This is a genomic window from Knoellia koreensis (assembly GCF_013041615.1).
In the GTDB taxonomy this organism is placed as follows: Bacteria; Actinomycetota; Actinomycetes; order Actinomycetales; family Dermatophilaceae; genus Pedococcus; species Pedococcus koreensis.
The window spans coordinates 1-426,878 of sequence record NZ_JABEPQ010000001.1 but is presented as its reverse complement, the minus strand read 5'-3'; the positions used below and the strand labels follow the sequence as shown (position 1 = coordinate 426,878).

The 426,878-nt window shown below is 70.5% G+C and carries 424 protein-coding genes, 5 tRNA genes, 3 rRNA genes, 1 other RNA gene, 2 pseudogenes and 2 riboswitches; of the genes and pseudogenes, 133 read left to right on the top strand and 302 right to left on the bottom strand.

Features of this window, described 5'->3' with window-relative positions; all coding sequences use genetic code 11:
* On the top strand, positions 1-2,184 hold a 2,184-nt coding region (locus tag HJG52_RS02155; RefSeq protein WP_240977152.1), incomplete at its 5' end, for an Ig-like domain-containing protein.
* A gap of 51 nt (positions 2,185-2,235) precedes the next feature.
* Here HJG52_RS02155 and HJG52_RS02150 read toward each other — a convergent pair.
* Together HJG52_RS02150 and pgfA are read right to left on the bottom strand one after the other, a co-directional pair.
* On the bottom strand, positions 2,236-3,291 hold the full coding sequence (locus tag HJG52_RS02150; RefSeq protein ID WP_171241919.1) for an AraC family transcriptional regulator: 1,056 nt from the start codon (positions 3,289-3,291) through the stop codon (positions 2,236-2,238).
* Positions 3,292-3,769: 478 nt separating this feature from the next.
* Positions 3,770-4,765, bottom strand: coding sequence for a cell envelope lipid trafficking protein PgfA (gene pgfA / locus HJG52_RS02145; RefSeq protein ID WP_171241918.1), 996 nt, complete (start codon positions 4,763-4,765; stop codon positions 3,770-3,772).
* 86 nt (positions 4,766-4,851) lie between these two features.
* On the opposite strand from pgfA, the gene HJG52_RS02140 reads away from it, so the two are divergent.
* Both HJG52_RS02140 and HJG52_RS02135 read left to right on the top strand, forming a co-directional pair.
* Entirely contained in the window at positions 4,852-6,615 is a 1,764-nt protein-coding gene (locus tag HJG52_RS02140) for a hypothetical protein (protein ID WP_171241917.1), read from the top strand.
* Positions 6,612-7,838 carry an acyltransferase family protein gene (locus tag HJG52_RS02135; protein WP_171241916.1) on the top strand — a complete coding sequence of 409 codons (1,227 nt, stop codon included), beginning with the start codon at positions 6,612-6,614 and terminating at the stop codon, positions 7,836-7,838. Before HJG52_RS02140 ends, HJG52_RS02135 begins: the two co-directional genes overlap by 4 nt.
* Here the strand turns inward: HJG52_RS02135 and HJG52_RS02130 are convergent.
* Both HJG52_RS02130 and HJG52_RS02125 read right to left on the bottom strand, forming a co-directional pair.
* Positions 7,724-11,845 (bottom strand): alpha-(1->3)-arabinofuranosyltransferase domain-containing protein, encoded by a 4,122-nt coding sequence (locus tag HJG52_RS02130; protein ID WP_171241915.1) that lies wholly within the window; start codon positions 11,843-11,845, stop codon positions 7,724-7,726. The genes HJG52_RS02135 and HJG52_RS02130 overlap by 115 nt on opposite strands.
* Positions 11,842-12,612 (bottom strand): methyltransferase domain-containing protein, encoded by a 771-nt coding sequence (locus tag HJG52_RS02125; protein WP_171241914.1) that lies wholly within the window; start codon positions 12,610-12,612, stop codon positions 11,842-11,844. The genes HJG52_RS02130 and HJG52_RS02125 overlap by 4 nt, the downstream gene beginning before the upstream one ends.
* A gap of 82 nt (positions 12,613-12,694) precedes the next feature.
* On the opposite strand from HJG52_RS02125, the gene HJG52_RS02120 reads away from it, so the two are divergent.
* Positions 12,695-13,840, top strand: coding sequence for a glycosyltransferase family 4 protein (locus HJG52_RS02120; RefSeq protein ID WP_346767521.1), 1,146 nt, complete (start codon positions 12,695-12,697; stop codon positions 13,838-13,840).
* Between the two features lie 3 nt (positions 13,841-13,843).
* Here the strand turns inward: HJG52_RS02120 and HJG52_RS02115 are convergent, their stop codons facing one another.
* The 3 genes from HJG52_RS02115 to polA all read right to left on the bottom strand — a co-directional run bounded on the left by HJG52_RS02115 (position 13,844) and on the right by polA (position 18,415).
* The gene (locus HJG52_RS02115) at positions 13,844-14,044 is read right to left on the bottom strand and encodes a hypothetical protein (RefSeq protein WP_171241912.1); all 201 of its coding nucleotides are present in this window, start codon (positions 14,042-14,044) and stop codon (positions 13,844-13,846) included.
* Between the two features lie 87 nt (positions 14,045-14,131).
* Positions 14,132-15,733 (bottom strand): MmpA family trehalose lipid delivery protein, encoded by a 1,602-nt coding sequence (locus HJG52_RS02110; RefSeq protein ID WP_171241911.1) that lies wholly within the window; start codon positions 15,731-15,733, stop codon positions 14,132-14,134.
* Between the two features lie 9 nt (positions 15,734-15,742).
* A complete protein-coding gene (gene polA, locus HJG52_RS02105) occupies positions 15,743-18,415 on the bottom strand; it encodes a DNA polymerase I (protein WP_171241910.1) in 2,673 nt (890 codons plus the stop codon).
* 91 nt (positions 18,416-18,506) lie between these two features.
* Here polA and HJG52_RS02100 point away from each other — a divergent pair, with 91 nt between their 5' ends.
* On the top strand, positions 18,507-18,890 hold the full coding sequence (locus tag HJG52_RS02100; RefSeq protein WP_171243006.1) for a PaaI family thioesterase: 384 nt from the start codon (positions 18,507-18,509) through the stop codon (positions 18,888-18,890).
* 21 nt (positions 18,891-18,911) lie between these two features.
* Here HJG52_RS02100 and HJG52_RS02095 read toward each other — a convergent pair whose 3' ends face one another.
* From HJG52_RS02095 to HJG52_RS02010, 18 genes are all read right to left on the bottom strand, one after another.
* On the bottom strand, positions 18,912-19,490 hold the full coding sequence (locus tag HJG52_RS02095) for a GNAT family N-acetyltransferase (RefSeq protein WP_346767520.1): 579 nt from the start codon (positions 19,488-19,490) through the stop codon (positions 18,912-18,914).
* 190 nt (positions 19,491-19,680) lie between these two features.
* On the bottom strand, positions 19,681-20,211 hold the full coding sequence (locus tag HJG52_RS02090; RefSeq protein ID WP_171241909.1) for a GNAT family N-acetyltransferase: 531 nt from the start codon (positions 20,209-20,211) through the stop codon (positions 19,681-19,683).
* A gap of 16 nt (positions 20,212-20,227) precedes the next feature.
* Complete coding sequence (locus HJG52_RS02085) at positions 20,228-20,866, bottom strand: ANTAR domain-containing response regulator (RefSeq protein ID WP_171241908.1); 639 nt, start codon at positions 20,864-20,866, stop codon at positions 20,228-20,230.
* 42 nt (positions 20,867-20,908) lie between these two features.
* Positions 20,909-21,355 (bottom strand): hypothetical protein, encoded by a 447-nt coding sequence (locus tag HJG52_RS02080; RefSeq protein ID WP_171241907.1) that lies wholly within the window; start codon positions 21,353-21,355, stop codon positions 20,909-20,911.
* Between the two features lie 20 nt (positions 21,356-21,375).
* Positions 21,376-21,461 (bottom strand) — tRNA-Leu (locus HJG52_RS02075).
* A 63-nt stretch (positions 21,462-21,524) separates the two neighbouring features.
* Positions 21,525-22,979, bottom strand: coding sequence for a pyruvate kinase (gene pyk, locus HJG52_RS02070; RefSeq protein ID WP_171241906.1), 1,455 nt, complete (start codon positions 22,977-22,979; stop codon positions 21,525-21,527).
* 62 nt (positions 22,980-23,041) lie between these two features.
* Entirely contained in the window at positions 23,042-24,496 is a 1,455-nt protein-coding gene (locus HJG52_RS02065) for a glutamate synthase small subunit (RefSeq protein WP_171241905.1), read from the bottom strand.
* Entirely contained in the window at positions 24,489-29,033 is a 4,545-nt protein-coding gene (gltB, locus tag HJG52_RS02060) for a glutamate synthase large subunit (RefSeq protein ID WP_171241904.1), read from the bottom strand. The genes HJG52_RS02065 and gltB overlap by 8 nt, the downstream gene beginning before the upstream one ends.
* Positions 29,034-29,170: 137 nt before the next feature.
* A complete protein-coding gene (lgt, locus tag HJG52_RS02055) occupies positions 29,171-30,097 on the bottom strand; it encodes a prolipoprotein diacylglyceryl transferase (protein WP_346767519.1) in 927 nt (308 codons plus the stop codon).
* Positions 30,094-30,888 carry a DsbA family protein gene (locus HJG52_RS20535; protein WP_171241903.1) on the bottom strand — a complete coding sequence of 265 codons (795 nt, stop codon included), beginning with the start codon at positions 30,886-30,888 and terminating at the stop codon, positions 30,094-30,096. The genes lgt and HJG52_RS20535 overlap by 4 nt, the downstream gene beginning before the upstream one ends.
* Positions 30,889-30,969: 81 nt before the next feature.
* Positions 30,970-31,791 (bottom strand): tryptophan synthase subunit alpha, encoded by an 822-nt coding sequence (trpA, locus tag HJG52_RS02045; RefSeq protein ID WP_171241902.1) that lies wholly within the window; start codon positions 31,789-31,791, stop codon positions 30,970-30,972.
* A complete protein-coding gene (trpB, locus tag HJG52_RS02040; RefSeq protein WP_171241901.1) occupies positions 31,788-33,071 on the bottom strand; it encodes a tryptophan synthase subunit beta in 1,284 nt (427 codons plus the stop codon). The genes trpA and trpB overlap by 4 nt, the downstream gene beginning before the upstream one ends.
* Positions 33,064-33,861, bottom strand: a complete 798-nt coding sequence (gene trpC, locus HJG52_RS02035) for an indole-3-glycerol phosphate synthase TrpC (protein ID WP_171241900.1) — start codon at positions 33,859-33,861, stop codon at positions 33,064-33,066. Before trpC ends, trpB begins: the two co-directional genes overlap by 8 nt.
* A gap of 3 nt (positions 33,862-33,864) precedes the next feature.
* On the bottom strand, positions 33,865-34,122 hold the full coding sequence (locus HJG52_RS02030; protein ID WP_206069852.1) for an HGxxPAAW family protein: 258 nt from the start codon (positions 34,120-34,122) through the stop codon (positions 33,865-33,867).
* A 63-nt stretch (positions 34,123-34,185) separates the two neighbouring features.
* Entirely contained in the window at positions 34,186-34,785 is a 600-nt protein-coding gene (locus HJG52_RS02025; protein WP_171241899.1) for a Trp biosynthesis-associated membrane protein, read from the bottom strand.
* Positions 34,782-36,353, bottom strand: a complete 1,572-nt coding sequence (locus tag HJG52_RS02020; RefSeq protein ID WP_171241898.1) for an anthranilate synthase component I — start codon at positions 36,351-36,353, stop codon at positions 34,782-34,784. The genes HJG52_RS02025 and HJG52_RS02020 overlap by 4 nt, the downstream gene beginning before the upstream one ends.
* Positions 36,340-36,717 (bottom strand): phosphoribosyl-AMP cyclohydrolase, encoded by a 378-nt coding sequence (hisI, locus tag HJG52_RS02015; protein ID WP_171241897.1) that lies wholly within the window; start codon positions 36,715-36,717, stop codon positions 36,340-36,342. Before hisI ends, HJG52_RS02020 begins: the two co-directional genes overlap by 14 nt.
* A gap of 55 nt (positions 36,718-36,772) precedes the next feature.
* A complete protein-coding gene (locus tag HJG52_RS02010) occupies positions 36,773-37,207 on the bottom strand; it encodes a VOC family protein (RefSeq protein ID WP_171241896.1) in 435 nt (144 codons plus the stop codon).
* Positions 37,208-37,364: 157 nt separating this feature from the next.
* Here HJG52_RS02010 and HJG52_RS02005 point away from each other — a divergent pair, with 157 nt between their 5' ends.
* Positions 37,365-38,432 (top strand): hypothetical protein, encoded by a 1,068-nt coding sequence (locus tag HJG52_RS02005; protein WP_171241895.1) that lies wholly within the window; start codon positions 37,365-37,367, stop codon positions 38,430-38,432.
* 63 nt (positions 38,433-38,495) lie between these two features.
* On the top strand, positions 38,496-39,023 hold the full coding sequence (locus tag HJG52_RS02000; RefSeq protein ID WP_346767518.1) for a GNAT family N-acetyltransferase: 528 nt from the start codon (positions 38,496-38,498) through the stop codon (positions 39,021-39,023).
* Positions 39,024-39,035: 12 nt separating this feature from the next.
* Here HJG52_RS02000 and HJG52_RS01995 read toward each other — a convergent pair whose 3' ends face one another.
* The gene (locus HJG52_RS01995) at positions 39,036-40,820 is read right to left on the bottom strand and encodes an ABC transporter ATP-binding protein (RefSeq protein WP_171241894.1); all 1,785 of its coding nucleotides are present in this window, start codon (positions 40,818-40,820) and stop codon (positions 39,036-39,038) included.
* Entirely contained in the window at positions 40,817-42,646 is a 1,830-nt protein-coding gene (locus tag HJG52_RS01990; RefSeq protein ID WP_346767517.1) for an ABC transporter ATP-binding protein, read from the bottom strand. Before HJG52_RS01990 ends, HJG52_RS01995 begins: the two co-directional genes overlap by 4 nt.
* Positions 42,647-42,692: 46 nt before the next feature.
* Here HJG52_RS01990 and HJG52_RS01985 point away from each other — a divergent pair, with 46 nt between their 5' ends.
* Positions 42,693-43,376 (top strand): TIGR03085 family metal-binding protein, encoded by a 684-nt coding sequence (locus HJG52_RS01985; RefSeq protein ID WP_240977151.1) that lies wholly within the window; start codon positions 42,693-42,695, stop codon positions 43,374-43,376.
* An 8-nt stretch (positions 43,377-43,384) separates the two neighbouring features.
* Here HJG52_RS01985 and hisF read toward each other — a convergent pair whose 3' ends face one another.
* Positions 43,385-44,158: an imidazole glycerol phosphate synthase subunit HisF gene (gene hisF / locus HJG52_RS01980; RefSeq protein WP_171241892.1), complete on the bottom strand. Its 774-nt coding sequence runs from the start codon at positions 44,156-44,158 to the stop codon at positions 43,385-43,387.
* A gap of 68 nt (positions 44,159-44,226) precedes the next feature.
* Between hisF and HJG52_RS01975 the strand changes: the two genes are divergently transcribed.
* From HJG52_RS01975 to HJG52_RS01965, 3 genes are read left to right on the top strand one after another with little or no spacing between them, the layout of a single operon-like run.
* Positions 44,227-44,796 carry a uridine kinase family protein gene (locus tag HJG52_RS01975; protein WP_171241891.1) on the top strand — a complete coding sequence of 190 codons (570 nt, stop codon included), beginning with the start codon at positions 44,227-44,229 and terminating at the stop codon, positions 44,794-44,796.
* On the top strand, positions 44,796-46,007 hold the full coding sequence (locus tag HJG52_RS01970; RefSeq protein WP_171241890.1) for an FUSC family protein: 1,212 nt from the start codon (positions 44,796-44,798) through the stop codon (positions 46,005-46,007). The genes HJG52_RS01975 and HJG52_RS01970 overlap by 1 nt, the downstream gene beginning before the upstream one ends.
* Before the next feature lie 22 nt (positions 46,008-46,029).
* Positions 46,030-47,247 (top strand): MFS transporter, encoded by a 1,218-nt coding sequence (locus HJG52_RS01965; RefSeq protein WP_171241889.1) that lies wholly within the window; start codon positions 46,030-46,032, stop codon positions 47,245-47,247.
* A 100-nt stretch (positions 47,248-47,347) separates the two neighbouring features.
* Here HJG52_RS01965 and HJG52_RS01960 read toward each other — a convergent pair whose 3' ends face one another.
* The gene (locus HJG52_RS01960) at positions 47,348-47,671 is read right to left on the bottom strand and encodes an antibiotic biosynthesis monooxygenase family protein (RefSeq protein ID WP_171241888.1); all 324 of its coding nucleotides are present in this window, start codon (positions 47,669-47,671) and stop codon (positions 47,348-47,350) included.
* Positions 47,672-47,771: 100 nt separating this feature from the next.
* Between HJG52_RS01960 and HJG52_RS01955 the strand changes: the two genes are divergently transcribed.
* Both HJG52_RS01955 and HJG52_RS01950 read left to right on the top strand, forming a co-directional pair.
* The gene (locus HJG52_RS01955) at positions 47,772-47,918 is read left to right on the top strand and encodes a hypothetical protein (protein ID WP_171241887.1); all 147 of its coding nucleotides are present in this window, start codon (positions 47,772-47,774) and stop codon (positions 47,916-47,918) included.
* 91 nt (positions 47,919-48,009) lie between these two features.
* Positions 48,010-49,803, top strand: coding sequence for an HNH endonuclease signature motif containing protein (locus HJG52_RS01950; protein ID WP_171241886.1), 1,794 nt, complete (start codon positions 48,010-48,012; stop codon positions 49,801-49,803).
* 49 nt (positions 49,804-49,852) lie between these two features.
* Here the strand turns inward: HJG52_RS01950 and HJG52_RS01945 are convergent, their stop codons facing one another.
* From HJG52_RS01945 to HJG52_RS01880, 14 genes are all read right to left on the bottom strand, one after another.
* Positions 49,853-50,329 carry a PH domain-containing protein gene (locus HJG52_RS01945; protein WP_171241885.1) on the bottom strand — a complete coding sequence of 159 codons (477 nt, stop codon included), beginning with the start codon at positions 50,327-50,329 and terminating at the stop codon, positions 49,853-49,855.
* Positions 50,330-50,339: 10 nt separating this feature from the next.
* A complete protein-coding gene (gene hisG, locus HJG52_RS01940; RefSeq protein WP_171241884.1) occupies positions 50,340-51,185 on the bottom strand; it encodes an ATP phosphoribosyltransferase in 846 nt (281 codons plus the stop codon).
* Between the two features lie 13 nt (positions 51,186-51,198).
* Complete coding sequence (locus HJG52_RS01935; protein WP_171241883.1) at positions 51,199-51,462, bottom strand: phosphoribosyl-ATP diphosphatase; 264 nt, start codon at positions 51,460-51,462, stop codon at positions 51,199-51,201.
* Complete coding sequence (gene ribH / locus HJG52_RS01930; RefSeq protein WP_171241882.1) at positions 51,459-51,944, bottom strand: 6,7-dimethyl-8-ribityllumazine synthase; 486 nt, start codon at positions 51,942-51,944, stop codon at positions 51,459-51,461. Before ribH ends, HJG52_RS01935 begins: the two co-directional genes overlap by 4 nt.
* Positions 51,941-53,167: a 3,4-dihydroxy-2-butanone-4-phosphate synthase gene (gene ribB / locus HJG52_RS01925; RefSeq protein WP_171241881.1), complete on the bottom strand. Its 1,227-nt coding sequence runs from the start codon at positions 53,165-53,167 to the stop codon at positions 51,941-51,943. Before ribB ends, ribH begins: the two co-directional genes overlap by 4 nt.
* Positions 53,164-53,871: a nicotinamide riboside transporter PnuC gene (pnuC, locus tag HJG52_RS01920; RefSeq protein WP_171241880.1), complete on the bottom strand. Its 708-nt coding sequence runs from the start codon at positions 53,869-53,871 to the stop codon at positions 53,164-53,166. Before pnuC ends, ribB begins: the two co-directional genes overlap by 4 nt.
* Positions 53,868-54,521, bottom strand: coding sequence for a riboflavin synthase (locus HJG52_RS01915; RefSeq protein WP_171241879.1), 654 nt, complete (start codon positions 54,519-54,521; stop codon positions 53,868-53,870). The genes pnuC and HJG52_RS01915 overlap by 4 nt, the downstream gene beginning before the upstream one ends.
* Positions 54,521-55,546: a bifunctional diaminohydroxyphosphoribosylaminopyrimidine deaminase/5-amino-6-(5-phosphoribosylamino)uracil reductase RibD gene (gene ribD / locus HJG52_RS01910; RefSeq protein WP_206069850.1), complete on the bottom strand. Its 1,026-nt coding sequence runs from the start codon at positions 55,544-55,546 to the stop codon at positions 54,521-54,523. Before ribD ends, HJG52_RS01915 begins: the two co-directional genes overlap by 1 nt.
* A 114-nt stretch (positions 55,547-55,660) precedes the next feature.
* A riboswitch (FMN riboswitch) is annotated at positions 55,661-55,791 on the bottom strand.
* Between the two features lie 79 nt (positions 55,792-55,870).
* The gene (rpe, locus tag HJG52_RS01905; RefSeq protein WP_171241878.1) at positions 55,871-56,527 is read right to left on the bottom strand and encodes a ribulose-phosphate 3-epimerase; all 657 of its coding nucleotides are present in this window, start codon (positions 56,525-56,527) and stop codon (positions 55,871-55,873) included.
* Between the two features lie 5 nt (positions 56,528-56,532).
* A complete protein-coding gene (locus HJG52_RS01900) occupies positions 56,533-57,057 on the bottom strand; it encodes a GNAT family N-acetyltransferase (protein WP_206069848.1) in 525 nt (174 codons plus the stop codon).
* The gene (locus HJG52_RS01895) at positions 57,054-58,541 is read right to left on the bottom strand and encodes an RsmB/NOP family class I SAM-dependent RNA methyltransferase (RefSeq protein WP_346767516.1); all 1,488 of its coding nucleotides are present in this window, start codon (positions 58,539-58,541) and stop codon (positions 57,054-57,056) included. Before HJG52_RS01895 ends, HJG52_RS01900 begins: the two co-directional genes overlap by 4 nt.
* A complete protein-coding gene (gene fmt, locus HJG52_RS01890) occupies positions 58,534-59,472 on the bottom strand; it encodes a methionyl-tRNA formyltransferase (RefSeq protein WP_171241877.1) in 939 nt (312 codons plus the stop codon). Before fmt ends, HJG52_RS01895 begins: the two co-directional genes overlap by 8 nt.
* Positions 59,469-60,014 (bottom strand): peptide deformylase, encoded by a 546-nt coding sequence (gene def, locus HJG52_RS01885; protein WP_171241876.1) that lies wholly within the window; start codon positions 60,012-60,014, stop codon positions 59,469-59,471. Before def (HJG52_RS01885) ends, fmt begins: the two co-directional genes overlap by 4 nt.
* A gap of 24 nt (positions 60,015-60,038) precedes the next feature.
* Entirely contained in the window at positions 60,039-60,482 is a 444-nt protein-coding gene (locus tag HJG52_RS01880) for a hypothetical protein (RefSeq protein ID WP_171241875.1), read from the bottom strand.
* Between the two features lie 96 nt (positions 60,483-60,578).
* On the opposite strand from HJG52_RS01880, the gene HJG52_RS01875 reads away from it, so the two are divergent.
* Positions 60,579-61,127 carry a TetR family transcriptional regulator gene (locus HJG52_RS01875; RefSeq protein WP_171241874.1) on the top strand — a complete coding sequence of 183 codons (549 nt, stop codon included), beginning with the start codon at positions 60,579-60,581 and terminating at the stop codon, positions 61,125-61,127.
* Positions 61,128-61,145: 18 nt separating this feature from the next.
* On the opposite strand, the gene HJG52_RS01870 is transcribed toward HJG52_RS01875, so the two are convergent.
* The 10 genes from HJG52_RS01870 to HJG52_RS01825 form a co-directional block, all read right to left on the bottom strand.
* On the bottom strand, positions 61,146-62,027 hold the full coding sequence (locus HJG52_RS01870) for an alpha/beta fold hydrolase (RefSeq protein WP_171241873.1): 882 nt from the start codon (positions 62,025-62,027) through the stop codon (positions 61,146-61,148).
* Positions 62,024-63,094: an alpha/beta hydrolase gene (locus HJG52_RS01865; protein WP_171241872.1), complete on the bottom strand. Its 1,071-nt coding sequence runs from the start codon at positions 63,092-63,094 to the stop codon at positions 62,024-62,026. The genes HJG52_RS01870 and HJG52_RS01865 overlap by 4 nt, the downstream gene beginning before the upstream one ends.
* A gap of 51 nt (positions 63,095-63,145) precedes the next feature.
* Entirely contained in the window at positions 63,146-65,197 is a 2,052-nt protein-coding gene (locus HJG52_RS01860; protein WP_171241871.1) for a primosomal protein N', read from the bottom strand.
* A gap of 37 nt (positions 65,198-65,234) precedes the next feature.
* The gene (gene metK, locus HJG52_RS01855) at positions 65,235-66,455 is read right to left on the bottom strand and encodes a methionine adenosyltransferase (protein WP_171241870.1); all 1,221 of its coding nucleotides are present in this window, start codon (positions 66,453-66,455) and stop codon (positions 65,235-65,237) included.
* 103 nt (positions 66,456-66,558) lie between these two features.
* On the bottom strand, positions 66,559-68,205 hold the full coding sequence (locus tag HJG52_RS01850) for an FAD-dependent oxidoreductase (protein ID WP_171241869.1): 1,647 nt from the start codon (positions 68,203-68,205) through the stop codon (positions 66,559-66,561).
* On the bottom strand, positions 68,202-69,443 hold the full coding sequence (coaBC, locus tag HJG52_RS01845) for a bifunctional phosphopantothenoylcysteine decarboxylase/phosphopantothenate--cysteine ligase CoaBC (RefSeq protein WP_171241868.1): 1,242 nt from the start codon (positions 69,441-69,443) through the stop codon (positions 68,202-68,204). The genes HJG52_RS01850 and coaBC overlap by 4 nt, the downstream gene beginning before the upstream one ends.
* Positions 69,444-69,468: 25 nt before the next feature.
* On the bottom strand, positions 69,469-69,732 hold the full coding sequence (rpoZ, locus tag HJG52_RS01840; protein WP_171241867.1) for a DNA-directed RNA polymerase subunit omega: 264 nt from the start codon (positions 69,730-69,732) through the stop codon (positions 69,469-69,471).
* Between the two features lie 21 nt (positions 69,733-69,753).
* Entirely contained in the window at positions 69,754-70,350 is a 597-nt protein-coding gene (gene gmk, locus HJG52_RS01835; protein ID WP_171241866.1) for a guanylate kinase, read from the bottom strand.
* Positions 70,347-70,664: an integration host factor, actinobacterial type gene (gene mihF / locus HJG52_RS01830; RefSeq protein ID WP_171241865.1), complete on the bottom strand. Its 318-nt coding sequence runs from the start codon at positions 70,662-70,664 to the stop codon at positions 70,347-70,349. The genes gmk and mihF overlap by 4 nt, the downstream gene beginning before the upstream one ends.
* A gap of 121 nt (positions 70,665-70,785) precedes the next feature.
* Positions 70,786-71,163, bottom strand: a complete 378-nt coding sequence (locus HJG52_RS01825) for a hypothetical protein (protein WP_171241864.1) — start codon at positions 71,161-71,163, stop codon at positions 70,786-70,788.
* A 9-nt stretch (positions 71,164-71,172) separates the two neighbouring features.
* Between HJG52_RS01825 and HJG52_RS01820 the strand changes: the two genes are divergently transcribed.
* A complete protein-coding gene (locus HJG52_RS01820) occupies positions 71,173-73,149 on the top strand; it encodes an AarF/UbiB family protein (RefSeq protein WP_171241863.1) in 1,977 nt (658 codons plus the stop codon).
* A gap of 4 nt (positions 73,150-73,153) precedes the next feature.
* On the opposite strand, the gene HJG52_RS01815 is transcribed toward HJG52_RS01820, so the two are convergent.
* From HJG52_RS01815 to HJG52_RS01680, 28 genes are all read right to left on the bottom strand, one after another.
* Positions 73,154-73,804 (bottom strand): hypothetical protein, encoded by a 651-nt coding sequence (locus HJG52_RS01815; protein ID WP_171241862.1) that lies wholly within the window; start codon positions 73,802-73,804, stop codon positions 73,154-73,156.
* A gap of 374 nt (positions 73,805-74,178) precedes the next feature.
* The gene (gene pyrF / locus HJG52_RS01810; RefSeq protein ID WP_171241861.1) at positions 74,179-75,042 is read right to left on the bottom strand and encodes an orotidine-5'-phosphate decarboxylase; all 864 of its coding nucleotides are present in this window, start codon (positions 75,040-75,042) and stop codon (positions 74,179-74,181) included.
* Between the two features lies 1 nt (position 75,043).
* On the bottom strand, positions 75,044-76,000 hold the full coding sequence (locus HJG52_RS01805) for a dihydroorotate dehydrogenase (RefSeq protein ID WP_171241860.1): 957 nt from the start codon (positions 75,998-76,000) through the stop codon (positions 75,044-75,046).
* The gene (locus tag HJG52_RS01800; RefSeq protein WP_171241859.1) at positions 76,000-76,872 is read right to left on the bottom strand and encodes an iron-sulfur cluster-binding protein; all 873 of its coding nucleotides are present in this window, start codon (positions 76,870-76,872) and stop codon (positions 76,000-76,002) included. The genes HJG52_RS01805 and HJG52_RS01800 overlap by 1 nt, the downstream gene beginning before the upstream one ends.
* Positions 76,869-80,183, bottom strand: coding sequence for a carbamoyl-phosphate synthase large subunit (gene carB / locus HJG52_RS01795; RefSeq protein WP_171241858.1), 3,315 nt, complete (start codon positions 80,181-80,183; stop codon positions 76,869-76,871). The genes HJG52_RS01800 and carB overlap by 4 nt, the downstream gene beginning before the upstream one ends.
* Entirely contained in the window at positions 80,183-81,370 is a 1,188-nt protein-coding gene (gene carA / locus HJG52_RS01790; protein ID WP_171241857.1) for a glutamine-hydrolyzing carbamoyl-phosphate synthase small subunit, read from the bottom strand. Before carA ends, carB begins: the two co-directional genes overlap by 1 nt.
* On the bottom strand, positions 81,367-81,960 hold the full coding sequence (locus tag HJG52_RS01785; protein WP_171241856.1) for a PH-like domain-containing protein: 594 nt from the start codon (positions 81,958-81,960) through the stop codon (positions 81,367-81,369). Before HJG52_RS01785 ends, carA begins: the two co-directional genes overlap by 4 nt.
* Positions 81,957-83,240, bottom strand: a complete 1,284-nt coding sequence (locus tag HJG52_RS01780; protein ID WP_171242998.1) for a dihydroorotase — start codon at positions 83,238-83,240, stop codon at positions 81,957-81,959. Before HJG52_RS01780 ends, HJG52_RS01785 begins: the two co-directional genes overlap by 4 nt.
* A gap of 2 nt (positions 83,241-83,242) precedes the next feature.
* Positions 83,243-84,238 carry an aspartate carbamoyltransferase catalytic subunit gene (locus HJG52_RS01775; RefSeq protein WP_171241855.1) on the bottom strand — a complete coding sequence of 332 codons (996 nt, stop codon included), beginning with the start codon at positions 84,236-84,238 and terminating at the stop codon, positions 83,243-83,245.
* Entirely contained in the window at positions 84,235-84,843 is a 609-nt protein-coding gene (pyrR, locus tag HJG52_RS01770) for a bifunctional pyr operon transcriptional regulator/uracil phosphoribosyltransferase PyrR (protein ID WP_171241854.1), read from the bottom strand. The genes HJG52_RS01775 and pyrR overlap by 4 nt, the downstream gene beginning before the upstream one ends.
* 337 nt (positions 84,844-85,180) lie before the next feature.
* Positions 85,181-85,681 carry a GNAT family N-acetyltransferase gene (locus tag HJG52_RS01765; protein WP_171241853.1) on the bottom strand — a complete coding sequence of 167 codons (501 nt, stop codon included), beginning with the start codon at positions 85,679-85,681 and terminating at the stop codon, positions 85,181-85,183.
* Positions 85,678-86,091, bottom strand: a complete 414-nt coding sequence (nusB, locus tag HJG52_RS01760) for a transcription antitermination factor NusB (protein ID WP_171241852.1) — start codon at positions 86,089-86,091, stop codon at positions 85,678-85,680. The genes HJG52_RS01765 and nusB overlap by 4 nt, the downstream gene beginning before the upstream one ends.
* 3 nt (positions 86,092-86,094) lie before the next feature.
* A complete protein-coding gene (gene efp, locus HJG52_RS01755; RefSeq protein WP_171241851.1) occupies positions 86,095-86,655 on the bottom strand; it encodes an elongation factor P in 561 nt (186 codons plus the stop codon).
* Between the two features lie 93 nt (positions 86,656-86,748).
* Entirely contained in the window at positions 86,749-87,381 is a 633-nt protein-coding gene (locus HJG52_RS01750; RefSeq protein ID WP_171241850.1) for an ATP-binding protein, read from the bottom strand.
* A gap of 25 nt (positions 87,382-87,406) precedes the next feature.
* The gene (locus tag HJG52_RS01745) at positions 87,407-88,264 is read right to left on the bottom strand and encodes an intradiol ring-cleavage dioxygenase (protein WP_171241849.1); all 858 of its coding nucleotides are present in this window, start codon (positions 88,262-88,264) and stop codon (positions 87,407-87,409) included.
* Between the two features lie 65 nt (positions 88,265-88,329).
* Positions 88,330-89,412 (bottom strand): 3-dehydroquinate synthase, encoded by a 1,083-nt coding sequence (gene aroB, locus HJG52_RS01740; RefSeq protein ID WP_206069846.1) that lies wholly within the window; start codon positions 89,410-89,412, stop codon positions 88,330-88,332.
* A complete protein-coding gene (locus tag HJG52_RS01735) occupies positions 89,409-89,951 on the bottom strand; it encodes a shikimate kinase (RefSeq protein ID WP_171241848.1) in 543 nt (180 codons plus the stop codon). The genes aroB and HJG52_RS01735 overlap by 4 nt, the downstream gene beginning before the upstream one ends.
* Positions 89,948-91,171, bottom strand: a complete 1,224-nt coding sequence (gene aroC, locus HJG52_RS01730; protein WP_171241847.1) for a chorismate synthase — start codon at positions 91,169-91,171, stop codon at positions 89,948-89,950. The genes HJG52_RS01735 and aroC overlap by 4 nt, the downstream gene beginning before the upstream one ends.
* 55 nt (positions 91,172-91,226) lie before the next feature.
* Entirely contained in the window at positions 91,227-91,919 is a 693-nt protein-coding gene (locus HJG52_RS01725) for a prepilin peptidase (RefSeq protein ID WP_346767515.1), read from the bottom strand.
* Positions 91,916-92,728 carry a shikimate dehydrogenase gene (locus HJG52_RS01720; protein WP_171241846.1) on the bottom strand — a complete coding sequence of 271 codons (813 nt, stop codon included), beginning with the start codon at positions 92,726-92,728 and terminating at the stop codon, positions 91,916-91,918. The genes HJG52_RS01725 and HJG52_RS01720 overlap by 4 nt, the downstream gene beginning before the upstream one ends.
* Complete coding sequence (gene mltG / locus HJG52_RS01715; RefSeq protein WP_171241845.1) at positions 92,725-93,897, bottom strand: endolytic transglycosylase MltG; 1,173 nt, start codon at positions 93,895-93,897, stop codon at positions 92,725-92,727. Before mltG ends, HJG52_RS01720 begins: the two co-directional genes overlap by 4 nt.
* Positions 93,894-94,397 carry a Holliday junction resolvase RuvX gene (ruvX, locus tag HJG52_RS01710; RefSeq protein WP_171241844.1) on the bottom strand — a complete coding sequence of 168 codons (504 nt, stop codon included), beginning with the start codon at positions 94,395-94,397 and terminating at the stop codon, positions 93,894-93,896. Before ruvX ends, mltG begins: the two co-directional genes overlap by 4 nt.
* Positions 94,394-97,090 carry an alanine--tRNA ligase gene (alaS, locus tag HJG52_RS01705; RefSeq protein WP_171241843.1) on the bottom strand — a complete coding sequence of 899 codons (2,697 nt, stop codon included), beginning with the start codon at positions 97,088-97,090 and terminating at the stop codon, positions 94,394-94,396. The genes ruvX and alaS overlap by 4 nt, the downstream gene beginning before the upstream one ends.
* Positions 97,091-97,185: 95 nt before the next feature.
* The gene (locus tag HJG52_RS01700; RefSeq protein ID WP_171241842.1) at positions 97,186-97,479 is read right to left on the bottom strand and encodes a DUF6167 family protein; all 294 of its coding nucleotides are present in this window, start codon (positions 97,477-97,479) and stop codon (positions 97,186-97,188) included.
* Between the two features lie 6 nt (positions 97,480-97,485).
* Entirely contained in the window at positions 97,486-97,869 is a 384-nt protein-coding gene (locus HJG52_RS01695) for a DUF948 domain-containing protein (RefSeq protein WP_171242995.1), read from the bottom strand.
* A 74-nt stretch (positions 97,870-97,943) separates the two neighbouring features.
* Complete coding sequence (locus HJG52_RS01690) at positions 97,944-98,333, bottom strand: PIN domain-containing protein (RefSeq protein ID WP_171241841.1); 390 nt, start codon at positions 98,331-98,333, stop codon at positions 97,944-97,946.
* Positions 98,330-98,599 (bottom strand): hypothetical protein, encoded by a 270-nt coding sequence (locus HJG52_RS01685; protein ID WP_171241840.1) that lies wholly within the window; start codon positions 98,597-98,599, stop codon positions 98,330-98,332. Before HJG52_RS01685 ends, HJG52_RS01690 begins: the two co-directional genes overlap by 4 nt.
* A 40-nt stretch (positions 98,600-98,639) precedes the next feature.
* Positions 98,640-99,974 (bottom strand): replication-associated recombination protein A, encoded by a 1,335-nt coding sequence (locus tag HJG52_RS01680; protein ID WP_171242994.1) that lies wholly within the window; start codon positions 99,972-99,974, stop codon positions 98,640-98,642.
* 100 nt (positions 99,975-100,074) lie between these two features.
* Here HJG52_RS01680 and HJG52_RS01675 point away from each other — a divergent pair, with 100 nt between their 5' ends.
* From HJG52_RS01675 to HJG52_RS01650, 6 genes are all read left to right on the top strand, one after another.
* Positions 100,075-102,195 (top strand): MMPL family transporter, encoded by a 2,121-nt coding sequence (locus tag HJG52_RS01675; RefSeq protein WP_171241839.1) that lies wholly within the window; start codon positions 100,075-100,077, stop codon positions 102,193-102,195.
* The gene (locus tag HJG52_RS21515) at positions 102,192-103,007 is read left to right on the top strand and encodes a GNAT family N-acetyltransferase (RefSeq protein ID WP_171241838.1); all 816 of its coding nucleotides are present in this window, start codon (positions 102,192-102,194) and stop codon (positions 103,005-103,007) included. Before HJG52_RS01675 ends, HJG52_RS21515 begins: the two co-directional genes overlap by 4 nt.
* A 10-nt stretch (positions 103,008-103,017) precedes the next feature.
* Positions 103,018-103,860, top strand: coding sequence for an aminoglycoside phosphotransferase family protein (locus HJG52_RS01665; protein ID WP_171241837.1), 843 nt, complete (start codon positions 103,018-103,020; stop codon positions 103,858-103,860).
* Between the two features lie 175 nt (positions 103,861-104,035).
* The gene (locus HJG52_RS01660) at positions 104,036-104,857 is read left to right on the top strand and encodes an alpha/beta fold hydrolase (protein ID WP_171241836.1); all 822 of its coding nucleotides are present in this window, start codon (positions 104,036-104,038) and stop codon (positions 104,855-104,857) included.
* The gene (locus HJG52_RS21510; protein WP_171241835.1) at positions 104,854-105,627 is read left to right on the top strand and encodes a GNAT family N-acetyltransferase; all 774 of its coding nucleotides are present in this window, start codon (positions 104,854-104,856) and stop codon (positions 105,625-105,627) included. Before HJG52_RS01660 ends, HJG52_RS21510 begins: the two co-directional genes overlap by 4 nt.
* 37 nt (positions 105,628-105,664) lie before the next feature.
* On the top strand, positions 105,665-107,677 hold the full coding sequence (locus tag HJG52_RS01650; RefSeq protein ID WP_171241834.1) for an ATP-dependent helicase: 2,013 nt from the start codon (positions 105,665-105,667) through the stop codon (positions 107,675-107,677).
* Here the strand turns inward: HJG52_RS01650 and HJG52_RS01645 are convergent.
* The 4 genes from HJG52_RS01645 to HJG52_RS01630 all read right to left on the bottom strand — a co-directional run bounded on the left by HJG52_RS01645 (position 107,674) and on the right by HJG52_RS01630 (position 111,673).
* On the bottom strand, positions 107,674-108,267 hold the full coding sequence (locus HJG52_RS01645) for an HAD family hydrolase (protein WP_240977149.1): 594 nt from the start codon (positions 108,265-108,267) through the stop codon (positions 107,674-107,676). The two genes, HJG52_RS01650 and HJG52_RS01645, sit on opposite strands and share 4 nt — an antisense overlap.
* Before the next feature lie 8 nt (positions 108,268-108,275).
* The gene (locus HJG52_RS01640) at positions 108,276-109,151 is read right to left on the bottom strand and encodes a phosphotransferase (protein ID WP_171241832.1); all 876 of its coding nucleotides are present in this window, start codon (positions 109,149-109,151) and stop codon (positions 108,276-108,278) included.
* Complete coding sequence (aspS, locus tag HJG52_RS01635; protein ID WP_171241831.1) at positions 109,148-110,998, bottom strand: aspartate--tRNA ligase; 1,851 nt, start codon at positions 110,996-110,998, stop codon at positions 109,148-109,150. Before aspS ends, HJG52_RS01640 begins: the two co-directional genes overlap by 4 nt.
* Positions 110,999-111,097: 99 nt before the next feature.
* Complete coding sequence (locus tag HJG52_RS01630; RefSeq protein WP_171241830.1) at positions 111,098-111,673, bottom strand: hypothetical protein; 576 nt, start codon at positions 111,671-111,673, stop codon at positions 111,098-111,100.
* Here HJG52_RS01630 and HJG52_RS01625 point away from each other — a divergent pair.
* Positions 111,667-112,056 (top strand): peptidylprolyl isomerase, encoded by a 390-nt coding sequence (locus HJG52_RS01625; RefSeq protein WP_240977148.1) that lies wholly within the window; start codon positions 111,667-111,669, stop codon positions 112,054-112,056. The genes HJG52_RS01630 and HJG52_RS01625 overlap by 7 nt on opposite strands.
* Before the next feature lie 10 nt (positions 112,057-112,066).
* Here HJG52_RS01625 and HJG52_RS01620 read toward each other — a convergent pair whose 3' ends face one another.
* From HJG52_RS01620 to tyrS, 20 genes are all read right to left on the bottom strand, one after another.
* The gene (locus HJG52_RS01620; RefSeq protein WP_346767514.1) at positions 112,067-112,456 is read right to left on the bottom strand and encodes a YchJ family protein; all 390 of its coding nucleotides are present in this window, start codon (positions 112,454-112,456) and stop codon (positions 112,067-112,069) included.
* A 2-nt stretch (positions 112,457-112,458) separates the two neighbouring features.
* Positions 112,459-113,178, bottom strand: a complete 720-nt coding sequence (locus tag HJG52_RS01615; RefSeq protein ID WP_171241829.1) for a VOC family protein — start codon at positions 113,176-113,178, stop codon at positions 112,459-112,461.
* 10 nt (positions 113,179-113,188) lie between these two features.
* On the bottom strand, positions 113,189-113,833 hold the full coding sequence (locus tag HJG52_RS01610) for an NUDIX domain-containing protein (protein ID WP_171241828.1): 645 nt from the start codon (positions 113,831-113,833) through the stop codon (positions 113,189-113,191).
* A 7-nt stretch (positions 113,834-113,840) separates the two neighbouring features.
* Positions 113,841-115,547, bottom strand: a complete 1,707-nt coding sequence (gene pyrG, locus HJG52_RS01605) for a CTP synthase (protein ID WP_171241827.1) — start codon at positions 115,545-115,547, stop codon at positions 113,841-113,843.
* Between the two features lie 11 nt (positions 115,548-115,558).
* Positions 115,559-116,713, bottom strand: coding sequence for a glycosyltransferase family 4 protein (locus HJG52_RS01600; RefSeq protein WP_171241826.1), 1,155 nt, complete (start codon positions 116,711-116,713; stop codon positions 115,559-115,561).
* An 8-nt stretch (positions 116,714-116,721) separates the two neighbouring features.
* On the bottom strand, positions 116,722-118,362 hold the full coding sequence (gene murJ, locus HJG52_RS01595) for a lipid II flippase MurJ (protein ID WP_171241825.1): 1,641 nt from the start codon (positions 118,360-118,362) through the stop codon (positions 116,722-116,724).
* On the bottom strand, positions 118,359-119,156 hold the full coding sequence (locus tag HJG52_RS01590; RefSeq protein ID WP_346767513.1) for a hypothetical protein: 798 nt from the start codon (positions 119,154-119,156) through the stop codon (positions 118,359-118,361). The genes murJ and HJG52_RS01590 overlap by 4 nt, the downstream gene beginning before the upstream one ends.
* 7 nt (positions 119,157-119,163) lie before the next feature.
* A complete protein-coding gene (locus tag HJG52_RS01585; RefSeq protein ID WP_171241824.1) occupies positions 119,164-120,099 on the bottom strand; it encodes a copper transporter in 936 nt (311 codons plus the stop codon).
* Positions 120,096-121,280: a putative cytokinetic ring protein SteA gene (steA, locus tag HJG52_RS01580; RefSeq protein WP_171241823.1), complete on the bottom strand. Its 1,185-nt coding sequence runs from the start codon at positions 121,278-121,280 to the stop codon at positions 120,096-120,098. Before steA ends, HJG52_RS01585 begins: the two co-directional genes overlap by 4 nt.
* Positions 121,281-121,320: 40 nt before the next feature.
* The gene (gene recN, locus HJG52_RS01575) at positions 121,321-123,045 is read right to left on the bottom strand and encodes a DNA repair protein RecN (protein ID WP_171241822.1); all 1,725 of its coding nucleotides are present in this window, start codon (positions 123,043-123,045) and stop codon (positions 121,321-121,323) included.
* A gap of 12 nt (positions 123,046-123,057) precedes the next feature.
* The gene (locus HJG52_RS01570; RefSeq protein ID WP_171241821.1) at positions 123,058-124,026 is read right to left on the bottom strand and encodes an NAD kinase; all 969 of its coding nucleotides are present in this window, start codon (positions 124,024-124,026) and stop codon (positions 123,058-123,060) included.
* Positions 124,027-124,033: 7 nt separating this feature from the next.
* Positions 124,034-124,840, bottom strand: a complete 807-nt coding sequence (locus HJG52_RS01565) for an SAM-dependent methyltransferase (RefSeq protein ID WP_171241820.1) — start codon at positions 124,838-124,840, stop codon at positions 124,034-124,036.
* Entirely contained in the window at positions 124,837-125,211 is a 375-nt protein-coding gene (locus HJG52_RS01560) for a hypothetical protein (protein WP_171241819.1), read from the bottom strand. The genes HJG52_RS01565 and HJG52_RS01560 overlap by 4 nt, the downstream gene beginning before the upstream one ends.
* Entirely contained in the window at positions 125,208-125,927 is a 720-nt protein-coding gene (locus HJG52_RS01555) for a hypothetical protein (protein ID WP_171241818.1), read from the bottom strand. Before HJG52_RS01555 ends, HJG52_RS01560 begins: the two co-directional genes overlap by 4 nt.
* Before the next feature lie 42 nt (positions 125,928-125,969).
* Complete coding sequence (locus tag HJG52_RS01550; protein WP_346767512.1) at positions 125,970-126,983, bottom strand: HAD-IIA family hydrolase; 1,014 nt, start codon at positions 126,981-126,983, stop codon at positions 125,970-125,972.
* 1 nt (position 126,984) lies between these two features.
* Complete coding sequence (locus HJG52_RS01545) at positions 126,985-127,665, bottom strand: tetratricopeptide repeat protein (RefSeq protein WP_346767511.1); 681 nt, start codon at positions 127,663-127,665, stop codon at positions 126,985-126,987.
* A gap of 416 nt (positions 127,666-128,081) precedes the next feature.
* A 5S ribosomal RNA gene (gene rrf / locus HJG52_RS01540) occupies positions 128,082-128,198 on the bottom strand.
* A gap of 72 nt (positions 128,199-128,270) precedes the next feature.
* A 23S ribosomal RNA gene (locus HJG52_RS01535) occupies positions 128,271-131,386 on the bottom strand.
* A gap of 351 nt (positions 131,387-131,737) precedes the next feature.
* Positions 131,738-133,261 (bottom strand): 16S ribosomal RNA (locus tag HJG52_RS01530).
* The 16S, 23S and 5S rRNA genes sit together here, the layout of an rRNA operon.
* A gap of 729 nt (positions 133,262-133,990) precedes the next feature.
* Complete coding sequence (tyrS, locus tag HJG52_RS01525) at positions 133,991-135,274, bottom strand: tyrosine--tRNA ligase (RefSeq protein ID WP_171241816.1); 1,284 nt, start codon at positions 135,272-135,274, stop codon at positions 133,991-133,993.
* Between the two features lie 145 nt (positions 135,275-135,419).
* Here tyrS and HJG52_RS01520 point away from each other — a divergent pair, with 145 nt between their 5' ends.
* The gene (locus HJG52_RS01520; RefSeq protein ID WP_171241815.1) at positions 135,420-136,352 is read left to right on the top strand and encodes a phosphotransferase; all 933 of its coding nucleotides are present in this window, start codon (positions 135,420-135,422) and stop codon (positions 136,350-136,352) included.
* On the opposite strand, the gene HJG52_RS01515 is transcribed toward HJG52_RS01520, so the two are convergent.
* The 16 genes from HJG52_RS01515 to pheS all read right to left on the bottom strand — a co-directional run bounded on the left by HJG52_RS01515 (position 136,339) and on the right by pheS (position 153,002).
* On the bottom strand, positions 136,339-136,989 hold the full coding sequence (locus HJG52_RS01515) for a DNA-3-methyladenine glycosylase (protein WP_171241814.1): 651 nt from the start codon (positions 136,987-136,989) through the stop codon (positions 136,339-136,341). The two genes, HJG52_RS01520 and HJG52_RS01515, sit on opposite strands and share 14 nt — an antisense overlap.
* The gene (locus tag HJG52_RS01510; RefSeq protein WP_171241813.1) at positions 136,953-137,705 is read right to left on the bottom strand and encodes a succinate dehydrogenase/fumarate reductase iron-sulfur subunit; all 753 of its coding nucleotides are present in this window, start codon (positions 137,703-137,705) and stop codon (positions 136,953-136,955) included. The genes HJG52_RS01515 and HJG52_RS01510 overlap by 37 nt, the downstream gene beginning before the upstream one ends.
* On the bottom strand, positions 137,702-139,621 hold the full coding sequence (locus HJG52_RS01505) for a fumarate reductase/succinate dehydrogenase flavoprotein subunit (RefSeq protein ID WP_171241812.1): 1,920 nt from the start codon (positions 139,619-139,621) through the stop codon (positions 137,702-137,704). The genes HJG52_RS01510 and HJG52_RS01505 overlap by 4 nt, the downstream gene beginning before the upstream one ends.
* A gap of 14 nt (positions 139,622-139,635) precedes the next feature.
* On the bottom strand, positions 139,636-140,448 hold the full coding sequence (locus HJG52_RS01500; protein ID WP_171241811.1) for a hypothetical protein: 813 nt from the start codon (positions 140,446-140,448) through the stop codon (positions 139,636-139,638).
* Position 140,449: 1 nt separating this feature from the next.
* A complete protein-coding gene (locus HJG52_RS01495; RefSeq protein ID WP_171241810.1) occupies positions 140,450-140,740 on the bottom strand; it encodes a hypothetical protein in 291 nt (96 codons plus the stop codon).
* Between the two features lie 120 nt (positions 140,741-140,860).
* Positions 140,861-142,303, bottom strand: coding sequence for an argininosuccinate lyase (argH, locus tag HJG52_RS01490; protein ID WP_171241809.1), 1,443 nt, complete (start codon positions 142,301-142,303; stop codon positions 140,861-140,863).
* The gene (locus HJG52_RS01485; protein WP_171241808.1) at positions 142,300-142,812 is read right to left on the bottom strand and encodes an arginine repressor; all 513 of its coding nucleotides are present in this window, start codon (positions 142,810-142,812) and stop codon (positions 142,300-142,302) included. Before HJG52_RS01485 ends, argH begins: the two co-directional genes overlap by 4 nt.
* The gene (gene argF / locus HJG52_RS01480; protein ID WP_171241807.1) at positions 142,809-143,768 is read right to left on the bottom strand and encodes an ornithine carbamoyltransferase; all 960 of its coding nucleotides are present in this window, start codon (positions 143,766-143,768) and stop codon (positions 142,809-142,811) included. The genes HJG52_RS01485 and argF overlap by 4 nt, the downstream gene beginning before the upstream one ends.
* Positions 143,765-144,976, bottom strand: coding sequence for an acetylornithine transaminase (locus HJG52_RS01475; RefSeq protein WP_171241806.1), 1,212 nt, complete (start codon positions 144,974-144,976; stop codon positions 143,765-143,767). Before HJG52_RS01475 ends, argF begins: the two co-directional genes overlap by 4 nt.
* On the bottom strand, positions 144,976-145,968 hold the full coding sequence (gene argB, locus HJG52_RS01470; protein WP_171241805.1) for an acetylglutamate kinase: 993 nt from the start codon (positions 145,966-145,968) through the stop codon (positions 144,976-144,978). The genes HJG52_RS01475 and argB overlap by 1 nt, the downstream gene beginning before the upstream one ends.
* Complete coding sequence (gene argJ, locus HJG52_RS01465) at positions 145,965-147,116, bottom strand: bifunctional glutamate N-acetyltransferase/amino-acid acetyltransferase ArgJ (protein ID WP_171241804.1); 1,152 nt, start codon at positions 147,114-147,116, stop codon at positions 145,965-145,967. The genes argB and argJ overlap by 4 nt, the downstream gene beginning before the upstream one ends.
* The gene (locus tag HJG52_RS01460; protein WP_171241803.1) at positions 147,113-147,523 is read right to left on the bottom strand and encodes an ACT domain-containing protein; all 411 of its coding nucleotides are present in this window, start codon (positions 147,521-147,523) and stop codon (positions 147,113-147,115) included. Before HJG52_RS01460 ends, argJ begins: the two co-directional genes overlap by 4 nt.
* Positions 147,520-148,563, bottom strand: a complete 1,044-nt coding sequence (argC, locus tag HJG52_RS01455) for an N-acetyl-gamma-glutamyl-phosphate reductase (protein ID WP_171241802.1) — start codon at positions 148,561-148,563, stop codon at positions 147,520-147,522. Before argC ends, HJG52_RS01460 begins: the two co-directional genes overlap by 4 nt.
* A 55-nt stretch (positions 148,564-148,618) precedes the next feature.
* A complete protein-coding gene (locus HJG52_RS01450) occupies positions 148,619-149,353 on the bottom strand; it encodes an SDR family NAD(P)-dependent oxidoreductase (protein WP_171241801.1) in 735 nt (244 codons plus the stop codon).
* Positions 149,350-151,896 (bottom strand): phenylalanine--tRNA ligase subunit beta, encoded by a 2,547-nt coding sequence (pheT, locus tag HJG52_RS01445; RefSeq protein ID WP_171241800.1) that lies wholly within the window; start codon positions 151,894-151,896, stop codon positions 149,350-149,352. The genes HJG52_RS01450 and pheT overlap by 4 nt, the downstream gene beginning before the upstream one ends.
* Entirely contained in the window at positions 151,896-153,002 is a 1,107-nt protein-coding gene (gene pheS / locus HJG52_RS01440) for a phenylalanine--tRNA ligase subunit alpha (RefSeq protein ID WP_171241799.1), read from the bottom strand. Before pheS ends, pheT begins: the two co-directional genes overlap by 1 nt.
* Positions 153,003-153,790: 788 nt before the next feature.
* Between pheS and HJG52_RS01435 the strand changes: the two genes are divergently transcribed.
* Positions 153,791-156,439: a hypothetical protein gene (locus HJG52_RS01435; protein WP_171241798.1), complete on the top strand. Its 2,649-nt coding sequence runs from the start codon at positions 153,791-153,793 to the stop codon at positions 156,437-156,439.
* Entirely contained in the window at positions 156,436-157,140 is a 705-nt protein-coding gene (locus HJG52_RS01430) for an ABC transporter ATP-binding protein (RefSeq protein ID WP_171241797.1), read from the top strand. The genes HJG52_RS01435 and HJG52_RS01430 overlap by 4 nt, the downstream gene beginning before the upstream one ends.
* Here HJG52_RS01430 and HJG52_RS01425 read toward each other — a convergent pair.
* The 5 genes from HJG52_RS01425 to infC form a co-directional block, all read right to left on the bottom strand.
* Positions 157,128-158,246, bottom strand: a complete 1,119-nt coding sequence (locus tag HJG52_RS01425) for a sensor histidine kinase (RefSeq protein WP_171241796.1) — start codon at positions 158,244-158,246, stop codon at positions 157,128-157,130. The two genes, HJG52_RS01430 and HJG52_RS01425, sit on opposite strands and share 13 nt — an antisense overlap.
* A gap of 10 nt (positions 158,247-158,256) precedes the next feature.
* Complete coding sequence (locus HJG52_RS01420) at positions 158,257-159,057, bottom strand: TrmH family RNA methyltransferase (protein ID WP_171241795.1); 801 nt, start codon at positions 159,055-159,057, stop codon at positions 158,257-158,259.
* Between the two features lie 42 nt (positions 159,058-159,099).
* On the bottom strand, positions 159,100-159,477 hold the full coding sequence (gene rplT / locus HJG52_RS01415) for a 50S ribosomal protein L20 (protein ID WP_171241794.1): 378 nt from the start codon (positions 159,475-159,477) through the stop codon (positions 159,100-159,102).
* Positions 159,478-159,553: 76 nt separating this feature from the next.
* Positions 159,554-159,748, bottom strand: coding sequence for a 50S ribosomal protein L35 (gene rpmI / locus HJG52_RS01410; RefSeq protein ID WP_171241793.1), 195 nt, complete (start codon positions 159,746-159,748; stop codon positions 159,554-159,556).
* A 77-nt stretch (positions 159,749-159,825) separates the two neighbouring features.
* Positions 159,826-160,401 carry a translation initiation factor IF-3 gene (gene infC / locus HJG52_RS01405; protein ID WP_240977146.1) on the bottom strand — a complete coding sequence of 192 codons (576 nt, stop codon included), beginning with the start codon at positions 160,399-160,401 and terminating at the stop codon, positions 159,826-159,828.
* 323 nt (positions 160,402-160,724) lie between these two features.
* Here infC and HJG52_RS01400 point away from each other — a divergent pair, with 323 nt between their 5' ends.
* A complete protein-coding gene (locus HJG52_RS01400; RefSeq protein WP_171241792.1) occupies positions 160,725-161,093 on the top strand; it encodes a DUF1844 domain-containing protein in 369 nt (122 codons plus the stop codon).
* On the opposite strand, the gene HJG52_RS01395 is transcribed toward HJG52_RS01400, so the two are convergent.
* The 3 genes from HJG52_RS01395 to HJG52_RS01385 all read right to left on the bottom strand — a co-directional run bounded on the left by HJG52_RS01395 (position 161,054) and on the right by HJG52_RS01385 (position 163,734).
* Positions 161,054-161,683 carry a carboxymuconolactone decarboxylase family protein gene (locus tag HJG52_RS01395; protein WP_171241791.1) on the bottom strand — a complete coding sequence of 210 codons (630 nt, stop codon included), beginning with the start codon at positions 161,681-161,683 and terminating at the stop codon, positions 161,054-161,056. The two genes, HJG52_RS01400 and HJG52_RS01395, sit on opposite strands and share 40 nt — an antisense overlap.
* 68 nt (positions 161,684-161,751) lie before the next feature.
* Positions 161,752-162,483 (bottom strand): GNAT family N-acetyltransferase, encoded by a 732-nt coding sequence (locus HJG52_RS01390; protein WP_171241790.1) that lies wholly within the window; start codon positions 162,481-162,483, stop codon positions 161,752-161,754.
* 9 nt (positions 162,484-162,492) lie between these two features.
* Entirely contained in the window at positions 162,493-163,734 is a 1,242-nt protein-coding gene (locus tag HJG52_RS01385; RefSeq protein WP_346767510.1) for an MFS transporter, read from the bottom strand.
* Between the two features lie 104 nt (positions 163,735-163,838).
* Here HJG52_RS01385 and HJG52_RS01380 point away from each other — a divergent pair, with 104 nt between their 5' ends.
* The gene (locus tag HJG52_RS01380; protein ID WP_171241788.1) at positions 163,839-164,168 is read left to right on the top strand and encodes a DUF952 domain-containing protein; all 330 of its coding nucleotides are present in this window, start codon (positions 163,839-163,841) and stop codon (positions 164,166-164,168) included.
* A gap of 6 nt (positions 164,169-164,174) precedes the next feature.
* On the opposite strand, the gene HJG52_RS01375 is transcribed toward HJG52_RS01380, so the two are convergent.
* From HJG52_RS01375 to HJG52_RS01335, 9 genes are read right to left on the bottom strand one after another with little or no spacing between them, the layout of a single operon-like run.
* Entirely contained in the window at positions 164,175-164,897 is a 723-nt protein-coding gene (locus tag HJG52_RS01375) for an SseB family protein (protein WP_171241787.1), read from the bottom strand.
* On the bottom strand, positions 164,894-165,631 hold the full coding sequence (gene priA / locus HJG52_RS01370; RefSeq protein WP_171241786.1) for a bifunctional 1-(5-phosphoribosyl)-5-((5-phosphoribosylamino)methylideneamino)imidazole-4-carboxamide isomerase/phosphoribosylanthranilate isomerase PriA: 738 nt from the start codon (positions 165,629-165,631) through the stop codon (positions 164,894-164,896). The genes HJG52_RS01375 and priA overlap by 4 nt, the downstream gene beginning before the upstream one ends.
* A gap of 23 nt (positions 165,632-165,654) precedes the next feature.
* Positions 165,655-166,305 carry an imidazole glycerol phosphate synthase subunit HisH gene (gene hisH / locus HJG52_RS01365; protein ID WP_171241785.1) on the bottom strand — a complete coding sequence of 217 codons (651 nt, stop codon included), beginning with the start codon at positions 166,303-166,305 and terminating at the stop codon, positions 165,655-165,657.
* Positions 166,302-166,925 carry a hypothetical protein gene (locus HJG52_RS01360; protein ID WP_171241784.1) on the bottom strand — a complete coding sequence of 208 codons (624 nt, stop codon included), beginning with the start codon at positions 166,923-166,925 and terminating at the stop codon, positions 166,302-166,304. Before HJG52_RS01360 ends, hisH begins: the two co-directional genes overlap by 4 nt.
* Positions 166,922-167,536 carry an imidazoleglycerol-phosphate dehydratase HisB gene (hisB, locus tag HJG52_RS01355; protein ID WP_171241783.1) on the bottom strand — a complete coding sequence of 205 codons (615 nt, stop codon included), beginning with the start codon at positions 167,534-167,536 and terminating at the stop codon, positions 166,922-166,924. Before hisB ends, HJG52_RS01360 begins: the two co-directional genes overlap by 4 nt.
* Positions 167,533-168,669 (bottom strand): histidinol-phosphate transaminase, encoded by a 1,137-nt coding sequence (locus HJG52_RS01350; RefSeq protein WP_171241782.1) that lies wholly within the window; start codon positions 168,667-168,669, stop codon positions 167,533-167,535. Before HJG52_RS01350 ends, hisB begins: the two co-directional genes overlap by 4 nt.
* 2 nt (positions 168,670-168,671) lie before the next feature.
* On the bottom strand, positions 168,672-170,018 hold the full coding sequence (hisD, locus tag HJG52_RS01345) for a histidinol dehydrogenase (protein ID WP_171241781.1): 1,347 nt from the start codon (positions 170,016-170,018) through the stop codon (positions 168,672-168,674).
* A gap of 44 nt (positions 170,019-170,062) precedes the next feature.
* Positions 170,063-171,409, bottom strand: coding sequence for an MFS transporter (locus HJG52_RS01340; RefSeq protein ID WP_171241780.1), 1,347 nt, complete (start codon positions 171,407-171,409; stop codon positions 170,063-170,065).
* Positions 171,410-171,426: 17 nt separating this feature from the next.
* A complete protein-coding gene (locus tag HJG52_RS01335) occupies positions 171,427-174,456 on the bottom strand; it encodes a bifunctional [glutamine synthetase] adenylyltransferase/[glutamine synthetase]-adenylyl-L-tyrosine phosphorylase (protein ID WP_171242990.1) in 3,030 nt (1,009 codons plus the stop codon).
* A 243-nt stretch (positions 174,457-174,699) separates the two neighbouring features.
* Here HJG52_RS01335 and HJG52_RS01330 point away from each other — a divergent pair, with 243 nt between their 5' ends.
* Complete coding sequence (locus HJG52_RS01330) at positions 174,700-175,068, top strand: MarR family winged helix-turn-helix transcriptional regulator (RefSeq protein WP_346767508.1); 369 nt, start codon at positions 174,700-174,702, stop codon at positions 175,066-175,068.
* 22 nt (positions 175,069-175,090) lie between these two features.
* Here HJG52_RS01330 and HJG52_RS01325 read toward each other — a convergent pair whose 3' ends face one another.
* The gene (locus tag HJG52_RS01325; RefSeq protein WP_171241779.1) at positions 175,091-176,428 is read right to left on the bottom strand and encodes a glutamine synthetase family protein; all 1,338 of its coding nucleotides are present in this window, start codon (positions 176,426-176,428) and stop codon (positions 175,091-175,093) included.
* Between the two features lie 34 nt (positions 176,429-176,462).
* Positions 176,463-178,043: an NAD(P)-binding protein gene (locus HJG52_RS01320; protein ID WP_171241778.1), complete on the bottom strand. Its 1,581-nt coding sequence runs from the start codon at positions 178,041-178,043 to the stop codon at positions 176,463-176,465.
* Positions 178,044-178,211: 168 nt separating this feature from the next.
* On the opposite strand from HJG52_RS01320, the gene HJG52_RS01315 reads away from it, so the two are divergent.
* Positions 178,212-180,629 carry an immune inhibitor A domain-containing protein gene (locus tag HJG52_RS01315; protein ID WP_171241777.1) on the top strand — a complete coding sequence of 806 codons (2,418 nt, stop codon included), beginning with the start codon at positions 178,212-178,214 and terminating at the stop codon, positions 180,627-180,629.
* 83 nt (positions 180,630-180,712) lie between these two features.
* Here the strand turns inward: HJG52_RS01315 and HJG52_RS01310 are convergent, their stop codons facing one another.
* A complete protein-coding gene (locus tag HJG52_RS01310) occupies positions 180,713-183,025 on the bottom strand; it encodes an immune inhibitor A domain-containing protein (RefSeq protein ID WP_346767507.1) in 2,313 nt (770 codons plus the stop codon).
* A gap of 224 nt (positions 183,026-183,249) precedes the next feature.
* Between HJG52_RS01310 and panB the strand changes: the two genes are divergently transcribed.
* The gene (gene panB, locus HJG52_RS01305; protein ID WP_171241776.1) at positions 183,250-184,125 is read left to right on the top strand and encodes a 3-methyl-2-oxobutanoate hydroxymethyltransferase; all 876 of its coding nucleotides are present in this window, start codon (positions 183,250-183,252) and stop codon (positions 184,123-184,125) included.
* Positions 184,126-184,164: 39 nt separating this feature from the next.
* Positions 184,165-184,809, top strand: a complete 645-nt coding sequence (locus HJG52_RS01300; protein ID WP_171241775.1) for a class I SAM-dependent DNA methyltransferase — start codon at positions 184,165-184,167, stop codon at positions 184,807-184,809.
* Between the two features lie 24 nt (positions 184,810-184,833).
* Here HJG52_RS01300 and HJG52_RS01295 read toward each other — a convergent pair whose 3' ends face one another.
* The gene (locus tag HJG52_RS01295) at positions 184,834-185,022 is read right to left on the bottom strand and encodes a methionine aminopeptidase (protein WP_171241774.1); all 189 of its coding nucleotides are present in this window, start codon (positions 185,020-185,022) and stop codon (positions 184,834-184,836) included.
* Positions 185,023-185,076: 54 nt separating this feature from the next.
* Here HJG52_RS01295 and map point away from each other — a divergent pair, with 54 nt between their 5' ends.
* Together map and ppgK are read left to right on the top strand one after the other, a co-directional pair.
* Positions 185,077-185,943, top strand: coding sequence for a type I methionyl aminopeptidase (gene map, locus HJG52_RS01290; protein ID WP_171241773.1), 867 nt, complete (start codon positions 185,077-185,079; stop codon positions 185,941-185,943).
* A 20-nt stretch (positions 185,944-185,963) separates the two neighbouring features.
* Positions 185,964-186,719: a polyphosphate--glucose phosphotransferase gene (ppgK, locus tag HJG52_RS01285; protein ID WP_171241772.1), complete on the top strand. Its 756-nt coding sequence runs from the start codon at positions 185,964-185,966 to the stop codon at positions 186,717-186,719.
* 14 nt (positions 186,720-186,733) lie between these two features.
* On the opposite strand, the gene HJG52_RS01280 is transcribed toward ppgK, so the two are convergent.
* Genes HJG52_RS01280 through HJG52_RS01260 form a run of 5 tightly spaced genes read right to left on the bottom strand, consistent with a single transcriptional unit; the run spans position 186,734 to position 190,635 of the window.
* The gene (locus HJG52_RS01280; RefSeq protein WP_171241771.1) at positions 186,734-188,302 is read right to left on the bottom strand and encodes a hypothetical protein; all 1,569 of its coding nucleotides are present in this window, start codon (positions 188,300-188,302) and stop codon (positions 186,734-186,736) included.
* Entirely contained in the window at positions 188,278-189,048 is a 771-nt protein-coding gene (locus HJG52_RS01275; RefSeq protein ID WP_171241770.1) for an ABC transporter ATP-binding protein, read from the bottom strand. The genes HJG52_RS01280 and HJG52_RS01275 overlap by 25 nt, the downstream gene beginning before the upstream one ends.
* Before the next feature lie 10 nt (positions 189,049-189,058).
* Positions 189,059-189,262 (bottom strand): hypothetical protein, encoded by a 204-nt coding sequence (locus HJG52_RS01270; protein WP_171241769.1) that lies wholly within the window; start codon positions 189,260-189,262, stop codon positions 189,059-189,061.
* Between the two features lie 59 nt (positions 189,263-189,321).
* Complete coding sequence (locus HJG52_RS01265; RefSeq protein ID WP_171241768.1) at positions 189,322-189,981, bottom strand: MBL fold metallo-hydrolase; 660 nt, start codon at positions 189,979-189,981, stop codon at positions 189,322-189,324.
* A gap of 36 nt (positions 189,982-190,017) precedes the next feature.
* A complete protein-coding gene (locus HJG52_RS01260; RefSeq protein ID WP_171241767.1) occupies positions 190,018-190,635 on the bottom strand; it encodes a MerR family transcriptional regulator in 618 nt (205 codons plus the stop codon).
* Between the two features lie 76 nt (positions 190,636-190,711).
* On the opposite strand from HJG52_RS01260, the gene HJG52_RS01255 reads away from it, so the two are divergent.
* The gene (locus tag HJG52_RS01255; protein ID WP_171241766.1) at positions 190,712-191,116 is read left to right on the top strand and encodes a hypothetical protein; all 405 of its coding nucleotides are present in this window, start codon (positions 190,712-190,714) and stop codon (positions 191,114-191,116) included.
* Positions 191,117-191,262: 146 nt separating this feature from the next.
* On the opposite strand, the gene HJG52_RS01250 is transcribed toward HJG52_RS01255, so the two are convergent.
* The 3 genes from HJG52_RS01250 to rnpB form a co-directional block, all read right to left on the bottom strand.
* Positions 191,263-192,054, bottom strand: a complete 792-nt coding sequence (locus tag HJG52_RS01250) for a hypothetical protein (RefSeq protein ID WP_171241765.1) — start codon at positions 192,052-192,054, stop codon at positions 191,263-191,265.
* A gap of 3 nt (positions 192,055-192,057) precedes the next feature.
* Positions 192,058-192,726: a hypothetical protein gene (locus tag HJG52_RS21960; protein WP_488153908.1), complete on the bottom strand. Its 669-nt coding sequence runs from the start codon at positions 192,724-192,726 to the stop codon at positions 192,058-192,060.
* A 225-nt stretch (positions 192,727-192,951) separates the two neighbouring features.
* An RNA gene (rnpB, locus tag HJG52_RS01245) (RNase P RNA component class A) lies at positions 192,952-193,330 on the bottom strand.
* 93 nt (positions 193,331-193,423) lie between these two features.
* Here rnpB and HJG52_RS01240 point away from each other — a divergent pair.
* A complete protein-coding gene (locus HJG52_RS01240) occupies positions 193,424-193,795 on the top strand; it encodes a hypothetical protein (protein WP_171241764.1) in 372 nt (123 codons plus the stop codon).
* A gap of 73 nt (positions 193,796-193,868) precedes the next feature.
* Here HJG52_RS01240 and HJG52_RS01235 read toward each other — a convergent pair whose 3' ends face one another.
* Both HJG52_RS01235 and HJG52_RS01230 read right to left on the bottom strand, forming a co-directional pair.
* The gene (locus HJG52_RS01235) at positions 193,869-194,900 is read right to left on the bottom strand and encodes an SIS domain-containing protein (protein WP_171241763.1); all 1,032 of its coding nucleotides are present in this window, start codon (positions 194,898-194,900) and stop codon (positions 193,869-193,871) included.
* Positions 194,901-194,929: 29 nt separating this feature from the next.
* Positions 194,930-196,408 (bottom strand): RNB domain-containing ribonuclease, encoded by a 1,479-nt coding sequence (locus tag HJG52_RS01230; protein ID WP_171241762.1) that lies wholly within the window; start codon positions 196,406-196,408, stop codon positions 194,930-194,932.
* A gap of 64 nt (positions 196,409-196,472) precedes the next feature.
* On the opposite strand from HJG52_RS01230, the gene HJG52_RS01225 reads away from it, so the two are divergent.
* On the top strand, positions 196,473-197,219 hold the full coding sequence (locus tag HJG52_RS01225) for a peroxide stress protein YaaA (RefSeq protein ID WP_171241761.1): 747 nt from the start codon (positions 196,473-196,475) through the stop codon (positions 197,217-197,219).
* Positions 197,220-197,229: 10 nt separating this feature from the next.
* Entirely contained in the window at positions 197,230-198,324 is a 1,095-nt protein-coding gene (locus HJG52_RS01220; protein ID WP_171241760.1) for an SLC13 family permease, read from the top strand.
* A gap of 18 nt (positions 198,325-198,342) precedes the next feature.
* On the opposite strand, the gene HJG52_RS01215 is transcribed toward HJG52_RS01220, so the two are convergent.
* The 11 genes from HJG52_RS01215 to HJG52_RS01165 form a co-directional block, all read right to left on the bottom strand.
* Positions 198,343-199,599: a low temperature requirement protein A gene (locus HJG52_RS01215; protein ID WP_346767506.1), complete on the bottom strand. Its 1,257-nt coding sequence runs from the start codon at positions 199,597-199,599 to the stop codon at positions 198,343-198,345.
* Between the two features lie 32 nt (positions 199,600-199,631).
* The gene (locus HJG52_RS01210; protein ID WP_171241759.1) at positions 199,632-200,828 is read right to left on the bottom strand and encodes an O-succinylhomoserine sulfhydrylase; all 1,197 of its coding nucleotides are present in this window, start codon (positions 200,826-200,828) and stop codon (positions 199,632-199,634) included.
* Positions 200,829-200,841: 13 nt separating this feature from the next.
* The gene (locus HJG52_RS01205) at positions 200,842-201,255 is read right to left on the bottom strand and encodes a rhodanese-like domain-containing protein (protein WP_171241758.1); all 414 of its coding nucleotides are present in this window, start codon (positions 201,253-201,255) and stop codon (positions 200,842-200,844) included.
* A gap of 68 nt (positions 201,256-201,323) precedes the next feature.
* Positions 201,324-202,439, bottom strand: a complete 1,116-nt coding sequence (locus HJG52_RS01200; protein ID WP_171241757.1) for a bifunctional RNase H/acid phosphatase — start codon at positions 202,437-202,439, stop codon at positions 201,324-201,326.
* A gap of 5 nt (positions 202,440-202,444) precedes the next feature.
* Positions 202,445-203,239 carry a zinc ribbon domain-containing protein gene (locus tag HJG52_RS01195; protein ID WP_346767505.1) on the bottom strand — a complete coding sequence of 265 codons (795 nt, stop codon included), beginning with the start codon at positions 203,237-203,239 and terminating at the stop codon, positions 202,445-202,447.
* Positions 203,182-204,048: a Nif3-like dinuclear metal center hexameric protein gene (locus HJG52_RS01190; RefSeq protein WP_171241756.1), complete on the bottom strand. Its 867-nt coding sequence runs from the start codon at positions 204,046-204,048 to the stop codon at positions 203,182-203,184. Before HJG52_RS01190 ends, HJG52_RS01195 begins: the two co-directional genes overlap by 58 nt.
* Before the next feature lies 1 nt (position 204,049).
* A tRNA-Val gene (locus HJG52_RS01185) sits at positions 204,050-204,122 on the bottom strand.
* Positions 204,123-204,146: 24 nt separating this feature from the next.
* Positions 204,147-204,641, bottom strand: coding sequence for a peroxiredoxin (locus HJG52_RS01180; RefSeq protein ID WP_171241755.1), 495 nt, complete (start codon positions 204,639-204,641; stop codon positions 204,147-204,149).
* Positions 204,642-204,663: 22 nt separating this feature from the next.
* Complete coding sequence (locus HJG52_RS01175; RefSeq protein ID WP_171241754.1) at positions 204,664-205,101, bottom strand: DUF3052 domain-containing protein; 438 nt, start codon at positions 205,099-205,101, stop codon at positions 204,664-204,666.
* A 78-nt stretch (positions 205,102-205,179) separates the two neighbouring features.
* Complete coding sequence (locus HJG52_RS01170) at positions 205,180-206,631, bottom strand: PH domain-containing protein (RefSeq protein WP_171241753.1); 1,452 nt, start codon at positions 206,629-206,631, stop codon at positions 205,180-205,182.
* Positions 206,628-207,182, bottom strand: coding sequence for a PH domain-containing protein (locus HJG52_RS01165; RefSeq protein WP_346767504.1), 555 nt, complete (start codon positions 207,180-207,182; stop codon positions 206,628-206,630). The genes HJG52_RS01170 and HJG52_RS01165 overlap by 4 nt, the downstream gene beginning before the upstream one ends.
* A gap of 545 nt (positions 207,183-207,727) precedes the next feature.
* Between HJG52_RS01165 and fdhD the strand changes: the two genes are divergently transcribed.
* From fdhD to HJG52_RS01150, 3 genes are all read left to right on the top strand, one after another.
* On the top strand, positions 207,728-208,582 hold the full coding sequence (gene fdhD / locus HJG52_RS01160; RefSeq protein WP_171241752.1) for a formate dehydrogenase accessory sulfurtransferase FdhD: 855 nt from the start codon (positions 207,728-207,730) through the stop codon (positions 208,580-208,582).
* Between the two features lie 94 nt (positions 208,583-208,676).
* Positions 208,677-211,451, top strand: a complete 2,775-nt coding sequence (gene aceE, locus HJG52_RS01155) for a pyruvate dehydrogenase (acetyl-transferring), homodimeric type (protein ID WP_171241751.1) — start codon at positions 208,677-208,679, stop codon at positions 211,449-211,451.
* A gap of 106 nt (positions 211,452-211,557) precedes the next feature.
* Entirely contained in the window at positions 211,558-212,451 is an 894-nt protein-coding gene (locus HJG52_RS01150) for an NAD-dependent epimerase/dehydratase family protein (protein ID WP_171241750.1), read from the top strand.
* 23 nt (positions 212,452-212,474) lie between these two features.
* On the opposite strand, the gene HJG52_RS01145 is transcribed toward HJG52_RS01150, so the two are convergent.
* Complete coding sequence (locus tag HJG52_RS01145) at positions 212,475-213,608, bottom strand: glycerophosphodiester phosphodiesterase (RefSeq protein ID WP_171241749.1); 1,134 nt, start codon at positions 213,606-213,608, stop codon at positions 212,475-212,477.
* Positions 213,609-213,734: 126 nt separating this feature from the next.
* On the opposite strand from HJG52_RS01145, the gene HJG52_RS01140 reads away from it, so the two are divergent.
* From HJG52_RS01140 to fabF, 5 genes are all read left to right on the top strand, one after another.
* Positions 213,735-214,928 (top strand): PucR family transcriptional regulator, encoded by a 1,194-nt coding sequence (locus tag HJG52_RS01140; RefSeq protein ID WP_240977144.1) that lies wholly within the window; start codon positions 213,735-213,737, stop codon positions 214,926-214,928.
* A 110-nt stretch (positions 214,929-215,038) separates the two neighbouring features.
* Positions 215,039-215,980 (top strand): acyltransferase domain-containing protein, encoded by a 942-nt coding sequence (locus HJG52_RS01135; RefSeq protein WP_171241748.1) that lies wholly within the window; start codon positions 215,039-215,041, stop codon positions 215,978-215,980.
* A 1-nt stretch (position 215,981) separates the two neighbouring features.
* Positions 215,982-217,004 carry a beta-ketoacyl-ACP synthase III gene (locus HJG52_RS01130; protein ID WP_171241747.1) on the top strand — a complete coding sequence of 341 codons (1,023 nt, stop codon included), beginning with the start codon at positions 215,982-215,984 and terminating at the stop codon, positions 217,002-217,004.
* Between the two features lie 72 nt (positions 217,005-217,076).
* Positions 217,077-217,325: an acyl carrier protein gene (locus HJG52_RS01125; RefSeq protein WP_171241746.1), complete on the top strand. Its 249-nt coding sequence runs from the start codon at positions 217,077-217,079 to the stop codon at positions 217,323-217,325.
* A 164-nt stretch (positions 217,326-217,489) separates the two neighbouring features.
* Positions 217,490-218,734, top strand: a complete 1,245-nt coding sequence (fabF, locus tag HJG52_RS01120; RefSeq protein ID WP_171241745.1) for a beta-ketoacyl-ACP synthase II — start codon at positions 217,490-217,492, stop codon at positions 218,732-218,734.
* Positions 218,735-218,761: 27 nt separating this feature from the next.
* On the opposite strand, the gene HJG52_RS01115 is transcribed toward fabF, so the two are convergent.
* From HJG52_RS01115 to HJG52_RS01105, 3 genes are all read right to left on the bottom strand, one after another.
* The gene (locus HJG52_RS01115) at positions 218,762-219,082 is read right to left on the bottom strand and encodes a hypothetical protein (RefSeq protein WP_171241744.1); all 321 of its coding nucleotides are present in this window, start codon (positions 219,080-219,082) and stop codon (positions 218,762-218,764) included.
* Positions 219,083-219,172: 90 nt separating this feature from the next.
* On the bottom strand, positions 219,173-219,688 hold the full coding sequence (locus HJG52_RS01110; RefSeq protein ID WP_171241743.1) for a DUF3145 domain-containing protein: 516 nt from the start codon (positions 219,686-219,688) through the stop codon (positions 219,173-219,175).
* A gap of 176 nt (positions 219,689-219,864) precedes the next feature.
* Positions 219,865-219,932 (bottom strand) — tRNA-Ile (locus HJG52_RS01105).
* A gap of 201 nt (positions 219,933-220,133) precedes the next feature.
* On the opposite strand from HJG52_RS01105, the gene HJG52_RS01100 reads away from it, so the two are divergent.
* The 6 genes from HJG52_RS01100 (at position 220,134) to HJG52_RS01075 (ending at position 222,048) form a co-directional block, all read left to right on the top strand.
* Positions 220,134-220,331, top strand: coding sequence for a helix-turn-helix domain-containing protein (locus tag HJG52_RS01100; RefSeq protein WP_171241742.1), 198 nt, complete (start codon positions 220,134-220,136; stop codon positions 220,329-220,331).
* On the top strand, positions 220,328-220,525 hold the full coding sequence (locus HJG52_RS01095) for a hypothetical protein (protein ID WP_171241741.1): 198 nt from the start codon (positions 220,328-220,330) through the stop codon (positions 220,523-220,525). Before HJG52_RS01100 ends, HJG52_RS01095 begins: the two co-directional genes overlap by 4 nt.
* A complete protein-coding gene (locus HJG52_RS01090) occupies positions 220,518-220,706 on the top strand; it encodes a helix-turn-helix domain-containing protein (RefSeq protein ID WP_171241740.1) in 189 nt (62 codons plus the stop codon). Before HJG52_RS01095 ends, HJG52_RS01090 begins: the two co-directional genes overlap by 8 nt.
* 102 nt (positions 220,707-220,808) lie before the next feature.
* The gene (locus HJG52_RS01085; protein ID WP_171241739.1) at positions 220,809-221,174 is read left to right on the top strand and encodes a hypothetical protein; all 366 of its coding nucleotides are present in this window, start codon (positions 220,809-220,811) and stop codon (positions 221,172-221,174) included.
* Positions 221,171-221,407: a hypothetical protein gene (locus HJG52_RS01080; protein WP_171241738.1), complete on the top strand. Its 237-nt coding sequence runs from the start codon at positions 221,171-221,173 to the stop codon at positions 221,405-221,407. Before HJG52_RS01085 ends, HJG52_RS01080 begins: the two co-directional genes overlap by 4 nt.
* 89 nt (positions 221,408-221,496) lie before the next feature.
* Positions 221,497-222,048 carry a hypothetical protein gene (locus HJG52_RS01075; RefSeq protein ID WP_171241737.1) on the top strand — a complete coding sequence of 184 codons (552 nt, stop codon included), beginning with the start codon at positions 221,497-221,499 and terminating at the stop codon, positions 222,046-222,048.
* Here the strand turns inward: HJG52_RS01075 and HJG52_RS01070 are convergent.
* The 6 genes from HJG52_RS01070 to HJG52_RS01045 form a co-directional block, all read right to left on the bottom strand.
* Entirely contained in the window at positions 222,045-224,780 is a 2,736-nt protein-coding gene (locus HJG52_RS01070; protein ID WP_171241736.1) for a coiled-coil domain-containing protein, read from the bottom strand. The two genes, HJG52_RS01075 and HJG52_RS01070, sit on opposite strands and share 4 nt — an antisense overlap.
* Positions 224,781-224,795: 15 nt before the next feature.
* The gene (locus HJG52_RS01065; protein WP_171241735.1) at positions 224,796-225,167 is read right to left on the bottom strand and encodes a DUF7426 family protein; all 372 of its coding nucleotides are present in this window, start codon (positions 225,165-225,167) and stop codon (positions 224,796-224,798) included.
* Between the two features lie 5 nt (positions 225,168-225,172).
* Positions 225,173-225,943, bottom strand: a complete 771-nt coding sequence (locus tag HJG52_RS01060) for a hypothetical protein (protein ID WP_171241734.1) — start codon at positions 225,941-225,943, stop codon at positions 225,173-225,175.
* Positions 225,940-226,149, bottom strand: coding sequence for a hypothetical protein (locus HJG52_RS01055; protein WP_171241733.1), 210 nt, complete (start codon positions 226,147-226,149; stop codon positions 225,940-225,942). Before HJG52_RS01055 ends, HJG52_RS01060 begins: the two co-directional genes overlap by 4 nt.
* A 101-nt stretch (positions 226,150-226,250) precedes the next feature.
* Entirely contained in the window at positions 226,251-226,553 is a 303-nt protein-coding gene (locus tag HJG52_RS01050; protein ID WP_171241732.1) for a hypothetical protein, read from the bottom strand.
* Positions 226,554-226,594: 41 nt separating this feature from the next.
* Complete coding sequence (locus HJG52_RS01045) at positions 226,595-226,759, bottom strand: WhiB family transcriptional regulator (RefSeq protein ID WP_171242983.1); 165 nt, start codon at positions 226,757-226,759, stop codon at positions 226,595-226,597.
* 162 nt (positions 226,760-226,921) lie between these two features.
* Here HJG52_RS01045 and HJG52_RS01040 point away from each other — a divergent pair, with 162 nt between their 5' ends.
* The 3 genes from HJG52_RS01040 to HJG52_RS01030 are packed head-to-tail and all read left to right on the top strand — an operon-like array spanning position 226,922 to position 228,246.
* Positions 226,922-227,368, top strand: a complete 447-nt coding sequence (locus tag HJG52_RS01040; protein ID WP_171241731.1) for a hypothetical protein — start codon at positions 226,922-226,924, stop codon at positions 227,366-227,368.
* Positions 227,368-227,961 (top strand): COG1361 family protein, encoded by a 594-nt coding sequence (locus tag HJG52_RS01035; protein ID WP_171241730.1) that lies wholly within the window; start codon positions 227,368-227,370, stop codon positions 227,959-227,961. The genes HJG52_RS01040 and HJG52_RS01035 overlap by 1 nt, the downstream gene beginning before the upstream one ends.
* A 30-nt stretch (positions 227,962-227,991) precedes the next feature.
* On the top strand, positions 227,992-228,246 hold the full coding sequence (locus HJG52_RS01030) for a hypothetical protein (protein ID WP_171241729.1): 255 nt from the start codon (positions 227,992-227,994) through the stop codon (positions 228,244-228,246).
* A 61-nt stretch (positions 228,247-228,307) separates the two neighbouring features.
* Here HJG52_RS01030 and HJG52_RS01025 read toward each other — a convergent pair whose 3' ends face one another.
* The 7 genes from HJG52_RS01025 to HJG52_RS00995 form a co-directional block, all read right to left on the bottom strand.
* Complete coding sequence (locus tag HJG52_RS01025; RefSeq protein ID WP_171241728.1) at positions 228,308-228,895, bottom strand: hypothetical protein; 588 nt, start codon at positions 228,893-228,895, stop codon at positions 228,308-228,310.
* A 139-nt stretch (positions 228,896-229,034) separates the two neighbouring features.
* Positions 229,035-230,465, bottom strand: coding sequence for an AAA family ATPase (locus HJG52_RS01020; RefSeq protein ID WP_171241727.1), 1,431 nt, complete (start codon positions 230,463-230,465; stop codon positions 229,035-229,037).
* Positions 230,462-230,794: a hypothetical protein gene (locus tag HJG52_RS01015; protein WP_171241726.1), complete on the bottom strand. Its 333-nt coding sequence runs from the start codon at positions 230,792-230,794 to the stop codon at positions 230,462-230,464. Before HJG52_RS01015 ends, HJG52_RS01020 begins: the two co-directional genes overlap by 4 nt.
* The gene (locus HJG52_RS01010; protein WP_171241725.1) at positions 230,791-231,042 is read right to left on the bottom strand and encodes a hypothetical protein; all 252 of its coding nucleotides are present in this window, start codon (positions 231,040-231,042) and stop codon (positions 230,791-230,793) included. The genes HJG52_RS01015 and HJG52_RS01010 overlap by 4 nt, the downstream gene beginning before the upstream one ends.
* Before the next feature lie 71 nt (positions 231,043-231,113).
* A complete protein-coding gene (locus HJG52_RS01005) occupies positions 231,114-231,422 on the bottom strand; it encodes a hypothetical protein (RefSeq protein ID WP_171241724.1) in 309 nt (102 codons plus the stop codon).
* Entirely contained in the window at positions 231,391-231,675 is a 285-nt protein-coding gene (locus tag HJG52_RS20330; protein ID WP_206069835.1) for a helix-turn-helix domain-containing protein, read from the bottom strand. The genes HJG52_RS01005 and HJG52_RS20330 overlap by 32 nt, the downstream gene beginning before the upstream one ends.
* A gap of 121 nt (positions 231,676-231,796) precedes the next feature.
* Positions 231,797-231,991 carry a helix-turn-helix transcriptional regulator gene (locus HJG52_RS00995; RefSeq protein ID WP_171241723.1) on the bottom strand — a complete coding sequence of 65 codons (195 nt, stop codon included), beginning with the start codon at positions 231,989-231,991 and terminating at the stop codon, positions 231,797-231,799.
* 176 nt (positions 231,992-232,167) lie between these two features.
* Between HJG52_RS00995 and HJG52_RS00990 the strand changes: the two genes are divergently transcribed.
* From HJG52_RS00990 to HJG52_RS00980, 3 genes are read left to right on the top strand one after another with little or no spacing between them, the layout of a single operon-like run.
* Complete coding sequence (locus HJG52_RS00990) at positions 232,168-232,653, top strand: helix-turn-helix transcriptional regulator (protein WP_171241722.1); 486 nt, start codon at positions 232,168-232,170, stop codon at positions 232,651-232,653.
* Entirely contained in the window at positions 232,646-233,794 is a 1,149-nt protein-coding gene (locus HJG52_RS00985; protein WP_171241721.1) for a site-specific integrase, read from the top strand. The genes HJG52_RS00990 and HJG52_RS00985 overlap by 8 nt, the downstream gene beginning before the upstream one ends.
* Positions 233,791-234,048 (top strand): hypothetical protein, encoded by a 258-nt coding sequence (locus HJG52_RS00980; RefSeq protein WP_171241720.1) that lies wholly within the window; start codon positions 233,791-233,793, stop codon positions 234,046-234,048. Before HJG52_RS00985 ends, HJG52_RS00980 begins: the two co-directional genes overlap by 4 nt.
* 83 nt (positions 234,049-234,131) lie before the next feature.
* Here HJG52_RS00980 and HJG52_RS00975 read toward each other — a convergent pair.
* The 7 genes from HJG52_RS00975 to HJG52_RS00945 all read right to left on the bottom strand — a co-directional run bounded on the left by HJG52_RS00975 (position 234,132) and on the right by HJG52_RS00945 (position 242,167).
* Positions 234,132-234,208, bottom strand: a tRNA-Ile gene (locus tag HJG52_RS00975).
* A gap of 205 nt (positions 234,209-234,413) precedes the next feature.
* A complete protein-coding gene (locus HJG52_RS00970; RefSeq protein WP_171241719.1) occupies positions 234,414-236,438 on the bottom strand; it encodes a DUF6541 family protein in 2,025 nt (674 codons plus the stop codon).
* Positions 236,435-237,175: an ABC transporter ATP-binding protein gene (locus HJG52_RS00965; protein WP_171241718.1), complete on the bottom strand. Its 741-nt coding sequence runs from the start codon at positions 237,173-237,175 to the stop codon at positions 236,435-236,437. The genes HJG52_RS00970 and HJG52_RS00965 overlap by 4 nt, the downstream gene beginning before the upstream one ends.
* Positions 237,176-238,042, bottom strand: a complete 867-nt coding sequence (locus HJG52_RS00960; RefSeq protein ID WP_430413331.1) for an ABC transporter permease — start codon at positions 238,040-238,042, stop codon at positions 237,176-237,178.
* Between the two features lie 2 nt (positions 238,043-238,044).
* The gene (locus HJG52_RS00955) at positions 238,045-240,069 is read right to left on the bottom strand and encodes a glycosyltransferase (RefSeq protein WP_171241717.1); all 2,025 of its coding nucleotides are present in this window, start codon (positions 240,067-240,069) and stop codon (positions 238,045-238,047) included.
* Entirely contained in the window at positions 240,066-241,259 is a 1,194-nt protein-coding gene (gene glf / locus HJG52_RS00950; RefSeq protein WP_171241716.1) for a UDP-galactopyranose mutase, read from the bottom strand. Before glf ends, HJG52_RS00955 begins: the two co-directional genes overlap by 4 nt.
* Positions 241,256-242,167 carry a glycosyltransferase gene (locus HJG52_RS00945; RefSeq protein WP_346767502.1) on the bottom strand — a complete coding sequence of 304 codons (912 nt, stop codon included), beginning with the start codon at positions 242,165-242,167 and terminating at the stop codon, positions 241,256-241,258. The genes glf and HJG52_RS00945 overlap by 4 nt, the downstream gene beginning before the upstream one ends.
* Before the next feature lie 165 nt (positions 242,168-242,332).
* Here HJG52_RS00945 and glfT1 point away from each other — a divergent pair, with 165 nt between their 5' ends.
* The 5 genes from glfT1 (at position 242,333) to HJG52_RS00920 (ending at position 246,594) form a co-directional block, all read left to right on the top strand.
* Positions 242,333-243,289, top strand: coding sequence for a galactofuranosyltransferase GlfT1 (gene glfT1 / locus HJG52_RS00940; RefSeq protein ID WP_206069833.1), 957 nt, complete (start codon positions 242,333-242,335; stop codon positions 243,287-243,289).
* A gap of 10 nt (positions 243,290-243,299) precedes the next feature.
* Positions 243,300-244,040, top strand: coding sequence for an amino acid ABC transporter ATP-binding protein (locus HJG52_RS00935; RefSeq protein ID WP_171241713.1), 741 nt, complete (start codon positions 243,300-243,302; stop codon positions 244,038-244,040).
* Between the two features lie 29 nt (positions 244,041-244,069).
* A complete protein-coding gene (locus HJG52_RS00930) occupies positions 244,070-244,912 on the top strand; it encodes a glutamate ABC transporter substrate-binding protein (protein ID WP_171241712.1) in 843 nt (280 codons plus the stop codon).
* A 93-nt stretch (positions 244,913-245,005) separates the two neighbouring features.
* Positions 245,006-245,674 carry an amino acid ABC transporter permease gene (locus HJG52_RS00925; protein WP_171241711.1) on the top strand — a complete coding sequence of 223 codons (669 nt, stop codon included), beginning with the start codon at positions 245,006-245,008 and terminating at the stop codon, positions 245,672-245,674.
* Positions 245,671-246,594 (top strand): amino acid ABC transporter permease, encoded by a 924-nt coding sequence (locus HJG52_RS00920; protein WP_171241710.1) that lies wholly within the window; start codon positions 245,671-245,673, stop codon positions 246,592-246,594. Before HJG52_RS00925 ends, HJG52_RS00920 begins: the two co-directional genes overlap by 4 nt.
* A 70-nt stretch (positions 246,595-246,664) precedes the next feature.
* On the opposite strand, the gene HJG52_RS00915 is transcribed toward HJG52_RS00920, so the two are convergent.
* Positions 246,665-246,737: transfer RNA gene (locus HJG52_RS00915), tRNA-Asn, on the bottom strand.
* A gap of 110 nt (positions 246,738-246,847) precedes the next feature.
* On the opposite strand from HJG52_RS00915, the gene HJG52_RS00910 reads away from it, so the two are divergent.
* A complete protein-coding gene (locus HJG52_RS00910; RefSeq protein ID WP_171241709.1) occupies positions 246,848-247,510 on the top strand; it encodes a maleylpyruvate isomerase N-terminal domain-containing protein in 663 nt (220 codons plus the stop codon).
* Here HJG52_RS00910 and HJG52_RS00905 read toward each other — a convergent pair.
* The 6 genes from HJG52_RS00905 to HJG52_RS00880 form a co-directional block, all read right to left on the bottom strand.
* Positions 247,507-248,022, bottom strand: coding sequence for a hypothetical protein (locus tag HJG52_RS00905; protein WP_171241708.1), 516 nt, complete (start codon positions 248,020-248,022; stop codon positions 247,507-247,509). The two genes, HJG52_RS00910 and HJG52_RS00905, sit on opposite strands and share 4 nt — an antisense overlap.
* On the bottom strand, positions 248,022-249,989 hold the full coding sequence (gene dnaG, locus HJG52_RS00900) for a DNA primase (RefSeq protein ID WP_171241707.1): 1,968 nt from the start codon (positions 249,987-249,989) through the stop codon (positions 248,022-248,024). The genes HJG52_RS00905 and dnaG overlap by 1 nt, the downstream gene beginning before the upstream one ends.
* Positions 249,990-250,029: 40 nt before the next feature.
* Entirely contained in the window at positions 250,030-250,353 is a 324-nt protein-coding gene (locus HJG52_RS00895) for a hypothetical protein (RefSeq protein WP_171241706.1), read from the bottom strand.
* A 105-nt stretch (positions 250,354-250,458) separates the two neighbouring features.
* A complete protein-coding gene (locus tag HJG52_RS00890) occupies positions 250,459-251,688 on the bottom strand; it encodes a deoxyguanosinetriphosphate triphosphohydrolase (protein WP_171241705.1) in 1,230 nt (409 codons plus the stop codon).
* A gap of 10 nt (positions 251,689-251,698) precedes the next feature.
* Entirely contained in the window at positions 251,699-252,376 is a 678-nt protein-coding gene (locus HJG52_RS00885; RefSeq protein ID WP_171241704.1) for a YdeI/OmpD-associated family protein, read from the bottom strand.
* Positions 252,333-253,703: an amino acid permease gene (locus HJG52_RS00880; RefSeq protein ID WP_240977143.1), complete on the bottom strand. Its 1,371-nt coding sequence runs from the start codon at positions 253,701-253,703 to the stop codon at positions 252,333-252,335. The genes HJG52_RS00885 and HJG52_RS00880 overlap by 44 nt, the downstream gene beginning before the upstream one ends.
* Before the next feature lie 80 nt (positions 253,704-253,783).
* Between HJG52_RS00880 and pdxR the strand changes: the two genes are divergently transcribed.
* A complete protein-coding gene (pdxR, locus tag HJG52_RS00875; protein ID WP_171241703.1) occupies positions 253,784-255,199 on the top strand; it encodes a MocR-like pyridoxine biosynthesis transcription factor PdxR in 1,416 nt (471 codons plus the stop codon).
* A gap of 100 nt (positions 255,200-255,299) precedes the next feature.
* Positions 255,300-255,851, top strand: coding sequence for a type 1 glutamine amidotransferase domain-containing protein (locus tag HJG52_RS00870; protein WP_171241702.1), 552 nt, complete (start codon positions 255,300-255,302; stop codon positions 255,849-255,851).
* A 21-nt stretch (positions 255,852-255,872) separates the two neighbouring features.
* Here the strand turns inward: HJG52_RS00870 and dusB are convergent, their stop codons facing one another.
* Positions 255,873-257,084: a tRNA dihydrouridine synthase DusB gene (gene dusB, locus HJG52_RS00865; RefSeq protein WP_171241701.1), complete on the bottom strand. Its 1,212-nt coding sequence runs from the start codon at positions 257,082-257,084 to the stop codon at positions 255,873-255,875.
* A gap of 15 nt (positions 257,085-257,099) precedes the next feature.
* Complete coding sequence (locus tag HJG52_RS00860; RefSeq protein ID WP_171241700.1) at positions 257,100-257,813, bottom strand: alpha/beta fold hydrolase; 714 nt, start codon at positions 257,811-257,813, stop codon at positions 257,100-257,102.
* Positions 257,814-257,858: 45 nt separating this feature from the next.
* Between HJG52_RS00860 and HJG52_RS00855 the strand changes: the two genes are divergently transcribed.
* A complete protein-coding gene (locus HJG52_RS00855) occupies positions 257,859-258,692 on the top strand; it encodes a sulfurtransferase (RefSeq protein WP_171241699.1) in 834 nt (277 codons plus the stop codon).
* A 4-nt stretch (positions 258,693-258,696) separates the two neighbouring features.
* Here HJG52_RS00855 and HJG52_RS00850 read toward each other — a convergent pair whose 3' ends face one another.
* Positions 258,697-260,199 carry an HNH endonuclease gene (locus HJG52_RS00850; protein ID WP_171241698.1) on the bottom strand — a complete coding sequence of 501 codons (1,503 nt, stop codon included), beginning with the start codon at positions 260,197-260,199 and terminating at the stop codon, positions 258,697-258,699.
* A 118-nt stretch (positions 260,200-260,317) separates the two neighbouring features.
* Here HJG52_RS00850 and HJG52_RS00845 point away from each other — a divergent pair, with 118 nt between their 5' ends.
* Complete coding sequence (locus tag HJG52_RS00845) at positions 260,318-261,157, top strand: tetratricopeptide repeat protein (RefSeq protein WP_171241697.1); 840 nt, start codon at positions 260,318-260,320, stop codon at positions 261,155-261,157.
* Between the two features lie 65 nt (positions 261,158-261,222).
* Here HJG52_RS00845 and HJG52_RS00840 read toward each other — a convergent pair whose 3' ends face one another.
* The 5 genes from HJG52_RS00840 to HJG52_RS00820 all read right to left on the bottom strand — a co-directional run bounded on the left by HJG52_RS00840 (position 261,223) and on the right by HJG52_RS00820 (position 266,192).
* Positions 261,223-261,831, bottom strand: coding sequence for a response regulator transcription factor (locus tag HJG52_RS00840; RefSeq protein WP_171241696.1), 609 nt, complete (start codon positions 261,829-261,831; stop codon positions 261,223-261,225).
* Positions 261,828-263,018 carry a histidine kinase gene (locus HJG52_RS21505; RefSeq protein WP_206069831.1) on the bottom strand — a complete coding sequence of 397 codons (1,191 nt, stop codon included), beginning with the start codon at positions 263,016-263,018 and terminating at the stop codon, positions 261,828-261,830. The genes HJG52_RS00840 and HJG52_RS21505 overlap by 4 nt, the downstream gene beginning before the upstream one ends.
* 53 nt (positions 263,019-263,071) lie before the next feature.
* Positions 263,072-263,878: an ABC transporter permease gene (locus tag HJG52_RS00830; protein WP_171241695.1), complete on the bottom strand. Its 807-nt coding sequence runs from the start codon at positions 263,876-263,878 to the stop codon at positions 263,072-263,074.
* Positions 263,875-264,834 (bottom strand): ABC transporter ATP-binding protein, encoded by a 960-nt coding sequence (locus HJG52_RS00825; RefSeq protein WP_171241694.1) that lies wholly within the window; start codon positions 264,832-264,834, stop codon positions 263,875-263,877. Before HJG52_RS00825 ends, HJG52_RS00830 begins: the two co-directional genes overlap by 4 nt.
* A gap of 110 nt (positions 264,835-264,944) precedes the next feature.
* Complete coding sequence (locus HJG52_RS00820; RefSeq protein ID WP_171241693.1) at positions 264,945-266,192, bottom strand: GAF domain-containing protein; 1,248 nt, start codon at positions 266,190-266,192, stop codon at positions 264,945-264,947.
* Between the two features lie 187 nt (positions 266,193-266,379).
* On the opposite strand from HJG52_RS00820, the gene HJG52_RS00815 reads away from it, so the two are divergent.
* Complete coding sequence (locus HJG52_RS00815) at positions 266,380-268,287, top strand: flavin-containing monooxygenase (RefSeq protein ID WP_171241692.1); 1,908 nt, start codon at positions 266,380-266,382, stop codon at positions 268,285-268,287.
* Between the two features lie 108 nt (positions 268,288-268,395).
* On the opposite strand, the gene HJG52_RS00810 is transcribed toward HJG52_RS00815, so the two are convergent.
* The 4 genes from HJG52_RS00810 to HJG52_RS00795 form a co-directional block, all read right to left on the bottom strand.
* Entirely contained in the window at positions 268,396-269,682 is a 1,287-nt protein-coding gene (locus tag HJG52_RS00810; RefSeq protein ID WP_171241691.1) for a hypothetical protein, read from the bottom strand.
* Entirely contained in the window at positions 269,679-270,197 is a 519-nt protein-coding gene (locus HJG52_RS00805) for a SigE family RNA polymerase sigma factor (protein WP_171241690.1), read from the bottom strand. Before HJG52_RS00805 ends, HJG52_RS00810 begins: the two co-directional genes overlap by 4 nt.
* A 145-nt stretch (positions 270,198-270,342) precedes the next feature.
* Positions 270,343-271,755 (bottom strand): glycine--tRNA ligase, encoded by a 1,413-nt coding sequence (locus HJG52_RS00800; protein WP_171241689.1) that lies wholly within the window; start codon positions 271,753-271,755, stop codon positions 270,343-270,345.
* Positions 271,756-271,874: 119 nt separating this feature from the next.
* The gene (locus HJG52_RS00795) at positions 271,875-272,462 is read right to left on the bottom strand and encodes an NADPH-dependent FMN reductase (RefSeq protein ID WP_171241688.1); all 588 of its coding nucleotides are present in this window, start codon (positions 272,460-272,462) and stop codon (positions 271,875-271,877) included.
* A gap of 35 nt (positions 272,463-272,497) precedes the next feature.
* Here HJG52_RS00795 and HJG52_RS21500 point away from each other — a divergent pair, with 35 nt between their 5' ends.
* From HJG52_RS21500 to HJG52_RS00765, 6 genes are all read left to right on the top strand, one after another.
* Entirely contained in the window at positions 272,498-272,875 is a 378-nt protein-coding gene (locus HJG52_RS21500) for a DUF6703 family protein (RefSeq protein ID WP_346767501.1), read from the top strand.
* Between the two features lie 128 nt (positions 272,876-273,003).
* Positions 273,004-273,990, top strand: a complete 987-nt coding sequence (locus HJG52_RS00785) for a metal ABC transporter substrate-binding protein (protein ID WP_171241686.1) — start codon at positions 273,004-273,006, stop codon at positions 273,988-273,990.
* The gene (locus tag HJG52_RS00780) at positions 273,987-274,844 is read left to right on the top strand and encodes a metal ABC transporter ATP-binding protein (RefSeq protein WP_171241685.1); all 858 of its coding nucleotides are present in this window, start codon (positions 273,987-273,989) and stop codon (positions 274,842-274,844) included. Before HJG52_RS00785 ends, HJG52_RS00780 begins: the two co-directional genes overlap by 4 nt.
* Positions 274,841-275,821 (top strand): metal ABC transporter permease, encoded by a 981-nt coding sequence (locus tag HJG52_RS00775; protein ID WP_171241684.1) that lies wholly within the window; start codon positions 274,841-274,843, stop codon positions 275,819-275,821. The genes HJG52_RS00780 and HJG52_RS00775 overlap by 4 nt, the downstream gene beginning before the upstream one ends.
* Entirely contained in the window at positions 275,818-276,216 is a 399-nt protein-coding gene (locus HJG52_RS00770; protein ID WP_171241683.1) for a Fur family transcriptional regulator, read from the top strand. The genes HJG52_RS00775 and HJG52_RS00770 overlap by 4 nt, the downstream gene beginning before the upstream one ends.
* A gap of 77 nt (positions 276,217-276,293) precedes the next feature.
* A complete protein-coding gene (locus HJG52_RS00765) occupies positions 276,294-277,124 on the top strand; it encodes a DeoR family transcriptional regulator (RefSeq protein WP_206069829.1) in 831 nt (276 codons plus the stop codon).
* A gap of 9 nt (positions 277,125-277,133) precedes the next feature.
* Here the strand turns inward: HJG52_RS00765 and HJG52_RS00760 are convergent, their stop codons facing one another.
* Positions 277,134-281,198: an endo-alpha-N-acetylgalactosaminidase family protein gene (locus HJG52_RS00760; RefSeq protein WP_171241682.1), complete on the bottom strand. Its 4,065-nt coding sequence runs from the start codon at positions 281,196-281,198 to the stop codon at positions 277,134-277,136.
* A 108-nt stretch (positions 281,199-281,306) separates the two neighbouring features.
* Positions 281,307-282,104, bottom strand: coding sequence for an isoprenyl transferase (locus HJG52_RS00755; RefSeq protein WP_171241681.1), 798 nt, complete (start codon positions 282,102-282,104; stop codon positions 281,307-281,309).
* Positions 282,105-282,157: 53 nt separating this feature from the next.
* On the opposite strand from HJG52_RS00755, the gene HJG52_RS00750 reads away from it, so the two are divergent.
* Entirely contained in the window at positions 282,158-282,646 is a 489-nt protein-coding gene (locus HJG52_RS00750; protein ID WP_171241680.1) for an SRPBCC family protein, read from the top strand.
* Between the two features lie 7 nt (positions 282,647-282,653).
* On the opposite strand, the gene recO is transcribed toward HJG52_RS00750, so the two are convergent.
* Positions 282,654-283,385 carry a DNA repair protein RecO gene (gene recO / locus HJG52_RS00745; RefSeq protein ID WP_171241679.1) on the bottom strand — a complete coding sequence of 244 codons (732 nt, stop codon included), beginning with the start codon at positions 283,383-283,385 and terminating at the stop codon, positions 282,654-282,656.
* 54 nt (positions 283,386-283,439) lie between these two features.
* A riboswitch (TPP riboswitch) is annotated at positions 283,440-283,536 on the top strand.
* On the opposite strand from recO, the gene thiM reads away from it, so the two are divergent.
* The 4 genes from thiM to HJG52_RS00725 all read left to right on the top strand — a co-directional run bounded on the left by thiM (position 283,528) and on the right by HJG52_RS00725 (position 286,458).
* Positions 283,528-284,352: a hydroxyethylthiazole kinase gene (thiM, locus tag HJG52_RS00740; RefSeq protein ID WP_171241678.1), complete on the top strand. Its 825-nt coding sequence runs from the start codon at positions 283,528-283,530 to the stop codon at positions 284,350-284,352. (Overlaps the previous riboswitch by 9 nt.)
* Before the next feature lie 8 nt (positions 284,353-284,360).
* The gene (gene thiE / locus HJG52_RS00735; protein ID WP_171241677.1) at positions 284,361-285,005 is read left to right on the top strand and encodes a thiamine phosphate synthase; all 645 of its coding nucleotides are present in this window, start codon (positions 284,361-284,363) and stop codon (positions 285,003-285,005) included.
* Positions 285,002-285,814, top strand: a complete 813-nt coding sequence (gene thiD, locus HJG52_RS00730; protein WP_171241676.1) for a bifunctional hydroxymethylpyrimidine kinase/phosphomethylpyrimidine kinase — start codon at positions 285,002-285,004, stop codon at positions 285,812-285,814. The genes thiE and thiD overlap by 4 nt, the downstream gene beginning before the upstream one ends.
* Positions 285,811-286,458, top strand: coding sequence for a TenA family protein (locus HJG52_RS00725; protein WP_171241675.1), 648 nt, complete (start codon positions 285,811-285,813; stop codon positions 286,456-286,458). Before thiD ends, HJG52_RS00725 begins: the two co-directional genes overlap by 4 nt.
* Positions 286,459-286,471: 13 nt before the next feature.
* Here HJG52_RS00725 and HJG52_RS21170 read toward each other — a convergent pair whose 3' ends face one another.
* Complete coding sequence (locus HJG52_RS21170) at positions 286,472-286,600, bottom strand: hypothetical protein (protein WP_277352070.1); 129 nt, start codon at positions 286,598-286,600, stop codon at positions 286,472-286,474.
* A 24-nt stretch (positions 286,601-286,624) separates the two neighbouring features.
* On the opposite strand from HJG52_RS21170, the gene HJG52_RS00720 reads away from it, so the two are divergent.
* The 3 genes from HJG52_RS00720 to HJG52_RS00710 are packed head-to-tail and all read left to right on the top strand — an operon-like array spanning position 286,625 to position 288,917.
* Complete coding sequence (locus tag HJG52_RS00720; RefSeq protein WP_171241674.1) at positions 286,625-287,125, top strand: HIT family protein; 501 nt, start codon at positions 286,625-286,627, stop codon at positions 287,123-287,125.
* A 33-nt stretch (positions 287,126-287,158) separates the two neighbouring features.
* Positions 287,159-287,395, top strand: coding sequence for an alpha-ketoglutarate-dependent dioxygenase AlkB family protein (locus HJG52_RS00715; protein WP_206069827.1), 237 nt, complete (start codon positions 287,159-287,161; stop codon positions 287,393-287,395).
* Between the two features lie 52 nt (positions 287,396-287,447).
* Positions 287,448-288,917 carry a recombinase family protein gene (locus HJG52_RS00710; protein WP_171241673.1) on the top strand — a complete coding sequence of 490 codons (1,470 nt, stop codon included), beginning with the start codon at positions 287,448-287,450 and terminating at the stop codon, positions 288,915-288,917.
* Here the strand turns inward: HJG52_RS00710 and HJG52_RS00705 are convergent.
* Positions 288,914-289,156 carry a hypothetical protein gene (locus HJG52_RS00705; RefSeq protein ID WP_171241672.1) on the bottom strand — a complete coding sequence of 81 codons (243 nt, stop codon included), beginning with the start codon at positions 289,154-289,156 and terminating at the stop codon, positions 288,914-288,916. The two genes, HJG52_RS00710 and HJG52_RS00705, sit on opposite strands and share 4 nt — an antisense overlap.
* A 544-nt stretch (positions 289,157-289,700) precedes the next feature.
* Here HJG52_RS00705 and HJG52_RS00700 point away from each other — a divergent pair.
* The 7 genes from HJG52_RS00700 to HJG52_RS00675 all read left to right on the top strand — a co-directional run bounded on the left by HJG52_RS00700 (position 289,701) and on the right by HJG52_RS00675 (position 293,330).
* Positions 289,701-289,967, top strand: a complete 267-nt coding sequence (locus HJG52_RS00700; protein WP_171241671.1) for a hypothetical protein — start codon at positions 289,701-289,703, stop codon at positions 289,965-289,967.
* A gap of 490 nt (positions 289,968-290,457) precedes the next feature.
* On the top strand, positions 290,458-291,117 hold the full coding sequence (locus HJG52_RS00695) for a hypothetical protein (protein ID WP_171241670.1): 660 nt from the start codon (positions 290,458-290,460) through the stop codon (positions 291,115-291,117).
* Between the two features lie 132 nt (positions 291,118-291,249).
* Positions 291,250-291,891 carry a hypothetical protein gene (locus HJG52_RS00690; RefSeq protein ID WP_171241669.1) on the top strand — a complete coding sequence of 214 codons (642 nt, stop codon included), beginning with the start codon at positions 291,250-291,252 and terminating at the stop codon, positions 291,889-291,891.
* A complete protein-coding gene (locus HJG52_RS00685) occupies positions 291,888-292,112 on the top strand; it encodes a hypothetical protein (RefSeq protein WP_171241668.1) in 225 nt (74 codons plus the stop codon). The genes HJG52_RS00690 and HJG52_RS00685 overlap by 4 nt, the downstream gene beginning before the upstream one ends.
* Positions 292,113-292,215: 103 nt before the next feature.
* Positions 292,216-292,599 carry a hypothetical protein gene (locus HJG52_RS00680; RefSeq protein ID WP_171241667.1) on the top strand — a complete coding sequence of 128 codons (384 nt, stop codon included), beginning with the start codon at positions 292,216-292,218 and terminating at the stop codon, positions 292,597-292,599.
* Positions 292,600-292,640: 41 nt separating this feature from the next.
* The gene (locus tag HJG52_RS21165) at positions 292,641-292,763 is read left to right on the top strand and encodes a hypothetical protein (RefSeq protein ID WP_277352069.1); all 123 of its coding nucleotides are present in this window, start codon (positions 292,641-292,643) and stop codon (positions 292,761-292,763) included.
* Positions 292,764-292,790: 27 nt separating this feature from the next.
* Positions 292,791-293,330 (top strand): hypothetical protein, encoded by a 540-nt coding sequence (locus HJG52_RS00675; protein WP_171241666.1) that lies wholly within the window; start codon positions 292,791-292,793, stop codon positions 293,328-293,330.
* 165 nt (positions 293,331-293,495) lie between these two features.
* Here HJG52_RS00675 and HJG52_RS00670 read toward each other — a convergent pair whose 3' ends face one another.
* Entirely contained in the window at positions 293,496-293,753 is a 258-nt protein-coding gene (locus HJG52_RS00670; protein WP_171241665.1) for a helix-turn-helix domain-containing protein, read from the bottom strand.
* A 163-nt stretch (positions 293,754-293,916) separates the two neighbouring features.
* Between HJG52_RS00670 and HJG52_RS00665 the strand changes: the two genes are divergently transcribed.
* From HJG52_RS00665 to HJG52_RS00625, 9 genes are all read left to right on the top strand, one after another.
* On the top strand, positions 293,917-294,561 hold the full coding sequence (locus HJG52_RS00665) for a hypothetical protein (protein ID WP_171241664.1): 645 nt from the start codon (positions 293,917-293,919) through the stop codon (positions 294,559-294,561).
* Positions 294,562-294,645: 84 nt separating this feature from the next.
* The gene (locus HJG52_RS00660; RefSeq protein ID WP_171241663.1) at positions 294,646-294,840 is read left to right on the top strand and encodes a hypothetical protein; all 195 of its coding nucleotides are present in this window, start codon (positions 294,646-294,648) and stop codon (positions 294,838-294,840) included.
* Positions 294,837-295,103 (top strand): hypothetical protein, encoded by a 267-nt coding sequence (locus tag HJG52_RS00655; protein WP_171241662.1) that lies wholly within the window; start codon positions 294,837-294,839, stop codon positions 295,101-295,103. The genes HJG52_RS00660 and HJG52_RS00655 overlap by 4 nt, the downstream gene beginning before the upstream one ends.
* Entirely contained in the window at positions 295,100-295,363 is a 264-nt protein-coding gene (locus HJG52_RS00650) for a hypothetical protein (RefSeq protein ID WP_171241661.1), read from the top strand. The genes HJG52_RS00655 and HJG52_RS00650 overlap by 4 nt, the downstream gene beginning before the upstream one ends.
* Complete coding sequence (locus HJG52_RS00645; protein ID WP_171241660.1) at positions 295,360-295,917, top strand: hypothetical protein; 558 nt, start codon at positions 295,360-295,362, stop codon at positions 295,915-295,917. The genes HJG52_RS00650 and HJG52_RS00645 overlap by 4 nt, the downstream gene beginning before the upstream one ends.
* Positions 295,914-296,114 carry a hypothetical protein gene (locus HJG52_RS00640; RefSeq protein WP_171241659.1) on the top strand — a complete coding sequence of 67 codons (201 nt, stop codon included), beginning with the start codon at positions 295,914-295,916 and terminating at the stop codon, positions 296,112-296,114. The genes HJG52_RS00645 and HJG52_RS00640 overlap by 4 nt, the downstream gene beginning before the upstream one ends.
* Positions 296,111-296,350 (top strand): hypothetical protein, encoded by a 240-nt coding sequence (locus tag HJG52_RS00635; protein WP_171241658.1) that lies wholly within the window; start codon positions 296,111-296,113, stop codon positions 296,348-296,350. Before HJG52_RS00640 ends, HJG52_RS00635 begins: the two co-directional genes overlap by 4 nt.
* Entirely contained in the window at positions 296,347-296,655 is a 309-nt protein-coding gene (locus HJG52_RS00630; RefSeq protein WP_171241657.1) for a hypothetical protein, read from the top strand. Before HJG52_RS00635 ends, HJG52_RS00630 begins: the two co-directional genes overlap by 4 nt.
* Before the next feature lie 159 nt (positions 296,656-296,814).
* Positions 296,815-296,985 carry a hypothetical protein gene (locus HJG52_RS00625; protein WP_171241656.1) on the top strand — a complete coding sequence of 57 codons (171 nt, stop codon included), beginning with the start codon at positions 296,815-296,817 and terminating at the stop codon, positions 296,983-296,985.
* Between the two features lie 54 nt (positions 296,986-297,039).
* Here the strand turns inward: HJG52_RS00625 and HJG52_RS00620 are convergent, their stop codons facing one another.
* Positions 297,040-297,330 carry a hypothetical protein gene (locus HJG52_RS00620; protein ID WP_171241655.1) on the bottom strand — a complete coding sequence of 97 codons (291 nt, stop codon included), beginning with the start codon at positions 297,328-297,330 and terminating at the stop codon, positions 297,040-297,042.
* A 607-nt stretch (positions 297,331-297,937) separates the two neighbouring features.
* Here HJG52_RS00620 and HJG52_RS00615 point away from each other — a divergent pair.
* Positions 297,938-298,351: pseudogene (locus HJG52_RS00615) on the top strand (alpha-ketoglutarate-dependent dioxygenase AlkB); the annotation flags it as partial.
* On the opposite strand, the gene HJG52_RS00610 reads toward HJG52_RS00615, so the two are convergent.
* Together HJG52_RS00610 and leuA are read right to left on the bottom strand one after the other, a co-directional pair.
* On the bottom strand, positions 298,348-298,845 hold the full coding sequence (locus tag HJG52_RS00610; RefSeq protein ID WP_171241654.1) for an SRPBCC family protein: 498 nt from the start codon (positions 298,843-298,845) through the stop codon (positions 298,348-298,350). The pseudogene HJG52_RS00615 and the gene HJG52_RS00610 overlap by 4 nt on opposite strands.
* 90 nt (positions 298,846-298,935) lie before the next feature.
* Positions 298,936-300,681, bottom strand: coding sequence for a 2-isopropylmalate synthase (gene leuA, locus HJG52_RS00605; protein ID WP_171241653.1), 1,746 nt, complete (start codon positions 300,679-300,681; stop codon positions 298,936-298,938).
* A 257-nt stretch (positions 300,682-300,938) separates the two neighbouring features.
* Between leuA and HJG52_RS00600 the strand changes: the two genes are divergently transcribed.
* Both HJG52_RS00600 and HJG52_RS00595 read left to right on the top strand, forming a co-directional pair.
* Entirely contained in the window at positions 300,939-301,736 is a 798-nt protein-coding gene (locus tag HJG52_RS00600; RefSeq protein ID WP_171241652.1) for a helix-hairpin-helix domain-containing protein, read from the top strand.
* Between the two features lie 42 nt (positions 301,737-301,778).
* Entirely contained in the window at positions 301,779-302,687 is a 909-nt protein-coding gene (locus tag HJG52_RS00595) for a GNAT family N-acetyltransferase (RefSeq protein ID WP_171241651.1), read from the top strand.
* Positions 302,688-302,695: 8 nt separating this feature from the next.
* On the opposite strand, the gene HJG52_RS00590 is transcribed toward HJG52_RS00595, so the two are convergent.
* The 8 genes from HJG52_RS00590 to HJG52_RS00555 all read right to left on the bottom strand — a co-directional run bounded on the left by HJG52_RS00590 (position 302,696) and on the right by HJG52_RS00555 (position 310,854).
* The gene (locus tag HJG52_RS00590; protein WP_171241650.1) at positions 302,696-303,730 is read right to left on the bottom strand and encodes an aspartate-semialdehyde dehydrogenase; all 1,035 of its coding nucleotides are present in this window, start codon (positions 303,728-303,730) and stop codon (positions 302,696-302,698) included.
* A 76-nt stretch (positions 303,731-303,806) separates the two neighbouring features.
* Complete coding sequence (locus HJG52_RS00585; protein ID WP_346767499.1) at positions 303,807-304,535, bottom strand: ankyrin repeat domain-containing protein; 729 nt, start codon at positions 304,533-304,535, stop codon at positions 303,807-303,809.
* A gap of 44 nt (positions 304,536-304,579) precedes the next feature.
* The gene (locus HJG52_RS00580; RefSeq protein ID WP_430413317.1) at positions 304,580-306,433 is read right to left on the bottom strand and encodes a BCCT family transporter; all 1,854 of its coding nucleotides are present in this window, start codon (positions 306,431-306,433) and stop codon (positions 304,580-304,582) included.
* A 235-nt stretch (positions 306,434-306,668) separates the two neighbouring features.
* Positions 306,669-307,583, bottom strand: a complete 915-nt coding sequence (gene era / locus HJG52_RS00575; protein WP_171241649.1) for a GTPase Era — start codon at positions 307,581-307,583, stop codon at positions 306,669-306,671.
* Complete coding sequence (locus HJG52_RS00570; RefSeq protein WP_171241648.1) at positions 307,580-308,899, bottom strand: hemolysin family protein; 1,320 nt, start codon at positions 308,897-308,899, stop codon at positions 307,580-307,582. The genes era and HJG52_RS00570 overlap by 4 nt, the downstream gene beginning before the upstream one ends.
* A 10-nt stretch (positions 308,900-308,909) precedes the next feature.
* Positions 308,910-309,377: an rRNA maturation RNase YbeY gene (ybeY, locus tag HJG52_RS00565; protein ID WP_171241647.1), complete on the bottom strand. Its 468-nt coding sequence runs from the start codon at positions 309,375-309,377 to the stop codon at positions 308,910-308,912.
* Positions 309,355-310,464, bottom strand: a complete 1,110-nt coding sequence (locus HJG52_RS00560) for a PhoH family protein (protein WP_171241646.1) — start codon at positions 310,462-310,464, stop codon at positions 309,355-309,357. Before HJG52_RS00560 ends, ybeY begins: the two co-directional genes overlap by 23 nt.
* A gap of 24 nt (positions 310,465-310,488) precedes the next feature.
* Positions 310,489-310,854 (bottom strand): histidine triad nucleotide-binding protein, encoded by a 366-nt coding sequence (locus HJG52_RS00555; RefSeq protein ID WP_171241645.1) that lies wholly within the window; start codon positions 310,852-310,854, stop codon positions 310,489-310,491.
* Positions 310,855-310,924: 70 nt separating this feature from the next.
* On the opposite strand from HJG52_RS00555, the gene HJG52_RS00550 reads away from it, so the two are divergent.
* Positions 310,925-311,473 (top strand): SigE family RNA polymerase sigma factor, encoded by a 549-nt coding sequence (locus tag HJG52_RS00550; RefSeq protein ID WP_346767498.1) that lies wholly within the window; start codon positions 310,925-310,927, stop codon positions 311,471-311,473.
* On the top strand, positions 311,470-312,630 hold the full coding sequence (locus HJG52_RS00545) for a Gmad2 immunoglobulin-like domain-containing protein (RefSeq protein WP_171241643.1): 1,161 nt from the start codon (positions 311,470-311,472) through the stop codon (positions 312,628-312,630). The genes HJG52_RS00550 and HJG52_RS00545 overlap by 4 nt, the downstream gene beginning before the upstream one ends.
* Positions 312,631-312,636: 6 nt before the next feature.
* Here the strand turns inward: HJG52_RS00545 and HJG52_RS00540 are convergent, their stop codons facing one another.
* The 5 genes from HJG52_RS00540 to hrcA all read right to left on the bottom strand — a co-directional run bounded on the left by HJG52_RS00540 (position 312,637) and on the right by hrcA (position 316,826).
* Complete coding sequence (locus HJG52_RS00540; RefSeq protein WP_171241642.1) at positions 312,637-313,380, bottom strand: 16S rRNA (uracil(1498)-N(3))-methyltransferase; 744 nt, start codon at positions 313,378-313,380, stop codon at positions 312,637-312,639.
* Between the two features lie 10 nt (positions 313,381-313,390).
* Positions 313,391-314,209 (bottom strand): membrane protein insertase YidC, encoded by an 819-nt coding sequence (yidC, locus tag HJG52_RS00535; RefSeq protein WP_171241641.1) that lies wholly within the window; start codon positions 314,207-314,209, stop codon positions 313,391-313,393.
* Positions 314,210-314,270: 61 nt separating this feature from the next.
* A complete protein-coding gene (locus tag HJG52_RS00530; protein WP_171241640.1) occupies positions 314,271-314,579 on the bottom strand; it encodes a hypothetical protein in 309 nt (102 codons plus the stop codon).
* 5 nt (positions 314,580-314,584) lie between these two features.
* Positions 314,585-315,721: a molecular chaperone DnaJ gene (gene dnaJ / locus HJG52_RS00525; RefSeq protein WP_171241639.1), complete on the bottom strand. Its 1,137-nt coding sequence runs from the start codon at positions 315,719-315,721 to the stop codon at positions 314,585-314,587.
* Between the two features lie 73 nt (positions 315,722-315,794).
* Positions 315,795-316,826, bottom strand: coding sequence for a heat-inducible transcriptional repressor HrcA (gene hrcA / locus HJG52_RS00520; protein ID WP_171241638.1), 1,032 nt, complete (start codon positions 316,824-316,826; stop codon positions 315,795-315,797).
* A gap of 127 nt (positions 316,827-316,953) precedes the next feature.
* Between hrcA and HJG52_RS00515 the strand changes: the two genes are divergently transcribed.
* The 3 genes from HJG52_RS00515 to HJG52_RS00505 all read left to right on the top strand — a co-directional run bounded on the left by HJG52_RS00515 (position 316,954) and on the right by HJG52_RS00505 (position 319,207).
* On the top strand, positions 316,954-317,832 hold the full coding sequence (locus HJG52_RS00515; protein ID WP_171241637.1) for a DUF3097 family protein: 879 nt from the start codon (positions 316,954-316,956) through the stop codon (positions 317,830-317,832).
* 119 nt (positions 317,833-317,951) lie between these two features.
* Entirely contained in the window at positions 317,952-318,404 is a 453-nt protein-coding gene (locus HJG52_RS00510; RefSeq protein ID WP_171241636.1) for a DUF4870 domain-containing protein, read from the top strand.
* Entirely contained in the window at positions 318,401-319,207 is an 807-nt protein-coding gene (locus HJG52_RS00505; RefSeq protein WP_171242976.1) for an SDR family oxidoreductase, read from the top strand. The genes HJG52_RS00510 and HJG52_RS00505 overlap by 4 nt, the downstream gene beginning before the upstream one ends.
* Before the next feature lie 6 nt (positions 319,208-319,213).
* On the opposite strand, the gene hemW is transcribed toward HJG52_RS00505, so the two are convergent.
* Positions 319,214-320,452: a radical SAM family heme chaperone HemW gene (gene hemW, locus HJG52_RS00500; protein ID WP_171241635.1), complete on the bottom strand. Its 1,239-nt coding sequence runs from the start codon at positions 320,450-320,452 to the stop codon at positions 319,214-319,216.
* A 286-nt stretch (positions 320,453-320,738) separates the two neighbouring features.
* Between hemW and HJG52_RS00495 the strand changes: the two genes are divergently transcribed.
* The 3 genes from HJG52_RS00495 to HJG52_RS00485 all read left to right on the top strand — a co-directional run bounded on the left by HJG52_RS00495 (position 320,739) and on the right by HJG52_RS00485 (position 323,065).
* Entirely contained in the window at positions 320,739-321,689 is a 951-nt protein-coding gene (locus HJG52_RS00495; protein WP_171241634.1) for an ornithine cyclodeaminase family protein, read from the top strand.
* 18 nt (positions 321,690-321,707) lie between these two features.
* Positions 321,708-322,505 carry a tyrosine-protein phosphatase gene (locus HJG52_RS00490; RefSeq protein WP_346767497.1) on the top strand — a complete coding sequence of 266 codons (798 nt, stop codon included), beginning with the start codon at positions 321,708-321,710 and terminating at the stop codon, positions 322,503-322,505.
* 62 nt (positions 322,506-322,567) lie between these two features.
* Positions 322,568-323,065, top strand: coding sequence for an NUDIX hydrolase (locus tag HJG52_RS00485; protein ID WP_171241633.1), 498 nt, complete (start codon positions 322,568-322,570; stop codon positions 323,063-323,065).
* A gap of 11 nt (positions 323,066-323,076) precedes the next feature.
* On the opposite strand, the gene HJG52_RS00480 is transcribed toward HJG52_RS00485, so the two are convergent.
* The 3 genes from HJG52_RS00480 to HJG52_RS00470 all read right to left on the bottom strand — a co-directional run bounded on the left by HJG52_RS00480 (position 323,077) and on the right by HJG52_RS00470 (position 326,817).
* Positions 323,077-323,553: a hotdog fold domain-containing protein gene (locus HJG52_RS00480; protein ID WP_171241632.1), complete on the bottom strand. Its 477-nt coding sequence runs from the start codon at positions 323,551-323,553 to the stop codon at positions 323,077-323,079.
* 110 nt (positions 323,554-323,663) lie between these two features.
* Positions 323,664-325,523 (bottom strand): translation elongation factor 4, encoded by a 1,860-nt coding sequence (gene lepA, locus HJG52_RS00475; RefSeq protein WP_171241631.1) that lies wholly within the window; start codon positions 325,521-325,523, stop codon positions 323,664-323,666.
* A gap of 58 nt (positions 325,524-325,581) precedes the next feature.
* Positions 325,582-326,817 carry an MFS transporter gene (locus HJG52_RS00470; protein ID WP_346767496.1) on the bottom strand — a complete coding sequence of 412 codons (1,236 nt, stop codon included), beginning with the start codon at positions 326,815-326,817 and terminating at the stop codon, positions 325,582-325,584.
* Between the two features lie 94 nt (positions 326,818-326,911).
* Between HJG52_RS00470 and HJG52_RS00465 the strand changes: the two genes are divergently transcribed.
* The 4 genes from HJG52_RS00465 (at position 326,912) to HJG52_RS00450 (ending at position 330,487) form a co-directional block, all read left to right on the top strand.
* The gene (locus HJG52_RS00465) at positions 326,912-327,808 is read left to right on the top strand and encodes a M48 family metallopeptidase (protein ID WP_171241629.1); all 897 of its coding nucleotides are present in this window, start codon (positions 326,912-326,914) and stop codon (positions 327,806-327,808) included.
* Complete coding sequence (locus HJG52_RS00460) at positions 327,805-328,824, top strand: phosphotransferase (protein ID WP_171241628.1); 1,020 nt, start codon at positions 327,805-327,807, stop codon at positions 328,822-328,824. The genes HJG52_RS00465 and HJG52_RS00460 overlap by 4 nt, the downstream gene beginning before the upstream one ends.
* Positions 328,825-328,863: 39 nt before the next feature.
* A complete protein-coding gene (locus HJG52_RS00455; RefSeq protein WP_346767495.1) occupies positions 328,864-329,439 on the top strand; it encodes a type II toxin-antitoxin system PemK/MazF family toxin in 576 nt (191 codons plus the stop codon).
* A gap of 148 nt (positions 329,440-329,587) precedes the next feature.
* Positions 329,588-330,487, top strand: a complete 900-nt coding sequence (locus HJG52_RS00450; RefSeq protein ID WP_240977140.1) for a lysozyme — start codon at positions 329,588-329,590, stop codon at positions 330,485-330,487.
* A 93-nt stretch (positions 330,488-330,580) separates the two neighbouring features.
* Here HJG52_RS00450 and rpsT read toward each other — a convergent pair whose 3' ends face one another.
* From rpsT to HJG52_RS00415, 7 genes are all read right to left on the bottom strand, one after another.
* Complete coding sequence (gene rpsT / locus HJG52_RS00445; protein ID WP_171241627.1) at positions 330,581-330,841, bottom strand: 30S ribosomal protein S20; 261 nt, start codon at positions 330,839-330,841, stop codon at positions 330,581-330,583.
* A gap of 211 nt (positions 330,842-331,052) precedes the next feature.
* Positions 331,053-332,027, bottom strand: coding sequence for a DNA polymerase III subunit delta (holA, locus tag HJG52_RS00440; RefSeq protein ID WP_171241626.1), 975 nt, complete (start codon positions 332,025-332,027; stop codon positions 331,053-331,055).
* Entirely contained in the window at positions 332,024-333,019 is a 996-nt protein-coding gene (zapE, locus tag HJG52_RS20515; RefSeq protein ID WP_171241625.1) for an AFG1/ZapE family ATPase, read from the bottom strand. Before zapE ends, holA begins: the two co-directional genes overlap by 4 nt.
* A 34-nt stretch (positions 333,020-333,053) precedes the next feature.
* Positions 333,054-333,965, bottom strand: coding sequence for a cation diffusion facilitator family transporter (locus tag HJG52_RS00430; RefSeq protein WP_171241624.1), 912 nt, complete (start codon positions 333,963-333,965; stop codon positions 333,054-333,056).
* Positions 333,966-334,041: 76 nt separating this feature from the next.
* Positions 334,042-336,006 (bottom strand): bifunctional copper resistance protein CopD/cytochrome c oxidase assembly protein, encoded by a 1,965-nt coding sequence (locus tag HJG52_RS00425; protein WP_206069823.1) that lies wholly within the window; start codon positions 336,004-336,006, stop codon positions 334,042-334,044.
* A complete protein-coding gene (locus HJG52_RS00420) occupies positions 335,990-336,793 on the bottom strand; it encodes a DUF305 domain-containing protein (protein WP_346767494.1) in 804 nt (267 codons plus the stop codon). The genes HJG52_RS00425 and HJG52_RS00420 overlap by 17 nt, the downstream gene beginning before the upstream one ends.
* Before the next feature lie 5 nt (positions 336,794-336,798).
* Entirely contained in the window at positions 336,799-337,425 is a 627-nt protein-coding gene (locus HJG52_RS00415) for a thioredoxin-like domain-containing protein (RefSeq protein WP_346767493.1), read from the bottom strand.
* A 120-nt stretch (positions 337,426-337,545) separates the two neighbouring features.
* Between HJG52_RS00415 and HJG52_RS00410 the strand changes: the two genes are divergently transcribed.
* The gene (locus HJG52_RS00410) at positions 337,546-338,274 is read left to right on the top strand and encodes a response regulator transcription factor (RefSeq protein ID WP_171241622.1); all 729 of its coding nucleotides are present in this window, start codon (positions 337,546-337,548) and stop codon (positions 338,272-338,274) included.
* A complete protein-coding gene (locus tag HJG52_RS00405) occupies positions 338,271-339,428 on the top strand; it encodes a sensor histidine kinase (protein ID WP_346767492.1) in 1,158 nt (385 codons plus the stop codon). The genes HJG52_RS00410 and HJG52_RS00405 overlap by 4 nt, the downstream gene beginning before the upstream one ends.
* A gap of 136 nt (positions 339,429-339,564) precedes the next feature.
* On the opposite strand, the gene HJG52_RS00400 is transcribed toward HJG52_RS00405, so the two are convergent.
* The 3 genes from HJG52_RS00400 to HJG52_RS00390 form a co-directional block, all read right to left on the bottom strand.
* Positions 339,565-341,847 carry an ATP-dependent DNA helicase gene (locus HJG52_RS00400; protein WP_171241621.1) on the bottom strand — a complete coding sequence of 761 codons (2,283 nt, stop codon included), beginning with the start codon at positions 341,845-341,847 and terminating at the stop codon, positions 339,565-339,567.
* A gap of 67 nt (positions 341,848-341,914) precedes the next feature.
* A complete protein-coding gene (locus HJG52_RS00395; RefSeq protein ID WP_171241620.1) occupies positions 341,915-342,976 on the bottom strand; it encodes a GNAT family N-acetyltransferase in 1,062 nt (353 codons plus the stop codon).
* Between the two features lie 10 nt (positions 342,977-342,986).
* A complete protein-coding gene (locus HJG52_RS00390; RefSeq protein ID WP_171241619.1) occupies positions 342,987-343,523 on the bottom strand; it encodes an STM3941 family protein in 537 nt (178 codons plus the stop codon).
* 38 nt (positions 343,524-343,561) lie between these two features.
* On the opposite strand from HJG52_RS00390, the gene HJG52_RS00385 reads away from it, so the two are divergent.
* Complete coding sequence (locus HJG52_RS00385; protein WP_171241618.1) at positions 343,562-346,177, top strand: DEAD/DEAH box helicase; 2,616 nt, start codon at positions 343,562-343,564, stop codon at positions 346,175-346,177.
* Here the strand turns inward: HJG52_RS00385 and HJG52_RS00380 are convergent.
* Positions 346,174-346,659, bottom strand: a complete 486-nt coding sequence (locus HJG52_RS00380) for an SRPBCC family protein (protein ID WP_171241617.1) — start codon at positions 346,657-346,659, stop codon at positions 346,174-346,176. The genes HJG52_RS00385 and HJG52_RS00380 overlap by 4 nt on opposite strands.
* The gene (locus tag HJG52_RS00375; RefSeq protein ID WP_346767491.1) at positions 346,656-346,994 is read right to left on the bottom strand and encodes an ArsR/SmtB family transcription factor; all 339 of its coding nucleotides are present in this window, start codon (positions 346,992-346,994) and stop codon (positions 346,656-346,658) included. Before HJG52_RS00375 ends, HJG52_RS00380 begins: the two co-directional genes overlap by 4 nt.
* 94 nt (positions 346,995-347,088) lie before the next feature.
* Between HJG52_RS00375 and HJG52_RS21820 the strand changes: the two are divergent.
* Positions 347,089-347,825 (top strand): annotated as a pseudogene (locus HJG52_RS21820) (class I SAM-dependent DNA methyltransferase).
* A gap of 102 nt (positions 347,826-347,927) precedes the next feature.
* Here the strand turns inward: HJG52_RS21820 and hflX are convergent.
* Positions 347,928-349,379, bottom strand: coding sequence for a GTPase HflX (gene hflX / locus HJG52_RS00365; RefSeq protein ID WP_171241616.1), 1,452 nt, complete (start codon positions 349,377-349,379; stop codon positions 347,928-347,930).
* A 71-nt stretch (positions 349,380-349,450) separates the two neighbouring features.
* On the bottom strand, positions 349,451-351,031 hold the full coding sequence (locus tag HJG52_RS00360) for an alkaline phosphatase D family protein (protein WP_171241615.1): 1,581 nt from the start codon (positions 351,029-351,031) through the stop codon (positions 349,451-349,453).
* A 101-nt stretch (positions 351,032-351,132) separates the two neighbouring features.
* Between HJG52_RS00360 and HJG52_RS00355 the strand changes: the two genes are divergently transcribed.
* Entirely contained in the window at positions 351,133-351,744 is a 612-nt protein-coding gene (locus HJG52_RS00355; protein WP_171241614.1) for a class I SAM-dependent methyltransferase, read from the top strand.
* On the opposite strand, the gene dapF is transcribed toward HJG52_RS00355, so the two are convergent.
* The 13 genes from dapF to HJG52_RS00290 all read right to left on the bottom strand — a co-directional run bounded on the left by dapF (position 351,728) and on the right by HJG52_RS00290 (position 363,140).
* Complete coding sequence (gene dapF / locus HJG52_RS00350; RefSeq protein ID WP_171241613.1) at positions 351,728-352,591, bottom strand: diaminopimelate epimerase; 864 nt, start codon at positions 352,589-352,591, stop codon at positions 351,728-351,730. The two genes, HJG52_RS00355 and dapF, sit on opposite strands and share 17 nt — an antisense overlap.
* Positions 352,584-353,513 carry a tRNA (adenosine(37)-N6)-dimethylallyltransferase MiaA gene (miaA, locus tag HJG52_RS00345; RefSeq protein WP_171241612.1) on the bottom strand — a complete coding sequence of 310 codons (930 nt, stop codon included), beginning with the start codon at positions 353,511-353,513 and terminating at the stop codon, positions 352,584-352,586. Before miaA ends, dapF begins: the two co-directional genes overlap by 8 nt.
* Positions 353,514-353,538: 25 nt before the next feature.
* Entirely contained in the window at positions 353,539-354,135 is a 597-nt protein-coding gene (def, locus tag HJG52_RS00340) for a peptide deformylase (protein WP_171241611.1), read from the bottom strand.
* A gap of 296 nt (positions 354,136-354,431) precedes the next feature.
* The gene (gene miaB / locus HJG52_RS00335; protein ID WP_171241610.1) at positions 354,432-355,967 is read right to left on the bottom strand and encodes a tRNA (N6-isopentenyl adenosine(37)-C2)-methylthiotransferase MiaB; all 1,536 of its coding nucleotides are present in this window, start codon (positions 355,965-355,967) and stop codon (positions 354,432-354,434) included.
* Between the two features lie 48 nt (positions 355,968-356,015).
* Complete coding sequence (locus HJG52_RS00330; RefSeq protein ID WP_346767490.1) at positions 356,016-356,822, bottom strand: YoaK family protein; 807 nt, start codon at positions 356,820-356,822, stop codon at positions 356,016-356,018.
* 21 nt (positions 356,823-356,843) lie between these two features.
* A complete protein-coding gene (locus tag HJG52_RS00325) occupies positions 356,844-357,569 on the bottom strand; it encodes a regulatory protein RecX (protein ID WP_346767489.1) in 726 nt (241 codons plus the stop codon).
* A gap of 5 nt (positions 357,570-357,574) precedes the next feature.
* Positions 357,575-358,645, bottom strand: a complete 1,071-nt coding sequence (recA, locus tag HJG52_RS00320) for a recombinase RecA (RefSeq protein ID WP_171241609.1) — start codon at positions 358,643-358,645, stop codon at positions 357,575-357,577.
* A 265-nt stretch (positions 358,646-358,910) separates the two neighbouring features.
* Positions 358,911-359,744 carry an ABC transporter permease gene (locus HJG52_RS00315; RefSeq protein ID WP_346767488.1) on the bottom strand — a complete coding sequence of 278 codons (834 nt, stop codon included), beginning with the start codon at positions 359,742-359,744 and terminating at the stop codon, positions 358,911-358,913.
* Entirely contained in the window at positions 359,741-360,586 is an 846-nt protein-coding gene (locus tag HJG52_RS00310) for an ABC transporter permease (RefSeq protein ID WP_171241608.1), read from the bottom strand. The genes HJG52_RS00315 and HJG52_RS00310 overlap by 4 nt, the downstream gene beginning before the upstream one ends.
* 3 nt (positions 360,587-360,589) lie before the next feature.
* Positions 360,590-361,525 (bottom strand): ATP-binding cassette domain-containing protein, encoded by a 936-nt coding sequence (locus tag HJG52_RS00305; RefSeq protein ID WP_171241607.1) that lies wholly within the window; start codon positions 361,523-361,525, stop codon positions 360,590-360,592.
* A 60-nt stretch (positions 361,526-361,585) separates the two neighbouring features.
* On the bottom strand, positions 361,586-361,882 hold the full coding sequence (locus HJG52_RS00300; RefSeq protein ID WP_171241606.1) for a DUF1905 domain-containing protein: 297 nt from the start codon (positions 361,880-361,882) through the stop codon (positions 361,586-361,588).
* The gene (locus tag HJG52_RS00295; protein WP_171241605.1) at positions 361,879-362,922 is read right to left on the bottom strand and encodes a nitronate monooxygenase; all 1,044 of its coding nucleotides are present in this window, start codon (positions 362,920-362,922) and stop codon (positions 361,879-361,881) included. The genes HJG52_RS00300 and HJG52_RS00295 overlap by 4 nt, the downstream gene beginning before the upstream one ends.
* A complete protein-coding gene (locus tag HJG52_RS00290) occupies positions 362,919-363,140 on the bottom strand; it encodes a DUF3046 domain-containing protein (protein WP_171241604.1) in 222 nt (73 codons plus the stop codon). The genes HJG52_RS00295 and HJG52_RS00290 overlap by 4 nt, the downstream gene beginning before the upstream one ends.
* 73 nt (positions 363,141-363,213) lie before the next feature.
* On the opposite strand from HJG52_RS00290, the gene HJG52_RS00285 reads away from it, so the two are divergent.
* Both HJG52_RS00285 and HJG52_RS00280 read left to right on the top strand, forming a co-directional pair.
* Entirely contained in the window at positions 363,214-364,056 is an 843-nt protein-coding gene (locus tag HJG52_RS00285) for a Rieske (2Fe-2S) protein (protein ID WP_171241603.1), read from the top strand.
* A gap of 32 nt (positions 364,057-364,088) precedes the next feature.
* Entirely contained in the window at positions 364,089-364,580 is a 492-nt protein-coding gene (locus tag HJG52_RS00280) for a GNAT family N-acetyltransferase (protein ID WP_171241602.1), read from the top strand.
* A 78-nt stretch (positions 364,581-364,658) separates the two neighbouring features.
* Here HJG52_RS00280 and HJG52_RS00275 read toward each other — a convergent pair whose 3' ends face one another.
* Positions 364,659-366,125 (bottom strand): glycosyltransferase family 39 protein, encoded by a 1,467-nt coding sequence (locus HJG52_RS00275; RefSeq protein WP_171241601.1) that lies wholly within the window; start codon positions 366,123-366,125, stop codon positions 364,659-364,661.
* Between the two features lie 81 nt (positions 366,126-366,206).
* Here HJG52_RS00275 and HJG52_RS00270 point away from each other — a divergent pair, with 81 nt between their 5' ends.
* Positions 366,207-366,599, top strand: coding sequence for a hypothetical protein (locus HJG52_RS00270; RefSeq protein ID WP_171241600.1), 393 nt, complete (start codon positions 366,207-366,209; stop codon positions 366,597-366,599).
* Positions 366,600-366,603: 4 nt separating this feature from the next.
* Here the strand turns inward: HJG52_RS00270 and HJG52_RS21485 are convergent, their stop codons facing one another.
* The 3 genes from HJG52_RS21485 to HJG52_RS00255 are packed head-to-tail and all read right to left on the bottom strand — an operon-like array spanning position 366,604 to position 368,201.
* Positions 366,604-366,834 (bottom strand): DivIVA domain-containing protein, encoded by a 231-nt coding sequence (locus HJG52_RS21485; RefSeq protein WP_171241599.1) that lies wholly within the window; start codon positions 366,832-366,834, stop codon positions 366,604-366,606.
* A gap of 45 nt (positions 366,835-366,879) precedes the next feature.
* Complete coding sequence (locus tag HJG52_RS00260) at positions 366,880-367,461, bottom strand: VanZ family protein (RefSeq protein ID WP_171241598.1); 582 nt, start codon at positions 367,459-367,461, stop codon at positions 366,880-366,882.
* Positions 367,458-368,201 carry a M15 family metallopeptidase gene (locus HJG52_RS00255; RefSeq protein ID WP_171241597.1) on the bottom strand — a complete coding sequence of 248 codons (744 nt, stop codon included), beginning with the start codon at positions 368,199-368,201 and terminating at the stop codon, positions 367,458-367,460. The genes HJG52_RS00260 and HJG52_RS00255 overlap by 4 nt, the downstream gene beginning before the upstream one ends.
* Positions 368,202-368,292: 91 nt before the next feature.
* Here HJG52_RS00255 and HJG52_RS00250 point away from each other — a divergent pair, with 91 nt between their 5' ends.
* The 3 genes from HJG52_RS00250 to HJG52_RS00240 are packed head-to-tail and all read left to right on the top strand — an operon-like array spanning position 368,293 to position 370,644.
* The gene (locus tag HJG52_RS00250; RefSeq protein ID WP_171241596.1) at positions 368,293-369,003 is read left to right on the top strand and encodes a response regulator transcription factor; all 711 of its coding nucleotides are present in this window, start codon (positions 368,293-368,295) and stop codon (positions 369,001-369,003) included.
* A gap of 10 nt (positions 369,004-369,013) precedes the next feature.
* Positions 369,014-370,084: a sensor histidine kinase gene (locus tag HJG52_RS00245; protein ID WP_240977225.1), complete on the top strand. Its 1,071-nt coding sequence runs from the start codon at positions 369,014-369,016 to the stop codon at positions 370,082-370,084.
* A 41-nt stretch (positions 370,085-370,125) separates the two neighbouring features.
* On the top strand, positions 370,126-370,644 hold the full coding sequence (locus tag HJG52_RS00240; RefSeq protein ID WP_171241594.1) for a hypothetical protein: 519 nt from the start codon (positions 370,126-370,128) through the stop codon (positions 370,642-370,644).
* Between the two features lie 144 nt (positions 370,645-370,788).
* On the opposite strand, the gene HJG52_RS00235 is transcribed toward HJG52_RS00240, so the two are convergent.
* The gene (locus tag HJG52_RS00235; protein WP_171241593.1) at positions 370,789-371,382 is read right to left on the bottom strand and encodes a GNAT family N-acetyltransferase; all 594 of its coding nucleotides are present in this window, start codon (positions 371,380-371,382) and stop codon (positions 370,789-370,791) included.
* 26 nt (positions 371,383-371,408) lie between these two features.
* A complete protein-coding gene (locus HJG52_RS00230; RefSeq protein ID WP_171241592.1) occupies positions 371,409-372,143 on the bottom strand; it encodes a DinB family protein in 735 nt (244 codons plus the stop codon).
* 69 nt (positions 372,144-372,212) lie between these two features.
* On the opposite strand from HJG52_RS00230, the gene HJG52_RS00225 reads away from it, so the two are divergent.
* Both HJG52_RS00225 and HJG52_RS00220 read left to right on the top strand, forming a co-directional pair.
* Positions 372,213-372,956 carry a class I SAM-dependent methyltransferase gene (locus HJG52_RS00225; RefSeq protein WP_171242965.1) on the top strand — a complete coding sequence of 248 codons (744 nt, stop codon included), beginning with the start codon at positions 372,213-372,215 and terminating at the stop codon, positions 372,954-372,956.
* A 107-nt stretch (positions 372,957-373,063) separates the two neighbouring features.
* A complete protein-coding gene (locus HJG52_RS00220) occupies positions 373,064-373,207 on the top strand; it encodes a PGPGW domain-containing protein (RefSeq protein WP_171241591.1) in 144 nt (47 codons plus the stop codon).
* Between the two features lie 44 nt (positions 373,208-373,251).
* On the opposite strand, the gene HJG52_RS00215 is transcribed toward HJG52_RS00220, so the two are convergent.
* A complete protein-coding gene (locus HJG52_RS00215) occupies positions 373,252-373,695 on the bottom strand; it encodes a hypothetical protein (protein ID WP_171241590.1) in 444 nt (147 codons plus the stop codon).
* Positions 373,695-374,327: a dihydrofolate reductase family protein gene (locus tag HJG52_RS00210; protein WP_171241589.1), complete on the bottom strand. Its 633-nt coding sequence runs from the start codon at positions 374,325-374,327 to the stop codon at positions 373,695-373,697. Before HJG52_RS00210 ends, HJG52_RS00215 begins: the two co-directional genes overlap by 1 nt.
* 128 nt (positions 374,328-374,455) lie before the next feature.
* On the opposite strand from HJG52_RS00210, the gene HJG52_RS00205 reads away from it, so the two are divergent.
* Entirely contained in the window at positions 374,456-375,265 is an 810-nt protein-coding gene (locus HJG52_RS00205) for an LLM class flavin-dependent oxidoreductase (protein ID WP_171241588.1), read from the top strand.
* 78 nt (positions 375,266-375,343) lie between these two features.
* On the opposite strand, the gene HJG52_RS00200 is transcribed toward HJG52_RS00205, so the two are convergent.
* Together HJG52_RS00200 and HJG52_RS00195 are read right to left on the bottom strand one after the other, a co-directional pair.
* The gene (locus tag HJG52_RS00200) at positions 375,344-377,485 is read right to left on the bottom strand and encodes a DEAD/DEAH box helicase (protein WP_171241587.1); all 2,142 of its coding nucleotides are present in this window, start codon (positions 377,483-377,485) and stop codon (positions 375,344-375,346) included.
* Between the two features lie 245 nt (positions 377,486-377,730).
* A complete protein-coding gene (locus HJG52_RS00195; protein ID WP_171241586.1) occupies positions 377,731-378,075 on the bottom strand; it encodes a TraR/DksA family transcriptional regulator in 345 nt (114 codons plus the stop codon).
* Positions 378,076-378,129: 54 nt separating this feature from the next.
* Here HJG52_RS00195 and HJG52_RS00190 point away from each other — a divergent pair, with 54 nt between their 5' ends.
* From HJG52_RS00190 to HJG52_RS00180, 3 genes are all read left to right on the top strand, one after another.
* A complete protein-coding gene (locus tag HJG52_RS00190; protein ID WP_171241585.1) occupies positions 378,130-382,854 on the top strand; it encodes an ATP-dependent helicase in 4,725 nt (1,574 codons plus the stop codon).
* 263 nt (positions 382,855-383,117) lie between these two features.
* The gene (locus HJG52_RS00185) at positions 383,118-383,501 is read left to right on the top strand and encodes a hypothetical protein (RefSeq protein ID WP_171241584.1); all 384 of its coding nucleotides are present in this window, start codon (positions 383,118-383,120) and stop codon (positions 383,499-383,501) included.
* Positions 383,502-383,513: 12 nt separating this feature from the next.
* A complete protein-coding gene (locus HJG52_RS00180; protein WP_171241583.1) occupies positions 383,514-384,365 on the top strand; it encodes an Fpg/Nei family DNA glycosylase in 852 nt (283 codons plus the stop codon).
* Between the two features lie 36 nt (positions 384,366-384,401).
* On the opposite strand, the gene HJG52_RS00175 is transcribed toward HJG52_RS00180, so the two are convergent.
* The 5 genes from HJG52_RS00175 to rimO form a co-directional block, all read right to left on the bottom strand.
* On the bottom strand, positions 384,402-384,986 hold the full coding sequence (locus tag HJG52_RS00175) for a GrpB family protein (RefSeq protein ID WP_171241582.1): 585 nt from the start codon (positions 384,984-384,986) through the stop codon (positions 384,402-384,404).
* 28 nt (positions 384,987-385,014) lie between these two features.
* Positions 385,015-385,314, bottom strand: a complete 300-nt coding sequence (locus tag HJG52_RS00170) for a helix-turn-helix domain-containing protein (RefSeq protein ID WP_171241581.1) — start codon at positions 385,312-385,314, stop codon at positions 385,015-385,017.
* A gap of 143 nt (positions 385,315-385,457) precedes the next feature.
* On the bottom strand, positions 385,458-385,925 hold the full coding sequence (locus HJG52_RS00165; protein WP_171241580.1) for a CinA family protein: 468 nt from the start codon (positions 385,923-385,925) through the stop codon (positions 385,458-385,460).
* Positions 385,922-386,587 (bottom strand): CDP-diacylglycerol--glycerol-3-phosphate 3-phosphatidyltransferase, encoded by a 666-nt coding sequence (pgsA, locus tag HJG52_RS00160; protein ID WP_346767487.1) that lies wholly within the window; start codon positions 386,585-386,587, stop codon positions 385,922-385,924. The genes HJG52_RS00165 and pgsA overlap by 4 nt, the downstream gene beginning before the upstream one ends.
* The gene (gene rimO / locus HJG52_RS00155; protein ID WP_171241579.1) at positions 386,581-388,062 is read right to left on the bottom strand and encodes a 30S ribosomal protein S12 methylthiotransferase RimO; all 1,482 of its coding nucleotides are present in this window, start codon (positions 388,060-388,062) and stop codon (positions 386,581-386,583) included. Before rimO ends, pgsA begins: the two co-directional genes overlap by 7 nt.
* Before the next feature lie 58 nt (positions 388,063-388,120).
* Here rimO and HJG52_RS00150 point away from each other — a divergent pair, with 58 nt between their 5' ends.
* Positions 388,121-389,326 carry a dipeptidase gene (locus tag HJG52_RS00150; protein ID WP_171241578.1) on the top strand — a complete coding sequence of 402 codons (1,206 nt, stop codon included), beginning with the start codon at positions 388,121-388,123 and terminating at the stop codon, positions 389,324-389,326.
* A gap of 67 nt (positions 389,327-389,393) precedes the next feature.
* On the opposite strand, the gene HJG52_RS00145 is transcribed toward HJG52_RS00150, so the two are convergent.
* The 7 genes from HJG52_RS00145 to kdpF are packed head-to-tail and all read right to left on the bottom strand — an operon-like array spanning position 389,394 to position 397,781.
* On the bottom strand, positions 389,394-390,077 hold the full coding sequence (locus HJG52_RS00145) for an ion channel (protein WP_171241577.1): 684 nt from the start codon (positions 390,075-390,077) through the stop codon (positions 389,394-389,396).
* A 34-nt stretch (positions 390,078-390,111) separates the two neighbouring features.
* On the bottom strand, positions 390,112-390,798 hold the full coding sequence (locus HJG52_RS00140) for a response regulator (RefSeq protein ID WP_171241576.1): 687 nt from the start codon (positions 390,796-390,798) through the stop codon (positions 390,112-390,114).
* Entirely contained in the window at positions 390,795-393,299 is a 2,505-nt protein-coding gene (locus tag HJG52_RS00135; RefSeq protein ID WP_171241575.1) for a DUF4118 domain-containing protein, read from the bottom strand. Before HJG52_RS00135 ends, HJG52_RS00140 begins: the two co-directional genes overlap by 4 nt.
* Positions 393,296-393,877, bottom strand: a complete 582-nt coding sequence (gene kdpC, locus HJG52_RS00130) for a K(+)-transporting ATPase subunit C (protein WP_171241574.1) — start codon at positions 393,875-393,877, stop codon at positions 393,296-393,298. Before kdpC ends, HJG52_RS00135 begins: the two co-directional genes overlap by 4 nt.
* Positions 393,878-393,880: 3 nt before the next feature.
* On the bottom strand, positions 393,881-395,905 hold the full coding sequence (kdpB, locus tag HJG52_RS00125; RefSeq protein WP_171241573.1) for a potassium-transporting ATPase subunit KdpB: 2,025 nt from the start codon (positions 395,903-395,905) through the stop codon (positions 393,881-393,883).
* Positions 395,902-397,551 (bottom strand): potassium-transporting ATPase subunit KdpA, encoded by a 1,650-nt coding sequence (gene kdpA / locus HJG52_RS00120; protein ID WP_171241572.1) that lies wholly within the window; start codon positions 397,549-397,551, stop codon positions 395,902-395,904. The genes kdpB and kdpA overlap by 4 nt, the downstream gene beginning before the upstream one ends.
* Positions 397,551-397,781, bottom strand: a complete 231-nt coding sequence (kdpF, locus tag HJG52_RS00115; RefSeq protein ID WP_171241571.1) for a K(+)-transporting ATPase subunit F — start codon at positions 397,779-397,781, stop codon at positions 397,551-397,553. The genes kdpA and kdpF overlap by 1 nt, the downstream gene beginning before the upstream one ends.
* Before the next feature lie 4 nt (positions 397,782-397,785).
* Here kdpF and HJG52_RS00110 point away from each other — a divergent pair, with 4 nt between their 5' ends.
* Positions 397,786-398,574: a DUF4118 domain-containing protein gene (locus HJG52_RS00110; RefSeq protein ID WP_171241570.1), complete on the top strand. Its 789-nt coding sequence runs from the start codon at positions 397,786-397,788 to the stop codon at positions 398,572-398,574.
* Here HJG52_RS00110 and HJG52_RS00105 read toward each other — a convergent pair.
* Entirely contained in the window at positions 398,558-399,934 is a 1,377-nt protein-coding gene (locus HJG52_RS00105) for a Bcr/CflA family efflux MFS transporter (protein WP_206069821.1), read from the bottom strand. The genes HJG52_RS00110 and HJG52_RS00105 overlap by 17 nt on opposite strands.
* Positions 399,935-400,006: 72 nt before the next feature.
* Positions 400,007-402,760, bottom strand: coding sequence for an FtsK/SpoIIIE family DNA translocase (locus HJG52_RS00100; protein WP_171241568.1), 2,754 nt, complete (start codon positions 402,758-402,760; stop codon positions 400,007-400,009).
* Positions 402,761-403,158: 398 nt separating this feature from the next.
* On the opposite strand from HJG52_RS00100, the gene HJG52_RS00095 reads away from it, so the two are divergent.
* Positions 403,159-407,799, top strand: coding sequence for an FtsK/SpoIIIE domain-containing protein (locus tag HJG52_RS00095; RefSeq protein ID WP_171241567.1), 4,641 nt, complete (start codon positions 403,159-403,161; stop codon positions 407,797-407,799).
* 51 nt (positions 407,800-407,850) lie between these two features.
* On the opposite strand, the gene HJG52_RS00090 is transcribed toward HJG52_RS00095, so the two are convergent.
* The 19 genes from HJG52_RS00090 to HJG52_RS21155 all read right to left on the bottom strand — a co-directional run bounded on the left by HJG52_RS00090 (position 407,851) and on the right by HJG52_RS21155 (position 426,077).
* Positions 407,851-408,894, bottom strand: coding sequence for a hypothetical protein (locus HJG52_RS00090; RefSeq protein ID WP_171241566.1), 1,044 nt, complete (start codon positions 408,892-408,894; stop codon positions 407,851-407,853).
* 10 nt (positions 408,895-408,904) lie between these two features.
* Positions 408,905-409,132 (bottom strand): hypothetical protein, encoded by a 228-nt coding sequence (locus HJG52_RS00085; protein ID WP_171241565.1) that lies wholly within the window; start codon positions 409,130-409,132, stop codon positions 408,905-408,907.
* A gap of 112 nt (positions 409,133-409,244) precedes the next feature.
* Positions 409,245-409,568: a hypothetical protein gene (locus HJG52_RS00080; protein WP_171241564.1), complete on the bottom strand. Its 324-nt coding sequence runs from the start codon at positions 409,566-409,568 to the stop codon at positions 409,245-409,247.
* Between the two features lie 290 nt (positions 409,569-409,858).
* The gene (locus HJG52_RS00075; protein ID WP_171241563.1) at positions 409,859-410,275 is read right to left on the bottom strand and encodes a hypothetical protein; all 417 of its coding nucleotides are present in this window, start codon (positions 410,273-410,275) and stop codon (positions 409,859-409,861) included.
* A gap of 103 nt (positions 410,276-410,378) precedes the next feature.
* Positions 410,379-410,657 (bottom strand): hypothetical protein, encoded by a 279-nt coding sequence (locus HJG52_RS00070; protein WP_171241562.1) that lies wholly within the window; start codon positions 410,655-410,657, stop codon positions 410,379-410,381.
* An 85-nt stretch (positions 410,658-410,742) separates the two neighbouring features.
* Positions 410,743-411,450, bottom strand: coding sequence for a glycohydrolase toxin TNT-related protein (locus HJG52_RS00065; protein WP_171241561.1), 708 nt, complete (start codon positions 411,448-411,450; stop codon positions 410,743-410,745).
* Positions 411,447-413,144 (bottom strand): glycohydrolase toxin TNT-related protein, encoded by a 1,698-nt coding sequence (locus HJG52_RS21480; RefSeq protein ID WP_171241560.1) that lies wholly within the window; start codon positions 413,142-413,144, stop codon positions 411,447-411,449. Before HJG52_RS21480 ends, HJG52_RS00065 begins: the two co-directional genes overlap by 4 nt.
* Complete coding sequence (locus tag HJG52_RS00055; protein ID WP_171241559.1) at positions 413,141-413,797, bottom strand: hypothetical protein; 657 nt, start codon at positions 413,795-413,797, stop codon at positions 413,141-413,143. The genes HJG52_RS21480 and HJG52_RS00055 overlap by 4 nt, the downstream gene beginning before the upstream one ends.
* Complete coding sequence (locus tag HJG52_RS00050; RefSeq protein WP_171241558.1) at positions 413,794-414,123, bottom strand: type VII secretion target; 330 nt, start codon at positions 414,121-414,123, stop codon at positions 413,794-413,796. The genes HJG52_RS00055 and HJG52_RS00050 overlap by 4 nt, the downstream gene beginning before the upstream one ends.
* 147 nt (positions 414,124-414,270) lie before the next feature.
* Complete coding sequence (locus HJG52_RS00045; protein ID WP_171241557.1) at positions 414,271-414,567, bottom strand: WXG100 family type VII secretion target; 297 nt, start codon at positions 414,565-414,567, stop codon at positions 414,271-414,273.
* Positions 414,568-414,635: 68 nt separating this feature from the next.
* The gene (locus tag HJG52_RS00040) at positions 414,636-417,470 is read right to left on the bottom strand and encodes a LysM peptidoglycan-binding domain-containing protein (RefSeq protein WP_171241556.1); all 2,835 of its coding nucleotides are present in this window, start codon (positions 417,468-417,470) and stop codon (positions 414,636-414,638) included.
* A 13-nt stretch (positions 417,471-417,483) separates the two neighbouring features.
* On the bottom strand, positions 417,484-418,281 hold the full coding sequence (locus HJG52_RS00035) for a hypothetical protein (protein ID WP_171241555.1): 798 nt from the start codon (positions 418,279-418,281) through the stop codon (positions 417,484-417,486).
* A gap of 230 nt (positions 418,282-418,511) precedes the next feature.
* Entirely contained in the window at positions 418,512-418,943 is a 432-nt protein-coding gene (locus tag HJG52_RS00030) for a hypothetical protein (RefSeq protein ID WP_171241554.1), read from the bottom strand.
* Positions 418,944-419,275: 332 nt separating this feature from the next.
* Positions 419,276-420,055 carry a hypothetical protein gene (locus HJG52_RS00025; protein WP_171241553.1) on the bottom strand — a complete coding sequence of 260 codons (780 nt, stop codon included), beginning with the start codon at positions 420,053-420,055 and terminating at the stop codon, positions 419,276-419,278.
* Positions 420,056-422,501: 2,446 nt separating this feature from the next.
* A complete protein-coding gene (locus tag HJG52_RS00020; RefSeq protein ID WP_171241552.1) occupies positions 422,502-422,726 on the bottom strand; it encodes a DUF4926 domain-containing protein in 225 nt (74 codons plus the stop codon).
* A complete protein-coding gene (locus HJG52_RS21160; protein ID WP_346767486.1) occupies positions 422,723-423,409 on the bottom strand; it encodes an RHS repeat-associated core domain-containing protein in 687 nt (228 codons plus the stop codon). The genes HJG52_RS00020 and HJG52_RS21160 overlap by 4 nt, the downstream gene beginning before the upstream one ends.
* A gap of 284 nt (positions 423,410-423,693) precedes the next feature.
* Complete coding sequence (locus HJG52_RS21955) at positions 423,694-424,044, bottom strand: hypothetical protein (RefSeq protein ID WP_488153909.1); 351 nt, start codon at positions 424,042-424,044, stop codon at positions 423,694-423,696.
* A gap of 594 nt (positions 424,045-424,638) precedes the next feature.
* Entirely contained in the window at positions 424,639-424,887 is a 249-nt protein-coding gene (locus HJG52_RS00010; protein ID WP_171241550.1) for a hypothetical protein, read from the bottom strand.
* A complete protein-coding gene (locus HJG52_RS21155) occupies positions 424,887-426,077 on the bottom strand; it encodes an RHS repeat-associated core domain-containing protein (RefSeq protein ID WP_346767485.1) in 1,191 nt (396 codons plus the stop codon). Before HJG52_RS21155 ends, HJG52_RS00010 begins: the two co-directional genes overlap by 1 nt.
* Positions 426,078-426,878: the final 801 nt, after the last annotated feature.

Sequence of the window (426,878 nt, the reverse complement as noted above, 5' to 3'; positions counted from 1 at the left end):
GGCAACACGGCCTCCGACTCCTCCACGTTCACCATCGACACGACTGCCCCGGCGGTGGCGATCACCGCACCGGCCGACGGGTCCTCGACGAACGACGCCACACCGCCGATCACCGGGACCTCAGACGTCCTGAACGGGTCGATCAGCCTGGCCTTCGACGGTGGCACGCCCCAGAGTGTGTCCACGGGCGCGGACGGGTCGTGGACCTACACCCCGACCACCGACTTGGCGGACGGCTCGCACACCGCTGTGGCCCGGGCGACCGACGCGGCAGGCAACACCGCATCCGACTCCTCCACGTTCACCATCGACACCACCCCACCCTCTGTGGCGATCACCGCACCCGCGGATGGGTCGACCACCAACGACTCCACGCCACCGATGACCGGCACCTCCGACGTGATCAGCGGCACGGTGCTGCTGAGCATCGACGGAACAACGCCAGTCAGCGTCGACACCGGCGCGGATGGCTCGTGGGCCTACACGCCGCCGGCGGCTTTGATCGAGGGCGGGCACACGCTGACCGCAACGGCTTCCGACGGAGCTGGGAACACCGCGACCGACTCGTCGACGTTCACTGTCGACACGATCGCTCCGGCGGTTGCGATCACGGCACCCGCGGACGGGTCCTCGACGAATGACGCCACACCGCCGATCACCGGGACCAGCGACATCGTCAACGGCACGATCAGCCTGGTCATCGACGGGGGCGACCCCGTCACCGTGAACACCGGTGCCGATGGGTCGTGGTCGTACACGCCCACCACTGCGTTGGGCGACGGTTCACACACGGCCGAAGCGACGGCCAAGGACGACGCCGGCAACACGTCATCCGACTCCTCGACGTTCACCGTCGACACGACGGCACCGGCCATCGCGATCACCGCACCGGCGGACGGGTCCTCGACGAACGACGCCACCCCGCCGATCACCGGGACCAGCGACATCGTCAACGGCACGATCAGCCTGGTCATCGACGGAGGCGACCCCGTCACCGTGAACACCGGTGCCGACGGGTCGTGGTCGTACACGCCCACCACTGCGTTGGGCGACGGTTCACACACGGCCGAAGCCACCGCCACCGACGGAGCCGGCAACACGGCATCCGACTCATCAACGTTCACGGTCGACACCACCGCACCGGCCATTGCCATCACCTCGCCCGCGGACGGGTCGACCACTAACGACCAGACCCCGGCGATCACCGGGACCAGCGACATCGTCAACGGCACGATCAGCCTGGTCATCGACGGAGGCGACCCGCTCACCGTCGACACCGGCGCGGACGGCTCGTGGTCCTACACCCCAACCACCGCGCTGGGCGATGGCTCACACACCGCCGAAGCCACCGCCACCGACGGAGCCGGCAACACCGCCTCCGATTCCTCGACGTTCACCGTCGACACGACGGCACCGGCCATCGCGATCACCGCACCGGCGGACGGGTCGACCACCAACGACGCCACACCGACCATCTCCGGCTCCAGCGACATCCTCAACGGCACCATCATGTTGAAGCTCGACGACGCATCCCCGATGCGGGTCGCCACAGAAGCCGACGGATCCTGGGCGTCCACGCCGACTCAGGCACTGTCCGACGGCGAGCACACGGCGCTGGCCGGTGCCACCGACGAGGCGAACAACACTGCCACGGACCAGATCTCGTTCACCGTGGACACGTCCACTGCTCCTCCGGGCCAAGAGCCCACAGTGGACATCACGTCACCCGCTGACGGGTCGACCCTTGGCAGTGCACCCCCCGCGGTGACGGGGACCAGCAACGCGCCGGGTCACCAGGTTTCCGTCACCCTTGACGGGGAGCCGCTCGGGACTGACACGGTCGACGCCGACGGCACGTGGAGCGTGCCGGTCACGAGGAGCATCGCCTGTGGTCACCACGTCATCACTGCGACCGTCGGCGACTTCTCTGCGCCGGTACTGCTGAACGACGTGGTCGTCCTCGCGGATGCCGCGGACCCCAGCTCTGACACGGTCGGTTTCACGCTCACGTGTCCGGCCGGCAACGGCCCGAACCATCCCGGGGAAGGCGGCCCAGCCGCCGGCCCGAGGCCCGGTGGCCTCGCATTCACGGGACTGGACCCGGCGATGCCGGTCGGGCTGGGCCTGCTTCTCATCGCCGTGGGCGCGGCGGCCTACGTGACCCGGCGGAGGACGATGCGCTGAGGACTACCGGTGCGGGGTGTGCGCGACGTGCGCACACCCCGAACCGGTCGCTCACGGCATACGACAGCGGCCCAGGGACCTGCCCCGCTCGAGCTTGGACGGAAGCACACCAAAGCGCCGCTGGTACTCGCGTGCGAAACGACCCGGGGTCGAGAACCCCCACCGGTAACCGACATCCGACACCCGCGCGTCCGGGTCGGACATCAGGTCGAGGTGGGCGGACTGAAGTCGCAACTCCCGTAGGTAGGCGCGCGGGCTGCACCCAAAGAGCTGTTGGAAGCCGAGCTGCAGGGCTCGGGTGCTCACGCCAAAACGGGGTCCAAGAGCTTGCAGCGCAACGGGTTCCGCGCAGTGGGCACGCAGGAAGTCGGCCGCCGACCGCGCCGCCGCATGACTGGCCGCGCCACCGCTGACCTCCGCGGCGCCGTCCAACACACAGTTGGTGTGGGTTGCGAGCATGGCGGCCACTGCGAAGCGCTCTACCTCGGCGGACCAGATCGGGTAGGCGTCCGCATCCGTTGGCCCAGCCTCAGCCAGGTGGTTCACCATGCGCACCACGGATCGCCAGCGTTCCCGGTCGGACCGGTTTCGCGGTGCCGCCAGCTCAAACGCCGGATGGGCGATGGTGTCGCCGACGATGTCGAGGATGTAACGGTGCACCGCACCGGCATCGAAACGCAGGTTGCAGACGAATGCCGTTGGGTGCCAACGCATGGTGAAGAGCCGGCGGTCGTCCACCACGACCGAGCGGTCGTCCACGAGCTGCACACTGTCCGCTCCGCTCGAGATCTCCACGACGCCTCGGACCATCTGCACGATGCAGTACTGCGTTCCCAGCGGCCCCGCTGGGATGACATCGACGTCACAGGCATAGCCAAGGAGATCCACCCAGATGCCACCGATTCGCCCTGTCTCCTGGACGGCGTGGAAGTCCCGTGCGTCGCCTCGAGGATTGATGTCGTGGGGTACGTAGGCGCGTCCCACAACCTCACGAGCCTCGTCGATGTCGCGTGTATCCAGGCTCGTCCTGAATCTCTCGACCATGGCCTGTTTCGCCTGCGAGTCAGGGGAATTGGTGCGGTACCCCTGGCCGGCACTGCTCTGCATCGATCAAGCACTCCAATAGAAAGACAGGTGTCGCCTTTGGTACCACCATTTTCGCACCACTGATGGCCGCTCGTCTGTGGTACCCACGATTCACGTCAAACATGCACTTCAGAGGTCGAGTGCCCGGTCGAGCGGTCTGGCCGCCCGGCTCGGAGGTCTGCGCCAGAGCATCTGCGCAGGAGCCAGCGGATGCTCCGGTCGCATGCCCGACGGAGTGGCGCGTGCGATTCCCCGTCGTTGTGCGCGATCCGCACAGGCCATTGCGTCAAGCGACTAGGCCCGCGCGAATCCCGTTCCTACCGTTGGGGAGTCGCCTCAAAGCATCCGGCAAGGAATCCTCACCCCCTCCGAACCGGTCGGGCGACACGCCCCCGCTGCCCGGCAGTCGGGGGCACCCGATCACTCGGGGACACAACGAAGGGACAGAGCCATCCCCCTGCTGGCTCTGTCCCTTCGTTGCTGTGTTGACGCTGTCCCCTCAGCGCGCCTCTCGTCGGCCACGAGAGCCGGCGCCGAAGGTCAGGAAGAGGCCGAGAGCCAGCAGCAGGATCCCGAGACCGACGCCGAGCGGGGTCAGGGTGCCGTTGACGAAGCCCAGGAGCGATCCCTTGGTGCCCCAGTCCTTGGCGTTCTTCTTCACGGTGTCGGGGTTGTAGCCGATGGTGCCCTTCGTGGTGGCGAGCTCGGGGTATCCCTCGGCCACGAGGGACTTGTCCTGCTCCTCCTGGCCCTTGATGAGGACACCGGTGTTCGGCTCGACCCACAGGGTGCGGACGTTGCCGTACATGACCTTGGCCTTGACGGTGCCACTGGCACTGTCACCGAACACCGCGCGTGGCACATCGCGTTCGGTCACCTCGGCCTTGGGGATGGACTGCCGGAAGACGTAGGTCGTCGTGCCCTCGATCTTCTCCTCGCGCACGAAGTTGATCGCCTCTGCCCGACCGAGGTCACCGTCCCAGAAGCGGTAGGTCTTCTTCTGCACGTCGAACGGGAACTTGAAGAACAGTCCCTGGTGGGAGATGTCATTGACCTTGGTGGGGTCCTCGATGTCGCCGGCGGACTTGTAGTCGCCACAGCAGTTGGTCGACTCACCCGTCCTCCGGTTGAGCGACACGCCCTCATCGCTGTAGCTGAGGTCCGTCCACTGGCCGTTGATGAGCGCCTGTGACTGCACGGCGGTCTGCCAGAAAGCCTCGGTTCCGCGCTTGTCCGCGGGCACCTTGCCCGGGATGCCGCGGACCTCACGCGTGCTCCGCAGGTCGACGCCCTCGAGCTTGTCGTAGTGCGGCCGGCCGTCGTCGCCCTTGTAGGCGCGGAGGGCAGACATCCCGGAACCCTGTGAGTCCGAGGTCGACTTCTGGTCGAGTGGCACGGTGGCCAGGTTCTTGTAGAGGACTGGCTTGGCCACGATCCCGACGACGACCAGCAAAACTCCCAGCAGGATGGCGACGCCACCCAACACCTTGCGCATGCCCCGGCTCTCTCTCCCTTGAAATGAGTCTGCGCGAGCGTACCAGCGAGTAGCCTTCGCGAGTTGCCTATTCGAGGGATGTCGGGATGCGCCGTTGGTATGCCGCGGGTGACGCGCGGTTGTGGTGCGTCACTGGCGCTGTCGCCGTGGGTTCCTCTGGTGTCCTCGGACTGTTGGCACGCCGCGGTTCCTGGTACGCAGACGACCTCGACTTCCTCATCGTCGGCGCCCGTGGGTTCGGGGTCGAGGACCTCCTCACGCCGGTGAACGACCACCTGGCTCCAGGACTTCGGGCGACGTACGCCCTCTTCGCGTGGGCTGCTCCCCTGAACTACGACTTCACCGTGGTTCTGCGCGGTCTCCTGTGGGCCGCCGCCGTGATGCTCATGGCAGCACTGCTCCAGCGGCTTTACGGACGTGGCGGACTGACCGTGGTCGGTACGGTCTTCTACGCCCTGTCCCCTTTGTCCATGCCGTCGTTCATGTCGCTGTCGAGTGCCGTCAACAACCTGCCCGCCCACGTGCTCGGGCTGGTTTTCCTGCACTGCACCTTGGACTGGCGCGAGCGGGGGCGCAATCCGTCCCTGGTCGCGGCAGCCTGCTCGCTGCTGGCCTCCATGCTGTTCTGGGAGAAGTCTGCTCTCATCGTCCTGAGTGGGGCAGCTCTCCTTCTTTCACGTGACAGCACTTCCGACGAGCGCAAGGTCCATAGGTGGTGGAGGTGGGCCGCGGCGTGCACCGTGGCGGGCGCGGCCTTCGCCATCCTCTATGTTTCGCGAGGTGGCCCGTCTCCCTCGGACCCACCATCCTTCGCTCGAGCGACGATGCTGTGGGCCGAGTCGCTGTGGCACACCCTGGCGCCCGTCGTGGCAGGAGGGCCACTGACCTGGGCGGCGAAGTTTCCACCGTCCTTCGGACTGGCCAGCCCACCATGGGTGGTTTCCGCAGCGGGGACGATCGTGGCGGCAGGGCTGGTCGGCGTGTGCGTGCTGCGCGATCGTCGGGCGCTGTGGTGGTGGGCGGCGCTGGTCGGTTACTCGGTCGCGACGGTGGCCGTCGTCGGCTACGGCCGGTTCGCGACGTTCGGCTCGGTCTTCACACGACATCTGCACTACTGGTCGGACGCATCGGTACCGCTCACTCTTGCCGTGGTCGCCAGCCTGGCGCTGGTGCCTCCCGCCCGCTTCCCCGTAGTCCGCAGGGCGACGTGTACAGGGCTGGCGCTGGCCTGGCTGCTCGCCGTCGGCGCCAGCAACCTGCACTTTGGTCAGCTGTGGGCGACGAACCCGGCCAAGGACTACACGCGCAACCTGACCTCATCACTTCGTGATCGTGGTGCGGTGAACCTGTGGGACACGTTGGTGCCGGACCGGATCCTGCCCCTGAGCGACAACCGGTCAGTTCCTGCCGTGGCTCGACTGATCTCACGTGACGTCGAGGTCCAAGACCCCTCCAGCGACCCGCTTCTCGTGCGGGATGACGGCGCCATCACGGCATCACGGCTCCAGGTCTGGGGCCGTTCCACCAACGGCGCAGACTGCCGATACCTCCTCAAGGGAACGGGATCGGTGACCGTGCCCCTCGACCAGCCGGTTCCGAGCGGGTACTGGTACTTCAGGATCGGGTACCTCGCCAACCCGGACACCACCGTCGACGTCACCGCTGTCGGTGACTCCGGGAAGGTGGCGCTCGTCAGCGGATCACCCACTTGGCCCGCCGGGCTGGGCACGGCATACCTCCGCGCGGCGCGCACGGGGGACATCCGCTACGTCGTCGTCAGCACCCGAGAGCCCCGGACGAACCTGTGCATCGGAGACATCACCGTCGGCGTCCCGGAGCCGGCGCCATGACGGTCGTGGCGCGGGCCAGCCGTCGCAGCTTCCGCGGGCTCGACGGGCTGCGTGCCCTGGGAGCACTCATGGTCCTGACCACCCATGTCGGGTTCCAGAGCGGGGACTCCCTGAACGGTCCGCTCCGCGGAGTCCTGTCCCGCATGGACAGCGGTGTGGCCATTTTCTTCGTCATCTCGGGGTTCCTCCTGTACCGGCCGCACGCGGTGGCGCTGGTGACCGGAAGCCGCGCCCCCAGTGCCCGGCGCTACTTCTGGCACCGAGCCGTGCGCATCCTTCCGCCGCTGTGGATCGCCGTGCTCCTCGCCTGGTTGGTGACTCCCGCGAGTGACCGAGCGGCGGTGGGCGACTACCTGCGCCACGCCGTACTCCTGCAGATCTACTCACCCGGACACGAAGCACAGGCGCTCACCCAGATGTGGAGCCTTGCCACCGAGGCGGCGTTCTACGTCGTGCTCCCGATCGCCGCCTGGCTTCTTGCCACGCGAGGTGGTCGACACCACACCCGGGCCTCCCGGCGAGAGGTCGACCTACGACTCGCGCTTCTCGTCCTCACCCCCATTGCGGGCGCGGCGTGGATGGCTGTCGCGGCTGCCGGTGACCACGGCATCTGGGGTGTCTGGCTGCCCGGTTACGTGGGGTGGTTCGGGCTGGGCATGGCCCTCAGCCTGTGGCAGGCAGCCCGGGAAGGCGGACTGTACGGGCCTGGTCGCGCCGAGGAGCTTGCCCGCCACCCGTGGACCGTCTGGTCCGTCGCTGCAGGCGTCTACCTGATCGCGACCTCACCTGTCGCCGGCCCATACGACCTGTCGCTCGCCACGCCGGGCCAGGCCGCGACAAAGAACCTCCTGTATGCCGCGTTCGGCCTCCTTGTCGTCCTCCCCGCGGTCCTCACCGTCCGCCCCCAACAGGAGCCGGAGGCCGTCCAAGCTCTCGGTGGGTCACTCGGCAAGTACCTCGGCGACGTGAGCTACGGCGTCTTCTGCTACCACCTCGTCGCCCTCACGCTGGTGGAGCGGCTCACGGGACAGGTGGTGTTCGGCGGACACTTCTGGCTGCTGCTGGGGCTGACCGCGCCCTTGAGCCTGGCCTTGGCGTCGGCCAGCTTCTACTGGCTGGAACGTCCCCTGATGCGCCGCGCCAGACGTGGGGATCCGGTTCCACCCCACGCACTCGAACCTGCGGCGACGGCGACGGCGACGGCCGTCAACGCGAACAGCTGAACGGCGCTCGACGTCACTCCGGCACCGCCGGTCGGCCAGAGACCGGTCACTGCCCACGCACCGGCCACGAGGATGAGACCTCCGGCCACGAGCGGCACCGCCTGCATCCTCGAGCGCATGACCCCGGCGACCACGAGGCCGGCCAACGCAGCAGCGGCGCCCACCGTTCCGAAACCCAACACGACCAGCGCGAGGGCCAGTCCCGTCACCCAGCCCGCCGCGGTCGGCTCTGTGGTGGCCACGGTCGGCCGTCGTCGGCGCGTCAGGTACATCACCGCAGCTGTCAGCAGCACGGCAGCCGCGCCAGCGACCAACCCGAACCGGAACCATCCTTGGGCTGGAAAGGTCATGGTGACGTGGCCACTCGTCGCCTGCGGAACCACCCAGCCCTGTTGCCAACCGTTCACCCGGATCGGGGTGAGCGCCTTGCCCGCGTCTGTAGTGGCGCGCCAACCCGGGCTGAAGTTCTGCGGCAGGACGATCAGCGAGGTCTCTTCTCGGGGCTGGACCCTGAGGTCGAACTGCGTGGCGGACTTCCAGCGCTGGTCGAGCGCAGCGCCTTGGCCCGCTCCTGCCGAGGTCGTACCTGCTGCCGCCGGTCGCAGGACCAGTGAATCGGGGCGGAAGGCTTCGGTGGCCGGTGCATCGAGCACAGCGACCCCAGCCGGCAGCGAAAGATCCCCGTTGCCGCAGACTCGCCATGCCATGGGGCGTCCGTCGAGCAGCTCCCCCACCGTGCCATCCACCTGCGTGTCCAGACGCCGCCCGTTGACCGTGAGCCCGGGGCCAAAGCCACAGGTTGCACCTGTCGCAGCAGTGCGTGGCGGTGACGACGCCTTGGGGGCTCCGGCGATGACCAGTTCGGACACTCCGACGGGCAGGACACTGACCAGTCCCGCGGCGTCGACGCTTCGCTTCTCGCTGGTTCGCAGGAACCTGAACGAGACAACCTTGGCACGTGTCTCGGGCCAGCTGACCCGACCCTCCGCGTCAACCGTAAGCCTGCGTCGGCGACCGTCGTCGAGGGAGACCTCCACCTCGTCCGGTCGCGAGGCCGCGAGGAACTCGTCCACCTGGAACTGTGCCCCCCTTGTCGGCGCCCGTTCCGGGAGGACCACCTCGAGCGTGGGGTCAGGGTCGTCCTTCCCTGCCACCCAGCCGGTCTCGAGCGAGCCGTCCACCGCCGCTCCCGGCCGCCCGGCGAGGTCGGGGACTGCCCGGCTGCTCGCCTTCGCGCGGTAGGGCATGAGGTCGTCCACCAGGCGATCGGCAGCAGGTCCCGGGCGCACCACCGCCGTACCGGAGGCCCGGACGTTCTCTGACCGCACGACCTCGATCTCGCGTCGCAGCCCGTTCGATTCCTCGGCCGGCCGGCTCAGCGCGTCCGAGCACAGCGGGCGCTCCGCGACACGGATGCAGGCCGCCGATCCGCTCGTGGGTGTTCCCAGCACGTAGTACGGACTTTCGTCCGCGGGCAGGCTGCCCCCGTTCACTCCCACCGACGAGCCGAGGACAGCGCCGGGGATGCTGACCTCGCCGATCGCGACGCCGTTCTCCGGCCCGGTGTTCTGCACCTGGGTGATCGTGATCCGAACCCTGGACGTGGGCGTGGACGGCGTGGCCACTTGCTGTGGCTCCGTGCTGCGGGACAAGACACTGCTGACGCTGCCGCCGTCCGTCGTGACGTTGACCCGGCTCGGTGGCGCCCCCACCTGCTGTGGCTGGCTCAGTCGAACCGTCATGCCGGTGACTGGGCGCGGGGAGCGGAACGACAGCTCGAGCCACTCACCGCGGGCCACGCCGAACCGACCCGACACCCACGCTGTGTCGGCGTCACCGTCGACGGCTGCCGCCGGGCCGGCTCCCGGTCCGATCCTCAAGGTGGCGTTGGCGTCCGAGGCAGACGAGGAGACCCGCACGTCGAGCAGGTCACCGTCCCACCTGCGCACCGACTGGGGCGTCATGGGTGGCGCTTCGTAGTCGATGACGGAACGTCGGGTACGGCCTCGGTCGCCCGCGGCCAGCGTCGCCGAGATGTTGTCGCTGGCCCGGCCGAAGAACACCTCCCGTCGGCGGTTGCCGTCCGTGACAGCCCAAGTCGATGGCTCGAATCCGCTGGGTCCCGCATCCGCAGCCGACACGGCCGCATCAGCGCCGACCGCCTCGACCGAGCGGGCCATGTCCTCGGGGCCGCCTGCCACGCCCACCACGCGCGACGAATCGACCTGGGTTCCCCCCACGGGCCCTCCCGTGTCATAGACCTCGACGCTGGGATACGGCAGCCGGGTGAACGCGTCCCTGGTCTCGGCGGGTTCTTGGGCCGTGGTGTCGATGACCGGCCCGAAGGTTCGGACCCGTGCGAGCCCGGCGTCGGCGAGTGCCTGGTGCACCTGCAGCCCGATGTTCGGCACGACGTCGGTCCGCAAGTCGTTGCGCACCACGACAAAGCGAACGCCTGCCGAGCGAAGCATCCAGGTGAGCTGCGGTGTCCCCTTGCCGCTCCCGAGCTGCCGCTGCACCTCGTCCAACAGTCGGGTCGCACCGGCCGAGCCCAAAGGGACCGCGTCCCGGACCGCGAAGGGTCGGCGCAACAGTGCCTGGAGCGGTTCGTCCTTCGTCGAGCCCCACGTGAAGTCGGCGAAGCTGGCGGCCGGGACGACGAGAACCCCACCCGGGCCAGGCTGGCGGTCCAACCAGCTCGCGGTCTCAGTCCAGTACGACGGGATCGCTCGGTAGGACTCCGGGCGAGGCATGACGCCCTGGACGCCTGGGGCCACGAGAGCAACCACGAGCGACCCCACCAACACCGGGCCCAGCCAGGTCGGTGTCGCCCAACGCTGGAGCCTCGCCTGCAGGACCGACAGTGCATGGCACGCCCCCAACACGAGCGCCACGCGGACGACCGGCTCGAACTTGTGGGTGTTGCGCAACGGAGACAGCGCGCCGTCCAGCAATGCCTGTGTCGTTGACGCCCCCAGCCCTCCGGCTGCACCGACATGCCCCAGGGTTACGAGCGCCAACCCTGTCACCAGAGCGAGCAGCAAGAATCGCCGCTCCGGGCAGGATCGCGCGGCGAGTCCAGCCACCCCGAGGGCGACGACAGCGGCTGTCACGGCGACCATGACCCCCTGGGTGACGAACGCCCACCCGGCCGGCCAGCTGGGGCCGTTGCTGACGGACAGGTAGCTCAGCCAGGTCGTGGTGCCTCGAAGGGCCTCCCAGGGGCTTGCGAAGTGCGTCGTGACCGGGGCGTTCTCGATCCAGTCGAGGAACGGCGGGCTGTAGCGCCCCAACAGCACAAGGGGCACTGACCACCACAGGGACACCAGCACGATCGCCACCAGCCAGCCGATGGAACGCAGCGCGTGCCGCACCGACCAGTGCCGGGTCAGGAGCCACAGGGCAGGCAGCACCAGCGTGGCTCCGGTCGCGACTGCGTTGACCCCACCGACAAAGGTGAAGGCGACGGCCGAGGCGGTGACCCGCCACCACCATGACCGGCGACCGGGGACGACCAGTGGCAACAGAACCCAAGGCGCCATGGCGTAGGGCCACACCTCGACCGACGTGATGGCCAGCTCGCTCACGATGCGGGGGCTCAGGGCGAACAGGAGCGCCCCCACGAACCTCGGCCCACGATCTGCGACGCCGAGGGCCCCGGAGAGCAGCCACATGCCAAGGAAGGCAACGACTGCGACAACGCTCCACCACAGCCGTTGGGTCACCCAGGCGGGGGCCCCCGCCTCCATCAAGGCCCAGTGGAACGGGCCGACGGGAAACAGGTAGCCGTAGGCCTGGTTCTGCAACTGTCCGAACTGGCCCTGCGGGTCCCAGATCGAAAGGGCCCTCGCGAGGAACCCACCGGGGTCAGCCGTCAGGTCCAGTTTCGTGTCGGGCACGACCCGGCCCGGTGCCTGGTGGAACATCAGCGCCGCGAGGAACAGCGACGCAGCGAGCAGACGTACTCGCCAGACCAGGCGGTCGTCCCGATGGGTCGATGACGTCACGTCACCCGCCGCAGGACCAGCACGGCATTCCAGCTGAGGACCTCGCGCAGACCGGGCACGCGGATCACCCATTTCGCCCACCACGGGTGGTAGCGCGGAAGCACCTCGACGACCTCCACCGCACCATCGGCCTCCACCGCCCGGAGCCAGCGCATCATGCGGCCGGCCGAGCACGCGAACAGCGACCGACCGAAGTCGTTCTTGGGTCGCCGACCGTGCCGCGCGGCATACCGGTCCGCGGCTCGGCGCCCACCCAGGTAGTGCCACGGCGCCGTCTCGTGACCACCCCAGGGCGACAGCCACGGCGTCCAGGACAACACCACGAGCCCACCAGGCCGCACCACCCGCAGCAGCTCATCCGCCATCCGCTCCGGCGACGGCACGTGTTCGAGCACGTTGCTGGAGTAGGCGACGTCCACCGCGCCGTCCGCCAGCGGCAGGGCCAGGCCCGACCCACGGACGGCGTTGCCACCCACATGGCCGCGCGCGGTGAGCTCGCCCACGTCCGGTTCGATCCCGGCATACCGGGCCCCGGCGGCCTCGAAGGCGTCGGCGAAGTAGCCCGGCCCGCCGCCGATGTCGACGACACTCGCGCCGCGCAGCGGCGTCCAGCGCAGCACCTCCGCGACCGAGTCGACGGCGAGCGTCGAGTAGAAGCGATCCGGGTCGGTCTGCTCGACGAGGAAGGCTCGAAAGAGCGCAACGGAGCGCCGCAGCGACCCCCGGGGCAGAGGGCGTGGCGGCGTCTTCTTCCCCGACTCGACCACCCGCAGAACCCTAGTGCGGGTATGGTTACCCGCCAGTCAACTTGGCCGAATCGGCCATCAAATCGTGAGGATGGGCAGCCGGGTGCGCCTCGCATTCTTGAGTTGGCGCGACTTCACCCACCCCGAGGGTGGTGGCGCCGAGCACTACATCGAGACCATCGCCGCACAGCTGGCGGCGGCGGGCCACGAGGTGACCATCTACTGCGCTGCGCACGACGGCGCCGCCCCGGACGAGACCAAGGAAGGCGTGCGCTACCGCCGAGCCGGCGGCCGCCTCACGGTCTACCCGGCAGCCCTGCGAGCCCTGCGCCGTGACGAGCGGCGCCACGGCGCCTACGACGTCGTCGTGGACAGCCAGAACGGCATCCCCTTCTTCTCACCGCTGGCGACGCGCACTCCCGTCATCGTCCTCGTGCACCACGTGCACCGTGAGCAGTGGCCTGTGGTCTTCGGTCCGGTCGCGGCCAGGGTCGGCTGGTTCGTCGAGTCCCGCATCGCCCCCCGGTTCTACCGCCGCAACCAGTACGCCACGGTCTCCTCGCGCACCCGTGACGAGCTGACCGAGCTCGGCGTCGACGCCGGACGGATCGCCGTGATCCACAACGGCACCGATGCACCGCTGGCGCTCAACGTCGGCCGCTCCATGGACCCCACCATCGTGGTCCTCGGCCGGCTCGTGCCGCACAAGCGGGTCGAGCACGCCATCGACGTCGTCGCCCGGCTTCGCCCGACACACCCCGGGCTCCGCCTGCGGGTCATCGGGCACGGCTGGTGGCACGACCGCATCGCCGAGCACGCGCTGGCGTCCGGGGTCGCCGACGACGTGGCGCTCCTCGGGTTCGTGGACGACGCGACGAAGCACGCCGAGCTGGCGGCCGGATGGGTCGCTCTTGCCCCCAGCGTCAAGGAGGGCTGGGGACTGTGCGTCGTCGAGGCGGCCAGCCACGGCGTCCCCACCGTGGCCTACCGCGACGCTGGCGGCCTGTCGGAGTCGATCGTCGACGGCGCCACCGGCGTGCTGGTCGAGGACCTCGACGACATGACCCGGCAGGTGTCTCGCCTGCTCGGTGACGCGGCGGCTCGGGAGGGCCTCGGCGCCCAGGCCCGGGAGTATGCCGCGCAGTTCACCTGGGCGAGCACTGCCGCCTACTGGCGCGAGCTCCTCGACCACACGGCACGACGAAGGGCGCCGGTCGCGATGACCGACGCCCGTTCGCAGCGAGTGTGAGGCTCAGCCGCCGTAGTTGAGGATCTGGTCCGGCGGGAGCACGTCCTTGGGTCCGGACTGCACGGCGCTGGAGTCGCCGGGGCCCTGCGTGCTCACGACGGTGGCGACAGCCGCGGCCGCGGCGCCACCGCCGAGCAGAAGACTCAGCACGAGGACGACGGCTGCGGACGCCTCGCCGCGCTCGTTGCGTCGGTTCAACTTCATGGGTTTGGGCACCTTCCCGGCCTAGGACACTGCCGCCGATGTTACCGGCTGGTTGCGCCCGGCGCGCAATCCTTCGGCAGATCCGCCTCAAGGGCGTGTCACGCGCCAGACCTCGAAGGATCCCGCACGCTCCACGAGCTCCAGGTCCCGCACCGCGGCGGGGACGGCGGGCCCACGGACGTCGGTCCACACGACCACCGCACCGATCCCCGCTGCCTCGAGCGCCGCGGGCGACGGGTCCGATGCCAACCGGGTCAGGCCGCCGGGGTCGTCGTCGACGGTGACGGTCACCCCCTGCCTGCTCACCACGAGCTCACGGGAGGAGATGACGCGCTGGGCCAGGGCCCGGGACAGCGGGTCGAGGAACGGCTGGTTCCGGTTGTAGCCCGAGGGGCTGCGTGCCGCACGAAAGGCCGACCACGGGAGCACCAGCACCGCGCGGTCACCCGCTGCTTGGTCGGCCGCGTCGACAGCGGCCGCCCAGCCGGGCGGCATACCCACCGGTTGGTATGCCGCGTGGAGCAGCGTGGGTGCGTCCGGCACCGCCAGCACGGCGAACGAACACGTGGCGAGGACCGCGGCCACTGTCGGCGCCACAGCGGCTCTAGCGATGCGGCGCAGGCGCTGCGCCACGGACGCGGCGACGACGCCGACCAGCACCGCGGTCGCGGTCGCTGCCGGTCCGACCCAACGGTGCGTGTCGCGGGCCACGGCAACGCCGGGCAGGGCCTGGGCCGCGCGCATGAGGCCGATGCCCGGACCCGTCGCGAGCAACGTCACCACCGCGGGCGGTACCACGAGCGCGCACCCGAGCCAGGCCGCAGCTCGACGGTGCCCGTCGCGCGCGAGCACCACCAGGCCGACCAGGGCCACGACGAACAGCGCTACCCCCACCGCGATCGACAGCGTGGTGGAGCGCGAGCCCGGCACCGCGGCGGGCGCCCAGATGCCACCGAGCGTAGCCACCGACACCAGCACCCCAAGAGGCGAATCAGACTGTGCCGCAAACGCATTGGCGCCGTCGGGATCCGCGGCAGTGGTGGCGTAGTGCAGGCCCGGGATCACCCAAGGAAGGCACCAGCCGGCGCCCAGGGTCAGCGCTGCGAACCACCACCTGCCGCTGCGCCACGGGGTGGCGAGGGCTGTCACGAGGACGACCCCCAGTGCCCACAGCCCGCCCCAGGGCGTCAGCGCTGCGGGCGCGGCTGCCACCGCGACGGCCGCCAGCCCACGCCAGCCCGCGAGGCGCGACCGCACGGCCAGGATGAGCCAGGGCGTCATCGAGTAGGCCAGGAGGGTCGGCGGCTGTCCGAGCAGGAGCCGCTCGACGACGAACGGGTTCCACATGGCCACGACCGCCGACGGCACCATCGCGGCCAGCCCCCACGAGCGCACCAGCAGGGCGGTCCCGAGGCCGGCGAGCACCAGGGCGCCGACCAGCATCACCTGCTGCTGCACCCCGGGCGGCAACACCGGTGCCAGCGCCACCACCACCGCGTCGAGCGGCGCCGACCGAGGCGGGCTCCCCGGCGCACCCCAGGTGGCTGCGCCGACCACCGGGTCGGGCACGGTCACGAAGTCTCGGTAGAGGAAGACGCCCCGGCCCAGGGACCGTCCGACCAGCACCGCGGCCGCCGCTGCGACCACGCCGACGACGATCAGCAGGTCGCGTCGGGCGGATTGGGTCACACGGTGAAACTAGTGCGCGGCGTCGTGCCAGGACCGGCCGACACCCACCGACACGTCCAGCGGGACGTCGAGGTCGATCGCGCCGCCCATCTCTCGGCGCACCAGCTCCTCGACGGCCTCCCGCTCCCCCGGCGCCACCTCGAGCACCAGCTCGTCGTGCACCTGGAGCAGCTGCCGCGACTTCAACCCGGACTCGGCGAGGGCGCGGTCGACCCGCAGCATCGCCAGCTTGATGATGTCGGCCGCCGACCCCTGGATGGGGGCGTTGAGCGCCATCCGCTCGGCCATCTCACGTCGCTGGCGGTTGTCAGACGTGAGGTCGGGCAGGTAGCGCCGGCGCCCGAGCATCGTCTGGGTGTAGCCGGTGCCCCGCGCATCCGCGACGACCTCGGTGAGATAGTCCTTCACCCCGCCGAACCGCTCGAAGTACTCGTCCATGAGCCCCTGCGCCTCACCGGTCGAGATGGTCAGCTGCTTGGAGAGCCCGAACGCCGACAGCCCGTACGCCAAGCCGTAGGACATCGCCTTGACCTTGGATCGCATCTCGGCCGTGACGTCCTGCGGCTCCACGGAGAACACCCGCGACCCGACGAACCGGTGCAGGTCCTCCCCCGTCCGGAACGCCTCGATCAGCCCCTCGTCACCGGACAGGTGCGCCATGATCCGCATCTCGATCTGGCTGTAGTCGGCCGACATCAGCGACTCGAACCCCTCGCCGACGACGAACACCTCACGGATCCGCCGACCGGCCTCGGTGCGGATCGGGATGTTCTGCAGGTTCGGGTCGGTGGACGACAGCCGCCCGGTCGCCGCGATCGTCTGCTGGTAGGTCGTGTGGATGCGTCCGTCGTCGGCGACCGACTTGAGCAGCCCCTCCACCGTGACCCGGAGCCGGGTCGCGTCGCGGTGCCGCAGCAGAGCCTCGAGGAACGGGTGCTCGGTCTTGGCGAACAGGTCGGTCAGCGCGTCCGCGTCGGTCGTGTACCCCGTCTTGGTGCGCCGGGTCTTGGGCAGCCCGAGCGTCTCGAAAAGCACCACCTGGAGCTGCTTCGGCGAGCCCAGGTTGATCTGGTCCCCACCGATCGCGTCATAGGCATCCTGCTGGGCGTCGCGCACCTTCGCCGCGAAGTCGGCCTCGAGCGAGGTCAGCTGGTCGGTGTCGGCGGCGATACCGACCCGCTCCATGCCCGCCAGCACGCGCTCGAGCGGCAGCTCGACATCCTGTTGCAACGACGTTCCGCCCGTCGCCTCGAGCTGCTCGGCGAGCGCACCGGCCAGGTCGAGCACGGCCCGCGCCCGCACCATCGCGTCCTGGGCGTCGCCGAGGTCCTCGTCACCGAAGTCGAGCAGCCCCTGCCCACCCTGGTCGCTCTCCGCACGCAGCTCACGCCCGAGGTGGCGCAGCACGAGGTCGGCCAGGTCGTAGGACCGCTGGTCGGGTCGCACGAGGTACGCGGCCAGCGCCGTGTCGGTCGCCACCCCGTCGAGGGTCCAGCCCCGCGCGGCCAGCGCGAGCATCGGCCCCTTCGCGTCGTGCAGCACCTTGGGCCGCTCCGCGTCGGCGAGCCAGGCGCCCACGGCCGCCTCACCGTCCGGGTCGAGCGAGGTGAGGTCGAGGTATGCCGCGGCGTCACCGTCCGTGGCCAGCGCCAGGGCCGTGGCGTCCCCGGTACCGCGGCCCCACTGCCCCACGAGGTGCACGCCGACGCGGACTCCCGGCGCGGCATACTCGGCCAGCCAGCCGGTCACCTCCTCGGGTGAGAGCACCGCCCCCTCGAGGTCGAAACCCTGGTCGGCCTCCTCCTGCGGGGCGTCGAGGTACTCGAACAGCCGGTCGCGCAACACGCGGAACTCGAGGCTGTCGAAGACCTGGTGCACCTGCTCGCGGTCCCAGTTCTGCCGCTCGAGGTCCGCGAGTCCCACCGGCAGCGGCAGGTCACGGACCAGCTGGTTGAGGCGCCGGTTGCGCAGCACGCCGTCGAGGTGCTCGCGCAGTGACTCGCCCGCCTTGCCCTTGATCTCGTCGACGTGCGCCACGACGCCGGTGAGGTCGCCGTAGAGGCCGAGCCACTTGGCTGCCGTCTTCGGGCCGACACCGGGCACACCCGGCAGGTTGTCGCTGGACTCGCCCACGAGCGCGGCGAGGTCGGAGTAGCGCTCGGGCAGGACGCCGTACTTGGCCTCGACCGCCTCGGGCGACATCCGCGCGAGCTCGGAGACACCCTTCACGGGGTAGAGCACAGTGCTCGTCTCGGTGACCAGCTGGAAGGCGTCGCGGTCACCCGAGCAGATCAGCACCTCCATGCCCTCGGCGAGGGCCTGGGTGGTGATGGTGGCGATGACGTCGTCGGCCTCGTAGCCATCGACCTCGACGTAGCGGATCTTGAGCGCGTCGAGCACCTCGTGCAGCAGCGACACCTGGCCCTTGAACTCGCTCGGCGTCGCGGACCGGCCCGCCTTGTAGTCGGCGTACTCCTCGGTGCGGAAGGTCTGCCGCGACACATCGAACGCCACGGCGACGTGGGTCGGCTGCTCGTCGCGCAGCACGTTGATGAGCATCGAGGTGAAGCCGTAGACCGCGTTGGTGTGCTGCCCCGTCGAGGTCGAGAAGTTCTCGGCCGGCAGCGCGAAGAAGGCGCGGTAGGCGAGCGAATGACCATCAAGCAACAGGAGGCGACTCACGCATGGCAGCCTATTGCGCGTGACCGACACGACGAACACCCCCACCAGCGGCCCCATCGACACCCAGGCCTTCCTCGACGCACTCACCGCGATGAACCCCAACTCACTCCTGCAGCGCATGCAGATCGAGGTGCTCGAGGCCAGCCCCGAGCGGCTCGTGGCCCGGATGCCGGTCGAGGGCAACACCCAGCCCTACGGCCTGCTGCACGGCGGCGCGTCAGTCGTCCTCGCCGAGACGCTGGGCTCGATCGGGTCGGCCCTGCACGCCGGCCCGAACCGCATCGCGGTCGGCACCGACATCAACGCCACCCACCACCGGGCCGCGCGGTCGGGCTTCGTCACCGGCACCGCGACCGCGCTGTCGCTCGGCAACACCCTCGCGTCCTACGAGATCGTGGTCACCGACGACCAGGACCGCCGCGTCTGCACGGCGCGGCTCACCTGCCTGATCAGGGACGCCGCGCCGGGCGCCTGAGAGAACGACGCGGTATGCCGGTCAGCCGGCGAGGCGCGAGCTCGCGGTCGACTTGGCCCGCAGCGACCGGCGTCGGTGCAGCAGTGCCTCGAGCGAGTGGTGCCGCGGCTCGTCCGCACCCAACCGGCGCCGCAGCGCCGCGACCGTGGTGATGCGGCGCACGACCTGGGATGAGAAGCCGAGCCGGGCGAAGAAACGGTTCGCGTCGCGGTGCTGCGCGGGCACGTTGGTGCCGATCTGCTCACAGCCGCGTGAGTCGGCATACAGGGTCACGGCCCCCAGCAGCTGGCGGGCGACACCGTGGCGGCGCTGCTTCGGCGCGACGTAGAGCTGGTCGATGGTGACGCACGGGGCGTCGGTGAGCGACGAGAAGGGGCTGGTCGCCGCCACGGCGAAACCGACGGGCTCGCCGTCGCTGGTCGCGAGGTAGGCGCGGACGTCGTCGCGGTTCAGGGCCGCCGCGATCCTGCCCTCGGACGCCGCCCGGGCCACGACCTCGGGGCTGGCCCCGGTCTCGACGCGCGAGGCCATCCAGAGCTCGGTGAACGATCGCTCCTCGTCCACACCAACCCGTCGAACGGTGATCGCGGGACGGCTCACGGCTTTCCTCCAACGTCGTCGGACCTGCTCCTGCCAGCACGGCTCCCCCGACCGTCGGACACTCCGGAGAGCACCCGAGGAAGGACTCTAGAACCATCAACTGTCCGGCGTGAAGGGAACTCCGAAATCCACTCCCCGGACGGCTGTGGTTGCGTGTGTATGCCGCCGATGTCGGCGGGTTCTCGAACCGTCACAGGGGTCGCTCGAAGACGAAGTCGTCCTCGTAGGTGTCCCCCACGAGGAACCGCTTGGTGCCGACCTTGGTGAACCCGCTCTTGCCGTAGAACCGCTGCGCGCGCTCGTTGAGCTGGTTCACACCGAGCCAGGCGCCGGCGGCCCCGCGACCGGTCGCCGCGTCGATGGCGGCCGTCATCAGCGCCGCGCTCGCCCCCGACCCGTGGTGGCCGGGCAGGACGTAGATCTTGGACAGCTCGGCCGTTGGCCGCAGGGTGATGGCGGCGGCGACGTCGCCGTCGGCGGGTTCGCCGGCCACGAGCATGGCGTAGCCGATGGGTGTGCCGTCCTCCTCGGCGAGGAAGAGGTCACGGGCGTCGTCGGCGAGGTATGCCGCGAAGTTGGCCTCGGACAGGACCGTCGCCACGAAGTGGTCGACCCGCTCCTGGGTCATGTGCGGCGGGCAGGCCAGCGCGAACGTGGCTGCGGCCACCTCGTGCAGCGCGGCCTCGTCACCCGGACGGGCGCGGCGAACCGTTGTTGTCATGGGTGAAGAGGTCCCGTCAGGACTTGTCCATGCCGGCGATGACGGCCTCGGCGACCTCACGCATCCCGAGGCGCCGGTCCATCGCGGTCTTCTGGATCCAGCGGAAGGCGTCGGCCTCGGACAGCTTGAGCTTCTTCTGCAGGATCCCCTTGGCCCGGTCGACTGCCTTGCGGGTCTCGAGCCGCTCACCGAGGTCGGCGATCTCCTGCTCGAGCGCCTTCACCTCGGTCCAGCGGTGGCGCGCGATGTCGATCGCCGGGGCGAGATCGCTGGCTGTGAACGGCTTGACGATGTAGGCCATGACGCCCGCGTCGCGCGCACGCTCGACGAGCTCGGTGTCGCTGAAGGCCGTGAGCATGACGACGGGGCAGATCCGCGCTTCGCCGATCTTCTCGGCTGCGGTGATGCCGTCCATGACGGGCATCTTGACGTCCATGATCACCAGGTCGGGCGTGAGCTCGGTGGCGAGCTCGACTGCCTGCTCGCCGTTGCTCGCCTGGCCGACGACGTCGTACCCCGCCTCGGTCAGCATCTCGGCCAGGTCGAGGCGGATCAGCGCCTCGTCCTCGGCGACGAGGATGCGCAGGGCGGCGTCGCTGGTCTGGGGGGCCGCGGCGTCGGCCGACTGCTCGGGGGTGGTGTCCTGGGTGCTCACGGGACAACCCTAAGGGACCACGTGTTTCGTCCGCGTTGCGTGTCAGGTGCAGCGCTTGCGGGCGCTCTCGGACCCGGCGAGCTCTGCCACGAGGCCGGCGATGACCGGCTTGGCCTCGGCGAGGCGCGGGTCGTCGACCGGGACACCCTCGAAGGTGACGGTCAGCGGTCCGTCGAACGTCTGGCTGCCGTCGTCATCGCTCACCCGGACACCGGCAGCCTTGAGGACGGCGAGGTCCGCGGCACCGAGCTGGCAGCTGATCTGCTCGCCGGGCTTGCTGCCGTTGGCCAGGACCACACCGTCCTCCTGGACGTTGAGGGTCTGGATGCGACCGTCCTTGGCCGAGAGCTCCTGGATGGCCAGTGGGAACTTTGCCTCGGGCGCGTTGGTCGTGGACGTCGGGACGTCCGGGATGTCGGGTGCGTCGGCCGTGCACCCGGTCAGGGCGAGGACCACGACCGTTGCCGCGCCCACGCCCACCCTGCGCATGTGTCCCCTTGATGTCCCGTTGGTGCCGAAGGCGGGACTTGAACCCGCACGCCCTTTCGAGCAGAGCATTTTGAGTGCTCCGTGTCTGCCATTCCACCACTTCGGCTCGCCGAACTGCGTTCAGCGGCGCGGACAGCATACAAAGGCTGCGTGGCGCCGCCTAAAAGCCTCAGAGCTCGGTGAGGTCCTGGTATGCCGGGGCGACACCGTTGATGGCGTCACCCATCTTGTGCACCCGCAGGGCGTTGGTGGAGCCGGGGATCCCGGGCGGCGATCCGGCGACGAGGACGACGAGGTCGCCCTCCTGCGCCCGGCCGGATGACAGCAGCGAGCGGTCGACCTGGAGCGCCATCTGGTCGGTGTGCCGGGCCATGGGCACGAGGTAGGTCTCGATGCCCCACGCGAGCGCCAGCTTGGACCGCGTGTGCTGCTCGGGGGTGAACGCCAGCATCGGGATCCGCGGCCGGATGCGCGACATGCGTCGGGCCGTGTCCCCGGACTGGCTGAAGACGATGAGGTACTTCGCGCCGAGCAGGTCTCCGATCTGCACCGCGGCCCGGGCGACCGCGCCACCCATGGTGTGCGGCTGCGTGCCGAGCTCGGGGATGCGCTCGAGGCCGTGCTCCTCGGTGCTCTCGATGATGCGGGCCATCGTCTCGACGGCGACGATCGGGTAGGCGCCGACGCTGGTCTCACCGGACAGCATGATCGCGTCGGCACCGTCGAGGACGGCGTTGGCGGCGTCGGAGGCCTCGGCGCGGGTGGGGCGCGGGTTCTCGATCATCGACTCGAGCACCTGGGTGGCGACAATGACCGGCTTGGCCTGGCGGCGCGCGATCTCGATGGCCTCCTTCTGGACGATCGGCACGTCCTCGAGCGGGAGCTCCACCCCGAGGTCGCCGCGGGCGACCATGACACCGTCGAAGGCAGCGATGATCTCGGCGAGGTTGTCGACCGCCTGCGGCTTCTCGATCTTGGCGATGACGGGCAGGCGCACGCCTACCTCGTCCATCACGGCATACACGTCCTCGAGGTCCTTGGCGGAGCGCACGAACGACAGGGCGACCATGTCGGCGCGCAGCCGCAGCGCCCAGCGCAGGTCCTCCTTGTCCTTCTCGGACAGGGCAGGGACGGAGACCGCGACCCCGGGCAGGTTGATGCCCTTGTTGTTGGAGATCGTGCCGCCGACGGTGACCTTGCAGACGACGTCGGTGTCGCTCACCTCGGTGGCCTGGAGCGCGACCTTGCCGTCGTCGACGAGGAGCACGTCCCCGGGGGCGACGTCGCCGGGCAGTCCCTTGTAGGTGGTGCCGACCTCGGCCTGGTCACCCTGGATGTCGCGCGTGGTGATGGTGAAGCTGTCACCTGTGGCCAGCGCCACCGGCCCCTCGGCGAAGCGGCCCGTGCGGATCTTCGGGCCCTGGAGGTCGACGAGGACACCGACCGCACGACCGCTCTCGTCACTGGCCTTGCGGATCTCGCGGTAGATCGCCTCGTGGTCGGCGTACTCACCGTGCGAGAGGTTGAGGCGGGCGACATCCATGCCGGCGTCGACGAGCGCTCGGATCTTCTCCGGAGTGGAAACGGCGGGGCCGAGGGTGCACACGATCTTGGCTCGACGCATGGCTCGACCCTATCGGCCCGCCCTCGTCGAACGTGACCGCGGTCACTCCCCGGACAGCGCGCTCAGACCACGAGGGGACGGTCGGTCGGGTTGACCGGCCGCGGCAGTGCCGTCGACCCCGTCAGGTAGCGGTCGACCCCGGCCGCGGCCGACCGTCCTTCGGCGATGGCCCACACGATCAGCGACTGGCCACGGCCCGCATCACCGGCGACGAAGACGCCCGGCACCGAGGACATGTAGTCGTTGTCCCGCTTGACGTTCGAGCGTTCGTCGAGCTCGACACCGAGCTGCTCGACGACGCCGGGACCCTGCGGTCCGAGGAAGCCCATCGCCAGGAGGATCAGCTGGGTGGGGAGCACCCGCTCGGTGCCCTCCACCTCCTCGAACTTCCCGTCCTTGAAGGTCACGTCGACGAGGCGTATGCCGCTGACCCTGCCGTCCTCGCCGAGGATCTCCTTGGTCGACGCGGCATACACCCGCTCACCGCCCTCCTCGTGCGCGGAGGCGACGCGGAAGAGCATCGGGTAGGTCGGCCACGGCTGGTGGGCGGCGCGTTCCTCCCCCGGCTGCGGCATGATCTCCAGGCTCGTGACGGACTTCGCGCCCTGGCGGTGCGCGGTGCCGATGCAGTCGGCGCCCGTGTCGCCACCGCCGATGACGATGACGTCCTTGCCCTCGGCCGTGACCTGTCCCTCGACCGTCTCACCGAGGGCGACGCGGTTGGCCGGCGGCAGGTAGTCCATCGCCTGGAGCACGCCGTCGAGCTCGCGCCCCGGCACCTGCAGGTCTCGCGGCACGGTGGCTCCGACGGCGAGGACCACGGCGTCGTACCGGTCGCGCAGCTGCTGGCCGGTGACGTCGGCACCGACGTCGACACCGCTGCGGAAGCGGGTGCCCTCGGCCTCCATCTGCGCGATGCGACGGTCGACGACCGACTTCTCCATCTTGAACTCGGGTATGCCGTAGCGCAGCAGGCCGCCCGGCTTGTCGGCGCGCTCGTAGACGGCGACCGTGTGGCCGGCGCGGGTGAGCTGCTGCGCTGCAGCGAGCCCCGCGGGACCGGACCCGACGACCGCGACGGTCTTGCCGGACAGGCGCTCCGGCGCCTGCGGCAGCACGTAGCCGCTGTCGAAGGCGCGGTCGATGGTGGTCACCTCGACCTGCTTGATCGTCACCGCCGGCTGGTTGATGCCAAGGACGCACGCGGTCTCGCAGGGCGCCGGGCAGAGGCGACCGGTGAACTCGGGGAAGTTGTTGGTGGCGTGCAGCCGTTCGATGGCCTCGCGCCAGTCGCCCTTCCACACGAGGTCGTTCCACTCCGGGATGAGGTTGCCGAGCGGACAACCGCTGTGGCAGAAGGGAATCCCGCAGTCCATGCAGCGTCCGGCCTGCCGCTGGAGCTGGCCGGCCTCCTGCTCCTCGTAGACCTCTTTCCAGTCCTTGATGCGGACGGGCACCGGCCGGCGTGCGGGCAGCTCTCGCTCGCGCGTCTTCAGGAATCCTTGCGGGTCAGCCACGGGAAGCCTCCATGATCCGCTCCCACACCTCGGAGCCGTCGATGTCGAGTCCTTCCGCCTCGGCGGCGGCGCGCACGTCCAGGACGCGCTGGTAGTCACGCGGCAGCACCAGGCTGAACCTGCCCTTGGCCGCCTCCCAGTCCTCGAGCAGCCTTGCTGCGACAGCGGACTCGGTCCAGTCGAGGTGTCGCTGGAGCAGCTCGCGCACGGACGTCTCGTCGTCGAGGCGCAGCCCACTCACGTCGACGAGCTCGGGGTTGACACGCTCGGCGTCGAGGTCGAGGACGTACGCCACTCCCCCGGACATGCCGGCCGCGAAGTTGCGGCCGGTCGGGCCGAGGACGAGCACGGTGCCACCGGTCATGTACTCGCACCCGTGGTCGCCGACGCCCTCGACGACGGCGGTGGCACCGGAGTTGCGGACGCAGAACCGCTCGCCGACCATCCCGCGCAGGAACAGCTCACCGGTGGTCGCTCCGTAGCCGATCACGTTGCCGGCGATGACGTTCGCCTCCGCCTGGAGCGGGGCACCCCGGTCGGGGCGCACCACGATGCGGCCACCGGACAGGCCCTTGCCGACGTAGTCGTTGGCGTCACCGAGCAGCCGCAGCGTGATTCCCTTGGGCAGGAACGCGCCGAGCGACTGCCCCGCCGAACCGGTCAGGGTGAGGTCGATCGTGTTGTCGGGCAACCCGTCCGGGTGCGCCTTGGTGACCTCGTGGCCGAGCAGCGTGCCGATGGTGCGGTTGACGTTGCGCACCGCCACCTCACCCGTCACGGGTGTGCCGTCGTTGATGGCCTCGCGGGCGATCGTGATGAGGCTGTGGTCGAGGGCCTTCTCCAGGCCGTGGTCCTGGCCGGTGGTGTTGCGCCGGCCGGAGCCGTCGGGGGCCTGCACGTCGCTGAAGATCGGGGCCAGGTCCAGGCCCTCGGCCTTCCAGTGGTTGACCGCCTTGGTCGCGTCGATGGCGTCGACCCGGCCGATGGCCTCGTCGATGCTGCGGAACCCCAGGGCGGCCAGGTGCTCGCGCACCTCCTCGGCGATGTACTCGAAGAAGGTCTCGACGAACTCGGGCTTGCCGGAGTAGCGGGCCCGCAGCTCGGGGTTCTGGGTGGCGATGCCGACCGGGCAGGTGTCGAGGTGGCAGACCCGCATCATGATGCAGCCGCTGACGACCAGCGGCGCCGTGGCGAACCCGAACTCCTCGGCACCGAGCAGCGCCGCGATCACGACGTCACGGCCGGTCTTGAGCTGGCCGTCGCACTGCACGACGATGCGGTCGCGCAGGCTGTTGAGCACCAGCGTCTGCTGGGTCTCCGCCAGACCGATCTCCCACGGGCCGCCGGCGTGCTTGAGCGAGGTGAGCGGCGAGGCGCCGGTGCCGCCGTCGTGGCCCGAGATGAGCACGACATCGGAGTGCGCCTTGGAGACACCCGCGGCGACCGTGCCGACACCCACCTCGGCCACCAGCTTCACGTGGATCCGCGCCTCGGGGTTGGCGTTCTTGAGGTCGTGGATCAGCTGGGCGAGGTCCTCGATGGAGTAGATGTCGTGGTGCGGCGGCGGGCTGATGAGGCCGACACCGGGCGTCGAGTGCCGGGTGCGCGCGACCCACGGGTAGACCTTGTGGCCGGGCAGCTGACCGCCCTCGCCGGGCTTGGCGCCCTGGGCCATCTTGATCTGGATGTCGCCGGACTTGGTGAGGTAGAGCGAGGTCACGCCGAACCGGCCGGAGGCGACCTGCTTGATGACCGAGCGACGCTCGTCGTCCATCAGCCGGTCGACGTCCTCACCGCCCTCACCGGTGTTGGAGCGCCCACCGAGGTGGTTCATCGCGACCGCGAGGGTCTCGTGCGCCTCCTTGCTGATCGAGCCGTACGACATCGCACCGGTGTTGAACCGCTTGACGATCTCGCTGACCGGCTCGACCTCCTCGATCGGCACCGGCGGACGGTCGGCGTGGTCGGTGAACTCGAACAGCCCGCGCAGGGTCATCAGCCGCTGCGACTGCTCGTCGACCCGCTGGGTGTACTGCTTGAAGATGTCGTAGCGGCGCTGGCGCGTCGAGTGCTGGAGCCGGAAGACCGTGTCGGGGTCGAAGAGGTGCGGCGGCCCCTCGCGGCGCCACTGGTACTCACCGCCCACGTCGAGCTTGCGGTGCGGGAGCCGGACTCCGTCCGGAGGGTATGCCGCGGCGTGCCGCGCCGCGGTCTCCGCGGCGATGACGTCGAGCCCGACACCGCCGAGCTGCGAGACCGTGCCGGTGAAGTACCGGTCGACGAGCTGCTGGGACAGGCCGAGCGCCTCGAACACCTGCGCGCCCCGGTAGGACGCGACGGTCGAGATGCCCATCTTGGACATGACCTTGAGGACACCCTTGCCGAGCGCCTTGATGAGGTTCTTCACGGCCTGCTCGGCGGTGACGCCCTCGATCGCGCCGGAGCGCACGAGGTCCTCGACCGACTCCATCGCGAGGTAGGGGTTGACCGCGGCCGCGCCATAGCCGATGAGCAGGGCGACGTGGTGCACCTCGCGCACGTCACCGGCCTCGACGACGAGACCCACGAGGGTGCGGGTCTTCTCGCGGATCAGGTGGTGGTGCACCGCGGAGGTGAGCAGCAGCGACGGGATCGGCGCCAGGTCACGGCCGGAGTCACGGTCGGACAGCACGATGAAGCGGCTGCCGTTCGCGATCGCCTCGGACACCTCGGCGAAGATCTCCTCGAGCCGCGCCTCCATCGCCGCGGCACCGCCGCTGACGTCGTAGAGGCCGCGGACCACGTGGGTGGCATAGCCGGGCAGGTCGCCGTCGGCGTTGATGTGGACGATCTTGGCCAGCTCGTCGTTGTCGAGCACGGGGAACGGCAGGACCACCTGGCGCGCGTGCGCCGGTGTCGCGGTGAGCGCGTTGCCCTCCGGCCCGATGACGGTGCCCAAGGAGGTGACCAGCTCCTCGCGGATGGCGTCGAGCGGCGGGTTGGTCACCTGCGCGAAGAGCTGGGTGAAGTAGTCGAAGATGAGCCGCGGCCGCTCCGACAGGACCGCGATCGGGGTGTCGGTGCCCATCGAGCCGAGCGCCTCACCACCGGTGCGGGCCATCGGCGCCAGCAGGATCTTGAGCTCCTCCTGGGTGTAGCCGAAGGTCTGCTGGCGGCGCGCCACCGACGCCGCAGTGTGCACGATGTGCTCGCGCTCGGGCAGGTCGTCGAGGTTGATGAGGCCGGCGTGCAGCCACTCCTCGTAGGGCTGCTGGGCCGCGAGCGAGGACTTCACCTCGTCGTCGGAGATGATCCGGCCGTGCTCGGTGTCGACGAGGAACATGCGGCCCGGCTGGAGACGGCCCTTGCGCACGACCCGGCTCGGGTCGAGGTCGAGCACTCCCGACTCGGACGCCAGCACGACGAGCCCGTCGTCGGTGACCGAGTAGCGGCCGGGGCGCAGACCGTTGCGGTCGAGCACGGCACCGATGAGGGAGCCGTCGGTGAAGGTGACGCAGGCCGGTCCGTCCCACGGCTCCATGAAGGTCGAGTGGAACTCGTAGAACGCCCGCCGCGCGGGGTCCATCTCCTCGTGGTTCTCCCACGCCTCCGGGATCATCATCAGCACAGCGTGCGGCAGCGAGCGGCCACCGAGGTGCAGCAGCTCCAGCGCCTCGTCGAACGACGCGGAGTCGGAGGCGTCCGGGGTGCAGATGGGGAACAGCCGCTCGAGGTCACCGGGGATGACGTCGGAGACGAGCTGGCTCTCGCGGGCCCGCATCCAGTTGCGGTTTCCCCTGACCGTGTTGATCTCGCCGTTGTGCGCGATCAGCCGGTAGGGGTGGGCCAGCGGCCACGCCGGGAAGGTGTTGGTGGAGAAGCGCGAGTGGACGAGCGCCAGCTGCGTCTCGAACCGGCGGTCGGACAGGTCGGGGAAGAACGGCTCTAGCTGGCCGGTCGTGAGCATGCCCTTGTAGACGATCGTCCGACACGACAGCGACGGGAAGTAGACGTCGGTCTCGCGCTCGGCGCGCTTGCGCAGGCAGAAGGCCAGCCGGTCCAGGCCGATGCCGACCTTGCGCCCGACGGCGGCGCTGACGAACAGCTGGCGGAAGTGCGGCATGAAGTCGCGGGCGACCTGGCCGACGAGCTCCGCAGCGACGGGGACGTCACGCCAGCCGAGGACCTTCAGGCCCTCCTCCGCAGCGATCGCCTCGATCCGGGCGACGGTGGCCTCACGCTCGGTCTCGTCCTGGGGCAGGAAGGCGGTGCCCACGGCATACGCCCCGCCGACCGGCAGGTCGAAGTCGACGACCGCGCGGAAGAAGGCGTCGGGCACCTGGGTGAGGATGCCTGCGCCGTCCCCGACGAGCGGGTCGGCGCCGGTCGCGCCGCGGTGCTCGAGGTTGCGCAGGGCGGTCAGCGCATGGTCGACGATGTCGTGTCCGGCGCTGCCCCGCATCGTGGCGACGAGGGCGACACCACAGGCGTCGTGCTCGAACTCGCGGCGGTAGAGCCCGGTGTTCTCGGGCTGGGCGGAGAAGCGCGCGAACGACACGTCAGGTCACCGTCCTTGGGGGTCAGGGCGTCGTGGACCCCCCTTCGCGAGGGGCTCACCGGTCACGCGTGGACGGCCTTGGCCACGGCTGGAGGCAGAATAGCCGCCGGGTTCCCCATTCCGCTATGTGAGCCGAGTCATTCCGTATGTTGAGACTTGGCCTCGGGCGCCGCGGCCTCCTCCGTGGCTGGCCGGCTCTCCCCCTGCGGTATGCCGCGGGGCGTGTGCGGGTAGCGGCGGCACCACCAGATGATGGCCAGGCCGAGGAGGAACACGACGATGCTGGTCCACACGTTGAGCCGCTGGCCGAAGATCAGCTCGGCGGTGTCGGTGCGCATCTTCTCCACGACGATGCGCCCGATCGGGTAGCCGGCGACGTAGAGGCCCAGCACCTGGCCGCGGTGGAGCCGGAAGCGGCGGTCGACGAGGACGAGGGCCAGCGCCAGCAGCAGCAGGAAGATCGACTCGTAGAGGAACGTCGGCTGGTAGATGCCCTGCACCGTCGAGCTGGTGCCCTCACAGGTGACGGCCTTGCCGAGCGACTCGTCCCAGCAGTGGATCTGCAGGCCCCACGGCGCGTCCGTGGGGCGGCCGTACAGCTCGTTGTTGAACCAGTTGCCCCAGCGGCCGATCGCGTGCGCCACGGCCACGCCCGGCGCCGCGGCGTCGGCGAAGTCGAGGAACGCGACGCCCTGCCGGCGCGCGCCGATCCAGGCCCCCACGGCGCCGAGGGCGATGGCGCCCCAGATGCCGAGCCCGCCCTGCCAGATGTAGAGGGCGTGGACGGGGTTGCCGTTCTGGCCGAAGTACGGCTCCGGGGTGGTGATGACGTGGTAGATCCGGCCGCCCACGATCCCGAAGGGGACGGCCCAGGCCGAGATGTCGAGCGCCTTCTCCGGCGGGTAGCCACGATCGGCGAGGCGGCGGCTCGTGATCCAGACCGCGACTCCGATGCCCACGAGGATGCACAGGGCGTAGGCACGCAGCGGGAACGGTCCCAGGTGCCACACCCCGGTCGTGGGGCTCGGGATCGCGGCCGGCACGGCCGCCACCACGAAGGTCACTTCGTCGCGGCCTTGACCTGCTCGGCCAGCGACTGCTGGGTCAGGCCCTGGAGGCTGACGTCCTTGCCGTTGAGGCGGATCGTGGGGGTGCCCTGCACACCGTCCTTGCCGGACTGCTCCTGCACCGACTCGACCCACTGGTTGTGGGCACGGTCGTCGTAGCACTTCTGCCAGGTCGTCATCGCGGCGCCGGTGATGCCGGCCTGGGTGGCGAACTCCTTGAGCCGGGCGTCGGTGTAGCCCTCACCCTCCTTGGCGGGCTGCCCCTGGAACACGGCGGCGTGGTACTGGAGGAACTTGTCCGCGTCGGCGGCGCAGGCCGCGGCGTTGGCCGCACGGTTGGATGAGTCGTTGCGCAGGTTGTTGTCGAGGAAGGACAGCGTGTGCGACACCAGCTTGACCTGGTTGTTCTGCACCATGTCCTTGATCTGCAGGCCGAAGATCGACTCGAACTGGCCGCACACCGGGCACTGGAAGTCCTCGTAGAGGTCCAGCGTCGGCACGTTCGCGGGAGCCCCGGGGTTGACGACGATCCCGGCCCCCATCGCGGTCGCGCCCTTCGGCAGGCTGGACCCGCCCTTGCTGCTGCTGGATCCGGCACCTGCGGTGTCGGTGCCCTTGTCCTTGCTGCCGCCGAGCGCGATGGCTGCGACCACGCCGCCGACCACGAGGAGCACTGCAACCGCCGCGACGACGATCTTGGTGGTCGCCCCACGGCGCTCCTGCGCGCGGGCTGCGTCGATCTTCGCCTTGCGGTCGGCTGCCTTGCGGTCGGCGTTGGCCTTGCTCATGGGTGTCTGGTCCTTCGTCGTGGTCACTTCGTCGGTCAGTGGTACTGCGTGCGAGCCGCCAGGATGGTTCCCCGGGCCAGGTCAGCTGCCGCTGCGCACGCCGTCGGCGAGCTCGCCCACGAGCGAGCGCAGGGCCGTCAGGCCGGCTTCCTCGTCGGTCGCCTCGGTGAGGCACCGCACCAGTGCGGACCCCACGATGACCCCGTCGGCGTATGCCGCGATCTCGGCCGCCTGCGCGCCGCCGGACACCCCGACGCCGACACAGACCGGAAGCTCCGTGACCGCCTTGGTGCGCTCGACGATGACCTTTGCGGCGTCACCGAGCGACTCCCTGGCGCCGGTCACGCCCATGTGCGACACGGCATACACGAAGCCACGGCACTGCCGCGTCACGGCAGCGAGGCGCTGGTCGGTGGAGCTCGGCGCGACGAGGAAGACCCGGTCGAGGCCGGTCTCGTCGCTGGCCCCGATCCAGTCGGCCGCCTCGTCGGGGATGAGGTCGGGCGTGATGAGGCCCGCGCCGCCAGCAGCCTTGAGGTCACGGGCGAAGGTGGGCACGCCGTAGCGCAGGACGAGGTTCCAGTAGGTCATCACCAGCGGCGGCGCACCGGCGTCGCGGACCGCCTGCGTCGCGGTGAAGACGTCACGCACGTGGACGCCACGCTTGAGCGCCTGGTCGGCGGCATACGCGACCGTCGGCCCGTCCATGACCGGGTCGGTGTAGGGGATGCCGACCTCGATGATGTCGGCGCCGGCCTCGACCATGGCGACCATGGCCCGGACCGAGCCCTCGACCGAGGGGAACCCCACCGGCAGGTAGCAGACGAGCGCGGCGCGGCCCTCCTCGCGGCAACGGGCGAAGACCGACTCGACACCCGGGCCGGTCGTGACATCGGCGGTCACAGCTGGGTCCTCCCGTCACCAGTCGCCCGCGGCTCCTCTGCGCGGCCCTCGGGCACGGCCTCGCCGTCGATGAGGCCGAACCACTCGGCAGCGGTGTGCATGTCCTTGTCGCCCCGGCCGGAGAGGTTGACCAGGAGCAGTGCGTCGGGCCCCAGCTCGCGACCGACCTCGATGGCACCCGCCAGGGCGTGGGACGACTCGAGCGCCGGGATGATGCCCTCGGTGCGGCACAGCAGGCGGAAGGCCTCCATCGCCTTGTCGTCGGTGGCGTAGCGGTACTCGGCGCGGCCGGTGTCGCGCAGGTGGGAGTGCTCGGGCCCGACACTCGGGTAGTCGAGCCCGGCGGACACCGAGTGGGTCTCGAGGGTCTGCCCGTCGTCGTCCTGCATGAGGTAGCTGAAGGTGCCGTGCAGGACACCGGGGTCGGCGGAGGCGAACCGGGCGGCGTGCCGCCCGGACTCGATGCCCTCTCCCCCGGCCTCGACGCCGATGAGCCGCACGTCGGGGTCGTCGATGAACCGGTGGAAGATGCCCATCGCGTTGGATCCCCCACCGACACAGGCGATCACGGCATCGGGCAGGCGGCCGGTGAGGTCAAGGACCTGGCTGCGGGCCTCGACGCCGATGATGCGGTGGAAGTCGCGCACCATCTCCGGGAACGGGTGCGGCCCGGTGACCGTGCCGAGGATGTAGTGGGTGTGGCCGACGTTGGCGACCCAGTCCCGCAGGGCCTCGTTGATGGCGTCCTTGAGGGTCGCGCTGCCGGTCGGCACGGCGACGACCTCGGCGCCGAGCATCCGCATCCGGGCGACGTTGAGGGCCTGGCGCTCGGTGTCGACCTTGCCCATGTAGACGACGCACTCGAGGCCCATGAGCGCAGCCGCCGTCGCCGTGGCGACACCGTGCTGCCCGGCACCGGTCTCGGCGATGACCCGGGTCTTGCCCATCCGCTTGGTGAGCAGGGCCTGGGCGAGCACGTTGTTGATCTTGTGCGAGCCGGTGTGGTTGAGGTCCTCGCGCTTGAGGATGACCCGCGCCCCACCGGCGTGCTCGGCGAACCGCGGCACCTCGGTGATGATGCTCGGGCGCCCGGTGTAGGTGCGGTGCAGGCGCTCCAGCTCGCCGAGGAACTCCGGGTCGACCATCGCCTTGTGTCGGGCCTCGTCGAGCTCCTCGAGCGCCGGGATCAGGGCCTCGGGGACGAACCGCCCACCGAAGTCGCCGAAGCGGCCGAGGCGCTCCAGCGGCTCGGGCGTGAGGTCGGGGGTCGGCTCAGCCATGGGTCACCGCGCCGACGCTGACGATGTCCTGGGCCGCCCGGCGCGGGTCCTCGCCGCGCACGAGCGCCTCTCCCACGAGGACCGCGTCGGCGCCTTCGGCGTGGAACCGGGCCGCGTCGTCGGGTCCGGTGACACCCGACTCGGCGACCCGTACGCAGGTGTCGGGCACGAGCGGGGCGAGCCGGCCGAAGGTGCCGGGGTCGACGTCGAGCGTCTTGAGGTTGCGGGCGTTGACGCCGATGACGGTGGCGCCGGCGTCGATCGCACGTCGGGTCTCATCCTCGTCGTGCACCTCGACCAGGACGGTCATCCCGAGCTGACGCGCGAGCGCGTGCATCCGCTCCAGGTCGGCCTGCGGCAGCGCGGCCACGATGAGGAGCACGATGTCGGCGCCGTGCGCGCGCGCCTCGTGGACCTGGTAGTCGGTGACCATGAAGTCCTTGCGCAGCAAGGGAACTCGCACCGCAGCCCGCACAGCGTCGAGGTCGGCGAGGCTGCCGTTGAAGCGACGCTTCTCGGTCAGGACGCTCACCGCGGTGGCGCCGCCCGCGGCATACTCCGCCGCCAGCGCGGCGGGGTCGGCGATGGTGGCGAGCTCGCCCTTGCTGGGGCTGGAGCGCTTGACCTCCGCGATCAGCGACAGTCCGGGCTGCCGGAGGGCGGCTTCGGCGTCGAGGGCGGGCGGGGCGGCCGCGGCGCGTTCGCGGATGACGTCGAGGGGTACGGCTGACTCACGCGGTGCGAGGTCCTCGCGCACGCCCGCGACGATCTGCTCGAGGACTGTGCTCATGGACTACTTGACGCCGACCTCGGGCCTGGCCGAGTCCGGGGCGTCTGGGCCGTCGTGGGTCACCGCGCCGTACCCGGCCATGTTGAGCAGCTTCCAGGCGACGGCACCGATGACGCAGATGACCGCGCCCACGACGAACCAGAACACGCTCGGGAAGATGACCGCCAGCGACATCACCGCCGTGCCGGCGAGGATGATCGCGACACCGGTCCAGGCCGCAGTGCTGTGCCCGTGGTCTTCGTGGATGTCGTGCTCTGCCATGGCGTGCCGGCTCCTGCTCGTGGTGGGTGGGGCGTTGCGGCCCATTGTGTCAGGTGCGCGGGGTCAGGTGCGCCCGGGTTCGTCGCGCACGGTCGGGTCGTCGCCGTCGTCGAGCCGGTCCCAGTCGGAGCCGACGCGCTGACCGCGCGGCCCAGTGGTCGTGGACCCGGTCTCGTAGCGGGCGCCGAGCCCCTGCCAGCGCGAGGCGCCCAGCCAGCCGCCGACCGCAGCGACGAGCAGCAGCACGCAGGCCAGCAACCCGAGCCAGGGCCACACCGTGGCGCTGGCGTGGGTCTCGACCGAGCCCGTCCGGCCGGCCTGCTTGGCCGCGACCCCACCGAGGACACCGCTCGGGTCGCGCAGCACGCGCGTGACGGCCAACCCCTCCCCGAGCGCGGCCAGCGCGAGGACGGCGAGCGTCACGCGGCGCATCACCGCACCACTCGTCGTGCTGGCGATCGCCGCGGCAGCCGCCACGAGGGCGAGCCCCACGAGCGCCGCCGCCACCTCGGTGCCGGTGGCGCTGATGCGGCTCGCTCCGAGCACGGGGTCGTTGACCGTGCCGGTGACCCACGTCTGGCGGCCGCCGGCGACGAGCAGGAGGGCGGCGATGACCGCGACGATCACGACGAACGCCTTGCCGGTGGGGCGCAGCCGGCTCACCGGTCGGCGTCCTGCACGGTGCGCAGGGCACGCGCGGTGGCGACGGCGCGCAGGGCGGCGGCCGCCTTGTTCACGGTCTCGTCGTACTCGCTCGTCGGCACCGAGTCGGCCACGATGCCCGCTCCTGCCTGCACGTGGGCCGTGCCGTCCTTGATCACCGCGGTGCGGATCGCGATGGCCATGTCGAGGTCCCCGTGGAAGTCGAGGTAGCCGACGACCCCGCCGTAGACACCGCGCCGACTCGTCTCGTAGTGCTCGATGAGCTGGAGCGCGCGGGGCTTGGGTGCGCCACTGAGGGTGCCGGCGGGGAACGTCGCCCGCAGGACGTCGTATGCCGTGTTGCCGGGCGCGATGTCACCGACCACCGTCGACTCCAGGTGGGTCACGTGGGAGTAGCGGCGCACGTTCATGAACTCGACCACGTCGACGGTGCCGGGCTCGCAGACCCGCTGCAGGTCGTTGCGACCCAGGTCGACGAGCATGACGTGCTCCGAGCGCTCCTTGGGGTCGGCGATCAGGTCCTCCTCGAGGAGCAGGTCCTCCTCGGGCGACTTCCCCCGCGGGCGCGAACCGGCAATGGGGTGGGTGATGGCGCGGCGCCTGGTGACCTTGACCAGGGCCTCGGGTGAGGAGCCGACGACATCGAAGGTGTCGCCGTCGGGAGTGGGCAGCCGCAGCAGGTACATGTACGGGCTGGGGTTGGTGGAGCGCAGGGCCCGGTAGACGTCGAGGGCGTCCACGGGGCAGGGAGCCGAGAACCGTTGGGACAGAACGACTTGGAAGACCTCACCCGAGCGGATGTCCTCCTTGGCGTCCTCGACCATCTGCTCGAACGCGGCCTGCGTCGTGGTGCTCGTGACCTCGTCGCGGGCCTCGGCGAACACCGCCTGGTCTACCGTGGCGACGGTCGAGTCCGCCGGTGCCGCGAGCTCACGGGTCATCCGGTCGAGCCGGTCGACGGCGTCGGCCCAGGCCTGCTCGACCCGGTCGTCGGTGGCGTCGTAGTTGATGGCGTTGGCGACGAGCAGCAGCGACCCGTCGGCGTGGTCGAGAACGGCGAGGTCGGTGGCGAGCACCATGGCCAGCTCGGGCAGCCCGAGGTCGTCCGGGTTGGTGTCGGCCACGCGCTCCCACCGCCGGATCGCGTCGTAGGTGATCGCGCCGACCATGCCGCCGGTCAGGGGTGGCAGGCCGGGCACGGGTTCGGTGGCCAGGACGTTGACGGTGTCACGCAGCGCCTCGAGCGGATCGCCGCTGCTCGGCACACCCACAGGCGGCTCACCCACCCAATGGGTCTCGCCGTCGCGCTCGGTGAGGGTGGCCCGGCTGGCCGCTCCGACGATCGAGTAGCGCGACCACACTCCCCCGTGCTCGGCCGACTCCAGCAGGAACGTGCCGGGCGCGTCCTGCGCCAGCTTGCGGTACACCGACAGGGGCGTCTCGGCATCGGCCATCAGCCGGCGCACCACGGGGATCACCCGCCGGTCCCGCGCGAGCTCGGCGAAAGTCGCGAGGTCGGGCCAGGTGGCACCCGGGGTGAGGTCCGGCGCGACGTCACTCACCGGCATACGGGACCGCCTCGAGGTCGCGCCCGTCGAAGCAGGTGCGCGTGCCCGTGTGGCACGCCGGCCCGACCTGGTCGACGCGCACGAGCAGCGCGTCACCGTCACAGTCGAGCGCCACGGACCTCACGTGCTGGACGTTGCCGCTCGTGTCTCCCTTGCGCCAGTACTCGCCGCGGCTGCGCGACCAGTAGGTGACGCGGCCCTCGGTCAGGGTGCGGCGCAGCGCTTCGTCGTCCATCCAGCCGAGCATCAGCACCTCACCGGTGTCGTGCTGCTGCACGATGGCGGCGACGAGGCCGTGGTCGTCGCGCTTGAGACGCGCGGCGATGGCTGGGTCGAGCGGGGCGGGCGAGGTCACCCGCCCCATTGTGCCGGGTGCGCCGCATGGGTATGCCGCGTGGTCACCCGATGGGCTGGTGGAGCTAGTCGAGGCAGAACTCGTTGCCCTCGACGTCCTGCATCACCAGGCACGACTCGTTCTCCTCGTCGGCGAGCATCAGCCGCACGCGCGTGGCGCCGAGCGGCTCGAGGCGGTCGGCCTCGGCCTCGAGGGCCGCCACGCGCTCGTCACCGGTCAGGCCGGTGCCGACGCGCACGTCGAGGTGGACGCGGTTCTTCACGGTCTTTGCCTCGGGGACACGCTGGAAGAACAGGCGGGGCCCCACCCCGTCCGGGTCCTGGCAGGCCCACGCCGAACCCTGGCTCTCCGGCGGCAGGGTCGCCTCGAAGTCGTCCCAGCTGTCGAAGCCCGGCGGGACCGGCGGGTCGACGTAGCCGAGGACCTGCTTCCAGAAGTCGGCCACCTTGCGTGGCTCCGCACAGTCGAAGGTCACCTGAACCGTCCGCACGCTCGCCATGGCGCCCAGCGTAGGCGGTGAAGTCCACGTCATGGGGCGGGACCAGCGGCGTCATCAGGGTCGACGCCCGTTTCGCGCCCGCTGCGAACGGGTACGACTACGCACGGTGTCCGGGCACACCCGCCTGGCGCCGTGCCCCAGGAGTGAGGAGCACACCATGCCCAGCCTTCGACGCAACCACGACCACGACCGCGGCACCGACGAGCGCGGCTACGACGACCGGACGCCGGCGGACCGCCAGACCGACAGCGACAGCGGCTACCGGGACGACGCCAGCAACCGCGACGAGCGTGGGTATGACGACCGCACCCTCGCCGACCGCGGCACCGACGACCGGACGCGCGATGGGGTGCGCGATGACGCGCGCTACGACCGCAATGCCACGGACCGCAATGACACCCAGCGCATCGACTCCGAGCGCGGCTACGACGAGCGCGGCTACGACGACCGCACGCCGGCCGACGGGGTGCGCGACGACGTCCGGGAGGGTCGCCACCGTGGTGACGACGTGGCATACGCGGACGACCGGCGCGACCTGCGGCACCACGACCGCGACCACGATGGCCGCGACGACCGGGCCGGGTATGCCGCACGCGACGAGCGGCTGGCGACGCCGGCCGATGCTCGGGTCGCCGGCTACACGACCCCGGAGCACCGGCTGGACGCGGAGGAGAGCCGCTTCGGCGGCATCAAGATCGGGTCGGCCTTCTTCGGCTGGCTCACCGCCACCGGCATGGCCGTCATCCTCACGGCGGCGCTCGCGGCAGCCGGGACGGCCGTCGGGCTGGGCAACAACACCAACGCCCAGGACGCCGTCGACCAGGCGTCCAGCCAGCCCGGGACAGTGGGCATCGTCGGCGCCGTCATCCTGGCCGTGATCGTGTTCGTCGCCTACTACTGCGGCGGGTACGTCGCCGGGCGGATGGCCCGGTTCAACGGCGCCAAGCAGGGCTTGGCCGTGTGGCTGTGGGCCCTCGTCGTGGCTGTCGTCATCGGCATCGTCGGTGCGGTGGCCGGTAACGAGTACGACCTGCTCGGCCAGCTGAACAGCTACCCGCGCCTGCCGCTCAGCACCTCCCAGCTTACGACCGCCGGTGTCGTGGCGCTGGTCCTGGCGGCGGTCATCAGCCTGCTCGGCGCCATCCTCGGCGGCGCGGCCGGCATGCGCTTCCACCGTCGCGTCGACCGCACCGTGCTCGACGAGGATGTCGTCGTCGAACGCTGAACCACTGCGGGCGTCGTCCCGACCGCCCTGCCACCCTGTCACCTGACGTGGCAGGGTGGCGGCGTGCGTGGCCCCGGTGTGGTGCGGCTCGAGACCGAGCGTCTCCTGCTGCGCCCACAGCGCGTCGAGGACGCCACGGTGCTGCGCGAGCTGTGGACCGAGCGCGACCCACGGGTTCCGGCCCACCGGCGCCTCGATGCGCAGGGCCGGCCGACGGTGGCCGACCTCGAGGACGCGATCCGGACCGACCCAGCACCGGTGACGACGGGCTTGCTGGCGGTCGAGCTCAAGGTCGACGGTGACGTGATCGGTTACTGCGGGCTCGTCGACAGTGGGCGCGGGACGACGGGCGAGCCTGAGCTGGCCTTCGAGCTGCTGCGCCGCACCTGGGGCAACGGCTACGCGACGGAAGCCGTCGACGCGGTCATCGACTGGGCACGGTCATCGGGTCACCAGCGCCTGTGGGCCACCGTGTGGAACTGGAACACTGCGTCCCGCCGGGTGCTGGCCAAGCTCGGGTTCACCGAGACCGACCGCCGTGAGACGGTCCCGGGGCACGGCACCACCCTGTGGACCACGAAGGCGCTGTGAGCGCCCGCGGCGTCAGCCGCGCTGCTGGGCCGCCCACGAAGCATGCAGGCCGGCATACACACTGCCCTCCTGCTGGACGAGCTCACGGTGCGGACCACGCTGGACGATGCGGCCACGGTCGACGACGACGACCTCGTCGGCTGCTTCGGCCGTCGAGAGCCGGTGCGCGATCGCGATCGACGTGCGTCCCCGGGTGAGTCCCTCGAGGGCGCGTTGCAGCCGCACCTCGGTTGACGGGTCGACCGCCGACGTGGCCTCGTCCAGGACGAGCAGGTCGGGGTCGGCGAGGTAGGCGCGGGCGAGGGCAACGAGCTGCCGCTCGCCCGCCGACAGTGACTCCCCGCGCTGACCCACCTCGGTGCGCAGCCCCTGCGGCAGCCCCTCGAGCCACTGGTCGAGGCCCAGCTCGGTCAGGGCCAGCTCGACCTCCTCGTCGGTGGCGTCCGGGCGCCCGAACCGGATGTTCTCCAGGAGGGTCTCGTCGAACAGGAAGCCTTCTTGCGGCACCAGCACCACGCGTTCACGCAGCGAGGAGAACCGCACGTCGCGCAGGTCGGTGCCGTCGATGAGGACCCGGCCGTCCCTGGGGTCCATGAGCCGGGTGAGCAGCTTGGCCAGCGTCGACTTGCCCGAGCCGGTCTCGCCCACGATCGCGATGCGTGACCGCGGCTCGATGGTCAGGTCGACGTCGTGCAGCACCGGCTCGCCACCGGGGTAGGCGAACCCGACGTCCTCGAAGGTGACGCTGATCGGCCCGCGGGGCAGCGTCACCCCGGCGTCGCCCGGGTCGGCGACGTCGGCCGGGGTGTCGACGATGCCGATGACCCGGCGCCAGCCCGCGACGGCGTTCTGCAGCTCGTTGAGGATCTCGGTCGCCTGCTGCACGGGCTGGGTGAACAGGTTGACGAGGAAGAGGAAGGCGAGCAGCTCGCCCAGGGTCATGTGCCCGCCCGCTGCCAGCACCGTGCCGACCACGAGCACCACGGCCAGCGTCAGCCCGGCCACGAGCTGCCCCGACGAGAACGCCACGACCGACCGCACCTGGGCCCGGATCGCCGCGGCGCGGTGGGCCTCGATGGCATCGTCGATGCGCTCGGCGGTGCGGCTCTCGACGCCGTAGGCCCGAATGGTGGCGGCACCCACGACCGACTCGGACACGGCAGCCAGCAGGTCGCCCACGCGCTCGCGCACGACGGTGTAGGCGCGGCCGACGATGCGCTGGAACCGCCGGATCACGACCAGCAGCGGCACGAAGCACAGCCACACGACGGCCGTCAGCAGCGGGCTGTAGACCGCCATGAGGACCGTCGCCACGACGATCTGGCCCAGCGACAGGATCAGGATGATTCCGCCGAACTGCACGAACATGCTGATCGTGTCGACGTCCGAGGTCACCCGGCTGACCATCGACCCGCGCCGCTCGGTGTTCTGTGTCAGCATCGACAGGTCGTGGATGTGCCGAAAAGCCTTGAGCCGCAACGTCGCCAGCCCCGCCTCGGACGCCCGGTAGAGGCGCACGTTCACGGCATACGCCGTCAACGCGGTCACCGCGACGGCGACGAGCGCGAGCAGGACGTAGCGCACGACCAGACCGGGGTCGGGTCCGCCCGCGCCGAGCAGCCCGTGGTCGGTGGTCTGCTGGACGACGAAGGGCACCACGATGCGTCCGACCGTGGTGACCGCGGCCAGCGCGAGCGTCACCCAGAGGCCGCGGCGCAGCTCGGGCGAGAGGGCGAGGCCGCGCTTGAGGGTGTCGAGCGTCCCGAGGGACGAGGTCTTCTCGATGGTCGCGCTCATACCGTGACCCCTTCCTCGTCGGCCTCGACGGCGGCGCGCTCGGCCGCCTCGCGGGCGTATGCCGTGACCAGACGCGCGTAGCCCTCGCACCTCGCGAGCAGCTCGTCGTGGCTGCCGTGGTCCAGCACGCGTCCGCCCTCGACGTAGACGATCTCGTCGGCGAGCGTGATGGTCGACATGCGGTAGGCGACGACGAGGACCGTCGTGCCCGAGGTCGCCTTGCGGAGCCCGGCCAGGATGGCCTGCTCGACGGCGGGGTCGACGGCACTGGTGGCGTCGTCCAGCACCAGGAGTCGCGGAGCGCGGATGATGGCTCGCGCCAACGCGATTCGTTGTCGTTGGCCACCTGACAGGGAGGCGCCGCGCTCCCCCACGTGCGTGCCCAGGCTGTCGCCCAGCTCGGTGACGAACCCGGTCGCCTGGGCCGTGGCCAGCGCGCCCCACACCTCGTCGTCGGAGAAGTCGCCGCCGAGGGTGATGTTGCCGCGCACGGAGTCGTCGAACATGAAGGTCTGCTGCGGCACCAGTGACGCGACCTCGGGTATGCCGCCCCGGCGCACCTCGCGCAGGTCGACGTCGTCGATGCGGACCGCGCCGCCATCCGGGTCGACGAGCCGCAGCGACAGGTTGGTGAGGGTCGTCTTGCCCGAGCCCGTGGGCCCGACGAGCGCGACGGTCGCACCTGCGGGCAGGTCGATGGTGACGTCGTGGATCGCCTGGAAGGGCGACTCGTCTCCCTGCTCGTCGACGACGTCGTAGGAGTAGTCGACGCCGGTCAGCGCCGCGTGCGCGGCGTCGTCGGCGGGCAGCGACGTCTCGCCGAACTCGAGCGCGCCCCGGGCCTTCAGCACCGCGTCGACGCGGTCCCAGCCGACCACGGTGCGCGGCATCTCGCCGAGCACCCAGCCGAGCGCCCGCACGGGGAAGGCCAGGACCGAGATGAGGTAGGCCACCTGCACCACGGCCGCCGGCTCGAGGGCGCCGCGGGACACCTGGTAGGTGCCGACGGCGAGGACAGCCAGCGTGCCGAGCGTGGGGATCGCCTCGATGACGGGGTCGAAGGTGCCGCGCGTGCGACCGACCTCGACGTTGGCCGCCTGCAGGCGCCGGGTGACCTCCTCGAACCGCTCGGCCTCCTGCTCCTCACGTCCCATCGCCTTGACGACCAGGGCCGCCTCGAACGACTCGTGCGCCACCTCGCTGACCTCGGCCCGCAGCTGCTGGGCGCGGGCTATCCGCGGCGACATCGCGCGCTGGAAGACCATGTTGGCGAGGAAGAGCAACGGGAAGACGGTGAGCCCGATGACCGCCATGACCGGGTCGACCAGCACCATCTGGACGATGCCGGCCACCAGCATCACCACCACGCCGATCGCCATCGGCAGCGGCGCGAAGACGTTCCACGTCGCCTCGACGTCGGCGTTGGCGTTGGAGAGCAGCTGCCCCGAGGGGTGCCGGTGGTGCCACGACAGGGGCAACCGGAGGTACTGCCGGGTGACCTCGCGCCGGTAGTGGGCCGCCACGTTGAACATGGTGTAGCCGGCCGCGACCCTGCGGATGACCACGCCGACCACGTTGAGCAGCACCACCCCGGCGACCCACGCGAACGTCGTCCACAGCTGCGCGGACGTCGCGTGACCGGCCTCGACGGCGGGCTGCACCTGCTCGCGGGTCACCTTGCCGATGGCCCAGGCCGTCATGACGGTCATGACGCCGTAGACGGTCGACCCGGCAACGGCGAAGGCGAACCAGCGTGGCTGTCGCCGGATGCCCACTCCCACGATCCGCAACGCACGACGCAACGACGGCGCGGCGTCGACGGACACAGGTGACCTCCAGCAAGGGTTTGGGCGGGCGACGGACAAGCCTCTCATGACGCCAACCGGCATCATGGTCGGCATGTTCCCACTCGGCACAGACATGGCCCGCACCGAGCGTCAGGCCCTCGCCGACACCCTCGTCGCGGCCGGTCCGGACGCCCCGACGCTGTGCGACCCGTGGGACACCGCGGACCTCGCTGCGCACCTCGTCATCCGTGAGCGCCGGCCCGACCTGGCCCCCGGGATCATGGTCCCTGCCCTTGCCGGCCGACTCGACGAGGCGATGGACGAGTATGCCGCGCGGCCGTGGCCCGAGCTCGTCGAGGACGTGCGCTCCGGCCCCCCGGCGTGGTCACCCACCCGGCTGGGCCCGGTCGACGAGGCGGTCAACCTCGTCGAGTTCGTCGTCCACCACGAGGACGTGCTGCGCGGCGACGGCAGCCCGGGTCCGCGCCGGACGATCGGAGCTGACCTGCGCGAGGCCCTGTGGACCCACCTGGCGCGGTTCGGTCGCCTCTACTTCCGGCGCAGCCCCGTCGGCGTCGTCCTCGCCACCCCCTCCGGCCAGCGCGCGACCGTCAAGGGCACGACCGAGGCGGGGACGGTCGTCCTGGAGGGCGAACCCGAGGAGCTGCTCCTCGCGGCATACGGGCGCCGTCGGGTCGCGCAGGTCGAGGAGACGGGCGGCAAGGAGGCGGTCGCCTCCCTGTGGGCCGCCCCAATTGGCTTGGCCTGAAAGGGATCTCAGCGCACTGGTATGCCGCCGCGAGCCAGCTCCGCCTTGACGTCGCCGACCGTGAGGTCGCCGAAGTGGAAGACGCTCGCGGCGAGCACCGCGTCAGCACCGGCCTGCACGGCGGGCACGAAGTCGTCGACCTTGCCCGCGCCGCCGCTGGCGACGAGCGGGATGTGCAGCTCGGGTCGCACGAGCCGGATCAGCTCGAGGTCGTAGCCGTCCTTCGTGCCGTCGGCGTCCATGGAGTTGAGCAGGATCTCCCCCGCGCCCAGCTGCTCGGCGCGCACGCACCACTCGATGGCGTCGATGCCCGTGCCCTGGCGTCCTCCGTGGGTGGTCACCTCGAACCCGCTGTGCGTCTCGGCGCCGCCCGGGCGCGTGCGGCGCACATCGGCGGAGAGCACGAGGACCTGGGTGCCGAAGCGTTCGGCGATCTCGGTGACGAGCTCGGGCCGCGCGATGGCGGCGGTGTTGACGCCGACCTTGTCGGCGCCGGCCCGCAGTAGGCGGTCCACGTCGGCGACGGTGCGCACGCCCCCGCCCACGGTGAGCGGGATGAACACCTGCTCGGCCGTGCGGGTCACCACGTCGTAGGTCGTCTCGCGGTTGCCGCTGCTGGCCGTGACGTCGAGGAAGGTCAGCTCGTCCGCGCCCTGTCGACCGTAGGCGAGCGCCAGCTCGACGGGGTCGCCGGCGTCGCGCAGGTTCTCGAAGTTGACGCCCTTGACCACCCGGCCGGCGTCGACGTCGAGGCAGGGGATCACCCGGGTCGCCACGCTCACGCTGGGAAGGCTACCTACCGTCCACGCGGCCGAGGCGAGGTGTCTTGCCGCGCCCTAGGGTTGGCGGCATGCCCGGCGACCGCACCACGGACCACGTGCGCCGGATCGTGGCCCTGGTCGATGCGACTCCCCCACGCTGCGGGAGCACGCACCTCGTCGCCATCGACGGCCCCAGCGGGTCGGGCAAGACGACGCTGGCGCGCCGGGTCGCCGACCAGCTGGCCGCCCCGACCGTGCACATGGACGACCTCTACCCGGGCTGGGACGGCCTGCGCGCCGGCACGCACCGGGCCAACGAGTGGGTCGTCCGCCCGCTGTGCGAGGGACGGGCTGCGCGCTACCACCGGTGGGACTGGGCGCACGACCGGTATGCCGCCGAGTGGGTCCAGCTGCCGGCGACGGACGTGGTGGTGCTCGAGGGTTGTGGTTCGGGCGCGCTGCCCGCAGGCGCGGCCGCGTCGGTGCTCGTCTGGGTCGAGGCGGAGGAGTCGGTGCGTCGGGCTCGCGGGCTGGCGCGCGACAAGGGGTACGAGGCGTTCTGGGACCGGTGGGCCGCGCAGGAGCGGCGGCTCTACGATGCCGACCGCACGTGGGAGCGGGCCCACCTGGTGATCGACACGACGGACGACCGGCTCTGATGTCCGACAGCTCGCGCCCCGACACGTCTCGTTCGGAGACGTCGCGTTCGGAGACGCCTCGGGCCGACCTGGCACGCGCCAGCCTCGCGCGGGCGGCGAACCGGTCCCGGATCGAGGCCCGAGCCCGCACCGACCGGGTGCGCAGCCGGTTGTTCTTCGTCGTGCAGTGCGGCATCGGTGCGGCGCTGGCGTGGTGGGTGGCCGCGGACCTGCTCGGCCACAACCGGCCGTTCTTCGCACCGGTCACCGCGATCGTCTCGCTGGGCCTGTCGTTCGGGCAGCGGTTGCGGCGGGTGGCGGAGGTCATGATCGGCGTCGCCGTGGGCGTGTTCATCGGTGACGCGTTCGTCCACTTCTTCGGCTCGGGGCTGTGGCAGATCACGGTGGTCGTCGTGATCGCCATGAGCGTGGCGGCGCTGCTCGGGGCCGGTCCCCTGCTGACCACGCAGGCCGGCGTGCAGTCGGCGATCGTCACCACCCTGATCGCCGACCCGGGCCAGGCGTTCACGCGCTGGTTCGACGCAGTGATCGGTGGTTCCGTCGCGCTCGCCCTCACCCTCGTCGCCCCAGCCGCGCCCATCCGGCGGCCGCGCCAACAGGCCGCCGTCGTGCTGCGCGAGATGGGCGAGATCCTCGCCGACACCGTACGGGCCCTGCGCGACCACGACGACGAGCTGGCGACCGCCACGCTGGCCCGGGCCCGGGACTCCGAAGCGATGCTCGACGAGCTCCGGTCGGCGTCGTCCGAGGGCATCGCCGTGGTCCGGCTCTCCCCCTTCCGGCGCCGCCACCTCCCCTCCGTCCTCGCGATCGCCGACCTCCTCGAACCCCTCGACCGGGCCATCCGCAACCTGCGCGTCCTCGTCCGTCGGGCCGCGGTGGCGACGTGGCGCGACGAACCCGTGCCCGCGGCATACGTGGCCCTCATCCGCGAGCTCGCGGCGAGCACCGACGACATCGCCGACGAACTGGCGAGGCGGCATTCGGCCGAAGGCGCGCGCCCGGGGCTGTTCCACGTCGGTGAGCTGAGCGCGGTGCTCGAGCCGGCCGCCGGGCTGTCGGCCGAGGTGATCCGCGCCCAGGTGCGTTCGATGGTCGTCGACCTGCTGATGCTCACCGGCATGTCGGGCAAGGAGGCGCGCGACCACATCCCGGAGGCGATGACGTTGGACTGGCGCCCGCCGCCCGAGGGCGAGTCCGACGTCGACTGACGCCACTGGGACAATGGCCGCAATGTCCACGCCCACCACCATCCCGAGCCGCAGTTCCGTCGCCCACCCGCCACTGTGGCTCGTCGCCCTCGGACTGGTGGCGGTCGCGGTCAACCTGCGCGTCGTCATGGCGAGCGTCCCGCCGCTGGTCGACTCGATCGGCGTCGACCTGGGTCTCTCCAATGCCGCGCTCGGCGCGCTCACGACGTTGCCGGTGCTGTGCATGGGCGTCTTCGCGCCGCTCGCCGGGAAGGTGGCGGCACGGCTCGGCGCCGCCGGAGCGGTGCAGGTCGCGATCGGGTGCGTCTTCGTGGGGCTGCTGTCGCGGTTCGGTGGCGGCAACGCGTGGGTGCTGTACCTCGGCACTTTCGTTGCAGGCGTGGGGATTGCGCTCGGCGGGACGCTGCTGCCGGGGCTGGTCAAGCAGCTCTTCCCGCCGGGCCGCTCAGGGCTGGTCACGGGCATCTACATGCTCGCGATGATGACCGGCGCCGGTGCGTCGTCGGCGCTGTCGGTGCCGCTCGCCGAACGGTTCGGCTCGTGGCAGGCGGCCCTGGGCTCATGGTCGGCGCTCGCGCTCGTGGGGGTGCTGGCGTGGCTGCCGCTGTCGCTCGGGGAACGGCGGCGGCGCCGTGCGGTGGCGGCCGAGGTCGTCGCGCCGGGGCGTCTGCCGTGGGGCAGCATCACCGCGTGGCTGATCGCCGGCTACCTCACGGTGCAGTCGGTCGAGTTCTACTCGTCCCTCGCCTGGATCGCGCCGACGTATGCCGCACGCGGCTGGGACCCCGAGCACGCGGGCTACCTGCTCAGCGTCTTCACCGCGCTCCAGCTCGTGTCGGGGTTGCTGGGACCGGTGCTCGCGGACCACGTGCGCGACCACCGGCTGCTGCTCATCGGGGCGTCGGTGGTGGGACTCGTCGGGCAGGCCGGGCTGTGGCTGGCGCCGGGTGCCGCACCGTGGGCTTGGGCAGGCGTGCTGGGTTTCGGCCAGGGTGCGTCGTTCGCGCTCGGCATGGTGCTGATGGTCGACTACGCCGGCACGCCGCACGCCAGTGCGCGGCTGGCCGGCTTCGCGTTCCTGTTCAGCTACACGATCGCCTCGCTCGGACCGGCCGCGATGGGTGCGGTGCGGGATGCCACGGGCGGGTTCACGGCGGTGTGGATGACGTTGACCCTGTTGATGATTGGTCAGCTTGGGTTCTCGGTGCTGCTGCGACCGCGGCTGCCGCAGGTGCACTGACGCCGCGCCGTATGCCGCGTGGGCCCGTCATGCGGAAGGGTCGGCTTTCCTGGTTGGGCCACCGTGCGACCGTTGGGAGGGGCAACCGGTGTGCCGCGGTTCAGCGGGGCCCGGTCGGTCCGTATGAGCGCGTGACAGTTGCGACCCTGACCTGGTAGTCGACGTACCACGTCGATCGCCCGCGCTCCTGGGCGATGACGTGCTCGGCCACGCGCTTCCACGCGGCGGCGGCCTCGTCATCGGTCCAGTACGACACCGTGACCCCCAGGCCGTCTCGGGCCGACTCCATGCCGAGGTAGCCCGGTTGCCGGGCAGCGAGCTCGTTCATGCGCTTCGACATGGCGGCATACCCGTTGTCACCGTCACTGCGCACCGACGTGAAGATCACGGCCGTGTAGGGCGGTTCGGGCGTGTGCGCGATCACGGGTTCATCCTCGCAGCAACGATGCTGGTGACGATCGCCCGTTCGAGAGCTCCTCGGGATTCCGCATTCGTACGCAGCGCGAAGGTGTGATGGTGCGGGCGTGGCCGGTGGCATCACCTTCACGGCGAGCCAGGTGAGGGCTCTGGGTCCGAACGAGGTCTTGTTCTCGTCCCGCGACAAGAACGGCGAGGCCAGTGTCGTGATCTCACCCAAGGCCACCTTCTTCTCCCAGATCTGCAACGAGTAGCGATTGCGTACCCACCCGGATGCGTTGCAGGACAGCGAGATTCGTTGTGGACAACCCTTGCGTTTCGAACGTGTGTTCGATAGAGTGAGGCATGGTCGGAACGGAGCTTCTGGAGCAGGTCACGCAGGCAGTGCGTGACCTGTCGGGGGCCGGTGCCGCGGCGGAGCTGGGGTCGTGGTCGGGTGAGGACCTGCTGGACCTGGTCGAGGCGACGCAGCGGCTGACCAACACCGTCGCCGCGCTCCAGACGCGGGCGGTCGCGCACGTCGCCGCCCATGACGAGCACCTGGACCAGCACGGTCAGTGGGTGCTGCAGCACCGCGGCCTGGGACACAAGTCCTTGGACGCCGGGGCGATGATCGCCACCCGGATGGGCATCTCGACCGCCGCCGCCGAGTCCCGCGTCGATGACGCCGTGCACCAGGTCACCGTCACCCCGCAACTGGTGCAGGCCATGAGCCGTGGTGACCTGGACGGGTGGCGCGCCCGGGTCGTGACCAGTGAGCTGTCCGCCTGCCCCGACCAAGCCGCGACGACGGTGATGGACCTGCTTTTGGCGCACGTGGCCGACCGGGGCGGGTGGGACGAGACCGCCGGCCCGTTACGGACCCGCGTACGGCGCCTGGTCGCGAAGGTCGCACCGCAGGTCCCGGCCGAAGAAGCAGCCGTCGCGGTCGAGCGGCGGTGCGTGGTCCGCACCCCCGCGACCCAGGGCACCGACCGCTGGGAAGCCGAACTCCCGGTCGAGTCCTCGTTGCCGATGTGGCACGCCATCGAAACCCTCGCCCACCAGCTCCGGCAAGGCGACCCGACGTTGAGCGTGAACCAGGCCCGCGCCGACGCCCTCGCCCAGCTCGTCCTGGCCCAAGCCGATGTGACCGTGCTCCTGCACGCCACCATCCCCGACACCCCCACCAACCCCACCGACCGCACCAATCGCGGCGACGGCGGCGGCGACGGCGCCGGACCAGGAGGCGGAGCACCGGATACCGGCTCTGACTCGGCACCCAAGCCACCGGTCGGCACCGGCGAGCCTGGCGACATCACGACTGGCGACGGTGAGCTCCGCCCGACGCGGGTGGCGACGCTGACCGAGATCGGCGGGTTGTCTGCGCAACCGGTGCTGCTCGACGTGGACAACTTGGGCAGCAACGTCCGCCTCAAGACCTCCACCCCACTGATCTGCGACCCGAACACCGGAGCCGTGACCTCCGGCAGGATCCCGGCCGGCCTGGGACCACCAGGCAAAACCACGAGGAACGCCGCCACACCAGTGCGCTCCTACGCCATGCCCACCCGCATGCAACGCCTCGTGCGCCTACGCGACGGACACTGCCGCTTCCCCGGCTGCACCATCGCCGCCCGGTTCTGCGACATCGACCACGTCGTGCCCTGGCCCATCGGCGCCACCGACCCCGCCAACCTCATCTGCCTGTGCCGCCGCCACCACCGCATCAAACAACGCCAAGGCTGGCAAGCCATCCTCCTCGCCGGCGGCATCGTCCAATGGACCGACCCCACCGGCAAACACACCACCACCAACCCAGCCGACCACCTCGACCGCACCACCCTCACCACCGAAGTCCCCGCCCACATCGGACCCGACATCCTCATGATCGCCGTCCCCCGCCCCACCAACGAAGACAACACCAACCCCAACGACACCGGCCGAGACAACCTCGGCCAAGGACCGCCCGGTCGCCGGCTCATCGAGTGGAGCAACGTCCCCCGCCACTTCCTGCGACCCCTCGACCCCACCGACGACATCCCCACCCTGCTCGAGCTCCACTACGAACGCCTCATCGAGCTCCACCAACCCACCACCGACACCATCACCTTCGACCGCCGACCACCCGAACCCGTCTACGACGAACCACCCTTCTAACCGGGCCCCTGCCGGTCAGAAGGGCGCGCCGGACCTGCCCGCGGCCGGCTCAGCCGCGAGCCAGGTCGTCCGGTCCAGGCGCCGGCGGGCTGAGTGCCTGCACCAGCGCCACGAGCCGCGACGCTTCGGCACGACCGGCTTCGGCGTCGGCCTTCTGGATCGCCATCACCGCAACGCGATCGGTGTCCGCGAGCTCGATGGTCACCCACGGGTCGCCGCCAGAGAACTGCACGTCGACGATCTGGTCCCAGGCGATGGTGCGCGAGAGCAGCAGGTTGCGGACGGTGAGCGTGGTCCGGGTGGGCACCGCCTTGATGCTGGCGTACCGCCACAGCAGGAAGGCGATGCCAATTCCGGTGCCGGCAAAGAAGATCCGGTCACCGACGGTCCAGTTGCCGCCGCGGTCGGCACCGGGCAGGAGCACGGCGATCCCACCGAAGATGACGAGCGCCACGACGGCGGCAACGAGCGCAACGGCCCGTCCGCGCCGCGGCCGGAAGGGCGCGAAGGCGACGGCGTCGTCCATCAGTCGACCATCACAGGCGGCAGGCGGCGATGTCGGTGACCAGGATCGCCCGAGCGCCAAGGTCGTACAGCTCGTCCATGATCGCGTTGGTCCGACCACGGGGAACCATGACTCGCACGGCAGCCCAGTCGCGGTTCTGCAGCGGCGACACCGTCGGCGACTCCAGCCCCGGCGCCACCGCGCACGCAGCCTCGACGAGGTCCGCCGGCACGTCGTAGTCGAGCATCACGTAGTGGCGGGCGGTGATGACTCCGGTGAGCCGACGCCGCAGCACCTCCACGCCAGCCGTCTCCTCGCTCCCGGCGCGGGCGATGAGCACCGCCTCGCTGCGCAGGATCTCCTCGCCGAAGACCTCCAGTCCCTGCTGCCGCAAGGTCGTGCCCGTCTCCACCACGTCCGCGATGACGTCAGCGACACCCAGCGTGATCGCCGTCTCGACCGCTCCGTCGAGACGGACCACCTCGGCGCTCACCCCGTGCTCGGCGAGGTGCTTCTCCACGAGCCCCGGGTAGCTCGTCGCCACCCGATGACCGGCGATGTCGGTGACGGCCGCACCAGTGCCGGGCTTCCCGGCATACCGGAAGGTCGAACCGCCGAAGCCGAGAGTCATCACCTCGGTGGCGGGACTCCCCGAGTCCAGCAGCAGGTCGCGGCCGGTGATGCCGCAGTCGACGGTGCCGGACCCGACGTACACCGCGATGTCACGCGGGCGCAGGTAGAAGAACTCGACGTCGTTGTCTGTGTCGGCGACCACGAGCTCCTTGGAGTCGCGGCGGACGCGGTAGCCCGACTCGCGCAGCATCTCCACCGCGGGCTCGGACAGGGATCCCTTGTTGGGCACGGCAATTCGCAACATGACGCGGTTCTTCCTAGAGGTGTGCGTAGACGTCGTCGAGCGTGATGTCGGAGGCGACCATGAGGACTTGCAGGTGGTACAGCAGCTGGCTGATCTCCTCAGCCGTGCGCTCCTTGCCCTCGTGCTCGGCGGCCATCCACACCTCGGCGGCCTCTTCGACGATCTTCTTGCCGATGGCATGCACGCCGGCGTCCAGCGCGCGGACGGTGCCCGAACCGTCGGGTCGGGTCACCGCCTTGTCGGCCAGCTCGGCGTACAGCTCGTCGAAGGTCTTCACGCCCCAAGCGTACGGGGAGCCAGCTCGGCCAGGGTGACCGCGGTCGCCACCGCCGCCATCGCCGCCTCGTGTCCCTTGTCCTCGCGCGAGCCGGGCAGGCCGGCCCGGTCGCGGGCCTGTTCGTCGGTGTCGCACGTGAGCACACCGAACCCGATCGGCACCCCGGTGCGGGTGCTGACGTCCGTGAGGCAATGGGTCACGCCGGCGCAGACGTAGTCGAAGTGCGGTGTGCCGCCCCGGATCACCACGCCCAGGGCGACGAGGGCGTCGTATGCCGGCGCGAGACGAGCGCACGCGACCGACAGCTCCACCGTGCCCGGCACCCGCACGACCGGGGCCTCCGCGACGCCGGTCTCGGCGAGGGCACGCCGGGCCCCCGCGATGAGCCCGTCCATCACCTCGGTGTGCCAGGTGGCGGCGACGATCGCAACCCGCAACCCGGTGCCGTCGGCCGTGACCTCAGGCGCGCCGTGCCCACTCATGCCGTCGCCCCGGCGTCCGACGCGTCGAGCACGAGGTCGTGACCCAGCCGGTCGCGCTTGGCCCGCAGGTAGGCGTGGTTGTGCGGCGTGCTCGACACCTGCAGCCGCTCGACACCGACCACGCCGACACCGAGCTCGCGCAGCGCCTGGACCTTGACCGGGTTGTTCGTCAGCAACCGGACACCATCGATGCCGAGCGCGGTGAGGATCGCGGCACCGGCGGCATACTCGCGCGCATCGACGGGCAGCCCGAGCTCAGTCTGCGCGTCGATCGTGTCAAAGCCCTTGTCCTGCAACGCATAGGCCTGCAGCTTGGCCAAGAGACCCACCCCGCGACCCTCGTGCCCACGCAGGTAGACCACAGCCCCGCCAGCGGCCGCGACCCGTTCGAGCGACCGTTCGAGCTGCGGTCCGCAGTCGCACCGCCACGACCCGAACGCGTCACCGGTCAGGCACTCGGAGTGAAGCCGCACCAGCGGTGCCGACGACGGGATCCCGCGCGGGCTCACCAGGGCGACGTGCTCGTTACCGGTGAGCCGGTCGCGGAAGCCGACGGCGCGAAAGACGCCGTGGCGCGTGGGCAGCACCGTCTCGGCGAGCTGGTCGACCCGGTCGTGCCGCTGCCGCCACCGCACCAGGTCGGCGATGGTGAGGACGAGCAGGCCATGCTCGGCGGCCAGGTCGCGCACGGCCGGCAGCCGCATCATCGTGCCGTCGTCGTGGACGAGCTCCGCGATCGCCCCTACGGGCTCGAGCCCGGCGAGGCGGCACAGGTCGACGGCCGCCTCCGTGTGACCCGACCGCTCCAGGACGCCACCGGCCTTGGCACGCAACGGGACCACGTGCCCCGGCCGGACGAACGCGTCGGCCGTCGCAGCCTTGTCGGCGAGCAGCCGGATGGTGTGCGCGCGGTCGGCCGCCGAGATCCCCGTCGTCACGCCGTGTGCCGCGTCCACGGTGACCGTGTATGCCGTCCGCAGCGGGTCGTGGTTGTCGCTCACCATGAGCGGGAGGGCGAGCTCGTCGGCCCGGTCGCCGGTCATGGGCGCGCAGACATAGCCGCTGCTGTGCCGGATCGTCCAGGCCAGCCACTCGTCCGTCAGGGTCTGCGCGGCCAGGACGACATCGCCCTCGTTCTCGCGGTGCTCGTCGTCGACGACGAGCACGGGGCGACCCGCGCGCAGCTCGGCAAGGGCCTCCGGGACGGTGGCCAGACCGGTCATGCGGTGGCCACCTCCTCGGGCTCACGGTCGGGGGCTTCCGTCCGAGAAGCCTTGAGCCACACGAAGAACCCGTACACGACCAAGCCGCCGTAGACGGCATACAGGATCGCCGACGGGTAGAACTTGGAGTGCCACAGCAACGGGACGCCGACGATGTCGACCGCGATCCAGGCCAGCCAGAAGTCGTTCCAACCGCGGGCCATGGCGTAGGTGGCGATGAAGGAGCCGACGAAGATCCACGCGTCGCACCAGTAGTACCAGCGCGGCGCCGGCCACCCCGCGCCGATGACCGAGAACAGCCACTGGAAGACCAGCACACCCGCCACCCAGGCACCGAGGTAGGCGAGGCGCTCGGTCATCGTGGCCCAGCGCGGGGTGATGGCGGGTGCGTCGGCGCCGTGCGCGTTGAGCTTGCGCACCTGGTTCCAGCGCCACCAGCCATAGATGCTCGTGATGATGAAGAAGACCTGCCGTCCGGCCTGCCCGTAAAGGGTCTCGTGCTGGGGCGTGCTGAACGCGACACCGAAGAACACCGTGAACAGCAGCACGTTGCCGATGATCCCGATGGGCCACGCCCAGACCCGGCGGCGCATCCCACCGATGGCGGACGCAAAGCCGAAGAGGTTGCCGACGACCTCGCGCCACAAGATGGTGTGCGACCCGAGGTGCAGCTCGGCGTTGAAGAACTGCTCCAGCCAGTTCATGCGGGGATCTCCTGGGTGTTGAGGGGATGGGTGGTGGGGCGATGGGTGGTGAGCAGGCGCTCGACGTACTTGGCGATGACGTCGACCTCGAGGTTGACGAGCTCGCCGGTTCGCTTGCGGCCCAAGGTGGTCAGCTCGAGCGTGGTGGGGATGAGGGAGACCTCGAACCAGTCGCCGCCGGAGTCCGTGCCGACGTCGGAGACGGTGAGGCTGACGCCGTCGACGGTGATCGAGCCCTTCTCGACGACGTAGCGGGAGACGGTGTCGGGCAAGGTGAAACGCATGAGCAGCCACCGGTCGGCGGGTGCCCGGCCGGAGATCGTGGCCGTGGCGTCGACGTGTCCTTGGACGACGTGGCCACCGAAGCGGGCGCCTGCCGCCATGGCGCGCTCGAGGTTGACGTGGTCGCCGGGGCGCAGGGCGCCGAGACTGGTGCGGGCGAGCGTCTCCCCCATCACGTCGACCGTGAACGTGCCGGCCGCGTCGGGGGCCTCGTCGACCACGGTGAGGCAGACCCCGTTGACCGCGATTGACGCCCCGTGGACCGCATCGGTGGTCACGAGCGGCCCGTGCACGGTGAGGCGGGCGGAGTCGGCGCCGTGGTCGATGGCGACCACCCGGCCGAGCTCCTCGACTATTCCGGTGAACATCAGCAAATCTCCTTGAGCAGAGCCGTGATCCGCACGTCCGTGCCGATCGGCGTGATGTCGGTGGGCGCGAGCCGGAGTGCGTCGGCGATGGTGGTGATGCCGAGGTCGCTCACCGACTGCCGCCCGCGACCGAGCAGGACCGGTGCGACGTAGGCGACCACCTCGTCGACGAGCCCGTCGGCCAGGAACGCCGCCGCGACCGTCGGGCCGCCCTCGAGCCACACGTGGTGCACCTCCGCGGCGGCAAGGGCATCCAGCACCTCCTTGGGGCTGCGGGTGCGCAGGTGCCAGGTCGGTGCGACATCGTCGAGCACGCGCGCGTCGGGCAGCAGGTCACGCATCCCCATCACCACACGGATGGGCTGGGTCTCCCGCAACGAGCCGTCCGGCCGGCGTGCCGTCAGGTGTGGGTCATCGAGGAGGGCCGTGCCGGTGCCGACGAGGATCGCGCCGCACCGGGCGCGTTGCTCGTGCACATCGGCGCGAGCGGCCTCACCGGTGATCCAGCGACTGGTCCCGTCCGCGGCCGCCGAGCGCCCGTCGAGGGTCGTGGCCAGCTTCCACGTCACCCATGGGCGGTGGGTGCGCATGAGGTGGGTCCACGTGCGGTTGAGGGCGGCGGCCGTCTCGGCCTCCACCCCGCCGACGACCTCGACCCCGCGGTCGCGCAGCCACGCTGCTCCCCCGGCCGCGGCCGGGTTGGGGTCGGACTGGCCGTGGACCACGCGACGCACGCCCGCGGCATACAACGCCTCGCTGCAGGGCCGTGTGCGGCCCGTGTGGTTGCAGGGTTCGAGTGAGACGTATGCCGTGGTGCCGCCAGCGCGTGCCCCCGCCCGCGCGAGGGCGTGCGCCTCCGCATGGGGAGTCCCGGCACCGCGGTGCCAGCCCTCGGCGACGACGGTCCCGTCGTCCGCGACCAGGACGCAGCCCACACGCGGGTTGGCGTTGGCCTCGGGCCCCTGCGCGGCCAGCTCGAGGGCGCGCAGCATCCACCGGCTGTCGGCGTCGGGGTGAGTGCCCATCGCTCCGTCCTCGTGGCTCCAGACCTGTCGGTCGAGCTCCGGGGGACGACGGGCGTCGAGCCTTCCGAGACGCGTCGCCGGACGGCGAGGTCACGACCTGGAAGGTTCTGCCTGTCACGTGCTGCCTACCATCCGGACTTTCACCGTCGGTCTGGGAGTTCCACCCAGTCAACCGGCCGCTGGCTGCGGTCGGGTCGCGGACTGTCACCGCCGGTTCGGAATTGCACCGACCCCGGAGCACGTCGCCGTCAGTATGCCCCACGTCGCCGCGGTCGAACCTGGGCGGTCCGCGTGACGGTCATCACGAGCACCGTCGAACAGACCTCAGTGGCCGTGGGCGGTGACCAGCCGTCGCAGCTCGTCGATCGCCGCAGCCGCGTCCTGCGCGCCGTAGACCGCGGACCCGGCGACGAAGACGTCAGCACCAGCCTCGGCACACTGCTCGATCGTCTTCGCCGAGACGCCGCCGTCGACCTGCACCCACACCTCGCCGCCGCGGCGCCGGACGGCCTCGCGCACCTGCGTGACCTTGGGCATCTGGTCGGCCATGAACGTCTGGCCGCCGAAGCCGGGCTCGACCGTCATGACGAGGACCATGTCGAGGTCATCGAGCAGGTCCTCATAGGGCTCGAACGGCGTGTTCGGCTTGATGGCCATGCCCGCTCGCGCCCCGGCAGCACGCAGGTCACGCGCGATGGCACGCGGGTCCTTGGCCGCCTCGACGTGGAAGGTCACCGACGAGCCGCCGGCCTCGGCGTACTGCGGCGCCCAGCGGTCGGGGTCGTCGATCATGAGGTGGCAGTCGAGCGGGATGGGGCTCACCTGCGCGAGCCGCTCCACGACCGGGAGCCCGATCGTGAGGTTCGGCACGAAGTGCGCGTCCATGACGTCGATGTGCGCCCAGTCCGCGTTCGCGATCCGGTCCAGCTCGTGCTGCAGGTTGGCGAAGTCCGCGGACAGGATGCTCGGCGAGATCTGCACGGGACTCACCCTATCGGCGCGGCTCCGCGCACCATCCGAGCCACACGCAGGTCAGGGAAACGACGGTCGCGGTAGGCCGTGCCGTCGTCACGAAAGCCGTTGCGGGCGTAGAACGCCCGGGCGCGTGCGTTGTCGGCGAACACCCACAGCTCGGTCGGACGGTCGGCGGGCAGGACGGCGTCGAGAAGGCGCTGCCCGAGTCCCGAGCCCAGCTCGTCACGGGCGACGTAGAGGGCCCACAGCTCGAACGGCCGCACCGGCGCCGGGCGGTCCTCGATCGGGCGCGCAGGGCCGGAGGTCGCGAACCCCACCACGGCGCCGTCGGTGGTGGCCACGACCCGGTCGACGCCCGGTGCCGGCGGTCCGGCCAGCATCCGTTCCCACCGTGCGACCGCTGCCTCCACGGTCCATTCGTCGAAGTAGCCGGTGGGCAGGTACTCACCGTACGTGTCGACCCACGACTGGTGGTGCGTGGCGGCGATCCCTGCCGCGTCATCCGGCACCATCGCCCGGATCACGGTGTCGTTCACGGCTTCTTGCGCAGCAGGGCCAGGAACATCCCGTCGGTGCCGTGCAGGTGCGGCCACAGCTGCACCCACGGCTGGTCGCCGGGCACCTCGATCGGCTCGCCCTGCGCATCGCGGAGGTACTCGCGCACCGGGACCGCCTCGACGTCGTCGCGCTTCTTCAGCAGGTCCGACACCACGAACTGCGTCTCCGCGAGGTGCGGGCTGCACGTCGAGTAGGCGACCACTCCCCCGGGCGCCGTGGCCTCCACGGCCGAGGCCAGCAGGTCGCGCTGCAGCGCACCGAGCCCGGCCAGGTCGCCCGGCTGACGACGCCAGCGCGCCTCCGGTCGCCGTCGCAGCGCACCGAGACCCGTGCAGGGCGCATCGACGAGCACGCGTTGGTAGCGGCCGGGCTCGTCCGCACCGACCTCGCGGCCGTCACCGGTGCGCACCTGGATGCTCCGTCCCAGCTGACCCGCCTTCGCGACGGCGGGTGCGAGGGTCTGGCGGACCAGGTCGGTGCGGTGCGGGCTCACCTCGTTGGCGACGAGGTCTGCGCCCTGTTCCAACGCGAGCGCGGCCAACAAGCCAGCCTTGCCGCCGGGTCCCGCACACAGGTCGAGCCACTTCTCGGGCTCTCCGGCCGTGACCTCGACGGGCACGGCCGCCAACGCGAGCGCGAGCAGCTGAGACCCCTCGTCCTGCACGGCAGCACGTCGTTCACGCACGGCAGGTATGCCGCCCGGGTCACCACCCGACAGCACCGCACCGACCGGTGAGGTCGCCGACGGCTCCGCCCCGGCAGCCACGAGCTCGTCGACGGTGGCCAGCCCGGGGCGCGCCACCAGGGCGACCTTGGCCGGCGCGTTGTCGGACTCCAGCAGCGACTCGAGCGAGCCGTCCACCGTCTCAGCCGTTGCCGCGCCGTGCCCGAGCAGCGCGGCACGCAACGCCTTGACGACCCACTCCGGGTGCGACTGTGCGACGGCGAGCTGCGCTGCCGGGTCGCCGCCGGACGGCACCACCTCGGCCAGCCACTCCTCACGCGATCGTTCGCTGATTCGGCGCAGCACGGCATTGACGAAGCCGGCTGCCCCGGCGCCGTTGACCTTGCGGGCCAGGCCGACGGTCTCGGCCACGGCGGCGTGGGTCGGCACCCGCATGCCCAACAGCTGGTGTGCGCCGAGGCGCAGGGTGTCGAGGACTCGCGGGTCGATCGAGGAGATGGGGCGGTCCGCGGCCACCGCGATCACCGGGTCGTAGAACCCGTGCATGCGCACGGCGCCGTACACCAGTTCCGTGGTGAAGGCGGCGTCGCGACCGTGGATCCGCCTGTCCCGCAACACCTTTGGCAGCTCGAGGTTGGCGTAGGCGCCGTCGGCCACAGCACGCATCACGGTGTAGGCGGCGAGCCGCTGCGGGTCGGACCCGCGGCTGCGCTCGCTCGGCCGCTGCCGCGAGCGCTGCTGGCGCTGGCCCCGGTTGGACGGTCGCTGGTCAGCCACGGGTGAACCGCTCCCCCGGTTCGATCCGCACACCGCGCGCCCAGTCGGCGGCAGCCATCACCTTCTTGCCGTGCGGCTGCACGTCGCCGAGCCGCACCACACCGCTCGCGGTGCCGACGTGGACGTCACGCTTGCCCGCGGCGACCTCGCCCGCGGCAAGGGACCCACCGGCATACGCGGCGTCGACCGTGAGGGGCGCGAGCTTGAGGCGTTCGCCGCGGAAGGTCGTCCACGCGCCCGGCGCGGGCGTGCACCCACGCACGAGCCGGTCGACGGCGACCGCCGGCACGTCCCAGCGCACCTCGGCGTCGGCGACTTCGAGCTTGGGTGCCAAGGAGACGCCGTCGGGCGACTGGGGCACGGGAACGAGCGACCCATCCTCGATGCCGTCCATGGTGGCCACGAGCAGCCCCGCCCCGGCCCGTGACAGCCGGTCGAGCAGGTCGCCGGCGGTGTCGCGCGGACGAATCGTCTCGGTCATGTGCCCGAACACGGGCCCGGTGTCCAGCCCCGCCTCGATGAGGAAGGTCGAGGCACCGGTCACCTCATCACCGGCCATCACGGCACGCTGCACCGGGGCCGCCCCCCGCCACGCCGGCAGCAGGGAGAAGTGCAGGTTGACCCAGCCATGGGCCGGGATGTCGAGCGCGACCTGCGGGATGAGCGCCCCGTAGGCGACCACCGGACACGCATCGGGCGCGATCTCGCGCAGGCGGGCCAGGAAGTCCTCGTCGCGCGGCCGCTGCGGCGTGAGGACCTCGATCCCGATCTCCTCGGCTCGTGCCTTCACGGGTGAGGCGACGAGCGACCGCCCACGTCCCGCACGGGCGTCCGGTCGCGTCACGACGGCGGCGACCTCGTGGCTCGACGCGGCGAGCGCGTCGAGCGAGGGCACCGCGGCTTCGGGGGTGCCGGCGAAGACCAGCCTCACAGGGCCCGACCGAACGTCGAGTGCGGGCTCACCTTGACCTGCGGCGGCGCCTGGCCGTCCCAGTCCGCCTCGCGGATCGCCTTCATCGCCGCCTTGCGCTGCTCGGGGTCCATCCGGTCGATGAACAGGATGCCGTCGAGGTGGTCGGTCTCGTGCTGCAGGCACCGCGCCATCAGCTCGGACCCCTCGATCACGACCGGCTCGCCGAACTGGTTGAAACCCTTGGCGACGGTCCGCAGTGCCCGCGGCGTCTCGAACCGCAGCCCCGGGAACGACAGGCAGCCCTCCTCGCCCTCCTGGAGCTCCTCGGACAGGTCGAGGTCGGGGTTGACGAGGTGGCCGAGCTCGCCGTCGATCCAGTAGGTGAACACCCGCAGGCCGACGCCGATCTGTGGCGCGGCCAGGCCGGCGCCGGGTGCGTCCATCATGGTCTCGGTGAGGTCCTTGACCAGCTGGCGCAGCTCACGGTCGAAGTCGACGACCGGCTCCGCGGGTGTGCGCAGCACGGGGTCGCCGAAGATGCGGATGTTCTGGATCGACACGCGCGCCAGTCTAGGCGCGGCCCCTCAGGCGGCCGCGGTCGACTGACGGGCGCGACGAAAGTCGCGCGTCACCGACGAGCGCAGCAACACCACGGCCAACGGCGCCAGCATCAGCCCGAACAACGCCTGCTCGACCTTCATCCAGACCGGGTAGCCCGAGTCGGGAGAGATGACCAGCGCGGCAATGCCGAGCGGCGCCAGCACGCACACCACCCGCAGCCGCAGCAGCGCGGCACGGCTGGCGCTCTGCCGCGCCGAGCGGACGAGAGTGAGCAGCCAGACACCGCCCACGGTGTAGGCCACGGCCCGCAGCCAGACGACCCAGTTGACCTGGTCGGGGTCGACCCGCTGGAGGACGAACGCCGCGAGCACCGTCAGTGCGGACACCACGGCGATGGCGCCGAAGACGACACGGGCCGATCGCAGGATCCGGTCGGTGGCGGGGCTCAGGACGGAGTTTACTCGCATGAGTAAGGTTTTACCTGACCGAGTAAGATGCCGTCAAGGGCGCGACGCGAGTGGGGGCGTCGAGCCTGCCCGCCGGCGAGCCGCAAGGATGCAGTCGTGAGCACCGATACCCGTGAGCAGATCGTCGAGGCGACCGTGCGCGTGCTCGCGCGCGAAGGGTTCCACGGCCTCTCGTTCGCCAAGGTGGTGCAGGAGGCGGGGCTCAGCAGCACCCGGCTGATCTCCTACCACTTCGGGACGCGTGACGCGCTCCTGCAGGAGGCGTTCGCCCATGTCCTGGCTCGGGCGGCGGCCTTCATGGGACCCCGCATCGCCGAGCAGGACTCGATTCGCGGCAAGATCACGGCCTACATCACCAGCAACCTCGAGTTCCTCACCGAGGACCTGGCCTACGCCAGGGCCGCGGTCGAGCTCGCCGGGAACCTCACCAACCCGAACGGCAGCCAAGGGCTCGACCTGCTCGAGGCGGGGTTTCGGTCCGGTCAGGGCACCGGTGAGCTGCGCGACTTCGACGTCCGCACGATGGCCGTAGCGCTGCGGGGCTCCATCGACGCGACCGTCCTTGCCATCGTGAACGGCACGGTCCAGCCCGAGCCGGCCGCACGGGACCTCGCCGAGCTCTTCGACCGGGCGATCCGCGCCTGATGGCGGCCGCGCCGCTCCTTAGTCCGTTCCGCGGCCGGTGCGGACTCGCTGCGCCACCGCCTCGGCGCCGGTCGGTCCCATGACGATCGTGTAGTGGTTGACGCCGCGCACGACCTCGACGGGCGTGCCGGGCAGCTGCCGCTCGGGGTAGCCCACGGCATACATGCCCTCGGGCTCGTCGAGCATGCCGCGCTCGGCCTGGAGGAAGACCGACGGGACGGCAGTGGGGCTCGGTGAGGGCGTCACGGCATACAGGTCGCGGGCGTCGCCGAGGGCCGCCTCGATGCGGCACGCGGAGTGGAGCTCGGGTGACTCGCCCACGAGGTCGTAGTCGACATACGCCTCGATCTCGGGCGTCCAGTCGCGCAGCGCCGGGTGCGCACGGAAGAGGTCGCGATAGGCCTCGCGGGTGGGGAAGGTCTGGCGCAGGCGTTCGTATGCCGGCCCGACCGTCGCCGTGACGGCGGCCGCGATGTCGTCGTCCGTCGGGTCGGCACCGAGGTCCGGCGGCAGGGGCAGCGGTGCGCCACCGTCGACGAGGACGAGCCGACCCACGACGTCGGGACGCGCGGACGCCAGCGCGGTCGCGACCCAGCCACCCATCGAGTGCCCGACCACGACCTGCGCCGGCCCGCCGACGGCCTCGATGAGCGCCGCCATGTCGGCGGCGTGCGACGCCATGCCGTACGGCTCGGGCAGGTCCCGGCTGCGCCCACGGCCCCGAAGGTCCGGCGCCACGACCCGGAAGTCGCCACCCAGCAGATCACCCAGCGGGGCGAACGCGAGGTGGTTGGCCGTGATGCCGTGGACGGCCAGGACGAGTGGACCGGTCTCACCCCACTGCCCAAAGGTGAGCTCGCCGCCGCGAACCGGCACCGCGCCGGTCGAGTATGCCGTCATCGCGAGTTCGCTTGTGCCGCAAGCCGTTCCAGGGCGGCGAGGAACTCCGCCGGCCGCTCGAGGTGCGGTGAGTGCCCGCACCCCTCCAGCACCGTCTCGGTGAACGAACCGCCCGCCGCGGCATACCGCTCGAGGACGGCCCGCGTCTGGGCCACCATCGGCTGGGGCGGGCACGCCTCGGCACCCGGCCAACCGGGCACGACTCCGAGCTGGCCCAGGTAGGCCAGGTCGAACAGCGACGTGTCGGACACGATGACGTCCGCGTCGCCGCGCACCCACTCGACCGGCGGCTTCGGCTCCAACCCCACCAACGCGTCCGCGACGCCGAAGTACTTGGGAGACATGGCATTCGTGACACCGCGCGTGCCCGGTCCGGACATCGGCCAGTTGTGGCTCGCGCCTGCGTCTCCGGGGTAGTTGTCCTCGCCTGTGGCCGTCGACAGCACCGTGTCGAGCATCGCCTCCTCGTCGTCCCCGAGGACGGACGCATCGCTGACGTATGCCGTGCGGAGCACCGTGCGGGGAGCCGTCGGCTCCTCGCCCGAGCGATCCTTGGCGGCCAGCCGTGCGACGAAGTCGGGGTTCACGGCGCCGGCACCGGTACCCGCATAGTCCTCCGTCGTCGGTGTGCCATCAACGTCTCGCGTCCCCCCGAAGCCGTAGGGCGACAACGGCGCCTCGAGCAGCAGCCCCGCCACCCGGTCGGGGTGGTCGACCGCGAGCTGCATGACGATGCCGCCGCCCATCGAGTGCGCGCCGACCCACGGCCGCGTGCCCGCGGGGAACAGCCCCTCGGCGTCGAGCAGGGCAGCCACGTCGTCGGCGAAGTCCCCCAGGCCCCGGGTGCCGTCCACGGGCGCGGTCTCCGACTCGCCGTACCCGCGCAGGTCCGGCGCCACCACCCGCCAAGGGCCGTCGTCACCGCCGAGCCGGGTGCGCACGAACGGCTCCCAGAACAGCCCGGACGAGCAGTTGCCGTGGACGAGCAGGAGCGGGGTGCCGTCGAGGGGGCCCCAGGTGTGGACTGCCTGCTCGATGCCGTTCGCGGTGACGCGCATGGTTTCCATGGCGTCACGCTAGGTGTCACATGTGGTCCGCGGCCATGTGCCGCAGCCACATCACGACGCGAGGTCAGGTGGATCCATTCGCACCTGGACGCCACCGCCGGCCTTGCGGGCACTGCGCCTCGCCCTCAGGTCCGCCAGGGCGCCCGCGAGCGAGTCCCACCCGTCGAGGTGGGTGCGCAGCAGCATGCGCACCTCGTCATCGCCCACGGGCAGTGGCCCGAGGCGCTCGACCTCGTCGCCGAGGTCGGCCAGCCGCAGGGCGTCCTGGACGGCCCTGCGCTCCCCCGTCACCGCCGCCAGCGCGACGGTCGGCGGCAGGTGCAGGGCGGCCCGGTCGGCCAGCTCACGCGTCGCGAACCACGCCGGGTCCCACCGCACCAGCGCCTCGACCACCGGCAGGGTCGTGTGCGTGGGCGCACCGGCAAGCACGACCCGGCCACCAGCGGACCCCGGTCGCACCAGCCCGGCCGCACCCAGCCAACGACGCAGAGCCTCCTCGCCGGCATCCAAGGTGGGTCGGTCGAGCGAGGCCCACGCATCGAGCAGGAGGCACGCGGCATACCCCCCGTCGGCGACCGGCTCGGCCCCCGGGGTGGCGATCACGAGGGCCGGGGCCGCACCGACGTTCTCGAGCACGGCCCCCGCACCGGAGGTGTGCACCGGAGTGCCGGGGAACGCCCGCCCGAGCTCCTCGGCCGTGCGCCGGGCCCCCACCACCGACGACCGCAGCTCGTGGCCGCCACAGTTGCGGCACTCGAACCGCCCCACGCCACGACCGCACCACCGGCAGGCGGGTTCGGCCCCGCGGGCGGACAGCGCCACCGAGCCGCCGCAGTGGGCGCACCGCACCGGCGTGCGACAGGTCTGGCAGGCGAGCGAGGGCAGGTAGCCCCGCCGCGGCACCTGCACCAGCACCGGCCCGTGTTCGAGGCCCTCCTTGGCGGTGCGCCAGGCCACCGAGGGCAGGTGGGCGCTGGCGGCTGCAGCATCGCGCTCGGCGTCGTTGCCCTCCCCCGCCACGACGACGCGCGGCACGGCGCCACGCGGCGGCCGGCCACCGATGGTGCGCAGGTCCGAGCAGTCGACCAGTCGTTGCACGGCCGCCGTCCGGCCGAACCCGCCGCTCAGCACCGCGGCGCCCTCCACCGCAGCCCGCGTGAGCAGCACCTCCCGCACGTGCGGATACGGCGCCCGCGGTTCGTCGAGCAGGTCGTCCCCGTCGTCCCACCACGCCACGAGACCGAGCGACCTCACCGGCGCCCACACCGCCGCGCGCGTGCCCACGACCACCGACACGTGGCCGCGCAACACCTTCAGCCACGCGGTGTAGCGCGCCTGCGGCCCCTGGTCGGCGGTGAGCCGCACGTGCCGCCCCTTGCCGAGGACCTCGGTCAGGGCCGCGTCGACCCGGCGCACGTCGCGGTGATCGGGCACCACGAAGATGCTCCCGCGGCCCTCGGCCAGCGTCGCGACGGCCGCCTCGGCCAGGGCCCGCGGCCAGTCCTCGTCCGGCGACCCGGCAGGCAGCGCGAGCCACGAGGCAGCCGGGGACTCGCCCGCGGCGAGCCTCGAGACGTAGGCCGGCCCCGCGGCATACCGGCTCCACGCCGGCCCCGCCCCCTCGAAGGTGGGCAACGGGTCCGCGACCGGCGGCTCGAGCGACAGCGCCTTCTCGGCCGTGGCGTGCCGCGGTGGCACGGCTAGCCGCAGGACGTCTCCGAGCGTGCCCGCGCAGCGCGCGGCCACCCGCTGCGCCGCCTCGAGCACCGCCGGGATCAGCACCGGCTCGGGTGACACCACCCGACGCAGTGGCGCCAGCCGGCCCTCGTGCGCGGCCGTCGCCGACCGCGCCACGACGAACCCGTCGAGGTCCTGCCCGGCGAACCGCACCTTGACCCGGGCGCCCGGCACCGCCGTGTCCGCCATCGACTCCGGCACGAGGTACTCGAACGGCCGGTCCAGGTGCGCCAGACCGGTGTCGACGACCACCAACGCCACCGGGTTGGTGGACGCGGTCGCCGTAGCCGCCGGGCGCGGCCGGGGAGCCTTGGGCAGGCTGGCGCGGATCAGCTCCAGCTGCTCGGTGGCCCCGGGTTCGCTCATGGGGCGAACCTATGCGAGCCGGGCGACAGCGGCAGCGTCAGCCCTTGACAGCCTTCTGCAGCTGCTCGACCCGGTCGGTGCGCTCCCACGTGAACGGGTTGGTGTAGCCGTCGACGTGGGTGCGACCGAAGTGCCCGTAGGCCGCGGTCGGCTTGTAGATCGGGCGCAGCAGGTCGAGCTGGTCGACGATCGCCGCCGGCCGCAGGTCGAACACCGACGTGATCGCGGCCTGGATCTTGTCGATCGGCTCGGTCTCCGTGCCGAAAGTCTCGACGTACAGCCCCACGGGCTGCGCCTTGCCGATGGCGTAGGCGACCTGGACCTCGCAGCGGCGGGCGAGCCCGGCGGCCACGACGTTCTTGGCGACCCAGCGCATGGCGTAGGCGGCCGAGCGGTCGACCTTCGACGGGTCCTTGCCGGAGAAGGCGCCACCACCGTGGCGGGCCATGCCGCCGTAGGTGTCGACGATGATCTTGCGGCCGGTGAGCCCGGCGTCGCCCATGGGCCCGCCGATCTCGAAGCGTCCGGTCGGGTTGATGAGCGAGCGGTATGCCGTGGTGTCCAGCTCGGTGCCCTCGTCGGCAAGCTGCTCGAGGACGGGCTTGATGACGTGCTGCTCGATGTCGGGGGTCAGCAGGTCGTCGAGCGAGACGTCGGCGGCGTGCTGGGTCGACAGGACGACGGTGTCGAGCTTGACGGCCTTGTCGCCGTCGTAGCCGATGGTCACCTGGGTCTTGCCGTCGGGGCGCAGGTAGGGCACCTCGTTGCTCTTGCGGACGGCGGTCAGCCGCTCGGAGAGCCGGTGCGCGAGGAAGATCGGCAGCGGCATCAGCTCGGCGGTGTCGTCGCAGGCGTACCCGAACATGAGGCCCTGGTCGCCGGCGCCCTGCTTGTCGAGCGGGTCGACGCCACCGGTGCGGTTCTCGTATGCCGTGTCGACACCCTGGGCGATGTCGGGGCTCTGCTGCCCGATCGACACCTCGACACCGCAGGAGGCGCCGTCGAAGCCCTTGGTCGAGGAGTCGTAGCCGATGCCGAGCACGGTGTCGCGCACGATCTTCGGGATCTCGACGTAGGCCTCGGTGGTCACCTCACCCGCGACGTGCACCAGTCCCGTGGTCACCATCGTCTCGACGGCCACCCGGCTGCCGGGGTCCTGCTCGAGCATGGCGTCCAGGATCGAGTCGGAGATCTGGTCACAGATCTTGTCCGGGTGACCCTCGGTGACCGACTCGGACGTGAACAGGCGTGCAGACACTCAGCAACTCCTTCAGGGACGGGACGTGAACGCGCGGGGGCGAACCTCGCGAGTGTATCCGCGACGAGCGGATCAGCCGCACGGCATCCCACACTGCGGCGGGTCAGGGTGTCGCGCGCCCCGCGAGGTGGGTGTGCACGGCGGAGATGACGACCGACCCCTCGCCCACGGCGGAGGCCACGCGCTTGACCGAACCCGACCGCACGTCACCCACGGCGAACAGGCCGGGCACGGAGGTGGCGAAACCCTCGGACGTCACGACGAAACCGCGGTCGTCGAGCTCGACGCCGGTGCTGCGCAGCCACTCGGTGCCGGGCTGCGCCCCGATCATGAGGAACAGCCCGGCCGCGTCGACGCTCACGTCCTTGTCGCCCGCGTGGTCGCGCCAGGTCAGGCCGTCCAACCGGCTCTCGCCCCTCACCTCCACGAGCTCGGACCGCGGGTGCACCGTGATCCGCTCGTGGTGCGCCAGTCGCTGGGCCAGGTAGTCGGACATCGTCTCGGTGATGTCGTCACGCCGGATGAGGACATGGACGTGGCTCGCGTGCTGGGCCAGGAAGAGCGCTGCCTGGCCGGAGGAGTTCGCCCCACCCACGACGACCGCGGGTCGGTCGGCGACGACCGTGGCCTCCAGCTCGCTCGCGGCGTAGTAGACGCCGCGGCCCTCGAGGTCGGTGAGCCCCGGTACCTGCAGCCGCCGGTAGCGGGCGCCGGTCGCCACGATGACGGCGCACGCCTCCACGTCGGTCTCGTCGTCGAGCGTGACGCGGAACAGGCCGCCGGGCACCTGCTGCACGGCGGTGACGGTTCGAGGAGAAACAAGCTTGGCGCCGAACTTCACGGCTTGGAGCATGGCGGCCCGCCCCAGCTCGGCACCGGAGATGCCCCCGGGAAAGCCCAGGTAGTTCTCGATCCGCGTCGAGCTGCCGGCCTGACCGCCGATGGCGACGTCCTCGACCACGACGGTCGAAAGCCCCTCGGATGCGCCGTAGACCCCTGCCGCCAGCCCAGCCGGACCGGCACCCACGATGACCAGGTCGCACCGGGACCCGTCGGCCAGGCCCCACAGGTCGATGCCGAGCGCAGTGGCCAGGTCACGGGTGGCCGGGGCGGTGAGGACCCGCCGCTCACCGGTGACGACGGCCGTGCCGGTCGGGGGCAGCTCGGTGCTGCGCGCCAGGTCGCCCCACGCGCGGTCGTCCGACCGCAGCACGGTGCGGTAGGGCAGCTGGTTGCGCTCGGCGAAGTCCTGCAACCGGTGCAGGTCGGCATCGTCGTCGCCAGCGAGGACGAGACCGCCCTCGCCGAGGCGCTTGAGCAGGCGCCGGCGGGCGTCGAACGCCCTCAGCAGCACGTCGCTCAGCTCACCGGAGATCGCCATGAGGCGCTGCAGCTCCGGCACGCGCACCCGAAGCACCTCGGTGTCGGCCACGGCCATGCCGGGAAGGAAGGCGCGCTGGCCCATGAGCATGCCGAGCTCACCCACGAAGTCGCCGGGCTCGACGAGGAACACGACGCGGTCGTCGCGGCGGTCGAGCAGCATCACGCCGCCACGGCGCACGTAGTAGAAGTCGTACGGCTCCCCCGCGTCGATCAGCAGCTCACCGGCCGCCGGGTGCAGGACCTCTCCCGCGTCCTCGAGCAGCGCCATGGCCTGCGGGCTGAAGGTCGGCCACGCGAGGTCGTCGACGTCGTCCTGCCGCCTCGACGAGTAGTGGGTGTTCTCGTCGGGCTGGGGCAGTTCGCTCACAGGATCTCCTGCACGGCGTCCCACACCGCGGCGGCGACGTCGTGCTTGGTCGCGGGTCCGACATCGACGACATGGCTGCTGCCCTGCCGCAGGATGTGGACGGTGTTGTCGTCGGCACCGAAGGTCCTGTCGACACCCACCTCGTTCACCACGAGCAGGTCGCTGCCCTTGCGCACGAGCTTGTCGCGGCCGTGGTCGAGCACCGAACCGCTCGCGTCACCCGTCTCCGCGGCGAAGCCCACGATGACCGGGTTCGCCTCGTCACCGCGGTCGCGGACCAGGCCGGCGAGGATGTCGGGGTTGCGCACGAGCTCGATGGTGGGCGCGGCGTCGGGGTCACCGGGGTCGTGGGACTTCTTGATCTTGGTGTCGACGTAGGTGGCGGGGCGGAAGTCGGCCACGGCGGCCGCCATCACGACCACGTCGGCGTCGCGCGCCGCGTCCGTCACCGCCGACTCGAGCTCCAGGGCCGTCTCCACCGGAACGACCTTGACCCCGGCCGGTGCCGGGAGCGAGCTGTTGGCGGCAACGAGCACCACCTCGGCCCCCCGGGCGGCGGCCACCTCCGCCAGCGCGAAACCCTGCTTGCCGGAGCTGCGGTTGCCGAGGAAACGCACCGGGTCCAGCGGCTCACGGGTGCCACCGGCCGACACCACGACGCGACGGCCGGCCAGCGGCAGCTCACCGGCGGCCGCCGGCTGGGAGGCGCCGTGGGCGAGCAGCCGCTCGCACACGGCATACAGCTCCTCCGGCTCGGGCAACCGACCGGGGCCGGTGTCGGCACCGGTGAGACGCCCACTCGCGGGCGGGATGACGTGGACGCCGCGCTCGGTGAGGGTCTCGACGTTGGCCTGCGTCGCCGGGTGCTCCCACATCTCCGTGTGCATGGCCGGCGCCATCACGATGGGGCAGCGCGCGGTGAGGAGCACGTTGGTGAGCAGGTCACCCGCAAGCCCGTGCGCGGCACGCGCGAGCAGGTCGGCCGTCGCAGGCGCGACGACGACGAGGTCGGCCGTCTTGCCGAGGCGCACGTGCGGCACCTCGTGCACCGACGTCCACACGTCGGTCTGCACGGGCTTGCCCGACAGGGCCTCCCACGTGGGGGCGCCGACGAAGTGCAGCGCGGACTCCGTGGGCACGACCGTGACGTCGTGCCCGGACTCGGTGAAGAGACGCAGCAGGGACGCGACCTTGTATGCCGCGATGCCGCCGCCGACACCCAGGACGATCCGCGCCATCGAGGACCTCCCGGTGCTCAGGTTCTCAGGCCTCGATTGGCTCGGAGGTGACCAGGCCCTCGTTGATCTCGCGCAGCGCGATCGACATGGGCTTCTCGTGCACCTGGCTGTCGACGAGCGGGCCGACGTACTCGAGCAGGCCCTCCTGGAGCTGGCTGTAGTACGCGTTGATCTGACGGGCGCGCTTGGCCGAGTAGATGACCAGGGCGTACTTGGAGTCGGCCTTGGTGAGGAGGTCGTCGATCGGCGGGTTGGTGATGCCGATGGGGTTCGCGACGGTTCCGGACACGGGTGTGCTCACAATCAGTTGTCAGTGGGTTCGCATCAAGTGTACGAGTTCTTCGGCCGCACGCCGAACGTCGTCATTGACGATGGTGACGTCGAACTCCGCCTCGGCGGCCAGCTCGACCTTGGCGGTCTCCAGCCGGCGCGTCCGCTCCTCCTCGTCCTCGGTGCCCCGGCCGACGAGCCGGCGCACCAGCTCCTCCCAGCTCGGCGGGGCGAGGAACACGAAGAACGCCTCGGGCATGTTCTCCCGCACCTGGCGGGCGCCCTGGAGGTCGATCTCGAGCAGGGCCATCCGGTGCGCGGCGAGCGCCTCCTCGACGGGGCGGCGCGGCGTGCCGTAGTGGTTGCGGCCGTGGACGACGGCCGACTCCAGCAGCTCGCCGTCGCGCTCCAGGCGCGCGAACTCAGTGGTCGAGACGAAGTGGTAGTGCACGCCGTCGACCTCACCGGGGCGCGGTGAGCGGGTCGTCGCCGACACGCTCAGCCAGACCTCGGGAAAGTGCTCGCGGATGTATGCCGACACCGTCCCCTTGCCGACGGCCGTGGGGCCCGCGAGGACGACGAGCCGGTGTGGTCGGTCGTCGGAACCGTCCTGCTCGGCGTGAGCCGGCTGGCTCACGCCTCGTCGAAGCGGGTGAGGAGCGCGGAGATCTGGTTGGCGCCGAGACCACGGACGCGGCGGCTCTCGGAGATGCCGACCTCTTGCATGATCTGGCGGGCGCGGACGCGGCCGACGCCGGGCATGGACTCCAGCAGAGCCGAGACCTTCATCTTGCCGACGACCTCGTTGGACTTGCCGTCCTCGATGACCTCGCGCAGGGAGCCCTGGGCGTATTTGAGCCGGTTCTTCACCGCGGCCCGTTCACGGCGGGCGACGGCGGCCTTTTCCAGGGCCGCTGCCCTCTGCTCCGGAGTCAAGGTAGGAAGTGCCACGGTTCAAACTCCTTTGCGGGCGTGCTGCGTGCACGGGTGCCAACCCTTCGGACTCCGTCGACTCTAGCAACCGACGCGTCCGGATTCCCATCGAGGCTCGCTGGCACGAAACCGCAGGTCGTCAGGGTGCGGCGTTGCCGTCCTCCACGTAACGCCTGCCGTCCGCGGCCGCCCCGGCGACCGTGTCCAGCCAGCGCGGCGGCTGCTCGCCGATGCCACGGCGCTCCAGCGCCTGCACCAGCTCGACCCGCACGGTGTCGACGTCGCGGCCCGCACCGCCGGCCACCACCTGGTCGATGGCCTCTTGGATGAGCTGCTGCTTGCGGTGGTGGGTGGCCGAGTCCGACTCGTCCATCTGGGCCAGGTTGCGGTCCTCGCCCTCGTTCACCGGCTCGTTCACTGGCTCGCTCATGCGCACGCCTGCCTTTCGCTCGTGGTCCACCACACGGCATACCCCGTCGTGGTCCCGGTATGCCGCGTCGGCCGACGTCCCCGCCATGATGGGTCGGTGACCTCCGTGGCCGTCCTGCTCGCCGCCCTCGCCAACGCGGTCGTCCTGGGTTTCATCTCGCGCCGGCTGCTGGGTGTGCCCGTGGGGTGGCCGCGGACGATCCTCGTCAGCCTGCTCGTGAGCCAGGTGGGTGCGTCGGGCATCAACGCCCTCTCGCGCGTCATCGGGCTGCGACCGGACGGCTCGACGCCGGTCGGCTTCGCGCAGGGCGCCGTCATCGTGCTGGCGTCCGCGTGGGTCGTGGCGCTCGGGCTCGCGATGCTTGTGGTGCTCGAGGCGATCGTGCCGACCGGCAGCCTCCCCAACCCGCTCACCTGGGTGCGCCAGTGGCCGGCTCGCCAGCGGCGGGCGCGGCGGTACGTGCAGGTCGTCGGCATCGCCAGCCGGCACGGCCTGGGCGGCTTCCTGCGCGGCCGCTCGCGCCTGTCGCCGACCGAGTCGTCGTCGACCGTGGCCCGGTCGCTGCGGCTGGCCCTGACCGACGGCGGGGTCACGTTCGTCAAGCTGGGGCAGATGCTGTCGACCCGCCCCGACGTGGTCGGCGTGGAGGTCGCGCGGGAGCTGGCGTCGTTGCAGAGTGACGTGCCGCCGGCACCGTGGGGTGAGGTCGAGTCCGCGCTGACGTCCGAGCTGGGTATGCCGGTCGGCTCGGTCTTCGCCTCCGTCGACCCGGTGCCCCTGGCGGCGGCATCGGTCGCCCAGGTGCATGCCGCGACGTTGCTCGACGGGACACCGGTGGTGCTCAAGGTGCAACGCCCGCAGGCCCGCGCTCAGGTGCGTGCCGACCTCGACATCGTGCTGCGGCTCGCGACCTGGCTCGACCGCACCACCGTCTGGGGGCGCTCGCTCGGGGTGCTGGGGCTGGCTCGCGGGTTCGCCGGCAGCCTCGACGAAGAGCTCGACTACCGCGTGGAGCGCGCCAACACCGAGGCGATCGAGACGTCGTTGCGGGCGGCGGGCAGCACGGTAAGCGTTCCGCGGGTGTATGCCGCGTGGTCGACGTCGCAGCTCCTCGTCATGGAGCGGTTGGCCGGCGAGCCGTTGTCACGGGCGGAGCGACAGCTGGCGGGTCTGTCTCCCGAGGCTCGGCAGGCACTGGCCGACGACCTGTTGCGCACGGTGCTGCGCCAGGTGCTCGTCGACGGGGTGTTCCACGCAGACCTGCACCAGGGCAACGTCTTCCTGCAGCCGGACGGGACGCTGGCCCTGCTGGACTTCGGTGCGGTGGGACGGCTCGACTCGGCCACGTCGCGGGCGCTCGGGGTGTTCCTGCACGCGGTCGACCGCAACGACTCGGTGGCCGCCGCCGACGCGCTGCTGGACGTGCTCGACCGGCCGGAGGACCTGGACGACCGGCGCTTCGAGCGCGAGCTCGGGACCCTCGTGGCACGGATGCGGACCGGGTTCGGCGCCGGGGGTGGCGCCGGGGTGTTCACGGCGCTCTTCTCGCTGGTGCTCGCGCACGGGTTCGGCGTCCCGCCCCAGGTGGCCGCGGCCCTGCGAGCCCTGGGCGCGCTCGAGGGCACCCTCGCCACCATCGATCCCGGGCTCGACATGGTGGAGTCCGCTCGGTCGCACGGTCGGACGCTCCTCGCCGACCAGTTCCGGCCGGCCCAGGTGCGGGCCACGCTCGAGGACCAGCTGCTCACGCTTGCCCCTGTGCTGCAACGGCTTCCCCGCAGGCTGGCCGCCATCGGCGACCAGCTGGAGGAGGGCCGGCTGTCGGTGCGGGTGAGGTTGCTGGCCCACGCGGACGACCGCACCTTCGTCGAGGACGCCCTGCGCCAGCTGACGATCACCCTCATCGCGGCGGCCTGCGCCATCTGCGGAGTGGTGCTCGTGGTCGCCGACACCGGACCGATGATGCTGCCGAACCTACGGCTGTTCACGTTCGTCGGGGCGACCCTGTTCTTCTTCGCGTTCGTGCTCGCTGCCCGTGCGCTGGCGCGGGTCTTCCGGCCCTCGCGACACTGACCCCTCAGTGACCCCAGGCGTCGGGGATGAACGACATGTCGGCGCCGGGGCCGACGAGCACCGACCACGGGACGGTGAAGGTCACGATCCCCGCTGCTCCGACGAAGACTCGTCGTTGGTCCACCGCCACGGCCAGCCCCTTCTGGGTCGGCCAGGCGCTGATGTCCTCGCGCGTCAGGCCCTGCGCCAGCTCGGGCGACGCGTAGGGGTTGCCGCTGCTGGGCACCGCGCGCCGCAGCTCACGTTCGAAGTACCACCGTGGCCCGCCGTCCCGCTGCATCTCGGCGAGCATGCCGTCGAGGGTGATCTCCTCGCCGGTGGTGTTGTCGAGGACGACCGCCCGGACGCTCGAGTCGCTGACTGCACCACCGAGCGAGGTCCGGTCCTGGAACCGGATCACGGTCAGCCCCGGTACGTTCACGGGCACCGTCGCGCGCTGCGTGAACTCCCCCGGTGCTGACGCACCCGTCGCCTGGGACTCCTCGTTGTTCGACCGCCACGTGTCGAAGCGCTCGGACGCAGCGGCGTTGGCGAGCTCCTGCAACCGCGTGGCACCGACGGCGCCGGCGCACGCAGCCCTCACCGACGTCGTCACGCGCTGCACGGTCGAGGCGCCGTCGACCTTCGGCCTGGTCGCGGTGAACCTGACGGTCATCGGCGCGGTGCACGCCGGGTCGGCCGGGGTCGATGCAGCCGAGGGTGACACCGTGGTGGACGGTGTGGGCGGTGCGGGCGTGGGGGTGGTTGTCGCAGCCGATGCTGTGGTGGGCCCCGTCGTCGTGGGCGCTGTGGCGGCAGTGGGCACGCTCGCGCTCGACGTGGTCGAGCTGGCCGCCCCACCGGGCTCGGTGCCGCACCCCGCGAGCAGGACGGCGCATGCACCCAGCGCCAGCCCCGCCACCAGCGTTGAGTGCCTGAGACCGACCAGTGGGTGGTTCTCAGGCACTCGACTCGTTCGTGCTCGCACCGCTCCCCCTCGCGTCATCCGTGCTGTGTGCCTTCAGACGCCGCAACGGTGGCCTTGGTTGGTCAACTCAGCAGCGCCGCCATCGTCTCGCTCACCGAGCGTGCACGGTCCCGCAGGGTCGCGGCATCCGGTCCGGCCGAGAGCACGTCGCGTGAGCTGGCCGGCAGCACGTTGGGCAGGGCGTCGCCGAAGACCTGGCGCAGGTCCTCGCTCGTGCCACCCTGGGCGCCGACACCGGGGGCGAGCAGCGGCCCGCCCATCGCGGCGAGGTCGAGCCCGAGCTCCTGGACGGCGCTGCCGACCGTGGCACCGACCACGAGACCGACGCTGCCGAGCTCACCTCGCTCGGCGGCAGCCGCGTTCTCGGCGGCGGCGCTGGTCACCATCGACTCGGCGACGCTGACGTCACGCAGCCGGGCGTGCTGCACCGTGCGGCCCTCGGGGTTCGACGTCAGCGCGAGGACGAAGACCCCGCGGCTGGTCTGGGCGGCGACGTCCAGGGCCGGTCGCAGCGACTCGAACCCCAGGTAGGGGCTCACCGTGAGTGCGTCGCCCGGGGCGACGGCGTCCTTGCCCAGCAGCCCTTCGGCGTATGCCGCCATGGTGCTTCCGATGTCACCTCGCTTCGCGTCGACCACCACGAGCGTGCCCGCGCCCTGGAGGTCGCGAACGGCGTTCTCCAACACTGCGATGCCAGCCGACCCGAACACCTCGAAGAAGGCGCTCTGCGGCTTGACCGCAGCCACCTGACCGCCGAAGGCCTCGACACAGGCCTGGGTGAACCGCCGCAGCCCGTCGAGGTCGTAGGTCAGGCCCCACGACTCCACCAGGGCCCGGTGGGGGTCGATGCCAGCGCACAGCGGGCCGTGCTCGTCCATCGCGGCCCGCAGCCGTTGCCCGAAGGTCAGGTCGCCGGTCTCGCTCATCTCAGGCCATCCTCTCGTGGGCGATGCCGACAGCATCCTTGAGGCATCCAAAGCCCTTGTCCTGCAACAGGTTCTCCAGCTCGCGCCCAACGCGCACAGGTGCGCTGGGGTCGTTGAACGTCGCCGTCCCGACCTGCACGGCGCTGGCACCGGCGGCCACCAGCTCGAGCGCGTCGCGACCGGTGCGCACTCCCCCGACGCCGATGATCGGCACCGTCGGGAGCCGCCCCTCACGCATGGCGGACTTGACCTGCCACACGGCGCGCACCGCGACCGGCCGCACTGCCGGTCCGGACAGGCCACCGGTCACCCCCGCCACCTGCGGCCGCAGCCGGTCGGTGTCGATCACCATGCCCAGCAACGTGTTGATCATCGTCAGGCCGTCGGCACCGGCCTTCACGGCCGCCTGGGCGATGCTGACGATGTCGGTGACGTCGGGCGTCAGCTTGGCGAAGATCGGGATGTTGCGCGGCAGCTGCTCGCGCACGAGGGCCACGACCTTGGCGGACGCCAGCGGGTCGCAGGCGAAGACCAGTCCGCGGTTGGCGACGTTGGGGCAGGAGATGTTGACCTCCACCCCGACCACCGAACCGAAGGCTGCCGACTCGCGCAGCCGCGCCGCCACGACGGCGAACTCACCGCTGGTGTTGCCCGCGATCGAGACGAGGGTGCGGGCACCGGCTTGGTGCAGCCACGCGAGGTCCTTGTCGATGAAAGCGCTGATGCCCGGCCCCTGGAGGCCGATCGAGTTCAGCATCCCCGACGGCGTCTCGGCCATGCGCGGCGTGCCGCGGCCCGACCTCGGGTCGGCCATCACGGACTTGGTGACGAAGGCACCGAGCTCGCGGATGTCGAAGAACCGTGCCAGCTCCCGCCCGTTCGCGGCACAGCCCGATGCAGTCATCATCGGGCTCGGCAGGCTCGCGCCGCCGAGGTCGACCGACATGTCCACGGCCATCAGTGACCCCCCACGTTCGGTGCGCCGAGCGCGTCGGCGGGCACGCGGCATACGCCGTCGTCGAAGGCGTCCCACCGCACGCGGTCGCCCCGGAAGACGGGGCCCTCCACGCAGGACCGGACCATGCGCGTCACGCCGTCATTGCCCGTCACCGGCATCACACAGGTCATGCACACGCCCACGCCGCAGGCCATCGACTCCTCGACCGCAACCTGGGCGACGGCACCGTGGGCCGCCGCGACGTCGGTGATCGACTTGAGCATCCCCATCGGGCCGCAGCCGTAGACCACGGCGGCGCCGGTGCGGGTGATGACCTCGGGGAGCACGTCGGACACCCAGCCGCGGGTGCCGGCCGAGCCGTCGTCGGTGGTGACGCTGACCCCGTCGGCCTGGCGCCGGGCCTCGACCACACCGAAGAGCTTGGACTCGGTGGCCGCGCCGAGGACGAGCTCGACGTGGCAGCCGCGCTCCCGCAGTGCCTCGGCGAGCCAGAACAGCGGCGCGCTGCCGTAGCCGCCGCCCACGAGGACGCAGGGCACCGGTTCCTTGGGCAGGGGGAAGGCACGACCCAGCGGGCCGACGATGTCGACCTCGTCGTGGGCGCGCAGGCCGGACAGCCACTCGGTGCCCGGACCCACGGGTGAGATGACGACGTCGACGGTGCCGCCGTAGGTGCCCGAAGGGCTGACCTTGTGGATCGAGAAGCACCGGCGCAGGAGGTTCGAGCTCGTGTCGCCGCCGACGGCCAGGGCGACGAACTGCCCAGGCTTGGCGTGTTCGGCCAGGCCCGGTGCGACGAAGGTGAGGTGGTGGTAGGCGCCGGCGCGTCGGGTCGCGATGAGCTCGCCGGTCACCTGGACGACGCCGCTCACGCGGTCACCCCGCTCGCGCCCACGGCATACAGGTCGAGGTCACGCGCATGTGCCTGCAACGGCTTCACGGTGAACTCGCCTTGGAGCTGCGCCTCGATGCCCTGGACGGCTGCGGCGAGCTCTTGGACGGTGGTCACGATCGGCTTGTCCATCGACGTCGTCGCCGCCCTGATGGCGTAACCGTCGGCGCGTGCGTTGGGACCGCTCGGGGTGTTGACGACCATGGCGATCTCACCGGCGAGGATGAGGTCGACGATGGACTGCTCACCCTCGTCACGCTCGCTGACCTTGTGGACGACCTCGGAGCTGATTCCGTTGCGGCGCAACACATCCGCGGTGCCAGTGGTCGCGACGATCGTGAACCCGAGGTCAGCCAGACGCTTCACCGGGAAGATCATCGCGCGCTTGTCACGGTTGGCCACGGACACGAAGACCCGGCCCTCGCGCGGCAGGCCGGAGCCGGCCGCGAGCATCCCCTTGGCGAACGCCGTGCCAAAGTCGTCGTCGATGCCCATGACCTCACCGGTCGAGCGCATCTCGGGCCCGAGCAGGCTGTCGACGACCTGGCCGTCGCGGGTGCGGAACCGCTTGAACGGCAGCACCGCCTCCTTGACCGCCACCGGCGCGTGGCTCGGCATCGAGCCTCCGTCGCCGTCGGCCGGGAGCATGCCCTCCTCGCGCAGCTCCTTGATGGTCGCGCCGAGCATGACCCGCGCAGCCGCCTTGGCCACGGGCACGCCCGTCGCCTTGGCCACGAACGGCACGGTGCGCGACGCGCGGGGGTTTGCCTCCAGGACGTACAGGACGTCCTGGGCGAGGGCGAACTGGACGTTCATGAGCCCGCGGACGCCGATGCCCTCGGCCAGCCGCAGGGTCGCCTCGCGGACCCGCTCGAGCTCGGCGACGCCGAGGGTCACCGGCGGCAGCGTGCAGGCCGAGTCGCCGGAGTGGATCCCGGCCTCCTCGATGTGCTCCATGATCCCGCCGAGGTACATCTGCGTGCCGTCGTAGAGCGCGTCGACGTCGATCTCGATGGCGTCGTCGAGGAACCGGTCGACCAGCACCGGGTGCTCGGGGCTGGCGACGGTCGCCCGGGTGACGTAGGCCGAGAGCGTCTCGTCGTCGTAGACGATCTCCATGCCGCGACCGCCCAGGACATAGGACGGGCGCACGAGGACGGGATAGCCGATCTCGCGGGCCACCGCGACGGCCTCGCCGGCACTGTATGCCGTGCCGTGCCGTGGGGCGGGCAGGTTCGCCTCCGCGAGGACTCGCCCGAAGGCGCCGCGGTCCTCGGCGAGATCGATCGCCTCGGGGCTCGTGCCGACCACCGGGACGCCGGCGTCCTTGAGCGCCTGGGCGAGGCCGAGCGGCGTCTGCCCGCCCAGCTGGACGATGACACCGGCCACCGGTCCGGCCTGCTGCTCGGCGTGCACCACCTCGAGGACGTCCTCGAGGGTGAGAGGCTCGAAGTAGAGCCGGCTGCTCGTGTCGTAGTCGGTGGAGACGGTCTCGGGGTTGCAGTTGACCATCACGGTGTCGTAGCCGGCGTCGCGCAGGGCGAAGCTGGCGTGGACGCAGGAGTAGTCGAACTCGACGCCCTGGCCGATCCGGTTGGGGCCGCTGCCGAGGATGATGACGGCCGGGTTCTCCCGCGGCGCGACCTCGGTCTCCTCGTCGTAGGACGAGTAGTGGTACGGCGTACGGGCGGCGAACTCGGCCGCGCAGGTGTCCACCGTCTTGTAGACCGGGCGGACCCCGAGGGCGTGCCGGACCCCGCGGACGACGGCCTCCGGCATACCCCGCAGGGAGGCGAGCTGTGCGTCGCTGAAGCCGTGGCGCTTGGCCACCCGCAGCAGCTGCGGCGTCAGCTCGGTCGCGGAGGCGACCCGGTCGGCCACGGCGTTGATGAGCGCGATCTGGTCGAGGAACCACGGGTCGATGCCCGTCTCCTCGTGGACCTCCGCGACATCGAGGCCACCGCGCATCGCCTGCTGCACCGTGACGATCCGGCCGTCGGTCGGGGTCTTGGCCTCGAAGAGCAGCGTGCGCGCCTGCTCCTCGCTCGGCACCGGGCCGTCCCAGTGGAAGCTGCTGCCCTTGCGCTCGGTCGACCGCAGCGCCTTCTGCATGGCCTCGGTGAAGTTGCGCCCGATGGCCATGGCCTCACCGACGGACTTCATCGTCGTCGTGAGCGTCGGGTCGGCAGCGGGGAACTTCTCGAACGCGAACCGGGGCACCTTCACCACGACGTAGTCCAGGGTCGGCTCGAAGCTGGCCGGCGTCTCCTGGGTGATGTCGTTGGGCACCTCGTCGAGGGTGTAGCCGATCGCCATCTTCGCGGCGATCTTGGCGATCGGGAAGCCGGTAGCCTTGGACGCCAGCGCCGAAGACCGCGAGACACGCGGGTTCATCTCGATGACGATGATGCGGCCGTCCTCGGGGTTGACCGCGAACTGGATGTTGCAGCCACCGGTGTCGACGCCGACCTCGCGGATGACCGCGATGCCGATGTCGCGCAGCCGCTGGTACTCGCGGTCGGTGAGAGTGAGGGCGGGTGCCACGGTGATCGAGTCTCCGGTGTGCACGCCCATCGGGTCGAGGTTCTCGATCGAGCAGACCACCACGACGTTGTCGGCGCGGTCGCGCATGACCTCGAGCTCGTACTCCTTCCAGCCGAGGATCGACTCCTCGAGGAGCACCTCGGTCGTCGGCGAGTACTGGAGGCCGGCGCCGGCGATACGGCGCAGGTCGGCCTCGTCGTAGGCGAATCCCGAACCGAGGCCACCCATGGTGAACGACGGCCGCACGACCACGGGGTAGCCGAGATCCTCTGCGGCAGCTAGGCATTCGTCCATCGTGTGGCAGATCGCCGACCGCGCGGACTCGCCGCCCACGCGCTCCACGACGCCCTTGAACTTCTCGCGGTCCTCACCGAGCTGGATCGCCTCCACGTTGGCGCCGATGAGCGGGCAGTCGTACTTCTCCAGCACCCCGGCCTCGTGCAGCGCGATCGCGCAGTTGAGGGCCGTCTGGCCTCCCAGCGTCGCCAGCACCGCGTCGGGACGCTCCTTGGCGATGATCGACTCGACCACCTCGGGGGTGATCGGCTCCACGTAGGTCGCGTCGGCAAACTCGGGGTCGGTCATGATCGTCGCCGGGTTGGAGTTGACCAGGACGACCCTGATGCCCTCCTCGCGCAGCACCCGGCACGCCTGCGTGCCCGAGTAGTCGAACTCGCACGCCTGCCCGATGACGATCGGCCCCGAGCCGATCACCAGGACGGACTTGATGTCCTCACGCTTCGGCATTACGGGCGAGTTCCCTTCTCGTTCTTGGACATCAGGTCGACAAAGCGGTCAAAGAGGTATGCCGCGTCGTGCGGCCCCGCGGCCGCCTCCGGGTGGTACTGCACGGAGAAGGCCGTGAGGTCGCCGCCGTCGCCGCGCACCTCCAGGCCCTCGACGACGTCGTCGTTGAGGCACACGTGCGACACCGTCGCGGAGCCGAAGTCGGTGCGGGTCTCGCCATCGAGGGGCGCGTCGACCGCGAACCCGTGGTTGTGGGCCGTGACCTCGACCTTGCGCGTCGTCCGGTCCATCACCGGCTGGTTGATGCCGCGGTGCCCGTACTTCAGCTTGTAGGTGCCGAAGCCCAGGGCCCGCCCCAGCAGCTGGTTGCCGAAGCAGATGCCGAAGAACGGGATACCCGCGCCCAGCACCTCCTGGAGCACGGCCACCTCCCGGTCGGCCGTCGCCGGGTCGCCGGGGCCGTTGGAGAAGAAGACGCCATCCGGGCCGCCCTCCCCGACGGACCGGATGTCGTCGAACGTCGCCGTGGCCGGCAGCACGTGCACCTCGATGCCGTGCTGCGCCATGAGGTTCGGGGTCATCGCCTTGATGCCGAGGTCGACCGCCGCGACGGTGAACCGCTTCTCCCCCACTGCCGGCACCACGTACGCCTCGGTCGTGGAGACCTCCTCGGCCAGGGCGGCGCCGGCCATGGCCGGGGCAGCCTGCACCTCGGCGACGAGCTGGTCGACCGGAGCAGAAGCCTTGTCACCACTGAAGATCCCGACCCGCATCGCACCGCGCTCACGCAGGTGCCGGGTCAGCGCGCGGGTGTCGATGCCGCTGATGCCGACGACGTCCCACTCGCGCAGGTCGTCCTCGAGGGTCGCCTCGGACCGCCAGTTGGAGGGTCGCAGCGCGGGGTCGCGCACGACGTAGCCGGCGACCCAGATGCGCCGCGACTCCTTGTCGTCGGCGTTGACTCCGGTGTTGCCGACGTGGGGCGCGGTCATGACGACCACCTGGCGGTGGTAGCTCGGGTCGGTCAGCGTCTCCTGGTAACCGGTCATGCCGGTCGAGAAGACCGCCTCACCGACGGTCGTGCCGATGGCACCGTATGCCGCGCCGCGGAACGTGCGCCCGTCCTCCAGCACGAGGACGGCGGGCCCCCGGTCGAGGTCGGTCTCGAGTTGTGCTGCCGCGCTCACGGCGTCGCCTCTCCTTCTGTCTCAGTGGGTTTCGCGTCATGCGCGGACTGGTCGTCGGAGCTGTGCCACCACAGGGCAGACTCGATGCGGTCGACATCGGCCTTGTACCTGGGCAGGAAGCCGGTCTCGTAGAGGTCGCCGTCCTCGGTGCGCCACTGCAGGACGACGATGCGCTTGGCCCCGACGACCTTGCCCGCCATGCCCTTGTCGCGGCGGGCCGAGACCAGTCTGGCCGCCGGGATGGTGACGGTGGACTCTCCCTGCCGGTCGATCCGGACGAGCCGGTCGGCATCGCCACGCGTGATCGTCAGCGTCGCCCGCGAGCGGTTGCCGAGACCCCCGATGGTGACCCGCTCGAACCGGTTCTCGGCGGTCGTGGTGCTCACGTACGTGCCCTCGGCCACGACCGTGGCGGGACGCTCGTCGTGCAGCGAGGGCGCCGCGGCGGCCCCGTCCTCGGTGCGGTGCCGTTCGACGGCGATGGCCGCGGAGGCGTGCTGGCGACGCTTGCGCAACCACGCGGCATACAGGAGGGCGTAGATGAGGCCCAACGCGACGAGCATGATGCCGACGGCCTGGAGACGGGTCACGCCACGGCCCCCTTCTGGGCGGTGAGGCGGCCTCGCAGCACCGTGGCGTGGACCGCTCCGCGCATGGTGCGTCCGTGCCAGGGGTTGTTGCGGGACAAGGACATCGACGCGCTCCGGTCGACCGTGACCGTCGCGTCGGGGTCGACCAGTGTGAGGTTGGCCGGCTCACCGACAGCGAGCGGGCGACCGTGTCCGGTGAGGCCGGCGATGCGGGCCGGGTTGGCGGACATCACGCGCGCTACTCCGGCCCAGTCGAGCAGGTCACTGCGCACCATGACGTCGGAGACGACCGACAGGGCGGTCTCCAGCCCCAGCATCCCGAAGGCAGCGTCGACGAAGGCGTGTTCCTTGTCGTGCCGGGCGTGCGGCGCGTGGTCGGTGGCGACCGCATCGAGGGTGCCGTCGGCCAGGGCTGCGCGCAGGGCGTCGACATCCGACTGCGGACGCAGCGGCGGGTTGACCTTGTAGACGGGGTCGTACCCGGTGAGCAGGTCGGTCGTGAGGACCAAGTGGTGCGGCGTCACCTCGGCGGTGACGTCGATGCCCTGTGCCTTGGCCCAGCGCACGACCTCGACGGTCGCCGCGGTGGAGACGTGGGCGACGTGGACGCGTGAACCGGTGTGGCGAGCGAGCATGACGTCACGCGCGACGATCGACTCCTCGGCCACTCCCGGCCAGCCCGGCAGCCCGAGGCGCCCGGACAGCTCGCCCTCGTGCGCGCAGGCCTGGGGGCCCGCAAGGTGGGGGTCCTGCGCATGCTGGCTCACGACGCCGCCGAAGGCCCGCACGTACTCCAGCGCCCGGCGCATGACCCGGGCGTCGTAGACGCACTTGCCGTCATCGGAGAAGACGGTGACGCCTGCGCGCGAGCGGTGCATGAGACCGAGCTCGGCGAGCTCCGCGCCCTCCAGCCCCTTGGTCACGGCCCCGACGGGCACCACGTCGACCAGCCCGGTCGCCCGACCCAGGTCGAGGATGCGCTCGGCCGCCTCGGCGGTGTCGGTCACCGGTGAGGTGTTGGCCATGGCGAGGACGGCGGTGTAGCCCCCGACCGCCGCGGCTCCCGAGCCGGACTCGATCGTCTCGGCGTCCTCCCGGCCGGGTTCGCGCAAGTGGGTGTGCAGGTCGACGAGTCCGGGCAGCGCCACGAGCCCGTCGGCGTCGAGCACGTCCGCGCCCTTGGCCGAGGCGATCGACCCCACCTCGGTGATGACGCCGTCAGTGACCAGCAGGTCCTGTGCACCCGCACCGACGAGGTCGGCACCCTTGACCAGCAGCATGCTCACGACTGGGTCTCCTCTCCCGACAGCAGGTGGTAGAGCACCGACATCCGCACTGCCACACCGGCGCTCACCTGGTCGAGCACCAGTGACTGCGCCGCGTCGGCGGCGTCGGCGGCGATCTCGAGCCCACGGTTCATCGGACCCGGGTGGCAGATCACGGCGTCGGGGTTGGCGCGCGTGAGAGTCTCGAGCCGCGGCCGGGTGAGCCCGTAGCCGACCGTGTACTCGCGGGCCGTCGGGAAGAACCCGCCGCTCATCCGCTCACGCTGCACCCGCAGCATCATCACGGCGTCGGCGGTGGGCAGGACGGCGTCGAGGTCGTGGCTCAGCTCGAACCCGTCACTCGCCGCCCACGCGCCGATCCCGCTCGGCATCAGCGTCGGCGGGGCCACGAGGGTGACCTTCGCGCCGAGGGTGCGCAGCGTGATGAGGTTCGAGCGGACGACCCGCGAATGGGTCAGGTCGCCGACGATGGCGACGTGGCGCCCCTCGAGGTCACCGAGCCGCTGCTGCATCGAGTAGGCGTCGAGCAGGGCCTGCGTCGGATGCTCGTGCATGCCGTCGCCGGCGTTGACGACGTGCGCGTCGACCCACTGGGCCACCTGGTGCGCTGCACCGCTCGCGCTGTGCCGGATCACGAGGGCGTCCACACCCATGGCCGCGATGGTCAGGACGGTGTCGCGCAGCGACTCGCCCTTGGAGGTCGACGACCCCTTGGCCGAGACGTTGATGACGTCGGCCGACAGCCACTTGCCTGCGATCTCGAAGCTGCTGCGCGTGCGGGTCGAGTCCTCGAAGAACAGGTTCACGACGGTGCGCCCGCGCAGGGTCGGCAGCTTCTTGACCTCGCGGCTCTGCACCGTGTGCATCTCGGCTGCGGTGTCCAGGATGGCCTTGATCTGGTCGCGGTCGAGATCCGCGGACGAGAGCAGGTGTCGCTTGGTATGCCGCGTGGTCGGGGGCGTCTCGAGCGTCGCCGCCGTCGTGGGGCTCATCGCAGATCACCTCCGGTGATGGTCACCTGGTCGTCCCCACCGTCGGGCTCGCTGAGTCGCACGCGGACCTTCTCGCTGCTGGACGTGGGCAGGTTCTTCCCGACGTGGTCGGCGCGGATGGGCAGCTCGCGGTGGCCGCGGTCGACGAGGACGGCGAGCCGCACGATGCGGGGCCGGCCGAGATCGGAGAGGGCGTCAAGCGCGGCCCGGACGGTGCGGCCGGAGTAGAGCACGTCGTCGACGAGGACAACGACCTTGTCGTCGATGCCGCACGGCGGGATGTCGGTGTGCATCGGGCTGCGGGTGGGCTGGCGGCGCAGGTCGTCGCGGTGCATGGTCACGTCGAGTGCACCGACCGGCACGGGGTTGCCCTCGACCTGCTCGACCAGCGTGGCGAGCCGGTGGGCCAGGGCGACGCCACGGGTCGGGATGCCAAGCAGGACAAGGTCTTGCGATCCCTTGTTGTGCTCGACGATCTCGTGGGCGATCCGCTTGAGGACGCGCGAGACGTCCGCGGCACTCATGACGGTGCGGGCGGCGTCGTCGGACGCCGGGGGCGCGGGAGCCGTCGGCTCGACCGCGGGTACTGCTGAGTCATGACGCATCAGCGCCGAGACCTCCTTCCCTGCCTCACGGGACAGGTCGTTAAAGGATGTCGTGCGGTGCCACTGTAGCCCCCGCGGTCGCGGCGTAACGAACCGACCCACCTACTGAGCACCGCGGCATACGAGACGCTCGGTTGGTCACGCCTCCCACGGGTTGGTGTCGAGGACGATCACGAGAAGTCCGGGACCCGGCGATCGCCGAAATCGTCGCGAGGCGGGAGGTCGAGCTCGACGCCACCGGTGCGCCGACGGAACTCAGCCATCACCTCACCCAGGGACGGGCCCTCGCTCGTCGACTCCTCTGAGACCGCCTCGTCGAGGATGGCCCGCACCTCGGCTACAGGGTCCGCCGCATGGCGATGCGCCGGCCACCGGCGTCGAGACCGATCCGCTTCTCGTTCTCTCGCAACGGCGCCAGGAAGTCCAGCAGCGGTTCGGGCACCTCCGCAAAACCGAGCCGCGCATAGAACGGCCCGTTGAACGGCACCTCGGCGAAGGTCAGCAAGGTGACCTCTCGGGCACCCCGGGAGGCGGCCACGCGGCATACCTCCTGCACGAGAGCCGACCCGACGCCTCGGCGACGGTGCGAGGCGAGGACGTCGAGCTGTTCGAGGTGCAGGTGACCGTCGAGGTCCAGGACGTGGGCGTAACCCACCGGCGGGCGGCCCGCGACGAGCATGAAACCCGGCTCGGCGGCGCGCTCCTCACCGGTCAGCGACGGTCCCCAGTGCGAGTGGTCCATGAGCCCGTCGAAGGCGCGTTCGCCGTCGTCCTCGATCGCCTGCAGCAACGGCAGGTCCGTCGCCTCTGCGAACCGCACCTCCACGGCCCCGCTCATGCCAGGGTCGGCTTGACCTCGATCAGCCGGCCGAGCAGGCCGTTGACGAACTTCGGGCTCTCGTCGGTCGACAGCGTCTTCGCCAGCTCGACGGCCTCGGCAACCGCAACCCCTTCCGGCACGTCGTCGGCATACAGCACCTCGAACGCACCCAGTCGCAGGATGGCCCGGTCGACACTCGGCATCCGCTCGAGCGACCAGCCCTGCGAGTAGGTCGTCAGCAGCTCGTTGATGTCGGTCCAGTGCGCGACGACGCCTTCGACGAGGTCGGCGGTGTACTGGTTGAGCGGCGCCTCGGTGACCGGCTTGGCCAACCTCTCGGCCAACAGGTCACGCGCGTTGACGCCGCGCTGCTCGGCCTCGAAGAGGAGGTCGACCGCGCGCTTGCGCGCCTTGGATCGGGCAGCCAACGGTCAGTTCACGCGGCCGAGGTAGGAACCGTCGCGGGTGTCGACCTTGACCTTGGTGCCCTGCTCGAGGAACAGCGGGACGTTGATGGTCGCGCCCGTCTCGAGGGTCGCGGGCTTGGTGCCGCCGGTGGAGCGGTCGCCCTGCAGGCCTGGCTCGGTGTAGGTGATCTCGAGGACGACCGAGGCGGGGAGCTCGACGTACAGGACAGTGCCGTCGTGGCTCGCGACCTGGGCGTTCTGGCTCTCCAGCAGGTAGTCCGCGGCCTTGCCGACGGTGGCCTCGGGCACGTGGATCTGGTCGTAGGTCTGCAGGTCCATGAACACGAAGTCCGTGCCGTCCTTGTACAGGTACTGCATGTCGCGGCGGTCGACGTTCGCGGTCTCGACCTTGACGCCGGCGTTGAAGGTCTTGTCGACGACCTTGCCCGAGAGCACGTTCTTGAGCTTGGTGCGCACGAACGCCGGGCCCTTGCCGGGCTTGACGTGCTGGAACTCCACGACGGACCACAGCTGGCCCTCGAGGTTGAGCACGAGGCCGTTCTTCAGGTCGTTGGTCGATGCCACGAGTGAGTCACTTTCGAGTTGAGAGCCGGTATGCCGCGGTGCTGGGCGCGCGCGTCAGCCGGCGGAAACGTGCGGTTTGGGATCCGCGACAGTCTAGCCGGGGCCCGGTCGCTCACCCGAATCGCCACGGGTGAGGACCACTCGCAGCCACCGGTGGGCATCGAGGTCCTTCGTTGTGAGCGAGCTGGGCCCGGTCACGTCGGGTGCCGGCACGAACCGCACGGTGGTGCCCGAACGGCCGTTGGGCTCGAGGGTGGCCAGCTCCGCCTCGGGCACGCCGAGCCGGTAGGTCTGCACCCAGCCGCCCTCAGCCCGCCGGTTCTCGTGCACCAGCCACGGGCAGAGCGCGGCGACGCTCGACATACCGCGCCGCGGCAGACCGTCGGGCAGCAACGGTGGCACGTCGATGTCGAAGAACCGCACGTCCCTGGTCGCCATCACCGGCTTGCGCACGACCCGGCCGTCGGCATCCAGGCGGGTGTCCGTCCCGCGGCCGTCGTCCGCGACCGTCACCGACCCGTCGGCGTTCTCCACGACGTGCGCGGTCCCGACCCGGCCTGCCGACTCGGCCTCATCCGCGGCATACGCCAGCACCTCGAGGATGAGGTGCCGCCTGCCCCCGACGCCCAACGTCGCTACGTTCTCGCGGATGTGGCGCAGGTGGTCGTGGTCGACGTCGAGGCTCCAGTCGTGCGTGGTCGTCACCCACTCGTCACGCGTGGTCATCGCCGCAGCCTAGGCGTCAGCTGGCTCAGACGCCGATGGTGAGGTTCGCGACGTATCCGCTGGTCGCGTCGCCGGTGACGGTGGCGAGCTGGTGGATGCCGCCGTCGTCGCCGAAGACCATGTCCCGCGTCAGCGACGTCTGGGCGAGGTTGGTGACGCTCTGCTCGTAGCCGCTGGTCGCGTAGACCTGCTTGCACACCGCCTCGGGCAGTGCGATCTGGCTGGTCTTGACGATCTGCCCGTCGCTCGTGGCCTCGTCGACGGACTGGTAGACCTCGAAGTGGATGTGCGGCCACCGCCCGGAGTAGGCAGCCGGGAAGATGCTCGTGAACGTGGCGGTCCCGCTGGCGTTCGTCGGCTGCACGCCGCGCAGGTAGTTCTCGCCCTCGACGCCTGGGGAGTACAGCGAGTACTGACCGTCCCGGTCGCAGTGCCAGAGATACACCGCCGCACCCTCCATCGCGGCATACCCGCCCGCGGAGTCGGTCACGGTCAGGTTGATGGTGAGGGGCACGCCCTCGGCCTTCGTCGTCGAGGTGCCGTAGCTGCTGGTGATGTCGGACCGCACGATGCCCGACTCGGCGAGCGCATCCGGACCGTTGGAGCCGTCACCGGGGTACGGGCCGGCCGTCTCGTCCGGCACCTCGGTGTCGACGGTGTCGGAACCGGAGGAGCTGCCCGTCGTGGTCGAGCTGCTCGAGGTGGACGAGGCGCGGTCTCCCCCGACACCGCAGGCCGCCAGAGCTGCACCGGCGCCCAGCCCACCGAGGACGCCGAGCACCCGGCGCCGGTCGAGCAAGGTGCGGACGTCGTACTCCAGTCCGCGGTCGTGCCGGTCGTCGTGCGGGTGGCCGAAGTGGTCGGTGCCGTGGTTCTCGTTCATGGCTCCACCGTGGCCTGCCGGGCCAGCCCCGCGTTGTGGGCCGGCTGTGCGGCGCCTGTGAGACGTCAGTCGCGGCTGATCTCGGCGTATGCCGCCTGCACCAGCGCCGGGTCGGGTCCCTCGAGCCGGGTCGGCCGGCCCACGTCGTCGAGGACGACGAAGCGAAGCATCGAGCCACGGGACTTCTTGTCGCGCTTCATGGCGTCGAGCAGCTGCGTCCACTTGTCACCGCGGTAGGACGTGGGCAGCCCGAGTGACTCCAGGATCGAGCGGTGCCGGTCGACGACGGCATCGTCGAGCTTGCCGGCGAGCCGGGCCAGCTCGGCCACGTAGACCATGCCGATCGACACCGCGGCACCGTGGCGGAACTGGTAGCGCTCCACCTGCTCGACCGCGTGCCCGAAGGTGTGGCCGTAGTTGAGGATCTCGCGCTGCCCGTGGTCCTTGAGGTCGTCCGCGACGACGGCTGCCTTGACCGCGACCGCCCGCTCGATGAGCTCGCGCACGTGGGGGCCGGTGGGCGAGGCGGCGCCCTGCGGGTCGGCCTCGACGATGTCGAGGATCGCCGGGTCGGCGATGAACCCGCACTTCACGACCTCGGCCAGCCCGGCGACGAAGTCATGGGTCGGCAACGTCTCCAGCGTCGCCAGGTCGCACAGCACGCCCGCCGGCGGGTGGAATGCACCGACGAGGTTCTTGCCCTCGGGGGTGTTGATGCCGGTCTTGCCGCCGACGGCCGCGTCGACCATGCCGAGCAGGGTGGTCGGCACGTGCACGACCTTCACCCCACGCAGCCACGTCGCGGCGACGAAGCCGGCGAGGTCGGTCGTCGCTCCCCCGCCGACCGACACCACCGCGTCGGTGCGGGTGAAGCCGGCCTGCCCCAGCACACCCCACAGGAACGCCGCCACCTGCGCGGTCTTGGCCTCCTCCGCGTCCGGCACCTCCGCGGCATACGCCTCGAATCCCGCGCCCGCCAACGCCTCCCGCACACCTTCACCGGTGGCAGCCAGCGCGTGCGGGTGCACGACGAGGACTCGCTGGACTCCCTCACCGAGCATGGCCGGCAGCTCGTCGAGCAGTCCCGTGCCGATGACGACGTCGTAATCGCCACCGACGCTGATCCGCGTGGTCTCGTTGTCGCTCAACGGTTTTCGTCCTCCGACTGGCCGGGCTGCAACAACCCGGCGATCTCCTCGACAATGGGTGCGGGCTTGCGCCCGGCGGTGTCGACCCGGTGCGTCGCGAGCCGCGCGTAGGTGGGGCGGCGCTCGTTCATCATCGCGGTCCACTGGGCGCGCGGGTTGGCCAGGAGCAGCGGCCGGTTGCCACCCTCGAACCCGATCCGTCGTGCCGCGTCGGCGATGGTGACGTCGAGGAAGACGACGGTGTGGCCGGCCAGCAGCTCCTGCGTCTGCGGGTCCATCGGGGCGCCGCCACCGAGCGACACGACGCCGTCGAAGGACTCGAGGGACCGGGCCACCTCCGCCCGCTCCAGCTCGCGGAAGTGAGGCTCACCCTCGTCCAGGAAGATGTCGGAGATGGACTTGCCGGCGGTGGCTTCGATCGCGGCGTCCGTGTCGTGCCAGTCGGTTCCGAGGGCACGCGCGAGCCGGCGCCCGATCGTGCTCTTGCCGGCGCCGGGCGGGCCGATGATGACCGCGCGGGGCCGCGAGGGGGTGCTCACCACGTGCGCATGGCCTCCGGGATCGAGGCGAGGTATGCCGCGTGGTTGCGTGCTGTCTCGGTCACCGAGTCGCCCCCGAACTTCTCCAGACACGCCTCGGCCAGGACCAGGGCGACCATGGCCTCGGCGACCACGCCGGCCGCGGGCACGGCCGCCACGTCGGAGCGCTGGTGGATCGCCTTGGCCGCCTCCGCACCCGTGGTGTCGATGGTGTCAAGCGCGCGCGGCACGGTGGAGATGGGCTTCATCGCGGCACGGACCCGCAGCACGTCACCGGTCGACATGCCGCCCTCGGTGCCCCCGGCGCGGCCGGTGCGGCGCCGGATGGTGCCGTCGTCGCCCCGCTCCATCTCGTCGTGCGCGGCCGAGCCGCGACGGGTGGCCGTGCGGAAGCCGTCGCCGACCTCCACGCCCTTGATCGCCTGGATGCCCATGAGGGCGGACGCCAGGCGCGCGTCGAGCCGGCGGTCCCAGTGGACGTGCGACCCCAGGCCCGGCGGGAGGCCGTAGGCGATGACCTCGACGACACCGCCGAGGGTGTCACCGTCCTTCTTCGCTGCGTCGACCTCGGCCACCATCGCGGCGGAGCCTGCCTCGTCGAGGGTGCGCACCGGGTTGGCGTCGATGGCCTCCACGTCGTCGGGTGTGGGTAGCGGCGCGTCGTCGGCGACGCCGGCACCACCCATGGCGACGGTGTGCGAGACGAGCCGGATGCCGTACGCCTGCTTGAGGAACCGGGCGGCCACCTCGCCGAGCGCGACGCGGGCCGCGGTCTCGCGGGCCGAAGCACGCTCGAGCACCGGCCGGGCGTCGTCGAAGCCGTACTTCTGCATTCCTACCAGGTCGGCGTGGCCGGGCCGCGGCCGGGTGAGGGGCCGGTTGCGGGCGACCTCCTTCTCGGCGTTCACGTCGTTCGCCGCGGCATACGCCTCGTCCGTGACAGGGTCCGCGGACATGACGGTCTGCCACTTGGGCCACTCGGTGTTGCCGATCCGGATGGCGACCGGCGACCCCATGGTCACGCCGTGCCGCACCCCGCCGAGGAACTCGACCTCGTCCTGCTCGAACTTCATCCGGGCACCCCGGCCGTAGCCGAGGCGGCGGCGCGCCAGGGCCTGCGCGACGTCCTTGGTCGTGACCTCGACACCAGCCGGCAGCCCTTCGATCGTGGCGAGGAGCGCCGGGCCGTGCGACTCACCTGCGGTCAACCAGCGGAGCATGCAGCGATCCTCCCATGCACCGTGGGAGCGCCGTCCGGGTGTTCTCCAGCTGGAACTACACGAGCCGGTACTCGACCGCGATCGCCACGAAGGCGCCCACGAGCATGGCCGGGCCGAACGCGATGTGGGACTTCAGTCCGGCCCGCCGCCCCACGAGCAGAACCAGGGCCATGAGCCCGCCGACGAGGAACCCGGCGAACGTCGCGACGAGCACCTGCATCACCCCGAGCCAGCCGAGCACCAGCCCGATGAGCCCGGACAGCTTCACGTCGCCGAACCCCAACGACGCCGGCGAGATGAGGTGCAGCACGAAGTACACGGCATACATCCCGGCGAGGCAGGCGAGCGCCCGCCACAGCGCGCCCCAGTCCCCCGATCCGGCCGTCGCGACCACGACCAGGGCGAGCAGCGCCGGGTAGGCCGGCAGCACGATGCCGTCCGGGAGACGGTGGACGTCGGCGTCGATCCCGATGAGCACCACCGCGATCCACGCAAACAGCAGGTATGCCGGCAGCGCGGCCCAGCCGGCAAGGTCACCGATGCGCCAGGCGAGCCAGCCCCACAGCAGGCCGAGCACGACGGGGAGCCACGACCACCGTGGGGTGCGCGGCCCGAGCTCGTCGAAGTCGGTGCGGTAGCCGGTGGTGGCAAGCTCGCGGGCCGTGGGCAGCCCGACCGCGGCCCCGGCGAGGACGAACAAGACGACGACCCACCAGGGCGTGACGTCGTGGGGCGCCCAGCCGATCACGACCCCAGCGCCTCTCGGCCCGCGGCGAACATCGCGTCCACCGGCGCCCGCTCACCGGTGAAGAGGCGGAACTGCTCGGCGGCCTGGTGCACCAGCATGTCGAGCCCGCCGATCGTGGTCATGCCCACCGCGGCGGCGTCGCGCGCCAGCGGAGTCGGCCACCCGGCATACACGACGTCGAGGAGGGTGGCGCCGTCGAAGCGTGACCCGGTCTCGCCCAGGAACGCGCCGGTCGACGCGCTGGCGTCAGCGGGCAACGTCGAGACGTAGAGCCGCACTGGGTCCAGCGCCCAGTGCGTCAGGGGCACAGCCGCCGCGGCGAGGCCCAGATCCGCAGCAAGCGCAACGGTTTCCGGCCGCGGCTGGGTCCGCACGGCCAGCCGCACCGAGGAGACGCCGAGCTCACGCAACGCGACCAACGCCGAGCGCGCCGTGGCTCCAGACCCCAGGATCGTGGCGCTTCCGCCGTGGTCGACGTGGCGCAGCGACTCCACGAGCCCGGCGACGTCGGTGTTGTGGGCGTCCCAGCCGAGGTCGGACCGCCGCACGAGCGTGTTGATCGCACCGGTCTGCCGGGCGGTGCCGCTCACCGTCGTCGCGACCTCGAACGCGACCTCCTTGAGGGGCATCGTCAGCGACAGGCCGCGCCAGGTCTCGTCCAACCCGGCCACCCACCCGGGCAGCTCCGCGGCACCCAGCTCGTGCGCGGCATACGCCCAACCCTCGAGCCCGAGGGCACGGTAGGCGGCGCCGTGGAGCACCGGTGACAACGAGTGGGCGATGGGCTGCCCGAGTACGGCGGCGTTCACCGGTCGGCGTGGTCGCGGCACCAGGCCTGGAACTCCTGCCGGTTGCGCTCGTGCTCGGCCGACGTCGTGGCGAACTTCGTCTCGCCGGTGTCGGGGTTGACCGTCACGAAGTAGAACCACGGCCCGGGCGTGGGGTTGGCAGCCGCCTCGATCGACGCCGCGCCGGGGCTGTTGATCGGCCCGGGCGGCAGGCCCGCACGCTGGTAGGTGTTGTAGGGGCTGTTACTGGCCCGGTCGGCGTCGCTCGTGCCGGCCTTGCCGCGCTTCTGCACCGCGTAGTGGACCGTGGAGTCCATCTGGAGCCGCCCGATCGTGGGGCCGCTGGGGTCGGCCAGGCGGTTCTCGATGACGCGGGCGACCTTGCCGCGGTCGGCCTCACCGCTCACCTCGCCCTCGACGATGGAGGCGACGGTCATGACCCGCTCGCGGTCACCCTCCGGCACACCCGCCTTGTCGAGCTCGGCGACGGTCATCGCGACCATCTGCTTGAGCTGCTGGGTCGCGGTCGACTTCTCGGCGAACTCGTAGGTGGACGGGAACAGCCACCCCTCGAGGTTCCCCTTGGCGTAGGCCGGCAGGCCGAGCGCGGCGGTGTCCTTCGCCGCGGCCTGGTACTGCGCGACCGGCACCCCGGTCGCCTTGGAGAGCGCGGCGAAGATCTCGTTCTTCCACAGGCCCTCGCGGATGGTCACGCGGGGCACGGCCGAGCGGTTCGCCGGGTCGACGAGGATCGCCACCGCGTCGGAGGCCTTCATCTGCTTGCGGAACGTGTAGGTGCCCGGCTGGATGCCGTTGGTCTTGGGGTTGGCCCGGGCTGCGTCGGAGAACGCCTTGGTCGACTTGACGACGTCGGCGGCCACGAGGGCCTTGCCCATGGCCGGTGGCAGGTCACCGTCCTTGACCGCGACCTGCACCTCACCGGTGCCGGGGCCGGGGTAGTCGTTGCTCTCGAAGAAGCCCGCGACGACCGGCTTGAGGACGAGGTATGCCGCGAGCGCGGCTCCCCCGACGATGCCGAGTGCGATGACGAGGGCGATGATGCGACGGCCACGGCGGCGGGGCGCGCGCTGGCGGCGGCGTGCCTCGGCACGCGAGGGCGCCGAGCCGGCACGCTCGGCTTCGTCCTGGGTCCCCCCGAAGATCGAGTGCTCCAGGTGGGGCTCGGTCATCGGCGCCTGTCCTTCGTGCGGGGCTTGCGCCCGTCGGTCCTGACCAGCTCGCCGGGCGGACGCCCGGAGCCGCGCTCCGCGTCGAGGGCCGACTGCAGGATGAGCACGGCTGCAGCCTGGTCGACCACCGCCCGCTGGGAGCGGCCGTCGACACCGCTCTCGCGGAGCGAGCGGTGCGCATCGACCGTGGTGAGCCGCTCGTCGACGAGACGGACGGGCACCGGGGCGACGCGCCCTGCCAGCCGCCCAGCATACGTGCGCGCGGCGGCTGCGGCGGGACCTTCGGCCCCGGCGAGTGTCCGGGGAAGGCCCACGACGACGAGCGTGGCCTCGTGCTCGGCGACGATCGCGACCACCTCCGCCAGGTCGCGCTCGGGCTCGGCCTCGTCGCGGGCCACGGTGCGCACCGGGGTGGCGAGCAGCGCGTCGGGGTCGCTCACCGCGACCCCGACGCGCACGCTGCCGACGTCGACGCCGATGCGCCGACCGGGCCGACTCACCCCGCGGTCGCGGCGCGGACCGCCGCGTCGACCGCACCGAGCGCGGCCCCCGTCTGCGACGGGTCGGTGCCACCGCCCTGGGCCAGGTCGTCCTTGCCGCCGCCACCGCCGCCGAGGGCCTGGGCCGCGGAGCGCACGAGGGCACCAGCCTTGATGCCGCGGTCACGGGCCGGGCCGTTGGTGGCGACCACCACGACCGGACGGCCGTTGCCCACCGCTGTCAGCGCCACGACGCTGGGGTTGGCGTCACCAAGTCGTCCGCGCAGGTCCAGCGCCATGGTGCGCAGGTCGTCGGCGCTCGCGCCGTCTCCGGCGTCGTGGGTGAGGACGCGGACGCCGTCGACGTCTCGCGCGTACTCGACCAGCTTGCCGGTCTGCGCCTGCACCTGCTCGCGGTGCATGCGCTCGATCTCCCGCTCGGCGTCGCGCAGTCGCGTGACGAGCTGGGAGACGCGCTCCTTCAGCTCGCCCGGCTGCACCTTGACGATGTCGGTCAGCTCGGCGACGAGCGCCCGCTCGGTGGCGAGGTAGCGCAACGCGTCCATGCCGACGAAGGCCTCGAGCCGGCGCACACCGGACCCGACCGACGACTCACCGGTGACGGTGAGCGCACCGATCTGGCTGGAGTGGCCGACGTGGGTGCCACCACACAGCTCGCGCGACCAGGGCCCGCCGATCTCGATGACGCGCACCTGCTCGTCGTAGGTCTCACCGAACAGCGCCAGGGCACCGAAGTCGCGCGCCTGCGGCAGGGTCATGTACTGCGCCGACACCGGCAGGTCCTGGCGGACCGCGAGGTTCGCGACCTCCTCGATCTCGCTGCGGGTCGCCTGCGACAGGGCCTGGTTCCACGCGAAGTCGAGCCGCAGGTAGCCGGGCTTGTTGTACGAGCCGGACTGCAGCGCCGACGGGCCGAGCACCTGGCGCAACGCCGCGTGCACCACGTGGGTGCCGGAGTGCGCCTGGCAGGCGGAGATGCGCCACTCGGGGTCGACCTCCGCGCTGACCTCGAGGCCGGTGCGGACCGGCCCGGTGACCGCCTCGACCGTGTGCACGACGAGACCCTTGACCGGGCGCTGCACGTCGACGACCTTGAGGTGGACACCGTCACCGGTGATGATGCCCTCGTCGGCGATCTGGCCACCGGACTCGGCGTAGAACGGGGTGCGGTCGAGCACGACCTGGCCGCGCTGGCCCGGCTCGAGCTCCTCGACCCGCTGGCCGTCGACGACGAGACCGACGACCTTGGACTCGGTGGTCAGCTCGGAGTAGGCCTGCCAGTCGGTCGCGCCGAGCGCCCGCAGGTCTTTCCAGACCTCGGTGTTGGCGTGTCCGCCCTTCTTGGCCTTCGCGTCCGCCTTGGCGCGATCACGCTGCTCCTGCATGAGCCGGGTGAAGCCCTCGCGGTCGACCTCGAGGCCCTGCTCGGCCGCCATCTCCAGGGTCAGGTCGATCGGGAAGCCGTAGGTGTCGTGCAGCGCGAACGCCTGGTCACCCGCGAGCGTCGTGCCACCGGACTGCTTGGTGCGGGTCACCGCGTTGTCGAGGATGGTCGTGCCCGAGGCGAGCGTGCGCCGGAAGGCCTCCTCCTCGGCATACGCGATCTGGCTGATCCGGTCGAAACCGGTGCGCAGCTCGGGGTAGGACTGGCTCATCCGCTCCATCGACACGGGCAGCAGCAGCGGAAGGCTCGGCTCGTCGAAACCGAGCAGCCGCATCGAGCGCACCGCGCGGCGCAGCATGCGGCGCAGGACGTAGCCGCGCCCCTCGTTGCCCGGCGTCACGCCGTCGCCGATGAGCATGAGGCTGGACCGCACGTGGTCGGCGACCACACGCAGCCGCACGTCGTCGGGGTGGCTGTGTTCCGCGTCGTGGGCGGAGTTCGCGCCGTACTTCTTGCCGGTCAGCTCGGCCGCCCGCTCGAGCACCGGGTAGACCTCGTCGATCTCGTACATGTTGTCGACGCCCTGCAGGATCGAGGCGATCCGCTCCAGGCCCATGCCGGTGTCGATGTTCTGCTTGGGCAGCGGCCCGGACACGTCGAAGTCGACCTTGGTGCGCACCTCGGACAGGTCGTACTGCATGAAGACGAGGTTCCAGATCTCCATGAACCGGTCCTCGTCGACCTCGGGCCCGCCGTCGCGGCCGTACTCCGGGCCGCGGTCGTAGAAGATCTCGCTGCACGGTCCACCCGGACCGGCGACGCCCATGTGCCAGTAGTTGTCAGCCTTGCCGCGGCGCACGATGCGCTCCGGCGGGACGCCGGTGTACTTCTCCCACAGCTGCGCCGCCTCGTCGTCGTCCTCGTAGACGGTGGCCCAGATGCGGTCGGGGTCCAGGCCGTAGCCGCCCTCGTCCTGCGACGTGGTGAGCAGCTCCCACGCCAGCTCGATGGCTTCCTTCTTGAAGTAGTCGCCGAAGCTGAAGTTGCCGTTCATCTGGAAGAACGTGCCGTGCCGGGAGGTCTTGCCGACCTCCTCGATGTCACCGGTGCGCACGCACTTCTGCACCGACGTGGCACGGTCCCACGGCGGCGTCTGCTGCCCGAGGAAGTAGGGCTTGAACGGCACCATGCCGGCGTTGACGAACAACAGGTTCGGGTCGTCGTAGATGAGCGGAGCGGACGGGACGACGCTGTGTCCCTTGCGCTCGAAGAAGGACAGCCAGCGGCGCCTGATCTCGGCGGTTTCCATGAGTCTTTCCAGTCTGGTCGAGGTGAGCTACAGGGTATGCCGGGGCGGGGCGGAGTCGGGTCCTCGCGCGGGAGTGCGCGGGGGCGCCGGCGCCCCTAGCGAGCTCGTCGACCGGTGGGGTCGTCGAGCAGGGCCCGGGCGGCCTCGGCGTCGAGCCGGGCACCCTCCTGCGCGGTCTCGGTGTCGATGCCGAGAGCGAGCTTCAGCTCCGCCTCACGCTCGTCCATGCCCTCGCGGACGGCGTCGGCCAGCTCGCGCAGGCCATCGCCGAGGGAGGAGAGGCCGTTCGCCATGCCGGCCGGGGTGTAGGCCTCCGCGGCCTTGGTGACGCGGCGCACGGCATACACACCGACTGCCGCGCCCAGCGCGGTCCAGAACAGACGTCGCATGGCCGATCAGCCCCTGCGGCGGCGACGGCCGCCGGCGGAGCGGGCGCCACCGCCCGCGAGCGCGGTGCGGACGCCGTAGGTGAACGCGGCGACCTTGACGACCGGGCTGCCGAGGGTGGCTGCGAAGAGGGAGGTGAGCGCGCTGGCGTTGGTCGTCATCGCGCCGACGTTGGTGGTGATGCCGTCGACCTTGGCGAGCTGGTCGTTGGTGAGGCTGACCGTGTCGGTGAGCTTGGTGAGCGTGGGCTGCACGTTGTCGGTCGTCGTGCGCAGGCTGACCCGCGTCTCGTCGAGGATCTTGCCGGCCTTGCCGATCACCGCGCCCAGCCGGAAGACGAGGAACGCGAAGGCCAGCGCGGCGATCATGCCCGCGATGTCACCCAGACTCACTGAATCCATGCCGAGCACCCTACCTGCATGCGTACGGCTCTCTCGCGCCACTTCCACGGGTCGTTGCAGCGCCCCTACAGTCCGATGACATGTAGTCCGCGTGCGTGCGCCGCCGCGCCCAGCCGCGCATCGAACGTTGCCACCGTCCCGCGGGCCACCGCAGCTGCGTGAAGAACGCAGGCGTCCGGCATCCGCAGGCCCGTTTCGGCGCGCAAGGACGCCAACGGTACGACGTCACCTGCCGTCAGCCCGACGATCCGCACACCCATGTCGACGAGATCCGCGAGAGCCGCGTCTCCCACGTTTGCAGCCGCGGGATTCACCAACACCTCGGCCACTGTCAGGGCCGACATCGCCAAGTCCGCGCCAGCCAGACCGAGGAGCAACGCCGTAGCCGGCTCGTGGTGCACGTCATCACGCTCCCAGACAGCGATCACCACGCTCGCGTCCAGTACGACGGTCACTCGGGCCACTCGCTGCGGAGCCGCTCGCGATAGCCGGGCTCGAACATCCCCGTGAACCGGCCGGCCGTTCTGTCCATCGCCTCGCGACGGGCGCGGACGCGTTTCTGCTCGTCGGCCTCGATCGCTCGCTCGCCCTCCAGGAGCAGCCGGATCGCCAGCTGGGCACGACTGTCTGCGTCTTCAGGCCACCGGGCGGCCGCGGCGTCGAGAGCAGCCGCGACCTCGTCGGTCTCGGTGATCATGTGGCGTGGACGCGCGGTGGGCATGGCTGAAGTGTAGCACCGTGGGAATCGGTGCAACACCGAGCTAGGTGCCGCGGATACGTGTCCTGAGCCAGTCCCAGCGTTCCTTGAGCCGGGCCTCGAAGCCCCGGTCGGTGGGGCGGTAGTAGTCGGTCTTGCCCTGGAGGTCCTCGGGCAGGTAGTCCTGCCGTGCGACGGCGTCCGCCTCGTCGTGGGCGTAGACGTAGCCCTTGCCGTGACCGAGCCGGGTCGCGCCGGCATACCCGCTGCCACGCAGGTGCGGCGGCACGAGGCCGCCCTTGCCCGCGCGCACGTCCGCGATGGCCTCGTTGATACCGACGTAGGCCGCGTTGCTCTTGGGGGCGAGCGCGTTGTGGACGACCGCCTGGGCCAGGATGATCCGCGCCTCCGGCATGCCGATCTGGGCCACCGCGTGCATGGCCGCGACCGCGGTCTGCAGCGCCGTCGGGTCGCCCATGCCGACGTCCTCGCTCGCCGAGATGACGATGCGCCGGGCGATGAACCGCGGGTCCTCCCCCGCCTCGAGCTGGCGCGCGAGGTAGTGCAGCGCCGCGTCGACGTCCGAGCCCCGCATCGACTTGATGAACGCCGACGCCACGTCGTAGTGCTGGTCGCCCGTGCGGTCGTAGCGCACCGCCGCGTGGGCCACCGCCTGCTCCGCGTGGGCGAGCGTGATGGCGACCGGCCCCTCGTCGCTCGACCCCGGCGCCACCTCGTCCTGCGCAACCCCCGCGGCTGCCTCCAGGGACGTGAGCGCGCGCCGCGCGTCTCCCCCGGCGATGCGCACGAGGTGCTCCTTGGCCTCCTCGCTGAGGGCGTATGCCGCGTCGAGACCCCGTGGGTCGGTCACCGCCGAGTCGAGGACGTCGGCGACCTCCTCGTCCGTGAGCGGTCCGAGGGTGATGAGCATCGAACGGGACAGCAGCGGCGCGATGACCGAGAACGAGGGGTTCTCGGTGGTGGCGGCGACGAGGATGATCTGGCGGTTCTCGACCCCGGGCAGCAGGGCGTCCTGCTGGGCCTTGGTGAACCGGTGGATCTCGTCGAGGAACAGCACCGTCTGCCGGTCGTACATGTCCCGGTCGCGCAGCGCCTGGTCCATGACGGCGCGCACGTCCTTCACCCCGGCGGTCACGGCCGACAGCTCGACGAACCTGCGGTCGGCGGCGGTCGCCACGAGGTGCGCCAGCGTCGTCTTGCCGGTGCCCGGCGGACCCCAGATGATCGCCGACAGCGGCCCCGCTGACCCGGCGGAGCCCTCGATCAGCCGCCGCAGCGGGCTGCCCGGGCGGAGCACGTCGCCCTGGCCGCGGACCTCATCCAGCGACCGCGGCCGCATGCGCACGGCGAGCGGGGGCAGAGAGGCTCCCGACGGCATACCGTCGCCGGGGCCGCGAGTGGCACCACTGCGCTGATCGTTCGCTGCCGCGAACAGGTCATCTCCGCCAGCCCTTCCCACGACTGGCAGGCTATCCCGCGTGACCGACGCGTCCTCCACCCTGTCCCGGCTGGGCCGCACGCTCGCCCGCCGACCGAAGACCGTCGTCCTCACCTGGGTGGTGCTGATCGGGCTGGGGTTCGCGACGGCGCTGGGGGCCTTCGGCAACGACCGGTTGTTCGACCGACTCACCACCGGCGAGCCCAGTGTCAGCGGTGAGAACCTCCAGGGCCGCGACCTCATCGTCGAGCACGGCGAGTCGGCGCTGAAGACCTACACGGTCCGGGTCGACGGGGTGGACCCGCGTGACCCGTCCGTGGCACCGGTGCTCGCCGCGGTCAAGGAGGTGCCGGGTGTCGCCGAGGTGACCCCGCCCGTCCCGGGTCCGGACGGGTTCGCCACCGTCGTGACCCTCGCCGGCGACCCGGACCGGGCCCAGCAGGAGGCGGTCGAGGAACGCGTGCGGGCGGCATACGCGCCGCTCACCTCCGGCAACTCCGGCGCCCGCGTCAGCGCCGGCGGGCTCTCCGACCTCATCTCCGCGATCACCGACCAGCTCGAGGTCGACCTGCGCACCGGCGAGGGCATTGCGCTGCCGGTGAGCTTCCTCGTGATGATCGTGGTCTTCGGCGGCTTCGTCGCGGCGGGTATGCCCATCGTCGGGGCCATTGCTTCCATCGCGGGTGCCCTCGCGTCGCTGCTCGGGTTCTCCTACCTCATCGACCTCGACACCACCGCCGTCAACGTCGTCACCGTCCTGGGGCTCGGCCTGTGCATCGACTACGGGCTGCTGATGGTGAGCCGGTTCCGCGAGGAGCTGAGGGCTCGGGCGCAGGGCATGCCGGCGCGCGACATCCCGCGGGAGATGGTCGCCGAGGCGACGGCGCGCACCGTCGACTCGGCCGGGCGCACCATCGTCTTCTCCGGTCTCACCGTGGCGATCTCGCTCGGTGGGCTCATCGTGTTCGAGGCGCAGATCATGAAGGCGGTCGGCGCCGCCGGGCTGTCGGTCGTGCTGATCGCGATGGTCGTGGCACTGACGCTGATCCCGGCGCTGTGCGTGCTCGGCGCGCGTCGGCTGCTGCGGCGCGGCACCGAGGTGGCGCCCGAGCACGGGGTCTTCTCGCGGCTGGCGCAGTGGGTGCACCGGCGCCCGATCCCGATCATCCTCGGGTCGCTGGCGGTGCTCGTCGCGCTGGCGCTGCCCGCGCTCGACGTGCGGCTGACGTCCTCGGGTGAGGAGCTGCTGCCGACGAGCTCGCCAGAGCGGCAGTTCTTCGAGGGGCTCGCCCGCGACTACCCGCAGCTGGGTGGCGCCGACGTCACCGTCGTGGCCCAGGCGCCGGTGGCGCAGGCCAAGGAGTATGCCGCCGGGCTGGCTCTGCCCGCGGGCGCCAGTGTTCGTGGGGTCGAGGCGATGCGGGACGGGTACTCCGTGGTGTCGCTCGACGTGCCCGGCGGTTCGCTCGGCGACCCGGCGCGGGCTCTTGTGGGTGAGCTGCGTGCCGACCGGCCGGACTTCCCGACCTGGGTGGTGGGGCAGGCCAGCGGCTTGCGCGACTTCACCGACTCGATGGTCGAGCGGGCGCCGTACGCCTTTGCGCTCGTGGCGCTGGCGACGCTGGTGCTGCTGTTCCTCATGACCGGGTCGGTCGTGATCCCGGTGAAGGCGTTGCTGCTCAACGTCGTCTCGCTGGGTGCGTCGCTCGGGGTGCTGGTGCTGGTGTTCCAGCAGGGACACCTCGAGGGGTTGCTGGGGTTCGACTCGGTGGGGGCGGTCGAGTCGACGATCCCGTTGCTGGTGCTGGCGTTCGGGTTCGGGCTGTCGATGGACTACGAGGTGTTCCTCCTGTCGCGCATCGTGGAGCTGCACGAGCAGGGGTACTCGAACGACGACGCCGTGGTCATGGGGCTGCAGCGGTCGGGGCGGATCATCACCTCGGCGGCGCTGCTGGTCGTGATCGTCTTCTCCGGCTTCGTGGCCGGAAAGCTGTTGATCATCAAGGAGACCGGCGTCGGGCTCGCCGTCGCGGTGGCGCTCGACGCAACCCTTGTGCGGATGCTGCTCGTCCCCGCAACGATGACGCTGCTCGGCGACTGGAACTGGTGGGCGCCCAAGCGGCTCAAGGCCTTGCATGCGCGGTTCGGGATCACCGAGTGAGCGGCGCCGCGATGGGGCCCGACGACGTGCAGGCGCTGGCCGGCCTCGACGAGGCGCTCGACGTCGTCGGCGACAGCGCCTTCATCCGGCTGGGGCCGGGCGACCTCGGCGACGGCACGGCATACCGGCTCGTTGGTGCCGTGGCACTCCCCCGGCGCACCAGGCTGCGCGGTGCGGGGTTGCTCGTCATGGGGGTCCCTGTCGACGCGGGCGCGTTGGTTGCATGGATCGTGGCGGGCGGGTTGCTGCCGGCGCCGCCGGTCAACGTCACGGTGGCGCGCAGCGCGGCCCCGGCGGTCGACGCGGCGCTCGCGGATGCGGTCGGCTGGCGGGTGGGCCGGGCTACGGAGTGGGACTGGATGGCCGCGACGACCGAGCCGCCGGTGGTGGCCGGGGAGTCACGGCTCGTCGCGCTCGATGAGTCGCACGAGCCCGAGATCCGCGCGCTGCTGGACGAGGTCAACCCGCACACCGACGCCCGCCCGTTCGAGCACCCGGGTCAGGTGTGGGTGGGCGTCCGGGACGACGCCGGGCAGCTGGTCGCCTGCGGCGTGATGCAGCCCGACATCGCAGGGCACCCACTCCTGGAAGGCATCTCGGTCCACCCCACCCACCGGGGGACGGGGCTGGGACTGGCCGTCACGGCATACCTCACGCGCCTTGGCGTCCGCGAGGACGGCGTCTGCACCCTCGGGATGTATGCCGACAACGACGTGGCGCGACGCGTCTACCTCGGGCTCGGGTACTGCGACGTGCACGAGTGGTCGAGCCGGCGGCTGGAACGGACTTCGGGAAGCGGCGCGGCTCATTAGGGTCGGTTCTGTGTCCGACCCGCTCGCACGACTCACTCCTCTCCAGCGCAGTCTCCTGTTCAAGTGGTTCCCCGCCCTTGAAGTCATGCGCGATCACAGCTGGGGGCTGGTCGACACGCACGTCCTGGAGGTCGTCAGCAACGGTCAACGGTTCATCGTGAAGGCGGCCGCCCCCGGCGACCGCCACCTCATCCGGGAGCTGCGCGCGCATCGCGAATGGCTGGAGCCCTGGAGACTGGCCGGACGCGCGCCTGTTCTCGAGCATGCCGACGACGAGGCCAAGCTCATCGTCACCCGCTATCTGTCCGGCCGTCTGGTCGAAGGGACCTCGGCGCAGGACGACCCCGACACCTACCGTCAGGCCGGCCGGCTCCTGAGCGCCTTCCATGAGCAGTACTCCGGGCAGGATGCGGAATGGAACGAACGGGCCCGCCAGAGAGTGCTGCGCTTTCTGGATCAGCCGCACCGCATCGAGCGCCGGATCGAGTCGCGGGTGCGGTCGGAGGTCAGCAACTGGGCAGGCGTGTCTGCCACGGTCGTGCCAACTCATGGCGACTGGCAGCCGCGGAACTGGTTGACCGAAGGTGGCGAAGTGCGCGCGATCGACTTCGGCAGAGCCGACCTGCGCCCCGCAGACGAGGACTTCGTCCGACTCGCCCGGCAGGACTTCGCGCGCAATCCATTGCTCGAGACGGCATTCCTCGACGGGTACGGTCACGACCCGAGGCAGCCCGAAACGTGGTGTCGCGCCGTGGTCGGGGAGGCGGTCGCCACCGCCGTGTGGGCCTATCACGTCGGAGACGAGGAATTCGAAGAGGTGGGACACGCCCAGCTCCGGCAACTCTTCGCATAACCGAAGATGCCAACCTGGGTTGTCGATATTGACAACCCAGGTTCGCTTTTCGACAAGCCCCTTGGTGCCCTGCCCGCGGAACCGACCGCTGGGCGTGCAGCCTCGGAGCCCGAGTGCCTAGATTGGGTACGTAGTTCGCCGCGGCCCCTTGGACCTGACTGGAAGGACTTCCCCGATGCCTGTGCTGCCCAATGGCGAGATCGAGATCTACTACGAGGACCATGGCGGCGATGGTCGCCCGGTCGTCCTCATCCACGGCTGGCCCCTGTCCGGGCAGTCCTGGGCGGACCAGGTGTCCGCGCTCAAGGACGCCGGCTACCGCGTCGTGACGTACGACCGGCGCGGCTTCGGCAAGTCGGCCGGTGTCGGTGAGGACGCCCAGTTCGACTACGACTCCCTCACCAGCGACCTCGACCTGCTCATGCGCGAGCTGGACCTGCGCGACGCGACGTTGGTCGGCTTCTCGATGGGCGGCGGCGAGGTGGCCCGCTACGTCGGCAGCTACGGTCCCGACCGCCTGCGCAGCGTCGTCTTCGCGGCGGCCATCCCGCCGTTCCTGCTCAAGAGCGACGAGCACCCGGAGGGCGGCCTCGACCAGGAGACCGCCGAGGGCATGCAGGAGGACCTGCGCAAGGACCGCGAGGCATTTTTCGAGGAGTTCACGAAGAACTTCTTCTCGGCCGACGGCGAGCTCAAGGTGACCGAGGAGCAGCGCCAGCAGGCCAAGGACATGGCCGCCCAGGCCGACCTGCACGCGGCGGTCGCCTGCATCCAGTCGTGGCTGACGGACTTCCGCGACGACCTGCGCCAGGACTCGGTGCCGACGCTGGTGATCCACGGCGACTCCGACGCGATCGTCCCGGTCGAGGTGTCCGGCAAGCTCACCGACGAGATGGTGCAGGACAGCACGCTGCACGTCGTCGAGCAGGGTCCGCACGGGCTCAACACGAGCCACCCCGAAGAGTTCAACCGCGTGCTGCTCGACTTCCTCAGGTGACGGAGGGAGAAGCGCAGGTCGACGAGCTCGCCACCACAGGAGAGCTCATCACGGCGAGCAACCACCACCCCTTCCTGCGGTTCGACCTGGCGACGACCTTCGAGCCCCCGGCACTGCAGCTCGCCGGCTCGGAGGTTGTCGCCTGGCTCCAGATCTGGGCCGACGGCCGCCGCGGGATGGTCGTCCTCGGAGACGACGACGGAGTCGCCGGTTTGGCCGCGACCGACACCTTCACGGCGTGGGTGCGGGCCAAGGCGCCCAGCCACGTCAGCGCGCCCACGACAGCATACGAACCGGTGGCAACGGCCCTCGGTCTGCGCGGCGCCCACGCCTGGGACCGCATGTGGACCACGACTCCCCCGCCCGAACTGCCGGCCGAGGCGGACATCACGTGGTTCGAGGGAGATCCGACCGAGCTCACGGCTTTCATCAAGGCGCACAACCCGCACCCGTTCGCTCTGCCCGGCCAGCACGAGGACATGCGCTGGGCCGCACTGCGCGACGGCGACGGTCGGCTCCTTGCCTGCGGCGTGACCGAGCCGGGCAACACCGCCGTCCCGCTCATCGGCGGCATCGTTGTCGACACCACGCTCCGGGGTCGGGGGCTGGGAGCCGCGATGACGGCATACCTCACCCGGGACGGGATCGACCGCACGGGTGCGTCCACCCTTGGAGTCTTCGCGGACAACGACCACGCGCGAACGCTCTACGAGCGCCTCGGCTATGCGACCAGCCTCCGCGCCCGAACTGGGTTCCCCATCGCCCGGTGAGTCCCGTTCAGGTGTTCGATGACCTACGATCGAACACATGAACGAAAGCGAGTGGCAGGTCGGCCTCGACGACGCACAGCGCACAGCCGTCGAGCACGGGGCTGACCCGCTCGTCATCGCCGCGGGCGCGGGGACCGGCAAGACCCGGGTGCTGACGGCCCGGGTGGCGCGGCTGCTCGAGGGCGGTGTCCCTCCCGAACGCATCCTGCTGCTCACCTTCACGCGCCGAGCGGCCGCCGCCATGACCGAGCGGGCGGCAGCGCAGTGCGGCGACCCGAGCGCAGCGGGTCGCCTGTGGAGCGGCACCTTCCACGCCGTGGCGCACCGCATCGTCGCCGAGCACACCCACCACCTCGGGCTCGAGGAGTTCAGCGTCCTCGATGCCGACGACGTCATCGACCTGCTCGACCTCATGCGGGCCGAGCACGGGCTGGTCGGCACCGAGCACCGCCTGCCGACCACCATGACGCTGGCCGACATCGGCTCGCGCGCGGTCAACACCGGGGTGCCGACCCGGTCGGTGATGGCCGAGCAGTTCCCGTGGGCGCTCGAGCACGCCGACGCGATCAACGCGTTGTTGCGGGCGTATGCCGCGCGCAAGCGTGAGCGCGGGCTGCTCGACTTCGACGACCTCCTCCTCTACTGGCGGGCTCTGCTCGCCGACCCTGAAGTCGGGCAGCGTCTGCGGGCGCGGTGGGACTGGGTGCTCGTCGACGAGTACCAGGACGTCAACCAGATCCAGGTCGACATCGTGCGCGGGCTGCGACCCGACGGCACCGGCCTGACCGTGGTGGGTGACGACGCGCAGGCGATCTACGGCTTCCGGGGCGCCAGCGCCGGGCACCTGTCCGACCTGGCCCGGTCGCTGCCGACCTCGACGATGGTGCGGCTCGAACGCAACTTCCGCTCCACCCAGGAGATCCTCGACCTGGCCAACGTCGCGCGCCCCGGCGAGCTGGCGCTACGGCTGCGTGCCGACCGTGACGTCGAGCGCGGCCGGCCTCAGCTGCACCACTGCCAGAACGCCGACGACGAGGCGCGCGGTGTCGCCGAGGCGGTACTCGCCGCCCATACCGAAGGGGTGCCGCTGCGCGAGCAGGCAGTCCTGATGCGCACCGGCACCCACTCGGCCCAGCTCGAGATCGAGCTGCGGGTGCGCGACATCCCGTTCGTGAAGTACGGCGGCATCGGCTACCTCGAGACCGCCCACGTGCGCGACCTTCTCGCCGCTTTCCGCGTCGCGACGAACCCGGCCGACGAGGTGGCGTGGTACCGCCTCCTCACCCGGCACCGGTCGATCGGCAAGGCGACCGCCCGCACCATCGCGCCGATGCTCGCCGGCGGCGTGACCGACGCGCTGGACACCGCCGTTGCCGCTGCTCCGAAGAACGCCCGCACCCGGCTCGAGGCGACGCTGCGGGCGCTGGCCGACGCCGAGCAGGCCGACCGGGTGGCCGACGTGGTCGAAGCGTGCCACGAGGCGGTGCAGCCGCTGGTCCGGCAGCACTACGCCGACTGGTCCCGTCGCGTCGTCGACATCGAGCGGCTCGCCGAGGCCGCTGCGCGCCAGCCCGACCTGCGCTCGTTCGTCGCCGAACAGACCATCGACCCGGCGTCCGTGGCCGCTGACTGGGCCAAGAAGCCGCACCTCGACGAGGACTACCTCATCCTCAGCACCATCCACTCGGCCAAGGGGCTGGAGTGGGACGTCGTCCACCTGTTGCGTGCCTGCGACGGCGCGCTGCCGTCCGACATGGCCCTCACCAGCGAGGCCGGGCTGGCCGAGGAGCAGCGGCTGTTCTACGTCGCGCTCACCCGGGCCCGTGACCGCCTGCACGTCCACGTGCCCGCTCGACTGCCCACCCACCCGACGAGCTTCAACGCCAGGCACGTGCTCACCAAGCCGAGCCGGTTCCTCTCACCCGAGGCCGTGGCGCTGATGACCACGAGGTATGCCGCGGACGCGAGTTCGTCCGGCGCCGCACCTGCGCCGGGGTCACCGTCGGCTCCGCGGGTCACGGTGGACACGATGGACCACCTCTTCGCCTAGCGGCGAGTCGAGTCCAGCAGCCCTTCTACCTCGCGGCGCAGCGCCGCCGCACCACTGTCCGGGTCGTGGTGCACGGCGTGCAGCCCAGCCTCCGCCGCGGCCTCGATGTTGGCGTGGCTGTCGTCGACGAAGCCGGCCTCGTGTGGCGCCAGGCCCAGGTCGTCGACGATGTGGTGGAAGTAGGCCGGGTCGGGCTTCATGACGCCCATCTCGCTCGAGTAGTAGACCCGGTCGAACCGCGCGTCGTGGCCGAGCACGTCGCGCATCCACGCCCGCCGGTGGTCCTGCTGGTTGGTGGCGAGGACGCAGGTGATGCCCCGGTCGCGCACCTCCTGCACCACGGCCATCGCGTCCTCGTCGACGACAGCGCGCTCCCACAGCTCGAGCAGGGTGTCGGCGTCGAGACCGGTGCGGTGGGGCCACTCGCGCAGGACCCGCTCGAGCGCGGTCCGCAGCGGCTCCTCGCCACGCAGGGCAGGCAGCTCGGACCGGAACACCGCCTCCGCGAAGCCCTCACCACCGGCCTCGTCGAGGACCTCCCGCCACCCGGCGGGGCTGTGCTGGAGCACCCCGTCGGCGTCCCACAACATCGCGCGGATCATGCGAGCACCGCCCGCAGCCGGTCGAGCGCAACGGGGGCGGTGTGTGGCCGGTTCAGCGCCCGCCAGGCGACACCCTCGACCCCAGCCCGTCGCGCGAACCACAACGCTCGGTCGCGCAGTGCGGGGTCGTCGGGTTCCGCTGGCAGATACGTCCTAAGCACGCGGTCGAGCATGTCAGGTCCGAAGTCGAAGGCGAGCAGGGCGAGGTCCCTCGCGGGGTCGCCGAGCACGGCGTCACTCCAGTCGATCACCCCGGACACGTCGCGACCGTCGTCGCTCAGGATGATGTGCTCGTCGCCAAGGTCGTTGTGGCAGAACACCATTCGCGCCGGAGGCGCGGGCGCAGGCTCCGCGAGAAACTTCTCGACGGCGGCACGGTCGGACGGCTCGAAGCGCGACTCGGCCTGTCGCCACAGCTCCACGGTCTCGTCGAGCCACGCCTGCTGCGACCGGTCGGGCAGGGCGACGTGACGCGCGTCGTCGGCCGGCAGCGCGTGCAGCTCGGTGAGGAACCGCGCCATGGTCGCCGCAAAGGCACCCGGGTCGAGCGGCGGCAGCTGGTCCGCCGTCGCTCCCCCGACCAGCGTCATCAGCAGCGCGCCGTCGTCGAGGTCGGCTGCCACCACCTCGTTGGTCGGCAGGGTCATGTGCGCGGCGATCAGCTGAAGCAGAGCGGCGTCGCGCTCGGCATCGGCCCGTCGCCGATCCGGGTCGGTCTTCTTGGAGACGCGCAGCAGGAGGCGACCGTCCACGGCATACGCGACGTTGTCGAAGCCCTCACCGACCTCGGCGAGGGGTGCGTCCGCGAGCCCCGGATCGAGCCGCGCCAGGATGGCGCGCGGCTCGACCTCGGGGCGCCGCGGCAGGGTCACTGAGCGTCGGTGTCAGGTGCCAGCTCGGGTATGCCGTTGCCGTTCTCGGCGTCCTTGGCCTTGGCGGCCGGCTTGGCGTCGACCCCGGCCTCCTTGCGCTGCTCCGGCGTGATCGGCGCGGGCGCGTCGGTGAGCGGGTCGTAGCCGCCACCGGACTTGGGGAAGGCGATGACGTCGCGGATCGAGTCGTAGCCGCCGAGCAGCATGACGATGCGGTCCCAGCCGAACGCGATGCCGCCGTGCGGCGGGGCACCGTACTGGAACGCGTCGAGGAGGAAGCCGAACTTCTCCTGCGCCTCGTCCTCCGTCAGGCCCATGACCTTGAAGACCCGCTCCTGCACATCACGGCGGTGGATACGGATCGAGCCACCGCCGATCTCGTTGCCGTTGCACACCATGTCGTAGGCGTAGGCGAGCGCCGGGCCGGGGTCGGTGTCGAAGGTGTCCTCGAACTCCTTCTTCGGCGAGGTGAACGCGTGGTGCACCGCGGTCCACGCACCCGCGCCAACGGCGACGTCACCGGCGGCCACCGCCTCGGACGACGGCTCGAACAGCGGCGCGTCGAGCACCCACAGGAACGACCAGGCGTCCTCGTCGATGAGCCCGACGCGCTTGCCGATCTCGAGCCGGGCGGCACCAAGAAGCGCGCGGGTCGACTTGGTCGCGCCGGCGCCGAAGAAGATGCAGTCGCCGGGCTTGGCGCCGACGTGGGCGGCGAGGCCCTCGCGCTCGGCGTCGGACAGGTTCTTGGCGACCGGTCCGCCCAGCTCGCCGTCCTCCTGCACAAGCACGTAGGCGAGACCCTTCGCGCCGCGGCTCTTCGCCCAGTCCTGCCAGGCGTCGAGCTGCTTGCGCGGCTGGCTCGCGCCTTCGGGCATGACGACGGCGCCGACGTACTCGCTCTGGAACACCCGGAACGGCGTGTCCCTGAAGTAGTCGGTGCACTCGACGAGCTCCTGCCCGAAGCGCAGGTCCGGCTTGTCGGTGCCGAAGCGGCGCATCGCGTCGGCATACGTCATCCGCTCGAACGGCGTCGTGAGGTCGACGCCGATGAGCTGCCAGATCTCCTTGACGATCGCCTCGCCGAGCTCGAGCACGTCATCCTGCTCGACGAAGCTCATCTCGATGTCGAGCTGGGTAAACTCGGGCTGCCGGTCGGCGCGGAAGTCCTCGTCGCGGTAGCAGCGCGCGATCTGGTAGTACCGCTCCATCCCGGCGACCATGAGCAGCTGCTTGAACAGCTGCGGGCTCTGCGGGAGGGCGTACCAGGAGCCGGGCGCCAGCCGTGCGGGCACGAGGAAGTCGCGCGCACCCTCGGGCGTCGACCGGGTCAGCGTCGGCGTCTCGATCTCGACGAAGTCGCGCGCCTCCAGCACCCGCCGCGCGGCCGCAGAAACCTTGGAGCGCAAGCGAATTCCCGCCCCGGCCGAGTGCGCGCCCGGGCGGCGCAGGTCGAGATAGCGGTGCTTGAGGCGCGCCTCCTCGCCGACGGTCACGCGCTCGTCGATCTGGAACGGCAGCGGCGCGCTGGTGCTCAGCACCTCGATCTCGGACGCGACGACCTCGATCTCACCGGTCGGCAGCTCGGGGTTGACGTTGCCCTCGCTGCGGGCGACGACCTCGCCGGTCACCTTGACGACGAACTCGCTGCGCAGGTCGTGCGCGGCACCGGTCAGCACCTCGTCGCGGGCCACCACTTGGACGACCCCGCTCGCATCGCGCAGGTCGATGAACGCCACCCCACCGTGATCGCGCCGCTTCGCCACCCAGCCAGCGAGTACGACGGTCTGGGCTGGAGTCGTGACGTCGGCGGCACGCAGGGTGCCGGCCTCGTGGGTGCGGAGCACGGGTGATCCTTTGGTGTGGTGGTTGGTTCGGTATGCCGCGTGGCGCGGCACCCGGGTCATCCTACGGAGGCGCCCACACGGCATACGAATCGGTTTGTCTCACAGCCCGCGGGCGAAGTCCTCCACGGCGGCACCCACGGTGAGCATGGCCTCCACGCCGCGCCGCCAGTCGGTGGAATCCTCCAAGGAGTGGTCGAGCCCAGCCAGCTCGAGCACGGTCAGCCCGGTGGCGCGTGCTGCACTCGAGTCCCATGCGCCCTCGTCCGCCGTGCCGCCGACGAGGAGCCCTGGCGGCCCGCCGGGTGCGAGGGCGTCGCGGACAGTCGGCTGCGTCAGGATCGGGGTGAGCCAGATGCCGGGTATGCCGCGTGCGCGCGCCCATGGCGCCGCGAACGTCCCGAGCGACTTGCCGACGACGAGCACGCGGTCACTGGGTGCCGCCTCGAGGCAGAGCTCGGCGGCTCCCGCCGCGAACGCGGGTGCATCGTCGACGTCGAGGTCATCGGCCTGCCAAGCGACGGCCTGGACGTGCCAGCCAAGGCTCGCGAGGACCGTTGCCGGGTAGTGCAGGACGGGCAGTTGCACGCCGTAGCCTCGACCGGGCAGGAGGATCACCGTGCCCACGGGGTCCGCGTTGCGGTTGCCGCCCCAGGCAAAGGTCCGCACCGATGTCATGCGTCCTTCCTATCGCGGTTGGCGACGGTTTCGACAGGACAGCCGCGCGGCTCGGCGTGCTGCCGTGCGGCGACCTGATCCGGCAGGAGGTCGGCGGCCCCGGTTACAAGTTCCCTGACGAGGTCGACGGCACCGAGACCTACCCGCGCGGCACGATCGCGATGGGCAACCAGGGGCCGGGCACCAACGGCAGCGAGTGGTTCATCGTCCACTCGTTCGCCAACATCAGCCCGAACTACACCGTGCTGGGGCACCAGGTCAGCGGGTTCGACGCGCTCGACGCGATCGTGGCAGCCGGCATCGCCGACACCGACGGTGACGGACCACCCGCGCAGCCGGTGGTCATCACCGACGTGCGCGTCGACAACCGCAACCACCACTGACGGTTCGCGGTCAGTCGCTGACGTCGCCGTCGAGGTAGACCCACCGACCGGCCCGCCGGACGAAGCGGCTGCGCTCGTGCAGCACTCCCCCGTCGTAGGCGGCCTCGAACTCGACCTCGCCCTCGCGGTCGCCCTCGCGGCCGTCGGCGGTCGACACAACCGACAGACCCATCCACCTCGGGCCGTTCGACGCGTCGATCGAGGCCGGCCGCGTCCGCGGGTGCCAGGTGCGCGCGAGGTAACTGTCGTCGCCCACGACGTACGCGGCATACCTCGACCGCATCAGCTCGACCGCGGTGACCGCAGCTCGCGCGCCCTCGTGCAGCGGTTCACAGCAGTCCGCGAAAGCGCGTCCCGAGCCACAAGGGCAATCCCGCTGCGGCACAACGGATTTCGGCACCGTCAACCCCTGGCCGGCAACAGGCAGAATTGGTTGCCCGACGGGTCGACACACACGCGCCACGGCAGCTCGCCCCAGTTGTGCGGGAAGTCTCCGCCACCCAGTTCGACCACCTTCGCGAACACCGCGTCCGGGTCGTCACCGGTCTCGAGCCGCACGTCGAGGTGCAGCCGGTTCTTCCCGTCCCCGATCGGCCCGGGCTCGGGCCCGAACTCGAGCAGCACCCCGCGCATGGACGGGTGGCGAAGCGTGACCGGCGAGACCCCGGGCGCCGGCACCCAGCCCGTCAACCACGACCAGAACTTCCCGTCCCGCTCCGGGTCCGCGCTGTCGATCGGGATGGCCGCGATCGGCCCGGTGTTGCTGTAGACCTCGCGAGACTCCATGACGCAGAACGGATTTCCCTCCGGGTCGGCCATGACGATCCACGGCACGTCACCCTGGCCGATGTCGAGGTCCGTGGCCCCCAGCTCGCGCAGTCGCGCCGCGACGGCCTCCTGCTCGGCGTCGCCGCGCAGGTCGAGGTGCAGCCGCAGCGGCTCGGTCGGTGCCGCCTCGACCCGCCCGAAGCACAGGTCCAGCTCCGGCCCGTCCGGCACCGACAGCCGGGTCTCGTAGATGCCCGGTTCGTCGGTCAGCTTCCGGCTACCCAGGGCCGCCTCCCAGAACCGTCCGAGGCGCTGTGGGTCGACTGCGTCGAAGACGAGGTTCTCGAGATACATGCCGGGAACGTTACGCCGAGTCCCCCCGGTATGCCGGGTGGGCCGGCCAGGGGGCGTCCGCCGGTCGCAGTGTCGCCCACCCGAGGTCGCGGGCGGCGAGCGCGGCGAGCGTGGCGATGGCCAGGGTGGCGTTGTGGACGCGGCCGGCGAGGACCGCGTCACGCACCTCTTCGAGCGGCACCCAGCGCACCGGCATACCCAGCTCCTCGCCGTCGCGGGTGTGCCGCTCGGCCTCCGGCACCGCCGCGAGGTCACGCGCCAGGAAGATGCGCAGCTGTTCGTCGAGCCCACCGGGCGAGCTGGCGTAGTCGGCCAGCACGTTCCACGTCGAGGCCCGCAGGTCGGCCTCCTCCATCAGCTCGCGCGCGGCGGCCAGCCACGGTGACTCACCCGCGACGTCGAGTAGCCCCGCCGGGATCTCCCACTCGAACGCCCGCACCGGGTGCCGGTACTGCTGGATCAGGCAGGCGCGCCCGTCGTCGTCGAGCGCCAGGACGGCAACCGCGCCGGTGTGCCGCACGTACTCTCGCGTCACCTCACCGGCCTCGCCGAGGTCGACCCGGTCCCGCACGACGTCCCAGACCAGGCCCTCCATCGCGACCTCGGACGACAGCACCGGCCGGGCCTCGAACCGGTCCGCGAGCTCCTCGCTCATCGGCGCCTCAGGCCGTCGCGTCGGCGGCGACCCGCGGTCGCTCGACCTCGACCAGCCGCGCAGCCCGCTGCTGGTCGATCGCCGCACCGATCAGCCCAGCGAAGAGCGGGTGCGCCCGGTGGGGGCGCGACTTGAACTCGGGGTGCGCCTGCGTCGCCACGTAGTAGGGGTGCACGTCGCGGGGCAGCTCGACGAACTCGACGAGCCCCCACTCCGGGTGCGTTCCGCTCACGACGAGGCCCGCCTCGGTCAGCTGCAGCAGGTACTCGTTGTTGACCTCGTAGCGGTGCCGGTGACGCTCCGAGACCGTCGTCGAGCCATAGACCTCGGCCGCGATCGAACCCTCGACCAGCTTGGCCTCCTGGGCGCCGAGCCGCATCGTCCCGCCGAGGTTGCCGGCACCGTCGACGAACGCCTTCTGCTCCTCCATGGTGGCGATGACCGGCGCAGGCGTCTCCGGGTCGAACTCGGTCGAGCTCGCCCCCTCGATCCCAGCAGCGTTGCGGCCGTACTCGATCACCATGCACTGCAGCCCGAGGCAGATGCCGAGGGTCGGCACCTGGTGCTCGCGGGCCCACTTCAGCGCACCGACCTTGCCCTCGATACCGCGCACCCCGAACCCGCCGGGGATCAGCACCGCGTCGACCCCACCCAGCGCGCGCTGCGCCCCGGCGTCGGTCTGGCACTCGTCGCTCGCGACCCACCGGATCCGCACCTTGGCGTCCTGGTCGAACCCACCGGCCCGCAGCGCCTCGGTCACCGACAGGTAGGCATCCGGCAGGTCGATGTACTTTCCGACGAGCGCCACCTCGACCTCGTGCTCGGGGCTGTGCACGCGGCGCAGCAGCTCGTCCCAGTCGTGCCAGTCGACGTCGCGGAACGGCAGCCCGAGCCGCCGGATCACATATGCGTCAAGGCCTTCCGCGTGCAGGACCTTGGGGATGTCGTAGATCGAGGGCGCGTCGACGGCGGCCGCGCAGGCCTCGGTGTCGACGTCGCACATGAGTGAGATCTTGCGCTTGATGCCCTCGGGTATCTCCCGGTCGGCGCGCAGCACGAGCCCGTCCGGCTGGATACCGACCTGGCGCAACGCGGCCACCGAGTGCTGCGTCGGCTTGGTCTTGAGCTCCCCACTCGGGGCGAGGTAGGGCACGAGCGAGACGTGGAGGAAGAAGACGTTGTCGCGGCCGACGTCGTGGCGCACCTGCCGCGCAGCCTCGAGGAAGGGCAGCGACTCGATGTCGCCGACGGTGCCGCCGATCTCGGTGATGATGATGTCCGGCGCGTCCGCGTGGTTCACCCCGACGCTGCCGGCGGCCTGGGCCCGCATCCGCGCCTTGATCTCGTTGGTGATGTGCGGGATCACCTGGACCGTGTCACCGAGGTACTCGCCACGGCGCTCCTTGGCGATGACGTCGCTGTAGATCTGGCCGGTCGTGACGTTGGCCTTGCCGACGAGGTTGCTGTCGAGGAACCGCTCGTAGTGACCGATGTCGAGGTCGGTCTCGGCGCCGTCCTCGGTGACGAAGACCTCACCGTGCTGGAACGGGTTCATCGTCCCGGGGTCGACGTTGAGGTACGGGTCGAGCTTTTGCATCGTGACCCGCAGACCACGTGCGCGGAGCAGATGTCCGAGGCTCGAGGCGGTGAGCCCCTTGCCGAGCGAAGAGGCGACGCCCCCGGTCACGAAGATGTGTTTCGTCTGCTCCACCACGGGGTTCAAGCCTACGTCATCCCCAGCAGTCCTCGATACCACTCCTGCCAGCGACGCGCCGTGGCTTCGTCGTCACCCCACGTTTCGGCCCGCTCGCGAGCGGCCTTTGTGTCGGTATGCCGCGCGCCCGCGTCCCCGAGGTAGCTCTCGACCGCGCGGCTCACCGCGTCCGCGTCACCGACCGGGACCAGCGTGCCGACGCCCTCGACGAGGTCGTGCAGCCCTCCGGTGTCGGTCGCGACGACGGGCACCCCGGCGGCCATCGCCTCCTGGACCACGAGCGCCCGCGCCTCCCAGGTCGAGGTCAGCACGAAAACGTCGGCCGCCCGTAGCCACCGCTCGGGGTCGTCCTGGGGCCCCACGAGGTGAACCGGAACGCCGCGCGAACGCGCGCGAGCGACCAGCTCCTCCCGCAACGGCTCGTCCCCGCCCCCGACGACCACCCACACCGGCGGTTTCCCACCCAAATGGAATGTGGTTGACGTCGGTTTCCCACCCAAATGGACGATCGTTGACAGCTGGGCCGCCGCGTCGACCAGCACCCCGAGGTTCTTCTGCGGCGCGATCCGGGCGATGGTGAGCACCATCGGGGTGTCGCGTGCGACGTCGATTCCGTTCTCCTGCAACAGCTCTCGCGCGAGCGCCCGACGTCCTGACTCATCCAGTGGCTGCGTCGCCAGGAGCCCTGCCACCCGGGGCGACGGCACGGGTGCCAGCCGCGGTTCCCGCGCGCCGAAGCGCTCGGCCTCGTCCACGAGGTCCGAGCTGGCGCCCGTCACCAACGTCGCGCGCCGCGCGACGAACCGCTGTGCCAGACCCAGCAGCCGCCCCTTCACCCTGCGCGCGAGGACGGCGTTGTGCTGGCTCACCACGAGCGGCGTCGACAGGCCAAGCATCGCCACAGCCGACACCAACCCGGCCTGGTGACCGTGGGCGTGCACGACGTCCGACTCTCTTGCCAAGCCGCGCAGCCACCAGACCCGGCGCACCGAGCCGACCAGCCCGGCGGCCCGTCCTGGCCACCACCGCCTCGCCTCGCGCAGGCCGAACCGCTCGGCCGTCACCGCGTCGGTCACCACCTCGACCCGGTCCCCCAGCCCCCGCAGCCCGGCTGTCAACTCGACCACGTGCGTCCCGATGCCCCCTGTGCTCTTCCCGAGCACCATGACCACCCTCACGACGAGTCACCCCGCCGCCGGGCCCGGCCCCGCTCGCGCAACGCCTGCATCGCTCCGCGGTCCGCCAGCATCATCACGCCGAAGTAGGACACCGCGACGACCAGGCCGACGACCACCCCGGCCACCAGGGACCCGCCGACACCCGCCACCGGGTCGAGCTGGCGCAGCACGGTGTCACCGACCACCAGCCCGACGGCCACCCCGACCACCGCCGCCCCGAGCGTGCGACCGCTCCCGGCCAGCGCCTCCGCCCCCCACGACCGACGCACCAGCCACGCGAGCAGCAGGGCCGACAGGGTCATGCCCAGTGACGACGCGACACCGAGCATTCCCAGCGTCGCCCCGGCTGCCGAGTCGCTCGACAGGCCGACCAGGGGCATGACCGCGGCCACCGCCCACCCGGCCGCCACCGCCAACGCGGCATACAGGGGCCTGCCCCGCACATAGAGGGCACGTGTCAGCAGCGCCGCCACCCCGAACCCGACGACGCCCGGCGCGTAGGCGGCGAGCGCGCCCGGCAGCGCGGCCAGCGCCGCGGACCGGTCGCCGGCCGGGTCGATGGCGACGAAGAACGCACCCACCGGCTTGGACACGGCCATGAGGACGGCCGCCGCCCCGGCAACGAACAGGATGATGCCCTTCAGGCTGCGGGCCAGGGTGTCCCGCGCGCGGGTCCCCGGCAGAAGCTCCTCGGTGGTGGCCGTGTGGGCCAGTGTCGGGAACGCGGACGTCGCGATCGGCACGGCGAGCACGGCATAGGGCAGCAGGTAGACGGCCTGGACGTACTGGTAGACGTTCACGGTCCCCACCGCGGACGTCTTGTGGTGCGTGACCCACAAGGTGACGAACACGGCGACCTGCTGGGCCACCAGCGCCATGAGCCCGGCACCGGCGAGCGACCGTGCCCGCTGCGCCGTTCCCTCGGGGAAGCGCAACGTCGGCCGCAGCCGCACCCCGGCCCGCCACACGGGCACGAGCAGCGGCAGGCTCAGCACGACCACGCCGAGGGTGGTGCCACCGGCGAGCACCCACACGGCATCGCCATCGACCGTGGCAGGCGTCGCCCCCGCGCCCGCCACCTGTCGATAGGCGAGGTATGCCGCGATGACGACGAGGCTGGACAGCAGCGGCGCGAGCGCCGCGGCGAGGAAGCGGTGCCGGGCCTGGAGCACGCCCGACAGGACGATGCCGACGCCGTAGAGCAGCACCTGCGGCGCGAACAGGACCAGCATCTCCTGCCCGAGGGCGACGCTGGCGTCCGTGGCCCGCGACGACAGCAGCGCCCGGCTCGCCCACGGCGCCACCAACGCCACGAGGATGCTCAGCGGCAGCAGCACCACCACCGCCCAGCTGAGCAGGGCGGACGCGGTCTGGTCGGCCTCGCGGTCCTTGCCGAGCGCCAGCTGCCGGGAGACGAGCGGCACCGCCACCGCGGCCAGCACCCCGCCGGCCGCGACCTCGTAGACGACGTTGGGGATCGTGTTGACCGTCTGGTAGACGTCGCCGACCCCGGTCGCCCCGACCGACGTCGAGAAGACGAGGGTGCGGGCGAACCCGGCAACCCGGCTGAGCAGGGTCGCGACGGCGATGACCAGGGCCGCCCGGGCGACCCCGGTGCCCACCGATCTCGCCGTCACCCGCGACCCCACGCGTCGACCGCACGCAGGCCGGGCGTCGACTCGATCACGCGCGTGAACGACACCTTCTCGGACGCCAGCGTCAGCCCGACCAGTGCCGCCAGCGCCACCAGCCTGCCGCGCCGACCCGAACGCTGCACGAGAGCGGTACCGAGCAGGGCGCCCGCGGCGTTGGCGCCGGTGTCGCCCAGCATCGCCTCACCTGCGAGGTCGGGCCGGATCAGTCCGGCTGCGGCACCCACGGCAGCGCCGGCCGAGGCGGCGGATCCCGGTGCGACACAAGCGGTTCCGAGGGCGATGGTCGCCTTGAGCGCACGACCGGGGCGCAGGTCGAGCAGGTTGAGCAGGTTGGCGCCGCCAGCCACCACGGCACCACCCACGATGGTGTCGAGGGTGCTGCGGTCATCGCGGCCCCGGTCGGCGAGCGCCGCCGCGACCAGACCGCTCACGCCGAGCCCGAGGATCTTGAGCGCCCCCGTGGTCACCTGACCCCGGGCCAGCGCACCGAGGTGCCCCTTGAGACCCTTGCTCGAGGAGTCGCCCCCGAGGTCGTCCAGCGCCCCGAAGGCAGCGGACCCCACCGTGGCCACGACGGGCGCCACCCCGCCGCCGGTGAGGGCCACGGCGGTCGCGGCGCCTGCGGCATACGCGGGCCCCTCGAGCAGCGTCACGGTGCGCCCGGCGTGGTTGGTGCGGTCCCACCGAGCCGGGCCGCCGGGGACGTCCTCGCGCAGCCAACGGTATGCCGCGGCCGCGAGGCCGCCTGCGAGTGCTGCGGATACGAGGGCGCGCACCGGCGGCCTACTTGGTGGCCAGCTGCGGGAAGGCAGCGGTGGCGTCGGCGGCCAGGCCGTACTGGCCGGACTTGCCGGCCTCCTGCTCGAGCAGGCCGAACACGACGCTGGCCTGTCCCATGGGCAGGTCGACGTCGTCGACGGTGGTGAGGTTCTTGCTCAGCTCGTCGTCGGCGCGCGCCGTGGTGACGACCGAGGTCGTACCGGTCGCGACGGGCCCACTGTCGGCCACGAGCACCGCGCCGGCACCGCCCTGGTCCAGCGCGCCGGCCAAGGTGCTGAGCGCCTCGGCCTGGGTCGTGCGGGTCTGCTGGTTCGCCCCGGTGACGGGTCCGGCCACGACGACCGCCACCGTCGAGGGGATGACGCCGTCGGAGAACTTGATGAGGTCGCCGGTACGCATCGCTCCGAGGGCGGCCTCGGCGCCGTTGCCGGTGGCGCCGGCCTTGGCGAGGATCGAGCGGGCCAGCACCTGGCCCAGGACGTCGGCACCGCCCTGGTCGACCGGGACGCCCACCTGCCCGGCGAGCTGCTGGCCGAGGGTGGACCGGTAGGTCGCCTGGTCGGGGTCGATCCACTTCTCCTGCACCGTGATCGTCGACCCGATCTTGGCCCCGGCCAGGGTGAGCGCGTCGGTGGTGGCCTTCACCGCGTCCTGGTCCGCCCCGGGCAGGACGACGATCGCCGTGGTGGTCTCGGCCAGGCGGCCCGGCAGCAACGTGCGGTTGCTGGCGGCCGTGAACTCGTCGCGGGCGGTCGCGGCCTTGTCGGCCTGGTCCAGCTGTGTGCGCAGCGCTGCCTTGTCGGTGCGCAGGTTCTTCACCTCCGACGTCAGGGTGTTGCCCAGGTCCTCCTTGAGGGGACCCGCACCGAGCACGATCCCCACGGCGAGTGCCAGGAAGATCGAGACGATGGAGACGAGGTGGTAGCGGAAGTCGATCACGTGACAATTCCTACGACGAAGGACCACAGGTCATCCCAGCGGGCCCCGAGCACCTGGAGGAAGGCTCGGCCACCGGTGGTCGACCACAGCGCGGCGAAGAGCGCGCTGAGCCCGACCAGCAACATGAAGATCAGGGTGAGGTTGGAGATACGGGAGCGGTAGAGCCGGCTCACGCCCTTGGCGTCGACCAGCTTGCCGCCGACCCGCAGCCGCGTGAGGAAGGTGCTGGCCATGCCGCTGCGGCCCTTGTCGAGGAACTCGACCAGGGTGGCGTGGGTGCCGACGGCGACGATGAGCGTCGCGCCCTTGTCGTCGGCGAGCAGCATGGCGACGTCCTCGCTCGTGCCGGTCGCCGGGAAGACGACGGGTTCGACCCCCAGCCGCCGGACCCGCTCCAGACCGGGTGCGTTGCCGTCGCGGTAGGCGTGCACGACGATCTCGGCGCCCGAGCGCAGGGCCGCGTCAGAGACCGAGTCCATGTCGCCCACGATGAGGTCGGGACGCAGGCCCTCCTCGATGAGCGCGTCCGCTCCACCGTCGACGCCGATGAGCACCGGTCGGTACTCGCGGATGTAGCTGCGCAGGGTCTTGAGGTCCTCCTTGTAGTGGTAGCCCCGCACCACGATCAGGGCGTGCCGGCCCTCGAGCTGGGTCCTGATGTCCGGGACGCCGACCCCGTCGAGCAGCAGCTCCCGCTCCCGGCGGAGGAACTCCATCGTGTTGGCGGCGAACGCCTCGAGCTGCACGGCGAGCCCGGCGCGAGCTTCCTCCATCGAGGAGTGCACCAGCTCGGTGTCGAAGGCCTGCCCCTTGGCGACGACCTCGTCACCGAGCCAGACCTCGTCACCCTCGATTCGCACCTGCTGGCCCTCGTGCAGGTCGTGCATGACGTCACGTCCGACGTTGTCGATCAACGGGATACCCGCCTCGACGAGGATCTCCGGACCCAGGTTGGGGTAGCGGCCGCTGATCGACGGTGAGGCGTTGACGACGGCGGCCGGCCGGCAGGCGAGCAGCGCCTCGGCGCTCACCTTGTCGATGTCCTGGTGGTCGATCACCGCGATCTCACCGGGGCGCAGCCGCTTGGTGAGGTTCTTGGTGCGAGCGTCGACGCGGACGATCCCACGCACTCCCGGGGTCTCGGGGTCGCGGGCACGCTGACGTGGGATCTTCAGGGGCATTGGCACCCATCTTCCCACGAGCCCGGTGGGGCCCCGTGCATCACCGCGCGGGGTGACCGGCGGCGCGTCGCTTCGAGGTCTGTCCGACGAGCTCGCGGGCGTGTTCGAGCGCGGTGTCGGTGTCTGCGCCGGCCATCATCCGGGCCAGCTCGCGCAGGCGGTCCTCCCCTTCGACGGCCCGCACCCCGCTGCTCGTGATGTGGCCGTCGTCGGCCTTGTGCACGACGTGGTGGCGGTCGGCGTATGCCGCGACCTGCGGCAGGTGGGTGACCACGACCACCTGGGCGTGTTGCGCGAGCGCGGCCAGCCGCGCCCCCACGTCGAGCGCGGCGGAACCACCCACCCCGGCGTCCACTTCGTCGAACACGAAGGTCGGCACGTCGGCTCCCCCAGCCGCGCCCGTGACCACCTCGAGCGCCAGCATGACCCGCGACAGCTCACCACCGGATGCCGCCTTGGCCACCGTGCGCGCCGGGCTGCCCGGGTTGGCCGCGAGCAGGATCTCCACGTCGTCGCCACCGTGCCGCGCCAGACCCGTGGTGCGTGCGGTGACGGCCACCTCTACCCGGGCCTTCCCCATCGCGAGGTGGGCCAGCTCGGTGGTGACCTGGTCGGCGAGGTCCGCGGCTGCCGCGGTGCGAGCCGTGGTCAGCGCGCCGGCCAGCCGTTGGCGTTCTGCCTCGAGGTGTTCGACCTCGGCCGTGAGCTCCTCGATCCGCTCGTCGGACCCGAGCAGCGTCTCCAGCCGGGCCGCCGCGGTGCGTCCCCAGTCGAGGACGTCGTCGATGGTGTCGCCGTACTTGCGGCACAACGCAGCAAGGTCGGCGCGGCGCTGCTGCACGTGGGCGAGACGAGCCGGGTCGACCTCGACATCGCCGACGTAGCTGCTGAGGTCGGCCGCGAGGTCCGACACGAGGTAGCCCACCTCGGCCATCCGCCGCTCGAGCTCGCGCAGCGCCGGGTCGTGGTCGACCTCCGACGCCAGCGCCTGCCGCGCGGCGGCGATGGCGCCCATGACGTCGGGAGCCGGCTCCGCGGCATACTCCTCATCGCCGGCGAGGTGCACGAGAGCGGCGGCCGACGCGGCGCGCAGGCCCTCGGCGTGGCTGAGGCGTTCGTCCTCGACGCGCAGGTCGGCATCCTCACCCGGCTGGGGGTCGAGCTGCTCGAGCTGGTCGAGCCCGTGCTGGAGCACCTCGATCTCGCGTGCCCGCTCGCGGGCCTGCTCGGTCAGGTCGGTGAGCTCGCGGGACGCGGCCTCGTGACGGTCGAAGACGTCGACGTATGCCGCGAGCGCCTCACCCACCGGGTCGCCGGCGAACTGGTCGAGCACCACCCGGTGCTGGTCGCCACGCCGCAACCGCCACTGGTCGGCCTGCCCGTGGACGGCCACCAGGTGCTCGCCGATCTCGCCCAGCACCCCCACCGGGGCGGTGCGTCCGCCGACGTGTGCGCGGGACCGGCCCTCGGCGCTCACCGAGCGCACCAGCACCAGCCCGTCGGCCACATCGGCTCCGGCCTCGGCGGCGCGCTGCGCGGCGAGGTGCTCGGCAGGGACCGCCACCACACCCTCCACCACCGCCGACTTGGCGCCCTCGCGCACGAGGCTCGCGTCGCCGCGGGCGCCGAGGAGCAGGCCGAGACCGGTCACGACCATGGTCTTTCCGGCACCGGTCTCACCGGTGACGACGTTGAGCCCGGGGTGCAGGTCGAGCACGGCGTCGTCGATGACGCCGAGCCGGCTGATCCGCAGTTCCTGGAGCACGAGGTCAGCCTCTCACGCGCGGCCGACGGGCCGTCCTTCGCGACGCGCCTGCCCGCGCCAGCCGTGGATGTTGAGGTCGAACTTCGCGACCAGCCGGTCGGTGAAGGGGCTGGTGCTCAGCCGGGCGAGCCGCACGGGCGTGCCGGAGCGGACCACCTCGATCCGGGCCCCCGGCGGCAGGTCGACGGCGCGCCGCCCGTCGCACCACAAGGCCCCGCTGCCGAGGGTGTCGGGCACCACTTCGAGGGCGAGGTGCGAGTTCGGCCCGACCACCAGCGGGCGGGCGAAGAGCGCGTGGGCGCTGATGGGCACCATGAGCAGCGCCTCGACGTCCGGCCACACGACGGGGCCACCGGCGGAGAACGCGTAGGCCGTGGAGCCGGTCGGCGTCGCGACCACGACACCGTCGCAGCCCCACGTGGTGAGCGGGCGGCCGTCGATCTCGGCGACCACCTCGATCATCCGTTCCCGGTTGGCCTTCTCGACCGTGACCTCGTTGAGCGCCCAGCTCCGGTAGACCGGGTCGCCGTTGACGTGGGCGGTGACCTCGAGGGTCATCCGCTCCTCCACGGTGTAGCTGCGGTTCACGATGTGCTCGACGGTGGCGGAGATGTCCTCGCGCTCGGCCTCGGCGAGGAAGCCGACGTGCCCGAGGTTGACCCCGAGGAGCGGGGCGTCGCTGCCGCGGGACACCTCGGCACCGCGCAGGATGGTGCCGTCGCCGCCCAGCACGCAGACGAGCTCGCACCCGGCGGCCGGGTGGTCGGCGTCGGCGATGGCGACGCCGGGACGGCCCTCCAGCCCGAGCGCCTGCGCCTCGTCGAGCGCCATGACGACCTCGATGCCGGCGTCGCGGAGCTGGTCGACCACGTCGATCGCGACGTGCGCGGCCTCCGGTCGCCGCGGGTGCGCGACGAGCAGGACCCGGCGGTGCTCGGCTGGGCTCACGGGACTCCCTTGGATGCTCGTGGTGGTGCTCATGAGGCGGTCACGGGGCGGTCACCTCGTCGGCTGCCCTCACCAGAGCCTCCCATCCCATCGCGCCGGTGGCACGGGGGGTCAGCCACAAGAGGTACTCCGCGTTGCCCTCGGTGCCCACGACGGGGCTGGCGACCAGGCCGTGCGGGTGCAAGTCTGCCGCGATGGCCGCCCGCGCCACCTCGGTCACCGCCCATGCGCGGTCGCCCTGGTCGCGCACGATGCCGTTCTTGCCCAAGCGGGTCCGGCCGACCTCGAACTGCGGCTTGACCAGCACCACCAGATCCGCATCGTCGGTGACCAGGTCACGGAAGGTGCCGAGCACCAGCGTCAGCGAGATGAAGCTGAGGTCGGCCACCAGCAGCTCCACCCGGCCGCCGAGCTCCTCAGGTGTCAGGCCACGCACGGTGGTGCCGGACCGCTCCGTCACCCGCGGGTCCTGCGCCACCTCGGGCACGAGCTGGTCGTGGCCGACGTCGAGGGCGGTGACGTGGGTGGCACCCTCGTGCAGCAGCACCTGGGTGAAACCTCCCGTGGACGCGCCAACGTCGAGCGCGCGGCGCCCGCGGACGCTGAGCCCCCGGGGGCCGAACGCCTCGAGCGCCCCCACCAGCTTGTATGCCGCGCGGCTCACCCAGCGCGGCCCCTCCTCGCGCACGTGGACAGCCTGGGCGGCTGTGGTCGGCGCGGACGGCTTGGTCGCAGTGGCACCGTCGACGCTGACGTCACCGGCCTCGACGAGGCTGCGGGCATGGCCGCGCGACCGCGCCAGGCCGCGACGAACCAGCTCGACGTCGAGCCGTGACGTCTCGCTCACTCGCCGCCGAGGTCGGACAGGCGCGCCTGCAGGGTCCGGTGGACCTGCTGACCCGCCGCGATCTGGGCGTCGAGGTCGTCCGCCGGCGCCGACTGCAGGTCACGCAGCGCTGAGTCGATGACGATGTCACCGGTCTCCGGTGCCGGCTCGCGCTGCGGGTCCGGGGTGGTTCCGGTTTCCGCATCGAACCCGCTCTCCCGCTGCGGCTCGTCCTCGGACGCCTGGTCGGCCACGCGATCCCGCTCGCCCTGCGGCATACCGGTCTTCCCAGCCACCACGTCGGCACCATCCGCCTGCTGCGACTCGTCCTCGGACGCCCGGTCCGCCACGGAGTCGTGCTCGGCCTGCTGTTCGGGGTACTGCTCGGTCACTGGCTCGCCTTCTTTGCCGCGGTCTTCCGTGTCGTGCTCTTGGCCTTGCTCTTCTTGGCTGCAGCGTTCTTCGCCGCGCTCTTCTTCGCCGTGCTCTTCTTCGCAGTGGCCTTCTTGGCCGCGCTGTTGCGCGTACCCACAGCCGACTTCTTTGCCGCAGTCTTCCTGGCCGCGGCCTTGCCTGACGTGCTCTTCTTCGCCGTGGCCTTCTTCGCAGTGGCCTTCGTGGTCGCCCGGGTGCGCGGCGGCGCCGTCGTGCCTCCTGCGGTAGCCCCGTTGCCCGTCGCAGCCTGCTCCGTCAGTGGCATCCGCGTGGTCACCGCGCCCGAGGTGGGACGCGGGCGTCCCGCCCGGGCGGCGTTCGACACGGCGGCGGCGCCGGTCGCGAGCACCGTGGCCCTCAGGTCGGCCACCTCCTGCGCCACAGCGGCAACGGCAGTGCGGGCCGCCTCGAGGTCGGCCACGCGGGCCACGTCCGCGCGAGCGATGGCCGTCTCCACCTCGCTCTGCACCAGCGCAACGAGGCTGTCCCGGTTGCTGCGGGCCGCCTCGAGCAGCTGGTCGGCCAGCGCCGAGGCCTGCACCGCCCGTCGGGTGACCTCGTCGGCCCCCGGCAGCGACAGGATTCCCTGCGCCGCCTCCATGGCCCGGGCCCGGGTCATCTCACCGAGCCCACTCGCGAGCTGCAGGTAGCTGCGTACCGACTCGAACGCCATCACGACCTCCTTGGGGGCGCTGGTCGCCCGTCCCGCACCACGCTACTGCCACACGTCGAGCTGGCGCGCGAGAGCGCGAGCCTGCTCCTGGGTCAGCTCACCGTGGTCGACCCCCTCGTGCAGGCAGGCCAGACCGGCTCGCGCCGCCTCGATCGGTGCGCCCGCGGCTGCGACGTCCCACCGGCCGTCGACCACTCGTCGCCGGTCCCCACCGCACGTCCACCAGGTGAAGTCGGTCTCCACCCCGACGTACGCCTCCCCCAGCGCCCGCAGGTCCTCCACGACGAACGTCGGCCGCATCGACACCGGCGCAACAGCCGTCGAGGTGACGGAGTCGACCCCGGTCAGCACGAGCACCGAGTCCATGCCGGTGGTGACGGCACCGGCGATGTCCGTGTCGAGGCGGTCACCGACGGCGAGGACCTCGCGGGCCGGTAGTCCCAGTCGGTCGGCGCACATGCGGTAGAGCGGCGCCTCCGGCTTGCCGGCCACGATCGGGTCGCGGGTGACGGCCATGCGCACGGCCGCGACCAGGCTCCCGTTGCCGGGGGCGGTCCCACGGTGTGTGGGGAGGGTGCGGTCGGTGTTGGTCGCTACCCAGACCGCTCCGGCCGTGATGGCGTATGCCGCCTCGGCCAGGTCCGAGGCCGTCACCGTAGTGCCGTACCCCTGGAGGACGCCCCCCACCCGGGCCGTCGGGTCGTCACGTGTGTCATCGGCCGACAGGACACGAAACCCGCTGTGCTGCAACGCCTCTCGGACACCGGGCCCGCCGACGCCGAGCACGGTCGCGCCGGACGGCAGGTGCTTCGCGAGCTCACCGGCCCCGGCCTGTGAGCTCGTCACGACGTCGTTGCCGGTGACGGACAGGCCAAGGTCGGTGAGGTGTGCCGCGACCTCTTGCGGAGGGCGCGAGGCGTTGTTCGTCGCGTAGACGACCCGGGCCTGGACCGAGGAGAGTGCCGCCACCGCGTGGTCCACGGCCGTTGGACCGCGGTAGACCACGCCGTCCAGGTCGCACACCACACCGGCATACGCGTCGACGAGTGCGCTCACCTCAGTCTTCGTCCTCACCTTCGAGGATGTCGGTGAGCACCACGCCGTCGAGCTCGGCGAGCCGGTCGGCGGCGTCGGTCTCAAGGTCCTCGTCGGCGGCGACCGCCCTGGCGAACCAGTCCCGCGCCTCGTCGCGACGGCCCAGGGCCAACAGGGCCTCCGCATAGGCGTAGGAGAGCCGGGCCGACCACGGCTTGCGCGAGGAACCACCCAGTTGGGGGATCTCCAGGCTCTGCAGCGACGCGTCGAGCTGGCCCAGGTCCCTACGGATGCCCGAAATGACGATGGCGAGCTCGACCCGCTCCTCGGTCGTGAGGGTCTTGGCCTCCGGCGAGGTCGCCAGCTCCAGCGCACGCTCGGGACGGCCGAGGCCGCGCTCGGCGTCGACCATCAGGGGCAGCAGGTGCGACGAGCCGCTCAGCCTGCGCACGGTCCGGAACTCGCTGAGCGCCCGGGCCCAGTCACCCTTGCGGTAGGCCACCATCCCCAACGCCTCCCGCGCAGCCGGCACCCGCCCGGCGCGGCGGACCGCGGTCTCGGCATGCGCCTCCGCTCCCTGCAGGTCCTCCGCCTCGAGGAGAGCGGCGACCATCACGAGGTGCTGGGCGACGCCTTCGGCGTTCTCCTTGCTGAGGGTGCGCAGCTGCTGGTGGACCGACCGGTCGAGCTCCTTGCCGGTCACTCCCTCGGCGATGCGGGGCTCGGGCAGCTTCGGCTTCTTCGGAGCCAGGCGCGGTCCCCCGCGTCGTTCGCTGTTGTCGAAGGTGCCGGGTCCGCGATCACGGTCCCGGTCACCCCGCGGCGCGCCACCGGCCCGTGCACCGGGCCACTCCCCGCGACCACCCGAACCGCGTGCACTCCCCCCGGCGCGGCCACGGCCTGCCCCCTGACCACCGCCCTGGCCGCCTCGGCCACCGCTGCTGGGTCGACGCGGACCCGAACCTCCCTGACCGCCTCGACCTCTGGACTGGTTCTCGGGCACGAAACACTCCTTGCTGCGCTGTGGTGACCCGGGCAGTCTACGGACCTTCCCGGGCCCCGCCATGGTGGGGACAAAGCAAAAGGGCCATCCCGATGGGATGGCCCTTTTGAAAGTATGTCCGGCTGCGTCCTACTCTCCCACACCGTCACCAGTGCAGTACCATCGGCGCTGAGGGGCTTAGCTTCCGGGTTCGGAATGGAGCCGGGCGTTTCCCCCTCGCTATGACAGCCGAAACTCTATGGAGATTTCAATCGGGTTCCCGACCGTATCTCGGGAACCACACAGTGGACGCGTAGCATCTTTGTGATGTCAAGTTATCGGCTTATTAGTACCAGTCAGCTACATGCATTACTGCACTTCCACGTCTGGCCTATCAACCCAGTAGTCTAGCTGGGAGCCTCTCGGGCCGAAGCCCATGGAAACCTCATCTTGAAGCGTGCTTCCCGCTTAGATGCTTTCAGCGGTTATCACTTCCGAACGTAGCTAATCAGCCGTGCTCTTGGCAGAACAACTGACACACCAGAGGTTCGTCCATCCCGGTCCTCTCGTACTAGGGATAGCCCTTCTCAAGTTTCCTACGCGCACAGCGGATAGGGACCGAACTGTCTCACGACGTTCTAAACCCAGCTCGCGTACCGCTTTAATGGGCGAACAGCCCAACCCTTGGGACCTACTCCAGCCCCAGGATGCGACGAGCCGACATCGAGGTGCCAAACCATGCCGTCGATATGGACTCTTGGGCAAGATCAGCCTGTTATCCCCGGGGTACCTTTTATCCGTTGAGCGACGGCGCTTCCACAAGCCACCGCCGGATCACTAGTCCCGACTTTCGTCCCTGCTCGACATGCCTGTCTCACAGTCAAGCTCCCTTGTGCACTTACACTCAAAACCTGATTGCCAACCAGGCTGAGGGAACCTTTGGGCGCCTCCGTTACCTTTTAGGAGGCAACCGCCCCAGTTAAACTACCCACCAGGCACTGTCCCTGATCCGGATCACGGACCGAGGTTAGATATCCAGAACGACCAGAGTGGTATTTCAACGTTGACTCCACCGACACTGGCGTGCCGGCTTCAAAGTCTCCCACCTATCCTACACAAGCCGTACCGAACACCAATACCAAGCTGTAGTAAAGGTCCCGGGGTCTTTCCGTCCTGCTGCGCGTAACGAGCATCTTTACTCGTAGTGCAATTTCGCCGAGTTCGTGGTTGAGACAGTGGAGAAGTCGTTACGCCATTCGTGCAGGTCGGAACTTACCCGACAAGGAATTTCGCTACCTTAGGATGGTTATAGTTACCACCGCCGTTTACTGGGGCTTAAATTCTGAGCTTCGACCCCGAAGGATCTAACCCGTCCTCTTAACCTTCCAGCACCGGGCAGGCGTCAGTCCGTATACATCGTCTTGCGACTTCGCACGGACCTGTGTTTTTAGTAAACAGTCGCTTCTCCCTGGTCTCTGCGGCCGTTCAGGCTAGGGAGCAAGTCCCTTCACCCTCTGGGCCCCCCTTCTCCCGAAGTTACGGGGGTATTTTGCCGAATTCCTTAACCACGATTCACTCGATCGCCTTGGTATTCTCTACCTAACCACCTGAGTCGGTTTGGGGTACGGGCGGCTAGAACCTCGCTAGAAGATTTTCTTGGCAGCATAGGATCACCCTGCTTCCCGCATTCGCGGTCACTATCAGGTCTCAGGATATGTGTGAGGCGGATTTGCCTACCTCACTCCCTACACCCTTGGACGTGGACAACCATCGCCACGCGGAGGCTACCTTCCTGCGTCTCTCCATTGCTTGACTACTACTAGATCGGGTCGCGCGCTCCACTCATGTCAGTCCGAAGACGTCTACGAGCTTCAGGCGCTTAGCATCACTAGGTTCGTCATGGGCGGTTCTTCGCCGGTTCCGGAATATCAACCGGATGTCCATCGACTACGCCTGTCGGCCTCGCCTTAGGTCCCGACTTACCCAGGGCAGATTAGCTTGACCCTGGAACCCTTGGTTATTCGGCGGACGGGTTTCTCGCCCGTCATTCGCTACTCATGCCTGCATTCTCACTCGTGTGGCCTCCACGGCTGGATCACTCCGCCGCTTCCCTGGCCACACGACGCTCCCCTACCCATCAACACGCTTGGACCGTGGATCCGCAGATGTCACGGCCGGGCAATGTGTCAATGCCACAGCTTCGGTGGTGTGCTTGAGCCCCGCTACATTGTCGGCGCGGAATCACTTGACCAGTGAGCTATTACGCACTCTTTAAAGGGTGGCTGCTTCTAAGCCAACCTCCTGGTTGTCAATGCAACTCCACATCCTTTCCCACTTAGCACACGCTTAGGGACCTTAGCTGGTGGTCTGGGCTGTTTCCCTCTCGACTACGGAGCTTATCCCCCGCAGTCTCACTGCCACGCTCTCACTTACCGGCATTCGGAGTTTGGCTAACGTCAGTAACCTGGTGAGGCCCATCGGCTATCCAGTAGCTCTACCTCCGGTAAGAAACACGTGACGCTGCACCTAAATGCATTTCGGGGAGAACCAGCTATCACGGAGTTTGATTGGCCTTTCACCCCTACCCACAGCTCATCCCCTCAGTTTTCAACCTAAGTGGGTTCGGTCCTCCACGACGTCTTACCGTCGCTTCAACCTGGCCATGGGTAGATCACTCCGCTTCGGGTCTAGACCCAGCGACTAAATCGCCCTATTCGGACTCGCTTTCGCTACGGCTTCCCCACACGGGTTAACCTCGCCACTGAGCACTAACTCGCAGGCTCATTCTTCAAAAGGCACGCCGTCACCCCACAAGGAGGCTCCGACGGATTGTAGGCACACGGTTTCAGGATCTATTTCACTCCCCTCCCGGGGTACTTTTCACCTTTCCCTCACGGTACTTGTCCGCTATCGGTCACCAGGGAATATTTAGGCTTAGCGGGTGGTCCCGCCAGATTCACACGGGATTTCTCGGGCCCCGTGCTACTTGGGATGGTTCTCTGGAGTTCGCGCCATTTCGTCTACGGGGGTAGCACCCTCTGTGCCGGGCCTTTCAATGCCCTTCGACTATGACGCGAATTTTTGACTCCATGTTGGTCTGTCAGAACCAACTGAGAAGTCCCACGACCCCTTACCTGCAACGCCTGACAGCTATCACACAGATAAGGTTTAGCCTCTTCCGCTTTCGCTCGCCACTACTCACGGAATCGCGGTTGCTTTCTCTTCCTGTGGGTACTGAGATGTTTCACTTCCCCACGTTCCCTCTACTCACCCTATGTGTTCAGATGAGAGTGACTGGACTTGCCTCCAGCCGGGTTTCCCCATTCGGAAATCCTCGGATCACAGTCTGGTTATCGACTCCCCGAGGCTTATCGCAGATTCCTACGTCCTTCTTCGGTTCCTGGTGCCAAGGCATCCACCGTGTGCCCTTATAAACTTGAGCCACAAAGATGCTCGCGTCCACTGTGTAGTTCTCAAAATACGGGCGGCCCTCCACTCGTGCCGGCGCCTGCCGCTCGTGCTGTTCAACAACACAGCGCGGTGGTTCATCCGGAGTGAAAGTCCTGGGCCGTTTCGCACGGCCTGAAGATCGAGCTTTCGCCCGAGCCTTCAGGACCCAACAACGTGTCAGGCGCCGGCCCCAGGTCCGCTGCGTTCCACTGTCCGAGGACTTGTACTTGCGAGCGGGCTGGTGTCAGCGCCAAATAATCGATGTTCCACCCTTGAGCACCTGCTGAGTGACATTCGCACTCAGACCAGGCTCTGGATCGCTTGCGCGACCAGTGCTCCTTAGAAAGGAGGTGATCCAGCCGCACCTTCCGGTACGGCTACCTTGTTACGACTTAGTCCCAATCGCCAGTCCCACCTTCGACGGCTCCCTCTCAAAGAGTTGGGCCACCGGCTTCGGGTGTTACCGACTTTCGTGACTTGACGGGCGGTGTGTACAAGGCCCGGGAACGTATTCACCGCAGCGTTGCTGATCTGCGATTACTAGCGACTCCGACTTCATGGGGTCGAGTTGCAGACCCCAATCCGAACTGAGACCGGTTTTTTGGGATTCGCTCCACCTCGCGGTTTCGCAGCCCTTTGTACCGGCCATTGTAGCATGCGTGAAGCCCAAGACATAAGGGGCATGATGATTTGACGTCATCCCCACCTTCCTCCGAGTTGACCCCGGCAGTCTCCTATGAGTCCCCACCATTACGTGCTGGCAACATAGAACGAGGGTTGCGCTCGTTGCGGGACTTAACCCAACATCTCACGACACGAGCTGACGACAACCATGCACCACCTGTATACCGACCTTGCGGGGCACCTATCTCTAGGTGTTTCCGGTATATGTCAAGCCTTGGTAAGGTTCTTCGCGTTGCATCGAATTAATCCGCATGCTCCGCCGCTTGTGCGGGCCCCCGTCAATTCCTTTGAGTTTTAGCCTTGCGGCCGTACTCCCCAGGCGGGGAACTTAATGCGTTAGCTGCGGCACGGATCTCGTGGAATGAGACCCACACCTAGTTCCCAACGTTTACGGCATGGACTACCAGGGTATCTAATCCTGTTCGCTCCCCATGCTTTCGCTTCTCAGCGTCAGTAGTGGCCCAGAGACCTGCCTTCGCCATCGGTGTTCCTCCTGATATCTGCGCATTTCACCGCTACACCAGGAATTCCAGTCTCCCCTACCACACTCTAGTCTGCCCGTACCCACTGCAAGTCCGGGGTTGAGCCCCGGATTTTCACAGCAGACGCGACAAACCGCCTACAAGCTCTTTACGCCCAATAATTCCGGACAACGCTCGCACCCTACGTATTACCGCGGCTGCTGGCACGTAGTTAGCCGGTGCTTCTTCTGCAGGTACCGTCACTTTCGCTTCTTCCCTGCTGAAAGAGGTTTACAACCCGAAGGCCGTCATCCCTCACGCGGCGTCGCTGCATCAGGCTTTCGCCCATTGTGCAATATTCCCCACTGCTGCCTCCCGTAGGAGTCTGGGCCGTGTCTCAGTCCCAGTGTGGCCGGTCGCCCTCTCAGGCCGGCTACCCGTCGTCGCCTTGGTGAGCCGTTACCTCACCAACAAGCTGATAGGCCGCGAGTCCATCCCAGACCGAAAAACTTTCCAAGTAGTAGCCATGCAGCTCTACTTCGTATCCGGTATTAGCTCCGGTTTCCCGGGGTTATTCCAGAGTCTGGGGCAGGTTACTCACGTGTTACTCACCCGTTCGCCACTGATCACTCAAGAGCAAGCTCTCGAGGTCACCGTTCGACTTGCATGTGTTAAGCACGCCGCCAGCGTTCGTCCTGAGCCAGGATCAAACTCTCCATTGATGTTCAGCTCGTGACCAGTGGCCACGAAACCGTTTACCCGTGAAGGGTTGTTTCACTGACTGAGTCTCGAACAACTAGCAATTGCTAGATGATCGTTGTCAATCAAAGGATTTTCGTTCGAAATGACTGCCTCCCCGACCTTGTGGTCGGCGAGCCGTTCACCTCGAGACGAGGTTATTGGCATCGATTTTTGACACGCTGTTGAGTTCTCAAGGTTCGGACGCGCACCATCTGCTGACCTTTCGGTCGGCGTCTGGTGCAACCCTTCTAACTTACTCGCTTCGCTCTTGGGCGTCAAATCCTGCCGCTTCCTGTCGGAAGCGCTGGTTTGCCGCGCTTGGCTCTCTGCGAGGTGTCCCACTGTAGCACCGGTTCGGACCGGCCCTGACCACCCTGTCGGGCGTCGTGCGGGCCCTGGGCGAACCCGGGGCGCTGTGGCGGGACATCCACTCTAGCATCGATCCAATACTTCGTCGACCCCCGTGAGGGTGGTCTGCGTCACATCGGTGTGTTCTCGATGATCGAGGGGAGCCAACCTCCGGGACCGGCCTGCTTCGCACTGGGTGACCCCTGTGCGGTGGTGTCCGTTCCTCCCTGTCGGGCTGACGTCGAGAACATTAGACGGACGTCGCCGGGAAACACAAATCCGCTGGTCAGCGGCCTGCGGGGCCACATCCCAGCGGATCGGTGCGGCGACCACGAGACGGTCGCCAACCGCGCAAGCGGTGCTCACGGCATACCGTCGCCCGTCCCTCCCCCACGTCGGGCCGCAGCCAGGGACTTGCGCCCACGCCGCAGGAGCGCGACCTTCCCGTGCAGGAAGTCCCCGTCGACCAGCCCCTGCTCGGGGTCGGTGAGCTTGACGTTGTTGAGCGACGCCCCGCCCTCGCCGATCGCCCGCCGGGCCGCGTTGCGGGACTCCACCAGACCCACCGCCACGAGGGCGTCGGTGACCGACGTCCCGACGGTGACCTCACCGCCCGGCAGCTCGGCGGTCGCGTCGAGCAGCGTCCGTTCGTCGAGTCCCGCCACGTCGCCCTTGCCGAACAGCGCCTCCGAGGCCGCCTGCACGGCCGCGGTCGCCTCGGCCCCGTGGACGAGGGTCGTCACGTCCGCGGCGAGTGCCTTCTGCGCTTCGCGCAGGAACGGCTTGTCCGCAAGTGAGGTCTCGAGCGCAGCAATCTCCTCCTGCGACCGGTCGGTGAAGACCTTGAGGAGGGTCATCACCGAGGCATCCTCGACGTTGATCCAGTACTGGTAGAAGGCGTACGGGCTCGTCATCTCGGGCGACAGCCAGATGGCGTTGCCCGCGGACTTGCCGAACTTCTCCCCCGAGCTGTCGGTCAGCAGCGGTGTCGTCAGCAGGTGCACCGACTCCCCCTCGACCCGGTGGATGAGGTCCGATCCGGCGGTGAGGTTGCCCCACTGGTCGTTGCCGCCGGTCTGCAGCGTGCAGCCGTACTGCCGGAACAGCTCGAGGTAGTCCAGGCCCTGGAGCAGCTGGTAGCTGAACTCGGTGTAGGAGATGCCCTCGTCGGAGTTGAGGCGCGCCGCGATCGCGTCCTTCTTGACCATCTGGTTGACGCGGAAGTGCTTGCCGACGTCGCGCAGGAAGTCCAGCGCGGACAGGCCCTGCGTCCAGTCGAGGTTGTCGACGAAGACCGCCGGGTTGTCGCCGTCCGTCGCGAGGAACGGCTCGACCTGGCGGCGGATGTTCGCCACCCACTCGGCCGTCTGCTCCTTGGTCTTGAGCACCCGTTCCGCCGTCGGTCGTGGGTCGCCGATGAGCCCGGTCGAGCCGCCCACGAGGGCGATGACCCGGTGCCCGGCGCGCTGGAGGTGACGCAGCACGACGAGCTGCACGAGGTTGCCGAAGTGCAGTGACGGGGCCGTCGGGTCGAACCCGCAATAGGCCGTGATCGGTCCGTCGTCGAGTGCCCTGCGCAGCGCGGACTCGTCGGTGGTCTGCGCCACCAGTCCCCGCCACTGCAGCTCGTCGAGAACGTTGCTCACGGTCGTGGTGCTCCTTCGTCGTGGGTATGCCGCGTGGTCGCGGCACGTGCACAGCCTGCCCTATCGCCGTGGTCGAGTGAGCGAGCGTTCACGTGGCGACGACAATTCGGTGGACAGGGCGACCAGCGGTCGATGGGATGCCATGGTGAGCGGACGCATCCATGACGACGAGGCCGACACGTCGCGGGACGTCGTTCGCGCGCTGCTGGCCGAGCAGTGCCCGCAGTGGGCAGACCTCCTGCCGCGCCAGCTCCTGACGACGGGCAGCGACAACGCGGTCTGGCGGATCGACCCTCCCGGCGCAGCGCCACTGCTGGTGCGGCTTCCTCGGACGGACTCGGCCGCGCGAAGCCTGGCCACGGAGCTGCGCCTCCTTCCAGCAGTGGCCGGCCAGCTTCCCGTCGCGGTGCCGGGCGTGGTGCATGCCGGCACGCCGAGCCGGCACTTCCCGCACGAGTGGGCGGTGCTGACCTGGCTCGACGGCGAGGATGCGTGGACGAGGCGCGCCGACCTGGTCGACTCGCACGGGGACGAGCTGGCCCACGACCTGGCGAGCCTGTCCCGGGCGCTCGCCACGGTGACCGGCGTCGACGTCCCGAGCCGCGTGCCCGGCATGCGCGGGGGTCCCCTCCTGCCGCTGTTGGACGACCTCGAGGACTGGCTCACCGACGACCGGTGGGACGCCCCCGCGCTCCTGGACGTGGCGGCCGTACGCCGCTCCGCTGCCGAGTCGGCGGAGGCCGCGGGGGACGAGGTCGTGCCCGACCGGTTCGTCCACGGTGACCTGATCCCGGGCAACGTGCTCGTCGGTCATGGGCGGCTGACCGCCGTGATCGACTGGGGCGGTGCCGGGATCGGCGATGCCGCCCTCGACCTCGTGCCCGCGTGGGCGATCCTCTCGCCCCGGGCCCGCCAGGTGTTCCGGGAGGCGACGGGCGCCACGGACGCGGCGTGGCTGCGAGGTCGCGCGTTCGCCCTGCAACAGGCGGTCGGCGGGGTGCTCTACTACACGCCGAAGGGGCACGAGCTCGGCGCGGTCATGCGCCGCAGCCTCGACTGGGTCCTCAGCGATCGCTGACGGGGCGCCCCGGGCGGAAGGCGCTCACGGTGGGTTCGTCCTCGAGCCAGAACCGCCAGGGGTATGCCGTGGCGTCGCCGCCGGCACCGCTCACCCCCACGCGCGGGCCTGTGCGGATCCTGGTGGCCGCCACGTGTCGGGTCGGGGCATGGAACGGGGCCTCGCTGGCCGCCGCGCACACGTCAGCGCCGGTCCAGTCCCCTGTCAGCGCAAGGGTTTTCGTCAGACGAGCGGGACCGCGCGCCCAGTCACGCTCACGAATCCCGTTGCGGCGCAAGGCAACCACGTCGTGGCCCCGGACGACCTCCCCAGCGCGCAGCAGCACGGCGCTCGCCTCACCATCGGGTCCGGTCACGACGTTCGCGCACCAGTGCATGCCATAGCTGAAGTAGACGTACAGGTGACCGGCCGGTCCGAACATCACCGTCGTCCGCGGGGTCGGGCCACGAAAGGCGTGTGACCCCGGGTCGACCTCGCCGGCATACGCCTCGACCTCGGTGAGCCGCACCGTGACTCCGCCCCGCGTGATCGTCGCCCCCAACAGTGCAGGGGCGACGTCCAGCACGTCCTCCGCGAAGAAGTCACGCCCCAGGCGTTCTCCTAGGTGGAACGACGACGGATCTTGTTGCCCAGCCACACGATCGGATCGTAGTAGCGGTCGGCCACACGCTCCTTCAGGGGGATCAGCGCGTTGTCGGTGATCTTGATGTGCTCGGGACAGACCTCGGTGCAGCACTTGGTGATGTTGCACCAGCCGATGCCGTGCTCGGTGCGTGCCGCTTCACGCCGGTCGGCGGCGTCGAGCGGGTGCATGTCGAGCTCGGTGATGCGCATGAGGAAACGCGGACCGGCGAAGTGCTGCTTGTTGTCCTCGTGGTCGCGCACAACGTGGCACACGTCCTGGCACAGGAAGCACTCGATGCACTTGCGGAACTCCTGGCTGCGCTCGACGTCCCACTGCGACATCCGGTAGTCGCCGGGCGCAACCCCCTCGGGTGGGGCGAAGGCCGGGATCTCCCGCGACTTCTCGTAGTTGAAGCTGACGTCCGTCACGAGGTCCTTCTCGACCGGGAACGTGCGCAGTGGCGTCACCGTGATCGTCTCGTCCTCGGTGAAGGTGCTCATCCGCGTCATGCACAGCAGCCTCGGCTTGCCGTTGATCTCCGCCGAGCAGGACCCGCACTTGCCCGCCTTGCAGTTCCAGCGGACAGCGAGGTCCGGCGCCTGGGTGGCCTGGAGGCGGTGGATGATGTCGAGGACGACCTCCCCCTCGTTCACCTCGACCCGGTAGTCGACGAGGCCGCCGCTCTGGTCGTCACCGCGCCACACGCGGAAGCTGCCTTGATAGCTCATGACTCGTCTCCTGCGCGTCGTTGGAGCTCTTCCTCGGTGAGGTACTTGGCCAGCTCGCTGCGCTCGAACAGGTCGAGCAGGTCCTGGCGGATCTCCGGCACGGGCTGTCGCTTGAGCTCCACCCTGCCGTCGCCGTCCAACGTCTCGACGAGGTTGACCTTGCGCCACTGCGGGTCCATCGCGGGATGGTCCTCGCGGGTGTGCCCACCGCGGGACTCGGTGCGCTCCAGCGCCGCCAGGGCGACGCAGCGGCATACGAGGAGCATGTTGCGCAGGTCCATCGCGAGGTGCCACCCGGGGTTGAAGTGCCGGTTTCCTTGCACCACGACACGTTTCGCCCGCTCGTCCAGCTCGTCCAGGACGGTGAGCGCCTCGCGTACCTCGGCCTCACGGCGGATGATGCCCACGAGGTCGTTCATCTGGTCCTGCAGCGCGTGGTGCAGGTCGTAGGGGTTCTCCGGGTGCTCGCGCTCCTCGAAGAGGCCGAGGGACCACTCGACCGCGCGCTGGACGTCGCCATCGTTGACGGCCGGACGTGAGTTGCCAAGCCCCGCAACGTATTCCACGGCACCTGTGCCCGCGCGGCGACCGAAGACGAGGAGGTCGGACAGGCTGTTGCCGCCGAGTCGGTTGGAGCCGTGCATGCCACCGGCCACCTCGCCCGCGGCGAAGAGCCCGGGGACGCTGGTCGCGGCCGTGTCGGGGTCGACCTCGATGCCACCCATGACGTAGTGACAGGTTGGGCCGACCTCCATCGGCTCAGCGGTGATGTCGACGTCGGCGAGCTCCTTGAACTGGTGGTGCATCGACGGCAGTCGCCGGATGATCTCGTCGGCCGGCAACCGGCTGGAGACGTCGAGGAAGACGCCGCCGTGGGGTGAGCCACGCCCCTCCTTCACCTCGTTGTTGATCGCGCGCGCGACCTCGTCACGGGGCAGCAGCTCCGGCGGCCGCTTGTTGTTCTCCGGGTCCTTGTACCAGCGGTCCGCCTCCTCCTCGGTGTCGGCGTACTGCGACCGGAAGACATCGGGCACGTAGTCGAACATGAAGCGCTTGCCCTCGGAGTTGCGCAGCACTCCCCCGTCACCGCGCACCGACTCGGTCACGAGGATCCCCTTGACCGACGGCGGCCACACCATGCCGGTCGGGTGGAACTGGATGAACTCCATGTTGATGAGCGCCGCCCCCGAACGCAGCGCCAGGGCGGCACCGTCACCGGTGTACTCCCACGAGTTGCTGGTGACCTTGAAGGCCTTGCCGATGCCACCGGTGGCCAGGACCACCGCCGGGGCCCGGTAGACGCGGAACTTCCCGTACTCGCGGTCGTAGGCGAGGGCTCCGGCGATGCGTCCCGCGTCGTCCTTGAGCAGGTCGGTCACCGTCGTCTCGGCGAAGACCTCGAGCTTGGTGAAGTAGTCGCCGGTCTCGCGCTTGTCCTCCTGCTGGAGGCTGACGACCTTCTGCTGGAGGGTCCTGATCAGCTCGAGGCCGGTGCGGTCACCGACGTGCGCGAGGCGGGGGTACTCGTGACCACCGAAGTTGCGCTGGCTGATCTTCCCCTCGTCGGTGCGGTCGAAGAGCGCCCCGTAGGTCTCCAGCTCCCAGACCCGCTGCGGCGCCTCCTTGGCGTGCAGCTCGGCCATCCGCGGGTTGTTGAGGAACTTGCCGCCGCGCATGGTGTCGCGGAAGTGGACCTCCCAGTTGTCCTTGGGGTTGGCGTTGCCCATCGAGGCGGCGATACCACCCTCGGCCATGACGGTGTGGGCCTTACCGAAGAGGCTCTTGCAGATCACGCCGGTCTTCAGGCCCTGCTCGCGTGCCTCGATCGCGGCCCGCAGGCCGGCCCCGCCGGCACCGATGACGAGGACGTCGAAGTCGTGGGTCTCGAGCTCGGTCGGCTCCGTCGACTCGGTCACTGGCTCAGGGCTCCTCAGTTGATGATGCGCAGGTCGGAGATGGTTCCGGACGCCACGAGGGCGATGTACGCGTCGGTGACGACCAGGCTGCCCAGCGTGACCCAGGCGAAGAGCATGTGCTTGGCGTTGAGCTTGCTCACCCAGCCCCAGGCCTTGTAGCGCAACGGATGCCGCGAGAAATGGTTGAGCCGCCCACCGATGAGGTTGCGGCACGAGTGGCACCCGAGCGTGTAGCACCACAGCAGGACCACGTTGGCCAGCAGGATGAGGCTGCCGAGCCCGATGCCGAACCCGCCGTCCTTGCCCTTGAACGCGTGGAACACGTCGTAGGTGTTGATGAGGCTGACGATGACGGCGGCGTAGAAGAAGTAGCGGTGGAGGTTCTGCATGACCAGCGGGAACCGCGTCTCGCCGGTGTACTTCTTGTGCGGCTCGGCCACCGCGCACGCCGGCGGTGACAGCCAGAACGAGCGGTAGTAGGCCTTGCGGTAGTAGTAGCAGGTCAACCGGAACAGCAGCAGGAACGGAAGCGTCAGCACCGCGAACGGGATGAGCGGCGGCCACTGCCCGAACGGTGTGCCGAAGTGGGTCGAGCCGGGTTCGCACGACGTCGACAGGCACGGCGAGGCGAACGGCGTGAGGTAGCCGTAGTCGGCGACGAAGTAGTCCTTCTGCATCGAGGCGCGGATCAGGCCGTACAGCAACCACGCCGTGAAGCAGATGAACGTGACGAGCGGCTGGATCCACCAGCGGTCGACCCGCAACGTGCGCTCGGGGATCTGTGCGCGTCCCGGGGCGTCGACGCCCCCGCTCAGGTCCGTGGCCACGTCACTTGCCCCTGGCCGGTCCGACGCCCTCGTCCTCGGTGTCGGCCCACATCGCCGGGTCGTAGTCCTCGTCCGGGATGAAGACGATCTCGCCCGGTCCACCCGCGCGGTCCTGCGACCCGACGCCGGCGGCACGCGCTACGAGGTCGACGTCGTCGGCGAGCCGCACGACGTCGTCGCGCAGCCGTTGGATGTCGATGGTGTTGCCGAGCTCCTTGGAGAGCGCGGTCACCGCCCGTCGGAGTCCGGCCACGTGGCCGGCAGCCGTGGTGAGGTCGTCGCTGACACCCATTCCGTCATCCCTTCGAACGCCGGTGTGGGTCGACAGTGACCCACGAGACCGAACCTAGCGAACGATCGGCGCGATGTCCTGCAAGGAACCGGGGTCTGCCCAGGTGCCCTCGGTATGCCGTCAGCGCACCTGGAGGGGTGTGTCCGCCCAGGCGCGGGCCGCCGTGGCCGCCTCGACCAGCCGCTCCCGCTGCTCACCGACCCGGGCGGGGGCGGTGCCGCCCTTGGCGTCCCGGGAGGCGAGCGAGCCCTCGACGGTGAGCACGCTGCGTACACCTGCAGTCAGGTGGGGCGAGATCGCGGTGAGGTCCTCGTCGCTGAGGTCCCACAGCTCGATCCCGCGCGCCTCGCACGCACGCACGCACGCGCCCGCCACCTCGTGGGCCACCCGGAACGGCACCCCCTCGCGCACCAGCCACTCGGCGATGTCCGTGGCGAGCGAGAATCCTTGCGGCGCAAGGGACTCCAGGCGGTCGGTGTCGAAGACCATGGTCGCGACCATGCCGCTGAACGCTGGCAGGAGCACCTCGAGGGTGTCGACGGCGTCGAAGACCGGCTCCTTGTCCTCCTGCAGGTCGCGGTTGTACGCCAGCGGCAGGGACTTGAGGGTCGTGAGGAGCCCGGCGAGGTCGCCCACGAGCCGCCCAGCCTTGCCGCGGGCAAGCTCGGCGACGTCGGGGTTCTTCTTCTGCGGCATGATGCTCGACCCGGTCGAGTAGGCGTCGTCGAGGGTGACGAAGCCGAACTCCTTGGTGGCCCACAGGACGACCTCCTCGGCCAACCGGGAGATGTCCACGGCGGTCATCGCCGCGACGAACGCGAACTCGGCGACGAAGTCGCGCGAGGCCGTGCCGTCGATGGAGTTCTCCACCGACGAGTCGAAGCCGAGGTCGGCGGCCACGGCCTCGGGGTCGAGGCCCAGGGACGACCCGGCCAGCGCGCCGGACCCGTACGGCGAGATCGCCGCCCGCACGTCCCAGTCCTGGAACCGCTGGACGTCGCGCAGCAGCGCCCAGGCGTGTGCCTGGAGGTGGTGCGCCAGGAGCACCGGCTGGGCGTGCTGGAGGTGGGTGCGCCCCGGCATGGCCACCTCGGGGTGCTGCTGCGCCTGGGAGACGATCGCGTCCACGACGTCGAGCACCAGGGCGGCGACCGAGCGGGCGTGGTCGCGCAGGTACATCCGGAACAGCGTCGCGACCTGGTCGTTGCGTGAGCGCCCGGCCCGCAGGCGTCCACCGACGTCGGCGCCGGCACGCTCGATGAGTCCGCGCTCGAGGGCTGTGTGCACGTCCTCGTCGTCGTCCGCGGGGACGAACGCTCCCGACTCGACGTCGGCAGCCAGCTGCCCCAGCGCGGTCAGCATCGCCTCCAGGGTCGCGTCGTCGAGCAGTCCGGCGCGGTGCAGGACGCGGGCGTGGGCGCGCGACCCAGCGATGTCGTATGCCGCGAGCCGCCAGTCGAAGTGGGTGGACTTGCTGAGGGCGGCGAGGGCGTCGGCCGGGCCGCCGGCGAACCGTCCGCCCCAGAGGCTGACCCGTCCGCCGTCGCTGCTGCCCTGCGTCACTGCTGCTCCTCCGTCGTGGTGCCCGCCAGCGCGAGCAGGTGGGCGGCGATCCGCCTGGAGGCGGGTGCGCCGGTGGTGATGACCATGATCGTGTCGTCGCCGGCAATGGTGCCGAGCAGGTCGTCGATGTCGGCGTGGTCGATGGCCGAGGCGAGGAAGTTGGCCGCCCCGGGCGGCGTGCGCAGGACAACCAGGTTGTGCGACGGCTCGGCGGTGACGAGCAGCTCGGCGCACACGCGGCGCAGCCGCGCGGTCACCTCGTCGGCCGCCTGCGCCGGACGGGCGGTGCGGTCACCGCCCTGTCCCGGCACGGCATACACGAGGGTGCGTCCGGAACGGACCTTGACGGCGCCCACCTCAACGAGGTCGCGCGAGAGCGTCGCCTGGGTGACCGCGATGCCGTCGCGGGCGAGGAGGTCGAGCAGCTCGGGCTGCGAACGCACCTCGGTGCGGCCGAGGATCTCGACGATCCGCTGCTGGCGGGCGGTGCGCGTGGCGGCGATGCTCATGCGTTGTCCGGCGCGGAGGCATCCGAGGCTTCGAGGAGGAACGACAGCAGGGCCTTCTGGGCGTGCAGCCGGTTCTCGGCCTCATCCCAGACGACCGACTGTGGGCCGTCGATGACGGCGGCCTCGACCTCGAAGCCGCGGTAGGCGGGCAGGCAGTGCAGGAAGATCGCGTCGGCGGCCGCCTCAGACATGAGCTGCTCGGTCACGGTGAACGGCGCGAACGGGCTTGCCGCTCCTTGCCGTTCGCCCTTCTGGTCCTCCATGCCCATCGAGACCCAGGTGTCGGTGATGACGACATCGGCGTCCGCGACGGCCTCCGCCGCGTCGAAGACCACGGACACGGACCCGCCCTGCTCCGCCGCGATCTCCTCGGCCCGGCTGCGGAGGTCGTCGCGGGGCTGGTGGGTCTCGGGGGTGCCGATGCGGATGTGCATGCCGGCGAGGGCACAACCCAGCAGGTAGGAGTGGGCCATGTTGTTGGCGCCGTCGCCGACGTAGGCGACGGCGAGGCCGGCCAGCTCGCCCTCGTGCTCGGTGATCGTCAGCAGGTCGGCGAGGATCTGGCAGGGGTGGAAGTCGTCGGTGAGGGCGTTGACGACCGGCACGCCGGCATACTCCGCCATCTCCTCGATCCGGTCCTGGCCGTGCGTGCGCCAGACGACGGCGGCGGACTGGCGCCCGATGACCCGCGCCGTGTCGGCGATCGACTCACGGGTGCCGATCTGGGCGAGCTTGCCGTCGACGATCATCGGGTAGCCGCCGAGTCCGGTGATGGCGCCCGCGAACGACACCTGGGTGCGCAGGGTCGGCTTGTCGAAGATGACGGACACCATGCGCGGGCCGTCGAGCGAGCGATCCGAGAACGGCGCACCCTTGAGCGCTGCCGCACGCCGCAGCACCTCCGCCTGCTCCTCGGCGGTGAGGTCGTCGTCGCGCAGGAAGTGGCGGACGCTCATGCGGTGGGCTCCTTGCAGGCGGCGGCGTCGAGGAGGGCGGGCAGCGCGGCGACGAACTCGTCGACCTGGGCGGTTGTGACGACGAGCGGTGGAGCGAGTCGGATGGCCTGGGGCGCAACGGGGTTGACGATGAATCCGGCGTCGCGAGCGGCGTCAGCCACCTTCGCGGAGACCGGCTGGGTGAGGGTGATCGCGCGGAGCAGCCCGGCGCCGCGGACGCCCTCGACGAGCGGGTGACCGAGCGCGAGCACGGCTTCGGCGAGGTGGTCGCCCACGACGCGCGCGTGGTCGAGCAGACCCTGGCTCTCGATGGTCTCGAGCACCGCGAGCCCGGCGGCGCAGGCCAGCGGGTTGCCGCCGAAGGTCGAGCCGTGCTGCCCAGCGGTGAGCAGGCCGGTGACCTCGGGACCGAACGTCACGAGCGCCCCGATCGGCACTCCCCCGCCGAGGCCCTTCGCCAGCGTGATGGCGTCGGGCAGCACCCCGGCCTGCTGGAACGCGAACCAGCTGCCGGTGCGCCCGACTCCGGTCTGGACCTCGTCGAGGACGAGCAGGGCACCGTGGGCCGCGGTCAGCTCGCGCGCGAGTCGGAGGTATGCCGGGTCGGCGGGCAGGACGCCCGCCTCGCCTTGGACCGGCTCGAGGAAGACAGCGGCGGTCTCGGTCGACACGGCAGCCCGCAGGGCCTCCTCGTCGCCGTAGGGGACGTGGGTGACGCCGGGGATGAGCGGCTCGAACGGCTCGCGGTAGGCCACCTTGTGGGTCAGCGCGAGGGCGCCCGTCGTGCGGCCGTGGAAGGCGCCCTCGGCGGCGACGATGCCCGAGCGGCCGGTGCGGCGGGACAGCTTGATGGCCGCCTCGATCGCCTCGGCCCCGGAGTTGGCGAAGAACACCCCGCTGCCCTCGGGTGCCCCAGCGACGGCCAGGATCCGCTCGGCGAGCTCGATCTGCGGGACCGAGGTGAACAAGTTGGAGACGTGGATCGCCTCGGCTGCCTGCTTGCTCACCGCGGCGACCAGCGCCGGGTGTCCGTGGCCGAGTGCGTTGACCGCGATGCCGCCGAGCAGGTCGAGGTAGCGCTTGCCGTCGACGTCCCAGACGTAGGCGCCGTCGCCGTGGCTCAGCACGAGCGGCGGGCGACCGAACACGCCCACCAGCGACGCGGCATACCGGTCGAGCAGCTGACTGTTCGTGGTGGCGTCACCCATCACGCGTCCTCTCGGTCTGTGTCGTTGCGGTCTGCGTCGTTGCTGTCGGGCAGGATCATGGTGCCGATGCCCTCGGAGGTGAACACCTCGAGCAGGATCGAGTGCGGCTGCCGGCCGTCGACGACGTGCGCCTGCGGCACGCCCTGCTCGACCGCGCGGATGCAGGCCTCGAGCTTGGGGATCATGCCCGAGTCGACCCGGGTGAGCAGGTCCCGCGCCCCGGACACCGTGAGGGATGAGAGCAGCGAGTCGCGGTCAGGCCACGCGGCATACACCCCCTCGACATCGGTGAGCATGACGAGCTTGTGCGCCTTCAGCGCGACCGCGAGGGCGGCCGCGGCGGTGTCGGCGTTGATGTTGAGCACCTGGCCGTCGGTGTCGAGGTCAGGTGCCACCGTGGAGACCACCGGGATTCGTCCGGCGTCGAGAATGTCTTGCACTGCACCGGGATTCACCGCGACGACGTCACCGACGAGGCCCAGGTCGACATCCTCTCCGTCGACGACGGTGCCGCGTCGCCGCGCGCCGAAGAGCCCGGCGTCCTCCCCCGACAGGCCGACTGCGACCGGCCCGTGCTGGTTGAGCAGCCCGACGAGCTCGCGCCCCACCTGGCCGGTGAGCACCATCCGCACGACGTCCATCACCTCGGGCGTCGTGACCCGCAGGCCGCCGCGGAACTCGCTCTCCAGCCCGAGCCGGTCGAGCATCGACGCGATCTGCGGACCTCCGCCGTGGACGACGACCGGCCGCAGCCCGGCATACCGCAGGAAGGCGACGTCCTGGGCGAAGGCGGCCTTGAGCGAGTCGTCGGTCATGGCGTTGCCGCCGTACTTGACGACGACGAGGGCACCCCTGAACTGCTCGAGCCAGGGCAGCGCCTCGACGAGGGTCTGGGCCTTGCCCTGCGCGACCCGCAGCGCGGCCTTGCCGATGTGGCCACGGACGGTGTTGGTGGAAGCGGTCGGGGGCGTGCTGGGCGCGTCTGGCGTCATGTCGAGTAGGCCGAGTTCTCGTGGACGTAGTCGTGGGTGAGGTCGTTGGTCCAGATGGTCGCGGTATGCCGCCCGGCGTGCAGGTCGATGACGACGCGGACCTCGCGCGGGGCCAGGTCGACGAGGGACCGGTCCTCACCGACGCCACCTGCGCGGCAGACCTGGACGCCGTTGATGGCGACGTCGAGCTGGTGGGGGTCGAACTCCGCGGCGGTCGTGCCGACCGCCGCGAGCACGCGCCCCCAGTTGGGGTCGTTGCCGAAGACGGCTGCCTTGAAGAGGTTGTTGCGGGCGACCGCCCGGCCCACCTCGAGGGCGTCGGGGACGCTCGCGGCGCCCACCACCTCGATGGCGATGTCGTGGCTGGCGCCCTCGGCGTCGCCGATCAGCTGGCGCGCCAGTGACGCGCAGACCTCGGTGACGGCGGCCACGAGGTCGGCGAGCTCCGGCTGCACACCGGAGGCGCCGGACGCCATCAGCACCACGGTGTCGTTGGTCGACTGGCAGCCGTCGGAGTCGATGCGGTCGAAGGTCGTCGCGGTCGCTGCGCGCAGGACGCCGTCGAGCTGCGCGGGGTCGACGAGGGCGTCGGTCGTGAGGACCACGAGCATCGTCGCCAGGGCCGGCGCCAGCATCCCCGCGCCCTTGGCCATACCGCCCACGGACCACCCGTCACGGGTCACCTCGGCCACCTTGGGCACGGTGTCCGTGGTCTTGATCGCGACCGCGGCGTCCGCTCCGCCGTCCTGGCTGAGGGCGGCGGCCGCGGCGTCGACGCCGGACAGCAGCTTGTCCATCGGCAACAGCTCGCCGATGAGGCCGGTGGAGCAGACCACGACGTCGCCGGCCGAGACGCCGAGCACCTCGGCGACGTGCTCGGCGGTGGCGTGGGTGTCGGCGAAGCCCTGGGCGCCGGTACAGGCGTTCGCGCCACCAGAGTTGAGGACCACGGCGTCGGCCCGACCGTCCTTGACTGCCTGTCGCGACCAGGTCACGGGGGCAGCCTCGACCCGGTTGCTCGTGAACACCGCGGCAGCGTGGTGGTCGGGCCCGTCGTTGACCACGAGGGCCACGTCAGGTGCGCCGCTGGCCTTGAGACCGGCGTTGACGCCGGCGGCCCGGAATCCCTGCGGGGTCGTGACGCTCACGAGGTGCCTCCGGAGAGCCGCGCGGGTGCGGCAGTGTTGCCGTCCCGCTTCCAGATCGCCATGGCCTCGTCGGCGTGGTCGGACTCGACGAGGATCCAGTCGGTGTCATAGGTCGACATGGCGAGGATGCTGATGCCTTGGGCCGCAAGGGGATCCAGCAGACCGGCCAGCACGCCGACGGTCGCGAAGTCGAGCGGTCCCGCGATCTCGAATGCCGTGAGCGGACCCTGCACGGTCGCCCCGTCGGGCACGGCGGCATACGCACAGACGACGGACGTCTCGCTGTCGGTGTAGGTGACCGACGCGAGCGGGCCGGTGCGCCAGTCGAAGTCCGGCTCGGCACCGGCCGGCAGCCGCACGAACGCGACCTCCTCGGCATGGCGCATCAGGTGGAGGGGAAGGCTCATGGTGCGACTCCGGCGATCGGGAGCCCGGTGGTCTCCGGGAGGTCGAGGGCGAGGTTCAGGCACTGCACGGCCGCGCCGGCGGTGCCCTTGGTGAGGTTGTCGACGGCGGCCACGGCGACCACCCGGCCGACGCGCTCGTCGAGCGTCACCTGCAGCTGGACGGTGTTGCTGCCCAGGACGCTGGCTGTCGACGGCCACTGCCCCTCAGGGAGCACGTGCACGAACGGCTCGTCGGCATAGGTGTCGACCCAGGCCTCGCGGACCTCGGCGGGCGTGAACGTGTCCCACGTGGGTGCCGTGCAGGTGGCGAGTATGCCGCGGGGCATGGGTGCGAGCGTGGGCGTGAACGAGACGCGCACGTCGTCGCCGGCGATGCCACTGAGGTTCTGCTCGATCTCCGGGGTGTGCCGGTGAACCCCGCCGACGCCGTAGGGCGACATGGCCCCCATGACCTCGCTGCCCAGCAGGTGCGGCTTGAGCGACTTGCCGGCGCCCGAGGTGCCCGACGCGGCCACCACCACGACGTCGTGCTCGGCGAGCAGGTGGTGGGCGTAGCCCGGCGCCAGCGCGAGGGTGGTGGCCGTCGGGTAGCAGCCGGGGACGGCGATCCGCCGCGTACCCCGCAGGGCGTCGCGCTGCTTGCCGGTCGCGCCCACGGCGAGCTCGGGTAGACCGTAGGCCCACGACCCGGCATACGGGGTGTCGTAGAAGGCGGCCCAGGCGGCCTCGTCCGTCAGCCGGAAGTCGGCGCCGCAGTCGATGACGACCACGTCGTCGGGCAGCTGCTCGGCGATGCTGGCCGAGTGGCCGTGCGGGAGCGCCAGGAAGACGACATCGTGACCCGCGAGGGTCTCGAGCGTCGTGTCGGTGATGGTGCGGTCGGCGAGCGGGGCAAGGTTGGGGTGGATCGCGCCCAGGGGCTGTCCAGCGCTGGACGCCGCCGTCACGGCACCGATCTCGACCTCGGGGTGCCCGAGCAGCAGCCGGAGGATCTCCCCGCCGGCATATCCGCTCGCACCCGCCACTGCTGCCCGCACCATGTGCATGAGCATACCGCCTCGCGCATGATCATGCACGCGTCGGTTGCGAGCGACCTCAAGTCAGGGGGTCGTCGTCTCCCCAGCGGATCAGCCCCAGCGTGCGGTCGGTCTCCGCGAGGCCCGCGCGGGCACGCTCCTCCAGCGACTCCGCCGTGTCGACCCCGACCCGCACCAGTCGTCCGGACCACGCGTCGAGCCGCCCTGACGCCAACGCGAGGAGGAGCTCCGCCACGTCGGCGGGGTCGGTCCACTCGGTGCGGTCGGCGTGCGCGCCCATCGCCTCGGTCATGTCGGTCCGCACCACACCCGGCGCGAGGTCGAAGGACCGCACCGGGCTGTCCGGGTCGAGGCCCGTGGCGGCGGTCAGGCGGGCCAGCGCCCCCTTGCTGACGTTGTATGCCGTGGCGATGTCGTCATTGCGGTAGGCCGCACCGGAGTTGATGTTGACGATGCGACCCGCACCCGCCGCGACCAGGTGCGGCCACGCGAACCGGGTCATGAGGTAGGGACCCCGGACGTTGACCTCGACCGTCCGCCACCACTGCTCGGGGTCGCTCTCGGCCAGCGACACCTCGGCGTCGATGACGCCGGCGTTGTTGACGAGCAGGTCGATCCGCCCCCGGCGGGCGACGATGTCGGCGATCCACGCCTCGACGGCATCCGGGTCGGTGACCGGCGCGACCGAGGTCGAGCCGCGCTCCACGGCATACCCGGCACCCTCGAGCGCGTCGGCGAGGTGGTGACCGATGCCCCGCGAGGCACCGGTCACCACCGCCACGCGCTGCGTCACCGCTGCACCGCGCCCGTGCGGCTGGCGGCTTCGGCGACGGCCCGGTCGCGCAGGGCCGAGACCTCGTCGGTGGTGAGGGTGCGGTCGTTCGCACGGAAGGTCAGCCGGTAGGCCAGGGACTTGCGGCCCTCCCCCACCTGGTCCCCACGGTAGGTGTCGAACAGCAGCACGTTCTCGAGGTCGTCGCCGGCGCCGGCCCGCAAGGCCTCCTCGACCTGGGCGGCGGTCACGGCCTCGTCGACCACCAGGGCCACGTCGGTGTGTGCCACCGGGTAGGTCGACAGGGCCACCGCGTCGACCGGGGTGCCCGTTGCTGCCACGAGCACGTCGACGTCGAGCTCACCGGCCACCGTCCGGGCGGGCAGCTCCAGCGCTGCAACGACCTTCGGGTGCAGCTCGCCGGCGTACCCCACGACAGTGCCGTCGGCGAGGGTGATGACGGCACACCGGCCCGGATGCCAAGGTGCGCGCTCGGCCGGCGCGACCTGGAGGTCGAGACCAACCGCACGGCCCACCGTCAGCGCCCAGGCGACTGCGTCTCCCGTGTCGACCGGACGGGCCGGGCCCCACGGCCCACCGCGCTCGGCGTCACCCGCCGCCGCGTAGGCGACGTGCCTCGGTTGCGGGGGCACGGCGGCATACAGCGCCTCGAAGGTGGCGTCGTCGGGGCGGCCGGCGACCCCCGGGACGGGCGCGGTGCGCGGCCCGCCCGTGCCGTCGGTGACTAGCCCCATCTCGAAGACGGCAACGTCACGCTGTCCACGAGAGACGTTGCGGCGCAACGTCTCCAGCAACGTGTCGAGCACCGACGTGCGCATCAGGGGCGCCTCGTCGGAGAGCGGGTTCGACAGCGTCACAACGGCCCGCCGGGGGTCGTCCGATGCGTAGCCGAGCTTGTCGAAGAGTCCGGCACCAACGAACGGGTAGCTGAGGACCTCCGAAAGTCCTTGCTGCGCAAGGGTCGTCGCAACAACGCGGCGGATGCGCTGGCCATGGGTGAGACCGCGTCCGGCGGACTTGGGCTGCGGCAGCACCGACGGGATCTGGTCGTAGCCGCGGACGCGGGCAACCTCCTCGACGAGCTCCGGCCCGTCGGTCAGGTCCGGGCGCCACGACGCCGGCAGCACCGAGACCACGTTGCCTTCGCCCTCGCCCACCTCACAGCCGATGGCGCGCAGGGTCGCCAGCACCTCCTCGCGCGGGTAGTCGAGCCCGACGTACCGCGTGGGCAGAGTGACGTCGAAGTCGAAGGGCTGACGCGCGGGCCGGTGATCGACGTCGGTGTATGCCGGGTCGGCCGTGCCGCCGCCGTGCTCCACGAGCAGGTCGACGGCGAGCTGCGCGGCCGCAGCGGTGACGTCGGGGTCGACGCCCCGCTCGAACCGGCGCGACGCCTCGGTGCTGAGGCGGTGCCGGCGGGCGGACCGGGCGACCGAGACCTGGTCGAAGTGGGCCGCCTCGATCAGCACGTTCGTCGTGCTCTCGCCGACCTCGGACGTGGCGCCACCCATGACGCCCGCGATGGCCAGCGGGGTGTCGGCGCCGTCGACGATGAGCAGGTCCTCGGGGTCCAGCGCGCGCTCGACGTCGTCGAGGGTGGTGAGCTTCTCGCCCGCCCGCGCGCGACGCGTGCCGACCGAACCCGACAGCGTGTCGAGGTCGAAGGCGTGCAGCGGCTGGCCCAGCAGCATCATCACGTAGTTGGTCACGTCGACGGCCAGCGAGATGGGGCGCATCCCCACCTGGGTCAGGCGCTTCTGCATCCACTGCGGACTGGTCGCCGTGGTGTCGACGCCACGGACCACCCGCGCGATGTAGCGGTCGCACCCAGCGCGCCCGTCGACGGGCGCCTCGTCGGTGAGGTGCACGGCATACCCGCCCTCGCCCGGCGCGTCCACGGGAAGCGCCGCCGGGTCGGCCGGGTCGCGGTAGGCGGCACCGGACGACAGTGCGTACTCGCGGGCGATGCCCCGCATCGAGAAGCAGTAGCCGCGGTCGGGCGTCACGTTGACCTCGACGACCTCGTCGGCGAGACCGAGCAGCTCGATCGCGTCGTCACCGGGCTTGAGGCCGGCAGCGGCCTCCGGCCCGAGCAGCTCGCCGAGCACGATGATGCCGCTGTGGTCCTCGCCGAGGCCCAGCTCGGCGGCCGAGCAGATCATGCCGTTGGACACATGGCCGTAGGTCTTGCGCGCGGAGATCTCGAACCCGCCGGGCAGGACACCGCCGGGCAGCACGACGACGACGAGGTCACCGGGTCCGAAGTTGTGGGCGCCGCAGACGATCTCCTGCGGCTTGCCCTCGGTGAGCATCTGGCCGTGCTGGCCGACGTCGACCGTGCACCAGTTGATCGTCTTTCCGTTCTTCTGCGGCTCGGGCTCGACCGTGAGGACACGACCGACCACGAGCGGCCCCTGGATGTCGCCGCCGTGCAAGCCCTCCTCCTCGAGGCCGACCCGCACGAGGGTCGCCGCGACGTCGGCTCCGGTGGCGTCGGCGGGCACGTCGGTGAGCTCGCGCAGCCAGGACACGGGCGCGTACATCAGATCTCCATTCCGAACTGCTGGGAGAAGCGGACGTCTCCCTCGACGATGTCGTGCATGTCGCCGACGTTGTGCCGCAACATGAGCGAGCGCTCGATGCCGAGCCCGAACGCGAACCCGCTGTAGCGGTCGGTGTCCACACCGGCGGCGCGCAGCACCCGCTGGTTGACCATGCCGGAGCCGCCGAGCTCGATCCAGCCGGTGCCACCGCAGGTGCGGCAGGACTGGCCGTCGAGCACGCCGGAGCCGCCACAAACCCAGCAACGGCAGTCGATCTCGGCACTCGGCTCGGTGAACGGGAAGTAGTTGGGGCGCAGCCGCGTCTCGATGCCGTCGCCGAACAACCGCTGCACGAAGGCGTCGAGCGTTCCCTTGAGGTGGGCCATGGTGATGCCCTCGTCGACGACGAGCCCCTCGAACTGGTGGAACACCGGCGTGTGCGTGGCGTCGAGGTCGTCGGTGCGGAACACCTTGCCCGGGCAGAGCACGTAGATCGGCGGCTCGTGCTCGAGCATGGTGCGCACCTGCACCGGCGAGGTGTGGGTGCGCAGCACCAGGCCGGACCCGGCAGGTTCGACGAAGAAGGTGTCCTGCTCCTGGCGCGCCGGGTGGTCGGCGCCGATGTTGAGGGCGTCGAAGTTGAGCCACTCGGCCTCGAGCTCGGGCCCCTCGGCGATCTCCCAGCCCATCGAGACGAAGATGTCCTCGACCCGCTCGGAGACCAGGCTGATCGGGTGGCGTGCGCCGAGCGGACGTCGGGGCACGCGCACCGTGACGTCGACGGCCTCCTCGACGAGGATGCGCTCGTCGCGCTCGGTCTCCAGCGCAGCCTGGCGCTCCTTGAGGGCCTGGCCGACGCGGCCGCGAGCCTGCCCGACGCGTTTGCCGGCCTCGGCCTTGGCGCTCGGCGGCAGGGCACCGATCTCACGGTTGGCGAGGGCCAGCGGGCTCTTCTCGCCCTGGTGGGCGAGCCGCACCGTCTTGAGGTCCTCGAGCGTCGTGGCGGCCGCGATCGCGGCCAGCGCGTCCGTCACCGCCTGCTCGATCGCCTCGGGGTCGAGGGCGGCGACCTCGACCGGGTCGTACTGCGTGTTGGGTCCAGACATCTCGTTCCACTTCGGGTCGGTGCGCGGCGCGCGCAAGTCTATGGGGGCGGTGGGATGCCTCCGGACGCGGAGTGGGTTGCCAGCGCAGCGGCAGTGGTATGCCGGGTGGTCGCCCTCAGCGCAGCGCGACGGCCGCGTCCGAAGGCGCGGTAAATCGCTGCTGGCGCGAGCTCATGGGTTGCAACGCTGCGACGTGCCATTGACTGGATCTGGTTGCTGTCCCCTGCCAGCAGCACCGAGTGCCGCAGACGCCGTGCTCTGCTCTTGTAAATCCAATCCTGGGGGGGATGCTGAGATTGCTGAGTGACATGTATCGCTCGCACTTGGAGGTGGGTTGAATGAAGAGAAGCATTTGGGTCGCGGGAGCGAGTGCGTTCGCTGCCATGCTGTGGGTTGCGACGCCAGCGGATGCCGTCACGATCAGCTTGACCCCGAGCAGCCAGTCTCGAGTCTATGGACAAGCAGCCACCTGGGGAATGGCGTGGGGCAACTCCTCGCCCTACACGGTCACGTTCAAGTACGGCGACGAGACTCAGTGGGGCCCCACCGCCGGCGTGACATATACGTCAGCGGGCTTCTCACACAAGTTTTACCCCTGCTCGCTCGTGACCTACGGGCAGACGGGCACGGTAGTCTCCGCAGGGCAAAGTGCGACGGCAACAGCCTCGACGAGGGTTGACGGCCGAGGAGCCTGCTGAGTCCGTGGATGTGTGTGCGTCCGTGGCCCAGTCGCGAGGTCGCTCGCGCATCGCTCTTGGTTGAACGACGCGGGGCAGCGAGGGATCCAAGTGCGGCGCTTGAGGTTGTGGCGGCTACATCAGTTCGCGGCAGACAGGGCCAATGTCGCACTCGTCGTCCTACTCGGCGGCGCGTGTGCCGCGACAGCTGGCCTCACCACCTCGGTTCAGGGCAACGTTTCGGCCCTGCTCGACAGGGACTGGCGCGCGTCGTACGACCTGTTGATCCTGCCGCCCGGTCAGGGTGACGCCTCGGCGACCCTCGGCTTCGTCGAGCCGAATTTCGTGACTTCCAGCACGTCACCCAGGATCACCGACGCCCAGGTGGACAGAATTCGGCAGATCTCTGGCGTCGAGGTCGCAGCACCAATCGGGGTGGTGGGTGCCGTCAGAACGATCGGTGTCAGCCCAGTATTCACAGCCCCCGCGAGCGCTAGCGGCGTCTTTCGGGTGGAGGCGTCCGTTACACGCTCGGGAGGGGGTATTACGCAGCCCGTCTACTCGACCTCCGGTTGCGCGGTCCTGGAACGGAGGTCGACACAGCCACCATCTCCACCGATAACCACCTTCCAGGACATCCTTCCCACCGACCTCGGATCCAGCATCTACCTGGCACCCCTGCCAGCCATTCCCGCAACGGTATTGGCCGTCGACCCTGCCTCGGAGCAGGCCCTGCTTGGCGATGCTGGCCAGTTCTTGGACCCGCTCATTCGGCTGCCTGCCGGCAACCGGCAGGCAGCAGACTTTGCGAGCGGGTCGGTGCCAGACCGCTTCGCGTTCGAGCGTGACGTGTTGAGTTCGTTGAAGCTGAGCGACAACCCCACAGACCGTCAGAAAGCGGTCGTTCCCCTGGTCGTGCTGGACTCGCCCATGGCCCCCACTCCGCTGGTAGCCACATTTCAAAGGCTGAATGCTGGAGAGGCCACCCCTGCGGGTGAGGCCGAGTTGGGCGCAGTCTGCGCACAACCGAAGAAGTTCGAGACGGTCGGTACGGCGCGCGTCGAGGCTGGGGGGTCGCTCCGACCATTCGAGCGGGGACAAGTGCTGATTCCGTGGCCTGGCCAAACGTCGGCGCCCGACCCCGGACCGCTGAGCCGGGTAGCAGCAGATGTGCGGCCCAGCGTGACCACGGGCGGCACATATACCCCGACCGGTGGCGGCTCCCCCTTGCGGTTCACGATAAAGCCTCTGGGCGTGGTGTCGGTTTCCTCCCTGGGATCTCGACAGGGCGGCAGTCCACCCACGGCGGCCAACTACGGCAACGAACGCGCCTACAGAGAACTGGTGGCCGCCGAGGGAAGCCCGCTCCCCGCAGGGCAACAACCAGACAGCAGTTACGCGGTGGCGCCTGTGGGTTCGGGGACTCTGCAAGCCATTGCCCCACTCGCGACATCGGCGGCATACGTCCCCTTGGGTGGCTACGACCCAGCGCCCATGACCAACGCAGCGGAATCCACGAAGGGGGCTGTCCCCCCATCCCTGAGCGGCGAAGGCTTGGTTGCCGGGAGCCCTGGTGCCGTAACAGACCTTGCCGGAGGCCGCGCGCTACGCGGGACGAGCCCCATCGATGCAGTGCGCGTGCGATTGAGCGGGGTCACGCGCTTCGGCCCCGATGCCAGGAACCGCATCGAGCAGGTTGCCGCGCAAATTGCCTCTATGGGGCTGTCAGTGAGGGTAGTCGCGGGCTCCAGCCTTGAGCCGGTCAGACTCGACGCTCCCTCATTCTTCGGCGTGGCGGCCGGGCCGAGTTCAGACGGAGGGGCCACGCGAGCTGACGACGAGTTTTCCGGTTCTCAGGAATGGACGAGCCTCGGCGCTGCCCTCAGGGTCTACGCGGCGCTGTCGGAAGGGACGCGAGCGCTTCTTGGGCTAGCCATTGCCAGTTTGGCTGTCCTGGGGGCCATGGGTGCGGCCATGCGCATCCCCGTGCGACGTTCTCAGGTCCAGACACTGGTCGGCCACGGCTGGACGCGCGCCAACGTTCGGAACCTTCTGTTGGGCGAGGCTGCCTTAGGGGCGGGTGTGATGCTGCTCGTCAGCATCGTAGGCGGACTCTCGGCCGGTTTTACGCAGATGCAAGCGCTCGTCACCGCGACACTGCTGGTGGCTTACGGCTTGAGTGCGACCCTGACCACCTGGATGGCTCTCCGGGCTCGGACGTCTCCTCGTAGGCGCACGGCGCGAGTTGTCCGCACCTCCCCGCGAACGGTCGCATGGGCAGAGGCCCGTCCGCTGATTGGACCGCTGACCGCGCGAGCGGCGGCTGTGGCCGCGGCGGCCGGCTGCCTTACAGCAGCCGGTGGACGGATCCTCAGGGCCGCCAGGGACGCGGGCCTGTCGCGCATAGCCACCGCCGTCGTGGGCGTGGTGCAGCCACAGCAGTGGCTCCTGCTTGCGATCATCCTCTCAACTGCCCTTGCGGCCGCGCTGATCGCGGGGGACGTGATTTGTCGTGCTCGTCGGCGCTCGCTTTCAATTCTCCGCGCGTGCGGGTGGACCCAGGCGCAGCAGGCCGCCGTCCTCGATCCGCCGTTCTGGGCGTTCCTGGCCCCGACGATTGCCGTCGCCGGTGTCGTCTTCTGGTTGGTAGATCCCGGGCGCAACCCTTGGGCGTACGCTTGGCCGATCACCGTCTGCCTCCTGCTCACTGTTCTCGTCCACGTGAACGACCGACGAACTGCGACAGGGGTGCCCCGATGACAGCGAGCACAGAGCCCGGCCTCATCTGCACCCCCACCCTCACCCTCGAGCAGATCTATCTCGCATACGGGGAATCGCGTCGGCCCACCATCGTGCTCGAGGGCGTCAGCCTTGCGGTCTCTCCAGGTTCCATGGTCTGCGTTGCGGGACGGTCGGGAAGTGGCAAGACCACACTGCTCAAAGTCGCCCACGGCGCACTGCGCCCAGACACCGGGCGAGTGCTTTGGGAGGGCGAAGACATCGCTCCCTTCTCTTCAGATCAACTCGCGCTGAAGCGACGGAACCTCGTTGGCTATGTGCCGCAGGATTCTGGCCTCATCGAGACTATGACAGCGTTTGAGAACGTGCTGGTCCCGCGCATGCCAGAACGGCTCTCCCGAAAGGATGTCGACCGCGCGCGGATGCTCATGGCAGACCTGGGGCTCCGGGGGCGCGAGAACCATCGACCCAACGCCCTCTCCGGCGGGGAACGACAAAGGGTGGCTCTGGCTCGGGCCCTGATCAACGACCCGGCCATAGTCCTGGCAGACGAACCCACTTCGGGCCTGGACCGAAGCACGGCAGACCGCGTCATCGACATCCTTGTCGACGTCGCCAAGGACCGTGCCGTACTGGTGGCCAGCCATGACCCCGGGCTTATCATTGCGGCGCAGCTGACCCACCAGATGGAAGCGCTCGCGATCGCACCTCAGCCGAGGTAGTCCGGTGGCTGGCTGGGCAGGCTGAGCCGGAACTGGGCGCCCCCGCCCGGCGCGGACTCGGCGAGGACCTGGCCACCGTGGGCCTCGACGAGGCCCTTGACGACGTAGAGGCCAAGACCGGTGCTGCCGCGCCCCGATCCGTGCCAGAACCGCGTGAACACCAGGGCCCGCTGCTCGTCGGGTATGCCGCGCCCCTCGTCGCTGATGAGCAGCTCGACCCCCTCCTCGCCGCGCCCCTTGGCGGCCATGGCCGCGAGGGCGTCGGCCGATGCGGGGCGGGCCGCCACGGTGACCGTGCCGTCGCCGTGGCGGATGGCGTTCTCCATGAGGTTGGACAGGATCTGGTCGAGCCGGTCGGGGTCGGCCCACACCTCGGGCAGGTCGTCGGCCACCTCGATGCGGAACCGGTCGGGCTCCAGACCGCTCGCCACGGCGCGGTCGACGTGGCGCTGGAAGACCAGCTCGATGTCGACCGGCAGCGGACGGATCTGCAGCCGTCCGGCGTCGATCCGCGAGACGTCGAGCAGCTCGGTGATGAGCCGGGTGACGCGGTCGGCGTCGGCCTCGATCGTCTCGAGCATCAGCCGCTTCTGCTCGTCGGAGAAGCGCTCCCACCGCTTGAGCAGGGTCGCCGTGAAGCCCTTCACCGAGGTGAGCGGTGAGCGCAGCTCGTGCGCCACGGTCGAGATGACGGCGGCGTTCTCGGCCTCCACGCGACGCCGGTGCATGCCGTCACGCATGAGCACGGTCACGCGGCTGACCGGCTCGCCGCGGGCCGGCCGCAGGTACTTCGCGGTCACGAGGACCTCACGGCTGTTGTGCCGCATCATGAGCAGGCGTTCCCGGTGCCCGGTGCGGATCGCCAGGCCGCCCCAGGGGTTGGTCGTCTGCCACCACGAGGACCCGTCACCGTCGAGGAGGTCGACCGCCTCGCGCACGTCCTGACCCTCGAGCTCGGCAGCCGGAAGACCGACCAGCTCGGCCGCCCTGCGGTTGACGAAGATGATCCGTGCGTCGGAGTCGGCGGAGATGAAGCCGTCCGGGATGAGCTCCGCCGCGACCCGGGCAGCCCGCTCGTCGAGCACGTCCTCCGGGCGGTAGTCCATGCCACGGACCCTAACGGTTCTGGGCTCCGGCCGAGGCGTAGAGGCAGACCGTGGCGGCCATCGCGAGGTTGAGCGACTCGGCCTTTCCCCAGATGGGGACGCGCACCACTTCGTCGCACAGTGCGCGGGTCTCCTCCGGCAACCCCCACGCCTCGTTGCCCATCACCCAGGCATGCGACGGCGTCAGGTCGACGTCACCGAGCAGCCGTTCGCCGGCGCCGTCGGCGGCGAGGACGCGTATGCCGTCCGCGCGCAGCCGCGCGACCGTCGCCTCGATGTCGAGGCCGGTCACAACCGGTAGATGGAACAACGAGCCCACGGTCGAGCGGACGACCTTGGGAGAGAACACGTCGACGGACGCCTCCGAGACCAGCACCGCCGCCGCGCCGGTGGCGTCGGCGCCGCGGATGACGGTGCCGGCGTTGCCGGGGTCGCGCACGTTGGTGAGCAGCACCAACAGGCGCGGGCCCTCCGCGAGGACGGCGTCCAACGACGACTCGGGCACGCGGCATACTGCGGCAACACCCTGCGGCGCGTCGGCGTCGCACATGGCGGCGAGCACCTCGTCGCTCACCTCGTGGACGAAAAGCCCCGCGGCAGTAGCAGGTTCGACGATGTCGGCGGCATACCGCCCGGCCGCTCCAGGGGTGACATAGACGTCGACGACGAGGTCCGGGCGCCACCGCACCGCCTCGCGAACGCCCTGGGGACCTTCGACGAGGAAACGCCCCGTCTTCTCACGCACCGAGCGCCGGGACAGGGCCCGGACCGACTTCACGCGATCGGATCGCGGATTGGTCAGTGCGGCCATGTCCCGGCGCTCTGGTGTGGTGCGGCGCGAGCCGGTGTCGGCTCAGGCGCTGGCGTCGGCGGTCGCCGGCACGTTGGCCTTGGCGATCTCGACGAGCGCGGCGAACGCGGCCTCGTCGTTGACGGCGAGCTCGGCGAGCATGCGACGGTCGACCTCGATCTCCGCGGCCTTGAGGCCCTGGATGAAGCGGTTGTAGGTCATGCCGTTGGCGCGGGCGCCGGCGTTGATCCGCTGGATCCAGAGGCGACGGAAGTCACCCTTCTTGGCCCGACGGTCCCGATAGCTATACCCGAGGGAGTGGGTGACCTGCTCCTTGGCCTTGCGGTAGAGCCGCGAGCGCTGCCCGCGGTAGCCGCTGGCGCGCTCGAGGACGACCCGGCGCTTCTTCTGGGCGTTGACCGCCCGCTTCACGCGTGCCACGTGAGTTCTCCTTGCTTGGTTGTACGACCGGAGGCTGCTTTGGCTGAGCCCGGTGCTGCTGGTGGGTGGGCTCGGCTCAGCGGCCGAGGAGCTTCTTGACCTTCTTGGCGTCCGCCTTGGCGACCTCGACGTCGTTCGCGATCGAGCGCATGTACTTCGAGGACTTGTGCTCGAGCAGGTGGCGGCCGTTGGTCTGCTCGCGCATGACCTTGCCCTTGCCGGTGATCCGGAAGCGCTTCTTGGCGCCCGAGTGCGTCTTGTTCTTCGGCATGGCTGCCGATCTCCTTCGTGTCTGACGGCGGGCCGTCGTGGGTGGTGGTGCTGGTGTCGTGCGAGTGCTGGGGCCGGTCAGCCGGCGGTGGTGTCGCCCTCGGCCGGCGCGGCGGCGGGCTCGGCAGGCTCGGTGCCCTCGGCGGCCTTGTCGGCGCCGCGGGCGCGGCGCTGCTCGGCCTTGGCCTCGGACTTCTTCTTCGTCGGGGCCAGCACCATGATCATGTTGCGGCCATCCTGCTTGGGGGCCGACTCGACGGTGCCGAGCTCGATGACGTCCTCGGCGAGGCGCTGCAGCAGCCGGAAGCCCAGCTCGGGGCGGGACTGCTCGCGGCCGCGAAACATGATCGTCACCTTGACCTTGTCACCGCCCTTGAGGAACCGCTCGACGTGGCCCTTCTTGGTGCCGTAGTCGTGCGGGTCGATCTTGGGGCGGAGCTTGATCTCCTTGATGACCGTGTTGACCTGGTTCTTGCGTGCTTCCCGCGCCTTCATGGCGGCTTCGTACTTGAACTTGCCGAAGTCCATGAGCTTGGCGACCGGAGGCTTGGCCATCGGGGCCACCTCGACGAGGTCGAGGTCAGCCTCGGCAGCCAGTCGCAGCGCGTCCTCGACGCGGACGATGCCGACCTGCTCTCCGTTGGGGCCAACCAACCGCACTTCCGGGACCCGGATGCGGTCGTTGATGCGAGGCTCGCTGATGGTGTGTCTCCTTGTGCTGGCGAACTGGTCAGTGGCCGCAGCAACGAGAAAAGGCTTCCCGTCGCCGTTGCGTGGGAAGCCTCACCTGATCCGTGGTGAGGGTCGCGTGCTGCCGGTATGCCGCGTGGCTGGACCCCACGGCATACTCACCATTGCGTTTCCTCACCGAACCCGGCGACCTGTGGAGCTGGCGGTCGACGCGGGTGGAAGCTGGTGCTGCTTCTCTTGCACACCGTGCCCGAGGGCGCGGCCGGTCGATCTGAAAGGGTAGCAGTGTGAGCACGCAATCACCCAATCCCCGGCCTGCGAACGACGCAGCCTCCGCCGCGCGTGACATCGCCGAGGTGCCCGCCGTCGAGGTCATCACGACCGCCGCCATCCACCTCATGTCGGCCGCGGCGGTCAAGTGCGGGCTGGCCGAGGGCCCGGATGCCCAGGACCACCTCGACCTCGACGAGGCGCGGCGGCTCATCACCGCCCTGGCCGGTCTGGTCACCGCCGCCGCCCCTGACCTGGGGAGCCAGCACGCCGCTCCCCTGCGCGACGGACTGAAGTCGCTGCAGCTGGCCTTCCGTGAGGCGTCCGTCGTGCCCGACCCGCCCGGTCAGGGCCCGGGCGAGAAGCTCACCGGCTCGGTCGTCTGAGCCTGCCCGGCGATCGGGCGCCCGACGGTCAGGGCCGAGCGCATCGGCTCGGGCAGGGCGCCCAGCTCGGCGTCCGGCTCGGCACCGAGGCCGTCGAGGAGCGTGGCGAAGAAGCACCGCGCCGCCACGGCCGCCGCGACGAGGAAGATGTCACGGTCGCCGAGCCCGAGGGTGCGCAGCCGGTCCACCTCCGCCCGGGTCACGCTCGCAGGGTCGAGGGCCACGTGGCGGGCGTACTCCATCAGCGCCAGGTCGAGCTCGTCGGCCGGGTCGGGGCGGTCGGCACCGGCGAGCCCGGCGACCTCGTCCGGGGTGTGGAACAGGTCGGCGAGGAACTTGCCGTGGGCCAGCGAACAGTAGCTCGAGCCGCGCGCCTGGGCTGCCGCCAGCGTCACGAGCTCGAAGCGGCGCCGGTCCATGGCGCCGCGGATCGAGCCCACGAGCTGGCGCCACGCAGCCATGACCGCGGGCTCGTGGCTGAACAGCTCCGCATAGTTGGGCAGGTACCCCCACGACTGGCGCTCCGCGGCATACAGCTGCTCCACCGCGGGCTCCTTGGGCACTGCTCTCGCCGGCTCGATGAATGACACGACCCACCTCCGCCCCTGAGGATCCACGAGCGTGGGGTCCGGCGCCTCCGGCAGGTGGCGGAGCCCGCTCAGCGGTCCTGGGGTGAGACGGGGCGTGGACCGCCCAGCGCGGCGGCCGTGTCCAGACGCGTGCGCTGGGTGCCGTCGGCGTCGAAGTTGCCGGGGTCGAGCCAGCGCTCCAGCTCGGCGCGGATCGCGGGCCACTCGTCGTCGGTGATGGAGTACCAGTCGGTGTCGCGGTTGCGGCCGCGGTAGACGACGGCGTTGCGGAAGGTGCCCTCGTAGCTGAAGCCGAGACGGCCGGCGGCACGACGCGACGGGCCGTTCGTCGAGTCGCACTTCCACTCGTAGCGGCGGTAGCCGAGGTCGTCGAAGGCGTGGCGCATCATGAGGTACATCGCCTCGGTGGCCGCGGTGGTCCGCTGCAGGGCCGAGGACCAGACGATGCCGCCGACCTCGATCGAGCCGTTCGGCGGGTCGATCCGCAGGTAGCTGGCGATGCCGAGCGCGCGACCGTCGGGGGCCAGGATCGCGAACGGCGCGCTCGTGGGTGACCGGTCGAGATCGGCCACCCAGGCACCCAGGGCCGCCGGGTCGGCATACGGACCCTGCGGGTAGTAGGCCCAGATGACGGGGTCGCTCTCGACGTCGAGCGCCTGGTGGAGACGGTCGGTGTGCTGGGGACCGGCCGGCTCGAGCCGGCAGGTGCGACCCGTGAGGGCCACGGACACGAACGGCGGGCGCGGTGTCCAGTCGGCGACGGGGCGGCCGACCGGCTGCCCGAACTCGTTGGTGTGCACGGCGGGAGGCTAGCCGCCGACCACGGCGTGCGGCGCATCCGCCTGCGCATGTGCGCCGGCGGCCCGCCCGCGTCGGGCGCGTGCCCGCGACGAGGTGCCGAGCGCGCCCAGGAGCGCCACCACGAGCCCGACCACGGCCACGGCCACGAACCCGGCCGCCCAGCCCTGGTGGTCGATGGCGAACCCGGCGGCTGGTGCACCGACGGCCATGCCCGCCGTCATTGACGACCCGTGCCAGCCCATGGCCTCGCCGCGGGCACTGGCCGGCACCAACCGGCTGACCTGGTCGATCGTCGCGGTGATGGTCGGGGCGCAGAACAGGCCGGCCACGAACGCCAGCAAAGCCAGGGTGAGCGGGTTGACCGCGAACGCCATCGGCAACGTCACGAGACCGAGGCCGGCGAGCAGCCAGAAGGCGTTGACCGAACGGTGCAGGCCGCCGTAGACGAGCCCACCCAGCAGCGAGCCGAAGCCCCAGACCGCGAGCACCAACCCGATCGAGGGCTGGGCGCCGAAGTCGCGCAGCGCCGCCACGACCCCGATGTCGGTGCCGCCGAGGACGAAGGTCGTGGCCGCCGCGCCGAGCAGCACCACGACGAAGCCGGGCCGGAACCACGCCGACCGGGGCACCGCGGCAGCCGGCGCCTCGGAGGCGTCCGCCGACTCGTCGGGCGCCTCGTGCAGGGCGGGGTCGACGACCCACAGGAGGATGCCTGCCGCGACGCCGAGCATCTCGATGGCGAACAGCACCCAGTCGGTGGACCACACCGTCGCGGCCCACACGCCCGCCGCCGGGCCGATCATGAAGGACAGCTCGACGGCCACCGAGTCCAGCGAGATGGCGGTGCGCCGGTCGTCCTCGGGGACCGCGGCGATGATCGCCTGCCGGATGATCGAGAACGACGGGATGACGAACAGCCCGGCCAGCGCCGCGAGCCCGAGCAGCCACCAGTACGACACGAACGGCGCGATCGACCAGCACAGCGCGGCGACGACGATCGACGGCACGACCACGCGCCGCAGACCCATCCGGTCGAGGAGCCGTCCACGCCACGGGCCGCTGATCGCGATCGCGATGGTCGCGGCCGCCGACACGAGCCCGGCGGCGCCGTAGGACCGGCCGAGGTGGCTCACGACGTGCAGCGTGATGACGACACCACCGGCGAAGATGGGCATCCGCACCAGCAGCCCGAGCACCAAGGCCTGGCGGACGGCGGGGATCGCAAGGACGCGGCGGTAGCGGGACAGCACCCACCCACTGTGGCACTGCGCACCGACACCAGTCATCCGGGTTTCACCCCTGACGCCGACCCGACGTCCCACCCCGCCTGGCCCGACGGCATACCCTCGCCCTCGTGACCGTCTACCACCTGGCCGAACCCGCGCACTGGTGGGCCGCGCTGGAGTCCGGCAGCTACGACCAGTCGACCCGCGGGCGCACCCTGGCCGAGGAAGGTTTCATCCACTGCTCGACCGCGCAGCAGTGGCCGGTGGTCCGCCGCCGCTTCTATGCCGACGTCGCAGAACCGTTGCTGCTGTTGGAGATCCATGAGGACCTCCTGCCCACGCCGCTGGTCCACGAGGTCGGCGACCCCGACACGGGCGAGGTCTTCCCCCACCTCTACGCGCCGCTGCCGGTGGCGGCGGTCGCGAACACCACCGAGCTGGCGCCGCCGCACGCCTGAGCCGCGTCAGCGGATCGAGAACGCCAACCCGTCGATCCGCGCGCGGACCTCGCCGTCGGTGGCGAGCCGCTCCCCCACCGAGGTCGCGACCTCCTGCACCTGCTCGGCACTGAGACCCGGGCGCAGCTCGAGGACGACCCGCAGCACGCCTTCGCCCGGGGCGCCGTTCTCGAGCTGGTATGCCGCGACCTCCTCGCGTCCGCGGGTCGCGGCCGCGACCGCGCGATCGACGACGGCGTCCTCGTGGGCCGGCAGCCAATCCCGTTGCTGCGCAAGGGCCCACACCATGCTGGGACGCAGTGCGACGGTGTGCGGACCAGCGACGTCGACGACGATGACGTCGCAGCGTTCCGACACCGCGGCCTGCGCCGCGCGTGCCGCCGTGACGGGCACGGGCCGGGCCGCGGGGTCCCAGGCGGTGAGGGCGGCGGTGGAGCTGAACACCGGCAGCGCGCGGGTCCCGTCGGGCGCGGTCAGCGTCACCGCCGCCATGTCGGTCTGCTTCTCGACGGCCAGCTCGCCGCTGTGGTCGACCTCGCCCGGCTCGGCGACGATGGGCACGATGAACCGGGCGCCTGCGACGGCTGCCATGAGGGCCCGCTCATCGCCGGGGTCGGCCAGCGCCGCCTCCAGCGCCGCGTCGGCAGCACCGGTGTCACCGTCGAACCCGGTACCCGTCAGCTCGCGCCCGCCGAACGGGATGCCCGCCGAGTCGTGACCGCCGGTCACGGACGCCCGGCCACGTCGAGCGCCTCGGGCAGGGTGAACGCACCGCGGTAGAGGGCCGACCCGACGATCGCCCCCTCGACGCCCTCGGGCACCAGGCCACGGATCGCGGCGATGTCCTCCAGTGTCGACACCCCACCGGACGCGACGACCGGCCGGTCGGTGCGCGCGCAGACGTCGCGCAGCAGCTCGAGGTTGGGGCCCTTGAGCATGCCATCCTTGTTGACGTCGGTGACGACGTAGCGTTCGCAGCCCTCGCGGTCGAGCCGCTCGAGCGTCTCCCACAGGTCGCCGCCCTCCTTCGTCCACCCGCGCGCGGCGAGCGTGGTGCCGCGCACGTCGAGCCCGACGGCGACCCGGTCGCCGTGCTCGGCGATGGCCGACGCGGTCCACTCGGGGTCCTCGAGGGCTGCCGTGCCGAGGTTGACCCGTCGGCAGCCGGTCGCGAGCGCGGCCTCGAGCGACTCGGCGTCGCGGATGCCGCCGCTCATCTCCACCTTGAGGTCGAGGCGACCGACGATGGACGCGAGCAGCTCACGGTTGGAGCCCCGGCCGAAGGCCGCGTCGAGGTCGACGAGGTGGAGCCACTGCGCACCCTGCTCCTGCCAGGCCAGCGCGGCCTCCCACGGGTCGCCGAACTCGCCGCCGCTGCCGGCCACCCCCTGCACGAGCTGGACGGCGCGACCGCCCTGGACGTCGACGGCGGGCAGCAGCTCCAGCCTCGGCTGGTCGGTCATGACTGGTTTCCTTTCGGGTGCGGTCACAGGGACCGCACCCAGTTCTCGAGCAGGGCAAGGCCGGCGTCGCCGGACTTCTCGGGGTGGAACTGGGTGGCCGCGAGCGGGCCGTTCTCGACGGCGGCGACGAACCGGTCGCCGTGCTCGGCCCACGTGACGAGTGGCGCCACCACCTCAAAGGGGCCGGTGGCCTCGAGCGTCCACCGCGGCGCGGCATACGAGTGCACGAAGTAGAAGCGCTCCTGGTCGACCCCGGCGAACAGGCGGCTGCCGCCCGGCACCTCGACCGGTGACCAGCCCATGTGGGGCACGACGTCGGCGGCGAGGCGCGCAACCCGGCCCGGCCACTCGCCGAGCCCGTCGACGGGTGCCTCGCCCGGCTCGTCGGAGCCGTCGAACATCACCTGCATGCCGACGCAGACCCCGAGCACGGGGCGTCCACCGGCGAGCCGGGTCTCGATGATGCGCGGCCCGTCAGCCGCGCGCAGCCCCGCCATGCACGCGTGGAAGTTGCCGACCCCGGGCACGAAGAGCCCGTCGGCGTCCTGGGCGCGGGCCCGGTCGGCGGTGAGCTCGACCTGCGCGCCGACGTGTTCGAGCGCGCGGACGGCGGAGTGGACGTTGCCGCTGCCGTAGTCGAGGACGACGACGTTGCGTCGTCGCGGGGTGCTCATCTGTTGTCCTCCAGCTCGCGGTGGTGTCGGGCGATCTCGGCCATCCGGGCGTCGAACCGCTCGACGGCCTGGGCCGTGGGCGCCACCACCGGTCCGCGTATGCCGGCGCCGGGCCCGAGGAGGTCCGCTCCCGGCAGTCCGAGGACGGTCATGAGGTCGGTGAGCAGGCGCAGTGCGTCGCCCGAGCGGTCGGCGACGACCTGGGCGACGTCCCGGTCCGCGGCGGGTCGCCCGGCGGCCTCCGCGAGGTCGGCGGGTGTCGCGAGGTCGAGGTCGGGGGTGCGGACGTGTCCGTCGCCAGGTGCCCACACGAGCCAGCGCGGCTGGTGTCGCAGGCCACCGGGTTGCACGACGACGGCCGCCCGGTGGTCGACGTGGAGCACACCGATCGCCGGGCGCAGCTTGCGTGGCAGCGGGCGCGAGACGAGCACCGTCGCCGCGTCGTCGTAGGGCTCCGCGGCGCGCGAACGCTCCTCGACGGGCACGACGCCTGTCCAGCGGCCGAGCTCGACGACCTGGCACGCCACCAGGCCCTTGCGGACCCACGCAGTCGCGGGCTCGGGCTCACCGGGCACCAGGAGCAGCCCGCGCGACTGCGCCGGCTGCCACCGCTCGTTCACGTGGAGAGGCTGCCCTTCGCGCTGGGCACGCCGACGACGCGCTCGTCCCGGGCCACGGCCGCGCGCAGGGCGCGCGCGACCGCCTTGAACTGGGCCTCGACGATGTGGTGCGGGTCGCGGCCGGCGAGCACGCGCACGTGCAGGGCGATCCCGGCACGGCCCGCCAGGGACTCCCACACGTGGCGTGTCATCGACCCGGTGAAGTGGCCACCGATGAGGACGTACTGCTGGCCCTCGGGCTCGCCGGTGTGCATGACGTAGGGACGGCCCGCGACGTCGACGACGGCCTGGGCGAGCGCCTCGTCGAGCGGGACGGTGGCGTCACCGAACCGGGCGATGCCGCTCTTGTCTCCGAGTGCCTCGCGCAGCGCGTCCCCGAGCACGATGGCGACGTCCTCGACCGTGTGGTGCACGTCGACGTCGACGTCGCCGGTGGCCTTGACCCGCAGGTCGATGAGCGAGTGCTTGGCCAGCGAGGCGAGCATGTGGTCGTAGAAGCGCACACCGGTGTCGATGTCCGACTGGCCGGTGCCGTCGAGGTTGAGCTCGAGCTCGACACTCGACTCCGACGTGGTCCTGCTCAGGGCCGCCGTGCGGTCCGCTGCGGTCACCGCTCGCTCCTGTCCTTGCCCTCGACCTCGGCGATGGCACCGAGGAACGCGTCCGTCTCAGCCGGGGTCCCGGCCGTGACACGAAGATAGTGGGGAATGCCGACGTCCCTCACCAGCACACCCCGCTCGAGCAGTGCCTGCCACGTCCTCCCCGCGTCGGCGAGGCCGCCGAAGAGGACGAAGTTGGCATCGCTCGGCACCGGGTCGAGGCCCATCGCCGCCAGCTCGGTGACCATGCGGTCGCGCTGGGTCTTGATCGCCTCGACGGTCGCGAGCATGCGGTCGGCGTGGTGCAGTGCGGCGAGCGCGATGGCCTGGGTGGGTGCCGACAGGTGGTAGGGCAGCCGCACCAGCCGCAACGCGTCGACCAGCTCGGCGTCGGCGGCAAGGTAACCGAGGCGGCCACCGGCGAACGCGAACGCCTTGCTCATGGTGCGCGTGACGACGAGCCGTGGCCGCCCCTCGAGCAGGGTCAGGGCGCTCGGGGTCCCCGGGCGAGCGAACTCGGCGTACGCCTCGTCCACCACGACCACGGCACGGGGCGCCGCGGCATACACGGCCTCCACCACGTCGAGGTCGAGCGCGGTGCCGGTGGGGTTGTTCGGTGAGCAGAGGAAGACGAGGTTCGGCTGGTGCTCGCGCACCTGCGCGACGGCGCTCTCGGCGGTGAGGTCGAACGCCTGCCCGCCCTGCCCGCGCAGCCCGTCGACCCAGGTCGTCCCGACGGAGCGGCTGATGATCGGGTGCATCGAGTAGGCCGGCGTGAAGCCGAGCGCTGTGCGGTCCGGGCCGCCGAAGGCGAGGACGAGGTGTTGGAGCACCTCGTTGGACCCGTTGCCGGCCCACGCCTGCTCGGGCGTCAGGTCGACTCCCGTCGTGGCCGTGAGGTATGCCGCGAGGGCAGTCCGCAGGTCCGTGAACTCCCGGTCGGGGTAGCGGTTGAGGTGGGGCGCCACGCCGGTGACCGCGCGGGTGATCTCCTCGACGACCTCGGGCGGCACGTCGTAGGAGCTCTCGTTGGTGTTGAGCCGCACGGGCACGTCGAGCTGTGGCGCGCCGTAGGGCGTGCCGCCCCGCAGGTCGGCGCGCAGCAGCGACTGGAGGTCGGCCGGTTCGGTCAAGGCGACATCCATCGTCAGGCGTCGAAGCGGGCGCGGACCGCTTCGCCGTGGGCGGGCAGGTCCTCGGCCTGGGCGAGGGCCACCACCTGGTCGGCCACCTCGCGCAGCGCGGCGGGGCCGTAGTCGATGACCTGCATCGAACGCAGGAACGAGTGCACGGACAGCCCGCTGCTGTGGCAGGCGCAGCCGCCCGTGGGCAGCACGTGGTTGGAACCCGCCAGGTAGTCGCCGAGGCTGACCGGGGCGAACGCGCCGACGAAGACGGCACCGGCGTTGCGCACGCGGTCGGCCAGCGGTGCGGCGTCCTGGATCTGGAGCTCGAGGTGCTCGGCGCCGTAGGCGTTGACGACGTCGAACCCGGCGTCGAGGTCGTCGACGAGGACGACACCGGACTGGCGCCCGGCGAGCGCCTGCGCCACGCGCTCGGAGTGCTTCGTGGCGGCCACCCGGCGCTCGAGCTCGGTGGCCACCGCGTCCGCGAGCGCGGTGCTGTGGGTGACGAGCACTGATGCGGCCTGCGGGTCGTGCTCGGCCTGGGAGATGAGGTCGGCGGCGACGTGCACCGGGTCGGCCGTGTCGTCGGCGAGCACCATGATCTCGGTGGGGCCGGCCTCGGCGTCGATGCCGATGAGACCCTTGAGGTGACGCTTGGCCGCGGCGACGTAGATGTTGCCGGGACCGGTGACGAGGCTGACCGGCGCGCACTCCACCGGTTCTCCCCCGGCGGTGTCGGACTCGTCGACGAACCCGTAGGCGAAGGCGGCGACCGCCTGGGCGCCGCCCACGGCATACACCTCGTCGACGCCCAGCAACGCGCACGCGGCGAGGACAGTCGGGTGGGGGTAGCCGGCGAACTCACCGGTGTTCTCCCGCTGCGGCGGGCTGGCCACGGCGAGCGACCCGACGCCGGCGACCTGCGCGGGGACGACGTTCATGACGACGCTCGAGGGGTAGACCGCCCGGCCACCGGGCACGTAGAGGCCGACCCGGTCGACGGGTACCCACCGGTTCGTGACGTGACCGCCCTCGGTGACCGGAACCGACTCGCTGCGCGGCAGCTGGCGCTCGTGGACGAGCCGGGTGCGGGTGACCGCCTCGTCGAGGGCGGCGCGGACCTGGGGGTCGAGCTGGTCGAGGGCGGCCTGCAGGAGGGCGGTGGGTACGCGCAGGGTCGGGGGGCGGACGCCGTCGAGGCGTTCGCCGAGCTCGTAGAGCGCGGTGGCACCGCGATGCTGGACGTCGGCACAGATCGGGCGGACCGTCTCGACGGCCGCCGCGACGTCGAACTCCGCACGCGGGAGGAGCTGGCGCAGCTCACGGGGGCCGGGCCGGCGTCCCCGCAGGTCGATCGTGGACATCATGGTGCCCGATTCTAGGTCGCCGGCTCGAAGGCCCGACGCCGGTCTCAGCCCCCGGAAGTGTGCTCGCGGTCGACGGGTGGGGCAGCGGGCTCCGCGGCGGGCGCGGCGGGTTCGCTGGCCTCGGGGTGCTCGGTCTCGGCGAAGGTCGCCTCGATGCTCCCCGCAACCTCGTCCTTGGGCCAGCGGGCGGCGACGAGGATGAGGATGCCGAGGGTGATCACGGCGCAGATGCCGACCGAGGCCGCCGGTGAGGTGCGCTCGGAGATCCAGCCGGCGACGAGGAAGCTCACGCCGCTCACGCCGACGGACACGGCACCGGCGAGGCCGAAGACGCGGCCGCGCAGGGCGGTCGGGACGAGGAGGGTGAAGGCGGCCTGGAGCGGCAGCATGAACGCCTGCAGGGCGCCACAGGCGAACCACGCGAGCCACACGATCCACAGCGGCGGCTGGAAGATCGTCACCAGCAGGGGCAGGGGCATCAGCAGCGCCAGCCGCATGATGTTGGCCGACTGCCGTTCCGCCGAGAGCCGGCCGATGAGCACCAGGCCGAGGACCGTCCCGAGGATGGGCGCTGCCATGAGCAGCCCGCCCCAGCGCGAGGAGTCGCTGTGGGTGGCCGCGTCGGCATATGGCAGCGCGACCGCCTCGGGAGCCGAGATCGCAAGGGTCGCGGTCAGAGACAGCAGGAGCAGCCGGGTCAGGACGCGGTCGCCGCGGATCTGGCGCCAGCCACCGGCCAGGTCGCTGAAGAAGTTGGTCGACGTGGAGACGGGCGGCTCGCTGCGCAGTCGGACGGTCATCAGCAGCAAGGCGCCGATGACGAATGCGGCCACGTCGAGCGCCAGCGTGGGCAGGTGGCCGAGCGAGCTGACGATGACGCCACCGACCGCCAGGCCGATGGCCTGGTTGACCTGTCCGGCAAGGATGCCGAGCCCGAGCCCCTTGGCGTAGAGCCGCCGGTCGTGGGCGAAGACCTCGGTGAGGATCATCTGCGAGGCGGTGATCGCCGGGCCACCGACGAACTCGAGCAGGAACACCAGCACCAGCACGAGTGGCACCGACCGGGTCGTGGTCACCGTGAGGATCAGCAGTCCGACGATGCACGCCCGCACGAGGTGGGTGACCACCATCGTGGCCTTGGCGGGGAACCGGTCGCACAGCGGCCCGAGCAGCCCGCGCCCGAGGATGGTGGGAATCAGGGACACGGCGAACGTCGCCGCCGTCGCCACCGCGGACCCCGTCCAGCTGAAGACGATCGCGGCCGTCGCGACGCGGGCGATGTAGTCGCCCCAGGTGGAGAACGTCGCGGCCAGGAACACCTGGAGGTATGCCGGGGTGCGCAGCACCTCTCCGTAGGAGGGCACAGCGTGGCTGTCCCTGCCGCTGACCATGGGGGGACGCTACCCCGCTATGCCTTGCCGTAAAAGTTGAACTCGGTGACCGTGCGGGCGTGCCGCGCGACCCGGCGGTAGTGCTCGGCGAGATCCGCCCCGGATCCCGGCTCACCACCCAGGATCCGGCCCACGCCGTCGGCCATCCGCAGGTCCGACGGGACGCTGTCGACCGGTCGGCCGCGGTACAGCACGGCAGCGTTGCGCAGCCGGGAGGCGAGCGTCCACGACTCGCGCAACGCGGCCGCGTCGCCCTTGGTGAGGTGCCCGTGCGCCTCGGCCGCGGCCAGCGCGTCGAGGGTGCTGGTCGTGCGGAGCGCGGTGTCCTCGTGGGCGTGCTGCATCTGGATCAGCTGGACAGTCCACTCGACGTCGGACAGGCCGCCGCGGCCGAGCTTGAAGTGGCTCTTGGGGTCGGCGCCGCGGGGCAGCCGCTCGGCCTCCATCCGGGCCTTGAGGGTGCGGATCTCGCGGACCTGGCGCTGGTCGAGGCCGTCGTCGGGCCAGCGCTTCGGGTCGATCAGCTCGGTGAAGGCGGCGGCGAGGTCGGGGTCGCCGGCGATGGGGCGCGCCCGGAGCAGGGCCTGTGACTCCCAGGTCAGGGACCAGCGCTCGTAGTAGCTGCGGTAGCTGGCGAGGCTGCGCACGAGTGGCCCGTTCTTGCCCTCCGGCCGCAGGTCGGCGTCGAGGCCGAGCTGGGGGTCGGGACCGGCTGCGGCCAGCAGGCGGCGCAGCTCCTGCACGACCGCGAGTGCGTCCTCCTGGGCCGTCTTCTCCTCGGCCCCGGGCAGTGGGTCGTGGACGAAGAGCACGTCGGCGTCCGAGGAGTAGCCCGACTCGGCCCCACCCAGCCGGCCCATCCCGACGACAAGCATGCGGGTCGCGAGGGAACGGCCGACGGTCTTCTCGACCGAGCGCACGGCAACCCCCAACGCGGTCTCGATGAGCGCCTCGGTCAGCTCGCTCAGGGCGGTGCCGACGCCGGCGAGGTCGAGTTCGCCGCCGAGGTCGGCCACCGCGATCCGGAAGAGCTCCTGCCGCCGGATCGCGCGGGCACTGCGCACGGCCTTCTCCGGGTCGTCCTGACGACCGGCCGCGGCACCCATCCGGCGCAGCAGGTCCTCGCGTCGCGCGGGCACCAGACCACCGCTCTCCCCCAGCATGGCCACCGACTCCGGGGCACCCACGAGGAGGTCGGCGGCATACCGACTCCTCGCGAGCACGTGCGCGAGACGCTCCGCCGCGGAGCCCTCGTCCCGCAGCAGGCGCAGGTACCAGTGGGTTGAGCCGAGCTCCTCGCTCACCTTGCGGAAGGCGAGCAGCCCTCCGTCGGGGTCGGCCTCGTCGGCGAACCAGCCGAGCATGACCGGCAGCAGCGTGCGCTGGATCGCGGCGCGCCGGCTCACGCCCGTGGTGAGCGCCTCGAGGTGCTTGATCGCTCCCCCCGGATCGCGAAAACCCAGTGCTGCCAACCGATCTCGCGCGGCCTCAGGCGCGAGGCGCGCCTCCGACGAGCTGAGCCGGGCGACGGCTGCGAGCAGCGGCCGGTAGAAGAGGCGTTCGTGGATGCGCCGCACCTCGCGGGCCTGCTGCTGCCACTGGGCGGTCACGGCCTTGGCCGCGTCGGAGCGGTGTCCGAGCGCGCGCCCGAGGCGGCGCAGGTCGGCGTCTCCGGTGGGCATGAGGTGGGTGCGGCGCAGCCGGAAGAGCTGGATGCGGTGCTCGAGGGTGCGCAGCAGCCGGTAGCTCGCATCGAGCGTGGCGGCGTCCTCGCGCCCGACGTAGCCGCCGCGGGCGAGCGCGTCGAGCGCCTCGAGCGTCGTCCCGGACCGCAGCGACTCGTCGGCGCGTCCGTGGACGAGCTGGAGCAGCTGGACGCTGAACTCCACGTCGCGCAGACCGCCCGGGCCGAGCTTGAGCTGGCGGTCGGCCTCGGCGGGGGGCACGTGCTGTTCGACCCGGCGCCGCATGGCCTGCACGTCCTCGACGAAGTTGTCGCGGGAGGCGGCCTGCCACACCAGCGGCTGGACCGCCTCGAGGTAGCGCTGCCCCAGCTCGCGGTCACCGGCGACGGGCCGGGCCTTGAGCAGGGCCTGGAACTCCCACGTCTTGGCCCACCGCTCGTAGTAGGTGCGGTGCGACTCGACGGTCCGTGCGAGCGGCCCGTTCTTGCCCTCGGGGCGCAGCGCCGCGTCGACCGGCCACAGCGTGCCCTGCCCGGTCGAGGTGGAGCAGGCCCGCATCAGGTGCGTGGCGAGGGCTGCGCCGGCCGCGACGGCGTCGGCCTCGTCGACACCCTCGCGTGGCTCGGCGACGAAGATGACGTCGACGTCGCTGACGTAGTTGAGCTCGCGCCCACCGGTCTTGCCCATGCCGATGACCGCGAAGTCGCACAGGTCGGCCTGCTCGCCCACCTCGTCGCGGGCGATGACGAGGGCGGCCTCGAGCGCCGCCTCGGCGAGGTCGGCCAGCGCGGCCGCCGTGTCGGGCAGAGTTTCAACCGGGTCACCGCCGGTGAGGTCGATGGCGGCGATGCCGAGCAGCTGGCGTCGATAGCCGATGCGCAGTGCGTCGTATGCCGTGTGCTCGCCGTGGTCGCGCACCGCGCCGGTCAGCTCGGCGATGCGTTCGGCAACGGTGAGCGGTCGCGCGTCGGTGACGCTGCGCCAGTGCTCGGGGTGCGCAACGAGGTGGTCGGCGAGCGCGGTCGAGGAACCGAGGACGGCGAGCAGGCGGTCGCGTTCGGCGCCGGGGTGCCGCAGGGCGGCAAGCAGACCGCGCACCTGCGTGCCGCTCCCCTGCTCGAGGTCGCGCCGGTTGGGCTCGGTCGCGCGCAACGACTCCATGAGCCGCACCAGGGACAGCAGTGCCAGGTCGGCGTCGGCCACCGCACCGAGGGCGTCCGGCAGGCCGTCGCTGAAGACGTCGTCGAGCGGGTCGACCAGCCCGGCGAGGGCCTTGTCGGCGAGCAGCTGGGCCGCGCGGTCCGCGTCGGCAAACCCGAGTCGCGCCAGCGCCGCCGTCTGCGAGGTGGGCCGGCCGGAGATCACGGCCCAGACTCTACGCAGCCCGGCGTCCGACCCGCGCCGGACCGTCACGTCGAGCGTCGAGGGGTCACGGCTCGCTGAACGAATCGGATTGCGTCAGCGCGCCCTGACCCCTCGACGGCCGGCGCCCGGCATACGTCGGGTCGCGTCAGGCGGCGGTGTCCTCGGTGAGGCGCAAGGCGTCGGCGCCGGTGCCATCGAGGCGGGTGAGGGCAGCGGCCCGGCCCGTGAGCAGGAGCAGGAGTGCGCCGATGGGGCCGCCAGGGCTTCGACGACGTGACCATCGCCCAGAGCCGCCTCATGATGGGCATCGACCCCGAGGGCACCCGGGTCAGCGTGCTGGCCGACCGCGCGCAGGTCGCGAAGCAGACCGCCACGGCGCTCGTCGACAAGCTCGAGCGGGCGGGCTACGTCGAGCGCGTGCCGGACCCCACCGACGGACGGGCGCGGCTGGTGCGGCTGACCACTCGGGCCGAGGCGGCCATCCCGCACGCGCGGGCCGAGGAGGACCGCATCGAGGCGGAATGGGAGGCACACCTCGGGCCGCGGCGCATGCGACAGCTTCGCGACGCCCTCACCGCCCTGCGGGACATCACCGACCCCTACCAGTGATGCCGCGCCGCGGCGTCCCGGCCTAGAGGCCCGGGAGGTAGCGCTCCAGCTCGAACCGGGTGATCTCGCCCCGGTAGTCGTCCCACTCGGCGCGCTTGTTGCGCAGGAAGAAGTCGAAGACGTGCTCGCCGAGGGTCTCGGCGACGAGGTCGCTGCGTTCCATGACCCGGATCGCCTCGTGCAGCGAGCTCGGCAGGGGCTCGATGCCCATCGCCTGCCGCTCGGCCGAGGTCAGGCCCCACACGTCGTCCTCGGTCTCCGGCGGCAGCTCGTAGTCCTCCTCGATGCCCTTGAGCCCGGCGGCGAGAACGAGCGCGAACGCGAGGTAGGGGTTGCACGCGGCGTCGATCGTGCGCACCTCGACCCGGCTGCTCTGCCCCTTGAGCGGCTTGTACATCGGCACCCGGACCATCGCCGACCGGTTGTTGTGCCCCCAGGTCAGGTAGGCCGGCGCCTCCCCGCCGCCCCACAGCCGCTTGTAGGAGTTGACCCACTGGTTGGTCACCGCGGTGATCTCGGCGCCGTGGCGCAGCAGGCCGGCGATGAACTGTCGCCCGACCTTGGACAGCTGGTACGGCGCACCGGGCTCGTGGAAGGCGTTGCTGTCGCCGTCGAAGAGGGACAGGTGGGTGTGCATGCCCGAACCGGGGTGCTGTGCAAAGGGTTTCGGCATGAACGAGGCGAAGATGCCCTGCTCGAGCGCGACCTCCTTGATGACCGTGCGGAAGGTCATGATGTTGTCCGCGGTCGACAGCGCGTCGGCGTAGCGCAGGTCGATCTCGTTCTGCCCCGGGCCACCCTCGTGGTGGCTGAACTCGACCGAGATGCCCATCGACTCGAGCATCGTGATCGCGGCCCGCCGGAAGTCGTGGCCGGTGCCGTGCGGCACGTGGTCGAAGTAGCCGGCCTGGTCCACCGGGGTGGGGCTGTCGCCCGGCGCGAAGCCCTGCTTGAGGAGGTAGAACTCGATCTCCGGGTGCGTGTAGAAGGTGAACCCGAGATCCGACGCCTTGGTCAGCGCGCGCTGGAGCACGTGCCGCGGATCGGCGAAGCTCGGCGACCCGTCGGGCAGGGTGATGTCGCAGAACATGCGGGCGGTGCCGGGGTTGTCACCACGCCACGGCAGGACCTGGAACGTCGAGGGGTCGGGCTTGGCCAGCATGTCGGCCTCGTAGACGCGGGCGAACCCCTCGATCGCCGAACCGTCGAACCCGATGCCTTCCGCGAAGGCCCCCTCGAGCTCGGCCGGCGCCACCGCCACCGACTTCAGCGTGCCGAGCACGTCGGTGAACCACAGCCGCACGAAGCGGATGTCGCGCTCCTCGATGGTGCGCAGGACGAACTCTTGCTGACGATCCATGTGTCGATCCTGCCCCAGTCGTGTTTCCCGGGTGTTACGTGTGCGCCGGCCCGTCGGCGAGCACCGACATGGCTGCGTTGTGACCGGGTATGCCGCTGACGCCGCCTCCGCGCCGCGCGCCGGCTCCCGCGAGCCGCACCTTCTCGTACCGTGTCTCGACTCCCCACGTGCCGACCTCGTCCTCGCGCTCGGCCCAGGGCCACTGCAGCGACCGGTGGAAGATGTTGCCCCCGGGCAGGCCCAGGTCGGCCTCGAGCTCGACGGGCGTGCGCGCCTCGAGGCAGTAGGCCCCTTCGCCGTCGCGCAGCAGGACGTCCTGGATCGGTTCTGCCAGAACGGAGTTCAGCGACTCGAGCGTGCGTGCCAAGGCGAGGTCCTTGACCTCCGCCCGCTCCTGGTCGGTTCCGGTGAACAGCCGGGCGGGCAGGTGCAGCCCGAACAACGTGAGCGTCTGCGCACCGGACGCGACCAGGTCGGGCCCGAGGATGCTCGGGTCAGCCAGCGAGTGGCAGTAGATCTCGCACGGCGGCACCTGCGGCACCCGTCCCTCGGCGGCCTCGGCGTGGGCGCGCTGCAGCTGGTCGAAGCCCTCGTTGACGTGGAAGGTGCCGGAGAAGGCGGCGACCGGGTCGACCGACTCGTCGCGCAGCCGCGGCAGCCGCGACAGCAGCATGTTGACCTTGAGCTGCGCACCCTCGGGCTGTTCCTCGGTGTCGACCGGCTCGGCGCCGGCCGCGGCCAGCAACCGGTTGAGCACCGTCGGCGCGCACGCTGCGTGGATGACGTCGGCCGTCGCGGACCCGCCCTCCCACTCGACCTGCCCGTCGGGGCTGACTGCGATAACCCTTGTGCCCGTGAGGATCTCGGCGCCCGCAGCCGTGGCAGCCCGAGCGAGACCGTCGGTCACCGCGCCCATGCCGCCGACAGGAACATCCCAGTCCCCTGTGCCGCCGCCGATGAGGTGGTAGAGGAAGCAGACGTTCTGTCGCAGGGTCTCGTCGTCGAGGTCGGCAAAGGTGCCGATGAGCGCGTCGGTGGCGACGACACCTCGCACGGTGTCATCGGCGAACTCGCGGCGCAGCACCGCGCCCAGGGGCCGGCTCACGAGGTCGTCCCACAGCTCGTCGTCGCCGACGAGCGCACGCATCGCCGCAGCCGAGCGCAACGGCTCGAGCACCGTCGGGAAGACCTTCTCGGCCGCGGACTGGACCCGCCCGTAGAAGCTCTGCCACGCGGCATACTCACGCGGCCCTCCGGTGAGGCCCGCGAAGGACGACGCGGTCGCGGACTCGTCACCCGTGTCGACGAGGAGGCCACGGGTGGGGTCACCAGGCACCGGCGTGAAGGACGAGTAGCGGCGGCGCACCAGCCGCACGTCGAGGTCCAGGTCGGTGATGACCTGCCTCGGCAGGAGGGAGACGAGGTAGGAGTACCGCGACAGGCGGGCGTCGACTCCGGGGAAGGCCTGCGCCGAGATGGCGGCGCCGCCGACGTGGTCGGCGGCCTCGAGGACGAGGACCCGCCTCCCCGCCCGGGCGAGGTATGCCGCGGCGGTCAGGCCGTTGTGTCCGGCGCCGATGACGACGTCGTCGTAGGTGGGGCGCGCTGCAGTCACGCGCGCAGCCTAGGGCCGGCCACCCAGATCACAACTCGGTAACGATGGGCGATCTGGACGCGCGACCCCCTGACCTGCGGTTTTGACTCGATATGTCCCGGTCAGCCGCACCTGACTCGCGGCCGGCCGAGTCGAACCTGGAGGAAGTTCACGAGACGAGGACGGTTCATGACACATGCAGTGCGCACCCGACGGCGCCGGGCCTACAGCCTGATCGCCGCGAGCTCCCTCGTGGTCGGCGCGTTCGTCGCCACCACGGGCACCGCTGGAGCGGCCCCACCGACCGACCGACCGCCGGTCAAGGGGAAGGTCAAGGGCGGGTCCGACAACCCGGCCCACCCCTTGAAGATCGCCCAGAAGAAGGAAGCCCAGAAGAAGGTCGCCCTCGAGCGAAAGCTCAAGGGAGACAAGGCTGCCCAGGGCAAGACCGTCAAGGTCGGCAAGGGCCAGTACGTCAACCTCGAGAACGAGGGAACCGACAAGATCTTCGTCGTCCTCGTCGAGTTCGGTGACAACCAGTACCCCGATCCGCGCTTCCAGGGACCGCCGCCGGACGGCAGCACGACCGACGTGACCGGCCCGCTGCACAACGAGATCCCGAAGCCGGACCGCTCCGTCGACAACTCGACCCTGTGGCAGCCCAACTACGACCGGGCGCACTACCAGGACATGTACTTCAACCGGATGAAGAAGTACTACGAGACCCAGTCCTCGGGCCGGTACTCGATCGACGGCACGGTGACCGAGTGGGTCAAGGTGCCGTTCAACGAGGCGCTCTACGGCCGTAACTACTGCGGCTCGATCACCTGCCCCTCGAGCAAGGCCCTGGTGCGCGACGCCCTCGCCATGTGGGTCGACAACCAGCTCAAGAGCGGCCAGACGATGGCCCAGATCACGGCCTACCTCAAGACGTTCGACCAGCAGGACCGGTACGACGTCGACGGTGACGGCAACTTCAACGAGCCGGACGGCTTCATCGACCACTTCCAGGTCGTCCACGCCGGTGGCGACGAAGCCGCGGGTGACCCGCACCAGGGCACGGACGCCATCTGGAGCCACCGGTGGTACGCCAACCTGCAGGCCGGCGGACCGAACGGTCAGGTGGGTGTCAACGTCGGCAGCAACGCCGGGTTCGTCTCCAGCCCGCTGGTGCCGAACAACCCGACCGGCGTGTGGGTCGGCGACTACACCGTCCAGCCCGAGAACGGCGGCCTCGGCGTGTTCGCGCACGAGTATGCACACGACCTCGGCCTGCCGGACCTCTACGACACCTCCGGCAACACCCCCACCGGAGCGGAGAACAACACCGCGTTCTGGACCCTCATGTCCTCCGGCGCCAACATCGGTGACGGCGGCCCCGACGGCATCGGCGACGACCCGACCGACATGGGCGTCTGGGAGCTGTTCCAGCTGGGCTGGCTGAACGCCCAAGGCGACAAGGGGCCGTTCTACGAGGTGGCGCGGGCCGGTGAGAAGTCCAACCACAAGCTCGGCCCGAACGTGCCTGCCACGAAGTCGCCGCAGGCGGTCTTCGTGACGCTGCCGGACAAGGTGATCCCGCTGGAGCTCGGCCCACCGGCCGAGGGTGACTCGTTCTTCTGGTCGACCAGGGGCAACGACCTCAACACCTCGATGACCGCGTCGGTCAGCGGCACAGCCCTCACCGCCCAGGTGCGCTACGACATCGAGCAGGACTGGGACTACGCGTTCCTCGAGGCCTCGACCAACGGCACGACCTGGACACCGGTCATGACCAACCGCTCGGACCGTCCAGGACACGATGGGGCCCACAATCAGAGTGGCTTCAACGACTCCGGCGCCGGCATAACGGGCACCACTGACGGCGCCTGGGTTCCGCTGACCGCCACTTTGCCCGCTGGGACCACACAGGTCCGCTTCCGCTACCAGACCGACCCGGCCGAGGTCCGGGACGGCTTCATGGTCGACGCGGTCGCGGTCGACGGCACACCGGTCGCTGACAGCGCGTGGACCCTCGACGGCTTCGTCGAGAGCAACGGCTCGGAGGACCAGAAGTTCTTCAACGCCTACGTCCTGGAGAACCGCCAGTACGACGGGTACGACACCTCGTTGCGCACGGCGTACAACTTCGGCTTCCTTGGGACGAACCGGCCGGACTGGGTCGAGACCTACCCGTACCAGAACGGCCTGCTCATCAGCTACTGGGACAGCTCGCAGACCGACAACAACGTCGGTGACCACCCGGGCCAGGGCCTCATCCTCCCGGTGGACGCGCACCCCCAGTTCAGCCACTGGAAGGACGGCACGCTGATGCGCAACCGGATCCTGTCGTACGACTCGACCTTCGGGACCGAGCCGACCGACGCGATCACCCTGCACAAGGAAGGCGTGCCCGCGACGATCGCGTCCAAGCCCGCCGTCCCGACCTTCGATGACACCAAGACCTGGTGGTACAACTGCGACGCCGACGCCTGCACGGGCTCGCACGCAGGGCGCTACCAGCCCGGGTGGTACAGCGTCGACGTCCCGAAGACCGGCACCACGGTGACGGTCAAGGGCAAGGGCAACGGTGGCCACCTCAATGTCCAGGTGGCTCCGAAGAAGTAGCCGCCCGGACACCACAAGGGCCCCGGAGCGTCATTGCTCCGGGGCCCTCGTGCGTCCCTGGTCAGTCAGGACAGATCAGGTCGTCACCGCCTGGGGGCGGTGATGTCGATGACCATCTTCTCGCCGAGCATGCCCGTGGACTTGACCACGGTGGCCTTCATACCCGACCCGGCGACCTTCACCGAGTTCTTCGGGTTGTCGGCCGTCCAGTACTTGGTCGGGTAGGCGTCGTCGAAGGTCGGGATCGCCGCCTGCTTCGGCACGACCGTCGCGATGCCGTCCTTGTGGAAGGTCACCGCGTCGGTCTTCTCCCGACCGAAGGTCGCATCGAACGGCTGGCGCCGGTTGCCCAGCAGCGTGCCGTCGTAGAACCGCACCGGGGTCGGACGGGCGTCCACGGGCAGGGACTGGCCGCTGCCCGGGTGCCCGCCGACCGGGTTGGTGTTGTTGTCCTTCTGCGACTCGTCGACGTACCACACGAGCATGCCGTTCTGGTACGGGAACCGCTCCACCCAGTTCGGCTTGGTCTCGACCCAGCCGAAGTTGTACGGGCCGGACCGCAGGTACTTGTCGTACCCGGAGTACACGCGGTTCTCGAGGATGTAGTAGTTCGGGTAGGCCTGTGAGGTGGTCCCGGTCATGCGGGTGAACTCGCGGGCCGCCCAGCCGTTGTCGCCGCTCTCGACGTCGTCAGTGAAGACGCTGGCACCGTCAGCGGTGACGGCGAAGTCGTCGAGGAACAGGCCCTCGTGGTTGACACCACCGTCACTGGCATAGCGGAAGCGCACCTGCACCGGCGCGCCGGCGTAGGCCGAGAGGTCCCAGGTCAGCTGGTTCCACGACTTGACGTCGCCGGTGTACTTGGCCAGCTCGGACCACGTGCTGCCGCCGTCCTTGGAAGCCTCGACGTACCAGTAGTCGTAGTCCTTCTCGGCGCCGTACCAGGCCCACGCCGACATCGACGCGCTGGTCTTGCCGGTGAGGTCCACCGTGCGGGTGAGCGTCGCCGTCAGGCTGTCGTCCGTGCCACTCCACCACTCGTTGGTGCCCGAGTGCGGCTTGTTGTAGCTCGACGTGACCTGCTTGTCCTTGAGCGGCACCACGATCGCCTGCGTCTTGTCGGTCGCCGCACGGTCGGCCGGGCCGAGGTTGTAGCGCCCCGACTTGGTGGCGACCGTGTAGTCGAGCCAGCCGAGCTGGAGCTTCTCACGGGGGCCCATGTAGCCGGGCTCGGTGCCGATGGAGTCGGTGCCGTCGTTGAGCCAGGAACCACCCGACATCAGCGTCCAGAAGCCGGTGCCGTTGTCACCACCCTTGGTCGTGTCGTAGTAGTCCGGCAGACCGAGGTCGTGGCCGAACTCGTGGGTGAAGACACCGAGGCCACCGTTCTCCGGCTCGGTCGTGTAGTCACCGATCCAGATGCCGGAGTCGCCAAGCGGCACGCCGCCGAGCTTGTTCTGCTCCGGGCCGGTGCGCCCGGCGTTGGTGGAGAAGGCGTACCAGCGGTGCGACCAGATGGCGTCCTCGCCCTCCTTGCCGCCACCGGCCTCCTCGCCCTCACCGGCGTTGATCGCCTGGAAGTGGTCGATGTAGCCGTCGGGCTCGTTGTAGTCGCCGTCCTGGTCGTAGTCGTAACGGTCGACCTTGTCGAACTGCGCCAGGTAGGCCTTGATCTCGGCGTCGGTCTTGCCCTTGGCCTTCTGGTCGTTGTACCAGGCGGTCGCGGTGTCCTTGATGTAGTTCCAGTAGCCCTCGGCCTCGCTGGTGCCGTCGATGACGTTGCCGTCCTCGTCGGTGGCCGGGTTGTGGCCGTAGCGCGCCTCGTTGTACGGCACCTGGACCCAGTCGGAGACGTCGCCCTTGGCGAGGAACTTGCCGTTGGACTGCTTCTGGTAGAAGTCCTTGAACGAGTTGCCGCTGCCGAACATCATGTCCTGGTAGTGCTGACGGTTGAAGTCGCTCGCCCAGTACGTCGAGTTGTCGTCGGTGCTGTTGCCGTCCCACTTGCGGTCGGGCTGCGGGATGTTGTTGTGCACCGGACCCGGCGTGCCGCCCTGCGGCTCCTTGGTCTGGGTGCCGAAGTCGGTGAGGATCGTGAAGATCGACTCCTCGCGCTCGACGGGGTACCAGGCGTACTTGCTCTTGCCGCCCTTGCCCTTCATCTCGATGACCCGGCTCTTGCCACGCTGGGTCACCTTCGCCTCGCCCTTGACGAGCTTGGCGACGGCCTCCTGCTGCAGCGCGGCCTGACGCTCGGCCAGCGGGTTGGGCAGGTTGTCGGACCGGTTCTTGTGTCCGGGCTCCTTGGCCGGGGCCGGCGCGGACTCTGCCTGCGCGGGGCCCGAGGCCAGGCTCATGGCGACGGCCGCGACGGCCACGCCCGAGAGAACGCTCACATGACGTCTCTTCACGAATCCTCCAGTTTTGTTCTCACCGTGGTGGCCGGAGCTCGGCACACCAAGGGCGAGCCAAACACTCGGGTCGGGGCTCACCAAGGCTGCGCGGTTAAGGAGTTCGTAAATTTCCGACCGATCGGTCACTCAAGATGAGCCGGTTCCGGCGGCTTGCCCCAGTTTGGTTGCACATGGCATCCACTTGCCCGAGCCCTAGGATTGCCGGCATGTCCTCAGAGCCGACGACGCCCCCCGCTTCCGAGACCACCGCGCCCTATGGCACCGGGGCCCAGGCGGCGCCCCAGCGGCGCATCCGCATCCCGCACCTGCAGGCGATGAAGGAGAAGGGCGAGAAGTGGGCGATGCTCACGGCATACGACATGTATGCCGCGGAGATCTTCGACGAGGCCGGCATCCCCGTCCTGCTCGTCGGCGACTCGGCCGGCAACAACGTCTACGGCTTCGAGACGACCGTGCCCGTCACCGTCGACCACCTCGTGCCGCTCGTGCGCGCCGTCACCTCCGCCGCGAAGCACGCCATGGTCGTCGCGGACCTCCCGTTCGGCTCCTACCAGGCCAGCCCGCAACAGGCGCTGGCCACCGCCACCCGCTTCATGAAGGAGGGCATGGCCCACGCGGTCAAGCTCGAGGGCGGTGCCGCGATGGTGCCCGAGGTCGAGCTGCTCGTGCGCGCCGGCATCCCCGTCATGGGCCACATCGGCTTCACGCCGCAGAGCGAGCACGTCCTCGGCGGCTACCGCGTCCAGGGCCGCGGCGACAAGGCCGACCGGCTCGTGGAGGACGCCCTCGCCCTCGAGCGCGCCGGGTGCTTCGCCGTCGTGATGGAGATGGTTCCCGCTCCCCTGGCCGCACGTGTCACCGAGGTGCTGTCCATCCCCACGATCGGCATCGGCGCGGGCCCAGAATGCGATGCCCAGGTGCTCGTCTGGCAGGACATGGCGGGCCTGCGTGGCGGCAAGGCGCCGCGCTTCGTCAAGAAGTACGCCGACCTGCGCGGCACCCTCGGCGACGCTGCCAAGGCGTATGCCGCGGACGTCGCCTCCGGCGCCTTCCCGGCGCCCGAGCAGAGCTTCGCCGAGTAACGGGTTCCGTTCCGCCACAACCGAATCTAGGCTGGTCGCATGAGTGAGACGCTCCCCCCGGAGCCACGCACCCGGTGGTCGGAGGTGAGTGGCGGACTCGCCGCCGCCACGGCATACCAACAGCGTTTCGACGACCTCGCCGCGCGCGGTGTCGACATCCACGGCGAGGCCACCTTCGTCGAGGCGCTCCTTCCACCGAGCCCGCCGCCCGTGCGGGTCCTCGACGCCGGCTGCGGCACCGGCCGGGTCGCCACCCAGCTCACCGCGATCGGCTACCACGCCATCGGCGTCGACTCCGACGCCGACATGATCGCGGTCGCCCAGCAGCGCGACCCCTACACCCGATGGGTCCGTCAGGACCTCTCCCGGCTCGAGCTGCGCGGGCAGGCCTTCGAGCTCGCGGTCCTCGCCGGCAACGTCGTGCCACTGGTCGCGCCCGGCACCCTCGTGGCCGTGATGAAACGCATCGCCGCGCACCTGCAGCCGGGCGCGCTCGTCGTCTCCGGCTTCGGCCTCGACGCCGCCCACCTGCCCGACGGCGTACCCGCGACGACGCTCGCCGAGTACGACGCGGCGTGCACCATAGCCGGCCTCTCGGTCCTGCGGCACTACTCCACGTGGGACAAGGCTCCCTACCACGACGGCGACGGTTACGTCGTCGCCGTGCACCGCCTCAACGACTGAGCGAGGTCAGTCCTCGGGGCTTGCTCAGTCCTCGGACTTGCCCTCTTCCCACTCGCGGTCCTCCGCGTCCCACTGCTCGGTGCGCTCGCGCGCGCTCTGCAGGGCGTTCGCGGCCTCGGCCTCGCTGTCATAGGGCCCCATGAGGTCGGCCCCCTGGCTCTTGTTGTCGTCCGACTCGACCTGACCGCTGTTGACGTTGAACCAGAAAGCCATGGCGGGGTTGCCCTCCAACTCGACGGAAGTGGTGATCTCTCTAGACTCCACCGTATGCCGCTGACCTACGCAAGCGTCGCACCCGGGGAGGTGTCGCCGCGTCGCCCCGTGCCGGCCTCGATCGAGCGCCCCGAGTACGTCGACCGGCCCGCCCCACGACGTGACCTCGACGCGAGCGACGTCAAGGACGCCGAGACGATCGAGAAGATGCGGGTCGCGGGTCGCCTTGCGGCACAGGCCATGGCAGCCGCGGCCGCCGTCATCGCCCCCGGCGTCACGACCGACGAGGTCGACCGGGTCGGCCACGAGTTCCTCCTCGACCACGGCGCCTACCCGTCGACACTCGGCTACCGCGGGTTCCCGAAGTCGTTGTGCACCAGCGTCAACGAGGTCATCTGCCACGGCATCCCCGACAGCCGGGTGCTGGAGGACGGCGACATCGTCAACATCGACATCACCGCCTACATCGGGGGGGTCCACGGCGACACCGACGCGACCTACCTGTGCGGCGAAGTCGACGAGGAGTCGCGCCTGCTCGTCGAACGCACCCACGAGGCGATGATGCGCGGCATCAAGGCCGCGCAGCCCGGCCGCGCCATCAACGTCATCGGCCGCGTCATCGAGAGCTACGCGCGCAGATTCGGCTACGGCGTGGTCCGCGACTACACGGGACACGGCATCGGCCGCGCCTTCCACAGCGGACTGGTGATACCCCACTACGACGCCGCGCCGGCATACGACACCATCATCGAGCCCGGCATGACCTTCACCATCGAGCCGATGCTCAACCTGGGCACGCCGGACTGGGAGCTGTGGGACGACGGCTGGACGGTCGTGACCAAGGACCGGCGCAGGTCGGCACAGTTCGAGCACACGATCCTGATCACCAACGACGGCAACGAGATCCTCACCCTGCCCTGACGCACCAGGAGGCGCACACCATGGCCAAGCACGGACTCCCCCTCGGCATCGACGTCGGCGGCAGCGGCATCAAGGGCGCTCCTGTCGACCTCAAGGAGGGCGCCTTCGCGGCCAAGCGGATGCGGATCGACACGCCCGTCCCGTCGACCCCCGAGGCGGTCGCGGCCGTGATCGACCAGATCTGCGACCACTTCGAGGAAGTGCGGGGCGACTCCCCCATCGGCGTCACCATGCCGAGCGTCGTCACCCACGGCGTGGTGCGCACCGCGGCCAACATCGACAAGTCGTGGATCGACGCCGAGGGCGAGACGATCTTCGAGGCCAAGCTCGGCCACGACATCGTGCTGGTCAACGACGCCGACGCCGCCGGTGTGGCCGAGATCCACTACGGCGCGGCCAAGGGGCAGAAGGGCCTGGTCATCATGACCACCCTCGGCACCGGCATCGGGTCAGCACTCATCTACAACGGCGAGCTGGTGCCCAACTCCGAGCTCGGCCACCTCGAGATCGACGGCCACGACGCCGAGACCAAGGCCGCCTCGTCGGTCAAGGACAAGGAGGGCCTTTCCTATCCCGAGTGGGCCAAGCGGCTCCAGCGCTACTACAGCTTCCTGGAGAACCTCCTGTGGCCCGACCTCTTCGTCGTCGGCGGTGGCGTGTCCAAGGACCACGAGCAGTTCCTGCCCCTGCTCAAGATCCGCACCCCCATCGTCCCCGCCAAGCTCGAGAACAAGGCAGGCATCATCGGCGCAGCCCACCTGGCGGCCAACAAGTAGCCACGCCGACGTCGTCAGCGCATCGACACGAGGTCCTGCAGGAGCACCGCCTGGCGGCGGGCGAACAGGTCGGCCCCGAGCCGGACCCCCACCACGAGCACGACGGCACCCAGACCCGGTCCGACGACGAGCGCCGCCCACGCCGCCCAGTCGTGCCCGAACCACGCGAGCACGCCGAGCACCAGCGCCGGAACGGTCAGCGCCGTCACCGCCGCTCCGCAGACCGCCTGCACGCCGAGCGTGAGGCCGGCCGACCCCGGGCGGCTCGTGAACGGGTTCTCGCCCGGCGCCGGTACGGCATACTGCTTCACCGCACTCGTGACACAGGCGACTCCAAAACCGTTGAGCAGAAACGCGATCGCCACCCCAAGGCTCGCCGGGAGCAGGGACCACGGCGAACCCAGCACGGGTCCGAGCACGGCATACACCGGGAGCGCCACCGCGGCCATGACCGCCGAGGGGAATAGCCGGCCGAGCCGGTCGCTCACGCCGTCGACCCCGCTGCTCACATGCATCCAGAAGGCCGTGGAGTCGTAGCCGACATCGTTGTGCTGGCTCCATCCGAGCAGGTATCCGCAGACGACCGGCATCCCGACGAGCGCGAGCACCGAGTCCTCCGTGATGGCCGGCAGCAGCAACGCCGCGGGCAACAGCATCGTGGTGAGGGCAGGAACGTTCAGCCGCGGGTCGCGCAGCCAGTAGGTGCCCGCGCGGGCCGCAATCGCTCCCATCGGCGTAGCCGGCAGCCGGGCGAACAACCCGAGGCCGCGAGCGCTGCCCGACTGGCTCGAGACCGTCCGCGGGTTGCGCAGCACGGAGGAGAGCACGCGCTCCCAGCCAAGGAACAGGACCAGCACCCAGACCGCCGCCAGCAGCAGGCAGGCGAGCCCGGTGGTCCAGCGACCTTCGGCGACGTGCGCCGGCGCAGCCCACGCCCAGCCCAGCGGCGTCCACGCCGCGATGTCGACGACCCGGGTCAGCACCTGCGCGGTCACCCCTCCGCCCGAGGCAAGGGCGATGGTCGGACCCAGCAGGACGAGGAGGGCGAGCGCCCCGAACCCTGCGACGTCGCGCCCCCTTCGGCTGCCGAGCACCGACGCCGCAAGGGCCGTGACGATGCGGCTGAGCAGGACGCACCCGAGCAGCCCCAGCGGCACGGCGGCCAGGGCCACCAGCGTGGACCCCACCGTGGCGGTCGAGGCGACGAACAGACCCAGCCCGACGACCACCGTGGCCAGCCCGGGCAGCCCGACGAAGCCACTGAGCAGCAGCCCCGACGCGAGCGCGCGCTCGGGCACGGCAAAGGTCGCGAACCGGCCGGGGTCGAGCGTGGGGTCGGCACCGAAGAAGAACAGCGGCAGCACCGTCCACCCGAGCGTGAGCACCACCCCGCCGGTCACGACGGCGAGCCGTAGCTGCTCCACCTCCCCCGTGGCGCGCAGGGCCACCAGTCCGGCAAACGCCGTGAGGACGAGTCCGCCCCCGTAGAGCACGCCGACGACCATGCCGACGATGGCCGCGGCGCCCCGGCGCAGGCTGTTGCGCAGGAGGACGAGCTTCAGTCGGATGAGGTGCGCAACCACGCGAGCCCCTCCACGTCGGCGGGGGCACCCACGAGGTCGAGGAAGCGGTCCTCGAGGCTGCCCGCTCCGCGCACCTCGTCGACCGTCCCCGCTGCCCGCACGCGTCCCGCAGCGATGATCGCGACGTCGGTGCAGATGCGTTCGACGAGGTCCATGACGTGGCTGGAGAGCACCACCGTGCCGCCGGCCTCGACGAAGCCGTGCAGGATGCCACGGATGGTGCGCGCCGACACCGGGTCGACGGCCTCGAACGGCTCGTCGAGGACCAGCAGCCGCGGTCCGTGGATGAGGGCGCACGCGAGCGTGACCTTCTTGGTCATGCCGGCGGAGTAGTCGATGACGAGCTTGTCCCGGGCATCCGTGAGGCCGAGGGTCGCGAGCAGCTCGGCGGTGCGCTCCGCGACGAGGCGACGGTCCATGCCACGCAACAACCCGGCATACGTCACGAGCTGCTCACCGGTGAGGCGGTCGAAGAGGCGCAATCCGTCTGGCAGCAACCCGATTCGCGCCTTCGCCGCCACCGGGTCGCGCCAGACGTCGACACCGAGGACGGCCGCTGTGCCGGCGTCCGGGCGCAGCAGTCCGGTGGCCATCGACAGGGTCGTGGTCTTTCCGGCGCCGTTGGGACCGACCAGGCCGTAGAAGGAGCCACGAGGAACGTCGAGGTCGAGCGGGTCGACGGCGATCGTGTCACCGAACCGCTTGGTCAGCCCGCGCAACGACAGGGCGGGGTCGACCGTCGGCATGGGTCAGACGCTACCTCTGCCGGGCGACGAGCATGACCTTCTTCGGGACGTTCTTGGCCACCTCGTACTCGCGCGAGTTCTTGCCGTCGCGCTCGGCGTAGCCCATCCGCTCCAGGCGCATGAGGACGACCGGGCACTTCGCGCACCGCGGCTTGTCCTTGCAGCACTTCTTCTTGGCCTTGGTGGCCTTCGTGCCGCTCTTGCCCTTTGCCATGTGGCGAGGGTAGGTGAGCCTTACCTAACCGACCAAATCGCGTTCCGTATGGCGGGAACTCACCTCGCGGTGAACTCCTGCGGCTGGCCGTCCGAGAGGTCGCGGATCTCGGTGTCCTGGCTGCCCAGGCCGCGGGCCTGGTCGAGGTAGAGCCCGCGCCCCGTCTCGCTGAGGAGCGCGTCGTGCACCGGGATGGCGATCGGGGCGGCGAGGTCGCGCAGGAACCCGGTCATGTCGCGGCTGGCGGCCCAGGGCGCGTTCAGGGCGAACGCGACGATGTCGATGTCGCCGGGGTCACCGTCGAGGGCGTCACCGGTGTGGAAGAGCGTGGGCTCGCCGTCGGCGCTGATCCGCATGCCGGTGTTGTGGATGCGCGGGATGTCCTCGTTGATCAGGGCGTGCATCTTGCCGACGCCTGTGACGGTCACCTCACCGAGCCGGACAGAGTCGTCGCCAGCCAGGGCGGTGACGTCGATTCCCTTCTCCTGCAACAGCTCTGCCGTCTCCGGGTCGGTGATGACCCGCACCTCCGGGTTGGCCGACATCAGCTCGGGCAGCAGGTCCTGGTCGAGGTGATCGGGGTGCTGGTGCGTGACGAGGATGGCGCTGAGGTCGCGCTGGGAGTGGGCTTCCGGCGACCAGACACCGGGGTCGATGAGGATGCGCCGGTCGGCGACCTCGACGAGCAGGCTGGCGTGTCCGAGATGGGTGATCCGCATGAGGACACGGTATGCCGCGTGGCCGGCTCTCGCCGCTCAGCCGAGCCGGGCGCGGGCCTGGTGCTCCTGCGCCATCCGGCGCAGCCCGACGAGCACCGGCTCGGTCAGCAGCGTCCCCAGCACGGCATACGTCGCGGCGTCCTCCCCGGCTGGTCCGGCGGAGGCGACCATCGCCTCGAGGTCGACCTTGGCCACCTCGCCCGCCGACGCGGCATACGTCTCCAACCCCGTGTCGGCGAGCGGCTGCCCGGCCGCCTCCATGGCGTCGAGGGCGCTGGCGACGGCGACGAGGTGGGGCGAGTCGTCGTCGACCTGCCAGCCCCGGTCGGCGACGAGGGCACGCACCCGGTCCAGCGCGGCCGCGCTCGGCTCGGTCGGCGGCGGCGGCGACAGGCGGTAGTGGGCGGCACCGATGGCGGCCGCTGGAGAGCGTTCGGCGGCCATGGCGGCGAGGACGTCGCGCACCTGGTCGAGGCTGAGTCCGGCCACGTCGACGAGGGCGCGCACGAGACGCAGTCGGTCGACGTGCGACTGGTCGTACCGGGCGCGCGTCGCCCCCACCGCCTCCCCGGGCGGGACGAGGCCCTCACGCAGGTAGTACTTGGCGGTGGCGACGGACACTCCGCCGCGGCTCGCGAGCTCGGACAACCACATGCGGACATCTTGACATTTGGAGAGCCAACTATCCACTATTGGTGAGTCAACTCTCCAAATAGCCGAGGTGGTCCCGATGCTGTCCGACGAGTCCCGCATCCTCGCGGGGATCCTGCTGCTGTCGCTGGTCACGGTCGAGACCGGCGGCCTCTACCTGCTCAAGATCGTCCGCGGCAAAGCGGAGGTCACGCCGTTCCAGGAGAAGTTCGCACGGGCCGGTCACGCCCACGCCGGGACGCTGCTGGTCCTCGGGCTGGTCTGCCAGCTGTTCGCCGACGCGACGACTCAGACCGGCCTCTGGGACTGGCTTTCACGCTCGGGTGTGCCGGTCGCTGCGCTGCTGATGCCCGGCGGGTTCTTCTTCTCCTCGATGGGCCCCGGGCGCACCTCCCCCAACAAGCTCATCGTCCTGGTCTTCGCCGGGGCGGCGCTGCTCGCGGCCGGTCTCACCTCACTCGGCATCGGCCTGCTGACCGCCTGAGCAGTGTGCGCACAGCCCGCGGCCGACAATCATGGTCGACAGCTCAGCTTCATGCTCCTGCTCCGAACCCACCAAGCGCCTCGACCGCGCTATTCCGCCGATGCTTCGACGGGCTAACTACGCTGACACCTGCCGATCTGACCCGATCACAGGAGTTTCCCGCGCCGGCGTGAGACGAACCACAGGCTCCCACGGCCAAACCAATCCGCCGTCCCGTCGTCGAGTTCGACCCAGAAGGCAGGAAACAGCCGGGTGCCGCCGCCGCGCAGCGGATCCCGACTGATCTCCCGAAGAACGCCTCGGCCATGCGTCGCGAATCGGTTGACTTCCACGACGTCACCAACTCGCAGCCGCTTCGCATCGCGGGGCCGAGGCTTCGCGAAAGTCGCTGCTTGGCGATTCGACACGAGACTGGCCAGGGTCACGACGTCGTACGAAGGTGTACTCACCGCACTGGTGCCGGATTCGGACGGTTGCAGGTCCCCCGTGCAGGAGCCCCGCCAAGAGCCGTCCTCCCCTATGCCACTGCTTGCGGACAGCGCCCCGAGGTTGGGCGCCACCGTCGTGATGCGACCCACCGCCCGGTCACTGGGCACAGCTTGGTAGATCGCCCACGCAGCTGCGGCGCGAGTAGGATCTTCGCAACGCGCCTCGCAAATGGCCGCCCCGTCATTTCGTACTGCGACCGCCAGGTCGGTTTCCATCTCATCGAGCCGCTGAACCCGACCCACCACAGTCGGTCGCCCTTCAACGGTGATCCATATCGAGCCATTCTCAGTGAGGGCACCCAAGCAGCGTTGTGCAAGGTTGTTTGCCACGAGGGCGCCGTCAGAAGTGAACGACGCTACGGGTACCCCATTCGGCCAGGGCCCCTTGTATAGCCATCCATCCGCAAACCAGCCGACGGAGATGTCGGCAACCTTGATCGTTGGCAACATCAGTCACTCGACCTGACTTTCAGTGCGCGGCGTTCGTCCGGAACCGACCTGCCACACTGCGTGATCGCACGTGCGGGTGGTGATATTCAAGATCTGGGCTGCCCGCGCCACGAGATCTACGAGTTGATCGTCGCTGGCCGTATCGATTCCCACGTTAGAGAAGAATCGGCGCACCATTCGATCGGGCTTAACCGTCTCCACTCCGGATAACAATGCGGCGTAGCGCCACGAAATGCCCGAGCGCTGACCCGGGGCATTGAGCCACCGATATTTCACGGCACTGTCGACGTATCGACTTCTAAAGCTGCTCGCGTTGAGAACCCCGACGTCCATGAGATCGCTGGCAATAACTCTGATCACTTCCGCCTTCAGCGGAGCGTCTGCCCGAGCCCATGCGCGCTGGCGAGTGCCAACGGCAACCGCCCATCTCTCGACCCCGCCGACTTCTCGAAACGTGTCCAAAAGGTCCGCCGGCCCATCTGTCTCCGCGAGGGCACCACGAAGCGCCCTGTACCTCGACACCACTTTGGCTGCGGCTGAGTAGCGTACGCCGATCGACTGAATCGAGTCGATGATGCATAGCGCCAGACTGTTTGGATACCCAGGCGGTGTCGCCCAGTGGCTTGCAGGCCCGCCCACCCTCTCCAACTCATGCGCGACGCGCTGAGCCATATGCTCCCTTCGGGCTCCACTCAGGGGCCTGGGTGCCACGCTCATATCGAGCTCCTGCTCGGTTCAGACTGCCGCCAAAGGCTGACTGCCCGCGGACTGTTCTGGGTCAATGTATGACACCAGGGGCGAAATTGATGACGAAGCGACCAAATGCCCATACGTCATAAACGAAGGGACTAGGGATCTCGGACAAGAACCTTCGAGACCTACCTGCGCTCAGCGAGGTGGATGAGTCGGTCGATACGCCGGGTTCTGTTCCGCGCCACCGTTACCAGTGACGCGGCGACGGTCATCCATCTACGACAGCCGTTGCCGGCTGCCTCCAGCGTCCTACCCGTGTGCTCGGGCGGGCCGCCCTCGAACGCACACTGTCTGGACTTGCTCCGGGTGGGGTTTACCTAGCCGACCTGGTCACCCAGGCCGCTGGTGGTCTCTTACACCACCGTTTCACCCTTGCCGCGCGACCGAGGTCGCACGGCGGTCTGTTCTCTGTGGCACTGTCCCGCGGGTCACCCCGGGTGGCTGTTGGCCACCACCGTGCCCTTCGGAGCCCGGACGTTCCTCGGCGGTGGTTGCCCACCGACGCGACCGCCTGACCGACTCATCCACCTCGAGTGTACGGGAGCCGGGTCTGCCCGTGTTTCGCACGCGCCAAGCCGGGTAGCGCCCACTGACGACGGGAACGAGAGGAGCACAGATGACTGTCACCAAGTTCCAGGACCTGCCACTTGCGGACCGAGACCGCGAATGGGACGGCGACGCCGCCGATCGCCACGTCCGCAAGTGGGCGGACGCCGACGACCAGCCGACCGCACGGTACCGGGAGGCGCACGTCTGGTACGACGCCGACAACGAGGACAACTTCACGGCATACAAGCTCCTGATCGCCGACGTCGTCGACGGACGTCTCGCGGCCGTCCCGCGTGCGGTCATGGCCGCGGCCGGTGTCGTCCAGGGCGCGCGGGGTGGTGTCGACATCCCCGATGACGAGCTGCCGCGCGTCCGCGGACACCTCGCCAGGTACTACGCGAAGATGGAGGACGAGCCACCGTGGGAGTCCGCCGACTGATATGCCAGGTATGCCGCGGGTCGAGGTAGTCGGGTACCCCACCGTGCTCGCGGATTACCTCGACCGGCGGAGGTCAGAGCGTCTTGGTGACCTTCGACAGGCCGCTGGGCCGGTCCGGGTCGAGGCCCTTGGAGAGCGCCAACTCGAGGGCGATGAGCTGCAGCGGCACGATCTGGACCAACGGCGTGAGCTCCTCCGGCACGTCGGGCACCTGCACGGCATACCCGGGAAGGTCGTCGGCCGACCCCCGCACGAGGGTGACGTCGGCGCCGCGCTCGACGAGCGCGTCGACGACCGGGCGCAGGAGCTGGCTGCCCGCTCCCCCGGGCCCGATGACCATGACCGGTGTCGCGCCGTCGACGTGGGCGACCGGCCCGTGCAAGAGGTCGGCGCCGGAGAACGCCGACGCCGCGAGGTGGCACGTCTCCATCAGCTTCAGCGCACCCTCGCGTGCCGTCGGGTAGGAGAAGCCGCGTCCGACGGTGACGAGGCGCTCGGCGAACCGGTAGCGGCTCACCACCTCCTCCACGTCGCTGTCGCGGACCGCCCGGGCCACAGCGTCCGGCACACCCGCGACGGCCGACCCGTCACGGCCGGCGAGCGCGTCGACGAACAGCCAGAGGGCGAGCAGCTCGTTCGTGTAGGTCTTGGTCGCGGCGACCGAGCGCTCGACCCCGGCCCGGATGTCGAGGTGCAGCTCGGTCTCGGCGGCTAGCGGCGAGCGGGGGTCGTTGGTCACGGCGAGGGTCAGTGCCCCGGAGTCGCGGGCCACCCGCGTCGCCTCGCGCAGGTCGGGTGAACCGCCCGACTGGCTGACCGCGACCCACAGCACACCGGCATACGACTGACCGGTGCGGTATGCCGTGATGCTCGACATCGAGGCCAGCCCGCACGGCAGCCCGAGGACGGTCTCGATGAGGTACTTCGCGTAGAGCGCCGCGTGGTCGCTGCTGCCGCGAGCGGCGAGGAGGACGAACCGGATGTCGCGCCGCCGTACCTCCTCGGCGATCGCGGCGATGTCGCCGCGCGCGTCGAGCAGGCGCTGGAGGGCGGCCGGCTGTTCCTCGATCTCGGCCCGCATCAACGCGCCCGGCGACGAAGTCATGCCGTCATCCTCTCGTCCCACGTCTCGGCTCAGGCCGGACCCACGACCTCGAACCGCACCACCCCAGTCGACACCGTGGCCTCGACCAGCTTGACCTTCACCCAGGTGCCGAGCTCGGCCTGGCCGGTCGCACTGGCCAGCACCGCCGGGTCGTCGATCTGGATGACCACCTTGTCCTTCTCGCGGTCCTTCTGGTCCACGACCATGGCGCGGAACTCCTCGCCGACGCGCCCACCCAGCGCCGCGGCCTCGACGGCGTCGGCGCAGGCGCGCTCGACGCCGCTGGCGACCTTGTCGCTGCAGGCCATGATCTCCGGCAGCGACGGGAGCGCCTCACGGGCCCACGTCGGCACCTCCTCCTTGGCGGACAGCGCCGCACAGATCGCGAGCCCGAACCGGTCCACGAGCCGGCGCAGCGGCGCGGTCACGTGGGCGTAGGGGTAGGCGACGGCGGCATGTTCGCGCTCGGCAGGAACCTCGCCGTCCATGGGCGTGTAGCCGGCGCCGCGGAACAGCGACGTGGCCTCGTGGATGAGCGCGAGGTGCTTGGGGTTGGTGCGGTCCAGGGTGCGCAGGAACTCGCCGTACGGCGTGCCCTTCTGCCACTCGATGCCGAGCGCCCGGCTCGCCTGCCGGAAACGGCCCACGGCGTTCGGGTCCGGTGCGGGCATCGTGCGCAGGATGCCGACCTTGGCCTCGATCATCATCTCGGCGGCGGCCATGCCGGTCATGAGGGAGATCTGGGCGTTCCAGTCCTCGACCTCCAACGGCGGCCGGAACCCGAGGCGGTACTGCCCCTTGTCGTCCTGGTTGACCTCCTGCTCGGGCATCGGCAGGCTCGCGCCACCGCGGCGGCGCTCGAACTCGATCCGCTTGAGCCCGACCTCCTTGAGCAGCATGAGCCGCTCGTCGGCGGACCCGTCGTCAATCGCCTTCTGCACGCCGACGTAGTCGAGCCGGTCGGTGCTCTTCACCCGCGCCCGGTAGACCTGCTTGTCATAGCCCTCGCCGTCGGCGGACAGCCGCATGTCCCACACGAACGCCGGCCGGACCTCACCCGGCAGCAGGCTCGCGGCCCCCTCGCTCAGCACGGGCGGGTGCAACGGCGCGCGCCCGTCCGGGGCGTAGATCGTCTGGCCGCGCTTGCGTGTCTCGGTGTCGACCGCACCCCCGGCCTGGACGAACGCCGGCACGTCGGCGATGGCATAACGCACGCGGTAGCCCTCGCCGTCGCGCTCGATGTGCAGCGCCTGGTCGAGGTCCATCGACCCCTCCGGGTCGATGGTGAGGAAGGGGATCGACGTCTCGTCCCGTTCCGGCAGCTGGGGTGCCTGGGCCACCTTTTCCGCCTCGGCCAGGACTTCGGCCGGGAACTCGGTGGGCACCTTGAACTCGGCTCGGATCGCGTCGAACCGGGCCTTGAGCTCGTCGCTGATGGGCACCTCGGTCGAGGTGAGCACGGGGCTCGGCACGGGGGCGGGCTGGACGGTGATCTTGCGCAACGGCATACGACCAACCTATCCAGCCGAGACCGCTGAGCGGCGGAACCGACCTCCCACCTAGGATCTGCGCGTGCTGATCCTGCTGCCCCCGTCGGAGTCCAAGACCGGCCGGAGCCGTGGTCGGGCGGTCGACCACGAACGCCTGTCCTTCCCCGAGCTGGCACCGACGCGGCAGCGTGTGGCGGACGCCCTCGCGCAGGTGAGCGCCCGCCCCGACGCAGCCGAGGCGCTCGGTGTCAGCCCGGGCCTCACCGCGGAGATAGCCCGCAACCTGGCCCTGCACACTGCGCCGTCGCTGCCCGCGTCCCGGGTCTACTCGGGCGTGCTCTACGACGCCCTGTCCTACGCGACCCTCGACACCGCCGCCCGGCGACGCGCGAACCGGTGGCTGGTCGTCGTCTCCGCGCTCTACGGCGCCGTGCGGCCGACCGACTCCATCACGCCCTACCGCCTCTCCATGGGGGTCAACCTCCCGACAGTCGGACCCTTGGCCGGCGTGTGGAAGCCCCAGCTGGAGCGGGTGCTCCCCGAGGCTGCGGGACGTGGGCTGGTCGTCGACTGTCGGTCGAGCACGTATGCCGCGGCGTGGACTCCCAGCGGTGAGGTCGCCGGCCGATGGGTGCGGGTCAACGTCCCTGGAGCGACCCACATGGCCAAGCACACCAGGGGGCTGGTGGCACGAGCCCTGTGCGAGGTGGGCAAGGACCCGCGGCGCCCGACGGCCCTGCCGGACCTGCTCGCGGACCGGTTCGAGGTGCAGCTCACCCAGCCCGCCCGCGCCGGTCGGCCCTGGGTGCTCGAGGCGACCGCGCGATGACGGACGCGACGTGACCACCGACGTCGCCGACCTGGTCGCCCGCATCGGCCCGGTCCTCGTCTTCTTCGTCGCGATCACGGTCGTGGCCGAGATCGCCGACGCCGCAGGGGTTTTCGACGTCGCCGGTCACTGGACCGCGCGCGCGGGACGGCACCGCACCATCGTGCTGTGGCTGCTCTTCGTGGCGCTCGCCGTCGTCTGCACCGTGTTCCTGTCGCTCGACACCACGGCCGTGCTGCTGACCCCCGTCGGGTTGGCCATCGCCGCCCAGCTCGGCATCTCCCCCGTCCCGTTCGCGATGACAACCCTGTGGCTGGCCAACACGGCATCGCTGCTCCTGCCGGTCTCGAACCTCACGAACCTCCTTTCGCTGCACCATTTCTCCGCGCTCGGCCAGTCCCACGGCGACTACGTCCGGCTGGCGGCTGCCCCGGCGTCCGCGGCGGTGGTCGGCACCGTCGTCGTGCTCTACCTGCTGCACCGGGGCCAGCTGCACGGCCGTTACACGACCGAGGCGCCGGCCGAGCCGCACGACCCGGTGCTGCTGCGCATCGCCGGTGCCGTCTGCCTCGCGGTCGGCCCGCTCTTCGCGGTCGGCCTGTCACCGGCCTGGGTGTCGGTCGTGGCTGCGGTGGTGCTGCTCGTGGCGGTGGGGCTGCGGTCGCCGGGGCTGTTGCCGCACATCGCGATCCCGTGGCGGATGGCCGTGGGCGTGACCGTGCTCTTCGTCGTCATCGACGTCGCTCTGGCCCACGGCCTGCGCGACGTGCTGGCGGGCGTCGCCGGCTCCGGTACCTCGCCGTGGGCGCTCGCGCAGGTGGGCGCAGTCGGAGCCGTCGGCGCCAACATCGTCAACAACCTGCCTGCGTATGCCGCGCTGGAGTCCGTGACGGCCGACGCACCGCAGCGCCTCATGGCGTTGCTCGTGGGGGTCAACGTCGGCCCGCTCGTGACTCCGTGGGCCTCACTGGCCACCCTGCTGTGGGCGCAGCGGTGCCGCGCACGCGGCATACGCATCGAGGTGAAGACCCTTGCGTGGCAGGGCTTTCTGTGCGCTCTGGCCGCGGGCGGACTGTCCATCGCAGCCCTGGCCGTCACTGCCTGAGGGGCACCGGCGGGCGGCTCAGGACTCGATGTCCCGCAGGGCCTGCTCGCGTTCCCTGACCCCGAGCCGTTCGTCCGTCACGATGGTGGGCACGAGCGCACACGCCGCCACCAGGAGGCAGATCGTGAGCGCCACATGGACCTGGGCGAGGACGACCGCGAGGGCGAGTATCGCGACGAAGACGACCGTCTCGCGCACGTGGAGCTGGTCGCGGGCGATGACCGCGGTGTAGATGGCGATGAGCATGAACCAGAAGACCAGCATGGGCACGATGACCGTGAGCAGTGTGCCGGTCGACGACAGCGTCGACTTGTGCTCGAGGTAGTAGGCACACACGTGCAGTCCGGCTCCGATGGCGGCCACCGCGGCGACGATGATGATGTGTCCGTAACCGAAGACGAACGACCGACTGCGGTTGGCGTGCAGACCCTCCCCCATGGGGACGGCGAAGTAGATCCACCACAGGGTGAACGCGATCCCGATCCCGGCCAGGCCGACGGCCGCCACCTCCCACGACCAGCCCTGTTCCTCCACGACCGACTGGAGAGCCGCGATGGTGCCGATGAGGCACTCGCCCAAGGCGATGATGACGATCAGCCCGTAGCGCTCGGCGATGTGGTGCGGGTGCCACGGGGTGCCCTCGCCCTTGCGCTCGGCGAACACGGGACCGAGGAACTCCAGGGCGTAGAGCGGCAGCATGCATGCGAGGGTCAGGCCCAGCGACAGGTGGGGGAAGATCAGCAGCACCCAGCCCACCTGGGCGGCCGCGATGAACTTGACGTAGGTGAGGGCGCAGTCGCGGTGCTCGGGGTCCTGCTTGGCCACGCGCAACCACTGGAAGATCATGGCGACCCGCATGACGACGTAGCCGCCGACGAGGATGCGGTTGTCGAGGTGCCCGCCCTCCTCGATCGAGGTGAAGATCGGCGTGATGCCCATGGCCAGGATGAGCACGCCGACCATCTGGAGCATGGTCGTGAGGCGGTAGAGCCAGTCGTCGGTGTCGAAGGCGGAGGCGAACCAGCTGAAGTTGACCCAGGCCCACATGATCGCGAAGAGGCAGAAGGCGAACGCCAGCACCCCGCTGCCGATGTGACCCTCGGCCAGGGCGTGCGCGAGCTGCGCCGACGCCGTGCTGATGGCGATGACGAAGACCAGGTCGAAGAACAGCTCGAGCGGGCTGGCCGACCGGCCGTGCTCGCGCGGGTTTCGCCCCTGCATCCGCACCATGTGGTGCGCCAGGTCGCGCTCGGTGGGGTGCGCCGTCGTGCTCACTCATGGCGCGAGAGCCTAACCGCGCCGGTCGCTCAGAGCCGCTCGAGCGCTTGCTGCAGGTCGGCCACGAGGTCGTCGGCGTCCTCGAGGCCGACCGAGATGCGCACCGTGCCGTCGGTGATGCCGACCGCCGCGCGCGCCTCGGGCGTGAGCCGGCGGTGCGTGGTCGTGGCGGGGTGAGTCACCATCGACTTGGCATCACCGAGGTTGTTGCTGATGTCGACGATCTGCAGGGCGTTGACGAAGGCGAACGCCTCGTCCTTGCCCCCGTCGAGTTCGAAGGTGACGACCGTGCCGCCGCCGAGCATCTGCGCGGTGGCGAGGTCATGCTGCGGGTGGGACTCGAGCCACGGGTAGAGGACCTTGGTGACGTTGGGGTGCTCCTCCAGTGCCCGCGCGACCGTCAGCGCGGTGGTTGCCTGGGCTCGAACCCGCAGCGACAGTGTCTCGAGGCCCTTGACGAGGACCCACGCGTTGAACGGCGACATGGAGGGGCCGGTGTGCCGCATGAGGTTCTTCACCGGGCCGTCGATGAACTCGCTCGACCCGAGTACCGCCCCGCCGAGGGTGCGGCCCTGGCCGTCGATGTGCTTGGTTGCGGAGTAGACGACGACGTCGGCGCCGTGCTCGAACGGCTTGGAGAACACCGGGGTGCCGAACACGTTGTCCACGACCACCTGCGCCCCGGCTGCGTGTGCGAGGTCGCTCACCGCCCGCATGTCGACGAGCTCCTGCATCGGGTTGCTGGGGGTCTCGAAGAAGACCGCCTGAGTGGGCTCGGACAACGCGGCCCGCCACTGCTCGAGGTCAGGCCCGTCGACGAAGACAGTCTCCACGCCCCAGCGCGGCAGGATCTCGTCGAGGATGACGAAGCACGACCCGAACAGCCCGCGCGACGCGACGACGCGATCACCCTGACCCAGCAGCGCGGCCAGAGCCACGAAGACCGCCGACATCCCCGACGCCGTCGCGAAGCAGGCCGGGGCCCCCTCGAGCTCGGCCAGCCGCCGCTCGAACATCGTCACGGTCGGGTTGCCGTAGCGGCTGTAGATGAAGTGCTCGACCTCGTCCTTGAACGCCGCCTCGGCCTGCTCGGCGCTGTCGTAGACGAACCCCGAGGTCAGGAACAGCGCCTCGGCCGTCTCGTCGAAGTTGCTGCGCTCGAGGCCGCCGCGAACGGCGATGGTGTCAGGCCGAAATCCCTTGCTGGACAAGGACTCTGCGCTCATGGAAGTGCCTCACTCAACCTTGTCGCCACGGGAGGTCGCTGTTCTTCCAGCCGGCCACGGACCGGTGCCCCTGGTCGTCGTGCGGCCCCTCGAACCCGTCGAGGACGTTGTATGCCGGGCCGAGACCGGCCGCGGTGGCCGCCTCCGCGGCCGCGACCGACCGCACGCCCGATCGGCACAGGAAGTAGATGGGTGCGCCGTCGGGCAGACCGACGTCCTGGAGCTGGTCGACGAAGTCGCCGTTGACGGCGCCGTCGGGGAACCGTTGCCACTCGACGCACACGACCCGCTTGCCGACACCGGACAGGTCGGGCAGCCCGACGTAGCTCCACTCCGCCGTGGTCCGCACGTCGACGAGGACGGCGTCCTCGTCGGCCACGAGCGCGGCATACGCGTCCTGCGGCGTCACGTCTCCTGCGTAGGTCATGAGCCAAGGTTAGGACGCTCGGCCACATGCCGAGACGGTCGGGTCATGCAGTGGACACCTCGGTCTCGTCAGGTGCGGTTGGTGAACGCCACCGAGACGGTGCCGTCCTCCCAGACCTCCAGCGCGGTGAGCGAGCCGGGCGCGGCCGCGAGCCGCCAGACCTTGTCGTGCGGGATGCCGAGGACGTCGGCCAGCACCACCATGATCGGCTTGCGGTGGCAGACCACGACGGTGGTCCCGCCGGCCCCCACCACCCGGGCGTAGGCCGCCAGGACCCGCGCGGCCAGCTGGGCGTGGGTCTCCCCGCCGGGGCGGGCGTATGCCGGGTCCTCCCGCAGGGCGCGCAGGTCCTCCTCCGCGTCGCGGGCGAGGTCGTGAACCGACGCGCCGTCCCAGTCGCCGAAGTCCTGCTCGTCCCAGTCACGGTCTACCTCGGGCGTCGCGCCGATCGCCTCGGCGACCGCCGCGCCGGTCTCGACCGCGCGGGCCAGTGACGACGTGACGACGCGGGCCGGGGCGCCACCCAGCAGGTGGGCCAGGGCGCGGCCGGCAGCGTGGGCCTGCCGGCGGCCGGTCTCGTTGAGCGACGGGTCCGCACCGCCCCGGCCGTCGAGCCGGCCCTCGTCGGTGAAGTCGGTGACGCCGTGGCGGACCAGCACCACCCGGGTCACCGCACCACGGCCACCGGGAGGGGGCGCGGTGGCCGGACCGGGGTCGACGACCTCCTCGACGGCCTCGTCGGCACCGACCATCCGGTCGATGGTGCGGCCGTCCATCCCGTCGTTGGAGAGCGCGTCCGCTGCCTTGTTCTTCTCGCGCGGGATCCACGTGTAGGTCACGGAGCCGCCGGCGTCGCCCAGGTCGGCGGCCACGTCACGGGCCTCGAGCGCCAGCCGGCGCATGTCCTCGTGCTTGATCTTCCATCGGCCGGACATCTGCTCGACGACGAGCTTGGAGTCCATCCGCACCTCGACGTCGGCGCAGGCGTCGATGCGCTGGGCAGCGCGCAGGCCCGCGATCAGACCCGAGTACTCCGCGACGTTGTTCGACGCCTTGCCCAGCGGTGCGGCGCCCTCCCACAGCACCGAGCCCGTGGCCGGATCGCGCACCACCGCACCCCAGCCGGCGACGCCGGGGTTGCCGCGCGAACCGCCGTCGGCCTCGACGACGAGCGCTCGCCCCATGCCGGTCAGAGGCCCGACTCGGGCGTGCGGACCTGGATGCGACGGCACTCCTCGCAGCGCAGCACCTCGTCGGCGGGGGCCGCCTTGATGCGCGCCACGTCGACCGCGTTGAGCTCGAGCTGGCACCCACCGCACCGCCGCTGCCGGATCGCTGCGGCTCCGAGGCCGCCGCTGCTCTCGCGGATCTTCTCGTACAGGGCAAGGAGGTCGTCCCCGACCTGGGACGCCGTGCCGGCCCGCTGCGCCGCCACCTGCTCCTCCTCCTGCGCGAGCTTGGCGAGCGCCGTGTCGCGGGCGGCGGTGGCAGCCGTGAGCTGGCGCCGGATCTCGGCCTGCTGCGCCTCGAGCTGGGTGGCGGCCGACTCGGCCTCCTCGGCCCGCTCCATCACCTCGAGCTCGACGTCCTCGAGCTCGGACTGGCGGCGCGCGAGCGAGGTGAGCTCGTGCTGCAGCGCGGTGAGGTCCTTGGCCGACCCGGTGCCCGAGTCGAGCCGGGCCTGGTCGCGGGCGGCGCGGTCACGCACGAGCTGGACGTCCGCCTCGGCCTTGGCCACCTCACGCTGGACGTCACCGAGCTCGGTGCGCGCCCGCACCAGCAGCCCGTCGACGCCGTCGGCCTTGGTCTGCAGCTCGGCAACCTGCGCGTGCTCCGGGAGCGTCTTGCGGGCGTGGGCCAGCTGGTCGAGCCGGGTGTCGATCGCCTGCAGGTCGAGCAGTCGCAGCTGACGGGACGGGTCGGCGTTCAGGACGTACCTCCGGGAGCGCTTGGCGCGGGCTCGGCACCGACCACGAAGTCCCACGGGTCGGTGCGCAGTGTGCTGATGTGGGTGTCCACTGTAGAGGCGTCGTGGCCCTGCCCAGCAAGGGCGTCGACCACCCGCTGCGCCGCACCCTCCAGCCACAGCGACTCGGTCGCCCAGTGACCGGCGTCGACGAGGTAGGGCGTGCCTCCGCGCGCCTCCTCGCGCGCCTCGAGCACCGGGTGGTGGCGCAGGTCGGCGGTGACGTAGACGTCGGCCCCGGACGCGCGGACGTGCTCGAACATGTCGTCCCCCGCCCCGCCCATGACCGCCACGGTCTCCACGCTCGCGTCCGGCGGCCCGGCGACCCGCAGGCCACCCGCGGCAGCCGGCAACGCGGCATACAGGGCCTGGGTGAACTCCGCCAGTGTCATGGGGGACGGCAGCCGCCCGAGCCGGCCGAGGGGCTGGCCCTCGACCTCGGCGAGCGGCCCCACGTCGGTGAGCCCGCACGCGGCCGCGAGCGCGTCGTTGACGCCCGGGTCAGCGACGTCGGCGTTGGTGTGGGCGACGTAGAGCGCGACGTCTCCGACGATGAGCGAGGTGACGGTCGCCCCCTTGGCCGTCGTCGTGGCGACCCCGTGTATGCCGCGCAGCAGCAGCGGGTGATGGGTCACCAGGAGGTCCGCGCCGAGCGCGCGCGCCTCCTCGACGACCGCCATCGTGGGGTCGACCGCGAAGTGGATGCGGGTCACGGGCTGGGTGGGGTCGCCCGTGACCAGCCCGACCCGGTCCCACGACTGCGCCGTGTCAGGCGGGTAGAGCCCGTCGAGGGCGCGGACCACGTCACCGAGATTCAGCTGTCGCACGTGGGCCCGGCCGGGCTCGAACCGACGACATCCACGGTGTAAACGTGGCGCTCTACCAACTGAGCTACAGGCCCCGGTGCCCGAGCGTAGTGGACGGCTCAGCGCAGGGCGGCCAGCGCCTCGTGGTAGCCGGAGAAGTCGCGCGCCTGGCCGATGTCGTTGACGAGCGACCAGCGGATGACACCGTCACGGTCGACCAGGAAGGTGCCGCGGATGGGCGCCCCGGCGCTTTCGTGGAAGACCCCGAAGGCCCTCGACACCGCGCCGTGCGGCCAGAAGTCGGACAGCAGCGGGAAGAAGTAGCCCTCCTTGTCGGCCCACGCCCGCTGGCTGAACATGTGGTCGCATGAGATGGCGAGCACCTGGACGTCGGCGTCGACGAAGGCGCCGAGGTTGTCGCGGATCTCGCACAGCTCGCCGGTGCAGATGCCGGAGAACGCGAACGGGTAGAAGACGAGCACGACGTTCTTGTCGCCGCGGAACTGCGCCAGCGAGGTGTCCTGGCCGTTCTGGTCCTTGAGCGTGAAGTCCGGTGCGGTGTCGCCGGGGGCGAGGGGCGAGCTCGGCTGCGTCGTCGAGGTGGGCGAGGTCATGTCGGTCAGTGTGGCAGTGCGGTCAGCGCCGCGCCGACTTGGGAGCGACCAGCCGGGTCGCCGTCCAGTCCTCGCAGGCGTTGACGGCGCCGGAGGTGTGCAGGCCGGCCGTGGTCGCGGCCTCCTCGATGTCGCTGGCGTCCACGTGTCCGGGGCGCCCGGACTTGGGTGTCAGGACCACGATGGACCCGCCCTCGGCGAGGTTGGTGAGCCCGTCGACCACCGCGTCGACGAGGTCACCGTCGTCGTCCCGCCACCAGATGAGGACGGCGTCGGCCACGTCGCCGTAGTCCTCGTCCTCCAGCTCGGAGCCGACGAGGTCCTCGAGTGCGAACCGGAAGTCGTCGTCCACGTCGCTGTCGTAGCCGAACTCCTGCACCACCTGACCCTCGGTGATGCCCAGTCGGCTCACCGATGCCTGCAGCGCGGACTGCGCTGGCGTGCTCACACCCTTCTCCATCCCTCACGTGGACCGGTTGCGGGACAGTCCACCGCGCCTCGGCGGGATTTTCAACCGAGTCGCCCAAGAATCCCCTGCTCAGGCCGGTCTGGCGGCGAGGCGACGGGCCTCGCTGGAGCGCACCACCTGCTCGTCGAGGAGGCGCAGCGCCTCCTCGACGTCGAGGTGCTCGACCGCGGGCCCGACCGGACCCGGTGTGGACACCAGCTTGACCGAGGCCACGCCCCGGCGGCGCTCCCACGGCCCCTGCGAGATGGTGAGCGACTGGATGCGCGCGTGCGGCACCACCTGCACCGAGCGCCACAGGACGCCCCGACGCGTCACGACCTCGTCCGGGAGGGCGGCATACCCGCGCCGTCGCCAGCTGAGCGGGTCGAACGGCTTGGCTCGTTCGCTCGCGGTCACGAAGCCACCGTGAGGACCCTCCCCCGTCATCGCCGCGACGGCCGCCTCCTCCGGCAGGTCCAGGCGAACCAATGTCAGCACCCGCAGCGCCTCGTCCATGCGACCCACGGGCAGCAGCACGTTCTCCGTGTCGTCGTCATCGCTGCCGCCCACGCCTGCGACGTTGACCTGGATGCGCCACCACCCCGGGAACCGCCACGGCAGCGACTGGCTCACCTCGATCGCCTGGATGCGGTGCAAGGGCACTGTCGTCGTGCGGATGTCGGTGAGGCCGTGGCGGATTCGCAGCCGGTCGCCCTCGTGGAGGAGCTGGAAATTCGCCTCCTTCGTGAGCCGCTTGAGCAACCCGCCGCCGATCGCAAGCGTCATCGGACCGAGCCAGGCGACCATGCCGGGGGCTCCGAGGACGAGGGAGACGACCAGCGCGGGCGCCGCGAGAAGGAAGGTCAGCGCAGGCCCGCTGTAGAGGATCGACTGCACGATGCGTGAGTTGGGCACCGCGAGCACCTGGGTCGCGTGGTCGTCGGCCGGCTGGGTCAGCGTGGTCGTCTGCGACGAGCCCGCGTATGCCGCGTCGCCGGCCGCGCGCCGGTGCGGCGCCTCCTCGTCACTGTGGCGTGCGAGCTCGATGAGCTCCTCACGCATCCGCTGGGCCGCCGCGTCGGTGAGGTAGGACAGCTTGAGGTTGGAGTCCTTGCCGCCAGCTGACTGCACGACCACCTCGGACAAGCCGAAAAGCCTTGCCAGCAAAGGACGTCCGATGTCCACGGCCTGGATGCGGTCGAACCGCACCTGCCGGTGCTGGCGGAAGACGAACCCGGTGCGCAGCTCGATGAGCGTCGGGGTCAGGCGGAAGCGGGAGAAGCGCCACGACACCCACGCCCCGGCGACGATGAGCAGCAGGACCACGACGACGGCCAGCACCGCCCACCACAGGTGCCCGAAGGTCGGGTCCTCGCGCTCGGCACCGAAGATCGTGTCGAGCTGCTGGGACAGGACGTAGGCGAGCACCGCCACGAACGCGATGCCGCCACGCAGCAACGGAGACAACGGGTGCAGCCGCTGCCACGGCTGGCCGCCATCGTGCGGCTCTGGCGGCGCGGTCGACTCTGGCGTGTCGGTCACAGGCCGGCCCGCTGCGACTCACCCCGCGCGGCCAGCCGCTCGCGCAGCTGCTCGGCCACCTCTGTGGGCAGTCCCGGGATCTGCCCGCCGCTCTCCGGCGATGCCGTGTGCAGCTCGACGGTGGCCATGCCGAACTTCCGCGCCAGCGGGCCGGATTGGACGTCGACGAACTGCAACCGGCCGTAGGGCACGCTCACGACGGTGCGGAACAGCCGGCCCTTGCGGATCACGAGCTCCTCGGCCGTCTCGGCCCAGCTGATCATCGGCACCTGCCGGCCGATCACCCACGCGACCCAGCCCACGACGACCACGACGAACGCCACGGCGAGCCACAGCCACGCGCTCACGAAGATCGCCAGCGCGAGCGCCCCGAGGAGCGGGAGCACGGCGACGCAGCCGAGCACGACGAAGCGGGCGGTCGCCAGCTTCGGCGACACGGGGCGCCAGTCGAGTCCTCCGTCACCGAAGAGCGTGACGTCGGGTGTGCTCGGCGCGACGGGACCCGTCGCAACGGTGGGCGCGGTGGCTGACGGGTCCAGCGGGTCGGTCACTCCCCCAACCTAACCGCACCCGCAGGCCGTGGTGTCGGTCGGTCACATTGACCAAGTGCTCGGCACTGTCGCCACCCATGAACTGCCACCATCCGGCCGTGGGAGCTTCACTTGCCGCCGCGCGTGTTCTCATTCCCTTGGGGCACCGCTCACCACCACCACGTCATCAATGAGGCGGTCCGTCAGTTCATCTCCTAAGCGATCCAGGTCCTGTTCGGAAAGGCCCGGCATCCTCCACCGAACTTCGGCCAGGGCGTTGCGGAGCAAGCCGTTTAGGCAGTCCCATTGACCATCGTTCACAGCGTCCGTCCTTCAAGTTGGGCCAAGCTCAGTAACTCTGCCGGTGATATTGCTTGTAGGTCACTTGGTACGCGACTGTGCTCACAATATTTGCCGTCGTTGGTGCAGCGGCCAGCCGTACGGCAACCGACCGCCAGCCTTGGCACCCCTCCATCCCCACCTGAGGGCGTGCACGTTCTTCCACCCGTACCCCATGAGCCACACCGCCGCGCGCCCACGGCGACCACGCGGCATACCCTCGAACCATGGGACGAGTGACGCAGCGGGTGCCGAGCACGCGTGTGGAGGTCGTCGACGGCACGGTGCGCGAGACGCGCCGCCCGGACACGCTCGCCGTCGAGGAGCCGCTCGAGATCAGGGTCGGCGGCCAGACCATCACGGTCACCATGCGCACTCCGGGCGACGACTTCGACCTCACCCTCGGCAACCTGCTCACCGAGGCGGTGGTGACCAAGCCGACCGACGTCGCACAGCTCATGCACTGCCTCGACGAGGACGAATCCGGTTCTCCCACCTACAACGTCGTCGACGTGACGCTCACCCCCGGCGTCGTGCCCGACCTCGACCGCACCGCCCGCAGCGGCTACCAGAGCAGTGCCTGCGGCGTGTGCGGCAAGACGAGCGTCGACGCCATCACCGCCACGAGCCCGTATGCCGTCGCCGACGACTCCGTGCGACTCTCACCGGAGGTGGTGGTCGGCCTGCCGGGGCGGCTGCGCGAGCAGCAGAAGGTGTTCGACAAGACCGGTGGGTTGCACGCAGCGGGCATCTTCACCGCCGACGGCGAGCCACTGGTGGTGCGCGAGGACGTCGGCCGGCACAACGCCGTCGACAAGGTCATCGGGTGGGCCGGACGCGAAGGGCTGCTGCCGTTGTCCGGTCACGTCCTGGTCGTCAGTGGACGGGCGAGCTTCGAGCTGGTGCAGAAGGCAGTGATGGCGGGCATCCCCGCGCTCGTCGCCGTGTCCGCGCCGTCGTCGCTCGCGGTCGAGCTCGCGCGCACCTCGGGGCTGACGCTCGTGGGCTTCACCCGTGACCCCCGGATGACCGTGTATGCCGGTGGGCAGCGGCTGGGGCTCGCTTCGCATACTGGCCAGTAGCCACCGCCGGTTGTGACCCACGCCTCGCGGGGGTGGAAGATGGAAGAGGTCGCAGGCAACCCCGCGACCCAAGCGCGAGAAAGGACCCACGACCGTGGCCGCACGCGAGGAAGCCGGACCCATCCTCAACGGCATCCCCAGCCAGCTCCCGGACATCGACCCGGACGAGACCCAGGAGTGGCTCGAGTCGCTCGACGGTGTCATCGAGGCCGGCGGCCGCAACCGGGCCCGCTACGTGATGCTCAAGCTGCTCGAGCGCGCCCGCGAGCAGCAGGTCGGGGTCCCGTCGCTGACGGCGACCGACTACATCAACACCATCGCGCCCGAGCAGGAGCCGTGGTTCCCCGGTGACGAGGAGGTCGAGCGCCGCTACCGCGCCTACCTGCGCTGGAACGCCGCGGTCATGGTGCACCGTGCCCAGCGCCCGGGTGTCGGCGTCGGCGGCCACATCTCCACGTACGCCTCGGCCGCGACCCTCTACGAGGTCGGGTTCAACCACTTCTGGCGCGGCGTCGACCACCCGGGTGGCGGCGACCAGGTGTTCTTCCAGGGCCACGCCTCCCCCGGCATGTACGCTCGCGCGTTCCTCGAGGGCCGCCTGACCGAGGACCAGATGGACGGCTTCCGGCAGGAGAAGAGCCACATCGTCGGCGGCCAGCCGGTCGGCCTCCCGTCCTACCCGCACCCGCGGCTCATGCCCGACTTCTGGCAGTTCCCGACGGTGTCCATGGGCATCGGCCCGATGAACGCGATCTACCAGGCCCAGTTCAACAAGTACCTCCACAACCGCGGCATCAAGGACACCAGCCAGCAGCACGTCTGGGCGTTCCTCGGTGACGGCGAGATGGACGAGCCGGAGTCGCGCGGCCTGCTCCAGCTCGCGGCCAACGAGGAGCTCGACAACCTCACCTTCGTCATCAACGCCAACCTCCAGCGGCTCGACGGCCCGGTGCGCGGCAACGGCAAGATCATCCAGGAGCTCGAGGCCTTCTTCCGTGGCGCCGGCTGGAACGTCATCAAGGTCGTCTGGGGCCGCGGCTGGGACCCGCTGCTCGCCGCCGACCGCGACGGCGCACTGGTCCACCTCATGAACACCACGAGCGACGGCGACTACCAGACGTTCCGCGCCAACGACGGCAAGTACGTCCGCGACCACTTCTTCGGCCGCGACCCGCGCACCCGCGACATGGTCAAGGACTGGTCCGACGAGGACATCTGGTGGAAGCTCAAGCGCGGCGGCCACGACTACCGCAAGGTCTTCGCGGCATACCAGGCAGCCATGAACCACACCGGCCAGCCCACGGTCATCCTCGCCAAGACCATCAAGGGTTATGGCCTCGGCACCCACTTCGCCGGGCGCAACGCGACCCACCAGATGAAGAAGCTGACCCTCGACGACCTCAAGGGTCTGCGCGACGGCCTCAAGCTCCCGATCTCCGACGAGCAGCTGGAGAAGGACCCCTACCTGCCGCCGTACTACAACCCCGGTCCGGACGACCCGGCCATCAAGTACCTGCGCGAGCGCCGCGAGAAGCTCGGCGGCGGGCTGCCGATCCGCAAGGTCGAGCACGCCCCGCTGAAGCTGCCCGACCACAAGGCCTACGACGTGGTGAAGAAGGGCACCGGCAAGCAGGAGGTCGCCACGACGATGGCGTTCGTCCGGCTGCTCAAGGAGCTCATGCGCGACAAGGAGTTCGGCAAGCGGGTCGTGCCGATCATCCCGGACGAGGCACGCACCTTCGGCATGGACTCCTTCTTCCCGACGATCAAGATCTACAACCCGCACGGCCAGCACTACACCTCGGTCGACGCCGAGCTGATGCTCGCCTACAAGGAGTCCGAGCAGGGGCAGATCCTGCACCTCGGCATCAACGAGGCCGGGTCGCTGGCGGCCTTCACTGCCGCGGGCACCTCCTATGCCACCCACGGCGAGCCGATGATCCCGATCTACGTCTTCTACTCGATGTTCGGGTTCCAGCGCACGGGTGACTCGATCTGGGCGGCCGCCGACCAGATGACCCGCGGGTTCCTCATCGGCGCCACCGCCGGCCGCACCACCCTCACCGGTGAGGGGCTGCAGCACGCCGACGGACACAGCCAGCTGCTCGCCGCGACCAACCCGGCCGTCGTGTCCTACGACCCGGCCTTCGCCTACGAGATCGCGCACATCATGGAGGAAGGCCTGCGCCGCATGTACGGCCAGGACAGTGGTGAGAACGAGAACCTCATCTACTACCTGACCGTCTACAACGAGCCCATGGTGCAGCCGGCCGAGCCGGAGAACGTCGACCGCGAGGGAATCCTCAAGGGCATGTACCTCTTCGCCCCCGGCATCGAGGACGGGCTCGGCCCGGACGCGCCGCGGGTGCAGCTGCTCGCCTCCGGTGTCGGTGTGCCGTGGGCCCTGGAGGCCCAGGAGCTGTTGCGCAACGACTGGGGCGTCGTCGCCGACGTGTGGTCCGTGACGTCGTGGAGCGAGCTGCGCCGCGACGCGATGGCCGCCGATGAGCAGCGGTTCCTCCACCCCGACGGTGAGGCCCGCACCCCGTTCGTCACCGAGAAGCTGCAGGGCACGCGTGGCCCGGTGGTGGCGGTGTCCGACTACATGCGCCAGGTGCAGGACCAGATCGCGCAGTGGGTGCCGAACGACTTCGCTTCCCTCGGGGCGGACGGGTTCGGCTTCTCCGACACCCGCCCGGCGGCGCGCCGGTTCTTCCACATCGACGGCCCGTCGGTCGCGGTGCGGGCCCTGCAGATGCTGGTGGAGCGCGGCGAGGTCGACGCCTCCGTCGCCCGTGAGGCAGCCCAGCGCTACCGCCTGCTCGACGTCACCGCCGGCACGTCCGGCAACGCCGGCGGAGAGAGCTGACCACGCCAAATCCGTTGGCACACAAAGGTATGCCGCCCGCTCACGTGAGCGGGCGGCATACCTCTATCGGGTGCGAGACGCGTCCGCGACGGCGAGGATGGACCCCATGACCTCCACCCCACACAGCACCCTTCCTCGCCGCGTCGTCGTCACCGGGGCCACCGGCAAGCTCGGCCGCGCCGTCGTCACCCACCTGCGTGACCTCGGCGTCGACGTGCTGGCCGTCGACCGGGCCGGTGGGCGGGACCCGCGGGACATCGAGGGTGAGTTCATGCTCGTCGACCTGACGGACTACGGGCAGGTCGTAGACGCGTTGTCGGGGAGCGTCGACGAGCACGCGCGGCCGGTCGACGCGGTGGTGCACCTGGCGGCGATCCCCCAGCCGGGCCTGCACTCCAACGCGGTGACGTTCGCCAACAACTCGTCCAGCACCTACAACATCTTCGCCGCGGCCCGTGCGCTCGGGATCCACACAGTGGTCTGGGCCTCCAGCGAGACCGTGCTCGGCCTGCCCTTCGACACCCCACCGCCGTACGCCCCCGTTGACGAGGAGTACGCGCCCCGGCCCGAGTCCACGTACTCGCTCAACAAGACGCTCGAGGAGGAGATGGCCCGGCACTTCTGCCGCTGGGACCCCGAGCTGGTCGCGATCGGGCTGCGGTTCTCCAACGTCATGGAGGTGCAGGACTACGCGCAGTTCCCGGCCTTCGACGACGACCCGGCGCTGCGACGCTGGAACCTGTGGGGCTACATCGACGCCCGTGACGGCGCGCAGGCCGTCGAGCGCGCCCTGGCCTACGACGTACCCGGCGCCGAGGTGTTCATCATCGCGAACGCCGACACGGTGATGAGCCGGTCGAGCGCCTCGCTGATGGCGCAGGAGTTCCCCGGCGTCGAGGTGCGCCGCGAGCTCGGCGAGCACGAGACGCTCCTCGCCATCGACAAGGCCCGACGGGTCCTCGGCTACGACCCGCGCCATTCCTGGCGCGACCACGTCTGAGCCGAGGACCCTCGGGCGACGACTCAGTCGCGGCCGAGGAACTCCTTGCGGGCGATGACCCCGGTGTCGGTGTTGTCGGTGAACAACCCGTCGATGCCGGTCTTGAGGAACTCCACCTGCTCGTCGATGGCGCGGCCGTAGGCGGTCGGGTCGGTGCCGACGCGGTAGTCCACGGGCAGGAACTGGTTCTCGTTGCGGAACGTGTAGGGGTGGACCTTGAGGCCGGCCGCGTGCGCGTCCCTCACCAGGCTGGTCGGCGTGCCGAGCGTGCCGTCCGGGTCACGCGGGATCACCTGGTTCTTGTCGGGCCCGATTCCGTTGACCCACGGGGAGATCGAGCGCAGCCCGGCCGCCGAGGTGAGGTCCTTGTAGGTGCGCGGGTCACCGCTGGACTTGAGGTCGTAGGGCGCACCCGACGCCGAGGTGAGGAACACCAGTGGCGCCTTGACGCGGTAGGCCGTGCGCAGCTCGATGAGGTTGGTCAGCTCGAAGGACTGGACGAAGACGGGCGCCTTGGCCTTGTCGAGGCCGGCCTTGCGCAGCTGGGCCACCAGCGGGTCCTCCAGCGGCAACCCGATGGAGCGGAAGTAGGTGGGGTGCTTGGTCTCCGGGTAGACGCCGATGGTGCGGCCGAGCTCCTTGGACAGGCGTGCGCGCAGGTCGAGGACCTCCTGGAAGGTCGGCACCTGCCAGAGGCCGTCGTACATGGTGTTCTCCTGGCGCACCTGCGGCAGCCGCTCCTTGGCACGCAGGGTGCGCAGCTCGGCGAGGGTGAAGTCCTCGGTGAACCAGCCCGTCAGCCGCGCACCGTCGACCACCTTGGTGGTCTTGCGGCTGGCGAACTCCGGGTGGTTGGCGACGTCCGTGGTGCCGCCGATCTCGTTCTCGTGGCGGGCGACGAGGACACCGTCCTTGGTGGACACGAGGTCGGGCTCGATGAAGTCGGCGCCCATCCGGGCGGCGAGCTCGTAGGACGCCAGCGTGTGCTCGGGCCGGTAGCCCGAGGCGCCGCGGTGCCCGATGACGAGCGGGGTGGTGGTCTTCGCCTTCGACGCCGCAGGCGTGCGCTCCGCGACCGGTGCGGCGGTCGCCGGCGCCTGGAGGGCGAGCGTGGTCATGGCAGCTCCTGCGATGAGCAGGGACAGGGTTCGCTTCATGACCGCGACGCTAGGAAGGCCGCCGGGTGCCGCGGGCGACGTGCCAGTGGCACCGGGGTGAAGGGCTGGCAAAGGCTCGGTGCCGGGCGCGGGCCGTTGTGGGCGGCATACAAATAGACTCCCCGTATGCCGGCCGCCCACCTCGACCTGTCCCGCGCCTCGCTGCGCCGGGTCGAGGCCGCGGCGGGCGAGCTGTCCTCGGGTGCGACGCGACGGATGGAGGCCAGCCACGAGTGGTACCGCGCCCTGTCCGCCGAGGACCGGTCATGGGTCGGCCTGGTGGCCCAGGCGGGCATCGCCGCGTTCATCGCGTGGCTGCGCGACGGCGGCGACCAGACCCCGGTGACGGCCGACGTGTTCGGGACGGCGCCGCGCGAGCTGACCCGCTCGATCACCCTGCGCCAGACCCTCGACCTCGTCCGGTCGGTGGTCGACGTCGTCGAGCAGGACGCGACCGCGCTCGCCGAGCCGGGCGAGGAGCAGGCGCTGCGCGAGGCGGTGCTGCGCTACTCGCGCGAGATCGCGTTCGCCGCCGCGGAGGTCTACGCGCAGGCGGCCGAGGCGCGCGGCGCCTGGGACGCCCGGCTCGAGGGACTCGTCGTCGACGCGGTGCTGCGTGGCGAGGCCGACGACTCGATGCAGTCGCGGGCGGCGGCGCTCGGCTGGGGCTCGACCACCCGGGTTGCGGTGGTCGCGGGCAGCACCCCGCACGGCAGTCCCGCAGGCGTGGTTGACGGGCTGCGGCGTGCCGCTGAGCGCATCGGGGTCGACACCCTGGCCGCGGTGCAGGGCCGGCGACTCGTGTGCATCTTCGGCAACGTCGACGACCCCATGAGCGCGGCCCGATCCGTGGACGACCACTTCGGCGACGGGCCGCTCGTCGTCGGGCCCACGGTCCCCCACCTGTTCGCCGCCGGCCGTTCGGCGCGCGCGGCGCTGGCCGGGCAGAGCTGCGCCCAGGCGTGGCCGGCGGCGCCCCGGCCGGTCGCCGCAGACGACCTCCTGGCCGAGCGCGTGCTCGTCGGGGACGCGCCGGCGCGGGCGTTGCTGCTCGACCGCATCTGGCACCCGTTGTCGACCGCAGGCAGTGGCCTGCTGGACACGGCATCGGCCTACCTCGAGACCGGCGGCGGCCTCGAGGGCACCGCCCGGGTGCTGTTCGTCCACCCCAACACGGTCCGCTACCGGCTCGGCCGGATCGCCGAGTTGACGGGGTACCAGCTCACCGACCCGCACGACGCGCACACCGTGCGGATCGCGCTGGGGCTGGGTCGGCTGAGCCGTCCCGGCGGCGTCGTGAGGCGCGCCACACCCGGCTGACGACGACGCGGCATACCGTGCGCATTTTGGAGGTTTCCCACAAAGCGGGTCGGCCAAGTTCGTACCGAACGGTGACGCCTCCCCCACCGTCGACCGGCGAGGCTGGTCACGTGCTCGCCATCGTCTGCCCTGGACAGGGCTCCCAGACCCCCGGCTTCCTGGCGCCCTGGCTGGAACTCCCCGAGTTCCGCAGCCGGCTCGAGTCGCTGTCGCAGGTCGCCGGCATCGACCTGGTCGCCCACGGCACCACGTCGGACGCCGACACGATCAAGGACACCGCGGTCGCCCAGCCGCTCATCGTCGGTGCGGGCCTCGCCGCGACCTCGGTGCTGTTCCCCGACGGCGCAGCAGCCGGTGGCGCGGACGTCACGGCCGGGCACTCGGTCGGTGAGATCACCGCGGCCGCCTTCGCCGGCGTGCTGTCCGACGACGAGGCGATGACGTTCGTGCGCGAGCGCGGCAAGGGCATGGCCGAGGCGTCGGCCGTCACCCCGACCGGCATGAGCGCCGTCCTCGGCGGCGACCCGGCCGAGGTGGCCGAGGCGCTCGAGCGTCACGGCCTGACCCCGGCCAACGCCAACGGTGCCGGGCAGACCGTCGCCGCCGGCACCCTGGAGCAGCTGGCCGCCCTCGCCGCCGCCCCGCCCGCGAAGGCCAGGGTCATCCCGCTCAAGGTCGCCGGCGCCTTCCACACCGAGCACATGGCACCCGCCGTCGACTCGCTGCGCACGCTGAGCGCCGACTTCGAGGTGAGCGACCCGGGCGTGACGTTGCTGTCCAACGCCGACGGAGCCGCAGTCTCCGGTGGCGCCGACGCGCTGACCCGCCTGGTCAACCAGGTGAGCAACCCGGTCCGCTGGGACCAGTGCATGCAGACCATGCTCGACCTCGGCGTCACCGCGCTGATCGAGCTCCCCCCGGCCGGCACCCTCGTGGGTCTCGCCAAGCGCGCGATGCCCGGGGTGGCCACCCTGGCGGTGAAGACGCCCGACGACCTCGAGGCGGCTCGCACGCTGATCCGTGAGCACTCGTCGCGAGAGCAGGAAGCCTGACATGACACCACCGACCATCAAGGGCACCGGGACGATCTCGGCGCCGACCGGAGCCGCCTTCTCGCGCATCATGGGCGTCGGCGGTTACCGGCCCGAGCGGGTCGTGCCCAACTCCGAGATCATCGAGGCGATCGACTCCAGCGACGAGTGGATCCAGGAGCGCTCGGGCATCAAGGAGCGCCGGTTCGCCGCCAAGGACGAGTCCGTCGTCGACATGGCCGAGGCCGCGAGCCGGGAGGCGCTGCAGGCCGCCGGGCTCGAGGCCGCCCAGGTCGACGCGGTGGTCGTCGCCACGGTCACCCACCCCTACCAGACCCCGGCCGCCGCACCGATGCTCGCCGACCGGCTCGGCATCCGCGGTGCCGCGTTCGACATCGGTGCCGCGTGCGCCGGCTACTGCCACGGCATCAGCGTCGCCAGCGACATGGTCCGCGGCGGCAGCGCCCAGCACGTCCTGGTCGTCGGTGTCGAGAAGCTGTCCGACTTCACCGACCCGACCGACCGCGGCAGCGCGTTCATCTTCGGCGACGGCGCCGGCGCGGCCATCGTGGGCCCGTCGGACACCCCGGCCATCGGGCCGACGGTGTGGGGCTCGGACGGCTCGCAGTGGCAGACGATCAGCCAGCGCGACTCCTGGGTCGAGCTCAAGGAGTCCGGTGGCATCGGCAGCCCGGCCATCGGCATGGCAGGCCAGTCCGTCTTCCGCTGGGCCGTGTGGGGCATGGCGCCGGTGGCCCAGAAGGCGCTCGACGCAGCCGGGGTGCGGGCCGAGGACCTCGACGCGTTCATCCCCCACCAGGCGAACATGCGAATCATCGACGCGATGATCAAGCAGCTCAAGCTGCCCCCGGACATCCCCGTCGCCCGCGACATCGCCCAGACCGCGAACACCTCGGCCGCCTCGATCCCGCTGGCAACCGAGCGCATGTTGCGCGAGGGTGAAGTGGCACACGGTGGGCTCGCCCTGCAGATCGGCTTCGGCGCCGGTCTGGTGTATGCCGCGCAGGTCGTCGTCCTGCCCTGACAGTCCCCCGCGGGGCCCGCGGGTGAACAGGGCCACCAACCGATTCACACGGAACACAAAGGAGCCTGACCCATGGCACAGAGCGACCAGGAGATCCTCGAGGGCCTCGCCGAGATCGTCAACGAGGAGACCGGCCTCGACACCGAGTCGGTGCAGCCGGAGAAGTCGTTCACCGACGACCTCGACATCGACTCGCTGTCGATGATGACCATCGTGGTCAACGCCGAGGAGAAGTTCGGCGTGCGCATCCCCGACGACGAGGTCAAGAACCTCAAGACCGTCGGCGACGCCGTCTCGTTCATCTCCAAGAACCAGGAATGACGCAGCACCAGGAATGACGCGGCGTCAGGAATGACGCAGCACCAAGAGTGACGCGGCGTCAGGAAAGACGCACAAGCAAGCTTGAAGCGCGCGGCGGCCCCGCGGCATACCGACCTCGGGGCCGCCGCCGTGGCACCCACCCCTGACGAAGGAGCACCACCCCCATGAGCGCACAGCGACGCGTCGTCGTCACCGGCATCGGTGCGACCACGCCCGTCGGCGGCACGGCCACCGAGACCTGGGACGCTGTCCTGGCCGGCCGCTCCGGCGCCCGCACGATGGAGTTCGACTGGGTCGAGAAGTACGAGCTGCCGGTGCACTTCGCCGCGCAGATCGCCACCCAGCCCTCCGAGGTGCTGACCAAGGTCGAGGTGCGCCGCAACGACCCGTCGGCGCAGTACTCCCTCATCGCCGCGCGTGAGGCGTGGGCCGACGCGGGTGCCCCCGAGGTGGACCCGCTGCGACTGGCGGCCTGCATCGGCACGGGCATCGGTGGCGTGTGGACGCTGCTGGATGCATGGGATGTGTTGCGGGAGAAGGGCCCTCGCCGGGTCTTCCCGCTGTCGGTGCCCATGCTCATGCCGAACACGTCGTCGGCGGCCGTGTCGCTTGACGTGGGTGCGCGCGCCGGGGCGCACACGCCGGTGTCCGCGTGCGCGTCGGGCCTGGAGGCGATGGCGTATGCCGCGGACATGATCCGCGAGGGGCGCGCCGACATCGCGGTGGCCGGCGGCACCGAGGCGGCGGTGCACCCGCTGCCGATCGCGGGCTTCGCGGCCATGCAGGCGTTGTCGACCCGCAACGACGACCCGGCTGCGGCGTCGCGTCCCTACGACACCGGTCGGGACGGGTTCGTCCTCGGTGAGGGCGCTGCGGTGATCGTGCTCGAGGAGTACGACGCCGCCAAGGCCCGTGGGGCCAAGATCTACGCCGAGCTGAAGGGCGTGGGCATGTCCTCGGACAGCCACCACATCACGGCGCCGGAGCCGGAGGGTGCGGGTGCGTCGCGCGCCATGCTCGAGGCGGTCGAGACCGCTGGCCTGACGCCCAAGGACATCGTGCACATCAATGCTCACGCTACGTCGACGCCCGTGGGTGACGTGGCGGAGTCCAACGCGATCCGCCGCGCCTTCGGCTCGGACGCCGACGGTATGCCGGTCAGCGCGACCAAGTCGATGACCGGTCACCTCCTGGGGGCGGCCGGGGCGCTCGAGGGCATCCTGACGATCCTGGCGGTCCACCACCGGATCGCGCCGGCGACGATCAACGTCGAGGACCTCGACGAGGCCATCGACCTGGACGTCGTGCGCGGCGAGCACCGCAAGCTGCCCGAGGGCGACATCGCGGCGCTGAACAACTCGTTCGGCTTCGGCGGCCACAACGTGGCCGTGGTGTTCAGCAGCGTCTGAGCGCGAAGCCCGTGTGCTGCTGTCGGGTCAGCCGGCGCTGGTGCCGCCGGCGCCCGACAGCATGAACGGGAACACCACGAACGCGGTGAACCCGCCGATCCACAGCAGCAGCAACGACGGCAGCGGCTTCCAGCTGCCCTCCTGGTGACCGAACTCGCGGTGCTTGCCGGCCTCGCGCGTGAACGCGGCGAAGGTGAGCACCGCGGCCGCGGCCAGCACCCACAAGAACCCGACCGCGAAGGCCGTGGTGATGCTCAGGTCGGCGCGGATGCTCAGCCACAGGTCCCAGACCAGAGCGGGCACGCCGATCACGAGTACGGCGAGGGTGACTAGGTGACGCGGTCGCACGCGGATCCTCTCGGGGACGGGCCGGCGGACGAAGGCTAGCGCTGGTCCGCGCGCCCACGGGAATCGCGCAGGTCAGCGCCTCGGGCCCCCTCAGCCCACCTTGTGCAGCCAGCGCACGGGAGCACCGTCACCGGCATACCGGAACGGCTCGAGCTCGTCGTCCCAGTCGCTGCCGAGGAGCTCGTGCAGCATCTCGGTCATGGCCTCGGGCGACCCCTGCGCCAACCGCAGCACCTCGCGCACGCGGTCCTCGTTGACGATCGCGTCGCCGCTGGCCGACGTCCAGGTGTGGTGGATGCCGAGGCTCGGGGTGTGCGACCAGCGCGACCCGTCGGCGCCGGCGCTCGGCTCCTCGGTGATCTCGTAGCGCAGGCCGTCCCAGCCCCGCAGGGCCGAGGCGAGCTTGGCGCCGGTGCCCTGCACACCGCTCCACGGGAACTCCGCGCGGACCAGTGCGGCACCGGCAGGCTGGGCCGTCCACTCGATCGACAACCGGGTCTCGAGGGCTGCCTCGAGCGCCCAGGTGATGTGCGGGCACAGCGCAGTGGGGGTGGAATGGATGAACACCACCCCGCGAGTCATGACACGCGGCATCGCGACAGACATCCGGGCCTCCTTCGGTTCGAGGGACGTCTTCCCCAACGACCTCGATGGATGGAGTGCGCGGCGGTATGCCGTGTCTGGCTCTTGAGTTGTCGGGCGCCGCCGCGTGCGGGGCGCGCTGGACACATTGTGCACCATCGGCACCGTCCGCACCAGCATTCTCACCAGTCACACGGACGTGGTGGGGCAGGTCGGGCTTGAACCGACGACCGACGGATTATGAGTCGGTCCCACTAGATCCTGCCCCGTCGGACCCGGTCCCGGCTCGTGCTCAGCAGTGGGTGCACGTGGCGACCTCATCCGGTCTCGTGGCGGCTGGTCCTGAGGGGCGACGTAGCACGGCGTTAGCACCGTGTGCCCGCTGCCGACAGAGCCCGGCCGAGCACTCCTGGCGCGGCATCCCGCTGTGCTGGTTGTGCCGACTGGTGGGCGCGGCGAGGCTGTCGCGATGACGGAGCTCCCCCGCCTCATCACGGCGCAGCAGCTGGCCGACGTCCTCGGCGAGCACATCAAGACCGTGCGCAAGCACACCCGCCGCGGCGAGTACGACGCCTTCGCGATCAACGTCGGCACCGACCGCACCCCGCGCTGGCGCTACGACGTAGATGCGCTCAGGCGCTGGCTCGACGAGAGGAGGCCCCGATGACGGAAGGCAACGCGCCCGCCGCTGAGCCGTCCTGGCACACCGAGTTCCGCGCCAAGTACGGACAGGCCGCTCTCGACCAGGTCAAGGCCGAGATCGCCAAAGCCCCACCGCTGTCGGACGCGCAGGTTGCCCGACTCCGGCGGATCTTCACCGCCAACCGCGCCCGCCGAGACCTCGAGGGTCGCGATGACTGACCAGTTGCTGACGCCGGCCCAGGTGGCTGAGCGGTTGCAGGTCCACCCCGAGACCGCCGCGCTGTGGATGCGCACGGGCCCCCTGCCCGCCCGCAACCTCTCGTCCGGCAAGCGCCGCGCCTGCTGGCGCATCAGCGAAGCCGAGCTCGACGCGTGGGTGAAGTCGAGACCCACCACCTAGACCCCGCTGTCACAAGGCAGCGGTACACAAGAAGCGGCCCCGGCCGGTGCTGGAACACCGACCAGGGCCTAGACCGATCACCAACGGAAGTGGAGAACGATCGTGAGCAACAGCATGCAGCACAACGAAGGCACCAACATCGGTGCTCCTACCTACCCGGCCCGGCCCGCCTGGTCGTCGCCCGAGTTCGACGAGCCCGCCAGGGGCGGCGACCAGCACCCCGACGACCGCGGTTGCTGGTACGAATCCGCCCGCGTCGACACGTGGGCGCCGGCCGAGACCGACAAGGCGATCGAGGTCTTCGTCCAGGGGTTCCGGCACGACAACGGCGACGACTGGCGCGACCTCGTGCGGGCATCGGGCACCGCGCCCGGCTTCGTGGGTGGGGTCGCCCTCGAGCTGGCGGACGCACGACGTCTCGCCAAGGCGCTCGAGGCTGCCTGCGACCTGCTGGAGGGTCTGCGATGAGCGACGCGAACGTGACTGAGGTGGCCGAGCAGCTGCAACAGGGTGGTCACCGGAAGCCTTGGCACATCGTCATCGTGCTGACCACCGTTGACTTCGATGTGGCGCTCTGTGGTCGGACGATCCCACACGCCAGGCAGGAGCTGACCACGGTGGCAAGGGTTGACCGGGAAGAGCCGCAGCACCTGTGTCGCACGTGTGACATACGACGGCTCGAAGCGATGTTCAAAGTCTGACCCGGACCTCGTGGCGCCCCACTCGAAGTTGCGGGGTGGGGCGCTGCCATTCGAAAGCACCTGCCCCGCTTCCATGGCATGGTGCGGGAGTGACGACGACCGAATTGTGGACCATCATCGGCGCAAGCGCTGGCATCGCAACTGCCGTCGCTACGGCAGTTGCGGCCGCCTTCGCCATCTGGATGCGCTGGCACGATCGCGCCCAGCCCGACTGGGCAGTGACCGGGTACTGGAGCCAGGCGAGGAACCACTTCGGCGACTCAGACCCGAAGCGCCCGCCCTCGTTGATCGGAACCATCACTAATGCGGGTGATGGGCCAGCCTTCAAGGTCGAGGTCTGCGGCCGGGGGTGCGAGGCGGAGCTCAACCGCCGCCTCGCCAAGGCGTCGATGTCGGGCGTCTCGGCGGTCTCTGAGTCGTTCGCGGCGGTCTTGCAACCCGGCGAGTCGAGAGAGGTTTGGGTCCCGGACGTCACCAAGGACATGTTCCGCTCAGCCGCGGTGATCCTCGAATGGACCGCAACGCCCACGAGGCGGCGGAAGCGCAAAACCCAACGGATCCCACTGTCGGACTTCATCGCCACCGAGCCGACCATCCAGCAGCTGAACCAGCAGACCGGCCAGTACGAAGACGTGCCCTAGCCGTCCTGCCCGGACAGCGCGGTGAGGCGCGCCTTGACGCTCATCTGCCGCTCGAAGTCGGCCACGTCTTGGGCGACGATGCGGTCGATCCGTACCGACTGCCGGTTGTCGTTCGTGACTGACTTCGGCGCGAGGGTGAGACCGAACAGGTCAGCCGTCTGGTCGAGGACCTTGAGAGCCTGCCGACGCTTGCCTGGTGCGTGGGGGATGAAGGACTCGCCGCCGGTCTCGGGCTCGTTGAAGACGTACTTCATTCCGTCGCTCGGTGTGAACAGGCGAGCGCCTTGCGAGGCGGGGTAGTAGCCGCCGTCGGCGTTGAAGGCGACCTGCCCGCCGGCGGTGATCTTGCCTCCGCCCGAGCTCTTGCCGTCGGTGTCGGTGACCAGTCGCTGGACGCGGATGACGACGGTCCCGTCGAGCTCCTTGAGCTCCTGCTTGAGGAGCGCAACCCCGTTGCGAGCCGCGGTGATGCCCTTGGTCTTGACGGACGTGATCACGTCGTGGGGTACGAGGCCGAGTGACTCGGCGAAGGCGTCCACGTCTTTACGGGTGAGGCCGTACTGGTCGGCGAGCTTCTTGGCGGCCTTCTCGTTGAGCCCGAACTTCTCGGCGTTCGCGATGAAGTCCTTGCGGGCGTCCGCCATCTGGCGGCGCACCTCCTCGTAGGACTTCCCGGCGGCGAGGTTGGCTTCAGCCTGGCCGCGTGCAGTCTCGGCCTGATCGTCGAGGGCCTTCTTGTTCTCGCGGCCGGCCTTGGTCGTCACATCAAGCGTGAGCGCGTAGTCCTCGAGGTCCTTCTTGATCCGAGCTCGGTCGTCCTTGTCGGTGGTCTTGCGCAGCTCGGCCTCGAGCTCCTTGCGCTTGGCGAGGCGCTCGTCGACGTTGGCCAGTGCGTCCTGGTAGCTGACCTGGGCGCCGCTGGCCTTGAGCTGGGCGTCGGCGAACTCGAGGACGGCCTTCGCGGCGTCCGTCACTTCGTCGGTGTAGTCGCGGGTGCTGTCGGTGCTGTTCTTGGTGGCCGCGTCCAGGGCGCCGATCTTGTCGGTGGCCTCGCCGTCGGCGGCCGCGAGGCGCTTGGACTGGCCGATGGCGTCACGGACGGCGTCGTTGCGTCCGAGGATGCCCTCGCGCACCTTCTCCATGTCGCGGCGCTGGCCGACGAGGTCGCCGTACTTGCTGAGGTTCAGGCCGGGATCCTTCTGCAGCGACGCCAGGCGTTCGAGCTCGTCGTTGACGTACTTCTGGGCGTCTGCCTGGTCCAGCGCGGCGTCGGTGACCTTCTGCAGGTCGAGGCCCAGGTCGGCCGCGGCGCGAAGGACCCCTGAGGTCTCGAGGGCGTTCTTGACCCGCTCTCGGGTGTTCTTGCCCAGGGCGCCAGAGTCGGCCTCGATCGCGGCGGTGAGGTCCTGCACCTCCTGCTTGGCCTTCTCGTGCTGAGTGATGAAGAGGGTGACGCCCGCGACGGCGCCCGCGAACGCGGCTCCCCAGGGCCCGCCCAGCATCGTTAGCAGGCCGCTGGCCGCGCCGCGTAGCCCTGCGCCGCCGGCCGCGCCGATGGCCTTGGTGACGCCGACGAGGCGGTTCTCGGTGCCGCGGGCAGCGTCCCCGGCATACATCATGTTGAGGCGCACCGTGTCCAGCGCGGAGGACGCGCTCCGGGCGCTGCTGGTGACCTTGCTACCCAGCGCCGTGCCAACACCTTCGACGCGGCTGCGCAGGGCCAGGAAGGCGAGCAGGGCCACCGTCGAGGACTGCACAGGGGCCGGCATCTGCTGGAAGGTCTTCACGACGTCGCCGATGCCGTCGGTCAGCGGCTCGGTAGCGTCGGCGGCCTCCTCGAATCCGTTGACGACGCTGGACAGGAACGGCAGCACCTGGTCGCGGCCGAACAGGATCAGAGCGGTGTACGCCGGCAGGAGCTTCTGCCCGAGCTCGGCGCGCAGGTTCGCCGCCTCGGCTGCGCTGATCTTGCTGGCGTTGGCTGCGCCGTCCTGGGTGCGGGCGAAGTCGCCGATGGCGTTCTTGCCGTCCTTGGTGACGATCGCCAACGTCGCCGTGGCCTTCTCCTGGGCGGTCAGTTGGGTGGCCGAGGACTTGCCGGTCTCGGCCATCGCCTCCTGCTCGACCCGGGCCGCGCTGATGTTCGGGATCAACGCCTGCAGGCTGTCGTACTCGCCGCGGAACGCCGCCGACAGCCGCTCAACCACGTCCTCGGTGCGCAGGTTCTTGAAGCTGCCGAGGTCGGCGGCCAGCTGCAGCACCTGCCGGGACATGGCGGCCGCCTGGTCGCCGCCGAACTCGAGCTGGGAGAACATGTCGCCAAATGCGCCGGCGGACTCCAACGCCTGCTGCTGCGACAGGCCGAGGGTGCGGTCGCTCGTCCTGGCCCAGTCCTCCATCGCCTTGGCGTTCTTGCCGAACACCACACCCGTCAGGTTGGTGGTCTCGTTGAGGTCGGATGCCTGGCTCGCGAGGGACTTGAGCCCAGCGACAGCGCGCTCGACTGCGAAGGCCCCGAGGAGGCCCTTGCCGAGGTCCTTGACGCTCGCCTTGAACGACTCGGAGATCTTCGACCCGGCGGCCTTGCCGATGCTCTCGCCCTGCGTGGCCGCTAGCTGCTGCATGCGGGTCATCTCGGCGCGCATCTGCGCCTGGGCTGCCCGGATGTTCTGACCGACCGCGCTGTGGTCGACCTTGACGTAGGCGACGAGCTCACCGATGTTCAGGGGCATGTCAGCTCCTCACGATCACGATCGGGTGACCAGACGGCCGCCGGATTCCCAGTACGCCTCCGCGACCTCCATGCCGAGGGTCCAGGCGTAGAACGCCGTCACGAGCGCGAGCTCGATCTCCGGGTGTGAGACTTCGTCGGCGAGCATCTGCTCGTAGGTGTCGCCGAGGCACATGGTGGCGAAGTCCGGCATGTCGTCGTCGGTGATCTGAAGGGTGCGCGCATCCTCTTCAGGTATCTCGACGCCGGCGTCGAGCGCGATACCCAAGGCGAGTCTCATTGCGAGTTGGTCGTGGGTGGCCGGGCTCGGCGGGTAGACCTCGTAGGTCTTGCCATGGATCGGCAGCCGCAGGCACAGGTCCAAGATCTCCGAGGAGTCGCGGAGCATTGCACTCACGCTGCCTCACCGCCGTCGCCCACCGCGTCCAGCGAGGCGGTCGCGGCCTGCTCGCCGTAGTGGGCCGCCAGTGCCGCCTCCAGACCGCTGCTCGGCGGACCGGAGGCGTCGAGGAGGCGCCCCACATGCTCGGCCATAGGCGTGAATCCGCCGACGGCCTGATCGGCCACCTGCTGCGCGCTCAACGCCCAGCGGGTATCGGCGTCGGCAACCTCGAGCAGGCGTGCCGTGATCGCGCTCTGCAGCGCCTCGCCGTCGACCTTTGGCGTCTCGCGCATCATCGGACTGCCGGCGGCCGGTCGGTCGGCGTACGCCTGCGCCTCGAGCCACGACGGGCCCCACTCGCCGACAGCGACCAGGGTGTCCACGTCCGCCTCGGCCACGACCGAGCGAAGGGGCTTGCCCGCCTCGAGCATTCCTCGCACCTGGTCCCAGCGGATGAGTGCCCGCTGCAACGCGACTGGGTCGTCTGCCAGGGCCGGGCGGGTGCTCTTGGCCAAGCGGCCGATCGTGTCCGCGTCGTTGGACACCTGCGCCTGCAGCTGCTCGAGCTGCGGGCGGAACCTCGCCCGCGCCTGCTCGACCAGCTCTTGCCGCCGTCGGCCCAGTCCCTCGGGGGTGTAGTCCGGGTGGGTGAAGCTCCTGGCTTCCCCGATCGCAGCCTGCAACGCCTTGCGCAGCTCGGACAGGCGGCTCCGTGCCCCGCTGATCCGATCGCGGGCCTTCTCGGCGTCACGGCGGGCGTAGTAGCTGTCCGCGCCGCTCACGCCTTGCCCTCCGCCCGCTCTGCGCGGATGCGGGCGACCGCAGCCTCGTATTGGCGCGAACCCATCTCGTACGAGCGGACATTCGGCCCGTGCGGGTCGCCCCCAGGGCCCGGCTTGCCCGCGTTCACCGGAGCCATGAAGTCGCCCGGTCGCGGGTCGACCGCGGCGTCACGGAGCGGGGTCCCGATCTTCTGGATGTCGGTCACGGTGCTCTCCTGTGCAAGTCGCTGGCGGGCGATCGCCGCCACGGGGTGATCCATCGGGTACAACGCCGCCACGTCGGCAGCTACGCGAGCCGGGGAGTCGCTCACGACGCCTGGCCCAGGTGTCGGCGCAGATCGGTCAGGTCGACGACGTACGCGCGCCCAGCCCGGGTGTGGCTGACGAGGCCGGCGGCGCACAGGTTGCGGACCTGGCGCCCGCTCAAACCCACGGCTGCACCGGCCTCGTCTGCGGTCACCCTCGTGCTCACGTCCTCAAGACTGACGGACGACTCGCCAGCGCTTCCGGAATCGGAAACGCTGTCGGCCTGAAGGGCATCCATCAGCTCACACACCACGGGCGGCACGGTCCGCCCCTTTGCCCTGATCGCCACCTGCGCCAAGATCATCAGCCCATCGAGCGCCTCCTGCGAACGATCCTCTGGCCACCTCACTGCGCCAGGCCCCGTCGCTCGGCATTCGTGAACCCACCCCACACGCCGTCCCGCTCGCCGGCTGCGAGCGCGTAGGCCAAGCACTCGCGAGCGACTGGGCACGAACGACACACCGCAACCGCCTCGGCCTCCAGCGACGAGGACCACCACGCCTCCGGCATCGCCGACGACTCGCAGCCGGCCGGACCCGTGGACCGCAGGACCTCAGTCAGTTCCGCCCACTGCTCACTCGCCTGAGCGGGAATGGCGAAGCTCGAACTGTCGAAGGATGTCACCGGGTCCGCCTAGGGTCGAGACACCAGCGACCGAAGGGACCAGCAGCCATGACCGACAAGCTCGACGACGTGTGGGCCAGCCGGGACTTCCCGGTGCTGGTCGCAGCCGCACGCATTCTCGACCGCGGCGACGGTCCCGTGTCGGCCGCGCCACTGGTACAGGCGACCAGCCTGAGCGAGCAGGAGGTCTTCTCGGCCTTCGACGCGCTGACGCCGTCGTACCTAACAGGCGAGGTATATGAGTCGCTGGGCGGGCGGGGCGACGTGTTCTTCGCGGGCATCACCGAGCGCGGCCGCCGTGCGGTTGGCCTTTGGCCTTCCGGGGAAGGCGTCGACGCACTGGTCGACGCACTGCGCAAGGCCGAGGACACCACCGACGACCCTGAGGAGAAGACGCTCCTACGGCGAGCAGCTGGCGCTGTGGGATCGGTCTCCCGGGACATCATGGTCGACGTGGTTGCCGCCGTCGTCTCCCGCCAGAGCGGACTCGGCTGATGATCACCTACACGCCCGAGCAATACAGCGCCTTCTGGTCCGCGGTCGGCGCCCTCGCAACCCTGGCAGCGGCGGTCGTGGCGATCATGACGCTCCTCGCCCTCCGGCGAGACAGCCAAGATCGGACTCGCCCGGTGATGGGGGCCTACCTCCAGGCCCACCCGCTCTCGCACGGCACGAGTGAGCTCGTCGTCACGAACTACGGCCCGACGCCGGCGAGGGACGTCCGAGTGATCTTTGACCCGCCCCTCCCGAAGCTCGAGGGCGCCGAGGCGAGAGGCAAGATCACGCCCTTCCTGGAGAAGCGGTATGACCAGGTCATCCCCACGGTCGCGCCCGGCATGAAGCTCATCAACGTCTACACGGTCATGGGCGACCAGAATGACGAACCCGTGCCGAACTCGTTCACGATCTCCTTCTCCTACACCGACATGCGTGGGCGAACCCGCTACAAGGACGCGTATCCCCTTAGCGTCGAGACGCTGCGCAACAGCACCTCCACGAGTCCCAGCGACAAGCCCGGTGGGTCGGACATCCCCAAGCGCACCGCAAAGGCCCTCGAGGCCATCGCTCGCGGAATCGGTCGCCACTGATCGGGGCTGAACCCGGGCATCATGGCCCTCATGGGATTCGCGGACGACCTTGAGCACCCCACGGTTCGCGCCTTGGCGGCGGCGAACGGGGACCTCTACTCGTGGGACTCGGGCCGGGGCAAAGAAGTGCAGACTGCCGCCGTGGTCATCGCCATGCGCCAGCTCGAGGAGACCGTTGAGCGCCTCGACCGAGAGGCCGGAAACCTCCAGCGCTGGGCCATAGGCCTGGCCGTGGGCAGCCTGGCGGTGTCCATCGGCGCGCTGGTGGTGGCCATCGTGAAGTAGCAAGCCGTTAGCAGGGCTTGCGAATCCGCAGGTCAGAGGCGTGTGGAATGCGCGAAACGGATCACTCATCCGTCGCCTCCTCCGCGTCGACTATGTCCGCGTCCTCCTCGACCAGGAGCTCGCCGGACGTCTGGTCGAGGCCAAACTGCTGCGCGATCGCGCCGAGCAGGCTCTCCACCTGCTGGGCCTCGGACTTGATCACGCCGGCAGCCCGAAGCTTCACCAGCAACTCGGCACGCGACTGCGGATCCAGCCCCAGCCGCTCCCCCGCACGCTCCGCAGTCCTGTCCGCCTTCTGCCAACGGGCCTCGAGGGAACGGCAGCGCATGCACCCGGCGCACGAGCCCCGCTGCTTGCTGGCGTGGTGCGCCTCGAGCTCGCCGTAGAGCAGATCAGACGCCGCCGTCCGTTGAGCCCAGCGCCAGACCGACGGCGCAAAGCTTGAGTCGCGGAGGAAGGACAGGGCGTCCTGGGCGCGCGCCCACTCCGTCAGCGCTTCGGCGTACGCCTCCCGCACACGAGGCGAGTAGGCGCCGGACTTGAGGGCCGCAAGGTTGTTCGGCTCGAAGCGCCGCAAGCCGTTCGCCGGACCGCCTGGTTGGACCTTCCCGCGGTTGGGTCTGCCTGCCATCAGCACGCCCTCGCGCATGCGCGCGCGTCGTTTCGAACAACCCCAGGCGCGCGCACGCGAAGGGGGCCGCCAAAACCGACACAACGACCGGTGTCGCACGCGCGCACGAAGTCTTTGCACACTGTGGAGTTGGCGTGGGCTCGAAGGTGGGCAGTCCTCATGACGCCTCCTGGGAGTCGCTACTGGGGTCGCTGACCCCGTCCACGTCCAGGGCATGCTCCTGGCCCTGACCCCGTCCACCCCGACCCCGTCCACCTATAGACGGGGTTGGACGGGGTGTCGGGGGTGCGTCCGTGGACGGGGTTTGGACGGGGTTGGACGGGGTGGCCGGATAGTGCCTCTTGGCCTTGCCCGGACCCATGTCCTCGATCCGCATGTGCCCCTGCTCGTCGGCTAGGTCGGCGGCTGCCGCCACGTCGCGGTCTTGGAAGCTGGGGCAGTCCGGCATCTTCCGCATGGCTCGGGTGAGGTCGGCGCGCGATCCGCCCGGTACCTGGGCGGCAGCCCGGCGAACGTAGGGCATGAGCTCGTGGACCTTCTCGGCGGTGCGCGCCTTCTTCCGTCCGCCGGTGCCGGCCATCGCCAAGGTCCGGGTGGACTCGTCGAAGAGCAGCTGGTCCTCGTCGACGAGCACGTCGCGACCCTCGGCGCGCAGGAAGCGCTTGGTGTCGTCGTTCTGGTCGCGGGTCATCCACAGGATGGAGTCGGCCCAGTCCTCCAGTGCACTGGAGCCTCGCGAGCGCTCGCCGTTCCATCCGGCGTGGGCGGTCAGCATGAGGTCGGTGGCACCCACCTCTCCGCGGGCGAAGAGGTCGAGGTCGACCAGCCAGGCGCCCACCTCGCCGGGGTCATTCTGGCTCTTGCCGGTGAACGCGCGCCCGAACGGGTCGACGATGATGGCCTCGACCTGCTCGCCGCGCAGGATGTCGGCCAGGCGCTCGCGGTCGCCGGGGTGGCTCAGCGGGTTGCGGCGGCCACGGAGGTTGACCAGGTGCAGGCGATCAGCCGGGACGCCGCGCTCGTCGGCCCACAGGCCGAGGGTGTCGCCGGAGACCTCGTAGTTGAGGATGGCGACCTTGCCCTTGATGGGGCGCACGGGGAAGCGACCCAGGAACGTCTCGCCGGTCAGGAGGCACCGGGCCCAGTTCAGCTCGAGCGTGGTCTTGCCGGTCTTGCGCTGGGCGACGACGAGCACGCCGGCCTCAGAGGGGACGAGCCCGGGTGCGCGCATTGGCGGCGGCTTGGGGCGCTCGAGGATCTGACGCAGGGTGCCGTGGTCGAACGGGGGCGCCTCGGGCACGAGCTCGGCCTCGAGGGCGGCCTTCGCCGCCCGCTGCACCTTCATGCGGTCGAGAGCCTCGATCACATCCCCCTCGAACTTGTCCGCGTCCGGGGTGCGGCTGCGTCCGCTCAGGGGCGTGATGCGCAGCATGAGGCGCTTGCGACCGACGGGCGGCGCGAAGTCGACGGTCGCGCAGGGCTCGTCGTGCACGGTCGTCACGTCCGCGACGATGCCGACGCCGAAGCTTGGATGCTCGACCTCGTTGCCGACCACGACGTGGTCGTAGATGGCGGGTGCGGCGCTCACGGGCCTCCCACCGCTCGAAGGCCGACGGGGGCGGTCTGAGGGAGCCGCGCCTGACGCTCTATGGCGGCCGCCCAGCCCCGGCCGTGGCGTCGGGTGGCTTCGCCGACAGCGAGGCGCTCGGCATCGTGGGCGAGGTCGAGCAGCCATGACCTGGCGAGGTCGATCGAGGCGGCCATCTGGCCGGCCGCGTACCCGAGGTCGTAGCCGGCCCGCCACGCGGCGTGGGTGGCGTCGAGGAGGTCCGCGCCGGGGGTTGTCGATTGGTCGAGCGCGTCCTGAATGAGCTGGTGCTGGCGTAGCAGCTCGAACGGTGTGTGTTCATGGCTCACCAGGACGACACCCCTTCGCGGACGATGCAGTCCCGGCACATGCCGCCGATGAGCACGAGCCATGGAACGGGCTGGACGATGAGGCCGTGGAAGGTCTCGTCGGTGGGCACGTACGTGCGGCAGCGGTCGCATGTACGGTCCTCGCGCGTGTCGTGCGTGTTCAGTGTGCGGCCCAGAGGGGCGACCACGGTCGTCTTGGCGTCGCGTGGCTCCCCCAGTTCCTCGGCCGCACAGACGCGCGCCTCCATCCGTTGGCGCAACCAAGCGGAGGCTTCGTGCGGTGCGGGCCGAAGCACCGGGGTGCCGGGTGCGGGCCGGGTCATGCCGCGGCCGCCGTTCCCTTGGTGCCGCGCCACAGCCGGAGGACTCCGCCGTTGCGTGAGCCGGTGCGGGACGCCGCATACCCGACGGGCTTGATGAGCCCGGCCTGCTTGGCCTTGGCGAACACGGCGCCCCACTGGCTCGGGTGATGCGGCGCAGGGAGGTTGTACGGGTCGTCCCGCAGGTCGTCGGCAGAGAAGATCACGCCTGCAGCGGCGAGTGCCTCGATCGCCCTCAGGGCTCCGTCGGCCCACCAGTCGTCGAGTGCGGGAAGTTCAGGCTGAACGGAGACGTGCTGTGTCACCATGGTTGTGGGCCCCTTCCACGGGCTCGGTGGTGGCGACGGTCGGGCTGGCGGGCCCGGCCTCGCTGTCTGTCTGGGGGATGCCGAGCAGTTCGAGCAGTCGGCCGGTGGGCACGACGAGCCGGCGACCGAGCCGCAGCGTCGGAATCTCGCCGCGTTCTGCTGCGGCGTACGCCGCGTCTCGCCCGATGCCCAGGGCTCGACCGGCCTCGGGGACCGTGACGGTCAGGCGGGATCTGAGTTGGTCCGGGGTCATGACCCCATCACTCCTCCCGGAGTCGTAGGGGACGCCCCTTCGTGGTTGCGCCGGCGATGGCGCCTGTCACTCACCAAGAACGCAGGGCTGCCGAAAGGGTTACAACCGGCGTCGAGCTTCTTCATGCAGCACCTCGGCAGAGCTCAGCGCGCCGGTGCTGCTGTACCCAGGTCTGCACGTCCCGCTCGCGGTAAACCACGCGCTTGCCGAGCCGGAAGCCCTGAGGGCCGGTGCCGTTCTTGCGCCAGAAGCGCACAGTGTGGACCGTGACGCGAGTCAGGTCGGCGACCTCCTGTGTGGTGAGCAGCTTGTCCATCGATCCTCCAAAGCGCAGCGGTTCGCTCTATATAGGAAATAGTGCCGTTTTGGTGGTTGACGTTGGTAGCCCGACACGGCATGATCGCTTCCGTATAGGAATGGAGGGCGGACGTGCCACGGAAGACCCAAGGGCGAGAGCTCTTCGCGGAGTCGTATCTCGCGAGGCGCATCGCCATGGAGCGCGAGAGCCGCGGTATGAACTACGACAGCCTCTCCAAGCGCACGGAAGCCGCTGGCTGCAAGATCCACGCCTCCGCCCTGTGGAAGATCGAGAAGGGCGATCCCCCGCGCCGGATCACCGTTGACGAGCTCGTAGTGCTGTCCAAGGTCTTCGGGGTGCCGATGGCGGAGCTGGTGACAGACCCTGAGTTGCAACTGCCGGGCCACGCGATCGAGCTGGCTGAAAAGGCCGCCGCCGCGTTCCTGGACGCCTATCAGCTGAGCATGGAAGCGGAGGACGCAGCCCGCCGTGCCGGTGAACTTATGGAGCAACTCCGGTCGGCGATCGGTGACCGGCACGAGCTGGCCGCTCACATCGCCGAAGCGGTCGACGCGAACCACCCTGAGTGGGCAGTCGGCCTCGAGGAACATCACATATCGCAGATGGTCGTCGAAGCACTGCGCGCCATCGCGACCGGGGAGGAGCAGGGCAATGCCTGAGAAGATGCGCGATGGGATCATCCAGCGCGGCAAGACCTGGTCGTACGTCGTCCGCGAGCGCGACGTGCAGACCGGGAAGACCAAGCCACGCTGGGTTGGGGGTTTCCCCACACGCGCCGCTGCAAAGAAGGCTCGCGACGAGGCTCGGCATGCCGTCAACCGTGGGACGTACGTGGCCCCTCAGGCCCTGACCGTTGGCGAGTACCTCGACCGCTGGGTGGACGCTCACGCCGTCGAGCTCAAGCCGTCGACCGCGAAGTCGTACCGCGACAACATCGGCCGCTATCTCAAGCCGGCGATCGGTCACGAGCGGCTGCAGTCCCTCTCCCCCTCGCGCCTGTCCGTGGTCTTCAAGGACCTGTACGAGTCCGGCGGCAAGGACGGCAAGCCGCTGTCGCCACGCACGGTGGAGTTTGCCCGGGCGGTGCTGCGTCGGGCGATGCAGGACGCGGTGCTCGACAGGGCTCTCGAGGTCAACCCCGTGGTGGGGACCAAGCGCCCGAAGGTCGTCAAGCCGAAGCACACGACCTGGACTGGCCCGCAGCTGCGCGCGTTCCTCGAGCAGGTGGACGAGGACGACCGTTGGGCGCCCCTGTGGACCCTCGCGGCCGCGACCGGCATGCGCCGCGGCGAGCTGCTGGCGCTGCGCTGGTCAGAGGTGGACCTCGACGCCGGCGTGATTCACGTCGAGCGGTCGGTGACCCAGGTCGCGCAGGAGCGCGTCTACGTGACGCCGAAGAACCACGAGCGGCGTGACGTGACGGTCGACGAGCGCACGGTGACGACCCTGCGCGAGTGGCGCAAGGCGCAGATGGCCGAGCAGCTTGCCTGGGGCGCCGCATACCGCGGCGCCGAGGGGCTGGTCTTCACTTGGGAGGACGGCCGAGCCGCGCTGCCCGACTACGTCACGAGGACCTTCGGCCGGATCACGGACGGGCTTGCCGTTCCCCGGCTCAGGCTCCACGAACTCCGCCACACCCACGCGACGATGCTGCTGCGCGACGGCGTGCCGGTGCACGTCGTTGCCAAGCGCTTGGGCCACAAGGACCCCTCTGTGACGCTCAACGTCTACGCCGACGCCATCCCGGACGACGACGGTCGGGCGGTCGAGACGTTCGCGAAGGCGGTGTGGGGCGCGTGATCTCCTGGAAGGGCAGCGTGCGAAACGCGATGGCGATCGTCACGAGCGCAGCCGAGGACCCGGAGGGCGCCCTGGTTGACGACATGATCCGAGCCGCGCTGGCCGACGACGCTGCAGAGGACGTGGCACACGCCCTGGCCGTGATTGCCGCGTCGGCGCTGGGGATCGCGGCCCGCTGGGAGGGCCTGCCCGACGACAAGGTTCGCCAGGCAGTCTTCACCCATGTTCAGACCGTTCTGGAGGGGATGGAATGACGCTCGTTAGCAAATCCGTAGCAGGAGCAAGGGGAGGAACCATGTCGAGGACACACCTGCAGGCCGCTGACCTGCTGAAACAGTGGTGGGGCAGGTCGGGCTTGAACCGACGACCGACGGATTATGAGTCCGCTGCTCTGACCGACTGAGCTACTGCCCCGCAGTGGGCCCCAGCATGGCAGTGCCCCCGCCTAAGGGAAACGGCGGGGGCACCGCGGTGGCCGTGCACGACCACCCTGGCCAAGGGTCTGACTAGCCGGCCCCCAGCAGGGGTGCGTGGACGGATGACGGGGGTTCCCGCCCACACAACCACCACAAGGGTACCCGAGCAAAGGTCAACCGGAGGCATGCTCAAGGCAACGATTTCATTGCCGTGCAACCGCAGGGTAGTCCGACGGCCCGGCACCGGACCCGCCCAGACCACACGTGGTGAGGCGATACAGCGTGAGCCGCCCACCGCTGTCGACCGGCTCGAAGCCGGGGCGACCCGCGACGGCCAACCCGGCATACCGGGGCTGACGCCAGTCTCCCGGCCAGAAGGTGACGGGTCCGTCGAGCACGAACCCCACGTGCAGGCGGCGGGCGGCCGCGCAGACCTGGGGCTCGGTGGCGGCTTCGTCGAGCCGTGCCGCGAGCAGGACCCGGTCGGCGCCCCAGCTGCCCTGGAGGTGGGGATAGAGGAAGTCCACTCCCCCGACGGCCCCGGCGAGCGCTGAGCCGTTCCACGGGTTGCCCGCCACGGAGGTCCCGTCCGGCACCCACCGCGGGAGCCGGGCCAGCAGCGCCGTCTCCTGCGGCCCGGCGAGGTCGGTCCCGGCATACCAGGTCGCCAGCACGCGCCCGTTGTCACCGGCGTAGCCGGCACCACTCACCAGGACCAGCAGCAGAGCCAACCCGGGCACCAGGGCCCAGCGGACCCGGCCAACCCAGCCGGCCGCCTCCGGCCTGCCCGCACTGATCGTCCGGGTGGAGCCGGCGGCGGTGGTCAACGCCCCCAGGGCCGCGAGGGGCACCGCGGTGACGCCGAGCAGGGCCGCCAGCCGGAACGGGTCGTCGTACCAGGGACCGCTGAGGGCTCGGACCGTGCCCGAGTCGCTGCCGGCCACCAGGACGAACGCGGTGCCCGTGGCGACGTGGGTGACGGCCAGCCACCTGTACCGCGGCTCGCGCACGGCCGTCACGAACCCGACGAGCACGAGCAGGGCCAGCAGGAACGGCACCGGGGCGCGCTGCGGGGCGGCGACCACCCACTCGCCCACCGCCTGGGCCAGGGACTCCCGACGCGGCCACGACGTGTTCCGCACGGTCGCAAAGACCGGCGAACGCGCGACGAACCACAGCTCTCCCACGGCGACGACGCCGAGCCCGACCACGACCGCGGCCAGCCGCTGAGGGCGGCCCCGTGCGGGGGCGGCAGCCCACTGCAACGCCAGGGTCGCGCCCGCGGCAGTCGAGAGCAGCGCGAGGCTGACCACCACGTTGGGGTGGGCCAGTGCCAGGCCGGGCAGGGAGACCATTGCGGCCAGCGCAGTTGCCAGCCCGCCCCAGCGGGAGCCGCTGCGCACCAGGGAGACGAGCCCGGCAAGCAGCCCCGGCAAGAGAGCGGTGCCGAGCGCGTTGGGCCACAGGGTGCCGTAGGACAGCAGCAGGTAAGGCGCCGCCGAGAAGCTCGTCGACAGCAGGCCGGCCGCGAACAGCACCCCCGGTCGGGGCCCGAACGCGACCCGGGCCAGCGCCACCGCCCCGAGCGGCCAGACGACGGCCGCGATCACGAGCGACACCACGTTGGCGCTGACCACCGCGGTCGAACCCGTGAGGTCGAGCACCAGCGCGGTGACGTCGTGCCAGGCCGCCGGGTAGAAGCCGCTGGTTCGCTCGGGTGCGGTCAGGGTGCCGAGGGCCAGCGACGAGCCGTTGCCGGTGCGCCCGACCTGCGCGACGGCGTTGAGGTGGAACACGGCGTCGAACGTCTGCGGCACCGCGTCGGGGCGAGGTATGCCGCGACGCACCGCGAGCGCCGCGCACACCGCGGCGCCGGCCACCCCGAGCAGCGCCGAGCCCAGGACGCGCCAGCCGTCACGCGCAGCGACCGGCCCGCCGGCGATCCGGCGCAATGCGAAGCGGGCCAGGCCGGCCAGCAGTCCCGCCAGCGCCGTCACCGCCAGCACCGGCAGCAGGCCGAAGCCCGCCCCCGCCCAGGGGGCGAGGACCGCGGCCACCGCCACCAGGGTGACCGACAGGGGCGCGGACAACCCCGTCAGCAGCACCCCCCGCAGGCCGAGCAGCACCCCCACGACCAGCCCCGGCCCGACGAGCAGGGCTGCGGCGACGAGGACGTTCGGCGCCACGGCGACCCAGCTCGCCACGACCGGCGCCGAGCTGGCGGTCATCCGGCTGCACGCATCCGGTGCACGGCCGTGGAGACCGGGCCGTCGGCGACCGCGTGGCCGTGCTCGAGCACGATCCCGCGACTGCAGAGCCGTTCGACGAGCGGCAGGTCGTGGCTGACGACCACGAGGGTGCGGCCCTGTGCCGCGAGCAGCTCGATCCGCTCGAGGCACTTGGCCCGGAACGCCTCGTCCCCGACGGCGAGGATCTCGTCGACGAGGAAGACGTCGGGCTCGGTGTGGACCGCGACCGCGAAGGCGAGCCGCAGGAACATGCCCGAGGAGTAGAACCGCACCTGGGTGTCGAGGAAGGGCCCGATGTCGGCGAAGGCCGCGATGTCCTCGAAGCGTTCCTCGATGGTCTCGCGCTCGAGCCCGAGGATGGAGGCGTTGAGGTGCACGTTCTCGCGGCCGGTGAGGTCGGGGTGGAAGCCCGCCCCCACCTCGAGCAGTCCGGCGAGACGGCCGCGCACCCGCACCTCCCCCGTGTCCGGCGCCATGACGCCCGCCATCAGCTTGAGCAGGGTCGACTTGCCGGAGCCGTTGCGCCCGAGCAGCGCGACGCTCTCGCCCTGGGTGATGGTGAGGTCCAGCGGGTGCAGTGCCGTGAAGTCGTCGGTGCGGTTGCGCCCCTGGACGGTCCACACGAGCCGCTCCTTGAGCGAGTGCGTGTGCCTGAGGCGGAAGTGCTTGGAGGCCCCGTCGACCTCGACGGCGCTGAGGGCATGGTGGCGCGTCATCTACAGCTCCTGCGCGAACCGGCCGGAGAGCCGGCGAAACGTGAGCTGTCCGACGACGAGGAGCGCGGCGGCGATGCCGAACGCCAGGACCGTGTAACCCAACAGCCCGGGTGGCGTCGCGGCCGCGTTGCCGGGCGACGCGTGGGCCCACGTGCCCCGGTGCACCAGCTCGACCGCGACCGTGAGCGGGTTGGCCTGGTATGCCGTGAGCCAGGCCGAGTCGCGCCCCACCAGGTCGGCGACCCGTTGCCACGAGTAGAGGACCGGGCTGGCCCAGACGAGGACCATCAGGACGAGGTCGACGAGGTTCTCGACGTCACGGAAGAAGACGTTGACCGCGGCGAGCAGCAGCCCCAGCCCGAGGGCCAGCATCGCGGTGAGCAGCAGGCCCAGGACGAGGGCGAGCAGGCCCACCGGGTCCGGCCGCCAGCCGGCGACGATGGCGCCAACCAGCAGCACGAGCAGCTGCGGCCCCAGGTGGACGGCGCTGACGAAGAGGCTCGACACCGGGAAGAGCTCGCGCGGGAGGTAGATCTTGCGCACCAGGTCGCCGTTGACGACGACCGACCGCGTCGCGTTGCCGACCGCTTCGCTGAACGCGGTCATGACGACCAGCCCACCGAAGAGGTAGACGGCGTAGTCGCCGATCGCGTTCTGCCGCAACAGGAGTCCGAGGCCCACGAAGTACACGCCGAACTGGACGGCCGGCTTGACGTAGGACCAGCCGAGACCCAGGAGCGACGCGCGGTAGCGGACACGCAGCTCCTTGCGCACCAGCAGCGACAACAGGTAGCGCCGGCGGACCACGTCACGCATGCCGTCGCCGCGGCCCTGCACCACCAGCGGCGCGGGCGTCATCATGGTCACGCTCACCGGACGTCGTCCGCCTCGTGCGGCATACGCGGGTCGGCCGTCTCCTGGGGCGCCTCGTCGGGCACGGCCACGTCGAGGGTCTTGCGCCAGGCATCGGGTCCCACGAGGTCGGGCATGGAGTCCCGGTAGAGCCGGGAGAGCCGCGGCCAGTCACGCAGGAGCTGCTCGTGCGCCTCCACGGCGTCCCGGATCGCGGCCGCCAGGTGGCTGCGGTCGCGCTTGTGCCACGACATCCCCTTGCCGTCGGCGGTGGTCACGAGGGCCGAGTCGAGACGCGCCAGCGTCCACCAGCCCGCGTCGGCGGCCGCGACCTCGCGCTCGGGGTGCGCCTTGGTGCGCGGGTCGACCGGGCGCAGCTGCCGCACCAGAGCCGAACCGGCCGCCAGCATCGTCGCCGCGGTGCCGACCGGCTTGGCGCCCAGCGAGTCACGCTTGCGCAGCTTGGTGCGGCGCACGGGCGCGAACTCCTCGGGGCTGCGCCGGACCACCGCGTCGTCGAACTGCTGCCTCAGCTGGCGCACCTCACCGAGCCGGGTGGCGAGCGAGGCGTGCATGTCCTGGGGGCCGCTCAGCACGTCCTCGATGGCCCGCTGGCGCAGGGCCGCGGCGGAGTACTGCATGGCCAGCAGGTGCTTGAGCTGGATGAACAGGCTCTCGCGGACCATCCGGCCGCCACGGTCGTACTGGGAGTGCGTCAGCGCCGCGACCAGGCGGCTGCGCGCGTGGTAGTAGGCCTGCCAGTCGACCGCGTCGTCCTTGTCGGTCCACGGCACGTGCCAGACCGCCGCACCGGGCAGGGACACGGTCGGGAAGCCGTGCTCGGCCGCCCGCAGGCCATACTCGGCGTCGTCCCACTTGATGAAGAAGGGCATCGACAACCCGCACTCGCGCAGGACCGTGACCGGGATGAGGCACATCCACCAGCCGGTGTAGTCGCTGTGCATGCGGCGGTGGAGCCAGGGCGTGGCCCGCAGGTTGGTGGAGGCCAGGTCGTGGTCGTGGACGGTCGGCTCCGCCGGACCCCACCGGAACTGCCACGGCAGGATCACCTCGGCGAAGGCGTGCAGTACCGACCGGTCGTACATCGAGAACATGTGCCCCCCGACGACGGTCGGCCGGCGGCAGGCGTTGGCGAAGGCGACGGTGCGGGCGATGCCCTCGGGCTCGCAGATGACGTCGTCGTCGAGGATGAGGACGTGGTCGCTGCGGCCGCCGTCCAGGGTCTCGAGCATCGACCGCGAGAAGCCGCCGGAGCCGCCGAGGTTGGCCTGCTCGATGACGCGCAGCCGGTCACCGCACGCCTCGCGCGCGGCGGCGAACCCCTCGTGGTCGCGCACCCGCTCGGTGCCCTGGTCGACGACGATGACCTCGTCGATGACGTCGCACAGATCGGGTGCCTCACCCAGCTGGGTGAGCAGTGCGGTGCAGTATGCCGGCCGGTTCATGGTCGTGATGCCGATGGTGATGCGTCCGGTCCCCGTGGCGCGTGGGGCGACCTCCTCGGGGGCGCCCAGCCAGGCGGCCGACTCGAGGGTGAGTGGACCGTCGCCGGCGACGAGGTCGAACCAGTACCAGCCGCCGTCGGCGAAGGTGTCGAGCGGCAACCTCACCCGCTCGTCGTGCTCGCCACGCACCGTCGCCGAGGTGACGCGCACGACCGAGCCGCGACCGGTGGAGCGGTAGACGAACAGGGTGCCCGGGCCGTTCGTGCGGACCTGGAGCACGACCTCGGTGATGCTCGTGTACCGCTTCCAGTACGAGGCGGGGAAGGCGTTGAAGTAGGTCGCGAACGACACGCCCTGGCCGTGCTCGAGGCGGAACCGCCGTCGACCGAGCACCTGGTCCGGCACCACGGCCGGGCCGCTGGCCTCGATGACGACCGGGCTGTCGGTGTCGTCCTTGGGCGGCTTGGGTGACTTGCGGGTGTCGACGTACAGCGGCAGCACGTCGAGGTCGCCGTCGACCGGCAGGACCACCCGGGCGAGCTCGCTGAGCCGGTCGACGTCGAGCTGCGCACTCATGCGCCCACCCCTGCCGCTCCGGCCGCGCTGAGGCCACGCACCCCGATGAGGGCGTCGAGGTCGTTGTCGACGAGGCGCAGGGCCGAGGCGATCGCCATGTGCATGTCGAGGTACTGGTAGGTGCCGAGCCGGCCGCCGAAGGCCACGCCCTGCGAGCGCTCCTGCTCGACCAGCTCGCGGTACGCCAGCAACCGCTCACGGTCGTCCGGGGTGTTGACGGGGTAGTACGGCTCGTCACCGGCCTCGGCGAAGCGCGAGAACTCGCGCACGATCACAGTCTTGTCGTCCGGGTAGGCGCGCTCGGGGTGGAAGTGTCGGAACTCGAGGATCCGCGTGAACGGCACGTCGTCGTCGGCATAGTTCATGACCGGGGCCCCTTGGAAGTCACCGGTCGCGACGACCTCGCGCTCGAAGTCCAGGGTGCGCCAGCCGAGGGCGCCGTGGGCGTCACCGAAGTAGCGGTCGATGGGCCCGGTGTAGACGACCGGCACCTGTCCGCGCACCGACTCGCGGGACAGCTCGTGCCCGTCGGCCAGGAAATCGGTCTCCAGCTCGACCGTGATGCGGGGGTGGTCGGCCATCCGGGTCAGCCACGCGGCATACCCGTCCGTGGGCAGTCCCTCGAACCGGTCGTTGAAGTAGCGGTTGTCGTAGGTGTAGCGCACCGGCAGCCGACTGATCACCTCGGCCGGGAGGTCGGTCGGGTCGGTCTGCCACTGCTTGGCTGTGTAGCCCCGCACGAACGCCTCGTAGAGAGGGCGTCCGATGAGCGAAATGGCCTTCTCCTCAAGGTTTTTCGGCTCGCCGGTGAGCTCAGCCGCCTGCGCGGCGACGAGGTCGCGGGCCGCCTGCGGGCCGTGGTTGGCGCGGAAGAACTGGTTCACCGTGCCGAGGTTGATCGGCATCGGGAAGACCTCGCCGTGGTGCACGGTCCAGACCCGGTGGCGGTAGTCGGTGAACCCGGTGAAACGGTTGACGTACTCCCAGACGCGCTCGTTCGACGTGTGGAAGAGGTGTGCGCCGTAGCGGTGCACCTCGATGCCCGTGTCCGGGTCCGGCTCGCTCCAGGCGTTGCCGCCCAAGTGGTTTCGCCGCTCGACGATGGCGACGTCGAGCCCACGCGCGGCAGCCTGCTCCGCGACGGTGAGACCGAACAACCCCGACCCGACGACGACCAGGTCGGCCCTCACGCGCGGCCCTCCGTCCGGGTCGGGCGGTTGGGTGCGGGCGGCGCCCCCACCGTGGGGACGTCCACGGTGGCGCCCGGCTGGGTGGTGGTGAAGCGGTGGCGGTATGCCGCGCGGCGCAGTCCCACGGGGACGACGCGGTAGCCGCCGCGCACCATGAGGTTGCGCAGGTGCTCGCGGTTGGACGTGAACCCCTCGCGGTGGAGCCGTCGTTGCAGGCCGAGCTCGGAGCGCAACAGTCGCAGGCCCCCGCGGCGCTGGTAGCTGCCCGAATCGACGCGGTAGAGGACGAGTGGCTCGGCGAGGTTGGCCACCTTGGCGCCCGAGCTGATCATGCGCGTGAACAACCAGTAGTCCTCGAGCAGCGGCAGCTCGCGGTAGCCGCCGGCCTGCAGGACCGCGGAGCGGCGGTAGACGACCGTCGGGTGGTTGAAGGGGCTCCGCAGCCGCGCCTCGGCGGCGATGTCGCCCGCCGTCAACGGCGGCACCCGCAGCACGCGCTCCCGCCCGGCATACTCCGGCGTCTCACCGAACTCCACGAGGGCCGAGCCGACGAGGTCTGCGCCGTCCTCGATGAGCGGGATCTGCAGCTCGAAGCGGTGCGGCAGGCTGATGTCGTCGGCGTCCATGCGGGCGATGACCTCGTGGCTGCACGCGGACAGGCCGCACTGCAGGGCCTGGGCGAGACCGACGTTGTGGGTGAGGCGCAGCCGGCGCAACGGCACGGGGCTGCTCGACTCCAGCCGCTCCAGCGTCGAGGCGAGCTCGGCCGTGATCTGTCCGTCCTGTACGACCACCACTTCGGAGGGGCGGCGGGTCTGCTCCAGCACTGTGCTCTGGAACGCGCGGGCGAGGTGGTCGGGCCGGTCGCCGCGGTAGACGGGCAGCAGGAGGGAGAAGGGTGTCTTCACGGTTCGGACGCTAGGCACGCCAGGGAAAGCCAGGGTGAACACGCCGTGTCCGGGGGGCAGATGTTGGTCCAAGGGCCTGCTCGGACCCGGCTGGCCGCCCACCGGTCACGTGGCGTTCACCTGCGCGTCCCTGCCCGATGTCGCACCATGCCTACGGTCGGAGCCGTGCTGGTCGACGGACGAGTGGTGTGCGTGGTGGTGACCCACCGCCGGGTCGAGCTGCTGCGCCGCTGCCTGGAATCCGTTGCGGCCCAACATCGCCCGCCCGACCACGTGGTCGTCGTCGACAACGCCGACGACGCCGAGACGCGGCGGGTCGTCGAGGGCAGCCCGCTCCCCCACACCTACCTGCCATCCCGCACCAACCTCGGGGGCGCGGGTGGGTACGCCTACGGCATACTCACCGCACGCGCCCTGGGGGCCGATGCCGTGTGGCTGGCCGACGACGACGGCCGACCCGGTGACCCGTGGACCCTCGGCCGCCTCCTCACCTGCGCCGAGAGCCACCAGCTGGACGCCGTCTCCCCCGCCGTCGTCGACGAGACCGACCCCGGGCGCCTGGCCTTCCCGCTGAGGCAGGGCCTGCGCTGGGCCCGCCGGGTCGACGACCTCGGCCGCTCGGCCGTGGTGATGGGTGCGGCCAACCTGTTCAACGGCGCCCTCTTCTCCGCTGCCGCCCTGGACGCCGTGGGTGTGCCGGACCCCAGGCTGTTCATCCGGGGCGACGAGGTCGAGCTGCACCGTCGGATGCGCCGCAGCGGCATCCGGTTCGCCACCTGTGTCGCCGCCACGTACGAGCACCCGCAGGGCCGTGACGACTGGCGGCCGCTGTGGGGCGGTCGCGCCCACGTCCTGGTGCCGCAGGACCCGGCCAAGCGCGAGCTGACCTACCGGAACCTGGGGTACCTCACCGCACAGCCCGGCCTGCGTTGGCGGGCCGCCCCGGATGCGGTGAGGTACGTGTGGTTCCACTTGGTCACCCAAGGAGACCCGGGAGCGCTGGCGGCGTGGTGGCGCAGCTGGTCAGCGGGCCGGCACGAGCGGTTCAGGCCCCCACGGCGGACGTTGCCGTTGGGTGACAAGCGGACCCAGTTGGACCACACGGGAGTCGCCGGGCGGTAGGTTGCCGTCCATGACGGAGCCACTCGTCGTCCTCAAGGACGTCAACAAGCACTTCGGCGACCTGCACGTCCTGCAGGACATCAACCTCCAGATCGGCAAGGGCGAGGTCGTCGTCGTCATCGGCCCGTCGGGGTCGGGCAAGTCGACGCTGTGCCGGACGATCAACCGGCTCGAGACGTTCGAGAGCGGCACCATCACCATCGACGGCAAGCCCCTCCCCGAGGAGGGCAAGGAGCTCGCGCAGCTGCGGGCCGACGTCGGCATGGTGTTCCAGTCGTTCAACCTTTTCGCCCACAAGACGATCCTCGACAACGTCACGCTCGGGCCGGTCAAGGTCCGGGGGCAGGGCAAGAAGGACGCCGAGAAGCGCGCGATGGAGCTGCTCGAGCGGGTCGGGGTCGCCCAGCAGGCCCAGAAGTACCCCGCCCAGCTCTCCGGTGGCCAGCAGCAGCGCGTCGCCATCGCCCGGTCCCTGGCCATGGACCCCAAGGTGATGCTCTTCGACGAGCCGACCTCGGCGCTCGACCCCGAGATGATCAACGAGGTCCTCGACGTCATGGTCGGCCTCGCCAAGGAGGGCATGACGATGGTCGTCGTCACCCACGAGATGGGCTTCGCCCGCAAGGCCGCCAACCGGGTCGTCTTCATGGCCGACGGCCAGATCGTCGAGGAGGCCCAGCCCGAGACCTTCTTCACCGCACCGCGGTCCGACCGGGCCAAGGACTTCCTCGGCAAGATCCTCACCCACTGAGCCGGTTCACCCACCACAGGAGGAAACAGATGAAGATTCGCCAGATCGGCGCGCTCGCCGCCGCATCGGTGCTCGCCCTCAGCCTGGCCGCATGCGGCGACAGCGCGAAGGATGGCGGCTCCGGCGGTGGCGGGGGCGGTGGCTCGTTCAAGATCGGCATCAAGTTCGACCAGCCGGGTCTCGGCCTCAAGGAGGGCAACGACTACACCGGCTTCGACGTCGACGTCGCCAAGTACGTCGCCAAGGAGCTCGGCCACGACGAGGGCGACATCCAGTGGGTGCAGGCCCCGTCGGCCCAGCGCGAGACGCTGCTGAAGACCGGCCAGGTCAACATGATCCTCGCGACCTACTCGATCACCGACAAGCGCAAGGCCGACGTGTCCTTCGCCGGCCCGTACTTCATCGCCGGCCAGGACCTGCTGGTCCGCGCCGACGACTCCTCCATCACCGGGCCCGACTCGCTGACCGGCAAGAAGCTCTGCTCGGTCACCGGCTCCACCTCGGCGCAGAAGGTCAAGGACAAGTACCCCGGCGTCCAGCTCCAGGAGTTCGGCACCTACTCCGAGTGCGTCGCGGCGCTCGTCGCCAAGGGCGTCGACGCGCTGACGACCGACAACACGATCCTCGCCGGCTACGCCGCGCAGGACCAGTACAAGGGCAAGCTGAAGGTCGTCGGCAAGCCGTTCTCCGAGGAGCGCTACGGCGTCGGCATCAAGAAGGGCGACGTCGAGCTCTGCAAGAAGATCGACGACGCGCTCACCAAGATGGTCGACTCCGGCGAGTGGCAGAAGGCGGTCGACGCCAACCTCGGGCCGGCCGGCTTCCAGGTCGACAAGGCGCTCAACCCGCCGAAGCCCGACCCCTGCTCCTGAGCCTGAAAACCGCGGAGGTATGCCGCCCGCTCGCCCGAGCGGGCGGCATACCTTGGCGTCAATCCCCTTCTCCTACAACGGAAGGTGCGCTGCATGGGTGACATCCTGAGCACCTACGGCCCGGACATCCTCCGGGCGTTCTGGTGGACCATCAAGCTGTCCTTCTTCGGCGGCCTCGGAGCCCTCGTCCTGGGGACGATCGCCGCAGTGATGCGCGTGTCCCCGGTGGCCGTCATGCGGTTCATCGGGACGTCGTACGTCAACATCTTCCGGAACACACCGCTCACCCTGCTCATGGTGATGAGCGTGCTCGGCATCACCTACATCCTGGGTGTCTCGCTCTCCCAGGACATCACCCAGAACGCGATCCGCTGGGCGATCGTCGTCATCGCCGTCTACCACGGCGCCTTCGTGTGCGAGGCGATCCGCTCCGGCGTGAACACCGTGCCGGCCGGTCAGGCCGAGGCCGCCCGGTCGGTCGGGCTGACCTTCGGGCAGACGATGCGCGAGGTGATCCTGCCGCAGGCCTTCCGCGGTTCGATCGCGCCGCTCGGCTCGGTGCTGATCGCGCTGATCAAGAACACCACAGTGGCCGCAGTCATCGTCTCCGCTGAGGCCGCGAGCCTGATGCAGAAGATCATCGAGAACGAGGGCGGCTCGTTCGCCATCTTCGCGATCTTCGCCCTCGGCTTCGTGATCCTCACGCTGCCCCTCGGGGTCGGGTTCACCAGCCTGTCGCGACGCCTGGCGGTGAAGCGATGAGCGCCTCGGTCCTGTTCGACGCACCCGGCCCGAGGGCACGTCGCCGGCACGCACTGCTCACCGTGGTCGGGGTCATCCTGCTGGTCGCGATCCTCGCCGTCGTGGTGCGCAAGATGTACACCGCCAACCAGCTCCAGGCCTCGATGTGGGAACCGTTCGTCACCGACCGGTCGGTGTGGCGTGACTACCTGCTCAAGGGCCTGGTGGGCACGCTCAAGGCGGCCGCGATCTCGATCGTGTTCGCCGGGGTGTTCGGCCTCGTCTTCGGCATCGGGCGACTCTCGCAGCTCGCGCCCGTCCGTTGGGTGTGCGGCATCGTCGTCGAGTTCTTCCGCGCAGTGCCTGTGCTGCTGATGATGATCTTCGCCTACTTCGGCATCTACACGCAGACGTCGTTCTTCTCGGCCGACACGGCCCCGCTGGCGGCGGTCGTCACCGGCCTCACCCTCTACAACGGCTCGGTCATCGCCGAGCTGGTGCGCTCGGGTGTCTTCGCCCTGCCGAAGGGCCAGGGCGAGGCGGGCCTGTCGATCGGCCTCACGCCCAGCCAGGTGCTGCGCTCGATCCAGCTGCCGCAGGCCCTGACCGCGATGCTGCCCGCGCTGATCGGGCAGTTCGTCGTGATCCTCAAGGACTCCGCGCTCGGGTACGCCGTGACCTACGGCGAGCTGCTCACCTGGTCCAAGACCCTCGGGTCGGCGTTCTCCAACACGGTTCCGGCGTACATCGTCTGCGCCATCCTGTTCATCCTCATGAACTACGCGCTGACCAAGCTCGCGACCCTCGTGCAGCGCCGGCTCTCCCGCCGCGGCCGCGCTGTCGTGGCCACCCCGGGCGCTCTCACCGCGACGGTGGACCAGGAGTCGACGCTGGGCGGGGAGGACGTCGTGCAGACCGACCCCACCGAGACCGGCCGGTGACCGCGGGCGCAACCACGCGGCATACGCAATGACGAAGGCCGGGTCCGATCGGACCCGGCCTTCGTGTCTGCTCCCCCGGTTGGACTCGAACCAACAACCCTTCGATTAACAGTCGAATGCTCTGCCAATTGAGCTACGGGGGAATGACCTTCGGCGGTTCCGCCGTCGGCGCTGCGCAACCATAGCAAAGGAAGCGGCCGGTTCTGAAAACGGCCCGGCGACGCTGTCGGTGACGAGGCGTAGCGTGGGCGCCATGCCACTCACGGTCGAGCTGGAGACGGTCAGGGACACCGCGCGCGACAGCGTCAACCGGTTCGTCGAGGCCACGGTCGCGCTGTCGGAGTACGACCTCCTGGGCGCCTCGCGGTGCCACGGCTGGTCGCGGCTCGACGTGGTCGTCCACGTCGTGGGCGGGTGGGCCGAGATGCTCGGCGGGCTGGTGTCGCGGGCCGACCGTCCCACCACCGTCGACGCGGCGAGCTACTGGGCGGTGTTCACCGAGCAGTACGGCGACGACGACCCCGTGGCCACCCTGATGTCGCAGCGTCGCCGGGCCTCGGCCTACCTGCGACCGTCCTCGGCGTTGGAGCAGCTGCGCGACGTGGCTGCGATGGTGGACCGGGGCGTCCACAACCTCACCGAGGGCCACTACCTGTGGCAGGACTGCGTCTTCACCGCGGGGGACTTCCTCACGATCTGGGTGGTCGAGGACGTCATCCACCAGCTCGACCTCGACTCCCCCGTGGCGCCACCCGCGCCGGGGCTCGCACTGGCCAGGCAGACCATCGAGGCCATCGTCGGCGAACCGTTGCCGGCCGACTGGTCGGACACGGAAGCGGTGCTGGTCGGTACCGGCCGGGTGCCCGGGGACGGCCTGCCCGAGCGCGTGCGCGAGCTCCTGCCGGCGCTGGGCTAGCGCCCGACCTGTTCGCGCAGGTATGCCGCCGCGTCGCCGAGCGCCCGCGTGAGCTCCGCGTCGTCGGGGCGGGCGCCGCGGCCCCGCAGCTGCTGCTCCAGCAGGTCGCCGGTGGCGAGGTCCTGCCGGATCACGGCCCGGCCGCGACGACGCGGGCCGAGGTCGACCTGCTGGGCCAGCACGACGCTGGCCTGGACCCGCTCGCGCAATGTCTCGGGCAGGAGCGAGGTCTCACCCAGGGCCCACTGGCTCGGCCGGGACCGGTCGACCCAGGTGACCGTGAGCTGACCCGTCTCGGGGTTCCACGAGCCGGCATCGACCTCGTGCCACGGCTTGCCGAGCAGGCGCTCCCCGGCCGGTGACACGGCATACAGGCCGTATCTGGTCGCGATGACGACCACGCCCGTGGGCTCCTCGGTCGCCCAGGCGAGCACCTTCTCGCCCTTGGCCAGTCCGGCGGCCGACCGGGCGGCGTCGGGCAGCGACGGCTGGCGCTTGGCGAACAGCGCCATCACGACGCCTGGTCGCGCAGCTGGGCCAGCTCGCGCTGCAGGTCCTGGAGCCGGCCGCTCAGCTCACGCGCCTGCGCGGCGTCGCTGTGCTGGTCGGCGGCCATCCGGCGCATGGCCGACATGGCGTCGGCGATCTGGCGGGTCAGGGAGACCTCCTGGACGCGGGTGAGCAGGGCTGAGACGTAACGGCGTTCGGGCAGCCCGGTGGACTTGTCCATGCGGGTCGGCAGCGGGGCGACGGCGAGCTCGGCGACGAGGCCGTGGACCGACAGCGGTGAGGCCTCGGTGACCCGGTCGGCCCAGGCCTTGGCCGAGAGCCCAACCTGCGGACCGCCGGCGCCGCGCACCCCGTCGAAGACCGCGCGGTGGGCGGGGGCGGTGAAGGCATCAGGCTCGATCGTGTCGATGTCGGCGGGCTCGAAGCTGCCGGGGTACTGCAGAAGGGTCTGGAGCAGCTGGCGTTCGACGAAGACCACGGGGTCACGCAGGTCCGGGGTTGGCAGGGCGGCGCGGGCCTCCTGCTCCGACGGCTCGGGGACGACGTCGGCGTCAGGGCGTGCCTGGCCCCCCGCCGTCTGTGCGTCCCGCGCCTTGTCGCCCTTCTCTGCGTCGCGGGCGGCCATGCGACCGGCGCGGGCGACCTCGGCGCGCACCTGCTCGACCTCGACCCCGATCCACCCGGCGACGGTGCGGATGTACTCGGGGCGCATTGAGCTGTCGCGGATGCTGTTGACGATGGGGGCGGCGGCGCGCATGGCCTGGACGCGGCCCTCGGCGGTGGCCATGTCGTAGCGGGCGATGGTGGTGCGGACCGCGAACTCGAACATCGGCACGGCGTCGTCGATGAGGTGGCGCACGGCGTCGTCGCCGCTGGCCATCCGCAGGTCACAGGGGTCCATGCCGCCGTCGGCCACGGCCACGAACGACTGGGAGGCCCAACGCTGGTCGTCACCGAACGCCTTCATCGCGGCCTTCTGCCCGGCGGCGTCGCCGTCGAAGGTGAACACCACCTTGGCGGGTGCGAGGTCGGCCTCGTCGCGCAGGATGCGGCGCAGCACCTTGATGTGGTCGGTGCCGAACGCCGTGCCACACGTCGCGACCGCGCCCTCGACGCCGGCGAGGTGGCAGGCCATGACGTCGGTGTAGCCCTCGACGATGACGGCCTTGCGCTCCCCCGCGATCGACTTCTTGGCGAGGTCGAGGCCGTAGAGGACCGTCGACTTCTTGTAGATCGCGGTCTCGGAGGTGTTGAGGTACTTGGCGGCGATCCGGTCGTCGTCGAAGAGCCGACGCGCGCCGAAACCCACGGTGTCGCCCGTGATGTCGCGGATCGGCCACATGAGCCGCCCCCGGAACCGGTCGTAGAGCCCGCGGCTCCCCCGTCCGCTCAGCCCTCCCGCGACGAGCTCGTCGTCGCTGAAGCCCTTGGCCCGCAGGTGCCGCGTCAGCTCCTCGCCACCGCGGGGGGCGAACCCGACGCCGAAGTGCTTCGCAGCCTCACCGTCGAACCCGCGGCCACGCAGGAAGTCGCGCCCCACCCGCGCCTCGCCGGAGGACGTGTCGAGCAGCCGCTCGAGGTAGAACTCCTGGGCGACGCGGTGCGCCTCGACGAGCCGGGAGCGCTGCCCGAGCGAGGGGCCCCGGTCGCGGGGGCCACCACCCTCCTCGTAGTGCAGCTCCATGCCGAGCTTGGAGGCGAGGCGCTCGACCGACTCGGTGAAGGTGAGGTGCTCGACCTTCTGCACGAACGAGATGACGTCGCCGCCCTCGCCGCACCCGAAGCAGTGCCACGCACCCACGGCCGGGCGGATGTTGAACGACGGCGTCTTCTCGTCGTGGAACGGGCACAGCCCCTTCATCGAGCCGGGGCCGGCCGGGCGCAGGGTGACGTGCTCGCGCACGACGTCCTCGATCGACGTGCGCTCCTTGACGAGCGCGATGTCGTCGGCCTTGATCCGACCCGCCACTGGCCCTCCTTGTCGAGGGCGAGTCTAGGCGCAGGGTCCGTCAGAGGTAGTCGGGCACCGGCGGTACGAGATAGTGGCGGCCGTAGCCGTAGATCATGAAGCCGACGAAGTTGGCCAGCTCGAGGACCAGCACGACCGCAGCGAGGAGCCTCCAGCGGGACTCGCTGCGCGGCATACGCCAGTAGGACACCGTCGCCCACACCGCGAACGGCACGAGGAACGGGACGACCCCGGCGACCAGCCACCACAGCTTCGTCCTCGCGGCTGGGGAGGGCGGCACGCTCAAGACGACCGACGCCACCGGGTCACCGGCGACGCGCGGGTACCCCACGACCTTGGTCACTTCTCCGTCCACGGTGCTCATGGCGGCCTCCCCTCCACAGTGACTCTGATGCACCATTGGCGCACAGGGACGGCTCCACTGGCAAGCGTTTCGGCCATACCCGCTCAGCGTGTCAGGACGGACGTCTCAGGACCAGGCGTCGTGGAGGTGCAGGGCGCGCACGTCGGTGAGCGAGGCGACCTGGTCGACGACGACGCGCAGCGCCGTGGCGTCGGAGTCGGCGGCCTTCCAGTCCGCCAGCAGGTCGGGGTCGAGGCGAGCGACCGGGTCGTCGAGGTAGCCCCGGACGAGGTCGCGCACCACCTCGCGCTGGGCGGCCATGACATCGATCCGCTCCTGGGCGTTCATGACGAAGTGGGCCGCGACGGCCTTGAGCACCGCGCACTCGGCGCGCGTCTCGTCGGGCACGACCAGGGGCGCGTCGTAGCGGGTGAGCGGGCCGGGTCCGTGGCGCTCCATCGTCGCCAGCTCGACGGCCTGGACGAAGCGGCCGATGAGCTGGGAGGTCATGTCCTTGAGGGCTGCCCGGTCGCCCCGGGAGCCGTCGTATGCCGCCGGCACCAGTCCGGTGGCGAGAACCCGTCCCAGCGCAGCCCCCATCGCGTCGGCACCCAGGTCCGCGGCATACACCCCGGTCGCCACGGCAAGGACCGAGTCGACGTCAGTCGTGTCGCGAAGGCGACGCACGTCGAGGCGACCCGAGGCGATGGCGTCCTCGACGTCGTGCACTGAGTAGGCGACGTCGTCGGACCAGTCCATGACGTCGGCCTCGATGCAGCGCTCGCCGTCGGGGCGGCCGGCACGGAACCACTCGAAGACGGGCAGGTCGTCCGCGTAGACGCCGAACTTCGTTGTGGGCCAAGGGCCTTCGCCCCGGGGCCAGGGGTACTTGGTGGCGGCGTCGAGACTTGCCCTGGTGAGGTTGAGGCCGGCGGGGCGACCGTCGGCGTGGATCCGCTTGGGCTCGAGGCGGGTGAGGAGGCGCAGGGTCTGGGCGTTGCCCTCGAAGCCACCAATGCCTTCGGCGACGGCGTCGAGGGCCTGCTCGCCGTTGTGGCCGAAGGGCGGGTGGCCGAGGTCGTGCGCGAGGCAGGCCGTGTCGACGACATCGGCGTTGCAGCCGAGGGCCGCACCGAACTCGCGGCCGATCTGCGCGACCTCGAGGCTGTGCGTGAGCCGGTTGCGGACGAAGTCGTCGTCGCCGGGCTGGACGACCTGGGTCTTGGCGGACAGGCGGCGCAGCGAGGCCGAGTGGAGCAGGCGGGCGCGGTCGCGGGCGAAGTCGTCGCGGTCGGCGCGCTTGGTGACGGGGTCCTCCCGCACCCAGCGCTCCCGGTCGACCTCGGTGTAACCCACGCAGCCGAGCCTAGGCCGTCGTCCCGGCCGCTCGGGCAGCGGCGGCAGCGCGCTCGACCCACTTGGGCTGGTCCCCGTAGCGCTGCGACGGGATCAGCCGACCGGCGGCGCTGTCCGCAACCAGCTGGGCGAGCCGTTTCTCGCGGGTGACCTCCTGCTTGGCGGTCAGCACCCAGTTGGTCGCAAGCTTGCGGTAGCTCGGTGTCGCCTCCGCCCAGAACGCACTGGCCGCGGCATCGGCAGCCAGCACCGCGGCATACTGCGGCGGCAGCTCGCGGTCGCGGTTCTCGTAGGCGTAGACACCCGAACGGTCCTCGCGTCGCAACGCGAACGCGGCGAGCCCGGCGGGGTGCATGCGCCCGGCCGCGGTGAGCTCCTCGACCGCCTTGATGTTGATCGTCGACCAGTTGCTGCCCGGCTTGCGCGGCGTCCAGCGCTGGCGGACCGCATCGTCGTCGATGCGTTGCGCAACCGAGTCGATCCAGCCGAAGCACAGGGCCTCACGGACGGCCTGCTCCCAGGTGAGACCGCGGTCGGCGACGTGCTTCTTGCGCAGGCCCATCCACAGCTCGGTCTCGGTGTCATGGTTGGCCTCGAGCCAGGCGCGGAACTCCTCGGGACCGGCGAAGAACAGCGCCGGCCGCTCAGGTGTCCCGCCGGGCGTTCCGACCTGCCCTCGCGCGCTCACGGTACGAAACGTAGCCCACCGCCGCGACAGCGACCCCGAGCGCCCACAGCACGTGCCAGCCGTTCATGACGAGCAGGACGAGCACCGAGGCGAGCGCGACGAGTGCGGTCCACCAGACCCGGGTGCCGCGCGGCAGCAGCCGCACCGCCGCCCCCGTGCCGAGGACGTAGACGAGGGTGAAGCAGCCCGTCGCCAGGAGCATCAGCGGCGTGAAGCCAAGCCCCAGCACCTCACTGACCACCAGCCCCGCAAGCGACTCCACGGCGATGAGCGCCAGGGCGCGACGCGGCACCTCCCCCGGTCCGCTCCCCCGTGCCAGGTATGCCGGGAGCGCACCTTCCCGTGCGAGCGAGGCACCCAGCCGGGAGCCACCGGCGTAGTAGGCGTTCATCGCGCCGAAGGTGAGCAGCACCGCCACGGCTGCGGTGACGGCGCGCACCTGCCCACCCACGCCGGCGGCGAGCAGGTCGGACAGCGGTGCCTGGCTGTCGCCCGTCGCGGCACCGAGCACGAGCAGGCTTGTGGCGGCGAGCGCCAGGTAGAGGACACCGACCACCACGAGGGCGACACCGGTCGCCCGCGGCACGTCGCGACCGGGCCGGCGGTAGTCACCGGCGAGCGAGGCCACGGCCTCCCACCCGGCGAAGCCCCAGACGAGCAGCGCCGCGGCCGGCCCCACCGCCGACCAGCCGTGCGGCGCGAACGGCGTGAGGTTGCCGAGCCGGGCGTGCGGCAGCGCGGTGACCACCGTGACCACCATGAGCGCGGCCAGCGTGCCGGTCATGACCAGCTGCACCCGCCCCGACAGCCGCAGCCCGGCCGCGTTGAGGAGGGCGACACCGAGGATCAGGCACACCGCCACCGCGACAGCGGTCCGGTGACCGCCACCCACGACGTCGGCGACGTAGCCGCCGGCCATGAGCGACGCCGGCGGGGCGCCCACCGGCACCGCGAAGAAGAAGCACCACCCCACGGCGGCCGAGGCGCGCCGACCGAACGCCCGCCCCACGTAGGTCGAGACGCCGCCACCGTCCGGGAACCGCGCCCCCATCGCCGCGAACGTGCTGGCGAGCGGGACCGAGAGCAGCACGAGCGCCAGCCAGGCCACCAGCGACGCCGGCCCGGCGATCCCGGCGGCGATGGCGGGCAGGGTGATGACGCCCGTCCCGAGGACGGCGCTGATCGCCAGCGCGCTCCCCTGCGGGATGGTGAGCGAGCCGGTCGGCGCAGCGCCGGGCGCGGGGTCGGTGGAGTCGCTGGCCTGGCTGCTCCTCCGGTCGCGGGTGAGCATCTCGGTGGCGCAGGCGGTGTCGCTGTCCTGGGTCATGGCTCCAGCCTGCGGGCCCATTGGACTGGGCAGAAGGGCCAGTGCTGGGCAAGCTGATTGGGCCAATCTAGGGTGGGCGCATGGACCTGCTGCTGCGGTTCGACGGTCCCGGCGACCGGGCCACCCAGATCTACCAGCACCTGCTCGAGGGCATCGCCAGCGGCCGGCTGCCCGCCGGTGAACGGCTGCCCCCGACCCGTGCCTTCGCCAGCGAACTGGGCGTCGCGCGCGGCACCGTCGCGACGGCATACGACCGGCTCGTCGCCGAGGGCTACCTGGAGTCGCGCGTGGGCGCCGGCACCTTCGTCAGCGCGGACGTGCGGCCGGCCCGGCCGCGCACCGCTCCCGGCGGTGACGTGCGCCCGCGCCCCATCTGGCAGTCGTTGCCCGCGCCGGTGCCGGACTCGCCGCCGCTCGAGCTCGACCTGTCCGTCGGCGGCCCGGACACCGCCCTCTTCCCGCTGCCGGTGTGGCGGCGTCTGGTGTCGGCGACCCTGCGCCCGTCCCTGCAGGCCGAGCCTGCCTACGACGGCAAGGGGCACCCGGGCCTGCAGGCGCAGATCGCCCGCCACCTCGGGGTGTCACGCTCGGTGGTCGCCAGCGGTGACGACGTGCTCCTCACCAACGGGGCGCAACAGGGCCTCGACGTGGTCGCCCGGGTGATGCTCTCCCCCGGCGACGTGGCGGCGGTCGAGGACCCCGGATACACCGCCGCCGTGCGACTGTTCGCCTCGCACGGCGCCAAGGTCGCAGGGGTGCCCGTCGACGACGAGGGCATCGTCGTCGACGCCATCCCCCGCGGCGCCCGGCTCGTCTATGTCACGCCTTCGCACCAGTTCCCCACCGGCGCCGTCATGTCGCTTCGGCGACGAACTGCGTTGCTGGAGTGGGCTGCTCGTCACGACGCCGTCATCGTGGAAGACGACTACGACAGCGAGTTCCGGTTCGACGGACGCCCGCTCGCGCCGCTGCAGAGCTTCGACCGTGACGGCCGGGTCGTCTACGTCGGGTCGTTCTCCAAGGTGCTGATGCCGATGCTGCGGATCGGCTACCTCGTCGCGCCCCAGTCGCTGCAGCCGGCGCTGCGCGAGGCCAAGCTGCTCACCGACTGGCAGGGCGACGCGGTCACCCAGGGCGCCATGGAGCGGTTCATGTCCGAGGGCCTGCTCGCCGCCCACACCCGCAAGGCCACCAAGATCTATGGCGAACGTCGCGAGGCGTTACTCACCGCGGTGGAGAGGTATGCCGCGGGGACCCTGGAGGTGCTCCCTTCCGTCGCGGGGCTGCACGTCTGCACCCGGCTGGTGGACCAGTCGCGTTCGGACGTGGAGGTGGTGGCGGCAGCGGCCCGGCGCGGCGTCGGAGTCGAGCCGCTGTCGCCGCGGTACGTCCAGCAGGAGCCGGTGCAGGGTCTGGCGCTGGGGTTCCGGCACATCACGACCCGGCGAGCCCCCGAGGCGGTGCGACGGCTCAGCGAGGCGCTGTCAGCCGGATGAGCCCCGCGCCAGCCTGGTCAACCACGTCCTCGACGTCCGGTGCGCAGGACGACACCGTGCTCGGATTGCGAGTGCGAGCAGCCTTTCGCAGGGTTGAAGCATGAGCGATCTGAACCAGAAGAAGGTGGCGTTCCTCGTGGCCAACGAGGGCATCGAGCGGGTCGAGCTGACCGAGCCGTGGGCGGCTGTTGAACAGGCCGGAGCCACCCCCGAGCTGCTCAGCGTGCAGACCGGTGAGGTGCAGACCTTCGACCACCTGGACAAGGCGGAGAAGCGCAAGGTCGACAAGGCGATCAAGGACGCCAAGGTCGACGACTACGACGCCCTCGTCCTGCCCGGTGGCGTGGCCAACCCCGATGCCCTGCGCACCGACGAGGACGCCGTGGCGTTCGTACGCGACTTCCTCGCCTCCGGCAAGACCGTGGCGGCCATCTGCCACGCCCCATGGACCCTCATCGAGGCAGACGTCGTCCAGGGCAAGACCCTGACATCGTGGCCGAGCCTGCAGACGGACCTGCGCAACGCCGGTGCCGAGTGGGTCGACCAGGAGGTCGTCCAGGACGGCAACCTGATCACCAGCCGCAAGCCCGATGACATCCCCGCGTTCAACAACGCATTGCTCGAGTCGCTGTCGCACGGCGGCGCCAGCTGAACCCCGCAGGACTGCCGGTGCTCAGCCGCCGCTGACCGACAGCTCGGCCTCGGCGACCGCGCGCCGGTGCTCGTCGCTGAGCTCGCGGCTGCGCAGCCAGCCGTCCGGAAGCGCCACGACCCGCGGTGACCCGGCCCGGCCGCGCTGCCCCTCGGCGGCGTCGCCGGGCCAGGGTGCGGCCGGGTCCATCGTCGCGATCAGCGCGTCGAGGGCCTCGAGCGAGTCGACCAGGGCGAGCTGGTTGCGCACCGTCGACCCGGCGGGAAAACCCTTGAGGTACCAAGCGATGTGCTTGCGGATGTCGCGGCAGGCCTTGAACTCGTCACCATAGAAGTCGACGAGGTATGCCGCGTGGCGGCGCAGCGTGGCGGTCACCTCGCCGAGGGTCGGGCGCACTCGCACCTGGCTGCCGGCGAAGGCCGCTGCCAGGTCGGTGAACAGCCACGGCCGGCCAAGGCACCCGCGCCCCACGACCACGCCGTCGCAGCCGGTCTCGTGGACCATCCGCACCGCGTCCTCGGCCGACCAGATGTCGCCGTTACCGAGCACGGGGATCGTGCGCACCGTCTCCTTGAGGCGGGCGATCGCGGTCCAGTCCGCCTGGCCGGAGTAGGCCTGCGAGGCGGTGCGGCCGTGCAACGCGACGGCCGCGACGCCCGCGCGCTCGGCGATGAGTCCTGCCTCGAGGTACGTCACGTGGTCCGCGTCGATCCCGACGCGCATCTTCACGGTGACGGGCACGGCATACGGGCTCGCCTCGCGGACGGCGCCCGTGACGATCGCCTCGAAGAGGTCACGTTTCCACGGCAGCGCCGCCCCGCCACCCTTGCGCGTCACCTTGGGGACGGGGCAGCCGAAGTTGAGGTCGATGTGGTCGGCGCGGTCCTCCGTGACGAGCATCCGCACAGCAGCGGCGACGGTGGCGGGGTCGACACCGTAGAGCTGGATCGAACGCGGGTTCTCCTGCGGGTCGTGCTCGATGAGCCGCATCGACTCCGGCGTGCGCTCGACGAGCGCACGCGACGTGATCATCTCGCTCACATAGAGCGAGGTCGCGCCGCTGGCGCCACCGGCCGCGAGCCCCTCGGTGCCGTACTCGCGGCACAGCTTGCGGAACGCCCGGTTGGTGATGCCCGCCATCGGCGCCAGCACCACCGGCGACTCGATCGTGTGCCGCCCGATCTGCAGCGGCGGCAGCACCGGGGCGGCGCGGGCGGGGGCGGTCGTCGTCATGGCGCGGCCAGTATCTCAGGGCACCACCTCGTCGACGAAGTCGCGCAGGATCCGCGCCACCACGTCGACATGGGTGAGCGGCAGGAAGTGGGTCGCGCGCGGCACGATGACGCGGCGTCCGCGAGGTGCCGCCGCGGCATACCTCCTGCTCTGGATCGCCAGCTGGTCGAGTTGCCCACCCACGACGAGCACGGGGCAGCGCACCCGCGCGAGCAGCTCGGGCCGACCGCCCGCCATGACCGCCGCCCACGCGTCGCGGGTCGCCGCGTAGGTGGTGCCGCCCGCGGTGACCAGGGCGAGGGTCTGCTCGGAGGTGAGGCGCGCGATGACGCGGTTGGCGAAGGCGCCGGCGCGCTCGTCGCCGGAGCGCTCGAGGGCACGGCCGAGGAGCCGGTATGCCGCGGCGCCGGGGCCGGCGGGGACGGCGGCCGCCCCGATCGTCACGAGACCGGCGAGGCGATCGGGGTGCTGGGCGGCATACGCCATCGCCATGTAGCCACCGAGCGAGTGACCGGCGACGACCGTGGGCAGGGCCTCGTCGCCGCCGTCGACCGCGTCCGCGATGGCCTCGACCGCGGCGTCCGTCGTGAACCGCTCGCCGGTCCGGGCACCGTGGCCGGGCAGGTCGGGCGTGACGACCTCGAAGTGCGGGAAGAGCCCGTTGTAGGGCGCCCACTGGGTGTGGCTCAGCCGCGTGCCGTGGACGAGGACGAGCCGGGCGGTGCTCACGAGGACCACGCTACGTCGGGGCTGCGTGGGTGTTGACTGTGGCGCATGAGCGCGCTCGTCAGTGCTGAGGACCTCGTCGCGGAGGGGCTCGACGGCCTCGTCGTCGTCGACGTCCAGTGGAACCTCACCAGCGCCGCCGGGCCCCCGGGGCGCGACCTCTACACGGCCGGGCACCTGCCCGGGGCCCACCACGTCGACCTCGACGCCGAGCTCGCCGGACCGCCCGGGCCGGGCGGTCGGCACCCGCTGCCCACGGCCCACGCCGTGCAGGAGGCGATGCGGCGGTGCGGCGTCGACGCCGGCTCACGCGTCGTGGTCTACGACCAGGGACCGTCGTATGCCGCGGCACGCGCCTGGTGGGTGCTGCGCCACTTCGGGCTGGCGGATGTCCGGGTGCTCGACGGCGGGCTCACGGCCTGGCGTGCGGCCGGTGGACCGGTGACGACCGAGGTGCCCCCGCCCGGTGACGGGACGTTCGAGGCCGCGGTCGACGACTCGGCGGGTGCACTCCTCGACGCCGATGAGGCCGCGAAGGTGGCTCGCGACGGCATACTCCTCGACGCCCGCGCGCCGGAACGGTTCCGCGGCGAGACCGAGCCGATCGACCCCGTGGCCGGCCACATCCCCGGCGCGGTCAACGCACCCACGACCGACAACGCCGGAGCCGACGGCAGGTTCTTGGCGGCCGATCAGTTGCGAGAGCTGTTCTCCCGTATGGGAGTTCGCGCAGGGCAGCGGGTCGGGGTCTACTGCGGGTCCGGCGTCACGGCCGCGCACGAGGTGCTCGCACTGCACGAAGCCGGCGTCGACGCGGGGCTCTACGTCGGCTCGTGGAGCGACTGGATCACCGACCCGACCCGCCCCGTCGCCACGGGCTGAGCCCTCACGCCGCGGTGCCGTGCGGTTCGTAGAGGTCGTACTGGATGCGGGCGACCTCGGCCCAGTCGATGTCAAGAGGCGCGCCGGTCTCCGGGTCGCACAGGTCTGGGTCGTAGCCGGGCCATCGATCCGTGTCTGGGAGCGGCGGTTGCCAGTGGCGGCCAAGGACTGGCGGTGCCGTGGAGTCGTAGGTGTGCCCTGTGGGTGTGGTGATCCGGACCGTGTGGGGCCCCTCGTTGGGGTGATGGACTCCGGTGGCGGTGACCTCGTGGTGCCAGCCGGGTGCTTCCTTGGTCAGGTTGCAGTGGGCGCACAGCCCTTGGCCGTTGGCGGCGGTGGAGCGGCCACCGGCGTGCCGGGGGGTGATGTGGTCAGCGTGGGCGATGGGTGCTTCGCACCACGGCGTGGCGCAGGTGTCGTCACGCAGGACCAGGTAATCCACAAGGGCAGGTGGGAACAGGGCGGCTTTGGACTCCATGGCAACCAGGTCGCGGCCTGAGGGTTCGGTGAAGGCGCGGCGGACCCACACGTGGGCCTGCTCGGCGGTCTCCCCTGGCGAGCGACGCTGGTGGCTGCGGAGCCAGGACCTGGCCGTGGGGGCCGGCACGGGTCCGTGGCCGACCATGCGGGCAGGCTCCATGACGGACCGGTCCGGGTTGCCGATACCGGTCAGGGCGCGGTCGGTCATGACGAGCTGGACCGCGACGGGCTGCACCTGACCGAGACGGCGGCCGGACAGCTGGCGCAGGGCGGTGTCGGCCATGATGGCGCCGTCGTGCCTGCCCTGGGGTAGTTCGCCCGCGGGGTCGCGGCCAGCCATGACGGTCGCGGCGTGCTTCTTCAGTGCGGCGAAGGCGCCGACGGTCTCGTGCATCGGCCCGAGCACGGTGAGGTAGGCCATTCCGTCCGGGGCGGGCCGACAGGTGACCCGACGGGACGCCACGGCGCGCTCGTTCCTGGCGACGACACCGGCGGCGTCGAGCTCGGCGACCACGGCACGGCCGAGCTGTCCAAGGCGGCGTGGACTGACCTGCCCGGCGGGACCGCCGGGTCCGGCGAGGCGCCGGTCGGTTTCACGGCGCACCTCCACGGTCGTGGCGGCGGTGGCAGTGACGAGCTCGACCGCGGCGTCCTCGCCGATGGTGCCTGCGGTGAGCAGGGTCATGGTGGCGGGCATCTCGCCCACGAGGGCGCGGGCGGCGCCGACGTACCGGTCACCCAGGGAGGGTGAGGCCCGGCGGGCGAGTGCGACCTGGGCGTGCACGGACCGACGGGCCTGCGCCCGTTCGCGCAGGGTTTCGTCCGCCGTGTCGGCGAGCTGGGAGTCCGCGAAGGCGACCGTGACTCTGGCCTGCGCCGCCGCTGCTGCGCCCTTGAGCTGCTCCATCGTGGTGATCAGGTCGACCCGGGCTGCGTCGTCCATCCCGGCACCGTCCACCCGGGCCAGGGCGCGTAGCAGGTCCTGCACCTGCTGCACGGCGCTGCGGCCCGGGGCGGTTGTTGTCATACCCGCATCGTACAGTTGTTCGAACAGTGATGCAAGGCCTTGTCCACACGGATTCTGTTGCAGCAGAACAGGATCCGGGTGGACATCGTCATGCCTCAGTCTTGCCTGCCGGAGAGCGGTGGCGCAGCGCTACTACGGGCTCGCCGCCACCGAGACGGGGCGACCCCTCGAGGGCGCCGAGGCGATCGAGTCCGCGATCGCCGTGCTCCGCGACGTCGAACCCGACTCCCTCGGGCCTGCCTACTGGGGCCTCGGGAACGCGCTCAGCGCGCTCAGCGAACCCGGCTCCGCCCGGCGCGCGTTCCTCGACGCCGCAGCCGCCTACCAGCTCCAGAAGCGCACCAACGAGACAGGACACGCCTTCCACCGGGCGGCCGAGGCGTCGTGGGACCTCGGAGACCTCGACGAGGCTTCCGGCCTCTACGAGAAGGCGACCCCGTATGCCGCGCAGACCGGTGACCTGAACCTCTTCCTCGCCTGCAGGCGAGCTCGGGGCGCGACCCTGGCATTGTCCGGAGAGGTCGCCGAGGGCTTGCCCATCCTCGATTCAGCGCTGTCGGAAACCGTTGCGCTGCAACGTGACCAGGAGATCGACGCCACGGTCGACGAGGACTACATCGGTGCCATGGTCAACCGCCAGACCGCCTCGGTCCTCGCCGACCTGGGACGGTTCCCCGAAGCGGTGAAGCGGGCCGAGGACAGTGAGGCCGCTCTGGTGCCGCTCTCACTCGAGGTGGCCGCGATGGTGCGGGTCGACCGGGGCCGCTACCTCGCCGGCGCCGGCCGCACCCGGGAGGCGGAGACGACGTTGCGAGACGCCCTCTCCGACCTCAGCGAGTCGCAGAACACGCAGGCCCGGGTCGAGGCGGCCAGCGCCCTGGCCCAGTTCCTCGACCACAACGGCCGCTCCGAGGAGGCCGACCAGGTCTGGGAGCGGTTCGGTCCGGACGCCGGCTAGGTCGGAGCCCCAGGTCGAGGCGTACCACCACCGCGGGAAGGTCGGTGGTCAGCTCGAGTGAACGTCTACAGCCAGCCGAACTCGTCGGCGATGCGGACGGCGTCGGCGCGGTTGCGCGCCATCGTCTTGCCGATGGCCGACGAGAGGTGGTTGCGCACGGTGCCCTCCGTGAGCGACACCTGCCTGGCGATGTCGGCGACCGAACCTCCGCCGCGGGCCGCCACGAGCACCTCGGTCTCCCGCGCGGTCAGGGGCGACTCTCCCCCGGCCAGCGAGTCGGCGGCGAGCGCGGGGTCGACGACGCGCAGTCCGGAGTGCACCCGCCGCACCGCCTCGGCCAGCTGCCGCGCCGGGGTGTCCTTGACGACGAACCCGCTCGCGCCCGCCTGCAGCGCCCGACGCAGGAAACCGGGGCGCCCGAAGGTCGTGACGATGAGCACTCGCACGCGGGGCATCGCGTCGTGCAGTGCGGCGGTGGCGGCGATGCCGTCCATACCGGGCATCTCGACGTCGAGCAGGGCGACGTCCGGGTTGCTGGACTGCGCGGCCGCGACCACCTCGTCGCCCGTACCGACCTCGGACACCACCTCCATGTCTGGCTCGAGGTCGAGCAGGGTCGCGAGGGCGCCCCGCACCAGGGCCTGGTCGTCGGCCAGGAGCAGCCGGATCGTCATGCTTCCACCTTGTCGTCGTGCTGGGGCGCGGGCCGCGCACCGGGTTCGCTGGTCAGGACCGACAGCTCGAAGCCGTGCGGCTGCAGGCGGCGGGTCCGCAGCGTGGCGCCGACCGCGAGCGCCCGCTCCTCCAGGCCGAGCAGGCCGGTACCCGGTGGCGAGCTGCTGCTGTCGGGGCCGAGGCCGTCGTCCGCCACGGTGATGCCGCGTTCGCTGAGGGTGACGGTGCACGTGCTCGCCGCACTGTGCCGGATCACGTTGGTGACGCCCTCGCGCAGGGCCCAGGCGCACACCTCACGCAGCTCGGTCGGCACGGCGTCGGTGGCGTTGGGCAGCTGCGCCTCGATGCCAGCGGCGGCGAGGGACGTACGGGCGCGGGCGAGCTCGCCCGGCAGCGACATGTCGCGGAAGCCTGCCACGGCCTGGCGCACGTCGGCCAGGGCGTCGCGCGCAAGCCGCTCGAGGTCGTCGACCTCGGCACGTGCCCGCTCGGGGCTGACCTCCAGCAGCCGCGAGGCGAGCTCGGCCTTCACCGTGATGACGGTGAGGCTGTGGCCGAGGATGTCGTGCACGTCGCGGGCCATCCGGTTGCGCTCCTCCTGGATCGCGAGCCGGGCGTTGTCCTCCCGCGCCTCCGCCAGGGCCCGCTGACGCTGGGCCGCCAGCATGCCGCCGGTGACGGCGGCCATGGCCAGCACGATCGACATGCTGATGCTGACGTTGTGGGACCAGCCGGAGACGTGGAAGGTGAGGAACTCGTAGACCGCCACGAGCACGACGCCGATCGCGATGCCCACGCGCAGCCGGAAGGTCCACAGCCCCGAGACGGCGAGGAACACCCACGTCGCCGCCCCCTCCTGGCCGACCATGACGGGCGCGAGCATGGCGAGGACCAGCAGTCCCAGCCACGAGAGCAGCCCGGTGCGGCTGATGAACCACCGGTAGGTCGCCGTCGGTCCGTTGAGCCCCCAGAACGCCGACCGCAAGTGGGCGAAGTGGACGAGGTAGAGGATGACGAACAGGGTGAGGACGACCAGCCCGCCGTCGGCACGCAGGTCCTGCCGCTGGCGCCACGCCGCGTTGAACGCGTCGGACAGGAACACCAGCCAGATCCCGGCGAACAGGAAGCCGACCATCCGGCTGCCCCAGGGCCGGTCGTCGTCCGGGCGCGGGTTGTGCTCACTCACGGACCCCAGCCTCTCAGAGAAGGGATCCGTGAGTGAGCGCAGGACGCTGGCGATCAGACCCTCGCGGTGTCGCGCCGGAACCGCCATGCCGCGCCTCCCGCGAAGACCGCCAGCCAGACCACCACGTTCACGACCGCGGCCACCCCGGGCGCCTCGCCGGTCAGCGGCCAGTGCGCCAGCTGGCTCAGGCCATACATGGGGGTGAACTTCGCGATCGTCTGGAACGTGTCGCCCATCTGGTCCAGGGGCATGAACAACCCGCCGAGGAAGGCGAACAGCGCGAGCCCCGGCCCGATGATCTGCATGACGTTCTCGCTCGGCAGCAGGTAGCCCATGAAGACACCGAAGGCCGCAAAGACGAGCGACCCCACCCAGGCGATCAGCGCCGTGCCGACCCACGCGGACGTCTGCATGTGGGCACCGGTGAAGCTCCCCGCGGCATACGTGACCGCGATGGAGACGGCGCCGAGCAACATGGCGCACAGCACCTTCACCGCGATGTATGCCGCGGGCGTGAGTGGGGTGAGGCGCAGCTGCCGGCTCCAGCCCTGGCTGCGTTCGACGGCGACCATGGCGCCGCCGCCCGTGGTGGAGAGCATCGCACCGTAGAGCGCCATGCTGACCATGATGAGTGCGGCAACGTTGCCGTGACCGGCGTTCTCATTCGAGTACGACTTCCCGGTGCCGAAGATGACGTAGAACATCACGGGCATCACGACCGAGAAGACCAGGGTGCGGCGGTTGCGCAGCATGCGCCGCACCTCGAGCTTCAAGAGGGTCACGTTGAGGCCGCCCATTGGCGGGACCTTTCGTTGCGGTGCAACGACATTGGGCAGGGTGTCAGGCACGGCGGTGGTCATGACTGGGTTCCTTCGGAGTCGGGGTCGGCGGTGAGGGAGATGAAGGCGTCCTCGAGGCCGCGAGAGGTGATCTCGAGGTCGCGGGCGCCGGTGTTGGTCAGGAGGTGGCGCGCGACGGAGTCGCTGTCACGGGAGGCGATGAGCACCGAGTCACCGCGCACCTCCACCGACTCGACGCCCGGAAGTGCTTGGAGCGCAACCAGATCCGCGTCGGGCAAGGTCGCGCGCACGGTGCGCCCCGAGACGATGGCCTTGACCTCGCTGGCGGTGCCGTCGGCGACAACCCGGCCGTGCGCGACCAGGACGATGCGGTCGGCATACGCGTCGGCCTCCTCGAGGTAGTGCGTGGCGAAGAGGACGGTGCGGCCCTGCTCGGCGTCCTGCCGGATGGCCTGCCAGAAGTCGCGACGGCCGGTCACGTCCATACCGGTGGTGGGCTCGTCGAGGACGAGCAGCTCGGGGTCGGGCAGGAGCGCCATGGCGAAGCGCAGCCGCTGCTGCTGGCCGCCTGAGCACTTGCCGACACGACGGTCGCCGATGTCGGCGATGCCGGCGCGGGTCATGACCTCGCTGATCGGCTTGGTGTCGCTGAACAGGCTGGCGGTCAGCTCGAGCGTCTCGCGCGCCGTGAGGTCCTTGAGCAGCCCACCGGTCTGCATGACGGCCGAGATGAGTCCGTGCCGGACCGCGGCCTGCGGGTCCATGCCGTAGACACGGGCGGTGCCCCTGTCGGGCTGGGACAGGCCCAGCATCATGTCGATGGTGGTCGTCTTGCCGGCGCCGTTCGGGCCGAGGAAGGCGACGATCTCGCCGGGGCGGACGGTGAGGTCGATCCCCCGCACGGCACGCACCGTGCCAAAGCTCTTGGTCAGCCCGGCCAACTCGACCGCGGGGATGGTGGTGGCCCCTCGGACCGGCGCAGGCGGGCGGTTCTGCGTCTGGGTCGTTGATGTCATGCCACCACTGTGTGGCTGTGTGCCCACCGCGACGTCACACGACCGTCACGACTCCCCCATGACGTCTGTCAGCGCAACCTGGTCGCCCCATAGGGGTTCACATTGCGGGTTCAGCGCGTGCGCCGGCGGCGCTGCACCACGGGAGCGCTGCTGCGCGGCAACAGGTCGCGCGGGTCGTCGGGCAGGCGCAGGACCGTCGCCACGGCGGGCGCCAGCCGATAGGGCGAGGACAGCAGGACACTGCCGAGTACCCTGCGCAGCCGCGACATCTCGGCGCGCACCGTCACCATCGGGTCGGGCGAGTCGAAGAGGTCCACGGCGAGCTGAGCCGCGGTGCGTCCCTGAGCGCCCGCCTCGACCAGGGACAGGAGGATCTCGGTATGCCGCGTGGACAGCTGGCGGGACCACTCGCCGGAGGTGCCGCGGACGCGCACGCTCGGGTCACCCACGAGGTCCAGCACGAGGGTGGACGCCACCTCGTCGGTGGCCGCGCCGAGCCGAAGGAGCCAGCCGTCGCCGAGCGGCTCAGCGGTGGCTGGGCCGACGGCCGGCAACCACACGGCACCGGGTGCCATCTCGTCGGGGAGCGCCACGCGTTCGGGAGCCCGGCTGCCGACGAAGGCCGCCAGCCGGCCGTACCGGTCGACCGCAAGGGCGTCGCCGTCGACTCGTGACAGCAGCGGTGCGGCGCTCGCGCGGAGGCGGTCGAGCTCGGCCCGGCGGCGTTCGAGCAGCTCCATCGAGGTGAGCCGGGAGGTGAGCTCGACGAGGGCGAGCTCGGCCGGGTGCAGGCCGGCCGAGGGTCCGCTGACATCGAGCACCCCCACCACGCGGCCCGTCCAGGGGTCGGTGAGGGGTGCGGCCGCGCAGCCCCACCGGGTGTGCGACTCGACGAAGTGCTCCGCACCCCGCACCTGCACCGCCTGGCCGAGCACCAGCGCGGTGCCGATCGCGTTGGTGCCGACGTTGGCCTCGGTCCAGGCCGACCCGTCGACGAACCCCAGGTGGTCGGCCAGCCTGCGCACCCCGGTGCCACCGAGCCGCCACAGGACGCGCCCCTGCGGGTCGGCCACGACGACGAGCTGTCCGGCGTCGATGACCGAGGCCAGCGAGGTGGTGAGCTTGGGGATCAGCTCGCGCAGACCGCTCTCCTCGCGCCGGCGCTCGAGGTCGGCCTCCACGAGGGGGACGATCGCAGCACCCGCACCGGGGTCGAGCCCGGTCGCGGCGACCCGCCGCCAGGATGCGGCGATCTCCCGCCGCGGTGCGGCGGTGGCCGACCGGGATGATGCGCCGCCTGCGGGTCGCGACAGCACGCGGTCACGGGTGCGGTGAGCCTCGTGGTCCGCGGTCGACATGACGGCCTCCTGAGGCGTCGCCGGTTCGGCGCTGGCGTCGCTGCAACGTCTTGCAACCCTGTCGCCGCGGCACACCTCGGTGTGTGATCGGTTCAGATCAGCCTAGCCATGGCGATCCGGTCCAGCCAGCGGCCGAGATCCGATCGAGGACGACCCCAACGACGACCACAACGACGTGGAGGCGCAGATGACCCAGGCCCCAGCCCGAGAGACGGTCGAGCCCGACCGCGCCGCCGACCAGGCGGCATACCCCCCTGCCACCGACACGACGGGCACGGATGCCACCGACACGACGGGCACGGACCCGGCGGCACGCGTCGACGCGTGGCTCGCGAAGTTCGAGTCGGCACTGGCGGCGGACGACGCGCAGGGCGTGGCCGCACTGTTCGCGACCGACAGCTACTGGCGCGACCTCGTGGCGTTCACGTGGAACATCAAGACCGTCGAGGGCCGCGACCAGGTGGCCGACCTGGTGACGCAGACCGCGAAACAGACTGCGGCGCAAGGCTTCTCGACGACCGAGCCACCGACGCAGGACGACGGTGTAGTGACGGCGTGGCTGTCCTTCGACACGGCGGTCGGTCGCGGCGGCGGGCTGCTCCGGCTCGTCGAGGAGGACGGTGAGGACCGCGCCTGGACGCTGCTCACCACGTTGCAGGAGCTCACGGGGCACGAGGAGCCTCGCGGACCCAAGCGGCCCATGGGTGCCGAGCACGGCATCGACAAGGACCGCCGCACCTGGAAGGAGAAGCGCGAGCTCGAGGAGAGCACGCTCGGCACCACCGAGCAGCCGTACGTCCTCGTCATCGGCGGCGGGCAGGGTGGCATCGCGATGGGTGCGCGGCTGCGCCAGCTCGGCGTGCCGTCGCTCGTGGTGGACGCCCATGACCGGCCCGGCGACCAGTGGCGCGGCCGCTACAAGTCGCTGTGCCTGCACGACCCCGTCTGGTACGACCACCTGCCCTACCTCAAGTTCCCCGACAACTGGCCGGTGTTCGCGCCCAAGGACAAGATCGGCGACTGGCTGGAGAGCTACGTCAAGATCATGGAGGTGCCGTACTGGTCGAAGACGCGCGCGCTGTCGGCGCGGTGGTCCGAAGACGACCAGAAGTGGACCGTCGAGGTCGACCGCGACGGCGAGCGGCTCACGCTCACGCCCACCCAGCTGGTCTTCGCCACGGGCATGTCAGGCAAACCGCGGATCCCCGAGGTGCCGGGCATTGATGTGTTCCAGGGCGACGTGCACCACTCGTCCCAGCACCCCGGGCCGGACCGGTATGCCGGCAAGAGGGCCGTCGTGATCGGCAGCAACAACTCCAGCTTCGACATCTGCGGAGCCCTGTGGGAGCACGGCGCGGACGTGACCATGGTGCAGCGTTCGTCGACCCACATCGTCAAGAGCGCCAGCCTCATGGAGTACGGCCTGGGCGACCTCTACTCCGAGCGCGCTGTGGCCGCCGGCGTGACGACCGAGAAGGCCGATCTCATCTTCGCCTCGCTCCCCTACCGGATCCTGCACACGTTCCAGATCCCCGCCTACGAGAAGATGGCCGAGGTCGACAAGGACTTCTACGAGCGGCTCGAGGCGTCGGGTTTCTGGCACGACTGGGGCGACGACGGGTCCGGCCTGTTCATGAAGTACCTGCGCCGCGGCTCGGGCTACTACATCGACGTCGGCGCCGCGGACCTCGTCGCGAACGGTGACGTGAAGCTGGTCCATGGCCAGGTCGACCACCTCACTCAGGACGCCCTGGTGCTCGCCGACGGCACCGAGCTGCCCGCCGACGTGGTCGTCTTCGCGACCGGTTACAACTCGATGAACGGGTGGGTGGCCGACCTCGTCGACCAGGAGACCGCGGACCGGCTGGGCAAGTGCTGGGGCCTGGGCTCGGACACCACCAAGGACCCCGGCCCGTGGGAGGGCGAGCAACGCAACATGTGGAAGCCGACGCAGGTCACGAACCTGTGGATGCACGGCGGCAACCTGCACCAGTCGCGCCACTACTCGCTCTACCTGGCGCTCCAGCTCAAGGCTCGCTACGAGGGCATCGACACCCCGGTCTACGGCCTCCAGGAGGTGCACCACACCGGCTGACTCCCGCCCACCCGCCTGCAACCTGAGCGCCCCATAGGGGGTTCAGGTTGCAGGCTTGGTGCAACCTGACCCACCCAGAGGGCGCTCAGGTTGCACGGGTCCAGGGAGTCAGTAGCGCCAGCCGATGTTGAGCGCGAGCCGCGGTGGTGCGACGTCGGTCTTCGGGTCGTAGGCGATGCGGGTCACCTTCGACACCTGACCGGTGTCGACGTTCCACGCGAGGATCCACGACGGGTGCGAGCCGTTGGTCTGGAGCAGCACGGTCGAGGCGTTCCACCAGGCCAGCGGGGTGCAGCACCCCTTGTAGCGGCCCTCCTGCCCGTCGGGATTCTCCGGCGCGAGCAGCAGCTTGGCCTTCCCCCGCTCTAGTGGAACGGCAACCACGCCCTGGTAGATCGGCCCGTTGCCGCGCCGGATCACCTCGGATGTGAGCGCCTGGTCGAAGAACGCGCCTGACGCCACCCACGTCGCCGACCCGACGGGCCGCTGCCACAACTCGTAGACGGGCGCGCCGATGGTGCGCTGCCCTGCCCGCTTGCCGGTGACGAGGTCGTTCCACGTGACGCTGAGCGACCGGTTCTCCTCGGCGACCCGCAGACCTGTCACGCCCGTGGCCAGGGTGTCGACCACCTCGACCGCCTTCGCACCGGGCTTCCACGGGTCGAGGGTCCAGACCTTGCCGTCGTCGCTGCGGATCACGACCGAGTCGTTGGACGGCGTCCACGACACCTCCTGCACGTACTCGGACGGCACCGGGAAACGGGTCACTTCGCCGCGACGATCGACGACGACAACCTCGCCCGGCTGCGGGAACGCCACCATCCCCCCGCCACCAATCGTCCTGGTACCCAACGGCATTGCCTCGTTGCCACCGGTGTCCCGCACCGGCTTGAGCGTCAGGCCGTCGACCTCGAGCAGCTCGCCGCTCGGTCGGATCAGCAACACCCGGTATGCCTTCAGCTCAGGTGTCGTCGGCTCGAGAGTCACCCCGACGACCGTGGGAGGTTCACCGCGCAGCGCGCTCTGCATCATCCTCGGGCGACTGGTGTCGATGAGCTTCGGCAGGCCGACGTCGAGCTGCGGCAGCTCGGATTCCTTTCCCTCCAAAGGGAGTTCGGCGTATGCCGTGCCGTCGGCGAGCGTGCCCGTCACCGGTGGCGTCGTGGCGGTGACCCCCGGCGTCGGCGTGCGGTTCGCGCTCCCGTCGCTCCCCCAGATCTGAACCGCCCCCACCGCGAGCGCGGCGGCGGCAACGGCGCCCACCCCGGTGGTGAGCCGGCGACGCCGACGCGACTGCGCGGCATACGCATCCGCCCACGCGTCACTCGCGAAGTCCACCTCGGGCAGGTCGGCGCTGGCCCGCTCGAGCAGGCCGGTCAGGTCACGGTCGGTCATGGCTGCTCACCTCCGGTGAGGCTGGGCGCGAGATTGGGAATGGACTCGCGCAGGCGCGCCAACGCTGCGTGGCTCTGGCTCTTGACGGTGCCGACGGAGACGCCGAGCACCTCGGCGGTGTCGCGCTCGGTGCGGTCCTCGAAGAACCGCAGCACCACGACGGCCCGTTGCTTGGGCGTCAGGGTCGCGAGCGCACGTTCGAGGTCGAGCCGCTCGGCCGCGGCCGCCGACTCGTCCCTGCGCCACGGCTCGGTCTCGGGCAGCACCTCCAGCACGTGCTCGCGCCGCGTGCGCCGCCACGAGGAGATGGCGTCGTGGTAGAGGATCCGCCGCACGTACGCGTCCGGGTTGTCGGCGCGCAGCCGCTCCCAGCGCATGGCCAGCTTGGCGAACGCCCCCTGCAGCAGGTCCTCGGCCAGGTGGGCGTCACCACAGACGAGGTATGCCGCCCGTAACAGCGTGTGCTGGCGTGCCCGCACGTAGCGGGTGAAGTCCTCGTCGACCTCGCGTCGCATCGCCGCCCCTTCCGCATCGATTCTCCCCCTGAACGCGCGGGAGGGTGCGAAAGGTTGGCGTCAGCACCGGCCAATCCCCGATTCGAGGTAAAAACGCCGGTGATCCCCGGCGTTTTTACCTCGAACGAGACGCCGAGCAGTCGGGTCAGCAGCCGATGAGGCGGGCGCCGAGGTACTCCTCGACCTTGTCCAGGCTGATCCGCTCCTGGCTCATCGTGTCGCGCTCGCGGATCGTGACGGCCTGGTCCTCGAGGGTGTCGAAGTCGACCGTGATGCAGAACGGCGTGCCGATCTCGTCCTGACGGCGGTAGCGGCGGCCGATCGCGCCGGCGTCGTCGAAGTCGATGTTCCAGTTCTTGCGCAGCGTCGCGGCGAGGTCGCGCGCCTTGGGCGACAGGTCGGCGTTGCGCGACAGCGGCAGCACCGCCGCCTTGACGGGCGCGAGCCGCTTGTCGAGGCGCAGCACGACCCGCTTGTCGACGCCGCCCTTGGTGTTCGGGGCCTCGTCCTCGGAGTAGGCGTCGACCAGGAAGGTCATGAGCGAGCGCGACAGACCGGCCGCGGGCTCGATCACGTAGGGCGTGTAGCGCTCACCGCTGGCCTGGTCGAAGAACACCAGGTCGGTGCCGGAGTGCTTGCTGTGCGTCGTGAGGTCGAAGTCGGTGCGGTTGGCGATGCCCTCGAGCTCACCCCACTCCGAGCCGGCGAAGTTGAACCGGTACTCGATGTCGACGGTCCGCTTGGAGTAGTGCGACAGCTTCTCGGCCGGGTGCTCGTAGTGGCGCAGGTTGTCGGGGTTGATGCCGAGGTCGGTGTACCACTTGGTCCGCTCCTGCAGCCAGTACTCGTGCCACTTCTCGTCCTCGCCCGGCTTGACGAAGAACTCCATCTCCATCTGCTCGAACTCGCGGGTGCGGAAGATGAAGTTGCCCGGCGTGATCTCGTTGCGGAAGCTCTTGCCGACCTGGGCGATGCCGAACGGCGGCTTGCGCCGGGCCGCACCCATCACGTTGAGGAAGTTGACGAAGATGCCCTGCGCGGTCTCGGGCCGCAGGTAGTGCAGGCCGGACTCGTCCTCGATGACACCGAGGTAGGTCTTGAGCATCATGTTGAACTCGCGCGGCTCGGTCCACGCGCCGCGGGTGCCGCAGTTGGGGCAGACGAGATCGCCCAGCGGCACGTCGTCGGGGTCGACGAGCACCCCGGCGGTCTTGCCCTTGTTCTTCTTGTCCGCGAACGCCTCCTGGAGGTGGTCCATGCGGAACCGCTTGTGGCACGACTGGCACTCGATCAGCGGGTCGGTGAACTCGCCGACGTGACCCGACGCCACCCAGACCTGGCGCGGCAGGATGATCGAGGAGTCGAGACCGACGACGTCGTCGCGGCCGGTGACCATGGTGCGCCACCACTGCCGCTTGATGTTCTCCTTCAGCTCGACACCCAGGGGGCCGTAGTCCCACGCCGACCTCGTACCGCCGTAGATCTCGCCGCTGGGGAAGACGAAGCCCCGGCGCTTGCAGAGGGAGACGACGGTGTCGATCGTGGACGGTGCAGCCATGCGGGCAAGGTTACTTGCGCGCGTGGCCCGGGCCAGACATGGGTATGCCGGGTGGCGGCCCGCTCCCATGGGCCGGCCACCCGGCATACGTCTGGTTGGCGCCGGTGCGGCGCCGAGTCTCAGGCGCTGACGCGCTCGTCCTCGCGGGCCCGTTCGCCGAGCAGGCCGGCGGCCTCACGGAGCGCCGGCAGCGCCTCGGCCACCGCGGCCTGCGCGTCGACGAGCCGCCAGTCGGCGTCGTAGAACTCGGGCTTGAGGGTGATCTCGACGTTCTCGGGCAGGACCGCAGCGCCGATGAACTCGAGCACGTGCCGCAGCTGGGCGCCGGACATGCCGCCGCCGTGGCCGCCGTAGGTGACGATGAGGACCGGGCGCTCCTTCCACTCCGCGTAGAGGAAGTCGATGGCGTTCTTGAGCCCGGCCGGGTAGCCGCCGTTGTACTGGGGCGACACGATGACCACGGCGTCGCTGGCCTCGATGGTGCGGGCCCAGTCCTTGGTGTGGTCGTGGGCGTAGTCTCCGAGGGCCGGCATGCGGGGCTCGTCGAGCAGCGGCAGGTCGAGGTCGCGCAGGTCGACGACCTCGACCCGGGCGTCCGCCTCCTCGGCGATGACCGGCGCGAGGGCCTGGGTGATCTGGTCACCCACCCGGATCGGGCGGGTGCTGCCGACGACGACAGTGACGAGCGGGCGGGTGGCGGTTGCCATGATGGGCTTCCTTCAGGCTATTCGTTGAATTTTGAATGATTAGTCGACCTAACCACGAGGTTGCGGTCGCTATTCCGAGGGGCCGCCCCGCCCCGGTTCCACGGGGCGGCTGGCCCGACCCGTACGCTTCCCGGGTGACGACCCGCGAACGCATCGAGTCCGCCAGCCTTCCCGTCGTGAAGGCGCTCAACGGGATGCCGCGCGCGGTGCCGTTCCTCATCGTGCTCGCGCTCATGGTCGGCGGGATCCTGCTCCCCGCCCCCGGCTGGCTGCTGCTCGTGCCGGTCGTGCTGTTCCTCACTTGGACCCTCTACCTCGGCTGGCCGGCGCTGGACATGGGCGCTCGGATGGGCCGGATCACGGTGGTGCTCATCGCGATCGCCATCACCTTGACCCAGGCGTTCCCCCGCTGACAGACCCCACTGCGGCCCGACCCGCACTGCAACCTGAGCGCCCCATAGGGGGTTCAGGTTGCAGAGGTCGACAGGCCGGGGCCCTCAGCGTTTGACAATGGTTCTCATTTCATTTGAGAATCATTGTCATGTCACCCCGTCTCCCCGGCCTGGCCGCCGCGGTCCTCGCCGTCGCCATGGTCTCCGGCTGCGGCGCCACCGGGGGGCCGGCGGCCGACGGTGGGAAGGACGGGCGGCTCGAGGTGGTCGCCGCGTTCTACCCGCTCCAGTACGCCGTCGCCCAGATCGGGGGCGAGCGCGTCGACGTCTCGAACCTCACCAAGCCGGGCGCCGAGCCGCACGACCTCGAGCTCACCCCGCGCCAGGTCGGCCGGGTCGCCCTGTCCGACCTCGTCGTCTACCTGAGTGGGTTCCAGCCCGCCGTGGACCAGGCGGTCGAGCGGGAGGCCAAGGACCACTCCTTCGACGTCGCGCCTGCCGCCCACCTCGACCTGCCCGCCAGCGACGAGGGCGACGGCCACGACCCCGAGCAGCCGCAGGACCTGGCCCGCGGGCACGACGAGCACAGCACCGACGACGGCCACGACCACGGACCCCTCGACCCGCACTTCTGGCTCGACCCCGTCCGCTACGCCGACGTCGGCGACGCCATCGCCCGCGAGCTGAGCGCCAAGGACCCGGCCGGCACCGCGGCATACGCGGCAGGCGCGCAGCGCTTCCGGGCCGCCATGACGACCCTCGACGGCGAGTTCCGCACCGGCCTCGCGACCTGCGCCAACCGCGACCTCGTCACCTCCCACGCCGCGTTCGGCTATCTCTCGGAGCGCTACGACCTGCACCAGGAGTCGATCACCGGCCTCGACCCGGAGTCCGAGCCCGACCCCGCCAGCCTTGCGCGCATCGTCGCGCACGTCCGCCAGACCGGCGTCACGACCATCTACTCCGAGGTGCTCGTGTCCCCCGACGTCGCCCGCACCATCGCCCGCGAGACGGGCACCCGCGTCGCCGTGCTCGACCCGCTCGAAGGCATCACCAGCGAGTCGGCCGGCCACGACTACCCCTCGGTGATGCGGTCCAACCTCACCACCCTGCGCACGGGACAGGAATGCACATGAACGGCACCCAGGGCGGCGCGCCCGTGATCCAGCTCGAGAACGCGTCCTTCGGGTATGCCGACCGGCGCGTCCTCTCGGGTGTCACCCTGTCGGTCGAGCCGGGTGAGGTCGTCGCAGTCCTCGGCCCCAACGGCTCCGGCAAGTCGACGCTCGTCCGCGGGCTGCTCGGGCTGACCGAGCGGCTCGGCGGCACGGTGCGCCTCTTCGGCGAGCCGGCGGACAAGTTCGACCAGCACTGGCGCATCGGCTACGTGCCGCAGCGACACACGCTGTCGGCGTCCGTGCGCGCCACGGTCCGCGAGATCGTCGCGGTCGGGAGGCTCACCCGGCACAAGTGGTGGAAACCGTTCTGGCACAAGGCAACCGACAGTGCGATCGTCGACCGCGAGCTCGAGGTCGTCGGGCTCGCCGATCGGGCCGGCACCGACGTGGCCACCCTTTCGGGCGGGCAGCAGCGCCGTGTCCTCATCGCCCGCGCGCTGGCGTCCGAGCCCGACGTGCTGCTCATGGACGAGCCCACCGCAGGCGTCGACACGGCCAACCAGGAGGTCCTCGCGCAGGTCCTGGCCAAGCTCGCCGCCAGGGGCACGACGATGCTGATCGTCACCCACGAGCTCGAGGCCCTCGAGGACGTCGTCACCCGCATCGTCGTCGTGCGAGCCGGCCGGATCGGCTTCGACGGGACGCCCCAGGAGTTCCACTCCGGGGAGGACCACACGCGGGCCGACCACCACAACGGGCACCACCACGACGACGAGCTCGACCCGGATCACCACCCCGACCCGGGCCGGCACCCCCTGCCCGGCGCACCGGGCGCCGGCCCGCTCGACCCGCGACGGAGGACCACACCATGAGCGAGATCCTCGCCCTGGACTTCATGCGCCAGGCCCTCGTCGCGGCGCTGCTCGTCGGCATCGCCGCTCCCCTCGTGGGTGTCTTCCTCGTCCAGCGCCGGCTGTCACTCATCGGTGACGGCATGGGTCACGTCGCCCTCGCCGGTGTCGCGGTGGGCGTCCTCACCGGGTCGGCGCCGGTCTTCACCGCTCTCGTCGCAGCCGTCGCCGCCGCCATCGCGATCGAGGTGATCCGCGGGCGCGGGCGCACCAGCGGCGACATCGCCCTGGCCGTGATGTTCTACGGCGGCATCGCCGCCGGTGTCGTTCTCATCGCCAAGTCCCCGTCGAGCTCGCCCGCCAGCCTCACGGCATACCTCTTCGGTGCCATCACCACGGCCGACCAACGCGACCTGTGGGTGTTCGCGGCGCTGGCCGTCGTCGTGCTGCTGGTGACGTCGCTACTGCGACCGTGGCTGTTCGCGGTGGCCAACGACGAGGAGTACGCACGGGCGTCCGGCTTGCCCGTCACCGGGCTCAACATCACCCTCGCGATCCTGACCGCGGTGACGGTCGTGGTGTCGATGCGCGTCGTCGGCCTGCTGCTCATCTCGGCGCTCATGATCATCCCCAACGCCACGGCGCAGCTGCTCGGCCGGTCGTTCCGCGCGTCGGTGCGCTGGGCGGTGCTGGTCGGGGTGCTCGCGAGCGTCGGCGGTGTCGTCACGTCCTACTACGCCGAGACGCCGTCCGGCGGCACCATCGTGCTGCTCGCCATCGCCGCCTTCGTGGTCGTGGCCGTCGCGACCGGTGGCGTCGCCCGGGCGCGCGCCCACCAGCACCGGCGCGCCGAACGCCACGAGCACGAGCACGGCCCGGCCTGCGGCCACCCGGCCGTCCCCCACGGCGACCACGTCGACTACGTCCACGACGGCCACCGGCACGCCGCCCACGAGGGCCACTGGGACGAGCACGAGAAGGAAGGAACCCGGGCATGACCACCACCTCCCGGCGCCCCACCCGCCAGCGGGCTGCCGTCGCGGCCGCCCTGGCCCAGAGCGCGGAGTTCCAGTCCGCCCAGGAGCTGCACGCGCGCCTGCGCGAGGGCGGTGACTCGGTCGGTCTCGCGACCGTCTACCGCAACCTCCAGTCGATGGCCGCCGACGGCGAGATCGACGTCGTGCGCACCGAGGAGGGCGAGGCCGTCTACCGCGCCTGCTCGACCGGACACCACCACCACCTCGTATGCCGCGTGTGCGGCAAGGCGGTCGAGATCGAGGGTCCGGCTGTGGAGACGTGGGCCGCGAAAGTCAGTGCGGCACACGGGTTTTCGGACGTGGAGCACACGGTCGAGATCGTCGGCACCTGCACCGACTGCTCGAGGGTGAAGTAGTCCCCCGGCCGACAGGGGCGTCCTCCATGCCGCGACCGCCACGGCAGCATCGGCGGGTTCACGGCAGGATCAGGGTCGTGAGTGGTTTCGGCGTGCCGTCCCGGAAGCGGACGAACAGGATCGTGGCGCTCCTCGAGCTGCTCGACGAGCGCGGTCACCTGCCCTTGTCGAGCCTGGCCGAGCTGCTCGATGCGTCCGAGGCCACGATCCGTCGCGACGTCGCGCTGCTTGCCGCGCAAGGGCTGGTGGAGCGCACCCACGGCGCGGTCCGGGCGGTCCACGGCGACCTCGAGGTGCCGGTCGCGCTGCGCGACGCCCGCAACCGTGACACCAAGGCCCGCATCGCGGGGGTGGCCGCCACGCTCGTGCCGGCCGGGCGGCATACCGTCGGGCTCACCGGAGGCACCACGACCGGTGAGGTGGTGCACGCACTGGCGTCCCGCACCGACCTCACGATCATCACCAACTCGCTCAGCATCGGCCTGCGCGCGGCCGAGCACGGCCGTGCCCGGGTGCTCATCGGCGGCGGCATGCTGCGCAGCAACTCCCTCGAGCTGGTGGGCCAGCTCGCCGAGGCCACGCTGCGCACCGTCGACATCGACACGGCCGTGGTCGGCGCGGACGGCATCAGTGCCCACGGCGGCCTCACCACCCACGACGAGACGGAGGCGCGGATCAACCACACGCTGATCGAGCGGGCCGCCCGTGTCATCGCGGTCGTCGACTCGTCCAAGGCCGGGCGGGTCACCCGCGCGCGGATGGCCGACCTCGCCGAGATCGACGTGCTCGTCACCGACTCGGGCTGCCCCGACGGGGAGCTCGAGCAGTTCCGCAGTGCTGGCGTCGAGCTGCACGTCGTGCCGCCGTCCCGGACCGGACCGCGTGGTGCGCGGCCCGGTCCGGCATGAGCGCGGGCCTCAGCTGCAGACTCCTCCCAGCCGCAGCTCGGCCGCGCCGCCGAACGCCGCGCCGTTCATCGACGACGTGCCGACGAGCTTGACGTAGGTGCCGCCCTTGGCTGGGAAGCGCACGACCTGCGGAGTGAGGACGTCAGCGAAATCGCCTCTGGCGACTGGGTTTCCCCAGTTCTGGCCGTCGGTCGACACGAACACCTGGTAGCCCTTGATCCGGCCGTTGGCGGCGTTCTGGCGGGCGGTGTACTCGAACTCGCTCAGCTGGCAGGTGGCGACGCCAGCCTTGGCGACCTGGAGGGTGATGTCGTGCGGGTACTGCGCCTCGGTGGGGTCCCACTGGGTGTGCCAGTAGGTGCTCACGTCGCCGTCGACGGCCGCGGTGGCCACCCCGCTGCCTTCCGGCTCACCCTCCGCCTGCTGCGACGAGAAGCCGGCGACACGCAGGTCGCTGCCGCCGATCGGGTTGGCAAGCGGACGGTTGGCCGGGTCGAACCGGTAAGTGGCGCTGCTCGAGCCGCTCCCACCCTGGTAGCGCCACGTGGCCCGGAAGGTGAGCTCACCGGCCACCGAGCCCTCCGGCACCAGGACCCGCCAGATGACGGTCGACGGCTGCGTCGCGGAGGCCTGGGTCGGGCTGGTGCCACCCACCCGGGTCACCTGCCAGCCGGCCGGCCCGGTGAGGGTGTGGACGACGTCCGTGGCCGTGCCCGCCGCGACGCTGACCTTGGTCGTGACGTCGAGGGCCACCTTCCCCTCGGGCGAATCCGCCGCGGCCTTCGCCTCGACCGAGGCGACCGGGCGGGCGCCGAGGTCGACCAGCCGGACGTTGTCGATGACGAGGTTGCCCTGGATGTTGCCGCCGGACTTGGTGATGCCGACGAACGTCGGGGTCGCGTCGAGCGTGGAGAACTCGAGGCTGAACTGCTTGGTGCCACTGCCCACCTGGTCACCGAGGCGCCACCCCTTGCCACGAGCCTGTGGCAGCGGCACGGTGCGCTCGATGTTCTCCTTCCAGGCGGCACCGTTCGGCGTGTCCTTGCCGAGGACGACGGAGTAGTCGCCGTCGTAGGCCGCCTGGTAGTCGAACGTCATCCGATAGCTGTGCCCGACCTGCGTTGGCAGCGACGCTGCGGTGGTGCGCAGGATCAGGCCGCCGTTCTCCTGGTTGGCCATGAGCGACCAGTCGCCGTCGAGCGCGTTGTCGAGGTACTTCTGGCCCTCCGTCGCGGTGCTGGCGCCGTTGGACGTGAGGCCGTACCAACCCGACTGCGAGTAGGGCGCGTGCCGCTTGGCCAGCTGGGTGCGCGCGTCGCCGCCCGCGTTGGCCGTGCCGGTGACGAACGGCCAGTAGCCGGTGTCGACGTCCTCGAAGTCCTCGAACATCACCGTGTCGGCGACCGCCCCGGTCTTGGCCGGCACCTGCCACGGCACGACCCGCAGGTCGTCGACCCGCACCCTCGCGGCACCGGCTTCGGCGCGGATGGACAGGTTGACCGGGCCGCCCTGGGTGCTGAACTTCACCGGCACGCGCTGGAAGTAGGTGCCGAGGAGCTCGTCGGAGGCGGTGGAGTTGCGAGCCGACGACGAGGTGATCGTGGTGGCCACTCGGCCGGTGGTGCCCTGTTGGTAGCCGACCGCATTGGCGTCACCCGTGGCCTGGACGGTGACCTTGCGGGTCTTGCCCGGCTCGACCTCCACCCACGCCCAGAGGCTGTACGTGCCGGCTGGCAGACGCAGCTGCTGGCCGATGGACGACTCCTCGGCGCCGAGGACCGCCTGCGGGTTGCCCCGGCTGTTCTTGATGATCGAGACGGCGCCCGAGGTCTTGTAGGCGTCGAGGCTCTCGGAGAAGAAGCCGGGGTCCTTGATGCCGCTGCCCTGACCCCAGTTCGGGGCCTTGGCCGCCGGGACGGCGGACGCCGGATAGAGCACGTATGCCGTGCCCTCGGCCGTGGCGGGGAGGTTCACCCGGCCGCCGCTGACAGAAACATCGGCGACCTTGACGCGGCCGGTGTCGGTGAGCTTGTAGAGGGCGAGGGACTGCTGGCCCTGCCAGGCGTCGGTCAGCTGCCAGGTGGCAGCGGCGCCGCCGGGGTTCCAGTAGTAGAGGCGGTCCTTGCCGCCGTCCTTCCACGGCAGCAGGTAGCGGCCCTGGTCGTAGACCGTCGCACCGTCGTAGGTGATGGTGCGGTTGGTGGGCACGGTGCGGCCGTCGATGCTCTCCAGCGGTGAGGTGACGACGGTGCCGTTCTCGAACGCGATCCGCTTGTCCTCCCAGCGCATGATGTCCGAGCGCTGGAGGAATTTGGTGGGCAGGTTGCGCTCCCACACGTTCTTGATGAAGGCGTTGTAGTCGTTGTGGCCGGTCCAGCCCTCGAACTCGACGGCGTTCGGGTTGCCGAGCTTGGGCTCGGGGTTCCACGTGTCGCGGTAGGAGTTCTGGACGAACCTCGCGAGCTGGGAGTTGATGCCCTTGTTGGTGCTGCCGCCGTAGTTCTCGTCGTTGGCCCAGTGCGACCACGTGTTGGCCTGCGGCAGGGAGTAGGACCACTCCGAGCTGACCCGCCAGCCCTGCTTCAGCACCTCGTTCGCGAACCGGTTGCCCTCCCAGCCGCGCGGGTAGTAGACGTCCCAGTAGAGCCAGTTGAGGTTCGAGTCCGCCGGGAAGTCCTTGCGCAGCTCGGCGAGGCGCTCGAAGACGTTGCCGGTGGCGAGGTCCTTCTGGTTGTTCATGTAGTACGCCTGGTTCATCCAGCCCCAGGCCTTGCGCGGCGGCATGTACAGCAGCTCGTCGCTGAACGCGTTCGCTTCCGAGTAGGACTCGGTCGCGTTGACGTGGACGCCGAACGTCGCGTTCCAGTTCTTGCCCTCGGCGACGAGGGTCTTGAGGTCCTTCAGGCCACCGGCACGCTGGTTGTAGTTGTCGCCGTAGTCGCCCTGGGCGGAGTCGTGCCCTTCGGCCTGGTACCCCTTGAGCAGCGCCTGCTGGCCGAGGTTGTCGGTGGCCAGGGAGATGCGCTTGGTGTCGTCGAGGGTCCGCAGGAACGGGTGGGTCGCCTGCGACACGATGTTGAAGGGGATGCGTGGGATGACGTAGTTCTTGACGTCGTCCTGGCCGATGAAGGGCGTGAGGATGTCACGGGTGGCGATGGCGCCGTCCTGCCAGCTGACCACGCCGTCGGTGTTGGCGTCGCCGGTGATCTTGACGGTGATGCGCGGGTCGGGGTCGACGCCGATGCCCGAGCCGTCGTCATAGGTCGAGATGGCCTGTGCGCGGTAGGTCCACTCGGCGGCGGCGACGCTGCCGACGCGCACTCCGTCGACCGTGTGGATGCGGTGCGCGAAACGGTTGGCATTCGCGCCGACGCTTGTCGTGGTGTTGTCACCGATGGCGTTGGTCTCGAACCCGGCCGCCAGCCCGGAGTCGTTGGCCGTGACCATCCAGTCCTTGCCGGCCTGTTCCTCGGCACCGGCCACGGTGATGAGCTTGTCGCCCGGCTTGCCCCGGTCGACGCTGAGCGTGGTCGCCATGATCTGCGACTTCGGGTCCGTTGCGCTCACCGACACCAGGTCGAGGTCGGGGATGGCGATGCGGTTCAGGCGGCGCTGCGGGTCGGTGATCTTCCTCAGCGCATAGGTCATGGCACCGTCCTTGACCGAGATCACGGCGGTGAGTGAGGCGCCCGGAAGCTGGTCGAACGTGACCGGGTAGCTCACCGAGTCGGCCGACGTCGTCGGCGTGCCGACCGTGACGGGCTGGGCGACCCCGTCGACGGTGATCGAGGTGAGCGCGCCGCCGTAGCGCCCGGCGAGCTGCTTGCCGCCGAGGCGGTAGTCCACCACCTGGGGGAAGTCCGGGTGCGTGCGAACCGTCAGGGTGCCGTCACTGATGGTCGGCGCCCCGTCCGGCACGGTGACCGCGAGCGGGTCGACGCTTGCCGCCGCCTGTGCGCCGCCGCCCGGCACGGCCCGCGGCAGGGGCGCGGCGGCCGCCCCGGTTGCCATCGTCGAGATGAGGAGGGCTCCCGAGAGCCCGACTGCCAGCACACCTGTGTGCGTGCGTCCCACGACCTACCTCCAAGGGGGGGATGAGGCGAGCACCGTTGCTCTGTCGGCACCGTAGGAGCAGGTGGGAGAAATGGTCGAGAAAGTGACGAATCGGATTGCGCGTTTTGGCTACCCCGAAGTGTCGACCGCGCCGCCGTAGCGACGGTCGCGCGCGGCATACGTCTCGATCGCGCGCCACAGGTCGAGGCGCGAGTAGTCCGGCCACAACGTGTCCTGGAAGACCATCTCGGCGTAGGCGCTCTGCCACAGCAGGAAGTTGCTCGTCCGCTGCTCCCCCGACGACCGCACGAACAGGTCGACGTCGGGCATGTCCGGCTCGGGCAGGTACCGCGCGATGGTGCGCTCGTCGATCGAGCCCGGCTTGAGCTTGCCGCGCTGCACCTGTTCGGCGATCCGCTGCACGGCGTCACCGAGCTCGGCCCGCCCGCCGTAGTTGACACAGAAGTACAGCGTCAGCCCGGTGTTGTCCTTCGTGAGCTCCTGGGCGACCTCGAGCTCCTTGATGACCGAGCCCCAGAGGCGTGGCCGGCGGCCGACCCAGCGCATCCGCACGCCCCACTCGTGCAGCTGGTCGCGCCGCCGCCGGATCACGTCGCGGTTGAACCCCATGAGGAAGCGCACCTCCTCCGGCGACCGCTTCCAGTTTTCGGTCGAGAAGGCGTAGGCAGACAGGTGACCCACGCCCATCTCGATCGCCCCGGCCACCACGTCGAGCAGTGCGGCCTCCCCCGCCTCGTGTCCCTTGGTGCGCGCGAGACCTCGCTGGTTGGCCCAACGCCCGTTGCCGTCCATCACCACGGCAACGTGGTTCGGCACCAGCTCGCGCGGGATCGCCGGGGGCTGCGCCCCGCTGGGGTGCGCAAAGGGCTTGGCGTATGCCGCGTGGTCACCTCTCACGCGCGCCATTGTGTCGCGTCGCGGTCACCGCCGGTGCAGGGCCACCCGGCTAGGGTGCCGGGATGCCACAGGTGAGCGAGCAGGTGTGGGTGCCCGTGCCGCCCGCCACGGCCTTCGCCGTCTCCCAGACGACGGGCGAGCTGCGGCTGAGCTGGGACCCGTTCATCCGCAGGCAGTTCTTCCTCGGCGGCGCCACGGCGCCGGGCAAGGGCGTGCAGACCCGCACCTTCGCGCGGCTCGGGCCGGCCATGACGAGCGAGTACGTGTCGTACCACCCACCCACCAACGTCGGGATGACGATGGTCGAGGGTCCGTGGTTCTTCGACCAGTTCGGCGGTGGGTGGCGGTTCCGCGCGGAGGGGCGCGACGGCATCGAGGGCACACTGGCCACGTGGAAGTACACGTTCTCGGTGCGGCCGCGCTGGTTGCGGTTTGTCGGTCACCCGGTGGGCTCGTGGCTGCTGGGCCGGGAGATCCGGCGCCGGATCGCCGCCTTCGCCCAGGCCTGCGAACGGGACGACGTGCTGGCCGCGGTGGGTAGTCCGGGCTGAGCGCCGCTCAGCCGGTGCGGTCGACGAGCCGCAGCGAGCGGATGCCGCGCTCGAGGTGCCACTGGAGGAACGCCGTCGCGAGGCCGCTCGCCTCGCGGCGGTGGCGCGGGTCGGAGGCGTCGGCGATGACCCAGTCGCCGGCGAGCAACGCCGCCAGGAGGCCCAGCGTCTCCGGCGCCGGCGCGGCCGAGCCGGGCGGACGGCATACCGGGCAGACCGTGCCGCCCGAGGCGAGGTTGAACGCCCGGTGCGGACCCGGCGCGCCACACCGGGCACAGTCGTGGAAGCTGGGCGCCCACCCGGCGATGGCGAGCGCGCGCAGCAGGTAGGCATCGAGGACGAGCCCCGCGTCGTGCACCCCGTCCGACATCGAGCGCAGGGCGCCGGCGAGCAGGAGGTACTGCTGCACGGTCACCTCGCGCTCCTCGGTGAGGCGGTCGGCGATCTCGAGCATCGCGGTGGCAGCGGTCCACGTCGTGTAGTCGCGAGCCAGGATGTGGCCCCACGCGTCGAGGCACTCGGCCTGGGTCACCGTGTCGAGCGAACGCCCTTCGTAGCACTGGACATCCACGTGCATGCCGGGTTCGAGCCGGGCCCCGAAACGACTCTTGGTGCGCCGCACGCCCTTGCCGACGACGCGCACCTTGCCGAGCCCCCTGGTCAGGAGCGTGACGATGCGGTCCGCCTCACCCAGCTTCTGGGTGCGCAGGACGATGCCTTCGTCGCGGTAGAGGGGCACCCACCCATTGTCGCAAGACCGGACTCGTTTGCTCGTATGCCGTGCCGTAGGGTCGGAACTGACGCGGGGTGCCGTGCGGCGCACGGCTGAGATCACACCCGTCGAACCTGATCTAGCTAGAACTAGCGAAGGGACGTCACCGATGACGCCATCGACCCCACCCAATTCGGCCGACACCACCGTCACCGCCGACCAGCTGGCCACCACGCTCGAGGCCCTGCGCGGCGCGACCCCGCTGGTGCAGTGCATCACCAACACGGTCGTGCAGAACTGGACCGCCAACGTGCTGCTCGCGGCCGGTGCCGCACCGGCGATGGTCGACAACCCGCACGAGGCGGGCGGCTTCGCCCGGGTCGCGAGCGGCCTGCTGGTCAACCTGGGCACGCCGCAGGACGACACGGTCGCCGCCATGCGGGCAGCCGTCGCGGCGGCGGGCGCGGCCGGCACACCGTGGGTCCTCGACCCGGTCGCCGCCGGCGGACTCGCCTGGCGCACCGACCTCGCCCACGAGCTGGTGGCGCTTGGCCCGACGGTGGTGCGCGGCAACCCGAGCGAGGTGCTGGCCCTCGCCGGTGGCACGGGTGGGCGCGGGGTGGACAGCACCGACGCACCCGAGGCCGCGGTGGACGCGGCCCGCGGCCTCACCGACCGCGTCCGGGTCGTCGCCGTCAGCGGCGAGGTCGACCACGTCCTCAACGCCACCCGCCTCGTGCGCCTGTCCAACGGCCACCCGTGGCTGACCAAGGTGACCGGCGTGGGGTGCGCGCTCGGCGCCCTCATGGCTGCGTATGCCGCATGCACGGACGACCCGCTGCTCGCCGCGAGTGCCGCGACGGCTCACCTCACGGTGGCCGCCGACGAGGCCGCTGCCCAGGCCCAGGGGCCGGGCAGCTTCGCCGTGCATCTGCTCGATGCTCTCGAGCTCCTGACTCCTGACCAGCTCGCCTCCCGCGTGCGCGTCTCGTGAGGTCCTCCGTGCGACCGCCTCTGGACCTCACCCTCTACCTCGTCACCGACACTGCCCTGTGTGGCGGCCCGGACGGCGTGGTCAGGACTGTCGAAGCGGCCGCCCGTGGCGGGGTCACCTGCGTGCAGCTGCGCGACCCGGCGGCATCCGACGACGAGCTCGTCGACCTCGGTCGGCGACTCGTGAGATCCGTTGCGCCACACGGCATACCGCTCATCGTCAACGACCGGCCGCACCTCGTCGCACCCATCGGCGCCCAGGGCGTGCACCTCGGCCAGGGCGACGGTGACGTGGTTGCCGCCCGCGAGGCGATCGGGCCCAACGCCCTGCTCGGCCTGTCGGTGCAGACATCCGAGATGGTCGAGGCGGCCCGCCCACTGGGCGACGCGGTCGACTACCTGGGAGTCGGGCCGGTGTGGCCGACCCCGAGCAAGCCCAACCACGCGCCGGCCGGCGGCGTGCGCACGGCGTTCGAGGTCGCCTCGGTGAGCCCCTGGCCGTGCGTCCTCATCGGGGGCATCCACCCACCCCGCGTGCGGCGGCTCGTCGGCACCGGCGCACAGGGCATCGCCGTGATCAGCGCCATCTGCGGGACGCCTGACCCGGAGACCGCCGCCCGGGAGCTGCGTGCCGAGTGGGAGGCGCCGGTATGACCCGCCCACCGGTCGCCCTGTCGATTGCGGGCAGCGACCCGTCCGGTGGGGCGGGAATCCAGGCCGACCTCAAGACCTTCAGTGCGCTCGGCGCCTACGGCTGCGCGGCGATGACGGCCCTCACTGCCCAGAGCACCCGCGGCGTGACCGGGGTCCACGTCGTGCCCCCGGAGTTCGTGCGCGAGCAGGTCACGACCCTGGTCGACGACGTGCGCGTCGACGCCGTGAAGATCGGCATGCTGGCCACGGCCGAGATCGTCGAGGAGGTGGCGCGGCTCGTCGACGATGTGCTCGACTGCCCAGTCGTGCTCGATCCCGTGATGGTGTCGACGAGTGGCTCGCGGCTGCTCGACGACGACGCGGTCGCGGCCATGCGGCGACTCGTTCCCCTCGCCGGTGCGGTCACGCCAAACCTCCACGAGGCGGCCGTCCTGCTCGATGCCGAGCCAGCCAGCTCAGTGGACGAAATGCGTTGGCAGGCAAGGCAGTTGATCGACCTCGGCGCAAAGCGCGTACTCCTCAAGGGCGGTCATGCAACCGGCGCCCAGGCGGTCGACGTGTGGGCCGACGGCCCGAGGGACGCGGTCGAGCTGACCGAGCCGCGCATCGACACCCACAACACCCACGGCACCGGCTGCTCCCTGTCGTCCGCCATCGCCGCCCTGCTCCCCCAGCGCGACGGCTGGCTGCCCGCGGTGCGCGACGCCAAGCACTGGCTCACCGGCGCACTCGAGGCCGCCCGCGACCTCGAGATCGGCCACGGGCCCGGCCCCGTCCACCACTTCCACCAGCTCTGGAGCAGCCGATGACGTTCTCGACGGATGCCTGGTCGGCCATCGCCGACATCCGCGTGGCCATCGACGAGCTACCGTTCCTCACCAGCCTCGCGGATGGGTCGCTCGACCAAGGGGTGTTCCGCCACTACCTCGCCCAGGACGCGCTCTACCTCGCCGACTACGGCCGGGTCCTGGCCGCCGCGGCGAGCCAGTCGACCGACCCCGACGACCTCATCTTCTGGGCCCAGTCGGCGCGCACGACCGTCGTTGTCGAGCGTGAGCTGCACGCCGCCCACGTCGCCGACCTCGCCGGGGCGACGCCCTCGCCCACCTGTCGGGCCTACACGGCATACCTCTGGTCTCTTGCCGGCGGCGGCTGCTATCCGGCTCTCGTCGCGGGGATCCTGCCGTGCTTCTGGATCTACGACGACGTGGGTCGTCGGATGCGCGAGCGGGTCGGCGACCCGGGCGGGCACGCGTTCGGCGACTGGATCGCCACCTACGGCGACCCGGAATTCGCCGCTTCGACCGCGCGGGCTCGGGAGATCGTCGACCGGGTCGCGGCCGAGTCCTCGCCCGCCGTGGTGGCGCGGATGCACGAGGCGTTCACGACGGCCGCGCGCTACGAGTGGATGTTCTGGGACGCGCCGATGCGCCTGGAGGCGTGGCCGGTCTGAGCTCGTCCGGCGGTCAGCCCAGCTGGGCCGCGACCACCACGATGGCGACGACGATGGCGATGGCAAGGGCGCCGGCGAGTATGCCGCGTGCGAAGTTGCGTTCCTGCCGGTCGTCGCGAGCCGGCCTCCCGCCTCTTGTCATGCAACGACGTTATCGTCACGGCCCATGACCGCCGAGCCGCTCGACTGGACCCGTGACCGCGTCGGCGCCGCACTGCGCGGCGAGAACCCGTCGGTGCTACGCCGCCTGTCCGCCGGGTTCGCGTGCATCGGCGACGTGCAGTTCATCCCGGGCTACAGCGTGCTCATCTCGGACACCCCCGGCATCGACCGGCTCACCGACCTGCCGCGGGAGCGACGGCTGGCGTTCCTCGACGACATGGACCGACTCGGCGAGGCGGTCCATGTCGTCTGCTCGCGCCGCGACTCGGCGTTCCGGCGCGTCAACTACGAGATCCTCGGCAACACTGACGCGTTCCTGCATGCGCACGTGTGGCCGCGCTACGACTGGGAGGGCGACGTCGCGCCGAAACCGGTGTGGATGCACCCCGGCGAGCGCTGGAGCGACCCAGCGCCGGAGACGGTGCTCGGCCCGCAGCACGACGACCTGCGTCGCGAGCTGACCGCCGAGCTCGACCGCCTCACCGAAGCCTCCGCCACGCACTAGCACATTCGTTCGAACAAGGCGTACGCTGTCACCATGACGGCAACGGCATGGCAGGCCTCGCTCCTCGACACCGGTGACGACATCGTCCTGCACGACCTGGGCTCGGGTCTGACCCGCACAACGCTCACCCGCGGCGCGTGGGTCGACTACCGACCGGGCTGGCTCGGCGGCGCGGACGGGCTCTTCGACGTGCTCCACCGCGACGTGCCGTGGAAGGCCGAGCGCCGCGAGATGTACGAACGCGTCGTCGACGTCCCAAGACTCTCCTAACTGCGGTACTGTGGCGGCTCCGCACCACCAGCACGACAGGAGCCCGCCAGCCATGACCCGCAAGCCCACGCCCCGCGCCGTCCTCTACGTCCGTCTGTCCTCGAGCGACGACGCCTCTACCTCTATCGCGAGGCAGGAGGCCGACCTCCGCCTCCGCGCCGAGCGCGAGGGATGGGACGTCGTCCGCGTCCTGGCCGACGACGGCGTCTCGGGCGGCAAGGCCCGCGCCAACGCCGACGAGGCCCTCCGCATGCTCCGCGACGGCGAGGCCGACGTCCTCGCGGTGTGGAAGTTCGACAGGTGGAGTCGACAGGGCCTCGGCGCTCTCGCCGCGCTTATCGAGGTGCTCGACGAGCGCCCCTCGGCTCTCTTCATCGCCGACCGCGACGGGCTCGCCTCGTCACAGCCCGCGTGGCGCATCATCGCCTCTGTGCTCGCCGAGGTGGCGCGCATGGAGCGGGAGAACACACGCACCCGTGTCCTGTCCTCCCTCGCGGCTCTCCGCACCTCGGGCCGGTACGCGGGCGGGCAGCGCCCATACGGCTACGTCTCCGCGCCGAACCCTGACGGGCCGGGCCGCGTCCTCGTCATCGAGCCCACGGAGGCCGAGGTGATCCGCGAGGCCGCGCGCCGCGTCCTCGACGGGGAGACCGTCTACGCCGTCGCCCACGACCTCAACGCCCGCGAGATCCCGTCCAAGAGCGGCAAGCGGTGGTCGCGGACGGTGCTCCTCGGCGTCCTCACCTCCGACGCCATCCTCGGGCGCGTGACCCATCGCGGCGAGGTGGTGCGCGGCGAGGACGGGCTCCCCGCTGAGATCTTCGAGCCGATCCTCGACGGCGACTCCTGGCACCGCCTCCGCGCGCTCCTCGTGCCCGCCAAGGGCGAGGAGGTGCGACCGCAGCGTCGCCGCGCCGCGCGGCTCCTGTCGGGCGTCATCCGTTGCGCCGCGTGCGGCTCGCCGCTCTACGTCCGCAGCGACGGCAAGGGGATCGTCTCCTATGTCTGCAGCCGCAAGGGCGACGGAGGCGTCTGCCCCGGCGTCTCCGTGAACGCCGAGCGCGTCGAGGAGTACGTCGAGCGCGTCTTCCTCGAGGCCGTGGGCGACGCGGAGGTGTTCACCCTCACCGAGACCGAGAGCGCCAGCGCCGCCGACCTCGCCGACGTCGAGCGCGCGGTCGCCGAGACGACGGCAGCCCTCGGCGAGGACGACGCCGACGTCGCTTCCCTCATGGCTCGCCTCGCCTCGCTCAAGGAGCGCCGCGCCGCCCTCCGCTCCGCCGCGTCCTCCCCCGAGGTCGCCCTCGTCGGCACGGGCTCGACCTTCCGCGAGACGTGGGAGGCGGGCGACGTCGAGGCGCGCCGCGCCCTCCTCTCCGCCAACGTCGCGGTCCTGACCGTGTCCAAGGGCCGTCGAGGTGTCCACGGGCTCGACGCCTCGCGGGTAACCCTCGTCGCGCAGCCCGCGCACCCTCGCGGCATCGCTCCCGACGCCGAGGGCGGCTCGCGCATCGTCGCCTAGTCCTCCTGGCCCTCGTCGAGGCCCTCCCCGCGCCGCTGCAGGCCGAGGAGGGCCTCTGTCGTGCCCGAGGCCCTCGAGCCGCTGACGGGCCGCGAGCGGGCGTCCTCGAGGCCGCGCCGCTCCTCCTCGAGCCCGTGCCGGGCCGTGTAAACCCGTTTACACGCCTCGCGGGAGGGCGAGCCGCGCCGGGCCGAGGTGCGACGCGGGGAGGGGCGGCTCGAGGTGCCTTGAAACCTCACCCATAGGGGGAACACGGGAGGCATTTCCTGTAACTGACTGATACTCGACAAAAAGCATCCCCCCTAATGGGGATTGCTCCCGTGTCCCCCCTATGGGTGAGGTTTAGCTAGGAGCCCGCCGCCCGCCGCCTCACCGGTGCGGCACGAGGCCGCTCCGGCTGCAGATGGCCTGTAACGAAGCGGTAACGCGAGTGAGCCGCACCCACCCTCGGCGGGCAAAATACATGCCCTCTGACCTGCAGGTTTGGCCGAAACCCGTTGTGCCCCAACGTCACAGACGTATCCCATAGAGGGCGAGTGCGCGTGAGCCGCTAGGCACCATCGCGGACACCTCCCCTGTAGAGACCCGCCTCTCGCGCCCTGCCGCCGTCGAGGCCGTCGTCTCAGTGCGTGAGACTTTCCGGCAAACGTGAGCCGATCCGGCACCCCTCACAGACGTATCCCATAGAGGCCCGTATGCAACGCCGCCCACCTCGGGCGGCTTCTCTTTCGGCCTCCGTCCGTACATACGCCCACACGGGCCACCACACGCCTAGGAGGCACCATGACGCCCTGCGCCTACCGCAGGTGCTCGCGACCGCTCGACGCCTCACAGGAGGCCCACGGGGCGCGCTTCTGCCGCGCCGCTCACCGCGTCGCCGAGTACCGCGAGCAACGCGCAGACGAGCGCGCCCGGTTCGTCGCCGAGAGCCGCGAGATACACGCCGCCATCGGCGACGCCGTCGCCCGTCACGACTTCGAGGAGGCTGCCGGGCTCCTGGCCCGTCTCGACGCCCTCGTCGAGGGCGCCGCCCGCGACATCCTCCGCTAGTCCCTCGAGCCCGCGAGAGTCCTTCCTCGCGCTCGAGCCGCTCGAGCGCGTCGAGCCGCTCCGCCCTTCCTCATTTGGTCATGGGAGCAGGGCGTCGAGCCGCTCCGCCTCGAGCACCGCCTCCCCCGTCCCTCCGCGTATCTGGCAGCGCGTCGAGCGGACGGGGGAGGCCCTCCTCCGTCGCGTCTCTGTAGGTGAGGCCGCGACACCGTCTCCCGCGTGGGTTCGTCACCTCCAAGTCCCTCCGCCCGCGCCCGCGCGGGAGACACCCCCTTTGACTCCCTCCCCCTCGAGGGGAGGTGAGGCGGCTATGGGTGGCCGCTCTTGTGATGGGTCCGAGGCCCTCGGCGTCGCCGCGACGTCGAGGGCCTCACTCTCGCAACGCTGCCCGCCCCGCCGCCAGCACGCGCCTAGAGGCCGTGCGCCCCGGTCGCAAGCGCGCCCGGTCGCCCCATGAAAGGACACCCCACCATGACAAGGACTCTCACCCATGAGCCTCACCGCTACGCAGCGCACCGCGCGTGCGCTCCTCCACGTCGCCGCCCGCCCGCTCCCTGACGACTACGCCGAGCCCGACGCCGTCGCCGTGCGCCTCTCGCGCCGCGACCTGTTCACCCTCTGCCGCGAGGCCGGGCTCGACCTCGGGCTCCACGCCTTCGGGCGCGCGCTCGACGAGATCGCCGCCCTTGACCACACCGAGGCCCTCCGCCTCGTCCGCCACGGTGGCACCGTTACCGCCGTCGTCGGGCTCCTGCACCTCGACGACGACGTCGACCTCGCTTGGGATGACGGCATCCTCGTCGACCTCGACGACGACAGCCTCGAGGAGATCGTCGAGGAGATCCCGCGCCAGCCGCTCCCGCTCGACCTCCTCCGCGCTCCCCGTCGAGCCCCTGTCGGCACCGAGCCCCGCCCCGTCAAGGCGTGCGCCGGGCCGTGTGGCCGCGAGCGCTCTGTCGACGACTTCACGCACCGCGCCAACGGTCGCCCGCTCGCCAAGTGCCGCGAGTGCCGCGCCGCTGAGGCTCGCGACAAGCGCGCCACCGATCCCCGTTACCGCGACGAGCGCACCGAGCGTGAGCGCGCCTACGTCCCGCGCAGCCGCTACGGACGCCCCTACGGGCCGCGTCGTGGCTTCTCCCTCTCGTAATGCCCTCTCACAGAACAGGACTCACCCATCATGACCGCTTCTCACGTTTGGCTCCCCTGCCCTCCCGCTGACTACCGCCCCGGCGACGGGCTGCAGCGCATCGCCCCGGAGGCCGTGCGCGAGGCTCTCGGCGTGGCTGACGAGTACGCCGCATGGCAGGAGGCCCGCGAGGCCTCCGTCGAGGCGCACCGCGCCCACAACGCCGCCGTGCGCGCCTACACCGACGCGCACCCCGCCCCGTCGGGCGACGCTCGCGACCTCTGGCTCGCCGAGCGCGAGGCCGCGACCGCCCACGAGCGCCTAGTCGCTCGCACCGCCGAGCGCCGCGCCACCGCAGCGGGCAAGGCCTACGTCGCCGCACAGTGGGCCGCGTGGACGGGCGAGCGCCGCGACGCCGCCCTCGCCGTCACCCGCGAGCGCTACCTCGACGCCGACGCCCGCGCCCTCGAGGCCCTCGAGGCGCTCGAGGAGGCCGTGCGCGAGCGGGAGGCCCTCGCTAACGTCGTGGGCGTCCGCCCCGAGACCTCGCGCACCGTGGGCCGTGGTCACTTCGCCTACGCCTCGCCGACGGGCGAGCGCCGCGTCGTCGGGCTCGACCAGCGCCTCCGCGACATCGGCGACGCCGTCCGCATCGCTCCTCGCGACCTCGTGCGACAGGCTGCCGAGAGCGGCGAGGCCGTCGTCCTGGGCACCGACCTCGAGGCCGAGGCCGAGAGGGCGAAGGACGCCCACGCCGCCGCGCACCGCGCCCGCCGTCGTGGTGGCCGCGCATGAGCGCCGACAAGCGCACCGCCGCCGAGATCGCCGCGAGCATCCGAGGCGGCGTCGCCTCTGACGACGGCGCGGTCGCTCGAGCCATCCTCGCGACGATGAGCACCCCGCGCCGGATCATCGCCGAGCGCAAGGCCCGAGAGGCGGGCGTCTCCGTCGAGGAGTTCGTCCTCTCGACGTCTGAGGGCTCGAACCGCGCCCGCGCTCGCCGCATCCGAGGCTGACCACCTCGATCCGACACCGAGAGGCCCGCTCGAGGATCGTTGCCCTGCAACGCTTCTCGGGTGGGCCTCTCCCGTTTCCATTGCAAGACAAGGACTCTCACCCATGACCGCACACCCTCTCAACCTCTCGCAGTCTGACCGCGAGTGGATCGCTGCCATGCTCGACGCCTACGGGCGAGCAATGGCCCGCACCCGCAAAAAGGAGATGCCGCACCTCGTCCTCACGTTCGTCATGGTCGACGTTCCCGAGGCCGAGCAGCGCGCCGACGAGATCCTCGACGCGCTCCGCCTTCCCCCGCATTACAAGCGCGTGTCGTCCTCCGGTGCCGTGTACGTCACCTGTCGCATGCGCTCCGAGGCCGTGCTCGCTGAGGTGGGCCACCTCCTGACTAACGAGCGCATCCTCGCGAGCCTCGGGCGGGCTCTCGACGAGGTCGATGTCGAGCGCGCTACCCGCGCGGCCAACGCCGGGCGGTGGGGCGCATGATCCCCGATCCGTTGCCCCACAACGTCGTTCGCCTCGTCCCCGTGTCGCGCCCTCCCCTCGCAGAGGAGCCGCTCGACGACGTCCTCGACCGGCTCGAGGCGACGGCCCGCGCCCTCGTCTCCGACGTCGGCACCCTCCGCGACCGCATCGCCTCCGAGACGTAAACCCCTGTCAGTGAAGGACTTTCGCTAATGCTCCCCGAGACCCCGCCCTCCCTCGTCGACCTCGCAGCCAACGCGCAGCGCCGCGCCCTCCGCGTCGCTCGAGGCCCTCGACCGCTGCACCCCCTCGAGGAGACCGTCCTCGGCAACCCTGACAACGTGGACCGCGTGCGTTTCGCCTATGCGTTCGAGGGCCGCGACGGCGCGCTCGAGGTGCTCCGCGAGATCGTCGAGCGTCGCCTCCGTGGCCGTGGCCTCTTCCACGGCGAGCGCATGGCCGCGCGTGCCTGGGGCCTTCGCACCCTCGCCCGCGACACGCGCCTAGTCGACGCCGCCGTCGAGGCGGGCGACCTCGTCCGCATGGCTCCCGCCGAGGTGCTCGAGTACCGCGAGCGCCAGCGCGCCGCCCTCGAGGATCACCGCCGCCTCCGCGAGGAGGCCATCGAGCGCTACCGCCTCCGCGCATGGTCGCTCGAGGAGCCCGACGAGGAGCCCGGCCTCGACGGCGTCGAGCCGCTCGACGAGGACACGCTCGCCGACCTCCGCGAGGCCGTCCTCGAGTCCGCGTGAGCCCGCTAGGCCCCATCGCGAAGACGTAGCCCTCGGCATCCCCGATCCCGCGCCCGTCGACCTCGACGCCGCCTAGACTCGACCCCTGCCGCCTCATCCTGTCGCCAGCCTTGGCGGGCTCCTCGACAGGATGGGGCGGCTTTCGTCGTTTACACGCCCGCCTGGCTAGATCCCGAGGGCCTTCCTCGCGTCGGCGCACTCATCCCCGGCGAGGAGATCCGCCAGCGTGCAGCCGAGGGCCGCGCAGATGTCGACCGCCTCGTCGACATAGAGCCGCCGCTTCCCGGCCTCGACCTCGGCGAGCGTCGAGCGCGCCATCCGCGCGGCCTCGGCTAGGTCTGCCTGCCGCCAGCGCTTCCGCGCTCGCAGGGCTCGCAGGTTCGGCGCGGCGACCTCGCGCAGGTCGGTCCCCTCGTTCTTCACAAGCGCACAGAGTAGGCCCTTCCGTCACGGTTCCGTAAAGACGACACGACGCCGCCTCTGTGGAGTCTTTACCTTGTCTCCCCGGTGGCTTATGGTCCGTATGTCCGTTCCGGGATCTCGGCACGAGATACCCAATCCCGACACACGAGGAGCACCTCAGATCATGAGCACCACCCCCGCGACAACCCGCAGCGCTCGCCACACCGCGCGCCGCTCCCCGCTCGCCGTCCTCCGCCCGACAACACGCCGCGCCCGCCTCGTCACCGGCGCGCTGTCCTTCCTCCTCGTCGCCAGCATGGGCGCAGCCCTCGCAGCCTTCTTCGGTCACGCCAACATCCGAGGCAACGGCTCGACGGGGAAGTTCGTCGGCATGTGGACGACACAGGGCCTCGCCCTCAACAGCACCGCGACGACGACCACCACGAAGACCGCGCCGACCGTCACGAGCGGTGTGCTGTCCCTCCCGAGCGGGCTCGAGTTCTTCCCCGGCGAGTCCTATGCCTGGGATGGCTCCGTCTCCGCGACCGGCACCCGTCCCGGCTACGTCTCGGGCCTGTCCCTCCCCGGCCTCCCCGAGGGCTACACCGCAACCCTCACGAAGGGCTGCAAGACCTTCATGGAGGCCGGACGGATCGCCTACGTCGGCGTGAAGATCACCCGCGACGACGGCACCGACGCCGACGGCGTCGCATGGACGCTCGCCGAGGGCGCGTCCGTCCTCCTCTCCCCGCTGCCCGCGTCCGCGACCGCGACGCCCACCAGCGCCACCTGTCAGGACACCTACAAGGGCACCAGCGCCGCCGCCTGACACCTCCCCCGCTAGTCCCCTCCCCGCGCTCGAGTCTCGACCCCTCGGGCGCGGGGAGGCCCCACAGATAGGAGCCCGCCAGCCATGACCGCCTTTGACCGCCACACCGCCGAGGCCCTCGACCTCGTCGCCGCCGCCCGCCAGCCGCGCCCGCTTGTGTCCGACCCGCTCGCCGGGCGTCGCGACTCCCGCCTCGCCGAGATCCGCGACGCTCTCCTCCTCGCCGGGCTCGCCGTCCTGGCCCTTGCCGCCGCCCTCCTCGAGGAGGTGGCCGCGTGAGCCTCCGCGCCGACGCCGAGCGGCTCCGCCCGACGGCTCACTCCCTCGCCAAGATGAGCGCCCGTGGCGTCTCGTGGGCCGACGTCGTCGAGACCGTCCGCGACGCCTCCGTCGTCTACGGCAGCGACCGAGGCCGCGTCCACCAGCGGGGCGACCTCGGCGTCGTCGTGGCCCGCGACGGGGCCGTCGTGACCGTCCTTCTCGCCGAGCGCCGCCGACGGTGGACCGACGCCGACGCTCGAGCTCGAGGCGGTGCCCGATGAAAGCGACTGGCCGCGACCTCAAGACCTGCCCGCGTTGCGAGAGCACCCTCGACCGCTCCGCGTTCGGCAAGGACCGCACCCGCGCCGACGGGCTCCGCGTCTACTGCCGCCCGTGCTCCGCCGCCATCGTCCGCGAGCGGGCCGAGCGCGAGCCCGAGACCGCGCGCCGCGAGAACCGCGCCGCCGTCGCCCGCTACTACGCCGCCAACCGTCCCGCCATCGCTGCACAGCGCAAGGCCCGCCGAGAGGGGAACCGATGACCACCGCATGCCCCGAGCGCCTCGACCTCGAGGCCCTCGACGTTTACACGCTCGCCCGGCTCGCCGAGGTGGGAGACCCTGACCGCCGCGACAGTCCCGGCGCGGTGTTCCTCCTCGGCGTCCGCGACGACATCGCCGAGCGGCTCCGCGACGACGTCCTCGACACCCCCGGCGACCTCGAGCACCACGTCGAGGAGGTGGCCCGCGAGGCCCTCCCCGTGAACACCTACGGGCGGTGGCGCGCCTTCGCCGACCTCTGCCTCTGGCAGGACGGCTACGCCGACGAGGTCGGGCTCCTGGCCGAGCCGCTCGCACCCGCCGCCGAGGAGTGGGGCGAGGGCGACGGGCTCACCTACGCCGCCTCCGTCCTCCTCGAGGCCGTGGCGCGCCGCCTCGCGCTCCTCCTCGTCAAGGCTGCAGCCGAGGGCCTCGACGACGAGGGCGACCTCGACGAGGTCGACGACGTCGAGGCCGAGGGCCGCGCTCTCTACCTCGCCCACCGTGACGAGGCCCGCGCCGCCGTCGCCGAGATCCTCGAGGAGGGCGACCGATGAGCGCCGTCGTGTGGGAGATCCCCTCGGGCCGTGTGTCGTTCGGCGTGACGCGCATGACCTACCGCGTGCAGCGCGTGACCGTCCTCGGGCCGGTGCCCTTCGAGCCCGGCATGGTCCGCGTTCGCCTCGCGGGTGGTGCCGTGGTGCGCGCTCTCCGCGAGCACCTCCGCCCGGTCGACGAGGAGGGGGGCCGATGACCGCGACGCCGCTCCTCCTCTGTGCGTGCTGCACCTCTGCAGCCGCCAACGCGGACACCAGCGGGCACGAGCACTACTGCCCCGCAACCGAGCCCGCGCCCCTCGAGGCCGTCGAGGGCCTCGTCGTCGTGGTGTGCGACGGCGAGGGCGAGCACGTCGAGTTCGCTCGCTCCTCGTGTGATGGGTGCGGCTCGCTCCTCGCGGGCTCGCGCTGCCCCGCCGAGGTGCTCTCGTGAGCGCCCGTGGTGTGCGCCTCCTCCTCGACGAGGTGAGGCAAGGCGACCTCGCCCTCGACCCGTGGGGCGTCTCCCTCGCGTGGCACTTCGCCATCGCGGACACGCTGCACGCCGAGGGCGAGGAGGTGCCCGCGTCCTGGCAGTTCGTCCCGTCGCCCCTCGGGCCGTCGCTCGACGACCCCGCCGCCGACGTCGTGCGCGGGCTGTGGCTCGCCGGGCATGTCGACGCCGACGACCTCCGAGGCGCGGGCGAGATCCTCTCGCGCTTCGAGGACGTCCTCCGCGCCGAGGGCCGCGACTACTGACCGCACCACCACCAGCACGAGCCGAGGCCCGTCTCCCTGTCGCGGGGGAGGCGGGCCTCTCGTCGTTTCGGCTCCGCTAGTGCGTCGGCGCGACCGGCTATCGTTCCCAACGTCCCGCCGCGCATCCGTCGCGGCATCACGAGGAGGGGAGCAGGGGAAGTGTCAGACGCACGACTCGAGGCGGCTAACGGGTGCGAGGTGTGCGGCGCTGCCGTCAAGGACAGCGCCCGTCACGCGGCATGGCACCGCGACCTGATCGCCGAGGCGGTGCAGGCTGCCGAGGCCTCGCAGGAGCGCAAGGCCCGCACACGCGCCCTCGGGCAGATGTAGCACCGCGAGCACCGAGGCCCGTCTCTCCGCGTGGGAGGCGGGCCTCTTCGCGTCCTAGGTGAGGCGCTCGACCGTGAAGGGCCGGTATGCGTTCACGACCTCCCACGGCACGAGGTAGTTGCCGAGGTACGGCGTCCCGTCCTCGAACCGATAGCGGTATGCCTCGGCGACGTCGTCGGGGATCTCGACCGTGACGCGCCACTCGCGCGAGCCCGTGGCGACGAAGGAGTCGACGCCGTCCGTGAACCATGAGCGCCCCGCCGAGTCGCCGACGTGCGAGACCGCGAACCCTCGAGCCTCGATGCCTCGAGCCCCTGCCTCGTTGGTGTAGTGGTGCAGCCTCACGAGCGCTGACGATAGGCCCCCACCTCGAGCGCCGGGCGGAGGCCCCTACCCTCTCGGCGCGGCATACCCCCTACCTCCTCGCGGGGAGATCCCCCACCCCTCGAGCCCGGCGTCGACCCCGCCCTCCTCGCGCCCGTGCGCCCCGTCTCCCGCGTCGTCCTGGCCCTCGTCGAGCGCGAGCACCTCGAGCCCGTGAGCGCCCGCGAGAGGCCGCGAGAGGAGCGCCCTCGAGCCCGTCGTCGTCGTGGCCGTGGCCGTCGTCGAGCCCGTCGTCGTGGCTCTCGTCGAGGTCGACGTCGCGCCCGTCGTCGAGGCCGTCGTCGCCGTCGTCGTCGAGCGCTCTCGCCGCGTCGCTCTCGCCGCCGCTGACGGGCGCGCAGCGCCTCGAGGTGGCCGAGGTCGCCGGGCATCGTGGCAGGCCGTGAGAGGCTCGCGCAGCGCCACGCCTCGAGCCGCCTCGGACCCCCCTCCCCCCCTTCTCTCGTCCTCCGAAGCGGCATGGCGTCTCGCTGTCTGTACGGGCAGACAGGTCGCAAATGAGAACCGTTCTCATGAGTCTGTGGCAGCCCGTGAGCACGAGGTAAACCGTCAATAGGAAACCCTCGGCGTCCCCCGGCTCCTCAAGTTCTACGAGGAGGGCGAGACGCTCCCCCACCCGGTGCTCGTCGAGGCGCGCGAGCAGCTGAGCCGCAGGTATGCCGCGGAGCTGGGTGAGCGGTTCGTCACCTCCGGCATGTGCCTCTACCGCGACGGCCGCGACTCGGTGGCTTGGCACGGCGACCGCATCGGCCGCGCGAAGGACCTCGACACCATGGTCGCGATCCTCTCCGTCGGGTCGGCCCGCACCCTCAAGCTGCGCCCGCGCGGTGGCGGCGAGTCGATCGGGTTCTCGCTCGGCCACGGAGACCTGGTGGTCATGGGCGGCTCGTGCCAGCGCACCTGGGACCACGCGATCCCCAAGACCAGCGAGCCCGTCGGCCCGCGCATCTCGATCCAGTTCCGCCCCAGGGGCGTTCGCTAGGGCGTCGTGCCGCCGTCGCCACGCGTGACGTCGCCGGTGCCCGGCTCGACGTCGCCGCGCCACGAGCCCGTCTCGGTGCCGCGGCCCTCGACGAACTCCTTGAAACGCTCGAGGTCACGGCTGACCTGACGGTCGTCGATGTTCACCGCCGAGCCGATCTTCTCGACCAGACCTGATGGCTCCCAGTCCAGCTGCACCGTCACGCGGGTCCTGCCCTCATCGAGGCGGTGGAACGTCACGACACCGGCGTGCCTGGCGTCGCCGTCCACGCTCTTCCATGCAATGCGTTCGTCGGGGTGCTGCTCGGTGATCTCGGTGTCGAACTCGCGCTCCACGCCGGCGATGTTGGTGACCCAGTGGTTGCGCTTGTCGTCGACCTGCGTGATCGACTCCACGCCACTCATGAACTGCGGGAACGTCTCGAACTGCGTCCACTGGTCGTAAGCGGTGCGCACGGGGACGTCGACGTCTACGGACTTCGTCACTTCGCTCATGCGCAGCCCCTACCCGCCCCCGCCGACCCCAAACGGCGTCGCACCGCGGGCGGGGGTATGCCGCGGGGCGAGCCCGCGGCATACCTCACCTCACTCGGTCGGCCGGTCGCGCTCGGCGCGGTTGACCGCGGACAGCACCGCGGTCAGCGACGCCTTCACGATCGAGGAGTGCAGACCGACGCCCCACAGGACGCGGTCGCCGACCGCGCACTCGACGTAGGCCGCCGCCTTGGCTCCCTCACCGGAGGACAGGGCGTGCTCGGCGTAGTCGAGGACGCGGATGTCGATGCCGAGCGTCGACAGGGCGTCGATGAAGGCGGCGATGGGACCGTTGCCCGAGCCCTCGACCGTGACCTCCTGGCCGCGGTCGAGCATCGTCGCGCTGATGCGGTCGACGCCGCCGTCCTCGGTGATGAGCGAGTGGCTGACCGGAGTGAACCGGCCCCACCTGTTGACCTCGCCGTCCTTGGCGGGCAGGTACTCGTCGACGAACGCGGTCCACAGCTGGTCGGCCGACACCTCGCCGCCCTCGCTGTCGGTCTTGGCCTGCACGACGCCGCTGAACTCGATCTGCAGCCGGCGCGGCAGGTCGATCCCGTGCTCCTTCTTGAGCAGGTAGGCGACGCCGCCCTTGCCGGACTGGCTGTTGACGCGCACGACCGCCTCGTACGACCGGCCCACGTCGTGCGGGTCGATCGGCAGGTAGGGCACGCCCCACACCAGCTCGTTGATGGTCTTGCCGGACTCACGGACCTGTCGGTCCATGTCCTCGAACCCCTTCTTGATGGCGTCCTGGTGGGAGCCGGAGAAGGCCGTGAAGACGAGGTCGCCGCCCCACGGGTGCCGCTCGGGTACGGGCAGCTGGTTGCAGTGCTCGACAGTGCGACGGATCTCGTCGATGTCGGAGAAGTCGATCTCGGGGTCGATGCCCTGGCTGAACAGGTTCATGCCCAAGGTGACCAGGTCGACGTTGCCGGTGCGCTCGCCGTTGCCGAACAGGCACCCCTCGATGCGGTCGGCCCCGGCGAGGTAGCCCAGCTCGGCCGCCGCCACGCCTTCACCGCGGTCGTTGTGCGGGTGCAGGCTCACGACGATCGAGTCACGCCGCTCGAGGTGGCGAACCATCCACTCGATCGAGTCGGCGTAGACGTTGGGCGTCGCCATCTCGACGGTGGCCGGGAGGTTGATGATCATCTTGTGGTCGGGCGTCGGGTCGATGACGTCGGCCACCTCGTTGCAGATGCGCGCCGCGAACTCGAGCTCGGTGCCGGTGTAGGACTCCGGACTGTACTCGTAGTAGACGGTCGTGTCGGGGACCGTCTCCTCGAGCTTCTTGCACAGCCGCGCGGCCTGGAGGGCGATGTCGACGATGCCGTCCTGGTCGAGCCCGAACACGACGCGCCGCTGGAGCACCGACGTCGAGTTGTAGAAGTGGACGATGGCCTGCTTGGCGCCGCGGATCGCGTCGAAGGTCCGCTCGACGAGGTGGTCCCGGCTCTGGGTCAGGACCTGGATCGTCACGTCGTCGGGAATCATGTCGTCCTCGATGAGCATGCGCACGAAGTCGAAGTCGGTCTGGCTGGCGCTCGGGAAGCCGACCTCGATCTCCTTGTAGCCCATCCGCACGAGCAGCTCGAACATCCGCTTCTTGCGGTCGGGGCTCATGGGGTCGATGAGGGCCTGGTTGCCGTCGCGCAGGTCGACCGCGCACCACCGCGGCGCCCGGGTGATGACCTTGTCCGGCCACGTGCGGTCGGGCAGGTCGACGACGATCTGGTCCTGGAAGGGCTGGTACTTCGCGACCGGCATACCCGACGGCTGTTGCGGGTGGATCATGTTCTCTCGCCTAACGATTCGCGGGGGTGTCTCCGTGGTGGAGGCTCAGCCGGCAACGCGAACTCCGCGACGAGGGGCGGCTGATCGGTCAGGCCCCGCCGCGGCGGCGAAGGAGGAGGCGCGAGTGACGCACGCGTCGAGGGTATGCCGCGTGGCCGGCATACGTCCATCGTCGCCACCATCTGGACTCCCAAGTTGAGTGCCTGAGAACTCCCCATGGGTCGGTCTCAGGCACTCAACTCGGTAGGTTGCCTTGCATGATGATCCGGCCCGACACGCTCGCGACGATCAAGGCGGGCGAGGTCGACCTCGCGTTCCGGCGGTGGGACCGGCCGCGCGTCCTCGTCGGCACGAAGCTGCGCACCCGTGTCGGCGTGGTCGAGGTGACCAGCGTCGAGCAGGTCGCCGCGTCGCGGATCACGGCCGCCGACGCCAAGCGGGCCGGCGCCGCGTCGCTCAAGGAGCTGCGCGGCATGCTCGAGGCGAAGGCCGACAAGCCGGTCTGGCGTGTGGGACTCAGGCACGCGGGAGCCGACCCGCGCGAGGAGCTGCGCAACGCGGTGCCCGACGCCGCCGAGATCGAGACGATCCGGACCCGGCTCGACCGGCTCGACGCCGCCTCGAAGATCGGGCCGTGGACCCGGGCGACGCTGGCAATCATCGACCAGCGGCCCACGGTCCGAGCGCCCGACCTGGCCGCCGAGCTGGGGCGCGAGACGCTCGACTTCAAGAAGGACGTGCGCAAACTCAAGGAGCTCGGGCTGACCGAGTCGCTCGACATCGGCTACCGGCTCTCGCCGCGCGGTGCGGCGGTGGTCGACGCCGAGTCGGGCGCGCCGCGCACCGACCGCGAAGCCCCGCCCGAGGGCACGCCGCTCCCCCGCATCGGAGCGCCCGCCACGCGCGCCCTGCGTGCCCAAGGTGTCTGGACGCTCGAGCAGGTGCGCACCTGGCGCGAGGCCGACCTGGCGGCGTTGCACGGTGTCGGCCCGTACGCGATCCGGCTCCTGGGCGAGCAGCTCGCCGAGCGCGGCTGGTCCTTCACCGACGGGTAAACCAGGTGCGCGGCTGCTCGTCCGCCAGCCACGATGTGCCCCATGGGTTTTCCTGCCAGGTATGCCGTGCGGCCGCACGTGCCTGACGACGCACCTGCCGTGCTCGCGCTGGTCGAGGCGGCCGAGAAGGTCGACGTCGGAGAGCCGGCGATCGAGGTCGAGGACATCCAGGGCGCCTGGGCCCGGCCGAGCTTCGACCTGGCGACCGAGAGCATCGGCATCTTCCACACCGAGAAGGACGGCACGCAGACGCTCGCGGCATCGGCAGACGTGTTCAAGGGGCGTCGGGCCGAGGCTGCGGTGCACCCGGACCACCGTGGGCGCGGTCTCGGGACGTGGCTGGCCGGGTGGGTCGAGGACTGTGCCCGGGGCCGCGGGTCGCGCCTCGTCGGGCAGACGGCACCGGCCGACAGCTCGCCGGAGCGGTTCCTGCGTGACCGCGGCTACCACCAGATGTGGACATCGTGGGTGCTCCAGGTGCCCGGCGACCGGACCATCGAGCCGCAGCCGCTGCCCGACGGCTACACGCTGCGCGAGTTCGCGCCCGGTGACGAACGGACGGCATACCAGCTCATCGAGGACGCCTTCAACGAGTGGCCCGACCGCGACCCGACGAGCTTCGAGGACTGGGCGAGCAACATCGTGCTGCGGCCGGGCTTCGAGCCGTGGCAGCTGCGGTTCACCGTCGACCCGACCGGGACACCCGTGGGGGTCGCCTTCACGATCCTGGCCGGCACCACGGCATACGTCGACCAGTTGGCGGTCCGCCGCGACGAGCGCGGACGCGGGCTGGCCCGGGCCCTCCTCGTCGACGCCTTCGAACGCGGCCGGGCGCACGGCGGCGCCGTCAGCGAGCTGTCGACCGACTCACGGACCGGCGCGCTCGGGCTCTACGAGCGGGTCGGCATGGTCGTCACGCAGACGTGGCGGCACTGGGCGACCAACCTCTGACGCAGCCGTCAGCGGCGCTTGAGCAGCTCCTCGGCGATCTGCACGGCGTTGAGCGCGGCACCCTTGCGCAGGTTGTCACCGACGACGAAGAGCACCAGCCCCTTGCCCTCGGGCGCGGCCTGGTCGGCGCGAACGCGGCCGACGAAGACCTCGTCGCGACCGGCGGCGTCCAGCGGGTTCGGCACGTCGGTGACGACGACGCCGGGGGCTTTGCCGAGCAACGCCAGCGCGTCATCGGGCGAGATCTCGCGGTCGAACTCCGCGTGGATCGCGAGCGAGTGGCCGGTGAAGACGGGCACCCGGACGCAGGTGCCAGACACACGCAGGCCGGGGATGTGCAGGATCTTGCGCGACTCGTTGCGCAGCTTCTGCTCCTCGTCGGTCTCGAGCGTCCCGTCGTCGACGATCGAGCCGGCGAGCGGGATCACGTTGAACCCGACGGGCACGGCGTAGACGTTCGGCGCAGGCACGGCGACCGCACGGCCGTCGAGAGCCAACCCGCGCGGGTCGCCCGCGGCATACCCACCGCGCAGCTGCCCGTCGAGCTCGGCCACGCCCTTGCCCCCGGAGCCCGAAACCGCCTGGTACGAGGCGACATTCAGCCGCACGAGGCCCGCTGCGTCATGCAGCGGCTTGAGCACCGGCATCGCGGCCATGGTGGTGCAGTTGGGGTTGGCGACGATGCCCTTGGGGATCGTGTCGAGGTCGTCGGCGTTGACCTCGCTCACGACCAGCGGCACCTCGGGGTCCTTGCGCCAGGCCGAGGAGTTGTCGACGACGATCGCGCCGGCCGCGGCGACCTTGGGCGCCCACTCCTTGGAGGTCGAGCCGCCGTTGGAGAACAGCGCGACGTCGAGGCCCGAGAAGTCCGCGGTCGCCGTGTCCTCGACCGTGACCTCCTCGCCCTTCCACGGCAGCGTCGAACCAGCCGACCGCGCGGACGCGAAGTAACGGATCTCGTCGACCGGGAAACCCCGCTCGTCGAGCAGGGTCCGCATGACCGAACCAACCTGACCGGTGGCGCCGAAAACTCCAACTCGCATGCACCAAGGATAGGTCGGCCCCGTTGGCTTTCCGGCAGGCGGCCCACGATGTGGGTATGCCGCGTGGCGCGGCGGGTCAGCCGGCGCGGCTCCCGAGGGCGGCGGCGATCTCGCGAAAACCCTTGATGCGGGCGTGCTTGAGGGCGGTCACGCCGTCCTTGTCGGCGATTGTCGGGTCGGCGCCGGCATCGAGCAGGATGCGCACGATCTGCTGGTGTGCCGGTCCGCCATCGCCGAGGATGACGGCCTCCAGCAGGGCCGTCCACCCGAGGTTGTTGACGTGGTTGACGTCGATGTCGGTCTGCACGACCCGCCGCACGTAGTCGACGTGCCCGCGCTCGCTGGCGGGGATGAGGGACGTCCCGCCGTACCGGTTGACGAGGGTGAGGTCCGGGTCCGCCGGCAGGAGCACCTCGGCCATGGCGACGCTGCCCGTCACCCCGGTGACCAGCCAGGGCGTGTCCTGCTGGGCGTCGACGGCGTCCGGGTCGGCGTCACGGTCGAGCAGCAGACGAGCCACGTCGACGTGGTCGCCGGTGACCGCGAGCAGGAGAGGTGTGCGGCGCCGGTCATCACGCGCCTCGACGTCGGCACCGTCGTCGAGTGCGGCCCTGGCGGCATCGACGTCACCCCTCGCGGCGGCGGCGAGCAGGCGCGTCGCAGCATCCGACCCGGCGCTGCGCGCCGCGCCTGAGCCGGAACCAGTGCCCGCCCCGCTGCCCGCGCCGTCGGCCGTGCAGGCCGTCACGAAGGCAGCCAGCAGCAGCGCTGCGACCGTTTTGGCGACGAACACGACTCGGCCCACCAGACCATTGTGCTTCTCCGGTGGGCCGAGTCGGTGCGACGGGGTCAGTCCCGGCGGCCGGCGGCGGCGACGTAGCCGTCCGGGGCGCCGTTCGACCCACCGCCGGACGCACTGTCGCCGTTGTCGGCCGTGGTCGGGGTGATCGCCACCAGCTCACCGACACCTTCGCCGGGGGCCGTCTCCTCGTAGACGAGGGTGAAGTCGTCACCGTGGTCGGTCACGCCGCTGACCACTGCCTGCTCGACGGCGGCCCGGGCGTAGGCGCGACGCACGATGAGCGGATCGGTGCTGAGGTCCTTCACCAGCGCCACCGCGAGCCCGACCATGACCAGCACGAACGGAAGCGCCGCCACGATCGTGAGGTTCTGCAGGCCGGTCAGGGCGTCGTCACCGCCGACCAGCAGCATGACCGCGGCCACGGCACCGGTGGCCGCGCCCCAGAAGATCACCGTGGCACGGCGCGGCGACAGCGTCCCGCGCTCGGACAGGGTGCCCATGACGATCGAGGCCGCGTCCGCACCGCTGACGAAGAAGATCGCGACCAGGACCATGACGATGACCGACGTGATCGTCGACAGCGGCAGGTGACCGAGCATCGCGAAGAGCGAGCCCTCGGCCGACCCCTCGCCCGCGATGTCCGTGCCACCACGCTGCATGTCGATGCCGGCACCGCCGAAGATCGCGAACCACACGAGCGACACGACGCTCGGGACGAGCAGCACACCGGTGACGAACTGGCGGATGGTGCGGCCGCGGGAGATGCGGGCGATGAACATGCCGACGAAGGGCGTCCAGCTGACCCACCAGGCCCAGTAGAAGATCGTCCAGCCGGACAGCCACTCCTGCATCGCGTCGCCGCCGGCGGCGTCGGTGCGGGCCGACATCATCGCGAGGTCCTTGAAGTAGGAGCCCACCGCGGTCGGCACGAGGTCGAGGATGAAGACCGTCGGGCCGACGACGAAGACGAACACGGCCAGGACGATCGCCAGAACCATGTTGATGTTCGACAGCCACTGGATGCCCTTGGCGACACCGGAGACGGCGGACAGGATGAAGCAGACCGTCAGCACGGTGATGATCACGACCAGCACGCCGTTGCCGACCTTGCCGATGCCGCCGACGATCTCCAGGCCGGAGCCGATCTGCAGGGCGCCGAGGCCGAGCGAGGCGGCCGAGCCGAAGAGCGTCGCGAAGATCGCGAGGATGTCGATCACCTTGCCGGCCGGGCCGTTCGCGCGCTTCTCACCGAGCAGCGGCGCGAAGGCCGAGCTGATCAGCAGCGAGCGGCCCTTGCGGAACACGCCGTATGCAACAGCGAGGCCGACGACGGCGTAGATGGCCCACGGGTGCAGCGTCCAGTGGAAGAGCGTGGTCGCCATGGCGGTCTGCACGGCCTCGGGGTTGCCGGGCTCACCGGTGCCGGGCGGCGGTGTCACGAAGTGCGACAGCGGCTCGGACACCCCGTAGAACATGAGGCCGATGCCCATGCCGGCGCTGAACATCATCGCGATCCACGAGACGGTGCGGAACTCCGGCTCCTCGTCGTCGCGGCCCAGCGGGATGTTGCCGTACTTGCCGGCGGCCAGCCAGATCACGAAGAGCACGAAGCCGGACGCGACGAGCGCGAAGAGCCACCCCATGTTGTGGACGACCCAGGCGAGGGAGCTGTCCGAGGCGGCGCTCAGGGTGTCGGTCGAGAGGAACCCCCACAGCACGAACCCGATCGCGATGGCGGCGGTGACGCCGAACACCACCTTGTCGAGCCGTTGCGGTTCCTCGGTCAGGGTCTCCTCGACGACGGGGTCGAGGGCGGGGTGCAGGGGCTCGATCGCCTGGCGCTCGCCAGTGGCCTCTGCCGGACCGGTGGGACCGGTCTTGGTCAGTGTCGTGTCGTCCACGTCGTGTCGGGGAGCGCGGTGCGGGCGCTTCCCTTCCTCCGTCGTTCTCGTCGGTTACGTATCCACAGTGCGTGTGATGGCTCGGCGGCCAACACTCCACACTGCCTACCGCGAGTAGGAAATACAAATCGAAACGCCATGTGCTATGGGCGGTAACGATTGGGTTGCGTTGCGGTGCAACGACTTTGGTATGCCGTGATGCTGGCCACACTCCGCGGCGCGGCTCGCAGGAGCGTCAGAATCCCAGTCGTTGCAGCTGTTTCGGGTCGCGCTGCCAGTCCTTGGCGATCTTCACGTGCAGATCGAGGAAGACCTTCTGCCCGAGCAACGCCTCGATGCCGCGACGCGCGTTGGTGCCGACCTCGCGCAGTCGGGAGCCGCCCCGACCGATGATGATCGCCTTCTGCGACGACCGCTCGACGAAGAGGTTGACCCGCACGTCGAGCAGGGGGTTGTCCGCAGGGCGCCCCTCCCGCGGCACCATCTCCTCGACCACGACGGCCAGGGAGTGGGGCAGCTCGTCCCGCACTCCCTCGAGCGCGGCCTCCCGCACGAGCTCGGCGATCATGACCGCTTCGGGCTCGTCAGTCAGTACGCCGTCGGGATAGAGCGGGCCCGGCGACGGCGGCAGGTAGGACGCCAGCACTCGCGCGACGTCGTCGACCTGGCGCCCGTCAGCAGCCGAGCAGGGCACGATCGCGTCCCACTCCCCCAGCCGGTCGATCGCCATGAGGTGCTCAGCGAGCCGCTCCTTGTCGACGAGGTCGATCTTGGTGGCGATGGCGACGACCGGGCGCTTCTTGGCCCGCTGGATCTCCATCAGCTCCTTGGCGATGAACGTGTCGCCCGGACCGATCTTCTGGTCCGCCGGGAGGCAGAAACCGATGACGTCGACCTCGAGCAGGGTCTCGCGCACCTGGTCGTTGAGCCGTTCTCCCAGAAGGGTTCTCGGCTTGTGCAGACCTGGCGTGTCCACGAGCACCAGCTGGTAGTCGTCGGTGGTCACGATCCCACGGATCGTGTGCCGGGTGGTTTGCGGCTTGGACGAGGTGATCGCGACCTTCTGTCCCACGAGGGCGTTCGTGAGCGTCGACTTCCCGGCGTTCGGGCGACCGACGAGGCAGGCGAACCCAGCGGCATACTCCGTCATGACGACACCTCTTCGCGCACCACGTCCACGTTTGCGTCTCCCCGCTCTGCGGGCGACTCCCCTTGCGGCTCAACTCTTTCGACGATGACCGAGGCGATGCGGTGCCGTCGTCCGGCCATCCGCTCGGCGGTCAGCCGCACGCCCGACACCTCGCAGGTCGACCCCACGATCGGCACCCGGCCGATCGTCTTGCCGATGAGGCCACCGACCGTGTCGACCTCGTCCTCGTCGATTTCGACGTGGAACAGGTCGGCCAGGTCGTCGATGTCCATCGTCGCCGGCACGCGCACCCGGCCGTCGCCGAGGTCCTCGACTCCAGGCGCCTCGCGGTCGTACTCGTCGGCGATCTCACCGACGATCTCCTCGAGGATGTCCTCGATCGTGACGAGTCCGGCCGTGCCGCCGTACTCGTCAACCACCACGGCGAAATGCGTCTGGTCCCTTTGCATCTCGCGCAGCAGGTCGTCGATCGGCTTGCTCTCGGGCACGTAGTGGACGGGGCGCATCTGTGCTGTCACCGGCAGTCCCACGGCCTCGGGGTCGGCGTTGACCCGGCGCGCGACGTCCTTGAAGTAGAGCAGTCCGAGGATGTCGTCGGACCCGTCGCCGACGACCGGCATCCGCGAGAAGCCGCTGCGCAGGAAGAGCGACATGGCCGACCGCAGTGACTTGGTGCCGTCGATCGTCACCATGTCGGTGCGCGGCACCATGACCTCGCGCACCACGGTGTCGCCGAGCTCGAAGACCGAGTGGATCATCTCGCGCTCGTCCGCCTCGATGAGCGCGCTCTCACCGGCGAGGTCCACGAGGTCACGCAGCTCGGACTCGCTCTGGAACGGCCCGTCGCGGTAGCCCCGCCCCGGCGTCACGGCGTTGCCGAGGAGCACCAGCACGCGGGCCACCGGCCCGAGGATGGTGCGCAGCAACACGATCAGCGGCGACGACAGCAGCGCGACGGTGTCCGAGTGCTGCCGCCCGAGGGTCCGCGGGGACACACCGACGATGACGAACGACACCAGCGCCATCACGCCGATGGCGATGAACAGCCGCCGCCAGAACCCGTCGACGAGGTCGATGGTGCCGAGGGTGATGAGGACGGCCGTGGTCGACTCGGCGACGATGCGCAGGAACGCAGTCACCGAGAGGTATGCCGCGGAGTCACCGACGATGCGCGCCAGCGCCTTGGAGCCCGCGCGCCCCTCCTCGACGAGCTCGTGCGCGCGGACGCGGGACATGCGGAAGATGGCCGCCTCGGCGGCGGACAGCACGAAGGCCAGGGCGATGCTGAGCAGCGCGGTGATGACGATTCCGGTCATGACACGGCCCTCAGGCGCTCGGTCGGCCGCGGCCGGCGAGGAAGGTCAGCAGCAGCTGGCGCTGCAGCTCGAACATCTCGCGCTCCTCGTCGGGCTCGGCGTGGTCGTAGCCGAGCAGGTGCAGGATGCCGTGCGTCGTGAGGAGCAGCAGCTCCTCCTCGGTCGCGTGACCGGCCTCCTTGGCCTGCTTCGCGGCGACCGACGGGCAGAGCACGATGTCGCCCAGCACGCCCTCTTCGGGCTCCTCGCCCTCGCGCCCCGGCCGCAGCTCGTCCATGGGGAAGCTCATGACGTCGGTCGGGCCGGGCAGGTCCATCCACTGCACGTGGAGGACCTCCATCGCGTCCTCGTCGACGAGCCGCAGCACGAGGTCGGCGCCGGGGTGCACCCGCATCTCGCCCATGACGTACTTCGCGAGCGCCACCAGCTCGAGCTCGTCGAGCCGGTAGTCGGTCTCATTGAGGACGTCGACGCTCACGGTTCTCCTGTCCCTCTCGGTGACCCTCGCGCCGGTTCTCGGTGCGCGCCTCGCGACGGCGCTCGGCGCGGTTGCGCAGCCCCTCGTCGTAGTGGTCGTAGGCGCTGACGATCTGCCCCACGAGCCGGTGCCGCACGACGTCCTGGGCCGTCAGCAGCGAGAAGTGGATGTCCTCGACGTCGCTGAGGATGTCCCGCACGACCTGCAGGCCCGACCGCTGCCCGTCGGGCAGGTCGACCTGGGTGACGTCACCGGTGACGACCATCTTCGACCCGAAACCCAAACGGGTGAGGAACATCTTCATCTGCTCCGGCGAGGTGTTCTGCGCCTCGTCCAGGATGATGAAGGAGTCGTTAAGCGACCTGCCGCGCATATACCCCAGTGGCGCGACCTCGATCGTCCCGGCAGCCATCAGCCGTGGGATCGACTCGGGGTCGACCATGTCGTGGAGGGCGTCGTAGAGCGGGCGGAGGTAGGGGTCGATCTTGTCGTTCAGTGACCCGGGCAGGAACCCCAGCCGCTCCCCCGCCTCGACGGCCGGCCGGGTGAGGATGATCCGGTTGACCTGCTTGGCCTGCAGCGCCGCGACGGCCTTGGCCATGGCGAGGTAGGTCTTGCCGGTGCCGGCCGGTCCGATGCCGAAGACGATGGTGTTGGTGTCGATGGCGTCGACGTAGTGCTTCTGGTTCAGCGTCTTGGGCCGGATCGTGCGGCCACGGTTGCTGACGATGTTCATCGTGAGGACTTCGGCCGGACGCTCCACGGTCTGGGCGCGCAGCATCTGGATCGAGCGTTCGACGGCATCCCGGTTGAGCGGCTGGCCACCCTCGATCACTGCGAGCAGCTCGTCGATGGTGCGCTCGGCGAGCGCGACGTCGGCGCTCGGTCCGGACAGGTGGAACTCGTTGCCCCGCACGTGGATCTCGAGCTGGGGGAAGGCCCGCTCCATGGTGCGCAGGAGCTCGTCGCGCGGCCCGAGCAGGGTGACCATCTGCACCTGGGGCGGGATCACGACGGTGTGCGTGGGCGCCGGAAGGCTGCCCTCTTGGGCGCCGTCCGGCACGGACTGATGATCAGCGTCTGACATGGTGCGCCCAGTCTACGGGGCGGGTCAGCCGGGGGGCCACGTCATTGCGCGCCCGCCGAGCACGTGGACGTGGGCGTGGAACACCGTCTGGTGGGCGTCGGGGCCGGTGTTGAACACCGACCGGTAGCCGCCCTCGTCGATGCCCTCCTGGGCCGCGACCTCGCGCACGGCGTCGAGCAGGGCCACCGCGTCCTCGGGCCGCTCGCTCGCCAGCGCGCCGACGTTCGGCACGTGGTGCCGCGGGATCACGAGCACGTGCACCGGCGCCTGGGCGTCGAGATCCCGGAACGCCACGGTCGCGTCGTCCTGGCGCACGATCTCGGCGGGGATCTCCCCCGCGACGATCTTGCAGAAGATGCAGTCCGGGTCGAACCCGCGGTCCTTCGCCATGCAAAACACCCTAACGGCGCGTCAACCGACAGGCAGGCCTGCGCGTCCTTGGTGCGTGAGACCGTTGGGCGTGGCCGAGCGCGAACCATCCGACGTCGCCCCCGTGGGGGCCGACGAAGGCGTTCGCGAGCTGTATGCCGCCCACTGGGCCGGGCTGGTGCGCCTCGCCTGGCTGCTCGTGCGGGACGACCTCGCGGCCGAGGAGGTCGTCCAGGACGCCTTCGTGGCCGTGCACCGCAGGTGGGGCACCCTGCGCGACCAGGCCGCGGCCGCGGCATACCTGCGTCGCTGCGTCGTCAACGGGGCACGGTCAGCGCTGCGCCACCGCGGCGTCGAGCAGCGCTACCTCACCCGCGAGCAGGGCGACGCGGACGCCCTCGGACGGCGCGGAGCCGCCAGTGCCGAGGAGCAGGCGATCGCCACGGACACCAGCAACACCATGATCGCCGCGCTCGGGCTACTCCCACAGCGCCAGAAGGAAGTCCTGACCATGCGCTACTACCTCGACCTCAGCGAGGCCCAGATCGCCGACGCCCTCGGCATCTCGGCCGGTGCGGTCAAGGCACACGCCCACCGCGGCCTCGCTTCGCTGCGCGACCGGATGGAGAAGTCCTCATGAGCAAGCGCGAGCCCGAGTTCCTCGACCCCGGCTTCGAGCCGGGCGAGTTCGACCGGATGGAGCGTGAGCTGCGCACGACGCTCGCGCAGGAGACGCGTCGCATCCGCCCAGCGGACCGGCTCGACGCGATCCTCCACGAGGCCAACCAGGCCGGCCCGCTGACCGCCACCGGGGGTCACGGCACCCGCCGCTGGCTCGCGCCGGTCGCCGCCGCGGCAGCCGTCGCCGCCATCATCGGCGGAATCTGGTGGACCGGCCAGGACGACCAGCCCACCGTGTCCCCGCCCGCCGGCACCAGCACCGCGGTGACGACGGCTCCGACCACCGCGACCCCGTCCACGTCACCCACGGAGACGGCCACCGACCAGCCCACGTCGGCCACCTCGACAGCCGGTGCCACCCGGTCGACCCTGCTTCCGGTCTACTACGTCGGGCCCATCGGCGACGCGAAGCCGACCTACAAGCTCTTCCGCGAGTTCGTCACTCGCGAGATCCCCGCCGGCACCGACGTGAAGACCAAGGTCAAGCTCGCGCTCGTCGAGGCCACACATGCGGAACGGTTCTCGAACACCGACGGCTACCTCCAGCCGTGGTCCGGCCAGACGATCGGTGCGGTCGACGTCACCGCCGACGAAATCACGATCGACCTCGCCACCGCCGGCAACCCGGCGGCCGCGGCCACAGCGGAGGTCCGCCGGCTCGCCGTCCAGGAGCTGGTGTGGACGGCGCAGGCGGCGATCCAGGACGGCAACGTGCCCGTACGGATCACGGTGCAGGGCGCGCCGGCACGGTTGTTCGGCACGATCTCCACCGACCAGCCGTTCACCCGGCCCCCGAGCAGCGAGTCGTGGCGTGACCTGGCGCCGATCTGGGTCGTCTCCCCCACGCGCGACGAGGTCCCGCCCCGGTCCAAGCCCGTCGTCGTCAAGGGCCAGGCGACGGTCTTCGAGGCCACCCTCGCCTGGCAGCTCACGCGAGGTGGTGCCTCGGTGAGGTCGGGCTCGGCCATGGCGAGCGTCGGCGCGCCGGAACGTGGCGACTACTCCATCGACCTCGGTCGGCTGCCGGCCGGCGAGTACACGATCTCGGTGACCGAGCCGAGCGCCAAGGACGGCAGCGTGGCGGCTCAGGCCACCCGCAGCTTCACCGTGAAGTGAGGCGTCTCAGCGCCAGCGGCTCACGGCGCTGAGCACCGCGAGCGCGGCCGGTCCGGCGCTGGACGAGCGCAGCACCGTGTCGCCGAGACGCACCGCCACGGCACCGGCGGCCTCGAGTGCCGCGACCTCGTCGGGGGTGATCCCCCCTTCAGGGCCGACGACGACAAGGACGTCGCCGTCGGTCGGAACCTGCTGCGAGGCAAGGGTTTTCGTGGCGTCCTCATGGAGCACGTATGCCGCAGCGGCGCCGCCGACGAGCGCGGCGAGACCCTTGGTGGTGACGAGCTGGCCGACCACCGGCACCCGCGCCCGGCGCGACTGCTTGCTCGCGGCCAGCACCGTCGACTCCCACTTGCGTCGGGCCTTCTCACCGCGTTCGCCGCGCCACTGGACGATGGACCGTGCGGCCTGCCACGGCACGACCTCGTCGACGCCGTACTCGGTGGCCGCCTCGATGGCCTGGTCGTCGCGGTCGCCCTTGGCGAGCGCCTGCACGAGCATGAACCGCGGTGTCGGCGCTGGCTCGACGTCGACCGCCGTGACCACCAGGTCGAGCGAGTCCTTCGACGCGGCCTGCACCGTGCACGTGACGCGGCGGCCGAGGCCGTCGCCCAGCATCACCTGCTCCCCCGCCCCGATCCGGCGCACCGTGGCGGCATGGCGCCCCTCCGGCCCGTCGAGCACCACCGTTGACCCGGCGACGGCGTCACGCACCGTCGCCGGGTCGACGAGGAAGAGCGGCAGGGTCACGCGGGACAGCCTAGGCACGCGCGGTCGTGCCGGTGCGACGCAGTGCCGCGGGGCTGCCCGGAGTGGGCGCGAACCGCCAGACCAGCCCCTGCTGCACGAACGTCCACAGGTTCGACAGGCACCAGTAGACGATCAGCCCGGCCGGCACGAACGCAGCGCTGACCAGCACTCCCACTGCGCCCACCAAGGGCATCCACTGCTGCACCTGCACCATGAGCTCGGGCTGGCCGGTCGGGTCCATCATCGGCAGCGCGAACCACCGCTGGGTCGCGAACGACAGCAGCGCCGACAGGACCACGACGGCAACGAGCACCAGCCCCGCCGACGGCGAGGCGGCGAAGGCCGACCCGAGCCGGCTCGACAGGTGCAGGCCGAGCACCGAGGCCGACGTCGCCGACGCGACGAGCCCCGCATCGAGGGCGCCGACGCCCTGCCCGGCCGTCACGTCGGAGATGACGCGGTAGAGGGCGAGCAGCAACGGCAGCTGGAGCAACATCGGTGCGATGCCCCACGTCGACACCCCGTGCTCGGCGTGGATCTTCTTCTGCTCAGCGCGCATTCGCTGCAGGCGTTCCGGGTCGCGGGTTCCCTTGTACCGCTCCTGGAGGGCGAGCAGCTGGGGCCGCGCCTTGGCGCGGGCGTGGCTGTCGCGCACACCGCGCACGACCAGCGGCAACATCAGGCTTCGGACCGTGACGACGACGGCGGCGATGGCCAGCAACCACGCGGACGCCGAACCGGAGGCGAGGCCGAGGTCGGTCGCCAGGGAGTGTGCGCCCGCGAGCACGCTCGCGAGGGCATGGGTGATGGGGGTCAACAAGGTGTCCATGGGTGGAGCTCCTCTGCCCGGAAACCCGGGCGGTCAAAGGGAATTGGGTGCGCTGAGGTGCTCAGCGCGTCCCAGGAGCCCGCGGCCGGATCGGCCGCCGCGCCACCGGCAGGTGGCGCCAGTAGGGGGTGGGCGCCTGCGCGTCGGGGCGACCACCCGGCATACGCACCAGGACGGGGACCGGCACGGGACGTGGCGCGGTCGCCAGGGCGAGCGCACCGGCAAGGACGACCGCCACCCCACCGAGCAGGGTCGGCTGAGAGCCACCCAGTGCCGGGACGGCGAGCAGGACGGCGAGCGAGAGCACGACGAGCGTGCGGGAGCGCGCGTATGCCGCGAGCGCCCGTGCCGTCATGCCCTCACCTGCCATCGTGGTCAGGCTCCTGCCCGGCCGGCCTTGAAGGCGTCCTTGAGCTTGCCGAAGATGCCCTGGTTCGCGGGGGTGAGCCGGCCCTCGGGCCGCTCCTCGCCGCGCGCCGTGGCGAGCTGGCGCAGCAGCTCCTCCTGCTGCCCGTCGAGCTTGGTCGGCGTCATGACGTTGGTGTGGACGATGAGGTCACCGCGTCCGCCGTGGCGCAGGTGCGTGACGCCCAGGCCACGCAGCGTCATGGTGTCGCCGGCCTGGGTGCCGGGCCGCAGCTCGACCTCGTTGATGCCGTCGAAGCTGTCGAGCTTGAGCGTCGTGCCGAGCGCGGCCGCCGTCATCGGCACCTCGACCGTGCAGTGCAGGTCGTCGCCCCGGCGTTGGAAGGTGTGGTGGGGGCGCACGTCGACCTCGACGTAGAGGTCACCCTGCGGCCCGCCACCGGGACCGACCTCGCCCTCTCCGCTCAGCTGGATGCGCGTGCCCGTGTCGACGCCAGCCGGCACCTTGATGGTGAGGGTGCGCCGCGTCCGGACACGTCCGTCGCCGGAGCACTCGAAGCACGGGCTGACGAGGACCTCGCCGTAGCCCTGGCAGGTCATGCACGGCCGGGTCGTCATGACCTGGCCGAGGAAGCTGCGCTGTACCTGCTGGATCTCCCCGCGGCCGCCACAGACGTCACACGTGCGCCGCGAGGTGCCGGGCTGCGCGCCGTCACCGTGGCAGGTGCCGCACAGGACCGCGGTCTCGATGGTGAGGTCCTTCTCGGTGCCGAACACGGTGTCACCGAGGTCGAGCTCGAGCCGCACCAACGCGTCCTGCCCGCGGCGCTGCCGCGAGCGCGGACCGTGCTGGGCCGCACCCGCCCCGGCGCCGAAGAAGGCGTCCATGATGTCGCTGAACGAGAAGCCCTGGCCGAACCCGGCCGCGCCCGCGGCATACGGGTCGGCGCCCATGTCGTAGGACCGGCGCTTCTCGGGGTCGGAGAGCACGTCGTAGGCCTGCGAGACGCGCTTGAACTGCTCCTCGGCCTCCGGGGACTTGTTGACGTCGGGGTGCAACGAGCGCGCCTTGCGGCGGTAGGCCCGCTTGATGTCCTCGGCGGTGGCGTCCCGGGAGACGCCGAGGTCCTGGTAGTAGTCGTTCAACGGTGTCCTTGTCACTGCTGTTTCACTGCTGGTGGGTCAACGCATCCGCGGTGCCGGTAGGTCATGGGGTAGGTCATTGGGCGAGGATGCGTGAGACATACGTGGCCACGGCTCGCACCGAGGCCATGGTGGTCGGGTAGTCCATGCGGGTCGGGCCGAGGACGCCGAGACCGGCGACGAGGTCGGACCCGGTGCCGTACTCGGTCGAGACCACCGAGGTGGCCTGCAGCCCGGCGTGCGGGTTCTCGTGGCCGATGCGCACCGCGATCGGCTCGGTGGTCTCCCGCGCGGTGCCGAGCAGCTTGAGCAGCACGACGTGCTGTTCGAGCGCCTCGAGCACCGGTCCGATCGTCAGCGGGAAGTCCGTGCCGGAGCGGGCGAGGTTGGCGGTGCCCGACAGGACGACCCGCTCCTCGCGCTCCTCGACGAGGGCGTCCTCGAGCGAGCCCACGACCGCGCGCACGAGGTCACCCTGGTCGGGTGCGAACTCCTCGGTGAGGGTGGCCAGGGACCGGGCCGCGTCGACGAGCCGCTCGCCCGACGCGCGCTGGTTGACCTTGGCGCGCAAGGTGGTCAGCGTGGCCTCGCCCTCGGCCGTCGACAGGTCACCCGAGGTCTCGATGACCCGCTGCTCGACCCGTCCGGTGTTGACGATGAGGACCACCATGAGGCGGTTCGGGCCGAGCGGCACCAGCTCGATGTGGCGCACCGTGGAGCGGGTGAGGCTGGGGTACTGCACCACCGCGACCTGCCGGGTCAGCTGGGCGAGCAGGCGGACCGTGCGGTCGACGACGTCGTCGAGGTCGACGGCGCCCTCGAGGAACCGCGCGATGGCGGCCCGCTCGGCCTGCGACATCGGCTTGACCGCGCTCAGCCGGTCGACGAAGAGCCGGTAGCCGGCGTCGGTCGGGACCCGGCCCGCGCTGGTGTGCGGGGCGGCGATGAGGCCGTCCTCCTCCAGCGCCGCCATGTCGTTGCGCACGGTCGCGGCCGAGACACCGAGCTGGTGGCGCTCGAGCAGGGCCTTGGAACCGACCGGCTCAGAGGTCTCGACGTAGTCCTGGACGATGGCGCGGAGCACCTTGAGGCGACGTTCCTCGCTCATGGCGTGCTCCTTCCCGATCGCTGGCACTCACTGTCTACGAGTGCCAAGTCTAGGTCGTTCCCGCCTCGATCACCGCATCCCGGCGCGGCGTCGGCTCCCGTGTTCGCCCACGGCATACCCTGCGTCGGTGCCTGACCGCTATGGATCCGACGTGCTCGCCGGCGACTGGCGCGAGCCGCCGCGTGGCCGCTCGACCGAGGTCGCGGCCGAGCCCGGCCTCGTGGTCGAGGAGGTCGAGACCGGCTGGGTCGGCGCCGTGGTGCGGGTCGAGAAGGCCGGCGGCATGCACGTCGTCCACCTCGAGGACCGCCACGGCCGCACGCGCGGGTTCCCGCTGGGGCCGGGCTTCCTCGTCGACGGCGGGCCGGTCGTCCTGACCCCGCCGAAGGCGAGCGCCAACGCCAAGCTGGCGCAGGCGCGCCAAGCCGCCAGCCGCACCGCGTCCGGGTCGCGGGCGGTGGCCGGTGCGAAGGCGCGCGTCGCGAGCGGGTCACGGATCTTCGTCGAGGGGCGGCACGACGCGGAGCTCGTCGAGAAGGTGTGGGGCGACGACCTGCGCATCGAGGGTGTCGTCGTCGAGATGCTCGACGGCGTCGACGACCTCGAGGCCGTGATCCGCGACTTCTCGCCAGGCCCCGGGCGCCGGATGGGCGTGCTCGTCGACCACCTCGTGCCGGGCACCAAGGAGTCGCGCGTCGTCGAGGCCGCGAGCCGGTTGCAGCCGTATGCCGCGCACGTGCGGATCCTCGGGCACCCCTACGTCGACGTGTGGCAGAGCGTGCGACCCGAGCGGCTGGGCCTGTCGGCGTGGCCGGTCATCCCCCGCGGCCAGTCGTGGAAGCACGGCATCTGCGCGGCGCTCGGCCTGCCCCACGACTCGCAGGCCGACATCGCGCGGGCGTGGAAGCAGATCCTCGGCACGGTGCGGACGTATGCCGACCTCGAGCCTTCGCTGCTGGCCAGCGTCGAAGAGCTCATCGACTTCGTCACCGAGCCGGGTCACTGAGCTCGGCGGGTCAGGGTCGGCCCTGACCCGTCCCTGAACCACGCCGTCCACACCCCGAAACAGGGCATTCCTGCGGCGCCCATGCGTTTGACTGGGTACACCACCACGGGGAGGAACCCATGACCGACCAACCGCACCAGCCACAGCAGCCCGAGCAGCCGAACCAGCCGCCGCAGGGGCAGCCGTACGGCCAGCCCTACCAGCAGCCCCAGCAGATCAGCAGCGAAGACCGGACCATGGCGATTCTCGCCCACCTGTCCGCGATCATCGCGGCCGTGATCTCGGTAGGCTGGTTGAGCATTCTGGGCCCGCTCATCGTTTGGGCCATCTACAAGGACAAGAGCCCACTGGTCCGGCAAGCAGCCGCGGGAGCGTTCAACTTCAACCTCGCCGTCTGGGCCGCGTTCATCGCCGGCTGGATCTGCCTGTTCACGATCGTGCTCATCCCCGTGGCGATCATCCTGTGGGTCGGGGCCGGCATCGCGGCACTCGTCTGTCACATCATCGGCGCCGTCCGTGCAAGCAACGGCGAGGCGTACAACTACCCCTTCCAGATCAAGGTGCTCAGCTGACCAGGCTCCCGCTCGCCGGCCGCACCGCTGTCGTCACCGGTGTGAGCCGGCGGCGTGGGATCGGGTTCGCCATCGCCGCCCGGCTCGCGTCGATGGGGGCGAGCCTGTGGTGCCAGCACTATTCGCCCCACGACGCCGACCAGCCGTGGGGCAGCGAGTCGCCCGACGAGGTGATGGCCGAGCTGTCGACGCGTCTCACCGAGGGCGCGCGACTGGCCCACGGCAGCCTCGACCTCGCCGCCGACGACGCAGCCGAACGGCTCATCGCTGATGCGCGAAAAGCGTTGGGGCACCTCGACATCCTCGTCTGCAACCACGCCCGTAGCGGCGGCGACGGACCGCTCGCCGAGCAGACCGCGGCCATGCTCGACGGGCACTGGCGGGTCAACACGCGGGCCACGATCCTGGCGACGCGCGCCTTCGCCGCGCAGCATGACGGCCGGGCCGGTGGGCGCGTCGTGTGGATGACGTCGGGCCAGCAGCTGGGCCCGATGCGCGACGAGATCGCGTATGCCGCGTCGAAGGCCGCCCTCGCGGGCGTCACCGCGTCGGTCGCCGACGACCTCATCGACCGGGGCATCCTGCTCAACACGGTGAACCCCGGCCCGGTCAACACCGGCTACCTCGACCCCGAGACCACCGACCGGGCCGACCGGCTCGACGACATTCGCGCCCACTTCCCCCAGGGGCGGTTCGGCGAGCCCGACGACCCGGCCCGGCTGATCGGCTGGCTGGTCAGCGACGAGGGGCGATGGGTCGTCGGTCAGGTGATCAGCACCGAGGGCGGTTTTCGCCGCTGGTGACCTCGCTCAGCGCAGGCCGAGCAGGCGCCGGACGACGGTGTCGGCCAGGAGGCGACCCTGCCGCGTCAGCACGACGCGTCGGCGACGCAGCGCCGCCGCTCCCTCGACGAGCCCGTCGGCAATGAGGCCGGCCACCGCTTCGCGGCCCTCCGGATGCAGCTCCTCGATGGGCAGGCCGCCGACGAGACGTGACCCGAGCAGGACGCGTTCGTCGTGGCGCTGCTCGTCGGTCAACGTCTCCCGCCCCTGAGCCGGGCTCGACCCGTCAGCCAGCCGGCCGGCATACGCGTTGGGGTGCTTGACGTTCCACCACCGGACGCCACCCACGTGGCTGTGCGCCCCCGGGCCGATGCCCCACCAGTTGCCGCCGTCCCAGTAGCCCTCGTTGTGCCGGCACCGCGCGTCCTCGCGTCGCGCCCAGTTGCTGACCTCGTACCAGTCGTACCCCGCGGCGGTGAGCACCTCGTCGGCGAGCTCGTACTTGGCGGCCTCGTCGTCGTCCTCCGGTGCCGGGACCACCCCGCGACGCACCTGGGCGGCAAGCTTGGTGCCGTCCTCGACCACGAGCGCGTAGGCCGACACGTGGTCTGGCTCAAGGGATTTCACCGCCTCGAGGGTCGTGCGCCAGTCGTCCAAGGACTCCCCCGGCGTGCCGTAGATGAGGTCCAGGCTGACCTGCAGCCCGGCGTCCCGGGCCGCGGCCACCGCCTTGGCGACGTTGTCAGGGTCGTGGGTGCGCTCGAGGGTGCGCAGCACGTGGGGCACGGCCGACTGCATACCGATGGAGACCCGCGTGAACCCGGCTTCCGCGAGGAGGTTCAGCCCGTCAGGGGTGACCGAGTCGGGGTTGGCCTCGGTCGTCACCTCCGCGTCGGGTGCCAGCCCCCAGGTGTCGCGTATGCCGCGCAGGAGCCTCGCGAGGTCGGCTGCGGCGAGCATGGTCGGCGTGCCCCCGCCGACGAAGACGGTGTCGACCGCAGGAGGCGTGGCACCGCCCGACCGCAGGACGCCGTCGGCGAACGCCAGCTCGCGCAGCGCAGCGCCGGCGAAGGTGTCGATACTCGCGCCGTCGGCACCCAGCTCGGGCAGCGTGTAGGTGTTGAAGTCGCAGTAACCGCAACGCACCGAGCAGAACGGCACGTGCAGGTAGACCCCGAACGGGTGGTCGCGCAGCGTCGCCAGCGCCTCCTCGGGGAGGCGGCCGTCCGGCGGTGCGGGGTCGCCGTCGGGCAGGGCACTGGGCATGGCCACCATTGTCCGGCACGGGCAGCGCGCTCCTGACTCGGCCCTGAGCGGGGCGTTTTCCGGCGTGTCGAGCAGGACACGCCGGAAAGACCCGAAAAGTTCGGAAAAAGTTCGTCCCACCCCTTGCGCACCCTCGGGCCGCCCACTAGAAATGTCCATACGCACTCACCTCGGTGAGAGCGTCGATCAGGACTTCGGTTCTGGTTGTAGAGGGCCTCGGAAACTCATACTTTCCGAGGCCCTCACCTTTGTGCCCGGGCATCTGGCCCGACCGTAGGGTCGCACCATGCGCGTGCTCACCGAGGCCGACATCGAGCGCCTCCTTCCCTCCCCCGCCCGGGCCGTCGAGCTGGCGCGTGAGGCCCTCCTCGCGATCGCCGACGGGGAGGCGCAGGTACCGCCGAAGCCCACCGTCCGGCTCGGCGGGCAGGCCGGCGCCGGAGCGTTCGCGAACGCCATGCCCGCGGCATACCCCGAACGAAACCTGTTGGGCTGCAAGTGGATCAGCATCGTGCCCGACAACGTCGAGCGCGGCCTGCCGACCGCGTCCGGGCTCGTCGTCGTCAACGACGCCGTGACCGGTATGCCGCGTGCCGTGCTGCCCGCGGGCGGGCTCACCGCCCTGCGCACGGCCGCCGTGACCGGCGCCTGCGTCGCCGCCCTGGCTGACCCCGGCGAGCCCGTCGCGGTCCTCGGGGCGGGGGTCCAGGTGCGGTCCCACCTGCGGGTGCTCGAGACCCTCGGGCACACCGACGTCACGGTGTGGGCGCGGCGGCCGCAGGCGCTCGACGAGCTCGTCGCCTGGGCCGCGACCGAGGCGCCGCAGGTAACGATCACCCGGGCTCCGACGAGGGCCGCAGCCGCCGGAGCCGCGCGAGTGGTCGTCACCGCGCTGGCCATCGGTGCACCCGGCCTGCACCTCGACCCGAGCTGGGTGCGCGACGACGCCCTGCTGCTCCCCCTCGACTACAGCTCCTGCGTCGGGCCCGCCCTCGCCCGGACGGCGACGCTCGTCGCCGACCACCCAGAGCAGTTCGAGGCACTGCGGCTCGCCGGGTCGCTCGGACCCGACTACCCCGGTGCCAGCGGTCCCACCGGGAGCCTCCTGACCGGTCCGCGGCATGAGGGCCGGGTGGTGTGCCAGAACCTCGGCAACGGGCTCGTCGACCTCGTCGTGGCCGACGCCGTGGCCACGGCCGCCGAGACGCAGGGTGCCGGTCACGTCGTGGACACCTGAGCGGCATATGGTCCAAGGGTGACCACGAGCGGATGGATCGACCTCGACGGTGTCGCCAACATGCGCGACGTCGGCGGCCTGCCCACCACCGACGGCGGGACGGTTGCCACGGGGCGGCTGCTGCGCTCGGACAACCTGCAGGACCTCAGCGACGCCGACATCGAGCGGCTGGTCGAGCAGGTCGGCGTCACGGACATCGTGGACCTGCGCAGCAACGTGGAGGTGCAGATCGAGGGGCCGGGGCCGTTGCAGGCACGCGACCTCGCCACCCACCACCGGCACTCGATGTTCCGTGACGACGAGGTCGAGGTCGACGCGGCGGACGCACTCGTCCTGCCCTGGTCCAAGTCCGCCAAGGGCAAGCGCCCGGCCCCGGTCAGGCGTGACGACGACTTCTGGGCGAGCCACTACCTCGGCTACCTCGCGGACCGGCCCGACTCGGTGCTCGGCGCGCTCGGCGTCATCGCCGACGCACGGGGTGCGACGATCGTGCACTGCGCCGCCGGCAAGGACCGCACCGGCACGGTGGTCGGCATGGCTCTGTCGGTCGCGGGGGTCTCCGACGACGACGTGGTCGCCGACTACGTCCGCACCGGCGAGCGCATCGAGGCCGTTGTGGCCCGCCTCATGGAGCGGCCGGCATACGCCGACGTGCTGCGCGACCAGCCGATGAGCCACCACGTGCCCCGGCCCGAGACCATGGCGCGCATCCTCACCGTGCTGCGCGAGCAGCACGGTGGCGCCACCGGATGGCTCGTCGAGAACGGCTGGTCCGACGCCGACGTCGCGCGGCTGCGCGACCGGTTGCGCGCATGACGGCGGCGACCGGGGCTGTGCCGGCCGACCCTGCCGACCGACCGCGGGGACGACGGCGGGCGATGCGCGTGCTGCTGGTCGACGACCTCGACCGGCTGCTGCTCTTCCGCGACAGCGACCTCGGCCTGACGCCCGTGCCGCACTGGTGGATCACGCCGGGCGGCGGGGTGGAGGTCGGCGAGACCGACCGGGAGGCCGCCGTCCGTGAGCTGGCCGAGGAAACCGGTGTCGTCGTGGCGGAGTCCGACCTGGTCGGGCCGCTGGCGACGCGGACGGTCGTGCACGGCTACAGCGACCTCATCACGACCCAGGACGAGGTGTTCTGGGTCGTCCGCGTGCCGGCCTTCGAGATCGACGTCAGTGGACACACCGAGCTCGAGCAGCTCACGATGACGGCCCACCGGTGGTGGACCCGACCGGAGCTAGAGGCGACGACTGAGGAGGTCTGGCCACACGGCATACTCCGGCTGTGGGCGCTGGCCGAGGCCATGATCACCTCCGCCGAACCGGCCGAACCGCTCGACCTCGGCGACGTCGAGGAGTCCACGGTCCCCGCCTGACCGACCTCGCGTCAGCTGGTGCGCTGTGGCTTGTCGGTCACCCAGAGCCGGATGACGCCCTGCACCACCGGCGTCCCATCGTCGCGAATCCCCTTGACCCGCACCGGGATCTCGACATCACCTGCCCGCGCCCAGTCGGCCGGGTCGGTCTCGGCCACGCAGGTGATGTCGCTCGTGGCCTTGGCGGTGTAGTCCACCTCCATGCCCTTGGGGATCCACCTGCGCGTGGCCGGGATGGTCGCCTCGGCGAGGGCGCCCATGGCGGCCTCGAGGCCGTTGCAGATGGCGATGACGTGGACGGTGCCGATGTGGTTCTGCACGCGGCGGCGCTTCCTGATCGTGAGGACGGCACGGTTCGGGCCCAGCTCGACGAACCGTGGCCGTGTGGTGCGGAAGTAGGGCGCCGCCTGCTCGAAGACGAGTGAGAAGATCCGCTTGCCCTGGGGGTATGCCGTGACGCGTCGCCAGAGCGCGTAGGTGTCGACCATGCGCCGATATTACCCACGGGTAACCCCGCAACACCCCCGTTGCGCGGCATACCTCGGGTTAGTAGCCCGACGTTTGCCGCGCAGGAGGGGTTTTGCGGGTGTGGGCCCGCCTACTTCTTGGGCTTGTCGCTGCTGGCGCCGGCGTCGGAGGTCAGCGCGGCGATGAACGCCTCCGGCGGGACCTCAACCGTGCCGATGTTCTTCATCCGCTTCTTACCGGCCTTCTGCTTCTCGAGCAGCTTGCGCTTGCGGCTGATGTCACCGCCGTAGCACTTGGCGAGCACGTCCTTGCGCATGGCGCGGATGTTCTCGCGCGCGATGACCCGCGACCCGATGGCGGCCTGGATCGGCACCTCGAACTGCTGGCGCGGGATGAGGTCCTTGAGCTTGCCGGCCATCATGACGCCGTAGGGGTACGCCTTGTCCTTGTGGACGATCGCCGAGAACGCGTCGACCGTCTCCCCCTGGAGCAGGATGTCGACCTTCACGAGGTCGGCCGTCTGGTCGCCGTCGGGCTCGTAGTCGAGCGAGGCGTAGCCGCGGGTGCGCGACTTCAGCTGGTCGAAGAAGTCGAACACGATCTCGGCCAGCGGCAGCGTGTACCGCATCTCGACCCGGTCCTCGGACAGGTAGTCCATGCCGCGCAGCGTGCCCCGCTTGGACTGGCACAGCTCCATGATCGCGCCGATGAACTCGCTCGGCGCCAGGATCGTCGCGCGCACGACCGGCTCGCGCACCTCGCTGACCTTGCCGTACGGGAACTCGCTCGGGTTGGTCACGCGGACCTGCGTGCCGTCCTCCATCGTCACGTCGTAGACGACGTTGGGCTGGGTCGAGATGAGGTCGAGGTCGAACTCGCGCTCGAGCCGCTCGCGCACGATCTCGAGGTGCAGCAGCCCGAGGAAGCCGCACCGGAAACCGAACCCCAGCGCTGCCGACGTCTCCGGCTCGTAGACCAGGGCCGCGTCGTTGAGCTTGAGCTTGTCGAGGGCGTCGCGCAGGTCGGGGTAGTCCGAACCGTCGATCGGGTACAGCCCCGAGAACACCATCGGCTTGGGGTCGCGGTAGCCACCGAGGGCACCGCTCGCCGGCTTGGCCTGGTTGGTGACCGTGTCACCGACGCGCGACTGGCGGACGTCCTTCACACCGGTGATGAGGTAGCCCACCTCGCCGACGCCAAGTCCCTTGGAGGGCAATGGTTCCGGCGAGATGACGCCGATCTCGAGCAGCTCGTGAGTGGCCTTGGTCGACATCATCTGGATGCGCTCGCGCGGGCTCAGGTGACCGTCGACAACCCGCACGTAGGTGACGACGCCGCGGTAGGTGTCGTAGACCGAGTCGAAGATCATTGCGCGGGCCGGCGCGTCGGCGTCGCCCTGCGGGGCAGGGAACTGCTTGACGATCTCGTCGAGCAACGGCTCGACACCGGCGCCGGTCTTGCCCGACACCCGCAGGCACGCCTCGGGCTCGACACCGATCAGCCCGGCCAGCTCCTCGGCGTACTTCTCCGGCTGCGCGGCCGGCAGGTCGATCTTGTTGAGCACGGGGATGATCGTGAGGTCGTTCTCCATGGCGAGGTAGAGGTTCGCCAGGGTCTGCGCCTCGATGCCCTGCGCGGCGTCGACGAGCAGGATCGCGCCCTCGCAGGCGGCCAGCGACCGCGACACCTCGTAGGTGAAGTCGACGTGCCCGGGGGTGTCGATCATGTTGAGCGCGTAGGTGGTTCCCTCCAGCTCCCACGGCATCCGCACGGCCTGGCTCTTGATCGTGATGCCGCGCTCGCGCTCGATGTCCATCCGGTCGAGGTACTGCGCGCGCATCGCCCGCTCGTCGACGACACCGGTGAGCTGGAGCATCCGGTCGGCCAGCGTCGACTTGCCGTGGTCGATGTGGGCGATGATGCAGAAGTTCCGGATCAGCTCCGGCGGCGTCGCGGCAGGCTGCAGCGCGGTGCGGGCGCGGGGAGACACGGGTGCTTCAAACCTCTGGGGACGTCGGCGGACGGAATCGGTCCATCCTCCCATGCCGTCAGGTATGCCGTGGACGCCCCGCTCGCTGGGCGGCCGCCGAGGCGAGGGCGATGCCGACACCGAGCACCGCGAGCATCGCGCCGATGCGCGACGGCCACTCGTACCCGAGCCCGGCGGCGAGCACCACCGAACCCAGCCAGGCGCCGAGGGCGTTGGCGAGGTTGAGGGTCGAGTGGTTGAGCGCGGCCGCGAGCGACTGCCCCTCCTGGGCGACATCCATGAGCCGCGTCTGGAGCATCGGCACGAGCACGCTCGGCAACAGGCCGAGCAGGAACACGGCGACGAGCGCCAGCCACTGGGCCCCGGCCACCGCCGGGCCGAACAGCACCAGCAGCACGGCGATCAGCCCCAGCGTCACGGTGATGCCGCGCAGCAGCCCGATCCGCGACACCGGCCCGGCGAGCATCGCGCCCGCGGTCATGCCCACGCCATAGAGGGCGAGGATCAGCGGGATCGTCCCGCTCGAGAAGCCGCCGAGCTCGGTCATCGTCGGCGCGATGTAGGAGAACGTCGCGAACATCCCGCCGAACCCGACCGTGCCGATCGCCAGGGCGAACCACACCTGGGGTCGGCGCAGCGCCGACAGCTCCGAGCGCATCGACACGCCCCCGTCCGGCGGGCACCACGGCACCCAGCGCCAGACGGCCGCCACGGTGACCAGCGCGATGACGCTCACCGCGGCATACGGCCACTCCCACCCGAGCTCCTGGCCGAGCTTCGTCGTCACGGGGACGCCCACGATGTTCGCGACGGTCAGGCCGGCGATCATCATCGAGACCGCCCAGGTGCGTCGGTGCGGCGGCACCAGCGACGCGGCGACGAGCGAGCCAACGCCGAAGTAGGCGCCGTGCGGCAGCCCGGAGAGGAACCGGGCGACCATGAGGAACCCGTACGAACCGGCCACCGCGGACAGCGCGTTGGCGACGGCGAAGCCCGCCATGAGCCACAGCAGCAACGTCTTGCGCGGCAGTCGCGACCCGAGGGTGGCCAGGACGGGGGCACCCACGACGACGCCCGCGGCATACGCGGAGACGACGTGGCCGGCGGTCGGGATGTCGATGTCGACGCCGCGAGCCACCTCCGGCAGCAGGCCCATCGTCACGAACTCGGTGGTCCCGATCGCGAAGCCGCCGACGGCGAGGGCGAACAGGGCCAGCCCGGTGTGGGTGGGGCGGACGCGGGCGCCCACGGGGTTGCTGAGGGCAGGCTGGTGCGCCTGCGTCGTGTCCGCCACGAGTGGTGCAACCGGTGGGGACGGGTGGGGCATTCCCGGTTCGGACAGGTTCGCCCCATACGATGCGAGCCGACCACGAGTGAGTGAGGGGACGATGGCCGAACCCACCTTCCAGCCGCCGCTGCCGAGCCCGACACCGGGCACGGGGACGGCAACCTTTCCGCCGGGCTACCGCAAGTCCGTGCGGACCCACGTGCGGCACCCGCTCGAGAACCTGTGCCTCGTCCTGGTGATCCTCGCGTCGTTCGTCGTGTGGTCGGTGGCCGGGTACGAGGTCGCGTCGGCGATCATCGAGCGCCGCGAGCCCGACCCGTATGCCGTGTTCTTCCTCGTCGCTCCCCTCCTCATCTACTTCGCGCGTGGGCAGCTCTACGCCCGGATGCGGCTGGGCGGTGTGAAGATCACCGAGACCCAGTACCCCGAGGCGTACCGCATGCTCGTGGACGCCGCGGCGTACTACGGGCTGCCGAAGCTGCCGGACGCCTACGTCGTGCTGGGCAACGGTGTCATCAACGCGGCGGCGTCCGGGCACGGCTTCCGCAAGTTCATCTTCGTCTACAGCGACCTGTTCGAGATCGGTGGTGCCGCAAGGGATCCCGACGCGCTGCGGTTCATCATCGGGCACGAGGTCGGGCACATCGCCGCCGGCCACACGAGCTACTGGCGCCTGCTCGGGATCAGTGGCGCGTCCTGGATCCCGTTCCTCGGGTCGACGCTGTCGCGCAGCCAGGAGTACACCGCGGACAACTTCGGGTACGCCTACGTGCCGCAGGGCAGCGCGGGCGCGATGGCGACCCTGGCCGCCGGCAAGTACCTCAACCGCACCGTCGACGTGAACGCGCTCGCCGACCGCGCCACCACCGAGAAGGGATTCTTCGTGTGGTGGGTCAACGCGCTCGCGTCACACCCGGTGCTGGTCTGGCGCATGTACGCGTTGCGTGACCGGCGCAGGCCGGGCCGGCTGCTGTGGCGGCCGAAACACCGCTCGTGACAAGCGATTTCGACGACGCCCCTCGCGACGTCGACTACCGGAACACGTCGCAGCGACCGCAGTTCGACGACCTGCCGCCCGTGGTGAGGGACGCGCTGGCCGAGGTGGCCGGCGCGCCGGTTATGGAGGCGTCACCTTCGGTGACCTCGGGCTTCACCGGTGCGTATGCCGGCCTGCTCACCCTGCGCGACGGTCGCCGGGTCTTCGCCAAGGCCGCCGGGCCCGCGGCCCCCTTCGCGCTGGAGGCGGTCCCACGCGAGGCCGCGATCCTGCGCAGGCTGGACGGCAGGGTCACCGCTCCCCGCGTCGTCGGCGCCGGCCCCGCCGACGACTGGCAGGTCGTGGTGCTCGAGGCGATCGACGGCCACCTCCCCGGTATGCCGTGGACGGCTGCCGACGCGCAGGCCGTCCACGCAACCTGCCTGGAGCTGGCTGCCCTGCCACCCGACGAGGTGGCCGAGGTGACCGAGGAGTCCTTCGCCGACGCGGTCGGAGCAGACGAGATGTCGCTGACCTGCCTCGACGAGCTGGCGAGCGGCGAACGCGAGTGGCCACGCGGCATACCTCGGTTGTCCTCCGGGCAGGCGGATGAGCTGGCGGCACTCGGGCACCGGGCCGCCACCCGCCTCACCGGTGACCGGCTGGTGCACGCCGACCTGCGACCGGACAACATGCTGGTCGAGCCCGGTGGCCGCGTGCGGGTCGTCGACTGGAACTGGACGGCGCGCGGTCCGGCGTGGGCCGACTTCGTCGGGCTGCTGCCGCTCATGGCCCACCAAGGGCTCGACGCCGACGGGATGGCGGCCCGCTCGCCGCTGCTCGAGGGGGTGCCTGACGAGGCGGTGGACTCGTTCCTCGCGGTGGTCATCGGGTACATGGCCGAACACGCCCAACATCCGACCTGGGCGGGGACGCTGGATGTTTTGCGCGCCCACCAGCGGCAGATGGCGCGCACCTTCCTCGCCTGGCTCGCGCACCGTCGCGGCTGGAGCGCGGCCGGCACTGCGCAGAGCTGAGGGACCTGCTGCCCCGCCAGCACCCGATAGCGTGCTGGCGTGCGCAGATGGACTGACCGGATCCGGCGAGCCCTGACCGGCGTGGGCGGGAACGACCGCGGGCGGCCGAGCCGGTCGACGCAGGACCAGCTCCGACGCGACCGCAGGGGTGAGCGTGGGGGTGAGCGTGGGGGTGAGCGTCGCGGCGACCGGCCCACGACTGCGCCCCGGGCGGCATACCCGGGCGACTTCACGGGGACGCCCGAGCTGACATACGCGCCCAACCCCGACGGGCAGCCCGACCCGGGCGAGATCGTGTGGACCTGGGTGCCGTTCGAGGAGGACTACACCCAGGGCAAGGACCGGCCGGTCCTCGTGGTCGGCCACGACCTCCCGTGGCTGCTCGCCCTCATGCTGACGAGCAAGGACCACGACCGCGACAAGGAGGACGAGGCGCGGCGCGGGCGCTACTGGGTCGACATCGGCTCCGGTGCGTGGGACTCGCGCGGGCGGCCGAGCGAGGTGCGGGTGGACCGCATCCTGCGGGTCGACGCGGTCGCCGTGCGCCGGGAGGGCGCCGTGCTCGACCAGAAGACGTTCGAGCTGGTCGCGGAGGCCGTGCGTACCCACCGCTGAGGCCCGGCGGCTCACGACGGCTTCGGGACCCTTGTCTTTGCCCACATTTGCCCCGCTCTTGGGGAACCTTTCACCGGCGCCTGACCTACGGCTGGCGTCCGCTTCGTAGCGTCACGTGTGGCCGGGCCAGCGACGAAAGGCAACCTCGATGACCACCCGACAGCTCCCCGGGCGCCGCGTGCGCGCCCTGCTCACCACTGTGGCCGCCGTCGCCGCAGTCGCCCTCGCGGCACCCGCCACGACGGCCGTCGCAGCACCCGACGGTGCGGCCGCCAAGACCGGCCCCACACCGACGGCCGCGGCCCGCAAGGCCGGTATCACCCAGCCCGGCCAGGCGAGCATGGGGTGGTCGCAGCAGCGGACCGGCACGTCGCCCAAGGGGGCCCCCGCCGTCACCGCACCGGGCGCCCGCACCAGCCTCGCGACCGCCACCCAGACGCCGGGCATCGACGTCTCGGGCTGGCAGGGCAACGTCAACTGGTCGTACTGGTGGGGTCAGGGCAAGAAGTTCGCCTACGTCAAGGCCACCGAGGGCACCGGCTACACGAACGACTACTTCGCCCAGCAGTACAACGGGTCGTACAACATCGGCATGATCCGCGGCGCCTACCACTTCGCGCTGCCGAACAGCTCGAGCGGCGCCACCCAGGCCGACTACTTCGTCAACCACGGCGGCGGCTGGTCCCGCGACGGCAAGACGCTGCCCGGCGTGCTCGACATCGAGTACAACCCTTACGGCGCAACGTGTTACGGCCTGTCGCAGGCGTCGATGCGCAGCTGGATCGCGTCGTTCCTCAGCCGCTACAAGGCGCGCACCGGCCGCGACGCCGTCATCTACACCACGACGAGCTGGTGGACGACCTGCACGGGCAACACCAGCCAGTTCAGCGCCACCAACCCGCTGTGGATCGCGCGCTACGCCTCCACCGCCGGCACCCTTCCCGCCGGCTGGGGCTACTACACGATCTGGCAGTACACCGACAGCCCGATCGACCAGGACTACTTCAACGGCGACCTGACCCGAGTCAAGGCGATGGCGCTGGGCTGACCCCCACGGCGGGCACGCGGCATACCGCCGCACACGCGCGAGGGCCGGTCACCATCTCGGTGACCGGCCCTCGTGCGTTGGCTCAGCGCGTCCTCAGAGCGAGGCAGCCTTCTTGGCCATCGCCGACTTCTTGTTGGCGGCCTGGTTGGCGTGGATGACGCCCTTGCTCACGGCCTTGTCGAGCTTCTTGCTCGCGGTCGCCAGCGCATCCTTGGCCGCGGCGGCGTCGCCGGAGTCGGCGGCCTCGCGGAACTTGCGGATCCAGGTCTTGAGCTCGCTCTTGACGGCCTTGTTGCGCTCGGTCGCCACGCGGTTCGTCTTGATCCGCTTGAGCTGGGACTTGATGTTTGCCACGGGTGGTTCTTTCTGGTTGGTCGGTTGCTTGCCGTTAGAGGGCGGCAGAAGCCACTCGGGACCAGGCGTGGGGCACCTGTGGTTGAGCGGCTCTGGGTGGTGCTTCGTGCGCGCACGACCTAGGCGCGCACGCGAGGGGCAAATCTACCAGCGACCGCGCCCCTCCCCCAAAACGAGCCAGTATGCCGCCCGCTCACCGCGGGCGACAGGCTCACCTGCCAGTGCGGCCACGGGTGATCGTCAGGATGGCTCGCTCCACGGCATACACGGGGTCACGGCCGCCGCCCTTGACCTCGAAGTCGGCCAGCGCGACCGCCTGGATCGACTCGGCGAGCCCCTCCGGCCCCCACCCCGACAGGCTGCGGCGGGCCTTGTCGACCTGCCACGGCGCCATGCCCAGCTCGCGCGCGAGGTCGGCCGAGCGTCCCCGGCCGGCCGCGCCCACCTTGACGAGCTGGCGCAGCTGCTGCGCGAGCACGGCGACGATCGGCACGGGGTCGACCCCGGTGGCGATGGCGTGACGCAGGAGGCGCAGCGCCTCCCCCGCCTCGCCGGCGACGGCTGCGTCGGCGACGCGGAAGCCGGTCGCCTCGACCTTGCCGCCGTGGTAGCGCAGGACCACCTGGTCGTCGATGACCCCGGTGGTGTCGGCGACCAGCTGGCTGCACGCCGCCGCGAGCTCGCGCACGTCCTTGCCGACCGCCTCGATCAGCGCGCGGATGGCGTCGGGCGTCGCCTTGCGACCGGCCCGGCGGAACTCGTGCATCGCGAAGTCGCTCTTGTCGCGGTCGCTCTTGATCGCCGGGGCCTCGAGGACGCGGGCCTTGGCCTTCTTGAGGGTGTCGAGCACCTTCTTGCCGCGCTGCCCGGACTTGTGGGTGACGACCAGCGTCACGTCGGGCTCGGGCGCGGCGAGGAAGGTGAGCAGGTCCTGCTGGAGCTCGTCCGGTGCCTCGTCGAGGTCCTCGACCACGAGGCACTTCTCGCCGCCGAACAGCGACGGGCTCGCGTGGACCCCCAACGACCCGGCCTCGTAGGTGGCGGCGGGCAGCCGCACGACCTCCAGGTCGGGCGCCTGCGCCTTGAGCTCCTCGAGAGTCGAGTCGAGCGCCCGCTCGGCGAGGACCCCCTCGGGCCCGGTGATGAGGACGAGGGGTGGCACGGTGCGGGTCGCAGTCGCGGTCACGCGCACAGCCTGCCACGACCGCCCGACACGGTGAGCAGGCTGAGGCGGCTGCCGGTCCGGGCAAGGTCGCGAGGCACCTCGCCCTCGGCGTCGGCCACGTCCAGCACCTCGTCGGGTCGATGTGCACTCGTCATATCCAGCCGCCGGTCCAGGTCGACCAGCACGTCGATGAGGTCGGCAAACCGTTGGCGTGACTGGGGATCGGTGTCGACCAGCCGGGGCACGTCGACCAGCCGCCACGCCACGTGCCGTCGCGCGAGGTCGAGCAGGTCGGACGCCGAGCGGGGTGTCGAGCAGAGCTCGGCGAAGGTGAACTGCACCGCCTGGTCCGGCGCATCCGATGGGTCGCTCGGCTCCACCTGACCCACGGTCCAGGTGCCCGAGGCGAAGCCCGCGGATGCGCCACCGCCCAGGGTCCGCAGGTCGGTGTCACCACCCACCTCGACGACGTCGAGCCGCTCCCGGATCGCCACGATTGATGGCTCGAAGAGGTGGTGGAAGCTCGGGTTGGGCAACAGCTGCTCGGGTGCATAGTTCGACGTCAACAGCAGGCGAACTCCGGTGGGCCACAAGCGGTTCAGGACCCGCTGGGCGAGCATGGCGTCGCCCGGGTCGTGCAGGTGGAACTCGTCGAGCAGCACCAGGTCGGCACCGCGCACGAGGTCGTCGATCGTCTCGTCGACATGACCGACCGGCCCCCGGTTGAGGCCCTGGAAGAACTCGACGGCGTGCAGCCGACGCACCGTCGCGCGCTCCCCCAAGGCCCGTACCCACGCGTCGGCGAGCCAGGTCTTGCCGCGGCCAACCTCACCGAAGAGGTACGTGCCGCGTGCGCCGGGGTTCGCAAGCCCCGACAGCGCTCCGCGCTGACCGGGCGTGAGCGAGAAGGTCGCTTCCGCGGCATACGCCTCGACCGCGGCAACGCACTGCGGTCCCGTCAGCGGCGCCGTCGACCGGCGCGACCACCCACGCATCCACCGGCTCGCCCACACGGGCCCACCCTGTCACGCCCGGCCCGGAGCACTGCTACCAGGAGATCTCCTGGCAGTTCTTGCGCTCCTCGTTCTCGACCTGGAAGGTCGCGTGCTCGACGCCGAACTCCTTGCGCATCACGGCCTGCGCCTCGTCGAGCACCTTGGCGTGGTCCGTGCCCGGGGCGATGGCGAGGTGGGCGGTGGCGACGTTCATGCCCGAGGTGAGGGTCCACACGTGCAGGTCGTGCACCGAGGTGACCCCGGAGACCTTGCCCAGCACGTCGGCGACGTCGTCGGGCTTGGCGCCGGAGGGTGCGTGCTGGCCGAGCACCGCCAGCACCTCGCGGCCGAGCATGACAGCACGGACGGCGACGAAGAGGCCGATGGCGAGCGCGATCACGGTGTCCCAGAAGGCGTTTCCGGTCCACATGACCAGCAGGCCGGAGGCGATGACGCCGACCGACCCGACGGTGTCGGCGATGACCTCGAGGTAGGCGCCCTTGACGTTGAGGCTGTCCTTGGAGCCCGAGCGCAGCAGCGCGATCGCGATGAGGTTGACGACGAGGCCGAGCGTGCCGACGAGCAGCACCGGCCCGGTGGCGAGCTCGACCGGCTGGCCGATGCGGCCGATCGCCTCGACGACGATGTAGACCGAGACCCCGAGCATGACGAGCACGGCGAACCCGGACGCGAAGATCTCGGCCCGGTAGGACCCGAAGGTGCGCATGCCGGTGCTGTCGGGCCGGCTCGCGATGCGCGTCGCGACGAGCGCGGCGCCGAGGGTGGTCACGTCGGCCGCCATGTGGCCGGCGTCGCTGATGAGGGCCAGCGAGTTCGACCAGATGCCGACGACGAGCTCGACGAAGAAGAACAGGAAGACCAGGCCGAAGGAGACCTTGAGCCGCCACCGGTGGGCGGCGCTCCCCTGGCCGGTGGCCGCACCGTGGCCGTGTCCCGCACCCATCAGCTCTCCTCACCCTTGTCATCTGATCGCATGCTCAGATGTTCTCCACGAGTGTGCCGCAGGCAAAGCCCCTTCATCAAACCTTCGTGGAACGCGTGTCGCGGGTGCGCCGGGTCTGCTCACCGAGCCGCTGGAGGTGCTCGTTGTATGCCGCGAGGTCGGCGTCGCCGTCGCGGGCCGCCTTGCGGTCGTAGCGCCTCGCTTCGCGCGAGTCGGCGCGGATCCAGCTGATGGCCATGGCGGCGGCGAGGATCGCGACCGGGTAGTCCCCCAGCGCCCACCCGAGCTGCGCCCCGAGGTCCTGGTCGGCCTTGAGTGTCGCCGAGGTGACCCGGGGCAGCACCGAGAACCAGTCGCGGGCCAGCACCTCCGAGCTCGCCATGAGCGAGACCGCGAACAGCGCGTGGAACCCGAACGTCGCCGTGATGAGGACGAGGCGGAACGGGTATGCCGGCCGGCTGGGCCCTGGGTCGACGCCGACGACCGCCGACGCGAGCAGGTAGCCCGACAGGAGGAAGTGGACCGTCATGAGCACGTGGCCCGAGTGGGTCCGCAGGGCCAGCTCGAACAACGGGCTGTAGTAGAAGACCCCCATCGACGCGACGAACAGCCCCGCCGCCACCATCGGGTTGCCGAGGAACGCGAGGGCGCGCGAGTGCACGATGGCCAGCAGCCACTCCCGGGGGCCACGCGTGCCGTCACGCCGCGCGGGCAGGGCCCGCATCGCCAGGGTGACCGGAGCACCGAAGACCAGCAGCGACGGCACGAGCAGCGCGATCGTCATGTGCTGCACCATGTGCATGCTGAAGAGCAGCCGCGCGTAGACCCCGGGACTGGCGCTGGTTGCGACCACCATGGCGGTCCACCCGAGCATCCATGCCACGGTCCGACCCATAGGCCACCGGTCGCCGCGCAGGCGCAGGCGACGCACGCCCACGGCATACAGGGCAACGGCGACGACCGAGACCGGCACCCACAGGCTGTCGATGCGCCACTGCGTGAGCCAGTGCAGGTCGGCGCCGAGGGCGGGCGGCATCGTCTCCCCCAGCAACGCCTCGGCGGTGGACTCGTCCGGGTCGGCGCCGACGGGCGGGGGCGTGCGCGACAGCGCGGTCGCGAACCCGACCGCTACGGCCATGACGACGACCTCAAAGCCCGCCAGGCGCAGGAATGCCTTGCGCTGCAACGACTTTCCCGCACGGGCGAGCACGTGCCGACGGTGCCACCAGCCGGCGACCCCGAGCAGGAGGAAGAGCGCGACCTTGACCAGCAACAGGACGCCGTACGTGCTGCCGAGGGCCGACCAGGAGTCGAGCCGGGCCAGGCTGGCGCCCAGGCCGGAGACGGCCACGAGGAGGTATGCCGCGAGCGCCACTGTGGACCAACGGCCCGCGGCGACCGACAGGTCGTCGCCGAGCTGACGGGCGACCACGACCATGGCCACGAGCCCACCCATCCAGACGCTGACGCCCACGAGGTGCCCGAACTGGCTGTTGACACCGAGCTCGTGGTTGGCGGACCCGGCGGCGTGTCCCGTGAGCGCGAGCGGGGCCAGCGCGAGGACCGCCAGGACGGCGGCCCACCCATCTGCCCCGAGCCGTGCCGCCACCACCGCCAGGGAGGTGAGGACCATGCTGGCCACCATCGCCCGGCCGATGTCGAACGCCGTGACGAAGTCGAGCAGGACGCCCGAGCCGAGCTGGGACGACGGCACACCTGCGATGTCGGACAGCGTGAGCACGAGGACGACGAGCCCGGCCCCGACCCAGGCCGTGCCCGCGACCGCACCCGCGCGCACGGCGGTCGATCGGGCACGGCCCGGGAGTATGCAGGCCGCCGCGACGAAGAAGCCGACGGTGAGTGCGGCGACGACGTCGCGCACCGCCCGGGCCGGGGGCAGTCCCCAGCGGGTCACCGGTCCCGGGTCGACCAGCTCGCCCGTCGGTGGCGGTCCGGACGTGAGCAGGAGCAGCAGCATGCCCAGCGCCGCGGGGACGAGCACCGCGGTGGCGACGAGCGCGCGCCTACTTCGCACGGGCATCGAGCAGCTGCTGCATCTGGGTGATCTCGGCGGCCTGGGCGGTGACGATGGCCTGGGCCAGGGTGCGGACCTCGGCCCGGTTAGTCCTGGCCAGGACCGCCTTGGCCATCTCGATGCCGCCCTGGTGGTGCCGGATCATCAGGGTCAGGAATTGGCGCTCCGCCTCGACACCGGTGGCGGCGCGCAGGGTGGCGAGCTGCTGCGGGGTCGCCATCCCCATGCGCGCCATCGCGCCGGACGAGCCGTCGCCACCCATGCCCGCCATGCCCGGCATACCGGACGCGCTCGACGAGCCTGACGGGCCACCGGTAGATGTGCCGGTGGATGTGCCGGTGGATGCGACGGTGGTCGGGCTCGTCGACGTGGAGCCGTGCGACGACATGCCCGACAGGTCGTGCCCGGTCATCCACGCCATCGGCTGCTGCGAACCCGTCTGCGGCAGGCCCCACTGGACGAGCCAGCCGTACATCTGCCCGATCTGTTGCTGCTGGCTCGTGGCGATGTCGTAGGCGACGGCCCGCAAGGTCGGGTCGTCGGTCTTGTCGCGGATGATGAACGCCATCTCGACGGCCTGCGCGTGGTGTGCCTGCATGTCCCGGGCGAAACCGGCCTCCGCACTCCCACCACTCGGCACGTCACGACCGGCGAGCAACCACCCGACCAGCCCGGCCACGAGCAGGGCGGCGACAGCCACCAGGCCGATGGCCAGGATCTCCGGCCCGCGGCGACGGGGCGCCCGCTCCTGCTCCGCCGGCACGGTGTCGTCGGTCTCGGGTTCGGTGGTCACGACCGTCACTGCGGGGCGTCCATCGGCGTGCCCGCCGTGGTGCCGTCCGTGCCGCCGGTGCAGGCTGCGCCGGGCTCGGGCGTGCCCGGGCCCTGGCGGTACTCCTTGATGAAGGCGTCCAGGCGGGGGTCGGCCGCACCCGTGAGCTGGAGCTGCTTGCCCCAGGCCGACGCCACGACGGGCGCCTTGAGGTCCTTGACCGGCGACAACACGGCATACGTGTCGGGCATGGCGGCGGTGAGCTTGTCGACGTCGCCCTTGGGCAGGTCGCTGCGGTAGGTCACCCAGACGGCGCCGTGCTCCATCGAGTGCACTGCGTTCTCGTTGCGCACCGGCTCGGTGTAGGTGCCGCAGTTGAGCCAGACCGGGTCGTGCTCGCCACCCGCGGGTGGCGCCACCTCGTACTTGACCGGAGTGGTCACGTGGCCCTGCGAGACCTTGTAGGACTTGACGGCGTCCAGCTTCGGTCGGCCCTGGACGTCGCGGACGATGGAGAACGTCACGACCCCCGCGATGACGAGCAGCGCCGCGACCACCGACCCCCAGATGACCGCCGTCCTGCGTCGCTCCTGCTGCTTCTGCTGCTTGCGCAGCTCCTCCACCCGCTGGCGGGCCGCCTTCTTGTTCGCCACCACGACAGGGTCGGCGGCGCGCACCCGCGAACGACGGAGAAACCATGAAGATCCCGTGAAGATCGCCGTCGTGACCCCGACTGGGCGTCGCGACCGCGCCCCATGGCGACAATGGGAGGTATGCCGTCCGCGAGCGCCTCCGCCTCCGTCGCCGCCCATGTCCTCGTCGTCGACGACGAGCGCGCCCTGGCCAACCTCGTCAGTGGCTACGTGCGCTCGGCCGGGATGAGCGCGCAGGTGTGCCACGACGGCATGCAGGCGGTGGCGTTGGCGCGCCAGACGGAGCCCGACGTCGTGGTGCTCGACCTCGGTCTGCCGGGGCTGGACGGCATCGAGGTGTGCCGGGCGCTGCGGACCTTCTCCGACTGCTACATCCTCATGCTGACCGCCCGCACCGACGAGATCGACAAGCTCATCGGGCTGTCGGTCGGCGCGGACGACTACGTGACGAAGCCGTTCAGCCCGCGCGAGCTGGTGGCGCGGATCCAGGCGCTGATGCGGCGCCCGCGCACGAGCGCCCTCACCCGGACGACGGCCGACGAGCCGGTGCGCGAGTTCGGCGACCTGCGGGTGGACCCCGGCGGCCGCGAGGTGTGGGTGGGCGGACGGCAGGTGGAGCTCACGCCCACCGAGTTCGACCTGCTGGCCGTGCTGTCGGCACGCCCCCGCTTGGCCTTCAGCCGGGGACAGCTCATCGCCGAGGTGTGGGGCGAGTCCTGGCGGGGCGACGAACGCCTCGTGGACGTCCACATCGGCCACCTGCGCCGCAAGCTGGGCGACGACCCGGCCAACGCCCGGTACGTGCGCACCGTCCGCGGAGTGGGTTACCGCATGGGTGAGGGTCAGTGAGGTCACCGCTGGACTGGGTGTCAGGGAGGGGCCTGGTCACCCGGCTGCTCATCACCCAGACCCTGGTGCTGGTGGTCGGTCTCGGCACTGCATGGGCGGTCGCGACGCTTGTCGGCCCTCCGCTCTTCCACCAGCACCTCCAGCAGGGTGGGCACAGCGGTCCACCCACAGAGCTCAAGCACGTCGAGGATGCCTTCGCCTCGGCGAGCCTCATCGCCCTGGGGGTCGCGCTGGCCATCGCGCTCGTGACGGCCTTTGTCGTGAGCCTCTATCTCACGAGCCGGATCCAGCGCCCGCTCGCCGAGCTGGCGGGCGCCTCCGACGCGGTCGCGCGCGGCCAGCACGTGCGCGTCGCCGCACCCCGCATCGGTTCGGAGTTCGACCGTGTCGCGACCGCCTTCAACGAGATGGCCGACCGGCTCGACCACGTCGAGGTGACCCGGCGCCGGCTGCTGTCCGACCTGGCCCACGAGCTGCGCACCCCGGTCGCCACCCTCGACGGCTACCTCGAGGGGCTGGAGGACGGCGTCGTTGCGTGGGACGAGGAGACGGCGCGGGTGCTGCGCGAACAGACAGGGCGGCTCGTGCGCCTCGTCGAGGACGTGGGTGACGTGTCCCGCGCCGAGGAGGGCCAGCTCCAGCTGGACCTCGAGGACGTGCCCGTGCCGGTGCTCGCCGAGTCAGCGGTGACTTCTGCGCGAGAGTCGTTCTCCCGCAAGGGAGTTGACTTGCGCCTCGAGCTGGGCAGCGGACCGCGCGACGTGGTCCGGGTCGACCGTCAGCGGATCGCGCAGGTGCTGTCCAACCTCCTGGGCAACGCGCTGCGCCACACCCCGGCGGGTGGTCGGGTGACGGTCGCGGCCGGGCGTGAGGGCGAGGACCACGTCGTCATCTCGGTCACGGACACCGGTGAGGGCATCGACCCGCACCAGCTGGGCCACGTGTTCGAGCGGTTCTACCGCGGCGACACCGCCCGGGACCGCGACCACGGCGGCAGCGGCATCGGGCTGACCATCAGCCAGGCCATCGTCGCGGCGCATGGTGGAAGCCTGACCGCCGCCAGCGACGGGGTGGGCCGGGGCGCCCGCTTCGAGGTGAAGCTGCCGGTGCGCGAGGACGCAACTGGGGCTGGGAGCGCCATGACGGTGGGGTGACTTGCGAACCTGAGTTTCGGAAATGACAAACCCAGGTTCGCAACTCGCAGAATCTCCCTCCGCGCCTGTCGCGGTCGGCCCGGCGGAGCGACGCGGTTGGCTCGGGGGGTCAGGCCGGCTGCCGGCAGCCCCTCGCTCAGTCGAACGAGAGCGTGGCGGCGCCGTTCGCCTCGAGCCCGAGGCCCTTGAGCCGGGCGGCCACGACGTCCGCCGGGCGGTCGACGTGGTCGGCGATCTCCGCGAGAGACAGACCGAGCGCGACGCCTTCGCGCAGCTCCTCGTCGTCCTCGGCCGTCCACCCCTCACCCTCGGTGACCGCGGTGCGCGAGCTCTCGGCCACCGGCGGGTCGCCCGCAACCGGGCGGTTGTCGGCCGGGCGCGGGTGCTCTGCGGCGTCCTCCCCCACTCGCCCCATGGCGGTGCCGGCGAGCGCGCCGGTCGCCCCGCGCAACGCCGGGTCGGCCACCTCGAGCGGCGGTGGCGCGATCTCGTCGAGCCGCTTCAGCGCGGCCAGCACCCGGTCACGGTCGGTCGTCGGCCAGAAGGGCGGCAACGAACGCTGGAGGAAACCGGCATACCTCGCGGTCATCATGCGCGAGTCGAGGAAGGCGACGACTCCGCGGTCATCGGACCGGCGGATCAGCCGGCCGGCGCCCTGCGCGAGCCGCAGCGCGGCGTGCGTCGCCGACACGGCCATGAAGCCGTTGCCGCCCATCCGGGCGATCGCCTGCGAGCGCGCCGAGGCCAGCGGGTCGTCGGGGCGCGGGAACGGGATCCGGTCGATGATGACGAGCTGGCTCGAGGAACCGGGCACGTCGACGCCCTGCCACAGGGTGAGGGTGCCGAACAGGCATGTCTTCGGGTCGCGGGCGAACTGGCGCACCAGCGTGGTGATCTGGTCCTCCCCCTGGCACAGGAAGCCGATGTCTCCGTCGAACCGCTTGCGCATCTCCTCGGTCGCCGCCTGCGCAGCCCGCATCGAGGAGAAGAGGCCCAGCGTGCGCCCGCCAGCGGCTCGCACCAGTGCCTCGATCTCGTCCATGGCTGCGTCGGAGAGCCCGTCGCGGCCGGGCGGCGGCAGGTGCTGGGCGACGTACGCGATGGCCTGCTGCGGGTAGTCGAACGGGCTGCCCACGTCGAGCCCGCGCCAGTCGGGTGAGCCCTCGCCGCGCAGGCCCATCGTGCCGGCGACGGCGTCGAACGTGCCGCCGAGCTCGAGCGTTGCGCTCGTGAGCACCACCGTGCGGTCACCAAAAACCTTGTCGCGCAACAACATTGCGACACTCATGGGTGCGACGCGCAGCACCGAGCCGCGTCGCTGGTCACGGTTGACCCAGACGACGTCGAGCTCGCGCTGCTCCAGCACGCGGGACGAGTTCTCGAAGACCTCGTCGATGGCCGCCTGCGCGACCTTGCGGGCGCCGTCGGGCTCGGTGCCCTTCTCGGGCTTGAGCTCGGACTGCACCTGCCGGGTCGTGTCACGCACCCTTGCGAGGGCGAGGCCGAGCGAGTCGGGTATGCCGGTGAGCCGCCCCTCGGGCAGCTCGTCCAGTACGCCGCGCAGGAAGGCGGCTGCGTCGTCGACGGCCTCGGTGGACTCGGCCAGCCGCGAGGCCCGCTTGGCCGCGGCCTCGACGGCGTTCGCCGTGATCTCGTCGGTGATGGTCGAGGTGACGCGGTCGACCAGCTCGTGGCCCTCGTCGACGACGAGCAGGTCGTGCTCGGGCAGCATCTGCCGGCCCTCGAAGCTGTCGATCGCCATGAACGAGTGGTTCGTGACGATGACGTCGCACTCCTTGGCAGCCTCACGCGACTTCTCGACGAAGCACTCGGAGACCAGGGGGCACTTGCTGCCCATGCACTCGTGGGCGCTGACCGACACCTGCCGCCAGGCGCGCTCGCTCACACCGGGGACGAGCTCGTCGCGGTCGCCGGACTCGGTGATCTCAGCCCACTGCCGCAGCCGCACGACCTCCTGACCGAGCCGCGACTGCGCCCGTCCGGCCTCGCCGGCCTCCTCGACACCGAAGAGCCCGTCCTCGTCGTCGGGGAAGCCGCCCTCGAGCTTGTGCGCGCACAGGTAGTTGCGTCGTCCCTTGACCAGCCCGTAGGTCGGGCGCCGCCCGAGCACAGGTTCGAGCGCGTCGGCGAGGCGCGGCATGTCGCGGTCGACGATCTGCGCCTGGAGGGCCAGCGTGGCGGTGGCGATGACGGCGGGCTTGTCGGTGGCCTGGGCGTGGACGATCGCCGGCACGAGGTAGGCCAGCGACTTGCCGGTGCCCGTGCCCGCCTGCACGAGCAGGTGCTCGTCCTTGTCGATGGCGTCCGCGACGGCGTGCGCCATCTCGACCTGCCCCGGGCGCTCGGTGCCCCCGACCCCCTGGACGGCAGCGTGCAGGAGCTCGTCGAGGGTGGGCATGGGGGCCAGCGTATGCCGTGTGGCCGACGCCGCGATGGCGCCATCCCCAGGCGTGTGGCGCCCGCGCTCAGCCGCCGCCGTGTGGTCGCAGGGGCTGGCCGTCGACGCGACGCGCCATGGTCACGTCGTCGCGGTCGTCGCCCTCGGCCACGCGGATCGCGCCGGGGATGCGACCCACCTCCACATAGCCGCACTGCGCGTAGAAGGCACTCACCCCCGAGCCACTGCGCACACCCAGCTGGAGCAGCTCGACGCCGTCCTCGCGGGCGAGCCGGTGCAGCCCGGCCATGAGGACGAGGCCGTAACCGCGACCCTGGCGATCGGGGTCGACCATGAGCCGGTAGAGCCAGCGGCCGTGGTGCAGCAGCGGGTTGGGTACCCGCACCCACCAGCCCCAGCCGACGAGGGTGCCGGCGGGCTCGCGCAGCGCACCGGCGAACGCGTCACCGGCGGCCATCTGCTCCTCGTGCGCGGCCAGCGCGGCGGCGATCGCCTCTCGAGACGCGCCGGGCAGGAAGCCAACCGCTCCCCCGGCGTCGGTGACCCGGCTCCACAGGTCGAGCACCTCCTCCCGGGTCGCCTGGTCGAGGGCGTCGACCCGCCCCACCCGCGGCGCCTCGAACAGCAGCGACGGCGGCTCGTCGGGCAGGTCGTCCCTCAAGGTCACCGTCGTGTCCGTGCGGGCGAGTCCCGACGCGAGGGCAGTGCGCACCGAGGCGGTGTTGTGCTCCTTCACCAGCGCGCGCACCGGCCGATCGGCGTGCCACTGCGTCGCCATGGCCACCGCAGCCCTCCCGGCCTCCTTGGCCAGGCCCTTGCCGTGGGCCTCGGGCACGAACCGGTAGTAGAGGTTGAGGAAGTCTCCATGGTCGCCGCCGGCGCCCTTGACGCCCACCCAGCCGAGCGGCATACCCGACGTCTTGTCCTCGGCGACCCAGTAACCAAAACCGTCCTCGTCCCAGTGGGCGAGGATGTCGTCGAAGAAGACCTTGTTGGTCTCCGGCGTGCCGATGACATGCGGCGCGTGCGCGTAGACGCGCGGGTCGCTGTGCACGGCGGAGTGGAAGTCGCGGTCGGCCTCGGTCGGGCGGCGCAGGCGGAGCCGGCGGGTGGTGGTCTCGAACGTCACGTCCCCGACGCTATCGGCGGCCTCCGACGTCGCCGTCGGGCCCGACGGGGTGCCGCTCCTGGTACGCGCTCAGCCTCGAGCTGAGCAGCTCGAACAGGTCACCGCTGCTGATGCGCAGGCCGGTGGAGGCAAGGGCGACCGGTGACCCGACCATCCCCACGTTCGCGCGGGCCGCCCATCGGGCGGGTCCGCGCAGGCGCGCGACGTACGCCTCGGGGTCTCGAACGGTGACGACGATGTTGGTGGTCGAGCTCGCCTTCCACTCCCAGACGTTGACGACGTCCGACCAGGGCACGCGACCCATGGCCACCACCGAGCTGGCGTCGGTGAAGCCCACGTCGTCGACCACGAGCCCGGGGCCGCGGCGGAGGATCATCGCCACGCCAGCCACACCGAACAACCCGAAGACGACGATGCCGACCCAGCCGATCAGCACGCCGGTCGGGTCCTCTGACCGGATGAGGAACCACCCGGCTACCAGGAAGAGGACCACTCCCGCCAGGGCCAGGGACGTCTTGAGCCGGCTGCGTTGGATGACCACGGGCACGGTCCCGAGTATCCACGACACCTGACAGGATGGCGGCGATGTCCTCCACCGCGCCGCTCGCCGACCTCGTGCCCGTGGGCGCCGCCCCCGACGAGGTGTATGCCGCGTTCGCGGCCTGGTCGCAGGAGCGTGGGCGGCCGCTCTACCCCCACCAGGACGAGGCGCTCGTGGCGCTGCTGGCCGGGGAGAACGTCGTGCTGTCGACGCCGACGGGGTCGGGCAAGTCGCTGGTGGCCACGGGCGCGCACCTGGCGGCGCTGGCGTCGGACCGGGTCTCGTTCTACACCGCGCCCATCAAGGCACTGGTCAGCGAGAAGTTCTTCGACCTGTGCGAGCTGTTCGGCGCGTCGGAGGTCGGGATGCTGACCGGTGATGCGTCGGTCAACCCGGACGCCCCGATCATCTGCTGCACGGCCGAGATCCTCGCCAACATCGCGCTGCGCGAGGGGCGGGACGCCGATGTGGGGCTCGTGATCATGGACGAGTTCCACTACTACGCCGAGCCGGACCGCGGATGGGCCTGGCAGGTGCCGCTGCTGGAGCTGCCGCAGGCGCAGTTCCTGCTCATGTCGGCGACGCTCGGCGACATGTCGGAGCTGGCCGAGGACCTCACCCGCCGCAACGGTCGCGAGACCACCCTGGTGACCGGCACGGAGCGGCCGGTGCCGTTGTCGTTCAGCTGGGCCATGACACCTCTCGACGAGACGGTCGAGGAGCTCGTCACGACCCACCAGTCCCCGGTCTACGTCGTCCACTTCACCCAGGCCGCGGCCCTCGAGCACGCGCGTTCGCTGCTCGCGATGAAGCGGTCACTCGGCGTCGACAAGGAGGCGATTGCCACGCGGATAGGTGGTTTTCGCTTCACGGCGGGCTTTGGGAAGACGCTCTCGCAGCTCGTGCGGGCCGGGATCGGGGTGCACCACGCGGGCATGCTGCCGCGCTATCGCCGGCTGGTCGAGCAGCTCGCCCAGGACGGCCTGCTCAAGGTCATCTGCGGCACCGACACCCTCGGGGTGGGCATCAACGTGCCGATCCGGACGGTGCTGTTCACCGGGCTGGTGAAGTACGACGGGTCGCGCCAGCGGGTCTTGCGGGCCAGGGAGTTCCACCAGATCGCGGGGCGAGCCGGGCGAGCGGGATATGACACGAGCGGGTCGGTCGTGGTGCAGGCGCCGGAGCACGTCATCGAGAACGCGCGGGCGCTCGCCAAGGCCGGCGACGACCCGAAGAAGCAGCGCAAGGTGCAGCGCAAGAAGCCGCCCGAGGGCACCGTCTCGTGGACCGAGCAGACCTACGACAAGCTCGTGGCCGCCGAGCCCGAGCCGCTCGTCTCACGGATGAAGGTCGACCACGGCACGATCCTCAACATCGTGCAGCGACCGGGTGACCCGGTGCGGGCGCTGTCGCGACTCCTGCGCGACAACCACGAGAACCCGCGGGGCCAGGCACGTCTGGCACGCCGCGCGATCACCTTGGGGCGAAGCCTGCTGGAAACCGATGTGCTGCAACGGGTTTCGCCGGTCGACGCCGACGGCCGAGGGGTGCGGCTCAACCCTGAGGTCTCCGATGACTTCGCCCTCAACCAGCCCTTGTCGCCACTGGCTCTGGCCAGCTTCGAGGTGCTCGACCCGGAGTCCCCCACCTTCGCCCTCGACGTCGTGTCGGTCGTCGAGTCCATCCTCGACGACCCGTTCCAGGTGCTGCTCGCCCAGCAGTTCAAGGCCCGCGGCGAGGCCGTGGCCCAGATGAAGGCCGACGGTATCGAGTACGACGAGCGGATGGAGCGGCTCGAGGAGGTCACCTGGCCCAAGCCGCTCGAGGAGCTGCTCGAGGCGACCTTCGAGATCTTCCGGCGCAGCCATCCCTGGGTCAGCGAGAGCGCCCTCTCCCCCAAGTCGGTCGTGCGCGAGATGTACGAACGCGCCATGACGTTCACCGAGTTCGTGTCCGCCTACCAGCTCGCCCGGTCTGAGGGCACCGTCCTGCGCTACCTGTCCGACGCCTACCGGACCCTGCGCCAGCTCGTGCCCGCGTCCTACCGCAACGAGACCTTCGACGAGCTGCTCGAGTGGCTGGGCGAGACCATCCGCCAGACCGACTCCTCACTCATCGACGAGTGGGAGGCCTTGACCGACCCCGAGGCGCAGGACCGGCTCGCCGACCTGGAGACGATGGCTGCCCAGGGTGGCACCCGGCCGCATCGCCCGATCACGGCCAACGAGAAGGCATTTCGGGTCATGGTGCGCAACGCGATGTTCCGTCGCGTCGACCTCGCCAGCCGCGACCTTTTCGTCGACCTCGCCCGACTCGACGAGGCGAGCGCGGCACTCACCGAGCCCCCGCGGCATACCCTCATGGACGAGGCGGTCTGGGACGAGGCGCTCGGTGCCTATTGGGAGGTGCACGACTCGATCGGCACCGACGCCGCCGCACGCGGGCCGGCCATGCTCACGATCGAGGCAACGACCGGCGCGCCACCCGGCCTCAACGAGCCCGACGAGCCGGCCACACCGCACCGCCTCTGGCTGGCCCGCCAGACGCTCGCCGACCCCGAGGACGACCACGACTGGGTCATCGAGGCAACTGTCGACCTCGACGCCTCCGACGAGGCCGGCGAGCCCGTCGTCCTGACCACCGCCCTGCGCCGGCTCTAGGCGTCGGTGCGCGTCACGTCGACGTAGCGCTGGAGGTAGAGCGGCCACGCTCCCTCGGACGCCATGGTCATGGCCAGGCTCTCCCAGCCGTCGCCGTGCCGGTCGAGGTGCCGGTGCTCGAGCCTGACGCGGGTGGCGTTCTCGCCCTCGGGCGTGAAGCGCACTTCCACCTCGCTGGTCCGGTCGGGGTCGGTCTCGAGCTGCCAGCTCGGGCTGATGTCCCAGCTGAAGACCACACGCTCCGGCGGGTCGAACGCCAGCACGCGCGACCAGCGGCACTCGCTGCCGTCCTCGCCCCGGTCGACGATGTGGCCACCGACCCGCGGCTCGAACACGGTCTCGGTGATCGGGACCGCGAGCAGGTTGTGCTCGCGGGGCTTGACCTTGTCGAACTGCTCGGTGAACAGGCGGAACGCCGTGTCGACCGGGACGTCCACGGTGACCTCCTGCGTAACGGTGGTCGGGGCGGTGGTGGTGCTCATGCCTCGTTCTCCTTGGTGTGGCGGTTGGTGAGCTCGACGAAGTTGGCCATGGCCTGACCCCAGAAGCCGTCGAGCTCGGCCCTCAGCGCCTGGAGCCCGGCCGGGTCCACCTGGTAGATGCGACGCGTCCCCTGCGGGCGCACGTCGACGAGGCCGGCGGCCTTGAGCACCTTGAGGTGCTGGGAGACGGCCGGGCGGCTGATCGGCAGCACGTCGGCGAGCTCGGCGACCGAGCTCGGGCCGGCGGCGAGGAGCCGAACGATGCGACGCCGGGAGGGGTCACCCATGGCGACCCAGGGATCGGCCTCAGCGATCATTGCTCCGTAAGTGCCCACGAACGGTAAGCTACGACTTACGGGTTCACCTGGTCAAGAGAGCACGCACGAAAACGTGTGGAAGCCGGGGTGCGTGGCTGGGAGGGTCGTCCGCGTGGAGCAGGACGAGATCTGGGACGAGACCGCGGCGGCGCAGTACGACACACCGGGCGAGGGCATGTTCGCGCCAGAGGTGATCGAGCCGACCGTCGCCTTCCTCGCGGACCTCGCGGGAGACGGCGCCGCGCTGGAGTTCGCGATCGGCACAGGTCGGGTGGCGGTGCCGCTCGTGGCCGCAGGTGTGCGCGTCACGGGCATCGAGCTCTCCCAGCCCATGATCGACGTCCTGCGCGAAAAGGCAGACGCCGCAACGATTCCCGTCACGCGCGGCGACATGGCAACCACCCGGGTCGACGGCGACTTCACCCTCGCCTACCTCGTCTTCAACACCATCTCCAACCTGCTCACCCAGGACGCGCAGGTCGAGTGCTTCCGCAACGCGGCTGCCCACCTGGCGCCAGGCGGCCGCTTCGTCATCGAGCTGTGGGTGCCGCAGCTGCGGTCACTGCCGCCCGGCTCCCCGCCGCCGTCTTCGGAGCCACCGATGGCTACATCGGGCTCGACACCTACGACACCGTCGACCAGCAGGTCGTCTCGCACCACTTCACCTTCGGACGCGGCCGCGAGGCCCGGCACGGCATCAGCCCGCACCGCTACATCTGGCCGTCCGAGCTCGACCTCATGGGTCGCCTCGCGGGACTCGAGCTGGAGGCGAGGTATGCCGACTGGGACCGTTCGCCGTTCACGGCCGAGTCACGCTCGCACGTGTCGGTCTACCGCCTACCCGCCTGACCCGCGGTCTCAACAAGTTGTCCGTTTCTCGGTTCTGTCGCCGGCATACCGACCAGAGCACCGAGAACCGGCCCACATCCGCCACGCGGCAGACCGACCCACTCAGGCCGCGTATGCCGCGAGCTCGCTCGCGAGGTCGGGGTGCACCCGCGCCTTCACGTGCGTCCCGTCCTGCGTGTGCTCGCTGGAGATGACGTCGGCCTCGTCGTGGAGCCGGCTCACGAGGTCGCCCCGGTCGTAGGGCAGCAGCACGTCGACGTCGATCGTCGGCCGCGGCAGCTCCTCGGCGATGAGGGCCCGCAGCTCGTCGAGCCCCTCACCCGTGCGAGCCGACACGATGACCGAGTGCTTCTCGTGCCGGCGCAGCCGGTCGAGCACCTCGGGGTCGGCCGCGTCGGCCTTGTTGACGACGATGATCTCCTTGACGTCGGCCGCGTCGACATCGGCGAGGACCGCGCGCACCGCGCTGATCTGGCCCTCGGGGTCGGGGTGCGAGCCGTCGACGACGTGCAGCAGCAGGTCGGCGTCCCCGACCTCCTCCAGTGTCGAGCGGAACGCCTCGACCAGCTGGGTCGGCAGCTGGCGCACGAATCCGACCGTGTCCGCCAGCGTGTAGACGCGGCCGTCCTCGGTCTCGGCGCGGCGCACGGTCGGGTCGAGGGTGGCGAACAGCTGGTTCTGCACGAGCACGCCAGCGTCGGTGAGCCGGTTGAGCAGCGAGGACTTGCCCGCGTTGGTGTAGCCCGCGATCGCGACGCTCGGGACGGCATTCGCCTTGCGCGCCAGCCGGCGTGTGTCGCGGCCCGTCTTCATGTCCTTGATCTCGCGGCGCAGCTTGGCCATCCGCTGGTTGATCCGGCGGCGGTCGAGCTCGATCTTCGTCTCACCGGGACCACGCGAGCCCATGCCCTGCCCGGCGCCCACCTGGCCACCGGCCTGCCGGGACATCGACTCACCCCAACCACGCAGCCGCGGCAAGAGGTACTGCATCTGGGCCAGTTCGACCTGCGCCTTGCCCTCCTTGGACTTGGCGTGCTGCGCAAAGATGTCGAGGATCAGCGCGGTGCGGTCGATGACCTTGACCTTGACGACGTCCTCGAGCGCGCGCCGCTGCGACGGGGTCAGCTCGGTGTCGGCGATGACGGTGTCCGCGCCCTCGGCGATGACGATGTCGCGCAGCTCCTGCGCCTTGCCCTTGCCGAGGTAGGTGCTGGCGTCGGGGTGCGTGCGCCGCTGGACGACGCCGGCGAGCACGGTCGAACCCGCGGTCTCGGCGAGCGCCGCGAGCTCACGCATCGAGTTGTCGGCCTCCTCCTGGGAGCCGTCGGTCCAGACGGCGGCCAGCACGACCCGCTCGAGTCGCAGCTGGCGGTACTCGACCTCAGTGATGTCCTCGAGCTCGGTGGACAGCCCGGCGACACGGCGCAGCGCAGCACGGTCCTCGCGGTCGTACTGCTCCCCGTCGTACCCGTCCTGCTCGCCCGGCCGGAACTGCTCGTCGGCGGCGAGGGCGGTGGCCTTGGTGTCAAAGATGGTGGTGTTCTGCTTCGTCATATCCCCTCAAGAGTCTCACTCTTCCAACGAGAGTGACGACTTCTTTATGCCGGGTATGCCGCGTGCCCGCCTCAGTGCCGCCCCTGCGGTTCCAGCGTGCGGCGGTAGACGACCTCACCCGTGGTGTCGCGCAGGCTGACCGCGAACTGGCCGTCGTCGGCGACGTCGACGTGGCCGAAGAACTGGCTCTTGCCGTCACGCGGGCTCTGGTTGGCCCGCGTGCCCGCCTTGGCGAAGTCCACCCGCGGCCCGAACGTCGCGTCCATCTTGTTCGGACCGAACGAGCCGGCGTTGATCGGCCCGGCGACGAACTCCCAGAACGGGTCGAAGTCGGTGAACGCCGCGCGCGACGGGTCGTAGTGGTGGGCTGCGCAGTAGTGCACGTCAGCGGTGAGCCACACGACGTTCCTGATGCGGTGGCGCTTGATCTGCTGGAGCACCCACGCGATCTCGAGCTCGCGGCCCAGCGGGGCGCCCGGGTCGGCGTTCGACACACTCTCCTGGGCGACCGGTCCGTCCGGGACGATGATGCCCAGCGGCAGGTCGGCCGCGATGACCTTCCAGGTCGCGTTCGAACGCCGCAGCTCCTTGACGAGCCAGTTGCGCTGCTCTGCACCGAGGATCGGCGTGAGTTCGCTCTCGCGCCCAGAAGTGTTGGGGCTCTTGAAGGTTCGCATGTCAAGGCTGAACACGTCGAGGTGCTTGCCGCGGTTGATCGTGCGGTAGATGCGCACCGGACCGCGCTGGCGCCTGGCGCCCCACTCCCCCAGCTGGCGCGCTGCGATCGGCTGGTACTCGGACCAGGCCTGGCGCCCGCGCGCAGCCAGCACGTCGACGCGGCGCTCGGTGTACCGCGGGTCGTCGAGGATCTCGCCCGGGTACCAGTTGTTGACGGTCTCGTGGTCGTCCCATTGCGCGACGACGGGCACGGCGGCATACATGGCGCGCACGTTGTCGTCCATGAGGTTGTAGCGGTGCCGGCCGCGGTACTCCTCCAGCGACTGGGCGACGACGGCCACCTCGGGCGTGACGAGGTTGCACCAGACCTGCCCGTCCGGCTCGGTGACCTGTGCCGAAATCGGACCGTCGGCGTAGATGGTGTCGCCGGAGTGGAGGAAGAAGTCGGGACGCGTGGCGAGCATCGCGGCATACCCCTGCATGCCGCCGAGGTCCGGGTTGATGCCCCAGCCCTGCCCGGCGGTGTCGCCGGTCCAGACGAAGCTCTGCGCGTCGCGGCCGGCGGGTGCGGTGCTGAACGAGCCCGTCGCCCGCTCGCCGCGGTGCCCATCGGCGTCCTCGAACTCGACGGTGTAGCGGAACTCGCCACCCGACGGGAGCCCACGCAGGTCGACCCGCGCGGTGTGGTCGGTGTCGGGCGTGGCCCACGGGCCTGCCACGGTGCGTCGGTACCCACGAGGCCCGCTGAGCCGCACCATCATCCGGCCCGGGCCGTCGGAGCGTGACCAGATGGTCGCCTCACGAGCGGTGACGTCGCCGGTCTGCACCCCGCTCGGGATGCTCAGCCGTGAGCCGATCACGAGGCCGGGCGCCCGCTGGCCCTGGGCGCGAGCGACGCCGCCGAGAGCGAGGGAGCCGGCGCTGCCGAGGGCGCCGGCGAGCAGGAGACGACGGGTGGGCTGGGTGCTCGTCATGTCGCCCCACGATGCCCCCGCGCGGACCGCCGTGGATGAAGTCGGGGTGACAAGCGGGCGCACGCTGGGGGAACGTGCCGCAGCCACTAGCGTTGGCGCCGATGAGCGACCACTACTTCACCGCCGAACCGGCCAGCGCCGCCGAGCAGCGCAGCCTCTCGCTCGAGCTCGCCGGGCGACCGGTCACCGTCCGCACGGCCGGCGGCATCTTCAGCCCCGACGGGCTCGACAAGGGCACCGCGGTGCTGTTGCACGAGGTACCGGCACCGCCTGCTTCGGGCACGTTCCTGGACCTGGGGTGCGGCTGGGGTCCGATCGCCCTGACCCTCGCCCTCTCGTCACCGGACGCGACCGTGTATGCCGTGGACGTCAACGAGCGCGCGCTCGACCTCGCGCGCGCCAACGCCCGGTCGCTGGGGCTGGACCGTGTGCACGTGAGCCGGCCGGACGGCATACCAGGCGACGTGTCGTTCGACCTCATCTGGTCGAACCCGCCCATCCGGGTGGGCAAGGCGGTGCTGCACGACCTGATGCGGACGTGGCTGCCGCGGCTGGCGCCCGGCGGCGTCGCCTACCTGGTCGTGCAGAAGAACCTCGGCTCGGACTCGCTGCAGCGCTGGCTCGCGGACGAGCTGCCCGCGCCGGGGTATGCCGTGTCGCGGTTCGCGAGCGACAAGGGCTTTCGGGTGCTCGAGGTCAGACGAGTGAGGTGACACCGTCGGCGACGAGGCGGGCGGGCCCGGCCAGCTCGACCTCGTTGCCGGCGAGCGCGCGCACGCGCAGGCGGCCGCCGGGGACGTCGACGGTCCAGGTGTCCCCCTGGTCGCCGGCCCAGAACCGGGTGGCGAGCGCCGCGGCGGCCGCACCCGTGCCACACGACTGGGTCTCGCCGACCCCGCGCTCGTGCACGCGCATCCGGATGTGACCGGCCCCGAGGGGGCGCACCAGCTCGACGTTGGTGCCGTGCTCGGGCTGCGGGTTGACCATCGGCGGCAGGTGCAGGTCGAGGGCGTCGAGGTCGACCTGCTCCGGCAGCGCGACGACGGTGTGCGGGTTGCCGAGGTCGAGGCTCAGGGCCGACAGCGGTTCCTGACCTGGGAGGTGGACGAGGGCGTCGAATCCCTCGGCGTCGGCGATGTGCGGCTGGGCGAGCCGCCAGGGGCCGAGGTTGACCGCGATCAGCTCGGGCGTCTCGAACCGCACGATCTTGGTGCCGGCGCGGGTCGCGATGGCGAACTCGTCGGCGGTCTCCAGGCCCTCGCGACGCAGGTAGGCCGCGAAGACGCGCGTGCCGTTGCCGCACATCTCGGCGACGCTGCCGTCGGCGTTGCGGTAGTCCATGAACCACCGCGCCTGCGATGTCTGGGCGAGCACATCGGGCTCGGTGCTCGTGGCCGTCGGCACGACGCGGATCACGCCGTCGCCGCCGATTCCAGCTCGGCGGTCCGCCAGCAGGGCAGCGTGCTCGGCCGTCATCTCCGTCGTGCCCTCGAGGTCGGGCACGAGGACGAAGTCGTTCTCGGTGCCGTGCCCTTTGGTGAACGCGAGCTGGTCAGCCATGCGCACCATTGTCGCCGATGGCTGCGGCCACCCGGGTCAGGGCCTGCTCGAGCAGGTCGGGGGCGGTGGCGTCGAGCCAGTGGATCCGCGGGTCGGGGGTGAACCACGACTCCTGGCGGCGGGCGAACCGGCGCGTCATCGTCGTCGTCTGCTCCTGTGCCTGCTCGGTGGTCATGGTGCCGTCGAGGTCGGCGAGCGCCTGCGCGTAACCGAGTGCCCTGGAGGCCGTGCGGCCCTCGCGCAGGCCACGGCTCTCGAGGCCGCGCACCTCGTCCAGGAGCCCGTCATCCCACATCCTGCGCACCCGGGCGCCGATGCGTTCATCGAGCTGCTCGCGTGGGAGCCGCAGTCCGACCATGACCGTGTCGGTGACGTACTCGCGGGTGGGCATGGTCGCCGAGAACGGGCGGCCGGTGAGCTCGATGACCTCCAGTGCCCGGACGATCCGACGCGCGTTGTTGGCTTCAATCGCTTGTGCCGCAATGGGATCCGCGGCCTGGAGCCGCTCGAACATGGCCGCGGTGCCGAGCTCGTCGGCCTCCGCCTGGATGCGCGCGCGGGTCAGAGGGTCGGTGGGTGGGATGTCGAGGACGTCGAGGGCGGCGCGCACGTAGAGCCCCGACCCGCCGACGAGAACGGGGTGGTTGCCCCTCGCGCGGATCGCGGCGATGTCGCCCCGCGCTGCCCTCTGGTATGCCGCGACGCTGGCTTCCTCAGTCACGTCGAGGACGTCGAGCTGGTGGTGGGGTATACCGCGCCGCTCGTCCTCGGGGACCTTGGCCGTGCCGATGTCCATGCCGCGGTAGAGCTGGCTGGCGTCGGCATTGACGACCTCTCCCCCGAGCTGCTCGGCCAGCGCGATGCCGAGGTCGGACTTGCCCGTGGCGGTCGGCCCGACCACGGCGAGAACGGCCTTCACCATGCAGCCTTCACCATGCGACCTTCACCTAGAGGTCGTGCTCGTCCGGGGCGTCGTGACCGAACGGGTCCTCGTCGACACCGGGCATCCACGTGTGGCCGGGGGTGCCCCAGCCGTTGCGCTTGACCGCCTTGCGCGCCTTCTTGCTCCACCGGTCGCCCAGGCGGTCGACGTAGAGGAACCCGTTGAGGTGGTCGTACTCGTGCTGCATGCAGCGGGCGAACCAGCCGGTGGCATCGAACTCGAGCTCGTTGCCGTCGAGGTCGAGCCCGGTGACGTGGGCCTCGAGGCCACGGCGCAGCGGGAACGACTCCCCCGGGACCGACAGGCAGCCCTCGGACTCCTCGGCCGGGTCGGGGTCGCCCACGGCCGGTTTCGACGCGACGACATAGGGATTGATGACCACACCACGCGCGGGCACGTCGTCGTTGTTGTCCATCTGCCACGTGAAGATGCGCAGCCCGACCCCGATCTGTGGGGCCGCGAGACCGACCCCGTTGGCCACGTCCATGGTCTCGAACATGTCGGCCACCAGGTCGCGGATCTCGTCGTCGATGACCTCGACGGGCTCGGCACGGCGGTGGAGCACGGGCTCACCCGTGATGACGATGGGACGAACAGCCATGCGCCACAGTCTTTCATCCGCGGGCCTGCGGTATCAGAACAGGGCTCAGATGAGGAGCTCAGGTCCGCCGGTTCGGTCGCTGCTGCTGCCACCGTCGCAGCTTCACGATGGACCACACCAGTTGTGCAACCGAGACCACGATCCAGGTCGCGGCGAGGATGGACAGCCATCCACCGTCGTCCAAAGCAGGCGCGGCGAGTGAGCCCCCGATTGCGAGGATCGCAACAGTGACGACGAAGATGGTCCGCGGATCCTCACGATCCAGGATCCAGCGCCACCCCACGGTTCGCGTGTCCTCAGGCGCCGCAGGCGGGGGCCGCGGTCGGTGCGGTCGACGGCTTGCCGAGGGACGGCATACCCAACGACACGGCCGGCTTGCCGGGGACCGGCGCGTCCTGCAGGGCTGCCCAGGCGTCGCCACCCTTGGTGCGGCGCACGGCATACGTGCCACCACTGAGGGCGGCGTCAGCCACGAGATGGTGGGGCGCGCCGTACGTGACACCGACGGTGACCATGTCACCCGGGCGCGGCTGCTCCGCGCCCTCGGGCACCGCGAAGTGGACCAGCCGGTTGTCACGCGCTCGCCCGGACAGGCGCCGGGTCTCGGTGTCCTTGCGGCCCTCGCCGGTGGCGACGAGCACCTCGACGTCGCGGCCCTCGACGCGCCGGTTCTCGGCCCAGGAGACCTCCTCCTGCACCTCGATCAGCCGGTCGTAGCGCTCCTGCACGACCGCCTTGGGCAGCTGGTCCGGCATCGTCGCCGCGGGCGTGCCGGGGCGGATGGAGTACTGGAAGGTGAAGGCGCTGGAGAACCGTGCCTCGCGCACGACCCGCAGCGTCTCCTCGAAGTCGGCGTCGGTCTCCCCCGGGAAGCCCACGATGATGTCCGTGGTGATCGCGGCGTCAGGGATCTGCGCGCGGACCTTGTCGAGGATGCCGAGGAACTTGGCGCTGCGGTAGGACCGGCGCATCGCCTTGAGGACCTGGTCTGAGCCGGACTGCAGCGGCATGTGCAGGCTGGGCATGACGTTCGGGGTCTCGGCCATCGCAGCAATGACGTCGTCGGTGAACGCCGCCGGATGCGGGCTGGTGAACCGCACCCGCTCGAGCCCGTCGATCTCACCGCACGCGCGCAGCAGCTTGCCGAACGCGAGCCGGTCGCCGAACTCCACGCCGTAGGTGTTGACGTTCTGGCCGAGCAGCGTCACCTCGACGACGCCCTGCGCGACGAGCGCCTCGATCTCGGCGAGGATCTCGCCGGGCCGACGGTCGGCCTCCTTGCCGCGCAGGCTCGGCACGATGCAGAAGGTGCAGGTGTTGTTGCAGCCCACCGAGATCGACACCCAGCCGGCGTACGCCGAGTCGCGCCGCGTCGGCAGCGTCGACGGGAACGTCTCGAGGCTCTCGAGGATCTCGACCTCGGCCCGCTTGTTGTGGCGGGCCCGGTCGAGCAACGCGGGGAGGCTGCCGATGTTGTGGGTGCCGAAGACCACATCGACCCACGGCGCCTTCTGCACGATGGTCGAGCGGTCCTTCTGTGCCATGCAGCCGCCGACGGCGATCTGCATGTCCGGGTTCTTCGTCTTGACCGGGCGCAGCTGGCCGAGGTTGCCATAGAGCTTGTTGTCGGCGTTCTCACGCACCGCGCAGGTGTTGAAGACGACCACGTCGGCCGCCTCGGGGCGCGCATCCGCGGGCAGGCTGTTGACGTCGACGTAGCCGGCCGTTTCGAGCAGCCCGGCGAGGCGCTCGGAGTCGTGCACGTTCATCTGGCACCCGTGGGTGCGCACGTCATAGGTCTTGGCTGCGGCGTGGTCGGCTGTCGTTGTCATGGCACCGACAAGGGTACGTGCTCCGCCCGCCCCGGTATGCCGCGTGGCTCAGCTCGCTGCGTCACGCGCCTCCCTGCGTGCGGACGCGGAGCGGGCATCTGCCACGAGCGGTGGGGCGGCGACGACGAGCAGGACCAGGGCTGGGGCCACCAGCACCGGGAAACCCATGGCGAGGTAGCCGGCCGCCCCGGCGATGCCGCCGACGAAGAACAGCGCCACGAGTCCGGCGAGCATGCCGAGCTTGGGAAGGTCGGCGGTGACGGGCGGCTGGCCGGCCAGACGGCTGCGGTAGGCCAGCTTGCCCAGCTCGATGCCGATGTCGGTGACCATGCCAGTGACGTGGGTGGTGCGGATCTGGGCGGCCGAGATCTTGGTGATGATCGCGTTCTGCAGGCCCATCGTGAAGCACAGGACGGCGACGAACACGAGGTCACGGTGACGCCAGGTCAGCTGGTCGGCCAGCGCACCGAAGGCCAGGATCAGCAACGCCTCGAGCACCAGCACGGTGGCGTACCGCGCCTCGTGGTGCCGGCGCCTGCCCCAGTTGAAGAGAACGGCGCAGGTCATCGCGCCGACGACGAACGCCGTGATCGCGATGAGCCCGATCCGCACCAGCCCCCACGAGCGGAGCACGATGTGGTCGGCCACCGAGGCGGTCAGGCCGGTCATGTGCGAGGTGTAGACCGACACGGCCACAAAGCCGACCGAGTTGAGCGCGCCGGCGATGAACGCGAGCAGGTTGGCCAGGTGTCGGTTGCGCCGCGGGGTGCGGGTCGCACCGGCGACCGTGCGAAGCCGGCGCCACACGGTCGGCACGGGCCGTGCCTCGTATGCCGCCGGGTCGCCTTCGCTCACAGCGGGAGGGTACGGCTTCGCTCAGTCGCGCTGGTGCTCGGGCGCCTGGCGCACGGCCTCGCGGATGACCTGCATCGACAGGTCGGCCGGGTAGCCCTTGCGGGCCAGCATCCCGGCGAGCCGCCGCGTCTGGACCGTGGCGTCGAGTCCGTGCATGGTGCGCAGCTTCTTGGCGACGAGACGCTCGGCCTGCGCCCGCTCGTGCTCGGGGCTGACCTCGTCGAGGGCCGCCTTGGCGGTCTCGTCGTCGACGCCCTTGGTCCGCAGCTCGCGCGCCAGCGCGCGTTTCGCGAGCCCGCGGCTGGCCTGCTGCGAGCGAACCAGCATCCCGGCATAGGCCTCGTCGTCGACCAAGCCCACGTCAGTCATCCGGTCGAGCACACGCTCGGCGACCTCGTCAGGGCAGTTGCGCTGGCGCAGCTTGTCGTGCAGCTGCTTGCGACTGCGCGGCGCCATCGCGAGCTGACGAAGCACGATCGAGCGGGCGACGTCCTCCGCATCGGGCTCGCCGTCGCGGGTGCGCGGGTCGCTCTCCGGGTCACCAGGGATCGGCTGCCACGCCTTCGGGCGACGCCGACGCCCCGCGCCCGGCTCGGCCTGCACGTCCGGCTCGCCCTGCGCGGCCGGCGTGGCCGGCGTCGACTGCGGGCCGGGCTCGGCCTGCGCGAACCACGCCGGGCCGCCTGACGACGTCGAGGCCAGGGCCGCCTCGAGGGCAGCCCTGGCCTCGTCGATCTTGTCGGTCATCCGGCTCAGAACTCGACCGGGACCTCGGGCACCGACTCGGCCGGCTTGTCGACCTGCGGGCCGATGCCGAGCTTCTCCTTGATCTTCTTCTCGATCTCGTTGGCGAGGTCGGGGTTGTCCTTGAGGAAGGTGCGCGCGTTCTCCTTGCCCTGACCGAGCTGGTCGCCGTCGTAGGTGTACCAGGCGCCGGACTTGCGGACGAAGCCGTGCTCGACGCCCATGTCGATCAGGCCACCCTCGCGCGAGATGCCCTGGCCGTAGAGGATGTCGAACTCGGCCTGCTTGAACGGCGGGGACACCTTGTTCTTGACGACCTTGACGCGGGTGCGGTTGCCGACCGGGTCGCTGCCGTCCTTGAGCGTTTCGATGCGTCGCACGTCGAGGCGCACCGAGGCGTAGAACTTGAGCGCCTTGCCACCGGTCGTCGTCTCGGGCGAGCCGAACATCACGCCGATCTTCTCGCGGAGCTGGTTGATGAAGATGGCTGTGGTGCCGGTGGTGTTGAGCGCACCGGTGATCTTGCGCAGCGCCTGCGACATGAGGCGGGCCTGGAGACCGACGTGGCTGTCACCCATCTCGCCCTCGATCTCGGCGCGGGGCACGAGCGCGGCGACCGAGTCGATGACGATGATGTCGAGGGCGCCGGAGCGGATCAGCATGTCGGCGATCTCGAGCGCCTGCTCACCGGTGTCGGGCTGGCTCACGAGTAGCGCGTCGGTGTCGACACCGAGCTTCTTGGCGTACTCGGGGTCGAGCGCGTGCTCGGCGTCGATGAACGCCGCGATGCCACCGTTGCGCTGGGCGTTGGCGACCGCGTGCAGCGCCACCGTGGTCTTACCGGAGGACTCCGGCCCGTAGACCTCGACGACCCGGCCGCGCGGCAGACCGCCGATGCCGAGGGCGACGTCCAGCGAGATCGACCCGGTAGGGATGACCTCGATCGGCGGACGCACGTCGTCGCCCAGGCGCATCACCGCGCCCTTGCCGAAGTTCTTCTCGATCTGGCCCATGACGGTGTCGACCGCCTGCGCCTTCTTGTCCAGGGGTGCCCCTGTGGGGTTGGTCGGTGCAGCCATCTTCGCCACGCTTCCTTCTTTCTGCTCGTGTCGGGCGCGCCTACCTTCGACCCGATGCCGTTGCCTTGATGCGTTGTCGGGTCAGACGCTAGGTGGCGGGTCCGACAGTCGTCCCGGGCCGATTCGCAGCCTGTGGACGAGGGCCTGCCGTCCTGTCACCTGTGGATGAACCTACCGAACACGTGTTCGACAGGTGGGAGGCGGGGCGCGACACGCCGCGCGAGTTTCCCGGTATGCCGCGTGGTCACCTCGCGGCATACCTCGCCTACGAGAGCAGCAGCTTCTCGAGGCGGCGGGCGGCACCGACCACGCCGAACAGGCCGAGCACGAGCAGGTAGGCCACGTGCCCCAGCACGCCCCACCCCACGTCGCCGAGCATCAGCGCCCGCTCGAGCGCCACACCGTGGTAGAGCGGCGTCGCCCGCACGAACCACTGCAACGCCTCCGGATACGTGGCCAGCGGGAAGAAGGTCGCCGAGAAGAGGAACATCGGCTGGATCGCCAAGGTGATGTAGTCGAAGTCGACCCACGAGCGCATGAACGTCGTCGCGAACATCCCGACCGCCGCGAATGCGAACCCGATCAACACCCCGGCGGGTAGCGCCAGCAGCGCCCACCACGAGCGCACGGCCCCGGCCAGCACCGCCACGACGAGGAAGGCCGCCGAGTAGAGGCCGCCGCGGATCAGCGACCACGCCACCTCCCCCACGGCGATGTCGCGCGGCCCCATCGGGGTGGCGAGCACGGCGTCGTAGAGCTTGGCGTACTTGAGCTTGAAGAAAAGGTTGAACGTGGAGTCCATGACGGCGCCGTTCATCGCCGAGGCGGCGAGCAGCGCGGGGGCGACGAACTGCGGGTAGGTCACGACCATCCCCGAGTCGGTTGTCACCGTCTTCACGAGCGCACCGATGCCGATGCCGAGGGAGAAGAGGTAGAACACCGGCTCGGCGAACCCGGTGACCAGCGCGATCCACCCGTGCCGGAACGACCGGACGTTGCGCTCGACCAGCATCCGCGCGAGCCCGGCGCCCGCCGGCATCGGCATCGCCCGGGCCACCCGCGAGACCAGCGGCGTCCGAGGAATCGTCGGTGCGCTCACGGCAGCAACCTCCTCGCGAAGGCGCGCCGGGCCAACCAGGCCCCGCCCGCGGCATACCCGACCAGGACCAACAGGTGCCCCACGAAGGGCAACCACGACACGTCACCCACCGACACGGCCCGCGCCGCGGAGACGCCGTGCCACAACGGCGTCACCCAGGCAACCGGCTGCATCCATCCGGGCAGCTGGTCGATCGGGAAGAACGTGCCGGAGAAGAGCATGAGCGGCGTGATGATCCAGCGGTAGACGATGTTGAACCCGTTGTCCCCCTCCTGCGTGGCCGTGAACGCGAAAAGCGGTGTGGAGAAAGCCAATCCGGTCAGCACGGCGATCGGGAGGCACAACACTGCCCACCACGAGTCGAACCCACCGAACAGCGCCGCGATCGCCATGAAGACGGTCGTCGACATCACCAGGTGCAGCGCCACCGCGAGCCAGTGCCCGGCGAGCACGTCCCGCACACCGAGCGGCGTGGCGAGCTGGGCGTGGTAGTTCATGTTCCACTTGATGTAGCCCAGGACCTGGTAGCTCGACTCGCCCCACGCCACCCACAACGTCTGCGTCACGACGATCGCGGGGACCACGAAGTGAAGGTAGGGGACCCCGTCGATCCCGCCCGCACGGTCGTCGACGAGCGCACCGAGCCCGATGCCCATCGACAACAGGAACAGCACCGGCGACAGAACGCGGGTGACGACCGATCCGCGCCAGGTGCGCCGGTAGACCGCGAGGTGGTAGCCGAACGCGGCCAGCACGCGTTCGAGCGCCGACATGGGCTGACGTATGCCGTGTGCCGCCCGCGCGCCCGTGGGCGGCGGTTCGTGGGTGGTCGCCTGGGTCACCGTTCAGTCCACCAGGGTCCGGCCGGTGAGGTGGAGGAAGACGTCCTCGAGCGTCGAGCGCCGCACCAGCGACGACAGCGGCTCGACCCCACGCGCGTGCACCTGGGCGGAGGCCTCGTCGCCGTTGTCGGCGTAGAGCAGGAGGCGGTCGGGCAGCACCTCGACGCGCTCACCGATGCCTGCGACCTTGTCGGCGTAGGCGCCGTGGTCCTCGGCGTCGAAGCGCAGCTCGAGCACCTCCCGGGTCGAGTAGTCGTCGATGAGCTGACGCGGCGAGCCCTCGGCGACGATGCGGCCGTGGTCCATGACGACCAATCGGTCGCAGAGCTGCTCGGCCTCGTCCATGTAGTGGGTCGTCAGCACGAGCGTCACGCCGGAGCGCTTGAGCCGAAACAGCCTGTCCCACAACACATGTCGCGCCTGCGGGTCGAGGCCCGTGGTGGGCTCGTCGAGGAGCAGGATCTCGGGCGCGTTGATCAGCGAGCGCGCGATGGTGAGGCGTCGCTTCATGCCTCCGGACAGCGGCTCGACCTTGTCCTTGGCGCGCTCGGTGAGCTGGGCGAAGTCGAGCAGCTCGGCGGCGCGCTCCTTGACCTCCTTGCGCGACAGGCCGAAGTAGCGGCCGTAGATCCAGAGGTTCTCCTCGACGCTGAGCTCCTCGTCGAGCGTGTCGCGCTGGGGGCAGTTGCCGAGGCGGGCACGGATGGCCGGCCCGTCGGTGGCGGGGTCGAGCCCGAACAGCCGGAGCTCTCCCCCGGTCACCGGCGACACGCACCCGACCATGCGCATCGTCGAGGACTTGCCGGCGCCGTTGGGACCGAGGAACCCGAAGCACTCGCCCCTGCGGACGGCGAAGTCGATGCCGTCGACGGCGGTGAACTCCCCGAAGGTCTTGGTCAGGCCGCGAGCGCTCAGCAGGATGTCGTCGGTGTCAGGCACGTTTCACCACGCTACTGATATTCACCGACAGCGTTCACCCGGTTTATCCGGCGTGCCGGCTCACAGGTGGACGGCGGTGATGGTCACCGTGGCCGGCTGGCCGGCGGCAAGCCCTTCTGCCTTGCGCACGGCCGCCTTCATCGGCAGCACGTACGCGGCCTGCTCACTGCTGGGGAACAGCGACGTCTGCCACGTCGTCCCGCCGCACGTGACCTCGACCTTGACCGAGCCGAATCCCCCGGACCGCCCTTCGGCCAGATCGGCGATCTCGTCGCTGACGTCCTCGGAGACCGTGAGCATGTGGAAGCTGTGCCACATCCACAGTGGCGCCGTGACGGTCCAGGAGGGACGGCTCATCCGCGCGCCTGGGTGAGCTCGGCGAGGAGCGTCAGCGCGAGGTCGGTTGCAGGCATCGCCCTGACTCGCGCGTGTCCCGTGCCCGCCCACAGGTGGACGAGCTCGGCCTCCCCCGTGGCCTTGCCGTGGGCGCGCAGCGGCGCCGTGAGGTGGTGGACATGGGGGTATGCCGCAGGGGCGGCATCGCTGAAACGTTCCGTCCACGTCGTGGTCAGGGCTCGCGCGCTGCGGCCGGTGAAGCATCTGGTCACGACGGTGTCCGGTCCGGGTTCGCCGCCCGGAGGCTCGTGGTTGGTCAGCTCGTGCCGGTGGACCTCGGCGGTTCCGGCCTCGGGGGTGGCCATGAAGGCGGTGCCGAGTGCGACCGAGCTCGCCCCAGCCGCAAGGACTTCCGCCGCCTCGGCGCCCGTGACTACTCCCCCGGCTGCGATGACCGGCAGATCGGTGCGCTGCCGAACCGCTGCGACGAGCTCGCGCACCGGCAGCTGCTGGTGGCCGGTATCGACCGGGCCGCCGCGGTGACCACCCGCCTCCCAGCCCTGGAGCACGAGGCCGTCGACGCCGAGCTCGCGCGCCCAGTCGACCTCGTCGGGCTCGTTGAGCGTCACCCAGACCTCTACCCCGGCCTGCTGGAGCCGGGTCACGACGTCGTCCGGCGGCCACGCGAACGCGAAGCTGACCACGGCCGGAGCTGCCTCGACCAGCACGTCGACCTTGGCCGCGAAGCTGTCGTCGTCCCACCTCGCCTCACCCAGCCCCACGCCAGCGGCCGCGGCCCACGGCTCGAGCAACGCGGCATACGCCATGACGTCGCTGGCGGCGCCGGGTGGGTTCGGGGAGGGTGCAAAGATGTTGACACCAAAGGGCTTTGGCGTCGCTGAGCGTAGGGCGTCGATGTCGTCGCGGAGGCGGTCGGGGCTGAGGTAGGCGCCCGCGAGGAAGGGGAACACTCCTGCCTCGGCGACCGCGGCGGCGAGCGCTACCGTGCTGGGTCCGCCGGCCATGGGCGCCAGGACGAGGGGCAGGTCGACGACAGTCACGGCGCAGCCTTGGGGTCGATGCCGAGGCGTCGCGACTCGGGGACGTCCATGTCGTCGCACAGCGCGAGCCAGACGCGCCGCGGCGGGACACCGGCCTCGAGCGCCTCGTTGACCGTGCGGTCGTCGAGCGCGTGGATCGCGTGTCGCTCGGCGAGGGACGCGGCATACGCCGACCCGAACTCGCCGTCCATCAGGTCCCAGAACTTGCTCAGCCGCACGCCCCCACCCTAAGCGCGACGGTCGGCATGCGTGCCGCGTGGTGAGGCGATAGGACTGAGGAAGGAGGTCCGCATGCAGACAGTGATCAGGGACATCGAGGGCTGGTCGTCACTCGACCCGCTGTCCGGCAAGCTCGCCGGGTGGGTGGAGAAGGTGACCGCACCACGCCTCGTCAAGAACGCGTTGTCCGGAGGATGGCTCGGGCACCAGCTCCACCCCGCACTCACCGACGTCCCGATCGGGGCCTGGGCCATGGCCACTGTGGTCGACGCGATCGGCGGGGAGAAGGGCGCGGAGGTCTCCCGCCAGCTCGTGGGGGTCGGCATCCTCGGAGCTGTCCCGGCAGCGTGGACCGGTGCGTCGGACTGGTCGAGCAGCTACGGCCCCGAACAGCGGGTGGGTCTGGTGCACGCAATCACTAACTCGGCCGGGACGCTGCTGCAGGTCGCGTCATGGGTGGCGCGGCGACGTGGACGCCATGGGACCGGTGCCGTCCTCAGCGCGGTGGGGCTAGGCGCGACCGGTGCGGCGGCCTACCTCGGTGGGCACCTGACGCTCGTGCGCGGGGTCGGCGTCAACCACACGGCCTTCCAGGAGGCCCCCGGTGACTGGACCGATGTGGCGGCGGAGGTCGACCTCGTGGAGGGCACACCGAAGCGGGTCGAGGCAGCAGGGGTGCCGGTGATGCTCGTGCGCCGCGGACCGCGGGTCCTGGCGCTGTCGGCGGTGTGCACCCACGCGGGCGGACCGCTCGACGAAGGCACCCTGACCGACGACGACTGCGTCGAGTGCCCGTGGCACGGCAGCCAGTTCCGGCTGACCGACGGCGCGGTCGAGCGTGGGCCGGCGTCGGTGCCCGAACCTGTTTGGGAGGTCCGGCTGGCCGACGGTCGGGTGTCGGTGCGCACCCGCTGAACGCGGGAAACCGGGTGTGCGAGGGTGGGCGCGTGACCTCGCTGGAGCGGCTGCGGCCCGACCATGCCGACGCGGTGCTGGAGTTCGAGCGGGCCAACCGTGCCTGGTTCATGCGCTTCATCGGCGACCGCGGCGACGCGTACTTCGCGGAGTTCCAGGCCCGCCACGACGCGTTGCTGGCCGAGCAGGAGTCCGGTGAGGGCGCCTACTTCGTCCTCGTGGACGCCGAGGGCGCAGTGGTCGGCCGCTTCAACCTGATCCTGCTCGACGACGGAGTGGCTGAGCTGGGCTATCGCATGGCCGAGCACGCTGCCGGGCGCGGGCTGGCCACCGAATCGGTCCGCGAGGTCTGCCGAATCGCGTTCTCCCAGATGGGAATCCACACGGTCCGCGCGGCCACGAGTCTCACCAACATCGCCTCGCAACGGGTGCTGCTCAAGGCCGGCTTCGCACCGGACGGACCAGCCGACCCGTCGGCGGTCGGCGGCAAGCCCGGCTCCTGGTTCGAGCGCCGATCCGGCTGATCCGGCCCGGGCGGTCCCGGCCTACGGGCTGCCAGGGGCGCAGCCTGTCGCGCCTCTGGCATCCCGGAAGGGCGGTCTTCAGTCGAGGTGACGGAACCTGGGCCAGAGCGTCGACCACGACTCGCGCGGGTCACGGCAGACCGCCACCGGGGCGTCCTGCTCCTCGTTGTCGACGTCAACCCCGTTGTCCAGCGTGGCGACCACGTCGCAGCTGCCGAAGTAGCCGCGCACCTCCTCGAGCTGGTAGCCGACGACGAGCACCGACGTGGCCGCGTCGGGTGGGCGCGGACCGAGGTCAAACAGCGCGTTCTGCCCACTCACCGGCCCGGGCAGGCCGAGGGGTCGACCGAAGCGCGCGATCGCACCCGCCTCGCCGTAGTTCGACGCGATGACGACCGTGGGCCGTGGCTCGGGTGCCTGCCGGTATGCCGCGGCCACCTGCTCGACGTAGCGCGGCCACCCGACCTGGTCGGCGACGAGCGGCCCGATGTCGGGCAGCGGCGTGGCTCCGACCGACCGCAGAGGCACGATCGGCAACGCCAGCACCAGCGAGACGCATGCGTTGAGGGCCACCAGTGCAATGGCTACTAGACGCCAAACCCGTTGGCCCACAAGCCACTTCGCGACGGGCACGCACCCCGCGGCATACGCGATGCTCAGGAGGTGCACCGGGTAGTGCGGCTGCGCGCCGGACACGATCGTGAAGGCGATCATCGCGAGACACGCGACCGCGAGGAACCCGACCCGGCCACGTTGCGGGCGACGCAGCAGCCAGACCAGCCCGGTCACCCAGACGACCGCGAGCGGCGGACCAAGCATCACGAACAGCAGCCACGGCACCTGCGCCCGCACCTCACCGGCGTTGCTGGCGGCGAGTGCCGACCCCATGGCGAGCTGGGGCCAGCCGTGCGTGGCCTGGTAGACGAGGTTGGGCAGCGTGACGATCGCGGCGACGAGCCCGCCCAGCCACGGCCATGGCGTCTCTAGCTGACGGCGTGGGCCAAGCAGGAGGATGCCGAGCAGGAGCGAGATGACAACCGCCGCGACGATCCAGCGGTTGTATGCCGTGAGGCCGGCGAGCGCTCCCGCGGCCAGCCACGCGCGGGGTGAGCCCCGGACCGCGCGGATCATCGCGAGGGCGACGAGGAGCAGCAGCGGCAGGTCGATGGTCGAGGTCAGCAGGATGTGCCCGACCATCAACGGCATCGCGGCGAACGCGTAACCCCAGGCCGTCAGGGCCTGGGCGCCGCGCCCTCCCCCGAGCTCACGGCATACCAGGGCAAGGACGATGACCGATGCGGCCGTCGCCAAGGTCGCAGGCAGGCGCAAGGCCCACGGATCGTCGGCCAGGTGCGTCGTCAGGCGGGCGATGAGCGGCGTGAGTGGCGGCTGGTCGACGTAGCCCCAGGCCGGTGGGAGCATCCGGTAGTAGAGCTCGTCCCGGTGGTAGCCATAGCCCTGGCTGCCGAGGGTGAGCGCGACCGCCTGCGCCGCCGCGGCGGGCAGGACGAGGCGCCACGCCACCGGTGCCCGCTCCCCCGTCACACGCGCCAGCCTGCCTTGCGCGGCAGCCGATGTCGATGAAATGCGTCTGCCCCTCTGGGTCTCGCTCGACATACTGTCGACATGCACCCCAGCCTCGCGATGCTGCGCGGCATCGTCGAGTCGCATGCCGCGGACCGGGGTTACCGAGTGGTCGACGCAGGGCTCGATAGGGACGGGTACCTCGCCATCGAACTCGGGCTACCGGGGAGGGACGGGAACGCACACGTGACCCTCAACGGCGAGGTGTTCGTGGTGTCCTTCGAGGGCGGCTACTCATGGACAGAGTTCGCCTACGACGAAGAGGACCGACGGGATGTTTTGGACGCAGTGCTGGGCCTGGTCGACTCCTATGCGGATCCGCGGAGCGTGGAAGTGACCGTCCGGCGCCGCTGGCGTCGTGCCCGCAAGGAGTTGCGTCTCACGAACGGAGCAGTCCTGCGCACGCGAGGGTGGAGCCAGGGACCGACCGGATGAACGATCAGGACGGTGCGTCACCGCGCAACCACCGGGTGGCGCGGTCCTTGAGGCCATCCCCTGCAGGTGGTTGGGGCGGCGTCGGCGCCTGGGGGCCGGGGCGACCGCCCTGTTCGTAGTAGCGCAACGTCTGGACGACCTGATCGAGAAAGTCGTCGACTTCGCGCTCGTCATACCCGCGGCGGAAAGAGGTCGGGGTGAAGCTGTAGTTGGTGACGTCCTGCGATGTCAGCATCTGCCCATCATGCGCCTCGGAAGCCGTCCGTGGGACGACGGCGGGTCACCGTCTCGCGAGCGGGGCCAGTGGGCGGGGCTCCGGAATCGGTCGACGGCGTCGCGCCCACCACGGCCAGGACAGGGTCGCGGCGATCGTGGCACCGGCGGTGTTGAGCAGGATGTCGTCGACGGACGAGACGCGACCCAGCTCGAGGACGTGCTGCATCACCTCGATCAGGGTCGACACCGCCCCGGCCAACAGGACGACGCGCGGGAACGTCGCCAGACCCGCGAACCGGACCGGCGCGAAGAAGCCGAGCGCCGCGAGCAGCAGCAGGTTCCCAACCACCTGGAAAGTCGACATCGTCGCAAGGTCACGCAACGGCTCGAGGCTCACCGCGGCATACTCGGCAGGCCCGCCGGGCAGCATCGTGAGCCACACCCCCGGCACCGTCCCGTAGACGAGCGCGACCTCGGCGAACGACCGGCGCCACGCCACCCGTGCGCGGACGCCCGACCCGATCCTCCCTCCCGCGAGGGCGCACACCGCCAGCAGCGCCAGTGGCAAGACGGCCACGGTGAGCGCCACGACACCGGTCACGGTGCTCGTCCAGCTCTGCGCGTCGAGGACGAATCCGCCTGTCATTGCTGCATCCTCGGGTCCTGGGTGGGGTTGGCGTACATCGCCGGGCACCCTGCGTTGACAGCGTCCGGACGCAACTCGAAGTGCCACGGCTCGTTGCGGTAGATCTGGCACAGGCCGTAGCCGGCGCCGTGCCTGCCCAGCCACTTCGCCGCCTTCGACGGGCCGAGATCGACCGCGTCACCAGACACGTGCTCGGAGGTCTTCGGCGTCGCCACCCACTTGCGCGCCTCCGCTTCGGAACCGTACTTCGCGATGGCGTCGTCCAGGAGCTTTTGCTGGTATGCCACGGAGCGCCACCCGCTGTTGACGTCGAACACGATGCCGTCGTCGCGGGCCTCGAGGGCGGCTCGCTTGAGCGCCGCGAGGAGGTCCGGGTCGAGGTTGGCCACCGAAGGAGCCTTGCTGTCGAAGACCGTCACCCCCTGGCTGCCCTGACCGCCTTCGCCCTGGTCGCTGCCCCGGGTCGCGGAGGCCGCCTTGGTTGCGGCCTTGGGTGCTGCGGGTATGCCGTGGGAGGTGAGCTCGCCGGTCGTCGCCTGCCGGACCGGCCCGCTGGCGTCGGTGGGCAGGGAGCTGCCTTCGACGGGTTGCCAGGGGCCACCGGTGTCCAGGACGAGGGCCAGCACCATGGCGGCCACGGCCAACCCGGCTGCGGCGGTGACGGTGAGGACCGCGATGCCGACAGGGGTGCGTCGGCCGCGACCTCGCAGGTCGGTGCGGATCTGTGGACTGTTGGTCATGCGCCCAGTCCAGTGACCCCGGTGTTGCAGGGGCGTATGCCGTTTTGGATATGCCCGCGATATGCGCCGCCTCCTAGGCTCAGGTCTTGTCATGCGAGTTCTGGTGGTCGAAGACGAGCCGTACCTGGCCGAGGCGATCCGCGATGGGCTGCGCCTCGAGGCGATCGCAGCCGACACGGCCGGCGACGGCGACACCGCGTTGGAGCTGCTCAGCGTCAACGCCTACGACATCGCCGTGCTCGACCGCGACATCCCCGGACCCTCCGGCGACGAGGTGGCGGCGCGCATCGTCGCGTCCGGCAGCGGCATACCAATCCTCATGCTCACGGCGGCCGACCGGCTGGACGACAAGGAGTCCGGCTTCGAGCTCGGTGCCGACGACTACCTCACCAAGCCGTTCGAGCTGCGCGAGCTGGTGCTGCGGTTGCGGGCACTGGACCGGCGGCGCGGCCAGAGCCGTCCCCCGGTGCGGGAGATCGCCGGATTGAGGCTGGACCCGTTCCGCCGTGAGGTCTTCCGCGACGGCAGGTACGTCGCGCTGACGCGCAAGCAGTTCGCCGTCCTCGAGGTCCTCATCGCTGCTGAAGGAGGGGTCATCAGCGCCGAGGAGCTCCTGGAACGGGCATGGGACGAGAACGCCGACCCGTTCACCAACGCGGTGCGCATCACGGTCTCCTCGTTGCGCAAACGGCTCGGTGAGCCCTGGGTCATCGCGACGGTGCCGGGCGTCGGCTACCGCATCGACACGGCATACGAGGCCGGACCCCGACCCGCGCCGAGCACCGGTGACGCGCGTGGTTAGGCAACCCGGGCTGAGCGTGCGGCTGAAACTGACGCTCAGCTATGCCGGGTTCCTCATGGTGGCGGGGGCTTTGCTGCTCGTCGTGGTGTGGCGGTTCCTGTTGTTCTACCTGCCGCCCGACGTGCAGCTGGGGCGGGGCGACTTCGGGCCGACGCGCACCGATGTGATCGACGCGTTCCTCCCGCGGGCTGGTCAGGCGATGTTGTTCCTGCTCGTCTTCGGGCTGGTGGGTGGGTGGTTCCTCGCCGGGCGGATGCTCGCTCCGCTGTCGGCCCTCACCCAGGCGACCCGGCTGGCCGCCCGCGGGTCGCTGTCGCACCGCATCGAGCTCCCGGGACCGCAGGACGAGTTCCGTGAGCTGGCCGACAGCTTCGACGACATGCTCGCCCGCCTCGAGGCGCACGTCGCCGAGCAACAGCGCTTTGCTGCCAACGCCTCCCACGAGCTGCGCACACCGCTTGCGATCACCCAGACCCTGCTGGAGGTGGCGCGCAAGGACCCGGACACCGACCCGCGGGCGCTGGTGGAGCGGCTGGGCATCGTGAACGACCGGGCGATCGCCCTGACCGAGGCGCTGCTCCTGCTGAGCCGAGCCGACCGACAGGCGTTCATCCGCGAGCCGGTGGACCTGTCCCTTCTCGCGGAGGAGGCGACGGAAACCCTTCTGCCGCTTGCCGAACAGCGCGGCATCACGATGGAGGTCACGGGTGCGACTGCTCCCGCGACCGGCTCGCCGGCGCTGCTGCAGCAGCTGACGACGAACCTCGTGCACAACGCGATCGTCCACAACCTGCCGGGCGGAGGTCGCGTGTGGGTGTCGACAGCCGAGGCTGCGGACGGCACGAGGCTCACTGTCGAGAACACCGGCGCGCACCTGCCCCCTGCACTGGTGTCCACCTTGGTCGAGCCCTTCCAACGCGGCTCGGAACGTGCGCGCAGCGACCACGCGGGCGTCGGCCTCGGCCTGGCGATTGCACAGACCATCACGCGGGCCCACCACGGCACCCTCGGCCTCACCGCCCGCGAGGACGGCGGCCTGGTCGCGACCGTCACGCTGCCGTCGCGGGCCCACCTTCCATGAGCACGCGAGGGGACAGGCACGGGGGCAACCCGTACCACGAAGTGGGACCCGCAGCTCTGGGTGCGGCGCTGCTCTTCGGCGTCGGCGCCTTTGTGGTGCTGGGCATCTTCATGGGCCTTGACTACTTCAGCACCCGTGACGACCCGACCGAGCTTGCGACCGTCGTGTCGATCGAGCCGTCCGGCACCATGGAACGGTGCGGCCCCAAGGCGCTCTCACCGAACACGCCGGGTGAGCGGACGACCTACCGCTCGGAGGACCCTCCGTCGGGCCTCCCCGACGAGTTCGGCGTGAACCACTGCCCGAACGAGGGTTACGAGGTGGGTGACGTCGTCCCCGTCCGTCGCTCGGGCCCAGCCGAGGACGACATCACGGTCGAGCCCATCGAGTCGGCAGGTCAGTGGCTCGGCATGGCGGCGGGTGCCGCAGTCATGGCGGGCATCGCCGCCGGCGCATTCACCGCGGTGAAAGAAGGGTGGGATGTTTTCCGTCGTGAGCGCAAGAAGCGTCGTCGTGCAGCGCGCGCCGCAGGCTCCGACGACGGACCTGCACGCGAGTGACAGGCCGAGGGTGGCATCAGCCGGCAGGACGGCCCGTGGTGACCACATGCGAACCCGGGGTTCTCAATTCGACAACCCAAGTTCGTATGTCGCAGTACCTCTGGTGGCTCTCCTGCCAGACGTCGGTCCGGGGTCTGCCTGCCCTCAGGTGGACGCGCCAAGGCGGCGTCGCACCACTCGCCGTCGCAGGGTGGGTGCGGCCACGACCTCGTAGCCGGCCTCGAGGAAGACTTGGACCAGTCCTACGGACGCCTCGTCCCAGATGACCTTCTTGCCCGGCGGCGGCTCAATCGGATAGCCCTCCAGCACGGCAGCGCCGACTCGCCCTCCGTACTCGACCGTCGCTGCCGCGAGTTCATAGGTCAGCCCGGCCCTGCGGTGGTCCTTGCCCACGACGAAGCACGTCACGGACCAGACGCCCTCCAGCTCGGGATCCATCCGCATCCACGGCTGCTTGCGGGCCCACAGCCGTGGGTAGTTCTCGCGCGGCTCGACCGCGACCCAGCCGGCCGCTTCCCCGTCGACGTACCCGATCAGGCCCGACGTCGGACCGTCCGTTCCGCACCCGGTCTGCTCGAGCAGGGCGGCGTCGCGCTGCTCCTGGGTGGTGTCCCGCCAGATCCACCCCGGCACCTTCATCGCTTGGCAGCGGCACTTGCGCGCACCGCCGCTGGCGAAGACCGCTTCGACGTCGTCGACCGACGCCTCGTTGGCCGGGAGCCAGGTGAACTCGGGCATGACTCGTTCCTACCCCACGCGGGCCATCAGGACGAGCGTTCGGGTGCGGTGTCGTTGCGCGAGAGCTTGTCCAGGTCGCGCACGCAGAACCGGTGGTGCTCGAACTCCTCGGTGAGCACCGTGCCGAGGCACTGCCGCACGGTTCGTCCCCGCGCGTAGGGCGGCCACCTGTCGTCGTCGGGCACGGGCGCCGTCTGCGCGAGCTGTTCCGTGGTCACCCCCGCCAGCCACTCCTCCACCTGCGCAGCGTGCCGCGCGCGGATCGCCAACACCTCGTCGAGCGTCGGCTCGGCTGACGGATCAAGCTCGGGTTCGCGGTCCATGACGTCCGTCGGTCCGAGGCCGTATGCCGTGAACGGCTCGGTCACGCCGAGCACACACCGGCGGAACCACGAGTCGTGGACGAAGACGAGGTGACGCAGCGTCTCGAGCATCGACCACTCCCCGTCGACGCCCTGTCGCTCGCTGCCCTCGGGCATGGAACGCACCCGCTCGACGGTTGTCGCCCAGTCACCCTGGAGCTCCCTCCACGCCGCCCCCAGGTCCGACGGATCGTCGGAACGCAGCAGCACCCGCACGGGGTACCGGCGGTCTAGCTCAGCCTCGACGTAGGGCATCACCTCGACGCCGTTGACCACCAGCCCGGTGACCAGCCCGTCGATCTCGGCGTCCTGCATGACCACACCCACCAGCCGAGCACCGCTGAGGTCGCACTCCCGGAACTCCGCGCCGGTCAGGTCCTCATCCTCGAAACGTCGCACGATGAGCAGGCTAGGCCGCCCCACCGACACCCCACCCGGCGTACGCGTAGCCTTGGCCCGGTGTCCGGCATGCATTTCGAGCAGATGGCGGCCGACTACAGCACCGCTCGGCCGCGCTACCCGGTTGGCCTGCTCGACCTGCTCCATGCCGAGGGCATCGTGGGCCAAGGGAAACACTTGCTCGAAGTGGGTGCAGGGTCGGGCCTGGCCACCCGCGACCTTCTGCGATTCGGGAGCACGGTCGTAGCGGTCGAACCCGGCGCTGAGCTGGCCACCGGCCTGAGCCGCCTGGCCCCCGAGGTCGAGGTCATGATTACGCGGCTCGAAGACGCGGACCTGCCGGACCACAGCTTCGACTCAGTCGTGGCAGCAACTTCGATGCACTGGGTAGACCTCCCGGTTGCCCTACCCAAGCTGCACACAGCCCTCCGCCCAGGAGGATGGCTCGCGGTATGGCGCCACTGCTTCGGCGACGATGCTGTCACGACACCATTTCGGCACCGGGTCGAAGAGATCGTGACGGCGCGTGCTCAACCACCGGGCAGTCCGGCCCCTCGTCGGGACGACCGACCCACGATGGACGAACTGAGCGCAGGCGGCTGGTTCGAGCCCGTTCGGACCGAGTCCTGGCGATGGTCGATCGACCTCACGGCCCAACAGGCGCGTGCACTCTTTCGAACCTTCAGCGACTGGAGCAACCGCGAAGTGGAGGCTGTCGGCCGAGCCGTGGCAGACGAAGGCGGAACAGTCACCGAGCACTACCGCACCGTGCTGCACCTCCTACGAGGTTCCACCGCCGTCCCGCAGATCTGACTCTGGCGATGACCCTGACCGAAGTACAGCTTCCTCGAACACTCGTCGCCGCCCCAATTCGCAACGTCAAAACTCGGCCAGAGACCAGGTCACGTACGCTCCCACTCGTGAGCAAGCTGCTGATCGTTGTCGGGGCCGTGATCGCCGTCCTCGGAATCGTCCTGATCCCGTTGCCTGGCCCGGGCTTCCTGCTTCTCGCCCTGGGGGCCGTCCTCCAGATCGTCGGACTGGTGCTGAGAAGGAAGGCTTGAAACCTTCGTCGCCCACCCTTGACTAGGACTGTCGCGAGTCCGGCTCAGGCCCGTTCGAAGATGAGGTCGAAGTCCTTGCGCCAGGACTTCCCCTGGTCCTCCGACGCCTCCCACCGGCCGTCGATCCGATCGGCCCCGACGGTCCCCACAAACCGCTGGTAGAAGTCCGGGTCCTCACGACTCAGCGTCCACTCACCGCCGCCGAAAGTCATTGCAAACACACGGCATACGCCTCGCTCGTCGTGGTAGAGGGCGGTGTAGGCGTTCCGCGCGTCGCTGCGTCCCAGCACGAGCACCTGCTCGCTCGTCGCACCGCCCACGTCGCCCTGCATGGTCCAGCGGAAGTCGACGAACGCGTCACTCAGCCACACGCCCGTCGCCACCCCCGGCACCTCCAGGTCGGTGGGGTCGAGGAACCACGCGTTCGTCAACGTCGTGCGCCACTCCCCCGTCAGGACGTCCAACGCCTCCATCGCCTCGCTGCGCATCAGCTCACCCTCCCGCGGTCCGTTCCGCCGTCCTTCACGGCATACCGCACATGCGTCGCGTAGGGCGAGCTCCACGTGCCCAGCACCTCGAGCTCGACGTCCTGGTCGAAGCCCTCGAACAGCCGCTTCCCGCCTCCGAGCACCACCGGCGCGGTCGAGATGGCGAGCTCGTCGACGACCCCGGCCGCCAGCCCCTGCCGGATGAGGTCCGCGCCCCCACCGAGCGACACGTTCGCGTCGCCCGCGAGGTGACGGGCCGTTGCCAGGGCCGCGTCGAAACCGTCCACGAAGAGAAAGCCGGCCGACTCCTCCGGCTGGTCCTCGGTGCGGTGCGTCAGCACCACCAGCGTGCCCGGGAACGGGTTCTTCCCACCCCACGCCCCCGCCGCCTCGTACATCGCGCGCCCCACGATGCCGCCGCCCATCCCCTCGACCAGCGACTCGAAGTACTCGCGGTCGGCGCCTTTCATCCCCTCGGTGTCGCGGGCCTCGTCCGCGTACGACCACGGCCCACCCATCACCCAGTAGTGCAGCCGCTCCCCGCCGATCCCGAGCCCGTGCTCTGGTCCGTCGTCCGGCCCGACGATGTACCCGTCGACCGAAGTCGTGATCGCGGCGATGACCTTTCCCATGATTCCTCCTTGGTTGCGGTGTCGACAGGTGAGACTGTCGCCGGCGTCAGGAATCATCGTTCGATGAGTTTCGCGGGGCCCGAAGGTCCACCGTCGCATGAGGGACAGCGCATGAGAGACAGGCAGCCATGACCAGACCATTCCGCTTCGGCGTCGTCACCCCCGTGCTCACCGACATGGCGTCGTGGCGTGACCGCGTGCGGCTCATAGCCGACCTCGGCTACTCCACGCTGATGATGCCCGACGTGCCCGGCTGGCAGCCGTCACCGGCGCCCACCCTGGCCGTCGCGGCCACGCTCACCGACCTGCGCGTCGGCACCTGGGTCTACGCGTCGCCGTTCCGGGAGCCTTGGCAGACCGCGTGGGAGGCGCACTCGCTGACGCAGCTCACCGAAGGCCGGTTCGAGCTTGGCATCGGCACCGGCCGCCCAGGCATCGAGGACCAGCTCGCGAGCTACGGCATGCCGGCCCCCTCAGGGCCCCAGCGGCTCGACCAGATCCGCGAGACGGTCACGAGGCTGCGCGAGCTCGACGGGCCGGACACCCACACCCCCGTGACCATGGCCGTGCTCGGTCCCCGGGCGAGGGCCCTGGCCACCGAGCTGGCCGACACCGTCACCGTCGTCATGGCTCCGGGCCAAACGCGCCAACAGGCGGCCGCGGTCGCCCACGAGCTGCGAGCGGCACGCGACCTCGAGCTCGCCCTGCACGTCTCCGTCGTCGGCGATGGCGTTGCGGCCTTCATGGCCTCCGCACAGGAGACCGACCCGGCGGCCCTGCGCGAGTCCGACTCCTTGGCCTACCTTCCCGACGACCCCGCTGCCGCGATCGACCTGCTTCAGTCGAGGCGGGAGGAGTTCGGCGCCTCCTACGTCGTCATCGGCGCCGACTTCGCGCAGACGATGGCGCCCGTCGTGGCGGCGCTCGTCGGTCGCTGACACCAACAGGTATGCCGCGGGGGCGGCGAGGTGCGCACCTCGCCGCCCCCGCGGCATACCTCGTGAAAAGCGTTGCCCTCACTCGGGAAGCGCGGCTGCCGCCTTCTGCTCCAACGCCTCGGTGAGCAGCGCGATCAGCGCCTCGAGCTGGATGTCGGCGGACGAGCCGATCTCCTCGTCGGACCCGTCGAGCGCCCGTGCGGCCAACCCGGCCTTGTCGTCGATGAGAACGGCGATCTTCGGGTCGAGCGTCTGGGCGGCGATGATGCGCCAGGCGGTGACGGGTTCGGTCTGGCCGATGCGGTGGACGCGGTCGATGGCCTGCGTCTGCTCGGCCGAGGTCCACGACAGCTCGGAGAGCACGACGTTCGAGGCGACCTGGAGGTTGAGCCCGACGCCGGCGGCCGACAGCGAGCAGACGATCACCTGCACGTCGGGGTCGTTCGTGAAGGACGCGATCGCGTCCTCGCGTGCCTTCTTGGTCTGGTCGCCGCGGATCGAGGAGTACCCCAGACCGCGCTTGGCGAACGTCGCCTCGGCCACGTCCATGACGTCGATGTGCTTGGCGAAGAACACGACCTTGCCGACGTTGCGCGCCAGCTGCGCGGCGTAGTCGGCCGCGAGCTCGGCCTTGGCCTGGCCGATCTTGCGCATCATCGTGAAGACGTTGTCGCCGGTCTTCTCGGCCGCGCTGTCGCGCTCCGCCGTGGCGACCCGGCGCACCAGCGCGTGGTCGATGCCCTCGCCTTCGACGACGACCGACCGAGCAGCCAGCGCCGCCTCGTAGCGAGACACCAGCCGCCGCGCCAGGTCGGCCTCGGCCGCCCGGATCGAGCGCCCCGCCTCGTCGTCCAGCTCGACGGGAATGTCCGCGATCCGCCGGGCCGGGATGTCCGCGGCCACGTCGATCTTGCGCCGCCGCACGATGCCGAGGTCGATCACCGAACGCCGCGCCGCGGCATAGAAACCCGACTCCGCGGGCGTCAGCCCGTTCTCCTCCAGCGCCGCCTTGAGCGCCGGCCGCGGGCCCTTGTCGTCGATCCAGCCGAGGAACTGCCAGATGGCCTTGAAGTCCTCGATGTCGTTGATGAGCGGGGTGCCGGTGAGCGCCATGAGCAGCGGGTTGGCGCGCCGCGCGCGGATCCGCTCCGACAGCTCGAGCACGTGCTGCGAGCGCTGCGACGTCTTGTTCTTGATGAAGTGCGCCTCGTCGACGACCATCCCGTTGAAGCCGTGGTTGCCCAGCCAGCCGACATGCCGGTCGAGGATCTCGTAGTTGACGATGACGATGTCGGCGAACCCGTCGATCGTCTCGCCGTCACCGTGGATCACGGTGGCGGTGCGCCGCGGGGTCCACAGCTCGGCCTCGTGCGCCCAGTTGGCCTTGACCACGTTGGGGACGGCGACAAGCAGCGGGAACGCGTCGGCCGCCTCGGCCGCGAGCAGCGCCTGCGCGGTCTTGCCCAGCCCGGGCTCGTCCGCGAGCAGGAACGTCCGGTGACCGTCCGCCGCCGACTGCACGAGCTGGGCCTGGTGGTGCATGAGCTCCATGCCGCGGATGCCGTGGGGCAGCTCGGTCGGCTCCGGGAGCGGCATGCACGTGGAGTCGCCACCGGACTCGAACGCGCGGAACAGCGGGGTGAGCAGCTCCCAGCCGCCGAGCCGGTTCGTCGTGGGGCGCTTGAGCTGTTGCACCGCCGAGTAGTCCGGTGCGAGGAACGGGTTGGCCAGCTGCCGCGCGATCGCCTGCGGCGGGGCCACCCGCCGCGACGTGGTCGTCGATGTCGCCACCGGCTCGGGCTCCGGCTCCTCCTCGACCTCGATGCCGGCCTGGCGGAGCATGTCGTTCTTGAGGCTCTTGGCCGCGGACGACACGGGTGCGTCCTCGGCGAGCAGTGCGAGCAGCGAGGTGTCGCGCACTGCGGTCTTGGCGAGGATCGTCGCGATCCCATCGAGCCGGGTGAGGATGTTGGTGCGCTCGGTCTCGGGCATGGCTGCATCGGCCTTGACCCGGGCGCGCTCCCCGCGCACGAGGAGGGCGATGACCTGGTATGCCGTGCGGCCGCTCGGGCGGACGGCGCCGCGTTGCGCGGCCGCCTCCACCTGGCGGACGGCCTTGGCCAGGACGGGAATGATGCCCTCGTTGTCGCGGGGTCGCCGGTCACGCGTGGCGTTGTTGCCACCACGCGCGCCACCACGACGCGATGCTTGCTGTGCCAAGCGGAGCCTTCTCCTCGAAGTGTTGCCACGACCCGAAAGCCGTAGGGCTGACGCACGGTGCGTCAGCCCGTGAGGTGCCGCGACCGCGGGCGCCGGCCACGCGGCATACCGACCGGCGTGACGTGCGCTGGGGACCACACCCCGGTCCCCGTGTCGCGAAGCGCCCGCACCGAGGCCGGGCGACGGGACCCAGTGTACGCACGTCGGGGGCCCTGTGGGCGCCCGGACCCGCAGGGAGCGCGCGGTCAGCCGCCTTTCGACGCGCAGTCGATGCACGTGGTGGCCGCGGGGCGCGCCTCGAGGCGACCGGGGGCGATCGGGCGGCCGCACGTCTGGCAGGTGCCGTAGGTGCCGTCGTCGAGGCGCGCGAGCGCTGCGTCGATCTCGGCGAGGTGCGACTGCACCTGACGGGTCAAGGCCGAGACCTGGGAACGCTCGAACGCGATCGTCGCGCCCTCGGGGTCGTGCTCGTCGTCGGCGTTGGAGTCGCGCGAGGCCTCGACGAAGTCGGCGAACTCGTCATCGAGCGCGTGGAGACGACGCATCGCCTGTGCACGCTCCGCCTCCAGCACCTCCCGGGTCCCAGCCATCCGTCCAGCATCGCACCGACCACTGTCAGTGGCAGGTGAGAGGCTGTTCTCCTCATGGCAGGTGACGTGCTCGACCGATTCTCCCCGGCCACTCGCGAGTGGTTCCGCGGGTCGTTCAGCGCGCCCACCGCCGCGCAGGCGGGCGCGTGGGACGCGATCAGCTCGGGTCAGCACGCCCTGGTCGTCGCGCCGACCGGCTCGGGCAAGACCTTGTCGGCGTTCCTGTGGGCCTTGGACCGGCTCGCCTCCGAGCCCAAGCCGGACGAGAAGCTGAAGCGCTGCCGGGTCCTCTACGTCTCGCCGATGAAGGCGCTGGCGGTCGACGTCGAGCGCAACCTGCGCTCGCCCCTGGTCGGCATCGGTCACGCCGCCACCCGCCTGGGCCTCACACCCCCGGACATCACCGTCGCCGTCCGCTCGGGCGACACCCCTGCGAACGAGCGCCGCGCCTTCGCCCGGACGCCCTCCGACGTCCTCATCACGACGCCGGAGTCGCTGTTCCTCATGCTGACCAGCCAGGCCCGCGAGGCGCTGGCGGGTGTCGAGACGGTGATCCTCGACGAGGTGCACGCCGTCGCCGGCACCAAGCGCGGCGCCCACCTGGCGTTGTCGCTGGAGCGGCTCGACGCCCTGCTCGCCCAGCCGGCGCAGCGGATCGGGCTGTCCGCGACCGTGGAGCCGGTCGAGGAGGTCGCGCGCTACCTCGCGGGCGGTCGCCCGGTCGAGATCGTGCGGCCGGAGTCGACCAAGGAATGGGACCTCGACGTCGTCGTGCCCATCGCCGACATATCGCAGCTCGGCGAGGTGATCGAGGAGGACCTGTCCGGGCCGGCCTCGGGCGCCGAGAAGCGTGCCTCGATCTGGCCGCACGTCGAGGAACGCATCGTCGACCTCGTCTCCTCCCACCGCTCCACTCTGGTCTTCGCCAACTCCCGCCGCCTCGCCGAGCGCCTCACCGCCCGGCTCAACGAGATCTGGGAGGACCGGCTCGAGACCATGGCGGCCCGTCGAGGTGACGGCGAGGCACCCGAGGCGACCACGCGGCATACCCGCGACAACGCGACGCGCACCCCCGCCCAGCTGATGGCGCAGTCGGGAGCCTCCGCCGGGGCCCCGCCCGTGCTCGCCCGCGCCCACCACGGGTCGGTGAGCAAGGAGCACCGCCAGCTCATCGAGGAGGACCTCAAGGCCGGGCGGTTGCCCGCGGTCGTCGCCACGAGCAGCCTCGAGCTCGGCATCGACATGGGCGCCGTCGACCTCGTCGTGCAGGTCGAGTCACCGCCCTCGGTCGCGTCCGGGCTGCAGCGGGTCGGTCGCGCGGGGCACCAGGTGGGGGCGGTGTCGCGCGGGGTGCTGTTCCCGAAGTTCCGCGGCGACCTCGTCCAGACCGCCGTCGTCGTCGAACGCATGCGTTCGGGGGCCATCGAGTCGCTGCGCGTGCCCGCCAATCCGGTCGATGTGCTGGCGCAGCAGATCGTGGCCATGTGCGCGCTCGACGACTGGACCGTCGACGAGCTGGAAGCGTTGGTGCGCAAGGCAACTCCCTTTGCCTCTCTGCCGCGGTCGATCCTCGAGTCGGTGCTCGACATGCTGTCGGGGCGCTACCCGAGCGACGAGTTCGCCGAGCTGCGACCGCGCATCGTCTGGGACCGCGTCACCGGTGTCCTGTCCGGTCGGCCGGGTGCCCAGCGCCTCGCCGTCACCTCGGGCGGCACGATCCCCGACCGAGGGTTGTATGCCGTGTTCCTGGCTTCGTCCGAGGGCGCCGGTCGGCGGGTCGGCGAGCTTGACGAGGAGATGGTCTACGAGTCGCGCGTCGGCGACGTCTTCACCCTGGGGACATCGACGTGGCGGATCGAGGACATCACGCACGACCGCGTACTCGTAACGCCTGCGCCGGGGCTGCCAGGGCGGCTGCCGTTCTGGAAGGGCGACCAGCAGGGACGGCCGGCCGAGCTGGGGCGGGCCGTCGGCGCGTTCGTCCGCGAGGTGGTGGGGTTGTCGGATTCCGCTGCGCGCGAACGGGTTTCGGCCGCTGGGCTCGATGAATGGGCGACCGACAACCTGCTGGCCTACCTCGCCGAGCAGAAGGAAGCGACCCGGCACGTGCCCGACGACCGCACCATCGTGGTCGAGCGGTTCCGCGACGAGATCGGCGACTGGCGGGTCGCGCTGCACAGCCCGTTCGGCGGGCAGGTGCACGCACCGTGGGCGCTCGCGGTGTCGGCGCGGATGCGCGAGCGGTTCGGCGTGGACGTGCAGGCGATGCACGGAGACGACGGCATCGTGTTCCGGCTGCCCGACCTGGAGTTCGAGGAAGGCCGTGGGGTGGGCGCCGAGCTGCTCGAGCTGGTGACGCTCGACCCCGATGACGTGCACGACCTGGTGACGGCCGAGATCGGTGGCTCGGCGCTGTTCGCGGCGCGGTTCCGCGAGTGCGCGTCACGAGCGCTGCTGCTGCCGCGACGACGCCCCGACCGGCGTCAACCGCTCTGGCAGCAACGGCAGCGGGCCGCGCAGCTGCTCGAGGTCGCGTCGCAGTACGCGTCGTTCCCGATCGTGCTCGAGACGGTGCGCGAGTGCGTGCAGGACGTGTTCGACGTGCCCGGCCTCGAGGCTCTGATGCGCTCGGTCGCCTCGCGCGAGGTGACGATGGTCGACGTCGAGTCGCGGCAGCCGTCGCCGTTCGCGCGGTCACTGATGTTCGGGTACGTCGCGCAGTTCCTCTACGAGGGTGACTCACCGCTGGCCGAGAAGCGGGCGGCCGCGCTGGCGCTCGACCCGTCCCTTCTGGCCGAGCTGCTCGGTCGCGGAGAGGGCCTGTCGCTGCGCGACCTCCTCGACCCCGAGCAGGTGTCCCGCACCGAGGCCGAGCTACAACGGTTGGTGCCCGAGCGCGCTGCCCGGGACGCCGAGGACGTCGCCGACCTCTTGCGAGTGCTCGGGCCGCTGTCGCTCGCCGACATCCAGGCGCGCTCGCGGGAAGGCTTGTCCCACAAGGAGATCGGCACCTGGCTGGTGGATTTGGAGGGCGCGCGACGAGTCATCCGGGTGCGGGTGGCTGGGGACGAGCGCTGGGCGGCGATCGAGGATGCCGGTCGGTTGCGTGACGCGTTGGGCGTGTCCCTGCCGGTGGGGGTGCCGCAGGCGTTCCTCGAGTCCGTGCCCGACCCGATGGGCGACCTCGTCGCCCGGTTCGCGCGGACCCACGGCCCGTTCCCCGTGGCGCGGGTCGCGGAGTGGTGGGGCATCGGTCCCGCCGTCGCGCAGGACGCGTTGCGACGCCTCGTCGGCGCCGGTCGCGTCGTCGAGGGCGAGCTGCTGCCGGTCGAGAACGGCGGCCGCCGCCACGGCATGGACTACTGCGACGCCGAGGTGCTGCGGATGCTGCGGCGTCGCTCACTGGCCGCCCTGCGTGCCGAGGTCGAACCTGTCGCGTCGGCCGAGCTCGCCCGGTTCCTGCCGTCGTGGCAGGGCGTCGGTGGGGGGCTGCGTGGTCGCGAGGGGCTGCTGCGCGCGGTGGAGCAGCTCGCCGGTGCGGTGCTGCCCGCCAGCGCGCTCGAGACACTGGTCCTGCCTGCCCGGGTGGTCGACTACTCCCCCGCCCTGCTCGACGAGCTCACGTCCTCCGGTGAGGTGCTCTGGCGCGGCCACGGCTCGCTGCCCGGCGACGACGGGTGGGTGTCCCTCCACCTGGCCGACACGGCATACCTCACCCTTGCCCCGCCCGACGACCGCGAACTCACCGAGGGCGAGACCGCGATCCTCGACGCCCTGGCCGGCGGTGGCGCGTTCTTCTTCCGCACCCTCGCCGACACGCTCGAGTCGACCGACGACGAGCAGCTGCTGACCGACCTGTGGTCGCTCGTGTGGTCCGGTCGGGTGTCGGGTGACACGCTCGCGCCCGTGCGGGCGCTGCTGTCGGGCGGGCGCACCGCGCACCGCCGTTCGAGCGCCTCACCAAGGACAGCAAGGTATGCCGGTCGGCGGGGTTCGCTGGGCGCGCTCTCGGGCGGGCGTGGGCTGGGTCGCACCCCGGCACCTACGCGGACCGGACCGCCCACGGGCGCCGGCCGGTGGTCGCTGCTGCCCGAGGTGGAGGCCGATGCGACCGTGCGGGCCTACGCCACGGCGGAGGTGCTGCTCGACCGGTATGGCGTCGTGACCCGCGGGTCCGTCGTGGCCGAGGACGTGCCCGGTGGGTTCGCCGGGGTCTATCGGGTGCTCGCGGCGGCCGAGGAGTCGGGGCGGGTGCGCCGTGGCTACTTCGTCGAGACGCTGGGCGCCTCCCAGTTCACCACGACTGGCGCGGTCGACCGGCTGCGTGCGGGCGCTCGGCAGCCGGGCGAGAGCGACCGGGGCAGCGCTGGCGGATCGGCGGCGGCCGTCGTCCTCGCGGCGACCGACCCGGCCAACGCCTACGGCGCCGCGCTGCCGTGGCCCGACCGGCCAGCGTCGCCGGGCGACGACGACACCACCGGCAAGCGGGGGCACCAGCCCGCGCGCAAGGCGGGCGCCCTGGTCGTGCTGGTCGACGGCGAGCTGGTGCTCTACGTCGAACGCGGCGGCAAGACCCTCCTGTCGTGGACCGACGAGCCCGGCCTGCTCCAGTCGGCGGCTGACGCGCTCGCCCTGGCCGTGCGCGAGGGCGCCCTCGGGCGGTTGACCGTGGAGAAGGCCGACGGTGGCGCGCTGCTCGGATCCGAACACCCGCTCGTGCAGGCGCTCGCGAACGCCGGGTTCCACGCGACCCCCCGCGGCCTGCGCCTGCGCACGTGAGCTCCGTCAAGTGCGATCTCGACTAGGCCGTCAAGCGCACACTGGACTATCATTGTGAGACGTCGCGAGGTGCTCAGGCGCATCAGCAGGGAAGCTCGTTCCCAAGGGTTCGAGTGGGTGCTCCTCAGGCAAGGGGCCAATCACGAGGTTTGGAGCCTGGACGGTCTCATGATCCCCATCGCGCGTCACGGTGAGTTCGGCAACAGGGCGGCCGAGATGATCTGGAAAGAGTGCGAAGCCCGCTTGGGAAGAGGCTGGTGGCGGTGAAGAAGACCTACGAGGCAGTTGTCGAGCGCGATGGTCGCTTCTGGCTCATCCACGTGCCCGCGGTCGACCGATGGACCCAGGCCCGACACCTACGCGAGATCGACACCATGGCGCGGGACCTGGTCGCGGTCATGCTCGACATCGAGCCGGAGACCATCACCATCAATATCGAGCTGCGGCTACCCGAGGACGTCACGCGCCACCTCAGCGAGGCCAAGAGGCTGCGAGAAGCGGCCGCAAAGGCGAATTCTGCGGCCGCCAAGGAGTCCCGCGCCGCTGCGCGAGCATTAGCCGACCAAGGACTGCCGTTGCGAGACATCGGCGCCGCCTTGGGCATCTCCCACCAACGAGCTGCGCAGCTGCTCGACAAGTCGGCATGAACCCTTCCAGTCATGCCGGAGGGTGACACCGTCTGGCGGACCGCCGACCGGCTCAACCGTGCGCTGGCGGGCGAGGCGGTCACACTGAGTGACCTGAGGTTTCCCTCGATCGCGACGGTGGACCTGCGTGGAGCGACCACGCTCGAGGTCATCAGCCGGGGCAAGCACATCCTCCACCGGCTCGAACACGGTGGCGACCGGGTCACGGTCCACTCGCACCTGAAGATGGAGGGCCAGTGGCGCGTCGAGGCGACCGACACGATCGGTGGCTGGCTGCGGCGCGACGACCTGCGTGCGGCCATCGGGGCCACGCGCTGGACCGCGCTCGGGCTGCGCCTCGGCAACCTCGACGTCGTGCCCACCGACCGCGAAGGCGACCTCGTCGGCCACCTCGGACCCGACATCCTCGGCGCCGACTGGGACGCCGAGGCGGCGGTCACCAACCTGCGCCGGTCGAGCGCGCCCATCGGTGCGGCCCTGCTCGACCAGCGCAACCTCGCCGGCATCGGCACCCTCTGGTGCGCCGAGACCCTTTTCGTCGAGAGGCTTCACCCCTGGACCGCGGCCGACTCGCTGGCACCCGAGGTCGTCGCGTCGGCGGTCGATCGCGCACATCGGTTTCTCGTCGCAGCCAAGGAGCACCCGATCCAGTCGAGCACCGGCAGCCGCCGGAAGGGCGAGGAGACGTTCGCCCACGGTCGGTCAGGGCGCCCGTGCCGTCGGTGCGGCGACACCATCCGGGTCGCGATGATCGGACCACCCGGGCGCGAGCGCACGATGTTCTACTGCCCCACCTGCCAGGGCGGCCTCGGCCCCACCGACGACGGCCGCCGCCAGAACCCCCTCGGCCACCGCCGCAGTTGAGTGCCTGACACCGACCAGTAGACCGGTCTCAGGCACTCAGGGCGCGGGTGGAGCGCCGGCCTTGGCGAGGATGTCCTCGACCACCTCGGTCTTGGCGTCGGCGTAGTCCTGCACGTACCGCCACTCGCGGGTCGCCAGCTCACGCTTGACCGCGGCATACCGGTCACGGTCCTCCGGGTGCGCGCGCAGCCAGTCGCGGAACATCCGCATCCGCGCGATCTCGGGATCGGCCGCACCGCCGGGCGTGAAGACGTGCACGTTGACGTCGTGCGAGTCGCCGTCGCCGACCCTGCGCGAGACGACGCGGTGCTCCAACCAGTCGGGTTCGCGGACGCGCAGCCGATAACCGGCCCCTTCGAGGGCAGGCAGGTATGCCGCCTCGTCACCCGAGTCGGGCACGAGCAGCAGGATGTCGATCACCGCCTTGGCCGGCAGACCCGGCACCGACGTGGAGCCCACGTGCTCGACGGCGAGTGCGGTCTCGCCTAGCGCCCCAGCGATCACGGCGCGGTTCTGCTCAAAGAGGTCGGCCCATTCCGGGTCGTGGTCCACGACGACCGGCTGGTCCGCATACGGGACGGCGCCGTCCACCAGCCCGGAAGGCGGGTCGGTCGAAGGCACGTCAGAGAAGCGCGACGCCGGCGACAGCTCAGGCTGCGGAGGCAGACAGGTCGTCGGTCTTGGGCAGCGGCAGCGCGACCGGCGCGGTGAGCGCCTCGGTCACGGCGACCCGCTCGGAGACCGAGCTCAGCACCTCGGACAGGGGCAGCTTGAGCGCCCCACAGATGGAGGCGAGCAGCTCGGAGGACGCTTCCTTCTCGCCCCGCTCGACCTCGCTGAGGTAGCCGAGGGACACCGACGCAGCGGCCGACACCTCGCGCAGCGTGCGGCCCTGGGACTGACGCTCCTCCCGGAGGACGTCACCGAGCTCGCGACGAAGCAAGATCATGGACGCCTCCTTCGATGGTGACAGCGCGGTCGTTCACTGCCCACGGTACCCCGTGGCCCCGACGACGCGCGCGCAGGATTGCGGAAACACGCGACACAGCAGGTCCAACGGCGTGGCGCGCTCGAATCTTCCGCGGCCCGCCGTCAGCCCAGCAGCGCCGTGACACAGGCCAGGGCCTCGGTCACCGTCTGGAGGCGGATCGCCTCGCGGTCACCGGCCAGGGCCAGCCTGCGCACGACCACGTCGTCCTCCAGCGCCGCCGCGACGAAGACCGTCCCCACCGGCTGGCCGTCCTGCGGGTCCGGCCCCGCCACCCCGGTCGTGGCGACGCCGACCGCGGAGCCGAGCACGCGGCATACCCCGACAGCCATCTGGCGGGCGACGTCCTCCTGGACCGCGCCTCCCCGAGCCAGCAGCTCGCGGTCGACCTCGAGCACCGACGCCTTGAGCTCGGTCGCGTAGGCGACCACGGACCCGCGCACGACTGCCGAGGCACCGGGCACGTCGGTGAGGGCCGCGCACACCAGCCCGCCCGTGAGCGACTCGGCTGTAGCGACCGTGAGGCCACGCTCGACCAGGGCGGCGATCACCCCCTCGGCGGCGGGCTTCATCCGCGCCGGGCCGCCCTGCGTGCGCGCTTCATCGCCGTGCGCTCGCTGTTCTGCCGCATGCGCAGCGCCTTTACGACGATGTCGATGCCGGTCACCACAGTGACGAGCACGGCCAGCCCCAGCACGATCTTCGCGGCCAGCTCCCACGCATCAGCACCCGCGAACGACCACAGCGGCAACGTGTAGAGCAGCAAGCCGAAGAACTGCAGCGTCGTCTTGACCTTGCCCCCGCGCCCCGCGGGCATCACACCGTGCCGGATCACCCAGAACCGCAGCACCGTCACGCCCCACTCACGCACCAGCACGACGATGGTCACCCACCACGGCAGGTCTCCGAGGACCGACAGCCCCACGAACGCCATGCCCATCAGCGTCTTGTCGGCGATGGGGTCGGCGATCTTGCCGAAGTTCGTGATCAGCCCACGGCGCCGCGCGAGGTCACCGTCGACGCGGTCCGTGGCGGTCGCGATGCACAGTACGGCCGCCGCCCACCACCGCATGCCCACATGCGCGCCGCCGTCGAAGAGCAGCAGCCAGCCGTAGACGGGCACCAGCAGGATGCGGGCGACCGTAAGGGCGTTGGGCAGGTTCCACGGGCTGGGTGCCGGGGTCGGGACCGGTGTCGCGGCCGGGTCGGGATGCGGCGCGGACTCGCTCAGCACGGCTCGGCCACGAGGTCGATTCCGTTGGTACCCACGACAGTGGCGCGCACGAGGTCGCCGACGGCGACGCCGGGTGCGAGGGCCGGATCGATGAGGGTCACGCCGTCGACGTCGGGCCCCTGGTGGGCGGCACGACCGACCACGTATGCCGCGTCGTCGCCCTCTGCTGTGTCCGGCAGCTCTTCGACCAGCACCTCGACGCCCTCGCCGATCCGCTCCTCGGCGCGCTGCACGTTGAGCTCCTCGACCAGCGAGGTGAACCGCGAAACACGTTCTGCGACAACGTCTTCGGGAAGCTTGTCGCCATAGCCTTCGGCTTCCGTGCCGTCCTCGTCGGAGTAGCCGAAGACCCCGATCACGTCGAGCCTGGCTGCCACGAGGAACGCCTCGAGCTCGTCGAGGTCGGCCTCGGTCTCGCCCGGGAAACCCACGATGACATTGCTGCGGATGCCCGCCTGGGGCGCGCGACGGCGCACGTCCTCGAGCAGCGCGAGGAACGACTCCCGGTCACCGAACCGGCGCATCGACCGCAGCAGCGGCCCGGACGCGTGCTGGAACGAGATGTCGAAGTAGGGCACGACCCCGGGCACCGTCGCCATCGCCTCGAGCAGGCCCGGCCGGATCTCCGCGGGCTGCAGGTAGGACACCCGCACGCGCTCGATGCCTGGCACCGCGGTCAGTTCGGGCAGCAGCTTCTCGAGCAGCGCGAGGTCGCCGAGGTCCTTGCCGTAGGACGTGGAGTTCTCGGAGACGAGGAACAGCTCCTTGACGCCGCGCTCCCCCAGCCAGCGAGCCTCGGCCACGATCTCGTGCGGCCGCCGCGACACGAAGGCCCCGCGGAACATGGGGATTGCGCAGAACGCGCACCGCCGGTCGCAACCGCTCGCGATCTTGAGGGGCGCCCACGGGCGCCCGTCGAGCCGGGCCCGGATGACCCGCGGGCCGGACGCCGGCGCCTTGCCGTCGAGGCCCTGCTCGGGTGACGTCGGGTCGCCATGCCCGGGCAACGCAACGCCTGCGGCACCGGACTGCCGCTCGACCGGTGACAGTGGCAGCAGCCGCCGCCGGTCCGAAGGCGTGTGCGACGCCGGCGCGTGGCCGTCGAGGACGGCGCGCAGGTGACTGGACATGTCGGCATACGAGTCGAAACCCAACACGGCATCGGCCTCGGGGAGCTCATCGGCGAGCTGCGACCCGTAGCGTTCGGCCAGGCAGCCCACGGCGACGACCGCCTGGGTGCGCCCCTCGCCCTTGCGCGCGGACGCCTCGAGCAGCACGTCGATCGAGTCCTTCTTGGCCTGCTCGACGAACCCGCACGTGTTGACCACGGCGACATCGGCCTGGTCCGCGTCGTCGACGAGCCGCCACCCCTCGGCGGCGAGCCGGCCGGCCAGCTCCTCGGAGTCGACCTCGTTGCGGGTGCACCCGAGGGTCACGAGGGCAACACTGCGCTGGGCCGTGGGCGAGGAAGGCATGGCCGCCAGTCTATTGGTGCCTGACGCGCGCCCCGGCCACCGTGGTTGAGTGGCTCCCATGACCGCCTCGACCGAGCCGACCACCTCCCCGACCACCGACCGGATCGCCGCCCTCCTCGCCGAGCACCCCGTCATCGACGGGCACAACGACCTGCTCTGGGAGGCACGCGAGAAGGTGCGCTACGACTTCGACCGGCTCGACGTCGGCGCCGGCGGGACCCCGACCCACACGGACCTACCGCGCATGCGCCGCGGTGGGCTGGGCGGGCAGTTCTGGTCGGTCTTCGTGCCGGCCGACCTCGCGGGAGACGACGCTGTCAGCGCCACGCTCGAGCAGGTCGACGCGGGGCACCAGCTCATTGCCCGGTATGCCGACGAGCTGGCTTTCGCCCGCACGGCCAGTGACGTGCGGGCGGCGTGGGAGACGAAAAGGATCGCGTCGATGCTGGGCGCGGAGGGCGGCCACTCGATCAACAACTCGCTGGCGACGCTGCGGATGCTGGGGGTGCTCGGGGTCAGCTACATGACCCTGACCCACAACTCCAACACCGACTGGGCCGACTCGGCGACCGACGAGCCGGTCCACGACGGGCTCACCCGGTTCGGCGTCGAGGTGGTGCGCGAGATGAACCGCATCGGCATGATGGTCGATCTCTCGCACGTGGCGCCGACCACCATGCGCGACGCGTTGCTGGCCAGTGAGGTGCCGGTCATCTTCAGCCACTCCTCCGCCCGGGCGGTCTGTGACAGCCCCCGCAACGTCCCCGACGATGTGCTGGAGTCGTTGCGTGACAACAACGGCGTGTGCATGGTGACGTTCGTCCCGACCTTCGTGAACCCCGACGCCGCGGCGTGGCGCGTGCAGCTCAACGAGGCGGCGCGGGCGCAGGGCGTGGCACCGTCCGACGGCGAGCCGTACACGTCGTTCTACGACGCCTACAAGGAGCGCAACCCCACCCCGAAGGCGTCGCTCGAGGACGTCGTCAAGCACGTCGAGCACGTCCGCGACGTCGCCGGTATCGACCACGTCGGCCTCGGTGGCGACTACGACGGAGTGGGCGAGCTACCGGTGGGGCTCGAGGACGTCACCGGCTACCCGCGGCTCCTGGCCGCCCTCGCCGACCGCGGCTGGTCCGACGACGACCTCGCCAAGCTGACCGACGGCAACATCCTGCGGGTCATGCAGGACGTCCAGGACGGCGCCAAGGCCCTCCAGGAACAGCGCGGCCCCAGCCTCGCGACGATCGCCGAGCTCGACGGCTGACCACGACCGCCCTGTGATTGGGGGCCTGGACGTGCGGAACTGTGCACGTCCAAGCCCCCAAGCCCAGTCAGTTGCGCCAGCGGGTGATGGTCAGCCCGACGACGCGGGCGATGATGAGCGCGACGTACATGACGCCGGCGACCTGCTCGATGATCACCACGGCGCGGGCATGGGGCAGGACGGCGCGGGCATGGGGCAGGACGGCGGTCACATCGGACAGGCCGACGCTGGTGAGGTTCGCGAACGACAGGTAGAGCAGCTCGAGGAAGGTGCGGGTGCCCTCCCCCTGGTAGGCCACGAACGACCCGGGCCAGATGATCTGCACGGCCATGAAGAGGTAGGCGAACATCCACGACACGACCGTGAAGTTGGCGCCCACGGCGAAGATCTCGTCGCGCGTGACCCACGAGTCGTCGAAGAGGTACCGGATGAGCCCGTACCCGGTGTAGCCGTAGAACGCCGCGTGCAACAGCGACGACCAGAGCCGCACCTGCTCGTTGTCGGGCGCGAAACCCTCGACCACCGTGAGGATCACGACCGGCACACCGATCACGACCGCGACCCAGGTGAGCGCGGGAGTCGCCCGCACGGCATACACCGCCACCATGAGCACGAGCACACCGAAGACGCCGAGCAGCGCCCGCCCGGTCGCGTTCGTCCCGGCGAAGGGGTAGGCGAGGACGGCGATCAGCTGGGCCACGAGGAGCACCCCGCTCGGGTGACCCTTGATCGCGTTGAACATGTCACGCATGGCCCCGACCCTAGTGACAGTCGCGGCGACCTGGTCAGTCGTCGCCGACGAGTCGGTACCCCTGGCCCGGTTCGGTCAGGAGGTGCCGTGGGTGCGCGGGGTCGGGTTCCAGCTTGCGGCGCAGCTGGTTGGCGTAGACCCGTAGGTAGTTCGACTCGCTGCCGTACCCGGGCCCCCACACCTGGCGCAGCAGGTCGCGTTGGGACACGAGGTGACCGGGCTGCAGCGCCAGGACCTCGAGCATGCCCCACTCGGTCGGCGTGAGCCGCACAGCCTTGCCGTCGACCGTCGCCCGCCGCTCGGCGAAATCGAGTCGGAAGTATGCCGTCACGAAGGCCGCGGGTGAGGCGGCGGCGCCCGACTCGCCGCGGCGCAACGCAACTCGCACCCGCGCGAGCAGCTCGTCCATGGCGAACGGCTTGGTGACGTAGTCGTCGGCGCCCAGGTCGAGCGCTTCCACCTTGTCGACCGAGTCGGTGCGCGCCGACAGGACGATGACGGGGATGTCGCTGGCAGCCCGGATGCGGCGCAGGACCTCGACGCCGTCCAGGTCGGGCAGCCCCAGGTCGAGGATGACGAGCTCGACGCCGTCCTCGTGCAGCGCTTGCAGGGCGGTGCGGCCATCCGCGGCCGTCACCACCGGGTAGTCGCGGGCGCGCAGGTTGATCGCGAGGGTCCGCACGAGGTGCGGTTCGTCGTCGACGACCAGGATCGTGCTCACGACGTCATCCTGTCAGTGGCCCGCTGGAGCTCGAGCACCACGCTCAGGCCACCCCCGGGTGTGTCCTCGGCCGAGATCGTGCCACCCATCGCCTCGACGAGTCCGCGCGCCACGGCCAGCCCGAGCCCGACCCCGTTGCCACGCGGCGCATCGCCAAAGCGCTGGAACGGCGCGAAGATCTGGTCCTTGGCGCCCCCCGGCACCCCGGCGCCCCGGTCGACGACCCGCAGCTCGACCCGGTCGGCGGACGCAACACCCTGCACGAGCACCTCGGCCGCGGAGTGCCGCAACGCGTTCTCGAGCACGTTGGCCAGCACCCGCTCGAGCAACCCAGGGTCGGCCGACGCGAGCAGGTCGCCCGGCGCGACCGTCACGCGCACCCGTTCCCCACCCGGCAGGCCCCGGGCGACGCCGGCCACCGCGTCGCCGAGCGGCACGACCGAGAGCTGGGGCACGACGGCCCCACTCTGCAGCCGGGACATGTCGAGCAGGTTCGACACCAGGGCGGTGAGCCGATCGGTCGACTCCTCGATCGTCTCGAGCAGATCCGCCTGGTCCTGCGGCGCGAAGGTCACGTCCGGCTGGCGCAGGCTCGAGGCTGCGGCCTTGATGCTGGCCAGTGGGGTGCGCAGGTCGTGGGAGACGGCCGCCAGCAACGCGGTCCGGGCGCGGTTGTCCTTGGCGAGCGCCCGCCCCTCGTCGGCCAGCCGCACCAGCTCCTCACGGCCGAGGACGGCGGCGGCGCGCATCGCGAATGCCGACACCAGGCGTCGGTCCTCCGCGGACACCACCCGCCCGACGAGGACCAGCGTCGTCTCGTCGTCGACGGCCGCGCGCACGGAGGCGTCCCGGATCGCCTCGACCGTGAAGCCCTCCGTCGCGGACACGACCGTCCAGGGGTCACGCACCGAGGGCCGGCGCACCACGCCGGCGGCGTCCACGCCGAAGAACTCCACGGCCTGGCCCAGGAGCGCCGACAACTGGTCGCGCTCCCCCAGCAGCGACTCCGCCGACGCAGCCAGGGCGGCTGCCTCCCGTTCGGCCAGTCGTGCCGCGGCAGCCCGTCGCTCGCTGAGGTGCACGGCCGAGGCCACCGCCACCGCGACGACGATGAAGACGAGGAGCGCCACGAGGTTCTGCGGGTCCGACACGGTGAGGGTGTGCACCGGTGGGGTGAAGAACCAGTTGATGGTGACGCTGGCCAGCACCGCGCACACCACGGCCGGCCACAGTCCGCCCACGAGCGCGGTGGCCACCGTCAGCAGGAGAAAGAGCAGCACCTCCAGCGGCAGGTCGTGCCAGTCCTGGCTCACCTGCAGCAGGACGGTGAGGGCGACCGTTCCCCCGAGGGCGAGGAGCCAGCCGTATGCCGTGCGCCGTCGTCCCAGCTCGGGCCCGAACCGCAGCGGCGCGCGCACCGACCGGGTGAGCTCGTGGGTGACGAGGTGGACGTCGATGTCGCCGGAGCCCTCGACGACCTGCTGTCCGACCCCCGGCGACAGCACCTCCTGCCAGCGTCTGCGCCGCGACGCGCCGATGACGATCTGCCGGGCCGACACCCCACGGGCGAAGTCCAGCAGGGCCGCGGCGACGTCGTCACCTTTGACGGTGTGGAACGTCCCGCCGAGCTCGGTGGTCAGCTGTCGCAGGTCGGCGAGCTCCTCGAGCCGGGCGTCCACGAGCCCGTCCGGCGGCGTGACGTAGACCGCCAGCAGCTCCCCGCCGGCACCGCGCGAGGCGATCTGCGCCGCTCGCCGCAGCAGGGTCCGCCCTTCGGCACCGCCCGTCAGCGCCACCACGACCCGCTCGCGAGTCGGCCAGGGCTCGGTGATGCCCCGGTCGGCGCGGTAGCGCCCCAACCCCTCCTCCACCCGGTCCGCGAGCCACAGCAGCGACAGCTCGCGCAGTGCGGTGAGGTTGCCCTCGCGGAAGTAGTTGGCGAGCGCGGCGTCGACCTTCTCCGCGGCATACACGTTGCCGTGGGCGAGCCGTCGCCGCAGCGCCTGGGGTGACATGTCGACCAGCTCGATCTGGTCGGCGCCCCGCACGACGTCGTCGGGCACGGTCTCCTGCTGGCGCACGCCGGTGATCGACTCGACGACGTCCCCGAGCGACTCGAGGTGCTGGATGTTGACGGTCGAGATGACGTCGATCCCTGCGTCGAGCAGCTGCTCGACGTCCTCCCAGCGCTTGACGTGTGCGCTGCCCGGCGCGTTGGTGTGGGCGAGCTCGTCGACGAGGACGACCTGGGGGCGTCGCTGCAGCACCGCGTCGACGTCGAGCTCGGTCAGCGTCGCGCCCCGGTGCTGCATCGAGCGCCGTGGCACCTGCTCGAGCCCGGCCAGCATCGCGGCGGTGAAGGCCCGACCGTGGTCCTCGCAGACACCGACGACCACGTCGGTGCCCCGGTCGCGTCGGCGCTGCGCCTCCGAGAGCATCGCCACGGTCTTGCCGACGCCCGGTGCGGCGCCGAGGTAGATCCGCAGCACTCCCCTGGTCACCGGGTCATTCTCTCCAACGCGAGGTTGAGCTCGAGCACCGTCACCCGTGGTTCGCCGAGGAACCCGAGCGTGCGCCCCTGCGTGTGCTCGTCGACGAGGCGCCGCACTGCCTGCTCGGTCAGCCCGTTGGCCCGGGCGACACGTGGTGCCTGGGCGCGAGCGTTGGCCACGGAGATCTGCGGGTCGAGACCGCTGCCCGACGCGGTGAGTGCGTCGGCAGGGGCGTTCGTCCCGTATGCCGCGTCGTAGCCGTCGGCGCGCTCGCGCACCGCCTTGCGCTGGTCCGGTGAGGATGCCGCGAGGTTGCTGCCGCCACTGGTGTCGCCGGAGTAGTTGCTCGCCGACGGGCGTCCGGTGAACCACCGCTCGCCCGTGAAGTTCTGTCCCAGCAGGCTCGACCCGACCACGACACCGTCACGGCGCACGAGCGAGCCCCGCGCCTGGTCGTCGAAGCCGACCCGCCCGACGACCCAGACGGCTGCCGGGTAGACCACCCCGAGCAGCCCGGTGAGGACCAGCATCATCCGCAGCGCGGCGACCAGCTGGCGTGAGGTGGAGGAGGTGTTTCGCGAAGCCATGGTTCAGGCCAATCCGGGGAGGTGGGAGACGAGCAGGTCGATGAGCTTGATGCCGATGAAGGGGGCGACGACGCCACCCAGCCCGTAGACGAGCAGGTTGCGCCGAAGCAGCGCCGCAGCACCGGCCGGGGTGTAGCGAACACCCTTGAGGGCCAACGGGATCAGCGCGACGATGACCAGGGCGTTGAAGATGACCGCCGACAGCATCGCCGACTGCGGCGACGCGAGCCGCATGATGTTGAGGGCGTCCAGGCCAGGGAACAGGACGACGAACATCGCCGGGATGATCGCGAAGTACTTCGCGATGTCGTTGGCGATCGAGAACGTCGTGAGCGCTCCTCGCGTGATGAGCAGCTGCTTGCCGATCTCGACGACCTCGATGAGCTTGGTCGGGTCCGAGTCGAGGTCGACCATGTTGCCGGCCTCCTTGGCCGCGGAGGTGCCCGAGTTCATCGCGACACCGACGTCGGCCTGCGCGAGGGCGGGGGCGTCGTTGGTGCCGTCGCCGGTCATGGCCACGAGCCGGCCACCCTCCTGCTCGGCCTTGATGAGGCGCATCTTGTCCTCGGGCGTGGCTTCGGCGAGGAAGTCGTCGACGCCCGCCTCCGCGGCGATCGAGGCGGCGGTGAGCTTGTTGTCGCCGGTGATCATCACCGTGCGAATTCCCATGGCACGCATGACATCGAAGCGTTCACGCATGCCCGGTTTGACGACGTCCTTGAGGTGTACGACGCCAAGCACCTGGACGTCTCCGCCCACGTCCTGGCGCGCCACCACCAGCGGTGTCCCCCCGCGCTGGCTGATCGCCTCGACGAGCTCACCCACCTGGGTCGGCACGTCGCACCCGGCCTCGCACACCCAGGCCCGCACGGCGGAGGCAGCACCCTTGCGCACCCGGGTGCCGTCCGCGAGGTCCACCCCCGACATCCGCGTCGTCGCACTGAACTCCACGAACTCGGCCCCCGCGGCAGCGGGCGCGTCGGCGCTGGTGCCGTCGCCCACGGCATACCTCTCATGCGCTAGCGCAACGATGGACTTGCCCTCGGGTGTCGCGTCGGCGAGCGACGACAGGTGTGCCGCCTGCGCCAGCTCACGGCCCGTGACTGACCCGACGGGCACCAGCTCGGTGGCCTGCCGGTTGCCGAAGGTGATGGTGCCCGTCTTGTCGAGCAACAGGGTGGACACGTCGCCGGCTGCCTCCACGGCCCGACCGGACATGGCCAGGACGTTGCGCTGCACGAGCCGGTCCATGCCGGCAATGCCGATGGCCGACAGCAGCGCACCGATCGTCGTGGGGATGAGGCAGACGAGCAGCGCGACGAGGACCACGACCGGCTGCGTCTGGCCGGAGTATGCCGCGAACGGCTGGATCGCCATGACGGTCACCAGGAAGACGATGGTGAGGGTCGTCAGCAGGATGGTGAGGGCGATCTCGTTGGGGGTCTTCTGCCGCTCGGCACCCTCGACGAGCGCGATCATCCGGTCGATGAAGCTCTCTCCCGGCCTGGTCGTGATGCGCACGACGATGCGGTCGGACAGGACGGTCGTGCCGCCGGTGACGGCGCTGCGGTCGCCGCCCGACTCGCGGACGACCGGCGCGGACTCTCCCGTGATGGCCGACTCGTCAACGGTGGCAACGCCATCGACGATCTCGCCGTCGCCCGGGATGACCTCTCCGGCCGCCACGACGACGGTGTCACCGACCGTCAGCTCGCTGCCGGGGACCAGCTCCTCGCGGCCGTCGGGGCCGAGCCGACGGGCGGTGGTGTCGCGCTTGGTTGCCCGCAGGCTGGCCGCCTGTGCCTTGCCCCGCCCCTCGGCGACCGCCTCGGCAGCGTTGGCGAAGACAACCGTGGCCCACAGCCAGATGGCGACGGCCCACGCGAACACGCTCGGGTGGATCACCGCGAGGGCCGTGGTGAGCGCCGACCCGACCCAGACGACGAAGATGACCGGGGCCCGCACGACGTGCCGCGGGTCGAGCTTGAGGAAAGCCTGCGGCAGCACGCCGCGCAGCGAGGTGGTCATGACAGAGCCTCCGCGATGGGACCGAGGGCGAGTGCAGGGAAGAAGGTGAGGCCGGCGACGACCACGGCGATGCCGGTGAGCAGGCCGACGAAGAGCGGCGTGTGCGTCGGCATGGTGCCGGTCGTGGCCGGACGGCTCTGCTGCTCGACGAGCAGGCCCGCGAGCCGCAGGACGAGCAGCATCGGGAGGAACCGGCCGATGAGCATGCACGCCCCGAGGGTGAGGTTGTACCAGGGGTTGTCGGCGGTGAGGCCGGCGAAGGCGCTGCCGTTGTTGTTCGACGCCGACGCGTATGCGTACATCACCTCCGTGAGCCCGTGGGGTCCGGAGGCGAGCATCGTCGACCGCGGCCCGTCCAGGGCGAGGGACAACCCGGTGAAGGCGAGCACCAGGACCGGCATGACGAGGATGTACGTTGCGGCACACGTCATTTCGCGCCGCCCGATGGTCTTGCCGAGGTACTCCGGCGTGCGCCCGACCATCAGGCCGGCGACGAAGACCGCGAGCAGCGCGACGATGACGATGCCGTAGAGGCCGGACCCCACGCCGCCGGGCGATATCTCTCCAAGCACCATGTTGCCGAGCAGGACTCCGCCACCGAGTGGGCTGTAGCTCTCGTGCATCGAGTTCACGGCGCCCGTCGATGTGCCGGTCGTGGACGCCGCGAACAACGCCGACGCCCACACGCCGAAACGCTGCTCCTTGCCCTCCATCGAGCCGGTTGCCGCTGAGGCCGCGTGCACCTCGGCCCACGTCACCAGGGCGACCCCGGTGCCCCAGAGCAGGCCCGCGAAGCCGGCCAGCGCCCAGCCCTGCCGTCGGTCCCCGACCATGAGGCCGAACGTGCGGGTCAGGGCGAACGGGATGACCAACAGCAGGAAGATCTCGAGCAGGTTGGTTGCGGGGTTGGGGTTCTCGAAGGGGTGGGCCGAGTTGGCGTTGAAGTAGCCGCCACCGTTGGTGCCGAGCTCCTTGATCGCTTCCTGCGACGCGACGAGGCCCCCGCGGATCACCTGCTCGACACCGGAGACGCCGGTGACGGTGGTGGGAGCGGAGAGGTTCTGGATGACGCCGCCGGCCAGGAGCAGCACGGCCCCGACGAAGGCCACCGGCAGCAGGATGCGGACGACACCGCGCACCAGGTCGACCCAGAAGTTGCCGATCACCCCTTCGCCGCGGCGGGCGATGGCCCGCATCAGGGCCACTGCCACGGCCAGCCCGACGGCTGCCGACACGAAGTTCTGCACGGTGAGCCCCACGGTCTGGACGATGGGCGTCATGCCCACCTCACCCGCATACGACTGCCAGTTGGTGTTGGTGACGAACGAGATCGCGGTGTTGACCGCCGTCGTCAGCCCCATGCCGGCCGAGCCCTGTCGCAACGGCAGGTGTGTCTGCGCGACGATCAGCGCGAACAGCAGCACCAGGCCGACGACGGAGAACGCGACCACGCTGGTGGCGTAGGCGCGCCAGCCCTGTTCGGAGTCCGGGTCGACGCGTACGGCGCGGTAGACGAGGCGCTCGACGCGCCAGTGTCGGCCGTCGCTGAACACCCGGGCGATCCACGCCCCGAGCGGGTGCCAGGCGGCCGCGAGGAGTGCGACGAGCAGCGCAATGGTGAGCAGCCCGGCCACGGTGTCGGACATCAGAACTTCTCCGGCCGCAGGAGCGCGTAGACGAGGTAGCCCAGCAATGCGACGCCGAGGAGGGCAGCAACGAGGTTTTCGATCACGTCGCCAGTCAAGGACGACACAAGCCGCCTGTATGCCGCGTTGACGCCGCCCTGACGCCCCTTGACGCGTCCTTGACGCCGGCTCCGTTCCAGTGGCGCCCGCGGCGTATGGATCACGTCAAAGTCATTGACCTGCAACACCATTCGGGTGCGTGATGCAGTCATGAAGTTCGACGAGATCGTGTTTGCCCGCCGCTCGGTGATCGTGTCGGCGTCGGTGGCGGTGCCGTTCCTGGTGTGTGCGGCGGTCGCAGCCGCAGGGCGGGCGGTGCCCGACGCCAGCGTCGCGGTCGGCCTGGTCCTGGTGATCGTGGCCGCGGCGGCGACCGGCCTGCGCAGCGCGGGCATGGGCGCGGCCGCCTCGGCGGCGTTGTGGTTCGACTTCTTCCTCACCCAGCCCTACGACAGCTTCGCCATCGACAGCGCAGAGGACATCCAGGTGGCGGTGCTGCTGCTCCTCGTGGGGCTCGGCGTGACCGAGCTGGCTCTCTTCGGGCAGAAGCAGCGCGCCCAGCTCGGTCGGGAACGCGGCTACCTCGACGGCGTCGTGACGACGGCAGAGTCCGTGGCCGACGACGTACCGGCAGACACCGTGGTGTCGTCCGTGGCCGACCGCGTGCGCGAGGTGCTGAGGGCGGACCGCTGCACCTTCGTGGCGGGAGCCTCGTTGCCGGGCCGGCCGCGGATCCGCCGGGACGGCAGCCTGGTCCGGGGCGAGCACCTCCTGCCGGTCGATCGGTCCGGGCTGCCGGTGGACCAGGAGGTGGTGCTGCCGGTCGAGACCGAAGGTCAGGTGGTGGGGTGGTTTGCGGTGACCGCTGCCGCCCGCGTCGCCCGGCCGACGGCGGCCGAACGACGGGTCGCGGTGCTGTTGGCCGACCAGGCCGCGGTGGCGTTGAAGCGCCACCGCGACCCCAGGATCAGCGCACGACCCTGACGCGCAGGGTTGCCGTGGCGACGAGGGCCGCGAGGACCGCGGTGCCGGCCATGACGATGGCCATCGGCACGGCCGAGTCCGAGCCCATCGCACCGATGAGCGGGGCAGCCGCGCCGCCGATGACGAACTGGGCGGCACCCAGGAGCGCGGCGGCGGTCCCGGCGGCCTCGCCGTGGCGGGTCAGTGCGAGGGCCGGGGTGTTGGGCAGGGTGAGACCGCACGCGAAGAGCAGGAACCACAACGGCACCAGCACGAGTGTCAGGCCCCCGATGCCGGTCGCTGCGGCCGCGAGCAGCACGAGCGCAGCTGTCGCGCCGACCGTGACACCGAACCGCACCAGCTGACGCGGCGCGAACCGCTTGAGCAGCACCGGGTTGAGCTGCGACCCGGTGAGGAAGCCGAGGGAGTTGAGGCCGAACGCCAGCCCGAACTGCGCCACCGACAGCCCGTAGATGTCCTGCAGCACGAACGACGAACCACCGATGTAGGCGAACAGGGTCGCGAACATCAGCCCGCTGATGAGGATCAGGCCGACGAAGGTGCGGTCCCGCAGGAGCGTCCGGTAGGTGCTGAGCACCTCACGCACCGACAGCTGTCGACGACGGTCCACCGGCAGGGTCTCGCGCAAAGCCAGCGCGGCGATGGTCACGAGGACGACACCGGCTCCCGCGATGAGCAGGAACACCCCGCGCCACGACGTCGCCTGGAGGATCGCGCCACCCAGCGTCGGCGCCAGCACGGGCGCCAGCCCCATCACGAGCATCAGCCGCGACAGCATCGTCGCGGCGGCCGACCCCTGGAACAGGTCGCGAACCATCGCCATCGACACGACCGCGACGGCGGCGTTGCCGAGGCCCTGCAGCACCCGGCCGACCGTGAGCAGCTCGATCGTCGGCGCGAACGCCGTGAACACCGACGCCGCGATGTGCAGAGCCAGTCCCGCGATGAGCGGGCGACGACGCCCGATCGCGTCAGCGAGCGGCCCGACGAGGAGCTGGCCCAGCCCCATGCCGAGCAGGATGCCCGTCAGGGTCGCCTGCACGGCCGACTCGGACGCCGCGAGGTCACGCGTGATCGAGGGCAGCGCCGGAAGGTAGGTGTCGATGGTGAGCGGCCCGATCGCGATGAGCGCGCCAACGACGAGGACAAACCTCAGGTACGCCCCGCCCGTGGGCGCGACAGGGGCGGAAACCGTTGCGGCAGTGACCGGTTCGCGCGTCGATGCCTTGTCGGCGACGAGCGTGTCCGTGGGTGCAGCGGGTGCGGTGTGTGCCTGGGTGTCGAGGTTGGTGAGGTCGCGGTCGGCGGTGATCGGGTCTGCGTCGGGGGCGTCGTGAAGTGTGGTGGTGGGAGCGGTCACCCAGCCAGCAACACCGAGGGCCCTGTCACGCATTCCGTGACAGGGCCCTCTTCTTGCGATGTGGTCGCGTCGTCAGTCGCGGTCGCCCCGGCCAGTCAGCTCCCACGCGTCCTGCGACTCAGGCTCCTCCGGCACGCCCGAGTACTGCGCGGCGACCGGGTCACCGGCATACGGGTCCTCGCCGAGGACGACCTGACCGGACTGGAGCCCCGGATCGGGGCCGAGCGGCACCTCGTCAGTGCGCTCCACACTCTCGGTGCCCGAACCGGACGCCTGGCCGTCGAACACGGGCTCGGCCTCGGGCACGTCCTCGCCGCGCATCAGGGCCAGCGTGGTCGGCAGGTCGTCGGGCTTGACGAGCACGTCGCGCGCCTTCGAGCCCTCGGACGGCCCGACGACGCCACGCGACTCGAGCAGGTCCATGAGCCGGCCGGCCTTGGCGAACCCGACGCGCAGCTTGCGCTGGAGCATCGAGGTCGACCCGAACTGGGTCGTCACGACCAGCTCGGTCGCCTGGAGCAGCAGGTCGAGGTCGTCGCCGATGTCATCGTCGATCTGCTTCTTGGCGGCGACGACGGTGACGTCCTCGCGGTAGTTCGGCTTGAGCTGGTCGGTGACGTGCTTGACGACGTGCTGGATCTCCGACTCGGTGACCCAGGCGCCCTGCACGCGCATCGGCTTGCTCGCGCCCATCGGCAGGAACAGCGCGTCACCCTGACCGATGAGCTTCTCGGCACCGGGCTGGTCGAGCACGACCCGGCTGTCCGCCAGCGAGGACGTCGCGAAGGCCATCCGCGACGGCACGTTCGCCTTGATCAGACCGGTGACGACATCGACCGACGGTCGCTGGGTGGCCAGCACCAGGTGGATGCCGGCCGCCCGGGCGAGCTGGGTGATGCGGACGATCGACTCCTCGACGTCACGCGGCGCGACCATCATCAGGTCGGCGAGCTCGTCGACGATCACCAGCAGGTAGGGGTAGGGCTGGATGACCCGCTCCGACCCCGGGAGCGGCTTGACCTTTCCGGCGCGCACCGCCTTGTTGAAGTCGTCGACGTGCTTGAACCCGAACTGCGCGAGGTCGTCGTAGCGCGTGTCCATCTCGCGCACGACCCACTGGAGCGCCTCGGCGGCCTTCTTGGGGTTGGTGATGATCGGCGTGATGAGGTGCGGGATCCCCTCGTATGCCGTGAGCTCCACTCGCTTCGGGTCGACGAGGACCATGCGGACCTCGTCCGGCGTCGAGCGCATGAGGATCGAGGTGATCATCGAGTTGACGAACGACGACTTACCGGCACCGGTCGCACCGGCGACGAGCAGGTGCGGCATCTTCGCGAGGTTGGCGATGACGTAGCCGCCCTCGACGTCCTTGCCGACACCCATGACCATGGGGTGCTCGTTGCCCCGCGCGGCCTGGCTGCGCAGGACGTCACCGAGCGAGACCTTCTCGCGGTCGGTGTTGGGGATCTCGATGCCGATGGCGGACTTGCCCGGGATCGGGCTGAGGATGCGCACGTCGGCCGAGGCGACGGCATACGCGATGTTCTTGGAGAGCGCGGTGACGCGCTCGACCTTGACGCCGGGGCCGAGCTCGACCTCGTAGCGCGTGACGGTCGGACCGCGGGTGAAGCCGGTGACCTGGGCGTCGATGTCGAACTGGTCGAGCACCTGGGTGAGCGACTCGACGACGCGGTCGTTGGCGGCGCTGCGCGTCTTGTGCGGCGATCCCGGCTCGAGCAGGGCGTTGTCGGGCAGCGTGTAGGTGACGTCACCGGCGAGCGCGAGCTGCTCGACCCGCTGCGGCAGGGGCGTCGTCGGCGGCGCCTCGAGCGGCACCTTGGCCTCGACGGGGCCGGGCTTGGCGTTCGAGGCAGCGGGCGGTGCGCCTGCGGCTCCCGCCGTCGCCGGTGCCAGCACCCCGGGCTGGGTCGGCCGCTTCTCGCCGGGCCGGAACCGCTTGCCGTCGGGGGCGACGACCGCTGCCTGCTCGAACGCCTCGTCGCCCTCGAGCGGCTCCTCGAGGTCTGCGGCATGGCTGGTGCGGCGGCGACGCTTCGGCTTGGCCGGCTCCTCGGCCGCGACCTCGGGTTCGGGGGCGCCACGGTGCAGAAGGTGGTCGCGCAGCTCGGTGAGCCGCTGCGGGATCTGGTGTACCGGTGTGGCGGTCATGACCAGGATGCCGAAGAAGCCGAGCATCAGCAGGATCGGCACCGTGCCGTAGACGGACACCGCGGCCTCGAGCGGGCTCGAGGCGAGGAAGCCGATGATGCCGCCGGCGTCGCGCATGGCGTCAGCCCCGCCGGGAGGTTCGGGTATGCCGGCCGCGACGTGGGCGAGACCGGCGGCGGCGAACGCGACGGCACCGAGGCCGATGCCGATGCGCGAGTTCGCGGCGCCTTCCTGGGGTGCCCGCAGGAGGCGGACGCCCAGGAAGAGCAGGGCCAGGGGCACGGCATACCCGACGCGGCCGAAGGTGCCGGCGACGACGGCGTGGATGACGTCGCCGACGACGCCCTGGATGCCCCACCACTCGCGGGCGGCGACGAGGATCGACAGGGCGATCAGCAGGAACCCGAGGCCGTCGCGGCGGTGCTCCGGCTCGAGCTCGCGCGCGCTCGTGCCGACCTTGCGCACCGCTCCCCCGGCCACGTGGGCCATGCCCATCCAGGTGCCCTTGACCGCGCGCAGCGGCAGGGGCAGGCCACCACCACGGGGCTTGCCGCGGGCGGCGCCGCTGCGGGGCGCGGGGGCCTTGCGGTTCGCGGGTCGGGTCGCGGTGCCGCGACTGCTCGAGGCACGCGAGGTGGTGGACGGACGTGTCGCCATGATCCGCAGGCTACGCGAACGCCACACCGGACACACGCGTCACACGCGTCACGGGAGTGATTTCTCGTGCTCACCCGAACGGTCGACGCGCCCGTCTCCCCTTCGGCCGGGACCCCGCGACAGGGGTATGCCGCGTGCGCGCCGGGTGCGACCGTGGTCCTGCGTCTGGCGGGGCCGGCGCCGGCGGGCTCGGTCTCGTCGGCGCCGGCGCACTCAAGGCGGCCGAACCGGGTCAGGGCCTGGTGGTCAGGGCCTGCCGGTCAGGGCTTGCCGGTGATGAGGGACCACACCACCCAGCCCCACCCCACGAGGAAGAGCAGCGTGGCGACGACACCCCAGACCGAACGCATGACCCGACCCTATCCGGGGCAAACCACCGCACAACTAGGCTGATCGCCATGCGCGTCACCGTCACCATCGTCGATCCCCGATGGGACCTGCACGAGGACGTCGTCATCGACGCCGAGGACTCGACCCCGATGCGCGACGTCATCGCCGAGCTGCTCGCGGTGGCGGCCTCACCCTCGAGCGACGAGGTCGGCGCGGCAGCGGGCGAGCTGGTCAACCTCGACGACCTGCGCGCCGCCCGGGGGAAGGGACAACCCGACCGCACGGTCGTGCCAGTGGGAGGCGGAACCGTCGCCACGGCGGTTTCCCCCGGCGCCGGCTCACCCACCCTCTACCACCGGGGCGAGCCCCTCGACCCGGACGTGCCGCTGGCCGAGTCGGGCCTGCGCGAGGGGTCGGTCGTCACGATCGGTGACCCGCTGGCCTCGGTCGTGGACGAGCCCGAGGGTGTGGTGGAGGTGCGGGTCGTCTCTGGCGAGGGGGCGGGCATCGTGCACCGCCTCGGCGTCGGTGAGGCCACGATCGGCTCGGACCCCGCCTGTGTCGTGCCACTGGCCGACCCCCTCCTGCCTGCGGTCACTGCGCTGGTCACGGTCCGCGCCGACGGCACCGTCCAGGTCGCGCCGGCGAGCGGCGCCATGGAAGCCGTCACCGCGGCATACCCCCACCTCGACACACCCCTCGCCCTCGACCGCGCCCCCCTCGACGGGTCGGCTCCCCCAGCGGACCCGGACGCCAAGGAGGACAACGGCAAGGACAGGCCGGCGCGCAAGGAAAAGCCGGCCAAGGGCTCCAGCACCCCAACCGGGCCCCTCACCTGGCCGGTGGGCGGGCAGGTGACGATCGGCGAGACGCTGCTGGAGCTTGAGCAGGTGACCCCCGCCGATGCTGCGGTCGAGGACAGCCCCGAGCCCGGCTGGGTCGACTACAACCGCCCGCCCCGCCTTCTGCCGCCCGGGCGCAAGACGGCGTTCAAACTGCCGGCACCGCCGAGCGAGCAGGCCAAGGGTGGGCTGCCGTGGCTGGTCATGCTCGCCCCGCTGGCCCTGTCGATCGTGCTGGCTCTGGCGATGAAGCGCCCGTCGATGCTCATGATGGGCCTGTTCTCGCCGGTGATGATGCTGGGGTCCTACTACCAGGGCAAGAAGCAGGGCAAGGTCACCTACCGCCAGCAGCTCACCGAGTACAAGGAGCGCAAGGCCCGCATCGAGGCCGACGCCGAGCAGGCCGTGGTCGACGAGCGGCTCGCACGGCGCAACGACGCACCCGACCCTGCGACCGCCCTCCTCATCGCCACCGGGCCACGCGCGCGGCTCTGGGAGCGCCGCCGCACCGACCCCGACTACCTCGCCGTGCGCGTCGGCATCGGTGACCTCGAGTCCGAGGTCACCGTCGACGACCCCGAGGAGCTCGAGCACCGCAGGCAGCAGAGCAGGATCGCGTATGCCGTGCCGGTCACCGTGCCCATCGCCGAGCGTGGCGTCGTGGGCATCGCCGGCCGGGGCACGCTGCCGCGACGGCTGGGCGCCTGGGCGGTGGCCCAGGTCGGGGTGATGCAGAGCCCGCGCGACACCCAGGTCTACGTCCTGACCGACGCCGAGGGGGCGCGCGACTGGGACTGGCTGCGGTGGCTGCCGCACGCTCGGCCCGGTGCTGGCCAGGACACGATCACCACGATCGGCACCGACGCGGAGACGAGCGCGCGGCGCATCGCCGAGCTCACCGCCATGCTGGCCGCCCGGAAGAAGGCCGCTGCCGACCGTACCGGCGGAGCCACCATCGGTGACCCGGACGTCGTGGTCGTCTTCGACGGCGCTCGCCGGCTGCGCTCCCTGCCGGGTGTGGTCGCAATCCTCAAGGAGGGGCCCGCGGTCGGCATCTACTCGTTGTGCCTCGACGCCGACGAGCGGCTGCTGCCGGAGGAGGCGTCGGCCGTGGTCGTGGAGACGCCGCGAGGCGTGTCGATCCGCCAGCAGCGGATCACCGTGGTCGACGACGTCAACCCCGACCTCGTCGACCTGCCGTGGTTCAACCGCACGGCCCGGGCCTTGGCCCCGCTGCGTGACATCTCCGGCGGCGACAGCGACTCGGTGCTGCCCTCGGCCTGCCGGCTCACCGAGGTGATGCAGCTCGAGCCGCCATCGGCAGACCTGATCGGGGCCCGGTGGGCGGTGTCGCCGAGGTCGACCGAGGCGGTCGTCGGCATCTCGCTCGACGGGCCGTTCGCCATCGACATGCGGCGCGACGGGCCGCACGGGCTCATCGCCGGAACGACCGGCGCCGGTAAGTCCGAGCTGCTCCAGACCATCGTCGCGTCGCTGGCAGTGGCGAACCGGCCGGACGGCATGACCTTCGTGCTCGTGGACTACAAGGGTGGCGCGGCGTTCAAGGACTGCGTCGACCTGCCGCACACCGTCGGCATGGTCACCGACCTCGACACCCACCTGGTCGAGCGGGCGCTCACGTCGCTGGGTGCCGAGCTCACCCGGCGCGAGCACATCCTGGCCGAGGTCGGCGCGAAGGACATCGAGGACTACGTCGACATCGCGGCCAAGCGCACCGGGCTGCCCGACATGCCGCGGCTGCTCATCGTCATCGACGAGTTCGCTTCTCTCGCAAGGGAATTGCCCGACTTCGTCACCGGTCTGGTCAACATCGCACAGCGTGGTCGCTCGCTCGGCATCCACCTGATCCTCGCGACCCAGCGGCCGTCCGGTGTGGTCTCGCCGGAGATCCGGGCCAACACCAACCTGCGGATCGCACTGCGCGTGACCGACGGCACGGAGAGCTCCGACGTCATCGACGCCCCGGACGCGGGCCTGATCTCCAAGAGCACGCCGGGACGCGCCTACGTGCGTCTCGGTGCGCAGTCGCTCGTGCCGTTCCAGTCGGGGCGCGTGGGTGGCCGGCGGCCGGGCACGGTGGCCGCCTCGACGGGCACACCGTGGATGACGCGGATCGGGACTTCCGCGCTGGCCCAGCCCGCCCCGACCAAACCCCGGCAGGAGGCCAACACCGACGCCGAGGTCACCGACCTCACCGTCCTCGTGGCGGCCATCCGGGAGGCCAACGACACGCTGGGGCTTCCCCAGCAGCACAGCCCGTGGCTGCCTGCGTTGACGACCGAGGTGCAGCTCGACGAGCTGCTGGAGTCCGTGACGGTGCCGCCGGCCCCACAGCTGGCGTCGGTGCCGTTCGCGATCGAGGACATCCCGGCCGAGCAGGCACGCCGTCCCGCCGCCCTGGAGTGGGACACGTTCTCGCACCTGTCCATCGTCGGTGGCCCGCGCAGCGGCAGGTCGCAGGCCCTGCGGACCATCGCGGCCTCGATCGCGCGGCTCACCAGCCCGGCCGATGTCCACCTCTACGGCCTCGACTGCGGCAACGGCGCCCTGCTGCCCCTGACCGAGCTGCCACACACGGGCGCCGTCGTCCAGCGCACCCAGACCGACCGCGCCACAAGGCTTTTCGCGCGGTTGATGGCCGAGCTGGCGCGTCGCCAAGAGGTCCTGGCGGGCGGCGGGTTTGCCGACCTCGACGAGCAGCGGTCCTCTGTCGCCGAGGACGAGCGACTCCCCCACATCGTGCTGCTGCTCGACCGCTGGGAGGGCTTCCTCGGCAGCCTCGCGGAGCTCGACGGGGGCAGCCTCAACGAGGATGTCCAGACGCTGCTGCGCGAAGGCGCCTCGGCCGGCATACACCTCGTGATGACCGGTGACCGGCAGCTCGTCAACGCGCGCATGGCCTCCCTCGTCGAGGACAAGATCGCGCTGCGCCTGCCCGACCGCAGCGACTACGGTCTCATCGGCCTGCGCGCCACCAAGCTGCCGGAGGACGTGCCCGAGGGGCGCGCCTTCCGGGCCGAGACGGCGATCGAGCTCCAGTTCGCGCTGCTGGGTGACGACGCGAGCGGGCAGGCACAGGCGGCCGCGTTGCGCGCGATCGGCGCCGAGGCAACCAAGCGGTATGCCGACGTGCCCAGGTCGCAGCGCGCGTTCCGGGTCGACGTGCTGCCCAGCCGGATCGGGTTCGACGAGGCGTGGGGCTACCGCGAGGACGCCGAGGCCAGGCCACTGTGGGCCATGGCCGGCGTCGGTGGCGACGAGCTCACGGCATACGGCTTCGACCTCGCGCGCACCAACGTGGCCGTCGTGGCAGGACCACCACGATCGGGGCGCTCGACCGCGCTGCTGGCGATCGTGGAGTCGCTGCTGCGCGGTGGCTCCGAGGTGGTCGTCGCAGCACCGCGCCCCTCCCCGTTGCGCGACATCGAGGGCCGGGACGGCGTTCGGGCGGTGCTCACGGGGGTCGAGCTCGAGGACGATGACCTCGCGCGCGTCATGGACGAGGGCGACGGGCCGGTCGTGCTGGTCGTCGACGACGGCGAGCTGCTCAAGGACGTCGAGGCCAAGGACTACCTGAAGTCGCTGATCCGGACGGGGGCGGACCGGGGCCGAGCTCTGGTGCTGGGCGGCGACTCCGCCGAGGTGGGCAGCGGGTTCAGCGGCTGGCAGGTCGACGCCAAGGGCCGGCAGGGCATGCTCATCTCGCCGCAGGGCATCACCGACGGTGAGCTGATCGGGGTGCGCGTGCCGCGCTCGTCGCTGGGTGCCCAGCAGCAGGCCGGCCGGGTCATGGTCAACGTCGGTGACGGCGAGCTACGGATCGTCCAGGTGCCGCTGCCTGACTGAGCGGCAGCTGGCTCCGGGTGGCGCTGGCGAGGCTCGCCACCGGCTGGTGGGTCACTGGAGGAAGGTCGGCACCTTCTCGCGCGGCTTCTTGTTCCACCGCTTCCACCAGCCGCGCTGCGCCCGCTGGGCCCATTTGCCCGGTGACTCGGTGCCACCGAGGAGCGACGGGTCACCGTGCGGGCAGACCACGGCCCAGCGGTCGCCCTGCTGGCGCAGCTCGTGACCGTCGGTGAGGAGGAACTCGAGGTCGATCGCGTCGACGTCGAGCGGGTACTTGAGCACCGCGGCGGGCTGCCCGTCGATGAGTGCCGTCTCGAGGCTGGCCACGGTGTTGCCCCGGGCCTCCTCCGCGACGAGCACGGCGGAGAGGTGACGCACGGCGTTGCGGGCCGGCCCCTCGAACTTCGGCACCCCGATCCGCGAGTAGACGGGAAGGCGACGTTGGACCAGCTGCTGCGCCTCCCCCGGCAGGCTGGCGAACGTCGTCACCGAGATCGCCCCCAAGGTGTCCGGTGTGGCACCCAGCGCGCGGTCGAGGGCGGCCATCACGTCGTTGATCGCGGCGCCTGCATCGGCGCCCGGGACCACCACGACGACGCCCTCGGGCTTGGCGTCCTGGAGCTGGAACCCGAGGAGCCACAAGGCCTGGATGTTGCTGGAGGACTTCGCCGCCCGGTTCAGCTCCTTGCGCAGCCCCTTGCCCTGCTCGATGCGCGGGAAGTCCTCCCACACCAGGCTCGCGAGCCACGGCACCAGGGTCGCGTGCGGTCGCAGCTCGTCCACAGTGTCGGGCAGCAGGGTCGACCACCGCGGCGTGCCGGGGTCGACCCACACGCCACTGCCCGGCGGCAGGTTGCCGAGCACCTCGAACACGTGCCCCTGCTTGAGCTCGTACCCCTCCGGCATGCCGGCCCGCGCAGCATCGAGATCGGTGAAGCAGACCCACATGACGCTGCCGTCGGGCCCACTGCCCGCGAGCAGCCGCCCGTCCTCGCGGTGCACCGGGAACACCACCGAGCCCCGCAGGAACTGCCACGGGCTCACGAAAGCCGGCCCCGCGGCATACCCGGTCTCTGGTCTGTCCTCGTCGCTCACGCCCGCCCCCTCATGACGAGCCATGATCCCACGCGCGGCGACCCTCGCTCGGGTTGTCCACACCGGGCAGCATGCCCACGAAGTCGCGGCAGGCGTCCGCCTCCGAGGCGAAGTAGCGGGCGTCGTCGAACGAGCCGCGCTCGAAGTAGGCGACCCGCCACCGACCGTCGTCCAGGTGGGTCAGCGTGAAGACGTTGTCGCGCCCCGGTTTCCCGTCGGCCTCCGTCCCGATCACCACGTTGGGTATCCGCCCCGGCCGGCTGCGCAGCCACACACGCACCTCCTCGACCGTGGTCGGCAGCCATCCGGCTTCGGAACTACGCTCCGTTGGCTTCATTCGGCTTGCTCTCCTAGACCGCTCGTTGATGCTGTGCGCCCTGCGACCACGTGCGCCACCAGGCGCGCAGACTTCGCCGAGCCCACCACCCCGGTTCCTCAGTACCTCCGATGAGCGAGTAGCGCGCGTGGTCACACGTCACGAACCACGTGCCGTCTTCCTCCTCGATCCGGTGCCCGTCAGCCAGGATGAACTCAGCCTTGATGGCATCGACGTCGAGCGGGTACCTGAACTGCGTCCAGTACTGCGGCGCCCGAAAGTCGAGTTCCTCCGCCATCACCCGGTTGCCGCGCAGGAACTCCGACTGCGTGATGGCCGCGAGGTGCTCCAGACCCATCTGGGGATCCATCATTGGTCCAGGTCACCGACGAACGTGGTCCGGGGCTGGTCAGCGTTATCCGTCCCGATCAGCACGCTGGGTGCCCCCTCATCAAGCTGCCGAGCCTCCATGTACGCGAGCAACTCCGCCGGACTCATGTCGTCGAAGTCATTCAAGAGGAACTCTTCCTCGGCCGGTTGCCGATCACGCTCGGACAAGCCTGAGCGCCGACAATCGCTCGGGGGCCCGCTGTCGTAGGGCTTCGGACATCGGGTTGTATGCCGTCTCTGAGGCGGGCTCGACGTTCATCAGTTCCCCTCTAGGCGCCGGCTCCAGAGCGCCATCTGGCTGTCCAATGAGTCCTCCACGAAGTAGCAAATGCTCGCACCATGACTGGGCTGATCAAAACGACCGGACGCAAGCGCGGCGTCCGGATTGGACAGGTCCCAGAGCAGCACCTCCATTCGTTCATTTGCTCGTGGCAGACGCCAACGGTTGCTTCCACGTCGCGTCACCACAACCGTCTCGGCCTCGGCGGTCGACGTCATCACCAGCTCAACTTGGGCGTACTGCTTCAGCCAGTGTGTACGCCCGCGTACCACTCTTTCGACCAGACACACGCGTGGCACGTCCCACATAGGGTGCTCGCTGCTACGAAGAATCAAGGCCACGGGCTCAATCAATCCCCGGGTCTTGGGACAAACGTTCCGGGCTGAGTAGTCCACGGCTCATTCTTGCGACCCCCGCACCAACACACGAACGGCCCGCTCACCGCGTCGAACAGTCGTGCAGCCTCACTCGCCAGCGGAAACCACCGACCGGCTCGGGTCACGACTGCGCGCCCCCGAACCGCTCCCACGCCCGCGATGCCTCTGTGACGTCCCGCCTGGGCGCGACCATCTGCACGAAGTCAAGGCACGCGGCGGCCTCATCGGTGAAGTAGCGCGCATCGTCGTAGCTGCCACGCTCGAAATAGGCGACCATCCAGCGGCCATCGTTCAACTGGACGAGGCAGTACACGTTGTCGTAGCCAGGCTTCCCCTGTGACTCCTCCCCGATGAAGGTGGCACCAACCCGGGCGCCTTGGGAGCTGAGCCAGTTCCTCACTTGTTCCACGGTTTCGGGTCCGTGATCCGGAGGGTTACCGCTCAGTCCCTCATACCCATCAGACCCGGCCGGATAGCCCGACATGTCAGGAGCCATCGATGCCCTCACCTTTGATCGAGGAGTCGATCGGCGAACGCTCCTCTAGGTCGAGGCTGAGAGCCGTGAGGTCGCCGCGCCGAAGCGCGTCTCGAACCGTGTCATGCTCACTACGCAGTCGGAATACGACGCCCCCGCCAGGTTGCTCGAAGGCGGGAGCTACACGGGCCGCCAGCACGTCGATGGGGCGGACCACTCCGAATGCGGTCAGCCCGAGGTCCCGGCGACTCGGGTCGAGTGCACTCGGCGGCAGCGACCGTTGGGCGAAGGGCAAGCCTGCAGGGTAAAGGAGGAAGCCATCCAGGTCACCGAACCGGTCAACCACCATGCCTGCCGGCAGGGAAGTCTCAACGACATATCCGTTGTCGAGCCCTGCATCCAGTGAAGCCGCGGATCGTGCCGCCTCAGAGCACCAGGACTGCCAGTCCTCGCGGGTCACCCGCCGTGCGTTGACCGGCTCGGGTCGTAGCCGGCGCACGACGGTGGCTACCGCCTCCCTGAGATCCGGCTTACGGAACAGTCTCCGTGTCTGACCGTAATCCCAGGCAAATACGTCAACGGACGACCCATCTGCGAAGTCCATGACGATGCTGCCCATCCTCGGGTCCACCAAAGGGTCTCCGGGAAGTCGGACGTCCCGCACTGTGGCTCCCACCGCGGTGAGCGCGGCTCGAGCATCAGCCAAGTCCAAGCTCACCCGACAACCTCCTTGAGGTACCCCTTGTCGATCAGCCACTGTACGTTGACGCGCTGACCCACTCCCTCTGGGATGAGGCTGCCGTTGACGAAGACTTGCAGCCCTCCGCCGGGCTGGCCCATGGCCGGGGCGATGTAGCCGACCTCCGCGGGGAACTGTCGCAGGACTTCGTACTGGTGGTATCCGAAGTTGGGAACCGATCCGTCCAGGCTTGACGGCGGAAGGCCTCGCTCCGTAAACGGCGTACCCGGCGGTGACAGATAGCGGCCGTCCGGCGGACCGAACCTGTCGAGTACCTCTCCCGGGAACATATCCATGGAGACCCGCTCACCATCGAACCCGTTGTTGGGCACAAGGTCCCAGTTGTAACCGCCCTTTCCGTTGCCCCACGCGGTCGCGAACTCCTCCGGAGACATTCCTCCGAATCGGTCGTACCCCTGGAGGAGATCACCCACTACGCCGTCCGAGGGCAGATCGAGAGCGCCGACATTGAGACCGCCGTCGAGGTACATGTTGGGAGCCCGCACCGCCGTGGCAGCGTGTGCTCCCTCCGTTGCTACCTCCCCGGCTCGGCCGAAACGGAGGGTGAGGCTGAGAAGTCCCGCCGCAGTGAACTCTCGCAAAGTCGTGCGGACCGTTGAGCCCATGGCTCGGACGGCTGAGGCCATCGAGGTGATCGCGGTCTTGGCCGAGGACGCAATGTGCAGCCCGGCACCGAGCAGGCCACCAGCCTTGAACGCGGACTTCAACGCCGCCAGCGTGGTCAGGCCCTTGGTCCCCGGGATGCAGCTGAGCGCGGCCAACGCGACGTCCCACAGCGATGCTTGGCCCTTCAGGTACTTCATGATCGTGTCCGCCAACACCAACAACGCCGCCGCGAACACCACCCACGCCAACGGACCACCAATGATCAACGCCACGATCCCCAACACCGCCACCACAATCTTGGCGATCTTGATGATCACATCCCACGCTTCAGCCGCCCAGTCCTTGAACTTCTCCCACCGCGACCGCTCCGGAATCCCCGCATCAGACGCCTCACGAATCCGACCCGCAGCCGTCTTCGCATCCGCCACCCGCAAACTGCTCGCCTCAAGAGCCAGCTGCCGCGCCGCATCAAGCCGCGACTGCGCCGCCACCACCGCAGCATCCGCCGCCCGCGCCGCCGCCTGCGCCGACGACAACCGCTGCTGCGCTGCCCGCACCTGCGACTCCGACGGCAACTCCACCCCCGCCGGCGGCGACGAATCCGCATACTTCTTCGCGGTCGCCAACACACTGCTACCAGCCGCCGACTCCACCCCACCCGACGCCGCCGACGCCGCAGCCTGCGCCGCCTCCAAATCAGCCCGCGCCGCCCGACCCTTCACCAACGCCCGATCCGCATCCCCCTGATGCACCTCCAACCGCCCAGCCCACCAACTCAGAGCATCACTGGCCTGACGGTACGAGTTCTTGCACTTACCCAACTGCCCCGGCAAATCCCCCGTCTTCTCCCGAAACGCATCCCCCGCCTCACCAACCCACTTACCAATCGCCTCATCACCAATCAGCGCACGAAGCTTGCCCTCCGCATACTCCGCATCATCCGCCAACCCACCCCACGACCTAGCCATCGACCGGATCGTCACCGGATCACCCGGAGTCGGATCCGACCCCAGATCCAACACCCACCAATCAGACGGACGACTCACGCCGAAACCCCTCCCTCACCCAGCGGCACCACACGGAACGTCCCGCTCACCGCGTCGAACAGGTCGTGCAGCTCACTCGCCAGCGGGACCACCGGCGAGCTGCACGACACCAGGAACACCTTGTTGACCCCGGGCACCGGGACCATGGTCTGCATGAAGACGGTCCGCACGTACCCCGCGCCACCGTCGAGCTCGACGTCCTCCACCCCGTAGGACCGCGCGCACGGACCGACGTCGGGGATCTGCACCATCGTCGCCGACGACCAGGGCTCGAGCTCCTCGGTCTTCGGCACGACCTTCAGCTGCTCGAGCATGAAGCCGGCCGGGTCACCCTCCGCGGTCGCTCCCACCGGGCCGCGCACCAACGACACGACGACCGAGCCGGTGATGGGACCCTCGTCCGTGGGTTGCACGAAGCTGGCGCAGTATGTCGCGCCCGCCTCCCAAGCGGTGCGGGCCTGCTGGCGCAGCAACCGGATGATGCCCTGCCGGGCATCCCACATCGGCTGGTTGCCGCGCACCCGGTCCTCGACGAGGACGCGGATGCTGTCATCACGCGTCGCGGGGTTGACGTCGATCTCGAACCACGAGTCGGGCACCGTGATGGCGAACCCGACCCGTCCTTCCAGACCTGCGACTGCCGGCCCGCTCACTGGGCCTTCTGCGGGGAGCCGCCGCCGCTGGCGGGCTTCATCTGGTCGCGCAGCTGGCGGTCGAGCTCGCCGTCGACCTGCTCGTAGGCCTTGACCGACTCGTCCAGCACTTCCTTCATGGCCTTCATGTTCTTGTCGATCTGGCCACGGCCGTCGTCCCAGTTGTTCTCGAACGAGTCGAGCGCCTCGTAGACCTCGGCCGCACCGAGGTCCCCACGGGCGGCCTCGATGACCTTGCGGGTCGCGTTGAGGTCGTTGGTGACGGTGGTCAGGGTCGACGACAGAGTGCGCAGACCGTCGAGGTCGACGACCAGCTGGTCAGCCATTGCTTACTCCCCCACAGAGATTCGTCAAAGAGTCGGTATGCCGCGAAGTCACCGCGGCGAGTGCGGCACCGCGGGTGCCCACCCGGCATACCGTGCCGTGGTGGGCACCACGCGGAGCCCGAGGGTGCGGCGCGAACGCCGCACCGGTCACTTCTTGAGCGCCGTCGCGAGCTGGTCGTCCGTGTCGGACAGCGCCTTGGCGGCCTGGGTGAGGTACTCGCCCATCCCGTCGAGGCCCTCGATCGTCTTGTTGACGCCGGTGTTGAACTCCTCGTACGACGTCTGGAACGCCTTCGAGGACTTGTCGGTGACGTAGCCACCGGACACGAGGCTGTCGACCATGGACTTCAGCTTGGACAGCTGGCCCTCGATCTCCGTGCGACCCGCCTTGAGCTTGGCAGAGGCGCTGTGCATCTCCTCGTAGGTGACGTTCATGTTCGCCATGTGCTGCATCTCCTTCGTTGATTCCGGACCCCCACAGGCCTTCCTGACCTCCGGGATTTCACGCGGGCTCAGGACCCGGTCGCACGCTCCAGCCCCGGGGCGAGCTCGGTGACGAGCGCGTCCGTGGCGGGTTCGTGCTTGACCCCGTGCTCGCCGAGCACGGAGTACATCTGTGCCACTTCGTCCGCCAGCCGGCTCGGCTCGTGCGCTGCGACGAGGCGCAGCCGCTCGCGCCAGAGCACTTCGGCGGTGGGGACGAGGGTGGTGCCGAGGCGAAGTGCCTCGAGGGCGCGCGCCTGGTCGCCGCCCGCGGCGGCGAGCTCGCTGGCGCGGCGCGCGACGGAGGTGGCCAGCAGGCGCGCCTGGCGCGCCTCACGGGCAAAGGTGAGCCACCGGTATGCCGTGCCGGCGCCGCCGAAGGCCTCTCCCCTCCCGAGTCGCAGGGCTGCCAGGAGGGTGTCGAGCTCGGCCGGGCCGCTCGCCTGTGCGGCCTGCGCCAGTGCTCGGTAGTCGACGGCCACGTCCGGCGACAGGTGCCAGCGCCCGTCGTCACCGAAACTCAGCCGGGCCCGCCCGCTCGCGTCGTTGCCGAGCCACTCCTGGGCGTCGGCGAGGCGCGCGTCCATGACGTCGTCCTCGACGCCGCGCGGCCAGAGGCCGGAGCGCAGGACCGCCTCGTGGAGGCCCTCAGGGTGCAGGGCGGCCATGACGACGGCCTCGGTGAGCAGGGCGCGACGGGCCTCGTTGACGCGTCCGGGTGCGCCCACCTCGACGTCGCCGAGGAGCCGCACAACGACGGGGGCGCTGCCGAGATCCGTGGTGGTCCCGGAGGACGCCGCGGCGCCGGGCTGCGCGGAGACCACCGCTGCGCCGAACTCGGCGGGCGAAGTGGACTCGAGGGCGCGCACTCCTTCGTCACGGTGACGGGTCGCGGCGGCGAGCAGTGCCTCGATCCGGTGGTTGGCGCCTTCGCCGAGGCGGCGGGCGGTGCCGGACACGCCGAGAACGGCGGCGTCGAAGTGGCCACCCTCGTCAACGACGAAGCGCCAGCGGGCGCTGGGGGTGTCCCCGACCGACACGACGGAGACGGCGGTGCGTCCGCTGCTGGTCAGCTGCGCGATGCGCTGCGCCTGCTCGGTGGTCGGTGCCCCGCTGAGGAACAGCACCACCGGGTTGAGGTCAGCCGCGCGCCCTCGCTGGCGTCCGGCGAGGACGCCACCGAGGCCGAGGTCGTTCACGACGGATGCCCGGCCGGTTGTTGCGCCCAGGTCGGCCAGTGCTTCGTCCACGGTGTCGACGGCCTTGATGCGCGCCCCCACGAGGCTGCCGAGGCGGTCGCCGAAGCCGACCATGACGACCGTCACGTCGTCGGACCAGGCGTGGGTCGACAGGTCGACGGCCATCGACATGACCGTCTCGCGGGCGGTGTTGACATTGCCACCGACGGCGACCAGGCCGGGAGCCAGCTCGAGGTCGACCAACACGTCGAAGCCGTGCGACTCGGCGACGTTGACCAGCGACGGGTACGGGGCGGAGACGTGCCCGTTCGGGGCGACGAGGTCGGCGGCCTGGAGGGTCCACGACTGGCCGTCGGGCGAGGCCGTCCACGGGCGCTCGGGCGCGACGGTCGAGCCGCTGAGGTGGAGCACCACCTGGGTGTCGTTGGCGTAGGCGAACAGCACCTCTGGCATCGGCTGGTCGGCCGCAGTCCGCTGCTGGGCCAGAGCCCGCAGCGCGGTGTCGAGGAACTCGGCACGGCGAGTATTGGCTGCCGACTCGAGCTCGGCGGCATCCTCGTCGGGCTCGCCGAACGGTCCCCGCTGGGCGGTGAGCGCCCGTGCGATGCCGGCGAGGATCAGGCCACCCCCGAGCAGGAGCTGACCGAGGTCGGCGCCACCCTCACTGCCGGCGTCGGTCGACGCCGTGGTGCTGGTGGTGGCAGTCGCGCCGGCCGCGTGGAAGACGGAGTCCGCCCCAGCGGCTGCGCCCGTCTGGGCGGTTCCCTTGGCACCCGTGAAGGCTGCACCCGGGGTGGCAGGCGGGGTGGTCGAGACTGGACGACTCGTGACGCCGGCACCCTTGGCGTCGGCAGGCAGCACGAGCTGCCAGCCCGGGCGGATGAGGTCGGCATCGGTGAGCCGTCGGCCATCGGCCTGGAGCTTGCCCTTGTTGAGCTCGAAGATCTCCTTGTAGCGGAACGGGTCGCCGAGGGTGCGGTCGGCGATGTCCCACAGGGTGTCGTGGTGACGACCTTGGGGCGGGCTCACCTCGTAGTGCTTGGTCGCCTGGGGTGCTTGAGTGCCCGCGGCTGCCGCGTTCTCGGCGTCGACGCGAGCCTGCTGCTGCGGCGTGATGAGCGGCACCTGGACCTGCCCACCCTGCTGCCCTGACTGCGCATCGACCTGCTGGGCGGTGACCGCCACGGGAGCCGGGGCCGGCTCGGTGGCTGACGCGAGACCTTGACCGAGGGTGGCCGTGCCACCGAGCAGGAGAAGGCCGGCCACGAGGCGACGCGCGAGGAGCTGCGACCCGCCACCGAAGCCTACGTGGGACGGCATACGCCCCGCTCGCACCGCCCGCCACTCGGTGAGGAAGCAGATCACGAAGTGGGCCCAGACGACCCACACGAGCACGGCGAGGACCTTGATCACGAGGCCGGACGTGACGTCTGCCGTGAGCCAGTCGCGGCTGGGCAGGCTGGTCGGCAGTGGGTTGCCGACGAGCATGACGAGGGCCACCGGAACGCCGATGAGCAGGACGAGCGTGCCGAGCACGGCCAGCAGACCCATGGGCACGTTGCGGCGCGCGCCGGCGTCGGTGCGCGGCAGGTTGTCCTTCGCGGTGCGTGGTTGGTAACCGGTGCCCTGCTGGGCCGGCTTCGTAGGCGTCTTCGTCGGTGCCATGGTCGGCTCCCCCTCAGTTGACGACGATGGACTGGATCTCGGTCACTGGGACCGTGGTGATCTGGGACTTGCTGAACGTGTTGAACGGCGTGAACGGCCCGTTCGGGCCGCTGGCCGACACCTCGACCGCCCAGTTCGCGGTCATCTTCACCGGATACTTCTGGTCCGGCTGCGCGGCCGAGGACTCGGTGTACTTGAACCAGCACCCATCCGGCTTGGTCGTCGGATTGTCCCCCTTGACCGCCTTGACGCCAGTGCCCGAACACGAGACCCGAGCCGGGTCGTCCTCACCCAACGGCGCGACCTCCAAGCTCGTCACCCGAGCCCGCAAGACAACCGCACCGCCACCCGAAGCCGTGACCTCCGCCGGCGAACCGTCGAAGAACGACACCCAACCCCCCACACGCGGATGCGCCGCCGGGGAAACACCCGCGATCGGCGGCGGAATCTGCTGGTCCGCACCCTTGAACTCGACCAGCTTCCGCTGCCGCTCGGTCAACGTCGTGAGCGGGTCACCATCCTTGATCGACACCAGGCCGATCGTGAACGAGATGCCGTCGGGGCCGATCTTGTAGGTCTTGGGGTCGATGCCCTTCAGGCACCGCTCCCAGTACCACGAAGCCCCACCCGGCTGACCAGAAGTGTTCGCCAAACCCATCGCATCCAGCTCCGACGCCGTCAGCCTCTCGTTCCAACACTCCGGAACCGGGTCCTTGCCCAAGATCTCCTTGACCGTCAACCCGCCACCGCTGGCCGAGCCGCACGACACACCCAGGTAGCTCGGTGACGACACCACCGAGCAGTTCCGCACCTGAGCTGCCTTCGCCCCACCTGACGACGACTCACCCGAAGAGTCACTCGATGGCAACTGACCTCCGGCGCCAGACCCACCACCGCCAGCCTTCCCATTCCCATCGCCGTCACCGGCACCAGTGACTGGTGTGGTCGTACCGGGCAAAGGGTCCAGCGCGTTGGCCTGCGGACACACAACGACCAGACTGATGAGGCCCACAGCGCCTGCCGCCGCCCAGCGCTTCATCCTCACCAGCCCACGCCCTTGACGCTGACGGACGCGCACGCGCTCTTGCTGGAGTTCAGCGTGTCCACTTTCCACGAAGCACCATCCCGAACCATCGTGTAGGAAACACCCTCGATCAATCTCTTCTGGGCCGGCAGCTTGGTCTTCCTGTTCTGGACGAAGCCCTTCGTCCATGTGCACGTCGACACAATCGATCGATTCCCAGAAGTCGCCACCTTCGTGGGCGTAAGGGGGACGGGGCCGGGGTAGTAGAACCCGACATCGCTGCCGTCAACTTGCGGCATCACCGTCAGTCCGTTGCGGGTCAGCGTGCTTGCTGCTGACTTGTACGTCTTGTCGTTGGAGTTGATCGCCTTCGCGTACGCGGCCGCCCAAGCGCGCAGGCCCTTGACCGGAGCCTGTCCCTCGAACTTGGACAACGGCGGAGGCGCCATGGTCGTGGTCGTTGAGGTGCTGCTGGTTGTCGTGGACGACGGTGTGCTCGTGGTGGTGGTCGAGGTCGTGCTCGAGGTCGGGCCCGACGCCGCAGGCTCCCCACCCCCGCACGCACTCATCAAAACTGCCGTCGACACAGCAACGGCAGCGGTCATCCTGACACGAAGAGATCGCATCCCTGACTGCTTCCTTCCCCCACGGTCATCGGCGGTCGAGCGCAACACTAGCGAACCGCAGCAAACGGGTCACATCGCCCTCATGAACCTAACGAGCCGGCCCGGCGCGTGGCTATGGGTAGAAGTCCCCATATTTCGCCGCCAGAGCCTCGCCCTCAGTCCACGACGATGGACTGGATCTCGGTCACGGGGACCGTGGTGATCTGGGACTTGCTGAACGTGTTGAACGGCGTGAACGGCCCGTTCGGGCCGCTGGCCGACACCTCGACCGCCCAGTTCGCGGTCATCTTCACCGGATACTTCTGGTCCGGCTGCGCGGCCGAGGACTCGGTGTACTTGAACCAGCACCCGTCCGGCTTGGTCGTCGGATTGTCCCCCTTGACCGCCTTGACGCCAGTGCCCGAACACGAGACCCGCGCCGGGTCGTCCTCACCCAACGGCGCGACCTCCAAGCTCGTCACCCGAGCCCGCAAGACAACCGCACCGCCACCCGAAGCCGTGACCTCCGCCGGCGAGCCATCGAAGAACGACACCCAACCCCCCACACGCGGATGCGCCGCCGGGGAAACACCCGCGATCGGCGGCGGAATCTGCTGGTCCGCACCCTTGAACTCGACCAGCTTCCGCTGCCGCTCGGTCAACGTCTTGACCGGGTCGCCGTCCTTGATCGACACCAGGCCGATCGTGAACGAGATGCCGTCGGGGCCGATCTTGTAGGTCTTGGGGTCGATGCCCTTCAGGCACCGCTCCCAGTACCAGGTGGCGCCACCCGGCTGACCAGAAGTGTTCGCCAAACCCATCGCATCCAGCTCCGACGCCGTCAGCCTCTCGTTCCAACACTCCGGAACCGGGTCCTTGCCCAAGATCTCCTTGACCGTCAGACCCCCACCACTGGCCGAGCCGCACGAGACACCCAGGTAGCTCGGCGACGACACCACCGAACAGTTCCGCACCTGAGCTGCCTTCGCCCCACCCGAGGACGACTCACCCGAAGAGTCACTCGACGGCAACTGACCTCCGGCGCCAGACCCACCACCGCCAGCCTTCCCATTCCCATTGCCGGCCGTGGACGAACTCGGCTCGGTGGGCGTGGGGTCTATGGGCTTCCAGTCCGTCGCCGTCGCGGGACCAGCCCCGAACAGGAGCGCGGCAACGACCAGGGTTGTGGCCACTGCGACTTTGTGACGGTTCACCAACCGACCCCTTTGACGGAGACGGAACTGCACGAGGCCTTCGTGGATCCAGCGCTGTCGAGCTTCCAGCCATTGGACTGCTTGAGCGTGAACTGAACGGAGTCGACCCTTCTGGGCTGGGCTGGCAGCTTTGTCTTGCGATTCTGGGCGAAGCCTGTCGACCAGGCACACGTGAGGACTACCGCGGTCTTCCCTGAGACCGTCACCTTTGTTGGCGTGAACGGCAGCGGACCCGGAAAGTACAGCCCACGGTCCGACGGGGAGATGGCACCCATCAGAGCAACTCCGCTGCTCGTGAGATACGGCTTAGCGGCAGCAAACTTGTAATCGCGAGCGTTGATCGATTTCGCGTAAGCCGCGCTCCACGCTCTCAGCGCCTTCACCGGAGCCTGTCCCTCGAACTTGGACAGCGGAGGCGGCGCCTTCGTCGTCGTGGTCGTCGTTGTCGTCGTACTGCGCGTCGTCGACGACGGAGTCGTCGTGCTCGACGTCGTGGTCGATGTGGGGCCCGACGCCGCCGGCTCCCCACCCCCGCAAGCACTCATCAAAACTGCCGTCGACACAGCAACGGCAGCGGTCATCCCGACACGAAGAGATCGCATCCCTGACTGCTTCCTTCCCCCACGGTCATCGGCGGTCGAGCGCAAGAATAGCGAACCGCAGCAAACGGGTCCACATCGCCCTCATGAACCTAACGACGCGCCTGGCGCGCGAGAGCTCCGTCTTGGTCGAAATCCATCACGGTCGCTTCCATCCAAATGCCGTCATGATGAAGCACCCATGCCATCTTTAACCCGTACGCAAGCAATCTGACCCCAAACGAGAATCACTCACGAGAAGCGGTGGGCAACCAAGAGGCATTCCCCGCTTCGAGGTCGCTGAGGTTGGACTCGATGCTCTGAAAGGTAGGTAGGCGAAGGACGTCGCCCGACTCGCGATTCACAGCAATCGGCGCATTACCCACGAGGCCGCGGAAGGGGTCACCAGACTCCCAGTACTCCGGGGTGTTATACACCCAGACGACATACCGGTCGGTCACCGCCGCAGGTCCCGCGGGGTTGAGAATCGTTCCCGGGTAGTCCGCGATCAACTGCTCTGCGACTGTCTTAGTTTCGTCTAGGGTTTGCACAAGGCTCTTCCTCTCACTGCGATCGTGCATCGGCCGGCGCGCGATGAAAACGACGACGAAGTCGAGCGTGTTCGGCGCCCCGGTGAACCAGTCTCACGACCAGGCATCAGCCTTCGCTGTCGCCTGGCATTCCATGCCGCATCCAGGCGATGATCTCGTCCAAGCGTTCCCGAGGAACACTGGGAGGACTTCCGTGCATCGCCCGGTTCAACAGGGCCGCGGGTGGGCGAACCCCATAAGTTTCAACGTAGTAAGCCAAGTCCTCGGGCCACACTGCCTCACCGTCGGTGTGAACGCTGATTGGCGACACCGCGGTGTGTGACAGGTTCAGTGCGTCGTCGGCACGGACGGACGGAGCGGCGATCACGTGACAGCCACGTAGGTACGCAGCAACCGCCGCTCGCTCGTCAGGTCCCAGGGGATCATGCGCTGCGTCACGAAGTGAGTCACCTGTTTGCAGGCCGTGTGGCAGCTCACGGAAGAATCCCGCTGCCGTCATGTTGTGCCTCACGGCCCACATGCTCGCAGAGTCCGCGCACCCGACGCCTACGAACGCGTGAGCGGAGCAACAGGGTTTCCCCACCCCTCATGGGAGGCGGCCCACTGTCATTCCCGAGGGCAGAGTCAGCACCCACGGATCCAAATCGGAGTCAGGCGCGGCGACCAACTCCCCGTTTGTGAAACTAAAAGTCGTCACCGACTTGCGATTCTCCACCATGACCAGGTCCGCTCCGACGAGGTCCCATAGAGAATCTTGGATCCCCTCGTCCTCCCATGTGAGCCGGCGCCCATTCACCACTCCAAACCATGGGCAAGCCAGCGTCAAAGACCAGTCCTCCCCGAATAGGGTCACGATTGGATCTTGGACCTCAATGCCCACTACACGCCGTGGCAACTCTCCGAACTGCGCGCTCATGGTCCGAACTCAATATGTGTGCAGCTTCGGAAGAAGTCAAGGCGTTCCTGCTTTGTCAGGCCCGAGGGAGGCTGCACCGGCTTGCCAGTGAACGGGCTGGCTGGACCTCCGTTGGAGCCCAAGTAGGTTCTTCGCCTCTCCCATCAGCGATCACCTTGATCGTAGGACTCGACCAGTTCGACCCATGACGGATCGACGACTCCTTCGTAGAGGGTCCGGCCCTCGACATCGACCACCTCGATCTCGTACGCCAGATGTGGGTCCGTGTAGACATCCAGAACCGTCGCCATTGCGCCTTCCTGCACATCGCTCTCTGGGATCCCCGCCGGGACCCTGACTGTGTCGAACTGCCCGATGTTCTCGGTCATCGCACCGTCAGGGTGTTCAGGCTTGGAGTGGTTGATCCCGGCGTGTAAATCCAACCCGTCCGGACAATGCCAGACCCACCGGGGCCGGTGACCGGGATGTCAACCGTGAACCTCGTTCCCCATTTGTCGACCTTGCCGGGGATCGGCATGTTCTCCATGACTCCTTGGCGCTGTTGGGCCATCAGGTCGTCCGCGTTCGAGCGATTAAAACCTAGGGGGGACTCGAACACGCGCGCCTTGTTTCCTCCAACCGGGTGATTGGGGTTCAAGGCGTATTCGGTGAGCTTCCTCGGGTCGATCGTCGCCCGGTTCGCACCGATCAGCCGGAATGCCCCGTCTTCGAACTTTGCGGCGTCGCCGCAGGGTGAGAGGCCGAGGGGGTCGGTCAGGGTGGTCGGGTTGCTCACGTACGCGTACGTGTTCGGACCAGGCACCTGCCCCAACGGGTCCGAGCTGATGAACCTGGCATTCACCGGGTCGTAATACCGGAAAACGTTGTACACCAACCCCGTCTCGGCATCGGCAAACTGCCCCGGGAACCGCAACGGCATCAGGTCACCAACCCGACCCGGCTCACCCCACAACAACGCCGACCGCGACCACACCGTCGACCCATCCGGCCCGACCAACCTCCACGGCGCACCAACCAGATCGGTCACGATCGCGTGGAACGCCTCATCCACCGCCCCCACACCCGGCTCACCCCCAGCCGTGCCAGCACCGGTATGCCGTGAACTCGCCTCAGCGACCGCCGCACCTCCCCGACGGGTCGGAACACACTGTTGGTTGAGGTGTGGCGTCGGCGCCAAGGGCGCCTGCGTATCGCGCGCGGCCGGGTTGCAGGTCGGGGTTCGCGGGTCGGAAGTGGCCGTCAGGGCAGGCCCGGCGCTTGCTCCGGACCAGCCCAATCCCAAGCCGACGAGCATCAGGACGAGCAATGCACGCAGCAACGAGCGGAGCAAAGGTCCTACTCGGCTCGGCCCGAGTCGCATCCCGCCTCCCCTCCTTCGAGTGAGTCCAACCACGAATGGAAATCAGCCTCACAATGAAGATACTCACGAGGACTGACCTTGAGGTCGGCCGCGGCAAGTTTCGTCAGGCCATCCCAAATCGACGGGTCGTCAACGTCCGGCGAATCGTCACGCACCCACTGCCCCGCCTCCGAGGCCGCCTCTTCGCGCGTGAATGTCGCCGGGTCTCGCGACGCGCACGTTTCCCGCACCGTCGAGGGTCTCATGCCACGTCCGTCCTCTGCGAGACCCCCTTCGCGCACTTCAACGCATCTATGCGCGAGCAAGGAAGATCCACGAGACTCCATCCGTTGGAGCGATCTCTCGACGATCTCGCAATTCATATCCCGATCGAATCGACACTCCCTCACCGACGAGGCCCTCTAGCTCACTGACGATGTCCCTCATGTCCAGTTCATTTTCATCAGTGACCTTGCTGAGCTGGAACCGAAGCTCCACATCAACGCCATGAACCTGTACCCCGAACGCAAGAGCGTGCTCGGGAATCTGGCCCCGGGAGGCTTGCACAGCCTGAGCAATCATGTAGTTCTCCCAGACCGGAGCCTGTGCTGGGTCATCTGGTGTTGGGAGCCTCATGATGTCCAATTGGGGTTGTAGGGAACGACACTCACGGAACGCGACCCCTTGATCAAGAAGACGTCGGTAACTTGGCTGGGATCACCCAATCTTGGACAAACATTTGTCCCTACCAAGTCGGACGCTCGGACTCCGGGTCAACACTCCATCACGGCAGCCGTTCGCGCAGACTCTTGCAGGCTGTACGACGCGCACATCGGGATCGGTTGGCTGGCCAAAGCGGCGCGCGCACTCCACGGTGATCGGCCACGCAGCCAGCCGTCATAACGGGCCACAGCAAGCGGCCCAGTCACGCGTGGGAATACTCAGTGCGAATCGCCCCATGCAGCGACCGCACTCAGGAACTCGTCCAGGGGCAAGGATTCGGCGGAATCTACATCCAGTTCGTCCTCGACCGTCGCCGTAGATGAGTCGAAGTCCATGAGAACGTTGAACACGTTGAACGTCAGGTAGTGGCGACCGGAGGGACGCCGGCGTGCCGCCTGGAGGATTTCGGCGCGCTCATAGTCCGTCATTTCATGCTTCAGGATGTGAATGAAGTATGACTCCGTCATCACGGTACATCCAGAAGGAAGGCGGTCTGAATTTCACTCTTCCTGACATAGATCTGGATCCCTGTCACTGCGCGGCCGGTCGGGTCAGTGCCAATTACCGACCCAGTGTCGTGGATAACCTTGGAACCATTCGTTCCGTTCGGTGTGACCGTGCCATACCGCAGCGCGTTGTCCACGTAGCCAGCAATCTGTCTCACTCTCGTTTCTTCAGCGAACCTGCTAACCCCCGTGAATCCAGAAGTCGAAGCATGGCCATAATTGATGTGCTCGATGGCGGTCATCTGACCGCCATGCTTGTAATTGCTAAGGCCTCCGCACACGGCGTCGATTTGCTTCCCTGCTGTTGTTGCTGCGTCGCCGCAGGGTGAGAGGCCGAGGGGGTCGGTCAGGGTGGTCGGGTTGCTCACGTACGCGTACGTGTTCGGACCAGGCACCTGCCCCAACGGGTCCGAGCTGATGAACCTGGCATTCACCGGGTCGTAGTACCGGAAAACGTTGTACACCAACCCCGTCTCGGCATCGGCAAACTGCCCCGGGAACCGCAACGGCATCAGGTCACCAACCCGACCCGGCTCACCCCACAACAACGCCGACCGCGACCACACCGTCGACCTATCCGGCCCGACCAACCTCGACGGCGCACCAACCAGATCGGTCACGATCGCGTGGAACGCCTCACCCACCGACCCCACACCCGGCTCAACTCCAGGAGCGCCGGACTCAGGTCTGTTCGGGCGCGCTGAAGAGCCGTGCGAGCAGCGGTCGACGACGTCGCAGGCGGTCCTCCAGCCGTGCGTCGCGGGTGGCCCGCGCTCGGTGGTGGCGAGCGTCGCGGTTGCCGAATGATCGGTCCCGGTATACGCGTGGATCGGGATCGGCGCTTCGCCCTTGGCCGCATCCACGGGCACGGCGATGATCAACCATGCGACCACCGCCGCGAAGATCAGGCACGCCGAGCGCCTCACGATCTCAAAGCCTCGTGAAGCGCTGAGAGCGCGGCGAAGTAGGTCCGACAGCGTTCGAAAATCGCCGTCGTTGGGCCAGTAGCCCCCTACCTGCTGCGTGCCGCCGCCTGGGCCGGGCTGCTTGGTCGAAATCTTGATGCCTGCGGTGCCGTCGCGAGGGATCACCGACTGACCGAGCGATCGGTTTTGGGCGAAGAAGTCCATCGCATCCTGCGTGAAGTCCACCGCGGTCTGGTCCTTCCCGACGGATCCGTACCAAACCGGACACGTCAACCGCCTGTGATCCCTCTTGGCGCGGATTGCGTCGGCGACATACTCAGGAGGGTTGCTGAGTCCCGGGAAGTTTGCGCTGCTCTGCAACCGTCTTGGTCTCGTCAACCGTGTGCACAAGACCGTTCCTCTCAACGGGAATGTTCATCAGCTGGTGACCCTTCAAAGCGACTACAACGCCGGCGGGCATATACCCCTCCAAACTATTCAATCGCCATCTTGACTACCCACAGACGGACTGTCCACTTGGGTCGCGTCAGAGGGTGAGCCGACGAAAGTCATACCCGGCAGCCGAAGAGTCCAAGGATCTATCGGGTAGTCAGAGAACACTTCCAACCATGATCCGTCAGAAAGTTCGAAAGCAGGATCTCCAGCCAAGAACCGGGACTGAGCCTCCACAGAGACAATAGAATTACCGACTAGACGACCGATGTGCTCTTCTACATTCTTCTCACTCCAGCCAAAGAGAAGTACGCCGTTCTCGCACAACCGCCAAGCAGAAACTGAATTGAATGCCCATCCAGGACCAATAAGGCTCAAAGAAGGATCAATGAACGAAGCGGACGCTATGCGTAGGGGAGGAAGTTGCGCCAACGCATTACGGAGGTGTTGGATCATGGCGCCAACTCTACGTGAGCGAGGTGCGTCTGAGTAAATGCACCAGTTGGCGGTTGAAATACCCAGCCAGGAGGCGGTGCTCATGGGTGATCCTGGCGGTGTTCTCGGCGGGTGGCAAGTCGGGCACGCCGGGCGTTG

What these genes read in the sequence shown, in the direction of transcription:
- HJG52_RS01870 (WP_171241873.1), bottom strand. Translation starts at nt 62,027, where the DNA reads ATGACGGCATACTCGACCGGCGCGGTGCCGGTTCGCGGCGGCGAGCTC.
- HJG52_RS01860 (WP_171241871.1), bottom strand. Translation starts at nt 65,197, where the DNA reads ATGAGCGAACCCGGGGCCACCGAGCAGCTGGAGCTGATCCGCGCCAGC.
- HJG52_RS01200 (WP_171241757.1), bottom strand. Translation starts at nt 202,439, where the DNA reads ATGGGGCGAGCGCTCGTCGTCGAGGCCGACGGCGGTTCGCGCGGCAAC.
- HJG52_RS00645 (WP_171241660.1), top strand. Translation starts at nt 295,360, where the DNA reads ATGACCACCGCATGCCCCGAGCGCCTCGACCTCGAGGCCCTCGACGTT.
- HJG52_RS00755 (WP_171241681.1), bottom strand. Translation starts at nt 282,104, where the DNA reads ATGGCGCGCGTGAGAGGTGACCACGCGGCATACGCCAAGCCCTTTGCG.
- HJG52_RS01975 (WP_171241891.1), top strand. Translation starts at nt 44,227, where the DNA reads ATGCCCGGCGACCGCACCACGGACCACGTGCGCCGGATCGTGGCCCTG.
- HJG52_RS02115 (WP_171241912.1), bottom strand. Translation starts at nt 14,044, where the DNA reads ATGAAGTTGAACCGACGCAACGAGCGCGGCGAGGCGTCCGCAGCCGTC.
- kdpA (WP_171241572.1), bottom strand. Translation starts at nt 397,551, where the DNA reads ATGTCCGACACCGTGGCCGGGCTGCTCACCATTGCGCTGCTCGTCGCA.
- hflX (WP_171241616.1), bottom strand. Translation starts at nt 349,379, where the DNA reads ATGACGAAGCAGAACACCACCATCTTTGACACCAAGGCCACCGCCCTC.
- HJG52_RS00610 (WP_171241654.1), bottom strand. Translation starts at nt 298,845, where the DNA reads ATGAGCGAAGTGACGAAGTCCGTAGACGTCGACGTCCCCGTGCGCACC.
- thiD (WP_171241676.1), top strand. Translation starts at nt 285,002, where the DNA reads ATGACCCGCCCACCGGTCGCCCTGTCGATTGCGGGCAGCGACCCGTCC.
- HJG52_RS01430 (WP_171241797.1), top strand. Translation starts at nt 156,436, where the DNA reads ATGACAGCGAGCACAGAGCCCGGCCTCATCTGCACCCCCACCCTCACC.
- HJG52_RS00040 (WP_171241556.1), bottom strand. Translation starts at nt 417,470, where the DNA reads ATGGCACCGACGAAGACGCCTACGAAGCCGGCCCAGCAGGGCACCGGT.
- HJG52_RS00665 (WP_171241664.1), top strand. Translation starts at nt 293,917, where the DNA reads ATGAGCACCACCCCCGCGACAACCCGCAGCGCTCGCCACACCGCGCGC.
- HJG52_RS21485 (WP_171241599.1), bottom strand. Translation starts at nt 366,834, where the DNA reads ATGCTGACATCGCAGGACGTCACCAACTACAGCTTCACCCCGACCTCT.
- HJG52_RS02150 (WP_171241919.1), bottom strand. Translation starts at nt 3,291, where the DNA reads ATGCAGAGCAGTGCCGGCCAGGGGTACCGCACCAATTCCCCTGACTCG.
- HJG52_RS02140 (WP_171241917.1), top strand. Translation starts at nt 4,852, where the DNA reads ATGCGCCGTTGGTATGCCGCGGGTGACGCGCGGTTGTGGTGCGTCACT.
- HJG52_RS00165 (WP_171241580.1), bottom strand. Translation starts at nt 385,925, where the DNA reads ATGAAGCCCGCCGCCGAGGGGGTGATCGCCGCCCTGGTCGAGCGTGGC.
- HJG52_RS01070 (WP_171241736.1), bottom strand. Translation starts at nt 224,780, where the DNA reads ATGCCCCTGAACATCGGTGAGCTCGTCGCCTACGTCAAGGTCGACCAC.
- HJG52_RS00995 (WP_171241723.1), bottom strand. Translation starts at nt 231,991, where the DNA reads ATGGACAAGCTGCTCACCACACAGGAGGTCGCCGACCTGACTCGCGTC.
- HJG52_RS00250 (WP_171241596.1), top strand. Translation starts at nt 368,293, where the DNA reads ATGCGAGTTCTGGTGGTCGAAGACGAGCCGTACCTGGCCGAGGCGATC.
- HJG52_RS00910 (WP_171241709.1), top strand. Translation starts at nt 246,848, where the DNA reads ATGCCACTCACGGTCGAGCTGGAGACGGTCAGGGACACCGCGCGCGAC.
- HJG52_RS00325 (WP_346767489.1), bottom strand. Translation starts at nt 357,569, where the DNA reads ATGACCGACAAGATCGACGAGGCCAGGGCTGCCCTCGAGGCGGCCCTG.
- ppgK (WP_171241772.1), top strand. Translation starts at nt 185,964, where the DNA reads ATGGCCAAGCACGGACTCCCCCTCGGCATCGACGTCGGCGGCAGCGGC.
- def (WP_171241611.1), bottom strand. Translation starts at nt 354,135, where the DNA reads ATGGCTGTTCGTCCCATCGTCATCACGGGTGAGCCCGTGCTCCACCGC.
- HJG52_RS00660 (WP_171241663.1), top strand. Translation starts at nt 294,646, where the DNA reads ATGACCGCCTTTGACCGCCACACCGCCGAGGCCCTCGACCTCGTCGCC.
- miaA (WP_171241612.1), bottom strand. Translation starts at nt 353,513, where the DNA reads ATGGTGAAGGCCGTTCTCGCCGTGGTCGGGCCGACCGCCACGGGCAAG.
- HJG52_RS00695 (WP_171241670.1), top strand. Translation starts at nt 290,458, where the DNA reads ATGAGCCTCACCGCTACGCAGCGCACCGCGCGTGCGCTCCTCCACGTC.
- HJG52_RS01180 (WP_171241755.1), bottom strand. Translation starts at nt 204,641, where the DNA reads ATGACCTCGCCCACCTCGACGACGCAGCCGAGCTCGCCCCTCGCCCCC.
- ribH (WP_171241882.1), bottom strand. Translation starts at nt 51,944, where the DNA reads ATGAGTGGGCACGGCGCGCCTGAGGTCACGGCCGACGGCACCGGGTTG.
- HJG52_RS00285 (WP_171241603.1), top strand. Translation starts at nt 363,214, where the DNA reads ATGCAGACAGTGATCAGGGACATCGAGGGCTGGTCGTCACTCGACCCG.
- HJG52_RS00870 (WP_171241702.1), top strand. Translation starts at nt 255,300, where the DNA reads ATGAGCGATCTGAACCAGAAGAAGGTGGCGTTCCTCGTGGCCAACGAG.
- HJG52_RS01775 (WP_171241855.1), bottom strand. Translation starts at nt 84,238, where the DNA reads ATGAGCCCCACGACGGCGGCGACGCTCGAGACGCCCCCGACCACGCGG.
- HJG52_RS00925 (WP_171241711.1), top strand. Translation starts at nt 245,006, where the DNA reads ATGGGTGACATCCTGAGCACCTACGGCCCGGACATCCTCCGGGCGTTC.
- HJG52_RS01765 (WP_171241853.1), bottom strand. Translation starts at nt 85,681, where the DNA reads ATGAGCGGGGCCGTGGAGGTGCGGTTCGCAGAGGCGACGGACCTGCCG.
- HJG52_RS00840 (WP_171241696.1), bottom strand. Translation starts at nt 261,831, where the DNA reads ATGACGATCCGGCTGCTCCTGGCCGACGACCAGGCCCTGGTGCGGGGC.
- HJG52_RS01325 (WP_171241779.1), bottom strand. Translation starts at nt 176,428, where the DNA reads ATGGATCGTCAGCAAGAGTTCGTCCTGCGCACCATCGAGGAGCGCGAC.
- HJG52_RS01425 (WP_171241796.1), bottom strand. Translation starts at nt 158,246, where the DNA reads ATGGACTACCGCCCGGAGGACGTGCTCGACGAGCGGGCTGCCCGGGTC.
- mltG (WP_171241845.1), bottom strand. Translation starts at nt 93,897, where the DNA reads ATGACCGAGCCCCACCTGGAGCACTCGATCTTCGGGGGGACCCAGGAC.
- HJG52_RS01140 (WP_240977144.1), top strand. Translation starts at nt 213,735, where the DNA reads ATGCCGGCCGCCCACCTCGACCTGTCCCGCGCCTCGCTGCGCCGGGTC.
- HJG52_RS00650 (WP_171241661.1), top strand. Translation starts at nt 295,100, where the DNA reads ATGAAAGCGACTGGCCGCGACCTCAAGACCTGCCCGCGTTGCGAGAGC.
- HJG52_RS00685 (WP_171241668.1), top strand. Translation starts at nt 291,888, where the DNA reads ATGAGCGCCGACAAGCGCACCGCCGCCGAGATCGCCGCGAGCATCCGA.
- trpB (WP_171241901.1), bottom strand. Translation starts at nt 33,071, where the DNA reads ATGGCTGAGCCGACCCCCGACCTCACGCCCGAGCCGCTGGAGCGCCTC.
- HJG52_RS01110 (WP_171241743.1), bottom strand. Translation starts at nt 219,688, where the DNA reads ATGTCTGTCGCGATGCCGCGTGTCATGACTCGCGGGGTGGTGTTCATC.
- pyrF (WP_171241861.1), bottom strand. Translation starts at nt 75,042, where the DNA reads ATGAGCGAGACCGGCGACCTGACCTTCGGGCAACGGCTGCGGGCCGCG.
- HJG52_RS01125 (WP_171241746.1), top strand. Translation starts at nt 217,077, where the DNA reads ATGGCACAGAGCGACCAGGAGATCCTCGAGGGCCTCGCCGAGATCGTC.
- ribD (WP_206069850.1), bottom strand. Translation starts at nt 55,546, where the DNA reads ATGGGCACTCACCCCGACGCCGACAGCCGGTGGATGCTGCGCGCCCTC.
- HJG52_RS00985 (WP_171241721.1), top strand. Translation starts at nt 232,646, where the DNA reads ATGCCTGAGAAGATGCGCGATGGGATCATCCAGCGCGGCAAGACCTGG.
- HJG52_RS01250 (WP_171241765.1), bottom strand. Translation starts at nt 192,054, where the DNA reads ATGTTGCCAACGATCAAGGTTGCCGACATCTCCGTCGGCTGGTTTGCG.
- HJG52_RS01145 (WP_171241749.1), bottom strand. Translation starts at nt 213,608, where the DNA reads ATGAAGCGAACCCTGTCCCTGCTCATCGCAGGAGCTGCCATGACCACG.
- hisG (WP_171241884.1), bottom strand. Translation starts at nt 51,185, where the DNA reads ATGTTGCGAATTGCCGTGCCCAACAAGGGATCCCTGTCCGAGCCCGCG.
- HJG52_RS00855 (WP_171241699.1), top strand. Translation starts at nt 257,859, where the DNA reads ATGAGCGCGCTCGTCAGTGCTGAGGACCTCGTCGCGGAGGGGCTCGAC.
- HJG52_RS00030 (WP_171241554.1), bottom strand. Translation starts at nt 418,943, where the DNA reads ATGGCGCCTCCGCCGTTGTCCAAGTTCGAGGGACAGGCTCCGGTCAAG.
- HJG52_RS01295 (WP_171241774.1), bottom strand. Translation starts at nt 185,022, where the DNA reads ATGGCTTTCTGGTTCAACGTCAACAGCGGTCAGGTCGAGTCGGACGAC.
- HJG52_RS00215 (WP_171241590.1), bottom strand. Translation starts at nt 373,695, where the DNA reads ATGCGCAGCGAGGCGATGGAGGCGTTGGACGTCCTGACGGGGGAGTGG.
- HJG52_RS00635 (WP_171241658.1), top strand. Translation starts at nt 296,111, where the DNA reads ATGACCGCGACGCCGCTCCTCCTCTGTGCGTGCTGCACCTCTGCAGCC.
- HJG52_RS00400 (WP_171241621.1), bottom strand. Translation starts at nt 341,847, where the DNA reads ATGCCCACCCTCGACGAGCTCCTGCACGCTGCCGTCCAGGGGGTCGGG.
- HJG52_RS02100 (WP_171243006.1), top strand. Translation starts at nt 18,507, where the DNA reads ATGAACCCCAACTCACTCCTGCAGCGCATGCAGATCGAGGTGCTCGAG.
- pgfA (WP_171241918.1), bottom strand. Translation starts at nt 4,765, where the DNA reads ATGCGCAAGGTGTTGGGTGGCGTCGCCATCCTGCTGGGAGTTTTGCTG.
- HJG52_RS01555 (WP_171241818.1), bottom strand. Translation starts at nt 125,927, where the DNA reads ATGGCGTTCGAGTCGGTACGCAGCTACCTGCAGCTCGCGAGTGGGCTC.
- HJG52_RS00600 (WP_171241652.1), top strand. Translation starts at nt 300,939, where the DNA reads ATGATGATCCGGCCCGACACGCTCGCGACGATCAAGGCGGGCGAGGTC.
- HJG52_RS01260 (WP_171241767.1), bottom strand. Translation starts at nt 190,635, where the DNA reads ATGTGGTTGTCCGAGCTCGCGAGCCGCGGCGGAGTGTCCGTCGCCACC.
- HJG52_RS00100 (WP_171241568.1), bottom strand. Translation starts at nt 402,760, where the DNA reads ATGGCGACACGTCCGTCCACCACCTCGCGTGCCTCGAGCAGTCGCGGC.
- HJG52_RS01005 (WP_171241724.1), bottom strand. Translation starts at nt 231,422, where the DNA reads ATGGTGACACAGCACGTCTCCGTTCAGCCTGAACTTCCCGCACTCGAC.
- HJG52_RS01100 (WP_171241742.1), top strand. Translation starts at nt 220,134, where the DNA reads ATGACGGAGCTCCCCCGCCTCATCACGGCGCAGCAGCTGGCCGACGTC.
- HJG52_RS00595 (WP_171241651.1), top strand. Translation starts at nt 301,779, where the DNA reads ATGGGTTTTCCTGCCAGGTATGCCGTGCGGCCGCACGTGCCTGACGAC.
- yidC (WP_171241641.1), bottom strand. Translation starts at nt 314,209, where the DNA reads ATGGACACCTTGTTGACCCCCATCACCCATGCCCTCGCGAGCGTGCTC.
- fdhD (WP_171241752.1), top strand. Translation starts at nt 207,728, where the DNA reads ATGGGACGAGTGACGCAGCGGGTGCCGAGCACGCGTGTGGAGGTCGTC.
- HJG52_RS00410 (WP_171241622.1), top strand. Translation starts at nt 337,546, where the DNA reads ATGCCGTCCGCGAGCGCCTCCGCCTCCGTCGCCGCCCATGTCCTCGTC.
- HJG52_RS01645 (WP_240977149.1), bottom strand. Translation starts at nt 108,267, where the DNA reads ATGTTGTGGGACGCCGACGGGGTGCTCCAGCACAGCCCCGCCGGGTGG.
- argC (WP_171241802.1), bottom strand. Translation starts at nt 148,563, where the DNA reads ATGGTGCGGGCAGCAGTGGCGGGTGCGAGCGGATATGCCGGCGGGGAG.
- pyk (WP_171241906.1), bottom strand. Translation starts at nt 22,979, where the DNA reads ATGCGTCGAGCCAAGATCGTGTGCACCCTCGGCCCCGCCGTTTCCACT.
- HJG52_RS00750 (WP_171241680.1), top strand. Translation starts at nt 282,158, where the DNA reads ATGCCACAGGTGAGCGAGCAGGTGTGGGTGCCCGTGCCGCCCGCCACG.
- HJG52_RS00225 (WP_171242965.1), top strand. Translation starts at nt 372,213, where the DNA reads ATGCATTTCGAGCAGATGGCGGCCGACTACAGCACCGCTCGGCCGCGC.
- HJG52_RS01150 (WP_171241750.1), top strand. Translation starts at nt 211,558, where the DNA reads ATGACCTCCACCCCACACAGCACCCTTCCTCGCCGCGTCGTCGTCACC.
- era (WP_171241649.1), bottom strand. Translation starts at nt 307,583, where the DNA reads ATGACGGAGTATGCCGCTGGGTTCGCCTGCCTCGTCGGTCGCCCGAAC.
- HJG52_RS01050 (WP_171241732.1), bottom strand. Translation starts at nt 226,553, where the DNA reads ATGATCTTGGCGCAGGTGGCGATCAGGGCAAAGGGGCGGACCGTGCCG.
- HJG52_RS01350 (WP_171241782.1), bottom strand. Translation starts at nt 168,669, where the DNA reads ATGGATGTCGCCTTGACCGAACCGGCCGACCTCCAGTCGCTGCTGCGC.
- kdpB (WP_171241573.1), bottom strand. Translation starts at nt 395,905, where the DNA reads ATGACCACCTCGCTGCGCGGCGTGCTGCCGCAGGCTTTCCTCAAGCTC.
- HJG52_RS01700 (WP_171241842.1), bottom strand. Translation starts at nt 97,479, where the DNA reads ATGCGACGTCTGTTCTGGACCGCGCTGGGCGCGGCAGTCGGTGTGTAT.
- HJG52_RS01780 (WP_171242998.1), bottom strand. Translation starts at nt 83,240, where the DNA reads ATGCTGCTGGTCAAGGGTGCCGACCTCGTCGGTGCGGGTGCACAGGAC.
- HJG52_RS00480 (WP_171241632.1), bottom strand. Translation starts at nt 323,553, where the DNA reads ATGGTCGACACCTACGCGCTCTGGCGACGCGTCACGGCATACCCCCAG.
- leuA (WP_171241653.1), bottom strand. Translation starts at nt 300,681, where the DNA reads ATGATCCACCCGCAACAGCCGTCGGGTATGCCGGTCGCGAAGTACCAG.
- HJG52_RS00450 (WP_240977140.1), top strand. Translation starts at nt 329,588, where the DNA reads ATGACCACCCGACAGCTCCCCGGGCGCCGCGTGCGCGCCCTGCTCACC.
- HJG52_RS00145 (WP_171241577.1), bottom strand. Translation starts at nt 390,077, where the DNA reads ATGCGTGACATGTTCAACGCGATCAAGGGTCACCCGAGCGGGGTGCTC.
- HJG52_RS00850 (WP_171241698.1), bottom strand. Translation starts at nt 260,199, where the DNA reads ATGACAACAACCGCCCCGGGCCGCAGCGCCGTGCAGCAGGTGCAGGAC.
- HJG52_RS01095 (WP_171241741.1), top strand. Translation starts at nt 220,328, where the DNA reads ATGACGGAAGGCAACGCGCCCGCCGCTGAGCCGTCCTGGCACACCGAG.
- pdxR (WP_171241703.1), top strand. Translation starts at nt 253,784, where the DNA reads ATGGACCTGCTGCTGCGGTTCGACGGTCCCGGCGACCGGGCCACCCAG.
- HJG52_RS01010 (WP_171241725.1), bottom strand. Translation starts at nt 231,042, where the DNA reads ATGGAGGCGCGCGTCTGTGCGGCCGAGGAACTGGGGGAGCCACGCGAC.
- HJG52_RS01240 (WP_171241764.1), top strand. Translation starts at nt 193,424, where the DNA reads ATGACTGTCACCAAGTTCCAGGACCTGCCACTTGCGGACCGAGACCGC.
- HJG52_RS01685 (WP_171241840.1), bottom strand. Translation starts at nt 98,599, where the DNA reads ATGCCCACCGCGCGTCCACGCCACATGATCACCGAGACCGACGAGGTC.
- HJG52_RS02030 (WP_206069852.1), bottom strand. Translation starts at nt 34,122, where the DNA reads ATGGCAGAGCACGACATCCACGAAGACCACGGGCACAGCACTGCGGCC.
- pheT (WP_171241800.1), bottom strand. Translation starts at nt 151,896, where the DNA reads ATGTACGCGCCCGTGTCCTGGCTGCGCGAGCTCACCGACGTGCCCGCC.
- pheS (WP_171241799.1), bottom strand. Translation starts at nt 153,002, where the DNA reads ATGTCTGGACCCAACACGCAGTACGACCCGGTCGAGGTCGCCGCCCTC.
- pnuC (WP_171241880.1), bottom strand. Translation starts at nt 53,871, where the DNA reads ATGAACTGGCTGGAGCAGTTCTTCAACGCCGAGCTGCACCTCGGGTCG.
- HJG52_RS21960 (WP_488153908.1), bottom strand. Translation starts at nt 192,726, where the DNA reads ATGGCTCAGCGCGTCGCGCATGAGTTGGAGAGGGTGGGCGGGCCTGCA.
- HJG52_RS00385 (WP_171241618.1), top strand. Translation starts at nt 343,562, where the DNA reads ATGTCCTCCACCGCGCCGCTCGCCGACCTCGTGCCCGTGGGCGCCGCC.
- HJG52_RS00205 (WP_171241588.1), top strand. Translation starts at nt 374,456, where the DNA reads ATGACCAGACCATTCCGCTTCGGCGTCGTCACCCCCGTGCTCACCGAC.
- HJG52_RS00830 (WP_171241695.1), bottom strand. Translation starts at nt 263,878, where the DNA reads ATGACCACCGCCGTGCCTGACACCCTGCCCAATGTCGTTGCACCGCAA.
- HJG52_RS01205 (WP_171241758.1), bottom strand. Translation starts at nt 201,255, where the DNA reads ATGACCTACGCAGGAGACGTGACGCCGCAGGACGCGTATGCCGCGCTC.
- HJG52_RS00935 (WP_171241713.1), top strand. Translation starts at nt 243,300, where the DNA reads ATGACGGAGCCACTCGTCGTCCTCAAGGACGTCAACAAGCACTTCGGC.
- recA (WP_171241609.1), bottom strand. Translation starts at nt 358,645, where the DNA reads ATGGCTGCACCGACCAACCCCACAGGGGCACCCCTGGACAAGAAGGCG.
- HJG52_RS00820 (WP_171241693.1), bottom strand. Translation starts at nt 266,192, where the DNA reads ATGTCGACCGCGGACCACGAGGCTCACCGCACCCGTGACCGCGTGCTG.
- HJG52_RS00050 (WP_171241558.1), bottom strand. Translation starts at nt 414,123, where the DNA reads ATGGCTGACCAGCTGGTCGTCGACCTCGACGGTCTGCGCACTCTGTCG.
- HJG52_RS01065 (WP_171241735.1), bottom strand. Translation starts at nt 225,167, where the DNA reads ATGCTCCGCGACTCCTCGGAGATCTTGGACCTGTGCCTGCGGCTGCCG.
- HJG52_RS00095 (WP_171241567.1), top strand. Translation starts at nt 403,159, where the DNA reads ATGCGCGTCACCGTCACCATCGTCGATCCCCGATGGGACCTGCACGAG.
- HJG52_RS01510 (WP_171241813.1), bottom strand. Translation starts at nt 137,705, where the DNA reads ATGAGCTATCAAGGCAGCTTCCGCGTGTGGCGCGGTGACGACCAGAGC.
- HJG52_RS01270 (WP_171241769.1), bottom strand. Translation starts at nt 189,262, where the DNA reads ATGGCAAAGGGCAAGAGCGGCACGAAGGCCACCAAGGCCAAGAAGAAG.
- HJG52_RS00930 (WP_171241712.1), top strand. Translation starts at nt 244,070, where the DNA reads ATGAAGATTCGCCAGATCGGCGCGCTCGCCGCCGCATCGGTGCTCGCC.
- HJG52_RS01175 (WP_171241754.1), bottom strand. Translation starts at nt 205,101, where the DNA reads ATGGAGAAGGGTGTGAGCACGCCAGCGCAGTCCGCGCTGCAGGCATCG.
- HJG52_RS00190 (WP_171241585.1), top strand. Translation starts at nt 378,130, where the DNA reads ATGGCAGGTGACGTGCTCGACCGATTCTCCCCGGCCACTCGCGAGTGG.
- HJG52_RS00810 (WP_171241691.1), bottom strand. Translation starts at nt 269,682, where the DNA reads ATGACCGACCGTGACCTGACCGGCCTGCTCGAGCGGGCCAGCGCCGAC.
- HJG52_RS00180 (WP_171241583.1), top strand. Translation starts at nt 383,514, where the DNA reads ATGCCGGAGGGTGACACCGTCTGGCGGACCGCCGACCGGCTCAACCGT.
- thiM (WP_171241678.1), top strand. Translation starts at nt 283,528, where the DNA reads ATGACGCCATCGACCCCACCCAATTCGGCCGACACCACCGTCACCGCC.
- HJG52_RS00805 (WP_171241690.1), bottom strand. Translation starts at nt 270,197, where the DNA reads ATGCGACGCGAGGTCGACGAGGACTTCACCCGCTACGTGCGGGCACGC.
- HJG52_RS21955 (WP_488153909.1), bottom strand. Translation starts at nt 424,044, where the DNA reads ATGGAGTCTCGTGGATCTTCCTTGCTCGCGCATAGATGCGTTGAAGTG.
- HJG52_RS00775 (WP_171241684.1), top strand. Translation starts at nt 274,841, where the DNA reads ATGAGCGAGATCCTCGCCCTGGACTTCATGCGCCAGGCCCTCGTCGCG.
- HJG52_RS00675 (WP_171241666.1), top strand. Translation starts at nt 292,791, where the DNA reads ATGCTCCCCGAGACCCCGCCCTCCCTCGTCGACCTCGCAGCCAACGCG.
- HJG52_RS01275 (WP_171241770.1), bottom strand. Translation starts at nt 189,048, where the DNA reads ATGCCGACGGTCGACCCCGCCCTGTCGTTGCGCGGGCTGACCAAGCGG.
- HJG52_RS01965 (WP_171241889.1), top strand. Translation starts at nt 46,030, where the DNA reads ATGTCCACGCCCACCACCATCCCGAGCCGCAGTTCCGTCGCCCACCCG.
- kdpF (WP_171241571.1), bottom strand. Translation starts at nt 397,781, where the DNA reads ATGGTGTTGCAGGTCAATGACTTTGACGTGATCCATACGCCGCGGGCG.
- HJG52_RS01255 (WP_171241766.1), top strand. Translation starts at nt 190,712, where the DNA reads ATGCTGTCCGACGAGTCCCGCATCCTCGCGGGGATCCTGCTGCTGTCG.
- hrcA (WP_171241638.1), bottom strand. Translation starts at nt 316,826, where the DNA reads ATGAGCGAGGAACGTCGCCTCAAGGTGCTCCGCGCCATCGTCCAGGAC.
- HJG52_RS02080 (WP_171241907.1), bottom strand. Translation starts at nt 21,355, where the DNA reads ATGCGCAGGGTGGGCGTGGGCGCGGCAACGGTCGTGGTCCTCGCCCTG.
- HJG52_RS02090 (WP_171241909.1), bottom strand. Translation starts at nt 20,211, where the DNA reads ATGACAACAACGGTTCGCCGCGCCCGTCCGGGTGACGAGGCCGCGCTG.
- HJG52_RS01650 (WP_171241834.1), top strand. Translation starts at nt 105,665, where the DNA reads ATGAACGAAAGCGAGTGGCAGGTCGGCCTCGACGACGCACAGCGCACA.
- HJG52_RS01025 (WP_171241728.1), bottom strand. Translation starts at nt 228,895, where the DNA reads ATGCGCGAGGGCGTGCTGATGGCAGGCAGACCCAACCGCGGGAAGGTC.
- HJG52_RS00770 (WP_171241683.1), top strand. Translation starts at nt 275,818, where the DNA reads ATGACCACCACCTCCCGGCGCCCCACCCGCCAGCGGGCTGCCGTCGCG.
- HJG52_RS00570 (WP_171241648.1), bottom strand. Translation starts at nt 308,899, where the DNA reads ATGACCGGAATCGTCATCACCGCGCTGCTCAGCATCGCCCTGGCCTTC.
- HJG52_RS01615 (WP_171241829.1), bottom strand. Translation starts at nt 113,178, where the DNA reads ATGTATCTCGAGAACCTCGTCTTCGACGCAGTCGACCCACAGCGCCTC.
- dapF (WP_171241613.1), bottom strand. Translation starts at nt 352,591, where the DNA reads ATGGCTGACCAGCTCGCGTTCACCAAAGGGCACGGCACCGAGAACGAC.
- HJG52_RS00780 (WP_171241685.1), top strand. Translation starts at nt 273,987, where the DNA reads ATGAACGGCACCCAGGGCGGCGCGCCCGTGATCCAGCTCGAGAACGCG.
- HJG52_RS01825 (WP_171241864.1), bottom strand. Translation starts at nt 71,163, where the DNA reads ATGGCGGGGACGTCGGCCGACGCGGCATACCGGGACCACGACGGGGTA.
- HJG52_RS01880 (WP_171241875.1), bottom strand. Translation starts at nt 60,482, where the DNA reads ATGCGAGTAAACTCCGTCCTGAGCCCCGCCACCGACCGGATCCTGCGA.
- HJG52_RS21500 (WP_346767501.1), top strand. Translation starts at nt 272,498, where the DNA reads ATGATTAGTCGACCTAACCACGAGGTTGCGGTCGCTATTCCGAGGGGC.
- HJG52_RS01300 (WP_171241775.1), top strand. Translation starts at nt 184,165, where the DNA reads ATGAGTGAGACGCTCCCCCCGGAGCCACGCACCCGGTGGTCGGAGGTG.
- HJG52_RS01040 (WP_171241731.1), top strand. Translation starts at nt 226,922, where the DNA reads ATGACCGACAAGCTCGACGACGTGTGGGCCAGCCGGGACTTCCCGGTG.
- HJG52_RS01045 (WP_171242983.1), bottom strand. Translation starts at nt 226,759, where the DNA reads ATGCCGGAGGCGTGGTGGTCCTCGTCGCTGGAGGCCGAGGCGGTTGCG.
- HJG52_RS01680 (WP_171242994.1), bottom strand. Translation starts at nt 99,974, where the DNA reads ATGCCGTCGGGAGCCTCTCTGCCCCCGCTCGCCGTGCGCATGCGGCCG.
- aroC (WP_171241847.1), bottom strand. Translation starts at nt 91,171, where the DNA reads ATGCTCCGCTGGTTGACCGCAGGTGAGTCGCACGGCCCGGCGCTCCTC.
- HJG52_RS20330 (WP_206069835.1), bottom strand. Translation starts at nt 231,675, where the DNA reads ATGACCCCGGACCAACTCAGATCCCGCCTGACCGTCACGGTCCCCGAG.
- HJG52_RS00905 (WP_171241708.1), bottom strand. Translation starts at nt 248,022, where the DNA reads ATGGCGCTGTTCGCCAAGCGCCAGCCGTCGCTGCCCGACGCCGCCCGG.
- HJG52_RS01630 (WP_171241830.1), bottom strand. Translation starts at nt 111,673, where the DNA reads ATGACATCGGTGCGGACCTTTGCCTGGGGCGGCAACCGCAACGCGGAC.
- HJG52_RS00555 (WP_171241645.1), bottom strand. Translation starts at nt 310,854, where the DNA reads ATGGCGAAGGACCGCGGGTTCGACCCGGACTGCATCTTCTGCAAGATC.
- HJG52_RS02005 (WP_171241895.1), top strand. Translation starts at nt 37,365, where the DNA reads ATGCCCAGCCTTCGACGCAACCACGACCACGACCGCGGCACCGACGAG.
- alaS (WP_171241843.1), bottom strand. Translation starts at nt 97,090, where the DNA reads ATGGAAACCGCCGAGATCAGGCGCCGCTGGCTGTCCTTCTTCGAGCGC.
- HJG52_RS01230 (WP_171241762.1), bottom strand. Translation starts at nt 196,408, where the DNA reads ATGCCGTTGCGCAAGATCACCGTCCAGCCCGCCCCCGTGCCGAGCCCC.
- steA (WP_171241823.1), bottom strand. Translation starts at nt 121,280, where the DNA reads ATGCCCCTGAAGATCCCACGTCAGCGTGCCCGCGACCCCGAGACCCCG.
- HJG52_RS01660 (WP_171241836.1), top strand. Translation starts at nt 104,036, where the DNA reads ATGCCTGTGCTGCCCAATGGCGAGATCGAGATCTACTACGAGGACCAT.
- HJG52_RS00700 (WP_171241671.1), top strand. Translation starts at nt 289,701, where the DNA reads ATGACGCCCTGCGCCTACCGCAGGTGCTCGCGACCGCTCGACGCCTCA.
- HJG52_RS00545 (WP_171241643.1), top strand. Translation starts at nt 311,470, where the DNA reads ATGAGCAAGCGCGAGCCCGAGTTCCTCGACCCCGGCTTCGAGCCGGGC.
- HJG52_RS00560 (WP_171241646.1), bottom strand. Translation starts at nt 310,464, where the DNA reads ATGTCAGACGCTGATCATCAGTCCGTGCCGGACGGCGCCCAAGAGGGC.
- HJG52_RS01080 (WP_171241738.1), top strand. Translation starts at nt 221,171, where the DNA reads ATGAGCGACGCGAACGTGACTGAGGTGGCCGAGCAGCTGCAACAGGGT.
- HJG52_RS01805 (WP_171241860.1), bottom strand. Translation starts at nt 76,000, where the DNA reads ATGGCCGTGGACATGTCGGTCGACCTCGGCGGCGCGAGCCTGCCGAGC.
- HJG52_RS01600 (WP_171241826.1), bottom strand. Translation starts at nt 116,713, where the DNA reads ATGGTGCTCGGGAAGAGCACAGGGGGCATCGGGACGCACGTGGTCGAG.
- HJG52_RS00360 (WP_171241615.1), bottom strand. Translation starts at nt 351,031, where the DNA reads ATGACGAGCACCCAGCCCACCCGTCGTCTCCTGCTCGCCGGCGCCCTC.
- HJG52_RS00895 (WP_171241706.1), bottom strand. Translation starts at nt 250,353, where the DNA reads ATGAGCACCGTGGACGGAGAAGTGACCAAGGTCGTGGGGTACCCGCGC.
- HJG52_RS01340 (WP_171241780.1), bottom strand. Translation starts at nt 171,409, where the DNA reads ATGGTCAGCGGCAGGGACAGCCACGCTGTGCCCTCCTACGGAGAGGTG.
- HJG52_RS01210 (WP_171241759.1), bottom strand. Translation starts at nt 200,828, where the DNA reads ATGAGCGCAGAGTCCTTGTCCAGCAAGGGATTTCGGCCTGACACCATC.
- HJG52_RS01745 (WP_171241849.1), bottom strand. Translation starts at nt 88,264, where the DNA reads ATGAACGAGAACCACGGCACCGACCACTTCGGCCACCCGCACGACGAC.
- HJG52_RS20535 (WP_171241903.1), bottom strand. Translation starts at nt 30,888, where the DNA reads ATGAGCAAGGCCAACGCCGACCGCAAGGCAGCCGACCGCAAGGCGAAG.
- HJG52_RS00210 (WP_171241589.1), bottom strand. Translation starts at nt 374,327, where the DNA reads ATGGGAAAGGTCATCGCCGCGATCACGACTTCGGTCGACGGGTACATC.
- HJG52_RS00640 (WP_171241659.1), top strand. Translation starts at nt 295,914, where the DNA reads ATGAGCGCCGTCGTGTGGGAGATCCCCTCGGGCCGTGTGTCGTTCGGC.
- hisI (WP_171241897.1), bottom strand. Translation starts at nt 36,717, where the DNA reads ATGGGGCGGGTGACCTCGCCCGCCCCGCTCGACCCAGCCATCGCCGCG.
- ribB (WP_171241881.1), bottom strand. Translation starts at nt 53,167, where the DNA reads ATGACCGGTCTGGCCACCGTCCCGGAGGCCCTTGCCGAGCTGCGCGCG.
- HJG52_RS00465 (WP_171241629.1), top strand. Translation starts at nt 326,912, where the DNA reads ATGGCCGAACCCACCTTCCAGCCGCCGCTGCCGAGCCCGACACCGGGC.
- HJG52_RS00080 (WP_171241564.1), bottom strand. Translation starts at nt 409,568, where the DNA reads ATGGGTCTGGAGCACCTCGCGGCCATCACGCAGTCGGAGTTCCTGCGC.
- fabF (WP_171241745.1), top strand. Translation starts at nt 217,490, where the DNA reads ATGAGCGCACAGCGACGCGTCGTCGTCACCGGCATCGGTGCGACCACG.
- HJG52_RS01235 (WP_171241763.1), bottom strand. Translation starts at nt 194,900, where the DNA reads ATGACTTCGTCGCCGGGCGCGTTGATGCGGGCCGAGATCGAGGAACAG.
- HJG52_RS00785 (WP_171241686.1), top strand. Translation starts at nt 273,004, where the DNA reads ATGTCACCCCGTCTCCCCGGCCTGGCCGCCGCGGTCCTCGCCGTCGCC.
- hemW (WP_171241635.1), bottom strand. Translation starts at nt 320,452, where the DNA reads ATGCCCAGTGCCCTGCCCGACGGCGACCCCGCACCGCCGGACGGCCGC.
- HJG52_RS21170 (WP_277352070.1), bottom strand. Translation starts at nt 286,600, where the DNA reads ATGACAAGAGGCGGGAGGCCGGCTCGCGACGACCGGCAGGAACGCAAC.
- hisD (WP_171241781.1), bottom strand. Translation starts at nt 170,018, where the DNA reads ATGATGTCCACGATCGACCTGCGGGGACGCCGGCCCGGCCCCCGTGAG.
- pyrR (WP_171241854.1), bottom strand. Translation starts at nt 84,843, where the DNA reads ATGCGTCATGACTCAGCAGTACCCGCGGTCGAGCCGACGGCTCCCGCG.
- kdpC (WP_171241574.1), bottom strand. Translation starts at nt 393,877, where the DNA reads ATGGCTTCGCGAAACACCTCCTCCACCTCACGCCAGCTGGTCGCCGCG.
- HJG52_RS00300 (WP_171241606.1), bottom strand. Translation starts at nt 361,882, where the DNA reads ATGAGCCGTCCCTCCTGGACCGTCACGGCGCCACTGTGGATGTGGCAC.
- map (WP_171241773.1), top strand. Translation starts at nt 185,077, where the DNA reads ATGCCGCTGACCTACGCAAGCGTCGCACCCGGGGAGGTGTCGCCGCGT.
- HJG52_RS01815 (WP_171241862.1), bottom strand. Translation starts at nt 73,804, where the DNA reads ATGACCGTCAGGTTCACCGCGACCAGGCCGAAGGTCGACGGCGCCTCG.
- HJG52_RS00530 (WP_171241640.1), bottom strand. Translation starts at nt 314,579, where the DNA reads ATGGCAGGTGAGGGCATGACGGCACGGGCGCTCGCGGCATACGCGCGC.
- HJG52_RS01570 (WP_171241821.1), bottom strand. Translation starts at nt 124,026, where the DNA reads ATGAGCACCACCACGAGCATCCAAGGGAGTCCCGTGAGCCCAGCCGAG.
- HJG52_RS01090 (WP_171241740.1), top strand. Translation starts at nt 220,518, where the DNA reads ATGACTGACCAGTTGCTGACGCCGGCCCAGGTGGCTGAGCGGTTGCAG.
- HJG52_RS01915 (WP_171241879.1), bottom strand. Translation starts at nt 54,521, where the DNA reads ATGTTCACCGGAATAGTCGAGGAGCTCGGCCGGGTGGTCGCCATCGAC.
- HJG52_RS01130 (WP_171241747.1), top strand. Translation starts at nt 215,982, where the DNA reads ATGACACCACCGACCATCAAGGGCACCGGGACGATCTCGGCGCCGACC.
- HJG52_RS00970 (WP_171241719.1), bottom strand. Translation starts at nt 236,438, where the DNA reads ATGACCGCCAGCTCGGCGCCGGTCGTGGCGAGCTGGGTCGCCGTGGCG.
- rpmI (WP_171241793.1), bottom strand. Translation starts at nt 159,748, where the DNA reads ATGCCGAAGAACAAGACGCACTCGGGCGCCAAGAAGCGCTTCCGGATC.
- HJG52_RS01970 (WP_171241890.1), top strand. Translation starts at nt 44,796, where the DNA reads ATGTCCGACAGCTCGCGCCCCGACACGTCTCGTTCGGAGACGTCGCGT.
- HJG52_RS00965 (WP_171241718.1), bottom strand. Translation starts at nt 237,175, where the DNA reads ATGACGCGCCACCATGCCCTCAGCGCCGTCGAGGTCGACGGGGCCTCC.
- HJG52_RS00955 (WP_171241717.1), bottom strand. Translation starts at nt 240,069, where the DNA reads ATGAGTGCGCAGCTCGACGTCGACCGGCTCAGCGAGCTCGCCCGGGTG.
- HJG52_RS01460 (WP_171241803.1), bottom strand. Translation starts at nt 147,523, where the DNA reads ATGAGCCTTCCCCTCCACCTGATGCGCCATGCCGAGGAGGTCGCGTTC.
- HJG52_RS00825 (WP_171241694.1), bottom strand. Translation starts at nt 264,834, where the DNA reads ATGACATCAACGACCCAGACGCAGAACCGCCCGCCTGCGCCGGTCCGA.
- HJG52_RS01625 (WP_240977148.1), top strand. Translation starts at nt 111,667, where the DNA reads ATGTCATGCGTCCTTCCTATCGCGGTTGGCGACGGTTTCGACAGGACA.
- HJG52_RS01950 (WP_171241886.1), top strand. Translation starts at nt 48,010, where the DNA reads ATGGTCGGAACGGAGCTTCTGGAGCAGGTCACGCAGGCAGTGCGTGAC.
- HJG52_RS00880 (WP_240977143.1), bottom strand. Translation starts at nt 253,703, where the DNA reads ATGACCCAGGACAGCGACACCGCCTGCGCCACCGAGATGCTCACCCGC.
- HJG52_RS00485 (WP_171241633.1), top strand. Translation starts at nt 322,568, where the DNA reads ATGCGCGTGCTGCTGGTCGACGACCTCGACCGGCTGCTGCTCTTCCGC.
- argF (WP_171241807.1), bottom strand. Translation starts at nt 143,768, where the DNA reads ATGAGCGTCCGCCACTTCCTGCGCGACGACGACCTCACCGCCGAGGAG.
- HJG52_RS00815 (WP_171241692.1), top strand. Translation starts at nt 266,380, where the DNA reads ATGACCCAGGCCCCAGCCCGAGAGACGGTCGAGCCCGACCGCGCCGCC.
- HJG52_RS01030 (WP_171241729.1), top strand. Translation starts at nt 227,992, where the DNA reads ATGGGATTCGCGGACGACCTTGAGCACCCCACGGTTCGCGCCTTGGCG.
- coaBC (WP_171241868.1), bottom strand. Translation starts at nt 69,443, where the DNA reads ATGGCGCGGATCGTCCTGGGTGTCGGCGGCGGCATCGCGGCATACAAG.
- miaB (WP_171241610.1), bottom strand. Translation starts at nt 355,967, where the DNA reads ATGACAACGACAGCCGACCACGCCGCAGCCAAGACCTATGACGTGCGC.
- HJG52_RS02135 (WP_171241916.1), top strand. Translation starts at nt 6,612, where the DNA reads ATGACGGTCGTGGCGCGGGCCAGCCGTCGCAGCTTCCGCGGGCTCGAC.
- HJG52_RS00590 (WP_171241650.1), bottom strand. Translation starts at nt 303,730, where the DNA reads ATGCGAGTTGGAGTTTTCGGCGCCACCGGTCAGGTTGGTTCGGTCATG.
- argB (WP_171241805.1), bottom strand. Translation starts at nt 145,968, where the DNA reads ATGACGCCAGACGCGCCCAGCACGCCCCCGACCGCTTCCACCAACACC.
- HJG52_RS01945 (WP_171241885.1), bottom strand. Translation starts at nt 50,329, where the DNA reads ATGGACGACGCCGTCGCCTTCGCGCCCTTCCGGCCGCGGCGCGGACGG.
- trpC (WP_171241900.1), bottom strand. Translation starts at nt 33,861, where the DNA reads ATGAGCACAGTCCTCGAGCAGATCGTCGCGGGCGTGCGCGAGGACCTC.
- HJG52_RS00235 (WP_171241593.1), bottom strand. Translation starts at nt 371,382, where the DNA reads ATGCCCGAGTTCACCTGGCTCCCGGCCAACGAGGCGTCGGTCGACGAC.
- carB (WP_171241858.1), bottom strand. Translation starts at nt 80,183, where the DNA reads ATGCCGAAGCGTGAGGACATCAAGTCCGTCCTGGTGATCGGCTCGGGG.
- HJG52_RS01610 (WP_171241828.1), bottom strand. Translation starts at nt 113,833, where the DNA reads ATGAGCGAGGAGCTCGCGGACCGGTTCGAGGCCCGGCCGGTGCTGTCG.
- HJG52_RS01315 (WP_171241777.1), top strand. Translation starts at nt 178,212, where the DNA reads ATGACACATGCAGTGCGCACCCGACGGCGCCGGGCCTACAGCCTGATC.
- HJG52_RS01475 (WP_171241806.1), bottom strand. Translation starts at nt 144,976, where the DNA reads ATGGGTGACGCCACCACGAACAGTCAGCTGCTCGACCGGTATGCCGCG.
- HJG52_RS01495 (WP_171241810.1), bottom strand. Translation starts at nt 140,740, where the DNA reads ATGGGTGTCAGCGACGACCTCACCACGGCTGCCGGCCACGTGGCCGGA.
- panB (WP_171241776.1), top strand. Translation starts at nt 183,250, where the DNA reads ATGTCCTCAGAGCCGACGACGCCCCCCGCTTCCGAGACCACCGCGCCC.
- HJG52_RS00170 (WP_171241581.1), bottom strand. Translation starts at nt 385,314, where the DNA reads ATGATCTTGCTTCGTCGCGAGCTCGGTGACGTCCTCCGGGAGGAGCGT.
- HJG52_RS00710 (WP_171241673.1), top strand. Translation starts at nt 287,448, where the DNA reads ATGACCCGCAAGCCCACGCCCCGCGCCGTCCTCTACGTCCGTCTGTCC.
- HJG52_RS00990 (WP_171241722.1), top strand. Translation starts at nt 232,168, where the DNA reads ATGGAGCGCGAGAGCCGCGGTATGAACTACGACAGCCTCTCCAAGCGC.
- HJG52_RS01985 (WP_240977151.1), top strand. Translation starts at nt 42,693, where the DNA reads ATGACGCCAACCGGCATCATGGTCGGCATGTTCCCACTCGGCACAGAC.
- HJG52_RS00195 (WP_171241586.1), bottom strand. Translation starts at nt 378,075, where the DNA reads ATGGCTGGGACCCGGGAGGTGCTGGAGGCGGAGCGTGCACAGGCGATG.
- HJG52_RS00680 (WP_171241667.1), top strand. Translation starts at nt 292,216, where the DNA reads ATGACCGCACACCCTCTCAACCTCTCGCAGTCTGACCGCGAGTGGATC.
- dusB (WP_171241701.1), bottom strand. Translation starts at nt 257,084, where the DNA reads ATGACGACGACCGCCCCCGCCCGCGCCGCCCCGGTGCTGCCGCCGCTG.
- HJG52_RS02020 (WP_171241898.1), bottom strand. Translation starts at nt 36,353, where the DNA reads ATGCCGGTGAGTGACGTCGCGCCGGACCTCACCCCGGGTGCCACCTGG.
- HJG52_RS00510 (WP_171241636.1), top strand. Translation starts at nt 317,952, where the DNA reads ATGACCGACCAACCGCACCAGCCACAGCAGCCCGAGCAGCCGAACCAG.
- priA (WP_171241786.1), bottom strand. Translation starts at nt 165,631, where the DNA reads ATGACCGACCAGCCGAGGCTGGAGCTGCTGCCCGCCGTCGACGTCCAG.
- HJG52_RS02010 (WP_171241896.1), bottom strand. Translation starts at nt 37,207, where the DNA reads ATGGCGAGCGTGCGGACGGTTCAGGTGACCTTCGACTGTGCGGAGCCA.
- HJG52_RS00270 (WP_171241600.1), top strand. Translation starts at nt 366,207, where the DNA reads ATGCACCCCAGCCTCGCGATGCTGCGCGGCATCGTCGAGTCGCATGCC.
- HJG52_RS00430 (WP_171241624.1), bottom strand. Translation starts at nt 333,965, where the DNA reads ATGGGTGCGGGACACGGCCACGGTGCGGCCACCGGCCAGGGGAGCGCC.
- HJG52_RS00725 (WP_171241675.1), top strand. Translation starts at nt 285,811, where the DNA reads ATGACGTTCTCGACGGATGCCTGGTCGGCCATCGCCGACATCCGCGTG.
- HJG52_RS00355 (WP_171241614.1), top strand. Translation starts at nt 351,133, where the DNA reads ATGAGCGACCACTACTTCACCGCCGAACCGGCCAGCGCCGCCGAGCAG.
- rimO (WP_171241579.1), bottom strand. Translation starts at nt 388,062, where the DNA reads ATGCCTTCCTCGCCCACGGCCCAGCGCAGTGTTGCCCTCGTGACCCTC.
- HJG52_RS00255 (WP_171241597.1), bottom strand. Translation starts at nt 368,201, where the DNA reads ATGACCAACAGTCCACAGATCCGCACCGACCTGCGAGGTCGCGGCCGA.
- HJG52_RS00150 (WP_171241578.1), top strand. Translation starts at nt 388,121, where the DNA reads ATGACCGCCTCGACCGAGCCGACCACCTCCCCGACCACCGACCGGATC.
- HJG52_RS00020 (WP_171241552.1), bottom strand. Translation starts at nt 422,726, where the DNA reads ATGACCGAGAACATCGGGCAGTTCGACACAGTCAGGGTCCCGGCGGGG.
- HJG52_RS01420 (WP_171241795.1), bottom strand. Translation starts at nt 159,057, where the DNA reads ATGGCCGCACTGACCAATCCGCGATCCGATCGCGTGAAGTCGGTCCGG.
- HJG52_RS00010 (WP_171241550.1), bottom strand. Translation starts at nt 424,887, where the DNA reads ATGACGGAGTCATACTTCATTCACATCCTGAAGCATGAAATGACGGAC.
- HJG52_RS01995 (WP_171241894.1), bottom strand. Translation starts at nt 40,820, where the DNA reads ATGAGCGCGACCATCGAGAAGACCTCGTCCCTCGGGACGCTCGACACC.
- HJG52_RS00715 (WP_206069827.1), top strand. Translation starts at nt 287,159, where the DNA reads ATGACGGCAACGGCATGGCAGGCCTCGCTCCTCGACACCGGTGACGAC.
- HJG52_RS00425 (WP_206069823.1), bottom strand. Translation starts at nt 336,006, where the DNA reads ATGCCCGTGCGAAGTAGGCGCGCGCTCGTCGCCACCGCGGTGCTCGTC.
- HJG52_RS00920 (WP_171241710.1), top strand. Translation starts at nt 245,671, where the DNA reads ATGAGCGCCTCGGTCCTGTTCGACGCACCCGGCCCGAGGGCACGTCGC.
- HJG52_RS00800 (WP_171241689.1), bottom strand. Translation starts at nt 271,755, where the DNA reads ATGGCTGCACCGTCCACGATCGACACCGTCGTCTCCCTCTGCAAGCGC.
- HJG52_RS00045 (WP_171241557.1), bottom strand. Translation starts at nt 414,567, where the DNA reads ATGGCGAACATGAACGTCACCTACGAGGAGATGCACAGCGCCTCTGCC.
- HJG52_RS01750 (WP_171241850.1), bottom strand. Translation starts at nt 87,381, where the DNA reads ATGACCACGCGTGACGAGTGGGTGACGACCACGCACGACTGGAGCCTC.
- HJG52_RS00720 (WP_171241674.1), top strand. Translation starts at nt 286,625, where the DNA reads ATGACCGCCGAGCCGCTCGACTGGACCCGTGACCGCGTCGGCGCCGCA.
- hisH (WP_171241785.1), bottom strand. Translation starts at nt 166,305, where the DNA reads ATGAGCACCCCGCGACGACGCAACGTCGTCGTCCTCGACTACGGCAGC.
- HJG52_RS00495 (WP_171241634.1), top strand. Translation starts at nt 320,739, where the DNA reads ATGCGCGTGCTCACCGAGGCCGACATCGAGCGCCTCCTTCCCTCCCCC.
- HJG52_RS01485 (WP_171241808.1), bottom strand. Translation starts at nt 142,812, where the DNA reads ATGAGCATCGCCGCCACGCGCACCGCCCGCCAGCAGCGGATCGTCGAG.
- HJG52_RS00795 (WP_171241688.1), bottom strand. Translation starts at nt 272,462, where the DNA reads ATGGCAACCGCCACCCGCCCGCTCGTCACTGTCGTCGTCGGCAGCACC.
- HJG52_RS01035 (WP_171241730.1), top strand. Translation starts at nt 227,368, where the DNA reads ATGATCACCTACACGCCCGAGCAATACAGCGCCTTCTGGTCCGCGGTC.
- HJG52_RS01865 (WP_171241872.1), bottom strand. Translation starts at nt 63,094, where the DNA reads ATGGAAACCATGCGCGTCACCGCGAACGGCATCGAGCAGGCAGTCCAC.
- HJG52_RS00380 (WP_171241617.1), bottom strand. Translation starts at nt 346,659, where the DNA reads ATGAGCACCACCACCGCCCCGACCACCGTTACGCAGGAGGTCACCGTG.
- HJG52_RS00260 (WP_171241598.1), bottom strand. Translation starts at nt 367,461, where the DNA reads ATGACAGGCGGATTCGTCCTCGACGCGCAGAGCTGGACGAGCACCGTG.
- HJG52_RS01265 (WP_171241768.1), bottom strand. Translation starts at nt 189,981, where the DNA reads ATGCGGATCACCCATCTCGGACACGCCAGCCTGCTCGTCGAGGTCGCC.